This is a genomic window from Sulfidibacter corallicola (assembly GCF_017498545.1).
GTDB lineage: Bacteria > Acidobacteriota > Holophagae > Acanthopleuribacterales > Acanthopleuribacteraceae > Sulfidibacter > Sulfidibacter corallicola.
In genome coordinates, this window is record NZ_CP071793.1 from 173,014 (window position 1) to 634,386 (window position 461,373).

The window sequence follows — 461,373 nt, forward strand, 5'->3', positions numbered from 1 at the left end:
CCCGGTAGGTTGAAGCTCCCAGCGTTGTCAGTCACTTGTTAACAAGCGACTGACAACGCTTCAGCTTTACAACATCATAAAACAGAGCGAGATGAAGAAGAACCAAACAATTTATTTGATTTCTTTGAGACAGCGCAAGGACAAAGATTTGTCATTCTCGCTCGATTCCGGGAAAAGGGCAACCCGCTTTGCGAAGCCAAAGCTTGAACTATTTACAAATGGTCCGCTTAGGTGCCTGAATCGGGTCACCGTATTGTCAAAAGCAAAATGACACATGACAAAATTGGGAACAGACGGTGAAAGTGCTGGCGGGATCACACAACGTCCAAAAATCAAAGGTCAAGAACCGAGCTCGGGCGGCAACCACAACACACACCGGAAGCCGATGACGTTGCCGCGGCGGGCCGCACGGTTCCTGAAGCGGTAGGACGACCGCAGCCTGGTCGCGCCGCCGCGCCAAGCGCCGCCGCGTAGCACGCGCACGGTGCTATCTTCAATAATAACAGGCGTTTCCGCTTTTGACACGTTGCGTTTATTGTAAATGTCGCTGACAAAATTGTCGACACACCATTCCCAAACGTTGCCCGCCATGTCAAACAGCTTTGTCGGTGTGGCGCCCCTGGGATAGATCCCCACTGGCGTGGGTCCACTCTGAGAACCGTCAAAGTTGGCCATTTCTTCGGTCGGAGGGTCGTCACCCCAAGGATAGGGACGCCCCTCTTTGCCCTTTGCGGCGTACTCCCACTGGGCTTCGCTGGGAAGCCCCACCGCCATACTCGACGGCCACCATAAAGGTCGGTTGTTTTTGAAATGGGCTTCCAGCCAACGACAATAGGCGCAGGCCTCGTACCAGTTCACACCCACCACCGGCAGATTGTGGTCCTTTTTCTCCGGGCGGTTTCCGGCTCCCCAAAACCGAGGTGCCTTACTGGGTCGAAACCAATCTTCTGCCCAAAAGTCGTATTCGGGGTTCTGCTGCTTCTGCTTCTCGAGCCATGCCTCAAACCGCCCTTCCTTCTCCGATTGAAGCCAATCCCACCCCGCATCGCCCCACCAGCGACTGTCTTCGTACCCGCCCTTTCTGACGAACGCCAGGTATTCTATCTCCGTGACCGGATATTTGCCCATCCAGAAGGGTTGTGTCACGCGCACGGTTTGGGATTCTTGCTCCCCTCCCATCAGGAACTGACCCGGTTCGATTTCGACCCACCGGTCGCGCTTGTGCATCCCCAAACGAGGATCACCGACAACCCCCAACGCCGCCACCGCCTCGATCCGATCCTGAACGCACATTTCTTCGGGGTTCTCGGTAACGGCTGATACCTCGCGGCGCACGCGCGTGGCCAATTCGGCATCCACCGGTTTCCCCGCGGCCTCCAAATCGGCCACGGCATTCATGGCCAGCGCAACGCCTCGGCCATGTCTCGACCAATCGATGGGTTCCTTGTCCCCGCCGGCCAACAGCACCTTGACCACATTAGAAAACAAAGGATATTGGCTTCGCCCCAGATCCGAAAGTGCCAGCATGATGGGCTCATGCCACCAGTCCTTCAAAATGTTTTTCTCGAAAAATGCGGCAATCTCACCTCTCTCAAACTTTTCCACCAGGCACAATGCGGCCAGGTACTCGCGGTACCCATGATGGCTAAACCGCAATTGGGTTTGATGGCCCTCGGCGCCATCTCGCCGGTACAAGAGACCGCTGCGGACCTCCAACCATTGGAGCAATTTGCGCTTTTTCTGGTCTCTGGCGCCGCGGGACAAGTTCTTGCTCTCCTCATCCGCTTCGATCCGCTCCTCCAAACGATCCAAGACCGACTGTTCGCCGAAGATCACCACCTCTTTCTCGTGATGTTCCGAATCCTGCTTGTCTAGGTGGAGACCCCAAGCCAAAACCTTCAACGTTTCCATCACAACCCTTTGTTCCCAATCCTCTAGATTCCGCGTCACCCTTCGATCTCGGTCTTTTTTGGAAAGGAACAATTCCAAGGCTTGCTGATACAATTCCACCCGCATTTCCGGCATTTTTCCGGAGGAAAGGCGGATGATTGCCAGCAAGGTCAGCACATTGGGGTTGCTTGCCATGTCCTGAATGTGGTCGTGCGCTTCGATCTCCGACGCAACTTTAGCCGAAATTCCCACTTCCAGAGGGCTTCCCATCGCTTGGTAAATGGGTTCTACCGCGGCAAACCACTTGTTCAAAAAGGCCCGACACTGGGTCACATCCATTTCTTTGACCCTGAATGCAGTGAAACGGGCCCGTTCCTTGTGTAGGAAGCGACGCTGAAATGCTCGGGTGCGGCACGTCAACATCACCAGACAATCACGGTGGCAGCATTTGGCAAGAAAGGCTTCAACGGCCCAACAGACCCTTTGGCGTGCTTCCTTGGTGGACACTTCGTCCAGGCCATCCACAAAAAGAGCCGCTTGGTTTTCCTTGAAGAACGTTTCGATGCCGTGAGGGATGCGGGCCTCTTCTTCCAGCAGCCGCAACACTTCGCTTCCTCTGGGTGTCTTGTCGGATTCCAGGTGTTCAAGTACCTGGCTGCACGTAAGGAAAAACGGAATGGGCAGCTCGCCGTTGTAGGTCGGAACCTTCGCCCAGAGTTGGTGAGCCTTTTCTTGATCCTGACCGTTAAGATGGCCGGCTGCGGTCCGTGCCGCCAAATAGCGCAGCAACGTGGTCTTGCCTGAGCCGGGGTCGCCGATCACCACCAGCCTGGGGCCATGTTCCAGCAAAGAGAGTACATCGGCGGTGTTCGGTTCGTGGGCCATGGTCTCTTCACGCCCGGCCCAACCTTGCTGCTCCCGATTGATTTCGCGGTGCTGGGCCTCCAGCCGAACAAAAATCTCACGCAATTCAATGGTCTCCACCCGAGCACCGTCACCAATTCCGGGAAGGCGAATGCACGAGGTATCCGCATAGAGTCGGGTCAGGTAATCGCGCAACCCCGGGTCGAGCGGATCGGTGACAAAAGCGGCTGCCAGCGCATCGAGGTGGTCCAAGAAGGATGGCACTCGATGGCCTCGAAGCCGCGTCACACAGCCTGGTTGCCGGGATTCAAGCTCGCCCAGCAGACGCAAGAGTTCGCTGCAACGGATGTGGAACTGAGCCATCTCGGCCAGACTCACAGGCTCCGGGGGTACTGCTTCCGCTTGAAGAAAAATGTGCAACCGGGGAAGGCGATTCTGTTGAGATAAAGCTAACGTGGCAGACATTTTGAAAAGTTGGGTGAGATGGATCAGCGGTTGGGTGGGGCCGTCGTTCACATCGCAAAAAATAAAAATACCGACCAGGTCTTCCATACCAGTGGATGGAACTGGCACCAGGTTGAAGGATGGGTTCTCTTGAGAGCCCTTCACATCATGAAAATCCTTCATGTCCTTGCGCAATTGCAATTCGGGGAGTGCTTCAAACGCGGGGGACGTCAAAAGGGAGATCTGTAGTTCGGTCGTCACCGTCCCCTCCGTATATTGACTGTACAGTTATGATTTTGCGGTAATTATAGACTTTTTGAAAAAGGTCAAGAACCCTTTATTTGAAGAACATGACGGGGGATGGTGTTTTGACGCCATTGGGCATATGTCGTCTGGAAAACACGTCCTTCGAACTGGGTAGGGAACACATCCTTGAATACGTTCCCATTCTTCCTCTCGCCGCAGGCTTCCCGATGGGGCGCCAAGATCAGTGCCGAACCCGACACGGGCCAGCCACGCTTCGCTGTTCCGGCTTGCCCGATTCGGAACCCGCACCGGGATGCCGCCCAAATCAGGAAGCCGCGTGCTTCCCTTGGGAGGAAGATGATGTTCCACACGGTTCGCATTCACCATCAGATCTACACGACCTGTCGCTATCTCTGCCACGGCGATTCCACTGGAAGCAGCATCGAAGCCGCCAACATCCGCTACTTAGAAGAACTCAGGTTTCTCAATCCGTTTCCCAAAAACCCTTCGGATCCGCGATTTGAGACATACTGGCACCAACCCGACATTTCGGAACAACGGTTGATCCGGTTCAAAAATGGGAGCGTGGCCGTTCCCGAAATCGAAGCCATTCGCAAGCCGCTGTTCAAAACCTACTTGGATCCCTGTACCTACCAGGTTTGGATGGCCGAGGGTCTGGCCGCCAAGTATGCGTTGCCATCCCGCCTCGAACAGTACCCCATCCTATGTGAGGATTTGGTGACAGAAGTCGAAATGGCCTGGGAAGCTGAAGATTTTTCCCTGTGGATCGATGGCGATATTGGTCGTCTTCTGGAGGACGGCGTGGCAGGCGTGAACCCAGCGCTCGCCAAGGTGTGGGCCAACTTGCCCGAAAATGCCCGGTTCGCGTTGTATCACACCGCGAAAGAGGCGATGGGTATCGATTACCTCGCAGGACCAGGTGGGGAACGCGGTCTTTCAACCGGGTTAGGTTGCCTGATTCCCGGTATCGCCGCGCCTCTGAGCCAACACGCCCTAAGAACCTTGAAGACCACAAGCAAAACGTGATCTGCGCCCATGATGCCTTAAACAGTCAGCTCTCTCAGAATCAGCGTTCGAGTCGTTCAGGCGACCTGAACGCTTTTTTTATGGAGCATGGGCAACTTTTGCGAACCCTGACCGCTGCCAACAAGTGACGCCCAAGTTTCCCTTTTATTCCTCTCTGTTACCGCCCATTTCCTTAAAATCGTTTAATTTCAACAAGTTAAACAATATCTCTGCACTTTCGTCTACATTGGTGTTGCGCGCCACATACCACACCAGCGAGGTGCCCCATGGATCTTCCCTACACCGATAACGACCTGCTCTCCTTTCAACCGCTCACCCCCGAACAAATCGCCCTCCACGATGCGGATCGTATCCAAACGCTTTTTGATCCCTTGCTCGATCCGGCCACCTGGTCGGTGATTCCCCGCTCCACCCGTCTTCTGTTGGAACACCCCGGCACCCACATGATCGTGGCTTGAACGGGAGACGGACGATGCTGTCGCGTTATGCCCTGATCGGCAAACAACTCACGATGATCAAAGGCAAAGTGACCGTCTTGGGCGGCCTGCTCTACGTGTTTACTTTTTTCGGGTGGTCGGCGTTGCTGCTCACGTTCGCCAGTGAGTTCCACCTTCTCGCCGACTGGGCGCTTTGGCAAATCGGGCTCATGATTTTGGCTGCCACCTGGATCACCACGCGCTTGATCGCACGCGTCCTGTTCCACCCGATGCCGCCCGCACCCACGCCCCGCAGCACGCCGAACACGGTCGAGCCCGGCATCCTACTCCGTATGCTGGCGTCACGACGCTACCAAACCTTGGGCCGCCTGACACCGGGTCAGCCCTTGGCACCCGTCATCTTCGAGGGAGTTCACCATGAATTCGATTAAGGAATATGGTCGGTTTTGCCTGCTCTTTGGTGCTGCGACCATCGGTGGCGGCATGATCATGGGCGAGCTGTTCTTGCTCATGCGGATCCACTTCAACCCGATTCCGATTCTCATCGCATGTGCGCTGATCGGCCTGGCCGCTGGCTACCTGGTCCTGTTCCAACACTACGGACCCTTTGTGGCCACCTGGCTGGCCCAGGTCTCCGAAACATCGCTGTCCCGATTCACGGCGGACTTCCAGGAACAGCGATCCCCCAAAGGCGCGCCCTACCTTGTCACGCCGTCGGGACCGCGTTTCTTTTTCCGTTTGGTCCTCGATCCGGTCGAGTTCGACAAAACTCGAGAGACCCCGCCCCGCCTGGCGACCCTTCTCGAGACACTGAACCATTTCGAGTCGGTCAGCCTGCTCACCAAAAAGGTCGCCATCCGCCACACAGGCTATGCCTGTCATCAGACCGGGTTCCTGAGTGCGTTGATGCAGCGAGTGAACGAGACGTTGCCAACCCCACGCGAAGCGCTGGTGATCGATGTTGCCGTCTCCGCCGAGCCGGACCAAATCGACAACGTGAACTTGTTCGGGCTGGCCCTGAAACCTTCCAAACCTGCGACGATGTACCACACCGCCACCCCCTTGCCCATGCAGGACTACCTGGGCGGGTTGGGAATGACTCACGGCGTGCGTCTTGTGACGAAGCCGGATACGGTGCCCTTTGTGCGGTGCATGGACGGCCGCCTTTGGACGGTGCTCGAATGTTCCGGGTTCCACGCAGCCGATCACGGCGACACGGGCTCGTTTGATCGACTGCAAAAGGCCTTGGATGCAGAGCTGGTGCTCTTCACCCACTATGCAATACCGTCCCCTGAAGAAGTACGCCGTGCTTCCGCCGTGAGTAGCCTGACCCAAATCGCGGCAGGTTGGTTCTTCCGTCACACTGCAAAGGATTTCGACCCTGCCACCTTGGAACACGCCTTGAGTGACTACCGCGATCGAGTCCAAAGCGCACCAACTCATTGCCCCCGCCAATTACGTGGTTTGGTCCTCATTGGGCGCGAAATCCCATGGCAGAGCTTGGAAGGGATCCGCTATCAGTGCCGCGATAAGGTAGGCCTGGACGTGACGCCACTACCCGAAGGCGAGACCACCCGGGCGCTCTTGTCCCTGATTCCCGGTTGGGAAGGCGCCGCAGCGGGCCTCGGCCATCACAGCCTCGGTTTCAACGCCTGCCCTTCGGAGATCGTCACGTGGCTGAGCCAGGTGACCGGTTCGTGGGTCGGTGACCTCGGCCAACGCGCCTACCTGGTCATCGAAACACCCGATGGTAATTCGTTTTCCTGGAGCCCATGGCAGGACACGGCCTACAACTCGGTCGTGGTGGGCGAGACGGGTTCGGGCAAGAGCTTTCTTTTGAACATGAAGGTATTGGCCCACGTGGCGTCGTCCCCAATGGCGCGCACGCTGTTGCTGGACTACGGCGAATCCTTTCTGAATCTGACCCGCCTGTGCGGTGGCCGGGTGATCGACAAACACCAACGCGACCCTGTGACCGGAGAGGCTTACCGGTTTGCGCCGTTGGCCTGCCTCGGCGAGGATGCGGCCGACCTGCCTGCCGCGTCGCTGGACAGCCTTCTGGAGGACGCGGCCATTCTGACCATGGATTTGTGGCTGTACAAGGTGAATCTGGCCAACTTCGCCCCGCCGACCGACGAAGGGGGATTGCGCAACCTGTTTGACGGCCATTTCAAAGAGATGATTAAAGTTGCGGTACGCGCGTTCTCGTTCGATGGCGAGACTTTCGGACGCTGTCTCAACCACTGTGCGGCTTACCTCGACGCCCAAGACACACGGCTGCGTCACGAGACCACGCCTGACGCCGCCAACGAACGCGAAGCTGTGGCTCACCTGCGCCGAACCCTGAACGCTGTCCGCGCCTTGCGTCGTACCTATCTGGCCGAGTCGGCGACGGCCTTGCGGTTCGCGGACCCCGGGTCTTTCACCTATATCAACCTCGACGGATACCCGGACGCCGAAATTGCGGAACTGCTCCCAATTATGTTGATCAATGCGGCCCAACTCACCACGCGCACCGTGGGTGTGCCAACCCTGTTCCTCATCGACGAGTACAAGAAACTGTGCGGATTCCAGGGTGGGGATTTGGTAGGGGACTTCGTGGAAGCCTATTTGAACATCGTCCGTAAGTACCACGTCGCCATGACGTTATCGTCCCAGCGAGTGGCGCACTTCTCGCCTGGTATTCTGGAGGCGACCCAAACCCACCTGGCACTGATTCAGGACATGACGGCCGCGCCGAGTGCGTGGCGGATCAAGGACCCGACCCTGGTCCACCTGGCACGCGACGCTAGTCCGGCGGCGGATGTGGGGTACTCCACGGTGACGTTGGCCAAAAAGACCGGCAGTGGGTCACCGGTTCAGATCGGCGGTCGTCTTCGCGTGCCGCCCATCCTGGTGGAGCTGTTCGAATCCAACAAAAATCTGAAACGCCTGGCTGGCATCGTTGGTGACCGTTTGGGCGTGGCGACCCACCAGCTCGCACTCGCAGCCCAAAAAGGCGATGCCTATCGACCCATTGCTTCACCGGGTTGGTACAGAGCGTTGGCTGAAGCGTTCCCCGAGCAGGGCACCTGGTTACAGGAAGCCGCGCAGGTTCTTACCCCCGAAGGCATGCAGACGGGCAAAGCCCAGGGCTTTTTGGCGCGTACCCCTAGCTGATCCTCCGATCCCCGAACCCATACCTCTGAATAGAATAGGAGCCCTCTCATGAAATTGACGGTTGCAGCGGGATTCGTGTGCCTGCTTTCCACCCTCCACTTGGCCCTGACGCTTTTCGCGCTCGCGCAGCATGTCCCCCAAACCGAATCGATGAGTGTGCTGGACCCGGCCCGCCATGTCGCCAACCAGGCTGCGCACCTACCCGACGCGCCGCAGGCCCGCGATTTGGGGTTGAAAGAAGCACTCCGCCTCCATTTCCGCTGGGGTCGGTATCGATCCCAACCACCTGAATTCGTGAATGCCCGAGCATCGGCCTACTGGATTCAGGCGGTCATGGACGAGGCCTGCAAGCCGCTGGTCGGCAGTCAGGTGACCGTGACCCGCGTCGTATGGGGCGCCAATTATGCCAAGGTTGCCTTCCGCGATCACCCGCAATGGCTGCAACTCAACTTTTGGGCGATCGAGCAAGGTCCTCAGTCTTCAGAGAACCCGACCGGTTGGCGGTTCAGCGCTCGGATCAGTCTGATCGACGCGCGCGGGGTGACCCTATGAGTTCTCTGCGCCATGAGCGCTTCCAACTGGGTCTCATGGGCTTCGCGGCAGCGGTGATCCTGGGCGCGGCGCTGGTCCAAGTTCAGGCGATCCGCAATTTGCCGGTGCTTCTTCTCGACGAGGCCCGCGACCTGCCGATCTTGGCCGAGGCCGAGACCGGCATCGATGCCCAGTACACCCGCTGCAAAGCGGTCCTCCTGGCCTTGGGTGGTGTGCTCGCCGCGGTCCCACCTTACGAGGACCCCACCCGGGCGGAAGCCGCCCTATCCGCCTGGACCCACAACGAGACGTTGATGCGTCGGCTCCAAAGCTACCGCCACAAGCTTTCGGCCGCGCTCCCCGACGAACCGCGCCGGGTGCTGATGCGCACCGACCCCAAGCAACACATCCAAATCTTCCGCACGCACGAGAGTGGGTTCACCGCCAACGTGACCTTCACCGTCGTGCGCGAATCCGATCACCGCGAGTGGTTCACCTGCCACTTTGAAGTCCGCCTGGACCGCGCCGACGTGACCCTCGCCAACCCGATGGGCTTTGCCCTCACCTACGTGAAACCGCTCGATCATGTCAACTTTTGGGAGGAAACCCCATGACCCCGACTTTGCTTTGCCTGCTGACTCTGGCTTTCAGCCCCAACGTCACCGTCACCGACTCGGCCCACACGGTCGAAGTCAACCCCGTGCAACAACGCGCGGCGGTTCATTTCAAAGTCCACCCGGATCGACCCACCCTTGTGACGTTCAGCCGTCTGCCCGATCCACGGCTCATCGCCGGGAACGAGAGCCACTGGTACGTCACGACCCCGGCCCAGGGCTTGCCGAAGAACATGGTCCACCTCAAGCCGAAACTGCGAGAGGGCGGCCTGCTCAACAACATCCACGTGATGTTCAAGGGCTACCCGGTTGAACTAGTCTTCGAATCCACACTCGATCCCAAGCAGGCATCCAGCCAGGTCCAGGTGGTGATCGTGGGCGTCGAGGCCCGCGAGGAGGTGGCCTTCGAGGAGCACCAACCGGAAATCGTCTCATTGCAGGAACCCGAGGAGGTGCCCGAGATGGGATCAACCACACCGGCCCTGACCGATCTTTTTCCAGCACTCGGCCTCGAAAAGAAATCGTCGACGGCTCCGACCGAGAACGCTCCGACCCAACCCGCTGGACCTCAGCCGACCCCTCACACGGTGGAGGACGACGAAACCAAGGATGCCGAGCAGGGTGACCCGCAAGCCAAGCCCATCAAGTGGCGTCAAAAAGAGACCCGCTACGGCACAGTTCGCTGGACGGTCAAGGGGACCACGCCCGCAGTCACGTTCCAAGCGCGACCGGACATGGCCGAGCTGTACAGCCTGGAAGTGGTCCGTGGCAAGAAAACGTTTCTGACCCGGCACATGCGTTATGCCGAACCGCTGGCGGTCCACCCCGAGCCCTACGTCGGCCAAAACCACGTCCTGACCTTCAAACGTGTCCATCTCGCGCCGCGAGAGGGCTACTATCTGCGGCTATTTTTCGCCGGGTCCCGCGATCCCGTGTACATCAAGCTGCATGGGGTCAGGGGGTAAGGATTGAACACCATCAAGAAATGGATGCAGACCTTTCAGACCAAATCATGGGACCGGCGGCTCATCGCGCTGGTGGCGATCGTGCTGTTGCTGGTGGCGGCCTTGTACGCCGCGTTCAAGCCACCCCACCGGTTGCCCATCCAGGAACCCGCCGTCAGCACGGTGGGCGAACCCGAAACGGTCTTGCCCGTGCGACCCGGATTGCCGACTTCACCGGTTCGGCCTGCACAACCTGTCGATTTGATCCCGCCGAATCTCATCGCTGCCGACCGGCCGGTTCAGGTCGAAGACGCCTCTGACCCCGGTCCGCATCGTGAACAGCCAGGGGCGACCCAACTCCCCAAGGAGAAAGACTTGAAGCAACAAGCTTTGGCAACGCTGGCTGCACGCGAAGAAGCGCCGGCCGTCTTGACCCCTTCCGAATTGAACGAGGCCATCGCCGAGCTTGCCCGTCGCAACGGTGCCGAGCCCAACGAGGTCGAGGTAGATATCGAAGGCTATGAAGCGTCGACCCCCGACCTCTTTTCCTTGGCAGAGGGAACCGATCCCGTCGCGGAACCTGCCAGACGCGTGGCACCCAAAATGACCAAAGCGCCGGTGTTCGGCTGGGTCGCGCCAAAAGAGGCGAGTCGCTTTCATTTTGGCCAAAGTCTACCGGCGCGTCTGCTCTCGGATGTGGTGGCGACGGAGGGCGTCACCCATGCCATCGCGCAGGTGTTCGACCCGTTGACCAACCGGTCGTTGGGGTTGACGCTCCTACGCGTGACCAAGGCAACCGACGCGGCCCGCATCGGATTGGAGGGCACCCGCATCGTCGACCCCGATGGGCACGAGATCTATGGTCGGTTCGCCGCCTTCCGTGAGGACGGCGCCGAAGGCCTCATTGGCCGCACCAAAATTCATGTGGCGCGTCACCTCGGCTTGCGCCTCTACCGAACCGCGCTTGGGGTGCTTCCCCTGCATGCGGCATCCGATGACAGCTTGGCCTCAGTCATCGCAACGGAATCAGGGACCTCCATTCTCGACGACCTGGCCGGTGAGATCGGCGATGAGGGCCTGCCACGCACCGTCTTCCTGCCACGTGGCACCCGCTTCCGCTTGGTGTTCCTCGGTGCAGCCTCGGTGGACGAAGCCCTGACCGGTACAGCCGAAACGGCCTTGTCGTTTCCGGGTTCGGGCAGCATGCCTGAACCCGAAGCGCGAGAAAAAGCGCTCGGTGCCTATATGCGTCGATTGGCGACTTCGGCCAAGGGCAAGGCCCCTTCGTTGGAGGCATTCTTGTCGGACCCCGGGTATCTCCAGGAGCTGAACTGATGGGACTATTTCTGCTTTTCTGGTGGCTTCAAGTCAAGTCGCCGGCCCCCTGGGATGACGCGCACGTGCTTCAGGTGCTCTGGCAACAGAAGGGCGCTGAGGCCGAATGGATGCGAGCCTATCTCACGGGACAATGGTCGCTCCACGATCTGCGTGCTGCTGCGGTTCGTCGCTCAGTCCCAGAGCGGAGTCTTCCCAAACGCGGCGACGGCGGCCTTCCCGATGTGGCCATTCCCGAAGGGAGTGCGATGGGGTTCTATGGCGGCGACGCCCTGTGCGACGGACCCGGCGTTCCCATGGCTCACCCGTTTCTCATTCCGAGCTACATCACCATCCTCTACCAGCGTCTGGTCTACGACCCTGGTGTGGCGGCTTGGACCGATGAGCGACACGGTGTCGACGGGGATGTAGGTGTGGTGTATCGGGGTTTCGTCCAGCGCATTTGGGGGCATGGGTTTTTCATCGAGATGGAGACCGACCCGTTGGGTGGTGTCCACCAACGGGTCGATCTGATCCATTTCCGTGAGGAGGATTGCCACCCCGATCCACTGATCGAAATCCCCTGCATTCGTGACAAATCCTTGTATACCTTTACGTGGGCGGTGCGCGACGGCACCTACCAAATCCGTCGGGCCAAACCAGGTTGGCGCGACGTGCCCCAGTTGACCGATTTCTACGTACCCGCACAGCACGTCCAGGTGGCGGGCACCCCGTGCATCGAGATGCGGGCACTTCAGGGCATCGATGCAGGCTATTACGAGGGGTCAAACTCGATCTGGACCACCGCACCGGATTTCCCCTTCACCCCCTGCGGCGACTTTCCATTCGACCTGTTCCACCTGATCACCCAGCGACGGTGGAACCCCTGGCCCGGTTCGGGCATGCCGCTGCTTTCCTTCACGGCAGCCAACCCAACCGATAAGCAGCGAGACCGCACGATGGCCGACTTCGAGGTAGCTCGGGCTCCGACCGCCTTGGACGAGGAAGCCGGGTTCGATCCCGAACTGCTCGGTGCTGACCGACACACTCAGCTCTTAGATACGGACGATTATGCGCAACGGGCCACCCGAGAGGCACGGGCACGGCTGGCCCAACTGGAGGCAGAGCTCATGCAACTCGGTGAGTCGTTCCCGGACTCCCCACTGGCCGGATTCGCCAGGTTTGCAAGCCGGAACGTGGATCCTGACCATGTGCTGTACCTCTACGATCTGGCCGACGCCGATCAGCTCACGACGTTGCGCGAGATGTTCCCCGCCTGGGTCGGGGAAACCATCCTGGGCAAACCCGATCGGGGGTTCACCCACGAAGTTGCGGTTTGGTTCGACGTCGACTGGCGCCCACCCTGGGAGTCGGAACAGTACGAGGTCGCGTTCAACCATCCCAACGAGATCATTCCGTATCTGGACAACCTCGATGCGGAGCTGGTCGCGCAAGGGGAGCAGACCAAAGCGATCGTGACCACAACGGATCTGGTCGATCGCTACGACGATACCCAACGTGCCTCGGGTTGGCCTCAATGGGGCTGGCCCGACATCGAGAACCCAGACACCTACTGGACCATCTACCTCACCTGGCGGTAGCAACACTGCTGCCGTCTCCCATCCCGCAAACCGTCCATCCGCCTGACGACCGAATCACCTGGTCGCACTGGGACCGGTGCGCTCTGTACTCGGCCCCATCCATTGCTCACAACGCAAGCAAAAGGAGGACTCTATTCCAAACGTGATTGAACACCTGTTTCAACCTGCCGGATCCCTGTTGCTACTCACCACCGTGGCTACGGGATTCGCCTGGTATCGCAATGCCCTGGACATGCGCAGGGCGTGGCTCTGGACGATGTTTTTGAGCCTGTTTGCATTCAACTGGCATGTCTGGTTGGTTTTCTTGGAACCCCCAACCGTGCTCGACAACCCCTTCCAGTTCATTCAAGGCGCGCAACCCAACCCAATCGCCCGCTACCTCTGGCTGTGGATCAAATACATCTGCTACACCCTGGGCGGTGCCGCCGGCTCGACCGGGGCCATTTTCGGCATTGGCGGGTTCTGGATCGGGCGGCAGGACCTGATGAAGCAAGGCGTGATCTCGGCGATTGCGGGCTTTGCGTTCATTCTCGTCATCCCCTTCGTGCGCATGGTATTCGGCTCGTGGATAACGTTTGCGGAGCAGCAACCCTACTTGCCGGAGGTGCAAGCACGCATGCCGGTGGTCGCAGAGCCGGTTTCGGAAGCGTGGGTGTCGGATCTCGAATGGTTGGTCGCAAAACGACGCGACGCCGGGAACCATAAGGACCCGCGTAAGCCCGGTGGACCTCGCCTTGCCATGGGCCGCAACAGCGGGAACCACAAGGACCCCCGCAAACCCGGTGGACCTCGCCTCGCCATGGGCCGCAACAGCGGGAACCACAAGGACCCCCGCAAACCCGGTGGACCTCGCCTCGCCATGGGCCGCAACAGCGGGAACCACAAAGATCCCCGCAAACCCGGTGGACCTCGCCTCGCCATGGGCCGCAACAGCGGGAACCACAAGGACCCTCGCAAGCCCGGTGGACCTCGCCTCACCATGGGCCGCAACAGCGGAGACCACAAAGATCCACGAAAACCCAGTGACTATCCCGCCACTGCATGCCGTAAGCACGGTGGCTGCATCATAAATCCCTTTGACCGAGCAGGTAGGCCCCATGCCTTCGGTGTCTGACCGGCCACGATCCCCTTCGCGTGACCGCGGCCCGCGAGCGATCGATCGCTGGAAGCCGCAACACCAAGAATCGGGGAAGGAAGGTGATACCAAGCCAAAGCCACCCGCTGGGCTTGCCCACTTCGAGTTCCTTTTGGAACAGGGCCGATTGCCACCCTATCTCCAGCTCATCGAAGACCTTCCCCAAGTCTGCGATGCCCCTCCAACCCCCTGGGCGGTACAGGCCCGCCGTGAATGGCCCAAAGTCGCCAAACGGCTCTCACTCCCGGTCGGCAAGCACGCAGCCAACACCGAACAGGGCATCATCATCCGCATCCAACACCACCTGATCGCCTTTGACCTCGATGCCCTTTGGCGTCACCTCAACCTCTTTTATTAGGAGTCCCCATGTTCCAAGCCATTCGTGACTGGATCGAGCGCGAACCCACTCTCGCACAGCGGGAAATGCTTGCCCGTGATCTCCAAAACCCCTGGTTCCGCGCGGCCTGGACGATCGTCGACCTACCGCGTCGATACTTCATGCCCATCCTGTACACCTGCTTCGGCTTGTTCGTGTTCCTCGCCTTCCTGGGAACCGGCGTCCTTGATCCACTGCTTGATCTCATCTACTACCGCTAAAGCTTGAACCGGGCGCGGGTTCCCATTCCGGGGCCCCGCCCCTTTTTCTCCCGTCCCTTCCCAATAGGGCGGGCCAAGGAGGCTATGTGCCACAAACTCTTTACATTCAACGCGTCATCATCGGTGTTTTGGCCGTGACCAGTTTGGTCGGGATCGTTTTCTCCATTCAGGCGGGTCGCGACCTCGACGCTTACTGGTGGCAACTCCATTGGACCCAGCGTGTCATGGCCCAAGCCGATCAGGAACGCCAAATCCAGAGTCAGGTCAATGCCAAGATCCGGGAACTCTTTCAGGGCCTGGAACACTGCAAATGCAGCGGTGATCCCGTGGACCGCAACCGCCTCTGGCGCGAGTTCCTGGAACTGTTGGCCATGGAGCAGGAGATCCGTTCCGGAGGGGATCGCCTGTTCCAAGAGTGGGAGAACCGGCTGGAGTCTATTCGTGAATGACTACAGCGTCTTCAACTCCGCCGAATCCATCCTCGACGTCAACGCGACTCTTATTCAGTGGCTCGGCGTGGGCTACTGGCTCAGTCTCTTCGCGGTCGGTGTGGCCATTTGGTGCATTCGCTTTCTCAAAACCCACCTATTCGCGCCGCTTGAATCCAAACCCGCTCTGAAAAACCGGGCCCTACTCAACGTCATTATGGGTGGGGTCATGTGCGCCATGGTCGTAGTGCCGGTTGGTCAGGTGCCGTATCTCAACCAAATGATCGATGTGGAAGATGGACAGCTTGTCACCCCGGCGGCCGCGTTCACCAAAGTGGTGTTGGCCGACGGTTCCGACTACCTCACCCTCGTGATCCTCATCAGCGCACTGGGCCTACCTCACGATTTGGCCCACAACAGCGAGTACCACGAGGTCACCGCCAACGAGCACGCCGAAAGCTGGTTCGGTGCGCGCACGGACTGGCTCCAAACCCTGATCACCTATGAAGTCACTGGCTACGAGGACGCTGAAGCCCTGGCATTTCGCGCCGGACAAACCATTGAGGAAACCGAAGACGATGAAGGCGGTATTGTCCGTGGCGTTAAAAATGCCGTCGGTGCCGCAAAGGTCGCCTACGATGCCGCTCAATCGGCGTTCACGATCTTTCTGGCGATGTTGGCCTCACCCTACACCGCCATCACCTACATCGTGGGTCTTTTCATCCTGGCGGTCGTAGCGTTGTGGATCAACCTTATCGCCTACGCGTTCCCCCTGTTGTTCGCGGCGGTGCTGTTCCTGCTCCCCATTGCCTACCTGTTTGATGGGTACGGTCGGTTGATGCCATTGATTAAGTTCTTGGTGGCGTTTGCCTTGGCCAAACCCTTGGCGATGCTGTTCGTGGCGTTGCCCTTCTCCATCATTGATGGCTATTTGCTCAACCTCTATCACACCTCCGGCATCGCGGGACCGCCACTCGATTCGGTGTTTACTGCTAGCTATTGGGAGGTTGTCACCACCACCCACGCCAACATGGACTATTCTTTGCCGCTGATTCTGGGCTTGGGCTCGGCCGGTGCTTTGATGGCCCTGATCGCACCGATGGTGGCCTTCCTGGTCCTTGGCGCCGAGGGCGGCACCCTCGCCGGCTTCGTCTCCAGCATGTACCTGACCGCTGCCAACGCTGCCGCCAAAGTGGCGGGTCGCGCCGCACCGCTTGCGATGGGTGGCCCCATGTCTGCGGCCACGACCGCGACTCAGGCCGCCGGTGCTGCCGCGACCACCATGCCCCTCAAAAGCCCCGGATCCCTCACCCCGGCCACACAACCAACCTCGTCCAAACCGACCTGACGAAGGAGGCAACATGACCCACCCGTCACCACCAACCCCCCATGTGGCCGGGCTGCTCGGCCCATTCGCGTTGCTGGGCATGGCCATCGAGAAACCCGTTGCATGGGTGCACACCCGTGTGGCCTCACGCGGTACCCGGACCTTGGTGGTTTGGTACCTCGTACTGGCATGGTTCGTCGCCATGCCGTTGAGGGCCGATTTCCTGGGATTCGACTTGATTCCCCTTGCAGGCATGCTCCTCGCCAATATTCGCGAGTTCTACATGGAGTACCAGAAACAAATCATTCTGCTCAAGAAAACGGCTCAGGCCTACTACTATGCCCGCGCCATCGACGTCGACCAACTCAAGCGAGACGTCGGCGAACTCGTCGCCCTCGAAACCGTCGATGGGTTCCGCGTGCTGCTCAACCGTACGGCGAGCGACTACGCCGAAGCCATGATCTACGACGGCCAGCAGCGCGGGGAGGGGCCGGCTCAATCTGCCAGCCATGATGGCCAGGCCCAAGTCGGGCTGCGCTTTCGAGTGACCTCTTCCGACGGCGAGGCCACCTACAAAACGAACTCCGAAATCTGGAACGCGCTGTTCAATCCCTACGATCCCGAGTGGGATCCAGCCATGACCCACGAGACCTTCCTCGTCTTGAAAATGCGGTATCGCTGGCTCAGTCGCGAGCTGGGCAAGTACCGCAGAGCCGTTCGGACCTACAAACAGTTGGCTGCACACTGGAAGAACCTGTTCCTTCAAGACATCGAGCAGGCCAGTATCCAGAGTGCCATTCGGTACGCCGTATCGTCTTCCCTGGAAATGGACAGCCTGGCGGCCAAACTCAAATCCATCCGCGAAGGGCCCATTCAGGAATTTTTCGAAAGCCGCATCGAGTATTGGACCACTCGCTACAACGACGTCCATCAGGAGCTCATCCGCATCGACTGGGCCATTGGCCAGATGCAGGAGGACATGACCTGGATGGAACGACGCGCCCTGAACCAGGTTGCAGCCCGAATTCGGCTCAAGAGCCTGAAGCGATGGAACTACCTGTTGCCACCCGTGGGCAAGCGCAAAGCACCCGCGTCCCGCCTCAAACCCGTCCCGCACCTGCATTGGAGCGCGTTTCCCAAGGGATGGGCTGCATGAGTGAGGTGAAAAACACACCAAGGAGGTTGTGTGATTAAAACGGTGAAAGGATGGCACATCCGCCTACTGCGTGAACAAGGTGTGGTGGCCTCCGCGCTGTACCAATGCTTGACCCGAAACGCGTTCCCTTCCCATCGGTTTCCAGTGGATCGTCGGTTTCTCTATGGGGTTTCGCCCACCCGGCCGTACACGTTTTGGACGGCGACTGACCATCCCCGGTCCGTGATTGCCCGCGAAGCCATTGCCTGGTGTCAAATCGGCATGGCCATCAGCCTGACCTGTTTAAAAGGGACGCACGCGGCGACCTTGGCGGAAGCTGAAGCACGTTGGCTGCGCATGCCCTTTCCCAATAGCGCGATTCAGATGGGAAACCTGTTCATTGCCTGGACCTATCGATACGCCAACCAAACCTGGGCCCAACTTCAGCGCCAAATCCTCCAGCAACGGGAGGCGATGGCCAAAGAGGGGATCACGTCTCGGTGGATTCTACCCGCGACCCAAATGGAACCCTTACCTCCAGACCTCGGTTTCAAAATGGCCGACCACACAACACTCTCCTATGTGCTCGATCCCCGCGTCCGCGATCCCATCATCGGGCTCGATATCGATGACATCACCCTCCAAAACCGCAAGGCTCGCGCATGATCCGCCTTGCATGTTGGATGATCGTCTGGGTCGCGGGGGCATGGCTCTATCATCGGTATCTTTGGCCGTGCTTCTGGGTGCCACCCAATCTGGGAGGTCCGCGCTTGGCCTTCGATGTCGCCCTTTGTGGGCTCGTCACGTTACAAGCCGAATCCGTGTGGCAAAAACGGCGATTGCGTCGAAATCCACGTGCCCAGTGGGGGAACGTATTCCGGGAGGAAGAGTTCCGGCGATGCGAAAAAAACGTAAAGGCGTTTCTGGCGCAGGAGGCACGGGCCAACTGCACGGCGTGCGGAGGAACCGGAAAGGTTGCCTCTCCAGAAACAGAGAGCCAAACCATGTGTCCACCATGCCAGGGAACCGGTTTTCCCAACGGGCGGGTGCGACCTCCATTCCGCGTGCGTTACCGAGATCGTAATAGCATTTGCATTGCATTTGACGCCCTCACCAAAGAACCCGTGTTCCTCGAAAACGAGGCCACCTATCGTGCAACCCATGTCTACGGTATTCAAGGAACCGGCAAGACCAAACGCATCGGCCGCCTCGTCTTGAATCAACTGTTTGCCGATTCATTGAGTAGCATCCTCTATTTCTCGCTAAAAACCGAAGATGCACGCGAGATGGCCAGGCTGGCCCGCGCTTCGGGTTGGCGCGTTCACGTCATGAAGGGCGTGTGCTTGCTGAACACCTTCAGCCATTGGGGCCAATTCGAAGCGGGTATTCGAAAAGGCATGACGGCCGCAGGCTATCAGGCACGGGAATCGTTTTGGTTTGACCGGACGATGCAGCTTCTCGGCGAGGCCTACCGCCACAGTCTCGCAACCCAAAAGGTCGCTCGGCTGGGCCCCACCATTCAGAAGGTGCTAACGACCCTGCGGGCAGAGGCGGCGGCGGGCAGCAACGTCAAGGCCGATCAGATTGCTGTGTCGGACGTCGCCAGCTACCTCCTCGAATTCGACGATCCACTGTCCCCGGTGCGTTGGGTCTACGATGCCCAGCTCGACGACTTCGTGCCCGGCTGTGCGCCAGGCGAGGTACAGGCGTCGCAATTCGCAGATTGGTCGCTCATGGCCCAGCCGCGAACGATGGTCATCGTCCCGCCGACGGGGACCAGTCGAGCCGGGCTGGTCGCGGCTACCGCCCTGAAATACGCCTATCTCCTTTGGTTCGAGGACAACAAAGACACCTGGCAGGTATCCAATCCCGATACTCGGCACCGCAAGGTCGTGTTCCAAGACGAAGGCGACAATTTTTTGATCATTTCTCCACGCAAAGACTTCGACGACATTTACGCCACCAAGACCTGGCGTGAGTTTGGCCATTCTAGTTGGGTGTTCACCCAATCCAAAGAGGCCGTTCGCTCTGCGGCGGGCAATGACCGCGCTCAAACCTATCTCAGCGTGGTGGGCAGCCAAATCACATTCGCGATCCCAGACGAGGAGGTCGCTAAATGGATCAAGGAACTCCCAGAGTACGAATACCAGACCCGAACCGTCAATCTCAACCGATCTGCGGAAGGCTATGAGGACGGCGCCGACATGCTGCGCGGCAACCTCCAGGTTTCCCGCGGTGAATCGCTGCAAACAGCACGCGGGCCTTGGATCACGGGCGAGTGGTTCCAACGCCTGCCCAAGGGATGTGCGGTCTTTCAACAAGCTGGCCAAACACCGCGGGTCCTTTGGATTCCGTTTCATGGCCATGTTGCCATCGAGGGGGCACCCGAGAACGAGGAGGAAGTATGAGTTCTATTCGAGTTGAAACCAAACGTGGCGCGACCGTCGTCTCCGTGGTCGGGTCTCTGGATCCGGGAAGCCAACCCCAACTGGATCGCGTATTCCGCCACCTATCCCGCGTGCGCCAATGCAACATCCTCCTCCATGCGAAGGAGCTCGATCGGGTCTGTGGTACCGCCATCACCAAATTACAGGCATGGTCGCAAACGCTAAACGACCGAGGCGGCTTCCTGTGGGTCGTGGAGCCCTCGCCAAGCGCACGCCGCGACTTGGCGCTGCATGTGCGAGGCTCCATGGCCACCTTTCCTTCCGAACGTATGGCCTGGCAACTGGTGACGCACATCCTGAATGCCAAGCTGGTGCGCGAAATGTGTCGGGAAACCCATACCGATTCAATCACGGGTTTACTGAACCAGACATACATTCACACATGTTGGGCGCCGATCCATCCCCGACTCGGCGAGGATGATCAAGGGCCCTTGGTCTTCTGTCTCGCGGAAGCACATGGGCTCGATACCCGGAATGACCAAGACGGGGATCAGATCATGGGCGCGGCAGCGAAACGCCTGTCCCTCCTGTGCGGGCGCTACGACCTCTTGATTCGCTGGGGATGTCATGCGTTCCTGATCATCGCGCGATGGCCACAAACCTCAAATGGGATCCCCTTTGCCGGAAGGGCCATGTCCGCCTTGCGGCACCCATTCCGAACGGCACTGGGGGCCACAAAAACCGTTTCGTGGTCCCTGGGTTTCCTCCAATGCCCACTGTTGTTCGATCGGTCGTTGACGTGTTCGGAAGGGCTCCGTTTGGTTGTGGAAGCGATGGAGCGAGCCAAAACGGAAGGAGGAGATCGCTGGATTGCGGCGACGGGTACCAAGCGACCCTACCCCTTTCTGAGCGACCAGCTTCCCGACCTCTCCGTATTGGCTACCGCCGGATTGATCGAGATCCATCGAGAGGTGCCCCTCGAGGAACCAGAAACCCTCCCCGCCGTGTCAAAACCCAAGACCTGGGTAAAGACCGGCAATTCCCAGCGCATCCGTACACGAAAGACGCGTCTGAAACACCTTCGCCGTCTGTGAGCGAAGCCACCCATCATCACGATCGCGTCGCTTGGGGCGCCAACCTATCGCGGCTGCGAGTCCGGTCAAGCCTGGCGGCTTGACAGGGCCCCGCGAGCCGCGAGGGTTCCGCCCGTGAGCGACGCCATCTCCATGATGAAGCAAGGAGGGTTCATGCGATTTGGACAGCACTGGTACCGACATAAGGATGAGTGGCGACCTGGCCCCTGGTTACCCTTCCCGAATCTGGACCAAGCCTCGGACGCCGAATGTGATTTTGTCAGCGTTCTGGAACTCTGCACCACGGTCGACGCATACCGCACTTGGCAGCAACACCATCGCGATCACGGCCGCAAGCCTAGCGAGCAGTCCCTATCCGTCCCGTTCAGAGGCCCGTTTTACGCCGATTTCGATAGTGAGGACCAGCCCGAGATCTTGAGAATGGCGTTACACCGTGCCCTTGATCGATTGCGCCAAAGATCCGGGATCGATCCGCGCGCGTTTCGGTTGTGGTTCAGTGGCGGCAAGGGCTTTCACCTCATCATCCCCGCGAACTGGTTTGGTCTCGAAGGGTTCCAGCATCGGAAATTGCCCACCCTGTATCGGTATCTCACCAAAGAGTTGGGCTTGGGAGAGATCTGCGATCCGGCCGTGTACAGTGAAGGGCGAGGACGGTTGTGGCGCGTCTCGTGGAAACGGCGCCCGAACGGCATGCGCAAGATCCCCATCACCTGGCAGGACCTCGCCCAAAGCACCGTCACCGATATGTGCCAATGGTCCGCAGGCAACGTCACATGGGTTCCAAAGCACATCCACGCCAACGAACCCAATCCCTACTTGTGCCATGCGGTCAAACGGGCATGGGATCAATGGCGTCAAGATCGAAACAAGAACCTGCGGCCCCATTTCAATCGTAACCCCAAGCCGTTGGGATGGACGACCGAGCGCCGCCAACATCAAGATCGTCTCATTTCCGAGGCTCTACAAAGCCTGCCAAGCACCTACGCGGACGACTACCAAACCTGGTTGACCGTCGGCATGGCCCTGCATCAAGCCTATCGTGGTTCCGACGAAGGGCTGAAGTTGTGGCGTGAATGGTCAGTACAGTCTCCCAAATTCGACGCTCGCGCGCTCGCAAGAAAATGGCGCTCGTTCAACTCGAATGGCCGAGACCGAGTGACACTTGGCACTCTGTTCTACCTGGCCAGAAAAGCCGGCTGATCCAAATGGCTCCTCGTGGGGCTCGCAGGGCGCAATGTGGCACACGAACCCCGGACCGGCAAGCTGCTCCTCCGTCGCTGGGCACTTGCCCGCCCGGGGTTCGTGCGCCTCCGCGCACCCATCGAACCACCACCGAGGAGGCCTTCATGGATCCACTCTTTGTTCATTCGGATGTTCCAAGTTCTCAAAGTGACAGCCACATCCAAAGACCCCAAGGGGTGCTCATCGGAGGTTTCGAGATGACGGTTCAAAAACCCAGCGAGTTGATTTTTCAGGAGTTGTCCAGCTTTGCCAAAAAACACAACCTCAATCTCTCCGTGAAGGAACTCAGCACTTGGGCGGAGCGGATGTTCACGCGGCTCAACGGTCAACTCGTCACCCACAAGGAGGCCGCGGCCATGTTGGGGGTCAGCCCCGAGATGATGCACCACTACCGCAAGGACGCGTTGATCGAAGGCATCCCCAAGAACCCACACGCTGCCAGACCCCACTGGTTATACCAACTGTGCGACGTCCTTCAGCTCAAGAGCTACCGTGCCAGTCTCAGAGCCAAACGGCAGACATCGGGCCAGGCCTGAGAGCGGTTTCTGACTTGAGAACTCGAATCGATGTGAATGAAAGGAGCTAGATACATGGCAAAAAAAGGAAAACGATACATCGACCATTACTTAATGAAGGAGCGGGCCAAAGGACGACGATTTTCCCAAGAACAGGAGAAACAGCTCGAGCGCCAATTCGAAGGTGTCTACCTGCACTCCGATGGGAGGCGTTTCATCGCGGTGGCCAACGTGCCCTACATCGACGCCAAAGGCCGGAAGCGCTACAAGCGTCCGGAAAAGACTTTCAAGACCGTGACGGATGCACGCAATTGGCTGGAAGAGAAGCGGGTCGAATCGCGCAAGGGAGTCGAGGCCGCCGAGACAGCCGACCCCACCTTGGCGCAGATCATGGAGATCGCCCAACCCAAAAAGGAAATCCTCCCCACGTGGAACCGAGTTCAGCGGTGGTGGCGAACTATCCATGAATATTTTGGGTCAACACGAAAGGTCCGCACCATCAAGGATCGCGACATCATCGCCTACCAGGCATGGTTACTGACAAGACCCAACGGCAAGCTCTGTCGGAGCGATGACGGGGACGCGACCTGTCCAACCATCCAACCCATCACGGTGAATGCCTATTGCGGAGAGTTGTTATGGCTCATCCGAGAGGCCCATCGTCTCGGGTTGATCAAGGTCATGCCCCAGTACACACCCATCGCGACATTCAGTCATCGTCCTTTGAATATCACGCTCCAAGATTTTCTAAAGGTAGTGGATGCCCTGCCACAACATCGTGCGCTTTTGCTGCTTGCTCTCAACACTGGCGCACGAAAGGGCGATATCTTTCGGCTCACCCTGGATCGAATTGCCAAGCGCGAAGTCTTGCAGGACGGAAAACGGGTAATGAAGACGGTGATCACGGTACGCTCGACCAAGACCAACAAAGAGAACATCCAGGTCCCGATGCTCCGCAAAGTCGAAGCGGCATTCGAGGCTCACATCAAGCAGCAGAACGCCTGGTTGCAAAGATTCTACAACGACATTGCCGATCCGAAGGCCCCCAACCACAAAAGGAGGGTCGCATGGTACCAGCGGTGCAGGGCCGCCTTGCATCACAAGGTGCAGAAACAAAACCAGAGCAAGTGCCCCATCAAGGAAACACTACCTGATCTCAAACCATTGGCAGAGTTACGAGGGCCCGGGGACTTGAATCCCATGGGTCTGGTATTTGTCAGCAAGCAATCGCTTCGGCCGTACAAATCCATTGGGTGGGCTCTGGATAGCGCCATCAAAAGAGCGGGTGTGGCCGAGTTCTCCATGCACTCGGTTCGCCATTTGGCAACGACGGTTCTGCTCGATATCACCGGCGGAGACGTAGATCAGGTCCAACGCATCATCGGTTGGTCGAGTACGGCCATGTTGCAAATCTACGGGCACATTGCGCACCGACATCTCAAAACCTTCGAGAAGTTCGATGAGTTGTTGGGCGATGCCGAAGAATGGGCCCAGGAAGATCAGACCCAATCCTCCCGTCTCAAAGCCAAAAAGTGGAAGTGGAAAAAGAAAGCTTCAGCAAGGAGAATGAACCGCGCTGAGTAGTCGGAAAAAGGCTCCAGAATTGGACTCCAACCCTTGGACCCGATTGAATCAAATTCTTGATACTCGGTTTTTAGTAGGAAAAAAGTTGAAAGCATGTCACGAGACCAAGGTAAGACCTCAAATAAATGCCATATCGTCACCCATCATAACCTATATAAATCAAGCTATTTGAAGCGCCTTGAGAAATTGATATTTCTCCTTGGATCGCTTCGAAGTGTCGGCCCAGCGGGCATAGCCAGTTCGATTTCGAGAAAGAAACAAACCACCTGGTTTCTGGCGAAGGGCCATGGCTCGTTCATCCGAAAAATTAGCAGGTTCCCGACAACATCGGAAGCCAGGAAAGGATCGGCATTTGGTGTCACATCATGGTCCTGGCTTTCCTGGTTTCCATCATTTCTGCCTTCCTGATCAAGATTTGACGACGGCAAGACCCAGCTCAGGTTGAACACACCACTTTGGTTCAAGAGAGTCACCGCTGGTCGGGATGGAACACGGCCCCTGTGGCGCACCTCGGGCATGATTCGATTGTGAGAATTTCGTTTCCCAAATTCGCAAAACGCAAGTATCGCCCAAAACACAAATAGATATTTATCAACAACTTATGCCATGGCATCACACTTGTACTCCCGAGTCATGAACGCGATTCACCATCGCCGTAACTCAGGCAAGAGGTATTATTTGATGCGTACGTTCGTCCTTTTTCTGCTCTCGTTGACGATCCAACTCCACGGTCAAGATCACCCGCAAACGGCACGACCTCACGAGCACTGGAACCTTCGCGAACTTTTTCGCGATGCGGCCCATTGGGAAGCGCAAGCCAAGCACCTCACGAAATCGATCGAGGATCTAGGTAAATACAAGAACACGATCACGTCCGACAATACATCACTCAAAAAAACACTTGATCGGATTGCGGCGATACAAAAGGAAACGAATCGCCTTCAAACCTATGCCTATTTGCAGCAAAGCGTTCATTTAAACGACCGCGCAGCGCAAGACCGCCTGCATCGTGCAGACAAACTGGTCACGACGTTCCAGAACACGACCGCGTTCCTGAAGCCGGAACTGGCCGCGTTGGGCGCCGATCACCTCCGCAGGCTGGTGCAGGATCCCCTCCTGAAGGATCACCAAAAAACCTTGCGGGACATTCTGGACTACATGGACCACACCCTCGATGCCGACGCCGAGGCCGTGCTTTCGGCGGCACACGAAACCCTATGGGGTACTTTTCTGAACTACGATCGCCTGGTTTCTTCCGGGATGCTGTGGAAGGAAGTCACGCTCTCCTCCGGTGAGGTCCTGTTGGCCGACAAAGGGGCCCGGTCGAAGCGCATCGACAACGCGGAAGATCGTAAGCTACTGTCAGAAGCCTATTTAACCGCCTGGCACCAAATGGGGAACGCAATCGGGGAAATCTACAACACCCGGCTCAAGGGCCATGTCTTTTTGAGTCGTTCTCGGCGGTACCCGGGCGTCCTGGAACACGTCAACGCTTCGGCGCAAATCCCGAATGAGGTTACCGACACTCTGGTTCAGGTAGCCAGGGAGAACTTGGATCTCCTCCATCGCTATCTGTCGGTGCGCGGTCGGATCATGGGCCGTCGAGATCCGAGCTATGGCGATTTGCGACTTCCGTCCATCACTTCTCAAAAGCGATTCACCATCGAGGATGCCAAGCGGATTACCTCCTCGGCGCTGGCACCGTTCGGGAAGGAATACATCGACATACTGGAGCACGGGTTCCAAAACGACTGGATGCATGCCTATCCTGCGGAACACAAGGATCGTGGTGCTTTTGTCGTGCCCGTTTATGACGTTCACCCCTACGTCATGTTAAATTTCGATCACACCTTCGCCGGCGTTGGGGAGTTCGCCCATGAATGGGGACACGCCGTTCATTTCGAACTCGCGAAAGCGAACAATGGTTATGATAGTTTCGAAGCGACGACCTATGTTGCCGAGCTCGCTTCGACCACCAACGAAATCATGGTCGAAAACTACATGCTGGCAACCGACGATGATCCCCAAAATCAGCTCTACTATCTTATGAAGGCGCTCGGCACGATTCACGGATCTTTTTTCCGTACCGTCATGACCACCGAATTCGAAAAAAAGGCGATCGACGCAGTCTCGTCAAATACGCCCTTGACGGGAGACGAGATGAATGAAGTCTACCTAAATCTTCTCAGGGATTACTATGGACACCACGTCGATGTCATGCAGGTCGACCCAAAGTATGCGATAGAGTGGGCCATGCGCATTCAAATCATGTACAAGAGCTATTATATCTACAAGTATGCGACGAGCATCGCGGGAGCGACCGCTTTTGCCGAGCGGATGCACCACGGTGAAACGAATGCGGCCGAAAGCTATATCCACCTGCTGAAAGCGGGGCAATCCGATTATGGATACCCCCTTCTGAAGAAAAATGGCGTCGATTTAGCGAACAAATCGACCTACGACCCACTTTTTAAACGCATGGCCCGTTTACTGGAAAAAGCCGAAGACCTACTATCCAAAACTTCCGAGGCCGAACACCCATGACCTCGATCCTCTTCCCTGCGGTCGAAACGGGTTTTCAAAATTGAAGAACGCGACCCGGATGGGCCGCACACAACTCGCGATCGTGGGTGATCAACAGTACCGCGGCCTGGAAAGCCTGCTGGTACTCGGTCAACAGGGCCAACAGCTCGAACCGGGCCTCGATGTCCAGCGCCGCCAGCAGCTCGTCCCCGATCAGCAGGCGCGGACGCATGGCGAACGCCCGGCAGAGCTGCAACCGCTGGCGTTCCCCCATGGAGAACGCCGACGGCGGTTGGGCCAGATCCAAATCGGCCAGGCCCAATCGCGCCAGCAAGGCCGTGCAGGTCCACTCGGGAACGGCGGGCTTCGTTTGGGAATCGAACGCCCAAGCCAGTTGCTGGGCGACCGGTACGGCCGGATTGAAGGCGGCATCGCCGTGTTGGACGAGCAACTGGACGGCGCGCAATTGGGCCTCCGCACGACGTCGCCAATCGAAGGAGATCGCTTGGTGGGACAACGATAAGGTCCCGTGACAGGTGCCGCGTACGGGCAAGCCGGCCAACATGCGGGCCAGCGAGGTCTTGCCGCAACCGGAAGGGCCCATCAGCCAAGTCCACTGGCCAGGATGGAAGTCCAGATCCAAGTCGCGGAACAACCATCGCGATCCATAGGCCAGACCAAGGCCGCGACCGCGCAGCACCAGGTCGTCCACCTCGCCGCCTGATTCGGACCCAGCGTCGGACGCCACTTCGGCCGTGCCGGCATCATCGGAGGCGAGCGGTACCGCGGGGTCGCGTTCCGGCGTTTCGGCGGCTTCCATCCGAGGGGCGGCGTCCCGCGCGATCATGGCGCGATCTTCCCAGTTGGGAACCGGCACCATGCCGCCCAACCGGTTCGCGGCCGCCAGCAAGGCACGGTGGTAAGGGTGCCGCGCCGATTCGAAGAAATCGACCGAGGCGCCCTCGAACAGGTGCCTGCCGCGGTGGAAGACCAGAACCCGATCGGCGTAGGCGCGAATCAGATCCAATTGATGGGTGACGAACACCAGCGTGCAGCCCTTGGAGAGAAGGCGCGAGCGCAGCAGGGCGAACAGCCGTCGCTCGGATTCGGCATCCAGCGAGGCCGCGGGTTCGTCACAGAACAGCCACCGTGGCTGGCGCGCCAACACCAGGGCCAGCATGATGCGTTGGCGCTCGCCGCCGGAAAAGGAGGCGGGGAAGCGCTGCAGGAGATCTTCGCCGGTGAGGCCCAGTTCGCCGAGCAGCTCCAGCGCGCGGGCGGCAGTGCCGCGTCCGGGCATGACCTCGCGGAAGTGGGCGCCGATGGTGAGCGCCGGGGTCAGGCCGCCGGCGGGATCCTGGATCAGGAGGCAGGCGCCGCTGGACGGCGCGAAGGCGGCCTCGGGCTCGGTACCACCGGCCCAACCGAAGAGACACTTCAGGAACAGGGACTTTCCGGATCCCGATGGGCCGGTGATCGCTACGGTTTCGCCGGCCCGAAAAACGAAGGGCTCGGTATCCAGCACCTTGCGCCCGCTGCCGCTGTGGCGCCGAAAGGCAGGCACGGCAACGGTTTCGGCGTCCGGAGGAAGTTGGTCACGCTCCACATCGACCATCAGATAGGCACTCCCCGAATATGGAGGTCATCCTAACATGGGGGGTGGGTCGCGGTTCCCGGAAACCGAGAGATTCGTCGTGCGGGGTGGTGCGGTCGGGTGGGTGCATCGGGGGCGGTATGCCCGCTAACGGTCAGTTCCAGAGAGATCCGGGCTTCGCGGGTGGCTTCGATTGGGTTTTGGCTGGTGCCGTGCTCGGGAAGGTGGGATTCTCGGGATGGCCTGCGCGGGTGGTTTGGTAGCTTCGCCCTTGGGCCCGGAGATCAGCCGATTCAGCCGTCGCTTCGATTGGTTCACCAAGCTGGTGAACCTACAGGCCTGGCACCCTTCTCGCGATGCGGGGACTTTGGGCTTTGCGGCCTTGTTGGTGTTCGATATGGGAGCAAAACAGCTTCGCTCTTTGGTGTAACTCACTGTAGTTGCTTGGGTCGCTTCGAAGTGTCGGCCCAGCGGGCCAACCTACAGGCCAGGCACCCCTCTCGCGATGCGGGGACTTTGGGCTTGGCGGCTTCGGGTTGGGTTCGCCAGGGGGATTTCGGGCTTCGCTCTTTGGCTCAATTGATTGCTGTTGCTTGGGTCGCTTCGATTGGTTCACCAGGCTGGTGAACCTACAGGCTTTACGTTGCTTGCGTGCATGCGGGCTCTCCGAAGCGGCTCGCTTCGTGTCGTTTCTTTCCCGAAATCGAGCGGGTATGCCCGCTGGTTCGCGGCTCTTATGTAACAAACTTGCTTGGAGTGCCCGAAAGCCGAGAGATTCGTCGTGCCAGTAGGTTGGGCCGCTGGCCCGACACATCGAAGCGATCCGCGCTTCGAAAGATCGAGTCGTAGAAGAGCGAAGCAGATAAGTCGGGCCACCGATCTCTCGATGGCGCAAAATATCTCTACCAAGTCGCTTCGATAGGTTGAGCAAGCTGCCATACCGGCCGTGCTCAACCTACAGGCTTTACACCTCTATTGCACGTGCGGGCTCTCCGAATCGGCTCGCTTCGTGTCGTTTCTTTCCCGAAATCGAGCGGGTATGCCCGCTGGTTCGCGGTTCTTATGTAACAAACTTGCTTGGAGTGCCCGAAAGCCGAGAGATTCGTCGTGCCCGGTAGGGGCATCAGGGGCGGGAAGCCCGCCGGATGAACTGGTCGAAGTAATCCATGCGAGGAGTTCCCGCATGCTGCGAGGGTCGGCGCGGCAGTAAGTTGGTCAGGGGCGGTAAGCTGGCCCCCGGCCGACACCCCGAAGTGACCAGGGCTGCGCAAATTCAGAACGCCAAAGAGCGAAGCTCCAATAAAAACAGGAGTTTCGGAATGTGCGACCAGCGGTCGCACCTACCGTGCCATACCGGCCGTGCCATACCGGCCCTGCACGACGCCCCTCTCACAAATGCGGGAACTCCCAAGCGATTCGCTTCGATAAGTTATCCACCTGAAACCCGGCTCCCGGCCTGGGTGGCGACTTCGTGGTAAAAACAAAAACCGCAGTCACGCTTGAACGGATTGGAAAACCACCTTCATGCCATGGATTTCCCTGGTGGCTGGGGCAACATGATCGTGGCTTTGGCGCCGCGGCGATCGTCCCTGTTCGTAAGATGCAGGGTGCCCTGATGCTGTTCGACGATGTTTTGGCACAAGCAGAGGCCGATGCCTTTGCCATCGCGTTTCGTGGTGTAAAAAGGAATGAACAAGTTGTCCGGTGACGTGATTCCCGTCCCATTGTCCAGTATGTCAATCATGATATTCGAAGACATTCGCTTTAAAGAAATAGTAACCTCCGGATCCTCACTCTGGGCCTCCCACCCGTTTTTGACGAGGTTCAGCATGACTTGCTCGATCAGGACGGGGTCCGCCCAGATCTCCTTGACGCCCGGGGCGACCTGCCAGGTGATGCCGGGAAACATTGCCTCGATCGCCGCGAACATTCTGGACGGTTCGAACCAGGCGAGTTGGAGTTGCTTTTGTTCGTTCAGGGACCCATACCGTCCCACGAACTCTTGCAACGAGACACTGCGATCGATGATGACGCCCAGCGCTTTGTGCATGCGTTCATCCCCTTGCACCTTGCCCTGCATGGACTGAGCGAGGGACTTGATGGGGGTGAGCGAGTTTCGTATTTCGTGGCTCAACACCCGCATGATCTGACGCCACGCCTCGAGTTGTTTGGTTCGGAGTTCCTTTTCGATATTGATCAGGACGACCAGATGATGGGTTTGCCCGTCTTTCACGAAAAGGCTGGAACGCGTTTGCCATCCCTGCGGGTGGGGATGTGGATCGAGGGTCCAGCCCGCCTTTTCCGAGGGACCCAATCCAAAATGCTGGCAGTGCATTCGGCGTTGGCTTTCCCACGGCTGCCTGATGAATTGGGAAAAAGCGGCATTCGCGTGGATGAGCTTGAGGTTCTGATCGAAAACGGCGATCGGGGAATCGAGCTGTTCGATGAGGCGAAACACCAGAAACGAACTTTGGTCGTACAAGTGTTTCCGCGTTTGAAGCGCTTCGGCCAATTGCGAGAGTTCGCCCTGGATATCACGGGCAATGCCGCTGTCGAACGAGTGGTGCAGGCGGAGGCTGTAATCTTCGGCTCTCAGGGTCTCGATCGCCGTACTCACTTGGTTGAGCAACCCGAACAAGCGGCGATAAACGTGATCGAACGAGAGGATGACCGGAAGGAACACGATGACGACGACGGTCGTCGTCATGAGCGTGGATGCCTCGAGAAGCACCATCACCCACACCAGGAGCCCCAGCACAAGGCCGCACACCAAGGCGAATAGCCAGCGAATCCGAGCTTCCAGGGAGTGACGCATCTCAGGCCTTGATGCCGAATTTTTCCATGCGACGGTACATCGCACTCTTGCTGATACCCAGGATTTGGGCCGCTTCGGCCACCACGCCACCCGTTTCGTCCAGTGCTTTGGTAATCAGCACATGTTCGGCTTCATCCAAGGTCATCAAGGGGAGTTGGTGGGTTTGAGATTTCGGGAAACGCAAATGCAGGTCGTGGCTTTCGACGACAGCGTTGTGGGTGAGCAGGATGGCGCGCTCGACGGTGTGACTGAGTTCTCGAATGTTTCCTGGCCATTCGTATTCCAGCAGGGTCTTTTCCGCTTCGGGCGAAAAGGTGACTTTCGGTCGCTGATAGCGCGTCGCGTGTGTTTCGGCGAAGTGATAGGCGAGCGGCATGATGTCGTCTCGACGTTCGCGTAGCGGTGGAATGCGCAATTCGATGGTGTTCAGCCGGTAATACAAATCGGTTCGAAAGGTGCCCTGTGACAGGAGCTCTTCGAAGTTGGCGTTGGTGGCGCAAACGATTCTGGCATTCGCCTTCTGGGTTCTGCTCGAGCCGACGGGTTCGTATTCCCGGGACTCCAGGACCCGCAGGAGTTTGGCCTGTTGCGCCAAGGGGATGTTCGCGATCTCGTCGAGAAAGAGGGTTCCACCCGTTGCCATTTCAAATCGACCGATTCGGTTTTCCCGCGCGTCGGTGAAGGCGCCTCTCCGATGACCGAACATTTCGCTCTCGAAAAGAGATTCCGGTATCGCGCCCATGTTGACGGTCACGAAGCTGGCGTCCCTTCGACCGGAAAGCTGGTGGATCACCTTCGCAATGCTCGATTTCCCACAGCCGTTCTCGCCCGTCAGCAAAATGGTCGCGTCGGTGGTGGCCAAACGCTCGAGGTGCGCCTTCAGCTTGAGCATGGGTCGAGATCGCCAAAGCAGGTTATGCGCTTCGAACGCATTGCATTGTTGGCGCAGGGCCCGGTTCTGGCGTCTCAGTTGGATGAGCTGCGTTTGCTGGGTGACGATTTGCAACAATCGTTGGTTGTCCCAAGGTTTTTCGATGAAATCGCTCGCGCCCTTCTTGATGGCCTGAATCGCCAGGTCCACACTGGACCAGGCAGTCATGGCGACACAGGCAAAGGTGTCGTTCATGGATTGCATTTTTTCGAGAAAAGCGAGCCCTTCCTCGCCGGAAGTGGTGTCACGGGTGTAGTTCATGTCGAACAAAACCACGTCGATCTCGTGTTCCGTCAACAACGCGAGCGCCTGCTGCGGGGATTCGGCTTCCAGTATGGCGAATCCCTGGTCGCTCAAGGCGTAGTCGGCGCTCATGCGCACATCGGGCATGTCGTCGACGATGAGGACCGTTGATGTCATGCGCGACCTCCGTCAAGGGTTGGCGGCGATGGGGAGCGATGGTCCCAGCCTAGCTCGTCGCGAACCAAAAAGGTAGTTTTCCGGCACGATCATTCGTTTCTCAATGCCTGGACCGGGTTGCTCTTGAAGAGTTTTCGCAGCGGGAAGTAGTTTGCGAAAAATGCGGTGATCAGTAAAGCGGGGACGGTCATGAACAAGGAGGATGCCGTTTGGTGGAACCACGCGTCCGCGGCTTGGTCGAACCACGATCGCAAGAACAACACCGCCGTGACACTGATGGCGAGACCCAGCAACACGGGTTGAAAGTGACTGCGAGCCACGAGTTTCGCGATCTGGTGGGTCTGGGCGCCGAGACACATGTGGACCCCGAACTCGAAGCGCCGCATGAGGTTTCCGTAATGGAACACGCCAAACATGCCGGCACCGGCGAGGAGCAACGCGAGCAGGGTCAACCCGCTGGCAACGCCGGCATTCACCTGGTCGCGGGCGATGATGCGCCGATGTTGCTCGTCGACATGGACGATCTCCGCGACGCGACGGGAAGGATCGACGTCGGCCAGGGTCTGGCGTATCAGGTGGTTCGTGTTTCCGCCTTGCTTCAATCGGATGAGAAGGTGCATGTTCCAAGGCACATAGGTCAAGTAGGCATCGCGCGATCGAATCTCCTCGGCGCGACCCGGAACCGCGATGTCCTTCACGATGCCAATGACTTTCTTGGGTACCCCGCTCCCGTCGTAGATCAACGTGCCCAGGACGCGACCTTCGGGCTCGATGTGCTTGGCGGCGCTTTCGCTCAGCACGACGACCGGGTCGTCGTTTCGGATGTGATCGGACGTAAACCACTGGCCTCTCAATAATTCGATACCCACGACTTCGTGATATCGCTGGTCGACGAAGTTGATGGGGAAGTCACCATATTCGCGATTGTCGACGTCGCTGTAGCGCGTGGACATTCCCGTGCGAATGGGAGAGGTAAAAGAAAAACTGCATTGCGCGACTTGGGGCATCGCTCTGAGGGCCTGGGCATAATCAGCCATGATCCGTCGTCGATGGTCGATTTCGTCGCTGCCGATCATGCCTTCTTTCGCGTCGAGCCGCACACTCACCAGGTTGTGGCTTTCGAAACCCAGTGGTTGGGAAATGACGGACAAAGATTGTTGCAGCAATGCGAAGGCGCCGGAAAGGAGAACACCGGTGACCGCGACCTGGCACGTCACCAACGCATTGCGGGTGAACTTGGATATTTGCATACCCGAACCCTTCCCACTCGCCTGGAGCTGGATTCGAAGGTCCTCGTAACGAATCAGTTTCACCGCGAAGAGCGAGAAAACGGCCGCAAGGGTCACGCATAGGGCCATCGAAAAGCAAAGGGTGGGGATGTCCAGGGACAGTTCGTCCAGCCTGGCGAAGTGGGCGGACGCGAGCATGCGGATGAGCTCGAAACACCAGGCGGCCACGAGGAGCCCCAGCAAGCTGGAGGCGATGCACAAAATGAGGCTTTCGGCGAAAAGTGCGCGAAACAGATCGACCGGTTTCGCTCCGAGCGCGGCCTGAATCGCCAGCGTGCGCTGTTTTTCCGCCGCTCGGGAACAGAACAGATTCACCACATTGCTGCTGGCGATCAGGAGCAGCATGAACACGGCCCCGAACAGAAGAAGGGCTCGTTGCTTGCTGTCTCCCAACATCCGCGTTTCCAGGGGCACGAGATTCACTTTGAATTGGCGATCGAGGCGGCGAAGTTCGGGACTCAACTTTGATTGGTAGGTGCGGTCGAGCAGGTGCGAGAGGCGATCGGAAGCCTCGCGTTCGGAAACCGCGGGAGAAAGGCGGCCCAGGCCCATAATGGTGCGTTTGGTGTTCCCCCAATTCTCCAACTGCATGGCATTGAACCCGTGAAAATCCCAAGGGAGCCACACGTCGATCTCGCCTGGCTCGTCCGGAGCACGAAAATCTTTGGAAGTGACGCCGATGACGCGGTAGTGAACGTCGCCGAGTTGAATGGACCGGTTCAACACGTCTCGGGCCCCCTCGAGGCGGGTCTTCCAGAACGAATGGCTCAAAATCACCACGGGGTGGTGGGTGTCCAGGCGTTCCGATGCTTCGAACGGTCGACCGAGCGTCATGGAGGTACCCAGGATCTCGAAATATTCGGGCGTCGTGAACAGTGCGGAAATCTTTGGCTCGGTTTTTTGATCCAGAAACCGCACGGCGTCCAGGCTCATAATGCTATAACTTTGAAAAACCTGTTGTGTTCTATAGGATTCCAAAAGTCCTGGCAGGGTACTAAACCCGGAATCGGTTCTCCCCTGTGGACTTTGATAGTAATGATCCGTGATGAAAATCCGATCCGGAGCCGGGTAGGGTAGCGGCTTCATCATGAGTACCACATTCAAGTTGAAAACGCTGATGACGGCACCCAACGTCAAACCCAATGTCAGCATCACGGTCATGACGAAGCCTGGCCGCCGCCTGAGGCTCTGGATGGCGATTTGGAGGTCGTGATGCTTCATACGGCACCTGCGAATGCCACGGCTTCCAGCATTTGACCGTCGAGAAGGTGCAACTGGCGTCCGGCCATGTCTCCGTATCTTGGATCGTGGGTCACCATACAAATCGTGGTTCCCTGCGCATTGAGCTGCGCGAGCAGGTCCATCACCATGTCCCCGTTTTTGGAGTCCAGGTTCCCGGTCGGCTCGTCCACGAGGAGAATGCTCGGGTTTCCGACGAGGCCACGGGCGATGGCGATGCGTTGCTGCTGGCCTCCAGATAACTGGTTCGGTTTGTGTTTGTGGCGATGGGCCATGTCGACGTCGGTCAACACCGACATCACTTTTCGCTCGATGTCCTTGGCTGACGGGGTGGGCGTCCGGTAGCGCAACGGCAGGGCGACGTTGTCGAAGACATTGAGCTCGTCGATGAGGTTGAATGCCTGGAAGACGAACCCGATTTTTTCGTTTCTCAAGACCGCACGGGCATTGACGCCGAGATTGCTCGCATCCCGACCGTCGATGACATAGGAACCTTCGGTCGGACTGTCGAGCAGTCCCAGAATGGCCAAGAGGCTCGACTTCCCACAACCGGACGGTCCCGAAATGGAGACGTACTCACCGGCTTCGATCTCCAGGTCGATACCCCGCAAAGCGTGAGTCTCCAATTCTTCCGTTCTGAAGATTTTAGTAATGTTTCTCATCTCGATCATCGTTGTGGTTTGCATGCTTTTTTCCTTTGATGCTTTGGTCAGAACGGTCGTGTTTCAGTTGTCGAAATGGAGCTGTTTTTTTCCGTTGAGTGACGATAAATCCGAAAGGACGAGCGTATCACCGGGATGGGCGCCCGCGATGACTTCCATATATTCCCGAGTTTCCCGACCCAGTGTCACTCGGACCAGTTCGGCGTAGCTTTCATCTGGAGATAAACGGTACAAAAGCATATCAGAGCCAGGAGAGGCATTCGCCGGTTTTTGGACGTAGATCGTGTTCTCCGCGTGGCCTGTTTGGATGGAACCTTCAATGGGCGTTTCCGGTCGCAGTGTTTCGGGCGCGGTGCCGTCCAGGGCGATTTCGACGGTCAGGGAGCCGCGCTCGACGACCGGACTGATTCTGGAAACGCGACCCGCCAATTCGCCGGCGCGTGTCTTGATTCTTGCCGGTTGATCGATGTGTAGGGCATCCGTCTGGGCTTGGGATACATTGAGGGTCGCGTAGAGTTCCGCCACGCTGGAGACGACGATCATCGTTTGCCCTTCCTTGACGCTTTGGCCCGGCTCCAACGCCAATTTTTGCACGACACCGTCGATGCCGGCCCTGACCTGGAGCCTCTCCAAACGTTGGTTCAGGGAGTGGAGGTATTCCGTTTGTTGCTGGATGATGTTCCGTTGGATGAGCAGGGTTTCACGGTGGACGTTGGCGAGTTCGCGCAATCGGGTGGACTCCAGGTCGCGACGCTTCGACAACTGTCGTGCAAGCAGTTTTGCTTGCTCGAACTCCAGGGTGGAGATCAATCCCCTTTTGAAGAGCCGTTCCCGGGCTTTGACGTTCAGTTCGGCCGATTCCCATTCGGCGGCGAGTTTTTCGTATTCGGCACGATGCGCCAACATTTCGCGCTTCTGCTGGGCCTCGAGTAGCTGATACCGATTTTGAAGCGTGTCGCATTCGCGTTGTACCTGGCGAACCTTTTGTGCGAACTCGGGGTTGCCGAGCTGCATGATCATACTCTCGGCGTTCACCTGATCGCCGGGTTTCAAGAAGATCTCGTGAACGGTGGCATCGGTCGGTGCCGTGATCATGCGTTGCTTTTTCGACTTCAGGTAACCGTATCCCGTGACTTCGAAATGCAGTTCGCCTCGATGGACGGGTGCGGTCCAAATGCTGGTTCGCGAAATGCCCGAACGATTCTGGGGCCACGACATCCGTGCGAAACACATGACCGTCAGCAAAACGAGTCCTGCGACGAGGAGCCGCTTTCTTCTCGAATCCGTTTTCTTTGCAGTGATGGCAATATCCATGTTCCACCTCTCTAGACGTTTGCAGGGGCAAGCGCGGTGCCATGATGCAACGTATTGATTAAAAAGGAGATGGTGTGTCTGGGTATCCTGCGCTTCGCGAAAACGGAAAATGAATTTTGTGAAATCGGGAAATCACCGGTTCGGATCTAGCCCGGCCGGCGAAGGGGTGTGCCAAGGGTGGATGCCCGGCTCGACTTCCGAGAAAGAAACACCATGCCGGATTTCTGGCGAACGGTCATGGGTCATATTTCTTAAAATGAACCCAGAAACCAGGAACTCCGAAAGCCAGGAACCGATGGGCATTTGGTGGCCCTTGCTTTTCCTGGTTTCGATTGTTCCGGGTTTCCTGATATGGATGCGACGACGGCAAGACCCATCTCAGGTTGAATGCATCAATCCGTTTCTAGGGGGACTACAGGTTCCCCATTTCGCGCATCAGGCCTTCGGCCATGGTCTTGATCTTGGGGAAAAGGGTCCCATCGCGGAACACGAAATACTCCAAGATGCGATCGATTTCATCGCGCGGCCGGCTGACCGTTTGAATGATGCGCAGCAGTTGCCGCTGGGTTTCCTGGCCGCGGTGGCCGGCCCAAACCAGGAACACGTGGTCCTTGGTTTGCGAGGCCACCTCGCCGAAGGCCCGCAACAGCACGGCCGCATCGCGATCCGCCAGCTCCAGCCCGAACACGGCCAGCGGCTCCAGATCGCGGCCCGCGCTGACCACCGCCAGTTCCGCGAGAATCGATCGCTTCCAGGTCTCCCGCTCCTTTTTGAACATATTCAGGATTTCGATCACCGCGCGCGAGGATTGCAGTTCGATGAAGTACTCGTACAGCATCTGCTGGTTCTGGTTGGTCAGGTTGCGCTGGATCAGGACCTGCAGCAGGGACGGCTCCGACAGCTTCCGTTTGACCTCCTGGATCGAGTCCACATCTTCTTTCGTCTTATGGGCGCTGAGGAAGGCCACCAGGCGGGCCAGCATGATGCCGGCCGCTTTTTCGTCGTCGACCATGATCGTCTGATCGATCAGTTCCGTCAGTGAATGCTCCAGCGAGTGGGAGCCCGTGGTGTGCTGGCCCTTCAGCTCCTGGAGATCGTCCAGCAGCTCGTCGGCCGAACGGTAGCGGTCGTTGACTTCGAAGGCCAGGCACTTGTCGACGATGCGACACAGTTCCCCGCTGACGTCTTCGCGTTCCTTGTCCAGCGGATCGTAAACCCGGCGGTATTTGGCGGCGATCACTTCCTCGATCGAACGGCCGGGGAACGGTGTCTTGCCGGTCAGCATCTCGTAGGCCACGGTGCCGTAGCTGTAGATGTCCGAGCGGCCATCCATGTCTTCGCCGAACAGTTGCTCGGGCGAGGCGTAGCGGGGCGTACAGGTGATCACGTTCTTCCCGCCGGTGTCCTTGGGATTCTCGATGCGGTTGGCGATCCCGAAATCGGTCACGATCACGTGGTTGGCCGGGGTGATCATGATGTTGTCGGGCTTGATGTCGCGATGGATCACGCCTTTCTCGTGGGCGAAGGTCATGGCCTTCGCGATTTCCATCAATACGTCGATGCAGCGGTCTTCCGAGCGGTTTTCCATGTTTTGGATCCACTGGGTCAGGGTCTCGCCCTCGATGTACTGCATTGTCAGGTAGATGATCCGTTCGGGGTGTTTCTCGTAGACTTCGATCGGAAAATCCAGGTGCTTGTGGAACTGTTCCTCGCGGATCTCGCCGACCTCGTAGACGAAGGCGATGTTCGGGTGGTGGAACTGGGCCGCCGTCTGGGCCTCGTACAAAAAGTTCCCGCGGGCCTCTTTCGAGCGCGACATCCTGCGGTTGAGCACCTTCATCGCCACCGAACGCTTGAGGGCCCGGTCGTGGACCAGGTAGACCGAAGCGAAGGCGCCCTCGCCGATGTGTTTCTCGTACTTGTAGCGGGTGCCTTCGATGATGTTGAAGGTCATGGTGGTCGAGCCGAAGTGAAGCGTCATGCCCGCTTCGTCGCGGGTCTCGCCCGGTTCCGGTTCGGGCGGCTGCAGCAGGGCCTTGTTGACCGCATCGTGCCCCTGCTCGTGCAGCAGGTTGCGGAGCTGGTTCACCAGTTGGTCGTAGGAGGTGGGGGCGTTGAGCACCCGGAAATTGATCTTGAACATGCCGCCGTCGGGTTCTTCCACGTCCTCGCGATGGGATTCGCGGACCTCCAGCTCCATCGATTGCCCTTCCATTTCGATGCGCAGGCGCGACAGGCTCACGCTGGGCACGTTCTCGAAGGCGAGCAGCAGCACCTGGCCGCCGGCGATCCACTTGGTCTTGGTGTAATAGGTGGTTGGCCCGATCATCAGGTGGGCCGGCAGTTCGCAGGGCACGGGGCTGTCGGTGGTGGCGCCGGCGGGGTGGACCGGACTTCGGCCGAAGACGGCCTGATCGGTGTTCGCGTCCGGTTCGGTCAGGTCGAACGAGTCGTCCACTTCCGGAATTTGGTTGGAGCCTTCCTGCCAGCCCGCGACGATGCGGTATTCCTGCTTGAGTTTGGCCAAGTTGGCGATGCGCGCCAGGGCCATTTCCTCGTCGAAGGGAAGGAAGAGACAATCACTGGTGCCCGAGTGCAGCGCGTTCAGGACTTCGTCGCGGTGACGGATTTCGGCGCTGGTGCGGATGATGGACACGATGGGCAGTTGCAGAAAGCTGTAGCGTTCGCGAATCTTCTTCACCAGATTGGTGCCTCGGTAGTCCGGCAAATTCGCGTCGAGCAGGAGCAGGTCGAAATCGTACTTGCGCAGTTGATCGATCAGGTCGCGGGCCGACATGACCGCGCGTGCCTCGAGCTGGAGGCCGTTTTGGACCAGGTCGATCAGTTGTCGCTTGAATTCTTCTTCGTATTCGGCAATGAGAATCATGGAAATCCGCTTCCGCTGTTGGGTGATGGTGAAACACTCGGGCGGTGCCGCTGAGGGGGTCGGCGCGACCGATGCGGGGTGGAAGCACGTTGCATCGATGAAAGGGAACCGAACCTTCATGATGAACGCCGGTGTGGAACGGGTTCTCAGAGGACGGATGTACCTATTCTAGCTTGAATTGGCGTGGACGTTCACCGTTGTCCATGCCGAAAACATCGATTGTAGGGCATTCTTTACCATAAACATGCGTCCAGGGGCGGAATGGCGGTTCCACGGGGCGCAGATCCGGTGGTGAACGCCTGGGATTGGGCGTGACGGGTTGGCAAAAGAGGGTGGTGGTTGGTTTGGTTTTATCTGGTGGTTGGGGAAGAGGTGTTCAAGGCTCGAAATCATTCTCCGGTTTCGCGAGGCGGTTGTAAAGAACCGTGCGAACGTTTTTGCGATGGATGATGAACTCGAGACGGCCCCACGAATTACATCTTGCATTGAAATTCTCTAAGAATAAAAGACTTGGGGAGGTCGAAGTCATTCTAGCCGGAGGTGCATTCCGCGAACAACGAAAGAGTCCCATTTTGTGCCGTGGAGCATATCCCGTGGGGGGGAGGGGTGTGCACGGTCCGGCATGGCGGTAGTGCGAAGTAAAAATTTCACCACGGAGGTCGCGGAGGCCACTGAGAGGGAAAGCGAATTCTCCGGTGCCAGTTCCCATTGGCCGAACGGATAATGAGTCATAGATAATAAACAAAAGGAAATGATATTAACAAATTGAGAGAAATTTTATTCAGATATTACAATATCTATTAAATAGACTATGGTCCAATGATTAGATTTGCATTTGATATGAAAACATGAAATTAAGCTAAGGTGAAAAAATGTTTTAATGAAATCAAAGAATTACAAAAAAACCTTATTAAAGCTCGATTAATGAAAGTTGAGTTTTAAGGTGCGGATCAAATCGAAACAAAAGGAACCTGGACGAAATAAAAATTAAAATACATGATTAGCTAAGTTGTTTGTTTTTATATATTTATATGCTAAATGCTGTGTGTTGTTCGATTGAGCTGACCTGGCCTTGGGTAATTAATTCAAATCAAATAAGCAAGACGCAGAAAAAAACAAAAAATGCTGAGCTTCAACAAAAACAGACCCAGTGGTTGTGGAAAGCGGTTCGAAGGATCATCTCCTAAACCTTCATGACCCCGCGCTCTTGGTGATGAAAAAAAGCCAAACTCAGCGTATCAAAAAAACTCCGTGAACTCCGCGTACTCTGTGGTAAACAAAATCCCACAAACCCACGCGAATAAACCTAAAAAAACCTACTCCGAAAAATACTCGAAACGACAAGCGACCTTCTCCTTGTCGCAAACCTCCGCGATCTCCAAGCCCGTCAATTCCCCCAACAGGACCGCGGCCAACCGGCAGACCTCCGGATTGCAATCCGCCGCTTCGGCCAGGGGGCAACTGTAGCCTTGAATCGCGAAGCCGCGCTCCGTTTCCTCCAATTCGGCCAGTCCGCCGAGGTGGATCACCGCCTCCACCGCGTAGTTCATGCGCTCGCGGATCGAGCCGCGGGCGGGCGGGAACAGGCGCGCCAGGCGGCAGGCCGTATCCGCCACGATCTGCTCCAGGTCGTCCGGTTCCAGTTGATCGCGCATGCTGGCGACCAGATGCTTCAAAATCAGACCGAAGGCCTTGGGGAACAACTGCTCGGCGATCTCCGTGATTTCGTAGACGAGCGCCGGTTTGCCGCCGGACTGAACCCGGCCCGAAACCCGCACCAGCCGGTCCCGTTCCAGCGACACCAAATGGGGCCGGATCGCGTTGGAGGTGACGCCGAGCAGCTCGGCGAGCTCCTTGACGTGGCGAGGTTTGCGCCGCAGGTGGCAGACGAGCTGCCAGCGGGTGGGACCCAGCAAGCTCTGATTCCAATGTGCGTGCGTCACGGAACATCTCCCGGTAACCGGCAGGTAATGCGGGGTATAAGCGCGTAACAACCATCCCACGGGGGACCTGATTTGACAAGCGAAAAGCCTGTGGCGCTTGCGCTTAAGCTACTTAATCAAGAATATTGTTGACTAAGTGTTGTTTGAAATATAGGTTGGTTTTTAGATTTCGTCATCTATCTCGTGTCCGCACCGATCGCGCCACGCCCTCGCGGGTGGCGTCGCGGCCCTTTCGGACGAGGCCTCGCCCTGCGCGGCCCCGTGTGGCGGAGCCCTGTCGATCCGTGCGCTTGGAGGAGCTATGAGCACGCGTTTTCTCTTGTCCTGTCTTCTGTTTCTCGGATCGTTCGCGGTGGCCCAAACGCGCATGGTGCCCCACCTCACCCGGACCGACGGGGGCTTCGACACCCAGGTCTTCTTCACCAACGGAACCGATCGCGAGGCCTACGTCCTGCTCGAGGCCTATACCGAAGCCGGTGAGTCCCTGGCCACGGTTCGCCAGACCGTGCCGGCCAAGACCACCGTTTCCCAGGAGGCCCAGGCCCTGTTCGGCGGCGAACGGGCCGTCTCCCATTTCTTCATCCAGGGTGATCCGGGCATCGAGGTCCGGGTCTCCTACAACACCCAGACCGGCACCACGTCGCCGGTGCACGTCAACGAGTCCCGGGAGATGGGGCGTTCGTGGCGGTTGATGCACGGCACCGACTGGACCACGATCTTCGACGGCTTCGCCGCGGTCAATGCCGGCAGCAGCAGTGCCGACATCACGATCCGCCACCTGAGTCGTTCGGGCGAGGAACTGGAAGACGCGGTCACGATCGCGGCCGTGCCCGCCAAGGGCAAGATCCGCGTGGTGCTGGCCGATCATTTCACCGAGATCGACGGCTCGCTGTTCGAAGTGTCCTCGAAGAACCGGCTGGGCTTGTTGGTGTTGCGTGGGACGCTGGGTCAGGACGCCTTCTTGGCCGGGGGCGCGGGCACGGTGGCGGAAGAGGGGTTCGACCGCGAGATCGTGCGCAACGTGGCCCGCATGATGCGGGAGGGCCGCGAGATTTTCCGCTACGACACGTTCGGCGACGAGGCGTTTTGGGGGGACACGATTCGCCTGCACGAGGGTGTGGCGGCGGTGAGTCCGGCGACCGCATTGGCGGTGGGGCTGAAGGTCGATCTGGCGGCCTTGCCCCAAGAGGTGGTCGCGGCCCTGGCCGCGGGCCAGGTGGACCTGGACGATCCGGCGGTGACGGCGGTGTTGCTGCAACTGAACGCGGTCGTGGGGGTCAAGGGGTTCTTCACCGACGGGGAGGACCCGAATAGGTTGACCTCGATCGGCATCACCTGCGCCTTGTGCCATTCGACGGTGGACGACGCCTTCGCGCCCGGGATCGGTTACCGCCGCGACGGCTGGCCCAACCGCGACCTGCAAGTGGGCACCATCGCGGCCCTGGCCACCGACCTGAGTTCGGTGACGCGCTCACTGGGGTTGGGCGAGGACCAGGCGGCGCAGGACGCCCTGCGCGAAGTGATTCGCGCCTGGGGTCCGGGCAAGTTCGACGCCCACGTCTTCCTCGATCGGGTCTTCACGGGCGGGCCCCAGAGTTCGACGGCGGTGTTGATCCCGGCGGCGTTCGGCATGTCGGGCACCAACATGGCGACCTACAACGGATGGGGTTCGCTGACCTATTGGAACGCGTTCGTGGCCAACCTGGAGATGCACGGCCAGGGGACCTTCATCGACCCGCGCTTGAACGACGAGGCGCAGTACCCCGCGGCGGCGGCCGACGGCTTGGCCGAGGTGCGCGCCAAGCAGGACCTGATCACGGGCAAGCTGGGCGCCCTGAACTTCTACCAGATGGCGATCCCGGCGCCCAAACCGCCGGCGGGCAGTTTCGACGCTGCGGCGGCGACACGGGGCGAGGCCCTGTTCGGCGGCAAGGCCAACTGTGCGAGTTGCCATGTGCCGCCGCTGTACACCGAGCCGGGCTACAACCTGCACACGCCGCAGGAGATCGGCATCGACGGCTTCCAGGCCGACCGCGGCCCGACCAAGAAGTACCGCACCACGCCGCTGCCTGGCCTGTGGGCGCGGGCCAAGGGCGGCTACTACCACGACGGGCGTTTCGCCGACCTCGCGCAAGTGGTGGGTCACTACAACGAACATTTCTCCCTGAGCCTGACGGCTGCGGAGATCGACGATTTGGTGGCATTTCTCAAATCCCTTTAGGTAGGGAGACGCGTGGAGATGTGACCTAGGGTCGGGGAGTCCGGGACATGGACGGGCTCCCCCTTTTTCGGAGGGGTGGAGGGGAGAATTTTTACCACAGAGTCGCCGCCCAGGCCGGGGGCCGGATTGCCGGACCACCGGGTTTCAGGTGGGTAACTAATCGAAGCGAATTGTTTGGGAGTTCCCGCATTTGTGAGAGGGGCGTCGTTGCAGTAAGTGCCGGGCCCACCCAGGGCGCCGGGCCGACATTTTTCGACGAACTCCCTGCACATCCGCCTTTTTAGGTTTTTATCTTTATCTTCGAGCTTTACAGAGTTTGTTACATAAGAGCCCCGGACCAGCGGGCAAACCCGCTCGATTTCGAGAAAGAAACAGCACACCTGGTTTCTGGCGAAGGGCCATGGGTCGTTCATCCGAAAAATTTAGCAGGAACGCATGAACATCGGAAACCAGGAAAGGATCGGCATTTGGTGTCACATCATGGTCCTGCTTTTCCTGATTTCGATCATTCCTGCCTTCCTGATCAAGATTTGACGACGGCAAGACGCAGCTCAGGTTGAATACACCACTTTGTTTCAAGAGAGTACGCGGAGTTCACGGAGTCCGGAAATATAGTGTCGGTTTTGAAAAAGTCGTGAACCTGCCTCGATCGACGGTATTCTATAATAGAGGTCTGCGAGAATAAGAGAGCTCGATCGTCGGGAGTCTGCGGTTGGATGGCTGGAGAAATCAGAGAAATTTTCCGGGGCTGGCCGTTGGTGGAAGAGATAAGTTGCATAGGGAGAGTGGGTTGGCGAGAAAAAAAGTTACGGAAAGTAGCCGGAATCAGGCGATTTCTCCCTGCTTTTGACCCCAAAATGGAGAGAAAATGCGCGGAGTGAAATTTGATAACATGTTTGATTGCAGTGCGGTAGATTGAATCGGCTGTCGAACCCAAACATCCACTAAAACAAGGATTGAAACAATATCACTTCGTGATTAAAAGCGTCTCCATACGCTTGTCGAACCCAAACATCCACTAAAACAAGGATTGAAACTCGACCCCTGCAATAATTCGCCAACCAGCTACATGAGTCGAACCCAAACATCCACTAAAACAAGGATTGAAACCGGTAATCTTCGAATGAGCGCTTCATGGGAACTCCGTGTCGAACCCAAACATCCACTAAAACAAGGATTGAAACGCCAGCACTGCACCCGCAATGCACACATGGCACTCTGTCGAACCCAAACATCCACTAAAACAAGGATTGAAACGCGTATGGCATCACTCGTCACCGCCTTCTTCGTCGTGTCGAACTCAAACATCCACTAAAACAAGGATTGAAACATGCCATGCTTCTTTTCTAAGCTTAAGGCGATAGCTTGTCGAACCCAAACATCCACTAAAACAAGGATTGAAACATCATCAAATCTATCATTAAATTGCTCAACTACAATGTCGAGCCCAAACATCCACTAAAACAAGGATTGAAACAGTTCATATTCTTTATGACACTCTTCAGCTATTGCTGTCGAACCCAAACATCCACTAAAACAAGGATTGAAACAATCTTTCGGGCCGGTATCGTACCCGATCACGCGCGTCGAACAATAACATCCACTAAAACAAGGATTGAAACTATTCCACCACCTCCTGTTCCAATGGAACATAATGAGTCGAACCCAAACATCCACTAAAACAAGGATTGAAACTGTAGAGCCACCCGAAGGACTTCGTCTTGATATCCAGTCGAACCCAAACATCCACTAAAACAAGGATTGAAACTTTCTTCAAGCCCGTTCGCTGGCGACGAGCTTCGTGTCGAACCCAAACATCCACTAAAACAAGGATTGAAACCCAGACAATTGAAGCGCGATTTGGTGCGCCTCGTTTTGTCGAACCCAAACATCCACTAAAACAAGGATTGAAACGTAGTCACGGAAATAGTACGTCCGTCCGTCGAACGGTCGAACCCAAACATCCACTAAAACAAGGATTGAAACCGGAACTCTTCCAGGGCCTTACCGTCGTATGAAGGGTCGAACCCAAACATCCACTAAAAAAAGGATTGAAACTCGGCAATATTGAACGAAGCGACATTGTTTACCATGTCGAACCCAAACATCCACTAAAACAAGGATTGAAACTATCGAGGGTTTGCCGCGAGGTGTGCCGCAATCATCTTCAAAGCCCAAAATCTACCAAAACAAGGATTGAAACCCTCCGATCCACTTGTAGCGGTTGCCAGGCATGACACGAAGGCCAACCTCCACCGAGCCAAGGCCAATAGCACCACCATGCTTGGGTGTGTCGGCCAGTTCCCGTGAGCCAATCTCGACCACCTCCAAGAAACTCCAAGCTCGCCTTCGAAGCACCACTCCGCCTCCAGAACCCTTTCTCCGCGACCCAGGATGCTGCGTCGACAACCCTTCCCCAATCCCCGTCCTTCCAATCTCCGTGAACTCCGCGAACTCTGTGGTAAAAAACAACTTACCCCTTCAAATCCCCACCCCGAAACAGACCCCTCTCAACTTTTCTCCCAATTCCCGAGTCACACCCAGCCTCCATTACGCAACCTTCGATGAGGACCTCCTCCAATCTCGAATCGAAGGCTGCCATGCTGGAAGAACTTTATTACCTGGGCACTCTCGCCGGCTCCGAAGCCCGCGACGTGGAAACGCCCAATCCCCTCAACATCCACCGAGGCTACACCGGAACCCACCTCCGCCTGCTGCACTTCGACCAGGACCCCCACACCGGGACCTGGCGGTTCGTGCGGGTCAGCGCGGCCGAAATCGACCCCGACACCACCTTGGACCGCGTGCTCTTCAGGCCGCCGAAGGCCAACGCGACCGCCGACTTTCCCGCCATCGACGTCTACAAGAAGGACTTGTGGGTCGAGGGCGCCGTCAACTTCGCGAAGAGCAAGGTCGGCGGCAAATTCCACCGCGTGCTCGCGAAATTCCCGGCCTTGGCGGGCATCGCCGAGCTCTTGAACCACGACCCCGACCTCCACGACCAATTGGCCGAGGCGTGCCGCGACCTGGATCGCTTTCTCCTCGCGTTCCACCTCAATGGCCAAGACCTGGCCCGGTCCGAATTCATGCAGGAGGCGATCGCCCGGCTACGCGCCGACCCCTTCGCCGAATACCACAGCCACAAGGGTAAGCGCCACGTGGGTCGCGACCAGGTGTGCGCGCTCCGGGGCGCGCGGGCGGCCGAAGTCTGGGGCTACGCCTCCGTGTTCAACTGCTACAGCGCCAAGACCGAGTTCGGTTCGATCAGCGGCGGGTTCGACCTTTCCCAGGCCTGGAAGAACTTCCCCGTCTCCAAAGCCGCCCTGGAAACCATGCTCGCCGGCAAGAGCCTGCTCCGGAAGCATTTCCACTTTCGGATGTGCGGCTACGACTATTTCCTGCTGCCTCGGTTCCTGGGCCTCCGCGAACGGGAAACCGCCGAGGAAATGGTCGCCCTGCTCCAGGACTTCGGCCGCCGCTCGGTCGGTGCCGTGGGCCGCGCCAACGGGGACCTGGCAACGGATCTTCTGGCGCTCTTGGCCGAAGAGCGGGCGGGGGCGTGCTACACCCTCGTCTTTTTTCGCGAGGACAAGGCCAAGTTCGAGATCATGGCGTCCGTCGACGATATCTTCCCCCACTACAACCGCCGCCTCCTGGAAGCCATCGACCGCGTCGCGCGGCGCCCGAGCTACCGCGACCTGCCAGGAAAGGACAAGACCCTTCAGGACTTGCGCTTCTCCTTTCGCATCGTCAAGGACATCTTCCCCGAAAACAAGCGGGAAGGGAAACACCGGAGCGGGTTCCTGAACACCGTGCGGGCGCTTCTCATGGAGGAACCGCTCGACGAGCGGTTTCTGCTCACCTACATCGTCGCCTTGTTGCGGCGCCGACACTTCGCGAACCAGGGCCTGCTGTGGCCCGCCACCCGATGCCTGGCATTGCTCGAGCTGTCGCTCGAACTGGGCCTGCTCGCCAACCGGCAAACCTACCACCGAAAGGACGTGACCATGGACTCCCGTTACCAAGCCTTCTTCGACACCCATGGTTCCTTTTTCGACGGATCGGCCGCCCGCAAGGCGGTCTTCCTTCAAGGAACCTACTGCCAGAAATTGTTGGACATCCAAAACTGGCGCCTCAAGAACCGTCCCTTTTTCACCCGCCTCAACGGCCTCAAACTGGATCCGCGCCGACTGCGGATGCTGTGGCCCGAAATGAAGGCCAAACTGACCTTTTACGGCTACGACCGCGCCTATCAGCCGCTGGAACACGCGGTTGCGGAAATGGTGCTCGCGGCGGGCGACGAGCTGAATCGCATGAAACCCGAAGAGTGTGCCTACCTGTTCACCCTGGGCATGGCGCTCCACCTGCGCGTCCATCCCAAACCCGAAAAGGCCGACGACACCGAAACATCCACCGAAAACGCCAACGAGCCGCAAGGAGCCAAAGCATGACACCCATCAGCCACCGCGAAGAATTCCTGTTCCTCTACGACGTGACCATGGCCAATCCCAACGGCGATCCCCTGGAGGAGAACAAGCCCCGCATCGACGAGGCGAGCGGCCTCAATCTGGTCACCGACGTGCGCCTGAAACGCACCATCCGCGATCACTTCCACGACGCGATGGGTCACGACGGCCGGGGAGGGCGCGACATTTTCGTGCGCCAAACCGCAAGCGACAAGGGGACCGGTATCAAGGACGGCAAGGCGCGCGTCAAGGATTTCGGCGATGACAGTGAGGCCATCCTCGCCCGGTGCATCGACATCCGCCTGTTCGGCGGTGTGTTGCCCCTCAACAAGCGCAGCTTCACCTTCACGGGGCCCGCCCAGTTGAAAATGGGTCGCTCCCTGCATCGAGTACACCTCATGCACCTGCGCGGTACCGGTGCGTTCGCCTCTTCCGACGGCAATCAACAGAACACCTTCCGCGACGAATACATCCTGCCCTACTCGCTGATCTGCTTCTACGGCGTGATCAACGAACACGCCGCCAAACACACCGGCCTCGGCCGCGACGACGTGGACCTTTTCTACGAGGCGATGTGGGAGGGCACGCGCAACCTGCTGTCTCGAAGCAAGATGGGGCACATGCCGCGCTTCCTGCTGCGTCTCCGCCATGGGGACCCGAACTTTTTCATCGGCGATTTGGACCATCTCGTGCGGTTCCGTTCCGAGCTGGACGACGAGGCGATTCGCAAACACGAGGACGGCCTTCTCGATTTGAGCGCGTTGGCCGAGGAGCTGGCCAAACACGAAGACCGGATCGAGACGATCGAAATCCGTCAGGACGAACGGCTGAAGGTGGTGGGATGGAACCGCTGAAACCGGGCTGCCGGGTCCTGATCGCCGATTTCCGTGCGGACTTCGGGTTCTTCCGGAAGCCCTACACCAACATGTCCCCGAGGACTTTCCCGATCCCGCCTGGCACCACCATGCGGGGCATGTTGGCCGCCATTCGCGGCGTCGACCGTGAACGCGCACCCGAGTTCTACGCCGATGCCCGCTTGGCCCTTCGCCTGCGCCATCCCGTGCGGCGCCGCAATTTGGGCATCAACTACTTGAAGACCACCAGCACCAGCCACTTCGCGCGGTTCAAGGAACACAAACCCACGAACCAGGAGTTGCTGGTGGAACCCCATTTCCGCTTCTTCGTACATCTGCCCGATCCGGACGAGCACAAGGCGCTGCGGGACCTGTTGGTGCACCATCGCAGCGTGTACACCCTGAGCTTCGGGAACGCCGAATCGTTGGCCAACTACCGCTGGATCGGCGACGCCGAAGTCGTGGAATCCGGCAGCGGGCCCGCGGAGCTGGCGAGCATCGCCCCCACCGAAACGGTGTCGGACATGGACTACCGCCACCGCGAACTGTTCACCACCACCCTGCCCGACGTGATGAACAACCAGCGCGTGGTGCAGCGATTCACCGAATTCATCTTCGATCGCAACGGTCGCACGCTCCGAGGCCGTTTCTCGCAGTTCAACCGTCTGTCCACGGGGGAATCGCTTGTCTTCTTCTGAACGCGGTTTCCGGCTGCTCTCCCACCCGGGCAAACTGCTCGTCGACCACCTGACCATGGTCTTGGTCAACGGCCGGGAAGTGGCCAAGCCGCTCAACCTGCGTGAGGCCTTGTTCCGGGCCTTGACCCTGGCCCTGATCCTCCACGACCTCGGCAAGGCGACCACCTTTTTTCAGGAATATATCCGAGCCGTGGCCGCCCATCGGGAAGGAGAGATCGAGTCGGGTGCATTGCGCCGGCTCGAACGTCGGTTGGGGTACCTCAAGAACCACGCGCGGCTTTCCGCGATCTGGGCCTGGACGATCGCTCGCGACTGGTTCGGCGAGGCGGCCTGGGAACCGTTTTACGTGTACCTGGCCGTCCTCAAGCACCACGGGCACCTGGGCAATTTTTCCGAAATGATGGTCGCGCCCAATCACGTCGAGCGCGTCCACCAACAGGGCGGCGATATCGTGACCCTGGAACGGGCCTTGATCACCATGAGCGCCCACCTGGACTATGCCGAATTCGATCGGATCCTGCGCGCCAACGGCATCGAAGTCGGTGCCTTCACCCACGATCGGTTCCGTGAATCCGTCGCGGCGATGCGCGGTGCCAGATGGCGGCTGGCGGTCAAACGCCGGGTGCGCCAATTGGCCGATCGACGGGAGGCGCCGCTGGCCGCCTTTTTCGACCAAAGCCTGCTCTACAGCGTGCTGCTCAGTTGCGACAAGGGCGAATGTATCTTCGACGGCCGGATCTATCGCCGCCAGGAACCGCCGTTGCCGGCCGATCTGGTCACGCGCTTCAAAGAGGCGGCGTTGCAGGCACGGGACACGCCGATCAACCGCCTGCGCGAACGCGTCTACCGCCAAGTGGAGGACGCGCTGACCCAGGTGGACCCGGAGCGGCAACGGTTCTATTCGATCAATGTGCCCACCGGCATCGGCAAGACCTTCACCGTGCTCAACGCCGCATTGCGCCTGGTGGCCCGCGAGCCGCGTCTGAACAAGATCGTGTACTGTCTGCCGTTTACGTCCGTGATCGATCAGGTGGGTCGCATCGTGGCCGACATGATCGAGGCCGGCGGGCGTCAGCCCCATTCGGAAAACCTGCTCCTCTTCCACCACCTGGCCGAACTTCGCTACCGCGCGCGGGACGACCGCGGCGAAATCGACGATTACCGCGGTGAATACCTGATCTCCCAATTCGAGGCCCACCTCAGCGTCACCACCTTCTATCAGCTCCTGCACGGTGTGTTGACCCATCGGAACCGCGAGGTGCGCAAGCTGCACAGCCTCGCCGGCAGTGTCGTGATCCTCGACGAAGTGCAGAGCATTCCCGCCAAGTACTGGACCTTGGTTCGCTACGTGCTCCGCGAGATGGCCGCACGCCTGGAAATGGTTTTTATTCTCGTGACCGCCACCATGCCGCTCATTTTCTCCGAAAGTGAGGGCGAAATCCGCGAGTTGGTCCCCGACAAGGCCGAAATCTTTGCGGCCCTGGACCGCATCCGCCTCGATTCGTCACTTCTGCGACAGCCGATGGAACCTTCGGAATTGGTGGCGCACTTGTCGCGCGACTTCGAGAACCACCCCGATCAGAGCGCCCTGGTCATCGTGAACACGCGCGCGGCCGCCGCGGACCTCTTTGGAGATCTGGTCGAACGGCACCCCGATCGACCGATGGTGTTCCTTTCGGGGGATGTCGCGCCCTGCGATCGCATGTGCGCCATCGAAACCATCAAAGCCTCGAAGGGGCGTGGCATGATCGTGGTGTCGACCCAGTTGGTCGAGGCCGGTGTCGACATCGACCTGGACCGCGTCTACCGCCAATTGGCGCCGCTCGATGCGGTGTTCCAGTCGGCGGGGCGCTGCAATCGGAACAACCACACGATGGGCACCGTGTTCCTGTTCGACCTGGTCGAGAACGGGAGGTCGGTGGGGTGTCGCGTCTACGGCAGTCACTTGGTGCACAAGACGCGGGTGCTCCTCACCGAAGATGGTCGCCACGAGTTCCGCGAGAGCGCGTTTCTGGATCTGGCCCAGCGTTACTACGAACTGGTTCGCGAAGACACCAGTGACAAGGACTCGCGTGATGTACTTCGCGCCATGCAGACGCTCCACTACCGACAGGCCTTCGTCGACGGTCGGATCGGCGCCGAGGGAAAGGCCGGACCGGCGATCGAACCGTTCCGACTGATCGACGAACAGGACACGACCAGCGTCTTCGTGCTACGGGATGCCCGGGCCAAGCGGCTTTTGCGGGCCTATCACGAGGCGCGAGACGCCGAACCCGATCCCGCCGATCCCTTTGCCAAGAGGCTGGCGATCAAGGCCTTGGTGCGGGACATGGCAGACTACCGCGTTTCGGTCCGCGGCAAGCGCCGTTCGGACGAAGATGCCAAAGACGCGAACTTTTTCGAGCTGGCGGTGTTATCCGAAGACAATGACACCTACCCGGAGGCGTGCTTCCACTACGATCCGGTTCTCGGCGTGCGGGAGCGGGCCGATGCGTTCCTTTGAGCGTTCTCCATGCGTCGCCAGCTCGAGTCCAACCTTCCACGAAAACAAGGATGTGCCCATGAACGAAATCGATGTCGCCCGAATTGAATTCCAGCTTCCCGGCCTGCAACCCCGAGATGCGGAGCGGATCCGCGGGGACCTGGGCAACCGGTTCCGGGACCAAGCGCTGCTGCACAATCACCAACCCGACGGCGGCCTGCGCTATGGCTATCCGTTGGTCCAGTACCGGGTCGACGGCGACCGCGTCCAAGTGCTGGGCATCGGCGAGGGCGGCGACACCCTGTGTGGCCTGTTTCTGAACCTGCGGGAACTGGTGCTGAAGGGCGAGGTGATTCCGCTCCGGGAAAAACGCATCACCCAGTGCACGGAACGGTTCGGATGGTCTTCGGACCCGATCCGCTACCGGTTCACCAGCCCCTGGCTGGCGCTCAACCAGCGGAACCACCGGTTGTGGCGCGACGCCGACGCCGCCGGGCGGCAGGAGTTGCTGGGCCGGACGCTCGTCGGCAACCTGATCAGCATGAGCAAGGGCCTGGACTACCTGCTCACGCTCGAGCAACGGCTGACGGCACGCCTTCGGGTCACGCCCAAAAGCGTTGGGTTCAAAAACCAGTCGATGACCGGTTTTGTGGGGACCTTCTGGATCAACTACCGAATCCCCACCGGTTTCGGTCTGGGGAAGAGTTGTTCCCGAGGGTTTGGCGCCGTGCGGGCGGCGCCCGAGGGTGACCGGGAACGGGAGGAGGTACCGTGAACCTGAACCTGATCGGCGACGGCGGCTTCCTGCACGTCAAGGACGGCATGTTCGAAGTCCAGGTCGAAGGCAAGAAACACAAATTCAGCCCGAGCAAGGTCGAACGGATCTTGATCGGCACCCGCTTCCGGCTGACCTCGGACGTGGTGGTCCTGGCCCTGAAGCACAAAATCGACGTGTTGTTCCTGGATCATTTCGGCGACCCGACCGGGCGGATCTGGCAACCGGCGCTGGGCTCGACGGCCCGGATCCGAAAACGCCAACTGGCGGCGGCCCACGACGGCAGCGGCCTGGGCTTCGCGCGGGGTTGGATCGATGCGAAACTGGCGGCGCGCCTCGCGTTCTTGGCGGACCTCGCCACCCGTCGCAAGACCAAGGCGGCGGCGATTCGGGAGGCGATGGGGCGGATCGACGGCCAGCGCACCCGCTTGACCGCGCTCGAGGGGCATGGCGCCGACCTGGCCGGGAAGATGCGCGGCCACGAGGGCAGCGCGGGCCGCGTGTATTTCGAGGCGTTGGCGTGGGTCATGCCGCCCGCCTTCCCCTTTCAGGGGCGTTCGTTCCGGCCCGCCCGCGACCCGTTCAACTGCATGCTGAACTACGGCTACGGTGTCCTGTACGGGCACGTGGAGAAGGCCTGCCATGTGGCCGGGCTGGACCCGCACGTGGGGTTCCTCCACCGCGACGGGTACAACCAAACGTCGTTCGTGTTCGACTTCATCGAGCCGTTCCGGGTGCCGATCGAGCGCTCCGTGTTCGGGCTGTTCAGCGGGAAAAAGGTGAACCGGTCGATGTTCGACGACCTGGAAAACGGGGTGATCCTCAACAAGGAGGGCAAGGCGCTGGTGATTTCGGCATTGGGCCAGACCTTCGACGAGAAGGTCCGCCAAGGCGCGCGCCGGGTCGCGTGGCGGCACCAGATCCAGTTGGCGGCCTTCGGCTTTGCCCAGCGCCTGCTGCAGGGGGCCGAAGCGGTTCCGGAGGACGTGGAGGTGGTGCTTTGTTAGTGTGGGTCATGTACGACATCTGCGAACCCAAGCGCTTGAGCCGGATGGCGAAGATCTGCCTGAGGGCGGGGGTCTACCGCATCCAGAAATCGGTGTACGTGGGCGAGCTGAACCGCAACCAGTTGGATCAATTGCGGCTGGAGTTGGAGGCGACCATGGACCGAAGCTGTGACTCGGTGTTCCTGTTCCCCATGGAGCGGCTCTCCTTCGACAAGGGGAACGTGCTCGGCGTGGCGTTCGACAAGGCGATGGTCTCCGACCGCGTGCGGGAGCTGATCCTGTGATCTCCTTCACGGCCTCGCAGGTGCTGGCGTACCGCTTCTGCCCCAGGTTTCTGTGGTTCGGCGAAGTGCTGCAAATCCCCGAGAGCCAGGAACTCCGGTTCAAGGTTCGGCAGGGGCGGACGGTGCACGCGGCCAAGGAGCGCCAGGATCGGGGCCACCTGCGCAAGCGGCTGGGCGTGGTAGGGAAGCGGCTGAACGTCTACCTCGGCAGGCCGGACCTGCCGTTTCGCGGCGTGGTGGACGAAGTGCTGCACTTCCCGGATGGCCGGATGGCGCCGCTCGATTGGAAATTCGCCGAGTACCGGGAGCGGGTCTACGCCACGTATCGGACGCAGGCGGCCATCTACGGGATGCTGATTCACGCGATCTACGGGGCCGAGGTCGATCGGGCCTTCCTGGTGTTCACGCGGAGCGCCAACAAGTTGGTGGAGATCCCGCTGACGGCCCGCGACTTCGAGGGCCTGTGGCGCCTGCACGCCGAGATGGTGGCCGTGATGGGTGGCCGCTTCCCGAAGGCGACCTCCTCGAAGAGACGATGCCTCGATTGCTGCTATCGGAACCTGTGTCCGGGATGAGCGGGCGGGGCCGAGATGGCGAGGCATGTTGGTGGAATGCCAGGGTTCGTCGGAAGGCGGCGCAACGGGTGATTTTGAAGCGATAGTGCAAGAAATCAGACAAACGTTACGGAACTCGATCGGTGGGGACGGTGAAAGATGAATGGTTGCAATGGCTTAGCGAAAGAAAAAGTTACGGAAAGTGGCCGAAAACGGGCCGTTTTCACCGAACTTCAGCCCCGAAATCGGTGGAAAACGCAAGGAGTGAAATTTGATAACATGTTTAAAATAAGCGAGGTGGGATGAATCGGCGTCGAACCCCAACATCCACTAAAACAAGGATTGAAACTATCGTGATATCGACCAAGAATCACCGGGAATCCCGTCGAACCCCAACATCCACTAAAACAAGGATTGAAACAATGCTAGAATAAGTTAATTCTTGAAGATCTAATTGTCGAACCCCAACATCCACTAAAACAAGGATTGAAACATGGCGAGCGAGAAGCTTTCCAGGTAAGTATTGGCTGTCGAACCCCAACATCCACTAAAACAAGGATTGAAACGTTGATGATATAATGGCATTGATATTTTCATTATATACCGTCGAACCCCAACATCCACTAAAACAAGGATTGAAACTGATGTTTCCATTGAGCGCCTCGTCTTTCCCAGTCACGTCGAACCCCAACATCCACTAAAACAAGGATTGAAACAACTTATTGATGCAATTTATTAAATCTTTTTCGATAGTCGAACCCCAACATCCACTAAAACAAGGATTGAAACAAAGTTCGTAATACCACGGACTTAAAAAAATCGATGTCGAACCCCAACATCCACTAAAACAAGGATTGAAACCTGCCTATCCGCACACCCTTACGCTGTGCTTAGCGGTCGAACCCAAACATCCACTAAAACAAGGATTGAAACGACAAAGGAATTACTCAGCTTACTTTCTTGCTGATAGGTCGAACCCAAACATCCACTAAAACAAGGATTGAAACCCGGTTGGATGGATGAATATTACCGACCGGATACGTGTCGAACCCAAACATCCACTAAAACAAGGATTGAAACACGACGTACTCCTCAAACTCGGGATTGCCGAGCTTGTCGAACCCAAACATCCACTAAAACAAGGATTGAAACCGTCCCCCGCACCGAAAACAGATGCCGTGATACCAGGTCGAACCCAAACATCCACTAAAACAAGGATTGAAACTCCTCACCCTATCAGGGATGGTCCCATGGGCGTCTGTCGAACCCAAACATCCACTAAAACAAGGATTGAAACCCTGGTTTTGGGATCAAAAGGGCACGTTTGGGGAACGTCGAACCCAAACATCCACTAAAACAAGGATTGAAACCTTGACGGCCTTGATCTCATTGCGAAGGTCGCAATGTCGAACCCAAACATCCACTAAAACAAGGATTGAAACATAATAAAAGGGTTAGGCTAAAATACCTCAGAAAGTCGAACCCAAACATCCACTAAAACAAGGATTGAAACCGGAGCAGCCACAGAAGAATCACGGTCGAATGTGCGAGTCGAACCCAAACATCCACTAAAACAAGGATTGAAACAAATTTCCAGGAGCTTTCGCCCCTGGGGATCGACAGTCGAACCCAAACATCCACTAAAACAAGGATTGAAACATCAGAACTGCACGGTGGACAAACGTGATGTTCAATGGTCGAACCCAAACATCCACTAAAACAAGGATTGAAACTTAACTTCAAAGAAGCAATTGCATCCACACTAGCCGTGTCGAACCCCAACATCCACTAAAACAAGGATTGAAACGCCATTTTTTTGATTCCAGGTATATATAAATGGTATGTCGAACCCCAACATCCACTAAAACAAGGATTGAAACCTCGAGGACCGCGTGGCCGTCCATCAGGCGCTGGATGTCGAACCCCAACATCTACTAAAACAAGGATTGAAACCAAAAATCCCGAAACCGGCAAGCCGGTTCTCGACGAGTCGAACCCCAACATCCACTAAAACAAGGATTGAAACCCCATAACAAATGTTCAGTCTCGATACCTTCTAAATGTCGAACCCCAACATCCACTAAAACAAGGATTGAAACCTTGATTCTATCACCATAGTTATCTTCTGCCTCAAATTGTCGAACCCCAACATCCACTAAAACAAGGATTGAAACTGATGTAGCTCCCAAGATACATTAGTGCTTGAGGCTGTCGAACCCCAACATCCACTAAAACAAGGATTGAAACTTCCCGCGCTGCTTCGCGAGATAGACCACAGACATATGTCGAACCCCAACATCCACTAAAACAAGGATTGAAACACGATATGATTGGCAAAGGGTTGATGATGCGGGTGAATTGTCGAACCCCAACATCCACTAAAACAAGGATTGAAACGCGATGGCTTCCGAAAGGGTGGGGGCGAACACATTGGTCGAACCCCAACATCCACTAAAACAAGGATTGAAACCTCGTCCGTTCGCTCAAGGGAGCCTTGGATCCTCTTGTCGAACCCAAACATCCACTAAAACAAGGATTGAAACATACCACAGCGACGGAGACCCTCTTTCCAAACCTGTCGAACCCAAACATCCACTAAAACAAGGATTGAAACCGGTAGTTTTTCGCCCATCTCTGGGCGGCTTCGTCGTCGAACCCAAACATCCACTAAAACAAGGATTGAAACGTATTGAGTTCGAAAAATACTAACTCGAAAACCATGTCGAACCCAAACATCCACTAAAACAAGGATTGAAACCGAATCTGGTCTTCGAAGCGGCGCTGAAACTTGCCGCGTCGAACCCAAACATCCACTAAAACAAGGATTGAAACCCGATTACGGTTCCGAGACTGTGCCAAGCTGTCTGTGAATCGAAGCGCAAGATCAATTTAATCAAGAATGTAGATGTATTAATGCAATAAACGATGTTGGTAATAAGGTTATGGAAGGTCAAAGCAAAGAATGCAAAACACTGTAGGAAGATCACGCCATTTTTTTCGCATTTGAAATAAGTCGCTTCGCTATTTTGTCTGATTTTTTATACAGGGTCAGAAGCTTCGATTGGTTGAGCAAGCTGCTCAACCTACAGGCTTGATATCACTTTTGCACTTTCGGAAATTCTTGGGTATGCGGTACTGGCATAGTATTGTTGGGCGTGGTTTTTTATCTTCGCTCTTGGATGGACGCCTATTTGGGGACTCGTCGCTTCGAAGCAACGAACCGGTGTCCTTGGAGGGCCCGGTACTTACTCCGACGACACTTCTCCCGTGCAGGCGGGCACTGCGGTGAAGCGTCTTCTGTTCTCCCTCCTCTCCGTGAACTCCGCGTCCTTTGTGGTAAAAAACCTCGCCCCCTCCACCTCACACGGCCGCGCCCACTTCAGCACCACCCTCCACTCACGATACAGCCAAGTGCGGCACCGTCCGCCGCTGCAATGACCGAATTGCCAACCGCAACCCGCCGACGTAGGCCGTCAACAGTCCGAACACCGCCGCCAGCGGCGCCATCCGGTGCTCGAACAGGCCCGCGCACTCGTGCAGCAAGGCGCCCAGGCTCGGCGTCCCCAGCGGTAGACCCAGGCCCAGGTAACTCAGGATCGACTCCAGCAGGATCGCGCTAATGAAGTTCAACAGCAGGTAGGTCGCCACCAGGCCCGTCAGGTTCGGCAGCAGCTCGCGCCGGAAGACCTGCACCGCCCCGTCGCCGCGCGCGTGGGCCGCCACCACGAACGGCGCCTGGCGCAAGCTCTCCAGCCGCTCCTGAACCAGGCGCGCCAGCTCCGGCCACAACGTGAACCCCATCAGCAGAATCAGCGTGTTGGGGCCCGCCGGGAACAGGGCCAGGCCGATCAGGTAGAACAGGAGCACCGGCAGCGACAGGAACACCTGCAGCGGTACGTCGCCGGCGAACCGGAACCGCGGCGGCAGCAGGCTCAGCAAGGCACCGAAGGCCACGCCCAGCACGCTCGAAAGGCCCGCCGCGGCCGCCGCGATCAGCACCGAGGTCCGGTTCCCCAACATCAACCGCGCCAGGATGTCCCGGCCCAGGTGGTCCGTGCCCAGGGGGTGCACCCCGCCTGGCGCTGCCGCCGCCATCGGCCCGTGCGGCGACAACCAAGCGGCGAACACCGTCAGGCCCACCAGGAAGCCGACCGTCAGCGGCGTCCAGGTCGGGCGTCCGCGGCGGCCCGCCACGACGAACAGCGCGATCGTGAGTGCCGCGATCGAGAGGGCCGCCCACCACCAGCCGCGCGTCGCCGCCGCCAGCGTCGCCGGCCCCAGCACCGCCGCCGCGGCCGTCAAGCCGATCGCCGCCTTCATGCCGCACCCGCCTGGGCCAGGTGGCGGGCGCGCTGGTAGTCCGCCAACTGGTAGCCGGCCACCGTCACGCAGGTCATCCACAGGCAGCCGCCCAGCAGCAGCGGGTAATCGCGGCCCGTCAGGGCGTCCAACAGCAGCAGGCCCATGCCCGACCAGCCGAAGATGCTCTCCACGATGATCATCCCGCTGATCAGCACCGGCAGGTAGAGGCCCGTCAACTGCAGGATCAGGGGCCGCACCACCCGCAGCTTGTGGTTGAAGAAGACCCGCGTCGGCGACACGCCCCGGCCCAGTGCCGAGAGCACGAAGGGTGCGTCGGCCAGCGGCTCCAGGCGGGCGCGCAGGTAGGCCGTCAGGTAGGCCGCCAACGGCATCGCGATGCTGAGCGCGGGCAGCACGCTGTGGTGGAGCAGGTCCCAGAACGAAGGGTCCGCACCCGGGCGATGGCTCCCGTAGACGGGGAACAGGTGCCAGCGAATCGCCGCCACGTGGAGCAGCATGATCGCGAACAGGAACGACGGCATCACCAGCCAGAACCGGAACACCGGTTCGGCCAGGCGGCGAAGCCAGCGCGGCGCCCCGCCCTGGGGGTCGAAACACCACAGCAGGGCCAGCGTGAAGGCCAGGGCCGTGAGGTAGGCCAGCGTGCCCAGCCACAGCGTGCGCGGGATGCGTTCGGCCAAGACCCGCGTCACCGGTTTCTTGTGAATGAACGAGACGCCCAGCTCGCCGCGGCAGGCGTTACCCAGGTAGCGGGCGTATTGCGCGGCCAGGCCGGTGTCGTACCCGAACCGCTGCTTGATCCGGGACTTGGTTTCCGCCGAAATGCGCGGGTCCAGGTACAGGTCGATCGGGTTGCCGCGCAGCAGGGCCAGGCCCGCGAACAGCGCGGTGACCACCAGCCAGATCAGCAACAGCATCTGACCCAGCCGTGCCAACCACCGCACCAGCATCCCCGGACGCCGCATGCCGGGCACCTCTCAGGGGGAACCGCCGGCTCGGGGGCGCCACTGATCGACCTCGAACAACGGACTCAAGTAACAACTGCGCGGAACCACGTCGCTGTCCGGCGTCATCGCCGCGACACCGCGACCGGCGAACAGCAGGCTCACCGGCTGGTCCTCGATGAAGGCCGCCTCCAAGGCGGCCATGGCGTTCGTCAGCGTGGTCGCATCGGCCGCCTTCGCCGCCGCCTGCAGGTGATCGTCGACCGCCGTCCAACTGGACCAGTTGCCCGCGCCGCCCAGGGCCGCCTCGCTGTTGAAGAAGCCGTCCACGTCGGGTCGACTGCCCGTGGCGAGCATGGCGAAGGCCGCGTCGAAGCGACGTTCGGCGCCCATCTGCAGGTAGCGGCTGGGCTCGGTCAAATCGATCTGCATGTCGATGCCTTCCTTGGCCAGGTCCTGTTGTACCGCCAGCAACACGTTCTCCCGAATCGGGCTGCCCGCGTTGCAGACGACCGTGAAGCGAACCGGCTCGCCGTCGAGGGTCCAGACGCCGTCGCGCTTCGCCCAGCCGGCGGCCGTCAACAGCTCGGTCGCCTTCTTCGGGTCGTGGGGCTCCGGCTCACCCTTGGTGGCCAGGTAGGGCAGGCCCGCCCGCCACGGACTCAGCGGGACGCCGGCCTGACCGGCCCACAGCCGCTGGTTGTAGCCGTTGCGGTCCATCAGCAGCGTCATCGCGCGGCGCACGCGGGCGTCGCCGAACAGGCGGTGGGGCCGCTCGGCCTTGAGCGTGTCCAGGGCGGCCTTCTCCTTCGGGTTCGCCGCAGCGTAGGCTTCGGGGTCCAGTGGGTTCCAGGCCAGGTAGGCCATGCTGAAATCGTTGTAGAAATACGAATGCAGTTTGGCGTGGACGTCCGCGATGCGCGGCGTGGGCAGGGACCACGAGTAGTCCAGTTCACCGGCCAACAACAATTGGTACAGCGCTTCCTTGTCGCGAATGAAGGCGAAATCCAGGCGGTCGATCCGGGCCGCCTCGGGATCGCGGGCCACCAGGCGCATGCCCTCGTCGTTGGGGGCGCCGTCGAACAGGTAGGGCCCGTACACCACCGGGTTCTGGGTCCAGTCGTGCTCCAGCCAGGTTTCCCAGGGCACCGTTTCGAACCGGTGCTTGGGCACGATGAAGCCCTCGTTGAGCGAGAGCATGTTGAACAGCGAGCGCTCCTTGAACGTGACCTGCAACGCCTGCGGCGAGGTCACCTTCCAATCCGCCACGCGGCGTGTCTCGTCGAAGCCCATCCAGGCGACCGCCTCGTTGCGCTGGGCCTCGAAGCTGTAGGCCACGTCGGCCGTGGTGATCGGCGTGCCGTCCGACCAGGTCAGGTCGTCGCGCAACAGCAACGTCACCGTCGTGCCCGCCTCGTCCCAGGTCGCCTGCTTCACCAGGAACGGCTGCAGGTCCGGGACACCGTCGACCAGGTTCGGCAACTCCTTGAACAGCTTGGGATACAGCAGGTAGACGATCGTCATGCCCGAACGGCGCATGGTGAGGTAGGGATTGGTGCTGTCGGGTCGAACCAGCATGCCGATGCGCAGGTGGTCGGGCGTTTCGACCTTCGCGTCCGGTGCGGTGGAGGCCTCGGTGGGCGCGGGTTCCCGACCGCAGTGGCATAGTATCAATAATCCGAATAAAACCAGAGGCATCAAGAAACGGTGCATGGTGGATCCTTTCTGTGTGGCGTGAACATGGGTCATCGCGACGCGCGCCCGATGCGGGGCGGGCGCGCGGCGTTCGTTCGATTCGGGCCGAACGGGCGGCCCGCCGGTCGATCAGGCGCGGGTGATGACGATCGGCTGCCGTTTGGTGATGACGATCGTGTGCTCGTACTGCGCCGCGAAACAGCCTTCTTGCGTGCGCAGGGTCCAGCCGTCGCGGTCCTGGAAGGCCATCGGCGGGCCGTTGGTGAGAAACGGCTCGATCGTGATCACCTGGCCCTCGTGCAGGGTGCGTTTGTCCCGCGAATCGTAATAGCTCGGAATGTACTCCGGCTCTTCGTGCAGGGCGCGACCCACCCCGTGGCTGCACAGGTTGTGGATGACGCCGAAGCCGGCGCGGTAGGCTTCCTTGGAAATCGCCTTGCCGATGCGGTTCAGCGGCTGGCCGGCGCGGGCCGCCTTCATGCCGGCCTTGAGGGCCGAGCGCGTGCTGCGGCACAGCTTGGTGAAGAGCTGGGGCGTGGGCGGCACCGGAATCGAGGCGCCGGAATCGGCGAAGTAGCCGTTCAGCTCGGCCGAGACGTCGATGTTGACCAGGTCGCCGGCGCGAATCACGCGGTCGGCCTTGGGGATGCCATGGGCCACTTCGTCGTTGATGCTGATGCAGGTGTGGCCGGGGAAGTCGTAGGTGATTTTGGGGGCCGAGCGGGCGCCGTGTTTCGCCAGCATCTTGCCGCCGATGTGGTCCAGTTCGGCGGTCGTGATGCCGGGTTTCACTTGGTCGAGCATCGTTTGCAGGGTCAGGGCGACGATGCGGCCGATGCGCTTGAGTTGTTCCAGGTCTTTATCGGTATCGATAGACAAAGGGGCCTCCGAGGGTACCGAGATCCCGCGCAACCGAAGATGGGTATCCCCGGAAGGAACTGGCTGGGGCTGGGTTCGGTCGAATTTGCGCTATTCTCCCACGCTTGCGCGCGAAGGGGAAGCCCGCGCCTCGGGTTTGCGGCGCCGCACGTGCCGTGCGATCGATCACGACGCCCCGTTCGGGTAGTGCAGATAGAGCAAGCCCTTGAAGTGGTCGCGTTCCTGGTCCGAAGGCACGGTTTCCTCCAGCAGTTCGAACAGCGATTTGGAACCCCAGCCGGCGATGCGGCGCAGCAAGTAGGGCGTGGGGCTGTGGGGTTCGACCTCCATCAGGTAATCGGCGATGCGGCCGATCTGGCGATAGGCCTGATCGCGGTCGACGATGCGGCCGGCCTCGACGCCGGAAGCGGCGGCCCCTTCCGCCTGGGAGTCGGCCTCGTCGGGCGACGCCGTGCCGGTTTCGCCTTCGGAGGGCTCGGTCGTGGACCAGGGTTCCAGGTGGCGCAGTGCGAAGTCCAACGGCTTGTAGAGCGCGTGAAAGCCCGGCGCTTCCGTGCCCAGTAGCGATTCCAGGGTGCGGTCCAGGGTCTCGGCCGCCGCGCGGGCCGTGGCCAGATCACGGTGGAGGCGGTCGAGGTAGGTGGCGTCGGTGGCGTGCAGCGCTTTTTCGATGCGCTCGGCACTGGGCCCCTCGTTCGGGTCCGACGAGAGGCGCTGGTTTCCGGCGAGCGCGTTCTGCCATTGGTGCAGGCTGAAGGTGCGGTCGTCGGCTTGGGTCGATTGGGTCACGGGGACGCGGTGGAGAAGGCGGCCGAAACTGGTGATCATCCATTCGAACAGGTGGGCCCGCGCTTCCTGGTCGTCGTCGCCGGCGCCCGGATAGAGGCCGTCCCAGAAGGTCTCGGCGAGCTGTTGCAGGAACGCGAAGCCCGGTCCGGCTTCGGCCCAGCCCTCGGACCGCACTCGTGCTTCTACCAGCCAGATGGCCAGGCGCAGGTCCTTGGTTCGCGTCCGCAGGGCCTCTTCGCAGAGCTCGGCGACCAGGGACCAGTCGGCTTGCTTGAGTTCGCGCTCCCAGTCGCCGCGGGGTAGGGATTCGTCTTCCTCTCGGCGCGCTTCTTCGATGCGATCGTGGATGGGCTCGTAGCGCAGGTCTTGGCCGCAGGGGGCTTCGGGGGCGATGGGTTCGAGCAGGGCGGTGTAGGCGGTGGCGGCGGTCATTTGGGGCTCCTTGGGCGGGGGTTTCGGTTTTTGGATTGAGGGTTTTGGTTGGGTGGGGGTGGCTGCTGGGTTGGGTTGCTTTGGTTTGTCGGCCGGGCCGGCTTACCGCTCCTGACCAACTTACTGGGACGAGGGCTCTTTTGGGATGCGGTGACTGCTTGGTTGGGTTGCTACGGTGGTGGGTGATTGGGGCGGGTGGGGGCTTCGCTTTTATGGTGTTGGTTGTGTTGGGGTTTGGTTGCTTCGATTGGTTCACCAGGCTGGTGAACCTACCTGGCACGACGACTCTTTTTGGATGCGGGAACTGCTGGGTTGGGTTGCTTTGGTGGTGGGTGATTGGGGGGAGTTGGGGCTTCGCTCTTGTGGTGTTTGTTTTGTTGGAGTTGGGTAGCTTCGGTTTGTCGGCCGGGCCGGCCAACCTACTGCGACGACGTCTCTTTTTTGATGCGGGAACTGCTGGGTTGGGTAGCTTCGGTTTGTCGGGCTTGCCCGCTCCTTCGCTTCGGTGGTTCTCTTGGTTATGCGGGGATTTTTGGGTTAGATGTCGATGGGGTCCGTTCGGGCGGCGTTGGTTGGCGGCCACCGGTTGGATCGGTCCGGTCGGCGCGACTCGCGCTCCTCGCAATGAGCCCGAATTCGCAGCTTCCACTGGTTGATCTTGTCGAGGAAGTAGTTGCTGGACGGCCGCACGTCGCCCACCCATTCGCGGTAGTTGTGCTGACGAATCCGGTTGATGTCGCGGGTCAGGAAGACCTCCAGCCTGCGAATGCTGGGGTAGGGCCGGCGCTGCTCGTAGGCCTTGATCTCGCGCAGCATGTCGCGCCACCGCACCACCAACGGCAGGGTCACCACCTCGGGATCGGCGCTGGCCCCGTCCAAGATCGCCAGCAGCGGTGCCGCACAATTCACTCCCAAATGCCACAGCCGGTGGCGCGTCTGCTCGAGGTAGCGCGCCAGCGCGGCGCGGTCCTCCAAGCCGAACCCCTTCGGCGAAATCGGCCCCTGCCCGTCCCAGGTGGCGAGGTCCAGGTCCAGGTAGAGGTCGCGCGGCAGGAAGGCGTCGGTTCGAAAGAGCAGGTCGAGCGCGGTTTGCGACATGTACTGGTCGAGCCGGTTCTCGGATTGGGCCAGGCCCAATTCGGCGAAACTGGCGCGAATGTCCGCCAAGGCCCGGTGCGCCCGGGCGAAGCCGTGAATCTGGATGGCCAACTCTTTTTCGGAGAAGGCCTGATCCACGCCCATGGCCAGTGGCGGCGCCTGGGCCAGCAGGCGGTTGACGGCATCTTCGTAGGTGTCCAGGGCCAACTGGGCCAGGACGGCCGACCAATTGCCATCCGACGCCCCGGCGATCGACTGGGCACGAAACCGGTCGAGATGCTGGCGGTAGCGCCGGGCGTGGTCGAGATCGGTCTTGCGCCAGACCTCGAACTGCTTGCGGCGGTTCACCGGTTCGTCCAGCGCGGTGGCGGCCTGGACGAACGGCAGGTTGAAAAAGGCACCCATGGTGCCGCGTGCCTCGATCGCCTCCGCCAACAAAAACGGCTCCAGTTGATCCCGATAGGCATAGAAACGGCCGTGGTAGCGCGACGCGAGCTGCCGCCCGGTTCCTGGCTCCAAAAAACCGCGGGCCGCCACCTCGGCGAGCCATTCGTGGAAGGGGGGCGCGCCCGAACCGCGGCTCGGCGTGAACAGGCCCAACGGCTCGTCGCGGTAGCAGCGCTCCGTGTTTCGAAGGCGGTAGGAAAGGTCGCGCAACAGGGCGAGGCCGGCCTGGCGATCCTCCAGGATGGAATTGCGGTCCTCCAGGAAGCGGCGCAGGTCTGCCTGGTCGCGCTGGAGCATGGCGGCCGGGTGGAACAGATCGTCGAGGAACCGGTCGTAGAGGGCGCCCAGCTTGTCGGTGGCCGCGGCGTGCCGTTCGAACCGAATCGCCTCGAAGCGCTTGGTGTCGATGTTCATGGCGGCCAAGTGGTGCAGGGTGGCGTCCGACATGTCGAAATCGAAACAGTAGCGGACGAGCTGGCGGAGCGCCTCCAGGTCCGCCGTCCCGCGGAAGCGGTTGTAGGCCCGGATATGGAACTCGAGTCGGCCGAGCCGGTGCACGTAACGGTCGAGCGCCTGGTAGGTCGCCAACTCCTCGAAGGGCGTCACCGAGCGTCGAGGGGATTCTTCCTTGCGGGTGGTTGGTCGGGACGATTCGAGGAGAAGGTCGGCGCGGTGGATGAGCCGGTCGGCCAGGCCGTCGACCAGCAGGTCCTCGCAGGCCAAGGTGGTGGCGCGGTCGATGTCGGCATCGAGCGTGGAAAACCAGGAGGCGGGCAGGAACAGGGAACGGAAATGGTGGCCGTCGATGCGCTGCATGGCGAAGAAAAGCGGGTTCTGGTTCTGGGCCAGCCAGCTCGCATCGAAATGACCGCGGTGCCGCTCCGCCAAGACGGCGCGAATCTGGGTCAAGGCGAAACGCCATTGCCCGCGAGCCGCGTGGAGGCGGCTGGCCGCGATCGCGGTTCCCACCAAGAGGACGACCGTCGACACCGCCAGCCCCAAGCGGCAGGTCAGGGCCCAACGATCCAGCGTCTTGAGTTTGTGGCGCGAGGGCGCGGCCAGATGGCGTTCGGGGAAGATCTTGTCGGTCAGCAAGTCGCGCGTGAAACAGGGGCGCACCGTGCCGTCGAGGCTCGCCGTCGGCTTTGTTCCGCCGGGGGTTTCGCTCCGTGGCGCCACGGCCTGGGAACGGGACTCCGGGTTTGGGTTGGGATCGGGCGCGCCGGTGAAATAGATGCCGCGCGGCAGGATGGGGTCGTGGTAGGCGGTGGACACGAAGATGCCGTCCAGCAGGAGGCGCATCGGTTCGCGAAGGGCCTCCAGGGCGGCGGGCAGGAGGAAGAAGGCGTCGTCGAAGGTGTCGCCGAATCCGCGGAACCCCATGTCCAACTGGAGCCTCGCCATGCGTTCCGCCAGGTGGTCGAACGCCTGATCGGGCCAGGACGCGGCGTAGGGGACCGTGGTGTCGTGGTGCACCGACCAGCCGAACAGGTCGCGTCGCTCCCGTTCGGTGCATTGCGCGATGAAGGCCGAGAAGCCCGGAATCGCATCGCAACCGGTCAGGATCACGTAGACGGGGAACACCATGCCGGTCTCTTTCTGGAGCCGGCGGAGCTGGCCGTAGATGGTTTCGGCCCGTTGCGCCAACGCCTCGTGGTCCGAGCCTGCGGCGCCCATCAGGTCCTTGACCGAAATCGTCAGCAGGACGCCGTCCAGCGCGCGCTCGGCACGGGTGCGGTACAAGGCGCGGCAGAAACTCTTCCAACCCCGGCCCGGCGTCTGGCAGGTGGGATCCTCGCAGAACAGGGAACCGTCGGGCTCGAGGACCACGCCACGATCGAAGTACCACCAGGTGAGAGGGCCCGCCGTTTCCGCGGCGTCCGGCGCGCCGAGCGGGAGATTCAGGCCGGTCTGTCCCAGCAGCGTGCTTCTCCCCGAACCCGAGGCGCCCAGGCACAGGTACCACGGCAGGCGGTAGCGGTAGCGGCGCCCGGGGAAATGGGCCCTGAGGCGCCGCGTTCCGGATTTGAAGGACACACCCAGCCTGGCCCGCATCAGCCAACCCCCGCGGCGCCCGGATCGCTTGTGTGGTTTGCGCTTGCCGGGGTCTCGATCGCCGGCTTTCGGGCCGCCTTCGGCGGGGCCCTGCTCGTCCTCGTCTTCCATCGAGAGCCGACCGCCTCCTGGCAGGAACACCGACGGGATGAAGAAGCGCGCCGCGTGGAAGCGGATCTTGGGCTTTTTGCCGTTGCGCCGGCGGCGCCACGCCCACAGGAGGAGGAAGCACAGCAGCAACACGGCGATGGCGATCCAGAACCTCGGGTGGGTGAACGTGTGGAAATCAAACATCATGAGGGACCTGCCTCGTGGGGGGGTGGGTGGGGAATCTTTACCTGAAATTTATCGAAGTGCGGCTGCTTGGAGTACCAGGCTGTTTTGAGGGGCGGCGCTGCAGTAGGTTGGCCGGCTCGGCCGACATGTCGGAGCAACCCACCCTTCGCAGGTTTAGAACCATAAAAGAGCGAAGCGCGGCAGCACCTGTCTGGCACCGCGCCTGGAATAGGCCAGGGAACCATTTCGATTTGGCGCTTAATGCGTAAAGTTTGAATCTTGTTGAAAACTGGGTTTGCCTGGTGTTTGGGAGTTCGGTTCCAGTTGCTTAGCCGGTGAGATAAGAGGTACTCAGCCAACCTTGATGATGGGTCCATTGGTTGGGTAGCTTGGGGAGTATTCTTTATAGGGATGGTGGTTTCGTTTTTAAGGTGTTGATTGTTATGGGGTTTGATGGGATTTGGGGCTGTTGCATGGGGATGAGGGCTTCGCTCTAGAGAGGTTTGTTAATGTGGGGCTGGGTGGCTTCGTTTTGTCGGCCCAGCGGGCCAACCTACAGCGACGACGGCGCTTTTTGGATGCGGGGACTTTGTGGTTGGGTGACTTTGGGGCTGCTTTTTGGGGCGGGGGCTTCGGAGGCGTTGGCGGGTCAGGGGAGGTCGAGGATGGCTCGGGCGGCTTCGGCTACCGGCCGGGTCAACCAACGCCAGAGGCCGAAACCCAGCAGTAGCCAGGCGGCCAGGATCGCCGCGGCCAGGCGGTGCAGCGCCCGTTGCCGCGGCAGCGGTTGGGCGTCCGATTGGGCCGCCACCGTCTCGCGGTTTTGCGGGAACAACGACAGCGCGGCCTGGGTCGCGGGCGGCTCGGCCCCGAAGATGAAGCCGTAGAGCCGCCGCTGGTAGAGGGCCAGGTCGCCGTTGGGGTCGCCGAGCCGGTAACGTCCCTTGAAACCCAAGGCCAGGGCCATCAGGTAGACCTTGGCCAGCTCGCGGCTGCCGGCGCCCGGGTCCAGCAGCAGGTCGTCGACCCGCTGGAAGAACCACTCGCCGGCCGACTGCGAGTGGAACACCTGCTCTTCGAGAAGGTAGTGGTTCCACTCGGTGCGGCCGGCCCACGCGAAGTGGAGGAAGACCTCGTCGGCCAGGGCGACCATGACGTAGCGGGCCTCGCGACTCTGGCGGCCAAGGGCGGAGTCCGGGTGTCCGGCGCTTCGGGAAGCCTGGCGATCCAGCATCAGCAGCAGGCGATCGCAGACCTCCTTGCGCGACGGCGGTGCGGCCATGCTCGGCGTCGGCGTGCCGTCGCGCGCCTCGGCGTCACACCGCAGGATTTGCCCCTTCAACGTGGCGATCAGTTGATAGAAGGCGACCAGGTTCTGCAGCAACAGACTGGGGTTTTCGGCGTGCATCCGTGTCCTCCGCTTCAGGAATGGGCCGGCGCGTCGTTGCGCACGTAGAGGCTCAGGCTCGTGGGACTGAAGCTCGTGTCCGAGCCGGCACTGGGCGAAATGATCAGGCGATCGCCGGCATGCAGTCGCTCGCTGCCGGAACCCATGCGGTAGAGCAGCATGTCCTGACCGGTAACCAGGCCCGTGACCTGATCGATCGACTCGCGCTGGATGCCCAGAATGCGGTTGCTGCGGAGCGTCGGGATCTCCTCGGCCTTGCCGATCAGCGCGCCGGCGATCCAGTTGGCGGCCTCGCGCTCGCGGCTGCCCGGCTCGCGGGCGAACCCGACGATCAATTCCTTGCCGCGCCACTCCGGCAGGAACTCGAGGGTGTAGGTCTCGCCGTCCTTGCGGAAGGCGGCCTCGCTGAAGGTTTCCTGGATGCGCGCTTCCAGGATCGACACGATGGTTTGGTAGACCTGACCGAAGGTGGTGCGCAAATCGTCGTGATCGTAGGGCTCCAGCAACGGCGGCACCTTGCTGCGGCTGAGGGGCACCAGGTGGCTCATCAGTTGAACCAGCGCCTGGTAGAGCTGGAAGGGGTGCGGGCGGTGTGACCGCAACACGGTTTCGAAGAGCGGCAAGCCGCCCACCAGGTGCACGAGGTTGCGTTCGACCTCGGCGCGGGAGCCATCCTCGCCCTGGCCGGTCGACAACAGGCCCGACAGGTGGTTGGCCTTGCGCCGCAGCAGCGCGGTCACCCGATGGCACATGGCGGCAATCTCGAGGTCGTCCGTCACGGCCGGAACGGGAGGGTGGAACTCGGTCAACTGGAGCACGTTGCCGTTGTAGGCCAGTTCGGCCAAGGGAAAGGCGCTGTACAGACCTGGCGGACGGTCCAGGAACAGGCGCGGTCGCGGGCTCAGACGCGGGATGTGGACCCGCGAGCCGGAACGGCGATCCACCACCGCGGCGCCCTCGACCTCGCGGAAGCGGCGAGGCGCATCCGCCTCGGCATGCCGCACCTCCTCGGCGCGAACCACGCCGAGGTAGATCTTTCGCGGCCTGGTCCGCAACAGCTCCAGGCGATCGGACAGGTCCAGCTCCAGGTGGTGTGCCTCCGTTTCGCGGAAACATAGCGCCAGTCCGTCCGGCATCACCGCTTCCAATCGATGCAGCCGAAAGCGGCCGTGGGCCAGCAGGGTTTCGTCCAGGTCCCAGTGGCGCACGCCCCAGGAGTACGGTTGCCATTGGGCGCCGTAGAACTGGAACAACCGCTCCAGTCGGCGGTCGGCCTCCTGAAAGTGCTGAGGTGAGAGCAACATGCCCTCGTGCCAATCGATGGGGTCGGGGACCCGGGGGGATTCGGACATTTTCGTGACTCCTCGTGAATTCAAATGTGGCTCGGTCGGGACGACACGGCGGTGGCACCGGCCGTCGTCGGCGTGCGGGCCGACTCAGGACTCCGGCGCTTCGATCTTGCGGCCCAGCTCGTAAACCGTGCGGTTGGTGGGGTTACCGTGTTCGTCGAACTCCTCCACCGCGCCGTCCAACTGGTCTTCGCGGTAGTGGCTGCGCGCCCGTAGGTTGCCGTTGAGGTGGTACTCCAACGTCTCGCCCTCGAGCATGCCGCTCACGTAGATGCTCGAGCGCAGCAGACGACCTTCGACGTCGAACCAGGACGAGAGGCCTTCCTGCCTGCCCCCGGAGAACCGCAGGCGGGCGCGAACCCGCCCGACGGGGTCGTATTCCGTCACCAGGCCGTGCAATTCGCCATCGCGATAGTCCATCGAGAATTGTTTCTTGCCCTTCTGGTACATCACCGCCTCGCCGTGGGCCACACCGCCGCGGTAGGGCATCACCTGCTGCAGCCGCCCCTCCTCGTCGAAGAGGCGGACCGGCCCGTGCAGGACGCCGTCCTCGTAGGTGCAATCCTGAACCACCTGGCCACGAGGCCCGAAGTTGAGCGTCAGACCGTGAAGGCGACCATCCTTGAAATGGCTGGTCATCACCGGATTGCCTTGCTCGTCGAACTGTTTCAGCGGCCCGTGGGGCACCTCGTCTCTCATCGTTTTCCGTAACGCCAGTTGGCCGTTGGGATGGTACTCCTCTAGGGTTACCGTGTCTTCCATCGCTGCACTTCCATCATTCAATTAAAGAGGGGAAAATCCGTGGATCGGCATCGGGTCGGGACCATGCACCGGCCCCGTTCCGGTGCCGTCGTGCTCCCGCGTTCCGAGTCTCGCGCCGAAGCGTCTCGGCGGGTGAGGCGCGGACATCAATTGATCTTCACCAGCCCGCCCTTGAGCGTCAGCATGCCGCCCGCCTCCACGGACGTCATGGCCGAGGCCTTGGCTTTCAGCATGGCACCGGCCTTGAGCTCCATGGTGGTGCCCGCCTGGCTCGTGAGGCCGACACCCGCCTTCTGGCTCAATTTGGTTCCGGCCTGCTGCTTCAGGTCGGCGGCGGCCTCGATCGAGGTCGAGCGCCCGCTCGTCGTTTTCAGGTTTCCGGCGGCCTTCAGGGTGATCGATCCGGAGGCCTCGATCGACAGGTTGCCGTCGATCTTCAAGGTGTAGGAGCCACCCACCCGGTGTTGGAAATCGCCTTTGGTCTGGTGGTTCTCGCGCGTCTCGACCACGATGTCGCGTTGTTTGACGCGTTCCGTTTGAAGGCCTTTCGGCACCGCCAGCGTGTGGTTGCCCTTGGCCACCTCGAAGCGTTGGTCGCCCTTCTCGACCAGCACCTCGTGGTGGTTCTGGATGGTTTCGGTTTGGTTGTTGCGCACGTGGCTGTTGAGGTCTTTTTGGGCATGGAAGTAGAGCTCCTCGTCGCCCTTCTTGTCTTCCACGCGGATTTCGTTGAAGCCCTTGCCCTTGACCGTACTGGAGCGGGTCGTGCTGCGGGTTCGCTCGGACGGCAGGTTCAGGGGAACGGTTTGGCTGGCGTTGTGGACGGCGCCCGTGACCAAGGGGCGATCGGGATCGCCGTCGAGGAAACAGACCACCACTTCCTGGCCGATGCGCGGCAGGAAGAAACTGCCGTACTGCTTGCCGGCCCAGCCCTGGGCGACGCGCACCCAGCAGGAGCTGTTCTCGTCGCGCTTGCCGCGTCGGTCCCAGTGGAACTGGACCTTGACGCGACCGTGGCGGTCGGTCCAGATCTCCTCGCCCGATTTGCCCACGACCACCGCCGTCTGGGCACCGTGGATTCTGGGTTTCGGCGTTCGCGGCGGAGCCCGAAACGGCAGTGATTGGGGGAAGGCGGTGAAGGCGTTGGTGTATTCCTTCTTGCCGCCCGTGTGGGTGACCGAGCGGATCACGTAGCGCCGGTTGAGTGCCTTGCGCGGGTGATTTTCCAAGGTCAGGCAGTGGCCCGCCTGGATGCCGGCGGACACGGCCGATGCCTGGAGCATCTCGGCCGACTGCAAGTTCACTTGATGGGCTCGCTTGGCGAGGTCGCGGCCTTCGTTTTTGGTGGCGAACCCGCCCGGGTAGCGAAAATGGGAGAGCCCGTTGCGGGCGCCCTCGCTGACGACCAGGGCGTCGTCCGGCGACTCGAAGTTGAAGTCGCCCAGGCCGAGTCCGTCGCTCGTCATGCGGCCCACGAGGGTGCAGTCCTGCAGGCTGTCCGCGCGGGTCGAACGGTGACCGGCCGGACGGTACTTTAGCAGGTCGATGCCGGTGCAGGGCGCGAAGACGGTCGGATCGTCCGAGATGACCAGGGTGTGTTTGCCGCGCTCGAATCGAAAGAAGTAGAAGAGCCCGGCGTCCTCGATCAGCCGCGAAACGAAGTGGAAGGCGGTTTCCATGTACTGCACGCAGTACTCGCGGGGCGGCGGTTGGGACTTCAGGCGCAGCTCGAAGTCGGCGAAGCCGTGTTGGCGGAAGATGGCGCTGCAGATCTCTGCCGGGTTCTGGTTCTGGAAGATGCGGCAATCGGAGGTGAGCGTCAGCCGCCACAGCCAGGGGCGTAGCGTGGCGCGGTACATGGCACCGCCGGGGCCGACCCCCGCGTACGTGAAATCCGTGATCAGGCCGTCGATGAAGCGTTCCTTGCCGTCGTTCAGGTCGACCGCCACCGAGACGTGCTCGCCCACCACCTTGTCGAAGGTCAGGTTGTGATCTTCGGCGACCAGCGACAGGTTGAAGGTGAACAGGTCACAGAGCGATTCGGTGCCCTCGAAGGAGACCAGGCGCAGTGTCGCGCCGAACGGCGAATGCAGTGTGTAGGCGGGATTGATTTCTTCGAACGACATGGAGCCTCCTCACGGATGGTTGGGGGGGTGATTTAGGCCGTGACCACGGCGGTTTCGGCGAAGTGGGGCACCACGCGGTCTTCCTCGACGGCCAATTGGACTCCTGAGATCGAGGCATCCGCCGCCATTTGGGAGAGGATCGCCACCGAAAGTTCCGGCAGGACCGACTCGTGGATCAGGCGGTCGATGTCGCGGGCCCCGCTCTCGGACCGGTCGCAGCGGGCCATCAGGAAGGGCACCAGGGCGGGGGCGTAGTCCAGCGGGGCACGATGGGTGGCCTGGAACCGGGCTGCGAGGCGATCCAGCTTTTGAATCACGATGCGCCGCAGCAGCGTGTCGTTCAGCGGGTAGTAGGGAATGGTTTGGAGGCGGCCCAGAAACGCCGCCGGAAACCGTTGGGTGAGTTCGTCCCGGAGGGCTTCCATCAGCACCTCGGGATCGGGATGCTCGGCGTCGCAGAGCCGCCCGATGGTGCCGCTGCCCACGTTGGCCGTCAACAGGATGATGCAATTGCGGAAATCGATGCGAACGCCTTCGCCGTCCTCCATGAAACCCTTGTCGAAGACCTGGAAGAACAGCTCCCACACGTCGGGGTGGGCCTTCTCGATTTCGTCCAGCAGGACCACGCTGTGGGGCGCGCGTCGAACCGCCTCGGTCAGCACGCCGCCCCTGCCGTAGCCCACGTAGCCCGGGGGCGCGCCTTTGAGGCCGGCCACGGTATGGGCTTCCTGGAACTCGGACATGTTGACGGTGATCAACGAGTGCTCGCCGCCGAACATCGCTTCGGCCAGGGCCAGGGCCGTCTCCGTCTTGCCCACGCCGCTGGGGCCCAGCAGCAGGAAGACCCCGGTGGGTTTGCCCGGATCGGTCAAGCCAGCCTTGGCCGCGATCAGGCGTCGCGCCACCTGACGCAGCGCGTGATCCTGGCCCAGGACCCGCCGCGCGAGGGTCTGTTCCAGCTCCAGGAGCCTGTCCACCTCGTCCACGCGCATGTTGCCCAGCGGGATCTTGGTCCAGCTCGAGATCACCCGGGCCACCACTTCGCCGTCCACATCGATCGACATCATCGGGTGATCGCCCTGAATTCCGGCCAATTCCACGGTGACGCGGCGTCCCTCGTCCGCTTCCACCTCGCCGTTCCGTTCGCGGCGCCACGCCAGCATCCGATCGACCTGGCGCTTCTCCTCCTGCCAGCGCGCTTGCCCGGTGCGCTCCTGTGCTTCGAGTGCGTCGCGTTCGGATCGGAGGGTTTCGATGCGGGATTCGTGATCGCGGCCCAGCCGGGTCTCCGCTTCGAGCCGCGCCAACGCGTGGTCCAGCCGCGTCAGGGCCGCACGGGTCTCCTCCAGGCTGGCCGGAATCGCGTGCTGGCTCAACGCCACCCGCGCACAGGCGGTGTCCAGCACGCTCACCGCTTTGTCGGGCAGGCGGCGACCGGCGATGTAGCGATGGGAGAGACGAACCGCCTGCTCGATCGCCTCGTCGCGGATGTGCACGCCGTGGTGGCGTTCGAAATGGGGTGCCGCGGCGCGCAGCATGGCGATCGCCGTCGCTTCGTCCGGTTCGTCGATGGCGATCGGCTGGAATCGGCGGGTGAGGGCGGCGTCCTTTTCGAAATACTGCTTGTATTCGGACCAGGTGGTGGCGGCGATGGTACGCAGCTCGCCGCGCGCCAGGGCTGGTTTGATCAAGTTGGCGGCGTCGCCCTGACCCTCGCGGCCACCGGCCCCGATGAGGCCGTGGGCCTCGTCGACGAACAGCACGATCGGCGTCGTGCTGGCCTTGATCTCCGCGATCAATTTTTTGATGCGATTCTCGAACTCGCCGCGCACGCCCGCTCCGGCCTGCAACAGGCCCAAATCCAACATCATGAGGCGGACGCCGCGCAGGGGCGGCGGCACGTCACCGGCTGCGATGCGACGGGCCAGTCCTTCCACGACCGCCGTCTTGCCCACGCCCGCTTCGCCCACCAGGATCGGGTTGTTCTGGCGACGGCGCATCAGGACGTCCGTCAGGGCGCGAATCTCGCGGTCGCGGCCGACCACTTCGTCGATCTCGCCCCTGCGCGCCCGCTCCGTGAGGTCGAGGGTGTAGCGCGCCAGGAGCGGCGTGTCGCCGGTGTCTTGGGTCGCGACCGTGCCGTCGCTTGTTTCGGTAGCGTCGGGTTGCTCGGCCGAGTTCGCGACCAGGGTGGGCATCGCTTCGCGCAAGCGCTCGGGCGAGAGCCGCAAAAGTGGCGATCCGCTCAATTGGCCGCGCAGCGAGGGCTTTTCCACCAGGGCCAACAGCAGGGTCGCCGAGCGCAGGCGCGACGCGCCCAGCCAGATCGAGCTCAGGACCCAGGCTTCGCGCAGGAGTTTGATCAGGTGCGGACTGAAGGCCGGCGTACGGGTGTTGCCGCGGGTCAGGCGGTCGAGAGTGGATTTGGCGTGGTGGCGGGCCTCGCCGGGGTCCACGTCGAAGTGCCTCGCGATCAGGACCAGGTCGGATTCGGGCCGGTCCAGCAGTTGTAGCAGCAGGTGTTCGACCTCGATGTCGTAATGGGTTTCGCGATGGCAGCTTTCCGCGGCTTCCGTCAGTGCGGCGCGGCACAGGCCGTTGGTCTTTTGGATCAGGGATTGAAGCGAATCGTTCATGGCAAAACTCCTTTGGCTTCGCGCCGCTGCCGCGCGTGGCGGCGGGCGGGCTCGGTGTCAGGCGGTGGGGCGTAGGGTGAAACGGGTCGGTTGGGCGCGGTCGGCACGCAGGCGTGCGTTCCAGCCGAGCCGGGCGCGATCCGAGCCCAGTGGGGCGCCTTTCGTGGGTTCGGCGGCGACGTGCACCACGATCTGGAAGTCCAGGCTGGGGCCGGTGAAGCGCCGCACCAGATCGCACAAATCGTCGAAGGCCGAACCGTCCGGAAGGAAATCGCCGGCCCGTGCGGGGGTGAGTGGGCCGAGGACCAGGTCGAAGGCGCCGTCGGCGATCCAAGCACGTCCGCCGAGTGCGGTGGTCCCGTCGAGTGTGGCACCCTCCCCGATCCCGCTGAGGCGCGCCGTGGTACCGGATTCCAGCGATTCCCAACGGCCGCGAAAGGGGACCACCCGGGCGGAGATCCCGAAAAAGGCGGCGACCAGAGCGCGCAGGTTGACGGGATTGGGATTGCGGTCGAGCAACAAACCGGCCAGGGCTAGGTAGGCGCGATCGCCCGGACCTCGCCGTGCGTCGTCCGTTCCGACCACCAGGCCCAACAGCGAGGCCAGATGGCCCGAGAGCCGCGCTTCGCCGGAATCGACGGTCGAGAGCGCCGGCATGAAGGCCTTGTGGATGCGCACGTAGAGCGCGATCAAACGGTGGTGAAAGATATCGAGAAAGTCCGAGGCGGCGCGGTCACCGTTGGCTTCCTGCTCCATGATCCACTCGGTGAACATCTGGGGCAGCGGACCGAACTGACCCGTGAGGACGGGATGGCGGCACCACAGTGTCGGCGGCTCCTCGGGCGTATCCCCGAAGGTCAGCCGGTCGATCTCGCGACCGGGAAAGGCGAGTCCCGTGGCGGCCTTGAACCGGACGGCTTCGCGTTCGGGCTCCACGCCTTCGGCCAGCGGACGGCAGTGGGGACGGGCGCGTTCCAGCAGGCGGACGAGCTGTAGGAACTCACAGTGTTCGGCGGCTTCGGCCAGGCTTTTTGGGGGGGACATGGATTCCTCCGGGTTCGGTGGGGTGGGTCGCGAGCGGTCTCACGCCAGCGCCAGGTCGCCGCAGCGGGGCGGCCAATGCCACCAGACGCCTTGGCGCCCTTCGCGCTGGATGATCAGGCGCGTGAAGGAGTTGATCGTGGTTTGGGTCGCGAAGAAGCGGTCCAGCACCGCACCGAGGCGGTAGAACCCCGATCCGCTGAAGCTGGAATCGTCGACCGTCAGGGTGATTTCGAGGCCGCGGCAGAACCCCCGTCGATCCTGGCTGTTCAGGTGGTGGAACTGTGGACGGCACTTCAGGCCGCGCAGGCCGCGAATCTGGCGGGCCGCGTCGGCGTTGTCGCGCGGGGCGAACAGGAACAGCGTCTCTTGGAGTGCCGCCAGGCCGGCGGGGCCGTCCAGGGCCAGGTGATCGAGCGACAGGTTGGCGACGAGCTGCCAGAGGGCGGCCTGGTGGCGGACGGGATCCACCGGCAGGGTCGGCTTGACCAGCAGGTGGGCCTGGGCCAGCGGCGAGGCGCACTCGAGCTGGAGCATGGCGCCGCTGGGGAGTTCCGCAGCCAGGCCGCGATTGGTGCACAGCATGTGGGCGAAGATCAGGCGCGTGTTCGGCCGCGTGGTGCCGCCGTGGGCGTCCACCAGGCTCAGCATCATGTCCGTCCCCGGGATGTCGTCCTGAAAACTCGTGCGACGTCGGGCCTTCCAGAAACAGGGGTGATCATCGTCGGCGCTGAAGTGGCGGTAGCCGTAGTAGGGCGGAATCGTGCCGCTGGTGGGATCGGCGGGCGCATCGGAGACGTGTTGGATGCGGTAGATTTCGGTCGTTCGGCGGGCGCAGGCATCGGGCAGCAGCGGGTATTCCAGTTGGGTGTCGTCGATGCGGATCGGGTCGCTGGCCATGGGAAAGAGGTTGATGATGGGCACCGCACCCAGACGGAATGTGTGGCGGTCGATGGTCAACTCGTTGGGGTGTTCGGTGAGCAGGATCGCCAGGTCGAGCCGGCCCACCGCGCCGTGGCCGGACAGGCCGTCGATCTCGAAGAAACGGAACTTCTGGGGGAAGTGAAAGTACTCCTGGAGCAGGCGGAACCCGGGCCGCGCGGTTTCGGGGTAGGGCAGCAGGGCGTGGGCGTCGTCCAGGCCCCAGGGTTTCAGGTGGGCCGGGCCCAACATGCGCGCCCGGGCGGGATCGCCGTCGGGAATCAGCGCCAGCCCGCGAACCCCGCCAAACAGCGCATCGAGCAGGGCCGGCACCGTGGCCCGATCGCCGTCCACGTAAAAACGCAGGTTCGCCACATCCATCTCGTCCAGGGTACTGGCCGTCGCTTCCAGGGTCAGTTTCAGCACCGTGGCCACCCCGCTCGGGACCCTCGGCAGGTCCAGGTGATCGGGGGCGACGAAGGTGGCCGAGACCACGTCGATCGGCCACAGGTCCAGATCGGCGGCGGTGCGGAAGCGACAGCGCAGCCCGCGGCTGGACTCGGCCGCCAGCGGCGTGTGGCGCGGCAGGTGGTAGGCCGAGGTGAGGACCAGGTCGGGATCGAGGAAGTCGAACTTGGCGACCGACATCGCCGGCACCGGGACCACCCACTGGGGATAGAGCACTTCCAGGAAGGATTCGGCGATGTGGGTGTAGCCCGAGTCGATGCGGTCCTGGAGCCGGGAGCTGAGCAGGGCGAAACCTTCCAGCAGCCGTTCCACGTGGGGATCGGCGCAGTCGTTGGGGGCCAGTTGGAGGCGCGCGGCCACCTTGGGGTGGCGCTTGGCGAAGTGTTGGCCCATGCGGCGCAGGTAGGTGAGTTCGGACAGGTATCGGGAAAACGTCTCCGAGTGGTTCACGGGTATCTCCAGGGGGAAAACGCGAGCGAGGTGGTGGTTCAGGGTTCCATGGTGCGGAAGGCACCGGGCAGGCCGATCGAAATGATGCCGCCCCACATGCACATGCACTTGGAGCAGTTGTTGAGGGACGGCATGTTGCCCACCAGCACCGTCGGCGAGCCGGGCAGCCAGGGGGCGATCGTCATGGGGATGCAGGGCATCGGGGTCAGGACCCCCAGGGCGGCCGCGGTGGCCGCCGCGACGGTGGGATTGGCGAGCGAGGAGCAGAGTCCGTGGGGCATGATGTTCAGCAACGGTTTGTGGTCCATGATGTTGGCGGCGGGTTTCCCCTCCGCCAGCGTGCGGGCGATGGGCAGCACGTTGAGCTGGCCCGGGGCGAGGCCGAAGGTGCAGGCGGTCATGGCCGTGGCAGTCACTTGGAGGGACATGGGGTCTTCCTTTCGTCGACGACGCGTGCCTCTTGCGGAAGAGGTCCGGCCCGGGTTCGCGGACACCGCGGATGTGCCGGTGTCGCGGGTCAGAGTTGCAGGTAGAGCGGGAACGAGACCGGTTCCACCACCGTGCCCATGGGCATCAGGGCGCGCAGTTCGAAGTGGAAACGGCCGGTGCGGAACTCGCGGCTTCGGGGAAGGACCCGCGGTTCCCGGAGACGGGGCTCGAAAGCCAGGATCGCCTCGTGCACGATGTGGGCGACCAGTTCGCGATCGGCCTTGGAGGTGGTGCATAGGTGGAGCATGTCGGGCAGGCCAAAATGCAACACGGTCTTTTCCAGGGACAGCCATTGCTCGATGGGGAGCCCGACGCGGGTTTGCAGCAGCGCCATCAGTTCCGCGCGGATCGAGTCCAGCAGGCCGGCGCGGTCCAGGGTCCGCAGCGGGATCGGTTCGTCGCGGCGCTCCGGTTCGTGATCGAAGAGTCGGGTGAACAGCGGTGCGGGCACCCCCGATTGCGGTTTCAGCGAATCCATGACGTGTTCCTTTCTCGAGGTGATCGCATCCGCAAGAAAACGGCGACCGGGGTCCGCCGGCCGCCGCGCGTGACCTTAGGCCGCGGACTTGTTCTCGCGGATATCCCAACCTGCAGCCATCTGTCCTTGGGGCAGACCGGTTTCGCGCTGGTCCTTGTACTCCCATTTGATGGTGCTGTAGTTCAGGGTCAGGTTCTCCATCGGATTGCCGCCGGCGCCGGCCGACACGCTGTAGGAACTGATGAGCACGTCGTGCAGCGTGTAGGTGATGATCGGGATCAGGTTGGAGCCTTTCTCGCGGCAGATCTTGATGGTCACTTCCGGGATCGGATCGGCCTGGCAGCACTTCTCTTGGATCTTGACGGAGGTGTTGTCCATCACCTTGGAAATGCTGACGTCGTTGTGGTGCACGTAGCCCTGGGTACGGCCTTCCTTACCAGGGATACAGAATGCATTCATGCTGAGGCCGTGGCTGAACGAGCTCACACCCACGTGTTTTTCGTAGCCCTTGGTGAGCGTGTCGCCTTCGATGCCTTGCAACGTCATGAAAATATTGAACATGATTTACTCCTCGATTGATGGGGATCGGTTGTGGGGGGCCGCCGTGGGTGGCGGACCGGCCCCGGTTTCGGGTTGATGCGAACAGGGATTGCTCTTGGCATTTCGATGATCACGAGAGAGGAACGCGATGGGCGGCTTCGCTGGGGAAGGTCCGTTGCCGTGGGCGATCAGGCGCTGGCGGGCGGCGGCAGTTCGGCCACCAGCCGCAGCGACATGCTCAGCTCGTCCAACTGGAAGTGGGGCCGCAGGAAGACCACGGCGCGGTAGCTGCCGGGGCGGTTGGGGTTCTCCAGCACGTCCACGCGTGCCTCGCGCAAGGGGTAGCGGGCCTTGGTTTCGTACTGCGCGTTGTCGTCCAGCAGCACGTACTGGCTGATCCAGGTGTTGAGGAACTTGCTGATCTGATCGCGGGTCGCGAAGCTGCCGATCTTGTCGCGCATCATGGCCTTCAGGTAGTGGGCGAAGCGGCTGCTGGCCATGATGTAGGGCAGCATCGACGAGATCCGCGCGTTGGCCGAGGCCTTGTCGTTGCTGTATTCCTTGGGTTTGTTGACCGATTGCGCACCGAAGAAGGTGGCGTAGTCGGTGCCCTTGCAGTGGACCAACGGAATGAAGCCCAACTCGGTCAGTTCCTTCTCGCGGCGATCGGTGATCGGCACTTCGGTCGGGCATTTGAGCATCTGGTCGCCGGCGTCGGTGGCGAAGGTGTGGGTGGGCAGGTCGCTGACGACGCCGCCGCCTTCCACGCCGCGAATCGCGGCACACCACTTGTACTTGGCGAACGAGTCGGTCATGCGTTGCAGAAAGGCCCAGGAAGCGTTGCCCCACAGGTATTTGTCGTGGTCGCGGCCGGTGACGTCCTCTTGGAAGCCGAACTCTTCCACCGGATTGGTCTCCGGTCCGTAGGGGCCGCGCAACAGGATGTGCGGCAGGGTCAGCGCGAAGTAGCGGGCGTCTTCGGTTTCGCGGAAGCCGCGCCACTTGGCCAGCTCGGTGCTCTCCATCAGTTTGCTCAGGTCGCGCGGGTTGGCCAGTTCGGTGAAGCTGTCCATGTCGAACAGGTTGGCCGAGGCGGCGGCCACGAAGGGCGCGTGGGCCGCGGCGGCCACTTCGCTGATCATGCGCATCAGGGCCACGTCCTTGGCGCCGCGACCGAACTCGTAGTCGCCCATCAGCACCGAGTAGGGTGCGCCGCCGAAGGTGCCGAACTCCTCGCTGTAGATCTTCTTGAACAGGGCGCTCTGGTCGAATTCGACGGCCTTCTCGAGATCGCTTTGGAGCTCGTCCTTGCGCACGTTGAGCACGCGCAGTTTCAGGCTGGACCCGGTTTCGCTGTTCTTGACCAGGTAGCTCAGGCCGCGCCAGGTGGATTCCAGCTTCTTGAAGGGTTCGGCGTGCATGATCGCGTTGAGTTGGGCGCTGATCGCCTCATCCAGTTGGGCGATGCGCTCGTTGATCATGGCGATCGTATCGTGGTGGACCGCGACGGTCTCACGCTCCATGACCTGTGCCACGAAGCTGTCGATCAACTCCACGGCCCGATCGCGCTGGGACTGGTTGCGGGCCATGCGGCCTTCCTGAATGATGCGGTCCAGGAGCGGCTGCTCCTCGGTGGCCGTGGCGGTCGCGGTCTGTTCCATGGCTGCTTCAGTCATCGCTGCCTCCCAACTGCTGTTTCAGGGCTTCGCGCTCCTCCGAATTGTTGAGAACCTCTTGGAGCAGGCCGTCCAGGTCTTCGTTGCCGTCGAGTTTGGAAATCAGGTCCTTGAGGCGGATGCGGGCCTCCAGCAGCTTGGCCAGGGCCGGAACCTGGCTGACCACGCGGGTCGGACTGAAATCCTCCAGCTCGGCGAAGTCCAGTTCCACGTCGAGCTTGCCGTTGCCGGTCAGCACGTCGTCCACGCGAAAACTGAGATGGGGATCGCTGGCGGCCAGGACCTTGTCGAAGTTCTCGCCGTCGATTTCCACGAACTTGCGCTTCTTCAGCGGTGGCAGGGGTTCTTTGGGCTCGCCCGACAGGTCGGCCATGATGCCGGCGACGAAGGGCAGCTCCTTGACTTCGGTGTTCTCGCCTACTTCGACGTCGTAGGTGATTTGCACGCGGGGCGGTCGCACGCGACCGATTTTGTGCTGGGTACTTTGGGACATGGCGTTCTCCTTGGTTGGGTTTCGATGGAATGGTTCGGAAGGGTCGAGGGGTGGCGCGCGGGCGGAGGCTGGTCCGCCCGCGCGATCTGGCGGTGGTCGGTGCGGGGCATCGCGGTCGTCGCTTCGGGGTTTGCCGCGCGGCGATTTCGAGCTGTTCCGGTGGTCGAGCCGACGCTCCGGGTCCTTGCTATATCTTTTCTGGCCAGGGGTTTATGGGGCGGACACTGATGGCGATCAACTCCTTTTCGCCGACGTGGTGGCGGACGCTGCGCAGGACCCGGTAGTGCGACGGCGCCAGAATGACGTCGGCCGTTCGGGGATCGTGGCCGGAACGTGGCGCGCCCAGGAACGGCGGTGGTGCCCGAAAGAGCATGGGGTATTCGATGCCGGTGTGGATGTGCAGGAAGATCTCGGTGGCTGACTCGCCGTCGCCGCCGGGTGCCAGGTTCCAAAAGGCGGGGGTCGGGACGGGCAAGGTCAGCCAGTCGCCGCGCATCAACAGCCGGTTGAACGGTCGCAGGAGCAGGGTTTCGGGAGCAGTGCCGCGATAGCCGATCGAGTCGGCGGTGCGGGCGTACAGCGGGGCCAGGTACTGGTGCCAAAAGCCGCGGAAGAAATCGAGGCAGGATTCGCTTTGGCATTGTTCGGCGGTGGTAAGGTCGCCCCGCAACCGTCCCTGTTCGTCGAGCCACCGGGTGTGATCCGTTTCCAGGAGTTCCGTCATGACCTGGCGGTAGTAGGGACTGAGCATGCGTTGCCGGTGTACGCGAACGAGTAGGTCCAGGTGCTGCTGGATCACGGTTTGGATCATGGTGTGCGGGGTGGCGGGCACCGCGGGATGTTGGGCGGTCGCGAGTGACATGAGGTACCTCCTTTCTCCTCGGACGACGTGAAGTGGCGTGGATGGGATGGGTTGCCGGGGTTCAGGGTGGGGGCAGGACTTCGACGCGCACGAGCGTTTTGTCGCTGGCCTGGCTGCTGTCGACCACCATCAGCGAGACCGGGTAGATGCCGGGTTGGTGGAAGACGTGGTAGATCTCGGGGCCGTTGCCGGCGCCACCGTCGCCGAAGCTCCAGTGGAAGTGGGTCAGGGCGCCGTTGTCGCTGCTGGAGCCACGCCCGCTGAAGATGACCGGTTGACCGGCGATCGCGCCGCTGGCGGGATCCATCTCGATCAGGGCGGTGGGCGGCTCGATTTCGGCCACCGTCACCTCGGCGGTGGCCAGGCTGGCCGCGCCCTGGTCGTCGATCACGGTCAGCAGGATCGGGTAGTGGCCCGGTTCTTCGTAGCGGTGACGCCAGGTCGACTGACCGCCGGTACGACGGGTGCCGTCGCCCATGTCGAAGCGATAGTTCACCAGGTGGCCGTCGGCGTCGTGGGAGGCCGAGCCGTCGATGACGACTTCCGCGCCGGGCTTGACCGTGGCCGGTGCGGCCGTCAGCACGGCGGTCGGGCGCTGGTTGCCGGCCACTTCCAGGTTCAGCGGTTCGGCCGCGGTACGGGCGCCTTGGTCGTCGGTCACGGCCAGGTTGACGACGTAGGTCGCGGCATCCGTGAAGACGTGGCTGATTCGAGGATCCTCGGTCGTGACGGCCTGGCCGTCGCCGAAATCCCAGTGATAGGACGCGACGGTGCCGTCCTCGTCCGCACTGGCGGATGCGTTGAAGTGAACCGCTTCGCCCGATCGGGGGGCGCCGGGCGAAAAGCTGAACTGCGCGGTGGGTGGCGTATTGGGCGTTTCGGCCTCGACCACGACCGTGGCCGTCGCCGAGTCCTCGGCATCCAGTTCGTCGGCCACCTTCAGCAGGATCGGGTAACTGCCGGGTTGGCTGTAGGTGTGGCGGGCGGTGACCCCTCGGGCCTCGGTGCCGTCGCCGAAGTGCCAGCGGAAATCACCGGGTGCAAGTGTCCCGTCCGGATCGTGCGAAGCGCTGCCGTCTACGAAAATGGGCTGGCCCACCACGACCTTCTCGGCCGAAACCGACATCATCGCTTCCGGGCTCCGGTTCCCGCTGATGGCGATCTCGGTGGTGTTCGTCTGGTCGCGAACCTGGACCGTCAAGGTCGCTTTCTCGATGTCTTCGGCGTAGGGACCGGTGAGGTGCAGGGTGTCCGATATCTCGCCGGCGGCGTTGGTCTTCTGCGAGAAATTGCCGCTCGTCAGCCAGCCGCGATCGCACGAGATCCAGACTTCCTCGCCGGGCAGGGCCTGACCCGATGCGCCGCGGACCTGGATGCGCAGCGAGACGATGCCCCCGGTCGCCGGGATCTGGGAGGGACCCGCCGAGATGCGTACCTCGCCGAGTGGCGCCCGGTGGTCGACGATTTCGATTTCGGCCTGAACGCTCTGGTCCAGTCCGGCCGCACCGGAGATCGCCGTGACCGTGACCGTGCCGATGGCGGCGTCGCTGTAGAACGTCGCCGTGGCCGAGCCGTTCTGGAGGACCACCTGCTCGGTCAGGGTGCCACCGGTGGCGACCAGGGTCACCGCGGTGCCGTCGAAGGCCGGCCGACCTCCGGCATTGGTGGCGAATACCGTGACTTGGGCGGCCTCGCCCATGTTGCCGATCTTGGCGGGCGCGACGCTCAATCTCAAGGTGCTGTTCTCGTCCAGTTCCGGCGTGCCCGACGCGCAACCGAGCAGCATCAGCGCGATCAGCAGGGTCGGCGTGTGGCGCAGGCGGGCGCGATACCCGTGCGGGAGTGGGTTCATGGCGTACATCTCCTGAAAGACGGTGGGTTTCGGTCAGGTACCCGAGGAAGATTCGGGGTTGGGGGTAGGTCGGGGATGGGGCTGCGGCAACGGTGTGGTCCTGGTGGCTTCCTCTCGCTGGGCCTTGCGCTTTCGGCGCTTTTTGCGGCGCAGTTTGCGCTTGTGCTTTTTGGGTTCGAAATCCCGCTCCAGCTTTTCGGGGTGTTGGAGGAACTCGGGCGAGCCGGGGCGGCCGTCGTAGATGTGCGGCGTGATGTAGATGACCATCTGGCTCTGCGACGTGGCGAGTTCGCGGTTGCGGAACAGCGCACCCAGCACGGGGACCCGACTGATGCCTGGCAGGCCCTTGCGGTCGGTTTCCTTTCGATCGAGGGACAGCCCGCCCAGGATGACCGTTTCGCCGTTGCGCAGGCGGACGGTGGAGTTCACCGAACTCACCGCCAACTGTGGTGGCACATTGTCCTCGACCGCGCCCTCGAAGGTGTTGAATTCGGTATGGATGTCGACCGTGATCAGGTCGTCGTCGATGACCCAGGGCGTGATCTGCAGTTGCGTGTTGGCCTCGACCGATTCCACCTTTTGGGTGGTGCGCACGCGAGGGTTCTCCTGGCCCACCAGTTCTTCGGTTTCGATGCGGTAGAAGAGGGTGCTGCCCACCACCAGATTGGCCGGTTTCCCGCTCAGCGAGGCGATGCGCGGCTTGGTCAGGACCCGCAGGTGGTTCTTGTGGTCCAGGGCTTCCAGTTGAAGCGTGAAATTCGAGGGCAACCGGGCGATGGTGAAGTTGTTGCCCTCGCGGCGGTACCCGTCGAGCGTGAAGTTCGGGGTGGGGAAGAGCTGTTGGCCATTGCCGCTGGTGATCTTCATGCCCAGGTTGAATTCGTCGAGCGTGTCGTACTTGACCACCACCACTTCCAGCAGCACCTGGGGCACCGTGCGGTCCAGGCTTCGCGCCACCTGCTCCAGCGCGCGCACCTTGGTGGGGTTGCCGGTGATCAGCAGGGCGTTGTGCTCCTTGATCTCCATCACCGTCACGCCTTCCAGCATCGGCTCCGGCAGCATGGGCGGGATCATGTTCACGTGGACCCGCTCGAAGGGAACCAGCAGGGTTTCGTTGAGGTAACTGGAGTTGCCCTTGCCAATGACGTGCACGCCGTCGCGGTTGTGGTAGTTGAAGGGCGTATCCGCCAGCAGCAGGGCCAGCAGGGCCTCGATGCTCATCTGGCGCAAGTCGACGCTGACCGTTCCCTCGACGCCGTCGCTGATCATCATCGGGTAGAGGCCTTCGTCGGCGATGGCGTGGAGGATGGTGGATAGCGGGGTGTTTTCGAACCAGATGTCGATCAGGCCGTTGCGGATGTGGACGCCTGGCACTCGGCCGAGGATGTGGATGTCGCGCTCGTGTTTGACGCCGAGTCCGTTGGCGCGAGCCAGGAAGGCGAGTGCTTCGGTGAAGGGCAGCCTGGATTGGAAGCTGGTGACGTTCTGGTCGGGATCGACCGAGTCGTCGAGGAACACGTTCTTGCCGGTGATCTGGGTCAGTTCTTCGGCCAGGTCGGCGAGGGGCAGACCGTCGAGGTCCAGGCCGAGCCACTGATCGATCGGATCGTAAAGGATGTCGTTGCGCACGTCCGGTTTTGGCAGTGGGCGCACATACACGAAATCGCCGAGGCGTTCACAGGAAATGGGGAAGAGGTGGGCGAGTTCGTTGAGCAGTTCGTTGATGCCGGTTCGCGATTCCGTGAGCTTCAGGGTGAATTGGAAGTCCAGGGCGCGGTCGACGACCAGCTTGATGCGGTGCTCACGGGCCAGCGTGCGCAGGAAGGGCGCCAGATCCAGGTCTTCGGCGATGACGCTGCCGAGCCGGACGTCCGGTTCGAAAAAGGCCGTGAAGCCTGGACTGAGCAGGGTTTCTTCGTGGACGGGCTTGGCTTGGGATTCCGCTGGAGCGGGCCCATCGGAAGCCGCGGCCGTCGTCGGCGCTGCCACACCCGCTTTTGGTTCCTGCGCAGTTGCGGCGGCATCGGGTCGAGGTTTTTCCGTGGGTTGGGACACGGGCGATTCGGGTTTGGAGGCGGGCAGTCGTTTACCCGCTTCGGCTTGGGCCTTGCCGGCGGCCTTCCGGCCTTTGGTCCGGGCCGAGTCGATCAGGTCACTTGCGGATGCCGGTGCTGACTTTGGGTTGGGTGAGACCTGTTCCGTCGGGGCGGAGGATTGGGGCGCTACCGGCGCGGGATTGGCCTGGCTATGGAGATCGACGTGACTTTGGGCGAACAGCATCATCAGGGCCGAGCCAAGCGAGAAGTAGCCGAAACATAGTATGGGTAACGTCATCGTCGTTCGCCTTTGGGTTATGGGTAGGTATTGGGATTGGGGACTTGTGATACTGGGATTGGTTAGGGTGATCGAACCCTGCTGAATTTAGGCTGGAGGGGCCGTGCCCATCCCGATCGACAGTGACTGCGGGTTTTCACCACCGAGTTCACGGAGGAAACGGGGGAGCGTTTGTTTGGTATAAATTGTTTTGTTTTAGGTGTTTGCATCTTCTTCTTCACGGTTTCTCCCCGAGTGGTCGAGAAAAGATCGCGGCTTGTCTCGAGGGGTAGGAGTACCAGGCCGTTTCGTGAGGTGAATTCGGCATGTGTCCGGTCGGGAAAAATCCCGAGGGGGCGTCCCGTCGAAACGACTGGGCGTCAGGCGGGAATCGTGGCGGTTTCCCCTCAACCGGCCCATCACCCAACGAGTGAAAGCGCCATGATTTACAAACCGCCGTGATTCCGTTGCCGACACCAGGGGCCTGACGACCGATCGCTCGATCGATGTGGGACCCCCCCTCGGGCAGGTTGCCGGGAAGAACGCGAGCAGGGTGTTCGCGCTCCGTACTCCGTATCTGCGTCGGTAAAGGGCAAGGCCGGTGCCAACCAGGGAATACTCTTGGAATGTGTTGAATAAAGCATATGAAGTGAGTGACTTAAGGGCGTTTTTGGGCATGGCGGAACGGTGCGCGATGGCGAAAAAGCGCCCCTGGCCGGAGCGAAGGTGAAACCGACCGAGTTGCACATGTTCACTCCCCCGGATACAGGTTCACGAGGGGACGGTTCACCGCCCCTCGTGAACCCCCGAAGCAGTCCCCCCCTTCCGCAGCGTGTTGCCATGGCCGTAGGTGGAGCAGGGCCGCGAAGGCAGCTTGCCTTACCGGCCCTGCTCCACCAATCGAAGTAACCAAGATCGGGAGTTCTCCCCAACTTGCGAGGGGGCGCAATGCCAGGTAGGTGCGACCGCTGGTCGCACATTCCGAAGCAATCAGGCCAGAAGTCCCCGCATCTTGAGAGGGCCGATAAGGCCTGTAGGTGGAGCAGCCTGCTCCACCAATCGAAGCAACTCAAGCAACGACAATCCATTGCGCCAAAGAGCAAAGCCGATCATTTCCCTTTCCACCCCAATCGAAAGCCGTGAAGTCCAAAGTCCCCGCATCTTGAGAGGGCCGATAAGACTTGTAGGTTGGCCCGCCGGGCCGACACGTCGAAGCCGAACCCGCGGGAGTTCCTGAATTCCGATGAGTGGCGCAAGGCCTGTAGGTGGAGCAGCTTGCTCCACCAATCGAAGTCGATCGGCGTCGAAGAAGACAAGCGCCAAAGAGCGGAGCCCATGTGACGCTGGACGGCCCAAAATCGAAGTGATCAAATCCGGAAGCCCCCCTAAGGTTGCCATAGGCGCGGGGCTTTTGAGTTGCCAGCCCCAGAAGTGGAAGCGATTCGTCCCACGACGGGAAATGAGGAAATGAGCGGCTTCAACTCGTGGTCATCATCGAGGAAAAGCTCCATTTTTGATGTAACACATTTTGTTTAAATAAATTGCTTCGATTGGCAGAGGTGGCGACCTGCGTAGCCCGGCTCACCTACAAGTCTTGCCGATCCTGCCGGACGGCTCTCTTTTGAGGTGGATATTGCATGGTTGGACCGCTTCGGGGATGTGTTTAGGGTGTGGTTTCGGGCTCCGCTCTTGGAGGCGACGATTCGCGGAGGAAGCCGTCGCTTCGATTGGTGGAGCAAGCTGCTCCACCTACAGGCCTAAGGCCCCTCTCGCAATGGGGGTACTTTGGACTTTGCGGCTTTGATTGGGGTCGTGAGGGAAATGATCGGCTTCGCTCTTTGGTGCAATTGATTGTCGTTGCTTGGGTTGCTTCGACGTGTCGGCCCGGCGGGCCAACCTACAGGCCTAACGCCGCTCACAGAGAACTCGGGCTCTGCGGTCGTATTACCGATTGGCGATCTGGCGTGTCCGCATCGCGGGAGAGGCGTCGTGCTCGCCGTGCCGCAGGCGCCTACCCCGTCCGGAAATCGTGCTTGCTCAGCAGGCGGTGGAGATAGGATCGCTGCATGTCGGCTTCTCGCGCCGCCGCGGACACGTTGTTGCCGTTTTCCGCCATGAGATGGGTCAGGAACTGCTTCTCCACCTCGTCGGCCGCCTGCTGCTTGGCCTCTTCCCGCACCCGTTTCAAGACCTCGTTGTTGAGCGTTTCGAATCGGAACGCCGGTTTTTCGGCCGGCGCCTCTTTCCGATTCAACTGGGCTCCATAGGCCATCAACACCGCCGGCGGCAGGCGGTTCGGCCCGATCAGGTCCGATTCGGCCAACAGGCAGCAGCGCTCGATGATGTGCGACAGCTCGCGTACATTGCCGGGGAAATCGTAGTGCTCCAGAATCTTCAGGGTGTCGCCGGCCAGCCGCCCTTCGCCCCCGCGTTTCCAGTGTTTTTTCAGGAAATAGTCGACCAGGAGCGGAATGTCGCTCTTGCGCTCGCGCAGGGCCGGCAAGGTCACCTCCACCACGTTCAAGCGGTAGTACAGATCTCGGCGGAAGGTGCCCTTCTCGATCATGGCCGGGATATCCTGGTGGGTCGCCGAGATCACCCGCACGTCCACCTTCTCGACGCGATCGGAGCCAACCCGCTGGAATTCGCCGAATTGCAGGAATCGCAGAAGCTTGGCCTGCACGACCAACGGAATCTCGGCGACTTCGTCGATGAACAGCGTGCCGCCGTCGGCTTGGGCGATACGGCCCAGCCGATCGCTGTGGGCGCCGGTGAAGGCGCCGCGCTTGTGGCCGAACAATTCGGCCTCGAACAGGCTTTCGGGCAGGGCGCTGCAGTGAATGACCACGTAGGGTTTTTGGGCGCGCGAGCCGTGATCGTACAGGGCCCGGCCGATCAGCTCCTTGCCGGTGCCCGTCTCGCCGCGCACCAGCACCGGTGCATCGGATTCGGCCACCTTGGCGACCAGATCGAGCGTATGCACCAACTTGGGATGGCGGCCGACGATGTGGGGAAATCGGACGGTCGGTGTCGCGGCACGATCGTAGGCTCGCAGCGCGGCCTCGACCGCCGCACGCATCTCCTGGCGGTCGAAGGGCTTCATCATGAAACGGAAGACCTGGACCTCGTTGATCGCTTTGACGACGACCTCGAAATCGGTGTACCCGGTGAGGATCATGCGCTTGGCCCTGGGTACCAGGGTCTGGGCCTCCTTGAGCAGTTCGAGCCCGCTGAGACGCGGCATGCGTTGATCGGAAATGATGAGCTGGAGACGCTCCGGGTCGTCGAGCCGCTGAATCAGCTCGAGCGCGTCCTGGCCGTCCACGGCCGTCAGGACCTCGTAGTCTTTCTCGAGCAGCCGCTGCAGGACCAGCAGGTTGGAGGGCTCGTCGTCGACGACCAGAATGGTGCGTCGTTTCTGTGGCGAAGGCGCCTCTCGGAGGGCTTTCAATGCTTTCTTGTTGAACACCGTCATCGACCCGAACCCGTTTTCTATATAATCATGTTTTGAATCGCGCCAGGGAAACTTGCCCCGGTTCGTAACACCGTCGAACAAGGTATTTTAGCCTATACGAACGAGCACGGCCAGATCACCTACCGCCGAACCGACCGGCCTCGGCGTTCCCGTGGATTTTGGCGTCGGCTTCACCGGAATCGATCGGCGCAAGCAGGTGGGTCTGTCGAAAGGGCGACGTTCGGGGTATGCGCGCACAGCCAAGCGGCTCGGGCGGGTCGGGTACCGACGGCCAGGGGTCGTCTCCCTATGTCGGGGACCCGCGGCAACGCGCTGGTCATGCGGGCACTCCTGGATTGGATCACTTCGAAGGGTTCATTCGGCGGGCTTTCCGCCCCTGGCCCATCTGCAGGCCCGACGTCCCTCCTGGAACAGCGAGGAACGCCGAGCGGTTGCGCTAGGCCAGGCTCGGTTCCGGTGCCAGGGCGCCGGTTTCGCCGGCGGGCTCCTGGGCCTGCGGCAACCACACGGTGAACGTGGTGCCGCGCCCTGCGGTCGAGTCGACCTCGATGCGGCCGCCACAATCGTGCACGATCTGGTGACTGGTGAACAGGCCGAGGCCGGTACCCGAACCCACTTCTCGGGTGGTGTAGAAGGCATCGAACAAGCGGCCCATTCGCTCGGGCGCAATGCCGCAGCCGTTGTCGCGAATGTGCACCGCGACCTCTCCGCTCGTCCGATCGGCCGTGATCGTCACCCGGCCGGTCTCGCGTTCGGCCGTTTGAATCGCTTCGCAGGCATTGGCGAGCAGGTTCGTGAAGACGTGTTCCATGGCCTCCGATCGGCTGGCCACCCGAATCGTCTCGTCGATTTCGACCTGCAGTTGGATCGAGGGGTGGATCGCCGAAAGCATGTCGATGGCTCCGGCAAGACTGTCGACCAGGCGCGCCTCGGCGTGACCGACCCGATCGAGGGACGTCAGCCGCATGAGGTTCGCCACGATTTTGGTGATCCGCTTCGAGCCCATGCGAATCAGTTCGATGTGTTCGTCCATGCCGCCGAGTCGCTCGTCGAAGGCCTCGACCAGTTCGGTGTCCGGCTCGTCCCCCAGTAGTGCCAGCAGGAAGTCCCGGAAACGGGTCAGGTCCACGGCCAGGCTGTCGGCGCCGCCCGCGATGAAATTGTTGGGATTGTTGATCTCGTGGGCGATGCCCGCGGTCATGGTGCCCAACGAGGCCAGCTTCTCCTGGCGCAGGATGATCTCCTGGTTGTGGACGATCTCTTCCTTTTGGCGCTCGATCGCCCGCAACAGGCGCGCGCGGGATACCGCAGCGGTCGCGTGCTCGCGGAAACGGTCCAACCGGCGGGCTTCGATATCGCTGAAGGCGAAGGTCTCGCGTGTGTTGGAGAAGACCAGGAAGCCCTCGACGCGGGCCTCGATGGTGATGGCCAACGCCACCAGCGAGAGGGACGGCTCCAGGGTGGCCAGGGCCGCGATCGGGGCCAGCGCGCCCGCGTTGTCGATGCGGAAGATGTTGGCCCCGATGCGCTCGCTCTGGTGCATGTAGCGATCGATCAGCGCCTTCCATTCGATGCGGACTTCGCTCAGCATGGCCACCTCCTGGCGACTGTGACCGACCATCGCCGTGAATCGGAAGCGGTCCTCCTCGCGCACCAGCAGGGCGGCGCGGTCGGCGGAGTCGAACAGTTTCAGACCCTGGTGCAACAGCACTTCGAAGATTTCCTCGAGGTGGGCCAGCCGGTTCAGGGCCCGCACGATGCCATACAGGTTCTGCAACTCCGCGTGCTGGGTTTCCACCTCGGCCGTGCGCTCGGCGAGCTGTTGCGTGCGCGTCCGGACCTTGTCTTCGAGGTTGCGGTGCAGGTCCAGCAAGTCGCGCTGGGTGCGGATGCGGGCCAGCAGTTCTTCCTTGGATACCGGCTTGGCGAGGAAGTCGTTGGCGCCCAACCGGAACGCGGCCACCAGATCGGTCAGGCCGGTCTTGGCCGTGAGGAAGATGACGGGCATCTCCTGGAGGCGATGGCTTTCACGGATGGTGCGGCACACCTCGTAGCCGGTCACGCCCGGCATCATGACGTCGAGCAAAATCAGGTCGATGTCGGGATCCGGGGACTGCAGGGTCTCCAGTGCCTGATGGCCGTCGCCCACCGTCGTGACGCGATATCCATGGGTCAGCAGGTGATTTTGCAGGACGCGCCGGTTGACCGGTTCGTCGTCCACAACCAGGACGTGCAGGCCCACCGGCTCGGCGACCGGCTGCACCGTGCCGTCCTCCTGACCGTCGGCCGTGATCACGACGGGAAGTTGGGGCGCTACCACAGATCGACCGGTCTGGATGTCGGTTGCCAAGGGCAGCGTGAACGTGAAGGTCGAGCCTTGGTTCGGCACCGAGTGCACGCCGATGTGGCCACCCTGTTGCTCGATGAGCGCGCGCGAGATACTGAGACCGAGGCCCGTGCCGCCACGTGCCCGGGTGGCCGAGCCGTCGAGCTGCTCGAAGCTGTTGAAGATCGTCTCCCACTTGTCGTGCGGGATGCCGATGCCGGTGTCCTGTACCGAGATATGGGCCGAGCCGTCGCATTGCTCGGCACGGATCGAGACCTTGCCCGTGTCGGTGAACTTGACCGCGTTGCCCACCAGGTTGTGGACGATTTGCTGGAGGCGGTTCTCGTCGGCGGCGACCATGGGGAAATCGGCGGGCACCTCGTTGACCAGCATGAGTGGCCGGTCGCGAATGCGCGGTCGGGTGAGGGTCAGGACCAGATCGACGGCGGCGCGCAGGTCGACCGGCTCGATGCGCAGGTCGAGGACGCGGTGACGCAGTTGGGAGAAGTCGAGCAGGTCGTCGACGAGATGGGCCAGGCGATGGCCCTCGGCCACGACCAACTGGAGGTTGTCGGCGATGCCGCGGGCCAGCTTGCCGGCAGCGCCGTCGATCAGCGATTCGGTGAGGCCGATGATGCCCTGGAGCGGGGTGCGCAGCTCGTGGGAGGTATTGGCCAGGAATTCGTCCTTCAGCTTGTTCAATTGACCCAGCCGCGCGGCCACCTTTTGCGCTTCGCTCGCAAGCATGCGGTCCTTTTCCGCACTCTCGCGCGCATGGCGTGCAATCTCCTTCTCCTGGTTGGCGATGTGCCGCTGGCCCTCCAGTTTGGCTCGTTGTTGGAACAGGTAGATCGCGACCAGGGTCGCCACCGTGAGGGCATACAACAGCTTGGCCCACCAGGTCAGCCAGATCGGAGGGAGCACCGAAAGCCGCATTTGGGCGGATCGTTCGCTCCAGACCCCGTCCTCGTTGGTCGCCTGGACCCGGAACCGATAGTCGCCGGCGTCGAGATTGGTGTAGGTGGCGTTGCGTTGGGTGGCGTCGGTCTCGATCCACTGCTTGTCGAAACCGTCCATGCGGTAGCGGTAGCGAAGGTGTTCCGGTTGGGTGAAGTGGAGCGCGGTGAAGTCGAATCGCACCATGCGTTGTTCGTGGGACAGGGTCAGGGCTTCCGTCGCCGATGGCAGGGTTTCCAACGGGGCCTGCAACGCGATGGCATGCGGCATGTTCGGTGCGCGGGTGATGGATTTCCCCGCCAAGGAGATGTCGGTGAAGGTGACCGGCGGTTGGTAGTCGGAAAGGCCGATGCGGTCGGGTCGGAAACGACAGAAGGTGTTGCCGCCGCCGAAGTACAGCCGACCCGCGGCATCGGTGATCGACACGTTTTGGGAGAAGGCGACGGGCAGGATGCCGTCGCTCTTATCGTATGTCTCGATGGCTTCGGTGACCGGATCGAACTTGACCAGATAGCCGACACTCCCGAACCAGAGGTTGCCGGCCGGGTCCTCCAGCATGTCGAAGACCATGTCACTCGGTAGGCCATTGCGACTTGTCCACTGTCGGAATCGACCGTCGTCGGGGTCTCTTCGGTTCAAACCGCCGCCATAGGTCCCGATCCAGAGCGCGCCGTCGGCGGTCTCGTGAAGCGCGAGAATGTCGTTGTTCGAGATGGTGCCTGGGGTTCCGGGGTTTTTGGTGAACCGTTCGAATGCCGTTCGTTCCGGCAGGAAACGGATCAGTCCCTTGCCGAGGGTTCCGATCCAGAGATGTCCCGACCGATCCCGATACAAGGTCATGACCACCCCGCCGGGAAAGGCGGTCGGGTCGTTTTTGTCGCTTCTGAATCGGGTGAAGCTGCCCGTTTCGGTGTCCATGTGGTTGAGTCCGCCGCCATAGGTTCCGACCCACATCGCGCCCGGTTCATCGGGGAGGAGCGCCGTGACGCGGTCGTAGCTCAAGGAATCGGCGACCTTGGGGTCGTGGGTGTAGCGATTCCTGGCGCCGTTCTCGGGATTCAGGCGTTCGATCCCGTGATTCTCGTAGCCGATGTAAACGAGGCCCTTGGCATCGATGGCCAGGGCCCTGACGTCGTTGTGGGCAAGTGCGAGCGGACCTTTCGATTCGGTCGACAGGTGCTCGAAACGCGTTCGTTCGGGGTCGAAAATGCCGATGCCGTTTTTCCGGTATCCGAACCAGATCCGGTTGTCTCGATCGCGAATCACGTCGGTAATCGTGAGTTCATCGAGTTTGGGACTGGCCTCGAGATGGATGTAGTTTTCGAAAGGTTTCTGGTTCAGATCCACACGGCTCGCCCCGTAACCCTCGGTCCCGACCCAGACCGCGCCCGAATGATCCAGGCCTATCGCCATCAGCTCATTGGCGATGATGGAGGTGGGGTTCCCGGGTTCGTACGAAAAGGAACGGATGGCACCCGTTTTCGGATCCAGGCGGACCAGCCCGGCTTTGTACGTGGCGATCCACAGGCATCCTTTGGGTCCGTCGACCATGCCGGTGATCATGCCGAACGCCGGCTTCACGGCTTCAAAGCGAGTGACCTGCAGGGAGTCGGGGTCGATTCGGTGAAGTCCCGCTTTGTAGGTACCCACCCAGATTGAACCGGAACGGTCTTCGTGGAGGCTCACGATGTCGCGATCACCGATGCTGCCCACTTCCCCGGGATCGGTCGGAAACACATGGAGTTCGTCGGTTTCGGGGTGCCACCGCCACAAACCGTCGTTTTGGGTACCGATCCAAAGGATGCCCGCGCGGTCCTCGTGCACGGACAGAACGCTCACGGGATCCGATCGGTCTCCGCGGAGCCCCGCTAGATCGATGTGCTCGAAGGTTTCCGTGTGCGGGTCGAATCGGTCCAGGCCGCCGTTCACCGAACCTACCCATACCGACCCGGAAGGACTGACGTGCAGGTCGTACAAGTCGTCGTGGCTGATGCTGTTCGCCAGGTCGGGATCGTGGCGGTAGGTGCGACATTTGCCCGTGCGGTGGTCCATGCGGTTCAATCCGGCACCCCGGGTGGCGATCCAGAGATCCCCCGATGGTTCCTCTCCCAGCTTTCGGACGTGGCTGGCGCCGATTGCGTCGGGATCGCCGACGGCGGCACGAAAGACGATGAATTCTTGGCCGTCGAAGCGGTGCAGCCCGTCGTCCGTGGCGATCCACACGAAACCGCGTCGGTCACAAAAGATGTCGAACACCCTCGATCCGCCGAGGCCGTCGTCGAGGGTGTAGTGGGAAAAGCGGAGCTGGGTGGCGTCCTCTGCCCAAACGCCGATCACGAGACCGAGCCAGATCATGGAAGCGACAGCGAAACCGAACCGATTCAGTGCGTACACGGGCCCTCCTTCGAGCTCATGGACGACTCACCCCGATCCGGAGCGAGGGCCGCGATCCAATCCTGGCAATGCCTTGGGAACCAATGTGATCCAAGGTGCGGAAAGATCGGGCCTCGTGGGGAGGATGCCCATGCGAAGGGGCGCTGTCGTTCAATCATGAACCAGGGGTGCCGAAGCGGAATCGGGAAGTGGCCCGATCCTCGGGGTACCGATCCGAAGCCGGGTGTGAATTCGGAAAGGGAAGAGGCGGCGCAGTTCGAACGGGCCGGAATCAAAGGAGCCGGATCACGATCGCGACGATGGCATGGGAAGAGCGGAAGGTGAGTCGAAAAGACAGGTATGAAAAAATTGAATAAGAGACATTTTTATCGATGGTTTGAAGATATATCACGGCGAATCCCAAGCGCGAGGGCTGGATGTCCTGAATGTGACAAAAAGCAAAAGGTACGGGAAACTTCTGGGAAATTGTTCGAAAGTGGTATTTGGCGAAACTTCGCACCTCGCCGCCCGGTGGAAACGAGCCAAAAGCATATGCGATGCCGTTTTTGGTCGCCACTGCCGATCGGAGGGTAAGTGGTTTCAAGTGAGGGGGTTAGATGGCCCTGGAGGATCCCGGTTGCGCTGGAGAGAGCAGAAACATCCGTGGAAACTGTGCCCGGTGCGAGCGCACCTGTAACTGGCGAAGATACAGGTGTGCCGGTCCTTCCTCCCGAATTGGGAACCAAGTTCTTTCTGAACCGCTGAGGCCGTAGGGAACGCGGAGAGATGCGAACGCATAACTTATTTGATTGTTTGTGTTTACTGTAAGCTGATTGATTTCGGTGGATACTGTTTGATTGTGATTGTGATTTTGATGAGGGATTGAAAACAGGATGTCTATCCATGGGGTGGTTCTCCGTGCTCTCTGTGACCTTTGTGGTAAAAATCCGAAGTCACACTGATCGGGATGGAACATCTGGCGCCAAAAATCCCCTCCGCCGTCGCGCATTTCGACCTGCCCTCCGCGGCCTCGCTCGGTGACACGGCGCTCGCAATCTTCTCAAGGTCTTTTCACAGTTTTCTGATGGGTCGCGTGGTTTACTACGACCATTATGAGAAAGCTCGGCGACTGGACTAGCAAAAAGATTTTCAACTTCGTCCACCAGAACAATCTGGTCTACAACACATGCTGGGAAGACCCTAGGCTCGATCGGACCGCCCTCTCACTTGGCGCCGATGACAATATTCTGATGATCACCTCTGCCGGCTGTAACGCGCTGGACTACGCCTTGGATCAACCCAACCACATCTACGCGGTCGACATGAACCCCCGCCAGAACGCACTGCTCGAACTGAAAATGGCCGGGATCCGTTCCCTGGATTTCGAAACCTTCTTCGAGCTGTTCGGCAAGGGTCGGCACGACGAGGTGGGCCACATCTACCGCGATGCGCTGCGACCCCACCTGTCGCACGAGGCACGCGCCTACTGGGATAAGAAATATCCCTACTTCGAAGGCGGCAAGCTGCGCCCGAGCTTCTATTTTCGGGGCTCCTCGGGGGCGTTCGCGCGGCTGCTCTACTACTACATCAATCAGCGCAAACTGCGCGAAACCTTGGTGGCCCTGTTCGACGCCGGCTCGCTGGAAGAACAGGAAAACATCTATCACAACACCATCAAGGACGCGTTTTGGACGGCGCCGCTACGTCGCATGATTCGGACCGACAGCGCGCTCTCCCTGCTGGGCATTCCCCGCCCGCAGCGCGAGCAGATCGAACGCACCTACGTGGGCGGCATCGCCAAATTTATCGAGGACTGCGTGGAGACGGTCTTCACGCTGATTCCCACCCGCGACAACTACTTCTGGTGGCTGTACGTGACCGGTGAATACCACCCGCAACGCTGCCCCGAGTACCTGCGCGAAGAGAACTTCCAGCGTCTGAAAGACGGCCTGGTCGATCGAATCTCCACCCACACCTGCACCATCCACGAGTTTTTGGAGGGCTTCGAGGGCGAGATCTCGCGCTACGTGCTGCTCGACCACATGGACTGGCTGAGTTCCGCGGCCCGCCACGTCCTGGCCCGCGAGTGGCAGGCGATCGTCGACCGCTCGGCCCGCAATGGCCGGGTTCTGTGGCGGAGCGGCGGGCTGATGGTGGATTTCGTCGATCCGATCAAGGTCCGCATCCGCGACAAGGACGTGCGGGTGGGCGATCTGCTCACTTATGATCACGACCTGGCCGCGCAGCTTCACCGCCGCGATCGCGTGGGCACCTACGGCAGCTTCTACATCGCGGATCTGGCAACCGTCTGAGATCTGCCGCCCGAGGGCTGGCGAGGGCCGGCCCCAAGCCTTCGTGACCCACCCGCACGACCCATGATTGCCAAAAGGAAGGCCTTATGTCACTTGTCAGCGATTTGAAGGTTTTGTACTCGCTCACCCTGGCGCCCGTGAAGGGCAAGGACCACGCCGAGCGCATGGAGGGCTTCTATTCGCGTCAGGCCGATGATTACGACAGTTTCCGCGATCGGTTGCTCAAAGGTCGCCGCGACATCTTTCACGCAATAAAAATTCCCAAGGACGGCGTCTGGATCGATTTCGGCGGCGGCACCGGCTCCAACATGGAATACCTGGGATCGGGCATCGATCTTCTAAAAAAGTTCTACGTGGTGGATCTGTCGCCCTCGCTGCTGAACGTGGCGCGGCAGCGGACCGAGGAACACGGTTGGACCAACGTGGAAGCGGTCCTGGGCGATGCGACCCGGTTCGTGCCGGCCGAGGAGCAGGTCGACGTCATCACCTTCTCCTATTCCCTGACGATGATTCCCAATTGGTTCGCCGCCCTGGATCACGCGCTGCGGCTGTTGAAGCCCGGTGGCACCATCGCGGTGGTCGACTTCTACGTCTCGCGCAAGTCGCCCGACGAAGGCATGGTGTTTCATCCGTGGTGGTCCCGCGCGTTCTGGCGGACCTGGTTCGATTTCGATCACGTGTTCCCCAGTCCCGACCACGTGCCGTACCTGCAACACCGCTTCGAGCCGTTGATGTTCCGCGAGTACCGGGCCAAGGTACCCTATCTGCCGTTTGCGCGAGTGCCCTACTACGTGTTCATGGGCAGGATGCCGGGGTAGGTGCGGGGTGAGGGGCGCGAGCCCCGCGAATCGAAGCCTGTCGATGCGACGTGCCCGTTCTTGGAGAGAGGCTTGTGCTTGATGGCCGGGCCGAGCAGGCAGCTTGCCATACCGGCCGTGCTCCACCAACCGAAGCAATCCAACCCTGCAGTTCCCGCATCCAAAGTAAGTCGTCGCGTTTGTAGGTGGAGCAGCTTGCTCCACCAATCGAAGCGACGTCCGCTTCGGTCAGGTATTGAGCCAAAGAGCGGAGCGATCCGTTCTCCCGAGCAGGTCAAAGCCGAGATAGAGATCCTCTCGATCGGTTCGGTACCTCGCGTCGGCGGGGTTTCGGTCAGGTATTGAGCGAAAGAGCGGAGCGATCCGTTCTCCCGAGCAGGCCAAAGCCGAGAGAGAAGCCCTCTCGATCGGTTCGGTACATCGCGTCGAAGGAGCTTCGGTAGGTTGAGCAAGCTGCTCAACCTACAGGCTTTACGAAGCTTGTGGGCTTGCGGGAACCTCGTGCCCGATGACTCCGACGAGCAGCCGATCTTAGGGAAACGAATCGCCGACCCGAATCGGGTCGACCCATCGTAGAGCGTGATCCGGGAGTTCCCGTCTTTCGAGAGGGTGGCAAGGCCTGTAGGTGGAGCAGCTTGCTCCACCAATCGAAGGCGATCGGCGTCGAAGAAGACAGGCGCCAAAGAGCGGAGCTCATGGCCATGCTGAAGGCGCCCAAATCGAAGTGATCAAGGCTGGCAGTTCCTGCATGGTTGTCATAGGCGTCGGGCACTTAAAAGTGCTGGCTCCGCGACGGGAAATGACGAAACGGGCGATAACTCAGAGAGGTCGCCATCGAAAAAGAAGCTCCGCTCTTGATGTAAAGTGTTTTGTTTAAATAGATTACTCCAATAGCATGAGCAAGCTGCCATACCGGCCGTGCTCTACCTACAGGCCTGACCGGCCCTCTCGCGATGCGGGGGCTTTGACTTTACGGCTTCGGATTGGGGTCGCGAAGGAGATTCTGTGCTTCGCTCTTTGGCGTAACCGATTTCCGTTGGTTACGTCGCTTCGTTTTGTCGGCCCGGCGGGCCAACCTACAGGTCTTACGCCCCTCTCGTGGTGCGGGGACTTTGGACTGGGGGACTTCGTAGGCGCGCCGCCAGGGTAATACTCGGCTTCGCTCTTTAACGTAACCCACTTTCGTTTCCTGGGTCGCTTCGTTTTGTCGGCCCGGCGGGCCAACCTACAGGCCTGGCGCCCCTCTCGTGGTGCGGGGACTTTGGACTGGGCGACTTCCAATCGGGGCTCGAGGGAGATTTCGGGCTTCGCTCTTTGGTGTAATTAATTGCTGTTGCTTGGGTTGCTGCGACACGTCGGCCCAGCGGGCCAACCTACAGGCCGTGCGCCCCTCTCACGATGCGGGGACTGCGGGCTTTGCGGCTTCGTTGGCGTGGCATTGCGCCTCTCGCCAGGTGGGGTGAACGCTCGATCTTGATCGGCTTCGATTGGTGGAGCCAGCGCGGCCCGGTCCGGCTTCGGAGCGCGGCCTAGGAGACGTCGATTTCGGGGGCGTCGCCCCAGTTCTCGCGGTTCTCGAGGAACGAGGCGACCTCGGGAATTACCGATTCCACCCGCAGGAACCCGTCTTTCTGCGATTCGGCCATGTGGATCGCGTTGGGGTGGGTGTCCGTGACGATCACGCGGTCGAACAGCCCGCTGTCACGCACCCGCGCCAAGCCCTCACCCGCGAACAGGCCGTGGGTCGAAATCGCCGTGATCCGCACCGCACCGCCGTCCCGGTAGGCCTGGCCCGCCTTGACCAGCGAACCGCCCGTGCGGATCATGTCGTCGTAGATGACCACGTGCTTGCCGGCCACGTCGGCGTTGATGCCGCGAATCTCGGTTTCGGTACCGCTGATGCGACGCTTGTAGACGAATGCCGCCGGCAGACCCAACTGGTTGGCGAGGAACGCCACCCATTTGGCGCGGCCCGCGTCGGTACTGGCGAGAATCAGGTCGGAGGATTTGTCCAAGCCGTTGACGATTTTCGCGATCAACTTGTAGGAAATCAGGTGATAGGGCCGCAGGTGGTTCTCGAAATAGTGGGGAATGCCGCCCGTGTGCAGGTCGATCATGACGATTTCGTTGCAGATCCGCGCGCGTGGAATCGAGGACAGCAGTACGGCGCGGTTCTTGGCCGTGACGATTTCGCCCGAACGCGATTTGCGCTCCATGGTCGCGTAGCCGAAATAGGGAACCACCAAGGTCAGGTGATCGACGCCGTGGTTGGCCAGGCCCGAGGCCAGGTCGTAGAGTTCCATGGTCTCTTCGCTGCTGACCGTGCCGCCGACCACGACCGCGTCGCGATCGCGCACCGGATGGGTCAAGCGTTGGTAGATCTCGCCGTCGGGGAACCGGACCCGTTCCAGGCCACCCAACGCGAAATTCGGTCGCTGGGCCAATTTTTCGGAAAAATAGCGGTACTGCGGGGTGCTGTACACCAGAGCGGGTGTCGCGGATCGTGCCATGGGTCCTCCTGATTCGATGCTTGATTTTAAGGGACATGGCCGGAAAAGTCACAGGTGAGCTCGCCAGAAGTCGCGATCGAAAACCCGGTCATGGCCAACCCGTGGTTGGGCTCGGCGGTGGGCCCAACCACGGGTCGAGGGCATCGTCCGGAAAATGGCCGCGTCCTTGGCGACACGCCAACGGCATGCACCCGAGGCCCTGGTTTTTTGTTATGTTAGGTGCAGATTCCCGCTTTTCGATTCCACGACGTCGCGCTTCAGGAAGGTTCGACCCTCGAAGATGGAATCGATGCGGCGCCCGTCGGGCGGTATCGAAGCCGTTCCCCCGCGCCAAGTCGAAACGCGGTGGGTTCTACCAGGATGGTGATCGTGCGTGCAGGTTTGTTCACGCTTTCGAGGTTTCGGATCCGAGTGTCGTGTCTCATATGGTTTTGGATTTCGGTTCCCGGGGCTTCCGTCTCCCTCGCCAACGAGCTGGGCAACGATTGGCCCGCGGCCCGTGGACCGCGCGGGGATGGCTCCTCCCTGACCAGCTCCTTGTCGTCCCTGCGAACGGTGGAACCGGGAACCGCATTGTGGCGGCGGCCCTTCAGCGGTCGATCCACTCCGGCCGTGTTCGCCGGACGGGTGTTCGTCATGGGTCGCGAGGGCAGTGCCGAAGATCCTTTCGAAGTGGCGGCCGCGTTCGATGCGGCCACCGGTGAACAGGTGTGGCGCCATCGGTACCCGCTCACCCACAGCGGCGTTCCCTTTCTTCGCGCGGCCAACGCCTCCCCGGCGGTCGATCCGGAGACGGGGAACATCTACACCCTGGGTAGCGGTTACCTGCTCCATTGTTTCGACCCCGCCGGTGAAGTGCTTTGGCGTTTGGATTTGAGCGAGCGATTGGGCGCGCGTGCCGGCTACTCCGGGCGGTTGGTCGCGCCGCTGGTCGACGAGGACCTGTTGGTGGTGACGTATCGGACGCCGGGGAACGAGCCGGGCTCCAGCCGCATCTGTTACCTGGCCCTGGAAAAGACGACCGGTGACCCCAGGTGGATCGCGCGGCCGGGCCAAGCCGTCGAGGAGCCTTCCTGGATCGGATCGCCGGTGGTTTGCGAGGTGGAGGGCCGGCGCCTGTTGGTCACCGCCGAAGCCGACGGCTATGTGTACGCGATGTTTTTGCGAACCGGGGTCACCGCCTGGCGCTTTCGTTTCGCGGCGCGCGGCGTGCAACCCCTGCTGGTCGCCGCAGACCGAACCATTTACCTCACCCACGCCTCTCGCGAAGCCGGTTCGAACCGTCGCGGGGGCGTGTTGGCGATCGACGCCGGCGGCAGTGGCGATGTCAGCCGGTCCCATTTGCGCTGGCGGCTGAATCTGGCGGGGAGCACCCATGCTCCGACACTGCACGACGAACGGCTCCTTGTCGTCGACTCCCAGGGAGGTCTCCATGCCGTGACCGTCGATACCGGAACCCGGCTGTGGCAGCTCCGCCTGGCGCGGCCCATCGCGGCCCCGGCGGTTGCGGTCGGCGACGATCTGTGTGTGGTGACCGACGACGGCGCCCTGTATTTGCTGGATGGGAGCGGCCAGGCGCCGATCGCCGAAGCGGCTTTGCGGCTGTACGAGGGTGAATCGCGTCCCGTACCTCGGGTTCCGGCGCCGGCTCCGGCCTATGGTCACCTGTTTCTGGTCACGGCCACCACGCTCCAGGCGCTCGGGGACGAGGGGTCCTTGGAACCGCGTCGAGATACGCGCTATCGGCCGTCGGCCTCGGGGCAGACCTCGCCGGACAGCCGCCCGGCCCAAATCCAGGTGTTGCCACCCTATGCGCGATTGAAACCCGGCCAGGCGTTGAAGTTGCGCGCCAGGGCCTACGATGCCGATGGCCGCTTCATACGAGAAATCCAATCGCGCTGGCAGTGGTCGGGCATGGCGGGCAAGATCACCCACGTGGGCGAGCTTCGGTTGGGGAACCAAAACGGCGTGGGCGATGTGGTCGCGCTGTACGAGGGCCTGAAAGGGCACGCACGCGTGTGGGCCGATCCCGCCGTGCCGCTGTTGCAGGATTTCGAGCAGGACGACCTCAACCAGGCGCCGGTGGGTTGGGTCGGCGCGGAATGGCTACAGATCAAACAGACCGGCGCCAATCGGGTGCTCACCGCCGGCGCGACCGAGGCACGAGCTCGCCACCGGATGGCCTATCTGGGCGGTGACGAGCAGACCTACCAGTCGATCCAGGCGCAGGTACGGGGCCTGCCGCGCCACCAGATCCTGCCCGACATCGGTGTGTCGCTGCGCGGGTACGTGTTCAGCTTGATGGGGCAACACGGCCGAGTGCGGCTTTCACGGGGCTTCGGTCACGAGCGGATCGGTCACCTGAAGGCCTTTCCGTGGCAGCCCAACATTTGGTATACCCTCAAGCTGGAGGTGCAGCAAGGCGAGCACGGTCTCGTCGTGCGCGGCAAGGTATGGCCGGCGGACGCGCGCGAGCCGGCGGAGTGGACCATCGAACGGCTCGAAAAGCAGCCGGGCGAGCATCACGGCGTGCCGGGTTTATATCACTACTCGGCGGCCGAGGCCCAATTCGACCTGGTTCGGGTTCGGTGAACCAGGCGGCCGCCACGGGGTGGTGACCGCCCGAGTCGGGTTACATGGGGTGGTAGGGAACCGCGCTGATCTTGCTGAGCTTCTCCCAACGGTGGTGGGAGTCGACCCGGCGCCAGGTGCCCGAATGGGAGCGAATGACCAGGGAGGTGGTCGTGGCGCCGGTGCGGGTGTAGCGCACGCCGCCCAGGAAGGAGCCCTGGGTGATGCCCGTGGCCGCGAAGAAGGTGTCTTCGCCCGAAACCAGCTCGGAATGCGTCAGTTTTCGGTCCAAATCGTAGCCGGCCTCGAGTACGCGTTTGCGCTCCATGTCGCTCTGCGGTGCCAGTCGGCCCTGCATCTCGCCGCCGAGGCCCAGTACCGCACAGGCGGTGATGACGCCCTCGGGCGTGCCGCCGATACCCATGACCGCGTCGATGCCCGTGTCGGGAAGTGCCGACATCAGGGCCGGGGCCACGTCGCCGTCACTGATCAGGCGAATGCGGGCGCCCACGTCGCGAATGGCGCGAATCTTTTCGAGGTTGCGCTCGCGTTCCAGCAACACGACCGTGACCTCCGTGACGCGAATGCCCTTGGCATCCGCGATCGCTTTCAGGTTCTCCTCGACGGAGGCATCCAGGTCGACCTTGCCCGCCGCTTCGGGGCCCACGACCAGCTTGTCCATGTAGAACGCCGGGCCGGGATCCCACATGGCGCCTCGCGGTGCGACCGCGATGACGGCGATACTGTTCGGCAAACCCTTGGCCAGCAGGTTGGTACCTTCGACGGGATCCACCGCCACGTCGCAGGCGTGGCCTTTGCCGTTGCCCACCGACTCGCCGTTGTAGAGCATCGGCGCTTCGTCCTTTTCACCTTCTCCGATCACGATCGTTCCGTTCATCTCCACGGAACTCAACAACAATCGCATCGCGTCGACCGCGGCGCCGTCACCGGCCTCTTTCTGGCCGCGACCCACCCAGCGAGAGGCCGCCAATGCGGCCGCTTCGGTCACACGGAGTAGTTCCAATCCTAAATTTCGATCCGGTATTTCGGCCATAACATTACCTTCCTTTAAGCATACCCGTGGTTCGAATTCCGAATCATCGGTGCCCGGACGAACCCACACTATTCGGGCTCGCCACCTCTTTTTCGGTCTCGAAAAATCGGCTTGAGTATAGCGCAGAAACGATAGCGGGTCACGGGGCCACGGGCCGATTGCGGGAAAGGGTTGCACTTTGTTTCGGGTCCACCTGATAATGATCGTTGGAAACGTTCTGTTTTTCTCGAATGCTCTCGGTTCGACCGCGGTCTTTTTCTCCCTGCGTATGCTGGAATCCCTGTTTCGATACATTTTCGGTCGCGGTTCCTGGCCTGTTTCGGTTCCCCGGCGAAGGGAACGAGCCCCTCGGGAATCTCGCTTGAGGTTCACCGATCCATCCCAATCGTGGAGCAGCGATCATGAATGGTCCCAACCCATCCGACCGAAACGATCTCGGGCGTGTCGCGCGGCGTCTCGACCAACTCAACCGTGCCTGGGTGGAAGGCAGACCCGATGAGATGAAGCCCATCCTGCACGAGCAGATGGTCGTCACCGGTCCTCAATTCCAGGTGTTGGCCCAGGGACGTGAACATTGCCTGCAGGGGTACCGCGACTTCTGCAACTCGGCTCGGGTCCTCGACTTCGAAGTGTTCGACCGCGACGTTCGCGCGTTTGGCGAGGCGGTGATGGTGACCTACCGTTTTGTGGTCACCTGGTCGCGGGAAGACGTGCGCCACGTGGATCGCGGCCACGAGGCCTTCCTGTTCGTGCATCGCGACGACGAGTGGTTCGCCGCCTGGCGCAACGTGCAGTTCCTGGCCGCCGATCCCGAGTAGTTCCCCGGGACAAAAAAAAGGCGCCCGAAGGCGCCGAAACCAAGGAGGAGAAACATCCGCGTCCTTGGGACGCGTAGACCCGACCGAGTCGATACAGTTGGCGGAGACGTCCCTGATCTGGCACCGGGTTCATGTCCGTTGCCGAATCGACTCATCGGGTATGGGACCTGGTGGTATCGCTGGCTGGTTGAAACCACCACTTGCTTTGAGATCCAACATGGCTACGCTTGCGCTCGATCGAGGCCAGACCCCGAAGGTGTCATCCGGGGGGCCGGACTGCACCTGGCTGGTATGGCTCCGGCGGACCCGAACCGGTCTGGTCCGCCATCCGGCGCAATCCCTTGAACACGGGCGCCGCTCTTCCTTCACTGAATCTCGAAAACAATCGTGACCGACGCCCTGACGGTGGCGGAACCTTCCGCGATGGGCGTGGAACTGTCGAACGAGGCCGAATCCTCGTAACGGTAGGAACCGCTGTTGCTGTTACTGTTGGGGAAGATGCCGAGCACCGAGCCGACAGTGACACCCGCTTCGGCCGCGAGCAGTTCGGCCGTGCGACGGGCATCCTGAACCGCGGCGCGCATCGCCTGGTCGTGCAGCTCACCGGCGTTGGAGACGAGGAACTGAATGCCGTTGAGGCGATTGGCACCGGCTCCGATCAGTTGGTCGAGCAACGCGCCCAGGCCGTCGATATTGCGAACGCGGACCGAGACGGTGTTGGTCACCTGGTAGTGACGTAAGGTCTGGCCGCCGTTGTCGAAGACCGGATAAATATTGAAGTAGCTGGTTTGCATGTCTTCATCGGCGATGCCGTTGTTGGCCAGGATCTGGAACAACTGGTTGGCCCGGGCCGCGTTCTCGGCCACGGCAACCGAGGCGCTGGGGTTGGTGGTGACGACACCGACACTGAAGCTCGCATTGTCGGGAACCGTCGTCACCGAGCCGATGCCGGTCACGGTAAGCGAGCGGGAATCGTTGCCGGCCGCGAACTGGCTTTGGCCGGTTTCGCGTACCTGGGCGAAACCAAGGCTGGATACGAGGAACAGAGCTACGGAAACGAGAGCCCTCGTCAGCAGTCGAGAGGTCGATGCGTGAGCGGTCATGGGATGCCTCCTGAAAAGCGAGAAAAGATATGGGCGGGGATAGGAGAGGTGTAACGCAAGTCATGAAAGGAAAGGGGGACCCTGATCAGATCCCGAACGAGCGATCGGCGGTGACGCGACGCGTCTGACCAAGGGGGTGCACATGCCCGCCATCGCGCCCCATCGAAACACCTGCACGGGATCGGTGGGTCGGTCGACGATGTTGTTTGGGCGATCAGGGTCCACACCAAACTGAAAGAATCTTGGGGGGGAGACCGCGGTGCGGGAGCCTTCGGCGGCCGGATGGCCGGAAGGTCTTCCGACCCGGGAGATAAAAAAGGGCGGGGACGATGTATCCCCGCAAAATCGGTCAGAAAGAGTCATGTAGGTTGGGCCTTCTGGGGAAGGCACGGTTTTGCGGACGGATTCAGGTGCGTGGACACACGGGGTGAACAGGTCAGGCCGACAGTGGGGACGGGAGTGGGACCCACCCTGCGGCGGTGATGAGAGCGAACGGAGAGACGTAATCGATTGCCGGAATGGCGCGGTGCGCGTGCTTTTCGCGCGTTTCGGTCGATCGGCGCATGTCGTGGCCGGGGTGCGCTTCGATTGCGGGGACCGTGGATGGGAGGTGCCAGAGTTCATATAGCCATTCCGTGGAAAAACGCAGACCGAAGAGGTCTCTTGGCGAGATCGAAGCTCTTCGGTGCTGCAAGGAAAAAATCATGTCGAAACTTCAAGGAACGGTCGCTATATAGGCAATCGCTGGGCCAATTTTGGGTCACGGTGATATTTCGTCTTTATCACCGTGTTTTGTGGATGGCGTTTTACAGTTCGGGGGCGTTTGGATTTTTCCGACGCCTTCAGTTGGTTAGCAATTCTCATTTATCCCGAGAGGGGGGTTAGTTTTTCCTAACAAATGCTCGTCCCAAATCGGAGCATTCTTTGTTTCCCGCGCGGTTTCCGGGGTGGGGCCTTGAAGATGGGGGTCGGGTAATGCCTTTGTTCGAAGATGTTTGGGTAGCCAAATCGGCGGTCGGGGGCGACCCTCGACCTGGGGTGGTGACCTGAGACGGGGGAGCGTGCTTTCCGGAGCCGCCGGTCCCGAGCGAGTGGAGGCAGGGCTTTCGATCGCCTTCGTTCGGACCGACCTCACCCCGGTTCGAGGCCGGGCATGGCATCGGCCGAGACGGCGAGGATCCCATCCACGATCCGAATGAGGGCGCCAAAGCCCTGTTGGAACGGGTGACCAAATTCACAAAGTTGCACTTTTCGGCATTTGGATTCTCACGGCAATTTCATCTGTTATCGGAGGATGAAATCCTTTGAAAACAGACGTTGTCAGGGAAAAGATGACGAAGGCAAGGGTTCGGAGGGCCGAGGTAAGTGGCTAGAAGTTGTTCGCTTTTTGCTTTCTTTCATCCTTTCTGAGTGCCACAATCCTCTCACTTGGAAAGAAGCGTTTTCTCGCATAATCCTCTTTTCTGGTAATAAATTACGCAACATTGCCGGTTTAAAGTACGCCCTTGTCCCGTCGGCCGGCGGAAGTTCCCCGGATGCTTCGGCGCCAGGCCGCATGAGGCCCCCTTCATTTCGGGTTCCATTCTGGGTTGATTTCAGTAGAATGGTTTTACCTTATCCAGCGTCTTTTTCATCGTTTCATGCTCTCAGCTTCTCGACAGCAGGTTCTCAATTTATGAGTATCGTGACCCACGTCCTGTATTCCAGCGATCGCCTGGGGCGCCACTACGACTTTTGGCGCCAGCGGTTGGCGAGGGTGGAAGAACCGTTTCAATTTCAATGCGTTCGTCAACAACCGGCCGATCCGGCAGTCCCCCGCATTCGGTTCCGATTCTCCCTGCGCCCCGATCTCTCCAACCAAATTTCCGAGCGGTTCGGCAACGATCCCCTGGCCCAGTTCCAGGTTCAATTGGCCGCCCTGAATCAGGTGTTGAGCATCTATGCCCGTCAAACCTGCGTCATCGTCGATACGCCCGGCTTTCGTCACGGGCCGGCCGGCGGGCACGTCAGCCTGATCGAGCAGATCGATCCGGATCAGCGGCTCGAGGCCTTTCTGGCCCAAGTGCGGCGCACGGTCGCCGACAGTTATCGGTTCCAGGATGTGCGCCTGCAGGATGTCGCCAAGGAGCAAAACCACACTTTCGCCTGTCACTCGCCGATCCTGTTTACCTATCCCGCGATTCACCACTCTCCCAAAACGCGGGACTACCCGCTGCTCATTTTTCTAGATCACGAGGAGGATCGGTTCTGTTGGAACCTGGACGCCGATGCCGGTCAATTCGACGCCATGTTCCTCGAAAGCTTCAGTCGTCACTGGCAGCAGGTGCTCCGTCAATTCAGCGAGCCGCGCAAGCGCTGCAGCGAGCTGAGCCTCTTGGGAGACAACGAGCAGCGCCGCCTGCTCCATTTCTACGGGCCGATTTCGCAGATCCCGTCTCACGCCAGTCTGCCCGCCCTGTTCGAGCGCATCGCGGCACAGCGACCGGATCATCCGGCGTTGGTGAGTCGGGACGAGATCCACAGCTTTGGGCGGTTGAACGCCCGAGCCAACTTCATCGGCAATGTCATTCGAGAAAAATACGGCGTCATTCGGGGTGATCGCGTCGCGGTCCTGGCCGACCGCGGCCTGCTTTCCGTGGCGGCCATGCTCGGCGTCCTGAAAACCGGCGCCTCCTATACCCCGATCGCCGCCCAGCAGGAGGGACCGGCCACCGAAAGGCTCCTCGGCCACTTGAAACCCAAGCTGCTGATGGTGACCGACCGGGATGCGGCCGAGCCGTTCGCAAATCTGGATATCCCCGTTCTGGTATTGGACACCATGGCCTGGCGCGACGATACGCCCGGCATGATTCATCACGGATCGCCCACCGATACGGCCTTCGTGCTGTACCGGGAATACGATGACGGCAACCAGCGCGGGGTGGTGCTCGACCACGCCCAGTTCGCCCGCACGCTCGCGGTCCAGGCCGCCGGTTTCGGGTTGAGCGGGGAGGACCGCGTATTGCAGATGACGCCGCCCCATTTGGATTTCGCCGTCATCGAAACCATGATCACCCTGCTGAGCGGGGCGACCTTGGTGCTTTTCGAATCGGGCATCCTTCCCAGCGAACAGCGTTTCAAGAGTTTCCTGAAAGCGACCGGCGTGACCCTGGCGGCCTTCAAGCCGTCCACCCTCAAATTGCTGCATGCCGAAACCCTGTCCGATTTGAGGGCCGTGGTGGCCACCGGCGAACCCGACATTCCAGAGGTGACGGCTCGGTTCGCCGGCGACCAGCGTTTCTACAACGCCTACGGGTATACCGAAACCGGCGGGTGCGTGTGCTTCTACCACGCCGAAGGCGACGACGTGGATCGCGATCATTTGCCCGTCGGCAAGCCGCTGGGCGACTTCACGGTCTACGTGCTGAGCCAGAACCTACAGCTCTTGCCGCCCGGCCTCATCGGCGAAATTTTTATCGGTGGCCCGGCCATTGCGCAGGGTTATTTCGAAAACGAAGAAGCCACGGCCGAGGCATTTCCCCAGGATCCCTTCCACACGGGCAGGCGCATGTACCGAACGGGTGACCTCGGCTACCGTCAGGAAGATGGGAATCTGGTATATTTGGGACCGGCAGATGCACAAGTGCGCGTGCAAGGCTACCGGTTGAGTGCCGACGGCACCGCCGTCGACGCAGATCCTTCGACCACCACGTCCTGAATATTTCCGGGTGGGCGACGACGGCGCGGGACGGATGCGGATTCCCGTCGCGATCGAGCGTCTTCTGAACGAGTTCCCATGCCAAAGCCTAAGAAACGGAAGGAATCCAACGTGTCACAATCCTCGATTACCGCCGTCGTGCTGGTAAAGAGCCCGGGTACCGCCATGTGGGAAGGTGTCGGAACCCGAAAATTCGCCACCCTACCCCGCATCAACGAATTCATCGAACTCGAGATCGCCGAGCGAATCTTCCTCTATCGGGTCGTGGCCGTGGTGCACCCCGGCAATGTCACCCACAATGCCGGGCACATTTTCGCGGTTCAGCTCGGCAAGAAGAGCGCGGTTCTGGAAGCGCTCTTCCACAAGGTTTGAGACGGCCGGCCCATGTCGCCAACCCCGCCCGTCACGAGCGGGGTTGGGCTCCTGGGTTCAGGCTCGCTTGTAGGGCTTCAGTTTTTCCCGAAGCTCCGAAACCGTTTGCGAGATGATGTCCATCAGGCCCTGGGTACCCGCATCGCCTTTCAGCACGTAGTTGTCGATCTCGATGATCTTGGTGACCGAAGCGAAGACGCTGTTCATTTCGTGATTCAGCTTGATACCGCCGATCACCGGCACCTTGAACATGTTGGCCAAGTCGGTCTTGAACATGTTGACCAGGTCGTCCGGGTCGGTCAGCAAGTTCTTGATCTCGGCGCTGATTTGGAGCGTGGCCTTGGACCCTATCAGTGCGGCACTGATCATGCCCGAACCGGTCTTGCGGTCGAGGGTGATGTAGATGCTGTGCAGCAGGGGATCCTTGTGGGCGTAGAAACGGACCCGTTGGCGGTCGTCGTGGGCCTGGTAGGCGATGGAGGGATAGCCCTGGCGACCCATGGCTCGGACGATTTCGCCAATCAGGATTTCGTCCTTGGACTCGCGAATCTCGGACTTGTGGGCGAATTTGGTAATGAAGTTGAACATCTGCCGTCCTCCCGCTTACATGAATCGACCGCGCAAGTATTTGCGCAGCGCGTGGTTCGAGGCACGAATCCAATCGGCCAATTTGCTGTAGTCGATGCTGTAGTCGCGGCTGATGATGTCGTCCAACGACCAGAACATATCCACCTGGCAGTAGACGTAGCCCGAGGTCAGGTCGCCGTCCACCACGATGGAGCCCGGCTCGGGATTGAGGATGAAGCTGCTTTTCAGCTCGGCTTTCAGGGCCGAGAGGACCTTGGAGATGTTGCCGACCTTTTCGCCATAGCCCAGGACCACGTTGGCCTTCTGGCCCAATACCTTGGCGTAGACTTGATCGCCGGTGAGGTGGTTGAGGCGGAAGATGGTGCGTGAACCGTCTTCGAAGTTTTCGAAGCGCAGGTAGTGATGGGTTCCGTCTGAGGTGAGGTCGATCAGGTTGTAACCGGCGTCGAGGGTCGAGGTGATCACGGCACCGAGAAAGATTTCGTCGATTTGGGTCGCGAAATTCTGCTCGTCGAGATAGTTCCAACTCTTTTTGATCAGGGTGCCGAACAGCGCATCCAGGCGGTCGTCTTCGTTTTGGGGGACGCCGGCGGACGCGGCGGGCGCCGCCTGGGGTACCGGAGGAGGCGGTGATCCCGCGGCGGGCGCGCCGCCGCCGTAATGCTTCGTGACCTCGGGATGTTGAGCCAATGGGACCCAGTTCTGCATTCCCGGGAACCAGAAGGGATCGTTGCTGTCCAGCTCGCCGGAGTTCAATTTGGCAACAATTTCGGGACCGGTGAAGGGTCCCGTGTTTTGACCCTGGTGATGCACGTGGATCACGCTTTGGTCGGAAGCCGGTAATTCGGGCAAAGACATGAAAGCCTCCAAGGCGTTTGATTCGCTATGCGTGTGCCGGTCGGCGAGAGCCGTCTCGCAGCCGGCGGGCGGGGTGGGCGAGGAATGCCAAGCCGTGGTTCATGGTAGGCGCGCACGGGAAGCCTGGGCGTGCCGAACGAAAACGGTTGGTTTGGCAGTTGGGAAATTCTTATTGGCATCGAGTTTACCAGGACTGGCGTTCCAGGTCATGGGGATCGGGCGATTCTTTTGCGACTTGGCCGGGACGGTCCTGATGAGAAGGTGATGATCGCCGTAGCGCTGCGGCCCCGGTACCCGTCCGGAGTCACCGCAATCCCATCACATGTGGATGTAAGTGGTTTATTTAGAGCGGAGGTTTTGATCATCACGATTTGATGGGAAAACCATCACGATGCCGCCCGCCGGGCTTGCGTTAACCTGGGTGTGTCGAAACCAACCACCTATCGGAGACGCGACGCGTCCCGAAACCACGTTCAGGAGGATCACTCATGCTTCAGCCCCGCATCGCGCTCATCAGTTGTCTGCTCTTGTTGTTTTCCGGATTTGCCGCGGCCGGTGAAGACGCCGCCAAAACCAAACCGCCCCGGCCCTGCGATCTACCCGAGGGCGCCCAGTTCGATTTTTGGGTGGGCGAATGGGATGTGACCTGGACCGACGCCAAGGGACAAACCCAAAAGGGCAGCAACCGAATTCACAAGATTTTGGGCAGTTGCATCGTGGAAGAGAATTTCAGCGGCGGTGGGTTCGAAGGCCGCAGTTGGTCGGTCTACAATCCCCAGACCAAAAAATGGCAGCAAACCTGGGTCGACAGCACCGGTGGCTACATGGTGTTCACGGGTACTTTCGCCGACGGCAAGATGGAATTGCGCATGGCGCCGGTGAAGACCAAAGACGGCAAGAACCTGGTTCGGCGCATGGTGTTTCGGAACATCGACAAGAACGGATTTACCTGGGACTGGCAGTCGTCGGTGGATGACGGCAAGACCTGGAAAGACCTGTGGGTCCTGACCTACAGCCGCAAGACGGCGAGCTGATCACACGATTCAAGGCAGCGCACCTGAGCCGCGAACCGAAGTTCCGCCACGTGATTTGGGCGAGCCAAGCGGCCCGCGCCCAGGGTCGCGTCATTCAGGGCAATGGGATGCACCCGACGCGATCCTCGGCCAGACGGGCCCTCGCCCCACCCACACATCGTCGAAACTACGGCACGCAGTGTTAGGCGCATTTGCGTGTCCGTCACCCGCACTCGGGGCGGTTGGCGGGCACGCTTTTTTTGAATGCTATCGGTAGGCAGACGAACGCCGGCTGCATTTGTGGAAGTGATCCATGACCAGAGTTCCCGCATGCTTTGAGGGCCGGCGGGGTGGTAGGTTGGCCGGCCCGGCCGACACTTCGAAGCGATCGAGCCTGCGTGAATACGAAACGTCAAAGAGCGAAGCATCAATAGAAGCGGAAGCTTTGGAATGTGCGACCAGCGGTCGCACCTACCTGGCCTTGGCGGCCCTGCCCGAGGATTCACTCAGGCAGCCGGGCCACCATGCCTGCTAGCTTCGCGTGGTTTTAATCTCGAAATCGAGCCGGGCGCCCGCGCGGTTTGTTCGTGGCTCTCTTGAAACCAAGTAGCTCGGAGTCCCCGGATTCTGAGAGATTCGTCGTGCCAGGTAGGTTCATCCGCCGGATGAACTTGCCGAAGTGATCCATGACCAGAGTTCCCGCATGCTTTGAGGGTCGGCGGGGTGGTAGATTGGCCGGCTCGGCCGACACATCGAAGCGATCGAGCCTGCGTGAATACGAAACGTCAAAGAGCGAAGCATCAATAGAAGCGGAAGCTTTGGAATGTGCGACCAGCGGTCGCACCTACCTGGCCTTGGCGGCCCTGCCCGAGGATTCACTCAGGCAGCCGGGACCACCATGCCTGCTAGCTTCGCGTGGTTTTAATCTCGAAATCAAGCCGGGCGCCCGCGCGGTTTGTTCGTGGCTCTCTTGAAACCAAGTAGCTCGGAGCCCCCGGATTCTGAGAGATTCGTCGTGCCAGGTAGGTTCATCCGCCGGATGAACTTGTCGAAGTGATCCTTGATCAGAGTTCCCGCATGCTTTGAGGGTCGGCGGGGTGGTAGGTTGGCCGGCTCGGCCGACACTTCGAAGCGGGCCATGCTTCGCAAGGTCGAGCGGATAATGAGCGAAGCAGATAAGCCGGGTCTCTGGATCTCTCGATGATCGATATCGACCTGTGCTAGGTCGCCTCGATTGGTTGAGCACAGCCGGTATGGCAGGGCCGGTAAGACAGGGGCGGTAAGGCAAGCTGGCTTACCGCCCCTGCCAAGCCTACGGCACGGTGCCTCTTTCGAGATTCGGGAACTTCAGCCCCAGGTACTTCGGTCGAGACGAACCATCGCGAGTGGGAGCTTCGCTCTTGGGAATTGCGTGGGCTCGTGGGTTGAGCGACTTCGAAAAGTCGGCCCGGCGGGCCAACCTACAGGCCTGGCTCTCCCCTCACGATGGGGGAACCTTGGACCTTACGGCTTTCGATGGGGGTGGTGAGGGAAAGAATCGGCTTTGCTCTTTGGCGCAATGGGTTGTCGTTGCTTGAGTTGCTTCGATTGGTGGAGCAAGCTGCTCCACCTACAGGCCTGGCTCTCCTCTCACGATGGGGGAACCTTGGACCTTACGGCTTTCGATGGGGGTGGTGAGGGAAAGAATCGGCTTTGCTCTTTGGCGCAATTGATTGCTGTTGCTTGGGTTACTTCGACGTGTCGGCCCGGCGGGCCAACCTACAGGCTTTACGTCTCTTGTGCGCATGTGGGCTTTCCGAATCGGCTCTCCTCGCGTGTTTCTTTCTCGAAATCGAGCTGGGCGCCCGCTGGTTCGTGGCCCCTGGAAACCAAGAGGTGTCACATCCAAAAATGGAGATTGAAACCCCGCCGAGACCTACGGCCACCGCCCCATTTCACGTAGATTTGAGGAAGATTATTTTTTTGTAACGGTTCATTCAAACCACGTCGAGCTAGGCTTTTTTTCGAGCCGGAACGCCTGCGGCACCAAGCCGCCGGGCGCCGCTCGCAATGCCGCCGAAAGGGAGATGAATCGTGAGTATCAGTGTTGTCGCGCCTGTTTTCAACGAATTGGAAAACCTGGAACCGCTGGTTCACCGCGTGTGTCGCGCCATGGAGGAGAACCACATCACCCAGTGGGAACTGATCCTGGTCGATGACGGCTCCCGCGATGGATCGACCGAACGCATCAACGACATCGCGACGCGCCAACGTCGGGTCCGACCCCTTCATTTCGATCGCAACTACGGGCAAACCGCGGCCATGGACGCGGGCATGCGCCACGCCAGGTTTCCGCTGGTCCTGACCATGGACGCCGATCTCCAGAATGACCCCGCCGACCTGCCGCGCCTGCTCGAAAGCATGGCGCCCGGTGTGGGCTGCGTGTGCGGCGTGCGCCTCAACCGCAACGACAGCGCGGTGCGCAGGCTCTCCTCCAGGATCGCCAATTGGGTGCGCAACCGCCTCTCCGACGAAAACATCACCGACACCGGCTGCAGCCTGAAGCTGTTTCGCAAGGAGTGCATCGACCGGCTCAAGCTCTACGAGGGCATGCACCGGTTCCTGCCGATCTTGGTGAAGATGGAGGGATACGAGGTCGTGGAAGTGCCCGTGAACCATCTGCCGCGGCTGAAGGGCGTTTCCAAGTACGGGATTCGCAACCGGTTGCTGCGCTCCTTCCTGGATTTGCTGGCCGTGCGCTGGATGAAAAAGCGGCGCCTGAACTACCGGGTCGCCCGGAACGGAGCGGCGAAAGTGCATTCGGCCGAGGCATTTCGTGCGGAGGCGTCCCAGGCGGCCGAGTCACCCAACCGGCTGGTGGCCAACCATGCCTCCTGATTCGGTGCTAGAATTTTTGAGCAGTCCCCTGGCCGTCCTGGGTTTCCTCGGTCAGGCGCTCTTCTTCGGTCGGTGGATCATCCAGTGGCTGGTTTCGGAGCGCCGCAAGGCATCGTACGTGCCCGTCGCCTTTTGGTGGCTCAGCTTGGCTGGCGGTCTGTTGTTGCTGACCTACGCGGCGCTTCGTCGTGACCCGGTCTTCGTGCTGGGTCAGATCGTGGGTGTCCTCAATTACCTGCGCAACATCGTGCTCATTCATCAACGACCTGCCGTCGAACAGGTGGCCACTTGACCGACCGCCCCGCCGCAACGCATGGAAACGAAACTCCGCCGGATGCCCGATCGTGGGTGCTGGGATCGCTCGTGCTGCTGGTCCTGTGTTTCCTGGTGGGGTTGGGCAGCTTCGATCTGTCGGCCCCGGACGAGCCGAGGTATGCGTTGGTCGCGCGCGAGATGATCGACGAGGGGCACTGGCTGTTCCTGCACCGCAACGACCAGCCCTATGCGCACAAACCGCCGCTGTTTTTCTGGAGCATCGCGATCCTTTCGCTGCTGAACGGCGGTGAGGTGAACGCTTGGACGGCCCGCCTGCCTTCGGCGCTTTCGGCCATTGCGCTTCTGGTCCTGGTGGCCTTGTGGGCCGGTGACGGCAGGAAGGAACGGCCGCTGGGCCTGGTGACGGCGATGGTGCTGGGCACCGGCTTCACGTTCATGCTGCAGGCGCATCGGGCCCAGATCGACCTGCTGCTGTGCCTGTTGACGACCGCCTCCTTGTGTCACGCCTATCGAGACATTCGCTGCCGCGATGCGCAACGGCCGTGGGTGACCGGGCTGCTGTGGGGCTTGGCGGTATTGGCCAAGGGACCGGTGGGATACCTGGTACCGGCGGGGGCGCTGGCGCTGTATCTCCTGGTGTCCGAGGATCGAAAACTGCGCGATTTTCCCGTGAGGGCATTACTGTGGGGCCTGCTGCCGCCGGCGCTTTGGCTGGCGGGCCTGTTGGTGGAGAGCGCGCTGACCCAGCAATGGTCCTACGTGCAGAGCCTGGTGTTCAAACAGACGGTCGTGCGCTACTTCCATGCCTGGCACCATCACCAACCCTTCTATTATTTCTTGCGGGTCTTGCTGACGGACTTTTTCCCATGGAGCCCCCTACTCCTGTTGTCCCTGCCCTACGGCAAGCGGGCCTGGCGGCATTTGGACGAAAAGCAGCGGTTCTCGCTTGCCATGATCCTGTTCACGCTGGTGTTTTTCAGTGTGTCCAAGGGCAAGCGCAACATCTATATCCTTCCGCTCTATCCCTTTGCCGCATATCTGGTTGCGCGTTTCATCCATCCTTGGCGCCTCAATCCGCACGTTCGCATGGGCATGGCTTGGGCCGCGTTGCCGCTGGCCCTGTTGGGGCTGGGCCTGTTCGGCGCCGCCATGGGTTGGTTCGCGATACCCGCGCTCGAGGATACCGGGCTGGTCATCCCCGCGATGGGGCTGGGTTTGTTCGCCTTGCCGATGGGGTGTTGCGGCCTGGCGGCGCTCATGTGCATCCGGTTGCGGCGAACCAAGCCAGCCTTCGGGCTGATTTTCGCCTCGGTGGTCCTGTTGAACCTGATGGTCTGGCAGGTCCTGCTGCCGTGGATCGCACCCGTGCGCAGTGCGCGCCTGTTCATGGAGGACGTGAATCGCATCGTGACCCCCGCCGATCCGGAACGACCGGTGGGCATGGTCCAGTTTCGCGCCGCCTATCGGTTCTATGGCCAGCGACCCCTGGTCGAACTCAAAACGCCCGATCCCGAGTTTCCCCACCTACCGAGCCTCGAGGACTTTCTGAACGACCATCCTCGCGGTTGGGTGATCGTTCGCGAAGAGCATTTCGAGCAATATCCCGAGGACCTACGCGCGCGGCTGCATCCCTACGTGGAACGGCGGGTGAGCAACAAGCGCATGCTGTTGCTCGGGACCGTCGCACCGAAGTAGGATGGCGCCGCTCATGGAGACTTGGGGGCCGTGTGGGACGGCACTTCGACGGTAAACCGGGTGCCGCCTTCCGGCTGTGGCTCGCAACGAATTTGGCCGCCCATGGCCTGTAACACCGCCTTGCAGTAGCTGAGGCCGAGACCATGGCCGCCACCGCTGCGACTCTGATCCACACGGAAAAAGGGTTCGAACACCCGGTCCACGTCCGTTTCCGCGATACCGATGCCGCTGTCGGTGACCTGCAGTCGGGCTCCCTCGGCGGTGGCGGTCAGCGTAACCTCGATCCAGCCTCGTTCGGTGTACTTGATGGCATTTTCGATCAGGTTGGCCACGATGCGTTGCAGCGCACGTGCATCACCCTGGATGTGCTGGGTTTCTGGGAGATTCAGGCGTAAGTCCAGGCCTTTCCCCTCGATCGCGGGGCGAAAGAGCTCGCAACCCTCGGCTACCTCCGCGGCCCAGTCGAAGCGTTCGTGCCGCCAGGGGTGCAGGCCCGAATCGGCCGAGGTGATTTCCAGCAGCGATTCCAACAGAACCATGATGCGGTCGCATTCGCCCACGACCGCCGCCCCGAACTCCAGATCTCCGGAGCCCCGCCGTACCCGCTCCTCGCCGAGCCCGCGCAGCCGGGTGATCGGCGTCTTGAGGTCGTGGGCGAAGTGATCCATCACCATTTTCAGGTTTTGCACGAGGCGGCGGATGCGCCCCTGCATCTCGTTGAAGGTCCCGGCCAATTCGTCGGTCTCGCGGAATCCGGTGGGCAGCTCGACCTGCTCGCCGAGCTGGTTTCGTCCGCGAATGGATTGGGCCTTGCGGGTCACCGCCCGCACCCCCTGAATGGCCTTGCGGGTGTTCAGGAAGCTGAAGCCGACCGTGAGGATCATGGTCGTAAGGGCGCCGACCACGAAGATGAGCCGGGATTGGTGGATTTGGCGGCGGAGCTCGACCGTATCGAGGCCGACACGCAGGATGTGGTCTTCCGAAAGTCGGTAGTAGAGCAACCGGACGATCCGGCCCTCGAGGTCCTGGGTCTCCCAGCGAAAGGCATACAGCTCCAGCCCCGCCAAGCCGGTTACCGATGAGGTCAAGTCCTGCCAGTGAAGTGGTTCCGATCCGGCCAGAAGGTGGCCCTCGCCGTCCAGCAGTTGGAAGATCGAGTGGGCGATGCCGTGGGCCAAGCCGAACTGTTCCAAGAGCCGGGCCCAATCCCGCCGGGTCGGGGTGGGACTGATGCGATCGATCTCGGTGGTCAGGACCATGACGTGGGTCTGCAGTTCGCTGTCCAGGTCCTCCCACAGTTTTCCGCGCAAGTAGCCGTCCAAGAGGCCGAAGGTGATCAGGAACGCGATGCCCAGCACCGCGAGGTTCACCAGAACCAGGTGGGAAAGCAGCGAAGGCGATCGTTTCGTCGCCGGATCCGGTAGAGTGGCCGGGGGGAAACTCATTCGCTTTTCAGCAGGTAGCCCACGCCGCGAATGGTGTGGATCAAGGCCTTGTCGAAGGGGCGATCGACTTTGTCTCGAAGCGCGGACATGCGGACTTGCACGATGTTGGTGCCGGGATCGAAGTTGTAGTTCCAGACATTGCGAATGATCATGCTCTTGGAAACGATCTCGCCGGCGTGTTCCATCAGGTAGGCCAGCAGCTCGAACTCCTTGTTCTGTAGGGGGATGGCCGTCTCGTTGCGCCAAGCGACACGCTCGTGCAGGTCCAGCACCAGGTCGCCCGCGACCAGGCGGTCCCTTTCCTTGTTCACGCGACGCAACAGGGCGCGTACCCGTGCCAGGAGTTCGGTGAACGCGAAGGGTTTGGTCAGGTAGTCGTCGCCGCCCGTTTCGAGACCGCGGACTCGGTCCTCCACGTCCTGGCGGGCGCTGAGGAACAGGATGGGCATGTCGCGATGGGCCGCGCGGAGCTGGCGAACCAGCGAGAATCCGTCGAGGCCCGGCAGCATGATGTCCACGATCAGCAAATCGAAGCGTTCCTGTTCCGCGAGGCGTTTTCCGCTCAGTCCGTCCGGCGCCAGGTCGACCCGATAACCCTCTTCTTCGAGGCCACGTCGCACGAAATCGGAGACGCCCGGATTGTCTTCCACCAATAAGATTCTCATGTCTGTATCCTACTGGAAAAATGATATGATCGGCATCATTTTCGGTTCCCCTCGCTCGCGGCGCAACGTCGGCGGGAACCGCGTGCGGCGGGAGGTCCCCGCAGTCGGCCTCGTGAACGAACTCGGGACCGGTCGGCCTGTGGAACAGGAGCCCGACAAGGGTCGGCGCGCATTGGTCAGGAATATCATGACAGGATCCTCGCCCTTGAAACAAGTCCTCTGGTGCCTCGCGACCCTGTGGTTGTGGACGCCCTGCCTGGGCGAGGAGCCCACCGAACCGGCCGAGACCCCATACCGCTTCGAGGATCACTTTACCTTCGGTGCTTGGGCCGACATGCTCTACATGGACAGCGATGCCGACGACGAGCAGGAGTTCTTCGACGTCGCGCACCTCTATGTGTTCGGCAAATACACCTTCGGCAAGCGTTGGAGCAGCTTCGCGGAGGTCGCCTTCGAGCAGGAACCCAACCTGCAGGGCGAGGCGGACGACGAGCTGAGTTTGGAGCGCCTCTACCTGCAGTACGATTGGCGCGAGTGGGTCAATTTGCGGTTGGGGAAGTTCGACACCCGCGCGGGCATCATCAAGCCGATTCACTGGGCGATCACGCTCGATTCGATTCGTCGGCCGATCATGGAGGACAACAGCTACGTGCCCGCCAAGTCGGTGGGCCTGGAAGTGTTCGGCAAACGCTATTTCGGCGAGCGCGAGTTCAACTACAGCTTCGCCCTGTCCCACAGTGAAAACGAAGTCACCGACGATCATCCGATCGACCGCGCCAAGAGTGTGGGTCTCGACCTACAGTGGCAGCGATTCGACAGGTATCGCTACGGCTTTTCCTACATCCTGTACCGCGATCCCAAGGACAAGGACCGCTCCGTGGAGGCGTGGCTTCCCTACGCCGAGGTCTGGTTCTGGGATCGGGCGCTGCTGTTCCGGGTGGAGGTGCTGAACCTGACCCGCAACAAGGCTCCCGACCTGCTGGCCTGGTACGCCAAGGCCAAATGGCAGATCTCGCGAGAGTGGACGCTCAACTTTCGGCACGATCAGGGTGAGGACGAGCTTTCGGCCCAGGGCCGCGAGCGGCACTCGCAAAGCTTGACCCTGGCCTTTTTCCCCAGCCGCCAGTGGCGTTTCCGGGTGGAGCTGTCGCAAAACCACATCGAGAGCGATCCCCGCCAGAACTTCACCCAATGGTTGGGTTGGGCGGGATGGATTTTCTGATGATCTGGCGATGCCTGGTATTGGGGTGCCTGTTGCAGGCGAGTGCGTGGGGCCAGGACTTCCTGATCGTCACCTCGACCGATACCCGCATCGAGAGCTTGAGCCGCTTCCAATTGCGGGAAATCTACCTGGGGAAGTTGAAATCGGTGGAGGGCGTGGTGCTGCGGCCGGTTCAGGTGAAGCGCAAGGATCATCTGCGCAAGTCGTTCGAGCGATTCGTGTTTTCCGATCGCTTCGACGTGAACGAGTACTGGCTGATCACCAAGCTGCAGGGGGGACCCGATCCGCCGCTGACGGTCAACGGCTGGGGTCTTGTGTTGGCCTATACCAGCCGCAACCCTGGCTTCGTGGGCTACATTCCCGCGGACAAGGAGAGCGAACTGGGCAAATACGGCTTGAAGGTGATCGCGCTGCGCTGAGCGGAGTGCCCGCCGAACCGGAGGAACCGCCAAGGCCTGCCCAACGCCTCGCTCTCGATGCGGGAACGCTCCATTTGCCTAGTTCGAAGGGGATCGGTGTCTCTTTCGGGTTGCGGGGGCTCCCGGCTCGTGTGGTTTCGATGTATCGCTCGACGTCTCGCTTCGCACGTGGGAGCTTCCGGCAGGAAAAAGGGAGGGGCGGCGCCCCTCCCTTTCGACATCATTCGCAGATGTTGTTCAAGCGGTCCACGTAGTTCAGGACCGTTTGCTGTGAAGGCCATTCGCCGGAACCCGCCGAGGTGCGGATGTCCGCCAGCGCCTCTTCGATGGTGTCGAAGCAACTGACGCAAACCGTTGCATTGCAGGCGATGTCCGTCACCCAACTGACGTTGGTGATGGCGATGTCGTCCACCCAGAATCCCTGCTCGTTCGAGTTGGAATCGCTGACGAAGCGGAACCGGATCTGGAACCGCTGGCCGTTGTAGGTTTGACCCAGGTCGACCGTGGCGCTGCGCCAGGTGCGCTGATCACCGGACCAGACCATGCGGAAGGGGGCCGTGTTGTTGTCCAGCAAGGGCCCATCGTAGGGCACGGTGCTGAGGTTGCCGATATCGAACCAGTCCTGATCTTCGGTCCGCATTTCCATCATCGCGCCGTCCCAGAGCTGGGTCGCGTCGCCTTCGGTGTGGTAGTACAGATCGAAGGTGATCGTCTGGCCGCCGGCATCCGCGGTCATCCACGGTGAGGCCAGGGACTTGTCGGACAACGCACCGGGGTTGGAGGTGAACCAGACATTGTTGCCGCCGTCAGTGGGATCGGCGACCGTCGCCCAATCGTCCGTGTCGAAGAGGGCGCTGTGGGTGTACAGGGTGTTGCCCTCGGCGTCCTCGGTGAGCGAACCGGACTGAACGGTTTCGTTGGCGGCGGTCGTGATGCTGAAGTTGGCGCTGGTGGGTTCGGCACCGCCCAAGTTCAGGGTCAGGTTGATGTTGCCCGTGCAGGTCGCATCGTCTGCCAGCTTGGTGGTGAAGGTGGCGGTGGTCGAAGCGCCGGCCGCCAGCGTGCCCAGATTCAGGGTTGCGGTCTGGATCTCCAGGTCGGTGGAATCGGAGACCAGTGTGGCCGTGACGTCGGCAACGGGTTGGCCGCCGGTATTGGTGACCTGGAAGCTGACCAATCCGGTTTCACCGCGATCGATGATGCCGTCCAGGTTGCCGCCTTCACTGCAGTTGCTCTGGCTGTCGTCCACGCCGGTGAGGGTCGCTTCCAACGGCTCGCGGGTGATGCGGATGATGCCGCGGCCGTGGGTCGCCGCCCACAGCACGTCGTCGTTGGCCCAACGGAGCTGGATCACACGGGTCCAGGCCACGCCGTAGTCGTAGTGTTCCCACGTGAAGGCGCCGCCCTCGTTGGCGTTGTCGTTCGTGGTCCACAGACCCAGGTCCGAGCCCAGGAACAGGCGCGAGCCGTCGGTCGGGTCGACGGTGATCGAGTTCATCGGAATCTCGGGCAGGTTGCCGTGAATCGAGGTCCAGTTCTGGCCGCCGTCGGTGGTTTTCCACACTTTGTCGGGGCCGAAGTCGGCGATGGCCACATAGACCGTGTTGCTGGTGGTGTCGAACGGGTCGAATTCGATCCAGAGGACGTCGCCGTTCCAGGGACCGTTGACACTGGTCCAGTTGTTGCCGGTTCCCAAATCGGTGGTGCGCGACAGGTTGCCGCTGATGCTGCCGACCATGGCGATGGACCCGTCGTGAGGACTGAAGCGGGTGGCGCTGATGCTGCCGCCGATCGCGCCGGTGTTGGTCCAGTTGGCACCGGTCAACTGACGCAGGTTCTCGGTGTACCAGATGCTGCCACTCCCGACCAGCATGCGGTTGCCGTCGTTGGGATCGATTTCGAACGGCTGGATGAAGAGCGCGCCCGCGCCGCCCGGGAAGTTGAGGCTGGCCGCGTCGGCGGGCTCGTTGGAGGTACCGAACATGCCGCCACCGGGCGTGGAACCGTAGATGTAGTTGGTGTCCTGTTGGTCCCAAGCGCAGAAACCGCCGTCACCGCCGAACCATTCGTACCAGATGGCGCGGTTCCCGAAGAAGTAGTGGGAACCGTTGTCCTGGGTACCGCCGATGACGCCCTCTCCGTCGGGATGGGTCGCGATACCGTAGTACTGGGCGATGCGCAGGTCGTTGTTGAGCGAGGTCCAGGTGTCGCCGCTGTCGGTACTTTTGAAGAGGCCGCCGTCGCAGACGATGAACACCGTGTTGCTGTCCTGGGGGTGGAAGGCGATGCCGTGAATGTCGGCGTGCACGTAGGTTTGCGTGTTGCCGAACGGCGGCTGGAAGGTCCAGCGCGTGATCATGCCGATGTTCGTACCGGCGTCTTCGGTGCGGAAGACGTCGACGGCACCCAGGAACACCCGATCGGAATCGCTGGGATCGACACCGACCATCATGTCATACCACCCCTGGCGCTCGATGTAGGGCGTCGTGGAAGCGGTCTTCTGGAAGGTGAGCCCGCCGTCGTTGGAGCGGTACAGGCCATTGGTCTGGTCGCTGCTGCTGGCCATCGAGACGTACACCACGCCGTCGGAGCCGATGCCGATCTCGCCGCGACCGATGTTGGTGGTCGGCATGCCCTCGGCCGCGCCGAGACGGGTCCAATTGGCGCCGGCGTCGGTGGAGCGCATCAAGAAGCGGGTCGTGGTGCCGCTGCCGTAGTGGTAGGCGAACAGCCGGTCCGTGTTGGAAGGATCGACCCTGACGTCCACGAAGCCGCGGCTGGAAATGGCTTGGCCGCTGACCTCGGTCCAATTGGCGCCCAGATCGGTGGAACGGAACAATCCGGCGCGGGTCGCGGCGATGATGATGTCGGTGTTCGGGATCATCGCGATGCGGTTCACCCAATCGAAATTCGAGTTGTCGGTCGAAGGAAGCTGGGTCCAGGTCAGGCCGAAATCGTCCGATTGAAAGATCCCGAGGCCCTGCATCATGCCCACGCCGAAAAAGCCTTCACCCGTGCCGGCGAAGATCCGATCGCTGTTGTCGGGGTCCATGAACAGGCAGGAGATCACCAGGTTGGGCAGGAAGTCGTCGGAGTTTGCCCACGATTGACCGCCGTCGAAGGTACGCCAGATCCCGCCGGTGACACCGCCGACGATGATGTTGTCGCCGTCGGCTGGGTCGATGACGATGCCGCGAATACGACCGCCGAAGTTGCCCGGTCCGTAGTCTTCGAATCGCAAGTTCGGCGCGCTGACCAGCCCGCCCCGTGCCAATTGACTTGCTTGGATTTCGTCTTTGTAGCGATAGTTGAGCCGTTCCGGGTTCTCGTTGTTGGGTGTTTCGCGCCGGGATTGAAGGTATTGCGCATATTCACCGGGGAACTCCGGTTTGGGCCCTTTCGGATCGCCCTTCATGCGGGCCATTTTCTCCAATGAGTGATTGGTGTGGTCTGGTTGCCACATCACGAATCCGGCGACCGCCACCACGGCCATGGCGGCGCCGATGATCAACTTCTTCAAAATTACCTCCTTGGTATTTGGAAACAGACGAGGTCGGCACAAGGAAAAATCCGACGACGATTCGGTCGCGTTCTCGATCAAATGATTGCTGGTGAAATATTGAGAGAGTCTTCAGCCTGTCGAGAACGCACGAAACATCGGGGGCCGAATAAATGAATAGCCCTAACCTTAATGAGTGATATATCGATCCTACGACACACCTCTCGTGAAAACAATAAGAAGGGATGTCGACCCGTAAATAGAGTGAAAACGACGAGGGGAACGCGAAAAAATCGGTACTCTCGGGAGATCGAGAAAGAGTTATCAAGTTGTTTATCATCAATGATTTCAAAGATATGGAGACGAAAATCGAGTCAATTTCCGCAGCCTGTCTTGGACAGATAAATTTGCTTGGGGTCGTGGTTGGCGCGTTCTTCCGTGTTTGCGGGTGATGGATTCCCGCTGGTTTTTTATGAAAACGGATCGAGTTTCAACAGCGCGGCTGTTTCAAACACCGAGGCGTTGTGCTTTTTGCGTGAGGATTTTCCTTGGGCTCCACGATCTGTCCACGAAAGACACGAAAAGCCACGAAAAACCTCAAGCTACCTCGGAAGGGATCGGTTCCTCCCCGCGGTGGATCGCGATCGACATTCTTTTTGTCCACGAATCACACCGATTGACACGAATAGACCGGACTCATGGGTGGCACACGACCGGGGCTCTGAGAAGAGCTTGAGCTTAACATTAAAAATATCAATAGTTTATGCTGGGTTGTCTGTTGTTTTTTTTATCATCTGGGCTTTTGTTCCGGTCCGTGGAAAGCAAGGCAACAGGCGTCGAACGGAATGGCGGAGTTCGTATTCGTGTGGATCTGTGTGATCCGTGGACAAGTCCTCAAATGTCGCGCGTGACACGGCGCCACACTGGGCAGGCCATGCTGGCAGTATCCCTTTCGTGTTTTTTCGTGTATTTAGTGGACAGGCTTATCGCCGAAGCACGCTTCCCAGGTTCGTGATCAGAATCTTGAGGTCGTCGTCCTTCCAGCGGATACCGCCGCCCACGAACGCCGAATCCAGGCTTTCCTCCAGGAAATCGTCCCAGCCGGCCGTCAGGTGCAGCCCGTGTTTCAGCTTGAAACTCAACCCGGCTTTGGCATGGGTGCCCAGGTCGTTCTCGCGGTTGAAATCGAAGCCCTCCAGCGAGAGCTGCAGTTGGTCGCCCATGGCGAAGTAATCGAGCCCGGCGCCGCCCTCGCCCTCGATCAGACCGCCGCGTACAAAGAGTCCGCCGCGCACACGATAGGCCAATTGCCCGGTGAATTCCAGGTCGTCGGCCTCCTCGAGGGAGGAAATCACCGTGCGCGAGACCAGGTTGCCGTCGGGATCGAACGTTTCGGAGGTGGTTTGCGTCAATTCACCCGGAAGGTGGTCGGCATCGCGGGAAACCCCTTCCAACAGGTAGAACTTGTCGTCGCTGGGCTTGATGCGCAGGCCGAAATAGGTTTTGGCCGTGCTGTGCTCCGAAAGGTATTCGCTGCGCACGTGCAGGTCGAACTTCAAGGCGTCGGCGCTGCCCAGGAACTGATCGATCTTGCCCAGGGAATCGTTGGCGGTTTCGAGAACCTGGTTGAGATTGTCCACCGTGGTGGGATCGTTGAAGAGCTTGCCGATGGAACCCTCGCCGCGCTCCACCTTGGCAGTCAACTCGGCCAGCGAGGCACTGGCGCGATTGAACTTTTCGCTCATCGCCGCCACGTTCTGCATGGTCTGATCGATGTTGGGTCGATTGGCCTGGCTGGTTTCGCGGAGGGACTGGGCCAGGGCGCGTAACTCCGCCACCATCGCCGGCAGGTCGCGATTCAGGTTTTGGGTCATGGAGGCGAACTCGCCGGTGGTGGTCTTGATGTTGGTGCGGTTCTCCTCCATCATCGCCACCAAAAGTGCCGACATCTTTTCCAGGTTGGCGGCGATGGCCTCGATGCGGTTGCCGCCGTCGGCCGCGACGGTGCTGGCCTTGAGGCTTTCGGTGATGCCCTGGAAATTCTGGCCGATGGCGTTGAAGGTCGCGGTCAGGTCCTCGAGGGAGGGCGGCACCACGGTCCGCAACGACTGATCGGCACCGAGCCGGCCTTCGCTGCCCGGAAAGAGCGCAATGAACTTTTCACCCAAGACGCCTTGGCTGCGCAGCTCGGTGTAGGCATCGGTGCCGAGCTCCAGGTCTGCCGGCAGGCCGAGGGTGGCCACCGCCTCGCTGCCCATCAGCTCGATGCGGAGTACCCGGCCCACCTTGACGCCGGCGACGCGGACGGCCGTATCCTCGCGAATCCCGGAGGCGTCGCTGAGTATCACGCGCTGCTCGCGCAAGGGTGCCTCGCGCTTGAGGGCGGCGGCCAGGTCGCTGGTCTTGAATACAAAAAAGATCATCACGCCCACGGCGATCAAGACGAACAATCCAACTTTTGCTTCGCGATTCATGGGAGCCTCACTTCGTCTGCGGTAGGGGGTGGGTGGCGGGGCGGTTCGCCGGGTGGCGGAGGCCGGGTCGCCGGTCAGCGCTTGATGAGCGCCGCCGTGGCCGGGCCCTTCGCATTCCCGTCGAGGAATTGGCGGACGATCGGGTCCTGGGTGGCGAAAAAGGTGTCCCTTGGCGCCTCGTGGACCAATCGACCCTGAAACATCATGACCACCCGGTTGGCGATCATTTCGGCCGAACGAATGTCGTGGGTGATGGTGATGGTGGTCGCTTTGAGCTTTTCGCGCATGTCCACGATGACTTCGCTCAGGACCGAGGTCATGATCGGATCGAGGCCCGTGGTCGGTTCGTCGAACAGCAGGATCTCCGGTTCGAGGGCGATGGCGCGGGCGAAACCGACGCGGCGACGCATGCCGCCGGAGAGCTCGCTGGGCGTCAGGTTCGCGATGCCCGGCATGCCGACGATCTCCAGGCACTCTTCGACGCGGTCCTTGATTTCGCCACGTTTCAAGGTGCGATGGGCGCGACGCAGCGGGAAGGCGATGTTGTCGAAGACGTTCAGCGAATCGAAGAGCGCACCCTCCTGGAACGACATACCGAAGCGGCGGCGCAGGTGGTAGGTCTGTTTGCGGTCCATTTGTTTCCAGTCGCAGCCGTCGATCAGGACCTGGCCCTCGTCCGCCAGCATCAGGCCGACCAGGTGGCTGAGGAAGACGCTCTTACCGGCACCGGACCCACCCAGGATCACCACCGATTCGGCCTTGCCGATTTCGATGTTCACACCCTGCAACACGTGGTTGGCGCCGAAGCGCTTGTGCAGATCGGCGACCTTGATGAAGGGCTGGTCGGATGCGGTGGTGTCGGCGGGGGTTTGGGACATCAGGTCAACACCTTGGTGAGGAAGAAATCGGTGACGAGGATGCCGAGGCTGGCGTTGACCACGGCCGCGGTGGTGTTTTTGCCCACACCTTCGGCGCCGCCCTGCGTGTTGAGGCCGGTGTAGCAGCCCACGCTGGCGATGATGGCGCCGAACACCGTCGATTTGACGATGCCCGACCAATAGTCGAATGGCTCCAGGAATTCGAAGACGCGGTCGAAGAACCCCGGCATGGGCGCGTTGAGGATGTGATTGATCAGGTACCAGCCGCCGCCGAGCCCGATCAGGTCACCGAGCGTGATCAACAGCGGCAGCATCAGGGTGGTCGCCAACAGGCGCGGCACGACCAGGAACTGGATCGGGTCGGTGGCCATGACCTCCATCGCGTCGATCTGGCGGGTGACGCGCATGGTGCCCAATTCGGCGGCCATCGCCGAGCCCACCCGGCCGGCCATCATCATGCCGCCCAGGACCGGCGCCAGCTCCCGCAGCAAGGCCACGCCGAGAATGCCGGGCACGTAACTCTCCGCTTGAAAGCGGGCGAAGCCGTCGTAGGTCTGTAGGGTGAACACCATGCCGGTGAAAATGCAGGTGACCGCCACGACCGGGAAACTGGCGACCCCCACCGATTCCAATTGTTTGAACAACTCGCGCCATTCGAAGGGGCGACGAAAAATGGCGGCGAAGGCCCGCAGGACCAGCGTGCTGTAGCGGCCGGTGCCTTCCATGACGGCGAGTGTCCGGCGACCTAGGTTCTCGAGCAATGGTGCCTCCGTGACGAACGATCCTGACACGAGGTGAGCGCGGCCGGGACCGAACATCGGTCCTCGGAGCCAAGTCTAACGCTTTTCGGTGGGTGGAACCCATTCATTTTCACTCATTTTGCCGGTTCGTCGCAATGCCTCAACCGTGGCGGCGCTCGAAATCGGCCATGACTTCCACCAGTTTTTCGACACCGGCCATCGGCATCGCGTTGTAGAGGCTGGCGCGCATGCCGCCCACGGACCGATGTCCCTTGAGGTTCACCAGGCCCTGGGATTCGGCTTCCGCCAGAAAGGCCTGGTCGAGGTCGTCGCCGGGCAGCAGGAAGGGGATGTTCATCAGCGAGCGGGCCGGCGGCGCGACGGTTGCGCGGAACAGGTCGCTGCCGTCCAGGAAATCGTAGAGCAGCGCGGCCTTGTGGCGGTTGCGTGCTTCCATGGCCTCGATCCCACCCTGGCGGAGGACCCAGTCGAAGACGAGGCCGGCGATGTAGATCGCGTAGCAGGGCGGGGTGTTGTGGCACGAGTTGGCCTTGGCGTGGGTTTGGTAATCGAGCATGGCCGGGACTTTGGGGCCGGCGTGCCCGATCAGGTCTTCGCGAATGATCACGATCGTCATGCCCGCCATGCCGGCGTTCTTCTGGGCACCGGCATAGATGAGCCCGAAATCCTCCACGCGATAGCGCTGGGCCAGGATGTTGGACGACATGTCGGCGACCAGCGGGATCGCCTCGAACCGGGGCGGTGGCGCCAGTTTCGGGTCGTAACAGGTACCGAAAATGGTGTTGTTGGTCGTGATGTGGACGTAATCGAGGTCCGGATCGACCCGGCTCGGTTCGCACGGGGGCAGGGTCGTGAATCCCGTGTCCTCCGAACTGGCCAGAATCTGCGTTTCGCCGTACTTGCGTGCTTCGGCGATGGCTTTCTTGGACCAGGAGCCCGTGTGAAGAAAACCCGCGCGATGCGACTTGCGGAACAGGTTCAGCGGCACCATGGCGAATTGGGTGAAGGCGCCGCCCTGGAGGAACAGGACGCGGTAGTGGGACGGAATCGACATCAGGTCGCGCAGGCGTCGTTCGGTGGCTTCCAGGATGTCGGTGAACATCTTGGAACGGTGGCTCATTTCCATGACCGACATGCCCGAGCCCCGGTGATCCATCATTTCTTCGGCTGCCAGGTGCAACACTTCTTCGGGCAGGGTGGAAGGACCGGCGGAGAAATTGAAAACTCTGGTCACGGCAGACCTCCTCGATGTCGAAACCCACGATCGCCGCACGCGGTGGCCGAAGCGCTCGTGTGAACGTCCGGAGCCCGCTGAAACGACGGCGAGCTCGGAATGGGCACATTCTAGCGGGAGCGCATCGGAAAGGGTATCCGAAATCGAGGCTGCGGTCGGCGCGCCGGAGCGCCGGTTCGGCGCGGGGATCGGTCGAGATCGATGCGATCCGAGGATGTGTGCGAACGCACCGTTGTGGTAAAGGTCCCAAATCTAGGCGGGATCGGGTTATGATAAATGCACATCAGCCGATGCCAGTCAGAAGGCTTCTCCTTTTCTACGACCGGTTTGCGACTTTCGCGAAGAACCGGATCGCAGATCGGGAAGGGCTTTTTCCATTCCGCTTCAGGATATTCGGACATTCGCGCATACGGAGTATTTGGTGATTAAAGTTCCCTCCATCACCTTCGGCGACATCGAAATCGATGATCACAAGGTCTATCAATTCGACAAGGGGATCCCCGGACTCAGGGGCATCCACAAGTACGCGATTGTCGAGGCCGAAGATACCGAGCCCGTCAAATGGCTCCAGGCCCTCGAGCCGCCCTATATCACGCTGATGATGCTCGATCCCGCCATCGTCGACAGCGATTATTCGGTCAACCTCACGGACGAACATCTCAAGATCCTGGGAAATCCAACGATGCAGGAGGTTTTCCTGATGGTTTTGATCGTGGTCCCCGAGGATGCCCATAACATGACCGCAAACCTGCTGGCGCCACTCGTTTTCAATCTCGCCGCCCGCAAGGCGCTCCAGGTTGTGGTCGAAGGCTCGCCGGAGATGCTCCGAGTCAAGGTAATCAAGGATTGAGGCATTCATGTTAGTCTTTTCGCGCAAAAAAGATGATGCAATCGTCATCGGATCCGACATCGAGATCAAGATCATTTCCATCGGGCGGGATACGGTCAAGATCGGCATCAATGCACCGCGCCACGTCACGATTCACCGCAAAGAGATCTACCTGGCGATCGAAGAGGAAAACCGGAAGGCCGCGGCCAAGTCCATCAACGCTTCGCAACTGGATCTCATCAAGAGCCTGGTCAAGAAAAAGAAATAGCGGGCGGGGCTACAACAATCCGCTGCCCTTCACTTCCAGGTAACTGTTGATCATCGAAACCGGCAACATTTCGGGCGTGACGTCGAGGCTGAGCACGTTTTTCTGTTTGAGTTGTTGGTAGATCTGTTCCCGATCGGCCATGTAGAGATGGGTGGCCGCCAGCCGCAGGCCGCTTTCCAAATCCGTGACACTGCCCTCGACGACCTCGTCCAACACCTGCTCGCGCATGCTGGCCACGAGTACCAGGTGCTTGCGTCGCAGCAGTTGGAGTGCGGGCAGCAGTTCGCCGTCGTCCTCGTCGCGAAGGTTGGTGATGAGCACGATCAGGCTGCGTTTGCGCACGTGTCGCAGCACCTGTTGGGCGACGCCGAGGAAATCGGAGGTCTCGTGGCCCGGTTGGATGTCGTAGATGCGGTCGAGGATCAGGTTGAGTTGGGGTGCGCCCTTGCGCGGGGCCAGCCAGCGGCGCCCCCCGCTGAAGGTCATCAGGCCCACCGCATCGCCGTGGCGCAGGGCCACGTGGGTCATCAGCAGGACCGCGTTGAGCGCGTGATCGAAGTGGCTGAGCTGTCCGTCCTGGGTGCGCATCGTCTGGCCGCAGTCCATGAGGAACACCACCTGTTGGTTGCGTTCGTCCTGGTGTTCGCGGGAAATCAGTTTGCGCATGCGCGACGAGGCCTTCCAATCGATCTGGCGCATCGAATCGCCCTGCACGAACTCGCGCAATTGGTGGAACTCGCGCCCTTCGCCGCGGCGCTGGCGGCGGTGGATGCCGAGTTGGCTCAGGCGCTGGTGGGTGGCCAGCAGGGTGTACTTGGCCACCGCCTGGAAATTGGGGTAGACCCGGACTTCGGAAGGCTCGCCCACCATGGCCGAGCGGTGCCAGAACCCGAAGGGAGAGCCCAGCAGCACCTGGGTCTTGCCGAACGTCAGATCGCCGCGCGTGACCGGCTTGAGCCGATAGGCCATTTCGCGCCACTGGCCGGGAACCAATGCGACCTGAAGCGGCAGGTCGCGGGTCTGGCACTGCGGTGGGTGGAAGTCGTGGACATCCACCGTCAGGGCGTGCGAGCCGGGACCCTCCACCCGCAGGTGAACCTCCGTCCAGGCGCCCAGCGCGAGGGCGTGGGGAACCTTGCGGACGACCTTCGGCAGGGGCAGGGCGCGAGCGCGCAAGGCGTCGATCGCGAGGATCGTGCCCGCCACGAGGACCACCACCAGCCAGGGCTGGCGAAGGGCCGGGAAGAATCCCACCAGCACCGCCAGGCCCAGCACGGCGCCCCAAAGGCGAAGCGTGCGACGGGTCGGTCTCATAAACGGGGTGCCTCTACGTGGGAGAGAATCTCGCGCAGCACGTGCTCGGTGGTGCGCCCCTCGATTTCCATGTCCGGGGTCAGCACCATGCGGTGGCGCAACGCGGGCAGCGCCACGTCCTTGATGTCGTCGGGTGTCACGAAATCGCGATGTTGGAGGAGGGCATAGGCCCGGGCGGCACGCAGCAGCCCGATGGAGCCGCGCGGCCCCGCCCCGATCGAGACGCCCGACCAGTCCCGTGTGGCGCGCACCAGGCGAACCGCGTACTCCACCACCTTGCGGTCCAGTTCCAGGCGAGCGACCGCCTGTTGGGTGGCGAGCAGTCCGGCCTGATCGGTCACGGTCTCCACCTGGCTCAGGTCGAAGCTGTCGCCGACCTTGCCGCCGACGACCTGCTCCACCAATTGGAACTCCTCCGTTTCCTGCGGATAGTCGATGTGGATCTTCAGGAGGAACCGGTCCAGTTGGGCATCGGGCAGGGGATAGGTGCCCTCCTGCTCGATCGGGTTCTGGGTGGCGAGGGTCATGAACGGGCGCGGCAGGTTCATGGTGCGCCCTTCCAGGGTCACCTGCTGTTCCTGCATCGCCTCCAGCAGGGACGACTGGGTCTTGGCGGGGGCGCGATTGATTTCGTCGGCCAGCAGGATTTGGGTGAAGATCGGTCCGCGGCGGATTTTGAATTGGCCCTGCTGCATGTCGTACATGACGTGCCCCATGACGTCGCTGGGCATCAGATCGGGGGTGAACTGGATGCGGGCGTGACCACCGCCGAACGTCTTGGCCAGGGCGCGAACCAACAAGGTCTTGCCCAGTCCGGGGACGCCTTCGATCAGCACGTGCCCGCTGGCCAGCAAGCCCACCAGAACCTGGTCGATCACCTCGTGTTGGCCGACGATGACCTTGGCGATCTGGTCGCGCATGCGCACCACCCGTTCCGCCGCCGCGGCAAGCTCCTCCTTGGCGGGGGGCGGCGTCTCCACGGGCGGCGGGGCCGTCTGTGGGCCGCCGAAGGCGGGATTCTGCGGCAGTTGCTGCTCGTTCATAAGGCTCTCCTAATCGTTTCGATGTCGATGACGGTTTGCAGGAACACGTCCTCTTTTTCCAGGTCCTCGCGTTTCACGGCCTGTTGAATGCGCAGGCCGGTGAGTCCACTGATCTCGGCGATCCGTTCGTGGACCTCGCGATCCTCCAGTTTTTGCCAGCCCGGGTGTCGGTGACGCAGGCGCGACCACATGATGCCGCGCAACACCTCGACCATGTGGAGGCCGAACCCGCGCCGCCAGAGAAAGGCGCCCGAGGCTTCGATGTGTTCCAGGAGGCGGCGGCGGTCGAGCGGCGGATCGGGTTCGATCGGTCCTTGGCGGCTGCCCATCCGCCACAGCGTGAAGCCCGTCAGCAGGGCCAGCGCCAGAAGGGCCGGCCAGCCCTTGTTGAAAAACAGGGTCCAGAACGATTCGTACTCCTCGCCATAGACCAGCCAGACCGAGCCGGGCGCCTCACCGGTTTGGGTGATGATCTCCCAGAAGACGAAGGCGTTGTCGTGGCGACCGATGTGATCGTTGTCGAAGAGGTCGCTCTCCGACAGCACGCCCACCGTGCCCTGGTCGAACGCGGTCGAAACGTACCAGAACCCGAAATCGTCCTTGAGGTACATGATCGTCTCTTCGGAAGGGAAGAGGACGCGGCGCGCGCTGCGGAAGGTCGTCTTGATCGTGACACTTTCGTTCCAGGTGAGTTCGTGGGGCTCGTCGAGGTATTCGGTACCGTCGAAATTCACGCCGAACCCGAAATCGGTCAGCAGCGAATCCTGGCGTTCGTCGTCGTCTCGGTCCTGGGCGACGATGATCAGTTGGCCGCCGCGGGACACCCAGTCCTTCAGTTCCTCGTTGCGTTCGCGGCTGAAGGCATGGCGCGTGGCGGCCAGGAACAGGAACTCGTCGGTGTCGGGCAGGGATTGTCCGTTGCCGAGCCGGCGCAGGCTCTTGGTCCGAACCCCGCGGGTCTCCAGGAAGCGGACCGCGGCGTGGAACGGGTTGGTGCGCGCTTCCCCCTGGCGGCCGGTGTTGACGGTGATTTCCTTTTTTTCGAACAGGGCCAGGAAGAGCAGGACGACCAGGGCCAGCAACGAGAAAAACAGGAAAGGCGTCAACCAGGGTGATTTTTCCTTCACGTCACCACCCCCAGATGTTTCATCCAGCTTTGGCACAGGGATTCGAACCGTTCGCCTTCCGGCATGCGGTGGGCATAGGCCGCGGCCTGCCAGGCCAGGGTGAGATCGGCAAAAAACTGGGCCGGCTCACCTTCGATCTGGCGCCGCACCAGGCGCAGGCATTCGCCCTCGGTGGCGAAGTCGGCGATCTCGATGCGTCCCGATTCGACCAGGCGGTGGATGGCTCCCCGGAACAGGAGGCTCAGGGCCTCGCGCCCGTTGCCGCTCTGCCACCGCTGGCGGGCGGCCTGGACGATGTCGGTCGGAAGGGTCGTCGGATCGATGGCGAACCCCTCTCCCTTCTGGAGATCGGGCACCACTTCCGCCGGTTTTTCGGCGGACAGGGCTTCCAGGCCGCGTGGTTTGCGGCGGTTGATCAAGTAGATGACGAAGGCGACCAACAGAATGATCGCGATGGCCAAAAGGCCGTAGAACAGGAATTTGCCGAACACACCGAGCATGCCCAACGCACTCAGGTCCAGGTCCTCGGATTCGGAAGCCTCGGGTGTTTCCTCGGGATCGAGGCGCAACCGCCAGCGCGTCACCGTCTTTTCTTCGCCGAACTCGGGCGCGGTCATGACCGTGCGAATGTCTTCCTTGGCCGAACTGACCGCTTCTTCCTGGGCGATGGCGGGTGGCGCCGCGAACCAGGCGGCCAACGCGCAGCAGAGCAGCATGGAGATCTTGGTTCCCTCCTGCAACCGAACCGCGATGCGCTTGAACGCCAACTCCAGATCCCAACCCTCCAGCAGGGTGCGCCTGTTGATGTAGAGCGAGAAACAGGTGGCCGCGTAGAAGGGTTCCAGGATCAACGAAGCCAGGATGTAGAAATTGACCATGACGAGGGGCAGCCCTTCTTCACCGGCGCCCCAACCCAGGGTGCCGGCATAGGCTTCCGGGACGAGCAGCATCACCAACTGGTAGAAGCCGTAGGCCAGGATCCATTCGAAGACGAAGTAGGCCATGGTGACGAGCATGGTGTATTCGACGAGGGTGCGGGTCAGCAGGGAAACGCGGGACTGGCGCTTCTTGCCGCGCATGTTCTCCAACATGTACACGGGCATGTCGATCAGGCGGTTGGGGCTGAGGCGAAACCAGAACAGGGGACCGAGCCAGGGCAGGCGGATCTGGCCCGGCAGGGCCTTGAGCGTCTCGGTGGTGGTGGGAGGGTCGCCGAACATGGCGCGGCTGAGGACGAAAATCGGGATGCGATCCCAAATCGGTTTGAGCCACCAGAACAGGAACAGCAACAGCCAGGGGAGCTGATGGGAACACAGGTTTAGGAAGGCCCAGAACGGCAGCAGGATTACCAGCCAAGGCCCGTAGATCGCGCCGAACCAGCGTTGGGTCATGCGAATGCCGAGGTCCATGGCCTCGTGCGGGCGGCGTGGCCGGACCTCGACGGTCAAATCTTCAATGTTCATGAGACCGTCCTGCCAGGCCCAGGTAGGCGAAGACGCCGGTCCACAAGAGGGCCGCGACTCCGTATTTGATCGGGGCCGGAAAGATGCGTGGTGACCAGAAGGCTTCGATGCCCGCAGCGATGAACAGCATGCCCGCCATGCCGTAGACGATCGGCAGCGCGTTGCGGCCCGCGACTTTCAGGGCCTGGGCCCGCGACAGCCGACCCGGGGCCATCAGGGCCAGGCCGAGCCGGAACCCCGCCACGCCGGAAAGCACGATGGCCGTCAGTTCGAAGGAGCCGTGGCCACAGACGAAGAGCGTGAAGTTTTGCGCATATTCCATGTTGAGCATGTGGCCGGAGACCGCGCCCAGGAAGAAACCGTTGAACAGCAGCGTGAACAGGCTGCCGATGCCGGCCAGCAGACCGCCGGCGAAGGTGCTCAGGCCGATGCCCGTGTTGTGGCGGATGTAATGGCCGAACATGAGAATGTCGGAGCCGATCGTGCGTTCGTTCTCGTGGGCCTTTTCGTACATGGCCTCCATGTAGGCCACGTATTCGGGGGGCAGGATCGTGTAGATCAATTCGGGATCCACGTGAATGGCGGCGATCATCCCGATGAAGGGCCCGTAGAACAGGAAGGTGCAGAGCCAGAAGAGGCGGGCCTCGCGTCGCACCGCACGCGGAAAATCGCGGGCGATGAAGCGCCAGATCTCGCCGAGCGTGTTGCCGCGGGGCTGGTAGAACACCTGGTGGGCCTTGAGCACCATCAGGTTGAGCCGGTCCACCAGGCGCGCGCTGTAGCGACGGTCGCGCGCCAGCGAGAGGTGTTTGCAGACCCGGCGGTAATTCTTGGGGAAGTCGGCCAGCTCCGCTTGGGATGCCTTGCGGGCCTTGATGCGGTCCAACACGCCGTCGAATTCGAGCCAATGGTTGTCGTGGCGTTTCTCGAACGCTTCCTGTTTCATCGGCGCGTCCCCACCAACCAATTCGCGAAGCCGTACAGGGCCTCCACCGCTTTCAAACCCTGCTTGTGGGTCAGCGGTTCCAAATGACTGGCCAATTCCTCGGCGCGGTTGCCGGGCAGGGTCTGGGCCCGTTCGCCGAAGGAGATCACCGCCCGTTGTTCGGTGAGTGAAAGTGCCGCGGGCGGTGGCAAGGGCGGCTGTTGCGGGATGCTCTCGGGGCTTGGCGACGCCAACATACGGTAGATGACCAGGGTGCCGGCGACGCGATCGCCCAGCCGCTGGAACCGCGCGCTGGCGAGACAGGAGCCCAAACCGAACGCGAAACCGAAGGGCAGGAAATCTACCGCCCGAAGCAGGTTCCGCAGCATGGCGCCGCGCATGCCGATGGGAGTGCCGTCCTCGTGGATGACCTCCAATCCCATGATGCGCTTGCCGGGGGTCTGGCCCTTGTTGTAGACCTCGAACAGCACGAAGTAGAACCACTCCATGAAGAACGCGAAAATCGAGAAAATACCCCAACCGGCCTCCCCCATGAAGAGGAGCGCGCTGCCGAAGGCGATGTAGGCCATACTGCGGATCAGGGAATCGATGATCAGCGCGAGGGCACGTGACACGGGTCCTGCGACTTTCAAATTGATTTGGACGCCTTCCGGCGTTTCGATGGCATGGAGGGTATCCAGCATTCAGGGACCTTCTGGTATAGGAACTTGGAGCCCAAGTACCGACTTCCCTATCAAAGGCGGCAACGATGCGCAAATAGTACCAGAAAATGCCGGATCGACGGATCGGGGCGTGCGCGTGCTGGATCGGGTGGTCGATGGAGGCCGGTCGAGACCGCGTGGTACGGGTCGACCGGCATGGGTCACGCTCGGTTTCGGCATGGATTGCCGCGATGTCGCGCTCCGTGCGTTTCGTCCCGAATGGTACCCGTGCGGCCAGGCCATTCGGGGACGCGCCTCAATCCAGCGTCTTGGGAGCCCGTTTGATATCGCGAAACATGCGCATCTCCTTGCGGATCTCCTCCACGGGACGGCCCTGTTCGCGGCTCATTTCGGCCAGTGTCTTTTCGTCCGGTTCCAGTGGGAGGTATCCGTCCGCCCGTTCCCGGATCGCGGCATCGCGTTGTTTCGCGGCGCGGGATTCCCGCAGCATGGTTTCCACTCCGGAGGGCATGGCGCTGATGCCCAATTTCTTGAGGAACTCCTGGTCCTCCAGCGTGAATCTCCCCTCGAAACTCTGAGTGTCTCGTCCTTTCTTCTTGCTCATGATGCCTCCCAAAAATCCCATATGGTCGGTGTCGAGACCGATCCGAGTAGCCCTTTCCCGGGTTACCGATCCGCTTGACCGATCAGTTTGTGCAGCGTCTCCTGGAGAAGCTGCTTATTGAAGGGTTTGAACACGATTTCATTGATACCGGCCTCGAGAATTTCCTCGTCTTTGGGTTGATCCACGGGGGTGGTGATCATGACCACCGGCAGTTCGTCCACCGCGAATTGGGCTCTCACCTGACGAGCCAGATCCAGGCCGGAACATTCGGGCATGTTGAGATCGGTGAAAATCAGGGCGGGTTGCTCTTCACCCAGGTTGGCAAGGGCCTCGGAGGGCGAAGGGAATCCACGGCAGCGATAGCCGAGATTTTTGACGAGACGGGCCAGCATCATCAGGACCGTCCGTGAATCGTCGATGGCAAATACGAGCTGGGGTTCACAGGGCTCCGCGGGTTGGGCACGAGTGGGTTCGGCGGCCTCCTCGGGCTCGGTGTCCGGTTGAGAAGGAGCGGGTTCGGTGGCTTCGAACGATTCTGCGCCGTTCAGGAGATTCAAGAACTTGTGGGCGGCCCGAGCCAACTGGGCATCGTCGCTTTGACTCATGAGCCGCACGCTGTCTTGGGCGGTGGCGTTGTCCGAGCCGATCAGGGCGTCCAGCCAGCGTCGGGTCCAATTCGGTCGATTCTGGTGCAGCACCGTGCGGGTCCAGGTCTCCAGCAGAGCGGCACGGGGAAGGGTGGCCATGATTTCGAAGAGAATTTCGGCCTGTTCGTCGGAGAGGGTGGGCAGCAGCAGGGCCACCAGTTCCTGGCGGCGGTACAGCATCGAGGATACGACCTTGAACAGATTGGGACATTCGCGCAGGGTACTCGGTCGGATACCGACGAGAAGGAGCAGCAGGGGAATGGCCGTTTCGGGCGCGTGATTGCTCAATTCGAAAATGATCCGTCGCCGGAGTGTTTTCGAACCTTCCGCACAGCGAACGAGAATGATTTTGGTGCGCGCAAAATCATTGCTGTCCAGGCGGTTGCGGAATAGATGGAAGAATTTCTTTTCCTCTTCGTTCATGGGGTGGCTCGTTCGAAGAATTTGGCTCCTTGGATGACGGCGCGGGGGCGGGTAGGGTCGGCGACAGGTGGAGCCGACCGAAGCGCGGATTCGGGCTCCCCAAGTCGCGAACGATGGTGAGGCGTTTGTCCCTGGAAATGCGTGGATCGGTGGCGATTCCAAGTGCCGACACATACCTGCCCACCTGCGCTCGAGACCTTCCGAGTTCGGCGGAAGTGCGGGGAAGGCTTCAATGGCGAGGCCAGGTCCGAATCGATGAGTGACAGGAAATCGCGGAATTGGGTTTTTGGGAAGATGAAAAGGATTTGGAAACCATCATAAACCGTGATTGTACGAATTTGCCATCAAAACAATAGAAAAGGGCCGGGTTATTTGGAACCGATCGCGTAGAGTGCCTTGTGGGTTCGGAGGAACAAGGTCCCTTTCGCGATCGCCGGCGAAGCGGCCATCGGTTCCTGCATGTCGTTGCGTGCCAATACCTTGAACTCACGACCCGTCTGAATGACCGAAATCGTTCCATCCATGGCCGTCAGCAGGATTTTGTTGCCGGCGACCACGGGAGAGCCGCGGTGCCGTTGGTCATGGGTGCGCTTGCGGTAGATTTCCTTGCCGCTGGCGGCATCCATGCAGATCAGAACGCCGTTTTCCCGGCAGAGGTAGACCAGGCCGTCGTGAATCAGCGGCGAGGGGACGTCGGGTGTCTGATCCGACCGTTTCCAGGCGAAGAACTGATTTTTGTCGGTGATGTCGCCCTTGGCGCCCGAGGGTTTCAGGCCCAGGACCGGACCGCCCTTGGCCGAGGGCACCACGATCAGGTCGTCGTGGACCGCCGGGGTGGCGACAAATCGGTAGAAGGGGTTGTAATCGGGTTTTTGCAGGCCGCCGCAGCGCCAGATCTCGGCCCCGTCGGCCAGGTTGTGGGCGGTGATGTAGTCCGAACCGTGCGACAGCAACCATTCGTTGCCCTGAGCGCGGTACATGACCGGCGAGGCATAGGTGTGCCGGCTCTCCTGGCGGGCGTTGGATCGGCGTTCGTGGCGCCAGATCTCTTTGCCGGAACGCTTGTCGAGTGCCAGCACCAGTTGGGCGCCGTCGTGCATGAGTTGCAGGTACAGCCGGTCGCCGACGACCAGGGGACTGACGGCCATGCCCCAGTAGATACCGAAGGTTCCGTAGTCTTTCTGCATGTTGCGGCGCCACAGCTCCACGCCTTCGAAATCGTGAGCCGTGAGGGTGCCGGTCCCGAAAAAGGACCACACGTGGGTGCCGTCGGTGGTCGGCGAGGGTGCCGCTTCGTTGCTCTCACCTTGACGAATGTCGCGGTTGCCGTTGTCGATTTTGCGCTTCCACAGGGTTTTGCCGCGGGTATCCAGACACATCAGCACCAGGTCGTCGCCGTCGGCGCTGGTCAGGAAGATGCGGTCGCCCCAAATCACGGGTGTGGAGGGCGCGGGTCCCGGTAGGGGCGTGCGCCACAGCACGCTTTCGGTCTGGCTCCAGGTGGTGGGGATGGAGACGGCGGAACTGGTGCCGTTGTGGTTGGGGCCGCGCCAGTGGGGCCAGTGTTCACCGGAAAGTAGGGGAGAGGTCAAGGTTCCTGCGATCACGAGCAGGGAGAACCATCGAAACATGCGAGCTCCTTTTCGATCGCTTCGAACGTTTCATCAGTAGCCAGGACCTGGGTAGAACATCGGTCCCAGGGCCCCGAGAACATGAGTATTGAAGCAAACTACTGAAATGGAAGTCGATTATACCGTGAAGCGATTCATGGAGGGGAACAGCGCGGCCGGGGTCGGCATTCCAGGGGTCGGGGCTCGTGCGGCGTGCATGGCGCAGGGACCGACAGCCGACGGCGGCGCACGGCGTGGCGGCGCCATAAAACGAAAAAGGGGAGGGGCCTCGCGGCGCCCTCCCCCGTTTAGCTATCGGGTTTGTCGATCAGCGATTAGAAACGCAGTTGCGCGCTGAAGCGAACGGTGCGCGGGGTCTGGTAGAAGCGCGGGGTCAGGTAGGCGGGATCGGGAGATCCGTTGTCCTGCTCGGCAGTTTCTACGACCTGCGTGACTTCGTCGAAGTCGAACACGTTGAAGATGTCCATGCGCAGGTTGATCTGGCCGTTGCCGACCGTGAAGGGATACTGGGCGCTGAGGTCCACTTTGGACACGGTCGGGGTGGTACCCTGGGAACCGCGCGGAACCAGTTGGCCGCCCACGTAGAAGGATTCTTGGCCGTAAGCGGCCGCGAATTCGTCGGTGGGGTGAACGCCGAACGCGTTCTGGGGACGACCGGAGCGAACGCTCAGGTTGGCACCGAAGGAGAGCCCGCTGTCCAGTGCGTAGGCACCGAACACTTTCAGGTTGTGACGACGATCGTTGGGCAGGTTGCCGTAGCCGCCGTCCAACAGGCCGGGCTGGTCGAAGTTGGTGGTGATACCGGCGTCGTCCTGACCGTTGTCGGAACGTACCCAACCTTCGTAGTTACCGTAGGAGTGAGCCCAGGTGTAGGAACCCTGGATCATCCAGTTGTTTTCCCAGGCGCGCTGGAAGGTGAATTCAGCCGCGTAGTACTCGCGTTCCGCTTTGGGATAGCCCAATGCTTCGGCGGTCAAGGTGACCGAATCCAGGTCGCCGTCACCGTCGGTGTCGACGGAGAAGGTGAGGTCGGTACCGGGGTTGGTCAAGACGTAGAAGTCGAAACCGTGAGCGAAGTCGGGATCGCCGACGAACTCGTTGAGCGCCGCGTCGACCGCGATATCTTCGATGGCTTCACCCAGCGTACGGTGGACACCGCGAACGCCGACAGACCAGTTCTCGCTGATCTTGGTTTCGTAACCGATCACGAACTCGTCCTGGTACATGGGCTCGATGGAGGTGTCCAGGATTTCGCTGGTGTCGGGAACGGTGCCGTCGCCGAAGATGCTGATGTCGCCGCCCAAGGGGCTGTTGTGATCGGCGAAGATCGGAGAGTCGTCGCCGTTGCGGCCGGTCACTTCATAGTAACCTTCGGTGAAGAACTCGGCACCGGACATCCGGATGTTGGTGTTGGAAGCGATCGGCAGGTAGTAACGGCCGAAGTTCGCGTAGATCTTGGAGCTGCTGTCGCCCTTGGGATCGTAGATGAAACCGATACGGGGGGCGATCTGGTTGTCGACCTTGATGAAGGTGTTGCCTTCGGCGTTGCGGTTGTCGAAGGTCTCGTTGCGGAGACCGACGTTCAAGGTCAGCTTTTCGTTGATGGCCCAGCTATCCTGGATGTAGATCGCGGTGGTTTTCACTTCGAACTCACCGCCGCCGCGGAAGACGCGCTCGCGAACGATCGGGGTGCCCTCGGCGATGCCCCAGATGTTGCCGGCACCGGCCGACTCGTAGCGCCACCAGATGTCGCCGGAGTAGTTGGTTTTATCGAAAGAGGTGTTGGTTTCGAAGTCGAAACCGGCGCGGATGCTGTGGTTCTGGACGTACCAGTCCAGGTCCAGGCGCATGGCTTCGCGCTCGTCTTCGGCTTCGGACACGCTGCGGTTGACCCAGCTACCCAGGTTCAGGTTGGAGCCGTCTGCAGCGATTTCGGTGATACGGGGGTTGACGTCCAGCGGAGATTCACTGGTGCGGTTGAACTTGTTCTTACCGAACTGGGCGGAAACGAACAAGGTCGGGGTGATGGTACCGGTGTACTTGGCGATCAGGTTGTCACCACCGCGCTGGTGGGTGGCGGTACCCGACAAGTCGCCACGGCCGGAGCCGCGCACGAAGTCGTAGTTGGTCTGGTCGCGGTCGGTCTCGTCGGAGAATGCGGTCAATTCGAGGGTGTGGTTGGGGGTGATGTGCCAATCGAACTTGGCACCCCAGAAGGCATCGTCGGACTCGTAGACGCGGTCCTGGTCGACGCGGGCATCTTGAGTTTGCGAATCGCGGGGGTTGTACAGGGCGTAGAAGAAGGCGCGGTCTTTGACGATCGGGCCGCTCACGTAAATGTTCGCGTCCATGACGTCGCGCTCTTCGACGCTGTTGGTGCGGTCGATGGTGTCCGGGCTTTCGCTCGCCAGGGAATCGGGCTCCCAGTACAGGGTGACGCCGTAGTGGAATTCGTTGGTGCCGCTCTTGGTTACGGTGTTGATGACACCGCCGGTGGAGCGACCGAACTCGGCCTGGTAACCACCGGTCTTGACCTGCAGTTCTTCCAGGAATTCGAAGGGAACGGTGCTGCTGCCCAGACCGTTGCGGAAGTTGGTGGTGTTGAGGCCGTTGACCAGGTATGCGTTTTCCGCAACCGAAGCGCCGCCCAAGGAGGCCAGTTTCTGGCCGCCGTGCACGTCTTCCGTTTCGAACGCCTGGTCACCTTCGGTGGAACCGGGGGCCAACAGGGCGACGGCGGTTTGGTCGCGAACGACCGGTACACGCTCGGTGAGTTCTTCGGTACGTACGTTGAGGCCGAAGGTGGTCGAGGTGGTATCGACCAAAGACTCGGCCGCGGTTACGGTGATGACTTCGGAAACGTCACCGGGTGCGAGGGTCAGGTTCAAGGTGGTTTTGGCGCCCAAGCCGACGTGAACGTTGGCTTTCTTGGCGGTTTGGAATCCAGTCATGGTTGCCGTCACGGTGTATTTGCCGAGCGGGAGTGCCGGGAAACGGTAGGTTCCATTGTCACTCGTGACCATGTCTCTCTTTAGGCCTGTGTCCTGGTTTTCAATCACAACGACCACGCCGGGAACGGTTTCGCCTCCGGAGGTCGCTACGGTTCCCATCAGGAACCCATGGGTGTCGTCGCCGGCAAAGGTGTTCACACAGAACAATGCTGCGCACAGCACGACCCACCCTCTCCAAGGGATGGATTTAGACAGACTCATGGAAAAGTCCTCCTCTGTTGATTTTCCAAGGCTTATTGCATGAGCAAAAATGGTATGAACCATGTCCGCATATATTCGATTGAGCAGGGGAACCAGGTAACCACCGAGTCGGTCATCGCAATGTAGAGGCAAGCAACTAAGAACGTATCTCTATGGGAAAACGTGCCCTTTCGTTCATGTATGTCGTGCTTCGCCTCGAGAAAAAGCCAGTCTGAATGAAGCGTTTTTTCGCGCCGATGGGGTTCGCGACTCACGGAGCACCCATCTCCGTTCACCCTTGTCGCGGGGTCCGACTATCGGCTACCGCTCGGTTTTCATCTACCTATTCCCCACCTCCTTGGGTAACCATGCACGTTTCGTCAACGGGCATGGGCCTTATTGGAGATTCGTCTCAATGTTGATTCGAATGCTAAGCGTCGCTACAGCCTAACTCAAATTCGCCGGTAACTTCAACAGCGTTATTGTCATCACAGAATTCTTCGCCGAAGTATATGCCTCGTTTGAATTGCAGAAGGGGGGCTTCTTTTTGTGTGATGCGGAAAATCCCTGGCCGTTCGCGTTTGCCCACCCGTTCGGGAATTTGTCTCGGAAACCCTGTGATGCGACACTTTTAACAAAACACTCACAAAGGCGTGGGGCCTTGCCGATCGCGGGAACGGCCGCGCCACATGCGCTCGGCGGTTCCTTGATTCGCCCTGGGATTTTTTTTGAGCCGAAGATTGGGTTTTCTGTTATCCTCTTGGCGAGATTCTTTCCACTTCCATTTTTTTTCTTTTTCGATGACCTGTTGGACACATGACTATCCAATCTTCTTCCCAAACAGATCTCTTGATGGAACTACAGTCATTGCGTGAAGAGAACCGGCGACTCAAACAGGAGTTGCAGGCCACACGCCATCGGGTCGTCGACGCTCCATTTCTCCAGACGATGATCGACGCGATTCCCACGCCGGTCTTCTATAAGGACATCGAAGGGCGGTACCTGGGCTGCAATCAGGCGTTCGAGGTCTTTTCCGGATTGTCGCGCGAGCGAATCGTCGGCCAAACCGTATTGGACCTGCTGCCGCGCGACATGGCCCTGCCGCACGTGCACATCGATGCCGAGCTGCTGGCCGCCGGCGGGATGCGGGTCATGGAAGCCAAGGTCCGGTTTCCCAACGGCAGCACCCACGACATGCTGGTTCACCAGGCCCTGTTCACCAACGCGTCCGGCGAGGTGGCGGGCATCATCGGCGTGATGGTGGATATCACCGATCGCAAATGCGCCGAGGAGCAGATTCGCTACATCGCTTCCCATGACGCGTTGACGGGACTGCCCAATCGCTCGCTGTTCATGGATCATTTCTCCAAGGCCCTGGCTCGCGGGCGACGCGATCAGACCCTGGTGCTGCTGCTTTTCGTCGACCTGGACGGATTCAAGCTGGTCAACGATCGCTACGGCCACGGCGCCGGCGACAGCCTGCTGCGCGAGGTGGGCGTGCGCCTCTCCGATTCTGTGCGCGAAACCGATACGGTCGCCCGCCTGGGCGGCGACGAGTTCACGGTTCTGCTGACGGGGGTGACCGAGGTCGCCGCGGGGGCGCGGGTCGCCGAAGCGATTCTCTCGCGGCTGAACGAACCGTTCCGCGTGGAGGGTGGCCAGGCCTATATCGGATGTAGCATCGGTATCGCGGTCTACGGCCGCGACGGCACCACCGCCGACGATCTGATTCGCAGTGCCGATGCAGCCATGTACGCCGTGAAACGCATGGGCAAGGATGCCTACCGATTCGCTTCGCAGAAGGGTCAACTGGTCAGTGTCAATTTTTGATGCGAACGGCGTTCTAAAGCCGAACGGTTCGGTCGTCGGCCCTGCAAGGTCCGCGAAGCCCCCGTCACTCACCCGAGCGTCACATTTCCCGTCAACCACGTCTTGACTTTTGTCCGACCTCTATTAAGATAGGGCTGTTCCAATGCGCATCGGGCGATTAACTCAGCGGTAGAGTGCTACCTTCACACGGTAGAAGTCACTGGTTCGAACCCAGTATCGCCCACTCTCATACTTATATAAAGTAGCCGTCCTCGCAGCGCGTTTCCTCGGCAGCGATACATGGGGTTCCGATCCGAGCATGGGTCGATGGGGCTCGGTCCCGTTCGGAGCCTGGCTTGCGCCCACTTTTTTCGCCGAGATCGCGGAGGACACCGCGTCGTGTCACCCCCTTCGAGTGTGAATCGGGCTCCCGTTCCGGATGGTGGTGTTCGGCTCCGGTTATCATCGAGCCCTCGGTCCTCTTAGCGCGGATCGCCGTTTTTCGATCCTTGGCCGACGGCCTCGAATTTGGTGTTCGTGCCGATTTCCAGGCAATTAGGACTGTTTGTGGAGGGCTTCGTTTTTAGATGTCCTAGTTGCTTTCTGGTGTGTAATTTGATATTGTGCAACTATTCATTAAATGACAAATAGCTGTTTTCTTGAATTCTAATGGCGCGGTCCGTGAACCGTGACTTGGTGGTTTTCAATTATTTCTGTGTTTTTTGGCGCACACTTCGAATTCTCGGCAGTTTACTAAAGCAATCCGCACAATTCTTCACTCCTTTTCGCTGAACGAAATCGGTTCACTCGTGGTCGGGACGGCATTGCCGGCTTCCGTTCGTTTCGAACAAATCCGTGTGGTCATTCACATTCGCCAATCACGATTCGCCCGAGGGAGAAGGGGCAATCGGCAACACATCTGGCGGAACGGGTTCCTTCCTGCCGGTGCGGCGGCTTCGCGTCCAACCATTTCGAGCGAAGCGGCTCGTCCCGTCTGTTTGGCCATGTCGATGCGACGTTTTGTGTGAGCGTCGTTCGGTGCATTGCGAACCTCCTTTCGATGGCGGTTCGGGTGGACGAATCGAGTTGTCTGGGAGCGACTCGTCTCGTCGAGAAGGAGCTTGAGCATGATCGTGAAAACTGTGCGTGGCAATCTGTTCCGAAGTGCGGTTCTCTGGATGGCCCTCCTTGTGGGCTTCGGCATTCATGGCGAGGATTCGCTCTTGGATCAGGACTTTTCCAGTCTGTCCCTCGAGGAGCTGCTCCAAATCAAGGTTTCGTCGGCTTCCGGCATCGAAGAGACCCTGCGGGATGCGCCCGCGGTCATGGTCGTCATCACCCAGAACGACATACAACGCAGAGGGTACACGGACCTCGTGGAAGTCATCGGCGACCTGCCGGGCTTCGACGTCTCGATCAGTCAGGGCACGGCCTTCGCCACGGCCTACCAGCGCGGTTATCGCACGCCGTTCACCCAACGGGTGCTTTTCCTGATCAACGGCGTGGTGACCAACATGCTGTGGTCCCACAATTTCGTCATCAGCCGCCAATATCCGCTGAGCAACGTGGATCGGATCGAGGTACTGTACGGGCCTGCCGGCGCCGTGTACGGGCCCAACGCCTTTTCGGGGGTCGTCAACCTGATCACCAAGAACCCCAGTGAGTTCGGTTCCGAATCCCATTTTGCGGCATCGCTGCAAGTCGGGTCTTTCGAAAGTGCCGGCGTCGATCTGACGGCCGGTGGCAGCATCGGCGATTTGCGGTACGCCATCAGCGGGCGGATCTTCGCAAGCGACGAGGCCGATCTGGACGACATGCCCGGGACGACCTTCATCCGTCCCGAACTCTTGAGTGATCGCGACCTCTGGGGCCCCGTGTTGGCCCAGAACTTCCGCGATGTGAGCTATGGCGAGTACGCCAATCGCTCCGATAATTGGGGGATCGTGGCCGAGTTCGTCTACAAGAATTTGACGGCCGGGATCACCAGTTGGGAAACCGACGAGGGCTACGGCGTGTACTACGCGTTCGACCGGACCCAGCCGAACCAGGGCTGGATCAACGGCGGCACCCAACTCTACTTCAAGCACGAGGGACTGTTGGCCGGAAAGGTGAAAGTGAAGAACGAGGTCACCCTGCGTGAGGACGGCATCTCCGGCGGTTGGGTCGAGGCCACGCCGGATTGGCGCGCGGGTGCGGAGCAGTACAGTTTCGTGTCGATTTCCGATTGGAATTCGGAAAACAGCGCCTGGAAACTACGCCAGGATTACGATTGGCAGGTGAATCCGAAGCTGCGCCTGACCGGTGGCATCAAATACGAGCGGAAAGAGCTGACCAAAGCCTACGACATCTGTCAATACTGGGCCGGCTCGCTGTGTACCTCGGCCTCCAACGATTTGGATCCGGCTGCGCTGGACGCCCATCTGGGGTCACTGGGTAATTTCGACGGGTCCCTGACGGCGTCCTCCCTGGGTGCCGGCATTTATCACACGACGGTCGCCGACGGCGATTTTCCACCCTTGACCCTGACCTCCGGCACCGTTCCCACCGACAACCTGGCCGAGACCACCGACAAGGGGGTCTACCTCCAGGCGATCGGCCAAGTGCAGCAGTGGCATGTGCAGGCGGCCCTGCGATGGGATGAAAACAGTTTGTACGGCAGTTTCGTCAAACCTCGGGTTTCGGTGGTGCGCCCGATCGGCAAGAACTACACCGTCAAATTCCTCTACGGCGAGGCGTTTCAGGAACCGCCGCCCATCCAATTGTGGGGTGGCTGGACCGGTCGCGCCGCCAACCCCAACCTGCAGCCCGAAGAAATCCGCAACCTGGAATTCGTGTTCTTGGCCCAGACGCGTCGCATGCTGCACGAATGTTCGCTGTATCAGGCCGAATACACGGACGTGATCAAGGAAGAAGCGGAAAACGCCGGCGATCGCACGATCCTGGGTCTCGAGTATCGCGGGCGCTTCAAGTTCGATCACTTCCGGGTCGGGCTGGACAGCATCAGCGGGTACGTGTATTACAGCTACACCGATGCCGAGAGCAGCATTCATTACGATCACGACCAGGGGCTCTGGCTGGAGGGCGATACGGATTTGGGCGATATCGCGCCGCACAAGATCAACTTGGGTTTGGACGTGCCTTTGGGTGAACGTCTACACGCCTTCCTGCGCACCAATTGGGTGTCCGATCGGAAGCTGTATTCGCGCAATCCCCTTCGGGCCCAAGACGAGGACCTGGATGGCTACACGAGGGTGGACGCTTTTGTCAGTTACCGCTGGCACCAGGTGTCGCTCGGCCTGAAGGCCAACAACCTGTTCGACGAAACGCATTTTCATCCGGGCACCGAATCGGCCGCCGCGGGTGACGACGGCAGTCAGCGCAGCCTCGCCTTTCACAGCTCGGTGCTGCCCCAGGTCGGGCGAAACTGGCAGCTTCAACTCAATTTCAACTGGTGATCCTTCAGCCTGCATCCTCGTGCACGATATCGCTCAAGACATCGCGTACCATCGCGTCATGCTCGTCTTCCAGGGCGTCGGACGCAATGGATCGCACGAACAAGGGGCCCACCGCCTCCAGCGCGGTGGCCGCCACCAGGCGCATCTGGGATCCCTCCTCTTTCAGCAGGGGCCTCAAAAAGGGAATCAATCGCGGATGGGGGATCAGACGGGCCGTATCCGCGGCCCAAAGTCGCACGGCGGGATGTTCACTGCACAGTGCCGCTTCCAGGTGGGGCCAAACCGTTTCGGCCGGGAACCGGCGAATGACGGCCTGCACGCTTTCGTATACGGTCAGATCTTCCCAGTCTCCAAAGGAGTTGAGATAGAGCGGGATGCAGGCTTCATCGGGGTGATCGTAGAAATGGTCGGTGGTGGCCCGGTATAGGTGCCAATCGGCTTCGCTGGGTCGATCGGGCATGGGCTGCCGGGTTCGCAGAAAGGCCAATGCCTCGTGTGCTTGCATGTGGACCTCGGTGAGTTGTATTCGAACCGGATGACTCCTGTTATACAACTTCTAGACAACCCGTTCAATGGAAATGTACCGCGGTGAATCGGTCTCCTCGTGTTCCCTTCGGCCGTCCGCCCTTCGATCGCCATCGACCTTTGTCCTGCATGGTCGCGGATCCGCGGTGTTTCCCGGGATCCCCCACGGATCGCTCAAATGACTTCCAACACGGCGCGCGGCACCCAGCCGTTGTACCCGTTGGCCAGACGAATGCGGAACCAGCCCGGCGATTCGTCGAGGATTTGGCAGCGGATGCCCTCGTGAATGGTGAAGTTCACCGTCTCGCGGGTGGAGGGGCCGGCGAGGACCTCTACCTGTGCTGCCAAGATGACCGCGAAGTCGTTGCGTGACAATTGGCGGTACTGAAGGAATGCGGTGCCCATCAGCAACAGGCCCAGGGTGGCACCGATGACCATGACGTATCCCAGCCACTTGCCCGATTTGGGGCGAATCACGATCACCAGCGAAGCCAGGCCGCCGACGACGAGAAAAAGCAGGCTCAAATAGAACACCGTGCTGTAGTTCATGCGGTTCCAGAGGAGATCGACGCTGCGCAGGAAGGCTTCGTCCTCGTTTTCGATGATGGGATCCACGCGCGATTCGTTGGCCAATGTCAGGTTGTTATGGATGTCGTCATCGCCTGGCAGGAACTTTTCGGCCCGGTAGTAGTGCAGGATCGCCTTGCCCAGTTTTTGGGATTTGAAATAGGCGTTGCCCAGGTTGTAGTGGATTTTGCCGTTTTCCGCGCCTTCCGCCAGCAAGGACTCGTATTTCTCCGCCGCGATGTCGAAACGCTCTTCCTGGTAGGCCTGGTTGGCTTCCTGCCAAAGGCCGTCCGTCGAGGCTGAATACAACAGGCAAAGTGCTAAGGACATGATCACGACAAAACCCCCTCTAGCGATTTGACGGTGGCCACCGTTTTGTTCAACAACTGTTCGCGTGCACCCGCGCTTCCCGGTGTGAAACGGGCCAATTCGATGGATTCCATGCAGGCGTTGACATCGTCGAAATGGGTCGGTTCGATGCCGTCCTTCTCGAGCCGGTTGCGAATCATCTCCAGCGAAATGCCCTGGGCCGGCCGGTCCCATTTGTCGCCGAAGTAGCCCAGCAGGGCATCGGCCAAACCGGCGTAAAAGGGCTCGCCCTCCTTGGACTTGAGCGGGCCGACGGCTTTCTGGAAGTTTTTCCAGGCGTATTTGGAACGGAAGCGGTTTTTGTGGTCCTGGCCACGCGAGCGCATCAGCAGACCCACGAAGACGAGGAGGTCGAGCACGAGGAATCCGGCGGCGGTCTGGACCAGCAGCATCGGGCGCTGCAGCTTGGGCTTGCCGGAGATGTCTCCCAGGTCACCCAGCTTGATGTAGTTGAGGTTCTGCTCCGCCAGGATGGTCCCGGATTCGCGCCCCACGGAAACCTGGCCGCCCGCGAGTCGCTCGCCTGGCGTGACTTCGAGGTTGAGGATCTTTTCCGCGCTGGTGTGGTATCGGCCTTCCTCGGTGTTGAAGAACCCCACCCGGGGTAGGGGAATCTGGTAATCGCCTTCGCGCTTGGGTACCAGGGCGAAAACCCAGGTTTTCGAAATGACGCGACCGCCCCTGGTTTCCGAGGTGGGCGTGCCGCCCTCGTAGACCTCGAAGTCCCGTTTGAGGTTGTCGAGCGTGATGTCACTGACGGCGGCGAAGTTGCCGTCACCGGCGATCTCCACCTTGAGCGAAACCGAATCGCCGAGGCTGATCGAGGATTTGTCCAGTTCACCCTTGACGCTGAAGGAACCGACCAAACCGGTGAAGTTGGCCGGTTTGCCTTCCGCGGGCAGGGGCTTGATGGTCAACTCGAGGGCGTTGGTGGAGCGCCGCACTCGTTGCCAGTCCGCGAAAAAGGAGCGGCCCACGCTGACCGCCAGTTCGAATTCGGTGGGATCGACCGTCAGTTTGCCGGTCTTGTTGGCGTAGAGCAGGCGCTCGGCGAGGATGTCCACCTCGTAGCGTTTCGAATCGCGGATGACCGTGTCCTGCCAGGTTTCGCGATCGACCTCTTCCACCCAAAAGTCCCGAAAGTCGGGAAGGCTCATGGAGGAGCCGTTGCTGGAGATGTTGACGCCCGGTGTCCGGAAAATTTTCACCTGGAAGGCGATCGGTTCTCCGATGAAGTACTCGCTCTTGGAAGTGCTCATCTCGGCGAAGATTTCGGCCTGTTGCTGGCGCTGGTTTCGGCGGTCGTTCTGGAAGGAGTCGATGGGGGAGCGCGAACGGGTCGAACGCAGATTGCGGACCTCGTCCTTGACCGATATTTGGGTTTTGGGACTCTGGAACGTTTTTCCGGCGACCTGCACCGCTTGGGACGGTAACTCGAAGGTGCCCTTTTTGGTGGGCCGCAAAAGATAGGTGTAGCTGTTGGTGCTGGTGACCTTTCCGTTGACGATGGTGGTCTGCATGGAAGTGGAGGGTCGGCGCTGGGCCAGCTCGAAATCGCCGAGTTCGAACCCGTTGGGGAAGTTCGGGGCCCTGCCTCTGGGGCCGCCTTCCACTTGAATGGTGAATTGCACCAGCTCGTTCAGGCCGACTTCCCGCGGCGCGATGGAGAAGGTCACGTTGGGGTCTTGGGCGAATGCGGCACTCCCTGGAAGGAGGAGCACCAGCGCCAAGAAACCGATCCGTCTCATGGTTACCAGTCCTTTGCTTTCGTGGGCGATTTGCCCATCTTGCGCTTTTGATATTCCTTCTGTTGTTCCTGTTCCTGGTCGGCGAGGGTTTCGAAAATCTGTTCCTTGCGCCGTTCTTCCTCTTTTTTGTCCTTTTCGGGCTTGCGTTCCTTGGCGTCTTCCTGCTCCGCGTCCTTCAGTTCCTTGGACTCCTTGGGCAGCTTGTCCTCTTCGTCGCCCTGTTCCTTGCCCTGCTTGGCGTCGCTGTCCATTTCCTGCTGCTGTTGTTGTTCCTTCTGCTTCTGTTCCTGCTCCTGGTCCTGCTCGTTCTGCTCCATGTTGGGCATGTTCTGGGGCTGCTGGTTCTCCTGCTTGTTCTCTTTGTCTTCGTTCTTCTGTTTCTGCGGCTGCTTCTGCTGCTGTTGCTGCATGCGCTGAAGACGGCGAAGCGCGATTTCCAGGTTCCGTTTGGCGTCGATGTCTTCGGGGTTGGCGCGCAGGTAATCGGCGTAGTTGCGAATGGCTTCTTCGAGTTTACCCGACTCCAATTGCAGGTTCCCCATGTTGAATTCGGACCGGGACTTGGCCTCGACGTGCTCGCCCTCGATGGCCTTCTGGTAGAATTCGCCGGCCTTTTCGGTATCGCCCATGGCGGCGTAGGTGTTGGCGATGTTGTAGGCCAACGCCGAATTTTCCGGTTCTTTTTCGTAGAGCTCCAGGTACTTGTCCAGCGCCTGTTGATACTGTTGGTCCTGGTAGAGTAGGTTCGCCTCGTTGTTGCCCGTCGGGATCTGGGTGTCGAGCAGGCCGGGTGCGTCGTTCGCGGCGAATGTGACCTGCAGGCCCAGGAAGGCGAAACCGGCCAGGCAAAGCCACGACCGCGGTTGTCTTTTACGCGTGGAGATCATGAGCGCACCCCCTGAGTTCGGCGCAGTTTCCTGAACGAACGATGGCCCAGGCTGTAGGCGGTGGCCAGGAAGGCCAGTGACACGAGTAGCGGATATTGAAACCGGTCTTCCATCTGCTGATGGCGGCGGGAAGAGAACTCGGCCTCCTCCGACTCGGCCAGCGATTTGTAGATTTGGCTGAGCTCGATGCCGGCATCGGAAACGCGGTAATAAGCCCCGCTTCCGTTGAGGGCGATGCGTTCGAGCGTCGCTTCGTCCAATTGGGAAAACACGATGTGGCCCTGTTTGTCGCGCTTGTAGGTCACTTCGCCGTTTTCCTCGCCTTCGGGGATGCGCGCCCCCGATTTCGAGGGGTTGCCGATGCCGACCGTGAAGATGCGAATGTCTTCCTTGACCGCCTCGGCCACGGCGGCGTCGATATCGCCCTCGTGGCTCTCGCCGTCGGTGAACAGGACCAGCACCTTTTCGGCGGTGGAATTACTGCGTCCGAACACCTCGATCGCTTCGCGAATGGCGGAAGGTACGTCGGTGCCGGGATCGGTGATGGTTCCCGGCTCCAGACCGCTGAGAAACAGGCGGATGGCGCCGTAGTCCACCGTCAGCGGACAGTAGGAGAAGGCACTGCCGGCGAAGGCGATCAGGCCCACGCGGTCGCCCTCCAGGAGGTTGAGGAAGTTGTCCACCTGTTGACGGGCCTTGGAGATGCGGTCGGGCGACACGTCCGTGGCGGCCATGCTGCGCGATACGTCGACCGCCACGATGATGTCGATTCCGCGCGAGGTGACCGTCTCCAATTTGGTGCCCCATTGGGGGCGCGCCGCCGCCAGCACCAGGAACAGGGTCCCGAGGCAGAGAAAAACCAGGTACAGCAGTCGTCGTTCGAAGCCCGCGCCCATGACGAGCTCGGGTTTGTGGCCCGAGACCATGGCGGCGATCTGGGCGGAACGATGCCGTTCGGCGAAGATGAAAATCACGACCAGCAGCGGGATCATGATCAGGAAGTAGAGAAAATTGGGTTCGGCGAATCTCATGCTAGCTCACCTTTTTCACGCAAGGGTTGCGTCGGGTCCGTGAATCGCGGCCTGCGGGACGGGAACGGTGTGCCCCATCAGGCCGGTACCTTGCGGCAGACGATCTGGTTCATCATGACTTCCAACATCAGCAGGAGACAGCCGGACCACAGAAACCATTGGAACCACTCGTCCCAGAGTTGGTAGTTCTTGACCGTGACCTCGCTTTTCTCGAGTTCGTCGATTTCGGCGTAGACCCGTTCCAGGTCGGCCAACGACTCGGAGCGGAAGAAACGTCCGCCCGTCTTGGTCGCGATCTGGTGGAGCACCTGCTCGTTGACGTCGGTACGGCCGGGGCTGCCGAAGCCGATGGTGTAGACCTTGACGTTCTCGGATTCGGCGATTTCCGCGGCGCTGATCGGCGCGATGTTGCCGGCCGTGTTGTCGCCGTCGGTAAGCAGGATGACGACCTTGGACTTGGCGTCCGACTTGTGGAGCCTGCCGACCGCGGTGGCCAGGGCGTTGCCGATGGCAGTTCGGCGCAAGTCCTTGGGGAATAGGTTGATGTCGATTTCGCGCAAGGCGCTCATGACCATCGTGTAGTCGACGGTCAGCGGGCAGCGCGTCAAACTGTAGGTGCCGAAGGCGATGAGGCCGAGGCGGTCGCTCTGGCGCTTTTCGATGAAGCCGGCCATGACCGTTTTGGCCGCCTCGATGCGCGATACCTGGCGGCCGCCGGCCACCATGTCCTCGGTCTTCATGGTGCCGGAAACGTCCATCACCAACATGATGTCGACGGCGAAGGTTTGGATTTCCTGCACGTCCTGTCCCGACTGGGGGCGGGTGAGTGCGAAAATCAGCAGAACCAGGCCGGGATAGCGAAGCCAGTGCAGATGGGGAGACACGGCTGCGCGCCAACTTCGCGGCAGCCCGTGCAGGTAGCTACCGCCGCTGAACAGCACCGAGGCGCGACCGCGGCGGTTACTCCACAGGCGCAGCGCCAGCAGGGCTGCGGGCAGGACGAGCAGTATCAGATACCAGGGATCAGCCAGCCGCCACAACGTCGTCCTCCTTTTGTGCCGAAGCGTCGTCGCCGGCCGGTGTATCGGGTGAAACCGGTTGGGGTTTCAGCTTTTCGACGATTTGATAGGCCCGGTTGACGTTCTCCTGGTTTTCGGCCTCGACCGGATCGTACTTGGCGAATTTGACGCGGTCGCAAAGCTCCTGGAACACGGTATTCCACTGCGCGACCTCCTCCGAAACCAAGTGGGGATGATCGGCGAACCAGGTCTCCATTTCGTAACTGGTCATCTCTTCGGCGTGGATGTCGAAGAGGCGCGAGTAATAGTGGCGCACGATGTGGTTGATGGCCACGTAGAATTCCTTGACCCGGCCTTCTTTCAAGAGCGTGCCCGAGGTCAGTTCCTCCAGGGCGCGCAAGGCTTCTTCATAGGGCGGAAGCGCCGGTTTGGGCGGGATCACCACTTCTTTCCGGGGGCGGCGCGACAGCCAAACCAGGAATACGGCCAACGCGGCCAGCAGCAGGATCGCCACGGCGGTGAGGATCAGCCAGATCGGCGGGATCTCCATGTCCAATTGGCCCTTGGCGGGGGCCACTTCCTCGTCGCCTTCCTCCAGGAGCGCCACGATGTCGACCTTGAGTTCGGGCGTGAGGAAGGTGCGCGGAAGGGCTTGGCCGGCTTCCTGGGCGACCAGTTCGATTTCCGGCAGGACCTTTTCGCCCAATTCGTACCAGGCGACTTCTGCGTGAATTTCCAGGTAGCGTTCGGCATCGCCCTCGTTTTCCGGGACTTCGGGAACCACCCATTCGGATTTCAGGACCCGTGCTTCGTCCAGCTCTTCCTTCAGGGCATTTTTGGGAAAAGTCCAACTGCCGTCGTGGCGAATCTGGATCGTCAGCTTGATCGGATCACCCACGTGGGCCTTCTCGGGCTCCAACACGGCCGAAATGTCGGGATCGGTCGCCCATGAGGGCAGCCCCAGCAGAAGCAGCCACAGAGGGCAGGACAAGAGCTTGTTCACCGGCGCATCTCCCTCATTCTGAAAAAGTTCATCAGGGCCTTGTCGTAGGCCTCCCCGCAGGCGATGGGAATGGCGTCCACCCGCGAACGTTTCAGCGTGTCCAGCGTTTGGCGACGGGTGGACTCGGCTCGTTCGATGTAGGCGCGCCGCACCTTGCGGCTGCCGAAGTCCACGTACATCTCCTGGCCGGTTTCCCCGTCCTCCAGCACGTAGAGGCCGGATTGGGGCGGGTCCAGTTCGCGCGGATCGAACACCGGGATCGCGATCAGGTCGTGGCGGCTGCGAACGAAGCGCAGGGGTTTGTCGAAGGCCTGATCCAAAAAGTCGCTGATCAGAAAGACGACCGCCTTGCGTTTGACGACCTGGGAAAAGTAGCGCAGGGCGCCGGCGATGTCCGTCTTCAGGCCGTGGGGTTCGAAGGCCAGGATTTCGCGAACCAGGCGCAACACGTGCTTTTTGCCCTTTTTCGGCGGCACGAAGAGTTCCACCTGATCGGTGAAGATCAGGCAGCCGACCTTGTCCTGGTTGCGAATGGCCGAGAAGGCGAACAGCGCGGTCAACTCCGCCGCCAGGTCGCGTTTCGACTTGTCGCCCGAGCCGAATTCCTGCGATCCCGACATGTCCACCAGGATCATGACGGTCAGTTCCCGTTCCTCGGAGAACTTTTTGATGTAGGGTTCGCCGGAGCGGGCGGTCACGTTCCAGTCGATCGAGCGGATGTCGTCGCCGGCCTGATAGGCGCGCACCTCGGCGAACTCCATGCCCTGGCCCTTGAAGGCCGAGTGGTACTGGCCGGCCAGGGTTTCGTCCACCAGCTTGCGCGTCTTGATTTCGATTCGCCGGACCTGGCGAATGATCTCCTTGGCTTCCATGGCCTAGGGCACCTCGATCTGATCGAACAGGGTTTGGATGATTTCCTCGGAAGTGACGTTCTCGGCTTCGGCCTCGAAGGTCAGGCTGATGCGGTGGCGCAGCACATCGAAACCGATGGCCTTGATGTCCTCGGGGATGACGTAGCCCCGGCCGCGGATGAAGGCGTGGGCGCGGGCGGCCGTCAGCAGGGCGATGCTGGCGCGGGGCGAGGCGCCGAAGTCGATCAGCTCGGTCAATTTGGGAACCCCGTGTTCGGCGGGTTCGCGCGTGGCGAAGATCAGGTTGATGACGTAGTCGCGGATGCGGTCGTCCACGTAGATCTCGCCGGCGACCTCGCGCGCGTTGAAAATGTCTTCGGGCGAGGCCATGGTCCGGGCACTGGGCTTCTCGCCCGACGTGTAGCGGTCCATGATGTTGCGCTCTTCGGCCTTGGTGGGGTAGCCCACGTTCAGCTTCAGCATGAAGCGGTCGACCTGGGCCTCGGGCAACCGATAGGTCCCTTCCTGCTCGATGGGGTTCTGGGTGGCGAGCACGAGGAATGGTTTGGGAAGGGGGTAGGTGGTGTCGCCGATGGTGACCTGTTTTTCCTGCATCGATTCGAGCAGGGCCGACTGGACCTTGGCGGGCGCGCGGTTGATTTCGTCGGCGAGGACCAGGTTGGCGAAGACGGGGCCCTGTTTGGGCTCGAAGGTGCCGTCCTTCTGGTTGTAGATCATGGTGCCCAGGATGTCGGCGGGCAAAAGGTCGGGCGTGAACTGGATGCGCTTGAACGACATGTCCATGGTGTTGGCCAGGGTGTTGACTGAAAGGGTTTTCGCCAGACCGGGCACGCCTTCCATCAGGACGTGGCCGCCCGTGATCAAACCGATCATCAGGCGATCCAGCATGTAGCGCTGGCCGACGATCACCTTGCGGATCTCCATCATGACGCCGTCGATGAACTGGTTGTGCTGTTTGACCTTCTCAGTGACAATTCGGATGGTTTCTTCACTCATGGTTACCTCTTGTATGTGCCTTTCGAAGCGCCGAGTTCGCGATGGTCGCGAGGAACTCGCGATGCGTTCGCCTTGGGTCGGGTACCGATGCGTCGACTGGACCCGGCCCGCGCGACCCCTCGTGCCTTGGCCGCGTGGCGCCGCAAAGAGGAGCGGTCGCGAGCCGCGGCGCGAAGGTCGACTCGAAAGTATCTTTCGCGATGGGAAGTCGCTTTGGAACCGGTTGCGAACGTGAACATGAAACGAATTCAAGTGGCTGAAATTACGAAATGTTGCAGATCTTGCGGGCGGAACGGAACCAAAGGTGCGGGGGCACCTAGCAGGCGTTCCAACTGGCCGGGACGGCAAAATCAATGCCACCGGCGGTCGTTCCTCTGAAAGGCGGGCGAGACCCGGCCGGTGCTCACGGCGCACGAACAAAACTCGGGTAGGTTCGAGTTCGTTCCCCTTGAAACGCGCCGGTTCGCTCGTCTTTGGCCAAAACCCGACAATTGTAACACTTTTCCGGGCGGGCAGCGGGGTTCCGATTCGGCGGTTCCCCAGGGGCGCGATCCGAAGCCCACCCCGCGCCATTTTGTCGTAGCGGGAACTCCAAAGTGGTTGAATCCGGTTCGGGCTCTTTCGCGGATCGGTTCGATGGATCGAACGCAAATGGGTCAGTTCCTGTTAAAATTCGGAACGATCGTCATATCGATAAACCACGTGAATGGCCGCATCCAAGCCAGCCATATCATAAAGTGACACGGAGGCTATATCCTTGAGCGAAGAAACACAGAACGAAAAAAACGAAGCGTCCGAGCAGGCGCCACCTCCTCCTCCCAGTGACAAGAAACAGGTAGAAATCAGTTTGATCAACCCGATGGTGGCGCTTTCGCCGGAAATCATGCAACCCGTGGCGATGGCATTGAAGACGTTGGTCGAATACCAGCAGAAGACCGGGGCGAAAGGCCTGAACGCCAGAGGCTGGGGTTATACCTTCACCATACGTCCGGAGAAATGATTCCCAAAACAAAGACGGCGCGTCCTGTTGACGCGCCGTCGTTTCGTTTTTCATAAGGTCGTGGTCGGTCCGCGATCATCCGCGACGTCCCGCGAGAAAGTGTCTTATTTTGCGGGGACGAGTTTCACGTCGTAGCGGACCATTTCGTTTTCGTCATCCACGTTCTCGACCGTGTAGGCCTTGCCGTTGCGGAACACCATACGGGTCAGGCCCTGGCTGGAGTGTTTGTAGGAGCCCAGGTAGGCACCGGCCTTGTCGAAGATGTCGAACGTTTCGTGATTGTCGAGTACGTTGATGTCGTGGATGACCAACAAAGTGCCGTCCTCCAAAGCCTTCATCCCGAAAATCGGCATCTTGAATTTGGGGTATTCGGCTTTGACCAAGGCCCGGCGAACCATGTCCTGGTTGATCAATTGCTCGCCGCCGGCGGGTAACTGCGCCAGGATGGTTTCGTAGATGGGCGTGGTCAGCGCCTTGACTTCCGCTTCCGAAATGGCGATGGGGTCGTATTTGCGCTCGATGGTGAGCACGTGGTTCAAGTTCTTGTCGTACTTCTCGATGCGGTAGTGCTTCAGTCGCGGCGCCACGTAGAGATTGCCGTCGTCGTCGAAGGCCATGATGCCGGTTTCCCCGTTGGCGCCCAACTTGAACTGGGCGGCCAGGAAATCGACCCAAAATTCCTTGTCGTTGACGCGGGCCGGGTTGAATGCCGGCGAATCCACATGGCCAATCTCTTTCAAGGTTTTTTTCTCGGCGTCCATCAACGCGGTGGAAATACCCATGATCATGGTTTCCGCGTTGTAGTTCACGATCTGGCTGATCCGCCGCGTTCCGTCCGGGCTGAAGAGTGCGGCCGTTTCGATGTGGGTGAAGCTTTGGTTCGTGTCGCGGGTGACGAAGGCCATGTCCTTGTCGAACCAGGAGACATGGCTGACCGGGCCGAGTGCCTCGAACGCCACTGCCCGATCGTCCTTCAGGATTTGGAAACTGGTCATATTCTGGAATTCGCCGGGCCCGGCGCCGCGACTGCCGTAGGTTTTGACGTATTCTCCCTGCGGGTCGAATTCCACGATGCGCGCACTCTTGGGGTCACCCACCAACATGTGACCCTTGGAATTGGCGGCGACCGTCACGGTAGGCCCGACCCAGAGGTAGTGATCCTCCTCGCCTGTTTCTGCGGTGATCCTCACTTCTTCCTTGAGTTCGAGCGTTTTGGCGATGCCCTTGGGTTTGATGCCGTTTTTGATGACGGGAGCCGGCTCCGCGGCATAAGTAATTGCTGTGAAAAGGAATATGGTCAGATAGGTAACAAATTTGTTCACGAATTCCCCCGGTAATTTTTTTGAACAGAGTCCGGGCCGCGCCACAGATGGCGGCCGATGAAATGCCTGGACGTCGCGTCGAAGGAGGGACGCGACGATCTGAATGGAGCTTGGAAACGGGATAAATGTGGTTCCCTAGAGAAGGGCGCTGGGCCCGCACATTAAGGGCCTATCTCGGGAGCACATTCGGCATCGAAACACCCGTTTCCTTTTGCTCCCCCAGTCTGGAAGGGGGAGGAGATGCTTACACCTCGAACGAAAAAAATCGCATTTTTTTTGGAATCGGTCACAATGAGGATCAGCCAGGTGTCCCTACTTCATGAAGCGAAAACCCTTGCATGTCTCCCGCTCGCCCTCTCGACCTTGTGGGGATGACACGAATACCGATGTATGTCGCTTCGTTTCAGGAGGAACCATTGAGTGAGATCGAATTCTATCAGTTTCCCGGCGGCTACGGACTCGGGAGTTTCAGTCCGTTCTGCCTCAAATTACAAGCCTACCTGCGCTTCATGGAGATTCCCTATCGCTTGATCAACTCGCGCGATACTTCGAAAGCGCCCACCAAGAAAATGCCCTACATCGTCGATAACGGCCAGGCCATCGGCGATTCGGGGATGATCATCGACCACCTGAAAACCCGCACCCAACGCGACCCGGATACCTGGCTGTCGGCCGAGCAGCGGGCGGTCAGTACCGCATTGATTCACATGCTCGAAGATCATTTCGCCTGGACCATGGTGTACTCGCGCTGGCTGGACCCCGCCAACGACGAGACGCTGAGGCGCGTTTTCTTCGGGAGATTGGCCGCACCCTTGAAATGGTTGGTGGTGCCCATGCTGAAGAAAAGGGCGGGAAAATCCTTGTGGGCCCAAGGGCTCGGGCGTCACCCCCGAGACGAGATCTACCGCCAGGGCATCGAAGATCTGGAAGCCTTTGCGACCTGCCTCGGCGACAAGCCCTTTCTGATGGGTGATCGGCCGGCGACGGTCGACACCGTGGCCTATGGATTTCTCGCCAACTTGCTGAGAGCCCCGTTTGCCTCGCCGCTCTTCGATGCCGCCAGATCGCACGCCAACATCACGGATTACGTCGATCGTTTGGAAAAGAAGTGGTTTCCCGAGGTGGAAGAACGCGCCAATCGGAAAGCCTGACCCTCGCGCCCGGCCCACCGGCGGGGTGCGGTGTTCGGCGTTCGAAAACCGGGTCCGTCGTGGGTCGTGGGTCGTGGGTCGTGGTCAGGATAGGTGGCTCGATGATGAAAGAGGGTACGTGAGATGAGCGGAAACGAAGCTGAATCGAAAGGTGAACTCGAGCGATTGTGCGAACGCGCGCTCGAGGGCGACCTGGAGGCCTTGGAAACCCTGATGGATCGCCTGCGGGATCCCGTCTACGGTTTGTCCCTGCGCATGTTGTTCCATCCTCAGGATGCCGAGGACGCCGCTCAGGAAATCGCCATTCGCATCTTGACTCATTTGAGCGAGTTTCGCGGCGAGGGCCGTTTTTTGAACTGGGCGATGCGCATTGCCGCCAATTATTTGATCAACGTCTGTCGGCGTCGGCGTTTGGAACGCTTGACGTTCAAGGATGTCGGCGAGGATTTGGATTCCGGATGGGACCAGGCCCGGCCGCTGCGGACCACCAGAGCCGAAACGCGGTTGCTGGTCGAGGAAGTGAAAATCGGGTGCAGCATGGCGATCCTGATGTGCCTCGATCGAGGCAAACGCATGGCCTACATCCTCGGCGAAGTGCTGGAGGTGAGCAGCGAGGAGGGCGCCTACATCCTCGATATCAGCCCGGCCGCGTTTCGCAAACGGCTGTCGCGGGCGCGGGAGGCGCTGACGGACTTCATGTCGACCAAATGTGGCTTGGTGGATGCCGGCAATCGGTGTTCCTGTCCTGCCCGATTGCCGGTGGCCGTGGCCAAGCGACGGCTGGATCCCGAGCGGCTGCTGTTTGCGACGCACCCGCGTATCGCGTCGGATTCGACCGCCCGGGGAAGCGCCGATGCGCCCGAGGTCGATATGGCGGCCGTACACCGGACCATTCGCGAGGTGACCACGCTGGAAAAAGTGGCCGCGGTGTATCGATCCCATCCCCACTATCGCGGGCCGGACAGTTTTTCCAAAGCGGTGCGTGCCCTGGTCAAATCCGGGCGGTTTCGCAGCCTGACCTAGGGACGGAAAGCCCGCCGGCTGAACTTGTCGAAGCGATCCATGCTCAGAGTTCCCGCATGCTTTGAGGGTCGGCACGGCAGTAGGTTGGCCGGCCCGGCCGACAAAACGAAGCGACGCATGTAACGGAAATCGGTTACGCCAAAGAGCGAAGCACAGCGTCTCCCTCGCGGCCCCAATCCGAAGCCGGAAAGCCAAAGTCCCCGCATCGTGAGGGGGTCGTAAGGCCTGTAGATTGGGCCGCTGGCCCGACACTTTTTGACGAACTCCCCGAACATCCGTGTGTTCTGGTTTCTAGTTTTATCTCCGGATTTTACAGAGTTTGTCTCATCAAGAGCCGCGAACAAGCGGGGCGGGCTGCCAGCTTGATTTCGGGAAAGAAACAACGCGGAGCGAGCCAAGATGGTGTTCCCGGCTTTCGAAAAGGGCCGTCGGGCAGGGCCGCGGCATACCGGCCCCGCTCGCAACATATACCGAAGCTCCTGCTTCTATTGGTGCTTCGCTCTTTGGCGTTTCGTATCTGCGCAGCCTTGATCGCTTCGAAGCGTCGGCCCGGCGGGCCAACCTACTGCGACGACGCCCCTCTCGCAAATGCGGGAACTCCCTAGCGATTCGCTTCGATTGGTAACCCAGGCTCTCGGCGTCGACTCAGAAGGTGGCGCGGTCGCGGAAGATCTTCGCCAGCTTGGTGCCGTTCGTGCGAATGTCGAACTCTTCCTTGATGAACGCACGGGCCGCCTTGCCGATCCGGGCCAACTCTTCCGGACGATCCATGGCCTGGCGCAGGATATCGGCGAGCCCGTCCGGATCGCCGGAATGAATCAAATAGCTGTTTTGCCCGCTGTCGATCAGCTCGGCGATACCGCCAACCCGGGTGGACACACTGGGAATCTCCATCGACATGGCTTCCATCAACACGACGGGTACGCCCTCGGCGAACGAGGGCAATACGAACAAATGGGCCCTTTTCAGGGCGTCGAGCACGCCGTCCTGGGGAAGGGGACCCGTGAGGATGACCCGGTCGCCCAAGTCCAGCTCGTTGACCATGCGCTGCAGATCGGCCGCTTCGTCGCCGCCGCCGATGAGCTTGCACTGAAACTGGCGACCCTCGTCCTTGAGCTGTTTACAGGCCATCACCAGCAGCGCCTGGCCTTTGGTCGGCGTCAGGCGGCCGGTACATACGATCTGGAACACGTCTTTGTCCGGTTCCTTGCCCTCCGGCGTGTAGCGATCGGGGTCGACCCCGCAATGCACGATGGGGAACTTGTCGAGATCGCGGACACCCACCAGACGAATCGCCTGGCCGCGCGCGAAATTGCTGATGCACACCACGAATTTGGCGTTCCGAATCTTTTCCGGCAGATTGATGGCCGCGATGCGATAGAACACGTCCGGCCCGTGGAGGGTGAAGCTGTAGGTGGTGCCGAAGGCCCGGCAGGCGTACAGGGCGATCGAAGCCTCGCTGCCGCCGAAGTGAACGTGGACGTGTTTCAAGCCCCGCTTGCGCATTTGCCGAGCCAGCATGGCGGCCTCGATGAAATGAAAGATGGCCCAGAGCGTGTCGCGGGGGCGTCCCTGCTGCAGCTTGATCGCGTAGAAAAGCCCGCCCAAATAACCGATCGGGGCGCGCAGGAATTGGGAAACCTGGGCCTGTAGAACGGAGAAGATGTTCTGTTTCTTGAGGCAATAGGTGATTTCGAGTTGGGCCTTCTCGAATTCGGTGCCGCCGGCCAGCACCTGACCGGGATTCATGGTGAATGGATGTACTTTGATTCCCTGAGCCTCGATCTGTTCGATTTCGCGGTTGATGAAGGTGTGCGAGATCGCCGGATACTGGCTGCACAAATACGCCATTTGGTCCTGGGCCATTTAGCTCGTCCTCCCCTGCGCATCATACGGCGGGACGGGCTCCATTGCGTGCGGATGGTCGCCGCCGGGAGCTCGTGGTGCCGTGCACCGGTCATTGTTATTCATAAACACTCATGTCTGGAATCCAAGGATGCGGAGGCATGTGCGATCCGTATCGCGTCACCTTCAGCGCGAGTTTGAGTTGGCGAAGGTGTAGTTTCATCGCCTGAGACTTGCGCTGACCCTCCGGAGATTGGTCGCCGCGGTTTTTGACATACCGCAGCGAAAACCAAAGGCGCTCGATCCCCAACATCACCCAGGGTCCCAATCTGCCCCAATACTTATAGTAGTAGAGGCATTCGGCAAACAGGCGCAACAGGGTCAATTGTTTGCCGACCCGTTCGCCTTCGTCCGCGTTGGCACTACTGCCGCCCGCGGTGTGCTGCACGATGACGTGCGGCAGGATGTGTACCTCCCTGCCGGCCTTGGCGACGCGGCGGCACAGATCCCATTCTTCGAAATAAAGGAAAAAGCGATCGTCGAAGCCCCCCAGCCGCTTGTTCAGGTCGGCGGGAATCAGGAGAAAGGCGCCCACACACCAATCGACGCGTTTGGGGTGCGAGTGGTCCCACCAAGTGTTGTCCATGCGGCCGAAGATTCGGCTGTTCCGGTACTTGTACTGCAGGCCGGTCAGCATGAAAATCTTGTCGAACACCGTCGGGAACATGCGTGCGGACGGTTGCAGTTCCCGGTGGTCGTTGATGAACCGCGGACCGACCATGCCGACCTTGGGATGGGCGTCCAAATAGGCGACGCACTGGGAAATGGCGTCGGGAGGCGGATAGGCATCCGGGTTGAGGATCAGGTGGTAATCGCCGGTGGCCTTGTCGAAACCCACGTTGTTGGCGGGCCCGAAGCCGAGGTTGGTGCCGGGCGTGACCAGAATGACCGACGGATGTTTCTCCTGAATCAGTTCCTCGGTGCCGTCGCCGGGGCTGTTGTTGACGACGATGATCTCGATACCGCCCTCGTGTTCGGTTTTAGCGAGGGTTTCCAGGCACTTATCTAAAAACTTCGAACTCTTGTAGTTGACGATGATGACCGAAACCTTGCCGGGCATTGCGATCCTCTCCGTTGCATTCGCTGATCGATTCGCGGGGCCGAACGATCAAGGGGCGGGTTTGTTCTTATGGCGTTTGGTGCGGACCCATCCGAGCGAGCGTTGCTTGATGAGCGAGGCAACCACGATATAGGTTTTCCAGACGATATACCAGGGCAAATAGAACCCGATGCGAATCAGGCCGGAGACGCTGCCGTATTTGAGGCTGGCCACGCCGTAGTGAAACACCAGCATGGCGAAGGCGGCCAGGGCACCGATGCGCACGAGGTTGGGGCCCAACGCGAGGGCCAGGATGATGGTCACCGCGATCGCGCTGACCGGGGGCATGACCACGTCGATAAAGGCTTCGAAGGCGGTCAGGCTGCCCGTCAGCGCCTTGCGGAGCTGGGGCCAGGCGTGCTGGCGGATCATCTGCATGCGTCCGCGCTCCCAGCGAACGCGCTGTGACTGAGCCTGCTGCGAGGTGATCGGCATTTGGGCCTTGACCCAGGCGAGATCCAGAAAACGGACCTTGTAACCGGCTTCCAGCAGGCGAAGGTGGTATTCGAGATCTTCCACGATCGAATGGGCCAGGTAGGGAACCTTGGAGAGCACCTCGCGGGAAAGACAGAAACCGTTGCCGAAAATACCCGACGAAGCTTTGAACGGCGCCTTGCCGCGCGGTCGCAGGCCGTTGAAGGAGGCGAGGGCGAACTCCATCGCGACCGTACGCATCGAATCCTTGGGATTCAACACGCCATAGAAGAGCTGGGTGGCCTTGGCGCCGTCGGCCAGGGCTTCGCTGATCGTCTGCAGCGCACGCGGGTGCATTTGTGTGTCGGCGTCGATGACCAGGAACGCGTCCCAGTCCTCTTCCAGCAGTTGGGTGAAGGCCTGGTGCAAACCCTGGCCCTTGCCCGGATTTTCATGGCGTTCCAAGACCCGGGCACCGGCCTTGGCGGCCTTTTCGGCGGTGTCGTCACTGCAATTGTCGGCGATGACGAACACGCAGTAGTGTTCCGCGGGGTATTCCTGTTGGGTCAACGCCTTGGTGACCGTTTCCGAAATCAGTAGGGTTTCATTGTGGGCCGGGATCACCACCGCGATGCGGCGCGGTCGGTCGTCCTTTTTCCCCTGGCGATAGGGAATCAAGGCTCCCACGGCCAAAAAACCCAGGTAGATCGAAGGTAAAAGGGCCAACACAAGGAAAAACCAGCCTGCGATATCTTTGGCCAGGATTAAATATTCCATCATGGTGGGACAATCCTCGAAGTGCGGCCATCGGAAACGGCGAAAATATCCGTTCGAATCAGGGCCTGGATGAGTGTTGGAAAGTCATCCGGTGAGAAAAATTCTCCTAGGGTGGGATGATCACGGCAAAAGTAACACGTAAGCGATGCCCGAGCAACCAAAGAGGTCGCGCCGTCCGGTGAAAGCAGGGCGGTCGCGCGAAGGCCGATGGGCAGCCCCGAGATGGGCCCGATGGGCGGTGTTTCGAGCGGCCCGTCCCGAGCCCTTTCTGGATTCCTGCCGTCGATGCGGTAAGATTTGGGCGCGAGCTTGAAAAGGGGAGTCATTCTTGAGCGCCGACCCAGCAGAAGATCCACGTTTCGCCGAGCTGAAAGCCCTCCAGTCGGCACGACTGTGGGATACCTACCGCGACTTCGCCGAAAAGCCCGGGTACCGCGCCACCTGCGATTTCTTCTTCGGAGAGGTGTACCACACCGAGGATACCCGTCGGCGCGACCGGGCGTTCGAATCCTTCTACGCCAACATCAGCCGGGTATTGGGTGGCGACATCGTGCGCTGTATGCGGCAAGTGATCGATTTGCAGAAGCTTACGGTGGAGCTGGATCTCTTGTGTGTTCGCGCCCTGATCGATTTGGACATTGCGCCCGGATTCGACATGCAGGCCTACGAACGGGCCTACCGCCACATGGGAGAACGGGATCGGCGGGAACGCCAGATTCGAATGTTGGTGGAGAATCTGTTCCTGACCCACAAAATCTTTCGGCGTTTCGGGATCGGCGTCGGCCTTCACGCACTTCACAAGTTCCATCGGCTTCGCGGCGACGATCAGGTGACCGGGTTTCTGTGGCGGGGTTACCAGGCCCTGCATCGGCTCTCGAGCGTGCGGCCCCTGGCGGAGGCCGTCGAACGGCGTGAAATGGAGCGGCTGCAGCGGATTTTCGAAAAGGGTGCGAACCGTTCCTGATCCGGCCGGAATGTGTCGTCGGCGACTATGATTTTGTCAGCGGTTCGCTCGAGGCGTCCAGCGTGACTTCCAGGGGCAGGTTCAACTCTCGTGCGACCACGTCGACCATCGCGGTGTTGACCTCCAGGTCGCAGAAAAGCATCAAGGTGCGCGGTGGATTGCGGCGCACCAGGACGCGACCGCGGTCGAAGGCCAGATTGGCGGTTTCCATGTGGACCGGCGTGCCGGCCAGGACCTTGCCGATCAAGGAAACCTTCTTGGCGGCTTCGGGCGGTGCGTGCTCGCTGAACTGAACTTGACCGGCGTCCGACGTCAGGGCGGCCCAGCGACAACCCTCGATGCCTTCGAAATCTTCCAGATTCATCACGGCCGAGTCTCCTCTCCTTCGAAACACTCGGCAAGGGCCTCACATTCGAGGGTTTCCAATTCTTTCAGTTCATCCGTGTCGTCGCCGGCAAGAGCCGCCAGGCCGCTACCGTGAGGGAACACCAACAGGCGTTCGGTCCGGGATCCGATGGTCCCGCGATTGAATTCGCCCAAGTTTTCCAAGGCCTTCAATTCCGGAATGATGCTGTTGAGCAAATGCAGGGAGCGCGGCACCCTGGTGCCGATGGCACCCAGTTGCGCCACCACTCTTCCCTTGTGATTGATGGCCACGCCCAGATGCGGCTTGGGGCGACACAGATGTTGTGGGCAGGGGGCCCCTTTGGCCAGCCGGTTCAGGTAATCGTCGATGTCGATGATGGCCTCGCGCGCCGAGGAGTAGCGGTCCTCGGGGTTCTTGGCGGTCATGCGGTCGAGCAGGTGCATCAGGCAGGGGTCGATGTGAACGTCGAACTTGGTGGGATCCGGCAGTGGCTCTTCGACGTGTTTGCGCAGGACCGAGATGTAGTCGCGACCATCGAAAGGAGGGGAGCCGGTCAGTAATTCGTAGAGGATGATGCCGACCGCATAGATATCCGTGCGGCAATCGATGAGTTCGCCTTCGATTTGTTCCGGGGAGACATAGAGGGGTGTTCCGAGAATTTCGTCCTCGAGGGTGACGCGGCTGCCGGCGGAATCTCGAACCAGTCCGAAATCCAGGACGACCACGGTGCCCGAATTGGAAACCATGATGTTGGCCGGTTTGATGTCGCGATGGAGCTTGCCGCGTTCGTGGGCCTGCGCCAGTCCCTTGAGCACCTGGCGCACGATGTTCAGGGCGTCGCCCGGCTCCAGGCGCTCGCGGTAGTGGAGGAACTGTTCCAGGTTGACGCCGTCGATGTACTCCATCACGAGATACGGCAGGTCGTCGTAGTGACCCACGTAGTGGACCTGGACGATGTGGGGGCTGCGCAACTGGGCGACCGCACGCGCTTCGTTGTAGAAGCGTTTGGAGGAATCGGGATCGTCGCTCTTGTAGGCGCGAGCCAGGAACTTGACGGCGACGGGGCGTTGCAGCGAACCCTGACAGGCCTTGTAGACCCGACCCATGGTGCCGGTGCCGAGTTGCTCCACGATTTTCACTTCCTGGCCCGGAGGACCCAGGACCAGGCCGATCAGCGGATCTTTTCCGCCGGACGCGAGGTCTTGAAATTTACGCACCAGGTTGGAAACGCGAAGGGAAAACGCCATGATCGCAACTCCCTGCGAGGTGATCGGTTGGTTCGTGGCTGGGATCGACCTCTTCTCACTGTTGGGCGCGAGAAGCATCGCGAATGGGCCAGGTGATCTCGAGCAACGGTTCGAGATGATGGAGACCTGTCGAACCCGGTTTCTTACCGATTCGAGGTGTCGCCGAACCGCTCTTTCGATCGGCCCGTTGATTAAAGCATGACTCAAAAAACGGACTGAAGCAACCCTATAGAACTTGCCGGTCGATGGATTCCAAGCCCTTTTTGAATCAAGGCTTGCCGGGAGTCAGGATGGAATCGACGGCGGGGTGCCGGCGGCCCGCCCACCCCGTGCCTGGTGATTCGGTCCACGCCAGTGGGCGGCGATCGTCGCCTGGATTTGATCCTGTTTGAACGGTTTCGAAAGATAGCCGTCCATGCCCGCCTCCAGGCATCGTTCACTGTCGCCCTGCATGGCGTTCGCCGTAACCGCGATGATGGGGACCGGTTCCGCGGTTTCGTCCTCCATGGAGCGAATGGCCGCCGTGGCCTGGTAGCCGTCGAGCACCGGCATTTGGATGTCCATGAAGATCATGTGAAAGGGCTTTTCGAGAAACAGGGCCAACGCCTTTTTTCCGTTCTCGGCGATGATGACCCGGTGACCCAGCTTGGTGAGAATGCGCCGAATCAGGGCTTGATTGACCTTGTTGTCTTCGGCGACCAGGATGTCCAGGGCCGGAACCCGTCGGGTTTTGCGACCGACCGAATCGCTCGCCGGAGGCAGAGTCCGATCGCGCTCCGGGAGTGATTCCGTTCGCTCGCAAGTGATGGTGAACCGAAATTGGCTGCCGCGGCCGGGCTCGCTTTCCAAGTGGATGGCGCCGCCCATCATGTGGACCAGATTGGTGGAAATGGTGAGTCCCAGCCCGGTGCCGCCGTAAAGCCGCGTGGTGCTGCCGTCCGCCTGGGAGAAGGCTTCGAAAATGCGTTCCTGTTTCTCGGCAGGAATGCCGATGCCGCTGTCGATCACGCTCAGGGACAGGACCACCTGCTTCTCCGCTTCCTTCAGGAGCCGGGCCGTGACCCGGATCCCGCCCACCTGGGTGAACTTGATGGCGTTGCCGATCAGGTTCACCATTACCTGGCGGAAACGATTGGGATCGCCCACCAGGAATCGAGGAACCGCGGCGTCGATCTCCAAATCCAGGTTGAGGTTCTTCTGGCGAGTGCGTTGCTCGTGCATCTTCACGACACTTTGCAATCGCTCGTGAAAATCGAAGGGCACCCGGTCGAGATCCAGCTTGCCCGCTTCGATTTTGGCGTAATCCAGAATGTCGTTGAGCAGATGGAGCAGGGAATCCGCACTTTCGGCCACGATTTCCAATTGGCCTCGCTGTTCTTCCTCCAGGTGCGTGTCCAACACCAGCTCGGTCATGCCGATGATGGCGTTGATCGGCGTGCGGATTTCGTGACTCATGTTCGCCACGAATTCGCTCTTGGCGCGGTTGGCCGCCTCCGCCTTTTTGAGGGCTTCCTCCAAATCGAGTTGGATGGTCTTGGTTTCGGTGATGTTGCGGACGATGATCAAGATCCGCTCGTCCGAAATGGGGAAAATGCGAGCCTCGAAATAGCGATGGGCCGCATCGGTTTCCGGCCATTCGAATTCGATCTTCTTCGGGCTGTTGTCCGAGGCGATCTGGGCGATCGCCTCCTGCAATCGGACGCCGGTTTCCTTTGGGAAGATCTCGCGAATCGGTCGACCCTCGAGATCGGCCTTTTCGTGTCGGAACATGTATCGTTCCACGCTGTGGCTACCCAAAATCCTGCCGTGGTGGTCGATCCAGAAATACAGATCGGGAAAGGCCCGGAAGATGGTGTTCAGATCCTCGCGAGCGGCTTCCTGGGCGGTGATGTCCTGGCCCACGGTCAGGATGTAGCGGGGGTCGCCTTGCTTGTCACGGACCGCCACCTTGATGGTGCGCAGCCAGGTGAGTCCGGATGATCCGGGAATCGCGACCTTTGGCAGCAGCAACTGCCCCGGTTTCCGCATCGCTTCTTCATCGCTCCGCCGGGAGATTTCCGCGAGGGTGGGATTCAGCAGATCGTGGGCGGTCTTGCCGAGAATGTGTCCCCGGCTCCAACCCAGGGTCTCCTCGGCGGCGCGGTTGATGCGCACGAAGCGCAGGTCTCGTGCGTCCTTGACCACCAGGGTTACGGGCAGCGTTTCCACCAGCAGGTTCAGGAAGTTCTCGCTGTCGCGGAGGCGTTCGTAGGCCTCGGTCAGGTCGACCGTCTTCTCCTCCACCGTGCGTTTGATCAAATGGTTCTGCCCGGTGATCATCAGCACGAACAGCGAAAACAGGCTCGAGAACAGGAAACCACCCGTGAGAATGACCCAACTGTCCGCCCGGGTTCGCGCCTGAATGAAACTCTTCGGGAATCCCGATCGCAGCACCCAGGTCTGTCCGCCCAGCCGAAAATCACTTTCCCGGGACAGCCCCCAAGGAAACGGGCCGAATTCGGGTGTGATGCCCTCGGTGCCGCGCGACATGAAGAAAGGGTTTTCGGAGAATTTTTCGGAAATCGAGAAGAGGAAGGCATCGCGGTCCAGATAGCGATCGCCCGCACCGAGAAATTCCTCGGCCGTGGATACGGCGATGAGAAAACCGCGAATCCCGCCCGACTCGCGAGAGACCGGCCGCACGAGGGGAAAGGTGGGTGCTTGATCGTGCAATCGCGGCACGGCCTGAATGTGGTCGAGTCCCGTGTCGCGGCGGCTGGCGGCGTAGGCCAGGGCGTCCCGCCATTGGGGAATGTCGGCTACGTCGATCCCGATCGTCGCTTCGAGATCCACGTTCGGGACGAGGTAGGTGATCGGGAGAAAGCTCCCGTGGGTCCCGGTCTGCGCCGCTCCCGTGCGTTCGATCGAAGATTCCGGGTATCCGGTCTGCCGCATCTGTTCGAGGAATTCCGGTATTTGGGCCCGAGCGATCCGCGGGGCCCAGATCAATCGAGTGATGTTGGGGAACTCGCGAATCAGGGCCGTGCCGAAGCGCTCGAATGTCGGTCGACTCACTTGATCCGAATCCAGAAAGAGCTGTTCCAGAATCGAAAGTGCTTTCTCGCTCTCGCGAATTTTGGAGGACACGCCCTGAACCGCCAGTTCGTGGTCGTGATCCAGCGCGAACCGGAGGTTCTTGTGGTTCCAGCGTTCGACCAACTGGACCGTGGCGAATACGGCCAGGGTAATGGCCAACAGGGGCAGACCCACCTGAATGGTGCGGTGCCTGGCCCTGGCGCTCTTTTCACCTGCGAAAATCAACAACAGTGGGGTCAGGGTGAGCACGCCGATCGAGTCGCCGATCCACCAGGTGAACATACTGTAGGGAAGCCCCTCGGGGGCGATGCGACCGAAGAACAGAAACACCAAATTGCTGGACAGGGATGCGGTGAGACAGGCGATCGGTCCGCCGAGCAGGGAGACCGCAAAAATTTGATCCAGGGTGTCGAGCGTCCAGGGAGCACGCGTGACTCGGTGGATCAGCCAATGCCCCAGCCAGGCTTGGGCCGTCACGCCGACCGCGATGCCGGCGGGAACCAGCCAATGGGAAAGACCGAGCAGCAGGTTGGCGGGATCGACGCTCAACAGGCTGTTGGCCGCCATGGAGCCGATGAGTAGACCGGGGACGATTCTCGGGCCCCAGAGGAGGATCAGGGCGAGGGCGACACCGGCGGGCGGCCAGATGGCGCAGGCGTACCCCGGAGGGACGACCGTTTGCAGACCGAACCAGGCGGCCACCACGTAGCTCGACGCCGTGATCGCATTCTTCCTGAAAAGGGAATCGCCGGAGTTGGGGGCTGCTGGCTGGGTCATGCACGCTCTCGATCGATGCGGAACCGCGAAGGGATGCCGGGACCGCGAGAGTTCGCGGGTCGTCGGTCATCGTGTCGGTGATTGCCGTCGGCTGGTCCGCCACGTCGAAAAGGACCACCGTTGTCGCGAGGAAGAAGCCGCATATCTTAGTGCGTCATCGACAAAATTGTCCGAGAGCTGAATTTCGGGTTCCCGAGATTCGTGGCGTCGCGTGCCGGCGGGACCTCGAGTGGGAACCGCGGCCTGGCGACACGAAAAAAGCCGGCGAAACGGGCACGTCACGAAACCGTTTCGCCGGCTGGGAGAAAAACCACCTTCCTCTGCCGGGAGGTTTAGATGGCGAACGAAAGAAGAACCGTCGTGTCCCTTCAGGACTGGTGTGGTGGTAGAAGGTGTGGTGAGCGATAGAAGAAACACGACGGTAATCGAGGTACCCTACGCTGAACGTTTATCGAGGTTTAGTGGCGGAATCGCGGGTGTCGCACCGCTGGGTTCCGCCACCGGATCGGGAGATTGCGATCACTCGAAGGTATAGGGTCGGCTGCGCTTCAGGAGCTCTTCCGCATTGAAGTTCCCGTTGCGGCACGCCTGCAGGTCGGCCTTTTTGAAGACGTAGATTCGATCGTGACCGGCCGCGGTAGGACCGCCGCCGCGAAGCAGAATGATCGTCAGGTGTTCTCCTTCGGGAAGCCTCACGGAGGCACCGTACTCGCAGATGGCCTCGACCAGCGATTTTTCGAACTTGCCGAACTCCTGGTCCCATTCCTTGGTCTGTGCGGATCGAATCGCTTCGGCCTTCTCGTAGTAGGCTTTGGTGCTCGCTTCGATCTTGGTCTTGTATTCTTCCAATTCGGCGGTCAATTTGGCTTGTTCCTCAGGCGTGAATTCCTTTTTCTTCAAAAGCTGGCGCCTGGTTTCCAGGGATTTGCGGCGAATCTCATGAACCGCGCGACGTTGTTCTTCGCGCATCCGTCTCATCTCTTTCGCGATTTCCCGCGAGGCGGAGAAACTCTCGACCTCCATCAGGGCGTCCGTGGCCTCTTCGATCGCATCGGCCGCGTTTTCGGCCATTTCTTCGATCATTTCCTGATAGCTCTCGACCACTTCCTCGTACTGCTCGCGCGCCTCTTCGTCATCGGCGAGCGACGGGTCGATCACGATCGGGGGGATCGGCGGGACATGGAGGTCGAAGTTGTACTGGCCCACATGAGAAAGGTGCGAGAATTCGTGGCCGAATCCCATTTCGAAAAGCAGAACCACGCCCTGGCCGCGCAGATAGGAGGTGCCGATGTCGTGCGGTCTGATGTTGTGGCGCCCGTGCCGGCGGTGATCGTCGTTATCGTCGCCCAGCGACGCTTTCAAAATGCGCTCCAGGATGCGAATGTCTTTCGCCAATTTGTTCATGTCTTGGGCTTGGACCTGGTGCCACAGGCCCAAATGAAGCAACAGAACGCTCATATAGCAGATTGCTTTTCTCATGGGATCTCCTTGGGTACTGAATCTCGATGTCGACGGGCTCGCTTTCGGCAGCGATGATTGGGGGTCCGTGCTCGCGGTCGTTGGGTTGATCGGGGCGACCGGAGTCGACGGGGTGGCCGAAGCTTATCAATCGGAAGGACGTTTGCGCTTTACCGCCGTGGCCAGGCTGTAGAGGGTCGAGGTATTCGCCGACTGCTGGTCCAACAGGTAGCGGATGCGATCCTCGATGATATCCAAATCGCGGAGCCTCTGGGTCTGCCATTTGGTATCCAGCAGATCCAGATCGCGTTTGCGATCCGAAGTGTGCCGAAGGTTCTGGCTCATGGTCAGATTGCTCAAATACAATTCCTGGTCCGTTTGGAACTGCGTCAAGGTTTCCTGAAAATCTCGGCGCGTGTCGTGACGTAGCTCGTCGACCTTTTGATCGACATACGCGACGAACTCTTGACGCAAATGCGTTTCCATATCCGCCAGCGCTTCTTTGTGCGCATCCGCGGTGACGTAGGTCGGTGCTTCGCCGGTGCCGGGCGATTGCGGACCCTCCTGGCTCGACGGCGTGCCGAACCGGATGGTCCATCCATCGGGGCCGCTGCTGATTTCCGTGCGCAGGGTGAGCAGTGCCAGCATGACGAGGCAGGCCGCACTGGGAATCCACATGGCTGCCCACCGGAAACGGCCGGGCTGGGCGACCGGGGTGGCCAGGGGGACGCGATCCCAGTCGGGAACCGGCTCGTCGCGCCACCTGGCCGCGGCCGCCTCCAGAGTGTCCACGACGTGTTCCAGGTCGACTTGATCGGCATTGCCGGCGGCGTTCTTCTTGGCTTCGATCAGGTCTTTGATTTCCTTGTCACGCACGACACACCTCCGGAAGAGACTTTAACTTGCGCAGAGCTCCGTAGAACCGCGACTTCAAGGTGTTGATCGGTATATCCACACTGTTGGCCATTTCTTCGAATGTCATCTCTTGGAAAATTTTCAGTTCCACCACCATCCGCTGATCCGGCGAGAGCTGGCGCAGCAGGTGTTGGATTTCGCGATTGCTTTCGTATCGCAGCAGATCGTCGTGGGGGTCGAAACGATCGTCCTTCAGGTCGGCGTCGCCTTCGCCCATGGGGTCCACCGGTTTGCGGCGGCGGTAGAAGTCGGTGGCGCGCCGGGAGGCGATGGTGAAGATCCATGACGAGAATGCCGCTTTCTGACCGTAACTCTCCAGGTTCCGATAGACGGCGATGAAGACTTCCTGCATCAAATCCCGCGCATCTTCGTGGTTCCCGGTCATGCGCAAGGCGAAGTTGAATATTTTGGGTTCGTAGCGTCGAATCAGCTTGTCCCAGGCATCGGCCTTTCCCTTGAGGGCGCGCTTGACCAGGGTCAAATCGGAAGATGGTTTGCCGAACATCAGTGCTCCCGCCGTCTTGTCACCTGTTGAGTCGAAGCGATACGAGAAATAGTTTGCCACAATCCAAAAAAAGTGGAAAAAGAAGGGCCGAGCGGGTCCTGGGGAGGAGGCACGAGGAAAGATTGAAATAAATAAACAAAAAACTTTACAAATTGGATTTCGGTTTCTAATATGCAAAGTGAAAACTTTGTATATGGAGGGTGCCATGACTTCTCGTCGTGCCTGGTTCGTGTTGTTTGCCGTCATGTTGATCTCCTTTTTGGGAACGGCCGGCATCGCCTTGCCCTATCCCGTGCTCGCTCCCTACTTCCTGGAGGGCGAACCCAATGCCCTCACCAGCTTTTTCAACCTTCCCCCCAAGCTCCTTCTGGGTATCGCGCTCGGCATCTACCCGCTCGGCATCCTCCTGGGTAGCAGCTTCGTGGGCGCCCTTTCCGATCGTTATGGCCGCCGCCGTATTTTGTTGATCACCCTGGGCGGCAGCGCGCTGGGTTATGCCTTGACCGTGGTCGCGGTCGTCATCGAGTCCTATCCCTTGTTCCTGTTGGCCCGCTGGGCGACCGGCGTCTGCGAGGGGAACATCTCCATCGCCAGGGCGCTCGCCGCCGAACTGCATCCCCACATCGATCGCACCAAGGCGATTTCGATGGTGTTCGCCACCATTTACGCCGGTTGGCTGGTCGGACCGCTCACCGGTGGCTACCTGATGGTCTACGGGGCCGAAGCACCCTTCCTGGCCGGCGCCGTGGCGGTGATCTTGGGCGGGGTCGTGGTGGCCTTTGCGATCGAGGGCAACGACCGCGAAGCCCAGGTGGACGACCAGCCCGGACTCTGGCAATCCATGGTCCGGGATAATTCGGTGGGACTGCTGGCGCACAAGGAAATTCGACCCATTTTCCGCTATTACTTTGCCTATACGGTGGGCATGAACATGTTCTATGAGTTCTACCCGGTTTGGTTCGTGGAAAAATTGGGGGCGGACAGTCGGGTCATCGCCTGGGGCACCGTGTCCCTTACCGCGGCGATGATCGTGACCAGTGTGGTCGCCGCATCCAGGGTGGCCAATCGCCTGGGTCAACGGCGCACCCTGGTGGTCACCAGTCTGGCCTTGGGCATGCTGTTCTTCATTCAACCCCTGTCAAACGCCTTCTGGATCTATCCGATCTTCATGTTGATCGGGGCGGGCAACGCCCTCGGCAACGGGGTGGTCCCCGCGCACCTCAGCGAGAACTACGGACATTTGGGCGAAGGTCGGGTCATGGGTTTACAGACCACGATCTTCTGTTTCACGAACGTCATCGTTTCCATACTTGGAAGTGCCGTGGCCCTGCTCAGCACCAACCTGGCCCTGTGGTTGGGGGCGATCGCCATGTCCTCCGCGTTCCTGTGCCTCGATCGCTTCGGAGCGACCGCTTCGGAGCCGATGACCGCTGACGGAGTTCAGCCATGAAAAAGCAACAGAGTGCCGACCGCATCCTTTATTTATTGAAGACACGGGGACCGCAGACGGTGCTCGCGCTCGCCGAGGATCTGGACATGACCCCGATGGGCGCGCGCCAGCATGTGAAACGGATGGAGGGCGAAGGGCTCGTGGAGAGTTACGAGCGCGCCGAATCCGTCGGTCGCCCGCGACAGTACTGGGCCTTGACCGATCGCGGCAACGCCCGTTTCCCGGACCGCCACGCCGATCTGACCCTGTCCCTGCTCCAGCAGGTGAAGACTTTGTTCGGCGACGAGGGCCTGGAGCGTCTCATCGCCATGCGCGAAATCGAAACGGAGCAGCTATACCGGGATGCGCTCTCGGCGGTGTCCGACTTGGGCGATCGAGTCCGCCGGCTGGCCGAGCTTCGATCGGCCGAAGGCTACATGGCCGAGGCCCTCACCGAAGCGGACGGCTCCTGGCTGTTGGTCGAGAATCACTGTCCCATCTGCGCCGCGGCGGCCTTTTGCCAGGGGTTCTGCCGTTCCGAGCTGGCGATTTTTCAGAGGGTGTTGGACGCCGAGGTTCAACGTGTGTCCTTCATCCAAGAGGGAGATCGCCGCTGTGCCTACCGCATTTTGGCGCGACCTCCCGTGGTCGAGCCGATGGTGGTTTGATCCCCGATTCCGCTTGCGAGGCATTGCCGAAGCCATTCCCAAGCCATTCGACCCAAGAAAACCGCAATTCCCAGGTGAGGAATCACCGGGCCTGTGTCGCCCACGGCCACGATACCCGGCCGTGGGCTTTTTTTGTTCAGCGAGCCACGCGACGGCGCAGGTGGAGGCCGAAACCCATCAGGCCCATGACCAACAGAATCAAGCCCCAGGCCGAAAGGGTCGGAACCGGGATGATGACGTTGATGGGGGTGGGGTCCTGGCTGCCGGCCACGCCGGGATTGTCGGTCAGGATCTCCGTGTCGTTGACGCCATCGCCGTCGGAATCGTAGCGAATGGTGCCCTGCACCTCGATATCCCTGCCGACGACCGCGCCGTTCACTTCGGTGGTGATTTCCAAGTCCACGTGAGCCGCCATATCGATGCGACCGTTCCAGGTGACCAGGTCGGTATCCCGATCGACCACGATATCGCCGTCTCCGGAGGTAATGCTCGCATTCAGAAGGTCCAAGCCTTCGGGGATCAGCAAGGTGAATTCGTCCGAATTCGGATCGTCGAATTGGGGGAACGAGCCGAAATTGTTGATCACGGCCCGGAAGGAAACCGCGTCACCGACTTGGACGGCCGGTCCCTGGCGTTTCACCCGCGTGCCGATTCCCGCAAATTCCAGGGTGCCGCTCACTTCCGACGGCGAGGTGATCAGAGTGGTCAGATCGTCGCTGTTGTTGGCCTGGTCGCCGTCGACCACGTTGGGTCCGGTGGCGATGGTCGCGTCGCTGACCAGGTCGCCGACGAAATCCACGGGCACGGTGGCGGTGACCGTATAGGTTGCGGTGGCGTCGGCGTCGATGGCGATGGTGTCGTCGATGTCGCCGCTGCCCGAAGCGGAGCAGGTGGTTCCGCCGCCGGGAGTACTGGTGCAGGTCCAGGTCACATCGGTCAACTCGGAGGCGAAGGTGACCTGAATGCGACTGTCGGGCGCATTGCTGGGTCCGAGATTCCGTGCGGTCACGGTGAAGTCGATGGTCTCACCGGGACCGGCCTCGGTGTCGCCGGCAAGCGTGATCGCCAGATCGGCTTCCCGACCGACCTGGGTCGTTTCGCTGGCGTTCTCGTCGCCCGGATTGATTTCGGGCGTGGTGGACGTGACGGCGAATTGCGTGGTGAGGTCGCCCTTGAAGTCGACGTCGACATCGGTGACCAGGGTGACCTCGACACTGGAAGAAGCGGGGATGTCGGCGATGGAACAGGTGGGTACGCCATTGGGATCTTCGCCACAGCCGGTGCTGCTGGCCAGGGTGAGTGCGGCCGGCAGGGTGGTGGCCAGACTGACCCCCTGGGCGGTGGAGGGCCCGTTGTTGGTGATCGTGACCGTGAAGGTCAATTGATCGTTGGAGGGGACCGGATCGGGTGCGTCGACTACGGCGATCGAGAGATCGACACCGTCGTTGACCGTCAGTTGGTCGGTCGCCTGCCCGCTGTTGCCGACCGTAGAGGTGAGGTCGCCGCTGGTGCTGGTGTAGGTCCCGGGTGTGCCACTGGTGATGTCGACCGCAATGGTACAGGTGGAACCCGGTCCGACCGATCCGCCGGCGAGGGTGATGGTACTGCCGCCCGCCGCGGCCGTGACCGTGCCGCCGCAACTACTGGTGACGTTCGGCGTGCCCGCGATCACCACATTGGCCGGCAGGTTGTCCGTGAAGGCCAGATTGTCCACGGACTTGGTGCTGGCGCTGTTGTCGATGGTGTAGGTCAAGGTGGTGACTTCGTTAGGCAGGATGGCGTCTGGTGAGAACACCTTGGTGAAGACCGGTGCGGCGTTGACCCGCAGGGTGGCGGTCGCCGTACCGCTGTCGCCCAGCGATGACGTCAGGTTCCCTGTCAGGTTGACGTAATCGCCCTCGGTGTCGCTGGTGACATCGACGCTGATGGTGCAGCTCGAGGCCGCACCCACGGTGCCGCCCGTGTAGCTGATGCTGCCGGAACCGGCCACGGCCGTCAGGATCCCGCCGCTGCAGCCGGAGACCACATTGGCCGGCGACGCCACGACCAGGCCCACCGGAAGATTGTCGATGAAATCCAGCGCGGTCGCATCGGCCGTGCTGGCACTGTTGTCGATGGTGAAGGTCAGCGTGGCCGTGCCGGTGACGGGAATGCTCGCCGAGGAAAACGCCTTGTTGAACACGGGTGCCGGGTTGACGCGCAGGACATCCGAGGCGGTACCGCTGTCGCCGAGCGAAGACGTGAGGTTGCCCGAGGTGCTGCCGTAGTCGCCGGGAGCCGACGGGGTGACGTCGACCGTGATGGTACAGGTGGCGCCCGCGGCCACGGTGCCGCCGTCATAGCTGATGGAGCTGGAGCCGCTCACGGCGGTCAGGGTCCCACCGGTGCAGGTCAGGCCGGCGTTGCTGGGCGTCGCCACGGTGAGTCCCAGCGGAAGGGCGTCGGTGAAGCTCAGGGCGGTTGCGGCGGCTGTGCTGGCCGTATTGTCGATGGTGTAGGTCAGGGTGACGATGCCGTCGACGATGGCCGGGTTGGGGGCGAAACTCTTGCTGAATCCGGGCGCCGGGTTGACCTGGAGGGTGTCCGATGCGGTGCCGCTGTTGCCGAGATTCGAGGTGAGGTCGCCGCTGGTGTTCGCGAAGGATCCGGAACTGGCCGCCGTAACGTCGACGCTGATGGTACAGGTGCTTCCAGCACTGGCGGTCCCGCCCGAGTAGGCGATGGTACCGGTTCCCGAGACCGCGGTGAGGGTTCCGCCGGAACAGGTGACGATGGGGTTGGCCGGCGAGGCGACGGTCAACCCGGCGGGCAGGTTGTCGGTGAAATCGAGACCGGTCGCATCCAACGTGCTGCCGGTGTTGTCGATGGTGAAGGTCAGGGTCGTCGTCCCGCCGACGCTGATCGGGTTGGGCGCGAATGTCTTGCCGAACAGGGGCTGGGGATTGGCCCGCAGGGTGTCGGAAGCGGGTCCGCTGTTGCCGAGCGAAGAGGCCAGGTCCCCGGAAGTGTTGCTTAAATCTCCCGCGGCGGTGGCGACCACGTCGACCGTGATGTTGCACAGGGACCCGGCTGCCGCGGTGCCGCCACTATAGCTGATGACACCGCTTCCGGCGACGGCCGTGAGCGTCCCTCCGGTGCAGGTCGTGTTGGCGTTGGACGGCGTGGCGACCACCATGCCCGCGGGCAGGTTGTCGGTGAAATCGAGCCCTGTCGCGGCGGAGGTGCTGCCGCTGTTGTTGATGGCGAAGGTCAAGGTGGTCGTCTCTCCGACGGCCACGGAATCGGGCGAGAAGCTTTTGGCGAAGACCGGCACGGGTTCGACGCGGAGTGTGTCGGAAGCGGTGCCGCTGTCACCGAGCGAAGAGGTCAGGTTCCCCGAGGTATTGGCGAAATCCCCGGAACTGGAAGTGACCACGTCCACCGTGATCGTGCAGCTCGAGCTGGCCAGGATGGAGCCGCCGGAATAGCTGACGCTATTGGTTCCGGAGACGGCGGTGAGCGTCCCCCCGGTACAGGTGAGACCGGCGTTGGACGGAGAGGCGATCACCATGCCGACAGGCAGGTTGTCGAGGAAATCCAGGGCGGTGGCGTCGACGCTACTGCCGGTATTGTCGATGGTGAAGGTCAGCGTGCTCGGCACCCCCAGAGCGGACGGGTTGGGAGCGAACGATTTGGAGAATCCCGGCGTTGGGTTGACGACGATCGTGTCGGTGGCCGTGCCGCTGTCGCCCAGCGAAGAGGTGAGGTTTCCGGTGGTGTTCGTCAAGCTGCCGGCGGCGGTGGCGACCACGTCGACCGTGATGGTGCAGGTACTGCCTGCCGTCACGGATCCGTTGGCATAGGAAATCGATCCGGAGCCGGCCGTCGCGGTGAGGGTGCCGCCGGTGCAGGTGGTGCTGGCGTTGGCGGGGGAGGCGACCTCGAGGCCCGCCGGAAGGTTGTCGGTGAAGTTCAGGACCGTGGCGTCGACCGTGCTGTTGGTGTTGTCGATGGTGAAGGTCAGCGTGCTGGTGCCGCCGATGATGATCGGGTCGGTCCCGAAGCTCTTGGTGAACGCGGGTGGCGGATTGACGCGAAGGGTGTCCGAGGCGGTGCCGCTGGTGCCCGAGGAGGAGGTCAAGGACCCACTGGTATTGAGGTAATCGCCGAAGTTGTTCGCCGTGACATCGACCGTGATCGTGCAGGTGGCTCCGGCACCGACGGATCCGCCACTGTAACTGATGGTGCCGCTACCGGCGACCGCGGTGAGCGTGCCGCCGGTGCAGGTGAGGCCCGGATTGGCGGGCGAAGCGATCACGACCCCGGCGGGTAGGTTGTCGGTGAAGTCCAGGCTCGAGGCGGCGATGCTGCTGGCCGTGTTGTCGATGGTGAACGTCAGGGTACTGGTGCCCCCCTCGACGATCGGGTTGGGCGAAAACGATTTGGCGAAGGTGGGCGGCGGGTTGATCCCCAGATTGTCGGTGGCCGGGCTGCTGCTGCCGTTCAATCCGCCCAGGATCGCTTGTATGTCGCTGGTGGTGCTGGGGTAGGTGCCCGCGATGGCGCTCGCCGGGACTTCGACCGTAATGTTGAAGTCGCACGATTCGGTGGGGCCCAGGATGCCGCCGGAGAGCGAGACGAGGGAGGTCCCGGTCAGGCTCGAACCCGTGCCGCACACATCGGTGAGCGGCAGGTTGGTGGCGACCAGGCCCGAAAGGGCGGCGTCCAGATCGTCGATGAACTGGATGCTCGTGGCGGACGTGGTGGTGCTGGGATTGGTGATCGAGTACGAGAGGGTCACCGTGCCGGTCGGTGCGCTCTCCGCGCTGAAGGCTTTGGTGAAATTGAGAACCCCGACGATCAGGGTGTCGCTGGCGGGTTGGCCCGAGGCCGAGTTGCCGTTGATCACGCCGGTGACATCGCTGGTCGTGCTGACGATCGCACTGGCGTCGGGCACGCCGCCCGGCACCTGCAGCGTGATGCTGAAGGTACAACTGTCGTTGGCGGCCAGGGTGCCGCCGGTGAAGCTGACCAAATCCGTACCCGTGATCGATGAACCCGCGCCGCAGATGTTGCTGGCCGGCAGTCCCGTGGCCACCAAACCCGGCAACGCCGCATTGAGATCGTCGGTGAAGGCGATGTTGGTCGCCGGAAAATCGGGATTGTCGTTGGTGATCGTGTACTCGAGCGTCACGGTATCGCCGGCGAGGACGGGGTCGTCGGTGAACGACTTGGTGATGGAAAGTGGTTCGAATACCTCCAGAAAATCGATGACGGCTGGGAGCGAGACGGATGTCCCTCCGATATTGGCCGAAATGGCCGAGGAGGTGGATTCGAATTGGCCCGGTGTGGCATCGCCGGGAACCAGGACGGTCAGGTCGAAATTGCAACTGGCGCCCGGCGCCAAGGAGCCATTGACGAACGCGATGAAACTGTCGCCCCCGATGCCGACGAAGGATGAGCCGGCGCCGCACGGATCGGTGAGCGGCAAATTGGTGACGGTCAAACCGGGGATCACCGTGTTCAAGTTTTCAGTAAAGGAGATGGCGGAGGCCGTGGCCACCGGGCTGTTGTTGGTCAACTGGTAGTTCAAGGTGACGGTGCCACCCGGAACCACCGGATCGTCGGTAAAGGACTTGACCACGGTCAGGCCGATGATTTCCAGCGAGTCCGCCGCGGGATTGCCGGTCACCGCGACGCCGGCCACGTTGGCGGTGACGTTGCTGCTCGTGCTGGTCCGAAATCCCGGCAACGCGTCGTTCGGGACTTGGACCTGCACGCTGAAGGAACAACTGTCTCCCGGTGCCAGGGTCCCGCCACTGAATGAAATGGTGGAGGTGCCTGTCAAGGAGGAGCCCGCCCCACAGATATCGGTCTGGGGCAGCCCGGTGGCGGTCATGCCGGAGATGAAGCTGTCCAAATCGTCGGTGAAGCTGATGTTGGTGGCGCTGGCCGGGGCATCCGCATCCAGCGAAATGGTGTACTCCAGGGTCACGGTACCCCCTGGCAGGACGGGATCGTCCGTGAACGACTTGCTGATGACGGGGGCACCGACCACGTCGATCTGAACGCTGGCATTCGGGCCGGCGAACGGGACGCCACCCAGGGTGCCCCCGTAGCCGTTGATATCCAGCGTGTAGGTGCCGCCGTTGATGTCGGCCGGGAGCGGTAGGTCGGTGGTGAAGGTACAGTTGGCGCCGGCAGCGAGAGAGCCGCCCGTAATCAGGAGGACGCCGGCGTCACCGGTTCCGTTTTGGACGGACATGGAGCCGCCACCACAAAAACCGTTGGCCGCAGAGTTGGTGAAGACGGCTTCCCCGATTTCCGAACGGGGATCGATGAGGTAGGTGAGATCCGCCGCCGCCTGGCCGCTGATGCTGTTGTCCAGCACCACCTGAACGGTCACTTCCTGACCGGGGGCGAACGGCGGCGTGTCCAGCAGGCTGACCTGCATGGTGGGAATGCCGGTGACGATCAGGTCATCCGTGGCGGCGGGCAGGTTGAACCCCGAATCGCCGGTCAGGGCACTGGTCGTGTTCGGGTAGGTTCCCGGTGTGGCCGCCCCCGGTACCTGGAGCGTGACCGTGAAGGTGCAGCTCTCCGTGGGGCCGAGAATCCCGTCGCTGAGCGTCAGGGTCGAGGTACCGCTCAGCGTGGAGCCCGTGCCGCACACGTCGGTCAGCGGCAGGCCGGTCGCGACCAGACCCGACAGGGTGGCATCCAGGTTGTCCGTGAAGGTCAGGCCGGTGGCGCTGTTGTTCCGATCCCGATTGTCGATCGTGAATTCGAGGTCGATGGTGTCGCCGGGAAACACCTGGTCGCCGAGAAACCGTTTGGAGAAGGCCGGTGGTGGCTCAACCACCAGTTGCGCCACGGCCGGGCCGCTGTTCCCCAAGTCGGTGACCAGTGAGAGTGTTTCGAAATCGTAGGTGCCGACGGTGTCGGCGGTGATATCGAAGGACAACGAGCACGTTTCGGTGGCGTTCAGGCGACTGCCGAAGGAGACAAAAAAGTTGGTGGAGCCCGCAGTAACATTATTGGGGATGACAAGGGTGCAGTCGTTGGTGAGATTGGTGGGGTTGTCGATCACGACATTGTCGGGAAAGTTGATGGAGAAGCTGGTGATGTTGGCGTTCGCCTCGGGGAAGGAGTTGTCGAAGTTGAACGTCACGGTGGCCGAATCGCCCGGAAGGATGGTCGTGGGCGAGATGCTCATGGACACTCGGGGAATGTCGGCGTCGACAGTCAGGGTGTCCGTCGCGTTGCCGTGATTGCCGGCATCGGAGGTGAAGTCGCCGGTGATCGCCGCCGCGGGTCCGGGCGTGGTAGAGGTGACATAAAGCGAGAACGAACAATTTTCGAACGCGCCGAGTCGGCCCTCGGAAAAGGTGATGGCATTGCCACCTTCCGTGGCGGAAATCACGCCGTTGCAAAGGTTTTCGAGAATAGCCGGAGAGGACACCGTGACCCCGGCAGGTAGGGTGAGGGTAAAGGCGCCATTGTCCAGCGAACTGGCCGTGGGGTTGTCCAGGGTAAACGTGAGCTGACTGTTCGCGCCGACCGCGATGGTATCCGGGCTGAAGGACATGGAAAGGGATTGGGCCCAAAGGGCATTGCCGCCACCGAGTGTCAGCAAGATTCCCATCAACCACATCACGGAACATTTTGCCATCATAGCTTTCATTTTCAGTACCTCTCCACGAGCGCCGACCCAGGGAAACCCCGTTGTTCCGCACCCTTCGATCGATTGCGGATGTTTACCGCAAAGATTTGAAATCAAAAATCTTGTAATTCTTACAACTATATGGACCGGCAATCTTCAACTTCCCTTTTCGGAACTCGCGCTCCGTGAAAAAGGAATTTTTGCCTTATAACGAAAAGATTTTTCTACCGACTTTTTCGAAAGCGGACCGATCTGGAAGCGTTGGCTCGACGATCCGTTGGGGGCATGGTCTGGAGACAAACCGCTGCGGCGCTGCGTGGCATTCGGCCCTTTTGCATACCGACAGGCGGAGTGGGAAATCGACGGTCGCCAGACTTGAAGCCGACTAGATGGAATGGATGAACTTGCTTGATGTCGGAGGAATGGTTTCGTACAAGGAAGGCAACTGAGGGGCCATTTTACAAGTTGGTGAGGGGTTGGTCGAATGCTTTCTTAAATTCGTGACGATCTTTTTTGGTGTGATGAGGGTCACGAATCCCGCCTTTGATTGTCTTTTCACCCTGTCCGGAAATCGACGGACAGGTCGAACACGGGGCTCAACGCGAGGCTGAGAACGAAAACACGCGGTAGAGGTAGAAAAAGCTGGGCAGCAAGAGGGGCATGCCGCCGGCGAGGATCCAAAAGGTCATCGCCAGGATCTTTTCCGATGCGGCGGCATCGGCGATGGAGACGCCCGGCACGATCAGGTATGGGAATTGGGCGAGGGCCCAGCCGCTGAGCATGACGACCGCCTGGGCACCGACCGCGAATTTCGCCGCGGCATAGCGGCGAAGCCACAGGCAGGCAAATACGGAAAGCGCGGTCGCTCCGGCGAGGAGTTGAAAGGGGATGGCCCAAGCGCTGCCGCTGAGTCGCCAGCCGAAGTGGGGCGCGTTGGAAAGCGCGACGCCCAGGGTTGCGAAGGCGAGGATCCCGACTGCGACCGCGGCGGTCAGGGCTCGGCGCCGGAAGTCTTCGCGAAGGTCCGCGTCATCGGTTTCGCCCAGCAAATAGACCGCGGCCAACAGCGCACAGAGCGCGACGGCGAGGAGTCCGGCCATGAAGGGAAAGGGTTGCAGCCAAGTGGCCAGGTAGCCATCCTGGTGCATCCAACGACCCTGTTGGTCGATGCGGATGTACCCGCCGCTGGTCGCGGCCAAGGTCATGCCCAGCATCATCGGCGTCACCAGGCTGGCGATGGCGAACACCCGTCGCCATGCTTCGCGATTGTCCGGGTCGTACTTGCGGAACACGAACGCCGAGCCGCGCAGCACGATGCCGAACAGGCACAGGGTGAGTGGCAGGTGCAGCGCGGTGCTCAGGATGGCGAAGGCTTTCGGGAAGCATACGAACAACAAGACGATCAGGATGATCAGCCAGACGTGATTGGCCTCCCAAATGGGACCGATCGCCTTGCCGATCGTGGTTCGCTGGCGGTCGGCGCGCGGCCCCGAGGCGAACAGGTCCCAGACGCCACCGCCGAAATCGGCACCGCCGGTGAGGGTGTAGATCATGAGCACGACGACGAGAACGCCGCCCAAAATGACTTCCCACATCAGTCGACCTCCGGGTCGGTGTTCGGCCCATCGCCGGGAAGGCTCGCGAACACCTGGCGTTTCAGCAGGATGGTCACGATGATGCCCAGGAACAGGTAGAGCAGTGTGAAGCTCACCAGGCTCATCCAGATGTTGGGCACCTGGGTGACCGCGTCCTTGGTGCGCATCACGCCCTGGATGACCCACGGCTGGCGGCCTACCTCGGTGGCGATCCAGCCGGCCTCCACCGCGATCAGACCCAGCGGGCCGTTGGCGATCAGCAGTTTGAGGAACCAGGGATGCCGCGTCATCCATTCCTGGGGCGGGCCTTTGGCGCCGCGCCACCAGAGAAACAGGGTGATCAGCGCGGTGAGCATCATGACCATGCCGCATCCCACCATGATTTGGAAGGAGAAGTGGGTGATGGCCACCGGAGGCCGGTCTTCGGGCGGCACGGTCTTGAGGCCCGCGACCTCGGCCTGGGGATCGTTGAAGGCCAGGATGCTCAGAAGGTAGGGGATTTCGATGGCGTAGCGCGTTTCCTCGGCCTCTTCGTCGGGCCAGCCACCGATACGCAGCGGCGCACCGCGCTCCGTTTCCCATTGGCCCTCGAGGGCGGCCAGTTTGATCGGTTGCGACTCAGCCACGACTTTGGCGCTGAAATCACCGCTCAAGGGTTGAATCAAGGCCGTCACCACCGCCACGGGAAGTGCGATGGCCAGCGCTTTGCGGTGCGCGGTCGCGCCCGGATTGCGCAGCAGGACGGCGGCGTGGATCGCGGCCACCGCAAAAGCGACGGACTGGAAGGCCGCGATGGTCATGTGCGACGTTTGGGCCAGTGAGGCCGGATTCCACATCGCCGCCCACGGGTCGATGTTGACCGCCATGCCTTGTTCTATGTCGAATCCCGCGGGGGTGTTCATCCAGGCATTGGCGGTCACGACAAAGATCCCCGAAAGGGTGCCGCAGATACAGACCAGGATTCCGGCGACGAAGTGAACACGCTCGGGCACCTTGCCGTCCCAACCGTAGAGATAGATCCCCAGGAAGATGGCCTCCAGGAAAAAGGCGAATCCTTCCATGGCGAACGGCAGGCCGATAACCGGGCCTGCGAATTCCATGAACCCGGGCCAAAGCAGGCCCAGCTCGAAGGAGAGCACGGTGCCGGTCACTGCGCCGACCGCAAACAAAATGGCCGTGCCGCGGCACCAGCGTTTGGCCAGGGTGCGGTAAATCTCGTCGCGGGTCTTCAACCAGCGGGCTTCCGCCAGGACCATCAACAGGGGCATGGCGATGCCCGCCACCGCAAATAAAATGTGAAACATCAGGGACATGGCCATTTGTAGGCGCGCAGCGAGCAAATCGGTCATATGAACCTCACGGGTTCGCGACATGGACGGAGGGTGGGTGCCATGTCGCGGTTGCGAGCGACTCCAGTTTCGGAATGCGGGATCTCCGACCCAGGGGCACGGCCGCGGGGGGCTGGGTGCGTCGGCCGATCGGAAGGACCGCCCTTTGGATCATCATGGGGTTGTGGACTTTTTTGGAACCATAGCCGAATTCAGGCGATGCCGCAGGTTATTTTTTGGAATTCAAATCAGGGGACGTCATGGGGCGGGTCACGGGACGTCCGATTCCGTATAGAACACAATAAATCGAGCTTCTGATCGATATGTTCCGGTTATATGACCATCAGGTTACGCCAGACCGGCCGTTTTGCGGTTTTTTTGATTGCTTTTTGAGGCAAAATCGTGGCGAATCATGCGATATTTAGGAATCGAAATCGTGAATCGACAGGTCCGTCGACATTTGAGACAAACCGAGGTACCTGCTTTCCAAGGGGTGAACCGCAATGCGCAAACAGCTAGGCCATTACGAAATCATCGGTGAATTGGGGCGTGGCGGCATGGGTGTCGTCTACCGGGCCCATGAGGTCTCGCTGAACCGATCCGTGGCAATCAAGGTACTTGCCGAAAAGGTGGCCGGCGACGAAGAGCTGGTGGCTCGCTTTCTCAGGGAGGCGCGCAGCGCGGCGGCCTTGAATCACCCCAACGTCATCCAGATCTATTTCATCGGAGAGGAAGAAGGCCAGCACTTTTTTGTCATGGAGTTCGTGGAGGGCGATTCCCTGGCCCAGATCATTCGGCGTCAGGGACGGTTGGATCCAGAATACGCGGCCGACATTCTCGGCCAGGCCGCCGCTGGATTGGCCGCGGCTCACGAGAAGGGCATCGTCCACCGCGATATCAAACCCGGCAACATCATGGTCGATCGCAATGGCGTGGTGAAACTGGCCGATTTCGGGATCGCCTTCATGCCGGATTTCGGCAAGAAACTCACCTCCACGGGCCAGTTCCTGGGTACACCCGGTTACCTATCGCCTGAAATTTGTACCGGTAGCCCGCTCGACCATCGGGCCGATATCTTCTCTCTGGGCGTCGTCTTTTTCGAAATGTTGACCGGAACGACGCCCTTCAATGCCGACAGTCCCTTCGCCATGATTCACAACGTGGTCAAGGCGCCGATTCCCGACGTCCGGGCACTCAACCCGTTGGTGGATGAAGAGACGATTTCCATCCTTGGGAGAATGGTCGAAAAAGATCCCGAGGACCGGTACCAGGGATGTGGGGAGCTCATCGACGAGTTGGCTCGCGTGTTCGGGACCACCGGTCGCCATACCCTGCCGCTGTCCAAACCACTCGCGACCACTGCCGCTTCCGGAAATACCGACAACATTCCCACCCTGCTGGTCGATTCCTCCTCGCCCGATGCCGAAACCACCGACATGGTGCCGGAATCCGAGCCGTCCGCCGAGACGCCCGCGACGGGCGCCGACGTCGCCCAACCACCGCCCGTTCCGGTCGAGGGTACGGTGGCCGCGGCCCCTGAGTCGAAGCGGCGGTTTTCACCATTGATTTGGGCGACGGCCGCCGTCCTGGTGTTTTTGCTGGTGATCGCGGGCCTCGCTACGCGGCAATCGGAACCTGCCGAGCGAGATGGATCGGGTAGCGAACCCACGAGCGCGTCTATCGAACACGAGACCGAGCCGTCTAGGGGAGAACCCTCGAACCAGGGCGAGGCGCCGGTCGAGACCCATGCCGATGGCGATGGAACGGTTCCTCCCGATTCGGCCGACTCGGCGCAGGCGAATACCGAAACCCCGAGCGCGGGAAGCGATTCGAAACAGGCCAGCCCGGCTCAGGCCGACGGAACGCCCGCCCAAGGGGGCGATGTCGAGACCGCCCAAAAGTCAGCGGTCGATGCCGCACCCCAAGTGGCCTCGGCCCAAGGCGATTCAAGGGATGATTCGCCCTCGACGGGGAAGGCGGGTCAAGCCAACGCGGCTCCAGCCAACGAGGGGGGCGAACCGAGCCCAGGCGTGACGGGCGATGCCGACGTCGACGTGGCTTCCAGCGATCTCATCGAGGAGTCGCCGGAGTTGGTGGATGCGCCGACGCGGGTCCACGAATCGAGAGCGCCGTTGCCCAGAAAACGCAGATCGGGCAACGGTGCCAATAGAGCTGAAGGCGATGGACCCAAACTCGCGGTGATGGTATCCGGCGATGCGGTGTACGCCGAACCGCTGGAATCGGCCATGGAACTCCATTTGGCGCAGGACGAGATCGCGCTTCTCGATGAAAAGGAAATCCACGATCCGCAAATGTGGCTGGAACGCAAGCCGCTGTCGGTCAGTCGTGTCCGCAAGATGCTGTACGAAGAGGGCGCCAATGTGCTGGTCCTGGTGCAGATGAAGCACCAGGGAGAGCGAGAGTTGGAGTTCATGGGAAGAACCGAAACGGCGTATCGCGCGCGGGTTTCCCTACGGGTCTATGCGCTGCCCAGGGGCAAGCAGCTTTCGAAACCCAAGAGCCAGGTGATCGAATACACCCTGACCAATGCGGCCAAGAAAGCCGGGAACGACAGCCTGGTGCTCTACGAGTCGGTCGTCAAGGCGCTGGAATCGCTCTGAGCTTCGCGCCCGTTCCCAGCGAACCGCAAACACGAAGTGTGTTGCGGTTCCGGTCCGGTCCGAGTGGGGTACTCGAGTTCGCGTGGGATGGATGTCGCGTCGATGGCCTGCGATGACGGATTGGTTCGAGCCGTATGGACGAACCGTCTCGAACGAGCCGTTCCCCACCGGGTATCGGAGGAATAAAAAAGGCCCCCTCGGCAGAGGGAGCCTCTTTGTTCCCGTCAGGCGGGAGCTTGTTCGATATCGGATGATCAGTCGAACACTTTATCGATGGGGATGATCGTCACGTCGTCCGCCTTCAGTTTCAGCGGATACTTTTCGATGACCTTGTCTTCCTTCAACAGGTCCGCGGGTTTCTCCGCGTTGTAGGTCATCGGCGACGGCGCGTCCGCGATCAGTTGATCGCGCAGGCCCGCCGCGTCCTTGGTGACGAACACGAACTTGACGTCCTTGCTCTGCAAGTGCTTCTTGATCGCCTTGTTCACCTGTTTGCGGGTGAGCTTCTTCAGGTTGTCGACGATGTATTCGTTGAATCCGGGGATGTCGTAGTACTCGCTGTCCAACTGGTAGCCGAGACGGCGGCTGTCCGAATTGGTGAGCACGTTGACGTACTTCAACAGATAGTTGCGGGTGGCTTCGAAGTCTTCCTTGCTGATGCCTTCCTTCACGAACTTGTCCAGTTCGTACTTGGCCACGCGCAGCGCGAAATGGGCTTGCTGCGGCGGGACCGGGCGAATCCAGACCTGGAAGATCTGTTGTTGGCGGGCCAAGTTCGGATCCGGCTGGAACTGGAACATGCCTCTCGGGAAGTATTCGATGTAGGCGTAATCGCCGTAGTTCATGCCGCGGATCTCGCGAATGCGCTGGTACAGGTAGCTATTGGAGGAGCGATGCTCGCCGAAGTAGCTGCGGGCCAGCCACAGTGCGGCGAAATCGGGATGGGCGCGGTTGACCTCGATCGGGAAACCGAAGGAAATCGCGGTGGCGCGGGTTTCCTTTTCGAGGATGCGAACCTTCAAGCCGTCGATGTCGGCCGGTTTGGGCAGTTCGGCGCGTTTCTCGACGCTTCCGGCCGGCAGGGTGGCGAAATCGCGCTTGACGTCGTCGATGAATTCCGGAGCGAAATTGCCGGAGAAGCCCAACACCAGGTTGGCGCGGGTGTAGTGCTCGGCGTAGAAGGCCTTGATGTCCTCGAGCGTGATCTTCTCGATGGCGCCGATGTGGCCGGCGGTCAGGGTTCCGTAGGGGTGGCCTTCGTAGATGAACTCGTACAGCGCTTCCTTGCCCAATTCTTCATCGTTGTTTCCGCGCAAATTCACTTTGATGGAGTTGATGATCTGGGTTTTCACGCGCTCGAAATCCTTTTCGGACCAGGCGGGATCCAGCAATTGGGTTGAAACGATGTCGTAGTAGGCCTCCAGGTTGTCGGCATGGGTGGCGCCGATGAATACGGTCATTTCCTTGTCGACCTGGGCTCCGAAGGAGGCCGCCATGGGGTACAGGGCCTTTTGGATTTCGCTGAAGCTCATCTGGTTGCTGCCGCCCTGGGTGATCATGGCGGAGGTCAGCGTGGCCAATCCCGGTTTGCCGCTCGGATCGGAAACCGAACCGGTGTTGAAGAGAATTCGGAAATTGAGGATGGGCGAAGGCGATTGAACGAAGGTGCTCGCGATCTCGGGAACGGGCGCCTTTTCACGAGTGGCCCAACGATCCACGGAGCCCGCACCCGTCTCGCCCTCTGGCAAGTCGCCGTGGGACAGGTTGACCACGACCATGCGCTGGTCCACAAAATACTTGTTGGCCATTTTCTGGAGGAGCTGCGGGGTGACTTGGTCGTACAGGCGGTACATGCGGTTCAGGGTTTCGGGATCGCGGTTGAAGGCGAGGTAGCCGACCATGGCCGCCGCAATGCGTTCGCTGCTCGTCAGGCCCATGACGAAATCGTATTTCAGGTTGGATTTGATTTCTTCCAGCCGTTTTTCGTCGACCAGCTCGGTGCGCATCCGCGCGAACGTTTTCTGGATCTCGTCGCGAACGTACCAGGCATCTTTGGGGTTCTTCAGTTGTGCCGCCGTGGTCAACAGATAGGGATCGATGCGGTTGGGGAAAAAGCCCATGACCCGGGTGACCTTTTGTTCTTGAATGACCAGCTTTTGGTAGATATCCGAGCTGGAGGAAAAGGCGATGGCGCTGACGATGTCCATGGCGGCCATGTCCAGTTCCGTCTCGGAAACGGCCGGACCGTGAAAGGCGACCGTCACCCAAGGCAGGGTGGGGGAGTCCCAATCGACTTTTTCGTAGAGCGGCCCGCGAGGTTCCGGCTCTTTGGGGATGTCGGAGGTGTAGCTGCCCCGCTCCCAGTCGCCCCAGTACTTTTCGACCAGGGCGAAGGCTTGCTTGGGTTCCACGTCGCCGGTCAACATGACCACGGTCTTTTCGGGACGGTAGAAGCGCTTGAAGAATTCCAACGAGTAATCGTACTGGTTGGGCATGTCCTCGATGTCCTGGATGAAGCCCATGGTCGTGTGCTTGTAGGTGTGTTTCTGAAACGCCAGGTTACGCTGGCTCTCGATCAGTTTGAGGATCGGGTTTGCGTAGTTTTTATTGTATTCGCCAAGCACCGCTCGGGCCTCGGTCTGAAAATCGGCGAGCGAGTATTTGAGGTTTTGGAACCGGTCGGCTTCGAGCTCCAGCACGATTTCCAAATCTTCCTTGGAGAAGGTGAGGTGGTAGTTGGTGTAGTCGTCGGTCGTGTAGGCGTTCTGGTCCGCGCCGATGTTCTTCAGGATGGCCGAGTACTCTTCGTTGGGGTATTTCTCGGTGCCGCGGAACATCATGTGTTCGAAAAAGTGAGCGAATCCCGACTTTCCTGGCTCCACTTCGTTGCGGGAACCGGTTTGCACCGGGATTTGAAGGGAAACCAGGTTGGGGATTCCCGTAGGGACGACCACGATTCTCAGACCGTTTTCGAGGTCCTTGACGTGGTAGTTGTATGGGAAGACGCGGTTGGCGTTTTTGTCGCCTTGCTTGCCTTTGCTGGCGGCCATCAGGTTCCCTCCCGAAACCAGGACCAGTAGCAGTCCCACTAAGATCGTTCTGATCTTGAAAGCATTCATGTAAACCTCTGAGAAAATCAAATTCGCCGCGGCACCTCAACAGTCGCGCTCTGTCCGGTCGGCGCTGAATCGGGCACGGAAATCCTTCGTGCCGCCAGGGGCCATGTGCGGGGCCGATCACCGTTGCTTCTGCGCTACGGCAGGAACCAATACTTTGTTCCTCTTTTCGAAATAGCCATTCTAGCCGAGAAAGCCGGAATGCCAAAAATCAACGCGTAATTTGCGGTGATTTTGGTTCGTCAGCACCGAAAAAAGATCGATCGCGGTGCTCAAAGCAGGATTCGGTCGAGGTTTTCGGTGTGGGTGTTGGTGATCGGGAGATCGGACCGGACGCGCTGGAACCGCTGCGCGATGTCCTCGATTCGATAGTCGCGAACGGTGAAGTCCAGGCGGAAGTTGCGCACGCCACGGGCGCGGAACCAGGCGAGATCGCCGCTCCAACTCAGCGCGCGATCACCGACGACGGTACTGCGACATCGGTCGTGACGGACCTCGAAGTGGTCGCCGTGCTCGTTTTCGATGAACAGTGTTTCGTGACCGCAGGCCTTGGCGCCGGGGCAACCGCCGTAGAGGGCGGCCAGACTGCAGGCTTCGGCGACGAAGAGCGGTGTGTCGGTGTAGGCGATCGCTTCGAAGCGGGTCGGGTCACAGGCCGCGAGCAGGGCCTCCATGTTGGGACGGTCGTCCTCGAGCGAGAGGGTGAAGCGGCCGTCGACGCCCATGTCCTGCAGCGCTTCGACGGACCAGGTGTTGAGGTGGTAGACGGAGAAGTCGGCGTGCAACCGTCGTCCCTCGCGGCAGGGCTCGATGAGGTCGAAATGACCCGGATTGGCGAGGACCCAGTCGAAGGGTACCTCGTCCAGATCTTTCATTCGATGGCGGATAACGCGTAAGTCCCATTTTCGCAGAACCATGGGCAACGATAGGCGCAACGGGCCGGCGAAGGTTCGCAACGTGGCGAGGGCTTCTTTCCATTGCGGCGTGGACAGGGTGGGACGCAGGACGAAATCGAGGCCCGCCTCGTGTTGGTTGGCCAGTTCGATGACGGGCGCCAGTTGCTCGGGGTTGTCCACCCGCAGGATGAACTCCGGTTCGGCCTGGGCACGCGGAACCGCTTTCACCGGTCGATTCGCTTGGTCGACCAGCTCTTCGATCCATCGCGCTCGCGCCGAATCGGTCTGTTCCGACAATTCCGCCAGCATGGCGCGACGGCCTTTCTTGAGGAGCGAAAGCGGCATGAAGTCATCGATGGCGACCGGACCGTGGTAGCTGCCCGGGCGGAAGGGGCTGTCGCCGAATCGGAACATCAGCTCCTTGATCGGCGTGCCTTTTCCGGTTTTGGACGGGGATGTCTCGAATTGACGCGTTACCTGGGCATAGGGATGGGCGGCCCGAATCGTCAGGGTCCCTTGGGCAGGTCCCTCTCCGACTTCGACGAAGAGGTCCACGGGTAGCGGCAAACCCGACTCCTGCTGGTCGAGCAGGGATTTTTGGGGCCGGTAACGTTGCTCCACTTCCTGCGAGCGGACCCACCAAACGGAAGTGCCCTTTGGGAACGATTGGGAGAGACGCACGATGGTGTTGCGCGCCGGTCGCATTCGGTCGCCGCCGGAGACGTCGTATTTATTGAAGGACATGAGGGTTTCTTCGCGATTGGGGGCCACCAACCGCAGGCCGTCGTAGCGCTGAATCCCGGTTTGGAGCAGGCGGAAGGCATTGCCGCTTCCGTCGATCGTGCCGATGTGAATTCCGCGGGAGCCGGTAGCGGTGAGATCCACCGGGTGATCTCCGAACTGGCCGCGCTGGTAGAAGGCGGCGGTGTAATCGCGTCCGAAGGAAAGCTTCAAATCGCTTTCTTGGCGTTCGGTGTCTCCATCTTGGAGGCGTCCTCGGTAGGCCTCGACCGCCGCGTGTACGTAGGCCGGCCCCTTGCGGCGGCCTTCGATCTTCAGGCTGTCGACACCGGTTTCGAGGAGCTGCGGCAAGATCTCCAGGGTGTTCATGTCCTTCATGCTGAACAGGTAATTGCGGAAGCTCCCTTTCTCCGCGGCCATGGGAAAGGTGGTGTCGTTGTGGATCTTGTAGCCCTTCCGGCAGGTGTAGGCGCACTCGCCGCGGTTGCCCGATCGGCCGCCCACGGATCCACTGAAAAAGCACATGCCGCTGTAGGTGTAGCACATGGCGCCGTGGCAAAAGACCTCGAGCTCGATCACGTCCGGGGGATAGGCGGCGCGGATCTCTTCGATTTCGGCGAACGTCAGTTCGCGCGCCAGGACCACGCGTTGAAAGCCTTCCGCGACGCAGAACGCGACGCCTTCGAGATTGTGGACCGCTAGCTGGGTGGATGCGTGGCGGCGCAGATGGGGAAAATGACGGGCGATGGTGCGCCCGAGGCCGATATCCTGGAGAATGACCCCGTCGATGCCGCAATCGCTCGCGCCGGCGAGTGCGCGCAGAAGCGGTGCTCGCTCCTCCATTTTGACCAGGGTGTTGAGGGTCAGGTAGACCTTGGTTCCCTTCTCATGGGCCAACGGTACGTAATAGGCCAACTCGTCGAGGGAAAAGTTGATGGCATTGCCGCGCGCGTTGAATTCTTTCAGGCCCAGGTAGACCGCGTTTGCACCGCTTTCCAATGCGGCCACCAGCGATTCCGGTGAGCCGGCCGGCGCCAGCAGTTCCACCGGCGGTGGGTTCACGTACTTCTCCTCTTGCCGTCGATCTCGGACCGACGCGCGCTCCCGCTTCTGCACCTGTGCTCTCCCTTACCCCAATGAAACCTGGAATCCCGTCGAAAATCGCGCCGCCCTTCGAGTGTTTCGGCTGCGCGTGCCTCCCCATCATAAGCCGTTTATGCGACCCGTGGAAGCGTGCAACGCGCGCCGTTGGTAGCGGCATCTCATCCAAAACTAGCAAGTTCAAAGGGCAGAATGACTTGCCGGTTGTTGCCCGAAGTGGCGATACGCTATAGTTATAGGCTGTATTTTTCATCAAAAACTCAAATTCGTTTCCCGAACTCGTGCTCTACTCCGGGAAATCTCGTTTTTACTTTTACGGTTCGGTGTAACTTTGTGGAGGCATTTATGTTCTTTCGTTCCGCCCGATTTCCATCGGCGGCAATCCTGATTTTGGTGGCCATCACGATGTGGACCTGCTCCGATGACGATGAGGGGCCCAGCGATCCGCTTCCTTCCTTTACCTTTGTCAAGTTCGATGTCACGACCGGGAATCCGGCCGATATTGCGCTTCCCAACGATATTTTGCGCGATCCCGCAACCGGGTTGGTCAACCTGCCGCTGGAGGGGGAGCCCTTCGAATCGGCCAACACGCTGCAGGGTTTTTCGACGCTTGCGAACATCATCTTGCCTTTCGAAGGGGCGGTGGATCCCAGTACGGTATCCGCCGAAACGCTGCCCATCTTCAATACGGCCGCCTTTCCCCCCACACCGGCCAACGTGGCCTATCAAACCGTGACCGATCCCGCGACGGGCGCGAGCACCGTCGTCGCGGTGCCGTTGACGCCGTTGGCGCCCGGAACGACCTATATCGGCGTGGTGACCCGCGGGGTTCTCGACCCAACCGGGCAACCGGTCGAGTCGCAGTTGAACACGATGGTCATCAAGGGTTCCGATCCCATCGATCCCAATGCCTCCACCGCACCGTTGGAGTCGCTGCGGCAGCTCTACCAGCCTATCTGGGAGTTTGCGGAAGGGGTGATGGGTACGAACCGCGTGAACATCCCCTTCGCCTGGGCCTTCACGACCCAGCCCTTGTTCGATACGCAGCGCGTATTGCGCCGCCGGGCCGCGAACGCCGCGCCCACGCCCACGGTGGACGTGCCGCTCCCCAGCGGCGAGGCCGTCGATCAGTTTTTCCAAAGCATGGGATTGGGCGCGGTACCGCACGAGGCCATCGGCTCCATGTACAAGGGGACCTTCAGTTCCACCAACTACATCGCCCATCCGCTGGCCGGTCCCTTCGTGGCGGCTTCGGCGGAACAGGCCGCTCAGTTGCCTGACGTGAACGAAGGCGAGCCACTGCCCATCAGCGCCAATGCGGTTTCGTTCTGGGCCGCCTTGCCCGCCGGGGCCCAGGGTCCCGTGCCCACGGTGATCTTCCAGCACGGCCTCGGCCGCTCGAAGGAAGACATGTTCGCCATCGCCAACAGTCTCTGCGGCTCCGGGTTTGGAGTGATCGGGATCGACATGGTGCTCCACGGCGAGCGGACTATGGATTTTCTCGACAACGAAACCGGTGCCATCCTCCCCGAGGGTGACGGCATTCCCGACCCCTCCGGCAGCAACTTCATCAACCTGGGCAATCCCCGCATGACCCGCGACAACGCCAAGCAGGGGTTGTCGGACCAATTGAACCTCGCCCAGATGGTCAAGACCGGCCAAACGGATTTCAACGGCGACGGCACGGCGGACCTGTCCACCTCCTTCGTGTATCTCGGTCAATCGCTCGGTGCACTGTTCGGTTCGGTGTTCAGCACGCTGGAAGAGGATCTGAGCGTGGCGGTGCTCAACGTGCCAGGTGCGCGTTTGGGCTCGCTGTTGCCCAATTCGCCAATTCTCAGCCCGAGCATCAATGCCGGTCTGGCCGCCAACGGCATCCAAACGGGCTCGGCCGAGTACAACCTGTTCTGGCTGATCTTCCAAACGGTCCTGGACGATGCCGATCCCATGAACTACGCGCCCCATTTGTTGAACGGAGGCCTGAAGGAATCCGGCACGGCGACGCAGGTTCTGCTACAAGAAGCCTTCGAGGACCAGGTCATTCCGAATTCCGCAACCCAGGATCTGACCCGGGCGATGGGCATCCCCCAGGTCAACGCGTCATGGGTCTATCCGGGTCATCCGCAAGTCGAGGCGCCTCGGGTGGGATCCGGCCACTTCCAGTTCCAGGATGCGGAGCACGGCTTCCTGCTGTCGCCGACCGATCCCTCCGTCGTGCCTGGCCAGCTTCAGGCGATCACCTACTTGGCCACGGCGCTTCAGGGCCAACCGACCATCATCGATCCGTTCCAGGCCGGCAAGCGCCTGCTCGATCGAGCCGTACCCTTCGAGCGAACGCCGACCGACCTGCGTTTCGTCGTGGTGTATCACGAACAGGGGGCATTGGACGCGTTGATACGCTAAAACCCCACTATCAAACCCACTTAAATGTATCTATGAAAAGCCAGGGTCCTCATCCTGGCTTTTTTGTTTTCTGGATTCTCCTGGCGTTGAAAGCCGATGATCGCGATATTGATCGTAGGAGTCTCGTGCGGCACATTTTCGAGCACCTGGCCCGGCATCTCCAAGAGATGAGCGACGATGCGGTTCACCTGGCCCATCACTTCATTTACCGATACGGCAAATTGACGGAAGCGGAAATCAAGGCGGTGCAGGAGGAGGTCCCCATGAACAAAAACTACGACACGGTCATGGACTACTACCGCGACCTCTATGTAGAGGAAGGTATGGAGAAAGGCCTGGAGGGAGGCTGGTTGGAGGCGGTGGAAGCTCTTCGGAAAATGTGTGACGGTATGGCTTCGGAAGGGATATCCCTCCCGGAGGATTTGGCCGAAAAGCTCCTGGCTCAAAAGCCGGACCATCGAGATCAAGCCTCCTCCCGACCTCGCTGGAAGGAATGATCTTGTCCACCCGTGATTCGTGGGACAAGCCCCGAACCAACCAAATGATGAACCTCCCATGAAAAAGTGATCTCCCCCGCTTCGCCATCACCGGTGTCGCGACGCGACCGAGCTTCCGCTCTCCGAATTGCCTTTTGAAAAGATTCGTGGTTTCATATGGGGCGCTTTTGGAACGTCTCCCTTTCGTCCCCGCGACCTCCACGACACCCCTCCGGCCCAACGGTCCCGGCCAAAACTCGCATCCCTCGAGCCCTACAAGGATTGCACTTGCAGACTTTTTGGCGTTTCTCACGAAGATACGTGGTTCCTTATCTTTGGTGGTACTTGGCCGGGTTCGCGTTCATCGTCTTTACCCAATTGCTGGCGGTCGGCATCATCAACGAAACCAAGAACGCCATCGATGCCGCCGGCGCTGCCGATGCCACCGCGCGAACCGTGGTGCCCTACGTCGTGCGCATCGCCTTGTTCGCCGTCTGTTTGATCCTCGTCCGGACGGGCTCGCGCCTGTTGATTTTCACGCCCGGCCGGTTGATTGAATACCGAGTACGCAACGACTTTTATTCCAACCTCTTACTGCTACAACGGGACTTTTACGAAAAGCACGAATCCGGTGACCTGGTGAGCCGCTGCTCCAATGACATCGGTTTCGTGCGGGCTGCCTACGGTTTCGGGTTCCTCCAGATCGCCAACGTCTCCGTCACCCTTTCGCTCGGCTTGACCGCGATGCTGATGATGGATCTCCAGACCACGATCTTCGTGGCGATTCCGATGATCCTCTCGTTCGCGTTCATTCAGATCAGCATCCGCTACGTGTTCACCTACTGGCGGCGCGCCAACGAGCAGTTGGGCTCGCTTTCCTCTCTCTGTCTGGCTTCCTACAAGGGGATTTCCGCGATTCAGAATTACCACGCGGAGCCGGCGGTGACCGAGCGCTTCAGCGAAAGCAACGAGAACTATCTCGAGACCATGTCGATCGTGACCAAGGTACGCTCGTTCATGATGCCGATGGTTCAGGCCGTGGGCAACCTGAGCATCTTTCTGGTGTTGTGGTTCGTGGGCCCCAAAATCGTGCAGGGCGACCTGACCATGGGCCAGATCACCGCGTTTCTCGGTTACATCGGCCTGGTCATGCCGCCGCTGCTGTCGCTCGGGTGGATGTTGAACGTATTCAATCGAGCCATTCCGGCGATGGAACGACTCCAGGAGATCATTACCGCCAAGCCCACGCTTTTGCCGGCCGAATCCCGGTATGAAAAGGACCCGTCAGGCGCCGGTCCCACCATGGTGCTCGAGAACCTGCACTTTACCTTCACCAGCGACGAAAAGAATCCCAATCCCTTCGGTTTGAAAGATGTCGACCTCACCGTACCGCCAGGAAAGGTGATCGGCATCGCGGGACCACTGGGGTCCGGCAAGTCGGTATTGTTGGAGACGATCCTGCGCCTCAACGATTTACCGGCGGATTGCCTCTACCTCAACGGCGCCGACTGCGCCCGTATGGACCTGGTCGAGTTCCGCGACCATTTCAGTTTCGCGCCGCAAAAGGCATGGCTGTTCTCGACGACCCTTCGCCGTAACCTGTTGATGGCCCTGGACTACCGCGAATGGGAGCGGCCCGGGACCGAAGCCAGATTGTTGGCCGCCATCGAGGCCGCCAGCTTCGACCTGGATCCCAAAGTGTTCCCCCTGGGATTGGAAACCGAGGTCGGCACCAAAGGGGTCATGCTTTCCGGCGGCCAGCGCCAACGCATCGCCCTCGCGCGCGCCCTTCTGAAACCCGCCGATGTCTATATCCTGGACGACGTGCTCTCGGCGGTCGATCACGAGACCGAAAAAAGAATCATTCGCAACCTCAAGACATTCGCCGCCGGCAAATCCTTCCTGATCGCGTCGCACCGCATTTCTGCGATTCAATGGGCCGATGAAATCCTGGTTCTGGGCCAGGGTGGCGTGGCTCAGCGAGGGACGCACGAGACCTTGATCCAAGAGCCCGGGTTCTATCGGGATATCTACCAGTACCAAGCGGAGCATCCCGACGAATGAGCGCAACCCAGCTTTCCAACCGAGAGATCGTGACCCGCTTTTGGGAATTGGCGCGCCCCGAGCGCAAGGGCTACTACTATTCGTTCGTGCTCATGTTCTTCACCTTGGGCGCGGAATTGGCGCGTCCCTTCGTGTTGAAGTGGGGGTTGGACTTCATCGCCGCGGGCGACACGCCGGGCCTCAAGATGGCGGCCCTCGTGTTTCTGGGAATCCTGGTCGGAGAGTACCTGTCCCGAAGCGGTTTCAGTTACCTCATCGCGATTTCCTTCCTGTCCACCGTCAACCGCCTGCGCCTGATCGTCTTTCGCCACGTGCTCCACATGAAAATGGCCTTCTTCGACAAAAAGCCGGTGGGCACCTTGATGACCCGCACCATCAACGATTGCGAATCTCTGGTGGAAACCCTGCGGGCCGGTGTCGGCACGATCCTGGTGGATATGTTCTCCATCGTGATCATCTTTTTTGTCATGCTGAGCCTGGACTGGGGTTTGAGCCTGACCGTGCTGCTGGCCGCACCGCTGGTGCTCTGGGTGGTTCGCTGGTGCGGCGCCATGCTGCGGGAAAAGTACCTGGAGGTACGCAAGGCCTTGGCCGAGGCCAACGGTTTCATGGCTGAGGGCATCAACGGCGTGGAGATCGTCCAGTTGTTCCAGCAGGAGCACGACTCCGCCGACGAATTTGGGCGCATCAACAAGAAGTACCGCAACGCGACCGTGCAGAGCAATGTCTACGACGCCTTGCTGTATTCCTTCATCGATGGCATCGCCGCGTTGGTCACCGCCGCGGTACTCATGGTCGGCTTCAACCTGCGTTTCGGCTTGCTGGAAATCAGCACCCTGATCGTGTTCGTGGACCTGGTGAACAAAATCTTCACGCCCATTCGGGAACTCAGCAACAAATACGCGACGGTGCAACAGGCGCTGGCCGCGTTGCAACGCATTTTCGAACTGGTGCAAACCACCGAACAAATCGAACAGGGCGACCAGGACAATCGTGCGGAAACGCTCGCGATCTCCTTCAAGGACGTGTCCTTCCGATATCTCGAGAATACACCCAACGTCTTGGAAGAAATCAACTTTTCTCTTGAGCCTGGCCAAGTGGTGGCGCTCGTGGGCCAAACCGGTAGCGGCAAGTCCACCATCGGGAAACTGCTCACCCGTGCCTACGACGGTTACGAGGGAGAGATCTGCGTGGGTGGGATCGAGCTGAAGAAATGGAACTACCACGCCTTGCGGGCCAACGTGGGCGTGGTGCACCAGGATGTCGAGTTGTTTCCGGCCACCCTGCGCGAGAACATCAGCATGTTCGATTCGACCATCGACGAAGAGAAAATCCGTTGGGCGATCCACTTGGTCAAGGCCGACCACATGATCGCCGATCTGCCGGGCGGTTTGGATTACGTGGTGCGCGAGGACGGAGACAATCTCTCCGCGGGTCAAATGCAGTTGATCGTCTTCGCGCGCGCTTTGGCGCACGATGCGCCGATCGTCCTGATGGATGAGGCGACCTCCAGTGTGGATTCGGTCACGGAGGCCTGGATTCAAGAGGCGATCGGTCAGATCTTGAAACACAAGACCGTGCTGATCGTGGCCCACCGGCTCTCGACCATCGCGGCTGCCGACCAGATCCTCGTTTTGAAGAGTGGTCGCATTATCGAGCAGGGCAATCATCACGAGTTGCTGGCCATGGAAGACGGTTATTACGCCGGGTTGGTCAATGCGTCCAAACTCCAGGCAGGCGATGAGCCCGTATTGGTGTAAAACGCCGCTCTCGCGGAACGCGCAGCACCGTTCGGCTGCGTGGGGAAAAAGGAGATATCGATGACAGCGAGCCACCGTGGTTCGGACGTTGGGTCCGACCAAGAACGCCTTATGGATCAGCCCTGGTTTCGCCTGCCGGAAGCACCGCCGAGCGATCGGCGGGAAGCGGTCGTGGTGGGGGCCGGGATGGCCGGTGCGGCGGTCGCCTATTCGCTCAGCAAACGCGGATTTCAGGTGAGGCTCCTGGAGCGATCCGACCGGCCGGCCGGCGAAACCTCCAACCACCCTTCGGCGGTGGTGCTGCCCATCATCGCCTTGGAGGCGGCGCCCGTTAGCCAGTATCACGTGGCGGCCTACCGTATGGCTCTGGCGCGCATCGAAACGCTCAACCGATCGGGGGACCTGCCCAGTTGGCGGCCGCGCGGAGTGGTTCACCTTCTGCGGCGGGAGCGATTGGCCAAAATATACGAACAGATCGAGCGCACCCGGCTGCCCGAAGACGTGTTGTCCCGGCTGACCGCGGACGAAGCCGATCGGGTAACCGGCCTGGACCTTCACAAACCGGCTTTGTTCTATCCTTTGGGTGGCGACCTGAATCCTCCGGAAATGGTTCGTGCCCAAATCGATCGCCCCGGCATCGATTTCCAGCCGGAAGCGGGAGTCGCCCGCATTCACCGCGAAGGCGATCAATGGCATCTATGGGACTCCGACGATCGCCTTTTGGCCAAGACCTCGTTGCTCGTGCTCGCCAGTGCCTACGACGTGACCCGCCTTCCCCAGACCGATTGGTTTCCCCTGATCCGGATCCGAGGCCAATTGGCCTACCTGCCCGTCTCCGCCTTTCGGGAACGACCCAAGGTGGTGATCTGCCACGACGGATACATGATTCCCGACGTGGCGGGCCGGCACATCGTCGGCGCCACCTTCGATTACAACGACGACAACGCCGACCTGTCCGAGGTGAGTCACCGCGCCCTGTTGGCCAAATTGGACGACCTGCTCACGCCCGTCGAACCCTTGGACACCTTGCCGATGCAGGGTCGGGTCGCCTTCCGTGCCAAGTGCCGCGACCACCTGCCGATGTTGGGTCCCGTTCCCGATTACGACGCCTACATGCGCGATTACCACGACATCACCAAAGGTCGGCAATACAAGCAGTATCCGCCGGCCCGCTACCTGCCCGGGCTCTACGTCTCGGTCGGTCACGGATCGCGCGGCACCATTTCGAGTATCCTGGCGGGCGAATGGTTGGCCGCCCATCTCTGTGGCGAGTCACTGCCCCTGACGCCCGAAGTGAATCAGGCCGTGCATCCCGCGAGATTCATCGTGCGCCGCCTTCTGCGCCGGAAACCACCGTTGCGTCCCGTGCGCGATTGAGTGTTCGCGAGCCAGGTGCGGGTGGGTGGTTCAGTGGATCTCGCTCATCGACAATTCCTGCAGGCGGAATTGAATCGGTTCCGAATCGCTCTTGCCGAAAACTTCCACGAGCTTCAGCGTTTTGGGTGGCTGGGGTATCGAGTCGAAGTGCAGCACGATTTGCAGGGGAATGTCGGCGGCCAGGAGATTGGAAGCCTCTTTCGCACTTTCCTTCTTGCCCACTTGTACCGTCGAGGCCAGGTATTCCATGCCCTGGTCGTCGATCACCCGCGTTTGCCGAGCTGGATCCGTACCCGAACGACTCGATAGCGTGAGTGTCCGGTCCTGGCCTTTGCTCGTGGCCAGCATGTGCACCGAGAGACGCGAGGTTTCGTGAACCAACTTCTGCATATCGAACTGAATGCCGGCCTGTTCCACCGAGGACACCGACGTCGACTTCGGATCATCCGATTCGCGTTCGAAGAGCGTCACCCGCTTTTCGGCGAGCAGTTCGTGGATGCCCATGGTGTTGGATAGGTAGCCCCGCGTCACACCTACGACCACACCCGTCTGAATGTCCGTCACCTTCATAAAAATGCGGATGTTGTCTCCGAATACCACGTAGGAGCCGACGATGAGGTAATCCACGTCGACGATTTCGCGAATCTTGTCCAACTGAGTCAGGATGTCCAGTTCGCTCGTACCGATCCCGGCCTTGTCGAACTGGAACTGCACGAAATCGTGATCGAGAATGGTGACCGTGGAGACTTCCTTCAGGACCATGGAGAGATCTTCGGCCAGGAATTGGCCCAACTTGGTCCTGCGGCGTTCGTCGTCCGTGAAGGTGAGCACCCCGAAACGATTTTTCTGAGTCGCACTCAAAAGCGGGGCATTGACCACGACGTCTTCCAGATAGCCCGCGATACGGCCGAACTCCACATCGTAGGTATTGCCGCTCCAACCGAGCACGAGCGTGGGGGTTCCCCATATGATCAGACACAGGCCGAGAATTTTCCGGTACCGGGTATTCAACATCGATATGCTCCGACCAAACATCGAATCGTCGCGGTCGCGTCGACATTCGTCATGGTGTGAATTGAGAGAATCACCCGAATTCTAACCGACTTATTCCAGGTTGACGAACCGATATAACGAGAAAAAACCAAATAGCAGGACGATGGCCCAACCGGCTACGATCGGGTGGATCAGGCCGGATGCGCCCATCTGGCGCAATGCCTCGAACAGGCCGAGGAACAGCAGGCCGGCCACGAGGCCCATGCCCACGCCGAAAAAGGTGCCCCGTCGCCCGAATTGGAAACCCAGCGGCAATGCCAGCAGGATCATGATGATGGGCATGAACGGCTGCGCGTATTTGACGTACAACTCGGTCGCGTAGCTGGGTTCGATGTAACCCAACCCCCGGATGTACCCGATGTAACCCCTCAGCTCCTTGATGCTGAACTCCCTGGGTTTGCGTCGCTTCTGAAGCAGGTCGTCGTGCTTCAGGCCCAATGCCAGTGACTCGCCGGCTTCGATCACCGTCAGTCTCGGCACCACTTCGCCCTTGTGGTTCGGGTCTCGAAGGAAAGTCCAGCTCCGTCCGGGAACCTCCGCCTTCCAGCCGTTGTCGAACACCACGCGCGGCAGATCGGTGCGTTGAATCAGGGTCCCGTCGGGCCCTTCCAGCGAATAGCGGCGTAAGCCGATGAGGCGTTTGCCGCGATGGTCGTACACCTGAAAGTTGAGCAACTCACCTGGCGCCGTTTTCAACCAAACGTCCTGGGAAAACGTGGCTTCCGTTTTATTACGAATTTCGTTGCGCAGGGTAGCCGCCCGGCGATTGGAAAAGGGCAGAAAGGTGTTGCCCATGTAGAAGCTGGCCACCGAGGCACCCAGCCCACAGATGATCAGCGGCAGGCAGAGCCGTTGCAGGCTGCCCCCCGCGGCCCTGACGGCGGTGACTTCCTGGTGTTTGGACATGACGGCCAGGAGGATCAGGGTCGAAATCAGCAGGCAGACGAAAAAGGTGAGATCCAGCATCTCGGGGATCTTGTAACCCATGTACCGCAACACCACTTCCAGGGCTACGTCGTTGCGCTGGATGTGCTTGCCGATCTGGGTGTATTCCACGATCAGGGCCAACACCAGGAGGGAGCTCTGCACCAAGAGGAAGATACCCAGAAACGATTTGGTGATGTACATGTCGAGGCGGCTGGGAAAAATGAAGGTCTGCGCCGGGCTTCCGTCGGCTTCGCGCAGCTCGGGATCGGATTTCCGTTTCTTCAGGAAATCGAAAAGCTTCTGGACGGGAAAGGTCAGCCAATGGCCGACACGGTCCTGGGCGCGTCGAAGCGGCTGGCTCCACCACAGATTCTTGCCCACTTGGAGCACGATCCCGATGGCGAGGAACATGATGGCCGGGCCGATCATGCCGATCAGGATCGGAATCTTTTCTTGCGAGGCGGCATCCCGGGCGATCTTGGAGGCCATGAAGAAAATGCCGATCAGGAACAGGCTGGTCCCGAATCCCGAACCACGCCGAACCCGTGCGTGTTTGGCCGCCAGCGGGACGGCGAACAGGCTGAAGATGAGGCATACGAAGGGATTGATGAGTCGCTGGAAGATTTCGATTTCCAGGTCCTGCGTGTTGGGTGCCTGTCCCGATTGCCACCAGCGAACCAGAGTGGGCGTGTCGAACAGATCGCGTGGGGCGCCCTTGAGACCCAGCGCGTCCAGGTCGCCCGGGATCGGCAGGCCCAGCGTCATTTCGCTGGTTTCATAGACCTCGATCGATTGATCCGCCTTGAGGTCCACCCGCACGGCCTGGTAGAGATCCAAATCGCGGGTTTCGTAGATGGTGGCGTGCTCGGCGAGCAGAATCTCTTCCTGCTCCTCGTTGGTGTTGACGAACACCAGCTCCGCCAGTCGATCGCCTTCCAGCCGATCCACGTAGAGCATGCTCTTGCCCAGGGGATTGATGACACCGGGCTGAATGTTGGGCATGGCGATTTCGCGGTAGTTCTTGCTCTGCTCCAGCCAGGCGCGATTCAGCATCGGCCCGATCCAGTTCGACACCAGAAAGAGGAACAGCGTCAACAATCCGCCGTAAACCATGACCGGTCGCGAGAGTCGCCAGAAATTGAGGCCGACGACCTGGGGTGCGATGATCTCCGAATCGGTACTCATGCGCCCGATACCGGCCAGCCCGGCGAACAGGAACGACATGGTGACGGTGATGAACAAAAACCCGGGGATTTCGCTGATGAAGAACAGCGAAAGCAAACCCAGGGGCACTTCGAACTTTCCGCCGCTCAGCTCCGCCACCGCGGCCAGGGTCTTGATGAAAAAGATCCCGTTGTACACCAGCATCGCCATGATGAACGGCCGGTGAATTTCTCCGAAGATGTAGGAGTCCAGGCGGGTCCAAAAAGGCCAAAGTCCCCAGCGACGCAGCGGCGTGGGACCATCGGGGCGGGACTGCTTTTGGGAATTCGCGTTGCTCATTGAACGGCCAAAACAAACGAAATGTGGAAGGACTCGCAACGGGCGAGCCGCGCGTGACAGCGCGTCCGATCGGGGGTGGGCGCGGGTGGCGTCTCTTGGGACGCGAACTCGGAAGTTTAGCACATCCAGGCCGCTCGGGGGCCCGTTCCGGGAGCCGAACCGCCAATTGCGGCGAGGGGCCGGCTGGTGCCCATTGTGTGATCGGCGATCCATAGGGCCTCGAGTGTGACATGTGCGCGGTGCCGGGCGCGATGAACTCGGGTATACTTTGGGGAAAAAGGTCTCGAATACGCCGCTGGGAGGTCTCAAACATGAATCGGAACCATGGTGCGAATGCGTCTTGTATAAGTCTCAAAGCCTTGTTTTTATTGAGTGTGTTGACGTGTGGCGGCTTTGCGCTCGCCGAACCTCCCAACGCCAAAATTCTTTTCCCGCCCTACGATTTCGTATATGCCGCCGGGGTTACGGTGCAAATGGGCACCTTGGGCGACCAGGACGACCTCACCTACGTTTGGACCCTCAGCGACGGCACCACCCTCAATGGTGCCAACGTGGAATTCACCGTTTCCCAACCCGGACCGGTCACGGTCACCATGGTGGCTACCAACACCGCGGGCGAGAGCAGCGTTCCGGACGATCGCATCATCTACTTCTATGATATCGGGACTTTTCAAAACGCGCCGGTCATCACCTCGCTCACCGCTTCGAGTAGTTCCGTCACCTCCGGCAGTCCCGTGACCTTCGACGTCGCCTATGAGGACCCCGATTCCGAGGAACCCTTCAGCGTCCAATGGTTCTGGCTGGAAAACGACCGCCCCAAACGCTTCGAGGGGCCATCCCTGACGCTGCGTCCTACCTTGACCGGCGATTTCCAATCGACCTTGACCATTTCCGTCATCGTCGTCGACCAGGAAGGAAACCCCTCGCTGACGCCCGGGTTCACGACGGTTCAAGTGGTTCCGGGTGGACAGAACCTGCCGCCGAATGGGCGAATCGTCGAACCGGCCGACGATCAGATCAAGGTGGCCACCGGTTCCACCGTCACCTTCCGCGCCGAGGGCGATGATCCCGAAGGCGATCTTCCACTGACCTTCGAATGGACGTTTCCCGACGAGTCGAGCACTACCGAGAACCCCGCTACTTTCACCTTCACCGAACTGGGTTTGAACTTCGTCACCCTGAGCGTCACCGACAGCAAAGGCAATCGCGACCCCGCTTCTCACGTCGTCATCGTCGAGGTTGCCGAGCCGAGCTCCGAAAACGTGACCGTCGGCGTCGTCGTCAACCCCTTGTTCAGCACCCGGATCTTCGCCGACGAGAGCTTGATTCTCAGCGGCTTCCCCGCAGGCGTCGACCGCAACCGGCCCGGATCCTGGACCGCGACAAACCTGATCACCGGCGAGGTGGCGGCGCGTTTGGAAGGCAACAATCCCGGCCGCCTGAAGCTGACGGATCAAGGCCTCTACGAGATCTTTTATTTCTTCGAGGAATTCGGGGCGGTGAGCGAGCGCTCCACCGCGAATGTGCGTTGGGTCTCCGTGCAGGCTCGCGATACCAACCAACCGCCGACCCTGGACTACGACGGGCCCTACGAACTGGTGGCCCGCAACGGGACCGAAGTCTCCATGAACGTGATCCCCAACGACCCGGAGGGAACCGACCTGCGCTACGTTTGGGCGGTGGAGGGCGTCGTTCAGCCGCAGGCCACCGGGACCAGTTTTTCCTTTACGCCCCAACTGGAGTCGGAGGACTTCTTCAAAGGCGTACAGGTGCTCAGCGTGGTGGCCATGGCGGTGGATGGTGAAGGAAAACCGACCACTTTGCCGTTGGCCTACGCGGTCTACGTCTACGAAGATCGGGTGCCGCCCAGAGTGACCATCAACGATCTTCCGGCGGGTCACACCGAATTCGTCCCCATCGGGTCGCGCTACGATTTCAAGGGGATCGTCAGCGGGGGAGAGGGTCTCGACCTGATCTACGATTGGCGTGTCAACTACCTGGATCGCTTGACCCAGCCCACCTTGGTCTCCACCGATTTGGATCCCGAGGATCCCGTATTGGATCGGGTGGGTGTCCTGACCGCCACGTTCAACGCCGAAACGCGCGACCAGACCCTGCGCGCGCTCTACGGTGCCACCGTTTGGATCAGTGTCTACGATCCGGCACAGAAGCCCGAAACCTTCATTACCAAACCGTCGGTCGAGAAACTGACGCTCGAGACCAACCAATCCCTGGTATTCGAAGGCTTCGTCACCGATCCCAACTTCTACAAAGGCCCCGAAAGTTACTTCTACGAACGCATCAGCAACCAAATGATCTGGCGCGTGCTGCGCAACGGCGAGGATTACGGGACCTACAGCCAAAACGAGCCGCTGTCGCTCACCTTTCAAGAGACAGGAACCTACACCATCATTCTCGATTCCCGCAACAACGTCGACTTGAGCCCGGCCCAACCGGATCAGCTCGTCGTGGAGGTCGTGGAGCCCCGTCCCGACGCCAATTTCGAACCGAACAACGCCCAGGCCGAGGCCGCCAATTTGGAACTCGGCAGTTACAGCACCTTCTCCGTGGGTCCCGACGACACCGGTGACTGGTACGCGTTTCAGATCGACCGCGCCGGTGCCGCCATCGAATTGGACCTCGATTTGCGCGAGGTGGACGGTTCCCTGATCGTGGAAGTCTTTCGCGGCGAGGATCGCGTCTATCGCGACGAGTTGACCGGCGGTCGCAAGCATCCCTTCACCTTCGCCGGCGGCGACGCGGGCACCTATTTCCTGCACATCTCCTTGTCCGAGAGCGCCAAACACGCCAAGCGCATGCTTTCGTTCGGGTTCACGGTCACGGTCAGCAATCCGCGCCTGACCTTCGCCTACCCCAAAACCGACGAGGTGGACCTCACCAGCCTGGCGTTGATCAACCCCACCGGCCAATCGGCGACGGCAACCTTGATCGCGCGCGACAGCGAAGGCAACAAGTTGGCGGAGCAGACCGTCGACCTGGCGCCGCGCGGCCACGCCGAACGAACCGTCGAGGGCTATTTCCCCGGCACCAAGACGCTCGAAATCTCCTGGGTCCAGGTTCTCTCCGACCAAAATGTACTGGGGTTGGCCACCACCATGGCGCGCGATGAACTGACCGCCATCGCCGAGCCGGCGATCATCGGCAGCCTGGATGAATTGGTCTTGCCCCACATCGCCCAGGACACCGGGCAGTGGTTCACACGCGCGGCCATCGTCAACACCGCCGGCGAGAACGTGACCGCCGAGTTCCAGGCCGCGGCCGGCAACTACGAGGTCGAAGCCTTTTCCGACGTTCACCAAAGCACGGTCCTCGATTTCGAATCCTTTTTTGGCGGATCGCTTCCAGCCCAAGGCGGCGAGTGGGGCAGTTTCGTGGAAGTCAACGCCAGCCCGGGTTTGAGCGGCTTGGAGATGTTCGGCACCAAAGTGGGCAGCCCGCGCCTGTGTGGGCTCAACCTCAGCAGCGACAAGCAGAAAAATCCCAACTTCGTGTTCCAGGGTCGCGATATCTACTTCCCCCACGTGGCGGCCGATACCAACACCTTCTGGACCGGGATCGCCTTCGTCAACGGTGGGCACCTGTCCACGGGCGTGCGCCTGATCGCCTACAACAGCGCCGGTCAGGAGGTGGCCAGCCGCGACATGGTGCTGGGTCCCTTCGAGAAACAGGTGGGATTGGCGCAAACCTTTTTCCCCGACCTGGCGGCGGACGCGGGCGTGAGCTGGATTCGCCTGCAGACCGACGGCCAGGTTCACGGTTACGAACTTTTCGGTGACAACGACGGCGACAACACCCAATTGGCCGGGTTCCCGGCAGTGACCGGTGGCAGTCGCGAATTGGTGTTCTGCAAGATCCTGTTCGAGCCCGGCAAGTACTACACCGGCCTGGCCGTCGTGAACCTGTCCTCCACCAGCACCGCGCAACTGACTTACGAGGTCTACGACGCGGCCGGCAGCGTTCTTGCCACCGCCAATCGTTCGGTCGGTGCCTTCCAAAAGGACGTGGCCCTGGTGGAAACCATTTTTGGCGGGGTGTTGCCGGAAGGCGCGGTTTGGGTTCGCTTGACTTCGGACCAGCCGTTGGCCGGATTCCAACTGATGGGCGACCTGGAAGGCAAGTTCATGGCCGCCAGTCAGGCCCAGTAGGCCGGCTTCCGATCGGCCTCCGGAGCGGCCGTCCCGGTCGCTCCTTTTTGGCTCTTCTCTCGTTGTGGTCGCTTCGTTTAGAATGGAGCAGCGCGAGCGATTTTTAGGTTATAGGTCCTTTTGCCATACGGTCGCCGAATGACTATAAATATGAGGGATTCACATGTCCTTGGATTTACGCAAACTCAATATTGAATATGACCACACGTTCCCCAGCAACCTCGATTGGTCGCCCGACGGTGCCGCGATTGCCGTCGGCTTCGAAAACGGAGTGCTTCAACTGCTGTCTCCCGAGGGCCAATCGATTTGGCGCAAGCCCGAAGCCCATGACAACATGGTGCGAAGGGTTCGTTTTTCACCCGACGGGTCCCGGCTCGCCACCGCTTCGGTGGACAAGCACGTCCGCATCTGGTCGGTCGAAGACGGCGAGATGCTCGCGGATTTCGAGGGCGCCGACCCCATCATCAGCGTGGCCTGGTCCAACGACGGCACCAAATTGCTTTGGGACGGCCCCGAATGTTGCGCCCTGGTCAAGGACTGCGAGAGCGGCGAGACTCTTTGGGAGACCACCAAACACTACGAGCACGCCACCGTCAACGCCTGGGGACCCAACGACATTCTGGCGACGGGTTCGTTCGACACCTTCATCCACTTGATGGATTATGGCAAAAAGGAATATCTCTATTCGCTGTCCTCCTACAGCAAGGAGATCACGGCGCTGTGTCCCCTGAAACGCGACACCTTCTTTTTGGCGTCCGGTGACATCACCGGCCGGGTCATGCTGCACGATATCGAATCGGGCATGGAGATCATGGACAATCAGAGCCACAAGGATCGCATCAACGATATCGATTCCAGCCACGACGGACGGGCCATCGCCACCGCGTCGACCGACACCACCGTACGGCTCTATTCCACCGAAATGGCCCAGGAGATCCTGTCGTTGCCGTACTTCCAGAAAGAAGTGTGTTCCGTGGCTTTTAGTCCCGACGGAAATTTGCTGGCGGTGGCTTCCGTGTACAACGGAATCAATACCTGGGAAGTGGGTCCCTGGATCCCCGAACCGATCGGGTTTTGAGCTTCGCTCCTCCAGCCTCGCCCTCTTTTTTCGATTCAGATCGAAGGGGGCGATGTCAAGCTCGTTTTGCTTGGGTGGGCCTTGAAATTCGGCATTACATGATTTAGGACACCGATGCCCTGCGTTGACTTTGGCTGGCACCGGAATGCGCCGAAGAAAACTTTACGACATGGAAATTTTTCCCAATCGGTCTTGGGGGTTTCCGCGTTCGAGCCGAACTTTGTCCGGTTCGACATCGCCTGGAGCGTTCACACATCAAGCCCTCGACAGAAATAAACATCTGTTGCGTTTGAGATTCCCAGCCAATTCGCCGATTAAGAGAAAAGAGTTTCTTTAGGAGAATAAATAGAGAATATCCTCTCCTTTCTCGAGCTAGGTATGGATGGCTCGCCGCCCGCTCATCGACGTCCGGAAAGAGATAGAGTCCAGCCCATCGATCTGAATTCGGATCGGGAGTTCAATCAACGCAGCAAAGCAGAGACGGTGCCCAGTCCTATGTCCTACGATGCACAGCTTCGCCGCCGCATAGAAGAACTCATTCGAGAACGCGACGCCTATGCGGAAGCGCTGATGACTTCCAACAGCGCCTTCATGGAGAAGGTGAAGGAATTTTCCATCATCAAACGGATGGGCGAGTCCATGCGTTGGAACTTGGATCAACAAAAGCTGGTGACCGAGTTCGTGGGCATCGTGATCGACGAGACGCTCGCGGAGAACTGCTCGTTGTGGCTGGTGGATCGCGTGGAACAGCGGTTGGTGCTGGCCGCGGCCCAGGGGCAGGACGATCCCCAACCGGTTTTTCTGGCCAATCGCGGCATGGACGGAACCTATCTGCGCCTGGGCCAGGGCGCCGCGGGCTGGGTGGCCAAGCACGGGCAGAGCCTGCTCATCGAGGACGTGTCCACCGATCGGCGGTTCATTCAGCTCGAAAGCGAGATCTCCAATCAGATCAAATCGCTACTCTGCCTGCCGATTTTCGGCGAGAAACACGTGATCGGCGTGTTCAACATGTCCCATCCCAATATCGGCGCCTTTTCCCAAGAGAACGCGCGAGTGCTGCAACTGATCACCGATCAGGCCGGCTTGGCGCTGACCAACTACTTTCTCGTGGAAACCATCCGCGATTTCAACAAAAAGCTGGAGCACACCGTTCTGGAGCGAACCCGGACGTTGCGCCAAAGCGAGGAGCGCTACACCCTGGCCGCGGAAGCCGGCAGGGTCGGTGTCTGGGATTGGAACCTGGAATCCGACGAGTTGTACATCGCGCCCAACCTCAAGGCCATTTTGGGCTACGGCGAGGATGAAATCGAGAACCACATGGCCGCCTGGACCAACATGATCCATCCTGACGACCGCCCTCGCTTTCGCTACGAGTTACAACGGCACCTGGATGGGGTGACCCACCGGCTCGAATGCGAATACCGCATGGTCCATCGAGACGGAACCACCATCTGGTTTTCGGTTCGCGGGCGTGTCAATCGCGACAGTTGCGGCAAACCGGTGCGGGTCGTCGGTTCCAACACCGACACCACCAAGCGCAAACGCATGGAGGAGCGCCTCACCTACTCCGCCTACCACGACGAGTTGACGGGGTTGCCCAACCGGGCCCTGTTCATCGACCGCCTGAAGCACTCCCTCGGCTGCGCCAGCCGCCGCAAGGATTATCGATTCGCCATCCTGTTCCTCGATTTGGATCATTTCAAGATCATCAACGATTCGTTGGGACACCACTTCGGCGATCTTCTGTTGCGGCAGGTGACCCGCCGATTGGAGGCCTGCGTTCGTCCCGGCGACACGGTGGCCCGGTTCGGGGGCGACGAGTTCGCGATCCTCCTGGATCAGATCGCCAACCTGGCCGTGGCGGAGGAAATGGCCAGCGTCATTCTCGAACGGCTCCAGCAGGTGTTCGAATTGGAAGGGCACGAAGTCTTCACCTGCAGCAGCATCGGCATCGCCTTTCCGGCTTCCGGTAAGGAGACCCCCGAAGAACTGTTGCGCGATGCCGACATCGCACTTTATCGCGCCAAGAAGATGGGGCGCGCCCGCTTCGAGGTGTTCGACAAGAGCCTTCACCTGGAAGTTTTGTCCCGGCTCGAACTGGAGCACGATCTGCGTCTCGCGCTCAAGCAGGACGAAATCGACGTCCACTATCAACCCATCGTCGATCTCCGCTCCGGGAAGTTGTCGGGCTTCGAGGCATTGGCGCGTTGGCACCATCCACTGCGTGGCCTGGTGCCGCCCGACGAGTTCATTCCCATCGCCGAGGAAACCGGGCTCATCACCCCGATCAGCAAGTTCATCCTGGCGCGGGCGTGCGACGACATCGTGAAATGGCAAAAGGATTTTCCCGAGATCGGTCCCCTGACCATCAGTGTCAACCTGTCCACCAAGCAGTTCTTGGAGGGAAACCTGATCGAACAGGTTCGCCACGTACTGGGTGAAAGCGGATTGCCGGCCGAGCGCCTCAAGCTGGAAATCACCGAAAGCCTGTTGATGGAAGAGCTGGACATGGTCAAGCTGGTCCTGGGTCAGTTGCGTTCCATGAACGTCAAGTTGATGCTGGACGATTTCGGTACCGGATACAGCTCGCTCAGCTATTTGCACCGCTTCCCCCTGAACACGGTCAAGATCGACGCGTCCTTCGTGCGCAACATGCACCTAGCGGAAGAGAATCTGGCCATCGTGCGGGCGATCAAGATGCTGGCCATCGCGCTCAACATGGAGGTCGTGGCGGAGGGCATCGAGACGCTGGAGCAGGTGCGTCAATTGCGCGCACTCAAATGCGAGTACGGCCAGGGGTATTACTTTTCCAAACCCAAGAGCGGCAGGGAGATCGAAGTGCTGTTGAACCAGTCGCCCGGCTGGAATTCCACCTTCGAACGCAACTGAAGCCGGGGCCCGTCAGCGATCCTTTTGAATGACCAGCCGGGTATGGCTCTCGTCCTTGACCAGGGACCAGGAGAAATCGTTCATGATGGCGAGACAGTCGAGGACCTCGTTCCAGGGTTGTTCCTCGTTGTGGATGTCGACCTCCACATCGGCCAGGCCGTCGTCCAAGACCAGTTCCATGTCGAACGATTCCGCCAGGTTCTGGAACAGGGCGCCGAGGTTTTGGTTCTTTCCGAAAATGCCCTTGATCTTGGGGGTCTTGGTTTGGGTGCCCTGAACGGCACTTTGGAAGACCAGGTTGTCCAGGTGACGCGTCCACTGTAGGCCGACTTCGCTGCTGACGCGATCCATCAGGGACCACCAATCGGCAATGACGAAAACGCCGCTGATGGGATTGACCTCGGAAGGGATGTAGGAATTCATGCGTTCGCGGCCGCTGATGAACGCCAGCACGTCGCGCGCGTCGGCGGCGAAAAAACGACAGGCGTCGGCGTCGACGAGATCTTCGGCGGAAATCCCGTTTTCCAGGCTGGGCAGGAACAATTCCCGTTGGTAGCCGGATTGGTGTTCGACCACCAATTGCTCCATGCGAACCTCCATGAGGAAAAACGGGCCGACCCAATCTCCCGGAGACAACCACTGGCCGCGGATCAGTGCGAATTGTTCGCCTTGAAATCGAACCACACCCGCGGGGTTTCGAAGTGCCTTTTCGGCTTCGAATCGGTCTTGGATCTTCAATTTGGGTTGCAGACCGCGATTGACGATGCCGATGGCGCGAATCAACCGGGCCTTTTGGGTGGGTGAGACGGTGCGTTTGAGCAAATCGCGCAGGGCGGTCAAGCTGGCCTGCTTCTGGTTGTGGACTTCGGCACGGTAGATCCACTGGTCGATCGAAAAATCGTGGCCGCGATGACCGGTACGGGGCTCCACGAACCCGACGCAGGGTAACCAGAAAAGCAGAAGCCCCAGCGTCAGCCCAATGCGGCGGGGCGCCAGGGGCCGACTACGCGATCCAGATGCGTCGATCGTCAATTCGAGCCTCCACCACCGAGCACCAACTTATAACCGATGCCCCGTTGACTGATAATGTAGGTCGGGCGATCGGGGTTGGGCTCGATTTTTTTGCGGAGCAGGGCGATGTGGGTGTCCACGGTGCGCGGGCCCGCTTCCGAATCCATGCCCCAGACCTCGTCGAGAATATCGTTGCGGTGGACCGGCTTTCCGCCGTGGCTGAAGAGAATCCGCAAAAGCTCGATCTCGCGGGTGGTCAGGTGCAGCAAGGCGTCGCCGCGAAAGGCCTCGTAGCGATCGAAGTCCACCACGAGGTCGCCGAGAACCGCCTTGTTTCCGGTAATCGTGGTCGGTGGTTCCGAACCGGTTCGTTGCAGCAGAGCTTCCGTTCGAGCCAGCAACACCCTCGGCGAAAAAGGCTTGGTTACGTAATCGAAGGCACCCATCTTGAACCCGAGCACGATGTCGGAATCGTTGGCACGTGCCGTCAAGACCATGACGGGAAGGCGTGGGTGATTCTGGTGGGCGAATTCCAGGACCCGGGTGCCGTCGATATCCGGCAGGCCGAGGTCGAGAATCACCAGGTTGGGGGTTTGATCGCGCAGGTACTGGATGGCGCCTTTACCGGTGTCGCGGACCTCCGTCGTGTGACCGGCCTCTTCGAACAAATCGGTGAGACCTAATTGCAAACCCGGCTCGTCCTCTACGATCAATATGTTCACCCGATGCCTCCGTTTGTGCCGCCCGTGAACGTCGGGGTCCCGGCGGTCCGTGATGCGTGTCGTCGGCCCCATTTTACCCGAAAAACAGCCGGGCGCCCGGTGCGGTGATTCGCGCGAAATACATGGTTCATGTGGCCTCGGAGATCTCCCGAGGCAGGTCCAGCCTGACCCGCAAGCCCGGTTCGGCGAGGTGAAAGGACATCTTGCCGTGGTGGGCCTTCACGATTTTGTGGCAAAGGTAGAGGCCCAAGCCCAAACCCGTTTCCGGGTGATCGCTGCGTTTGAAGGCCTGGATGCGAGAGAACAGCCGCAGGTCGGGGTTTTCGCCGAAGTCCCGCACCTCGATCACCACCCGGTCACCGCGTTCCTGGGCCGTGACCTCCACGTTCGTGCCCGCGTGCAATCGCCCGTTTTCCAACAGGTTCACCAGGACCTGCTGCATCAGGCCGGCATCCCAGCGGACGCCGATCGATGCCGATGCCAGGTCGATGGACCAGTCGTCACTGAGGTGTTGTGCGTTGGTGCAGGTCTCTTCGAACCAGGGTTTCAAATCGAAGCTGGTCGGTTTGGGTCGCAAGCTCAAGTGCTCGAACTTGGCCGTACTGAGCAGGTTCTCCACCAGGAATTGCATTTTCAGGCATTCGCGCAGGATGTACTGGTGATAGGTTTGGATGCGCGAAGGGAACTGATCGCGTTTGGTTTGCAGCATTTCCGCGAATTGGCGCATGACCGCCAGCGGCGTGCGCAGCTCGTGGGACGTCGCCGCCAACAGTTGCTTTTGGAACTGGTTGACTTTGTGGTACTTGTTGAGTACCGCGAAAATCAGTAACAGCATCAGCTCGATGGCGAGACCGATACCGATATGGATCCACTCGCTACGCCGCAGGCGAGTGTCGCTGGGCAATGGCTGTGGCGCCAGGGTGAGGTTGAGTTGTGCGTAATGCTGCCAGGTCTGTCGGACTTCCATGCGCAGTCCGATGTTGAGCGCTTCCAGGGAGGTGTTCAAGGCGGTCAAGTCGTCGATGGCGTGGCGGGTGAGCACTTCTCTATCGCCCTCGGTCAGTCGAACGAGAAAGGTGTTCGGGTCGTGGTTGATCGTGCCGCCCACGAATTGGCGCTGTAGCCGGAACCGATGTTGCCAGACCGGCGGGAGCTGCTCCAGCAGAAAGGCGTATTGATGCGAGTGAATGCCTTTTGCCACCCAAAACTCCGAACCTACCCGATACATTCGGTCCAGGTCCTGCTCGCTCAGCGGCAGCGGGGCCTGGCGAACCAGCTCCACCCAACCTGCGAACCGTCGCGGCATGCCGGAATAGAAGCGATCCTCGCTGCGCAGGTGACGCAACATGAGTTCGTCCACGGCACTGCGCGGCGAGGCCCGGTATGCGATATAGCGCGCGAAGGTCTCGCGATCGAAAAAGGGTTCCAGCCCCTCGATGGGCTGGTCCTTGTGGTCGCGTCGAAGGGTTTGGATGGCGGTGGAGTTGTTGTCGCGGAAGTGGTGCGACAGGATGCCCGAAAGAAGGTTTTCCCGCTCTTGCCTGAAGGTCGCTCGCAGCCGCGCATCGATTTTCAGGCGTTCTTTCTGGTTGTTCAGACTCTGGATGAGAATGAAGGGACATCCCGCCATCAGCAGTATGATGAGCGCTTTGCCGAGGTTGAGATAGGTCTGGGCCATGTATGTGTGCCGATCCCGGGAATGCCGTTCGCATCATGACTTGGCGCGCCTGTCGGGATCTCCGACGCCGTGGCCCTTCCATGCGGCCGAAGAACACGCCTTCGTGGGCGCTTTGACTGGGAAAGAGTCGCGTGTCGTCGATCCGTGTGACGGCTCGTCATGGATGCGGCCGGACCCCGGATCGGATGCCGACCGCATTCCCGCAGTGAAGTGATTGCCGAAAGGCGGAGAATTATTCTTCGGACTTCTCTTCTTGTTGTTCCTCGGCCTTTTCTTCGGCGAGTTTCTTCCGCAGTTTTTCGATGGCTTCCTTGTCCTTGCGGTGAAAATGTTCGTTTTCCTTGTCGTAACCCTGTTGTTTCAAATCTTCACTAACCATCGACGCCTCCATGTGTAGGTAGAAGTGTGCAACGTGTGCTCTCGATTTTTTCGAGTTTCGATTGATTGTTGACAGCATGAGATCCTATGGCGCCATTCTACCCGAACCTGGGAAATTGTTGGGATCCCGTTTTGGTTTGGGCGACCTAACCCCATATTTTTCTGGTTTTTAGTCGAGTTTGGGCGTTTTATACCCGCTGCCGCCCGTCCTGGGAGGTGCGACTTTGGTGATGTCTAGAGGGTCGATACGGGACGAGTGGTCGCCTTTCGAGCTCGCTTGTGGTTGGTGCCCATCCCGAAACGGCGGTTTTTTTGAAATGGTTCCTCGGAACCGGTAGGTCCTTAATGTAAACTGGTGTCGGCAGTCAAGGATCAAGAGCCAGCTAATTGCCTGTGAGCAGGTGTTTTGTTGAGACCTGACGTCTAAGATCCGATGCCGTGCCCAACCAGCCAAACCAATTTGGAAAGTGCAATCATTCCGTTTCTAGACGGGCACTGGCTATAATTCGCCTTGAACCATCGACTTCATGGAGGACCCTCAATGTTCAAGAACAAGGTGCGCGTTGTGTCGCTTTGTCTGCTCGTGGCCGCGCTGACGGTTTGTACCGAATCTCAAACCGAATCCCAGACCAAGTCCCAGATCAACCTGGCCGTGGATGTCGCGACTTTCGATCAGGCGATCAAAAAGGAAATGGCCGTGGAAGGTCAGGCGGTGCTGTTGGACGTGCGGACACCCGAGGAATTCAAGCAGGGCCACATCGCGGGGGCCGAGTTGATGAATTTCCACGATCCGAAGTTCCAGGCACGCCTGGGCAAATTAGCCAAGGACAAGACCTACCTGGTGTACTGCCGGTCCGGCGGGCGCAGCGGCAAGACGGCCAAGATGATGAAGGAGCTGGGCTTCGTGCGGGTCTACGACCTGGCCGGCGGGATGATCGACTGGAACAAGAAAAGCATGCCGGTGAAAAAAAACCAGGAGTGAATCGGGCCGTTCGATCACGGCCCTGATCGAAGTGGAAACGATCGCCACGAGGCCTCGAGCGCCATGCGAAGGCAACCGTTTCACCTTCACCGGGGTTTTCGCTATTTGGATCCTTTTTTCTTTTTGTAGGGTTTGTTGTTGCGTTCCAGAATCTTCCCACCCAGCGCTTCCAACCAGTCGATATAGGCCGATGCGGAGGCCGAATCGGTGGTCAGGAGCACCTCTTCCGACGGATCGTCCGGCTCGTAGTATTCGCGGGTCATCCAGCCGTTGAGCCCCTCGTTTTGGTGGACCAGCACCTTCACCTCGCCATCCTCGGCGGACAGGGTGGCGATGGGGTCCAACGTCTCGTCGCTGAGACCCTCGAAGCGGATCGTGCTCAGCTTCTTGGTGCCTTGGCCGGGGTCCAGGTAGCCGCAGAGCCAGGTGAGTTCCAGTTCGTCCCATTCACAGAAATCGACGAGGTCGGCCATCGTCGTGAAGTGCAGGATCACGCGATGATCGACGACCTGTTTGCTGTCGTCGAACGGCACGATGACGACGTGGTTGTGCTCGATCAACTTGGAGTTCAGTCCCTCGAACAGGATTTCGCCCTTGAACGCGTGAACCGGTTCGAGTTCCAACCTCGGCAGGTTTTCGAGCGCGATCGTGGCCAGTTGCTGGGTGGCGAAGGCCGCGAACGAGGGACTGATGATTTCGGGCTTTTCCATGTCGCTGTTGAATCCCCAGACGCTCGGGTCGTCCTCGCTGTCGTCCATGTCGAGGTACCAGGCCGAAAAGGTGTCGTGGGCGAGCACGAGCGGTCTTTCCGGCAGCATGGCTTCGTTCAGGCCCATTTTGGCCATGGCGGTTCGTTGCTTGGGAACCTTCCGGTGGTCGGGGGGTGGCAGTGGTGCCAGGACCGGCTTGAAGGCGCTGTGATATCCGATGCACTTCCAGAATTCGCGGACGGATTCCGGCAGGTCGTCCACGGCCTCCACCTTTTCCCGGTTGAGGGGGTAGCCACGGATGTGTTCGGATAGGAACAGGTACAAGGAATTGAAGTTGGTCACGATAATGCTCCTTGTCAGGGACAGCTCGTGTGGATGTTTCGGGGAATGACGCGCAGTCTGATGCCGCGTCGTCTGAGTTCCTGGCGCAGATGGCGCAGTGAGTGGCGGCAACCCGTGCCGCCTTGCGTACAGGGCGGAAAGCGAATTTGAAGGGTGACGGTCGTCCCCCTGAATTGTCGCGAGTTACTCAGGACATGGGAAAGCGCATGCATTTCGGCGTGGCACCAATTACCCATCGGCCCACTGCGCGTGTGTTGGCGAATCGAACGGTGAGACTGAGCGTGTCCTGCTCGCCAGGTGGCGTTGCCCTCGCCCCAGCCACTGACGAAGGCCATGCGCTGACCTTGCGGCGTCGTGACGATGGCCGAACACTTGTTGCTGGGCAAGTTCACCACCGAGCCGTTCGAACGCGTCATGGTTCCGTTTTGGTCGATGTTGAACGGCCCGCCACCGGAGCCGGCCAAACCATAGGGATCGATCCAAGTGTACGGGTTGTGGGCATATTGATAAAGGTGATTGTTGCCGTTCAGGCCAAGCGGATCTTCGCTGATGTAAAGTCCTTGATCTGGCATGTAATAGCGAAACCAGTTGTAGGCGAAGCCGGTCTCGTCGTCGAACCATTGTCCTTGATATCGGTGAGGTTGATCGCTGGATTCGGGGCTGCCGTCGACGGCTTTGAGCGCACCCCAGGTGTCGAACAGGCCGGCCCAATGGAGGTTGCCGCTGCCGTCCACCAGTTCGCGGGTCAACCCGATGGGTTCGTTGACGGCGAACAGGGTTTGGTCTTCGCGGGTGACCGCCAGCGGGCTGAAGGTGTGTTCTTCGCGCAGCCAGGTGGAAACTCGATCCGTGTCGTTGCGCCGTTCGATCACGTGGGCCACGGTCAGCGAATCCCAAACGTAGCGGCACTGAACGTCCGGCCCGGTGCGCACCGTGCGACGTCCCAGGGGGTCGTAGCTGTATTCCCAGACCTGGCCCTCGGGCGTTTCCACCTTGCGCAGCCGCTCCTCGGCGTCCCACTGGAAGGACCAGCACTTGCGGCTCCCGTCAGCGGCCACTTCCTCGCGTGCGACCATGCGTCCCGCGCGGTCGTAGCGGTAGCGGGTGCGGCCCGATTGTACGAGGGCGCCGCCGGGGCCGTAGGCACGCGGCTCACCGCTGTCGACCCATTGTTTGTTGTCGGCGTTGTCGTAGGCGAAGCGCTCTCGCGGCCGTCCGTTGCGATCCGATGCGATCGGCTGGTTGGTTTCGTCGAAACGATGGGCGAAGTCGCCCCAGCGTGCGTCCTCGACCCGAATCGGATTGCCGTTGGGATCGTAGGTGAAGCGCCGTTCGACCGTGGCGGCAGCGGCCGGATCGCGGGTGGCCAGGCGCTGTTCGGACAACAGGCCGCCGTCGTCGTAGCGGGTACTGAGAACGGCGCCGCCCGGCAGGAATCGCTCGATTTCGCGGCCCAACGGATCGCGGCGAAGGTTCACCGCGCCCTGGGGCATGCCGATCGACGTGATCTGGGAGTTGAGATCGTAACCGAACTGTACCAGGTCGCCCAGCGAGGTCCGCCGGGTCAGGCGGTCCGAAAGGCGGTTGTAGGTATTCTCGACATGGTGGTCGCCTTGAATCTCGCGAATCACCTGGCCGTAGCAATCGCGCTCCAGGTGAAGGCTGGCCTGGCTGTTTTCGGCCTTGATCAGATGGTGGCTGGGCGACCATTCGAAGGTTACCTGCTCTCCGTTCGGCAATTCCTTGCGGATCAGGCGGCCGCCGGCGTCGCGCTTCATCTCGATGCGCTCGCCCTCACCGTTGATGACCGCGCTGCAGAGACCGGCCTTGTCGCGTTCCATCGTCAGGACGGATCCGTTGAAGCGGGTCTCTTTGATTTTCCAGCCGTCCTCGTCGTACGTGTAGCTCATCCGCTCGCCGTTCTCGTTGATGACGGCGAGCAGCCGGCCCGGTTCCGTATCCCATTCGAAGCGGCGCTCCAGACCGCGGGCGTTGACGATGCCGGTCAGGTGGCCGTTGGGACCGTAATTGAAGCGAAGCTCGTGGTTGCGACCGTTGACGACCGAGGCGAGTCGTCCGGCGTGATCCCAAGTGAACCGGTTGGTCATGCCGTCGGGATAGGTGGTTTGGGTCAGGTGACCTTCGAAATCGTAGCTGTGGAGGGTCACTTTGCCGGTGGGATCGGTGAACGTGGTCATGTGCCCGCGGTCGTCGTATTCGAACTGACCCCAATTCCCGGCCCAATCACTGTGGGAGATGTTGTTGCCGCGCGCGTCGTAGCGGAATTTTTGGACCGCCCCTTCGGCATTTTCCACCCGCACCATGTCGCCGTTCGGATCCCATTCGTAGGTCCAACGCCCGCCTTTCGGATCGGTGGTGGCGACCAGGTATCCGCGTGCATCGTATTCGCGGGTCCATTTTTGGCCGTGGGCGTCGATCATGCGGGTGGGCAGGTGCAGTTCGTTGTACTGCAGGCGGTACCCATGCCCCAGGGGATCGGTGATCGCGACGGTGTGCCCCTCGCCGTCGTATTCGAAGGCCAGCACGCCGCCCTCGGGGTCGACTTCGCGAACCAGGCGCCCGGCGGAATCGAACTGCCAGGTGCTTTGTGCACCGGACGGTGAAATTTGCGCCTCGACCTGGCCACGCTCGTTCCATTGGTAGGTGGTGCGGTGCCCGTGTGAGTTCGTGACCACCGTGGTGCGGCTCATCTCGTCGTAACTCAGCTCGGTTTTCTGGTAATCGTCGATCCCACAGGAAGCGATGCAGCGATCCCGTTCATCGTAGGTGAACGAAAACGATCCCATGCCGCGCGGTGCATCATGCACCATTCGGTGTTTCTCGTCGTAGCCGTAGGTGTCCGGGCTGTTTCCGATATCGTAGGCTTCGGTCATGCGGCCCGTCGCGTCGTAGCTGTAACGGACCAGGGCGATGTCGCGGCCTTCGGCGTAGGTGGTGATTTCGGTCAGGCGTCGCGCTTCGCCGAATTGGCCGTAGTGGAACTGAAAGGTGCGCTTTTCCCGTGCCTGAACGACCGTCGTGGGGAAGCCGGCCCCGTCGTATTGGAACTCCAGGCGCCAGCCGGCGGGGTTCTCGATACGGGCCAGCGGCATGGGTTCCTCGTCGCCGGCATCACGGGCCGCGAAGAGGTAGATCTGGCTGGGATCGTCGTCCTGTCCGTATGCCAACACGCGATAGTGATCCTGAATCCGGCGCAGTTCCAGTCGGGACTCCGGTTGGATCAGGCGAAACGCCGCACGATCGTCGAAGGTATCGTCGTCCACATCGAAATAGTGGGTGATGCCGTTGCGGTCCCGAAAGGCGAAGCCGTCGAGATCGCGTGTCAGGGTGATGTCGTAGGAGGAAGACCAGCCGTGACCTAGAAAGGAAGGGGCTTCCTCCAGTTGGTCGGTGCCATAGCGGCGTTCCCAGACGAAAGGAACCGCACCGTGGAACAGGATGTCGGTTCGGGTGGTGAAAACGACACCGCTGGCGACGTCGATCGGATGGCCGACTGCTTTGCGGCCCGTAGATTTCAAAGACATGCGATGCTCTCTCTATATAAATAGTGTTCCGGTTTGAAGCTCGAGATATGGTAGGTGAACGCGGGGACTCATCGGCCGCCGGGGCACCGGGCGCATCGGGACCTGCCATTGCGGCCCTGACGACGGGCACGCAGGCCCTTGACCAGTTTCAGCAAGCCTTTGGCGATATCCATCCAGGAGGGCATGGGAAAGCCGCCGATCATCACGTTGGGCGAACCCATCGTGATCATGCCGGGCGTGCCGGGCGGGACGCAGATGTCCTTGCCCATGGCCGCGGTGGCCGCCATGGCCGCCACATCGGCCGCCAACTGTGCGGCCATCATGCTGGCGTTGAGCGCCAGGGCGCCGGCCATGTGGGAGTTGTCCGCTTCGACGGCTTCGATGGCGTCACCCGCGATACCCAACCCGGTGGCCACCATGCCGCCGATCATCGCGGCCTTCATCGCCTTTTGCATGGCGGCCGCGGCACCGCGAGCGGCCGCGGCGGGAGAGGGGACCGGTTTGCAGTGAAAGGTGACGTCGGTGACGCGGGCGGCGCGGGCGCCGGCGATGAACACGTTCGACGAGCCGGTGAAAATTTCGTAGAAGGGCGGCAGGCCGCAGCAGGTGGGTGCCAGGCCGATGTCGCCGGCGCGGGCGGCCGGCTTGCTGTTGACCAGCACTTGGACCGAGGTACCCAGCAGCACGTTGCCGATCGACGGCAGGGGCGTGGGGGGAATCGGCGGTGGTCCGCTGGGTGGGTGCAGCACGTGGGCGTGGGGTGCACCGATGGCCAGGGAGCCGAGGGTGGCGGCGGGAAAGCTCGGCAAGGCGTTGGCGATGAAGTTGGTGGCTTTGGCGAACCCTTCGTTGACCAACATCACCGCTTGGGCCGGTGCGGTCACGACCTTGTTGATGCCGTTGGCGATGTCGTGCAGCACGTTGGTGGGTCGGGCGGAAGGTTCGGGGCGTGGTGCGGCGGGTAGATTGGCCATGTTTATCCCTCCTCTGCCGGACGTTGCTTGAGCTGCTTCAACTCGTCGCCGATCGCGGCGGCTTTGTCTTTCTGTCGCGCCTGTTTGTAGCCGCGCTCCAGGTGCTTGAGGTTGACTTTCAGCAGTCCGTCCATCTCGCAGCCGCGACACAGAGTGACCGCGTTCTCCCAGCTTTGTACGGCCGCCTCGTGTTTCTTTTGTTTCTCTTGGGCCAGTCCCTTCTTTTCCAACATCTGGGCCTTGCCCTCGGCGTCGAGCAGGTGGGTGGCGAGTGTCTCCGCGTGGCCGTAACATTCCTCGGCCATGGGGTAGTTCTTGCGCTTGTAGGTCACGTCGCCGAGATTCTTGACGATCGTGTAGAACACCACGTGTTCGGAGCTTTGGGTGACTTCGGGCACCGCGCATTCATAATAGTGTTGGGCGCGGGCCAGGTCGTTGATGCGGTGGTGGACATCGCCCATGCCGTTGAGAACCAGGGCCTGCATGCCGTGGTTCTCGGTGCTCTGGTAATGGCCGAGCAGCGTGTTGTACTTGTGGAGTGCGGCTTTGCTGCGGTTGTAGGCGTAGTCCCGTTGGGCCAGCAGCAGCAGGGCTTCCATGCGCTTTTCGATGGGCTGGTTCTCGTCTTCCATCTGTTCCTGGCTGGCTTGGTCCAGGGCTTCCGCGCTGAAGTCCACCGGATGGAGGACGACGCGCGGTGCCTCGACCAATCCGTTGCGGTGGCGTTTGGCCTTGGGGTGGTCGCGGAAGATCAGGCGCAAGTGCCGCATCCAGGGTTTGACGCCTTCTCGCGGAGAGAATGCCTGGATCAGTTGGTACCAGCCGCGCATGTCGACGATCTGGGTGGGGAACAGCACCCAAACCAGGCGATGCCCGCCACAGCAGGGCATGAGCGAGCGGCTGTACTCGATGCCTTCGAGGAGCCGCTCGGCCGGGTCGCGGCCGCTGTCGAACACCGACTCGGGTGGTCCCGGGATGGGGTCTTTTTCCTGTTCCTTCAACCAATCGGCGGCGAGCGCGTGCTCCTCGCGCAGCCGTTCCATGACCACGTCCACGAAGGCGCCGGGGTGATGGAAGGCATCGGCGAACATCAGGAACACGTCGCTGGGGGAGGCTTGTTCCACGTCGCGGATGAGCTTCAACACCACCGGAACGTCGTTGTCGCTGCAGTTCACCAGTTGGATCAGGTCACGTCGTTGCTCCACGAAGCAGGTGAAATTCTGCCTGGCCTCGGCAAAGAGTTGTTCCATGGCAATGACCTCGGCCTATCGACGGCGCGCGGCTGCATGCCGCGCGGGTCGCGTCTGTCCGTCACATGACTCGAACGGGTGGACGGCTTCGTGCGCCGTCCCACGTCGAGCGCTGGAAGTCCATATCATAAGTGCTCCTGAAACAGGTGGTTGCGGCGACCCGACTCGGCCCTTTATGGACAGAATCGCGTCGAATCCCGCGTCCGATACACGGTCAGCGCAGCGAGACCTCCATGTTGGGAAACCTCGCTTCGCGATGCGCGCATCACCGCCAGCCACCAGAGATAAAATAGGTTTCGTGTCCATCCAGAAGGGCCTCGCCTCCAACTCCACGGAAGGTCGCGCTGGACGGCCACGAGATAAGGCTTCGGCATTCAGGCCGTGGGGAAACAGTGATTCTCATCGCTATTCCCACACCTGGTATGTGACGCCTGAAACCGATCGGTTTCGAGCCGCTTCCCGAATCGTGCAAACCGCTCGAAAACTCATCGCTACTGGATTGAGACTATTAGGTTTTAGCACTCTTTTTGGGGAAATTCAACGCGGCCCTGAATTTGTGTTTCGGCGGGCTGTCAGAGCGACTGTTTTTTGAAGGGGTTGACGAAAGTTGAGGGTGGGGAGAATGCGAGATTGCGCGCGAGGAGTCGGTGTTCCCAAGGTCGTGCCCATCTGGAAACGGAATTTGGAGCTATCGAAGCGGCCTGACTGGATGGATGCAGAGAACGCTATGGCCAGAAGCTTTAAATGCGCCCACCTTCCCGCTTCAATGGCCGTCCCTGTTCGTCGAAGCAGGAAGATGCCGTTCCCGCAAAGCCCTCGATCAATGCCTTCAGCACTTCGGGATGGTCCTGAAAAACCACCATCCATACCGTCCAAAACCCGCGATGTTTTGCGATGTCCAATAAATCTGTGAGAATGTCGTCCCAGTTTGCGCCATTTTGGCGTGCTTTCTCGACGTTGTTCAAATGCCTCTTGGCCGTGTGCCAAATGGCGCGTCGCAGCGCTTTTCTCGTATCCGACTTGGAATCTTCCTGATTGAATCGGAACATCCCGATCGTGTTCTGCGCCTTTGCGAGGACATTCGCCGGATGACTTGTATCCGCATCGATGTCACCATTCTCTCGGTATTCAAATGCGAGCATGGTGTTGTCGCGATCTGGCCAGAGGAATGCGTCGAGGTCGAAATCTCGACCGGGTTTGGCGTTTGATGGGGGTTTGCCATCGAATTGGGTTTTATGGGAATTGCACATGGTGCATGAAATCAAGAGATTGGTCCAAGTATTTCTTAAGCTCGGTCGATATGCCTTTGCGATTTTGTGCTCGATTGCCCGATTGGCTCCCAAGCCGATAAACAATTCGCAATAGGAGCAATAGGGCCCAATTCGCTCGACCAGGTATACTTTCGCATCTCCATAATCTTTGGAAAGATCGCTTTCGCCGGCCCTCCATTGCGAGGGACAGAGACCTTTCTCCACGGGTCTCAATTCGAATCCCCAAGCCCTTGGGCACGGCGCTCCAAACGCAGCGCCGCTTGGAAGGCGGGATCGTGCCCGAAGAGTTCCATCTCCTTCATGAGCTGATTCAATTCGGCAATACGTTCTTGTCGTTCGGCTCCCCGTGCATTCTTGGCGCGATCCATCGCCTCGAAGTATCGCTCCGCCGCGTCGATTTTCTCGAAATACCGCCTGCTGCGTTGAGGGTTTTCGACCCCTTGGTAAATTTCCGCGATGTCTTCGATTCCCAGGGTGTCGGTGCTCCCGGGGAGTGCGCCATCCTCTTCGGTGAGACGGATGGTGTAATCCTCCGTTGGGTTGAGTGCCTGAATGATAAAGGGGGAGTGGGTCGTTGCGATGAACTGGACCTTGGGGAAGCATCTTTTCAAATCTCCGACCACTCGGCGCTGCCAGTTTGGATGAAGATGGAGGTCGATTTCGTCGATGAGGACGATTCCTTCGGTGCGCTGCAGAGCCTCGCCGCCATAGAAGGGATTCAACTTACAGCAACGGGAGCCGAGATCGGCAATCATGCCCATCATGTTGCGTTCACCATCGCTGAACTTTTCGATGGGTAGGTTTCGACCATCGGAAAATTGGGCGCAGATGGCTTTTTCTTTTCCGTCGTAAAAAAAGGATTCGCATCCTGGCAAACACTTCTGAATGGCCCGCTTGATGGCACCCAGGACTTCGTCGGGCTTGTCGCCGCGACTGGTGTTTTGAAAATTGGCGAATTCCTGGTCGATGAACCACCGAATGAATTGCTTTTCGTTGGAAGCCGGATCGAGACTGTCCGAATATGCCGCCAGTCGGGACTCGGCCTTACCCAAGCTCGTGGTACGGTCTTGCTTCTGAAGCCACAAGCGACCGGTTCCGTAGTAGGCGATCACTGGCAGGGGCGTAGGTTTGCCCTCCATGACGTTTTTCTGCAAAGAGCTCGAAACATTTAGTATAGGTCTGGCCTTGATGCGATCCGTTCGCGACGATCCGGTCTTTAGACGACGCTCCCATTCGAGAGGCTTTCCCGAAACGTGCCCGTGGGCGCCGATCACCACGGGGTATTGAGGTTCGCGGTTGACGCCTTGGCCGTTGTCCCACCTGACGGTCTTCAGGCGAACCTCGTCCTGACGAATGTGGCGGCTGGGTGCATCGGCGAATTTGAGAAAAAGAGAGCCGATCGCGATCGTCAATGCGTCCAGAATTGCCGTCTTTCCACTGCCGTTATCGCCAATCAGCAGATTGAAAGTCGGGCCAAACGAGAACGATTGGTCGTCGAACCCTTTGAAATTCTGCAGTCGCAGAGAATCGATTCGCAAAGAGTACCCCCAAGGCATTCTTCCGGGATCAAAGGATCCTGATTATCGCTTGGTATCGAGAAAACGACGTGTTGGGTGTCCTTTTATCGATGGAAATTTCCACCGAAAGGCTTCGGGATCATTCTAGGACACTTGGGATTGGCGCCCCAACGAAAAAAGCCGGACCGCGGCGGGGGACCGCGATCCGGCTCGAGGCTCCGGATAGGACCACGGGAGGGTCCGGGGGTACAGGAAATGTGAGGGCGACGCCCGGCGTCGCCCCGAATCGTTCGGATTAAAGCGGGTAACCGCCCTTGTTGATCACGGCCGCGGCCACATCGCGGCGAATGGCCACGGTGTTCACCGGCTGGTGCTTCAGCAGGCGGCGCAGTGCGGCGTTCATGGTCATCAGGGCGTCGCCCTCTTCGATGGCGGCCAGGGCCGTCTTGGCGATGGGACCGATGCGCTCGATCGAGTCGTGGATGAAGGCCTTGGTCATCTTGATCATCAGCTCGGCGGCTTCTTCCCCGTCCTTCTCGGCCTTTTTCAGCGTGCGCTGCAGTGCCGATTCCATCACGTAGGTCTCGGTGAAGATGTCGGCCGCCATGGCCAGCAGTTCCTGCTCGTGCTCGATCTTTTCCATGAACTTCTGGAAGCCGGCGCCAGCGATGAACATGCCGATCTTCTTGGCGTTCTCCACCACTTTCTTCTCGTCCGCCAACAGGCTCATGTCCTGGTCGAAGTCGAAGGAAGGCATGCCCATCAGTTCGCCCATCAGCGCCTGAACCTTCTCCATCAAGGGCAGTTCGCCCTTCATGGCCTTTTTGATCAGCATGTCGACGGTCAACAGGCGGTTGATTTCGTTGGTGCCTTCGAAGATCCGGTTGATGCGGCTGTCGCGGTAGATGCGCTCTACCTCGTACTCCGCACTGTAGCCGTAGCCGCCGTGAATCTGAACGGCTTCGTCGGCCACGTAGTCCAGGGCCTCGGAGCCGGCCACTTTGGCCATGGCGCATTCGATCGCGTATTCGCGAATGCTCTTCAGGATGCGCTCCGCCGCGCCTTGCTCGTTGAAGTCGATGTCTTCCAGAGCCGCGCTGATGTAGCCGGCCGAACGGTAGACCATCGATTCGGTGGCGAAGGTGCGGATCGCCATTTCACCCAGCTTGTGTTTGATGACGCCGAACTCGGTGATCGATTTTTCGAAGGCCTTGCGGTCGATCGCGTATTTGGTGGAGCACTCCAGGGCCTGCTTGCAGCCGCCCACGGCCGCGCCACCCAGCTTGAAGCGACCGATGTTGAGGATGTTGAAGGCGATCTTGGCACCGTCGCCCGGCTGCCCCAGCAGGTTGCCGACGGGAACCTTCACGTCGTCCAGGTTGAGCATGCGGGTGGAAGAGGCCTTGATGCCCATTTTCTTCTCTTCCGCGGCCACGCTGACGCCTTCCCAGGCGCTTTCGACGATGAAGGCCGAGAACTGCTCGCCGTTGATCTTGGCGAACACGATGAAGAGGTCGGCGAAGCCGGCGTTGGTGATCCACATCTTGTTGCCGTTGAGCACGTAGTGCTGGCCGTCTTCGCTCAGGACCGCCTTGGTGCGGGCGTTCATGGCGTCGGAACCGGAACTGGTTTCGGTGAGGGCGTAGGCCGCCAGGATCTCGCCGCTGGCCAGGCGCGGCAGGTACTTGGTGCGCTGTTCCTCGTTGCCGAAATAGGTGATCGGCATGGTGCCGATGCCCGTGTGGGCACCCAGGCTGACCATGAAGCCGGCGTGCTTGATCAGCTTTTCACCGACGAAGGTGGCGGTCGTTTTCTTCAGATCCATGCCGCCGTAGGCTTCGGGGACCTCGGCCGCCAGGAAACCCAATTCACCGGCTTTCTTGAGCATGGCGACCATGTCTTCGTTACGGCCTTCTTCCAACTTCTTGATGTTGGGCACCACTTCGCCTTCCACGAAGTCGGCGACGGTATCCGCGAGATCGTGATCGTCCTCGGTCAGATCTTCCGGAGTGAAGATCTCGGCCAGCGGGTGCGCTTCCGTCAGGAAGCTACCGCCCACAATCAAACTTTTTTTCTTTTCCTTTTCAGCTACTGTCATGTTCAGAGTCCTCCCCTTAAGAAACCAGTTCGAATAGACCGGCGGCGCCCATGCCGCCCCCCACGCACATCGTCACAATGCCGTACTTCACGTCGCGACGGCGCATCTCGTGAACGAGCGTGGCCGTCAGCTTGGCGCCCGTGCAGCCCAGCGGGTGGCCGAGCGCGATCGCGCCGCCGTTGACGTTGACGATTTCCTCGTTGAGGCCCAGGTCGCGAATCACCATCAGCGATTGCGCCGCAAAGGCCTCGTTCAATTCAAAAAGGCCGATGTCTTCGAGCTTGAGACCGACCTTGTCGAGCAGTTTGGGGACAGCCAGTGCCGGTCCGATCCCCATGATTTCCGGACGGCAGCCGGTGGTGGCGTAGTCCACGAAGCGAGCCATCGGCTTGAGGCCGAGCTCTTCGACCTTGCGCTCGCTCATCAGGACGGCCGCCGCGGCGCCGTCGGACATTTGCGAGCTGTTTCCGGCCGTAACCGAACCGGTCATCTTGAAGGCCGGTTTCAGCTTGGCCAGGCCGGCCATGTCGGATGCGCGCGGTCCCTCGTCCTGCTTGACGGTGAGGGTGCGCGTGTCGACCTTGCGGCCGTTTTTGGTGTTGATCGTCACCGGAACGGGCACGATCTCTTCTTCGAAGCGTCCTTCGGCAATCGCCTTGAGCGCCTTGTTGTGGCTTTCCAGCGCGAATCCATCCTGGTCTTCCCGCGAGACGTCGTACTTTTCGGCCACTTTCTCGGCCGTCAGGCCCATGTTGATGTAGACCTCGGGTGCGTTTTCCACCAGGTAGGGATTCGGGGCGATCTTGTTGCCGCCCATGGGAATCATGCTCATGGTTTCGGTGCCGCCGGCCAGGATCGCGTCGGCGTCGCCGTTTTTGATGCGGTCGGCACCGAAGGCGATGGCCTGCAACCCGGAGGCGCAGAACCGGTTGATGGTCAGGGCCGGAACCGTGTCCGGCAGGCCGGCGCGCATTTGCGCGATCCGCGCCACGTTCATGCCCTGCTCGGCTTCGGGCATCGCGCAGCCCAAGATGATGTCTTCGATGTCGGCGGGATTCAGGCCTTTGGCCCGATCGACCGCCTCTTTCATGGCTACCGCCGCCAAGTCGTCGGGGCGGGTGTGGACGAAGCTGCCCTTGTTGGCTTTTCCAACCGGCGTTCTCACCGTCGATACGACATATACATTGCCCATGTGTTCCTCCCCTTAGTTCCGCAACGGTTTGTTGGTGGTCAGCATGTGGTGGATGCGTTCCAGTGTCTTGCGCTCACCGGTCAGGCGCAGGAAGGCTTCGCGCTCCAGGTCCAACATGTCTTGTTCGGTCATGGTCTGGCCGGGCGTCAGGTTGCCGCCGGTCAGGATACGGCCCAGGTGGGTGGCGATGGTTTTGTCGTGGGGCGTGATGTAGCCGCCTTCTTCCATCATGTACAGGGCCATTTTCAGTGCCGCGAACCCGGGCTCGCCCAGGATCGGGATGTCGTTGGGAACGGGGGGCGGTGTGTAACCGGCCGCGGCCAGGCCCAGCACCTGTTTCTTGGCTGCCGTGACCAGTGCATCGCCGTTGAGGGTGATGCCGTCGGTATCTTTCAGGAAGCCCAGATCGCGAGCTTCTTCGCCGGAAGTCGAGACCTTGGCCATGCCGATGGCCTCGAACACTTTCTGCAGGGCGGGCAACAGGTTCTTTTCGCCGCGTTTGTGTGCCTGGTAGACGTGGCGCAGGAACATTTCCTTGGTGCCGCCGCCGGCGGGAATCAAACCGACACCCACTTCGACCAGACCCATGTAGGTTTCGGCCGAGGCCTGGATCGCGTCGCCGTGCAGACTGAACTCGCAGCCGCCGCCCAGGGTCAGGCCGTAGGGCGCGACCACGACGGGGCGCTTGCAGTAGCGCAGGCTGGTGGTTGCGCGCTGGAAGCCGCGGACCATCAGGTCGATGTCTTCGAAGTTCCCTTCCTGGGCCTCCATCAGCAGCAGCATCAGGTTGGCGCCGGCCGAGAAGTTACCACCCTGGTTGGCGACCACCAGGCCTTCCCAACCCTGCTCCTCGGCGATCTTCACCGCCTGGGCGGTCATGCCGATCGTGTCGCCGCCGATGGCGTTCATTTTCGAGTGGAATTCGAGGCACAGGACTCCGTCGCCCAGATCCACCAGGCTCGCGCCGGCGGACGTTTTGACGATCTTGGTCTTGTCTTTTTTGTGGTCGGCCAGGATCAGGACGTTGGGACGTTCGGGAACCGCGGCCATTTCCTTGCCGTCGAAGTACTTGGCTTGGGGTGTGGCGAGGTCGTAGAAGGAGGTCACGCCCTGGTCGAGCATGTCGCGCACCAGCTTGGGAACCTCGCGGCCTTCCGCTTCCAGTTTCTCGGCTACCTTGGCGACGCCCAGGGCGTCCCAGGTCTCGAAGGGACCCAACTCCCAGTTGAAGCCCCAGCGCATGGCGCGGTCGACGTTGACGATGTCGTCGGCCACTTCTCCCAGGCGATTGACCGAGTAGACCAACACTTCGGAAAGCGTTTTCCAGACGAATTTGCCGACGCGGTCCTCGCTGAAGCTCACTTTCGCGATGCGTTCGACGACGTCCTCGATGTTTTTGAACATCTCGATGCTGGGCAGCTTGACTTTGGCTTTGGGGCGGTATTCCAGCGTTTCCAGATCCAGCGTCTGAATTTCCCGCTTACCGCCGGGGCCCTTGCTCTTCTTGTAGAAACCGCTGCCGGACTTGTTGCCGAGCAGGCCTTTTTCCACCATTTGCTTGACGAAGGGCGGGATCTTGAAGAGGTCGCGTTTTTCGTCTTCGGGGGCCGCTTCGTAGAGGTTCTCGGAAACGTGGACGAAGGTGTCCAGGCCCACCAGGTCGGCGGTGCGGAACACGGCCGATTTGGGGCGGCCGGTCAGGGGACCCATGATCTTGTCCACTTCTTCGATGCCGTACTCGTCTTCGATCATGGTGTGGATCACGGCCATCATGGCCATGACGCCGATGCGGTTGGCGATGAAGTTGGGGCAGTCCTTGGCGAAGACGACGCCTTTGCCGAGGGTGGTCTCGCCGAACTCGTGGAAGGATTTCAGCAGTTCCGGATCGGTTTTGGGTCCGGGAATCACTTCCAGCAATTTCATGTAGCGCGGGGGGTTGAAGAAGTGGGTGCCGAAGAAACGGGGCTGGATGTCTTCGGGGAGGACCTCGGAAAGTTCGTTGATGGGGATGCCCGAGGTATTGGAGGTGAGGAGGGCGCTCTTGTCGAGGTGGGGGAGAATGCTTTCGAAAAGCTTGTGCTTGATCTTGATGTCTTCCTTGACGACTTCGATGACCCAATCGGCGTCGCTGAGGAGTGCGAGATCATTTTGAAAATTCCCGGTTTGAATGCGGGAGAGCCAAGGTCTGAAGAAGATGGGAGAGGGCTTGGCTTTTTTCATGGTGTTGACGGCCAAATCGGCCAGGTTCACCTGTTTGCCGTCTTTGTCGATCTGGAGATCGAGCAGGACGACATCGCAGCCGGCGTTGACGAGGTGCGCGGCGATGGTGGCGCCCATCACGCCGGCACCGAGAACGGCGACCTTCTGAATTTCCTTCACGAGATACCTCCGTAGATGAATGCTCATTCATTTTAGCTTCAATATGCCGATCTTTCCGCATCTTGTCAAGAAAACAAATGAACACCAGTTCAGTCGAAATGTGTGAGCTGGGTTGCCACGTGTCGAGCGGGGGTTTACAGCTTGCGTCAGGATCAACCCATTCGGGACAAGGCGTTTAAGTGCTTTCGGTGCTGGGGTTTCGAGACTCGGGGCCGGCGCTTGACGCGGGATTGTAAAGCCTGTGTAGCCTTGGCGCTTGTTTCGCGTTGGTTTTTATTTTAACAAACCGAAGTGGCCCGCAACAAGAACTGAACCGCAATTCACTGCCGCGATGCGTCAGATTTTTCTCGGCGCACCGCCCGCTTCTCGCGTCGGACAACTTTCTCGGTGGCGCGCTTCCCTTCCGCGACCGACCCAATTTGGGTATTCCCAAGCGGGCCGACTTCGGGTGAAAATAGACGGATTCGCCTTTTGCCTTCGTTGTGGACGGTTGGCTCGAACGCTCCGAATGGGTTCGGCTGCCGCGCGGCAGGGGCAGGTGGGTTTCCGGGCCAGGTCACCCGGGGCATCGATGCGAGTTCAATGGTACCGCTGGCGGTGCCCAAGAAAGGAACCAGGTGAAGATGGCGTCCAAAAACGGTTCGATCCGCGAGATCAAAAAGCTCGAGAAAAAGCAGCGCATTCACGAGGCGGCCATTCGTGTCATGGCGCGCAACGGGTATCACGGTACGACCGTGTCCCAGATCGCCAAGGCCGCACGGGTGGCCGACGGCACCCTTTACCTTTATTTCGAGAACAAAGACGATTTGCTGGTGGGTATCTTCGACGAGATCATGGATCGCTTCATCAGCGAGGGGTTGTCGGTCATCGACGAGATGGCGGACCCGATCGAGAAGCTCAAGCGAATCGTGGAGTTGCACCTGAAGGCACTGGGATCGGACGAAGACCTTGCCTGCATCTTCCAAATCGAATTGCGTCACAACATTCACCACATGAAGCGCTTTTCCCAGAGCAAGTTACGGCAATACTTCAACATCGTGGAACGGGTGATTCGCGACGCCCAGGAGCAGGGCCACATCCGGTCCGAGGTCAATCCTTGGATTACGGCCAAGCTGTTGTTCGGCGCGGTTGACGAAATGGCCACCAATTGGGTGCTGCGAACCCGCGATTACAATCTGATCGACATGGCCAAACCGACCTTGGACATTTTCCTCAACGGTCTCTGCACCAATCACGAGGAACCGCAGTCCGAGGCTTCGATCGAGGAAGGGCGCCAGACGTTGCCCTGAGGCGTCTCGCCTTTCAACCCTGGACCCGCTCGCGCGGTTTTGGATCGACATGGCTTCCGTGAAGGACGGGTGGGGATCTCGGCATCGCTCTCGAAAGAGAAAGCCCGAGCCGGAGTGAACATGCCGGCTCCTCGCGGATCCCGAGGACAGGAATCCATGTCTCGGTCCTGCGCTCGCAGGACCCCTGTAGGCCTGAATGGAACGTGGAGAACGCGGTGATGGGGCTTTTCTCATCGGGGTCACTTCCCGTCGATCCGCGGTTGGCCAACGTCCTGGATCCGCGGTAAGCTTGACGCGTTATCCGCCACCCGGTTCGAATCTCCAACAGGAACGAAGCGCCCATGGACAAGCTGGCCCTCCTTCCCATGTTCATCTCCGCCGCTCTGATCCTGTCGCGCGGCTATCACTGGGCGTTTCTATACTTCTATATACCGCTGATGGTGTTCGTCCCGACCTACCTTCACTGGGACGGGCCCGGCGTGCCACCGATCACCTTCTACCTGGCCGCGTTCATTCCCTTCTTGTTTCAGCGGGAGACCCTTCGTTCGGTCCTCGAGGATTTCCATTGGTTGGACATCTTCGTCTACATGTGGACCTTCTTCGTCGCGCTGAGCGAGTTGGTCAACGAGTCTCTGGCCTCGGCCCGCCAAATGGTGTTTTTGGATCTCTTTTACCAGATCGGTCCCTACCTGGCCGCCAAGCACCTGGCCCTGCGCAACAAGGAGAGCGCCGGCCTGGCCCAGCGCTACGTGGGCGTGATGGTGCTGGTGGCGATCCTCAGCCTGTACGAGTTTCGCATGGGCCAGAACTTCTTCATGAGGGTGCGCGACTTCTGGCCGGTTTACGATACCGGCATGGGCGGTGTCTTCGTCTACCCGCGTTGGGGGTTCTTCCGAATTCAGGGTCCCTTCGTGCACTCGATCATTTGCGCCCTGGCCTATACGCTCGTGTGGCCGCTCTCGCTGTGGCTCGCCCAGACCAAGCAGGGCGGCAGCACCGCCAAAGCCTGGTTCTACGCCTTCTGGTGCTGGTGGGGCTTGATGATGACGATGAGCCGCGGACCCATGATCGGTGGTTATCTGGCCGCAGGCCTGTACGCGATGGGTCAGTCGAAGTTCCGCCTCCAGCTCTTTATCACCGCGGTCTTTTTCGCGGCGCTGTTGTCGATCCCGATCAGTTTCAAGGTCGCCGAATACATGAGCCTGACGCGTGAGACGGCCACCTCCGAATCCCAAGAAACGGTCATCTACCGCAAAGACCTCATTTTCAATTACATAGGCTACATTCAGGAAAGGCCCTACCTGGGTTACGGTTTTCTGAATCTGCCTCAGGTGGGCGATCAGAAGTCGATCGACAACGCCTACATCCTGTGGGGCTTGAGCTGGGGCGTCTTTCCCGTGATCGCGATTTTGTTCTTGGGAGGTGGCGCCATCATCTCGTTGGCCAAGCTGGGCTTCAACAGTCGCATCGACGAGAAGCCGCGCAAGCTCGCCTGGGCCATCGCGGGCGGCATGGCGGGTTCCATGTTCACCATCGCCACCGTTTATTTCGCCTACCCCACGAATACCATGTTCTACATTTGGGCCGGTTGGGGTGCGGGCCTGTTGATCGCCAACAAGCGCAAACAGCTCCTTCCCGAGGAAGAAGATGAATCAAGGGAAGCGGGAGGTGGCGAAAAGGGCCAGGCGACCGATGCCCAAACGGAGCGCGAACCGGAAATGGTGATTCTGTGATCACCCGAGCACCCGTCCTTTTTTTAGGATTCCGCGCTTTACAGGTGTTTGTGTTCGCGTGAGAATCGTTTTAATTTCACTTCGCCGAGATCACCGGAGCCGTAGCTCTTTTCATGTGCTCTGTCTTTACGTAATTCGTTCGATTGTCAGGCAGGTATTCGGCGTTTCATTTCATTTCCCGAACCCCAGGAGGATCCATGTCCGTGCTGAAAAACAACCAGTGGCTACTCAAAAAACGTCCTGAAGGCGACATCAAGGCCGACGATTTCGAATATGTCCAAAGCGAGGTCCCGGATCTCGGCGAAGGCGAAGCCCGGGTGCGAACCCTGTACCTCTCGGTCGATCCCACCAACCGGATTTGGATGACCGACATGCCCCAATACATGGAACCGGTGCAGATCGGTGCCGTGATGCGCGGGGTGGTCATCGGTGTCGTCGAGGAGAGCAAGTCGCCGCAACTCGAGGTGGGAGACCTGATTCACGGCCTTTGGGGTTGGCAGGAGTACGCGGTGGTCACGCCGGACCAGGTGGGGAAGGTCCCAAAGGGCGTGCCCGTACCCTTGGATGCCTGGATGAGTGTGCTCGGTGCCACCGGTATGACCGCCTATTTCGGTCTACGGGATATCGGCAAGCCCAAAGCCGGCGAAACGATCGTCATTTCCGCCGCGGCCGGAGCCGTGGGTTCGATTGCCGGTCAGATCGCCAAAATTCACGGCTGTCGCACGGTCGGGATCGCCGGAACCGACGAAAAATGCGCCTGGCTGACGGATGAATTGGGCTTCGACGCGGCCATCAACTACAAGACCCAGGATGTGGATTCCGCGCTCCGCGAGGCCTGTCCAAACGGCATCGACATCGATTTCGAAAACGTCGGTGGGGCCATCTTCGACTCGGTTCTGTCGCAAATCAACCTGCATGCCCGAATCATCCTGTGTGGTCTGATTTCGTCCTACAACGCGACCAAACCGGTGCCCGGCCCCTACCATTTCGCGCAAATCCTCATGCAGCGAGCGAAAGTGGAGGGCTTCATCATCACCGACTACATGTCCAGGTTCCCCGAAGGCATCGCCGAAGTGGGGCCGTGGCTTGCCTCCGGAAAGATCAAATATCGCGTCGACGTGGTGGAAGGCCTGGAGCACACCCCCGAGGCACTGAATCGTCTGTTCACCGGGGCCAATATCGGCAAACAGTTGGTGATGGTGTCGGAACCACCGCGTTCCTGATATGTAACGTGTTTGCTTTGAGTAGTTTGACAAAACCTAAACAAAAGTCCGACATGATCCCTACGCGTTTTCGAAGGTGAATTGCTACCTTGTGAACACTCGAACAGTTTCGGGCGTCGCGTCCGAACCTGGAGCTTCGATCTCCAGGAAAAAACAATGAAACAGAGGCCACCATGTTGAAGAAATGTCTTGTCCTTTTCCTGTGCACCCTGCCCCTGGTTGCGGGTCCCAAGCTGGTTTTTGAAAAAACCGATCACGATTTCGGCGACATCGACAAAGGCGATAAGGTCGAAACCGAGTTCAAGTTCACCAACACAGGTGACGAGGTTCTCCAGATCCAAGATGTCAAACCATCTTGCGGCTGTACTTCCGCGAAGCCCGAAAAGGCGAGCTACGAGCCCGGCGAGTCCGGTGTGATTCCCGTTTCCTTCAACTCCTCCCGTTTCAACGGCAACATCACCAAGACCATCACGGTGACCTCCAACGATGCTGAAAATCCCAAGACCGTGCTGCACATCAAAGGCGTCATCAGCAGCGACGTGAACGTCACCCCGACCTTCCTCAACATGGTCAACGTGCCGCGCAACAACGATGTGGTCAAAAAAGAGATTCACGTGGAAACCACCAAGATGGACAAGCTGGAAATCTCCGAAGTGACTTCCAACCAGGATTTCGTCAAGGCCGAGCCGATCAAGGTGAGCGACAAGAAATGGGTGATCAACGTCTCGACGGTCGGCAAGCAGATTCCCACCGGCCGCAACGCCACTCAAGCTCAGATCACGTTCAAGACCAACAGCCCCAAGCAGCCCGAAATCAAGGCACGTGTCCAAATCCGCGTGGCTCAGCCGATTCAGGTCACCCCTCGTTCGGTGTACTTCTTCTCCAGCAAGAAGGGCGAAGCTCGTGAAACCACCGTCAACCTGCGCCCCAACCTGGTGAAAGATTTCAAGGTTTTGGAAATGAAATCCGACCTGGCCTTCATTCAAGCCGAAGTCGAGGACGCGGGCGGTAACAAGCGCCTGAAAGTCAAGCTGACCGACGCAGCCAAAGAAGGCAAGTTCAACGGCGTGATCACCCTGAAAACCGATCTGGAAGATCAACCGCAGATCCACATCCCGGTTCGCGGCAGCGTCATCTAAAAGCACGGGGGGCCACGGCCGTTCGTCACGACACCCAGCCCTCATCTCGAAAATCCCGAATTGGGTCGATTCAGGCCCGATTCGGGATTTTTTCTTTTATGGGGCCCCGGACCGGGTATACCTGGTCGAAGGAACGCGTCACATTCAGGTGGCGAGTCGCGCCGATGGATGGATCGCCAACCGGATGAGGCCTGCGCGGAGGTTGCGACGGATCGTTTCGGATGAGCGTTCCGAGCGATCTCCGGCGCTCAGTCCTCGTCGCCCGGTTCTTCCTCCACTTCCTGGGGCAGGCGCGGGATCGCGAAAGGCTCGTCTTCCCCAAAGGCCAATGGAATCTCGAATTGCGTCAACGGCGCGATGTGCCCGCTACTCGAATACCACCAGAGCTCCTGGCGAATCCAGCGCAGGTCCGGATCCTCGGGCCAGAGAAACTGAAGCAGGCCGAAATTGTTGACGCCCACGATGTCCCGTCCCTGGGTTCCGATGAATTCGGGATAGGGTTCCGGTAGGCGTTCCGGCGCGGGACGGTGCCCGCCGAGAAAATCGATTCGATAACGCCAGTCGGGCAGCGGCTCCACGTGAACTTCGCGCGGCATGTTGCCCATGTTGAGCAGTGGCGGCTCGTGCACCGGACTGCGCGTACGCCACATTTGGAAAAAGGCCTTGATGCGACCCCGCCAGGAACGCGTGTGAATCTTGGGTCGTTCGTGCCAACCCGCCCAGGCGTAATTCCAAGGGAGTGGCGGCCAGTAGCCGCGGCGGTGAAAGATCCGGGTCAGGTGGTTCTGGTTGTGGAACGAGCTGCTGGTGAGGTGGGCCATGACCACCTCCAACTCCTTGTTCCCACTGGGAGCTTGATAGGGTCGCGGCCCCAAATAGTGGATGCGGGCGGCGAAACCGTAGTGGACGTCGCCACTCAAGATCGTGAGGGCGTGTTTGTGCCCTTCGGGATAGGTGTTGGACGCCAGATAACCCAGCAGGCGCTCGAACGCTTCGGTCTGCGATTCCCACGAATCGCCGTAGTCGGCATGATAAACGGACCTGAAGAAGGCCATCAGCTTCGAGGCCCATGCGGTCGGCGGTAAATCGATCACATTGGTGGGCGCCACCACCAGCACCATTTCGGTTTGCGGGCGCGCGGGCTCCCTGAGCTGGTTCCAGCCCGCGCCGCTGAGCAGATCGGGAATGTCGGTCGCCTTCTTGCCGGGGAAGCCGCGCCAGGTGCGTGTATCGAGCACCCATACCTCGTGGCGAGGTCCACACACCCGAAAGTGCCAGGTGCAGGTTTTCTCCGGATCGCGTGCGAGTTTGGTAATTTTGGTCTTGGGCTCCGGGAGGCCCAACAGTGCGTCCATGTTCCCGGCCCGTTCCGCTGGGAACCCCGTCGTGCACCAGGTGGACAGGTTCGAGAGCAGCCGCGATTCGGGTCCGGTCTCGAAGTTTTGCGGCGCGTTACCCCATCCTTGGCACACGGCGTAGCCGAGCATGCCGTTGGCGATCATGCGTCGCGAGAGTGGATGGGTCGCGGTGCGCTCGGTCCACTCGCGATTGAGATACCAATCGTCGGTGATCTCGTGATCGTCGAAGATCATGTAGGTCGCGATGTTGGCGAGCGCGCGCCGCACTCCGCCCAGGGTCTTGCGAAATCGGTTCACCGCCTTGCGTTCCTGGTTGAAGAGAATCCGGCGCTTGGAGGCTCCGAACGCCCGCTTGGGATGATGCGGGTGAACCTTGGCGAAATTCGGTAGTTCTCGAGGCCATAGCGTGTCGCTCCAAACCATCATGTACATGACCAGGAATTCGCTGAACCGCAGCAGGTGGCTTTTCGAGAAGAGGGACGTCAAATGACAGGCGTGGGCCAGGCGTTTGCGGCGTCCTGGCCCGAGCTGGTCCGGTTTGATCCGTCCCGGCAGGGGTTCGTCGTATCCGAACAGGTGTTGCACCGCGTCCATGATGAGGTACAGCAGGCAATCGGCGACGTCGTCGGCATAGATTTGATCGCCCAGCAGGAATAGCTGTTGAGGCCGGTCGAGACAGTTCCCGGCGGTACGTGCCAGCAGCCGATCGAGCCCGGCCAACGCGTCCTGCCCCGAACCATGGGGTTTGCGGCAGGATCCGTAGACCAAGCCCAGATGGTTCAGATCGGCGGGAGGTAGCACGAACGTGGGTCCGCTGAACGGCGGGTAGCGGATCGCGTCCGGATCTCCGACCGCTTCTTCCAAGGATTGGGACGGGCTGCCGTCTTCGGGAGTGAATGTCAAATCGTAACCGTAGACGATCCCGGGTTGGAGGATCGGGTTGGGTGCGGCCGCCCGCACCAGGCAGGGGAATAGGTGTTTGCCGATAGCGAGCGTCCTGGCCTCGCCCTCCAGCACCGTCGCGCCGTCGCCATCGACAACCCGCAGCAGGACACGACAGGGCGCCTTCGACACCAACCAGACCGCGACCGATTCCGGCGATGTCTGGCGGAGAATGGGGCCGGCCAGCACGAGTGGCAGGGTGGTGAGGTTTGCGGCAGGCGACACACTCATGGAATCGATCTCCTTGGGAGGGAAGGTTCGTTCATGGATGGGTTCCCGCGCGGTTCAGTTCTTCTTCGAACGAGGCCAGCATGCTGTCCAAATCGGGGAAGAGCGGCAGATCGAAATGGCGGCAAACGACCGCCACGTTGCCGCTGCGCCAGAAAGCTTTGGGACAGGCGACGCGAACTTTGCCGCTCGCCGCGGTGAGGCCCAACTCAAGCAGGGTAATCGGTGCCTGGGTGTCAGGCGCAAAATACATCAGAACCCAATCGGCGCGACACAACCCGTTCAATTCCCATTCGACCTGAGCTCGAAAGACGGGATCCGCATCGGATGTGCCCCATTCCGACTTCCACGTATCGCGCCGTGGATTGAGCACGTGCAGATCGTGCACGGCGAGTCGGTCCCAGGCCTGTTCCTGCCAGGGTTCGGCGCGGCCCATGGCGATCGATCCGGCCAAAAAGACGGCCGGTTTGTGAAAGGTGGGGGGAAGTGGATCTGGCGGTTTGTGGAGCTGTGCCCGAAGGTCCATGGCGATCATCTCTCTGCGGAAGGATCAAGATGGGACAGATCTTTATGAAACCAAGAGATTTGAATGAAGCTGGCTCATTATACCGGAGGGCTGTCGTCGATGCGAGGCGAGGAAGTGGAGAACGCACCGAGGTCTCCTGAAATGACAGGCCGGAAACGAGGTGTGTTTCTGTGTGGGGGTCTAAACGGGGTCGGTTAGTTTGTGTTTTAGAGTCAAATAGTCAAAAAAATGAAATAAAAGTATTGCTTTTGTGATTCGGGCGACGTAATATTCCGGTGTGTTCGATGGCGAGACGTCAATTAGACTTTGTTTTAAAGTCTTTAAGGCGTCTGTTGGTTTTGCGTGTCGTCCCCGTTTGCTGTGTTCAAGAGTAGGATCTCGCATTTATTTTTTGATCGGCGCACTGCACACCTCTCGAAATAGGTTCCGACTTTCCGAGTTCGACGGGTGCTTTTAGGTGACACAACGGCAGAATGCTGAGCCTGAGGGAAACTTGATTAAGAAAAAGGATTTGTGAGATGACTAAAAAAGGATTCAGTTTAGTAGAGTTGATGGTCGTGGTGGCCATCATTGCCATTTTGGCCGCGATCGCGCTGCCCATGTTCTCCATCTATCGCCAAAAGTCCACCGTAATGAAGCAGATCGGTGCCTGTAACAACTTGAAGGAACCCATGATGGCCTGGTTGGACGAGTGCGGCATGGACACGCCGCTCACCTTGGACGGCGCCACCGGCCGGCTTCACGGAACCCATTGTGAAGCGGGTATCGACGTCACCATCGGTTCCGGTCTGCCGGTTGTCCGTAACTCGACCTACACGCTCACCAAGTCACAGCCCGATACCAAACTCGCTCGCGTCGTGATCGGCTGGGCATGGACCGACGGGTGTAACCTCTGTGACGGACGTTGGTGCATGCTCTGTAACGAGGGCACCGGTGCTTGCAATGTGGAAGTCGAGATCACCGATCCCGACGGTACCGAGTTGACCAGCTTGAACAAGCACCCGGATACCGCTTGTCCCTAATGGTTGATGGAACCTGCGAATTCTTTGAAAAGCCCCCTCGGTGTAGGGGGCTTTTCCTTTTTGCGAAGTGAATTTTTGGGCTTTCGGTTCGGGCCTGGGCTCGGGTGTTCGGCCGCTCCGGCGCTCGTTTCGAGGGCCGAGCCGGCGGAATTCGCACTGCGAACGATGGTCGAGGTTCTGCCGGGATCCTTCCATTGTCGCTCCCGGCATCCGGCTCGTCTCAAGGCTTCTTGCCGGTGGCGTCCTGTTTGGGCGGGGATGGGGGACGTTTGGGAGGATCGGGTAGTTCCGGCACCCGAGGGCGTGGTTTGGTCTTGACCGGACCTTCACCGGTTCGCGCCGAAGGCTCGGCACGGGGTTTTGGCCGCGGGGTCGGTTGAACGCTGGCGGTGGGCGCAGGTGTCGGCGCACTCGCTTCACCGATGAGGCGCTTGAGGTAATCGATGATCTGTCCGTGCGTGCCCAGGCTGGCCTTGACCGCCGCCTGCAAGGCGTCCAACTCCTGATCCTGCTCGCGGACCGCCTCATAGGTGGGCTTGATCCAGTGGTGCATCAGGTTGAACTGGTGGCGCAACACCTTGAGCAGGAAGCGCCCTTCCTTGGCCGTCGTCTCGTTTTGTTTTTGATGATGGCCCATCAAGGTGGTCGCATGTCGCCGTCCGCTCTCGGCGACGGTTTCCAGCACCGGGGCGAAGACGGAGCGAAGCTGGGCGATCGTTTCCGGCGACAGGCGCGTTTCGTTCAGACTGACATCGGGCTCTTCGTCCGCGGCACCGCGTTCGGCGAGACCGGCCAGACCCGAGCCCAGAATGTCGCGGATGCCGCCCAACCCCTCGTTGAAGTTCATGAGTTGCAGGACCACCTGGCCGAACTGATCCTCGCCGTCGACACCCAGCATCGCCTGCTTCTTGCGATAGGTTTCCTGAATGTCGTGCCAACGACCCAATTCCCCTTCGTTTGACGTGCCCTGTATGGTCTTGAATTTCAACAGGTTCGCCTCGGCGCCGGTGGTCAATGTCTGCGCTTCGTTTTCGTAGTGGGTGGTGATCAGGTTCTCCAGCTCCTCGTCGTTCATGATGGGCAGGATCTTTTCGGCGATCTTGTTCATGTTGCGGTAGGAGCCCTGCAGTTTGAAAGGCGGTTCCGTGCGATAGGCGTCTTCCTGTGCCGCCGAGCGAATGTACTCCAGATTGACCTGGAGGATGATGTCGCGCACCCGCATGATTTTCTTGAGCACGTTGACGATTTCGTTGACCTCTTCACCGGTGTAGGAACCCTCCAGTTCGGTGCCTTCGCGCGAGTCGGTTTCGGCGATCTGGATCATGGTGTAGACATCTTTCTGGGAGCGGGTGGCCAGTTTGTTGAGCACGGGGTTGGAGGTCAGGCAGTTCTCGATGTAGCTCAGTTCGAACACGCGCTGGGTTTCGCCGATGATGTCGCCGAGGTTGTAGGTGTCGGCGCGGTTGGCGAGCATGTCCGGGATCTGGAATTTATCCCCGCTTTCGGTGTAGGGGTTGCCGGCCATGCAGACGCAAACTTTTTTGCCGCGCAGGTCATAGGTGCGGGTGCGGCCCTTGTAGACGCCCTCGATGCGGCGTGAGCCGTCGCAGAGCGAGATGAACTTTTGCAGGAATTCCGGATTGCAGTGTTGGATGTCGTCCAGGTAGATCATGATGTTGTCGCCCATTTCCAAAGCCAGGTTCAGCTTTTTCAGTTCTTCGCGGGCACTGGCGTTTTGGGCGCTGGCGGGGTCGAGTGCGGTGACGTCGTGGCCGATGGCCGGCCCGTTGATCTTCATGAAGATCAGGCCCAAGCGGTTGGAAATGTACTCCATCAGGGTGGTTTTACCGTAACCGGGAGGCGATACCAGCAACAGCAGGCCCATGCGGTCGGTCCGTTTCTGTTCGCCGGCACTGCCCATCTGTTTGGCCAAGTTGTCGCCGATCAATTGCAGGTAGACCTCGTCGATCAACTTGTTGCGCACGAAGCTGGAGAGCACCCGCGGTTGGAATTCGTCCAGGCGGAGTTCGACGCGGAACTTGTCCACCAACTCCTTCTTCAGGTGCTGGTAGGCGCGGAAACGCGGCACGGTCTCGCGTTCGAAGCGGGTCAGCTTGGCGATGAAATCGTTGTAGTTGAGATGATAACCGCCCTTCTGAATGAGCGAGTGGTCGCCGCGAAGGCCCTGGATGTCGCGGGACACGCCCGATTCGGCGATATCGCCGCGGTCGTGGGTCTCGCAGAAGAGGATCGCGGCCACCTCGTCGGCGAATTCCGGATCCAGATCCAGGTGATCGGCTTCCTGGTCCAGGTAGGCCGTGACCCAGTCGCGCACCAGGTTGAAGGCCTTGGCCGGGTCCTTTTCGAGGTCGCGCACGCTTTGTTGGTAGGGCAGCCAGAAGTTCTTGGTGCGCAGGTGGCCCGTGAATTTTTTATAGATCTCATGGGCTTCGCGGCTGATCTTGAAGTGCTCGCCCATGAGCAGTTGGCGAAACAGGTATTGAGCGGCTTCTTCGGACCATTCCGCTTCGAACAGGCCCGAGGTTTCCAGGAATCGGTCGATCAAGCTGCGCAGCTCGGCCACGTAGTTTTTGGTGCGGCTGTGCTCGGGGAACAGGCTCAGGAGCTTGGCCAAGCCGCCGACGGTTTGGGTCAGGGCGGCCTTTGGCCCGCTCGGGCAGAAGTGGTACCAGAAAATGGTGGCGCAGGCCCGTGCCCGCGGATCGTAGGAGAGCAGGCCCAGGCTTTGGCGTAATTCCATCAGCGCACCCAACAGCAGCGATGCGTCGTGATCGTGAACGCCCTTGGCGTAGCCCTCGTCGTAGCGGGGGCCCATGAATTTGCGTACCAGTTCCAGGCGGTCTTCCTCGTTGAGCATCGAGGCCTTTTCCAGGTCGAGTTCGGCGCCGCTCTCGATGTGGCGAAGCAGAAGAAAGGCGAGAAACTCGGCGCGATAGACCTCGCGCGTCTCCGAAACGGTTTCCTGGTTCCAGACTTCGCGGGTGGCCAGAAAGTCGGGATCGGTAATCTTTTCGAAGAAGTCCGTGCCGGTCAAATGGAAATACTGGTCGTCCTCGCGCTGCACCACCGTCAGGGCCAGGTTCTGCTGGTTCACCGAGAACTTGTGGCGACCCAGTTGAATGACGTTGCCGCCTTCGCTGAACAGGTCCTGGCGATCCTTCAATTGGCGAACCGCGTCTTCCTTGATCGTTTTCATGCGGCTTTGGATGTCGTCGGCCTTGACCGTGTCGTCCAGCTCCATCAACTGGCCGACGATCGATCGCACTTTCTCGATCATCATGTCGCCGGCGAAGTAACCGTTGATTTCGTTGACGTTCTCGAATCCGGCAACCCGATTCTGAATGCCCTTGAGGATGCGTTCGGCCGCCGAGGACAGCGAGGCGGCCCTTTTGTTGCGGCTTTCCACGAGCTGCAGGCGCTTGGATTCGAAGGCGTTGTAGGCTTCCTCGCGCTTCTCGGCCAGCATCTCGATGAAATCGTCGAACTCGGAGAATCGGCTTTCCAATTCTTCCAATTGGACCATGATCTTGGTGAGGTAGGTCTCGCATTTGTCGGGAGAGTCGCAGACGTCCAGGTAGTTGATGATGCTCTGGCCCAGCAGCTTCATCTGGGCGTTGAACTCGGCGACGCCCTCGGCCTGAGCCAGGTCCTTGCGCCTCGTCTTGAGTGCGGCCTTGACCTGGTTCAGCTCGCCGTAGATGGCCGAGACATTGTCGATGATTCGCGTGGTCTGGGTCGCGTCCTCGATTTTGAGGTTGCTGACGATGTCGATCAACATTTCCAAATCGCGGGAGGTCTGGTCGATCTGCTCTTCGATTTCGTTGGCCTCGGTCACCTTGACCAATTCATCGATGGCCGACTTTTGTGTTTGGACACGGCCTTGATAGGGACTCAGCGCTTCGGGATCGAGCAGGAACTCGACACATTTGGCCGACAGGTTCTCCACCTGTTCGCCGACCTTTTGCTCGAGAGCCTCGACCGCGGCCTCGTCCACGTAACGTCGTTCCTTGGTGGAAATGATTTCGCCGCGAAGAATGCGACTTTCGGCAAGCAACGAGACGAACTCGCCGATTTCCTCCAAATGGGCATGACGCACCTGTTTCAGCAGGGCCTCGGTTTTGTCACCGACCCGCTGTACCTCTTCACGGGTCGCCTTCTTGATGCGAACGACCTTCTCGAATTCGTCGATAGCCGACTTGGCGCTTTCGCGAATCCCGCCCAGCACGTCGTGGAGTTTGAAGGCCTCTTCCTGCGCCAACCAGAAATAGCTGTCCATCACGTCGGTCGCTTTCTTGACCATGTCGAGGTACAGCGTTTCGTAGGTCTCTTCCTTGTGAATCAGGGTCAGGAGTTCGCCGCACTCGGCCATGCACCGCACGATGTCCTTGTTCCCGATCTTGAACAGCGGGTCGTCGCTGGCCGCTTCCATCTTGAAGTTCGGGCCCAGGAAGGAGGTCTGCCAGATCTGGATGGCGTGGTGCTTTTGCGGCTCCTCTTCGGTGCGGGTGTAGACCAGGGTGCCGTCTTCGAAGATCGAGAAGCCGTGGCACAGGATCGGTGTGGCCACCGATTGCTGGATCAGGTTGTAACTGAGCAGGATGTAGAGGCCCGAAATGCGGTTGTAGAACACGTAGAGGAAATCTTCGCCGTTGGGAGAGGCGACGCGGCGTTCGAAGGCCATGTCCTCGAGGTCGGTATCGAAGGTCTTGAACTCGCCGTTGAGCAGGTAATAGCCGCGCGGAAAAATAAGCCCGTGGTCGTCGGGCAGCAGCACGCAGGTGTCCTTGATGGCATCGATGCGGTGGACTTCGGCCAATTTCTCGTTGAAGACCAGGTAGCGACTCTCCTTTTCCTGGTAGGGCCGGATCTTGAGCAGGATGACGTGACCGACCGAAGCGTAGTAGATTTCGGCGTCGTCGAGGGTTTGGTCTTTGTTTTCGACCGGTTCGGCGTAGATGCCGGATCCGTCGGCGGTGTTGTCCTCGACTTTGATGGTCAGGTCGCCGCCCACCGTTTCCACGAACACGCGATCATCGATCGAGATGTGGGGGTGGCGGCCTTCGCGGTGCATGTCGCGGGAGGTGCGGGTCCACTCGAATTCGAGCTGTGATGGGTACTTGAACTCGTGGTCGCTGCGGTTGTCCACGTAGGTGAGGGTTCCGTCGTCACCGATCAACCATTTGAAGGTCTTGAAATCTTTGGGGTTCTTGCCCACGCGGAACTTCATGAACAGGTGGGGACCGATGGTCATGAACTTGGCGAAGTAGGTCTTTTTGTAATACTTGTAGAGATTCTGGAAATCCGCGACGAATTGCGCGTCTTCGATCAGACTCAACGACTGTTTGTGAAAAGCGCCCTCGGAAAAGGTGTAGTCGGCGAACACATCGGCCAAAGTGGTTTCGGAACGCAGACCGAGCTGGACGTTGTAACCGAACAGCATGTTGGCACCAATGGGTACCATATCCCGTGGCGTACAGTTGTTGTCGGTGGAAATGCGCTCGTTGCCGATCAATCGGGTTTCGATGGACCCGAAGGTTTCCTTGCGTGCATGGTTCAATTTGTCCAAGCGGGAGCGCAGCTCGGAGGCGTGTTGTTCCAGGCGGTTGCGAATGATTTCATAGGTGCCGCCTTCCAATTGCACCTGTGATTGCGCTTGGCTTTCCTGGTTTTCTGCCATGATCGGACCATCCTTCCGTAGAACGTTCGTCACGCGGCCGGCACCCGAGCGTTCGGGTGCGACGCGACGCATGAATGGATGCAAAGGCGCCGGCCCGAGGCGGGCCCGTCGCGGGGCACGGGATCGTTTCGTGCCGGGATCGCGGTCCATCCGGTGGCAGGGGCTCGTGCGTACCCGTGCCGCCTACCCCCGGATGGGCGCCAATCAGCTTTTGGCTTGGGTTTCGATGATGGTAGCCGGCTTGTCGGCAAGGCCCAGTTTCTCGGCGAGGCCGAGCACCTGTCCCAAGACACCCTTGGTGGCGTTGTCGTCGGTCTTGTTCATCATCTGGTACAGAAGGGCGGAGATGGTGAGGTTCTTGAGGTCCTCGCTGGAGATCCCGAATTGGTTCACGAACTTGCGCAGGTTGGACGCGAAGTGTTCGGGGTCGCCGTTGAAGAAAGTGTTCTTCACGTCGGTCAGCACCGAGCTGGAACCGACCAGGCGGTCGATACCCTTGCCCTGGGCGACCGAGTTCATGATGCGGTCGAAGAACATCGACTCGCCGCCGACGATTTCGATCTTGGCGGCCTTGAGGCCCTCGCGCACCACCGCGGCCTGCTCGGCGGCGATCTGCTTGCGCGCTTCGATATCGGCCAGCTCGATCTGTTTGTCCTTTTCGAGGCGCAGTTTGAACTCTTCGTGATCGCGGCCCGGACCGTCGAATTGCTTCATGGCCTCGGCCTTCTTCTGGATCCCGATCGCCTCGGCCAGGTAGCGGCGCTGCAGCACGGAGGCTTCGGCCTCGCCCTCTTTGTGGCGCGCGGCGGCCTTGGCTTCCATGCCCTGGGCTTCGGCATTGGCGGTCTTGGCCAAAATGCTGGCTTCGGCGCTGCCCTGCATTTCGGTGCCCTCGGCCTCGGCCGCGTACTTTCGTTGCAGCACGGAGGCTTCGGCCTCACCCATCTTGGCCTTGGCATCGGCCTGAGCCTCGACACCCTTGGCTTCGGCGACCGCCTTTTCGCGAATGATCTGCGCTTCGGCTTCACCCTGCTTGGCGTAGGCGCCGGCCTTGGCTTCGCCTTCCTTCAGCAGCGCCGTGGCCTTGACTTCGGTACCTTGGGCCTCGGCTTGGGCGCGTTTCAGGTGGACGTTGGCTTCCACTTCGCCTTCCATCTGGGCGGCTTGGGCCTTGGCTTCCAGGACCTGGGCTTCGGCCAGGCCGATGGTGGCCTCTTCCTTGGCCTTGGCTTCCGCCAACACCTTGCGGGCTTCCGCATTCTTGTCGGCGGTCTTCAGGGCCGCGTCGGCCTCGATCACCTTCTGCTCCGCCTGGTAGGCCGCCGATTCCTTGGAGGCCTGGGCCGCCACGACCGAGCGCACGCGCTCCTCTTCGGCATCTTTTTCGGCCTGGGTCACCGCGACCTTCTTGGTCCGGTCCGCCTCGGCGAAGGCCTTGGTGTCCTTGATGCGTTCCTCTTCCGCGACCACCGCCTTCTGAACCATGACGCGCTCGCGGATGACGTCTTGAATGTTCTTCTTCTCTTCCTCGACCGACTTCTCTTTCTCGATGTTGGTCAGGGTGACGATGCGTTCCCGTTCGATGACTTCGAGCTGGCGGTCCTTCTCGACCCGTTCGCTTTCCACCACGTCGGTGCGCTGTTTGTTCTTTTGGGCCACGATCACCTGGCGCAGCTTGTTCTCTTCGGCGACCATGATCTCTTCTTCCGTGGTGATACGTGCCGTTTCGGCCTTGCGCCGTTCTTCCTGTTGGACCCGCATCGTTTCCGCGGCCTCACGCGCCCTGATCTCGGCGATCTCGCGCTTCTGGCGTTCCTGGCTCTCCGTCAACTGGCGATCCAACTCCAGTACCGCCTCTTCCGCTTCCACGTTCTGGCGCTTGAGCGTCTTCTCGCGCTCGCGATCGATCTGGTTCGAGAGGACCGACTGTTTGGCCGTCAGTTCGGTGATCTTCTTGATGCCCTCCGCGTCCAGAATGTTCTGGGCGTTGAGCGTGTTGACATCGGTCTGTTCCAGGTAGTCGATGGCCACGTCTTGGAGATGGTAGCCGTTCAGGTTTTCGCCGATCGTCTGGATGATGGCTTCCTTGAATTCCTTCCGGGCATTGTACAGATCCACGAAATCGAACTTTTTACCGACTGTCTTGAGCGCCTCCGAGAAGAGGGCGTCGAACAGCTCGTAAAGCGTGTCGCGGTGGGAGGCCCGGTCGGTACCGATGCTCTTGGCGACGTTGAGCACGTCCTCCACCGTCTGGTTGACGCCCACGAAGAAGGCGACCTTGATATCGGCGCGAATGTTGTCTTTACATATCAACCCGTTCTGGCTGATGCGCTCGATTTCCATGCGCTTGACCGAAATGTCCATGATCTCCAGGCGGTGCAGCACCGGAATGACGATCTGCCCGCCGAACGAAACGCGAGGGCCGCCTTGGCCCGTGCGAATCAGGGCGCGGCCTTGGGGTACCTTGCGATAGAACTTGATCATCATGATCAAGACACCGACGACGATGAGAATCGCGACGATCCCACCGACTCCAAGAATTTCAACCATAGTATTACTCCGTCTTTGATTCCGTATGACTCGTGTCGCTTCGACCACCCGGGTTTGGCGTCGGGAACGCGATGGCGGGTGCGGGGAAGGCGAGTCTCACCGAGGGTCAGTCGTTGAGGCGTTCGATGTAATAAAAATTACCGGTTTCGGCTTTTTCCAGAATGATGGCCTTACTTCCTTCGCTCACCTTGCCTTCGCGCGTCCGCACGCTCACCAGCATCGGGGCGCCCTGGGTTTGGACGCGTCCTTGGCCGAGCAGGTCCGGACCCGCGGAGGAGATCAGCAGGCATTCGTGACCGACGACGGTGTCGATGGCGTCGTGACTGTCGTGCAACGCCTTGAACATCTTCGCGATCGGTGTCGTCACGATTTTGGTGACGATCAGGCTTGCCAGGAAGTTAGGGATGTACAGTGCGAATCCCAACAGTTGGCTGTTCCAGCCGAGGATCTTGTTGGCGCTCATCTGTACGACCCACATGACCAGGATCTGCACTGAAAGAACCACCATCAAAGGGACATGTGCCAGATTCATGAAGGCCAGGAACCCGTTGAGTGCGCCCGCGTGGCCGTGGGCATGGGCGTCGGCGTCCGCACCGGCGTCCATATCGGCGTCGGCGTCGATTCCGGCGTCGAAATCCGCGTCCACACCGGCATCGATACCCGCGTCCATACCGGCGTCGATACCCGCGTCCATACCGGCGTCCACATCCACCTGCACATCGGCACCTGCATCCAGGTCGGCGTCGAACCCGACGTCGGTTTCCACGTCCACGTCCAGCGAATCCATGCCGACAAAGCCCAGAATGACGAAAAGCCAGTACACCAGAATCAGGCCGAGCAAAACCGTGATCGGCAGGTTTGCCCAAGCCAGGGAGGCCTGAAAGAGCTCAAGCATGATGGACTCCGTCTTTTCCGAGTGGGATCACTCGCATTTTAACTCAAGCCGAACGATTCGGGTGGAAGCAAATCTGTCGAGATCGCGCGGTGCCGCAGCGGGAAACGCTGCAGGGGTACCGAATCGACCGACGCCGCTTCGGTTCACGCGGGTGCTCCGGATTTCCGATCGCCAGCCGAATTGGGCGGGCGAACCACCAAATCGCATGAATTGAATGTTGATAATTTGGGGGAATGATTCTGTTTCGAGGTCGCCGGTCGAAAATCCCGCGGTGGGGATCGACTCAGCACCAAGCCAGCGAAACCGATGCTTCGATCGATGATGGTTCTCACTGAATAGGCGCGATCCGGGCGAACGACGCCCTCTCTCCACTTTTTCAGGCGTAAAGTGCAGCACCGAAAGGGCCACGCGTTTCTACCCCAGGGGGTTCAACCGGGGAGCGCCGGGCACCGACTTCAGGTTCGATTCATCTCGTCGGGCAGGTCGGTCGGGATGACGTACATTTCCGCGGCCTGAACCTGGATCAGCCGCCGCTCCGGCAGCAACAGGCCTGAGAGCTGGTTTCCGTAGACGCACCTGCTGTCGAGGCCGATGGTGTGTTCCCGCAACGTAAGGCCGCGCCGCGCCCAGTGCCCGTACACCACCAGCTTGGTTCTGCGGTAGAGTTCGAACCAGGGAGGCTGGCTTTCGTCGTCCAGATTTCGGCCTTCGCCGTCCCAGGTGCGGATGCGCGTCAGGATCTTGCCCGGGGTCTTCGAGAGCGGCAAGGTCGGATGGAGGCCGGCGTGTACCACGATCAGGTCTTCCTCTTCGTGGTACAGGGGAAAACTTTGAATATGGGAGATCCAGTCGATCAGATCGGATCCCATTCGCTCCCGGAGTTCGTCGAAATGGGCGTGGCCGAAGCGCCCCTGACGCACGTAGCGCAGGAACGCCGCCTCGTGATTGCCCAAGATCGTCAGGCCTCCGTATTCGCGTGCCCGCTCCAGGACGCCGAACGAGTCGGGGCCCTTGTTGATGAGGTCGCCCACAAATATCAGGCGACGTTCGCCTCGGCGCCACTCGGCGACTTCCAGAAGCCGGTCGAGTTCGTCGCTGCATCCGTGGACGTCTCCGACGATCAGTGTTTTCTCCAAGCGAATTTCTCCTGACTGAGGCGGGGCTCGAGTCTCGTTGGTAGCTCGATGTGAGCCCGTAAGGTAGTCTTCCATCCGAATCAACGGTGACCACGGATTTTTACCACAGGGGTCACAGAGGAAACGGAGTATAACGGCAATTTTTGTAAGCTTGTTGATTTAATACGGTTTCGAAAGATTTTTTTTCACTCGGCCCGAAGAGGGGGCACCTTTCGGACGGGCGTCTTGCCGGAGGGCAAGCATTTATCCCGTAATGGGAAACGAGGATATTTCAAATCACCGAGGGCTGGCTGTTCGCAGGGGGTATAACCATCTTTGATTGTATATGCTTACTGCGATTGCTCAACTTCTGGCCCGGTTTTGATTGACGGCGATCTGGTTCGGGGATCTCTTCACCTCGAAATGAGGAAATCCTTTTCGGGTTTAGTGTCCATCTTAATAACCGAAAACATTTATTTGCATCATCACTGGAAGATTCTCTGTCCACTTCGTGCGGGCCATGAAACCCTTCGAGTGTATCTTTCCTGCCTGTCTCGGTGATCTTCGTGAACTCTGTGGTTTAAAAAGACTTATGTATTTAAACCCCTGCTGCTGTGGAAAATGCCTCCGCCCCTCAAAAAACCAGGAAGTCCGGGCTCTTCAAGGACGTGATCAAATCCAGGCAACCGCTTTCGCTGAGTTGCTCCAATCTCAGCGGCAGGTTCGGATCGCAATTGGCGTAGGCTCCTGTGGGTAGTGCGCCGACCCACGCGTTGCGACCCGATTTTTTTGCCGCATACAGCGATTGATCGGCGAGGTCCACGATCTCCTCCCAACCGATTTGACGGGGCGTGGGCACCGCGAACGGAAAGTAGGAGAACCCGATGGAGCAGGTGCAGCGAATATCGGTACCGGAGGGCAGGTGGAACTCCTGGTCCTCCACCCGCTGGCGCAGTCGCTCCGCCATCTTGCGGCCCAGGCCTCGCTGACTGTCGCGGCAGACCAACAGGAATTCTTCACCACCCCAGCGAACCGCGAAATCGGAAGCGCGACAGCACGAGGACAGGATCTCCGCGAACTGGCGCAGGACCTCGTCGCCGGCCGGGTGTCCGAAGCGGTCGTTGATCGACTTGAAGTGGTCGATGTCCACTACCATGAACAACAGCGAGGCGTCTTCTTTCAGGCTCCGCGACGGGTTGGCGAAAATTCGGTTGAGCCGTTCCACCTCGCCGGTCAGGAAACTGCTCAGGTAGCGCCGGTTCTTCAGGCCCGTGAGCGAATCCGTGATGCTGGCTTCCATCAACTGCTTGTTCAGTTCGAGCAGTTTCTGCTCCTTGGCCTGGATGATGTCGTACTGGGCCTTCAACTCCTCTTGGAGCTTGATGAGCTTGTGTTGTACCCGATCGTTCAGGCGGGTCATTTTCATCGTCTCGCGGAGCAGTTTCGAGTAGGACCTGCTCAAGGATGAATAGGCTTCTCTGAGATCGACTTCGGATGCATGGGGGCTGCTCGCCAATTCGGCGGCTTCCTGTTCGATGCTCAGTTCCGCCCGGAAAACCTGATTCAAATTCTCAGTGACCGTGTTCTTCATGGAAAAAATCTCGGTGTTCACAAATTACCGACTAAAAAGGCTGTTGTGAGGCCCGAACAACCTTGGATGTATGCGGGTACAATCATTTTGAATTGTAGCAACAAAAGGGCTCGGGGTTCACCAAAAGTGGATGAGGTGGCTCACGAGGTGTCCGGAATTTTGAGATTCACGCAGCAAGGGACGATTTTCCGTCCCCCATCCAGAAACGGAAAGATCGGAACTGCCGGTTGGGTTCGCTTGGATGGGCTCGGTATCCGGTCCCTGATTTCTGACTTCGGGTTCGGCAAGGCTTTTATCATAAGATGATTAGCTGACTCCTGATCCCTGAATGGCCAAATCGGTTTGTCCTCGGGGCCCTGCCGATTCGGAGGCGCCCTTTCACAATACCGCCGTTTCTGGATGAGCACTTTCCAGGATGCGACACCATGCTTTTGGTATCTGGACCTTTTGCCGCATTGCGGTAAGATAGGCGTGACGCAATGCCTGACGGCGTGCGGATTTCGCTCTTTTTCGGGGAATGTCGAGACGCGTCTCGAGAGTCGGGCTCGTCTCCGCGTGGCCTCCCCGTAAAATGGTTCCGAGGTGCTTCTGAAAATGAGTGTTCCAACCACCCGGAGAGAGGCCGGACGAGAGGTTGAAGATCCTCGTTATCGTTATCTCAAAGGGTTTCAATCCAAGCGTTTGCGAGACACGTACGACGACTTTGCGAGTCGTCCCAAATACGCGTCGGCCTGCTACTTCTTTTTCGAGGAGATTTACAGCACCGAGGACACCACCGATCGCGACGAATCTTTTCGCAAGATCTACGGCACCGTTCAACGATTCCTCGGCGGCGAAGTCGTCGAAAGCATGACGCGCCTGATCGAATTGCAGGAATTGACCATCAAGTTGGATATGCGCATCCTGGATGTGCTGTTGGAACGCGAGGCCCCCGTAGAATTCGGTATGGAGACCTACGAAAGTGCCTACAAACTCAGCGAGAACTATCAAGAGCGAGTGCGCCAGATCGAGCTTCTGGAATTCACCCTTCGCCTGATTCACAAAATCTCGCATCGATTTGGCATTGGGATGGTTTTAAAAGGCTTGCGAAGTGCATGTGTGCTTTTGGGGCACACGCGAATGGTCGATTTCCTGATGAGCGGATACAAGGCTTTCGCCGATCTGAAGAGCATCGAGCCCCTGGTTTCGGCCATGAGCCAGCGGGAAAGGGAACGGCTGGACCGCATTTGGGCGCTGGAGATACCCTGACCTTCATTCCGCTTCGGGAAATCTGGCCGGCAGAGAGCGGGAGTGATCCGCCGGGGCAACCCTTGTTTATTTGTGGCGGGGCCACCGGTTGTCCGCCCTTCCGTGTCTTGGATTTTCCGGGCGATACGCTTTCGGTTGCCGTTATCCATGTTTTACGTAATCGTGATGGGTTGTCATGTTTGGATGAGCTTGCTTTTTCGTGATTTCCGTCGAAACGGCGCTGGAGACTTTGTGGAAGTGTCACTTTTTTCGGTTGGAAACGCTTGGGTGGTTTTTACAAAATCTTTGTAATTTGGGGTTCTCATTCTGAATATCTTTTCATAAACTTGGCGGTAGCTAAGGCTCTTTTAAAAGACTTGATTCGGTCCGGCTTTATTTTCGATAGCTGTATGGGTTCATGATGGCTTGATTTCAAGATGAGCGAATCTTGATTTGGACAGCCGTTTGGCGTCCTCTACGGTACGGTCCTCCCGGCCGTCGAATCGATCGCAACGACACTCCGGGGCTCCCGACCGCCATGTGGTGACACGTGTGGCCGGCACCGGCCGAGTTCCGTCTCGTGGCCCGGCCGCGCGGGTCCATGGCCGTGGTGTGTCCCGATTGGAGTGGAAGAGCCACGATGCCCTTCGACATATCGATTATCTCTTCACGTATTCAAGGAGAAAAAAATGCTTCGCCGTTATCTGCACAAGGGGCGCTTGGTCGCCCGGTTCTCGTGCGCCTTATTGATGATTTCGGCCATGTCAACCGCGCTGGCAGGCGAAATCGAGGATTTTCAAAACCACTGGATCTACAGGGCGTTGATGCTCCAGGGCAAGTTGGACCTTCAGGCACCCCTGGCCGACGCCACCTTTGTGACCACCCACAATTCCTACAATGCCGCCCAATATTCGAATGCCGGTTCCTATTGGGATCCCAACCAGGAGTACAGCATCACCAACCAGTTGCGCATGGGCGTTCGCTGCATGGAGTTCGACGTTCACGAATATTTCAGCACCGACGGCTGGCCCTGGGAATGGTCGACCGAGTTGCTGTTGTGCCACGGCACCAGCGACCACGTCGGGTGCTCCACCTTCGACCGCCATTTCAGCGAAGGCCTGGCTGAATTGCGCGATTTCCTGAATCGATCCGAAAACGCCAACGAGGTCGTCATCCTCTACATCGAAGAGCACATCGACGACGAATTCGGCGAGGCGGTCGACCTGTTGCGCGCCTACCTGGGCAACAAGATCTTTCGCCCGGTCAACGGCTGCGAGGGCATCCCGATGGATATTTCGAAGGCCGATGTCCTGGCCGCCGGCAAACAGGTGTTGCTGATGACGGATGGCTGCCGGAACGGGACCCTCAATCAGTGGGTCTTTGGCGGCGTGGGCCATCACGTCAGCGGGTTCCCCTCCGGAAACCCCAAGGATTTCCGACCCTATCCCGATTGCGGCAAGTTCGGACGCGGTGATTACGAGTCCCTGCTGGTTCGGTTTTTTGAAGATCGCACGCGCCTCACCGATGTCTTCGGAGATCCCGGCGAACCGCTCAAGTCCTCAAAGATGCGCGAGATGATGCGTTGCGGTGTCAACCTCGCCGGAATGGACAAGCTGACGCCGTTCGACGGCCGGCTGGAGAACCAGGTCTGGAGCTGGAACGTCAACGAACCCAATGATTACGGTTCCGGCGAAGATTGCGCCGAACACCTCTCCAACGGGCGCATGAACGACGTGGACTGCGGCCGCACCTACCGTTTCGCCTGTAAAGATCCGGACACGGGCGAGTGGTACGTCACCAGTGGATCCGGGGTTTGGAGTCAAGGCGAGGACATGTGTAGCGCCGAGACGGGCGGTTACTACGTGTTCGCCGTGCCCATCAGCGGGTATGAGAACGAGTTGCTGAAAGAAGCCAAGATCGATGAAGGCGTGAACAACGTCTGGCTGAATTACAGCGACGGTGCCGTCGAAGGCGAGTGGTTGCCCTATTCGCTTGGAAACCGCGAGTACCGCGGTCTCTGGCATGGCTCTGCCGGTCGCAACATGACTTCGGCGGCCAATCCCCGGGTGCAGTTCACCGTGACCGGCACGACCGAGGTTCAGTTCGATCTGACCTCGCCCGTCGACACCTATCTCTATCTCCTCGACGGTGACGGCAACCTGATCACGCAGGACGACGACGGCGGCAGCGGTTACAATTCGCGGCTTCGCCTGTCGCTGCAGGCCGGGCGCTACCAACTCGTCGCGGCAACTTACTCGGGCAGCCAGGTGGGTTCGTTCCTGTTGACGGCCAACGCGGGGACCTTCGGAACCTTACCCTGACCATTTGTCGATTCCTCGGAGCTGAAAGGCGGGAAGACGCACTGCGTCTCCCGCCTCTTTTTGTCGGATCGGCTAGATCCGGATCACAAATCCAAAGTGACGGTGTAGATCGCCTCGGTTTCCTTGCCGCCCTCATCCACCGCGGTCACCTGGAACCGGTAACTGCCGGCTGGATAGTCGCGGAGTTCGAAGCGGAAGGTGTCGGCGGACAACGTCGCCAGCAGTTGGGGCGCTTCGTTCACCAGGTACACACGGAAATTTTGAACCCGGTCGCGATGGCGGGCGGGACCCGGATCCCAAAGCAGGGTCATGACGCCGTTTTCCACATGACCGGAGACGGGCATGGGAGGTGCCAGATCACCCATGTATTCCCAAATGTAGTGGGTCAGGTCGGTGTCCTCCGCACAATAGCCCCGCGAGCCCGAAAGCGTTTGGATACCCTGGGTTCGCGTGGGCCCGGTATAGGAATAGGCGCCCATGTAATTGCTGAACAGTTCCTGGGCGGGAACCGGCCAGGCGGGCCGATGGGTTTCCTCCTGCGAGGAGGGATCGGTGTAGAGAGATCCGCTTTTTCCCAGAAAGGTCTCGATGGCGGCACCTACGCGCGATCCGGAGTTGCCCGCCTGATCCAGGGTGCTGCCGGATTCGATGCGCGGCAGGTAACGCCAGCCGTTCTGGGTCGGGTCCATGTCGTGGATGGTGCCCACCTGCTCGTTTCCGCCGCCATTGCCCTCGATGCTGCCGTGTGCGTAGTCGAACACGGCGCTGTCGTCGATGGCGTTGGAGTCTCCGGGTCCGGCCCAGATCAGGGGTCCCTGGTCGTTCAGTTGCGTGCCGTCCCAACCCATGCGATAGAAAATCGAGCGATCGACCTCAACCTCGTCACGGGTGTAGACGAAGGCACGCGCCAGCGGGAGATTGTCCTCGGTGCGAATGTGGCCGAAGGAGGCGTTGCGCACGTGGGTTCTGCCGACCGAATGGATCAAGGGGGTGAGGCGACCCGTTTCGGGGGAGGTGTTCAGGGTCAGGTCGTAACCCACCACGTCTTCCACGGTCAAGATACCGTCGCTCTGCGCGTCTTGGGAGGAGAAGCCGGTTTCACTGTTGACCGCGAGGCAGCGCTGAAGGGTCAGGTCCTCGGGGTAGCGTTGATCGTCGGTGGCCGGAAAGCCGTAGAGGTTGGCGTGGTTTTCGTAGAAGGTCCAGAATTCGGAGGAGTCGCCGTCCACGATGATGTTGTTCTGAAAGGATACCCTGCGACAGGAGTAACCGATGATGCCGCCTCGGGGTTGGTGCCCGCGATACTCGTCCAAGCGAACCACCGTGCGGCGAATGATGGAATCCGAACAATTGCGCAACTGGAAGTAGTAGCGTCCGTGACCCCATGCGAAACAGCTTTCCACCAGCAGGTTCTGGGAGCGAAGGAAATAGGCGGTGGCGCCGTTGCATCTGCCCCAGTTGGTGTTGTCGGTGCAGGTATTGGTCGCGGCGGCGTCATAGGCCCCACACAGCTCGAACTTGAGGTGTTGTCCGTACCAGACGGTGATCGGCGCATATCCGTCCTGACCGGTATTTCCCGCCACCAGGCCCTTGATCGCCATGTAGTCGATGGATCTCACGCCGCTGGGATTGGTATTGGGGAAGTCGGGATGCCGGAAGGTACCCACCAGGTGGATCGTCTTTTCCTGTACCCCGAAACCGTAGTCCGAGGCGTCGAGGTGGACTCCGGTGGGGTTTTCGGCGATCACGGTGGTCCAGGCGTCAGCCGATCCCGGCGGAGGCTGGCTGCCTCGCACGATGGCGTTTTCGTAGCTCTTGTGGGCGGTCAACGAGACCGGGTAGACGCCATCTCGGATGACGAGGGTGTCGCCGCTCTCCATGTGATTGAAAGCTTCCGCGAGCGTTTGGTGGGTCTCGTCGGGGCCGACCCAGAGCAGGTTGCCGCCGCCGACCTTGACGATCCAGTATTCGATCGCGGAACCGAGGCCGTTGGTGGCCCGAACGCCGACGTAGTAGCTCTCCGAGGGTAGGTCGACAGGAATTTGCCAGGTGACCTGACCCGTCAATGGGTTGATTTGCAGGTCGTCGGGGCCATAGGCGATGGTCCAATGGACATCGCCGCCGCGTTCCAAGACGGGCGTCGCCGAGTAGGTTTCGCCCGGGTTCGTGGTGTGGAGGTCGATTTCTCGAATCGCCGGAGCGACTTCTTCCGTCGTTGCGACGCAGGCGACCATCTGGAGGATGGTCGTACTCAGCGGCCAGTCTATATTCGCGACGGGACAGGCGCCTTTGCCACTGATCCCAAAGAACATCGCGATCATCCAAATATACATAAGATCTCTTCTCCTGTTCATACACGGCATGGATACCCGTGCCGATGGTTTGTCTAGGTACTTGCCAAACGGGGTTTCAGGAAGAACCGTGCTTCGAAATGGATGGTCCCGTGGGTCGTGGACACAGTTGGGAAAGAGGGGACACCCATCGATGCTTATGGGGTCAAGCCCGAAAAAGGCTGGCCGGGGCGCAGGGAAAACGGCCAGATACATGGATAATCCCTGAAATTCCTAGAGATATGACGGGCGTCACACAATGGCGAGCAGCCCGGGTGGGGGACGCCAGGCCCCTTCGCGAGAAACCGAGTCAACGCCGGATGGGCGCTAGTTCAAATGAAGATGCTTGCGGCGGGGAGACAGGATCAGGGCCGCCGTGGCGAGAAACACCGCCATCAAGACGATGGCCCAGGCCGAAAGCGTGGGCACGGCCATGCCGTCGACGGTCAGCCCGATGGCGCGAGGCATGTCCTCGTGGCCGTGGCGAAAGCGGATGGTGACATCCGCATTGTGGGACCGCACCAAATGGAGTTGGCTGGCGATGGCGTGATCGGCCGAAAAGGCCAACTCGTTCATCAGGTGGAACTTCCTGATGCCGCTCGGCCGCAGAATCGAAGTCAGGGGCCGATCCAGCTTGGCCCAGCTCTTGAGCTCGAACGTGGTTTCCGGGGCGACGCGCTCCTTCGACAAGACCTCTACCAGGGTCCATGTCGGTTTTGCGGATTCGTCGGCCGGCTCGCTGTGGGTGAGGGCCACCACAATCTTATATTCAAAACCCCATTGATAGTCGAAACCGATGATCGGTTCATCCAAATCACGCCATCGATCCAATGGACTTTCTCGAACCTGAAGACAAAAACTTTGGTCGAGATTTCCTGAATACCTTTTGTAATGATCCACAAAAAATTCTTTGACGAGTGGTGTCGCATCCGTCGCGGTGTTGGCCGGCGCGAATTGCACGGCATTGCTCATTGCAGGGGGATGCGTCGCCAGGGCCCACACCATGGAAAAGAGCAAAAAAGCTCCCATGGCAAAAAATGCGTGCAATCGTCGCCGATGATTCCTCATGAAAGTCCCCCGTTGGAATCAATGGCTTGCGCTGTGCCAAGGGTATGTTCCCAAGCATCGCTTGGCCTGGGGTTCGGTAGGTTCTTGAACGTTCGATTGTGTTAGTTTGGTTCGTTGACAAAGGCTCCATTACTTTTATACTCGGGATCGTACAAAATTACATAATGAAAAATGTGCATAAAGTGATCATGGTTACCTGCGAAAGGTGGTCGCAGGCATCCATCATTGCCTGGCTCCTCTTTTGAAAATAATTAAAACCGATCGGGCAATGACACTATCAAAGGTAATTCGAGCCGGACTGGGCTGGCGTTGCGATCCGTCGAATATGCTGTATGTGTATTGTAAGATGTTGCAAATAAAATATTTAAGTGGTTTGTAAAACTCGACACGAGGCAGGCGGTTTTTCGGGGAAGGTTTCGGTACGGGAGGCGTCAACCCGTTTCCGCGGTGGCACTTGGGTTCTGAAAACGGGGAAAGGGGCACATGCACGACGTCGGGGGGGGAGAGCCGTGCATATGCCCCTTTTTACGGAAGGAACCGCGATGACGGGCGGTGGGAGGCCGAAGCCGGGGGAGCCCCGGCCACCCTACCGAGGAGGTACGAACAAAGAAACGGTGGTCGGAAGTGGGGCCGGACCTCCGGTTGGTGCCGCCGACCCGAGATCAAGTTCACACCGCTCGCGGGTCACTCGATGAGGGCCTGCCCCGTTTTCCGATGGACGTGGTGGTCAGACTGCGGCCGGTTGGCCTTCGAACTGAGCGGCCTCGGTGCTGCCGGCCAGTGCCGTGGTGGAGGCTTGGCCGCCGGTGATGGTCTTGGCGACCGAGTCGAAGTATCCGGTCCCCACTTCGCGTTGGTGTTTGGTCGCCGTGTAGCCGTGGATTTCGCTGGCGAATTCGGCCTGCTGCAGTTCGGAGTAGGCCGACATGCCACGGTCCTTGTACTGGCGGGCCAGTTCGAACATGCCGTGGTTGAGTGCGTGGAAACCGGCCAGGGTGACGAACTGGAACTTGTAGCCCATGGCACCCAGTTCCCGCTGGAATTTGGCGATCGTGCTCTTGTCCAGGTTGGCTTCCCAGTTGAACGAGGGCGAGCAGTTGTAGGCCAGCATCTTCTCGGGGTACTTGGCCTTGATGGCCTCGGCGAACTTGCGCGCATGCTCCAGGTTCGGCGTAGAGGTCTCGCACCAGATCAGGTCGGCGTAGGGCGCGTAGGAGAGGCCGCGTGCGATGGCCTGCTCGAAGCCGCCCTGAATGCGGTAGAACCCTTCGACGGTGCGCTCGCCGGTCATGAACTCGTGGTCGGCGGGATCGATGTCGCTGGTCATCAGGCGCGCACTCTCGGCGTCGGTCCGGGCCACCAGGATGGTCGGCACGCCCATGACGTCGGCGGCCAGGCGCGCGGAAATCAGGGTGCGGACGAAGTGCGAGGTGGGAATCAGTACTTTGCCGCCCAGGTGGCCGCATTTTTTCTCGGAGGAGAGCTGGTCCTCGAAATGGACACCCGCCGCACCGGCTTCGATCATGCCCTTCATCAACTCGAAGGCGTTCAAGTTGCCGCCGAATCCGGCTTCGGCATCGGCCATGATCGGTGCGAACCAGTCGATTTCGTGCTTGCCTTCGGACCAGGTGACCTGGTCGGCGCGCTGAAGCGCCTGGTTGATGCGTTTGACCACGTGGGGCACGCTGTTGGCGGGGTAGAGGCTCTGGTCGGGATACATCTGGCCGGAGAGGTTGGCGTCGGCCGCAACCTGCCATCCGCTGAGGTAGATCGCCTTGAGACCGGCCTTGACTTGCTGCATCGCCTGGTTCCCGGTCAGGGCGCCCAGTGCGTTGACGTAGTCTTCTTCTTTCATCAGGCGCCACAGCTTTTCGGCACCACGCTTGGCCAAGGTGTGCTCGATGCGAATCGAGCCGCGCAGTTTGAGGACGTCCTCCACGCTGTAGGGTCGCGTGACCCCGTGCCAACGGGACTCGTCTGCCCAATCTTTCTTCATCTCTTCAGCTTGATCCTTAAAAGACTTCATATCCAATCTCCCATCAGCAAATGGCTGTGATTTATCAGGTTGTCATGATTTGAGTGGTTTTGGCGCCGCCGGGGAAAGCGGGGCCCCGACGCCGATTCAGGATGGAGGGAGCGGCCCGATCAGGTGACCGGATCGCTGGCCAGACTCAAAAATTCTTGAAAATCCTCTTGGAGGAACAGGTCGCGTGCGGCTTCCATGGCTTGGGTCCAGGCGGCACGATCGACGTCCGGTCCCAATTCTTCGAAGATCCGTCTCAACTCTTCCTCGAAGACCGAACCGACGAACTCGGGCGTGACCGCGTTGCCGTCGTCGAGGGTGACCTCGTGGTGCAGCCACTGCCAGGTTTGGGCCCGCGAGATTTCCAGGGTCGCGAGGTCCTCCATGAGGTTGTCCCAGGCGATACAGCCGATGTCGTTCTTCCACCCTTCGAGATAGGCGATGCCCACCCGTACGTTGGTGCGCAGCCCGATCAGGGTCTTGGGGCCGCTGCCCTGGGGGAGCAGATCCGGGTATTTGTCGTCCAGGGCGGACATGACATCGAGCTGGTTGTCGCGGGGGAAGGCCTTCATGGCGGTGCCGATGAAATAGGGGTGGGAAACCCAGCAGCCGTCATGGCCCATGGCGTATTCCCAGCGTTTGTCGGCTTCGACCTTGTCCGTCTGGGCCTGGCGCGTTTCGGGATCGCGGCCCGGGGTGAAGGCCGCCATGCCGCCCAGAGCCGAGGCGCCGCGGTTGTGGCAGATCGCGATCAAGCGCATGGCGTAATGCTTCATCCAGGGGCGGTTCATTCCGATGGAAGCCCGATCGGCCATGACGCGATCCTTGTGGAACCGCAACGTCTTGATATCGGAAAAGATCTTGTCCCAGCGGCCCACGTTCAGACCGGCCGCGTGCTCGCGCAATTCGTAGAGGATTTCCTCGATTTGGAAGGCGGCCGGCAGCGTCTCGATCAGGAAGGTGGCCCGCAAGGTGCCGACGGGCACCTTCAGCTTGGCTTCGAGCAGGTTGAAGGCCTTGTTCCACCAGCGCGCTTCGAGATAGTGCTCGACCTTCGGAATGTAGTATTTCGGGGTCTTGTTGCGTTCGATCAGCTCCGGCGCGGCGTGGAGCCAGGTCAGCGCCAGGTCCAGGAGTCCGCCGGAGACCGGGGTGCCGTCCACGAGGATGTTGCTCTCGTCGAGGTGAAGGCCTCGTGCGCGCACCATGATGAGGGCCATGTCGTTCGGATCCAGTTGATACGCCTTTTCGGGGCGGCCCGGACGAGCCTGTTCGACGTGGCGAAGGGTGCCCTCGGCGGCGCCGACGACGTTGTGAACCCCGTCCACGACGTTGGTCCAACTGGGTTTCATGCTGTCTTCGAAATCCAGCATGGCGCAATCGGCGCGATTCCCGTCGGCGGTGCGCGACAGCATGTTGATCACCATTTTGGTGGAGTTGACCGGACCGGTGATTTCCACCCGGCGCCGCAGCAGGTCTTGGGGCAGGGGCGCGACTTTCCAATCGCCTTGAACCGCCTCGGATTGGCGATCCAGGTACTTGGGGACTTCGCCGGCGTCAAATGCAGCCTGGCGAGTCTTGCGCGCTTCGAGGAGTTGGCGGCGTTCGGGTTCGAGTTCGCGACTCAGTTCGGCAAGCAGGGAAACGGCCTCGGGGGTCAGCAACTCGGCGGCGCGAGCTGTGTGGGCCGCCTCGAGGATGTGAACTCCCTCGGCAAGTTGAATGGTGGGACGGGCGGTGGCAGCGTGGCCTTCGACGACTTGAGTGGACAAGATCGCGCCTCCTTGAAGATGGGTCCTTGCCGCGGTGTGGCGACTTATTTGTGCCTAATCCTAGTTTTGCGAAATGCATATGTCAAGCGAATATTCGCTAAAAGTTGAAACTCGCTGATCGGCTGCTTTTCGGTTTTTGGGAGTTAGCTATAAATAGCTTATTTTAATATAGTTATGTGATTTGTTCTTTGAGGGTTCATATAGGAAACGAAATAGAATTACTTGCAAACTCTTTCGGAAAAAAGAGAACGATGCTTTAAAAAACACTCTTTTCCCATGGCTGGGGCGTTCGGTTTTGGCGGTGTCGATTCTCTCGATATTTTCGGCTAATTGTTGATAAATATAATAAAACATTATGTTTACATTGATTTCAAGTAAATGACGCAAGGCGTCGGGAGCGAACCCGATCTCTTTTTTCGCCTCTTCCGTACTGGTGAACTCGGGTTCAATAATGTAGTTTGGATTAGCGAATATTCGTTTTTAGGGTGTCTTCGCTGAAAGCTACAATTCTCCTCTCGCGAATGCCCACTGTCCAGCCACCCCTCCTGCGTGTACAATGTGAACCTGGGGGAGTTCCGTCGCGCGATCGCGTCGGACGGACAATTCTTTTGGGGGATGTTTCCATTGGACAACGACTTGATTCGCATGATTCTGGGGATGAAGGTTCGCCAGCTCCGTCAACAACGGCACCTCTCCCTTCAGGACCTTTCCAAGAAAACCGGCATGTCGGCTTCGTACCTGAATGAAATCGAAAAGGGAAAGAAATATCCCAAAGTCGAAAAGATCATGGCGCTTGCCGAATCGCTCGGCGAGCAGTACGACGATCTGATCTCGTTGCGCCTCGAGGAAGACCTGGGCAACCTGACACCCGTGCTGAATTCACCGCTCATTCAAAAATTTCCATTCAAGTTATTCGGCATTTCCGCACAGGATCTGATTCAATTGATGGCACGGGTGCCCCGTGAGATGGGGATTCTGGCCCGCATGCTCGAGGATATGGGCCACAACTACGACATGCGGGTGGAGCACTTTTTTCACACCGCACTGCGTTCCTATCAGATCATTCACCAGAACTTTTTTGCGGATATCGAAAAAAAGGCGGACCTGTTTCGCAAACAGCAAGGTTGGGAACGCGACCGCATTCTGACCTACGACGATTTGGTGCCCGTGCTCGAGGAATCGTTCGGTGTGTCCTTGGACGATTCCGTGCTCGCCGATCATCCGGTACTCAATCACATGCGCTCGGTCCTGACCGCCGATGGTCGCCTGTTGCTTCATTCCTCTCTCTCCAAACCGCGGCGAGCCTTTGCGGCCGGCCGGGAACTCGGCTACCACGTCCTGGCCGCCGAGGAGCGGGCGTTCAGCTCGCCGGCCTTGGAGGTGGGCACCTTCGACGAGGTACTCAACAATTTCCGCGCGTCTTATTTCGCCAGCGCGCTGTTGCTGCCGCGGGATCGCGTGCATCGGGACTTGAAAACGTTTTTCAAGCTCTCGCATTGGGATCCCGAGGCCTTCGTGACCATGATGGAATCCTACAAGGTGACGCCCGAGACCTTCTTCTATCGCCTGAGCGAGTTGGTGCCGCATTACTTCAAGACCCAGCGGGTCCACTTTCTCAAGTTCGCGCGGCGGCGCGGCGAGCGCCGGGTTCAATTGGCCAAACAACTCAATATGTCGAACGTGCACATTCCCCACGGCATCGGCTTGAAAGAACACTTCTGTCGGCGGTGGCTTTCGCTGTACGTCATCGACGAGTTGGAGATGCACCCCGAAAAAGGCATGGTGGTCGGCGTGCAGCGGTCCCAATTCATCGGCTACAACAGCGAGTTCTTCTGCATCTCGATCGCCTATCCCGGCATGCTGGACAAGGACGACCTCTACAGCGTCACGCTCGGTTTCCAGGTGGATGCCAGCTTGCGCAAAACCGTGAAGTTCCTGGGAGATCCACGCATTCAGGCCAGAGAACTGGGGCAGACTTGCGAACGGTGCCCCCTGTCCTACGATCGCTGTGAGGAGCGCACGACCGAGCCCGTCATCCATCAGCGGTTGCAGGAGGAAAAGGAACAGCTCCAGGCGCTGACCGACCTGCGAGAGCAAACCATGGTCGAAGCGTAGGTGTGCCCTTTCTTAATGGAACGATCCCCTTCGTTTCGCGCATTCAGTAGGATGGGCATGCTTTCAGGTATCAGGTATCAGGTATCAGGTATCAAGGGGCACCTTGTGTGGCAATCAAGCTGAAACCTGATACCTGACCGCTGATTACGTACTCATCCTGCGCCGTGATTCGGATACGGCCATCGACTCAGGATGAGCACTACCGGGTGCTGGTCAGGAGCGGCTCGATTTCTTCCAGGATCGTCTTGGGTTTTGGTCGGACCCGGTAGTTTTCGGCCACGTTGGACCACAGGATGCGGCCTTCTCGATCGACCAGCAAGCGCGCCGGCCGGGCGATATCGCCTCCGGTGAACGGATCGCCGCCCTTGTGGCGCAGACCGAGCGGGCTGATCAATGACAGATCTCCGTCAGAATAGTGTGCCATCGTCCACCTCATTCGCTTCGAGGTGCGCGCGATGATCTCCGGCGGATCGACCGAGATGGCGATGACCTGGACGCCCTTTGCCGCGAACTGATCTCTATATTCGTGAAGCTGACCCAGCTCCTGCAGGCAGTATCCTCACCAATGGCCTCGATAGAAGACCAGGAGACTGTAGGGGGCGTGGTGGAACAGGCTCCCCAATGCGGTCGCCTGCCCCTCGGTGCTCTTGAGCGAGGGTTGCGCGATGGCCGCTGGCGGCAGCGCATTTTCCTTTTGGACCGCTTGAGGCGCGGGTGTCCGATAGGTCGAGTAGATCTGCGTCCACCAGCCGAACAGGAGAAACAGCATCCAGCTCAGCACGTTGAGCGCGAGACGCGGCCAGGTGAATCGCGTGCGGATTTCCTTGAAGAGCAGGAACAGCCCGCCGGCCCCGATCAAATAGTGAACGATCGGGTAGCGCTGGTGAATCCCTAGCTGGAGGGCCAGGATCACGTAGGCAATGAACGACACGAATACGAGCAGGAATCCGATAAAACTCTTCATGACACGTCCTGCGGGGCGCAAACTCGATCCATCGGGAGCGAAAGATGTGAGGAAGGGAACTCGTTGGAACCTGAGATGTGCGATTCGGGTGGACCGAGACTCTCAATTAACCACGGCTTCGGGTGCCCTGTAAAGACAGATTTCCGGAGCGGCTCGCGACGCTTCCGATTCGCATCACACGCTTTGGGTTGACCGCCGAAGCCTGATACCATTCCGGGATAGGACGGTGTGTCGATGTCGGCCCATCGTTCGACCATCCGTCGTGTTGGATGAATCCCGTCAGGTCGCGTGCGAGCGATACCCGGCTGTCGCGTGCTCGATACGGGATGCGTTCACACCATCGCTCGGGTTTCGATGGACTCGATAAGAGGAGCTTTTGTAGTGAATGCCATGGTAGATCCCTTCGTCGCGGTGTCCCGTCGTTCTTTGCGCGGCATCCGCTTTTGTGTTGTCTCCACTCTTTTTCTCTCACTTTTCGCAATGACTTCCAACGTGCGTGCCGCCGATGCGTCCGAACTCGACGGTACCGCAGACCTGGTATTGCGCAATGGTCGCATCTACACGGTCGACAAATCGCAGCCGTGGGTCGAGGCCCTGGCCGTCAAGGACGGCATCATCGTGGCGCGTGGCAGCGAAGCCGATCTGAAAAAATGGATCGGCGATGGTACGCGGACACTCGATCTGGAGGGCGGCTTCGCGATGCCGGGCTTCATCGAGGGCCATGCACACCTCCTGGGCATGGGTGAAGCACGCCTGAATCTCTGGCTGGCGGATACCCGGAGCTGGGACGAGATCGTCGCGCGGGTCAAGGATGCCGCGGCCAAGGCCGCACCGGGTGACTGGATCACCGGGCGCGGATGGCACCAGGAAAAATGGGATGCCCAGCCCGCCAAAATCGTGAAGGGTTTTCCCACCCACGAGGCCCTCAGCAAGGTTGCTCCCAACAACCCGGTGGTGCTCGAACACGCCAGCGGTCACGCCTTGATCGCCAATGCCAAAGCCATGGAAGTGGCGAACATCGGAAGCGACGTGAAGGATCCGCAGGGTGGGGAAGTGTTTCGCGACGCAAAAGGCAACCTCACCGGAATCTTCAACGAAGCTGCCGAATCGCTGATCTATCGCGCACTCGAACGACACCGCAGCACGCTTTCGGAGGGCGCACGCAACTCACGCACCCGCAAGGCGTTGCGCCTGGCCATGCAGGAGTGCCTGGCCAAGGGCGTCACCTCGTTCCAGGATGCCGGCTCCTCTTTCGAGATGATCGAGGCCTACAAGGCACTTGCCGGGGAGCAGAAGCTTGGGATTCGCCTGTGGGTCATGGTCAACGCCGGCATCGACGATCTGCGCGAGAACCTGCACCGGTACCGGAAACTGAAACGCTACGGCAACGGGTATTTGACCCTGGGCGGGATCAAGGCCTATGCGGACGGGGCCCTGGGCTCGCGTGGCGCATGGCTCTTGAAGCCCTATGCGGACATGCCCGGGCAATTGGGACAGAATGTCACCACCGTGGCCGAACTCGAACAACTGGCTGAAATCGCCCTGGCCCACGAACTCCAATTGTGCGTTCACGCCATCGGTGACCGCGCCAACCGCGAGGTGCTCGACGTCTACAAACGCGCACTCGAGGGCCGAGACAAACGCTGGCGCATCGAACACGCCCAACACCTCCACCCCGACGACATCCCGCGGTTTGCCGAGCTGAAGATCATCGCCAGTATGCAGGGCGTGCACTGTACCTCCGACGCGCCCTTCGTGGAAAAACGTCTCGGGCACGATCGCGCCAGCCAGGGCGCCTATGCGTGGCAGGCATTGTGGCGGGCCGGTGTCGTCGTGAGCAATGGCACCGATGCGCCCGTGGAGGACGTATCTCCCCTGGCCAGCCTGTTCAGCACCGTGACCCGACAACTGGCGGACGGCAGTGTCTTTTTCCCCAAACACAAGTTGGATATGGACCAGGCGATTCGCTCGTACACCATCAATCCGGCCTACGCCGCTTTCGAAGAGGACATCAAGGGCAGCCTCGAAGTGGGGAAACTTGCCGATATCGTCGTGCTCTCGAAAAATCTGATGGACGTCGATCCGGTGCGGATTCGCGACGCGGAGGTGGTGTACACCATCGTGAATGGAGATATCCGCTACCGCAAGCCTTAACGCTTCGCCGATACCCCTCTTCACTTGGACGCCCTCCGGGTGGGGTAGGGGTTTCGGGCGGTAAAGGCTCCTGGGGTTCGGGATTTTCCCGGTGTCGCTGAATCGGGTTCGAGGTAAATTCACCAGGCTTTTGAAGCCATTGAAATGTGCGAAATCGGTCGAATTTTCGAAAACCGTTTTCTGTTCTCGGGGCGGTTTCCTAACCTCGTGAAAAGGGGTTGCTTAATCCTCTAAACACGATAAGATTCAAGCGGACTCCCGTGTCGCGAGGCGCGCTCGTTTCGGGCGTGTGCTCCAGGTCCTCCGAGACGCATTCGGACCTGAATCATCAAAGGCGTGAGCGGTTGGGGGCGTGGACGAGCCATGTCCAATGGGGATCCCGTGAGGTGGGATCCCGGTGGTCGGCTCCGTTCGAAGTTCCGCCGGCCCTTTCGGCGAAGTGTCGGTATGGGGGTCGTATAAGGTTGGCCTTGGTCCCGCGCCTGGAGGCAGCCCTGTTTAAAAAAATCTGGACTCAAACCGATCGCGAACTCATCCAGCGATGCCTCGAAGGCGATCAGCCCGCCTGGAACGCCTTGGTCAATCGCTACAAGCGTTTGGTGTACCACTTTCCCAGCGATGCTCGGCTGCGTGCCGAAGATTGCGACGAAGTCTTTCAGGAAACCTTCATGGCGATCTACAAGCAGTTGGACAAACTGCTCGAGGTGGATGAACTCTCTCGGTGGATCGCGACGGTGGCACAGCGCATCACGTGGAAGACCGCCAACAGGCGCCGTGGTCAGATGGATTACGAGGTTCCCCAGGAATACGACGTCATCGATCCCGACGATATCGCGCCGCGCCAGATGGAGTTGAAGGTCCAGCAGGCGATGGTGCGCCAATCCTTGGCCATGTTGAATACCAAATGCCGAAAACTTTTGTATCTGCTTTTTTACGAGCACGACAGCAGCGATTACCAGGCGATTTCCAAACAGGCGGGTATTCCGCACGGCTCGATCGGACCGACCCGTAAACGCTGCCTCGTGAAGTTTAAGGATCTTTTGAAAAAACGCGGTATCAATGAGAAAAATGTATCTGATTGGCTCTGAGCCGCACTTTAGAGAGTAATTCGGTATGGTTTTGTAGGAGGCATATTCTATGGCCGCTGAAACATTTTGGGACTTATTGGCCGGCATTGCGGCAAAAGACAGCAGCATTGCGGTGCCCGAGCAAACGGTACATGCGGCATATGATATTTTTCAGCCCCGTGCGCAGAAGTCCGCTACCAATATTTTTCAACTCAAACCTCTGGCAGATGCGCTGGTTCGCGATGCGGGTCCCAGCCGTAAGTTATTCTATGAACTTCACAACGGTTGTTTTCTGAATCTGGAACAAACCTGGGAAGCCGATGGAATTCATATCCACGGATTCATCAATGGGATTGATGAATCGGAAGTGTTTTTGTATGGTACAGAGAGTGTCTTCCGTGCACCCGTGATTTCCGGCGAATTCGAGTTCTCAGCCCTGGAGCCGGGTGAATATTCCCTGTCGTTCTGGCATGAAGAGGATCGTTATTGGGTGAGCGTGGTGTATCTGAAGGAGCAAGGCGACGTCTAGATGCGTCTTCCTACGCACGCCGATTCTTGATCGGCGAATGCTCCTTTGTCGAAATCGAGCGCGTATTCCTCGACCTACTCAGCCAAGACATCGAAGCAGCCGGTCTGCTCATTCCCGCCCTCAAGAAGCGCGGCTCCGTTCTCGATCCGCAGCAGCGCGCCACCCGTGATTGGCTCATCGGCCGTTATTTCGAAGCCAAGAGCGATCACCGCAACGCCATTTCCTGGACGCTCAAGGCGCTAAAGACCTTCCGCGCCTCGGGTGTTCGGGAAAAAGTGCACCTGTGTCTGCGCCTGTTGGCCTCGGCCTATCACTACCTGGGCCGACACCAAAAGGCCAAGGAAGTCAGCGACGCGATCCTCAGTGACCCGCTGTTGCCCAATCTCGAAAAGCTCAAGGTGATCGCCAACATGGGCGCGCTGGAGTACCGGGTCCACAACTACGGCCCGGCGCTGGATCACTTCCAAACGGCGCTCCGCCTGCTCGAAGAAGAGCCCCACCCCAAGTTCGAAGCGATCATCCGCCATAATTTGGCCAACCTGTTGGTCTGCCTCAACGAGTTCGGTGAAGCTGAAAGCAATTTCGAGCGCGCCTTGACGCTGTTTCACAGCCTCGGCATCAAGCTCTACGAAGCAACGGTGCTCCAGTCGTACGGCAACCTCTACAGCATTCTGGGACAATATTATTATGCCGAGAGCCGCCTGAAACAGGCGCGCACCCTGTACCTCGAAGGGGGCGATCAATTCGGCGCGGCCCTGTGCGACCTCGACTTCTACCACATGGAAATCCTGCTCAATCGCTACGAAGAGGTGTTGGACCTGGTGGATTCCCTGGTCGAGATGTTCGGCGATCTGGGTCGGCTCTTCGAAAAGGGTTTGGTCTATTACGAAGGCATCGAGGCGGCCCTGGCCGTGGGCGAGGAGGCCCTGGCCAGGGAGTATTTGGATCGCGCCGCACGACTCTTCAAACGCGAAAACAACCGCCATTACCTGGCTCTGTGCGATTTGGCTCGGGCGCGGATGGTCGCTCAGGGGGGCCGTGCCCGGCGCGGATTGACCTATCTCACGCGCGCCGAGGCCGTGTTCGTCGAGGAGGGTCACAAGGAGCTCGAGCTGCAGTGCATCCTCGATCGGTTGCGCTATTGCGGGACCATGCCCGACGAGGAAACCGTGGCGCGGGTCAAGGTGCTGTTGAAGGCGCCGCTGGGGCCCCGTGTGCGTACGGATGGCCTAATCCTGATGAGTTCCTATTGGTATGAAAAGGGCCAGTACCGGCGTTCCTGTCGGGCCCTGTTCGAAGCGATTTCCACCATCGAGGAAACGCGTGCCTCGATTTCCTCCACGCATTGGCGCGAAAGCTTTTTCGAGGACAAGGCACGGGTGTACGAACTGCTCATCGAGCGCCTCTTCCAGTGGCGTCATCGCGACGGGCGGAAGCTGGTGTTCAAGGTGATCGAACTGAGCCGTGGCCGCCAGATGACGGAACTGCTCTCCCGGCGCGAGGCCCTGCCGCCGGTCCTGAATCGAAACGAACCGCTCCTACTCGAATTGGACCGCCTCAACACCCGTCTGAACCAGTTGAACCGCAAGCTGGAGAGTATGGCCGCCCAGACCAGCACCTCCGATGCGGAAAAAACGGCACTGCTGCATTCCGTCAAGGAAACGCGCGGAGAGATCGACGAGTTGCACGGCCGCATGCGCGGTCAGAACCGCCTGGGCCTCTATTTTCCGATCGATCTGGAGGTCGAGGAACTCCAAAACCTGTTGCCGGACGGGACGCTGCTCGTCTGCTACTTCGTGGGCGGCAACGTCATCTACCGGCTGGAATTGGACGCCCAGGGTTTGCGAACCTACAGCAACCCGATCTACGCCGGTTTCGAGCGCGACTTCAATCAGTTGATGACCATGTTGTCGATGCCGGCCACCGGCCCCGAGCGTTTGGCCGTGATCACCGATCTGGCCGACCGGTTGAGCGCCGTCCTGGTGCCGAGCAGGGTCAAAAACGTCCGCCACATCACCTTTGTACTACATAAAAATCTTCAAAAATTTCCACTATCCCTGTTGCGGCATCGCGGGCGCTTTTTGGTCGAATCGGTGACCATGAGTCAATGCCCCAATTTATCGACGTTGTATTTTGCCCTGAAACGCGCCGCGAGCCGGTTTCACCGTCCCGTCTTCTTCTTTTCGAATCAGGCCGAGGACCCTTCGGCCCCGGAACGGGAGACCTTGTGCCGTCTGTTCCCGAACGCCACCGTTCATGCGCGACTGCCGGAAAAACCCGTGGGCGAAGTGGTGGGCGACAGCGACTTCATTCATTTCGCCGGTCACTGCTATTTCAATCGCCGCAATCCCACCGATTCCTTTCTGGAGCTGGCGGGCAAGCGCATCTACCTGGGACAATTCGCCGAAATGCGCTTGGACTGCCCCTTCATCAACCTGGCGTCCTGTCGCAGTGGTTCCGTGGTCCTCGCAGCGGGCAACGAGCCCTACGGGTTCGTCATTACCCTGTTTGCCGCGGGGGCGGCCCAAATCCTGGCCTCGTTGTGGGATATCGACGATCGCGTGACGGGTGCCTGGATGAACTGCTTCTACGACAATCTCCATTTGGGATTGGCCGAGTCCTATCGCAAGGCCTGCCTGACCGTCATGGCATCGTTTCCCGATCCCCACCTGTGGGCCGGTTTCTGTCTCTTGGGCAGACCCTGACCGCCGACCCGCTTCGAGAGGCCGGTGCTCTCGATGGGTCGAGAACTGCGTAGGTTTTCACCTAAAGTGTGCGATAACGCCGCCAAGAATCGCTCAATTTAGGTTTCAGGACTTTGGGTGTGGACCGGCCCGTCTCACCCCGAAACGGGCCGAATCCGATGTCACTTCTTCACGTTGTTGACGGTGATCGAGTTCCAGATGTCCATGTACCCGTAGCCCAACAAACCCCAGTAGTAGCTCGAGTTGTAATAGGTGACGTCCTTCGCGGTCGAGACGATACGCGACCGTACGTAGTGGCGACTGGCACCGGGCACGAGCTGGAGAATGATGGCGGCCTGCGCGGAAACCATCGGCGCCGCCATGGAGGTTCCCGAACGGTGCACGTAGCGGTTGTTGGGTGCGCAGCTCAGTACCTCCTCGCCGTAGGCGACCACGTCGATGTACGGCGAAAAGTTGGAGAAATCGGATTTGCGGTAGTCGCGATCCACCGAGGCGACCGTGATGACGCCCGGCACGTTGGCGGGGAACATCAGCGAATCGCTGTTTTCGTTTCCGGCGGATGTCACGATGGTGATGCCGAGGTCCTTGGCGAAATCGAGCCAGTCCTCCAGGGCCGGTGATGGGTCGTCCACGCTCAGGCTGAGGTTGATGATATCGGCACCGAACCAGATCGCGTGGGCGATGCCCTGGACGATGTCGAAGAGTTCCGCATGGCCGTCGCTGTCGGCGATTCGAACCGGCATGATGGTGACGCCCGGCGCCACGGTCTTGATGATTCCCGCGATGTGGGTTCCGTGACCCCAGCCTTCGTCGTAGATGCCGTTCTGGTTGGTGTCCAGGTTGTCGCGCTCTTCCGAGGGATCCCAGTCGCCGTCGACGAAATCATAGCCCCAGGACGAGAGGTTGGCGTAGAGAAACTGATGGTTCATGTCGACACCGGTGTCGAGCACGGCGACGGTCACGCCGTGGCCGGTGGAGTGCGGCCAAGCGCTGCCCACGCGAATTTGCTCGAGCCAATGTTGGCCGTAGATCGTGGGCTCGGGATCGGTGTCGTTGTTCAGATCGTTGAGTGATGCCTCGTTGGGCTCGCCTTCAAGAATAAAAATTGCGCGTGCATCGATGTGACCTGCGGAAATCAGCTCGCGAACCTGCGTCTTTTGATTGTATTCCGCGGTGTAGGTGATGGTCTGGAGTTGATCGACCAACGTCTGCCTGTCCAAATTGGATTCGATGGTGACGCGATAGGTGGCTTCGCCGTCGTGTTGGGCGTAACACACCACGTTGTAGCCGGCGAGAACGGTCGGAATATCTACCTGATAATTGAAGCGTAAAATAAATTCGTGGCGGGCACCGAACGCCATCGTACACGTGAAAAAAATAAGCACATAACGCAAAAGTGACATATTTGCTCCTCGAAGCGGGTGGGGGTGAGGTCTGCCGGGGGATGAGAGCAGCGCATCGTCGTGAAAAGGGACTGAAGCATGAAGGCGATTCGAAAGGTCGGCCATTGCTATCTGCCTGAAAGGAGAAGAGAATCAGGCGGCCGAGAGATGTGCTTCATTCGGGGCGCTTGCCGGATCCTTGGGAAGACCCAAGAAGAGCGGATCTTGGTGACTTGGGACATCCGGCTCGAAGGTTGACCGTAACGGTGGTGCATTGGGAATCGGAGTTTACGAAATTCGGGATTGTGCGTTGTGCTGGGGTGTCGGGTGGGGCCGGTTGGAACGGATGCCGTCAGTCGAAAAGACAGACGGGGTGTCGATGAACGGTGTTGCGTGGGGATAGATGTGTTTGGGTAGTGGGTTTCTTGGTTTTCGTTGCTCTGTTTCATACTGTGATGGGTAGTCGGTGTCACAGTATGTGATGCTCGGTGTGTAGGGTGGTTCGACAAGTGCGAATCAACGGTTCGGAACAGGGCGGTTCCCTTTTCGAGGGGGACCCCACGGCGGTCACTCTCGGTCTGCGCCGGGGGGAATGCCACAAAAATTCGATCGATGTTTTCGGTGTACGAATGCAGTGTGTTCTGAAAAAGCGCACGATGGCCGGCGGTGAATGGCTGTTCTCCCGTGGTGTCGCGATGGGCCCGGTATGTTGAACGACAGGGCTTTCCCGACCCCCGTCGCCCGGTGGTCGGACCTCCGGCGAGTGCCGGATGGAAAGATATCGATAGCCGTGCACAATTCAATGGCATGGGTTCCTCGAGCGTTTGGGAAGCCCGAAAGTGGGCCTCGTTTTGGTGGGAGAGAATGTTCCGGAAAGTGGAAAAAACCAAGCGAGTCGATCAGAAGTAACTGCGAATACACCGACACCTACAACGAAAATAACGGAATCAATTCATTTGTCAATAGGTTTTTTTTGGGCTCCTGTGAGCCGAAACACGATTGACTCCCATGCAGAAAAAAAGATAAAGCGTTCGGTGTTTGTATTCAAACTGCTTGAAATGTAAGTCTTGCGAAGCCGGATCAGAACTTTAACGAAAATTCCTTAAAAAAACGTATCTGGTCCATGGGGTCCCGGTACTTTGGAGGGTAGGCTGAGGTGGAAACCCTTTCTTGGTCGAAGGTTTTCATCTCGGTTGATATGGATTCGTCTTGATCTTGGCTCAGTTGGGATTTCGAACAGCCGGCACCAACCAACCCCCGAAATCCTTCCGATGTGCCAAGGTCACCGACGGTCTGTCATGTAGTTCGCACCAAAAGCCACTGCTCATCACTATTGGTGACTCCATCACCACGCCGGAGTCATTCAAATCAATGGAAAATGTGCTTTGTTGTTTTTGCTTCGCGGCTCGCGCGGGGCAAGTTTCCGTTGGAGAATTTCTGGATTTCATTCTCTGACTCGTTTGTGGTGAATTCGCCACTTTGTTTCGTGCTTTCTATCGTGTTCTCGTTCAGGTAACGGAAAAAGCCCCGAGTTTCGGCTCGGGGCTTTTTTCGTGTCCGCCTGGAGGGGGATGGGGGTCCGCTTGAATGGGGGTCAGCGCTTGAGGTTGATGATCTCCTGGAGTACCTGGTCGGCGGTGGTCACCGACTTGGAATTGGATTGGTATCCGCGTTGATGGATGATGAGATTGGTGAATTCGTCGGCGATGTCGACGTTGCTCGATTCCAGCGCCCCGCCGAAAACCACCGTACCGCCGTTGCCTTCGAGCAGCAGGGGTTCGCCCGATGCGCCGGTCTCCTGGAAGAAGTTGGCGTCGATTTGCTTCAAGCCCGCCAGGTTGTTGAAGTTGACCACGGCGACCGCACCCAGGGGATGGGTTTCGCCGTTCGTGAAGAAGCCCAGCATGGTTCCGTCCCGGGTGAATTCGATGCGGTTCAGGTCGCCGGAGCCGAATCCGTCCTGGAAGAAGGTTCCGTTGGCCGAGGTGCTCGAGAAGTTGGTCAGATGGCTGTCGTTGGTACCGTCGTCGGCGCCGCCGAATTCGATCAGGTCCCATGTGATTTGCTGGTCTTCGGGAACCAGGCCGTCGGCGTTCGCCGGCAGATTGCCCAGCCGAATGATCGGATTGGCCGCCGCCGGATCGTCGACGCTCAAACCGTTGATGGTGCTGAGCCGACCCTGGGCATCGAAGGTGACGGTCCCGGTGGCGCCCTCGATGACATCGCCCTCGTCGAGGCTGAATTGATAGGTCCACTGGTTTTCGGTCTCGGATTTGACGAATTCCAGGTCCAGCCGATGCGACTGGCCGGCACTGTCCCAGATGTCGATCGTGGTATTGAAAGTCTCGCCCGCGCCTGCCTGGGCGCTGAGGTTCGTGATGTAGCGAACCAGGCTGGTCGCACTGGGTGGCGAGGGCTGTTCGAAGTCGATTTGGAGATTGGCGGGTGTGCCCGTGCGGACCACGTTGCCGTCGGCGTCCACCTCGGTAAAGCCCTGAACGTTCCATCCGTTGGGTGCCACCAGGTTGCCGTTCAAATCGAAGGAAAAGTTACCGGCGCGGGTGTAGGCCGTCCGGGTGCCGTCGCTGACCTGGAAAAAGCCTTCACCTTGAAGGGCCAGGTTGCTGTTGATGCCGTTGGCCCGAACGGCGCCTTGGAGGTGGGTGGGGCCGATGCGGGTCGTGCGCGCGCCGAGGCCGAATTGAACGGGGTTGGCGGCGCCGAAGAAGCCCTGGATCTCGCCGGCCATGATTTGAGCGAAGTTGATGTCGCTGCGCTTGTAGCCGGTCGTGTTGATGTTGGCCAGGTTGTTTCCCACGACATTGATCGCGGTGGCGTGGGATCTGAGTCCGGTAAGTGCGCTGTAAAAAGTGGGAAGCATTTGCCTGCCTCGGGTTTTTTTCGAACAAGAGGGGCAAATAACGAGCCAAGGAGGTGGTGTCTGGGAAGAGATGTTCTCCGCAGGGGCATGGGTGTGCAGGTGTAAGTCTTTTTTTACCACAGAGTTCACAGAGATCACCGAGGTAGATGCTCGCCCAGGTGGACATGGTATCGGTTGTCAGGCGTTAGGCTTAATCTAATTAGCTGGTGATAAATATCTTGTAGAGGCCTGGTAGCTGACTGTCGATACTGGTTTGCATCGGGAACCCGCCGGACTCCATGAAACGATTTCAAAAACCCTTTTCGCTGGTTGGACGCTGGTTGGAATACCGATCCCTTGACGGTTTCGGTCCAAACGAACGTTCCCCCAATCACGGATCAAGTAGCGCTTCAGAAAGCGAGTGAGACCGTTAAACGGCATGATTTAAGTTGCTTATGGGGCGTGGTTTCCCTTCTCCGTTTTCTCTGTGTACTCAGTGGTAAAAAAACGAAGTCACCGCCAGTCGGGATGAAAACCCCGCTCCGACCTGCTCCCAACTCCGCCCAAACCCGGAAAAATGTGCCGGGTCGATCATGGCCGTAGGTTCACTGTGCCTGGATGTTCCTCGACCCTCCAGCGATCACGATTTCTTTTTTTGGGGTGTCCGCCCGCTGGGCTTCTTCTTTTTGGGGGGGCGTCGCGAACCGTCGTCTTGGAAGATGGCGAAGGGGTGATCGGGGGCCATGCGCTTCTGTTTCGCTTTGGGCTTGGCGGCTTTGGTCTTTTTCGGTTTACGGCTTTCAGCGCCCTTCTTTTTCTCTTCGGCACGACTCTTCAGGGATGCCTTGTCGCTTTCTTTCCGCGCGGATAGCGGCTTCGCCCGTTCTCCCGAGCGTGACGCGGCGGGGTCCCGATCCGTACGTTTGGATGGCGGTTTCGCCCGTTCTCCCGAGCGTGACGCGGGAGCATCCCTGTCCGTGCGTTTGGATGCCGGCTTCGTCCGACTTCCGGAGCCCGACGGGGAACCGGGTTTGGCCGTGCGTCTCTCGTCCGCGGAGCCGGCCACGGCCGATCTCTTGGGGGCCCCGGCTTTGGATTTTCGTTCGGCGGAGTCGCGTCGGTGGGGTTTTCTGGGCAGGGGTTTTTCACCCTGCTTTCCCCTGGGTGTCAGGTGCACGCCTTGATCGTCGAGGCGAATGAAACCGTCCTTGTTGAGCATGCCGACGGCGCGTTTGTAGGCCTTTTTGCTGAGTCCGAGTTGGGCTTTGATTTCCTCGGGATCGCTGTGATCGCCGAGCGCGAGAAAGCCATTGCCTTCGCGCAGCGCCGTGAGGACGACCTTTTTGGCTTCCAGCAAGGCCGGCAGCCCCATCGGCGTCAGGCTGATATCCACTTTACCGTCGTCGCGAACCTTGGCGACGTAACCCTTGCGGCGATCTCCGATGCGCATGGTTTCGCCTTCGTCCAAAGCCGCGGCGTAGATGAAGCCCGCATAGCGGCCGTCCACGATGGCCTGGTAGCCCAGTTCGTTGCGGCGCACGATCAGCAGGTCCACGATTTGGCGTGGCGCCAAGTCGACCTGCTCGCGTTCCAGAAAGGGGGCCAGCTTGCTGGTGGCGTACAACCGGTCGCGCGCTTCTTCGAGGCAAATGCGAACCACGTAGGCCTGGCCTCGCTCCATGGGTCGGGACTGTTGGGTGAGCGGAACGAGAAGGTCCTTTTCCAGTCCCCAGTCGAGAAAGGCCCCGATTTCGTTGGTGGCCACCACCGTCAAGGCCGCGAATTCGTCGACCTGAGCCTTGGGTTTGCGGGTGGTGGCGACCGGGCGGTCCTGTGAGTCGGAATAGACGAATACGTCGAGCCATTCGCCGACTTGGGCGTGACGCGGCACGTACTTTTTGGGCAGCAGCAGGTCGGCGCCTTCCACCCCCAGATAGGCACCCTGCGGGGCCCATCGAACGATCTGTAATTTGTTGAACTTTCCGAGCTGCACCATAACACCCTCTCAAAATCGTGGCAGATCAGCCTATCACAGTTTCTCGGCATGGAATTCAAAGCCCTGTAAAAGCTGGGACATTTTGGAGGGGCTGCGGAAACGATCGAGGGATCTCGGCAAGGTCGATCTCGAGTGAAGCGACTATCGAAGTTTGCCGGTTCGGAGTGGCCGTGTTCTAAAGAGGCCGCGGCCCGACGACTTTCCGCCTCGCGGAAATCGCCGAACCGCATCCTCACGCTTCAACTCCTGTCGCTTTGCGGATCAGCCGGCGAAATGGGCCTCCAACTGATCGGCGGATCCGATCAGCTTGCCGCCGATGAACACCTGCGGCGTGGTGGAGGCACCGGCTACGGCACGCAGGGTCTTGGTGGTGACGTCGTTGCTCAACTCGATTTCCTCGTAGGTCAGGCCCTGTTCGGTCAAGACCTTCTTGGCGCGCGTGCAATGAGGGCAACCCGCCTTGGTGAAAATCGTGACGAAATCGGGCTTCGCGGCACTCGGGTTGATGTGGGCCAGCATCGTGTCCGCATCGGACACCTCGAACGGGTCGCCGGGCTTTTCGGGCTCGATGAACATCTTTTCGATGACGCCGTCCTTGACGAGCATGGAATAGCGCCAAGAGCGCTTGCCGAAGCCCAGGTTGGCCTTGTCCACCAACAGGCCCATCTTGTCCGTGAATTCACCGTTTCCGTCGGGGATGAAGGTGATGTTTTCGGCGTTTTGGGCTTTGGCCCAGGCATTCATGACGAAGGTGTCGTTCACCGACATGCAGATGATGTCGTCCACACCGTTGGCTTTGAGGGTTGCGGCCAGCTCGTTGAAACGGGGCACGTGCGAGCTGGAGCAGGTCGGGGTAAAGGCGCCCGGCAGGGAGAACACCGCCACGGTTTTTCCCGCGAACAGGTCTTGGGTCGTCACATTGCGCCATTCGTCGTTGGCGCGAACTTGAAAGGTCACTTCGGGGACGCGTTGTCCTTCACGGTTTTGCAGCATGAAAGGGGCTCCTGATACTCGATGTTTCAGAAACCGGCAGGGCCCGCTCGAGTCGTGCCGCGAATCATGGCAAGGGCGCTCGAGGGCCGACCGGTGTTCCTGTGGTTGTCTGGTTGAGAAGGGTGGCTGTGGCCGGTAATCGTGGATCGCGAGAGTGAGGAAAGAAAAAGTCCCTGTTGCGGAGGTCGATCCGGGTGGCGGGCCGGGGAGGCCGACCGCGCTTGCTTCGAGATGCATTATTGCCCTTTGCGATTGATAAGTCTAATCGTTTGTTTCGAATGATATGATAGGTATAGCCTATTGAATGCGGCCATCGAATCGATTGTGCCAAAGGGCTGAGAAAATGTGCACTCACCGGGAGGCATCGCTTGAATCTACGTGACTTGGAGTATCTGGTGGCCCTGGCCGATCTGCGCCACTTTCGCAAGGCCGCCGAACGTTGTTTCGTCAGTCAGCCAACCCTGAGTGGGCAAATCAAGAAACTGGAGCAGGAGCTGGGTGTGCAATTGGTCGAGCGGCACGGCCGCACGGTCCTGCTGACCGAGATCGGTGAGGCCGTCACCCAGCGGGCCAAGTCCATCATGAAAGAGGTGCGCGCCATCGAGGAGCTGGCCCAGTGGTACGGCAATCCCCTGCAGGGCAACTTGCGGATGGGCCTGATCCCCACCGTGGCACCCTACCTGTTGCCAATCGTCATGGGGCCGATCGGGGCGTCCCTGCCCGGTTTGACGCTGGTGCTGCGGGAAGCGCAAACCGAAGTGCTGCTGAACCTCTTGGATGTGGGCGAATTGGATCTCATCGTGCTGGCCTTCCCCATCGAATACGACGAACGCGGCCTTTCCCTGGAGCTTCTGTACCGCGAATCGTTCCAACTGGCGGTTTCCGCCGATCATCCGCTGGCCGCTCGGGACCACATCCAGCCGCGCGATTTGAAGCGGCTGGAGGTGTTGTTGTTGGAGGAAGGACATTGTCTCCGCGATCAGGCCTGGGAGGTGTGTGCCGCCAACGGAGCCAGGGAAACCGATCGCTTCAAGGCCACCAGCCTGGAGACCCTGCGCCACATGGTCGGGTCCGGTTACGGCGTCACCCTGGTTCCCGAGCTGGCCGTCATCCAGCAAGGCGCGGGCAGCGACATCCGCTATTTGCCGTTCGGGGAGCCCCCACCGGCGCGGGACATCGGCTTGCTGTTTCGAAGCAACAGCAGCCGTCGGGCCTGCTATGAAAAATTGGGGCTGACGATTCAAACGGCCGTTAAGGATTTTAGGGAACACCGCCGCAATCCACCCCATTCGCAGGCAGTACAAGGCCTGCGCAAATCCTGATCCGGATGTATCCAGGACGCGGGAAAAGAGGTTGTATCGATATCGTGCGGGGGCTGGTGGCGTTCGACCGCGATTTTCGTCGTACACCGGATCATGGATCGGACAGGCAAATCCATTCTCGCTTCGGCGAGGCGCTTCAGGTTAGAGTTATTGCTTTTGATTCGGTGACGACCTGGTCTTCGGGATTCGGTGCGGGACCCTGTGTGATGCTTTAATGCGGTCGGTTCGCGTTTTGACGAACCACCTTCGGAGGTCGCGGTTTGAATATCGGTACGGAGGCTCTTTTGAACAAAAGCACCAATCAGGAAGGGATTCCGCCCGAGTTGGCGGACCGGCTCTGCATCATGGACAACGCGGTTCCCGTGGAGTTCGTGCGTAGCGAGGGACTGGAAACGCCGATCGGCAAGCGACCGGGCCCGTTTTACGACGACACGGTCATGATCCATACCATCCACGGTGGCGATGTCATCCATCCCAGTTACTACCAGGACTTGACACGTATTTTTCCGCGTTCCCAAATCGAGAAGAAAACCACCGAATACTATGCCGTGGAAAAGGACTGGGGTGCCAATCAGGTCGCCTGGAAACTGGTCGAGTATCTGGGCATGGCCGGTTACTGGCGCGTCAACACCGCACGGGCGGTGATGGACTTCGGACGCTTCCCCGGCATCACGCCACCGGGGGCCAGCTACCAAAACCGATTCGCGATCAGTTACCCCTTCTCCTACGCGCTGGACTTCATGCAGAAACGCCGTCTGCTGGAATTGGAATACGATGCGATTTCGCGGACCTACGAGCGCGTGACGCCGTCGAAGGTGGTGAAAATCGCCATTCACACCTACGATCCGTTCAACCCCGGCGAGGAAGGGCATTTGACCGGGACGCTTCGACCCGAGATCAGCATTCTCAGCCGTTCGGCCTCGTTCCAGGAGCAGAAGCGAATGCCGATCGGACTGTTCGATCGCCTCTATCCCGACGATCTCGGTGACTACACCGCGGACCGCAAGCTGACCAACCGTCTGGCTTTGACGCTTCAGAAAGGGGCTCTCGGCGTTTCGATCAACTTTCCATACCTGATGCCGGACGGCTGCGTGGAGATTCGCTCACAGGTCTGGTATTTCTTCAATTACCTGAAAAAAGTGTTCGGCGAACGCCATCCGGACACGCAGGAGAAACGCGCCTACAAAATGGTTTGGGACCTGCTGCTGGACACCAATCTGCGTTCTTCATCCAGCGAGAGCCTGCGCAGTTTCATTCATATGTACCGGACGGCGCCTCGGGGTTACGAGGAGATCTTCCATCAGGCTCGGTTGGCCTATGAGCACATCTCCAATGAGTTTCACGAGCACCGCCAGGCGTTGATCAACAGCTTCATCAACTCCAAGCACCGCCTGAGTACCTTGGGGATCGAGGTTCGCAAGGACCTGGTGTGGCGCTTCAAGGACAAGCATGCCCGCCAGCCGGTATTCGGGCCCGAGGGCGTGCGTTGGGAAAACATCAAACACATCGCGAAGCTCCTGGCGGAGGGCATCGTGGAGTATTTCGAAACCGATCAGACCGCGACCCGTTACGAGGTGTCCTGGCTGAATCGGGCCCTCAATCAGGACCGCACCCTCTGAGGATCGCCGTTTTCTCCGGCCTGGACGACCGAGCGGCACGGGCCTTCCGAAGATTCGGGCTCTCCTCGTTTTCTCGCGCCCACGAGCATTCGTGATGAAACGCGGGCTCGCTCGGTAAGACCTCGAATACCCGCAGGGAGTAACAACCCGCACTTGGGGATCCGTTCACCCGGGGGTAAAATAGAACTGCCTTCGAAATGAAGTGATGTGGCACCCTGCGCCACCTTCTCCGAATCGCTCTTCCACACTCTCCCATCGCAAAGGACACCGAATGACCGCACATCCAGGCGCCGCCAGCCGCCACGGATGGACCGAACTCCGCATTCGCGTCTTGTTGATCGACGACCAATTGATGGTCGGCGAAGCGGTTCGCCGCATGCTCGCCACATGTCCGGACATCGACTTCCACTTTTTGCGCGATCCCACCAAGGCCATCGAGGTCGCGACCGAGATCCAACCCACGGTGATTCTTCAGGACCTGGTCATGCCCGATATCGACGGCCTGACCCTGGTCAAGTACATGCGCGCCCATCCCAAATTGCGCACCGTGCCGTTGATCGTACTCTCCACCCGCGAAGATCCCCAAACCAAGGCCGAGGCCTTTCAACTGGGTGCCAACGACTATCTGGTCAAATTGCCGGACAGGGTGGAGCTGGAAGCCCGCATCCGGCATCACTCCAAGGGCTACATCAACATGCTCCAGCGCGACCAGGCATACCGGGCCCTCAAGAAGAGCCAGGAAGCGCTGGCCAATGAGTTGGCCCACGCGGCGGACTACATCCGCTCCCTGTTGCCGCAGCCCATGCAGGGCGAGATCACCAGCGACTGGCGTTTCGTGCCCTCCACTTCGCTGGGCGGCGACTCGTTCGGTCACCATTGGGTCGACGAAGATCACCTGGCCATGTACCTGCTGGACGTGTGCGGTCACGGGATCGGTCCCGCGCTGTTGTCGATTTCGGCGATCAACGTGCTGCGGTCGCATACCCTGCCCAACGTGGATTTTCGCCGGCCGGACGAAGTGCTGGCCGGGTTGAACCAGAGTTTCCCCATGGAACAGCACAACGGTCTGTTTTTCACGGCCTGGTACGGCGTGTTCCGCAAGAGCACGCGCGAGTTGGTCTACGCCAGCGGCGGCCACCCGCCCGCCATCCTGTGCACGGGCCCGGATCGCAATCGGACTCGGGTTCTACCGCTTCGGACGCCGTCTCCGGTCATCGGTGGATTCGCGGAGTCGACCTTTCACGCCGAACAGTGCCAGGTGGAGCCGTTCGGGGTCTTGTACCTGTTCAGCGATGGCGTCTACGAAGTGTTCGACCGCGATGGCGAACGGCTTCCCTTCGAAACCTTCGCCGAGGAATTGACGCGCGGCTGCCAGGTGTCGGGCGAGTCGTCCCATTTGGACCACATGCTCGATTTCGTGCGACGCTTTCAGGATTCAAAACCGCTGGAAGACGACTTTTCCCTGCTGGAACTGCGTTTCTGAAACAACGATCCGCGTCGCGAAGGGTCGCAAGAAAAGGGGCTGCCGAACCCAGCCCCGTGATCGCGGTTATTTGGTGTCCATCCAGAAACAGGTTTTTTTGAAAACGCACCTCTGAATCGGCAGGATTGCCAACACCGACTGGTATCAGCAGTCAGGTATCAGGTGTCAGCTAATGACCTATGAACACGTATTTTACTGAAACCTGACGCCTGATACCTGATAGCGTGCCCATCCAGCCGGGGCGCTTGGGTTTTAGAAATGATTTCGTTTCTGGATGGGCACTATCTAGAGAATCAGCGTGCCCGAGCGCGCAGCAACACGTCGACGCGACGGTTCAACGCCCGCCCGTGTTGGGTGGTGTTGTCGGCGATCGGCATCGTCTCGCCGTAGCCCATGGCGACCAGGCGCGTGGGAGCGATCCCTTGGTTCACGAAGAAGTTGCGAACCGAGCCGGCGCGTCTCTCGGAAAGTGCCTGATTGTGTGCTTCGCCGCCGCTTGAGTCGGTGTGGCCTTGGACGACGACGGCGGTTTTGGGGAAGTCGGTCAATACGGTGGTCATTTTGTCGAGGGTTCCGCGGGAGCGGCTGTTCAAGGCCGAAGAGTTGACTTCGAAAAGCACGTCGGAATCGAACTTGACCAGCAAGGTATTGCGGTCGATGCGCTCGACCCGGGTTCCGGGAATGCGGGCGATCTTCTCTTCCTGGGCATCCATGTAGGCGCCGATCGAGCCACCGACGACGGCACCGATCGCGGCCCTGGCCAGGATTTCGTCAGCCTCCTTCTTGCCGTCGAGAATCGAGGCGAGCGCCCCGACCGCGGCACCGATGCCGGCACCCTTGGCGGTTTTGTCGCGGCTGGTGGTGTAGGGCCCGCGCATGGCACAGCCGGCCATCAGCAGGCAGAGACAGATGCCGATCGTCACACGGTAAAGGGTTCGATTCGAAGAAAAGTGATTCATGATCCCTCCGGATATGGTTTCTGAATGGTGAAATGGGAAATCCAAGTACTTAGAAACGAAGCACGCGCGCCTTCTGACAAAAAAGTGAAGGCCTTCGAGCGGAGCTGGAGTCGGGAACGGTTGGATTACGCCAAAGCCGTCCAAATACTTCCACTCGAGCGTCTCAACTGAACATAATACAGGTCACAAGACAAGCCAAATTTCGATCGATAGACGCGAAGTGACGCAGGTCGAACCGCCCGCCACGACCCGAAAACCGCGAAAAAGAAGCGCGCGAACGAATCCATGACCAACACCACGGGAAATTTCCTTTTCCATCCGAGGCCAGGTCTATTTATAATACAGACGTTATTTCCTATCACTATCAACCCTTCACCGAGCCTTTAATTTTCTCCAAACAGCGATAAAACCACATCGGAACGCCATATCGAGCGTAGCGATCACCGCCGATCCAAGTCCTTTTGGTCTACCGAGGCTCCGTGAGTTGTGAACCGGGACCGGCGTCCCACAACAAAATAAGGGAGAACAGCATGGCATCGTTAGAATATAAGATCAAATCCGGAACGCTCACCGTCCGAGAGGACAACGGCAACAGTTTCACCATCCAGGCCAGTTCGGGCAAGGGCACCTGTCTCAACCAGCCCAGTTGCGCGGATCGCTCCTGGGAGGGCCCCATTCCCCCGGGCGACTATGTCGTGGGCAAGCCGGACGATCCCGGCATGGCCTGGGACGTCTTGCGCAGCACGACCGGCGATTGGGGCGATTGGCGAGCCCCCTTGGTGCCGCGCGCCAACACCCAGACTTTCGGTCGCAGCAACTTTTTCATTCACGGCGGCTCGATCGTGGGCTCGGCCGGCTGCATCGACGTCGGTGGCGGCCTGTCCGGCAACGAGCAAACCGATCGACTGAAGACGGCCCTGGAAAAAGGCAACGCCGCGCTGCGCGTCGACGAGTGACACCCGTTCCGCTCGCGGCACGGTATTCCACACCCCAAATGCAAAAAGCCACCGATGGTCGGTGGCTTTTCTTGTGATGGGGGGTCCCGAGAGAGTTTTCAGAACTGAGAGAACTGCGGTGAATCCAGGACCGCCGCATAACGGAACAAACCCAAGCCCACACGCAGCCCCGATTTTTCCAATTGGCTGATATGGGTGACCAGACTGGCGCGGTCCCCGTTCATGACGATGCCGATGGCGGCCAAACCCCGAGTCACCAATGCCTGATTTCCGGTCAGCAGGAAGGCTCCGGAATCGGCGAGCTTTCGCAGGGTTTCTTCGGAGACATCCGGATGCACGTAAACGACGGGAGCATCTTTCTGCAAAATTTGAGATTCGGGGACGATGTCCACTTCGAATTGGGCGCGCTGGAATTCGGTGGCCAGCGCTCGAGCTTCGGGGCTTTCCACGATGGTGATCTTGGACGCCACCAACTGCGGTAGAAACTCGCGACAGACTTCCTTGAAAATGGCAGCCTGGAAGGGGGCAGGTACCAAAAACCCTTCAGAGGCAAAAATTTGCGGCGCTCCACAGAAGGCCATCATCGCGCAAAGCGATGAAAAAATCACTCGACGGCTCATTATAGATCTCCTGAGAATTTAATGTCATGTGTGTCATTAGACGAATCAGTCTTGAGAACAAATATGACATTTTCTGATAGAAAATCAAGAGATCGCGAAAAAACTCTTGAACGCCATTATTCATGCTCATCATTTCCAGACGGATAGAATAAGCCACGAAAAAACCTCGCGTATCCGGTGGTGATTTCGTGAGAGAACACGCTCGTCGAGATCGGCGTAGTCGGGTACTGCGGGTGTTTTCAGTCGCGACCGAGCAGGGATGCGACCTGTTCCAGGAAGGCGGGCTCGTAGAGGTCGCTCTTGGTGAGATAGACGTCGGCTCCGGCGGCGAGGCCGCGGTCGCGGTCGCGCTCGCTTTCGCGATAGGACAGCATCAATACCGGAATGCCGGCGAGCTTGGGATCGGCCTTGATGCGTTGGGTCAGCTCCAACCCATCCATGCGCGGCATGTCCACATCGGAGATGACCAAATCGAAGCGCTCCCGTTTCAACGTGCGCAAGCCACGCACGCCGTTACCTGCCCAATCCACCTGATATCCCTGCTCTTCGAGGATTTTGCGCTCGACCTCGCGAACCGTGGCCGAGTCGTCCACGATCAGGATGCGCTTGCTTTCCGGTCGGCTGCGGGCACGGGACAGGGCGGCGGCATTCGGCGACTTTCCGGCCAGGATGCGTTCGGCCGAGTGCAGCAACTCGTCCATGTCGAAGATCAGGACCACCGATCCGTCTTCCATGATCGAGGCCGCGGTAATGTCGTGCACGTTGCCCAGGCGATCGTCGAGCGGTCGAACCACCAGATGGCGATGCCCGATCAGGCGGTCCACCTCGAGCCCGAAAAAGCGATCGTTCTGCTGCAACACCAGCAAATTCACCTGATCGGACGGCTCGGTTTCCTTCGGGTAACCCAGCAGCTTGCGCACCGATACGACGCCCAACCGGTGATCTTCCCAATCCAGGTGCGGGTAGCCGTCGACCTCGATCAATCGGTCGTGATCCACCGTGATGCACTTGTGGACCTTGGAAAGGGGGGCCGCGTAGGGCTCGCCGTCCACTTCCACCAGAACCGTCCGCACGACCGAAAGCGTGACGGGCACCTGAAGCTGGATGCGCATGAATTGGCCGGTCCGGGAATCGATCCACAGGGAGCCGCCGATTTCCTTGACGAGGTTGTACACCACGTCCAGGCCCACCCCGCGACCGGAAAGGCTGCTGACCTTTTTGGCGGTGGAGAAGCCGGGTAGGAACAGGAATTCCAGCAGTTCCTTGCGCGACAGGTTCTCGATCAGGCTGGGTTCGGCCATGCCGCGTTCGACGATTTGGGCGGTCAGGCGGTCGAAGTCGACCCCGCGGCCATCGTCCTCGACGGTGATCGAAAGCATGCCCGCATGGTGTACCGCGGTCAGAACCAGCCTGGCTTCTTCCGATTTGCTCGCCGCGCGGCGTTCCTCCGGGGTCTCGAGCCCGTGGTCCAACGCATTGCGAATCAAGTGCTTGAGTGGAGATTGCAACTTGTCCAGGATGTCGCGATCCGCTTCGGTTTCGGCGCCGTGGATCTCGAACAGGACCTTTTTGCCGATTTGACGGGCCAGGTCGCGGACCATGCGCGGCAACGCCTGGACGCCTTCTCCGAACGGCATCATGCGGCTGGAGATCACGGTGCGGTGAAGCCGATTGGAGAGTTGGACCAGATCGGAACCACTCTGCTCGTATCGCAGTAGGCGATCGTTGAAAAAACGTTGGACCGACGCGTTGAAGCGACAGAGTTCGTCGAGGTGGTACTCGGCCTTGGGGCCGATATCGCGGGCGCTCAGCGCTTGGGTGAGGTGGGACAGGGTCTCCGCTTGAAGATCCTGCTCCTTCTTGAGTTGCGCCAGTTGCAGCAGCATGCGGTCCAGGGCGCGCGTCGCGACAAAGAACTCGCTGGACACCGCCATCAATTGATCCAACTTGTTCGAGGAAATGCGCACCGCCCGCTTGGTTTCGTGCGACATGCCCGAGGAGCCGCTGCCCGAGCCGGCGAAGGGATCGCCCGCGGGCTCCTCCAAAAGTGTCGCTTCACCCTCCGAATCCTCGGTTTGCGTCGTCGGGGAGGCTTCCGATGCGCCGTCGTTTGCGCTGCGTGGCGCAGCCAGGGTGTCGCCCTGGATGTGGCGGGCGATGGCGGAGATGTGTTCCCGATCCCGGGAAAGCCCCTTCACCAGCGATGCGTCGTCTTTCTTGATAATGCCGGTGAAGACGTCGACCCCTGCCAACAGGGCGTCGACGTGATCGGGCTTCAACACCAGCTTGCCTTTTTGCGCGGCGACCAATTGATCTTCCATGCTGTGGGCCAGTTCGACGAGGATGGGCAGGTTGACGATACTCGCGGCGACCTTCAGCGAGTGGGCGGCACGCATCAGACCGTTCAAGCCCTCCACCGCTCGGGGATTCCGCTCCAGGGCCAGGAGCCCGTCACTCAGCGTGCCCGTGTAGGTTTCCACTTCCGCACGAAAGAGGTCCAACATCGAGGTGTTGGCCAACGAGGTCAGGTACTGGTTGGCGTCGCCGGACGATTCGGGCTCTTCCGGTTCGTCCCAATGGTCATCGAGTGGGGCGGTCGGACCCACATCGGGTGATGTCGTTTCGACGGATTCTTCGGGGGAGAGATCGGCGCTCGATATCTCCGCAGCCGGCGACGCGGACGGTTCGGCGACGGCTTGTCCCATTTCCCCCGGAATCTTGGAGACCTCGCCGGTCAGGTAGTCGATGATCGAGGATTGAGCTTCGATTTCTCCCGGCAGCCTGGCCTCTTCTTGCTTCGACAGGTCCAACAGGGTCTCGACGATGCCCTCCAGCAAGCTCAAATCGGCGTCCGAATACGGCGTGTTTCGCTCCAAGTCGCGTTCGAACACCTGCTCCATGGCGTGGCCGAGGGTGGCGAGCGGGTCCAATCCCGCGATGCGGGCGGCGCCCTTGATCGAGTGGGCTGCGGTCCTCAGGATCTGCATGCAGTTCGGGGTGGGAGGATTGAGGCGCAGGGTCATGAGGCCCACGTTGAGGAGTTCGGACTGGGTAAACAGCTCGCCTTTGAACAGCCCGATCAACGAGAATTCGCTCCAGCGCTCCTTCGTCATGACAGCAACCTCTTCTCGATCCCGTCGAACAGGGTCGGGGCGTTCAAAAAGCCGACCGGCGAGGCATCGAGCTCGTAGACGTCGCTCAAATAGGGGGTCACGATCTCGGAAAACCCGGACTCGACCCTCGGTCGGGTGCGGGCGGCGTCGGTCGTCTCCGGTGCGGTTTTCTCGAAGGCCTGGATACCGAGAACTTCGTCGACGGGAAAGACCCACTTTCGGCCCTGCCACCGCGTCACCATCAAGCGCGGGTACACTTTGCGACGGCGGGGCTCGGGGGTGGTCGCCGTCGGATCGATCTGGAACAGGTCTGCCAGCGAGATGGCCACCTCGATTTGACCGTGAATGTTGACCAGGCCCTTCAATGCGCTGTCGGGACGTCGTGGGATGCGGCGAATCGATGCGGGCCGGGTCACCTCGAGCAGGGCCGAGGTTTCCATCGCGAAAAGCGCGTTCCCGACGCGAAATACGACACCCGATTCGGTTTCAGGGGCCGGGGCCGTTTCCAATGGGCTCGGCGCCTCGGCGCGCTGTTGCGGCGGTTGGTCAGCCAGGGGACGCTCGAAAAAAGCGCGGGCCGCGCGGGCGAAGACGGCGCAATTGCGGCAGTGGATCACCTCCGCGAGAAGGGGGCAGGAACTGTCGCCGGAACTGCCGATACGCGACCAGCAGTCGTCGACGACGGTCGTTTCGGGAAGTTCGGGATTGGAAATGAAACGGGACATGGGCTGGAGCCTCCGGCTCGATTGCGCGAACGAGGATTCGGGTGGGGAATAGGGCTTTGAGCCTGGTCGGGCGCACTAGCCCGATTCGATCCGGGGATGCGAGGTCGATGTGTCCGGCGTGCCGTCCGCTTGCAGCGCAACCTCTTCGATCAACTGCCACAGTCGTCGCGGCTCGATCATCTGAAGCGGTTGGCCGCGAAACTCGCGAAGGGGGCCCAGCCGCGCGAGCGGGTCGTCCTGGGTGGTCGTCACCGGGTCCCATTCGTCGGCGATATGGCAGGAAATGGTCATGCCTTCCGCCACCAAGGCCAGCGTCCCGGCCGTTTCTTCACGACCGCGTACCAGGGCGATTCGGGTTCCCAGCAGGCGCGCGCTCGGTTGGCCGAACAGCAATTGCCGCAGATCGATCAGCGGTATCACTTCCGCGCCGTAGGCTATCGTGCCCAGTTGGTGGCTGGGCGCGCCCACGATCGCGACCGGTTCCCGATACGGCAGCACCACGTCCACATCGCGACCATCGACGGCGCAAAGGAAGTGATTCACGCGAAACGGCAGGATCAACATGGCACGACCTCAGTGGAAGCGCACGGTTTTGGCGAAGAATTTGCCACTCGCGGTCTGGCTCTTGACCTTGAACCGGCTGACTTCGTCCTGAAGGTTCTGGGCCGCTTCGTCCAGCTCTTCCGCGACCGTTTTGAAATCGTGGATCGAATCGCTGGTCTGCTTGGTGGCTTCGTTGAGCTGGATCATCATCTCGTTGATTTGGGCGGCTCGCTTGGATTGCGATTCCACCCCGTGGTTGACTTCCTGGAAACGCGGTCCCAGGGCACGCACGCTTTCGATGATCTGCTCCAGGTCGCCGCCGATGCGGCTGGTATTCTCGACCCCCTTGCGGACCTCGGCCGTGAAGTTGGTCATCTCCTGGACACCGATCGTGACCGAGGTCGACATGTCCTTGGCCATTTTCTCGATGTCCAGCGAGGCGACCGCGGTTTGGTCGGCGAGTCGCCGGATCTCGCGGGCGACCACCGAGAACCCGAGCCCGTACTCGCCGGCCTTTTCGGCTTCGATGGCGGCGTTCAGCGAGAGCAGGTTGGTTTGATCGGCGATCTTGTTGATGGTCGAGGTCACCAAGTGGATGTTGTCCGTTTTCTCGCGAATGATGAAGAGCTTGGCGGAAATCGCGTCGGTGGCCTCCATCAACTTGTGAATCGAGCGCTCCATCTGGCCGAGGTTGCGCAAACCGTGGTCCACGGTCTGGGTCGAATCGTTGACGACCACGGCGACGTCGTTCATGGTCTCTTCGAGCGAACGCGCGGTGGTGGAAATCTCGTGGGAGATCTTGACGACCTCGTGGGTGGAGGAGAGCTGTTGGTGGGCGGTCGACTCCATCTGCATGGCGGACGTGGCGATCTGGGCCGTGGAGAGCGAGACCTTGCCGCCGGAGCGCTGGACCTCGGTGGCGAGGGCGTGGAGCGAATCGGTCATCTTCTTGACGGCGTAGACCAACTGCCCGGTCTCGCCGCGTTCGGCGATGCTGCGGGGATGGCTGTGGCCCTTGAGTTTGGAGAAAAGGCGTTGGGTCATGTCGTCCAGTTCGCGCTTGGCGTTGAAGAGATCGCCATGAGTTATGGTTTTCGTAACTTTAACCACTTCCGAAATCGGCCGCGCGATCTGGCCCGAAAGCAGGTACAGCAGCAATACCGCCACCATCGTCAGGCTGAATCCGATCGCCACCAGCCGGTACATCGTCTGCGTCGCTTCCGCCGTCACCACCGTGGCCGGCACGCTCACGTGCAGCGACCAGGGCGTGTTGGTTTTGCCCAAGAATATCGGGATCTGCAGGTGCAGGGCTTCCTCGTCCAGCGCCATGCGCGTGCCGTCGTCGCCGGCCTGACCCGCATTGGCGAGGGTGAAGGTCTCCACCTCGTGAATCTTCCTGCCGGCCAGCTCCGGTCGATCGGTGGCCGCCGCGATGGTCCCGTTGTTACTGACCAGGATCAACTTGCTCGAGGGGTGGAACCGCACGATCTCGTTGGCGATGCGCTGCAGGAAATCCAGCGAAAAATCCACCCCGGTGATGCCCACGAATCGTTTCTCGACCCGTTGATCGACCTGTTTTTTGATGACGATCGGCACCACCAGCGACGTGATCAGCAATTTCTTTTCCCGGTTGGCGTCGACGCTGGTTTCCTGGGGGCCGATAATCGTTTCGTAGGGGTCGATGATCGCTTCCTTGTGGGTTTTCTTGGGGATTTGGTAGTAGTTGCCCTCACCCTCCACGTCGTAGTAGTAGAGCGGCCCCACCGTCAACTCGCCGTTCATCTCGCGGTTCCAATAGGGCACGAAGCGGCCCGTGATGTCGTGACCGATGGTGTCCACGTAATCGTCGTCGCGCGAGTCGAAGGCGAAAGGTTCCCAGCCCGTGTAGACGCCGATGAACTGTGGGTTCTCCCGCAGGACCGTGCGCAGGATGGCGTTGGCTTCCTCGCGCGTCAGGCTGAAGCCGTTGTCTTCCTTGTGCGCGATCAGCGTGTGCGACAGGGTGCGCGCCGTGTCCATCGCCAGCTCGATCTCGTTCTTGACGCGGGCCGCGTTTTGCTGGGCGAAGGCGAGGGCCCTGGATTTCATTTCCTCGATCGCGCGGTTCCGAACCGAGATCGCCGAATAACTGATGATCATCCCGGCGGTGAGGACGAGACAGCAGCCGGACCAGAAAGTGATTTTGGCTTGAATGGAGCGAATCGACATGGGTCATCCTGAAAGAAGTGAATTGCTTGACGTTGCCGTGAAAGATCCCGAGCCACCAATGCAAAAAACCCGAACGCCGGATCGCTGGGAAACGGGTTCGGGTTTCGGGTGTGGCGACGGGTTCGCCGTTACATGTTGACCCGACCCAGCGGTTGAATGGTGATCTCCGGTGTGAGTTCCTGGTAGGAAAGCACGGGGAGCTCGGAAACTTCCATTTCGATCAACTTCTTTACGTAACGGCGAATGTCCATGGAAATTAACAGGACGGGTTTCTGCGGATTCTGGGTAAAGTCGCCGACCTCTCGCTGGACGGCCTGCACGATGCGCCGCGAGGTGTCCGGATCCAGGGCGAGATAGCTGCCGCCCGAGGTCTGGCGAATGGCCTTGCGGACCACTTCCTCGAGGCCCGGATCGAACATGTAGGAAGCGAGGATGTTCTGGCCGCCGCTGTATTTGTAGCTGATGAAGCGGCGCAGACCCATGCGTACGTATTCGGTCAGCAGGACCACGTCCTTCTCTTTCTGGCCCCACTCGATCAGGGTCTGCAGGATGGTGCGCAGGTCGCGAATGGAAACCTCTTCCTGCACCAGGCGCTGGAAGACCTCGGTGATCTTGGCCACCGGCAGGATGCGCTGGACTTCCTTGACCAGCACGCCGAAGCGCTCTTCCATGTGGTCCAGCAGGTATTTGGTTTCCTGCAGGCCGATGAAGTCGTCGGCGTGTTTCTTCAGGATGAAGGAGAGGTGGTAGGTGAGCACCTGGGGCACGTCCATGAAGGGAATGCCTGCACTCTGGAGCAGGGAGCGCTTGCTGCCGTCGACCCACAGGGTCGGCAGGTCCGGCAGGAAATCCGCGCCTTTCTCGTATTCGATGCCCATGATGCGCAGGTTGTCCTCGGCTTCGCGCACGAACAGTTTGCCCGGGATCACCTGGCCCTCGGACATCGGGATCTCCTGGACCATGATGGTGTAGCGGTTGGGCTCCATATCCTCGGCGAAGCGCAGGTGGATACCCGGGAACGGCACGCCGAGATCGTAGTAGAGCGCCTTGCGCACCCGCACCAGTTCGTTGTTGAGCACTTCCGGCTGGATGTAGTCGCGGATGTTGGCGGACACGTCGATCAGCAGCGGAATCGTCAGCGAGAAATCCTCGCCCTCGGTTTCCTGGCGTGGTGGACGTTTATCGCCGGCCGCGGCCATGGCGGGCATGCCGCCACCGGCGGTTTCCAGGGCCTCGCCGCTTTGCGAGCGCTTGTACAGGGTGTAGCCGATGCCGCCGATGACCAGGCCCAAACCGATGAACTGGATCTTCGGGAAACCGGGAATCAACGCGAACGACAGCAGGATGGCGCCGCCGATGGCGAGCGCTTTCGGCTGGGCCAGCACCTGGGTGCCGATGTCGCCGCCCAAGTGGGGCGAGTCCTCGTTGGAGACGCGGGTGACGATGATCCCGGCCGTAATCGAGATGAACAGTGCCGGAATCTGCGAGATCAAACCGTCGCCGATGGTCAGGATGGCGTATTTCTGGAGCGCCTCGCCGACGGGCATGCCTTTCTGCATGCTGCCGATGGCGATCCCGCCGAGAATGTTGATGCCGGTGACGATCAGGCCCGCGATGGCGTCGCCCTTGACGAACTTCATGGCACCGTCCATGGCGCCGTAGAGCTGGCTCTCTTTTTCGACGTTGTTGCGGCGACGGCGCGCTTCGTCGATGTCGATGGCGCCGGCGCGCAGGTCGGCGTCGATACTCATCTGCTTACCGGGCATGGCGTCCAGGGTGAAGCGGGCACCGACCTCCGCGACGCGTTCCGAACCCTTGGCGATGACCATGAACTGGACGATCGTGATGATCAGGAAGATGACGCCACCCACGACGAAGTTACCGGCGACGACCAGGTTCCCGAAGGTGTTGATGATCTCGCCGGCGTAGGCGTAGAGCAGGATCTGGCGGGTGGTGGTGATGTTCAGTGCCAAACGGAACAGGGTGGTGAACAGCAACAGGGTGGGGAAGGAGGAAAGCGAAAGCGCCGAGGGAATATAGAGCGACAGCATCAACAGCGTCACCGCGATCGACAGGTTGGCCGCGATCAGGGCGTCGACCAGGAACGGCGGCAGCGGCAGGATCATCAGTGCGATGATGCAGATGATCAGGACCGCCAGGATGATGTCGGTATATTTGGTAGATTGTAGGAGTAGGTTCTGGATTTTATTCATAGCTGACTTCTTCCGCTTGGGTATTCGGTTCGGGTTCGACCCCGTCCGTGATTTGGCGCTCCTCGATGTAGCGGTTCAACATGGCGCGCGCCGAATCCTCCCGGCCCAATCCCCACAGAGCCTTGCTCTTGATGAAGAAAGCCTCGGTCTTGCCCGATCCGGAACCGGGGTTGTCCAGGAACCGGTCGGCCATCAGCAGGCACTGTTCGAACTTGCCCTGTTGCAGATAGGTATAGGCGAGGGCTCGTTGCAGGTAGGCATCGTTGGGATAGAGCTCCAACAAGGCGCGAAAGAGGATGCCGGCCTTGTCGATCTTGTGGTTGCGGAGATAGAAATATCCCAGCAGCGAGAGGAATTCTTTTTCTTGTTCGTCCATGGTGTTCGGTTCCGTTTTGTGTGTGGTGGGCCGAGGGCACGGTGATCGCCGGGTTCGAGGTTCGGCGACGCGGGTGGGCGGCCGGTTGGGTCAGGCCTTGTGCAGCGTGTTCTGGTAGGTGATCAGCAGATCCATCAGGTCCTCTTCGGCTTCCAACAGTTCGGCCGCTTCCTGCAGCGCCTTCTTGTTGGTCCAGGGACCGGCTTTCTTGATGGCCTCGCGCAGCGACTTCTGCGAGCGACCGATCAGGGAGCGGTAGACGGCGGGGATCAGGATGCTCTTGTCCTGGAGCTTGGTCTGCAGCGACTCCAGCAGGTTGAGTTCCAGGTTGGGCGTGCGGATGACCTTGTCCAGGTGCTGGTTGACGCGCGATTCGCTCGGCAGCAGCGGGCGCTGTCGGTCGGGCAGGCGGACGTCTTCCTTGAGGTCGCCCTGGAAGATCTGCTCGATGCCGCGATCGAACGAGAGAATTTTCAAGGGGTCGGCCATGCTAGGTACTCCTGGTGGGATGGAATGGGATGCCGGCGTCAACCGGACTGGACTTCGAAGGTCCAGACATTGCGGCCGGATTCGCGTCGGTACTGGAAGCGATCCACGAGTTTGCGCATGAAGTAGAGGCCGAGGCCGCCCACTTCGCGGTCGAGGATGGGGGCTTCCAGGTCGGGTTCACAGATGAGGTCGGAATCGAAAGGGGCGCCGCCGTCGCGAAACACCAGGACGATGGTGCCGCCGAGGCGCTGGATGGTGATTTCGATGGCACCGGCCGGCTTGTCGCGATAGGCGTGAATGATGATGTTCGTCGCGATTTCTTCAGCCACCAGTCCCATGTGCAGCACGCGTTTCTCGTCGAGGCCGAGGCCGCGCATCTGCACTTCCACGATTTCCATGATTTCGCGAACCGAATCCAGCTCGGCCGGACATTCATGCTTGTACATGGTGAGCCTTTAGGATGAATTCTCGCGGACGACTCGAAGAACCGGTCGGAAGAGGGGGGAGGCCTCAACCGAATACCGCTTTGGCGCCTTCCAAGTCGTCGTAGACTTTGATGATGTTGTGGAACCCGGCCATTTCGATGATTTCGCGAACCTGGGCCTTCAGCCCGCAGAGGACCAATTTGCCTTGGCCATGGACCTTTTTGGTGGCGATGAGAATAACCCTCAAGCCGGCGCTGCTGATGAACGGGACCTCGCTGAGATCGAGGATCAGGTTGTGTTGACCGGCACCGATGGTGCGCAGGGTCTTGTCCTCCAGCTCGGAGCAGGTCACGGAATCCAGGCGTCCGGCGACGCGGATCACGGTCAGATTATCCAAAGTATCGCATTTTACGGTCATGTAACATTCCTGTGGCAATTGCGCGATGTGGGATGGTTCGAACGGTCGCGAGGAGCGCTGCCGAGCGGATCGACGGAGGTCCGGAACGCGCCTTCGAACGGGTTTGATACGGGGTTTCGAGGCAAACCCAACCTATCATAGGACGAGGACGGTCGAGCGGAAAGGACACTGCCTCACCGCCATGGGAATCAGGCTGCCTTGTCGTGCAATTGAGCGAGGATTTCCAAGGTTCGGTCCAAGGTTGGCGGAGAGAACTCCACCTCGGGGATCTGGGCCACGAATACCAGGTGATTGTCACCGCGCATGGCGGCGGTCACCGCAATCGGTAGCGCTTCGCGGAAATGGCAGGCGGCCAGTGCTTTGGCCGGGTAACCGGATTCGTAGGGCGGCATCTCGCGGCTCAGGTAGACCAGAACCGTTCCCGGTGCCTGCTCCAGGTAGAGCGTGCCCATTTTTTCGATTTCGAGGCAGACGACCCCCTGGTCATTGAAGGTCAGTTCGCCCAATTGGATGCTTTCGCCAAAGGTTCTCAAGGTGTCTTCGACCCATGTCATCGAGTTGGCTCCTTTTGGTTGGGAATCGCACTTGGCGGGGTTGAGGGGTTGAGAGAGGGTTCGCGGATCGGTCGATGCCGCGGAAGTCGTGGCCGGGGCCTACTCTTCCGCTTCCAGCATCTCCTCTTCCTTGTCGATCGCTTCGTCCAACGCTTCCTGGGTCGCGTCGATCAACTTTTCGCGGCTTTCCAGGTCGTCGTCGAACACTTTGAGGGGCAATTCCTTGATCATGCCGCCCAACTCGCGCAAAAAGTAGATTTGGGCTTCGATCACGGTGATCCCGACCGCCTGGGCGAACTTGGCCACGTGGTCGCTGCGCAACCACTTCTCGGCCTTGAGGCCCATCAGGCGGGTCATGAATTCCTTGGTTTTGGTTTTGGGGGTCAAGCGGTAGGCGCGGCGAATCTTTTCCAGGAGTTCGGCACAGTTGCGGTGGATGTTGCCGAGCATTTCCAGCGAATAGAGATCGTCGATGACGCGCTTCAATTCCACGTGCGAAATCGAGGGACCCTTGCTCTGCAGATCGCTGCCCACGGCGCGTATCAGGAACTCGATCGCCTTCTGGAAATCTTCGTCGCCGTGGTTTTCCAAAATTTCGTTGTAGGTTTCGTGGAAGCCCTCGTACTTGAGCACCGTGTCGCGGTAGAAATCGCGCAGTTGCTGGGTGTCGCGCAGACCTTGCGAGGAGAATTCGGCGGCGTCTTCGCTCACGTTGAAGCCGGCGCGGATGGCCGGGCCGTCTTCCTCCATGGCCTGTTCCATGGCTTCCTGCAGGCTGGCGACCAGTTCCTCGTGGCCACCCTCGGCCGACAGCATTTCCTTGGCGTACTGCATCGCCCCGTATTGCTGCGACACGTCCTTGAAGAACTTGCCCACTTCCTGGCGGAGCTGCTCCGGGTTCATGTCGCCCATCTTCTTCAGGTGCGACATGAACTTGTCGAGCTGTTCCGGCTTGTCCATCTGCTTGAGCTGCTTCAGGTAGAACTCGGCCTTTTCCAGTGCGTTGGCCCGAACGCCGCGGACCGTGACCTTGCGGCTCTTTAACTTCTTTTCCACCTTTTCACTGGCGCTGAAGGTCATCTCTTCGGCCGCGTCGGCGACCATCGAGGCCGCATCTTTGACCTGGGCCACCCGCTGGCCGCGCATTTGACCCATGGCCTGCCCTTGCTGGGCGATGACGTCGTGGTGGGCCAGGTTGTGCATCTGTTGGTGAAAATCAAGGCGTTCGACCATGGGTTACCTCAAATGTGGTGGGGTTGGGGCGCGTCGTGCGGGTCGATGGCGGCGAAGGGAATCGGGTTGCGTGGGTTGCCAGTTTTCGATGGCGCGCGGCGAATCGACACCCTGAGGGAAATCCTAACGAGCGAATTTGGAGGAATTGTGGAGTGGGTTGGAAAAAGCAAAGATTACCTCCAGGTATTTAACTCCGCCCGGTTTTCCGCGGGGGCGAAGGAAAATTGACAATCGGGAGAAGTGACGAGCCTCATCACCAGGCCTTCGGATTCGAGCGACAGCTCGAAGTTCAGGGACAGGATCAGGCGGCTGACGCGCGGATCCACCTCGCAGACCTGGGATTCGGTCGGATCGGTCAAGATCCCGCAGCGGCGGCTGAAAGTCATGGCGACGGCGACGCCGGTCTCGCGGCAGCGCAGGCGAAAGCCCAGCCGATCGGTTTGGGGGTCGGCGCTTTCGGTCACCACCGTGCTGCCGTCCGGCCAGGCCAGCGGTGAGGCGCCGCTTGCGAAGCTGCGCTGCACGGCGGTGAGCGGGGCGGAACCGAGAAGGCGGGAGAGGGCGTTCAACCAGGCCGAAGGCGCGACGCCCTGTGGTGCCAGCGCCGAAAGGGCCTTGCGAACGGCCGCGAGCCGTCGATCGTCCAGCTCGTCCTCGGATGCGACGGTCTCGTCCTCGAACAGCGCCGGGTCCAGCAGGCCTTTGGGAAAGCGAATCGGGTAGAGGCCGAGATCTTCGAGGAAAAAGGGACAGAGCGGTTCCTCGGCGTCGTTCGGGCGAGCGAGCCATTCCTGCATCAGGTCTTCGAAGATACCGCGGAACGAAATGGGCAGGGGGCCGCAATAGGGCGCGGGCAGGGCGGCCAGTTCCTGGGCTCTTTGGGCCGCCAGGGCCGCCAGCGGCTCGGTCAGCCGTTCCGTGACGAAGCGGGGCCAGGCGCCCGACGCCGTATCGGGCAACGGGGCGCGTTCGGCCGCGGCGTCGCGCTCGCGGAACCACAATTGGCGCAGCGGTTCGCCGGTCAGGCGCAGAAACTCCCAGATGCTCAGGCCCTGCGCGCGACAGGCCTCGAACAGGGCCGTCCGCAGTTCCATCTCGGCGACACAGCGTTGATCCAGGGAGTCGCCCAGCCATTGCCGGCAGATCTCGCGGGCCGCGCCGAACGGGATGCGGTCGATCAATGACTCGGCTTCGGAGGCGGTGGGCAGGGCCATGATGGACCACAGCTCGTGGCGTATCTCGCGGTTGGGCATCAGGCCGAAAAAGAAATAGGCTTCGCCGAACGTCAGCATGAGGTCGGTCAGCGTCTTGTTGTGGTCGAGCACCACCCAACGGCGGCCGCCATCCTCGTCCAAGACCAGGAAAAACTCGCTGGCGTCTTCCTGGCCGATGCAACCGTAGAAGGCGAAGGTTGCCTGGATCCAGGGAATCAAGGAAGCCCTCGAGGAAAAATCGCGCAGCACTTCCGGGTGATCGACCAGGGCGTGGAGGCCGGGCACGTAGCGTTGGAAACTACCCTGCACCCCGTCCAGTTTGACCCAGGCCGTCTGCGGGACGCCCAGCGCCTTGCCCAGTTCGGCGGCCAGGACTTCCTTGGCCGGGCCTTCGCCCATACGGGTTCCCAGATAGGAATAGCGACCCTCGGCGGCAGCGCGCTCGAGATGGCGTGCCGTATCGCCCTCCATTTGCCGGATTCGATCCACCTGGGGATGGTTGGTGGCCGGATCCTCGTGGATGCGCTTGCGCGACGCCGCGTCGGGCACGTAATCCTGGTCGCAGGGCTTGAAGACCCCGATGCGATGGGACGCGTCGCCACCGGTACCCCGTCGATCGAAGCAATACCAGGTGCCGCTGGCACCTTCCGGCTCCTGCTCCATCGCGATGCCGCGGGCCAGCGCGATGCGGGCCTCGGCCAATTCGGGGAAGGTGGCCACCTCCAGCAGGGTGGTCGGCAGGGATGGGTCGCTGTCGGCCACGGCCCGGGAAAGGGTGGCCAGCCGCTGGCCGTATTCGGCCTGGACGGCAGCCGCGTCTTCACCGCTCAGCGGCGTGTCGCGGGCAACGAATTTGTGAAGGAGGTCGCGTGCTTGATGCATGGTCGGATGTCCTCGATGCGGGTCGGTTGAGGGGGGAGACCGGTGTGGTGGGGTTTGTCGAACTGGGTTGTTCCAGCGTGCGGTGCCGGGTTGGGTCGTCGGGGAATCGCCTTGACGGCGGAACCCGCCGGGTCAGTATTGGGGATTGTTTTCGGCTTCGAGCTGCTGGACCCAGCGCAACACTTCGGCGACCGGTTCCAGCAGGTCCTTGGGAATGTAGTGGTCCTCGGGAGTCTGGTCCCACAGCGACCGCGCCAACGGCACGTTGCGCATGACGGGTATGCCTTCTTCCTTGGCCACTTCGATCATTTTCTTGGCGACGTGGTCCTGGCCCTTGGCCAGCACCATCGGTAGTTTGGTTTCTTCCTTGTCGTAGAAGAGCGCGATGGCGATATGGGTCGGGTTGGTCACGAGCACACTCGCTTTTTTGGTCTTCTGGACCGTTTCGCTGTTGATGAGTTCCTGGTGGAGCTGCTTGCGCTTGCCCTTGATGTGGGGGTCGCCCTCCATCTCCTTGTACTCGCGCTTGACCTCGTCCTTGGTCATCTTCAGCTTTTTGATGTGTTGGTAGTTCTGGAGGAAGTAGTCGACGACGGCCACCAGCAGGAAGGCGACCGCGGTGTAGATCGCCACCTGTTTGAGCATCGCGCCGAGCATGAAGTTGACGCCGGGCAGGCCCAGGTAGGGCAGCTTGACCAAGGGATCGATGCTGTCGCGAATGATGATGGTCAGCAGGGCGCCGAGAAAGGCGATCTTCAGGATCGACTTGATCAGCTCGATGAGGTTGTTCATCGAGAAAATCTTCTTCAAGCCCTCGACCGGGTTCAGTTTCTTGAGGTCCGGTTTCACCGATTCGAAGGCCAGCAGGGCGCCGACCTGGAAGAAGTTGCCCAAGACGCCCACGAAGGCGGCCACCAACACGAACGGCATCGAGACTTCCAACATGGTTCGGCCCACCCCGGTCACGACCGCCTTCAGGCCCTCGCGAAAAGGCTTTTCGTAGTATTGGGTGGGTAGCAGGATCATTTCCTGGAGGCGATCGACGACCCAACCCCAGAGGCCCGCGATCATGATGAACAGGGTGATGATGACCACAGCCGAGGGAACTTCCTTACTCTTGGCGACCTGACCCTTCTTTCGGGCGTCCCTCAGCTTTTTAGGGGTTGGTTGTTCTGTTTTTTCACTCATGGAGCACGTTCTTGATGAATTGGATGATGTCGCCGAGCACCAGGTCGGAGCCCATGAGCAGGTAGAAGACGTAGTAGGTATATATAATGAGGATGAAACTGCCCACGGCACTCTTGATCGGCATCGACAGGAAGAACACGTTCAACTGGGGCGCGAAGCGGTTGATCAGGCCCAGGCCGTATTCGGCGACGAACACGGCGATGATGATCGGCGCGGCGAACAGGACCGTGTACTCCATCAGGAGGTCGACCAGGTCGAGGAAGAAGATGGCGAACTCGGGACCGATGTTGGGAAAAAAGGAAAAGACGGGCCAGAGCTTGTAGGTCTCGAACAGGCCGCCGAGCACCAGCAGGAACCCGCCGCTGGAAAGGAACAGGGTCGCCAACAACTGCAGGAACATGCTGCCCAGCGGTGAGGTCTGATGGCCGGAAAGCGGGTCGACCACCTGGGCCATGGTGGTGCCGCGCTGGTTGTCGATGAAGAAACCGACACTCTCGCCGATCCAGAACACCACGCTCACCACGAAGCCGATGATCACCCCGATCAGGACTTCCTTGGCGAGCACGGCCACGATGGTGATCATGTCCAGTTGTTCCGGCATGGTCGGCGAAACCATGGGATAGACCATCAGGGTGAAACTGACCACGATGCTGTTGCGCACCATGCCCTGCAGGATCGATTGACCCAGAAAGGGGATGACCGAAAACATCGCCAACATGCGCGGCGCGCACATGGCGATGGTCAGTACCACCTGTTTGACCTGATCCATATATTCCATGATCGGTAACTTCTCCGAACCTATTTGACCGCGTAGGGGAACATTTCGAACATCTTGGTGCCGAACAGCAACAGCTCGGCACCCAGCCAGCGGGCCGTGAGAATCAAGGTGATCGTCACCGCCACCAGCTTGATGGCGAACGACAGGGTTTGTTCCTGAACCTGGGTCAGGGCCTGAATCAAACTGACCAGGATCCCGGTGCCCGCCGCCATGATGATGGGCGGCATCGACAGAATCAGGACCAGGGTCATGGACTGGATGGTCAGGTCGATAATGGTTGCTTCATCCATGAGGGACCTCCTGGGGGCACTCAGCTATAGGTCAGGACCAGTCCGTGGATCAGGCGGGCCCAGCCGTCCAAAAGCACGAACAGCAAGAGTTTGAAGGGGAGCGAGATGGTCATGGGCGAGACCATCATCATGCCCATCGCCAATAGGATGTTCGAGACCACGAGGTCGATGGCGATGAAGGGTAGGTAGAGCATGAATCCGATTTGGAAGGCGGCCGTCAATTCGCTGACCGTGAAGGCCGGGACCAGCACCATCAAGTCGTCTTCCTTCAGGTTCGCGGCGCTTTCTTCCGGCCACAGGGCCTTGGCCGAACGCATGAAGAAGGCGCGCTCGCGGGCGTGGGAGTGTTTGTAGAGGAAGGCGCGAATGGGTTCCTTGGCCTCGCCGGCCGCGGCCACCAGGCTCTGGAGATCGCGTTCCTTGATTTCGGCCTGACGGAAGGCCTCGTAGGCCTGCTGGCCGACGGGTGCCATCACGTAGACGGTCAGGATGATGGCCAGTCCGTTGATGACCATGTTGGGAGGAATGTTCTGGATCCCCAGTGCGTTGCGAACCAGCGACAACACGACCACCAGCTTGATGAACGAGGTCACCATGATGGCCACGAAGGGGGCCAGCGACAAGGTCACCAAGACCAACACGATGTAGAGGGGATCGGGCATGGTAAATTGTTCCATGGTTGAGAGACTCCGTTATTTCAAGCTCTTGGCTGATTTGGGATGGTGGCGGGCTCCTGGCGAGGGCCCGCCCGTGATCAGTCCTGACCGTCGAACAGTTCCAGGAAGCGAACGCCCAGGTTGTCTTCCACCTGAACCAGCTCGCCGCTGCCGATGACCTTGCCGTTGGCGCGAATGGTGATCGGTTTGTCCAGGTTGTGCTCCAGGTCGATCACGAAACCGGCCTGAATGGCGCGCAGATCGCCCAGTGTCAGGCTCTTGCGACCCACCTCGAAGACCAGGTCCACTTCCAATTCGTCCAGGCCACCGGCCTGGGAAGCGTCGGTGTGTTCATGTTGATTCATGTGCATGCTCTCCACGATAAGTTGTTGATTTTGCTGGTGTTCTTGAGTTTGAAGCGGGCCGCCGAGAACCAAGCCGCCCGGAAAACTCAGGCTCGCTTTTCCTTCGCGGGCGAAGGCGTGGTTGTCCATCAGCACGATGTCGTGCCGGTCCAGGCCACTCAGGTCCTCGAAGCGCAGGCGGGTTCGGCCGATCTCCAGCGAGGCGGGGAAGGGCAGGGACGACCAATTGCCCAGAGCCACCTGCTGTACCTTTTCCAGGAGGTCGGCGAACAGGGCCATCGCATTGCCGCGGAACGAGATATGGCCGCGGATGGGCTGGCCGTCGCTCGTCCGGATCAGGCGGAAGTGGAGGGTGCGGCCGTAGCCTTCCATGAAGCGATCGAAGGTATCGCGTTCCTGGATGGGGTACAGCAACTGTCGAATGCGGCTGTGCAGGCCCGACCAGGCTTCGAAGCGCCGCATGACGTCTTCCTGAATCAACTCGAACACCGCGGCGCGCAGCTCGTCCGGCAGATCCTCGATCGACTGGCCCAGCAACATCTGGTGCTGGTCGTTCATGAACCCCATGTGCTCCAGCCCGATGCGTACCTGACTCTCGCCGGCGCCGATTTCGAAGGCGATGATCGGCTCGTAGTGGATGGGTGTCGGCGAGAAGATCAGCGTGTACGCCACGTCGCCCAGGGTAAGCGTCATACACCCGTTCTTGCGGAAGATACGGTTGTAGAGGTAGGCTTCGTGGCTGGGAATCTTGCGGGGGCGGAAGGCCCGAGGTCTGATTTTTGATTTGGTCGTCAACGGCATAAGTCGTCCTGTGCTTCGGAGTGGTTGGCGGTGCGGCGCGGGTCAGGACCCGGGGACCGCACCTGCGGAGGATTATTCTTCTTCCATCTCTTCGATCAGGTCACGTCGATGGCGCGAGCGGCCGTCGGAGTGCTGATCGCCTTGGCGATTGGCGCCGCTGTCGGCACCTTGATCCTTGAAGTTCAGCTCGACGCGAACCTCGCGGTCGTTCAGGCGCTCGGTGAGGAAGGCCTGGAGGTTGTCCTGCTTCTCGGCCAACAGGCGATAGGCGTCGGTGGATTGCGTCACCATCTGGATCTGCAGGGCGCCGGCGTGGCGCAATATGCGTACCTCGGTACCCGGCAGTACCGAATCCTTGAGCATCAGGCGCACTTCGCCGTCGCCGCTCAGCGATTTGTCGGAGACCAGAATGCGGTCGACGATCTTGTCGGCCACTTCGGCGATGGTGCGCATGGCCGGCGGCAGGGGACCCTGCGCTCCCGCGGCGCCCGAAACCGGGCGGTTCGCCTGCAACAGGTTTAAAATTGCATCGCCCGCGCTTTGGGGCTGGCTCTGGGAGCCGCCGCCATCGCCATCGCCACCCGCTTCGCCGTCGCCCGCTTCGCCGAGCCGTCCGAGGCCGGGGGCTTCGCCTTCGGCACGGGCGTCGAGGTCGGTGGTTTCCGGACCCGCTGCCGCGCCCGTATCGAGACCTTTGCCGGTACCCGTGGCACCCGCGCTGCCCAACCCCGCCAGGACCGCGTCGCCGGCGGAGGACTGGGTCGTGGCGTCGGCGGTGTTCGCCGTCTCGACACCGGGGCCCGTCGTGGGCAGGGTTCCGGTTCCGGTGGTCGGTTGGCCGCCCTCGGTGCCGAGCGATTGCGGCGCGACCGGTGCACCGTCGGCAGGTGTGGGACGCTGCTGCAACCCGCTCAACAGGGCCTGACCCTGGGACGGGTCGCTGCCGGTCGGGTTCGCGGAAGTCGAGGCCGGACCGGTATCGGTGACCGTGGGCCCTTCGGACGGCGCGATGGCGGGACCGCGGAACAGGTTGACCAGCGTGGGACCTTTCACCGGCTCGTTGGGCGCCTGCCGCCGATCCGTCTTGATCTGCTCGAGGCGGCGTTCCTCTTGGCGGCGCTTGTGTTTCTGGAAGGCCGCGAGCTGCTCGTCGGTGAGGCTGTCCAGCGGGAAATCGGGATCGAACTCGTCGCCATCCATCGGTTCGTCCTGGCCCTGACCGTCCTGGTCGCGGCCCGATTGGCCGTCGTCCTTCACCTTCTGGACCTTTTGCTGGGATTTTTTGTCGAAAAGCGAGAGAGGGGATGGTTGATCGTCACCGGTTTCGCGTTCATCGCGCTGTTCGCGTCGCATCATGTCTTCGAACGCGGATTGTTCGCCGTGGACATCGCGGGGCTCGTTGACGGCCGGCGCACCCGAGCCAGATGCCTGGCCCGCGCCGGGTGATTTTGGGACGTTTGAAAAATGTATCATCGGGTGCCTCTCGTGAACGCTTGATATAGGGAATACTTCAATTCTGCGTGGATGCCGGAGTGGGGATCACTCCTCTCGATCGTCGGAGTTCCGCGGCCTGTCGTCGTCTTCGTCTTCATCCTCGAAGCCCTTTTTCTTGACCTGGAAATCCTCCATTTCCTTCTCTTCCTTTTCCGCCTCTTCCAGTTGCGCTTCTTCCATCCAGATCTTCTTGTGTTCCTCGATCTTCTGGCGATCCTTGGCCGCGGCCTTGTGGGCCTCGCGCGCCTCTTCGAGCTTGGTCTCGGCCTCCTGCTTGGCGCGTTTGGCGTCCTCGATCGCCTTCTCGAAGGCCAGGTCGCGTTGGCGCAACATGTAGATGCGCGCCTTCAGATCGTCCAGGTCGCGGAGACTGACGTTCTTGCCCTTGATGTCGGCGTAGAGCTGGTCTTCCCGTTGCTTGCGCCAGGTCAGGTATTCGTCCTTCTCCTTGATCTTCTGGTGGATGAGCTTCTCGGCCTCCTCGAGTTTGTATTGGGCCACCGTGACTTCCTTGGCCGCGGCATCCTGGCGGAATTCGCGAACTTTGAGCAGGTCTTGCAATACGTATTTGATGTTGGACATGGGTGTTTTCGGTGTTTCCCGCAGTCAGGTGGGTTGGCCCGGTCAGCCGACCAGGCGCATCAGTTGTTTGAGGGTTTCTTCGTAGGGTTGTTTCTCGTCCGTGCGCTGGCGCAGGAACTGGTTGATCTGGTCGATTTTGGCGAGGGCCAGGTCGGCTTCTCGATCCGCGCCCTTCTTGTACTCGCCGATCTGAACCAGCAATTCGATTTCGCGGTACTTGGCGAGCAGGGCGCGCAGTCGTTCGGCGGCGGCGCGGTGATCGGGGCTGACCACCGCGTTCATGACGCGGCTGGCGCTGGCCAGGACGTCGATGGCCGGGTAGTGGCCGCCGGCGGCCAGCTTGCGCGAGAGGATGATGTGGCCGTCGAGGATCGAGCGGGTTTCGTCGGCGACCGGTTCGGTCATGTCGTCACCTTCGACGAGGACGGTGTAGAGAGCGGTGATCGAGCCTTTGTCGGAGCGACCGGCGCGCTCCATCAACAAGGGCAGGGTGGTGAACACGGAGGGCGGGAAACCGCGACGGGTGGGCGGTTCGCCCGCGGCCAGGCCGATTTCGCGCTGGGCCCGCGCGAATCGCGTGACCGAATCCATCATCAGCAGGACCCGTTTGCCCTGGTCGCGGTAGTACTCGGCGACCGCCGTGGCCACGTAGGCGGCCTTCAGGCGTTCCATCGAGGATTTGTCCGAGGTGGCACACACGATGACCGATTTCTTGAGACCTTCCGGACCCAGGTCGTGCTCGATGAATTCGCGGACTTCTCGGCCGCGTTCCCCGATCAGCGCCAGAACCGTGACGTCGACGTCGGCGCCCTTGACCAGCATGGACAGCAGGGTGGACTTACCACCGCCGGCGGCCGCGAAGATCCCCATGCGCTGGCCTTCGCCGCAGGTGAGCACGCCGTCCAGGCAACGCAGGCCCAGGGGCTGCGGGCGGTCGATGATCATGCGCTTCAGCGGATCGGGGGGCTCGGCGTATACGGGATAATAATCGGAGACGTGCAGCGGCCCCATCGTGTCGATGTCCAGCGGGTTGCCCAGGCCGTCCAACACGCGGCCCATCAATTCGGGGCCGACGGGCACCATGTGCGATTTCCCGGTCGGGATGACCTCGGCGGCCGACGAGATGCCCACCATGTTGCTGAGCGGGGTCAACAGGGCGCAGCCCTTGGCGAAGCCCACCACCTCGGCATGCACTTCCATCTCTTCCCAGGGGTTCTTCAAGATGCAGATCTCGCCGATCTTCACCGCCGGGACCACCGCCTTGATGATGGTCCCGACGACCTGAACCACGCGGCCCTTGACCTCGAGCGGGATGGTCTCCTCGATGGCGTTGTTGAGAACCTCGGTGATGTAGTTCAAGCTGCTGCCGTGCATGGGTTCGTGCTCCTCGTACGCGGATTCGGGGGGCGTCTAGCGCCGGCTTTGGAACGCCTTCTGAAGGGCGTTGTGAATGGCCTTGAGCTGAACGTCCAGGCTGGCGTCGACGACGCCGATCTCGCTCTCCAGCAGGCAACCGCCTTCGCCGAGGCGACCGTCGGCGACCACGTCGATGAAGTTGATCGAGGGGAAATCGGCCATGATCTTGGTGAGGTTCGTCTTGACGGTCTCCACCTGCTGGGGCGAAACCCGCAGGGTGACCTGCTTCTGGTTGCGGGCCACGGCCAGGACACTGCGCACGATGCGCAGGATCAGTTCCTGGTCGTCGATCTCACCCAGGATTTTCTTGACCGCCAGGATCACCGTGTTGGTGATCTCCTCTTCGATCTTGGCGAAGTAATTGACGGTTTGGGTGATGGTGTCCATCATCTGGAGGGACAGGTTCATCTTGCCCTCTTCCAGGCCGTCCTCGTAGCCGCGCTTCTTTTCCTGTTCGTAGACCACGCGCGCTTCGCCGACGATGCGATCGGCTTCGTGGCGGGCCGCTTCGATGAGTGCATGAGCCTCGGTAAACGCCTGATACTCGGCGGCTTTGATGATCTTTTTGCCGGGCGTGAACTGGAACCCGTCCTTTTTCAGTTGAACAAAGCTGCCCATTGGGGTGCCACCTCATGGATCAGGATTTTGTGGAACATGCGCCGGGCGCGGTCTTTTTCTTTCGCCCAAGGATTCTTGTAGAGCTTGAGACCTTTGCCTTTGGGGAATTTGAGCTGCAGTCGCTGAATCAGTGCCGGCGGCTCGTCGGCGAAACAGGCTGCAAGGGCCAGCATGCCGCAGTTCCGCACGTGGGCGTCGAAATCGAAGCCCACCTGGTCGGGCAGTCTCAGTGGCCAGCGGCCCACCAGGAAGGGCGCCTTCTTGATGGCGAACTGGTAGCTTTCCTCGCCGATGCTCTCGCGCACGAACAGCACGTCCTGGCGCGAGATGGCGGCCGCGATGCTGGGGCCGTTGAGGGCGATGCCCGCGTAGTAGGCCGCGTTGATCAGGTCGTCGGCATCGATCAGGGCCAGGCGGCGGTGCGGTTGCTCGAAGTCGAACCAGAACTGGTCTTTCAGGTCCAGGCGGTTCAGGATCGTGTCGGCCAGTCTCTGTTCCGTTCGCGGATTGTCGCGCAACATGCCGTAGAGGTTCGAAGGCAGCAGCTCTTCGACCCACGATGCGTGGATGTAGCGCGTCGGCAGCATGTTGAAGGCATACACCAACGGCATCAGCGTGTCGTCGCGCTTCTGCAGCAGGTAGCCGAGGTACGACTTACGCATTCGCGCCGGCCTCCGTCAGTTCGGGTGCGGTCTCGCCCTTCTTCTGGCGATGAAACAGGTAGCCGGCGGCGCCCGCGGCCGCGAGGAACAGTACGATCAGCACACCCAACACCGTCCACAGCGTGGTGACGGCATCGGCGGCGACCGGAATGCCCAGAACCTGTTTCATGGCGGGGCCCTCTTCGGCGATCACGACTTGCGCCGGAAACAGCGCCACCGTCACCTTGTCGTAGGTCAGGCCCTCGATGCTGTTGACCACCAGCTTCTTGATCTGCGGCACGCTGGCGGTCACGTTCGAATCCTCGCGGTACTTGATGAAGACCGAGGCCGAAGAAGGGGTCAGGTTGTCGCTCAGCGGATTGTTCTCGGGCAGAACGATGTGGACCCGTGAGGAGAGCACGCCGTCGATTTCGGCGATGGTGCCCGAGAGTTCCTGGGACAGGGCGTAGATGAAGCGAATCCGTTCCTCCAACGGCGAGGAGATCAGGCCTTCCTTCTTGAAGACTTTGCCCATGGTGGCGAATTCGGCTTTGGGATATCCGAGACTCTTGAGGAGATCGACCGATTCGGCGATCTTTTTCTCGTCGACATGAAGGACGTAGGTCTCCTCCGAACCCGGCACTTTTTGGCAACTGATGCCGTTGCGCAGCAGGATGGCCAGCATTTCGTTGGCTTCCTGTTCGCCCAGGTTCGAGTAGAGTTCGACTTTACACGCCGTACACAGCAGAAGCACGAGAACGGCGGTCAGCCAAGGGCGGAGTCTCCGGAAAAAAGTCGATGAACGGTGGTGGTGTGGTTCTTGGTGTTTCATGGTGTGGTCGCTTTCCCCAATCACTCAGGCTGCGGTTTTGGTGTGGATCGCTCGAGCGCCCGCCCCCGCTCGCCGTGAGCGCGGGATGGGCCGGCGGTTCGACGGACGGTCGAAAACCGCCCGTTACTGGTTGCGGAACAGGGTTTGGATGCCCTGGCTGGTCTTGTCGGCGACCTTGGTGGTCACGTCCTGTTGCAGGTTCATCTGCATCAACTCGACCTGCAGGCGAACGCCGTCCTGGAAGCTCAGGGGATTGATCGAGGTGTCGTCCAGCAGCTTGGTGACGTTGTTGATGTGACCCTCGTGGGTGGTACTGATCTTCTCCATGCCCTGGAGAATGATGTCACCCAGGTTCTCGGTGATCGGTTTGGCTTCGATGTCGGTCGGCGCGACCTCCGCCACCGGTTCGGTCATCGAGACCGCGTTCAGCTCGGGGGGATTCACGGAGTCGATGGGCCCGTTGGGACCGGCCGCCAGCAATTCCTCGAAGCGCGTCACGTCGGTGGGATCGGGTTCCAGGCTGCCGGGGCCGGTCTTGGCGGCATCGCCGACGGCTTGGGTGCCTTGCTCGAGTGTCTGCTGCAGGCCTTGCTGTAAACTTTGTTGTGCGGATGCTTCCAACATGGGACCTCCTTTGCGATATGGGGCGGGCGGCGGGACGATCGGGAGATCGGCCGCCGGTGAAGGGTCGGGGATCAGTCGTCGGCCAGCAGGCTCTTGGCCAGGGCCACCGCCGTCTCGTTGTCGTTGCGTTCGATCACGTCGTTCAGGACGTTCTCGCATTCGTGGGCGTGGCCGGCCTGGCGCAGGGCGAGACCCAGGAAGCTCTTGGTCAGGCTGTTCCCGGGGTTCTTGGCCAGGGCCTGGTCGCGCAGGATCGCGACCGCCTCTTCCGGTTGTTTCATGTTCAGTTTGGTCATGGCGAACCCGATGTGCGGGAACTCGCTGTCGGGACGAATGGCCGAGAGGCCTTCGAAAATGGTGATGGATTCCTTGAAAAAGCCGTAGCCACCCGCCAGATATCCGATTTCCATCAGCGTCTGAACGGTTTCGGTACTCACTTCCATGGTGTAGGCTCCTGCGATTGGGATGTGGGCGTGGGTTTGCGCTTCAGGTTCGGGCCGCTCGGTCCGCCCCGGATCGTTCGATCCGGAGCGATGCGCAAGCGACAATCAATCATTAGCGGACGTTGGATACGGTGTTCTTGAGACCGTCGCCCAGGGTCTTGAGCGCGTTGGTCTGCAGGTTGGTGGCGAGCGTCCACTTCTGCAGGCCGACCTGCATGCTGATCAGGTCCGCGGAGCTGGCGGTTTGGGGATCGAAGTTGTTGAGGTCGGCCAACATGGCGTCTTCTACGGTGTTGACGACGGAGGTCAGGTTGTCGTTGACGTTGGTGAAATTCAATGGCATGGTGGGTCTCCTTTTTGGTGTTGTCGGTCAAGTCAATTCGTGGGTTTGGGTGGAGGACGTCGACGGGATCGCCGCCGTTCGGCCTCGTGTGGTGCTCGGCAGGAAGCTAGCTGGCCGATTTCTGCTGGAGGCGGCGCCAAACGTGTTCGACGACCGTCTGTGCCGTTTCCAGGGACTCTTTCAGTTTGCCGGCCGCGGCGAAATCGTCGGGCGCGAGGCCCGCATCCATGGCGCGTTTGGTGGCGTGCGCCTGTTCTTCGAGGCGTTCCTGGATCGATTTGACGAAACTGCCGTCGCGGTCCTCGGACAGTTTGGTCTCCAGGTCCAGAAAGGTCGTGTTTTCCACGGTCATGGTCAGCTACCTCCGATTCGGTATTCGAATTCTTCACCGTTGTGGTCGAGGACCAGCTTGTTGCCGGTGATGGTCTTGATCGTTTGCCCTCCGGGCAGTTTGGAACCCTCGAACAGTTTGTCGCCCGAGGCGGTGGTCACGTAGCGCAGCTTGCCCACGTTGACTCCGGTAATTTCGACGTTCAGGTCGCGGTTGGCCGAGCGGCGCTTGCGGGCGACCGGTTCGATGCGGTTGAACTGTTCGGAGACCTCGAGGACCTCGCCGAACTTGGCGCGGTAGGCGGCCAGGACGGCGTTCCAGCGTTGGCGCTGGGCGTCGGAGAGAAAGCCTTTGACGACCAGCCGTTTTTCGGAATGGAGTTCCAACTTGACCAGGTCGATCAGGTTGGTCTCGCGCAGTTCGCGGGCAAAGAAGTTGAGCATGTCCGGCCAGGTGACCACTTCGTTGGTGATCGCCTCCACGCCGGGGATGTCGGCCAAAATGGTGCGCACGGCGTTGAGTACGGGCTCGGCCTTTTCGCTGAACCCGCGGATCACGATGTCGCCCTGGCCCAGTGAGGCCACTTCCAGGTCGAGTTGGTAGATCACCAGCACTTCGCGAACCGAATCGAGCAGGACGTCGATGGCCCAGATGTCGATCGCCATGGACGGGCTGATTTTCTTCAATTCACGGGTCAGCTCGGTTTTGATCTGGTTCGCGACGACGTAGCCGGAAATCGCCAGTTGGCGGTTTTCCTTTTGGTAGAAGTTCAGGTTGGCGAGCTCCAACCGCGCCAACACCTCGTGGATGCGCTCGGTGGGGCTCAGTTCCTGGGCTTGTTCGCCGGCGTGGGCCTGGTCCCCTTGATCGTTGGTCAGGAAGAAGAAGGCGACGAGCGCCACCAAGACGGCCACCGCCGCGAATCTGACGCGACCTCTCTTCTTGGGCGCGGCTTCCTGGTCCTGATCTTCGTCTTCCTGCTCTTCATCGGAGTCCACGTCCTCGTCCGCATCTTCGGTCTGCTGGGCCTCGGCCTGATTCTGGTCTTCGACCGGTTCTTCGCCGGGATTGGGGTTCATCAGATCGGGAAGGAAGAACATCGGCCATTTCTCGTCCTCGGGGCCCACGCTGAAATGAGTGGTTCCCACCGTGACGATGGCGAAGGGTTCCATTTCGAACTGCTGGCCCTCGGGGATGCGGTCACCGTTGACGCGGACCACTTCCTTGCCGAACGGCGCCACGGCCAGTTGGCCGGAGTTGATCGTGAGCGTCAGGTGCTTGTCGGCCAGGTTCTGGTCGTGGAAGATCAGATCGCAATCGTCGTCCAGGCCAATGACGTACAGGCCGTCCTTGAGCACGATTTCGGCGCCGACGTGGGGGCCCGAAAAGATTTTGAGCAGGAATTGCTGGTTCATGGTGCCTCGAGATGGTGGTGGGTCAGGCGAAGGAGTGAGTCGGTGAAGGGCGTGGGGCGCGTCTGGCGATCAGCGCGAGCCCGTATCCTCGGTTTCCAGCTCGAACCGGTTGGGGTCGAGGGGCAAGGGTTGCGTGTCGTAGAAGTTCGATCGACGCGGCGTGATCTGGTTGTGCAGCGAAATGCGATCGAGGTTCACGATGCGCGGGGTGATCAGGATCAGCCGCTCGACGGTCTCGTTGCGGCGTTCCTTGTGGCGGAACAGGTGCCGGAAGAGCGGGATGTTGCCGAGCAAGGGCACTTTTTTCAAGGTGTTGGTGCGTTTCTCCATGACGTAGCCGCCCACCAGCAGACTCTGGTTGTCGCGAATCATGGCTTGGGTGTTGATGGTGGTCTTTTGCACGACCGGAATGTTGTCGACGCGGCCGTCGGTCACGTTGCCGTCTTCCAGGCTCACGCTCATGCGGATCTTGGCGCCCTGTTCGTCGTTGATGATGTGGGGCATGACGCGCAGGGTGACGCCGGCCGAGACGTTGAACAGGTCGACCTCGCGATCGCCCTCCAGCCGGACGTAGAAGGTTTGGTTGGTTTCCAGTTGGGCTTCGACGTTGTCCAGGGTGAGGACCGAGGGGCGCGAGATGATGTCGGCCTTGCCGTCGGCCTCGAGGGCGCGGATACGGGCCAGGAAGTTCTTGCCGGCATCGCCGAGGATGGTGGTGAAGCTCAGGCCTTCACCCAGGGTCAGGCCCGAGTTGCCGAAGGCGAAGGTATCGTCCTCTTCTCGTTCGGTGGTGGCGAAAAAGCCACCGCTGGCCTGGCCTTCGTCCTCGTAGCGCCAGTCGACGCCCAGTTCGTGGGAGAAATCGGTGTTGACCTCGATGATGCTGGCGTGGATCTCGATCAGGCCGGCCGGCACGTCCAGGGTTTCGATGATTTCGCGGTAGAAATGAATGTTCTCCTGCTTGTCGCGGATCACGACCGCGTTGTTGCGCACGTCGGCCATGACCATCGGAAACGGCTGGGGCGGTCCGGGCTCGTCGCCCTGTTGCTCGGCGGGGGCCGGCTGCGGATCGATCTCGTCGTCCTCGGCGGCACCCAGGGAGCGCATGCCCGTGCCCTTGAGTTTGCCCACGCTGGCGGAACGGCGTCTATCGCGGTTCTCGATGGATTCCAGGCCGGTGTTGCCGGTCAGGATGCTGCGCAGGACCGTCACGACACCGGGAACCACGATGTCGCGGTCGTTGAAGGTCAGGGTCAAATCGTCGGCCCAGGCGTACTGCAGCGGAATCACCTCGACCACGTCGCGGGAGGACTGCATGGCCGCGTAGCGCTGGGCGTTGGCTTCCAGGCCGCCCGCGGTCTGGGTCACCAGCTCCACGTAGCGCGGCGGGCCGCTGACGTAGACCATGCCTTCCTCTTCGAGGGTCTTCAGGGGAAAGCGTTCGTCGTACAGTTCCACCAGTTTCAGGGCCGTGACCAAACGGCCGACCTTGGCGAAGCTCATGGTGATCAAGGTCGTCTGGATCTCCGAAGCGGGGTGCAGGTAGAGCACCGCACCGTCGAAGTACCAGATCAGGCCGTAGGCCGAGGTCATTTGATCCAAGAAGTCCGAGGGTGCCAGTTTGGTGAATTTGCCGCTGACCTTACCAACGACGTTCTCGCTGATGACGGCGACGATCCCTTGGTCGGCACAGAAGTTCTGCATCACCATCGTCAGGGATTCCTCGCGAACCTGCACCGTGTAGGAGGTGCTCTTCCAGGGAATCTCGGCCGCGAAGCCGGAGGTGGCGATGGCAGCGAACAGGATACCGAAAAGGGTGAATCTGAAGGCTTGGCTGTGGAGGTTGGCGGCTTTCACGTCGATGTCCATTCCTGATCAAGTGATTTGAGCGAGCGGGTTATTCAGGGCGTTTTGGGCGGAAAATTAGCGGAGCCGGGAGATCGGCCCTTCTTTTCGGGATGCTGAAAAAAGCATCAAAAGGCTTAATTATCGATTTCGGGAATCTGGTTGTCTATAAGGATTTTTGGAAGCTGCCGGATTCGCCGGTAGTGGCGACGGTTTTGGTTGCCGGGTTGCCGGTTGTCGGCTGCCTTGAACCGCGGTGCGTACCCTCGCGGTGCAGGCGCAGGCGAAAGCCGGCAGGATCACGGCGGCACCCGCTTACGGAAAGAGCATCATGGCCGGTGGACGGTGATCGTTTTGGGCGGGAGTGGCGATCCAGGCCTCGAGGCGATTGAGGTAGGCTTCGAGGGCTTCGGAGAAGGTGTCGGGGTTCAGGTTGCTGACGTCCAGGCAGCGGTACATGGTGATCTCGCGACTCTGTTCGTCGTAGGTCATCAATTCGCGCTGCTGGCCCATCTTGGCCAGGTTCAGCTTCATCAGGTGCTTGATGCGCTGCTCCGCGGCGTGGGCGTCGTCGTTGGGAATCTTGCAGACGGGGCTGTGGATCAGCACCGTGTAGCGACCCTCGGGGAAGATGTGGAGTACCAGGTTGCCGTCGAAGCAGAACTCGTAGGTGCCGTCGGCTTCGGGCTCGATGTCGCCGAGGCCCAGGCTGTGGGAAAAGTGTCGAATCAGCGTTTTGGCGTCCATGTGAAAACCTCGAGGAAAAAGTGGGGTGGAGAGAGCGGGCGGCTCGCTGGGAGCGCGTCGCCCGCTCGGCGTATGGCCCGAGTTAGGCCATGATTTTCTTGTTGGTGTCGGTACGCGAGGTGAGAATCGCGCTCAGCTTTTCGCGGATCTCGCGCTCCAGGTCCTTCATGGTCTGCATGAAGTCGTTTTCTTCCTGGGCCAGGGTCTCGGCCTTGGTCGCGGCGGTTTCGTCCTCTTTCTGGAGGGCTTCCTGCTCGCCCTTGGCGTACTCGGCACCGGCGGCACCGGCCTGGCCCATGCCCGTGGCCATCTGGGTTCCGCCCTGGGCGTAGTTGGAGTACATCTGCGATTTCTGGATGTCGGCGTCGACCGTGGTGTTGTTGTTGCGGAATTCCGCGTTGATCTCTTCCTTGGTCTGGGTGCGGGCCTTCATGATCTCGTCTTGGGAAAGACCGGAGTTCCGCTCCACCTTGGCCCGATTGGAGACGGCCTTGTCCAGTTCGAGCTTGGAGGCTTTGACCTCGGCTTCGGCAGCCTTGACCCGCGAGGGGTTGGGCGGCTGGGCGGCATTGGCTCTTTCCAGTTTGGCCTGGCTGGCTTTGAAGCCGGCGGCTGCGTCGTCGACCTGCGTCTGGGCGGCGCGAACGTCGTGCTTGGCCTGCAGGGTCTTGGTGCCCTTGAAGGAGCCCTGCATGGCTTTGCCGCTCTTGAAGGCGCCGACGCCACCGGCGATACCGCCGGCGATGGAGAGGCTGCCGGAAACGATGCCGGAAATCAGGGCCATCTTGGCCGCTTCGCGAATCTTGTTGGCCGCATCGCCAAGCGCCGTGACCTGCTGATCGCGAGCCGCGAAACGCGCTTCACGAGCGGCACGACGGTTTTGAACGGTCATCTCGTGGAACAGCATCATCAGTTCCTGGATGTTCATTTCACCGGCGTTTTCCAACTTGTCCAGCGTGCTTTGCATTTCATCGTTGCTGGGGTTTTGGTTGCCGGGGGCTTCGAGCGTCAGTTTGTCCCAGGCCTTGTTGAACGCCATGTCGAACTTTTCCGAGATGGTCAGGGTGGCGTTTTCGGGGTTGTTGTTGATTTGTTGTAACTGGGCGTCAATTTCGGTTTGAAAGGCGGTCGGGTCGAAACCGGTAACACCAATGCTGTCGATCGTCATGATTATCCTCCAGAGTGTATGTGTCTTACTTCAAAGAGCCGAGGGCGGAGCGACGTGGTGGTGGAAGCCCGGGATCGGGCCTCCACACCGGTTCGTTTAGACCATGTTGCGCGTGGTCTGAGAGATCGACTGCGAACTGGAACCCATGATCTGCATGATCACGGACACGTTGTTCTGCATGTTTTCGATCAGTTCTCTCAGGCGCTCCATTTCTTCTTCCATCATGGCTTGAAGCTTGGCCATCAACTTCTGGAAGTCCTTGGCATCGCCTTGGGCCTGCATCGCGTCGTTGGTTTGCACCGACGATGCGATTTGGGCGCTACCCTGGGCGACCATGCTGGCCGCGGAGGCGACTTCGGCACCGATCTGGACGATGGTGGCGATCTGTTTCGTCATCATCGAGATGGTTGTCGAGGCTGTAGCGCCGCCCGACATGACCATCGCGGCGATGTTGGCTGCCAGTACCGCGGCCATGACGATGATCTGAGCCGCCATCTTGGCGTCCTCTTCCGAGATGTCCAATCCGACGAGGCCACCCAGTTCCTGGATACCCTTGGCCATGAATTCGACGATTTTGTCCATGGCGCCGGTTTCCTGCAGGATCATGACCGTCATGTTCAAGGCTGCAGCCGCAAGGAGTGGGGCCGCCGCACCACCGGTCAGAATCGTGGCCGCCACTGCCGCAACCAGCGTCGCCGCTGCCGCGATCCAGCCGAAGATCTTGCCGATCTTGCTGCTCTTCTGGGCTTCCTTCATCTTGTCGATGGCTTCCTGGAGTTTGCCGAGCCGCTCTTTGTGAGCCGACTTGTTCTTCACCATGTTGTTTTTGATGTCTTCCTTGCTGAAGGCCTGCATCGCTTCGTTGATCGCCGATTTCAGTTCCAGCAGGGCCAGCGCCATTTCGTCCGCACTTTTCAGGTCGGTGTTGGGCACTTCCAGTACCGGGCGGTCACCTTTGGGGGGCGCGCCGTCCAGCGTCAGTTCCTTCTCCGAAAGCACGGTCAGGACGTTGTCCAGTACTTTCTGGAGGTTTTGGAGATCTTGGGCATTTTCAATTTCGGCACCGTACGCGTTGGGAATGGTGCTGAATTCACTGCCACCTACCGTTGTCATGATTGAGCTCCTTCGGTTTTGTCTTTTTCTTTGATGAGTTGCAGAAGTCCTTGAGCCCGGCCTTTCGTCTTCGCGTGTTCCGGCTTGTCACCGGCCCAGTGGACCGTGGCTTCCAGGGCGCTTTCGGCTTCGCCGAGACGTTCGAGTGCCAGAAGGCAGTCGGCCGCGTGAAGGTGGGCGGAGGGGTCTTCTACGTCGAGCATCGCCGCATAGCCATAGGCCTGCACTGCGCCTTCGTAGTTCTTGAGCATCTGCCGGCATGCACCCAAACCCATCAAATATTTCCGTTCCAAATGGTTGTAGAAGCTGAGGAATTTGAAGACGTCCTCGGCATCCTTGTATTTGCCGTGGTTGTACAACTGGTATCCCATGCTGTAGATGACTTCCAGGTCTTTCGTTTCGAATCCCCGGATGTCGGCGAGGGTACCGCCCTCGGAAAGAAAGGTCTGGACAATGTCCTGCAGGTCGTCCTTTTCGATGATCTTGGGCTCTGTTGCCATTTGAAATCTCCTTGATTCTTCTTGAAGAATGATTTGGCGAGAACCAAAGCACGACCTCTGTCCTTCCGGGACAATCGTACGGCGGCTTCGGATCGGAACCTACCCGAATTGATTCGGGCTTGTTTGAAGGGTGTTGCGGTGAGACGCGTTCGGCGTGAATCGGATCCAGCGCCAAAAGTGTCGGTGAAATTCGGCGATCCTCGCAACTAGGTGAAGGATCAGTAGTTGCGGATGATGTTGTCCTTGGAGCCAGAGAACTTCTTGATGAAGTTGGTCATCATGTCGAAGGATTGCGTGTACTTGTTGTTGAGGTTCTGAAGGCGGATCATGTCCATCTGGGAAGCGCTGTTCTGGGAGTCGATGAAGCCCTTCAGGTTCTCGATGTTCTGGTCGAACTCGGTCTGGTTCTTGTTACCGGTGTTGAAGTCGATGCCGTATTTCGAAGCGAAGGCGGCGGCGTCTGCGGGAACGTCGGCCTTGCCGCTGCCTTTGGCGGGACGGGCGGCGCGCAGGGAAGCCAGGGCGGATTGCGCTTCCTTCAGGATGGCGTTCTTCTTTTTCATTTCGTTGGCTTGGTCCATCAACTGGCTGTTGATGTTGTTGGCGCGCTCCATCTGGAGGGTCACCAACAGGGTTTCGATGTCGAACGACTGGCCATCCATGATGAACATGTCGCCGGACTTAACGATGTTGTTTACACCCATATCAGTCATGTCTTTGCTCCTAATTCTTTGTGCTTTATGGCTTGAGGATTCTGGGTTTAGGCGCCGTTTGCGGCTTCTTCGCCATGACTCGAGACTTCCGATCGAGCTTCAGTTGGGGCGATACCGGAACGCGTTCTAGATGCGCATCCGCGGAATGCGGGCCTTGCTGCGACGGGGCGTGGTCTCGTTTTTGAAGCGGTCCTGCGCTTCCTTGATCTCACGCGCCACTTCTTCTTCCCACTCGGCGAGTTCGGCCAAAATGCGCTCGCGCTCGGCCTGCGGGACTTTGTCGCTTTCCAGATAGCGCTTGGCGGCATCGCGCTCGATGCCCAATTCCTGATAGAACTCGTCGGTCTGACGGACCAAGGCTTCGGCCTCTTTGATCATGGTGTCCATCTTTCCGATGAGTTCTCCAGCCTTGACTTCGGGGTCTACTTTGGTGCTCATGGCGAATTTTCCTCCTCGTTCCAGGAACCCTCACGGGCCCCTCATCCCATATTCCGATGATTAGTAGTTGCGGATGATGCTGTCTTTGGAGCCGGCGAACTTCTTGACGAAGTTGGTGGCTTCATCGTAGGCCTGGACGTACTTGTTGTTGAGGCTCTGGAGGCGGATCATGTTCATCTGAGAAGTGGCGTTCACGGAGTCCATGAAACCCTTGACGTTCTCGATGGTGGCTTTGATGTCGGCCTCGGTCAGGTTGCCGTCGCCGTCTTCGTCGACGATCGTGACGTTGTTGGCCTTCAGGAAGTCGAGCGTCTTCTGGTCCAGTTCGACTTGCTTGTGCTGGTAGGTTTCGGCGGTGGCGACGGCTTCGGTTTCGAAGTGCATCTGTCGGTCGTTGTTCCCCAGATCGGTGCCGTTTGCGGTGACCCACTGATTCACACCGGAACCTTCGTAAACCACGTGGCCGTCGGTGGTGTCGGCGTCCAGTTGGCGGCCGTCGAGGGTGACGTCGCTGATGTTCAGCGGGGTGGAGTCGTTTTGGGTCAAGCCGGTGACCACGACCGCTTGGTCGCCCTTGGTGATGGTCAGGGTGTCGGAAGTGGTGTAATCACTGTTGCCCCACTGTTTGGTGCCGACGCTGATCTTGGTGCCGTCGTCCAATACGAAGGTCGTGTCTTTTTTGAAGTCCCAGTCGATCTTGCGATCGCCGTCTTCGTCCACGTGCGGGTCGCCCCAGATGCGGGTCTTTTCGCCGGTGGGCTGACCGTTGTCGTCCAGCTTCTCGATGGTCCAGGCACTGCTGCTTTCGTCGAGGCTGATCTTGTAGCCGTCGAGCGTGATTTCGTTGTTGGATTTATCGACGGTCCAGGTGGCTTCGTCGGGCGTGGCGGCTTTGGATTCGGCCACACGCAGCGCGGCGAGGGCCTCGTTGGCGCCCTTCAGTTTGTTGTTGATGGTTTTCATTTCGCGAGCCTGGTCCAAAACCCCTTCGTTAATGAGGTTGGCGCGCTCCAGTCTCAAGGTCATCAACAAAGTTTCGAGATCGACTTCTCCGCCCTCGATCAAGCCGAGTTCGGTCATTCCTGCGTTGTTTACACCATCAATCATGTCAATGGTCCTCCTGTGGTGGTATTTGGCCGGAATCCGGCCGTAAGCTCACTTGCGGGATCCGTCGGACCGCCGCCTTGTTCGGTAGTGCGCCCTGTGGCGCGTTTTCTATAAGAGGTAGGAACTTGTCGAATCGGTAACCCGGAGTCGACGCTTTATCGGGGTGGGCGCTTTTTCTCGATATGGAGAAAAAGGTCGAATGCCCGGGCTTCGATCTTCGCGACCTCCCGGTTTTTTCGGTAAAGACGGTCGCTATACAAGGACGAGATCGAAAGCGGAAGTGGGGATCAGGGAGCCGTTTTGCGTGGCCGTTCAGTGCCCTGCCTCCTTGATGATGAAGTCTAAAAACCAAATGTGGAGCAAATATGTAGGGTGTTCTTTTTTGTGGAAAAAATATCTGGAGGACGTTAGTTGACGTGAGTACGTAAACGCTCTCGTAGTTATATTGATTTGAAAACCGCCATGATAAGTAAAGGCCTGCTAATTTGGTGTATCGGGTAAAGTTGGCGATCGACTCGACCCCAGGCGCTCGGATCGTCCTTCGCGAAGCCGAGCCTCTTGGTAGGAATGGACTCGGATTCGGGGTGACGTTCCCGTTGAAGCTGCCGTACATCCGTGCCGGAAACCGCGTTCATCGAAGCGGATTCGTTGTCGGTGATGGGAAGCTTCATTGCTTGATTTAAATAGGTTGTGTGGATAGAGATGTTGCTGTTCACGATCGTGGTTCGATCGAGTGGATGGATTTGCTCCAGGTCTTTTGATGAGATTCGTGTTCTGTCTTGCATGGGTGTTTTTGCTTTATCGTTTAATTTTTCGACTGGCGCCCGCGAAGACGGTGTTCCGGTCGGTTCAGGTCCGGATTCGCTGGCCGGATCTTCCGAGGTGTGTGGGAAACGGAGGAAAATTCGTGGAAGTGGCCAGCATTTAATAGCACGCCGAGGATTCGCCGTTCGCAGGAAAAGATGTTTCGGTGTGAGCCCGGTCACACTCTCGGGGCGGCCGCGATTCCGGGCCTGCACAATTGGGGAGGAAATGTGCACGGTGGAGGGGGGGGGGGCTCCCGAATGGGCTTGGTTTTGTCGCCTGGGTTTTCCTTTTTACCACGGAGGTCGCGGAGTTCGTGGAGGTGGAGGGCCACGCCTCGAGGGAAAACCCGATCGAAGCGGAGGTCTCCGGAGTTACCGCATGCGCGCAAGAGGCGTCGCCGCAGTAGGTTGGCCCGCTGGGCCGACACTTCGAAGCAACATGATCAACGGTGCCAGGTTACTCCAAAGAGCGAAGCGCGCTCTTTCCCCGAGTGCCAAAGCGGAGTGATCTGCTAGCGGAGTCCCCGCATGCAGACAGAGGCGTCGTGCCTGTAGGTGGAGCAGCCTGCTCCACCAATCGAAGCGACCTGACACAGATCGAAATCGATCATCGAGAGATCTAAAGGCCCGACTTATCTGCTTCGCTGTTTTATCACTTGATCTTGCGAAGCGTGGATCGCTTCGAAGTGTCGGGCCAGCGGCCTTACTGCCCTGCCCAACCTACTGCAATGGGAACCTCAAAGCATGCGGGAACTCCTCGTCTGGATCGCTTCGAAATGTCGGGCTGGCAGCCCAACCTACTGCCGCGCCGACCCTCGAAGCATGCGGGAACTCCTCGTCTGGATCGCTTCGAAGTGTCGGGCTGGCAGCCCAACCTACTGCCGCGCCGACCCTCGAAGCATGCGGGAACTCCTCGTCTGGATCGCTTCGAAATGTTCATCCAGCGGGCTTACCGCTCCTGATGAACCGATCCCGTGGGACACGTAAACCCATCGGCACCTATTAATAATGTAGGGAAGCGGCGACTCAGGCGTTGAAATGCTGGCGACTCTCGTCCAGACAGGTGTAGAAGGAACGGGCCAGTTGGCTGATCTCGGGATGGTTCAATTTGTCGATGCGCGAAAGTACGGCCTCGCGATTGCGATCTTTCGCCAAGATGTGGAAGCGGCGCTCCTCGACGTATCGCTGGATTTGACCGACGAACTTGGGATAGTTCTTCTCCGGGAAGAAGGCGCGGATCTGATCCAGGATCTCGGTGAGTTGAAGGGTCAGGGCGGTGAGGCCCATATCCTCGTCCATGGCCGGCAGCTCGTCGGTATTCAGGTGGTGATTGCCGCTGTCGTCGAACGAATCCGAGTCGCTGTTCCCCAAACCGGTGCTCTCCAGGGACGCGCTGGTCGTGGCTTCGTCCAGATCTCGGGTGTTGCCGAACTCGGGCACGCTCTGGAAATCTTCCGGATCGCCAGGACTGTCGATGTCGCCGAATTCGGGGGCACCGTTTTTGGCGGACATCTCGAGATCGTCCAGGTCGTCGCCGTCGATCGTGGCGTAGTCTTGCAGTTCGGACATGGACTCCGCATCGATTTCCGATATGTGGTCGAAGCTCTCTTCCGCGCTGGGTGTCGCCTCCAGCTCGCTGTTCTCTTCTTCCTCCCGAAGCTCCTCGTTCAGCTCTTCGTTGAGGGATTCGGTGAGGTCTTCGGTCGGGCCGTCGTCGAAATCGTCGGCGTGGATGTCCGAGCTCAACGCCACACCGAAACCGTGGTCTTCGGAGATGTCGGCACCGTCGGGCGCTTCGTCGTCGGGCTCGATTTCACGGTTGATGATGGCCCATGGGTCCTGGTCCCCATCGACATCCCCGGCGTCCTCGGCGGGCGTGTCGAAGGCCTCCGGCTCGTCGTCCGAAATGGCCATGGCCTCGAACTCATCGGTATGCACTTCCTCCACGTCGTCCTGAGTGTCCAGGGTCGAATCCAAGGTGAGCGCGGCACTTTCGTCCAGATCCTCGGCCGCCTCCGCCGAAATCGAATCGATGGCGATCGATTCCACGGGGTCGACATCTCGTTCGACGGCGGACGAACCCGTCGTCATCATTTCGCCGAGATGATCGACCTGAAAGGCCCCCGCGTTGGATGGGGCTTCCGTCGGCTCCGGCGGTGCCGTGCGGAACTCGGGTTCCTCGACGGCGCTGGCCGATACGTCGTCCACATCGTCGGGCAGGGTCGCATAGGCCGCCTCGATCTCGGCCTCACTGTCGTTCTCCACGTCGGGCAGGGCCTCTTCCTCGAATTCGGGGGTGATGGACGGAGAAGGTTCCGCTTCTTCCGAAACCCACTCACCGGGCGTTATCCCGGGCTCCTCCTCGGCATCGGCCGTATCGGCCTTGGCGGCAGGTGCGTCGGCCGATTCCCGCGGCGTGGCCTGTACAGATTGGGACAGGTTGAGCGAACCCGCCGCGCCCGAGAGAAAGTCGAATTCGGCGGGGCGCAGGAAGCCGCGCACACCGGCGGCTCGAACCTTTTCGGCGGTGGAGATCGCGACCATGCCGGTCACCTCGTCCGCGGCTTCGAAGTTCGAAGTGTCCAAATAACGGATGGTGACGGAACCTTCGGTCACGTAGACGCCGTCCACGGCCACCATGCGCTCGCATTCCAGGTTTCCGCTGATTCGGGCTTTTCCGGCGCGAATGTGACCGATGCGAATTTGTTCGGCCTTGAGTACCAGTTCGCCTTCGATATCCAATTCCTCGATATCGATCACCTGGCCGGTCAGTTCGGCCTGGTTGACCTTCAGGCGGGCGACCTTGAGGTTATCGGCGGTCGCGGTGAGCTGTCCTTCGAGCTGAACATCCTGCAGATTCAGGACCTGGCCGCGCAAGTCACCATCGTCACCGCTGATCTTCGCGACGGTGAGGTTGGCCACTTCTACAATCACGTCCCCGGCCGCGGAGATTTCCGAACATTCCACCGAATCGCAACTGGGTTTATAGGAAATGCCGCCTTGTGTCGTCATCATGGCTTCAGGCTTAAGGTCATTTTCGATGACAATGTCGCCTTCGGTGGAAATTCGCGTTAGGGTTCCTTCAAAGACGCAGTCTTTGGGGATGTAGAGTTTATCCATGGATCTCACCCGCGTAGGTTTTCAACCCGTATGTGCGATTCGGATCTAGGTGACGCATGGGGCTCCCAGTCAAGACGTGGTTGCGAATCAGGGCCGATTAAGCGAAAACGGTTCGAAAAGACGGGGATACCTCGCCTCGAGCACGCTTGGGACCTGCTGCAGGCCAACAGAAAATGTCAGGGCGCCGCCGTGAATCGCTCCACAAGGGTTCAAAGAGCTTATTTCAAGACGTTGCCCGATCTTAACCTAAAGCGGAAGCACGGGTAAAGGGAGCTTTCGCCTTTCCGTAATCAGGTCCACGTTCGGGTGGGGACGAGGGGCGAAAGAAGCGCGGGACTGCAAAAAACCGAACCGGATTTCAGGTATCGGGTATCGGCGTGTTGCGTGGAAACGCAGGTAGAGCCGAGACTTGACACCTGAAACCCGGGAGCATGCCCATCCGGCAGGCCGGATGGGCACCCGTCAGATGTGGATGGGGCGATTGTCGACGGCCAGGGCGGCCTCTTTCACGGTTTCGCTCAGGGTCGGGTGCCCGTGGACCGTGCGCGCCATGTCTTCGGCGCTGCCCATGAACTCCATGATGGCGACCGCTTCCTGAATCAGTTCGGAAACGGTGGGGCCGACCATGTGCACGCCCAGCATGCGGTCGGTCTCCTTGCAGGCCAGGACCTTGACGAAGCCTTCGGACTCGTCCATGCAACGGGCCCGCGAGGAAGCCTTGAACGAGAACTTGCCCACGTTGTAGGCGATGCCGGCTTCCACGAGCTCTTCCTCGGTCTTGCCGATGGCGGCCACTTCCGGCCAGGTGTAGACGACGTTGGGTACGACTTCGTAATTCACGTGTCCGGCCTTGCCGGCCAGGGTCTCGGCCAAGGCCACGCCTTCCTCTTCGGCCTTGTGGGCCAGCATCAGGCCGCCCACCACGTCACCGATGGCGTAGATCCCTTCCACGTTGGTGCGGTAGTGATCGTCCACCTCGATGAAGCCGCGATCGCCGACCTTCACGCCTGCGGTTTCCAGGCCCAGCCCTTCGGTGTAGGGACGGCGTCCCACCGAGACCAGGACCTTGTCGGCCTCGAAGGTCAACTCCTTGTCCTTCTTGTCCTTGCCCTTGATCAGCCACTTGCCGTCGGCCTGCTTTTCGGCGCCCGTGACGCCGGTGCTGAGGTGGAACTTCATGCCCTGGCGGCTCAACACCTTCTTCATTTCCTTGCTGACGTCCTTGTCCATCGGCGGCAGGATGCGGTCCATGAATTCGACGACCGTCACCGCGGCGCCGAGCCGTTTCCAGACCGAACCCAGCTCCAGGCCGATGACGCCGCCACCGACCACGACCAGGTGCTCGGGCACCTTGTCGAAGGCCAAGGCGCCCGTGGAACTCACGATGTCCTGCTTGTCGTATTTCAGGAAGGGCAGTTCCACCGGTTTACTGCCGGTGGCGATGATGATGTGCTTGCCGGCGATGACTTGCGTTTCGCTGCCGGCGATTTCCACCTGGCCGTCGCCCAACAGCTTGCCGTGACCAATGAAGCGCGTGATCTTGTTTTTCTTGAAAAGCCCGGCGATGCCGGTCGTCAAGGTCGAGACGACCTTGTCCTTGCGCTCCAGCATCTTGTCCAGGTTCAGCTTGAGATCGCCGAACTCGATGCCGTGGTTGGCGAACTTGTGGGCCGCCTGGTGATAGTGTTCGGAAGATTGGAGGAGTGCCTTGGAGGGAATGCAGCCCACGTTCAGGCAGGTCCCGCCCAAGGTGTCGTATTTTTCAATGCAGGCGGTTTTGAAACCCAATTGGGCGGCGCGAATGGCGCACACGTATCCGCCGGGTCCTGAGCCGATGATGATGACATCGAATTGTTCTTGCGACATGTTGCTACTCCGCTCGATCGACGCCTGTCCGGGTCCCGCCGGTGGGGACCGCCGCATGCGGGCCGCCGGGTGTGCGCGATCCTGATTTGAATGGCTATTGGCTGGGGTCGGGCCGTCGGCCCGAAGAATCCTCTGCGGTGCCCGGGTGGGGCGGGTAAAAGGAAGGCCCGCTGGGCGCGGGCCTGGGAACGATGGTTCTCAAACTTCCAACATGATTCTGGCCGGGTCTTCGATGCACTCCTTGACCTTGACGAGGAAGGTGACCGCACCTTTGCCGTCGACGATACGGTGATCGTAACTGAGGGCCAGGTACATCATGGGGCGCACGACCACCTGATCGTCGACCACGACCGGGCGCTTCTCGATCTTGTGCATGCCGAGAATCCCGCTCTGTGGCGGATTGAGGATCGGCGTCGACAGCAGCGAACCGTACACGCCGCCGTTGGAGATGGTGAAGGTGCCGCCGGTCAGATCGTCCAGCGAGATTTTTCCGTCCCGGGCCTTTTTGGCGTAGGCGTTGATGGTGGACTCGACCCCGGCGAAGCTCAGGTCACCCGCGTTGCGGATAATCGGCACGACCAGGCCCTTCTCGGTGCCGACCGCTACGCCGATGTCCTGGTAGTCGCGGTAGACGATGTTGTTGCCGTCGATGGCCGCGTTGATTTCCGGAACGAACTTGAGCGCTTCCACGCAGGCTTTGACGAAAAAGCTCATGAAGCCGAGACGTACGCCGTGCTTCTTCTCGAAGGCTTCCTTATAGCGCGCCCGCAGCGCCATCATGGCGCTCATGTCCACTTCGTTGAAGGTGGTCAGGATCGCCGACTCGTGTTGGGCCTGAACCAGGCGTTGGGCGATGCGGCGACGCATCATGGACATCGGGACCGAGCGCTCGACGCGGGAGCCGGCGGCTGAAACGGCCGGCTGGGGTGTCGCCGGTCGAGGTGCGGCTGCTTTGGGTGCGGCCGGCTGAGGTGTGGCCGGCTGAGGTGTGGCCGGCTGAGCCGCGGGAGCCGTTTGGGTCTTTGCCGCGGCCAGGGCGTCGCCCTTCAGAATCCGTCCACCGGGCCCGCTGCCCTCGATACTGGCCGGATCCAGGTTTTCTTCGGCCACGACGCGGCGTACCGCGGGCGACAGGGGCTTTTCGTCCTGATTGCCGGACTCCGGCGCGGTGCCGGCGGCTTCGCTGGCCGGTGCCTGGGGCGCCGCCGCGACGGAACCCGCGGCCGCCGTGTCGATGTAGCCGATGATCTGGCCGACGGTCACGACTTCGCCGGCTTCGACCGAGATTTCCAGGCGGCCGCCCTGATCGGCGTTCAGTTCCATATTGGCCTTGTCTGTTTCCAATTCGAGGATGGCTTCGTCTTTTTCCACCTGCTCGCCGTTGTCCTTGAACCACTCGCTGATCATGGCTTCGGTAACGGACTCACCTGCTTGCGGTACTTTGATTTCGATTTTCATCCCAACCGTACTCCCGTTGTTCTTGCTGTTGATTTGCCATTGGTAATGGGTAACTGTTGACCACCTCGAGGGCGGGTTCCTGGGCGCGATGTGACCGCGCACCAGCGGCGACCGCACGCGGTCGAGGTCAGGCTCCGAACGGTTCGAAGGCGGCCTTGACGAGGGCGTCCTGTTGTTGGCGGTGCAGGTACAGCGAGCCGACGGCCGGACTGGCCGCGGGTTGGCGTCCCACATAACGCACCTTCAGTTTGGGGAATCGCGCACGCAGACGTGGTTCCATGAACGACCACGCCCCCATGTTGCGGGGTTCTTCCTGCGCCCAAACCACTTCCTCCAACTTGGGATAAGCCGCGACGATTCCGTCAAGGCGAGCCTCGGCCAAGGGGTACAACTGCTCGACGCGCGCCAACGCTACCGATTCGGCGTTTTCACGTCGTTCACGTTCTTCGTGGAGATCATAGTAGATCTTACCACTACAGAGAACCAATCGCCGCGCGTCGGGGCAATTTTTGGTGTCCCCGATGATTTCGCGAAAGCCGCCCTCGCTGAAGTCATGCAGATCCGACACGCACGACTTGTGGCGCAGCAGGCTTTTCGGCGTCATCAGGACCAGCGGCTTCTGGAAGTCGCGCAGGGCCTGGCGGCGCAGAATGTGGAAGAGCTGAGCCGGTTCGGTGAGGTTGGCCACTTGGATGTTGTTTTGGGCGCACATCTGGAGAAAACGCTCCAGGCGGGCGCTGGAGTGTTCCGGACCCTGGCCTTCGTAGCCGTGGGGCAGGAACATGACCAGATCGCAGACCCGGTTCCACTTGACTTCCGAACTCACGATGAACTGGTCGATGATGATCTGGGCCCCGTTGGAGAAATCGCCGAATTGGGCTTCCCAGATCACCAGCGATTTGGGGCGGGCGAGCGCGTAACCGAACTCGAAACCCAACACCGCCAGCTCGCTCAGGTGGCTGTTGAAGATGCTGAGACGGGTGCCCTCGGCGGCGGCGCGCTGCACGGGCGCGTGCTCGCGGCCGTTCTCCGTGTCGAAGACGACGGCGTGGCGGTGCGAGAAGGTGCCGCGTTTGACGTCCTGGCCGCTCAGCCGGCAGGGAATGCCCTGGGCCAGCAAAGAGGCGTAGGCCAGGGTCTCGGCGTTGCCCCAGTCGATACCCTTGCCGGCCTCGACCTGGGTCAGTCGCTCGTCCAGCAGCCGCTTCACCTTGCGATTGACGTGAAAGCCTTCGGGGATGACGGCCATGTCGCGGGCGATGCCGCGTAGCCACTCGGCGTCGACCGCCGTGGCCACCGGCGCGAACATGTCGATGCTGGTGGTGGGCTTGCGATCGTGGTAGTGGTCGCCCACCGGCGGCGAACTGTCGCTGACCTTGCCCGAGCGCGCCTGTTCCAGGGCCTCCTGGAGGTGCTGGTTGAAGTCCTGCTCCAGTTCGCGGGCCACGCGTGCTTCCACGTCGCCGCGATCGATCAGCGTCTTGGTGTAGATGCCGCGCGTGGACGGCATCTTCTTGATGGAGCGGTACATCACCGGCTGGGTGAAGGAGGGCTCGTCGCCCTCGTTGTGGCCGTGGCGGCGGTAACAGACCAGATCGATGACCACGTCGTGGTGGTAGGTCTGGCGAAACTCGGCCGCGATGCGCACCGCGTGGATCAGGGCTTCCGGATCGTCGCCGTTGACGTGGAATACCGGCGCCAGGATTTGGCGCGCCACATCGGAACAGTAGCGGGTGGAACGCGCGTCGCGGGGCTCGGTGGTGAAGCCGATCTGGTTGTTGACGATGATGTGCACGGTGCCGCCGGTGCTGTAGCCCTCCAGCTTGAACATGTTCAGGGTCTCGGAAACGATGCCCTGACCGGCGAAGGAGGCGTCACCGTGGATCAACACCGGCACCACCTTGCCGCGGTTCTCGTCGTTGCGCAGGCTCTGGTGGGCCCGAACCAATCCCTCGACCACCGGGCACACCGCTTCCAGGTGGCTGGGGTTGTCGGCCAGGTTGATGTGGACCTTTTCGTCGCTGCGCGTCTGGTAATCGCTCACGAACCCCTTGTGGTACTTGACGTCGCCACCGCCCTGCACGCCGTCGGGCAGGAAATTGGGTTCGAATTCGTTGAAGATCTCTTCGTGGGTCTTGCCCATGATGTTGGTCAGCACGTTGAGCCGGCCGCGATGCGGCATGCCGATCACGACTTCGTCCGCGCCGAACTCGTTCAGGGATTCGATCAACTCGGCCAGACACGGAATCAGGGCCTCGGCGCCTTCCAGCGAGAAGCGTTTCTGCCCCACGTACTTGGTGTGCAGGAACTTTTCGAACAGCTCGGCCGCGTTCAGCCGGCGCAGGATGTCGCGCTTGACCTCGAGGCCGAGATCCGGCTGGTTGAAATTGTGCTCCAGGCGGGCCTGGAACCAGCTTTCCCGTTCGAAGTTCGAGGCATGGGTGTATTCCACGCCGATGTGGCCGCAATAGGTGCGTTCCAGCGCGTCGATCAACTCGCCCAGTTTGGCGTGTGGTGCCTTCAGGAAGCCGAGCGTGGGCACCTGTATGTCGCGGTCATCCTGGGTGAAGCCGAAATTTTCGAGGGCCAGGTCGCTGCGGTCGACCGGGCTCAGTTCGAGCGGGTCGATCTTGGCGTAGAGATAGCCCCATTTGCGATATGCCCGCAGCAGGCGTTGCACCTTGTGGGCCGTGGTCGATTGGGTGCTTTCGGCGGGCACCGCCTGATGGCCGTTGAGGCCGCCGTTGAAGGCGACGCCATCGAAAAAGAAGCGCCAACTGGCTTCCAGACGCTCCGGGTTTTCCAGATAGATTTGGTACATGGACTCCATGTACGCGAGATTTGAGTGGTTCGCGTAAGTCGTTCCCATCCCCTGCCTTTCAGATCCATTCGAGTTGGCGCAACAGCTTGGTTCCAATGTCGCGCCAGGACATCCCCCCACGGGATTGAGGCCCTATTCTAGCGAAGGACCGTGGCAATACGAAGCGATTATTTATGCGGTGACAAGGGTCACCGCGGCGGTGCACGGCGGCCTGCCGCGCAAGCCGCGAAAGGGGGTGGAACGGAAGCTCGATTCGGGGATTTCGGGCGGGCGTCGCGAGGCGGAATTCAGGGGTCTTGGGCGTCCGTTTTCAAGGCCGATTCCCCCGCACGAGCGGGGACCAGAATGACGGGGACGTTCGTGGCGCGAATGACGCCCTCGCAGACGCTGCCCATCAACAGTTTGTAGAGGCGCCCGTGGCCGTGCGATCCCAGCACGATGGCGTCCACGGCCAGGCGTTTGGCTTCCTCGAGCAGGGTCAGGACCGTGGGGCCCTGAATCAGCAGGGCCGTGACCTCGACGCCGCGGGTGCGCAGGGATTTGGACCACTCCTGCAGTTGGCGGTGTTCCTCGCGCAGGACGTGGGCGCGATTGTCGCGCACGTGTTGGGGACCCGGCTCGTAGCCGACGAAGTCGGGATCCGGCGCGGCGACGTGGAGCAGCCAGAGCTTGGCACCGAAGGCACGCGCCAGCTCGGTTGCGTGATCCAGGACGAGTAGGCTGACATCGGAAAAGTCCAGGGCGACGAGGATCTGTTTCATCGGACTCTCCTTTTCGACGGATCGAACGATGGAGGGAGAACAGGTTGGGGAGGATGTGCCCAAGTGTACCATTCACACGGGAGAAAAACAAAACGCGACGGTTTTACCGCGCCCGTCCGGAGCCCGTCATCGATGAGGAACAGGCGCCGGACCACCGGCCGCGCCCGCCTGGAGGCGGTGGTGCTCTCGACCCCGGATCCCTGAATCGAGCCGCCGCCAGATGTTCGACGGCTTTGGGGACCTGTTCGGGTGGTCCTGTCAAAGTGTTGATGAAAAAAGGCTTGTTGCGGCGTGCGTGGCGAAGGCCGAGCGTTCGGCCGTTCATCGCCCCTCGCCGGAATGGACAGGATCGGTGCGGGACCGCGTCGTGACACGCTAAAGCCACAGCAAAACCTACCGATAATTCTCTTGATAAGGGAGCACTATTTATCCTTGGCCAATTAACTCATTCGTTCGATTTCCTGATCCGTGCACATTTGTTGGGTTTTCGGCTCGGCATTCTTCCGCGTTTCCAGTTCAGCCGTCCTTTCCGACTTCCTTCCAGGAAAGACCCCGCATGACCACCACTGTCCCGCTTCGCGATACCTTTTCGCGGGTTCGCTACCAAAAAATTCCCAGGCATTTCACCCTGGCGATCGTCGTTGTCAGCTTACTTCCCTTTGTGCTCCACCTTTTCGGTGTCCGTTTCGGCACGGTGGACTACCCCACCGATTGGGCTTCGGTCTATGGCAGTCAGGGAGAGTTTGCCGAGGTGCGGTACCGCCACAGCGTCATCAGGCATACACTGGTTGAATGGAGCGCCTTTTGGGTGGCGCTGTTCACGGTGGTCTTCTCCGCCATCCACTATGCGCTGAAACGCGATGTCACCGTGTTGATCATTGGGCTGGCCCTGTTCTGCGCCGGGTGCCTCGATGCGGTGCACACCCTGGCCGCAAACCGCCTGATCGGAGGGTTGGCCGATCCCGACATCCTGATTTCCTTTTCGTGGGCCCTGGGTCGCCTGTTCAACGCCCTGGTCCTGTTGGCGGGAACCACCTACCTCATCCTGGCGCCGCCGCGCAGCATTCGCCTCAAGCGCAAAATCGCGATCCTGTTCATGATCGGGTTCGGGCTGGTGACCCTCGGCTCCTTGGTCCTGTTGAACAAGAGTTTCTTCCTGCCGATCCAGACGGGCATCTTCAACGTGGTGCCGCGCCCCTGGGATCTGGTGCCGCTGGTCTTTTTCTTCGTTGCGGGGATTTGGGCCTTTCCCAGCTTTTACCGTCGTTTTCCCAATTTGTTTTCGTATTCGCTGCAGGTCAGTGTGGTGCCCGCGATCGCCGTGCAGTTGCACATGGCCCTGGGTTCGCGTCACCCCTTCGACGATCATTTCGTCATCGCCCACCTGCTCAAGGTCGTGACCTACCTGGTGCCCTTTTTGGGATTGTGCCTGGACTACGTCAACACCTATCGCAATCTCAAGTACGAGGTACGTCAGCGCGGTGCCAAGGCCCGGCTGCTCCAGGACATCCAGCGCCGGGAAGAGGCCGAGCGCCAGATCTACGCGGAAAAGGAGCGCTTGCGGATCACCCTGGCCAGTATCGGCGACGGCGTGATCGCCACCGATACCGAGGGCGACGTGCAGCTTATCAACGAGGTCGGCGCCCGCCTGACCGGCTGGTCGATCGAAGAGGCGACCGGTATGCCGTTGGAGGACGTCCTGACCCTGCTGGACGCCAAGACCCACCAGGCCCACACCCTGAATTTCGAGGACTCCGGGTCCGAGCGCGTCTTGCCGGTGGTTCTGGTGAGCCGCGACGGCACCGAGCGCATGGTGGCCGAACGAACCACCCCGATCCTGGGCGCGACCGGTGACATCCTGGGTTTCGTGCTGGTCATCCGCGATATCACCACTCAGGAGCGGCTGCGGACCCAAATCGTTCATTCCCAGAAAATGGAGTCGATCGGGCAATTGGCGGCCGGGGTGGCCCACGAGATCAACAGCCCGATGCAGTTCATCGGCGACAACAACGACTTCCTCTTCGATGCCTTCAACGATTACCGCAGCCTGACCTCGGCCCAGCGGGACATCCTGGCCCGATTGAGTGCCGAGAGCAAGCTGCCCCAGGAGGATCGTCGCAGTTTGGACGATTTGGAGGATCGGCTCGACATTACCTATCTCGAAAGCGAGATTCCCCGCGCCATTTCCCAGTCGCGCGAGGGCATCGGCCGCGTCACGCAACTGATTCGGGCCATGAAAGAATTTTCTCATCCCGATCGCGCCCAAAAGGTGCAGTCGGACCTGAACCAGGCCATTCGCAGCACCATCACGATCTCGCGCAACGAGTGGAAGTACGTGGCCCGCGTCGAGGAGCGACTCGACGAGGAAATCGGCCTGGTCCCGTGCCACATTTCCCAGGTCAACCAGGCGGTGCTCAACCTGATCGTGAATGCCGCACAGGCGATCGCCGAGCGCGTCAAGCGCGGCGAATTCGCAAATGGCGTCATTCGCATCGCCACGAGTCGCAAAAAGAACGGCATTTTGATTCAGGTCAGCGATAATGGAGGTGGCATTCCGCAAGACATCCGCCACCGAATCTTCGATCCCTTTTTCACCACCAAGGAAATCGGCGCGGGGACCGGCCAGGGCCTTGCCATCACGCACGATATCATCGTCAACAAACACCAGGGCCGAATCGACGTGAGTACACGTCTCGATGAGGGCACTACCTTCACTCTGTTCCTCCCGGCTCCTTTACCCGATGTCAAGGTGGCAAAATGATCCTCAATGTTCTGTTCGTGGACGACGAAACCCGCATCCTGGATGCTTTTCGGCGCCAGTTGCGACCCATGCGAAAAGAGTGGAAGGTGTGGTGTGCGGACAGCGGCGACAAGGCGCTGTCCCTGCTGCGGGAAAACCCGATCGACGTGGTGATTTCCGACATGCGCATGCCCGGGATGGACGGGGCGACCCTGCTGGAATACGTGGCCGCCAAGTACCCCCGCACGGTGCGCATCGTGCTCTCGGGTCACAGCGACGGCCAGATGGCCTCGCGCGCGGTGCGGTCGGCCCACCAGTTCCTGTCCAAGCCCTGCAGTTTCGATCACCTCAAATCCACGATCAATCAAGCCATCGTGCTGCGCGATCTGCTCAAAAACGAGCGGCTTCAGGAACTGGTCAGCGGCACCTCGCTGCTGCCCAGCCTGCCCGACCTGTACAACCAACTGGTGGCCGAACTGCGCACCGAGGCACCTTCCCTGGATCGGGTGGGCAAGATCGTCGAGCGCGACGTGTCGATGGCCGCGCGAATCCTGCAACTCGTGAACTCGCCCTATTTCGGTCTGCGTTTCGAGATCCGCAACATTCAACATGCGGTCAACTATCTGGGTGTCAATACCTTGAAGAACATGGTGCTCCTGATCCACGTGTTCTCTTCCTGCAGCGGCGATGCCGGCCTGCTGCGCGATTTCTGCGATCACAGCATGCTGGTGGCGACCCTGGCCCGGCAAATCACCCTGATTTCCGGTGCGGAATTCGAAGAAGCCGAACAGGCCTTCACGGCCGGCCTGTTGCACGATGTGGGCTGGCTGGTCCTGTTCAATTCCGGGCGGCTCCAGCATTCCGGCAAACACAACGAACAAAGCTTGCTCCAGGCCGAGCAGAACCTGTGGGAGAGCTGTCACGCCGAGATCGGCGCCTATCTTTTGGGAATTTGGGGGATTCCCTCCGAGATCGTGCGCATCGTCGCCTACCATCACCGTCCCTCGGCCGCACCGTACCAATCGCTCAGCCTGGCGGCCGTTCACGTGGCCGAGGTTTTCGAAATGAAGGATGACAGTCTGTTGGATCGGGCCATGCTGAAAAATTTGGATCTGGAAGATCGCATCGAAGATTGGCATCATCTCTACCTGGCCACCACGAAAGGAGTGTGACGGTGAACCGAAAGGTACTGATTGTCGACGACGACCCCCACCTTCTGGAGGGCTGCCAGCGGCAGTTGCGCAAGCATTGCGACGTGTTTACGGCCGAGGGCGGCCTGGCAGGATTGCGCGCCATCCAGGACCAGGGTCCTTTCGAAGTCATCGTTTCCGATTTCCGCATGCCGGGTATGGACGGCATCACCTTCCTGGAGAAGGCATCCGAGGTCGATCAGGGCGCCATCCACATGATGCTCAGCGGTCAGGCCGACATGGAGGCCATGATCGACGTGGTCAACGCCGGCCACATCTTTCGCTTTCTCACCAAGCCCTGCAAGGCCGGCCACCTGGCCGAAGCCATCAACGCCGGTTTTCAGCAGCACCGCCTGATCAAGGCCGAAAAGGAACTGCTGGAGATGACCCTCAACGGCAGCATTCAAATGCTGGTCGAGGTGTTGTCGATTACCAATCCGATCGCCTTCAATCGTGCCCTGCGTATCAAGAAAACGGTGCTCTCGTTGGGCAAGCGGCTTGGGTTGAACAACTTGTGGAAGCTGGAAATCGCCGCGATGCTCTCCCAGACCGGTTTCGTCTCGGTACCCAACGAGGTCGTGCAGATGGGCCTGAAAGGCGGCAAGCTCCTGACCCGCGAGGAACAGATGTTCTGGGACTACCCCAAACAGGGCAGTCACCTGGTCGCCAACATCCCGCGCCTGGAGGAGGTGGCCCAGGCCATCGCCTACCAGGAGAAGCAGTTCGACGGCGGCGGCTACCCCGAGGATCGCGTCAAGGGCGAAGAGATTCCCATGCTCTCGCGCGTGCTCAAAATCGTGTTGGATTTCGACCTGATGAAGCTGCAGGGCAAGTCCAAGAACCAGATTCCCCAACTGTTGCAGGCCTGGAAGAGCCGATACGATCCGCGCGTGTTCAAGGCCATGATGGACGAGCTGGGCTTCACGCCCAAGCAGAAGATGGTCGCGGTGGAAGTGACGGTGGAGGAGCTGAAAAAGGGCATGGTCATCCGCCAGAACCTGAAGACCAATCGCGGCGTGTTGCTGGTGCCGGCGGGCGTGGAACTCAACGGGCTGATGATCATGCGCCTGCGCAACTTCGCGGCGAACGGCGCCCTCGACGACAAGATCAATGTTCTCAAACCCCTGGAAGAAGAGACCTGATCGAGCCATGCCGTCCTAGGGTCTCCGTCTAGGGATGGGCGATGATCATCACCGTGGGCACGCGGCGCGCCACGCAGGCCAGCGCCGTTTGCAGGCTCTCGGGGTCCAGGGATGCGAAACTCTCGTCCAGAATCAGCAGGTCCGGTTCCTGGAGCAGGGCGCGAGCGATGTATACCCGGGCGCGCTCGCCGTGGGACAGTTGCCAACCCGTGTCGCCGACCATCTGCTTCAGGCCGGCCGGCATGCTCGCCAGGAGCGGACCCAGGCCGAGCTCCTGACAGACCTGCCAGGCTTCGTGTTCGTCTTCCTGGTTTGCTGGCCAGTTGCGTCCCATCAATAGGTTGAAGGCCAGCGTGCCCGTGAACACGTGGTTTTCGTGAAACTGGCTGACCATCGCCACCCGACGGCGCCAGGCCGGGCCGCCCCAACTGGCCGGATCCAACCCGTGCAACATCATCAGGCCTGACTCGGGTTTGCGCAGGCCGGTCAACAGAGCGGCCAGGGTCGATTTGCCGCTGCCGCTGCGGCCTTCCAAGACGATGCGGTCGCGATATCGCACGCGGATGTCCACGCCGCGGATCACGTCCGATCCCTGGCGGTCGTGACGAAACCGCAGATTGGAACCCTGCAGGACGACCTGGCGTTTCTCCTCGTTCGTGGGGCTCACGCCGAACTGGTTTTGCTGTTGTAGCGCGCGTGGATCGGGAACCGCGCTCCCTGAATTCGGGTGGGGATCCTGTAACAGCGGTCGTACCTCCTGCCACGAGATCCAGGCCAGGACCAGGCTCGAAAAGCCGCTGTGCAGATTCGCGAAGGCGCGGCCCCCGAGCAGGATGCCGCCCAGCGCGATCGCCGTGGCCGTCGCCGCCGAGGGACCGGCCGCCATGCCGGGAATCAAGGCTGCGAAACCGATCACCAACCAACCGCGCGTGAGGATCACCCGCATCAGGACCGACACCCGATCCATGGCCTGCGCTTTCCGGAACCCGTCCGCCAGTCCGGCATCTTCGCCGTCGTGGTAGTGATCGGGATCTTCCTGTGCCAGCCGGGTTCGGTGCCCGAGCATGCGTTCGGTGAGCGCGTGGGATTGGGCCAGCCGGCTGCGGGTCCAGTCGCGGCACCGCCGATAGTAACGGGCCACCAGAATCAGGGCCGCGACCAGCCAGATCAGGGCCGCGCCGAGCGTGTAGGGTGCGGCCAGCCCCTTGGAGAGGACCCAGAAGGTGATCGCAAAATCGGCGATGGCCATGAGCGACGTCAGGCCGCCGTTCAGGACCAGGGATTCCAAGGCGTCGGATTCGAGCACCCGGGCCAGGATGTGACCAGGGCCCTGCCGTTTGACCCTGTCCAGATCCAGGTTGAGCGAACCCTGGAGCAGGTACTGTTTGAGCAGTTGGGCCGCCCCGATGTTGAAGTGTCCCTGAAACCAGAAGGTCGCCATGCCCAGAGGGACCTGGCTGAACAGGAGCAGGCCCCAGGGCACCAGGCCTTGGGGGGTCAGGTCACCGCCCAGCGAGGATGCACCGATCATTTTCCAGGCCTGGATGATGATCAGGTACTGAAGCAGGTGGCACCCCAAAAAGGCGAACAATCGTCGGGTCAAGCCCGCATCTCGGATTCGCCGGGGCAGCGGCGCGCGGGTCGGCAAACGGAGCAGCCAGCACAGGTTCACCCCGAAGCCACTCAGGTTTTGCTCCATCAGCGAGATTCGCGTCTTGGCGCGGACCCGGCCCGAGAGACCCGCGCGGTCCAGGAGCCGGTCCGTTTCGGCGGCGATCGGGGCCTCCAGTTTTTCCGCGAAAAGCGCGACCACGTCGCGGTAGGCGACCTTGACGACCTGCCCCTCGGGCGACAGCAGGCGTGCCTTTCGCCGGCCGCCCTCGAGCAGGGCGAGGAAGCGGGGTCGACCGTCGCGGTTGAAGGCCAGCAGGGAAGGGCCCGAGGCCGCCATCATGTTTCGAACCTGGCCGTAGGTGGTGTTGATGCGTTCGGCTTCCAGGCCCAGGGCGGCGGCCTGGCGTTGCAGATGCAGGTCGAGCCGGCGATCGGTCAGGTCGTGCGGTGCCGGGGGGGGCGAGCTCTTGGGGGTTTCGATGCGCCAGCCAGTGGTGGCGGCCAGGGCGGTCATGGCTTCGTCGAGGCGATGAACCGGCCAGACGTGTTGGTCCAAGGGGGTCGCATTCATGATGGCCGCTCCCGCAACCGGCCGTCGGCTATTTCGAGATGGCGCCATTCCGGGTTTCGCCAAAGTCGTTCGCGCAACAGCCGTTCGGCCTGTAGAAGGTCGCCGAAGGTTCCCGGGCGATCGGCGAGATCGTTGGGGTCGCCGTCCTGGACCACCGTACCGCCTTCGACCACCAGGACCCGGTCGAAATCGAGCGTGCTCTCCAGGTCGTGGGTGACGTAGATCAGGGTCGCACCCGACCAATGCTGCCGTGCGCGCCGCAGCAGCTCCAGGCGTTTGCCGTGATCCAAGCCGCGGAAGGCTTCGTCCAGCAGCACGAGCCGGACGTCGGGGCGAAGCAGCGCGCGGGCGAACCGCAGCCGTTGCCCTTCGCCGCCGGAAAGACGGCTGCCGCTGTCGCCCAGCTCGGTCTGGAACCCGTCCGGGCACTTTTCCAACAATTCGAGCAAATCGGATTGAGCGACGGCCTGATCCAGCGACAGGCCCGTCCGCCCGTGAATGCCGTAGTACGCGTTGTCCAACAGGCTTCGGTTCCAGATGGCGACCGATGGATCGACCCAGGCCGAGGCCCGGCGGAGGCGGGCCAGTCCCGCATCGTCCAAGCGGTTCCCATCGATGCGGATCTCACCCGTTTCCGGGCGGTGCCAGCCCAACAGCAGGCCGAGGAGGGAAGACTTGCCCGCGCCCGATCGACCCACGATTGCCACGTGCGTGCCCGCCGCGATGTCCAGATCGAGATGGTGCAGGATCTGATGGCCCCCGCTCTTGACGCCGACGTCCCGGCATTGGATGGCGACCCCGCTCGGTTCGGGTGGCGGCGCATCGTCGGGAACCTCGACGGCCGGGCTCTCTTCCGGTGCCGTGAGCGGTTCCAACAGGCGGAGCGTCAGGTTGCGGTGGGCGGGATACTGTTGCACGAAGTTCGCCAGTTGTTCGCCCAGATGTGGCAGTTGCATGAGCCAGTAGACCAGCAACAAGAGCGCGCCGCCGTTGGGTTTGGCCTCGAGATATGACCAGACGATCCAAAAGGTGAGGGCGATGTTGGGCAGCGCCTGGAAACGCGCCAGTAACGAGGCGTCCAGCAGCCCGTAGGAAGCGCGGGTCCAGTCGACCAACAGGCTCTCGTGTTCGCGGCTGATGGCGGTCCTCGCGCCGTGGGCGCGGATCGGCACGGCTCCCTTGAGTGCGTCCAGGTAGATCCGGCTCAACGCGCCTTCGTGGGCCCGGACCTTCATGTCGCGTTCCGCCAAGAATGGGAATACGAGCAGCGGCAGGCCCACCGCGCAGGTGGTTGCCGCGAGGGTCCACGGGGCTAGATCGGGCGCGATCCAGATGATGGCCGCGGTGGTCAGGATCAAGTGAAACAGGGTGGCGACGAAGCGTTCCGTGAGCTGGGGGAGCTGGCGGATGTGGTGGATGACGTGGTTGCGTTCGGCCATGTCGCCCGTGAGACGCCCGCGAAAATAGCGATCGCCCAAGCGCGGAATCTTGCGCAGGAAGGCCGAACGCAGGCGTGTCTCCAGATGGCGGCCCAGGCGCAGCACGCCGCCGGCCAGCGGGAGCTGCAGGGACAGGAGTGCCGCGGCGAACACCAGCAGGGTCAAACCGGCACCGACTCTCGCCTCGGGCAGTCCCAAGGTCTGGCCGATCTCCATGAAGCCGCGCAGAAGTATCGCCTCGGTGATCAAACCCAATGATTGGACGGCGAGGATCAGCAGCATGACGAGCAGGATTCCCATCCCGTCCTGGCGAACCAGGGAGAACAGGGCCGCCCCGACACGGGGTGACGGTTCCTCGATGGCGCAGCGCAATTCGGGTGAAAGCGTTGGGGCGATTTCCGTTTCGTCCGGTTGGCGTCGCCCGCCGACGTGAAGGAACACGGCTCCTCGCATCGACACCTGGTCACCTTCGCCTTCGATTTCGGAAACCCGCCAATAGGTAGACGGAATCAAGCTGGGACCCTGGCCTCGCCCGTTCTCGGCCTCCAGCAGCTCGTGGACCATGGCCAACCGATCTTTCTTGCGGCGCAGCGCGTTCGAGGCGTGCAGGGCCGACACGGTGCGCACCGCGGCGTCCAGGGTGGCGAGCGGTTTCCAATGACTCTCCTGGATGCAGCGAACGGTGAGCATTTGGGCCTCGTCCTCCGAGAAACCCAACGATTCCAGTCTGGCGATCAGGGGATAGATGAAGGCTTTCGAAGCGCTTGCCCAGGCGTGCCAGTCCGTGCCGCTCATGCGATGCTCGTGAATGTAGAGCTGGGGGAGAAAGGTGCGGGTGTGGACCCAACGGCGTCCTGTCGCCGGATCCATGATCTGGAGCCAGGGACCGTGGCGTCGCCAGATGAGGGTGAAATGGGTGGCGCCGCCGGGTTTGTAGACGACGGCGAGGGCCGGCAGCAAATCCGCTTCCGGAAGCAGCAGGTGATCTTCGGGCAGCATCATCTGCTCGGCCTCGAGGCCCAACTGAATGGCCACCTCTTCCAGGGTGTCGATGCTGGTTCCGTCGAGCCCCGTTTGACATGCTTCGCGCAGGCGACCGTACCCGGCCGCAATGCCGTAGCCCTCCAGCAACGATTTCAGTGCCGCCGGTCCGCAATCCATTTGGGAAGACTGGACCACCTCGTGGACCAGGAAACGGCGGGTCACGGTGTGGCCTCGGTTGGCGCTGAAAGATTTGCGCGGGCCGAACCGGGGCCGACACCGCCGATGGTGCGCAGCAGCAACGTGAACGGGCTGACCTGTTCGGTCGTCACGATGACCTGGCCCGGCATGCCGTGCTGCAGGTGAATGGCCGCAGGGGCGTCATCCACGCGGAAGTCGACGCGAATCAAGCCGTTGCGTCGTTCACCGGCTACGTTTGTGACGCTCAGGGTGAGTTGCCCGTATTGGACCCACGGAAATCCTTGCAAGCGCATCGTGGCTGGATCGCCGGGATGGAGTTTGCCCAGGGACGACGCCGGGTCGAACCAGGCCCGCACCGTCAGCTTCTCCTCGACCAGCAGAGAGCCCAGCACCTGGCCGCTTTCCACGAAGGCGCCTTCGCTCAGGTTGCTGACCTCGACCAGGATGCCACTCGCCGGCGCGCGGACGACGAATTGGTCCTGTTCGTGTTCCAGTCGACCGAGATTGGCCTTGGATGCCTGCAATTCGCTGGCGATGCTGTCGCGTTCGCCCTCCAGTTTGATGCGCTCGCGGGCCTGTTCCCGTTGGGTTTCCCGGTGTTCGGCGAGATGGCGCTGAACCTTGACTTCCAGGAGTTGGAGCTTTTGACCGGCTTCTTCGAGTTCGGATTCTTCACGCAGGTAGGCGAGTTCCGCCAGCTCGCCCCGCTCGTACAACGTTTTCGACCGCGCCAGGCTGTCTTCCAGCAGCGCGACCTGTGTTTCCTGCCGGCGAGCCTCGATGCGGGCTTCCTCGAGCTGAAGCGATGCCGTTTTTTCTCGTTGCGCGACCAGTTCCGCCAGAGCCTCGAGCTCGATGCGCACCTGATCGTCGCGGCGTGCCAGTTGACGCATACGCGCTTCCTCGGCGGCCCGATTCATCGAGGCCTGGGTGTCGTCCAACTCGACGAGCGGGTCACCCTTCGCGACCTCCCGGTTCAACCCGAGCTGGTGGCGGCGCACCCGGCCGTCGCGCACGGGACTGACGGGGTAGGGATCGTTGCGGATGACGACGCGCGCGGATGCCGTTTCGTGGACTGGGACGCTTCCGCCCAAAAACCACGAGAACCACAGCGCGGCTGCGAGCAAGCCCAAAAAGGCCAAGACTTTGGTGAGCTTGTGGGTGTCGCCGGCAAGCGCGCGGGTCGTCTGTGAGAAGGGGCTGGACATGCTTTTTCCAAAGGGAAGGAGCGTTCCCTTCGGGCCTGTGTTCGCCGCTACCGGTTCGCTCGTTCCTGGGTTTTTGTCGTGTCGCTCGGCATCGACCTCACCGCGATGCTGCCGGCCGAACTCGGAATCGCGATCGCGGCGATACCGGGTTCGACCTGGGGTGTCGCCCGATCAGGCGGGTTGGGATTGGCCGAAACGACTCTCGGAATAATACTTGATGTAGCGGTCGCGGTGGGCCCTCAGATCGGCCACGAGGTTGGGAATGCGCTTTTTCCATTCCTCCGGGAACTGAACATTGTCGAGATCGAAGGCCAGCGGAGAGGAATAGGGCGCGTCCAGCGGCTCGTCGACCATGTCGAAGATGCCGTGATCGAAGGGCAGGCCACTGGCTGCCTCGGTCAGGAAAAACCGCTCGCGTTGGCCGTTCGCGGCTCGCTTCAATGCGCGGTGGTGGCAGTAGGGATTGTTGCCGCGTTTGCCGAAGAACACGTGGGCCGTCCAGTTGCACCCGCCGCGGCACAGGGAGGCGAACTCGCAGGATTTGCAATGGCCCCACAGGTGGTCGGTCCCCGCCTCGGTACCGGCCGCCTCGTTGATAGTGAGCTCTTCGGCCTTGAAGAAGATGTCGTGCAACGAGGTCTTGCGAATGTTGCCGCCGGTGTAGGCCTTGGTGGGCAGGGAAGGACAACCCTTGATGCTGCCGTCGGCTTCGATGCCGATGACGTCGATGCCGGCATTGCAGCCCGTGTAGAACATGTTCTCGCGGTCCTTGAATTTGACACCCCGCATGGCTCGCTCGTAGGGGCCGTAGTAGCCGATGTTGTTGCCTGGCTGAACCACCATGCCATCGTTGACACCCACCTTGGAAAGGAAGGCCAGTAGCGGGTACAGGTCCAGCAACTCGAAGGGTTGCATCAGGAGTTCCGCTTCCTCCACCGCGTTGCCCATCGGGACCGTGAGCTGGATCTGCCACATCTTCACGCCGGCATCGACCAGCTTCTGGTAGAGCATGGGCAGGATGGGGGCGCTGCGGCGGTTGATCTGGGTGTTGGTCCCGATCGGAATTCCGGCTTTGCGCATGTTTTCGATCGTTTGGAAGCACTGGCGCCAGGAACCCTTGCGACCGCGCAGCTTGTCGTGCACGTCCTCCAGACCGTCGATGGATACCGAGACGGTGCGGATGCCCGCTTCCTTCATGCGTTCGGCGGTGCGTTCCGAGATGCCGAAGCCGCCAGTGGTCATGGTGGCCCGCATGCCGACCCGCGTGATCTCGCGGGCGAGGTCCAGCCAGTCTTTGCGGAGAAACGCTTCGCCACCGATGAGGCTGACCTCCTTGATGCCCAATTCGGCCATCTGGTGAATGAGGTCGAAGGCTTCCTCGGTGGAAAGCTCGTCGACTCGGCTGTCTCCGGCGCGTGAACCGCAGTGGGCGCAGGCCAGGTTGCACTTGAGCGTGATTTCCCAGACGGCGTAGGTGGTGCGGACATAGCTGTCCGCCTGGCCGGATTCGGCGGCATGTAGGTCTTGGGCGACGGGATCGGTAAAGCTCATGGTGGCTCCTTCTCAATGCTGGAAAGGGTGGGGGAAGCGGGTGCTGAAAAGCGGCGCGGGTTTGGGAAAAATGCGAGTGTGGAAATTTCCATAGATGATATATGAGTCGAAATGATGTGAATGGTCAAATTAACCCGCGCCAAAACATGTTCCAAGAATACTCGGCGAAAGTCAAGGTGTCGACTTGGAACTGAATTCATGAATGTAATTGCGGGCATATTTTCAATATTTAGAGCTTAGTAGAAGCACATTTCGAGCCTTTGGCGTTGACGAAAAGCTGAAAGTCTCCCTAAGATGGATGTGTATTTTCGTGAAAAAGCGTTGAATCGGAGACTCTTCAACGAAAAGAAGCGAAATGCGAATATTGTTTTGGAGGTTAAAATGAAAAAGTACGCCGTTGTCAAAGAAATGATTAAAGCTAAAGAGCTGCTGGCAGAGATCGAAGGGACCGGTAAAAAGGTCAAAACGGGTGTCAAAGCCGGTGTTGGCTGCGATCCCTTGAAATGTGCTCAGCCGCTCTACGGCGTCCCCACTTCCGACATCTAATCGCTCCGGGGTCTGGCCCCGAGCGGAAAGGGCGACCTTTTTGGTCGCCCTTTTTTGTTATTCCGGTCATGGCCGCAAGACTGATGAATGGGTGGCTGCTGGGGCAGGAGTTCGTATCGAGGCGGGAATGCCGGCCGAACGAATGATCAACCGTACGAAGACCAAAAGTGAGCCCCGTCGGCCATTTCATCTGATCCTGAATGATGGGTGCCGGCCTGCGAAACGGACCGGGTGTTACCGGGATCGGTGGGGCTCTCGGCCGGTCCTGTGGGTGCCTCTCTCCGGTCGATTCATCGGTAAGTTAGGTAGGACCGAGTCCTGGAAATCGGCCGCGACGACCGTCCAAAGGGCACGGTGCCGCCTAGGCGCCATCTCCATGGCCCGCTTCATGGATTCTCGGGTGTTTTAGGGTCGTTTCGGATGATCCGCGTCGTATGGGTTGCCCGGCATGACATTCGACGGTCGGGCCGTCGGCCCGATCCGTCGGGTGGAACTCAGCGCTTGAAGATCGGGTGACGCTGCTCCATCAGGGCGGTCAGGCCCTCGCCCAGAAAATCCGGGCCCGTGAAGTTGGCGAACTCGCCCAGGTCGTCGGCGAATTGGGCGGTCAGTTCGCGCAGGTGACTGCGCATGCCCGCCTTGGTCGAGCGAAGCACCGCCGGGCTGAGACGCGCCAGCCGCGCCACCTGGTTTTTGACCAGCTCCTCCAGGGCTTCGGTGCCCTCGGCGGTGGCGTCCACCAGACCCGTTTCTCGGGCGGTATGGGCGTCCATGTTCTTGCCCAAAAGCACCACTTCCCGCAGCATGGCCGGTAGGCAGAAGTGGGCGATGATGCGCGCCACCGGCTGCGGAATCGGCAGGCCTACCTTGGGCTCGGAGAAACAGAGGCGGCCGTGTTCGGCTTCCATCAGCCGGAAATCGGCGGTAAGGGCCAGGATGGCACCACCCGCCATGGCGGGTCCGTTCACCACGGCGATGTGGGGTTTGCCGAGCGAAAACAGGCCGTGCAGCATGCGACCCACCGCGCGAAAGATGTCGACGCGGGCCTCGGGGCTCATGGCGAGGACGTACTGCGGGTTGAGGCCGTTGGAAAACATGTTGGGCACCGCGGATCGCGTGACGATCACCCGGGATTCGGGATGTGCGTCCGCCTCGCGGTGGAGATCGACCAACAGGTCCATGGTCTCGATTTCCAGCAGGTTCATGGGGGGCGTGTTGAGGGTGACGATCGAGACGGGACCCTCGTGAATCAATTCGATGGACATGGTTCACTCCTCGAGTGGTGGCCGGTGCCGACGGAAGGTCCCTGTCCGGCCCGGCTCGGGATAGAATCTATGAAAGCGGAAATCGGCCGGGGCCTCAGCGGAGGGCGCTCGGCCGGAACACCATCAGGCCCGTCTGGGTTTTGTGCTTGGCCAGGTAGTCGTGCAGCGGCTGCTCGGTGATCTCGACCTTTTGGTTGCGGGAACTGGCGTGCAGCATGTGGATGCGGCCCTGCCGACGCACCGCGAGGCCGACGTGGACCACGTCGAGACCCTTGATGGAGGTTGTGATCGCCACGATATCGCCGTCCTGGATCAGGTTCTCCTTGTCGCGCACCTTGGCCTTGGGGATGTAGAAGCGCTTGCGTTGGTTGATGGCGCGCTCCACTTCCTGCATCGTCTTCCAGTCCGCCTCGCTTTTGGCCAAGGCGGGGTAACTGGGGCGGTGTTTGGTCATGAAATCGATGGTTTTGGGGTAGGGTTCGCCGCCGATTTGACGGGTGATGTCCACCACGACGCCTTTCTGGTGGTTGTCGTGGGCCCAATCGCTGGTGTAGTGCAGGCGCGAGGGGTAACCATCGATGGTGCCGTCGCGATAGCGGATCGTGCGCAATTCGCCGCGGTACCGTTCGAAATCGGCTCTGGGGATTTTCAGGGTCCTGGCCAGGGCCAACACGCTCTCGGCGAAGGTGAAGCAGTCGTAGCGATCGAAGCGGACCACCAGATCTTCCCCGGTTTCGCTTTCCAGAGTATAGCCTTCGTAGGGGATGCCCAGAAAGGTTTCCCCGATCACCACCATCAACTCGCCGATCGGTTCCTCGGCTTTGGGGACGATCTGGCGCTGAGCATCTTCGAAAAGCTCCTTCTGGGCCGATTGTGTCCAAGCCGGAAGGATGGCGAAGATCGCGACGACGAGCCAGCGGATGGTTCGCGGAGTGGCGCTTGGTTTCATCATGGAACCTCTTGCGAAACAGGATGTTGAGATCCGGGGTCGGGTGGCGGTAAAAGAGTGGCGAATCCATCATAACAACAGATCGGCGACCGCGCCAGCCCGCGGCATTGCGGGAGGCCCGGGTCACCCGCAACCTTGCCCCGGATCGTCAACTTTTTGTCAAGATCTTTGAGGTGATTTCCGATAGTCACGGTAAAGCGTGTGACCCACAACACGGAATTCCTGCTCGAACCAGTCGCCGCAATTACGAGGTCCAGCGATGGAAATGAATGTCACTCGGTCGAATCCCGTGGCGCTCGGGGGGAACCCGCCCGATTCGATGATCGTCCAGCCCGACGAAGAACGTTCCCGAGGCGAGCCGCGTGATACTGGGGACCAGTCAAATCCGGGTGTGAATGGATCCAGCTCCGATGAAGAGGATCTGGCGGGGAAAAAGGATGACGATGTGGCGGCCGACTTGGTGAAAATCGGTGAAAAGGGCTTCAACAATCGCATATTGATCTGCGATGACAACCGCGACATTCATGCCGACTTCCTCAAGATCCTGAACAGCGGTGCCAAGTCCAGCGCGGATCTGGTATTGGAGGATTTCGAGGAAGCGTTGTTCGATGGCGACCCGGAATTCAGTTCCAGCAAGAAAATACCCGCAATCGAGTACCAGGTCGATTCCGCGTACCAGGGCAAGCAGGCGCTGCAAATGGTGGATCAGGCCGACAGCGATGGCAACCCCTACGCGGTCGTGTTCATGGATGTGCGCATGCCCCCGGGTTGGGACGGCATCCGTACGGTCGATCAAATCTGGCGCAAGCATCCCTTTACCGAGGTGGTCATCGTCACCGCCTATTCGGACTACACCTGGGACGAAATGGTCGAAGCCCTGGGTGTCAACGATAAGTTACTGTTCATCAAAAAACCCTTTGACTCGGTCGGAGTCAAGCAACTGGCACTGAATCTGACGACCAAATGGAATTTGGCACATCGAGCCCGACAACACGTCGTCAGGTTGGAAAAGGAAGTACGTCGCAGAGTTGAGGCGATTGGGAAAACTTTGCGTGGGATGTAAGTGTGTCGGGGTTCGAAAGTAGATGCGACCCGGCTCAAGTTCCCGGTAAAAAGTATGTATCTCAATTGATTCACGAGTTGCGATTCTGTTAAAAATAACTATGTCCCGCTTTTACGATGTCGTCGTCCGGGCGGGGTCAGGGGAGACCGGGTGGTCTCGGCAGTGGAGCGCGGGCTCCATTCATTTTCACGGGGGATGAATCGACATGGTATCCGATGACAGGGAACCCATCCCTTCCGATCATGACCAGACTTTGAGTCCGAAGGCGGGGAAGGAGCTTCTTTCTCACGGAAAGAAGCGGACAGTCGATGAGTCTGAGCGTCTCTATCAGTTGTCTTTGACACCTATCAACGTGCTCGAACGGATTCAAAATGACATCATTGTGCTGCTGGGGATACATAAAGGGATTAACGGTGATTTTACCGATCTCGAAAAAAAGGTGATCTCCAGCATTGAAAAAGTCGTCCGAAAGGGTGAATGCCCTTCGCTTCTCGTTGAAGATCGCGCCATCTTTCGCGTCTTGTTGTGCCTCCAAACTTATTTTGAAGAAGAAAAAGTGACCATCATGCTCGAGGAGCAGGGTGGTGGCTACAAAAACGTCACCTACGCGGTGTTTCCCACGCTCTACAAGCTGGCGACCGAGGCCAAGAAGGCCAGCGAGAACATCAAGGAAGTGCGCGGCAAGCTCAGCGGCACCGTCGATTCCAGCAAGCGCGACGCCCTTCGCAAGAAATTGGATCGCAAACGCGAGCATAAAGAGCACTGCGGCCTGCTCTACCAGAAAATCGTGTTCACCCACGCTTCCAACTTGAAGCGAATCAAGAATCCGCGCACCATCACGCTCCATGGCCAACACGTCAGCCTCAACGAGCTTCTCGAATTCTTCCAAAACGGTGGACCGGCCATGCTCCGCAAGGTCAAGGAAGCGCTGAAACAGAGTTGATGGCTCGCCAGCCAGGAGAGCCGTCGTGACCCGTCGGCAAGGAAGGTCCGGCGAGCCCGTAGGATGAACCGTTCGAAGCGATCCGTGCGCTCGAATCCGCGAGGTCGAGCAGCGAACCGCATTTGGCATGGATTCGATCATCCGCGGTCCGGAATCCGTTCAGGTCCGGCACTTCGGCATGACCGACGGGCGGGACCGGCGGACGATTGGTTCGAAGCGATCCGGACGTGGCGGCCCCCGCCCCCGTCCAGGACCGGGGACTCTCCGCGACCGGGCCAAGGATTCGATGCTTCAGGGTTCTTCGGCGGGTGGGACGTGCAGCTCGTGTCGTTCCTCTTTTTCGCGAAAGACCCCGAAACAACTCGTGTAGCCGTGAATGTAGGTCCTACCCTGAACCGGCCCGATTTCTCCATTGCAGAAGAATCCGCCCAGCGGCACTTCGCCGAGCTCCTCGTGAAACAGGTTGCTGTCGTGATCGGGTACCCCGAAAAAGGCTTGGCCTCGGCCCAGGCAACTGAACAGCAGCGCGCCGCGTGGTGGAAACCTGGCGGCCACTTCGCGGTAACGCGTCAGTTGGCTCGTCAAATCCTGGATGGATGCGTTCCGGTCGCGCAGGTGGAACTGAATCACGCGCGTTTTCGATACATCGGCACCGACCTGGAGATAGCCGTTGGTCAAGTCCATGCCCAGCAAGTTGCGAATCAGGTAATCGCCGCGGTTGTAGACGCGTTCTTCGGGCTGCATTTCGATACCCAGGAACAGGGAGTGACGAAAGATCTCCCGTTCTTCGCTGTTCAGCGATCGATAGAGTTCCTCGAGAACCAATTTCGGCGAGTGGCCGTTGATCTCCACGATGATGTTGCCGTGGCTCGAGGTCAGGTATTGCGGTAAGCCGATGGGGCGGCAGCCTTGGGCCACGATGGTGTCCATCGCGATGGGGCCCTCCAGCGCGGCGCCTACCATACCGCCGTGGTACATGTGCCCTCCGGCGTAGAGCACGTGGTCGCCCGGGCTTTCGCCGCCGCTCACCAGGCCGCCGATCTTCTGGCTGAAGGGATAGGCCTGATCGAACAGGGCCAGGGACGATTCGGTGGGGAAGGTGAAGGGGTCGGAAAGGAGAATGAAGGCCGGGCCGTCTTCCGGTGCCATGCCCACCGCTTCGGTCAATCCGTTGAGCGTCAGGGGCTTTTTGATCGAGGCATCCAAGTGGAAGGTGTTGACGCGCGTGTGGGGGAGCAGGGCCGCCGTCAGCGAGAAGGCGACCTGGTGTTCCCGTTCGCGTCCGCCGCCGATCAGGCCACTGCCGCAGCAGCCCAGGATTTGGGCGGGTTGGAGTTCCTGAACCAGCAGTCGGGGAACGCAATCGAACAATGCGCTGTGGTGCGGCGACACGAAGACCAACAGCAGGTCGGGTGCCTGGCCCTCCAAATCGGCCCGGATTTTTTGGATGCATTGCTGCAGAGCCTCTTCCAAATCATCTTCGACCGCCAGCGCGGAACTCCATTTCATAGACGCCTCTAAAAAGTGTGGAGATGTGTTCTTCCTCTAGCGATCAAACCACAATGGCTTCCTCTTTTCCAGGGGGCGCGAGTTATTCTCTGGTGTTGGCAAGGGTTCGCGAGTATTTCGAATCGTGCCGGGTACACCGGGTTCGGTGTGTTCGAGGTTAATCCTTTTCCCGTTCGTGACGATGGTTGCCTGGAAGGAGTGTCCTGATGAAAACTGACGGGTTTGCGGACTTGGAACCGCCCATTTCGCCTTTTCGCGACAAGGTCGCCCTGGTGACCGGTGCCGCATCGGGCATCGGTGCCGCCACCGCGCGTGCTTTCGCTGCGCGCGGGGCCGCCGTTGCGCTGTGTGACCTGGATTGCAGCGGTGGTTCGGAAATGGCGCGTTCCATCGAGGAGGCTGGCGGCACGGCCGAATTCATCGAAATGGATGTGGCGAACGAGGCGTCCGTGGCCCGGGCGTTCGGGATCCTGACCGACCGGTTCGGCGGTCTGGATTACGCATTCAACAATGCCGGAATCTGTGGCTCGCCGACGCTTTTTCTGGAAACCGAGGCCGCACTTTTCCAGCGCATCTTCGAGATCAACGTGGGCGGTGTCTGGCGATGTATGAAGCACGAAGCGGTCCTGATGGAAACGGGCGGTGGCGCCATCGTCAATGCCGCATCGGTCAGCGGGTTGAAGGGATTCGACCGCTTCTCCTCCTACAGTGCCAGCAAACACGCCGTCGTCGGTTTGACCCGCAGTGTCGCCATCGAACTGGCGGGTAGGGGCATACGTGTCAATGCGGTGTGTCCCGGCGTGATCGATACGCCGATGGTTGCCGGAGCCGGTGACGAGGTGCTTCAGCGGGCCCTGGCGAAGGTTCCCATGAGGCGGATGGGCACGCCTCGGGAAGTCGCCGCGGCAGTCTTGCACCTATGCCATCCCGACTCGGGGTTTACGACCGGCCAGGTCCTGGTGATGGACGGTGGCGGCATGGCGTAGTGCCCATTCGGAGAATGCGCACGGAACCGGTGATCCGCGTGACAACCCTGAATCGCTTCCAGACGAGATCCCGGCTGTCGGCCTTCAATTGGCGGCCGGATCGGCCTTCCCTACCAATCTCGACTCCATGCACACCCGGTTGCGCCCTTCCGCCTTGGCTTGGTACAGCGCCTTGTCGGCCCGTTCGAGGGTGTCCTCCATATCCTCGCCGGGCAGGTAGGTGGCGATGCCCACGGAGAAGGTCGCCTTGAGGACGCCTCGTCCGCCGCCTTCGAAGTGAATTTTCGAAAATGCGCGTTGTAACCGTTCCAAGCTGGCCTTGCTGGCCTTGAGTTCGGTATCGGATTGAATCACGACGAACTCCTCGCCGCCATAACGCGCGATGAGATCGTAGCCGCGTAACTCCGACAGGGCCAGGCTGCCGAATGTCTGCAGCACGCGATCGCCCATGGCGTGGCCGTACTGGTCGTTCACGCGTTTGAAATGATCGAGATCGATCATGGCCAGGCACAGGGTTTTTCCTTTGCGGTCGGCCCATTGGCGGAGTTCGGTCACGCGCTCCATGAACTTGCGCCGGTTGACCAGTCCGGTCAATTCGTCTCTTTCGGCCATTTCCTCGAGCCTGGCAAGAAGCTGCCGGTTCTCCAAGTTCTTGCGGCGAAGGTGTTTGCGAATGGTGCTGACGTGACCTGCAAAAAAAGCCAGCCACATCAGGCTGACGCCGAACACCGTCAGGTTGAGCATCTCCAGGCGAATGTCCAGTTGTTCCGGATTTCGGCGGTGGATCAGGAAGAGGAGCCCGAGGTAGCTGATGATGCCGAAGGTGGCGATGAGGTAGCACTGGCGATAAGTCAATCGCAGGAGTGTGAAAAAGAACGGGAACAGGAAGAGGAACAACATAATCGCCCGGCTCTCGCGGGTCATGTACATCAGCACGGGGCCATTGATGACCAACGCTGTCACGATGACGGGAATGGTGAGGCTCGGTTCCTTGAACTTCAGGTTCCAATTGGCGAGGATCAAAGAAACGAAGAGGCCTTGGGCCGCGCAATGGAGAATGACCATGGCCAACGCGACGCGCACCGGCAGGTAAAGAAATCCCATCTGGTAGGCCAGAAACCAGATGAAAAGCGCCACCAAATAGGCGTAGAAGCCATAGCGCATGTTGGTCAAACGGGTGCGCTGTTTGGCCTGGGTAATTGCCCACTCCGCGGTGGTCTGGTTCTGGTCGAAAGGATCCATGACGCTGCCTCGCGCAGGAGAAATGCGACCGGTGGAACCGGTGGCGAAGGCGATGCGATAAGCTCGAACGTTCTGTGAAAAATATTACGAGTGTTATTTTTGATTTTATCAGAAAAGTTAGAGTGGATGCTAGATCGGGTCCGTCCAGAAACGGAATCATTGCAACTTCCCGAGCGGCTCTGCTGGTCGGGCACTGCATCGGGTCCCGAGTGTGAGGTCCCGGCAACGTTCTCGAGTTACAGGTGATGGGCCGAAGCTCGATTCCTGACGGCCGAGGCCGCGTTGCCAGGGATCACGGGGCCGGTTCGGAACACATCTCTCCAAAAAGCCCTGTTTCTGAATGAATCCTAGAGCGAGGCGGGAGGCGTGGCCGTGATGGCCGCCTCCTCGGACGGTTCCGCCGCCCGCTCCGGTCCCAGCGGTTGCAGGAGCAGCAGCAGTTTGGGCAGGAGGGTCATCGAGGCGAGTAGCGCGACCAGCATGGCGAAGCTGGTGAACAGCCCGAAGTAGATGGTGGGAATGAATTGGGACAGGCACAGAATGGAGAAACCGGCGATGATGGTCAGCGAGGTGAAATACATGGCGCGGCCCACCCCGGCGTGACACGTTCGCATGGTCGCGATGTAATTGCGGTTTTTCTCGAACTCTCTTTTGAAGCGATGAATGTAGTGAATCGTGTGGTCGACCGCGATCCCGATCGTGATGGCGGCGATAGTGATGGTCATCAAATCGAGGGGAATGTCCAGCCATCCCATGGTGCCCAGGACCAGCAGAACGGGAAAGAGGTTGGGAACGATCCCGATCAGCGCCAGCTTCAGCGAGCGGAACAATATCGTGAACATGATCAGGATCGCGAAGAACACCGACCCGATCGTGGTGATTTGCGAGCGGAACAAGCTCTGCAGCATGTTGTTGTAGAGGACGTACATGCCGGTCAGTCGATACTGGTCGGGGCCCAGCCCCGCCTCTTCACGCATGAAGTGATGGATCTTGTCCACGAGCGCTTGGCGCTCGAGATTGGGATCGCTTTCCACGATGCGGGCGACGAGGCGCAAGCGGGAAAAATCGTCGCTGACGAAAGGATCCATGACCGCCGCCTTGAAGCGCTCGGGTAGGAGCCGGCGCACCATGGCGAAAATGATTCGATTCATGGGGGCGCCGTGGACCTCTTCGGCGACGCGGATGGCGGAATCGAGCGACAGCACCTTGCCCGTTTCGGGCAGGTCGTCCAGGAACTGGTGGATGCGGCGCAACTTGGCGAGGTTCTGGGGGCTGGCCCAGTAATTGGCGCCCTCGCCCTCGACGATGATCTCGAGCGGCACCGTGCCTCCGAGCTGCTGGTCGATGATGCGCATGCCGCGATGAATCTCGGTGGATTCCTTGAAATAATCGATGAACCGGTTGTCGACGCTCAGCCGGTTGAGGCCCAGAACGGAGACCACGAGCAGGACCGCGGCGACGATCAGCAGGGCATTGCCGCGGCGCTCCGTCACATCGGCCAGGAATCCGGTCAGAGAGCCGCGTTCGGCGCCGAAAGGCCGAATCGTGCCGCGCGACAGGAGTTTCAGGATCGGCGGGAATACCGCGAAAACCATCAGGTAGGCGACCATGATGCCGACGGCCATCATCAATCCGAAATCGATGACTGGTTTGATGCCGCTCACCACCAACGACCCGAAGCCGACCATCGTCGTCAGGGCGCAGTAGAAGCACGGCAGGCCCACACCGGCTGCGGTTCGGGCCACCAACTGGCTCTGATCCAAATCGGGCTCGGCCTCGCGCAATTCGTGGTAGCGAACCGCCACGTGGATCGCCATCGACATGGTGATGATCAGCAGGAGCGAGGTGAAATTCGACGAAATGACGGTCGCCCGCCAGTCGACGAAGCCCAGGAACCCGATCATGATCAAAACCGTGCCGGCGCAGGCGATCAGCGGCACCACCACGAAGCGGGGGCGGCGAAAGATGACGCTCAGGCTCAATACGAGGAACAAAAAGACCCCGATGCCGAAGACCGCGATGTCGCGTCGCACGAAATCGATCATGTCGGCCACGATCATCGGAACGCCGCCGAGGTGGATTTCGGCGTCGCCGCGGTAGCGATCCAGAATGCCGCGAACTTGATCCACGGTCGCCTCTTGCCGCTCGGTTTGCCGGATGGAGGCCTTGCGATAGGAATGATCCACCTGGGCCAATTCGCGCCGTTCGGTTTCGGAAAGGGTGCCTTCGAACTTTCTCGCGCGAAGATCGTTGCGGCGCAGATTCAGTGTCTCGAAATGGGCATCGGGTTTCAGGGTGACCTGAAGGGCGGTGGTGGTGCCGTCGGTACTGATTAGCTGTTTCTCGTAAAAGGGGCTCTCGGTCAGTTCGATTTTGGCCAGGTCGCGATCCACACGGGCGTCTTCCAAAACGGGCAGGCCTTGGATCAGCGCGGCAATGGACAGCTTGGGGCTCAGCAGCAGGGGGACGTCCAGGATGGATTGGACTTCGTCGACGGGCTCCAGTCCCTTCAGGTCGGTCACCATGGCGCGCAGCCGACCCAATACTTCGTCGGAGAACAGGTCGCCTTCGGGTTTGTAGGTGATGATCAAAAAGCTGTCTTCACCGAATTGCTTGCGAATCGTCTGGTAGTAGCGGAGGTCGGCATCGTCGTCGAGAATCAGCGAATCGCTGGACGCCTCCAGTTGGAACCGGGGCGTGAAGAGCCCGAAAAACAAGGCGACGAGAACCACGGTCGCCAAGACGGTATAGGGACGGGCCAGGATCGAAGCATCGTACATTCGCGACTTGGATGTCGTCATACACACCTACTCATCGAATTTTGGAGCCGGAAAGGCCAAGAGCCCGTCGTGCCGAGGGATGGCCCTATTAAATCAGGTTCGGCGAGGATGCGAAAATCCCAAATCGCCTCGGGCCATCTGGCTGAAACGGGAGTGGTTCCCCCTTGCGACTTGCCCTGCTAACGGGACGACCCGCGATCCGGTTTAACCGCCGCTCCTGCGGAAACGGGCCTTTTTCGAAAACGAAACGCGATGGACGCGCGGCGGCTCTTACCCCGAAAACCTCGGCCTTTGTCTGTCGAAGAGCGGTCAACCGGCTGGAAACACCGCGATTCGGGAGAGGCGGCGGTAAGGGAAGATAGTCCGCCGCCTGCGCCATCCCGAAACCAAAAAAACCGGGGCCGGCGAAGTGCCGGCCCCGGTCCTGTGTTCCGATGATCCGGGAAGGAGGCTCAGGGGCAGTTCCCTTCCTCGGTGGTATTGATGTAAAAGAAGTCCAAGACGTTGAGGGCGTTGTCGCCGTTGGCGTCGTAGTCATCCGAGGGCAGGCCGTCGCCCCAGAGGCTGGCGTAGGTATAAATGTCGCCCATGTCGTTGCAGCCGTTGCCGTTGAGGTCCTCGACCACGGTGCTTTGCGGCACCAGCACGGTGACTTCGGTGAAGTACCAGGTATCCGCCGCACCGCTGTAGACGTTGAGGCGAATCCGGCTGGTGCCGTCCAGTTTGGGATCGAGCTCGAGGTCCTTCTGGTCGACGGCCAGCAACTGGTCGGTGGTCATGTTGCGCCAGGCGATGCGGTGGCCCGCGTCGAGACAGGCGACCCCGCGCAGGAGCAGGGGACGAAGCCCTTGAATCAGGTCTTGGTTGAGAATGGCCGGTTGGCTGCAGGCGGCTACGTACACGGTGCATACCGCCGGGGTTTGGTCGGCGAGGCCGCGGCTGTCGGTAACGGTGAACCTGACCTGGAATTCACCGGGCTGGTCGAACTGAACCCAGCCCGGATTCTGCTGGCTGCTGGCCGGTGCGCCACCGTCGAAGTTCCAGGCATAGGTGAGGGGCGTGTGGTTGTCGAAATCGACGCCGCTGCCCTCGAAATACACGCTGTCGCCGGCCGCGATGGTGACGTAATCCGTGGGCGTCTCGATCGTGCCGACGGGCTCGCTGTTTTCCTCGCCTGGCAGGACCCGCACGTTGACGGTGGCCGGGGTGGGATCGGCCAGCCCCTCGTCGTCGGTGACCGTGAAGGTCACGTCGTAATCGCCGGGGGTATCGAAGACCACATTGCCCGGCTCGCGAACCGTGCGGTTGGTGGCGCCACCGTCGAAGTTCCAGAGATAGGTGAAGTTTTGCGGCCCGTCGGGGTCGCTGGCCGAACCGTTGAAATAGACCGACTGTCCCGCTTCGATGATCGCACCGCTGGATGGCGAGACAATGGTGCCGTTGGGCGCCTGATTGGGAGATCGAACCGTGACGATCACGCTATCCGGCGAGGGGTCGGCGAGGCCGAGGCTGTCGGTGACGGTGAAGGTCACGGTGTATACGCCGGGGTTGTCGAAGAAGACCTGACCGGGATCTTCGACCGTGCTGTTGGTGGCGCCGCCGTCGAAGTTCCAGAGGTAGGTGAGCGGTGTGTGCCCGTCGGGGTCGCTGGCCGAGCCGGTGAAGGTCAGCGATTGACCGGGGTCGATCGTCCAGTTCTGGTTCGGCGTCACGATGGTGCCGTTGGGGGCCTGGTTGGCCGCGGCTTGCACCGTGATGGTGACGGAATCCGGGGTGGGATCGGCGAGGCCGAGACTGTCGGTGACGGTGAAGGAAACGGTGAAGGTGCCCGGGGAATCGAACGTGACGCTGCCGGGATCTTCCACGGTGCGATTGGATGCGCCGCCGTCGAAGTTCCAGAGGTAGGTGAGCGGGGTGTTGCCGTCGGGATCGCTGGCGGAGGCGGAAAAGGAAACGGACTGGCCGGCGGTGATGGTGCGGTTGCCGCTGGGTGCGTCGATGGTGCCGTTGGGTGCCTGGTTGGCGGGCGCCTGAACGGTGATGGTGACGGTGTCCGGGGTGGGATCGGCGAGGCCGAGGCTGTCGGTGACGGTAAAGGAAACCGTGAAGGTACCCGGGGAATCGAACGTGACGCTGCCGGGATCCTCCACGGTGCGATTGGATGCACCGCCGTCGAAGTTCCAGAGATAGGTGAGCGGGGTGTTGCCGTCGGGATCGCTGGCGGAGGCGGAAAAGGAAACGGACTGGCCGGCGGTGATGGTGCGGTTGCCGCTGGGTGCGTCGATGGTGCCGTTGGGTGCCTGGTTGGCGGGTGCCTGAACGGTGATGGTGACGGTGTCCGGTGAAGGATCGGCGAGGCCGAGGCTGTCGGTGACGGTAAAGGAAACGGTGAAGGTGCCCGGGGTGTTGAAGGTGACACTGCCGGGATCCTCGACCGTGCTGTTGGTGGCGCCGCCGTCGAAGTTCCAGAGGAAGGTGAGTGGGGTGTTGCCGTCGGGATCGCTGGCGGAGCCGGAAAAGGAAACGGACTGGCCGGCGGTGATGGTGCGATTGCCGCTGGGCGCGGCGATGGTGCCGTTGGGCGCTTGGTTACCGCCGCCGTCGCACAGAAATCCGGAGCGCGGGTAATTGCGAACCACGTCCCAGGCGATTTCCTGCATGATGGCCGCCTGAGCCGCCGTGGGTGCGTCGTAGCTGCCGCCCCACTGGTTGGTGGTCTGGTAGCGTAAGCCCTGCGGCGATTGGCGATAGATGGTGGCGAACATGACGCAGGCCACGAAGTAATTGCCCATATCGTTGAGATGGATGTCGTCCACGAACAATTGGGCCCGGTTGTTCAGCCCGGGAACCTGACCGGACTCGACGCGCAGCACCAATTGGCGCAGAGCTTGACCGGCAGGAATCAGGAACATGGCGTGTTCGCCGCGGGTGGCGTTGACGTCGTCGATGATGCCTTCCCAAAGGGCCAGGTCGGTGGTGATGCGATCCAACCAGTTGGCTTCGTCGCGGCTGTGCCAGGTCTCGTAAATGTAGGATCGGGTGCCGGCGTTGTATTGCCGCGCCAGGTCGGTGAACAGGCCCGCGTACACCGGAGTCTCGTTCCACGTGATGTTGGTTTCCAGCGGAATGCCTTCCGTCATGACCAACACGTCCCATTCACCGGAAGGCAGAATGTCGCCCGCGAAATGGACCGGCGGATACGGAAAGGTCCAATCCGCTTCGTGGCGGTAGGTCCAGTTGTATTTCAGGGGGGCGCCGTTGTTCACCTGGGTGGCGTGCTTTTCCGCGACGCCGGCATCGGCCGCGATCTGGCCGAACATCTGCGGCATGTCGTGGTTGATCAGGCTGTGCCCGATGAACAGGGGGGACGCATCGTTGATCGGGGTCGGGTTGTTGCAGTGGCTCTGGGCCGCGAGGCGGGGAGCCCCCAAAAAAACGAGCGAAAGGACCAGAAACGAATGGAAACCTGAGCGAAGGGAACCGAGAGTGAACCGAGAACTTTGAAGACCCATGCTTGCAGAATAGAATGCCCGCTGAGTAGGACCTGTCATTGAGCAGCCTCCGTTGGCCAACGAAAAGAACGTGTATGGACTTGAGAGTGTACTCGGATAGCTTGTGTTGGATTGAAAATCGCGGATCATGCCGCATCCGAGCCACAATATAGAAACAAAAGGGGAGCGAGGGAGAAACAATGCTCCTTATGTGACAAATGCCAAGTTCCAAAGATATGGGGCCTGCCAGGAACGGGTTTTGGCAAATCGGGCATCGGGTAGGGATCATGGCAACCAGCCCCGATAGATGAGAAAACGGGTGGCCTCATCGTGCGGCGAGGCACACCGACCCCTCGGCGCGGACCGTTTTATAGCCTGGCCGTTCCGCCGGCACAAGTCGGGTGAGTCATATCGATGGTTTTTTTGCGGACTTTTGCCTTTGCTTTACGAAAACCCACCGGAGATTCGGTGATTTCGGGTTTCAGTTGATTTCTCGGTAGGCCACAGAAGCAACGGGGTTGAAGAGTGCTATCCATTAGATCGTTTGGCTATTTTGGGCCTGTGAATGGCCGTGCCGGGTTTGGGCATCGGCAACCAGCAATCCGACTCTCGGCCGAGCGGCGACCTTGCGTTTTTTTCTCTCCGAAACGGCCAAGCGATTCTACTCAGGCGAGCGGGTAGCCGGGACCTGCAGATCTGCCGTACCCCGGTGGTCTCGGTGAACTCTCTTGAAACAAAGTGGTGTTTTCTACCTGAGCTGGGTCTTGCCGTCGTCAAATCTTGATCAGGAAGCCAGGAATGAACGAAAACAGGAAAAACAGGACCATGATGTGTACCAATTCCGGTCCTTTCCTGCTTTCCGATGTTCATGGGTTCCTGCTTCATTTTTCGGATGAATGACCCATGGCCCTTCGCCAGAAACCAGATATAGTGTTTCTTTCTCGAAATCGAGCTGGGTATGCCCGCTGGTTCGCGGCTCTTGTGGAATAAACCATGTAAAGCTCGAAGGTAAAGATAAAAATACCCGGTGGAACAAGCTGCGTTTAGAGCGCCCGAATGCCGAGAGATTCGTCGTGCCAGGTAGGGGCATCAGGGGCGGTAAGCCCGCCGGATGAACTAGTCGAAGTAATCCAGGCGGGGAGTTCCAACATATTTTCGAGGGTCGGCGCGATTAAAACAGTCGGCTTCAAAATGTGCGGCGGGCACGGCCGGTATGGCACGGCCGGTATGGCACGGCCGGTATGGCACGGCCGTTAAGGCCGGCGCACCTACCGGGCCTTACCGGCCCTGCACCACGCCCCTCTCACAAATGCGGGAACTCCCAAGCGATTCGCTACGATTAGTTTCTGACCTGAAACCCAGTGGTCCGGCAATCCGGCCACCGGCCTGGGCGGCGACTCTGCGGTGAAAAAAAATGTTCGGAGCTTGAACCGAACCCAGAACTCCATCCCCCGGGTCAATCCGGATTGGGGAGCAGCGCCGCGCATTTCTTGCCGAAACTGGCCATCAGCACCAAATCGGCGGTTTGGGTGTCCTTGCTGCTGAACACCAACCGCTTGCCGTCGGCCGTGATCGTGACGCAGTGCAGATCTTCTTGCGATCGCTCCAGCGTCTTCATCGTGTTCGTTTCGAAATCATAATATCGAATGGTGTCCTCACCGGGTCGGTGATCCACGAAGTAGACGCCTCGCTCGGTGAAGTGCCAATCCTCGTTGGTGATGGGGTGCACCTCTTCCTGGTTTTCCGACATGGGCGGGTGGTCGAAGTCGTAGGCCATTTCCGGTTGGCCGCCGATCAGCGGGACGCGCCACACTCCGTTGCGATCCTGGCGAAGGAAAAACACGTGGACCCGGTCGCAGCCCAGCAACATGGTGTTGACCCCCAGATTGGTGATTGCCGCGGTCTCGCTGCCGTCGGCCCGCATGCGCCAGATCTCGAGGAACCCGTCGCGATTGGAGTTGAAGACGATGTGCTGGCCGTCCTTCGTCCAACGCGGATTGACCTCGATCCAATCGCCGCCGGTCAGCAGTCTCGGCGTGCCACCACGCGCCGGAACGCGGAACAGGCGCGTGTAGTCCGCGAAGACGAGGGTGGTACCGTCCGGTGACCAGTGGGCGACGCCGCTGGCCATCGACTGGAGCTCCGTCAACATGCGCAGGTGCGTGCCGTTGGTACCGATGACCCATAATCCCGGTTTCCCGGTGCGGTCGGAAAGAAACGTCATGGCCTTGCCGTTCGGTGAGAAACTGGCGTTGTAGTCGGTTCGCGTCGAGGCCACCAAACGGTTCTTGGACATGGAGCCGTCTTTGCTCAGGTCGCGCATCCACAGATTGTAATCTTCCTGGATTTCGGCGAGTGCCATGGATTTGCCACCGGGGCGAATCGCAATCTTGAGCAGGCCGGTTTCGGTGGATTCCACACCCAGCCACTGGGGCTCTCCGCCATCGGGATTGACGACCCACAACCCCCGGCGAGAATCCCGATCCGAAGAAAACACGAGACCGGCTTGATCGGGGGTCCAATCCACGTCGAACACCATGTGGCCGTCGAAGGTGAGCTGGCGGGGTTGACCTTCGGGAAAACGCGATACGAAAATATCGTTCCCACGCGCCATGGAGCGTACGAAGGCGACCCATTCACCATCCGGCGAAATCGCCGGCAAATAGTCGCCGAAAAACTGGGGCTCGGGGTCCGTGATCCGGCGTCGGTCGTTGGTCGCCAAGTCCAATAGAAACAAGCGAAACGGGTTGCCTGGGCCTTCCTGGTGGGCCATGATCAGGTGGCTGCCGTCGGGCGTGATGGCCAGGCCGCCCAACTGGCCCTCGATGGTCGTGATCTCGCTTTCGGGGCCGCCGAGTGCGGGCACCCGATATATTGCGGGGGTCTTGTATCCCTGGCGGAAAAAATAGAGGTAGTTGCCGTCGGGCGACCAGACCGGGAAATGTTCGTTGCCCGGTTTGTGGGTGAGTCGCAGCAGGTGTTCTTCACCCAATTGTTTGACGTACAAATCCCAATTCGTTTTGGTTCCGCGGTCCCAGGCGAAGGCGAGGCGTCCGCCATCCGGGGAAAAGCGAGGCATCGATTCCGTGCCGATCAGGGTCGTCAAGGGTTGGAAAATCGGGCCCTTGTTGGTCCCTTTCTTCGTCCCGAAACCCTGTGCCGTCGTATGCTTTTCGCGCAGGAGCATCGCCAGGCTGAGCACCGCGGTGAGTGTCGTGAACACGACGGTCGTGACCAGGATCTTGATCAGCCGGGTTCCCCCGATGTGGCGGATGCCGCCGCGTGTGCCGTCCGTTGGCCCGACCGGAACCGGTGGCCCTGAAGGGCCTCTGGCGCCGTGGTGCCGCTCTCGTTCACCCCCCGGGACCGCCATCGGACCCGAACCCAGGTGCAACGAGTGGCTCGCCGTGTCTGACGAATCGCAGGCCGGCTCGCCCAACGGCTGGACTTCGGCAATCAGGCGATATCCGCTTTTGGCGATGGTTTCGATGATTTGCGGGTTGCGGCTGCGGTCCTCCAAAAGCTGGCGTAGCTGAGATATGGTCCGCGACAACGCGCTGTCGGACACCGCCACATCCTTCCACACGCCGTCCATGAGCTCCGAACGCGACACCATTTGGCCCTGGCGCTCGGCGAGGTACAGCAATACGTCCATCTGCTTGGGCTGAACACGTTTTTCAATCGGTCTCTCTGAATCGGCCGACCGGATTCGGTTGAGGCTTGGCTCCACCTGCCAAGTGCCGATTCGAAATGCTCCAGTGCCGAACGGTCTCGGCGTTTTCCTGGATTCCGCTGCTGTTCCGTTCATAGATCCTCGTCAAAAAATGGGAAGCCTATCTTATTTATCAAGGGTTGGGAACCATGGAGTGGTGGGTGCCGGCTCGATAACGCGCCACCTGGATCGGAAATGTCGAGATGAACTCCTATTTCAAGGCAGATGGAGTTGACCGGATCGGTTGGTCACTTGGATGCACTTGCTACTCGCTCAGCAACTTGGAACTCTGCATGGTTAACGGATTCCACGGAACCGGGGTTTTGTTGGATCCGCATCGAGCGGGTCTCTATCGAAGTCAATCGGATGTCCGCCTCTTCCCAATAAACTTTGGCAACCCCGATCTGTCGTTACGGGCCATCGAACAGGGCCTGGCTCGGGCATGGGCCTGCCGACTCGCTCCTTCATCTTATTTGGTTTTGCACCCGTAAGCACACTTCGTTTCTTGCTCTCAAAGGGTACGAAGACTTTGCGAAGAAGAGATGTAAGTATCTTGATGGAAAAGTGTTGATTGCCCTGATCAGCCTTGTGACCGGGGGCGATGAATATCGGAAGAAAAAGCTTAGAATCCTGCCCGAAAATGCTGCGTAATCTCCCGGCAAAGGCTTGGGTCGGGGTGTTTTTGCACTCGGGCTTCGAGTCGGGCGCAGTTGGTCGCCTGATTGGGCATGCCGCGGAATGTCCATCGCCTGGACGATGTCTCTTATGACAACCGCCCTGGCGAGTGCAGGAGAGCCCGATGAGTGTCGCCCCCGATCACCACAATAAGAGGTTGCCCACCAAAAGATTGACGTTCCGAAGTTCCCGGTCCAAGTGGGAGGCCGGGTGGTCGAGCATAGCCAGACTCGAACATCCGGTATTTTGTCGCGGAACTTACCTCCTCTGAGTCGCGACAAGGTAACCACCCCTTCCAGGCGGACCGATTTTCCAAGGCGTTCATGGAATGCTGCAGACTATTCCAGCGCCTTTCATACAAGAGGGAGGCGGCACACCCACCGCCTCCCTATTTTTTTACGGTGACTCGGCGCCGGCCTTTTTGCGGAGGCGGGCCGCCTCGTCCTTGATGCCCACGATATCGAGTACCTCGGCGGCCTTTTGAAAGTTGGCGGGTTCGGGGTAGGTCTTCAGCCAGGAGTCGAGTCCTCTCAAAGCCTCCCTGGGTTTGCGCAGGCTGAACAACAGCAAGGCCTGGCTGGCATTGGCACCGCGGTGATTGGGGTACTCGCGAAGGGCACTTTCGAACAGCGACAGGGCGCGTTGCGGTTCGCTCTGGCGCGCGAGACTGTCGCCGAGAAAGAAGGCGAGATCGGCGGAAAGCTTGGGGGTGACGCCATCCTTCAGCAGTTCCCGCGCTTTTTCCAGGTGGGTGGTGGCCGGAGCGAGTTCGTTGCGGTCCAAATGGGCACGACCCACGGCGTAATGGCCCATGCCGAATGCCGAATCGCGGGCCAACTGCGCCTTGGCGATTCCCTCCGCGGCCTCGAACGCACGGTGTTTCAGTAAGACGGGCAGCAGGGTCTGCGCACCCATGCGCGGTTCCTGGTTCATGATCTTGTCGACCAGACCTTGAGTTTCCTGGACTTTGCCCAAGCCCAGCGAGGCATCGACCAGGCCCGTCATGGCCGACAGGTTACGCGGCGACATCGCCAGGGTTTCGGCGTACAGGTACTCGGCCTTGTCGTACTTTTCCAGCCCCGTCAGCGCGCTGCCCAGGAGCAGCCGGGCGTCGACCATTTCCGGATATTGTTGCACTACCGCGCCGAGGAGCTGCTCCGCCTGTTCGAATTGGCCGTTGTTCAGCAGGCCGCCGCTGCGGGAGATGTTGTCGTAGAGCTCGAGAAACTGCTTTTCCGACAGTTGCTTGATGGTTTCACCTACTTGAAAACCCCCGCTGTATCCCAAAGACTCCAGCAGCGCGATATCCTCCTCGGAGATCTGGGTTTGTTCCTGGTTACCGGTGCCCAAGCGCTCGATCAGCGCCAGCGCGGTAGGTGGGATCGCGGCTTGGCCGAACCGATTCGCCTTCTCTGCGGGATCCTCGAACAGGTGGAACAATTGTTCGTCCGCTCCGCGAATGTAGTGGTTTTCGCGCTGAATGACGGATTGGAGGCGATGCCAGCCGTAATGTAGTTCGGCGTTGAGCGATTCGCTGTAGATGTCGCGTTTGGCATCGCGGCCTTCGCTGGAGAACAGGGAGACGCCGTCACAGTCGATGGAAAACCCGAGCAAATCGGCGATGGTGGGCGCCAGATCGAACAGGCCCGTGGCTTCTTCACGGACGGTACCGCCGTCTTCGCTGTTGGGAAGTTTGACGAGCAGCGGCACCTGAAGCGCTTCGCGATAGACCAGCAGGCCGTGTTCGGCCTCCCCGTGGTCGCCCAGACCCTCGCCGTGGTCGCTGGTCACGATGATCACCGATTTGTCGTAGAGATCGCGTTTCTTCAACTCCTCGATGAAACGGCCTATCAGGTGGTCGGCAAAGGCGATTTCACCGTCGTAGGCGTCCTTGCCCATGGAGGAAAAGGGTTCCGGTGCGTCGTAGGGCGAGTGGGGATCGTAGAGATGCAGGAAGTAGAACAGGGGAGCGGAGGCTTCGGGCGAGTGTTGGGCATCCAGCCACGCGATGGCGAGGTTCAGGGTTTGGTCGCCGCGGCGTTGCGCGTAGGTGCGGGCCGTGTCGCGGCTGGTCACTTCCATGTCGTCGTCGTAGGTGTCGAACCCTTGATGAATCCCGGTTCCACGCCGCAGGACCATCGTCGAAACCGCCGCGCCGGTGCGGTACCCGCGCTCCTTGAGCCGTTCCGCCAAAGTCACCTGTTCGTCGTTGAGGTAGAAGCCGATGTTGTCCCGGACGCCGGTCGTGGAAGGCAGGTTCCCCGTCATGATCGAAGCGTGGGAAGGCAGTGTTTGCGGCGTGTGGGCGTAGCTGTATTTGAAAAGGACGCTGTCGGTGGCCAGGGCGTCGATCGCCGGGGTTTTTCCATCGGCATACCCGTAGATGGGCAGCCGATCCGAGCGGAGCGTGTCGACGACGATCAAAAACACGGGTGCGTCCTTGTGTTCCGTCTTGGGGCTGCCACAGGAGATGGAGAGGATCAGGATCGCCGCGACCGTGATTCCCGGTGGAACGCGGTTGCCGCTTCGCCAGGCTCGGCGAGCCAGTGCCCGACAAATAGTAATGAAGGTGACGAAGGGGGATCGAGAGGGGGGCGGGTGAGCGTGAAGTCGGGTCATGGGCGTCCTTCCTGGTGAAGATCTCGGTGAGCCCGGCCATTGTAGCGCAGGTGCCCTGTCGGTGGGAGAAGGGAAGCGGCGCCGGGAGGCGGAGGACGGTCAACCCGGCCGGGAGGCCGGGTGATTCCTTTACCCTGAATATGATTACCTCCACGATCCCCAGCATCGGGTTCAGGGATTTGAATTCGGGATATTGAATACCGGTCCAATTTTAGTGATTCAATATTTTGTACTTTTCTTCAAGTGTTTGATTTTAATGGCGATGATTGCGATCGGTTTGTTTGGTGAAAAGTTGGCCCAAAAGATGCTTTTCTGCTTTACCAATCAGGATTTCGTTCGCATCCGCGTTCGGGCATGTGAGAGATGTACCGAAACGGATGGAATGTTGCATTCGTGGATTATTTTTCCACGCTCGCTTCAAGATGAACCTGGGTCGAAAAAACTTGTGAATAGTCGTGCTTTTGTCGGGTGAAAGACTACTTACACTGGTAATGGACACCCGCTCTTTGATATTGGAGGAAAAGCACGATGAAGAGCTTCTTCAAGATAGGGCTCGCTTTGCTCGTTGCCGCCCTGCTCACCTTTCCCGTCATGGCACAACAGACCGCCGACATCATCGGCAAGGTAGAGCTGGACAATGGCGACCCGTTACCCGGTGTCGTCATTACCGCCGAGTCAAACAAACTCCAGGGCTCCCGCACCGCCGTATCCAACGAAAACGGCGCATTTGTCTTACGTTTTCTTCCCCCGGGCCAATATACTGTTACGGCCACCATGCCCGGTATGCAAACTCAGAAACAGATACTTGCATTGAACGTCGGTGGTGTGGCGCGCCCCACTATCGTCATGAAGGTCGAAGGTACTCAAGAAGTATTGGTCGTTACCGCCGAAGCCAACTCGGTTTTGGATACTACCCAAGTTACCTCCAACCTTAAGGAAGAACTGTTCAACAACCTGCCGATTCGGAAAACGCTGGAGAACGCCACCGCACTGCAACCGGGTGTGACCACGACCGGTCCCCGCGGCGTTCCGGTCATTTCCGGTGCCATGTCTTTCGAAAACAACTACCTGGTGAACGGCGGCGCGATCAACGGTGACAACCTGCGCGGTCGTCCCGCATCGGTCGTGATCGAGGACTCCATCGAAGAGACGACGGTGATCTCGGGCGCGGTTTCCGCCGAGTACGGACAGTTCGTCGGTGGTGTGATCAACACGATCACCAAACAGGGTGGTAACGAGTTCACCGGTTCTCTGCGCGTTTCTCTCGAGAACGAGGACTGGGAAGCTCGTACGCCGGTGGAATTGGAAAGCGGTCAGCCTCACGAGGACGACATCTCCGATTTCGAAACCATCACATTGGGCGGTCCGATCATCAAAGATCGTCTGTGGTTCTTCTTCGCCGGCCGTCGCGAGCGTGAAGAAGGTACGGCGGACGTCAATGCCGGTTCCGAGTTGAATCCCGCAATCCTGACGGAATTGGGCCTGGCCGACAGCGGCAACGTGCCCGGTCAGCGTCAGATCGGTAACGAGCGTCCCGAAGATCGCTTCGAATTCAAATTGACCGCCACGGTCGCCGAAAACCACACCTTCGTGGCCAGCTACCTGGAAACCGATTTCGAAGAAACCAACGATACCCAGTTCGGCGTCATCAGCCCGGATTCGGTGGTGTCCTCGCGCGCCATTCCCGAATCGTTGCTGACGTTCAACTATCGCGGCATCATCACCCCCGAGCTGTCGGTTGAACTTCGTTACTCCGAGCGCGAATTGACCTTCGAACGCAACAGTGCCAATGCCGGCACCGATCGCGTCACCGGATCGACTCTCGAAGATTTCAACACCCAAAACGGCGACAACTACGGCGCTCACTTCTTCGGGGCCAATCCCGAAGACCGCAACAGCGAGAGCTGGGGAATCAAGGCTTCCTACTTCCTGAACACCGCCAGCTTCGGCACGCACGATGTGGTCGTGGGGATTTCCGATTACATGGATACCCGTAAGGCCGACAACGAACAGTCGCCTTCCGGCTACCGGGTCTTCCCGTCCGCCACCCGTTTCGACGCCAACGGCAACCCGGTTCCCATCTTTGTGAACGGTTTCGAATCCGCCAACAGCTTGTTCGCCGGGATCGCGTTCTATCCGATCCTGATTCCTTCGGGCGGTTCGGATTTCACCACCCAATCCCTCTACCTCAACGATTCCTGGACGCTGAACGATCACTGGCGCTTCAACGTCGGCTTCCGTTACGACAAGAACGACGCCTTCGCTCAAGACGGTGCCGTGGTATCCGACGACGACGGCATCAGCCCGCGCCTGGCTGCGAACTACGACCTCTACGGCGATGGCACCCACGTGTTCAACGCCAGCTACGGTCAATACGTCGCGCGTCTCTCCGACGCCGCCGACGGTGCTTCCTCCGCTGGTTCTCCGGCGATCCTGTACTACTACTACCTGGGTCCCCAAACCGAGTCCGTTGAAGAAGTCTTCCAGTACATGGAAAACACCATCGGTCCCAACCTGTGGGATGTCGACTTTGCCCGCACGAATGCCGACTTCGTCAGCATTCCCGGTCAGACGACCGTGCTTCAGGAATCCCTGAGCGCTCCTTTCGCCGAAGAGATCCAAATCGGCTACAGCACTCGCTTCAGCTCCAAGGGCTACTTCAAAGTCAACTACATCAACCGCGACTACGACGACTTTTACACCGGCCTGACCAACCTGGACGTCAACGCCCAGTTCAACAACGGTGTGGACATTCAGCTCATGGTCAACGATCCCGGCTTCTATTCCCGCGAATACCACGGGATCCAGTTACAGGGCGAGTACAAGGTTTCCGACAACCTGGTGGTGGCCGGTAACTACACTTGGTCGCAAACCTACGGCAACATCAACGGTGAAACCCGCGGTGCGGGTTCCGTCCTGACCACGTCCGTCAGTCAGTATCCCGAGATCAACGGCTTCGAAGCCCGTGCACCTCACGGTCCGCTGAACACCGACGTGCGCCACATCAGCCGCGTTTGGGCGACCTACAACATCCCTCTGTCATTCGGCAACCTGAACTTGACCGCGCTTCAACGCTACCGCTCCGGTCAGCACTACGAAGCCACAGGTATCGTGCCGACCTCCGCCGCGTACGGATTCCCCAGCGGTAGTGACCTGGGCTACAACACGCCGCCCAGCACCACCACCTATTTCTTCTCCGATCGCGGTGCGTTCACGACCGACGACATCTACTCCACCAACCTGGGTGTCAACTTCAATGTCGACTTCCGTCGTCTGACCTTCTTCCTCGAAGCAGAAATCCTCAATGTCTTCAACGGTGACGGCATCGCCGACATCGGCGAGATCGACACCACGGTGATCGTGAACCGCGACAACCCGTTCAACGTGTTCAACGAGGCGCCGGTCGAAGGAACCCACTACACGCTCGGTCCCAACTTCGGTGAGGGCACCAACCGACTCGCATTCCAGACCCCGCGGACCTTCCGGTTCGACGTCGGCGTGCGTTTCTAAGCTAAAGACCAAACTATCGAGGGCGGCCAGTGGCCGCCCTTTTTCGGGTTCCGCCCGGCACGGCCCGATGAGGCGCGAACAAGCGGGGACGGAACCTTTCCATAAGAAGTAATGAAGTGAATTTCCAAGGGTCATGCAGGAGGCCCTGGCCAGGTTCGGTCGATGGGCTGCGTTGGAATACGACGCCACGCCCCACGCCCGACCCAACCCGTGGAGCCGGATGACGGCCCGCATCGCGGGTATATCGACGGGTTTTGAGAGACCCCAGCCGTCCCCAAGCAAGACATGTGGATCCAGGAGGAAAACTGGATAAACCGAGTCGGCTCGAGCGTCGCTGCGACCTAGCGCCGAAGCCGTGGATCGGTACCCGATTGAAGCAGACCTCGCGCAATGCGCGGATCACGACGGTTTGAATATCGCTGGAAATCAAGGGCATCGCCGGAATTCAAAAAACTGAATCGAGGTGATTGAATTCACCTTTTTGAATCCGGGATTTTGGATAGCGACCATTCCAGAATCGAATGGCAGCGCTGTGTCTTCGTTTAAAGCCCTCGTATTGTTATGGATAAAAAGTTTCGTGAAGTTTGTGTAAAAAATGGCACGAACTTCGCCTAAAAGTCCGCCCAGTCAGGAAATGTATCGCACCCGGGTTCATGAGTTGAGAGGGACTCACGAGCCTCATCATTATCGAATGGTGCACATGATGCGGTTTTTTAATCGCTATCGCTTCAAGGATGACTTGGGTTGAAAAGACTTGAGAGAGGTCTTGCTTTTCGTCGGGTGAAAGGCTGCTTCGTCAGGAATTGGAGACCCGCTCTAAGTTTTAGGAGGAAAACCACGATGAAGAGCTTCTTCAAAATTGGGCTCACGTTGGTCGCTTCCATGCTGCTCACCATCCCAGTTTTGGCGCAACAGACCGCCGACGTTATCGGGAAAGTGGAGCTGGACAATGGCGATCCGTTACCCGGCGCCGTTATTACCGCTGAGTCGGACAAACTGCAGGGCTCCCGGACCGCCGTATCCAATGAGAACGGCGGTTTTGTATTGCGCTTCCTGCCCCCGGGCACCTATGTATTGACTGCCACCATGCCCGGCATGCAAACCCAGAAGCAGACGCTCACCCTGAACGTTGGTGGCGTCGCACGCCCCACGTTCATCATGAAGGTCGAAGGCACTCAGGAAGTGTTGGTCGTTACCGCCGAGGCCAACTCGGTTCTGGATACCACCCAGGTCACTTCCAACCTCAAAGAAGAGTTGTTCAATAACCTTCCCGTCCGGAAGACGTTGGAAAACGCGACCGCGCTGCAGCCCGGCGTCACCACGACCGGCCCCCGCGGCGTGCCCGTCATTTCCGGCGCCATGTCTTTCGAAAACAGCTACTTGGTCAACGGCGGTAGCATCAACGCGGACAACATCCGCGGCCGTCCCGCTACCGTTGTGATCGAAGACGCGATCGAAGAAACCACCGTTATCACCGGTTCGGTATCCGCCGAATACGGTCAGTTCATCGGTGGTGTCGTCAACACCATCACCAAGCAGGGTGGTAACGAGTTCACCGGTTCGCTGCGTGTCTCTCTCGAGAACGAGGACTGGGAAGCCCGTACGCCGGTCGAATTGGAATCCGGCCAGCCTCACGAAGACGACATCTCCGACTTCGAAACCCTGACCCTGGGTGGTCCGATCATCAAGGATCGCTTGTGGTTCTTCTTCGCAGGTCGTCGCGAGCGTGAAGAAGGTACCGCCGACATCGACGCCGGTGCCGCTCTGTCTCCCGAAATCCTGCAAGAACTCGGTTTGGCCGACAGTGGTAACGTACCCGGTCAGCGTCAAATCGGTAACGAGCGTCCCGAAGACCGCTTCGAATTCAAATTGACCGCCACGGTCGCCGAAAACCACACCTTCGTTGCCAGCTACCTGGAAAACGACTTCGAAGAAACCAACGACACCCAGTTCGGCGTCATCAGCGCCGGCGCCGTCGTTGAGTCCCGCGCCATTCCCGAGTCTCTGTTGACCTTCAACTATCGCGGCATCATCACGCCCGAACTGTCCGTTGAAGTTCGCTACTCCGAGCGCGAATTGACCTTCGAGCGCCAGAGCTCCGGTGCCGGTACCGATCCCGTGACCGGTTCCACCATCGAAGATTTCAACACCCAGAGCGGTAACAACTACGGTGCGCACTTCTTCGGCGCCAAGCCCGAGGAACGCAACAGTGAGTCTTGGGGTATCAAGGCTTCCTACTTCCTGAATACCGCCAGCGCCGGTACGCACGACATCGTCGTGGGTATCTCCGACTACCAAGACTCCCGTAAGGCCGACAACGAACAGTCGCCTTCCGGTTACCGTACCTTCCCGTCCGCCACGCGTTTCGATGCGAACGGCGAACCCGTACCCATCTTCGTCAACGGTTTCGAATCTCCCAACAGTCTGTTCTCCGGTATTGCGTTCTACCCGATCCTGGTTCCCTCCAGCGGTTCGGACTTCACCACGCAGTCCGCGTACATCAACGACTCTTGGACCTTGAACGACCACTGGCGCTTCAACATCGGCTTCCGCTACGACAAAAACGACGCCTTCGCTCAAGACGGCGCCACCGTTTCCGACGACGACGGCATCAGCCCTCGTCTGGCCGTGAACTACGACCTGTACGGCGACGGCACCCACGTCTTCAACGCGAGCTACGGCGAATACGTGGCGCGTCTGTCCGATGCTGCCGACGGTGCTTCCACCGCCGGTTCTCCCGCCATCATCTACTACTACTACCAAGGTGAACAGACCGAGTCCCTGGCCGACGTCTTCGCCTGGATGTCCAACAACATCAGTCCCAACCTCTGGGATGTCGACTTTGCCCGCACGAACGCCGACTTCATCCGGATCCCCGGTCAGACCACCATTCTGCAGGATTCCCTGTCGTCACCGTTCGCCGAGGAAATCCAACTCGGGTACAGCACCCGCTTCGGTTCCAAAGGCTACTTCAAAGTCAACTATATCCGTCGCGAATACGACGACTTCTACACCGGTTTGACCAACCTGGACATCAACGCCCAGCTCGACAACGGTGTAGACACCCAGTTGATCGTCAACGACCCCGGCTTCTTCGAGCGTGAGTACCACGGTGTGCAGTTGCAGGGTGAGTGGAAGGTTTCCGACAACCTCGCCATTGCCGGTAACTACACCTGGTCGCAAACCAACGGTAACCTCAACGGTGAAACCCGCGGTTCCGGCTCGATCCTGGGTACCTCCGTCAGCCAGTATCCCGAAATCAACGGCTTCGATCGTCGCGCTCCCGTCGGTCCCCTGAACACCGACGTGCGCCACATCAGCCGTGTTTGGGCAACCTACGACATTCCCTTGTCCTTCGGTCGCCTGAACCTCTCCGCACTGCAGCGCTACCGCTCCGGTCAGCACTACGAAGCCACCGCTACCAACGTTCCGACGTCTGCGGCCTATGGCTTCCCCAGTGGCGCGGAATTGGGCTACAACTCTCCGCCGCGTACCACCACCGTGTTCTTGTCTGATCGCGGTGCGTTCACCACCGATGATATCTGGTCCACCGACTTGGGCGTCAACTTCAACATTGACATTCGTCGTTTGACCTTCTTCGTCGAAGCCGAAATCTTGAACATCTTCAACGGTGACGGTACCGCCGACATCGGCAACATCGATACCACCGTGAACCTGCTCGAGCCGTTCAATGTGTTCACCGAAGAACCTGTCGAAGGTGTGCACTACTCCTTGGGCGACAACTTCGGCAATGGCTTGAACCGCCTCGCGTACCAGACGCCGCGTACCTTCCGCGTCGACCTCGGTGTGCGTTTCTAATCGGTTTCTTTTCCTGAAAAGGATTGGAGGGCGGCCCTTGGGCCGCCCTTTTTCGTTTGGATAGCCGGGCCAAGGACTTCGGATGTCTCTTTTGCGTTTTTTTGGTGATTTTTTCGAGAGGGTGTGGACCAAAAGTGACGAGGCGTTTTCCGGAAAGACGGGTTTTATTTCTTCGAGCCTTATTAGCGTAGTTTTTGATTTCTCCTAGCCCTTTTAGTGGATAAGTCCCGGTTCGAAAGAAAGTCTTGAACTTCGATTGGGGTACGGCTATTCTCGATTTGAAGTATTTTTCATGGCAAACGATTTGAACGATGTAGCGCATCTCTCCAGGTGATTTTCGGAGAGGCCTTGTGTCCTTGCGGGTGAAGCATGTGGAAACCGATCCGGTTTGACGATCAGACCGAAGTTCAGTATCTCCAAAGGCGACGGCGCCTGATGTTTCCCCTGATTCGAACGGGTCTCTATTGTGGTGCGGCCCTGTTCATGGCCATGGTGGCCATCGACGCCTATTTTCTGGGTGAGTCCTGGCGGATCACCCTGCCCATGCGCTCTTTTGTCGCCCTGATCCTGGTGACCACGGCCTTTTTGAGCGCCAGGTTCGAACGGTTGTTGAACGTCGATCTGGTGTTTTTAGGGGCCGCCAGTCTCGCTTCGCTGGCCAACGTCTACATTTTCACCTTTTACCCGTCGCAGCTTTCCTTGATCCTGATTGCGGTTCAACTGGTGCTCGGGATTTTCGTGGCCGCTTTGGCGCCAACCCTTCGCATTTTGGTGCTCGGCCAGGTGTTGGTGTTCAGCATCCCCTCGGCCTTCATGTTCCTGGTCGGTCAGGACGGTGTGGTCCAACTTCAGGCCGATATTTCCTTGGGTTTGGGTTGTGTGGCCTTGACCTCGCTGGGCATGCTCCTGGATCAGAGTTTCCGCTACAGTTTTCGCATGGAACGCGAGGTCGAGCTGGTCACCCAGGTGGACCGATTGACGGGCGTCAAAAATTTCCGCCATTTCATGCAACTCGCCTGGACCGAACAGGCGCGGACCCGCCGATTCGAGCGGCCCTTGTCGGCCTTTCTGATCAGCATCGACGACCTTTCGGATATCAATGCCAATTACGGCATTCACACGGGTGACGAGGTGCTCCGCAGCGTCGCGTCGGCTTGCGTGAGTTCGATGCGCGAGGTGGATGTCTTCGCTCGTACCGGAGGCGACACATTTGGCGCCCTTTTGCCCGAAACGGATATCGAATCCGCGCTGATCCTCGCCAACCGGTTGCGGCGCATGCTCGACGAGTTGGAGGTCAATTCGGATCCGGAGCGGTTGAACCTTTCGTTTTCCTTGGGCGTGGCCACCATGGAGAGCCCGTCGGAATCGGTGGAAGTCCTGTTGGAACGGGCTGAACGGGCGCTGGCCCGCTCGCGGGAGTTGGGCCACGGCGAGGTGGTGAGCCTGCAGCAGCGCTCCTTCGCGGCTGTCTGAAGCGGGGCCAGGGTACCGCGGCTCATCGGACATGGCGGGACGGAAACCGGGACTGTGTTCAACACCCTTGCAGGCCATGCCGTGGAAGTAATCTGCCGGCGCGACGCGTCCCTGTTCCCTGGATGGCGTGGCGAGTAGGTGCGGGTGCACCTGGGATCGGTATTTCGAGCGGGCCCTTCGTTGGAAAGGTCGTAAAGTTACAAAACATGATTGATTGTCACGTATAGATTGTGCAGAATGTAAACAAATCGTAAATGAAGAGCTGGGCTTGGGTGCTGGTCCCGATTGATGTCGGTCTGCCCTTTGGTGGATTGGCGGGTATCGTCCAAGCTCCGGCGGCACAGCGTCGAGCGCGGTGCTTGGCATTTGGACGCTTGTCGTTGCCGCCGAACGGGTTGCCCGTACCGGGTGAACTCCGGCGGCGCTGTGTGTCTTTTTGAAATGTAAACATTCTGTGATTGGGTTTGGAGAGAGCCCAAAGGAGCGAATCGTGATGAGACGAATCCATCGGTTGTTTTCGCATCTTGGTTTTCCAGGGGTGGCCACGGTCCCTGGGATTTCGACCCTCCTCCTTGTTCTCGGCCTGAGTTGGGTTCCCGCTCGCGGGGAGTCCTACGTCTACATTCAAAACGATTCACCGCAAACGGTGACGCTCGAAATATCGGTCCGGGGCGGATTGACCCAAGGAAAGCATTGGGATCGAATGTGTTCCGAGCTCGAACCCTGGCAGAAGGCCACGCCGGTGCTCTGGTTCAACCGCGACGAGGGCATCAAGTGGGGCCGAGATTTCTACTTTGAAACCAAGGTCGTTTGCGATGGCCGCGTTTTGGCCACGCTTCGACAAAAACTACACGGCAATTGGATTGGATCCAGCCTCTATCACTCCGCGGACGACCTGGATTGGTTCTCGGATCGCGACGTACACCTGTCCGACTCCAGTGCCGGTGTGCAAACCCTGTTCAAGTCGGCCTACACCGGTTGGTATGACGACTTGGTGTATGTCGTTCATGCCGAAGAGGTTTACGATCATCTGCGGCATCTGGCCACCGATGTACCCGATCAATTGACCCTTTTGGCCTACAACCTTCAGTTGTTGCCCACCAGCATTCAGTGGATCGATCAGGGCCTGCGTGCCCGCTACATGGGCGAAGCCCTGGACGGGTTCGACGCCATCGTTTTTTCCGAGGCCTTCGACGACGATGTGCGCGGCTTCGACGAAGCCGGTAACACCGGTGATCCCGATTCTTTGTGGGAACACATTCGCCACATGTATCCATACCGCACCGATATCGTGGGTAAGGACGAAGGGCTGGAGCAGGATGGTGGGGTCTTTATCGCCAGCAGGTGGCCGATTTTGCACCAGGAAGATCTCGTGTACGACGAGTCCGTTTGCGAGGCCAGCGATTGCCTCTCAGAAAAGGGGGTGATGTATGCTCGAATCGAGAAGTCGCTGGACGGCATGTCGCGCACCTACCATCTCTTCGGGAGCCACCTGCAGGCGGACTATCCCGGCGACGACAACAGTCATGTGCGTGCTTCCCAATTGAACGAACTGCGGCGATTCGTCGACGCCCTGGGCATTCCCGCCGACGAGCCGGTCATCATGGCCGGCGACTTCAACGTCGATCTTGACTCGGGCGAGTACCCGCAGATGTTGGATCGCTTGAACGCCGCCGATCCCGAGCGTGCCGAATACGGATTTCCCTATTCGCTCGACGGGTTCACCAATGCCATGGCGGATCCCGACAGTGAATGGATGCTCGATTACGTTCTGGTGGATCGAAGCCACCGCATGCCGCGCTTCGGTGAAACCGCGGTCCTGGTTCTGCGCTCGCCCGCGCCTGAAATGATGGCCAAATCCGCCGGGCAACGACGCCAGGATATGCATGTGCTGGGCAATTACTCGGACCACTATCCGGTGTTCGCCTATTTCGACTTCAGTGATTAGTGCTTCGCGACCCGTGAAAGGGACGGGCATCGTGGTGCCCGTCCCTTATTCTCCGCTTCAGTCTTCGGTGGTGCGCAGCGCTCTAAATTCCGAGACGCCGTAGTACTTAGCGTCATCCACCCCGCAAATAAGGGGGTCGATGGTGATGCCGGTAGGAAAGCCACTGGTTTGGTCGTATTCGAATCGATAATCGTCCGGTGCTTCGGCCAGCGTTTTTTCCACCAGATCGAAAAGTTGATCGATGGTGAACAGCTCGTGAAGCCGCTCATCCGGGAAGGGATCTTCGTCGAGCCGGTTGGTGACGGTGGCGATGCGCCCATTTCGTACCGCGATTTCCACATCGAAGATGGCGCAAAAACAGGATTTCTCCAGTCTGAAACTGTAGTCCAGGTTCGTTCCCGTGCCATTCCACCTTATCCGCGCCTGGGATAATTGTTGTCGGGCGGCCAGATCGTCGGAAACCGCGATGGCTTGGTTGGCGGCGATAAGCGAGAGGTTGTCTCGCGATGCGCGCAAACCCATCGCGTAGACCGATTGGTTGGCAGCGAACTCGATGAAACCGCCGGGAATGTTCTCGAAATCGTTGCCCATGACGTAGGTAAATTTGTTGCCGGGTTCGACGGAGAAGGTGAGGGGGTCGTCCCCGATCGGGCTTCCTTCTGCATCGAATTGGCGCGCCCGGATTTCCAGGGTGTTACAGAGGTTGCCGACGATGACCATGGCGTCGACGACCCGGGACCAATCGCCGGTGTAGAAGCGCCACACGCGGGCCGGCTCCGTGATCGCCGGTTGGAAGGCGACCCGTTCCTGTTCGGGTCCGTGGAGGTAGGCGAGACCGGCGGTGATCTGGTGCGATTGTTCCATGGTCAGGTAGCCCGCTTCACCCGTTTCGTTCCAGGTCTCCGCCTTGACGACCCGAATTTCCTGGGGGTCGAGGTCGGCATGGAACTCGGAGAGAAGCGTGCCCTTGGCGGTCCATACCCGCAACCAGGCGGTTTGCTCGTTGGTGGTTTGGTTCTCGAGGATCAGTTCCGCGCCGAAACCCCCGCCAGGAGCGGGAACGTGCGGAATGTAGATCTGGCTGGCGGACCAGGCCGGAATCGAGGCCATCAGTCCGGCCAATAGTAAAAAACGACGAAACGGTGTTGTATTCACGCGGGCCTCCAAACATGCCGAGGGGGGTGAGCCCGTTCAGCGCGATGTATCGTGGCATTTCGATAAAGGGAGCCGTCGAAAAAAAGAGTGACGGCATCGATATTTCTTGTGGGGATCGGAAGCGAAACAAAAAATCCGGTTAAGTGCGGATGAGATCAGCCCCTAGCTTACCATGAAAAAAAAGAGCCGCCCAAATGGCAGAGGGCTTTTAAAGTCCTTAAAACCAGAGCAGTAAAGCGCCAGTCATCGATCTTACCGATTGTTCGAGAACATGTGATGGCACTCACGTCAAGTGGTCTGTTTGTAAAAAACCGGTAAATCGGCGCGAAAATTTGGACCATCTCTCGTCGCAGATCGTTATTAGGGGTACAAATCGAGCCCAAAGGCATGTCGGTGACGCTAGATTGTTGAACGTATGACCCCTTACATACCCTTTCTTGATTCTTTGGAGGCAGCTATGATGGATTCTGATAAGCTCACCAAAAAATTTAAGACCTTCATGTTGGCGCGAAAATCGTACCTCCCCAAATTTGAATCGCCTCTGGCCGTCTACGAATGGTTTTTGTCCGCCTGGGGTAAGCCGCTGCGAGAGAGAGAGTTACACGCAGCCTATTTGGCCGCTTGGGAATTCTCGTTTGCAACCGGAGTCGTCAAGCTATGATCCCCACCCTCATGGCGTTAGTTTGAATTTGCGATCTTCTTCGAGTTAAACACGGCGCGCTTGTTTCCTAAGCTTCTCTTGTTTTCTCAAGAGTGTCCACCGACCCGCCAAAGAGACACTCTTCTCTACCGATTCTCATCCGCGAGCCTCTCTCCAAGCTCCGGGCGCCCGATCCTTCGGGGTCGGGCGCCTCTCCTTTTTCCGAAATTCGGGCGCACTCGATGGTTTTCTTCGTTCACGACGAAGACCCTGTGCTCGGAGTGTCGTGCCGATTTGCTCGAGACAGGCTCCCTCTCCATTTACGACTGTTCTGTTCCCACCACCCTCCCACGGCAACATTCGACCCATGTTCTCGGCGTTCGCGCCTGGGGCATGGGTCTTTTTTTTAGCCCGATCCTGGCGATTCGCCTTCGCGCGTTTGATTTGTCCGAGGCCTCGTGGCATGATCGCCGCTGGGCATGGCGCGCGACGCCGTGTGATGAAACCCGCCCTTGCCGTCGTTTCACAGGTGTCGATCCCGGTAGCCCGTGGGCGGCTTTTGGAGAACTACATGTCGCTGATTTTGAGTTGCCGTGATTTGGCCAAGGCCCATGGCACCGAGAATCTGTTCGAGAACCTGTCGCTGAGTATTTTCGCTGGGGACCATCTGGGCTTGATCGGGCCGAACGGGGTTGGCAAGAGCACCTTGCTTCGCATACTGGCGAACCAGGATACGCCAGATGCGGGAGAGGTCGTCGTCAAGCGCCATACCCGGCTGGTTTACGTGCCCCAGGTCTCCAGCTTCGAGCCGGGACACACGGTGTACGAGATCGCCGTTGCGGCCGGTCGGTCGTTGGGCCTCCCGGAAGAGGAAGCGATCGTGGCGGCCCAGATTCAGCTAAGCCGCGCCGAGTTCGAGCATTTCGAAGCGCTGACGGAAACCCTCTCGGGTGGTTGGAAGAAACGGCTGGCGATTGCCTGTGCCCTTGTGGGCGAGCCCGAATGCCTGCTCTTGGACGAACCCACCAACCATCTCGACGTCGCCGGCGTGCTCTGGCTGGAAAGCCTGCTTTCCGCCGCCGACTTCACCTGGATCACGGTCAGTCACGATCGTTATTTTCTGGAAAACACGGTCAACAAGATCGCCGAGCTGAATCCGGTCTTTCCCGAGGGGATTCTTTTTTGCGAGGGGGGATACGACACCTTTTTGAGTCGCAAGGCCGATCTACTGGAAGCCCAGGCGAAATTCGAGCAGGCGCTGGTCAACAAGCTGCGGCGCGAGACCGAGTGGCTGCGGCGCCAACCGAAGGCGCGAACCACCAAGGCCAAATACAGGGTGGATCAGGCGGCTCGGCTCATGGAGACCTACGACGAGGTGCGTACCCGGCGTCAGATTTCCGACCGCGTCGATATGAGTTTTTCGTCTTCGGATCGCAAAACCAAGAAACTGATCGAACTCAAGGGCGTGGGCAAGAGCCTGGGCGACAAGCGTATCGTCGAAGGTTTGGAATTCCTGCTTTCACCTGGCCGACGCATCGGCTTGCTGGGCACCAACGGCACCGGCAAGACCACCATACTCAAATTGATCCTGGGCGAATTGGCGCCCGACCAGGGAAGGGTGCGCCACGCGGAACAACTGCAGGCCGTGTATTTCGACCAGAACCGCCAGGGACTCGATGCCGCCGAGTCCCTCAAACGATCGCTTTCTCCGGCGGGAGATTCGGTGATCTACAAGGGGCGCTCGCTGCACGTCATCTCTTGGGCCAAGCGGTTTCGGTTCGCCCCGGAGCAGTTGGAAACGCCAGTGGGCTCCCTGTCCGGAGGGGAACAGGCACGGTTGTTGTTGGCGCGCCTGATGTTGGTTCAGGCGGATGTGCTGCTTCTCGACGAGCCGACCAACGATTTGGACATCCCCTCGCTGGAAGAGCTGGAAGAAGCGTTGGAAGCGTTTCCCGGCGCGGTCGTGCTGGTTTCGCACGATCGCTATCTGCTGCGGCGCGTGTGTAACGGATTCATCGGGCTGGACGGCAAGGGCGGCTGGGCCGCTTATGGCAGCTACGAGCAGTGGGAACGCGAGCTTCAAGTGGAGGAGGAACCGAAGGCCAAGAAGGAGAAACCGGTCTCCTCATCACGGGAGGCGGCCGCCAAACCGGCCAGCCGCAAAAAGCTGTCCTACAACGAACAACGCGAGTTCGACGGCATGGAAGAGACCATCCTGAACGAAGAGGAACGCATCGAGAGTTTGAAGGCCGAGATGGCGTTACCGGAGACGGCCACCAATGCCGGCCGTCTCCAGGAACTGTTTTGTGAACTGAATGATTGCCAGAAAAAGGTAGAGGCTCTCTACGCCCGTTGGGCCGAGCTGGAAGCCAAGATCACCTGACCGCGAGCGCGATGCCAGGGGCGGAGCGCTCGCGCTTCGGGTCAGGTACCGCTCAATCGTTCGTCCAGCGGGGTGTTCATTTTCCAAAGAAGGTGGCTGATATAGGGACGCCGTTCCTCTCCCGTCGTGATCATCAGCAGTTTGGTGATCTTGAGGCCGAAGGGGTCGGTGAATAAAAGGATCAGCATTTCCTGAAGGAAGTCGGTGTTCAGGGTGATGTAGTTGTCGGTACCGACACCCAGTTTCACACCCTTCTTCTCCCACCACGAAAAGGGGTGATCCTTGTAGTCGTCGATGGCCGCCGTGAGTTTGTAATTGGAGCTCGGCAGCGACATCAGCGACACTTTTTTGTGGATCATTCGGTTCAGTACGTCGTGCTGGTAGTGCTCGATTTCGCGGGCGGTGTGAAACTTCACCTTGGTGAACAGCCGAATGTCCTCGGGGCTCAACCGCTCGCCACGCAGCAACATGTCGCGCACGTGCTCGCGGTCGTTCCAGGGCATGTCCTTGATTTCGTTGTACTCGATGGTGTTGGGACGGATCGCTTCACCCTTGGCGTTCCACTTCAGGACCCGTTGATACATGCTGTGGAAGTAGAAGTTGGGGTTGATTCCCAAGCTTAGGCCGTGCTCCAGGCAGTTGATGTGCCAGATGTTCATGGCGTTGTCGACGGCTTGAATCCCACAGCGCAGGTTCTTCCACGTTTCGCCGTGGTGGCTGCGCACCTGGAAGCCGTAGTACTGGAGTTTGCGAAAGCCCTGGTGCATGTCCTTGAAGTGGGCTTTCCGGTAGAAGTTGCGCTCGTTGCCGACCGTGTCCACCTCGCGCAGGTGATCGCGCAGGAAGGGGTACTTTTCCAAAAGGTCGAGAATGGTGTTGATCTGATCCAACACCGCTTCGTGTTTGGAGTCGAAGCGCGTGTGGTCGAAGAACTCGGGTTCCTTGCGGAAGCAAGGTGAAAGGATGAATTCGAACACCGGTTGCTCGCGCTTGAAATCGGCGAAGCCCTCGTAGAGACCGAGCGCCACGTCCTCGGAGGTGAGCGTTTCCAAGCCCGGGATGGTTTCGGACTCGTTGGCGGTGGCGCGGGAGAGCGTGAACTTGAGGCGAATGTTGCCCACGTTGTATTTGTGAAAAAGGGTGGAGGCCATGTGGTAGGCCGCTTCGCGATGGGCTTCGCGGGAGGTCAGGATCAACTTGGGCAGCATCAGGATCTGGAGGTAGCGGTCGAAACGCTCGTCATCCTTGAGCACCACCAGATTGGCGACATCTTCGGGTGATTCGATTCGGGCGCTACCCGGGCCGTAGACCGATTCGATCTTTTGCGCGACCGCCGCGCCGTTGGGCCCGTCGAGCAAGGCGCGAATCCTGGGGTAAATGAAATCCGGGGCGAGGCTGCCGGTCAAATGAATGTGTTCTTCGCGATAGGGAAGGGGAAAGGCGCGGAAAAAGTGGTAGAGGCCTGCCGCGAACGGATGCTCCAACAGGGCGTTCAAATCGACTCTGGCCGTCAGAAACCGTTCCAACAGTTCCTTGAATTCACCGACGCACGCATGGATTTCCGGAGCGGTGTCGCGCAAATCGCTACTGAGCATGAGGTCGAGGGTGTCGTCGAGGGTGATGCCGTTCGTCTGGCTGATGATTTCCGCGATGTGCCGCGTGAGTTTTGGATTGAAGCGATTTGAAAAATTCATTCAGGTACCTTCCACTTTATATTGAGGCATCGTCTCGACGGGACTGCTGGGTTGAGTTTCACCGGGCGGGATCCGTCGAGTGGGATCGCTGCCGGTTGTGGGTTCGGCAATTTTTCGGATTCTGACCATCTGCCGTGAGGTTTTCGTGATGACCCGGTGAGTTTTGATCAGGAGAGCCACCTGCGGAGCGAGGGGGGCGTCAATCCTTTTCACGGCGACGGGGGCAGCGGACGCAGGCCGTGCTCTCGGGAACCAGCATCAATCGCTTGATGGGAATCGGGTTGTCGCAGCGGACGCAAATGCCGAACGAGGGCTCGTCGATGCGGTTCAGGGCTTTGTCCAGTTGGTTCAGGCGGGTCCGCGCCTTGCGCAAATTGGCCTCGGAAATACTTTTGCTCTGAATGGCCTCCATCCGGGTCAGGCGCCCGATTGAACGGTCCGGCGCGATCGGTTGGGTCTGCTCCTCCAGGCCTTCGATGTCGTGGCGAAGGGTGGCCATTTCCGTTTGGATCAGGCTTCGAAGTTCGTCTTTGTCTTCTTGCTTCATGGGTCTCCTTTGGGGTCGTGGAACCGAGCCGGCCCTACCGATGCGGCAGTGGCGGGATTTCGATTCGCGGGGAAGGCCGAGTCCTGAAATCGGCTTGTGGGTAAACGGAATCCAGGGAGTGAACCTACTCCTGGTGGCGAACGACTCCTCCACCGGTTCCGTCGCGGCTCGAGCCATCGGGGCCCGAACATTTCGGCGGGACGGATACAAACGGGGAAAAAAGATGACCAGGCGGAAGCCATGGCGGGGAAAGGAAAAGACCCTGTACCTCGATCGTCGAGCTGATGGATCGGGCTCATTCGAGGCGTGAGGATAAACAAACACCTTAACGAACCAGACCCGCGAAAGGCAAGGGGAAAGTGCTCGATGCGGGTTGGAAGGGGGTGATAATGAAATTTTATGTATCTGAATTGGAATTCATGTAAACGTTTTGAAAACTAAGTTTTGTGGATGTGGATTAACCGCCGTTCACCCCTTCAAATGCTATAAATAGGCGCATTTTTTTAATTTTTTTATTACATTCGAGTACTTACCCTAATCTGTTCCTCATCGCTAAGTATCTATATTCGTGAGAGCTACACGATTGGTGATCTTTTGAAAAAAAATGCATTTAACATTTACAAATCCTTTGCGTTTTGTCGTGTGCGTGATAACATCGCAACTGTCCCACCCCTTCTACGGTGGTGAAACTTAATTAGGCAGGTTGCGATTTGGCGATATTTCCTTCCAGAAAACATCCAACTCTTCCTCGATTTCATGGGGTTTATTCTGGGATCTTTCGCTGACATGACTTCCTGACCATCATTGACTCGGCTTGTGTCCCGCGGGGGCCGCTCAATCCTCGCGTGACTTCGATGTCGCTCCATCCGCTTTCCTTCCTGGCTTTGCTGCCGTACCGCGACGGATGGTTTGGCGACTTGGTTCTCCTATGAGAACTCGATTCATGTTCATCGTTCGTTCAGGCTCGGTTGCCTGGCATTTACAGATAAAAGCATTTGTGTCTTGCGTTCTGCCGACACGACAGAGGAGTTTGACTTACATGAAGCGCATTCTTACGCCCATGGTCTATCTATGGTTCGCCGCATTGTTTCTCCTGACCGGACCCGCTCTGGCAGGTATCGCCAACCCCAACATTACCGTGCATTTAGGTGACGAAGGCAATCGCTTCGAAGCACGCATCGTCGGTGACGAATGGGCCAACTATTACGAAAAAGACGGTTACACCCTGATCCAAAACCCCTATATGGATGGTCGTTGGGAGTACGCCACCCTGGGCAAACGCGGTAACCTGGTACCCTCCGGGTATCCCGTCGTCGATGGTGCCGCCGTACCCGAAGGCTTCACCAAACACCTTCGCCCCGCACGCGATTACCGCGACATTCGCGAAGATTACTTCCCGACCGCCTACGCCAAATCGTGGGATCACGGCTACGGTTCCGAAGCCATGGCGAAAGTCCAGCGCAAGTACGAGCCGGAGTTGGTTTCCGGACCCCGCAATCTCCTGTTCATTCGCGTGTCTTTCAACGACCGCGATTTCAGCACCACCGCGGCCGACTGGGATCAAATGATCTTCGACGATACGGCCAATGCCAAGACGGTGACCAATTTTTACGACGACAACTCCTTCGGGCAGTTGGAAGTGCGCGGTGTCAACCACACCCAGGCCGCTCACAACGCGGGAATCATCAGCGTCAGCATCAACAAGAACCACCCCAACACGGGTCGCGCCGGCCTGTCTTCGTCCCAGAAGTACACGATCGAAACCGAATGGATCAACGCCGCGCTGGCCGAGGCCGCCAACCACGTCAACTTCTCCGGTTTGGACACCAATCGCGACGGCCGCTTGACTTTGGATGAAGCGGTCATCTATTTCATCGTGGCCGGCTACGACGCCGCCTCCAGTGCCAAGGAACCCAACGTCTGGGGCCACAAGTGGAGCGCGTGGCGCGCCGGCGACGTCATGGCCGGTTCCGTCGAACTGCCCAGTTGGGCGCTGAACGGCGAACTCACCGACGACGACGGCCAGCACACCATGGGTGTCATCACCCACGAGCTGGGTCACTTGATGTGCGGTCTGCCCGACCTCTACGACATCAACGATCAGAACGCCGGCATGGGCATTTTCTCGCTGATGGCCGCCGGTTCCTGGGGCTCCGAGCCAGGCGAGCGCGGTGGCGCGACGCCGGTCAGCATGGACGCCTGGTGCCGCCACATTCTGGGATGGACCCAAGTGCGTACGCCCGGATCCAACGTCGACTTCCCCGCCGGCCTCACCGCCATCGATACACCCGTGATCTTCCAAGGCTCCCGTTCTCACGAATATTTCCTCGCGGAAAACCGCACGCCCACCGGTTGGGACCGCGGTATGATTCCCAGTCTTTCCGCAGCCCTGAGTACCGTGACCCGTGGTTCCTCGACCATCGAATCCCGCGCCATGACCTACACCGAAACCGGCGACATCACCGCCACGGCCGTATCCTGCAGCCTGGGTCGCAGCGGCGACTTCCCCGCCAGCGTCAGCGGCAAGATCGCCCTGATCGAGCGCGGTGAGATCTCGTTCGTAGACAAGGTGAACAACGCCAAGGCCGCCGGCGCCACCGCCGTCATCGTCTTCCAGAAGGCCGGTGAAGACGGTGTGGTTCAGGGAACCTTGGGTTCCGAAGGCGATTTCCTGCCCGCGGTCGGCGTCGGCCGTACCGACGGTCAGAACATGGCCGGACAGACGGTTCGCGTTTTGGTGCAGGGCGGTGCCTGGAACGGCGGTGTCCTGATTCAGCACGTGGACACGACCGTGGGTAGCGAGAACTCCAACGACATCAACAGCTCGGTCCACTCCCACCAGGGTGTGACGGTCGTCGAAGCGACCTCGATCGCGGGCTCCCTGGTGGCCGCCAACGGTTCCGGCGGTCACGGATCCCACCTGTTCTCGGCCGAGACCAACGCTTCCTGGAGCGCCTCCACCAACCCCGACAGCCGCTATTGGGACGGCTCCGATTCCGGTTTCGCCCTGTACGATTTCTCGGCTGCCGGTCAGAACATGACCGCGTCCACCTCCCCGAGCAACGTGGCACCCAACGCATCCTTCACCCATTCGGCTTCCGGCCTCGCCGTTTCCTTCAGCGACACCAGTTCCGACAGTGACGGCTCCATCGCCTCGCGTTCCTGGAACTTCGGGGACAACGGAACCAGCAACAGCGCCAACCCGAGCCACACCTACGCGGAGGCCGGTACCTACACCGTGACCCTTACGGTGACCGACAACGACGGCGCCAGCGACAGCACCTCGGTCAACGTCACCGTCGCCGACAGCAGCAGTGGCACCGACGCCCTGGAGAACGGCGTGGCCAAAACCGGGCTCGGTGCATCGAGGAGCGACACCCTTTCGTTCTACATCGACGTACCTGCCGGTGCGACCAACTTGAGCTTCAATACTTCCGGCGGTTCGGGCGACGGCGATCTGTACGTCAAGTTCGGCAGCGAGCCGACCACCGGTTCCTACGATCACCGATCCTGGAACTCCGGCAACACCGAATCCGTGTCCATCAGTTCTCCGCAGGCTGGACGCTACCACGTTCTGCTCCACGCCTACAGCACCTTCTCAGGCATGAGCCTGACCGCTTCCTACCAGGAAAACAACGGCGGCGGCAGCGGCGGCGGTCCTCAAACGGAGACCGTGACCGGCACGCTGGCCGGGCGTGCTTCCAAGAACTACACGCTGACGGTAACCGGCGGGACCATCGAACTCAGTGCCTCCTGGAGCGGTTCGGGCGACATCGACCTGTACCTGTACAATCCCTCCGGTACGCTGGTCAAGTCTGCCGAGAGCACGTCGAACCCCGAAGTGCTCGAGTACGACACCAACGGCGCCGCCGGTGAATATCGCATCGAGGTCTACAACTACAAGCGCACCTCGAAGAGCTATTCGCTGACCGTGACCTACGAATAAATCGCGCGCGGCGGGCCCTGCGGGGTTCGTCGCGGGTCACTTTTGCCTCAACCGAGCCGGGATGTCTCTCGAGACCCCCGGCTTTTTTGCGTTCGGACGATTCATGGGAACGTGCTTTTGAGGTAAAATTGAGTTAGATTGCATTGCCAACCAGTTGAAACTCAATGAGATTGCCTCCTTCTTTCGGGCCGGGTCGGCTGTGGATCGATACACCATGCCGAGTGGAGAACCATGTCCAAGTCCAAACCCAAGCCGCTGACCGGTCTCGCCTACATGAACCGGTTCCGCTGTATCGGCCCCGATTGTGAAGAAACCTGTTGCTACGGCTGGCGCATCAACCTGCCGCGTGCCGAATACGAAGACCTCACGGGCATCTACGGCTCGCAACGCGATGGTTTCGCCTGCTTTGAACTCAATAGCCTGCCGGAGGGGGTACCCGAGCGCCTGGCCAACGAAAGCTTTGCCTTCCTCAAAATGAAGGAAGACCTCTTTTGCCCTTTCCTGGACAAGGGTCTTTGCGTCATTCATCGCGATCACGGTGAATCGCATCTGCCGACGGTCTGCGCCACCTATCCCCGTCGCATCTTGGAATTGCCTCGGGAGGATGTGTTGACCGGCTCGCTTTCCTGTCCGGAAATGGCGCGCGTATGCCTGCTGGACGATGACGCGATGCAACCGGTGATCTTGGATCGCGATCAACTGCCCCAAAAAATCGAAGCCGCCACCACCGAACCGGAGCCGACACATTACTATGCGCGGTACTACGGCGCCATCAACGCCTATATCAAATGGGTCCTGGCCCAGAAAGAGCTGAAAGTGCGCGATTCCGCCTTCTTGTTCCTGACGTTGGCGGTGGAGATTCAACCCTTTTTCTATCGCGGCGTCAATGAAAACCCCGCATCCAAATTGGATGAGGTCCTGGGTCGCTTCGCCGATCCCCACTTCATCGTCGAACGGGTCAAGGCCTTTCGCGGGCTGCCCGAACTACAAAACGATCACGTGATCGAACTGGTGCTCGGAGCGATCGTCGCAGGCATCAAGCAACGGCGAAGTCCGATCTTCGCAGCCTTGGCCGTGCGCGTGTTGCAGGGGCTTCCCGAGGTGGTGGCCGCCTCCGGGAAGGGAGAAATCTCGCTCGAACTGCCTGTCGGTGACATCCGCAGGCGCGCCCTGGACCGAGGCGCTCGCCTCGATGCGGTATTCGGCCCGCGGCTCGAGGCGATCCTGCGCAGGTTCACGGTCAACTTCTGGGTACAGAACCTGTTCGTGGACGAACCGGACTTGCTGTTTCAGGTGCGCAAATACCTGTTCTATTTGGGATCGATCCGGTTTCTGCTGGTGAACCATCCCGCCTTGTTGGATTCACTATCCTCCACCGAAGCGGAGGCGACGCCTGTCTTCGAGAAGGCGGTCGTGGAAGTCGTGCAGTCTTTTCTGAGGGCGTACGACCACGATGGACGCATTTTGCGTGGCGTCTTGGACGGTATGCAGCCACTCGGTTTGGATCGGTTGGAAACGCTTCGAGATCTCTTGTTGGTCTGAGCGGGCGCCCATGACCGAAGACAAGCGTAAGTGGGTATTGGCGCGGGTGCCGCTGCACGGCAAACGCGGCATCCTGGTCGAGCGGACTGCCTACGAACGTGTGTCGCGCGTCATCCTGGCCGAACTGGCGCGTGAGGAACCCCAGGCCCAGAAGGTCCTCGCGGCGCGGGTCCGCGACCGGTTGGACCGCGACGAAACGCCGCGGTTTCGCAACTTCACCTGGCTGTTTCAAACGGTCGCCCGCGACTTGATCGCCCGCGGCCTGCTGGCCACCGACGCGCATCGTGAGAGCCTCTGGCGCGTGATCCCCGAGGTGCCAACGGAGATCACCTGAACGGTTCGATCAACCCTGGCCGAAGGTGGCACCACCCCCGGCGAGGTAGGCCAGCTCGGCTTCGGTGGATTCTCGGTCCAAGGCGCGATTGCGGTGCGGGTAGCGACCGAAACGGCGGATGATGTCGCGGTGACGTTCGGCGTAATCGCAGTAGCCTTTCAGCAGTTTGGCGCCCGGTATGTCGGCGAATTCGCGGTGCAACGCTTCGAATTGGGCCACGCTGAGATCCTGGTCTTCCAAGGACTCGCTGTGTTCCAACGGCATGTAGAAGAAGGCTCGCTGGGCTGGGGACAACCGCTTGTCCTCGCCGCGATCCAGGCCCTGTTTGCTGAGCTTCAGCGCGATGGGATCGCCGGCGAAGGCTCGTGCGGAGCCGCGGAAGATGTTGCGGGTAAACTGGTCCAGCAGGATGATCTTGGCCAGGCGGAATTTCGGCTCGTCGGGCCAATCTTCCAGATCTTCGGCCAGTGCCCGGGTCACCAGGGCGCCGAACCGTCGCTCGATCTCGCGGTCCAGGTCGGGACCCGATGACCACCAAAGCTTTTCGCGGTCTTTCCCCGACATTCCGGTCTCGTCCAATTCACCGAACCAGAAATCCAATACCTCTTCAGCGCCCGTCATGGCGTCCTCCCTTTTCAAAGTGTTCGTTTCTCTCTGGACCAGCCGCTCGAAAACGAGAACGGAGTGCGAGCCCGTTCTCGATTTCGGTGGGTGATGGGATTCGGGTATGTGATCAGTCGAGGGTGATTTCGTCGAAATCCGGTACCGATCGGTGGAACGGATGAGCTTCCTGGGCACCATCGCGGATCAGCCAACGCGTTTGCATACCCGCCGCGGTCGCGGCGTCCAGTTCTTCCACGATGTCGGAGAGGAACAGGATCCGTTCGGGCGCCAGCCCGATGGATTTGGCGATGGCGCGGTAGGAGGAGGCTTCCTTTTTGGGTCCCGTGGTGGTGTCGAAATAGCCTTTGAACCAGGGGCGGAGATCGCCGTAGGTCGTGTGTTCGAACATCAGCTTCTGGGCCTTGATCGAACCGGAAGAGAAAATGTAGAGATCCAGGCCGGATTTCGACCATCGCTCCAGGTGGCGGTGCGCATCCTCGTACAGATGAGCCTGGTAATCGCCGTCGCGATAGCCTTTTTCCCAAATGAGTCCCTGCAGCGCCTTCAGCGGCGTGACCTTGCGGTCCTCGTCGATCCATCGGATCATGGTCGCCGCGATGGCCGCACCGTCGGCGTCGGGCGTCCCCGCTTCACGGCGGGCATCGTCGAGGATGGCCTTTACCTCGGGTTCGTTACCGCGCTCTGTCACGAACCCTTCGAGATGTTTGCGGGCGTAGGGAAACAGAATGTCCTTCACGAAACTGATCGAGCTGGTCGTGCCCTCGATGTCCGTCACCACGGCCTGTACCGGCTCGTCGGCCACGAAACGCGGAAAATGCGAGGCGATGGGATCCTTGGTCCAGTTGGCGACCCATCCTTCGGGATTGGTGAAAAATCGTATCGCGGTGAATTCGGGTTGGTTGCCCATGTCGAACCAGTGGCGTGTGCCGTCGGGCACACCGATGAAGTCACCCTTGGTGCAGTGCACCACGTGGACCTTACCTTCCAAATGAAGGTAGAACAATCCCGAGCCTTCCACGAAGAACCGGACTTCGTCCTCGCTGTGGGTGTGCTCGTCCAGAAACTTGGCGCGGAATTCGGCTTTCTGGGGATGGTCCGGTTTCATGCGCACCACGTCGACGCTCTTGAACCCGTTTTCTTCCATGATGCGGTCCACGTCCGCGCGGTAGGCTGCCAGGATGTCCTCCTGGTCGGCCGCCTCGGCCAGGGGGGCGCCGGCGTGCCAGCGCTCGAAGCGAATCCCTCGCTGTCCGAGCAAATCGGCGATTCGGTCGGCATCGGTGGTGTGCTCGAGAATCTGGTGGGGGTTGTCTTCCGCAAAAATCGTCAAACTCGTCGTGTGCCGTTCCGTCGGCGAATTCATGGCGATAGCCTCCTCATTTCCAATTCGCAGGCAAACAAAAATTCAAATGCCTCGATGTGGCGTCGCGTTTCTTCCATGGTGCGACCCCAGGTGTACAGGCCGTGACCCTGGATCAGGAATCCGTGCATGTCGGGTTGCCGTTCCAGCCGGTCGGCCAGGTCCCGAGCCAGGGCGTTCATGTCTTGGGTGTTGGGAAAGAGGGGAATGACCTCGCGTGTCGCGTGGGTAGACACCCCTTGAAGCGCTTTGAGAACTTCGTAATCTTCCAGGACGACGGCCTCGGCGTTTCCCGCGATTTTCGAAAGCACGGTCGCATTGATCGAATGAGTGTGGAGCACGGCCGCCGTGTCGGGAAAAAAGCGGTAGAGCGTCGTGTGCAGCAGCGTTTCCGCCGAAGGCCTCTTGCCGGGGTCCAGGGATTTACCGTTCATGTCCACCACCAGGATGTCGTCCCGGGTCAGGCGGCCCTTGTGTTTGCCCGATGCGGTCAGGGCCGCGTGATCGCGGTCCAGGCGTGCCGAAAAGTTGCCGCTCGTAGCCGGCACCCAGCCGCGATCGTACAGGAAACGACCCGCCTCGATCACTTCTACGGCCTTCGTTTCCACCAATTTGGGATCCATCTCATGTATCTCCCTGTCAGGGTTTCAAAAGCGTTGCTTTGGGAACGGAACCAGCGGGCATCGCGAGGTCGCATTGGCTACCCCGAAGCGATCGGTCGTGCTGGCGTCATCCTGGAAGCGCCATCATACTAGCACGACTCCCGTCGTTCGTCGCCGACCTCGAAGCGACTCCTCGTTTCGAGGCCTGTTACGCCCGCCTGGTCTCGTTCGCGGTGGTCGATGCGGTATGCCATCGGGGCGGGTTTGCGGCCACGGATTCAGGCGGCTTCGGGGCCACGCTCCTGTGGCAATCCCGGCAGTTCACAGGCCACGATCAAGCCGCCGCCTTCTCGAGTCTGGAGGCGAAGGCTGCCACCGTGGAGTTCCAGGATCTCGCGGCAAAGCGTCAAGCCCAGACCGGTACCACTGGGTTTGGTGCTGAAGAAGGGGAGCAGCGCGCGGTTCATCGTCTCCGGACTCATACCGCGTCCACGATCCATCACTTGAAAATGAACCGCTCCCGGGATTTGTCCGGGAGCCAGTTTCAGGACCACCGATTCCTTGTCGGTGCCGGTCGCTTCGTGGGCATTCTTGAGGAGGTTGATCAGCACCATCTGAATTTGGGCCGGATCGAACCAGCCGCGTTGGGACGGGTCGTCCATGTCGAGCCGAAATCCGTAGAGCGGCTCGACCTTGGCGAGGAAATCGCGCCACGAGACCCATTCCTTGCGCGGATTCGGCAGCCGGGCGAAGTTGGCGTAGTCTTCCAGAAAACGGACCAGATGGTCGATGCTGGTGGACATGGTATCGAAGACCGAAGCCAGTTTCACCTCGTTGGGCGCCTCGCGGGCCAGCAGTCGCGCGCTGTGCAAGAGCGAGCTGAGCGGCGCCAGCGAGTTGTTCAACTCGTGGTTGATCAGGCGGATCATTTTCTTCCAGGTTTGCACTTCCTTGCGGCGCATTTCGCGGGTGAGATGTTTGATCATGACCAGTCGATGGCGAATACCGTTCAAATGAAACGGGATCGAGCTGATGTGGTAGGTCTCCGCTTCCTCTTCCCGCTGGAGGTTGAGCAATCCGGTTTCCTCGCGTTCCAGAAACCGGCCCAGGGCCTCGGATGCCGCGGCCGTCAGCTCGTAGAAGTGGAGCCCGATCAGGGATTTGCCGAGAGGAAATCGTTGCTGGGCGGCGCGATTGGCCAACAGAATTCGGTCGTGCGGACCGACGAGGAGAATCGCCATGGGCGTGTGTTGAATGACGGTGTCCAGCAGCAGCTCTTTCTGGAACAGGGTATTGCGCTCTTTTTGAAACGCGTCGGCGAGTTGGTTGTAGAGGTCGATCATTGCCGCCAGTTCCGGTTGACGGGGACGTCGCAACCGGAAGCTGAAGTCGCCGTCCTCGAGGGTGCGAATGCCAGCATCGAGAATCCCCAGCGCCCTGCGAAAGGGCTCCAGGACCCAGTAGGCGGTCAGCGCCGCGGCGGGAAGGCCGATGATCAGCAGCAGGCTGGCGGTCTCGGTGCCGGAAAGGCGATGGGCCACGGCCGACCAGGCGAGAAAGATCATCAAGCCCAGGAACAGGAGAAGCGCGATCACCAGGCGGATTTGCAGGTTCAGGTTGCGGTCGAGTGGCCGCTTACTTGGGCCTTCGTTCCCAGACAATGCCAAACTTCTCCATTTTGCGGTATAGCGCCTGACGGCTGAGGCCCAGTGCGGCCGCCGCCTTCGAGACGTTGCCCCGACTGTCGAACAGGGCTTTTTCGATGCCGGCCTTTTCGGCCCGTGAAGAGGGATCTTCGACCGGTTGGAGGACAGGTGCCGGTTTGAGGTCCAAATCGGCGGGCGTCAACTGCGAGGATCGACAGACCAGGGCGCCGCGAACCAACCGGTTACGCAACTCGCGAACGTTCCCTGGCCAGGGGTGGCGTACCAGGGCCTGCTCCGATTCCGGCGCGAGCGACTTTCCCCGGGTCTCGGCGAGGGTGTTCAGGAAGTGACGCGCCAGCGGAAGAATGTCGGCCGACCGTTCCGCCAACGAGGGCAGGCGCAACTCCACCACGTTCAGCCGGAAGAACAGATCTTCGCGAAAGGAGCCTTCGGTGATCGCGGTCGGCAGGTCCTTGTTGGTGGCGCTGATGACGCGGACATCCGTCCGGATCGTCTTGTTGGAACCCAGGCGCGAGAACTCACCGGTCTGGAGCACGCGCAGCAGCTTCATCTGTCCGGCGAGGGACAGGTTGCCGATTTCGTCCAGGAAGAGGGTGCCGCGATTGGCTTCCTCGAATCGGCCGATGCGATGGCGTGCGCCCGTGAAGGCGCCGGGCTCCGAGCCGAACAGCTCGGCTTCCATCAATTCGTTGGGCAGGGCTCCGGCGTTCACCTTGACGAATGGTGCGCGCGCCCGGTTGGAATGGGCTTGAATCAATTCCGCCAGCTTTTCTTTGCCGACCCCGTTGGGACCCGTGATCAGGACCGGCACGTCGGCATCGGCCACCTGAAGCGCCGTCTCCACCAGGCGGTCCATCTTCGCGTCGGCGTAGATCAGATCCCCGATCGACTTGGCGGCTCTCGAATCGGCCGGAGTGGCGCGCGCCCTGCGTTCGTCGAGCGCCTTTTTGAGAGAGTGAATCAGCTTTTCGTCGTCCCAGGGCTTGCGCAGGTAGTCGTACGCGCCTTCCTTGACCAATTTCACCGCGGTTTCCAGAGAGGACCAGGCGGTAATCAGGAAGATCGGTAGTTGCGAATCCAGCTCGCGCAGGTCGCGAAACAGGCGTTCGCCTTCTTCACCGGAGGTATTGTCCTCGGTGAAGTTCATGTCTTGAATCACGGCACCGGGGAGCCGTTCGCGCGCGAGGGCGAGCCCCTGAAGCGGGCTGTTCGCCTGGCGCGAGGGAATCTGGTGGAGATCCAGCAGCACCTGAAGCGCGGTGCAAATCGTTTGATTGTCATCGATGATCAGTACGTCCTGCATGGGCAGTATCTTACTAGCGCCTACCCGGAAACGGAATCAATACGGCAAACGAAGCGGCCTGGCTGAATGGGCACGGCATCGGCCTTTGGGCTTTGGACCTCAACAAAGCTCTTGTTTTCAGTTGACTGGCCGAGATGTGAAGCCCGCCGATCGAAAATGGTCAGTATGGAGGATTCGGCCGATCCGGTCAGTTCCGGTTCAAGGGAAGGCTGACCACGAATTCCGCGCCGTGATCGAGGCCTTCGCTGAAGGCCTTGATCGAACCGCCCATTTCGGTCATGGCGTTGGCGGCCACGTGCAGGCCGATCCCGTTGCCTCCGGGCTTGGTGGTAAAGCCGTAGTTGAAAATCTTGCCCAAATCCGCGGCTTCGATGCCGCGACCGTTGTCGCTGATGCGGATGTTCAGCTCTTTGCCGTCCAGTTCGCGCACTTCGATCCGGATTTCTTTCTCGTCCTCGGGGAAACTCATCTGTTGCAGGCTTTCGCGACTGTTCTTCACCAGGTTCGTGATGACGTGCATCAGCTTGATTTTGACCGCCGCGAAGGGGGCCACTTCCTCGAAATCCTTCACGATGCGGATTTGGGGCGCGTCGAGCGACGACTGCTTGAGCTTGATCGAGTGTTCGATGAGCTCGTGAATGTCCACGTCTTCCACCAGGAATTCGGAAGTGGCGTATCCGCGCTGGGCCGAGATGTCGTCGGTGATCATCTGGATCTTTTCCATCAGCGTCTTCAATTCCGCTTCGAGCTTATGGGCATCTTCTTCTCGAATGGTTTCCAAGCGCTCGTAATAGGCGATCAGTTGCTTGCCTTTGGGGTGCGTTCCGATCGGTTCCTGAACGGTTTTGAGCATTTCGTTGGCACGCTTGAGGCCCTTGAGTTTGGTTTCGGTCACCGTTTCGTGAATGACGCCCACCGAAATGGTGATGCTGTTGAGAATGTTGCCAATATTGTGCAGCACGCCCGTGGCGATTTCGGCCATACCGGCTTTGTGGGCGGCGTCGATGAGCTGTCGTTGGGTCTCCCGGAGCCGAACGTTGGTGGAGCGCAATTCCAGGTTGGTGCGTTCCAGGTCGATGCGCTTCTCTTCCAGCTCGCGGAGCAGCTCGACCTTTTCCATGGCGTTGGTGATGGCTTGGGCCAACAGCTTCTGAGAAAAAGTACCCTTGACCAGATAGTCCTGGGCCCCCGATTTCATGGCCTCCACCGCGGTCATCTCGTCGCCCTGACCGGTGAGGATCACCACCGGGATGAATCCCAACTGCATTTTGTTCTTCAGTTCGTCGAGGAACTTCAGCCCCTTGATGTCCGGTAGGTGGTAATCGATCAACACGCAATCGATGGGCTCGGTACGGCAAAGGTCGAGCGCCTTGGCGCCGGTATCCGCCTCGCGAATGACGCAGGTGGAAAACTGCTTCATCAGCAGTTTGCTATAGACCTTCCGGCTGACCCGATTGCCGTCGACGACCAGCAGCCTGAGCGTACCTTGTTCCTCACCCTGATCCGGTTCGCTGATCGGGGCCGGATCGGGAATGGGCATGGCTTTGCTCGTTTGAGGCTGGTGGCCCGCATTCAAGGCGAGCGACCGCCGGTCCAAGAGGGTCATGGGTGAGGGGAATCCTTGGTCGAGGGGCTAGGGTTTGCGAAATTTTTATGCACTTTTTCCATATGTATCGGAAAAAAAGAATACATGCTGCATTTTAGCGTGGAACGCTTCCCATGACACAAAAAATCCTGGAGAGCGTTGGAAGCGGAGATGTACGGCCCCCAAGGCGCCCGCCGCTGGGCTCGGCATCGATTCGGTCGTCGCGGCAATCCTTGCGAAATGCACAAAAAAAATGGCTGGGTAGGTTACCCAGCCAAAGAAATGAGGAGAAAATATGCTTCTGAGACCGTTGGTGTCTCGTTTTCGTTCACACCCTATTACGTTTTGTGACTCTGATCAGTTTGAAAAATGTGTACAAAATACCAAAAAAAATGCGCGTCAACAGGGTCAGGTCGAAAACGCCTGATCGGCAAACAGGAGTCGAATGATATCAACCGAATCTCAACGAGTTGATTTTTTAGACTTTCGATTCATGAGTTTGCCCATATCCGAGGTGAGCGCCAAGACCGATGAACGATCGCGATCCGTCCTCCAAGATGCGGGTGAGTGACCCGAGTTGGGTGCTTGGAGACAAGCAAATGATGGCCTCGAGTACTTCCCACCGGGCGCCCGAGGCAAAAGAGCCTTTCCAATGACGCGATACTCGTGGCGGTTGCGGCAGCGTGGGGCATGCCTGCCCAACCAACGGGCAAATGCTCGAGTGGCTTGGCGCGCAATCACTTGCGCGCCGGCTGGCACTCCGGTCGATGTTCTCGGCTTCGGCCTCGCGACCGAAGGATGGGGTCTTTGCGCCCGACACCATGTTGGACGGCGTGCGCTACTCCGATATCACTGGAACCGCGATTGGTGAAATTCGCGCATCTCGTCGAGAACGGCCAGATAACTCTTGTAGCGGTGCTCCGTGACGATGCCCTGGCTCACACCCTCGCGAATGGCGCATTCGGGTTCGCTGTCGTGCAGGCAGGTGGAGAAGCGACAGTGACCCTGTGCTTCGGTGATCTCGCGGTAACCGAAACGCACTTGATCGGGTTCCACCGGTGGCGGGGCAAAATCGCGCAGGCCGGGACTGTCCGCCAGCCAGGCGTCGTCGCCCAAGGGGACCAGGGCCGAATAGGTGGTGGTGTGTTTGCCCGTGCCGCGTTTCTGGTCCACTTCTCCGGTGGCCAGGTTGGCTTCGGGCACCAATTGATTGATCAAGGAGGACTTGCCCACACCCGAAGCGCCGCTGAGCAGGCTGATACCGTGGGCGGTCATGTCGCGCAGGCGGTCGATGCCCAGGTTCTTCTTGACCGAGGTCTCGATGACCGGGTAGCCCAGGTCGCGGTAGATCGAGGGCAACGCGTCCACGCGATCGCCTTCCAGCAGATCGATTTTGTTCAAGACGATGGCGCACGGAATACCGGCCAGCTCGCAGGTGAGCAAATAACGGTCGATGAAACCCCAGTCCAGGCCGGGCTTGACGACGGCGCTGACGATGAACAATTGGGCCAGGTTGGCGGCCATCACCCGTTGGCGGCGCTTGTCGGTCAAGGCCCGGGTGAGGCTGTTGCGGCGCGGGGTGATATCGACGATGTAGCCGTCGACACCTCGCTGCTTGCGCTTCAGGAGTTCGATCGTGACTTCGTCGCCCACGACCGGAAGCCGGTATTCGGGATCCTCCTTGCGCTTGAAGATGCCCTTGGGACTGCACAGGTAGGTCTGACCGCGGTCGACGATGGTGATTTCATAAAAGCGATTGTGGGTTTTGGTAACCAAACCTTTCATGAAATCGTCCGGTTCATTTTGAATGACATGCTTTGACTCGACATTGAAGAAAGTGGGGGAGGCGGTCACAGGTGTGAAACTGAAAGGGGGGAACTCGACGCTCGGGGCTTCGATGCTCGGCCCCGCGTCTCGATCGCGACCGCTGGCCGCGCGAAAATGCACGGCATAAGCGCTTTCATTCTAACTCAATTGCCCCGAAAACCCGAGCGACCCAGTGGCCTCGGATGCAGATTTCTCGCGGGAGACCTCCCCGTATACGGTCCCTAGGCGCGAAAGATGAAGGTTCGCGCAATGGGTCGCGAATAAGCGTGGGGCCCGCGCACCAAATTGTCGTCCAGCGCAACAAAAAGCTGGAAACCATTGGAACAAATCTAGATTCAGTGCAAAATGGATGGCACCCAGAACGGCTCGGTGCTAGAATGGCCAAAGTTTAATGTTGGGTTTCCCTAAAACTTCGGTTCAGATCGCACGCACCGAACGATTTCGCCTTCATAAGGACTCGTCGGCCAGATGACGTTTTGTTTTGATGACAAGTTGTTCCAGCGAGGCCAAACCTGGCGGGAATGCGTGATGGCCTGGCAAACGCACCGCGAGACCTTTCTCGACCAACTGCAACAAACCACGAGATTGCCCAAGACCAGCCGCAAGTTGACCGGCTTTTCGCCCGGTACGCGCATGGTCGTGTACTACAGTATCTACAAGCTCGACAGTTGGATGAGTTTGCCCATCCTCGGTCCGGTGTTCGGGGCCCAGGAACATTTGGAAGTGCGATTCCACTGCGCCGAGCACTTTTTCCCGGTACTGGGTGAGCCGCTCGGTCGCTGCTCCCCCTTGGTCCTTCTCCTGGATGGGGAAGGGTCCGTCGTGGCGAGATGGGGGCCGCGCCCCGCTTCGGTGACCAAAGCCTTGGAGCAGATGTCCAACCGTGCCGCCTCCGATCGCGATCGCTGGCTGGCCCGCCTCGATTCGGTCCGGTTCGCGGGCTTGCTCGACGAAGAACTGGCCTTCTTTTTTACACGGGCCGCCTCCGAATCCGCCTGATCCCGCTTGCCCCTCCCGCAAATCCGCCGCGCCGGGTTATGATGAAGCGAAACGCATGGTGTGATCGCGAATCGGTGTGCCTTCGAGGCGAACATCGTTTCTGGAGGAGGGCGTCTTGAAGAAGTGGCTGTTGTTGTTCGGGTTGATCTCCGGATTCGGTGTGGGCGTTTTCGGGTACGAAGATTCCCTGATTCTCAAGGGCGGCGAAAAGGTGAAGGTGACCGGCTCCGTGGGGCTCGATCGCAACATGCTCGTGTTTCGCACCGAGGCCGGCGTCAACATGATGTTGAGCAAGGCGTTGGTCAACTGGCCGGCGACCGCCAAGGTCGCGCCCCACGTCTTCAAGGCGGTGTTCCCGGGGCAGCCGTTGCCGAAACCGCCACGGGTGGTCAAGCAGGCCCAGCCCAAGCGCAAGATCGTGATCGACAAGGATGCGCTCAGCAAACTCAAGCCCGGTCAGGGGCTTACCAACAAATGGGATGGCGATATTCCCAAATTGCCCCCGAAGACGAGCCAACCCAAAACGGCCGCGGCACCCAGTACGGCCGGGGATGCGCCGCGCATTCCGGTGATCCAGACCATTTCGCGTTCCAATCGGGTCGACCTGAATTCCCACATGGACAGGCAGCGCTACGTGATGTTCGATTTCTACGCCGATTGGTGCGGACCCTGTCGGAAGATCACGCCGAAGCTGGAAGCCTTGGTGCGTAAGTATCCCCACAAAGTAGCGCTCAAAAAGATTGACATCAAGACTTGGGGCAGCCCCGTCGCCGAACAGTACCGCATCAATTCGATCCCGCACGTCAAGCTCTACGATCCCAGTGGCAAACAAATGGTGAACGGCAGCGCGCAGGGGGCGATACGCAAGATCGAGTCGCTGGCCTCGCGAGAGGGATGGTAAATCCGGGTTCGCTTTCTTCCGTGAGTTGGAAAAACGAGTGTCGTTGGGCGTCGAGGCTGGGACCCGAACGGGAACCAATGTGCCGTGAATCGCGGGGGCTCGGGTATAATGGTGGAAACTCATCCATCATGATCGTCACGCGCACGCATTGGGAGGACCCGCCATGCCCGCCTCTGCCCAGCCCAATCTGCAGTCCCAGCTCGCCTTTCAGACCGAGCTGAACCGGATCAACCACCAAATTCATGGTGCGGGAGACATTTCCAAGATCCTGTCCACCATGTCGGAGCCGATCGGCAAGTTGCTGGGGGCGGAGCGCATCACCATCTACGCCGTGGACACCAAGAACAACCGTTTGTTTTCCATCAAGTTCGGCACCCAACCGCCGCAAATCATTCGGGTCAATCGCGACGAGAACAGCCTTGCCGGGTTCTGTGCGTTGAGCAAACGGACCCTCAACATTCGCGACGTCTACGACGAAGCCGAGCTCCGGCAAATCCATGCCAAGCTGCGGTTCGATCGCCGTTGGGACAAGGCCATGGGCTTTCGCACGCGTCAAGTCCTGGCCATCCCGCTGGTGTTCGAAAAGTACCTGCTGGGCGTGCTCCAGCTCATCAATCGCAAGGATGGCAAGCCGTTTTCGGATGGCGATACCAAGGCCGCCGAGGAGATCGGACGCACCCTGGCCATCGCTTTCTACAACCAGAACCGCTGCCAGCGGGCCGGTACCGGCAAACGCCGGTTGTACGGCGACCTCGTCGACCGCGGCCTGCTCAGCGAGAAGGAGTTGGAGGAAGACGTCACCCATGCGCGCGTCAATTGTCTCTGCCTGGGATCCTACCTGATGACCAAACACCAGGTTCCCAAGGCCGAGATCGGCAAGGCCCTGGCCGATTTCTACAGTTGTGATTTCTTCTTTTTCGACGGCAGCCAGACCATTCCCGAGGATCTCAAGACCCGGGTTCGTTACGACTTCTGGAAGAAGAACAAGTGTGCGCCGGTCAAGCGGGAAGGCGTGGCGGTCAAGGTCGCGGTCGTCGATCCCTTCGATCTCAACCGGATCGATTTGATCAAATCCGTCGGTTTGGCGCCGCGCATCGAGGCGGTGGCGGGGTTGGAGCCCGATATTCTGGCCTACCTCAACCATTCCTTCGGCGTGGCGGAGGAAGAGGCCGAAGTCGTCGAGCCTCCGCAGGAAGGTGATTTCGCCGAGATCCTGACCGAACTCGAGGCCGGTGAAGTGGGCGAGGTGATCGATCAGGGCGACGAGGACGACGAAAGCGAGGAAGTGCAAGGCGTGGTCGTCCGCCTGGCCAACAAGATCATTTCCGATGCCTTTCGCGACGGGGTCTCCGACATCCACATCGAGCCATGCGGCAAGACCGACCCCTGCGTCATTCGGTTCCGGCGAGACGGTCGCTGCTACAAGTACCAGGAGATTCCGGCGAGTCACCGGTCGGCGCTGGCCTCGCGTCTCAAGATCATGTCGCAATTGGACATTTCCGAACGCCGCAAACCGCAGGACGGAAAAATCCGGTTCCGAATGAGCGATGGCCAGGTCATCGAGTTGCGGGTGGCCTGCATCCCCACCTCCGGGGTCGGTAACGAAGACATCGTCATGCGCATCCTGGCCGCCAGCAAGCCGATCCCCTTGGACAAGCTTGGCATGCACCCCGAGTACTACGACAAGTTCCAACAGGTGGTGCGCGAGCCCTACGGGTTGGTTCTCGTGGTCGGGCCCACCGGTTCGGGCAAGACCACCACGCTGCACTCCGCGCTGGGCTTCATCAACCGCGAAGACATCAAGATCTGGACGGCCGAGGACCCGGTGGAAATCACCCAGAAGGGGTTGCGTCAGGTGCAGGTCAAGCCCAAGATCGGGTTCGATTTCGCGGCCGCGATGCGCGCTTTCCTGCGGGCCGATCCCGACGTGATCATGATCGGTGAGATGCGGGACCAGGAAACCGCGGCGACCGGCATCGAAGCGTCGCTGACGGGCCACCTGGTGTTCAGCACGCTGCACACGAACAGTGCCCCGGAAACCGTGACCCGTCTGTTGGACATGGGCCTGGATCCCTTCAACTTCGCCGACGCCTTGTTGGCCGTGTTGGCCCAGCGTCTGGTGCGCACCCTGTGCAAGAAGTGCAAGGAACCCTACGCGGCCAGCCAAGAGGAATTCGACGAGCTGCGCAAGAACTACGGGCCCGCCGAGTTTGACCGACGCATCGGTATCAAATACGGCCCGGACTTTCAGCTCTACCGGGGACCGGGCTGCCCGGCCTGTGCCGACTCGGGCTATCGCGGCCGGATGGGGATCCACGAGTTGCTGATGGGATCGGACGGATTGAAGCGCATCATCCTCGCCAACAAGACGGTCGACGACATTCGCAAGGTGGCGATCGAGGAAGGCATGATGACGCTGCTCCAAGACGGCATCTGGAAGGTCACGGACGGCCACACGGATCTCAGCCAGGTTCGCGCGGTGTGCATGAAGTGATGCGGCGGCCATCACGGCTCCAGGCGAAACACATCGAAGGACGACAGCCCGAGATACCCATGCGTCGGGTGAGATACCGTGTCTGGTGGGTTCGACCGGTTAAATCGGTGCGACCACTTTGATGGTGAATCACAGATGTACATATTCGGTATGGCATGCCGGACGTTCTGGGACGAGAACGGGAGCCTCTCGCCACGGTTTTGGTCGTCACCGTGATACCTCTGAACATGTCGTTGCCGAAACCGGATCGATCGCAGCCCATTCTCGAGAGGGGCGTCGTGCCGACATTCATTGACGAACTCCCCGAACCTCTAGCCGATTAGGTTTTTAGCTTTATCTTCAAGTCTTACAGAATTTGTTACATAAGAGCCCCGGACCAGCGGGCAAACCCGCTCGATTTCGAGAAAGAAACACCCTACCTGGTTTCTGGCGAAGGGACATGGCTCATTTACCCAAAAAATTAAGCAGGAATTCAAGAAGATTGGAAACCAGGAAAGGATCGGCATTGGTGACATATTATGGTTCTACTTTTCCTGGATTCGATCATTCCTGCCTTCCTGATCAAGATTTGACGACGGCAAGACCCAGCTCAGGTTGAAGGCACCATTTTGTTTCAAGAGAGCAGGGCCCAAACCTGAGGACCTGCTGACCCGAGACAACCGTTCGGGACCACAAAGTCGCCGCCCAGGCCGGGGGCCGGAATATCTTGGTGATCGCTGGCCGCGAGGGTTATATAGGGCAAGAGGAGTTCGTTGTGGAGTGGTGTGGGTGAACGAAACCACCCTTGCAAGGGGAGTTCAAGGAAAGGGTCATTCCGACCGACCAGATCAACCTGAATCGCGCCCTGAGGTTGTCTGGCCTCCGACGTTCTAATTCGCCCACCACATCTGGTCATGAGAAACAAAGAGACCCGGGGCTAAACACTGATGCAATGACCTGGCTGGTCGTGGTTTTGAAAAGTGAGATAGCCCCTCTAAATGTTGTTCGCAGTGTGGGCAACATGTTGGAAACGTGTTGCCCACACGTTCGTACGCGTGATAGTGCCAATAACAATCGGGTTGATGATTTTGTAAGTTGTTTTTTAATAGCATGTTGGCTGTTGTGCTCCAGTTGCCATTTTATCCGGTGTGATTGGTTTGTAGCTTGCTGAATGAGGCATGTCTCGATCTTTCAGAGAGAAAGTAAATTCAAAGGAGAACATAATGGGACAGGTGAATCTGACTAATATTACGGGTGGAGCGATCTCGGTTAACCAATTTGAAGTAAACGGTACTTCTGTTGGGACTGGCAGTGTTGGCGAAGGTTTTACTTTGTTTAAGAATTATGATGATGTGAATTGGGATGACTTCGAGAATTTTCAATTGTCGATTAACGTTTCTACGGGATCGACTTATCGAGTCAACTTGAGCCGAAACCACTTTTTCGGTGGCGGAGATTTCCACTATCCGGGCGAGGGTTCCGATGTGAATTTCATACTCACCGGCAAGAACGGTAGCGGTGATTTAACGTTGAAGCTTGCCTATCGGCAGGCTGGTGCGACTTTCTTCACGAATGACAACGATGCGAAAGGAATGAATAAAGAAAACTAGGAGTATCAAGGCTGCCAAAGCTTTTGCTCCTCGCAGTAAATGAAATGGTTGTCACTTTTCTTGGGTGACAGCCATTTCGACTCTGGGACCGTCGAGCAGTTGGTCAGAGAAGGGAGTGCTTGGCAGTGAGCCAGGCTCGACACGTCGAAATCACGGGGAAAATGAAAACTTCGATTGACGGTCGGAGTTTTGCGGTGGTATACCTAAAAGCGTCGTCGAAGACCCCTTTTTTCGAGGTGATTCCCCGTGCCCAACATGCTTCGTCTTCCCCATCTCGCCCTGGGCGAGCTGGAACGCCTGGTGCTCGATCTTCTCTGGTCCGAGGGACCCCTGAACCCGGTGTCCGTTCACCAACGCATCGGCGCCGCACGCGGGATTTCACCCAACACGGTGTCTTCCGCCCTCAAACGGCTCTATGAAAAGGGCCTGCTGAAACGCGAAAAGGTCAGCCACGCCTTCGTCTATCGGGCCGCGATGACGCGCGCCGAATTCCAGCGCGACATGATCGGCTCCGTCGCCAGCCAGTTCGGCGACCTGGGCGGTTCGGGTGTCTTGGCCGCCTTTGTCGACCTGGCCGAATCCCGCGGCGAAGATACCCTTCGCCGGCTCGAGCAAATGATCGCCGAGCGTTTGGCGGGAGCGGACGAATGACCGGATTTGTCGAAGTCGCCGTCCTCGCGAGTACGATTCTGTTCGTATTGACTTGGACCTTCGTGGTTCTCGTGGCGCCCCATCTCCGGTGGCGCGCCACCATCAGTCCCATGCGGCGGATTTCGATCGCAAGAGCCTGGCTTTATGCACCTTTTTGGGTGCCGCTGGCCTTGCTTGCCGGCAGCCTGTCACTGGGGCTGGTGGCCGATCCCTTGGGTGACCACTGCCTGAAACACGCCCATTGGCACCACCTGTGTTGGGTTCATCCGCCCCAGCCTACCAACCACGCCATCGTTTGGCTGCTTCCCACGGCGATCTTGATCCCCGCCCTGGGCTCCTTGGCTCGGGTTCTCCGCGACGTCTCGCGGGAAGGTCGCCTGGCCAAAGATCTCGTCTGGGTCAGCAGTCCCTGTGGGTTGGGACCCGACATTCGCCTGATCGACCAGGAAAAACCAATCGCGCTCACCATTGGTTGGCGAACGCCCCATATTCTCCTGAGTTCCGGGCTCGTTCAGCATATTTCTTCCCATGCGTTTCAAACCGTGCTGGCTCACGAACGGGCCCACATCTCCCGGGGCGATATTCCTCTCGCCTTGATCGACCGATTTACCGCCTCGCTTCTGCCGCGAAGCGTGGCGAACCCCTTGCTGGAACACATATCGCTCGGGCGCGAAATGGCCTGCGATGTGGCAGCCGCCAACAAAGTGGGCGGCCCCATCGTGGTGGCCCGCGCCTTGACCGAGGTCGCGGCGCTGGGTATGAAGCCTGTCGCAACCGGGCTCTCCCTCGTCGGCAGCACGCTCGAACTGCGCGTTACCTATCTGCTGCAACCCGCGACCAAAGAATGGGGTTGGTGCGTGCCCGCGACGATTCTTGCCGCCGTCGTCGCGGCGGGTGCTGGCCCTGTCCATACCGTAGTGGAAACCCTGATCACGTTTCTGCTGCAATCGTAACCCCGTGCCGAGCCGCGTCGCTCGGCGTTCTTTGGCCCAAAAAACCGATGGTTGATCGGTTTTTTGGGCTCCCCTTTCCAACCATCCTGCACCGATACCATGGAGCGACCTGATGAGACGTATTTTCTTCACTTTCCTGCCGATCGCGATCCTGTTCGCCCTCGCATCCTGCCACGGTCACGAGCATCCGGACGATCACGGCGCCAGCCACGACGCAGGTGACGAGCACGCCCACGGCGAGGAGGGCCACGGCCCCCACGATGCCTCGGAGTCGGTCACCCGCTGGGGGCAAAAGACGCAGCTTTTCGTCGAGTTCCCGGCGTTGGTGACGGGTGAGGACAGCTTATTCGCCGCGCACTTCACCCGTTTGCGCGATCACGCTCCGATCACCCAAGGCATGGTGGTGGTGGAGCTCTCGGGTGGGGGAAAGCCCGACGAGCAGTTCACGGCCATTCAGCCGGCGTCTCCCGGCATTTTCCGGCCCCTGGTTCGCCCGGTCCATTTGGGAGAGCGCCAGGTTACGATCCGCTTGATGGCGCCGCCTACGGTGGAAGCGCTCGACCTCGGTACTTTCGTCGTCCACGCCACGCGAGACGAGGCCAATGCCGCCGCGGCCGCGGATGAAGCGCCCGCCGACGCCGTGTCCTTCCTTCTCGAACAGCAGTGGCGCATACCCTTCGCCGTGCAACCGGCGGAATCTCGCCCGCTACGCCCCAACATCCCAGCATTCGGGGAACTCTCGCTGCCGCATGAACACGAGGTCCTGATCATCGCGCCACGCGACGGACGCCTGATCGCTTCGGGCTCGCGTTTCCCGCGAATTGGGGAATCGGTTTCCGCCGGCTCCGCACCCTTTGCCTTGAGCCTGATGCCCCAGGACGACATCGATCCGGCCAACCTGGATACGGCCGTGGAGCAGGCCGCCATTGGCGTGGAGGAAGCGAAACGCGAATTGACGCGTCGAACCAACCTGGCCGAGCGCGGCATGATCGAGGCCCAGCTCCTCGAAGAGGCCCGTTTCGAACTCAGGGAGGCGGAAGCCGAATGGCGCGGCGCGAAACGGCTTCGCGAGAGTCACGGCCAAGGCCAGCGCATCGCCGACGGTGGGGAACGCTTCGAGGTGCCCATTCCCGTGTCGGGAACGCTTGCGGAAATCTATGTGGCTCCCGGAACCTGGGTTGCCGAAGAACAACCCATCGCCCGCATCATCGATCGCGGCAGCCTCCATCTCGAGATCGGGGTGCCCGAGGCCTATGTGGGCCGTTTGAAGGAGGTGACCGGGGCCTGGTTCCACCTGGACGGCCACGAGACTCCTTTTGAGCTGGGCGGCTCGGATCTGGTGGCCGTCGGTTCCGAGTTGGATCACGAAACGCGAGTCCTGCCCGTGCGGTTCCGCATCGACAACGCGGCCGGCGAACTCTACCCAGGCATGACGACCACCGCCCATCTGGTAGTGGCCTCGCCGATTCAAAGTGTGGCGATACCGTTCGACGCCGTGGTCCACGATGCCGGCACCGAAGTGGTCTACGTCCAGTCCGGCGGGGAAACGTTCGAGCGACGTCCCGTTCGCCTCGGCGTGCGCGACGGCGACTGGGTCGCCGTGCTCGACGGTGTCTCGCCCGGCGAATGGGTCGTTGCCCGAGGCGCCTATTCCATCAAACTGGCGGCCACGTCCACGAGTTCCATCGGCCACGGCCACGCGCACTGAGGAGAGCATCTTGATCGACGCCATCATTCAATGGTCCCTGAAAAATCGACTTTTCGTGATTGTCGCGGCCGCCGTGCTCATCGGTTGGGGTGCCCAGCGCGCCAGCCAGATGCCCGTCGACGTGTTCCCGGATCTGACCGCACCGACCGTGACGGTCATCGCCGAAGCACACGGCATGGCTCCGGAAGAAGTGGAGCGGTTGGTGACCTTCCCCGTGGAATCCGCGTTGAACGGCGCCACCGGGGTGCGGCGGGTTCGTTCGGCCACCTCCGTCGGCGTATGTGTCATCTGGGTGGAATTCCAGTGGGGCACCAACATCTATACCGCGCGCCAAATCGTCGCCGAGAAACTGCAATTGGTGCAGTCGTCACTGCCACCGGAAATCGAGCCGCCCATTTTGGCCCCGATCTCCTCGATCATGGGCGAGATCCTCTTTTGCGGACTCTACTCCGAAACGGTTTCACCGCGCGATCTGCGCACCATCGCCGATTGGGACCTGCGTCGTCGGTTGTTGGCCGTACCTGGCGTGTCTCAGGTGGTGCCGATCGGTGGCGGCGTGCAGCAGTTCCAGGTGCAGGTGCGTCCGCCCGACTTGGTCAAGCACGGCGTAACCCTCGACGAAGTGGTGGCGGCCGCGAGCGCCACCAACCAAAACGCGTCAGCCGGCTTCTACGAGCAGGGCGGCCAAGAATACCTGATCTACGGATTGGGCCGCGTCGGTGGGGTGGAGGACATCGCCCGTGCCGTGGTTCGCCCGCGTGACGGTCATCCCGTTCGCATCATGGATGTTGCGGACGTCGTCGTCGGCGACGCCATCAAACGCGGCGACGCGGCGATCAGCGGCAACCCCGGCGTGGTGCTCGGCATTCAAAAGCAGCCGGGGGTCAACACTCTTGCGTTGACCCAACGTCTGGACGAGGTCCTCGACGACATCGAGGCCAGCTTGCCCGAGGGCGTGGTGCTCCAGCGCGAGCTGCTGCGCCAGGCGGATTTCATCGAAACCGGCGTCAACAACGTGAAACTGGCCTTGCGGGACGGCTCGCTGCTGGTCATTTTGATCGTGGGCCTGTTTCTGTTCAGCGGCCGCGCCACCATGATCACGGCACTGGCGATCCCGTTGTCCCTGGTTTCCGCCGCGCTGGTGCTGGACATGCTGGGCGCGAGCCTCAATACGATGACGCTGGGGGGCATGGCCATCGCCGTGGGAGCCCTGGTCGACGATGCCATCATCGATGTGGAGAACGTCGTGCGACGCCTACGCGAAGGCGGCCGGGGCGACGCACTGAGCGTGGTCTTCTTCGCCAGCAAGGAGATTCGCGGTTCGATCGTGTTCGCCACCATGATCATCATCCTGGTCTTCCTGCCACTCTTCTTCCTTCACGGGGTGGAAGGTCGTCTGCTCCAACCGCTGGGGATCGCCTACGTGATATCGCTGGCAGCCTCGCTGGTCGTGGCACTCACCGTGACGCCGGTACTCTGCTCTTTGTTACTGCCAGGCAGCCGTGCCGTGCGCAAGGGTCTCGAACCCGCACCCTCGCGATGGCTGCGCCGTCGTTTCGACGGGCTGCTCGCCGTCGCGCTCAAACAGGGGCCACTGCTTTTCGTCCTTTCCTTCGCCGCGGTGGTCGTGGCCGGTGTATTCCTGATGCGCGGCGGTCGCGCGTTCCTTCCCGAATTCAACGAGGGCGCCCTGACGGTTTCGGTCGTAACCTTTCCGGGAACCTCCCTGGAAGAATCCAACCAAATCGGCCACCTCGTGGAAACACTGCTGATGGAGCATCCCGAGGTCGAGGCCACCTCGCGGCGCACGGGCCGGGCCGAGCTGGACGAGCACGCCCAGGGCATTCACGCCTCCGAAATCGATGTGCGTCTCGACATGAAAGAGCGCGACGAAGCCCAGATGTTGGCGGCGATGCGGGCCGATTTGACATCGGTGTCGGGTGCCAACATCGTCATCGGCCAGCCCATTTCCCACCGCATCGACCACATGATTTCGGGGACCCGGGCCAACATCGCCGTCAAGATCTTCGGCGCCGATCTGCCGACCCTGCGACGCCTGGCCGAGGAGATGCGCAACGCGATGGAGGGTATCCCGGGCGTGGTCGACCTGGCCGTGGAAGATCAGGCCAACCTGCCGTTCGCCACGATTCGCTTCGATCGCGACGCCCTGGCCCGTCACGAACTGAATATCGAGGACGTGTCCGAAACCCTGGAAACCGCGTTCTACGGCAAGCCCGTCTCGCGCATCATTTCAGGCCCCTACGCTTTCGATTTGGTGGTGCGCTACCCCGATTCGGCCCGGGACGATTTGAATGCCGTTCGCCAGACCATGGTTCCAACGCCCGGCGGAGCCTGGGTGCCGCTGGAAGCCCTGGCCGACATTCGTCGCGACCGCGGGCCCAACCAAATCGGTCGCGAAAACGGTCAACGCAAGATCGTGGTGATGTGCAATGTCGGCGAGGGTCGTTCGCTCGGCGAGGTCGTGACGGAAATCCAAGAGAAGGCGGGGGCGGCCGTGACCATGCCGGCCGGCTACTACGTCGAGTACGGCGGCCAGTTCGAGGCGGCCGAAAAGGCCTCGCGCACCCTCCTGGTGCTCGGCATCCTGGTCGTCGTCGGGATTTTCATGCTGCTGTACGTGGCGTTGTCATCCATCCGCCACGCGCTGCTGGTGATGCTGAACCTGCCGTTGGCGCTCATCGGCGGCGTGGTCGGCGTCTTCGTGTCGGGCGGGATCGTGTCCATCGCCTCGATCATCGGGTTCATCACCCTGTTCGGTATCGCCACCCGGAACGGCATCATGATGGTGACCCATATCCGCCATCTCATGGATGTCGAAGGTGTGACCGATCCGGAAGCGGCCGTGAAACAGGGGGCTTCCGAGCGCTTGATCCCGATCCTGATGACGGCGATGGCATCCGGCTTGGGTCTGCTGCCGCTTGCCTTGGCGGGCGGGGAGCCCGGCAGTGAGATTCAGGCACCGATGGCGATGGTCATCCTGTTCGGTCTGGTCTCGTCTACGGTGCTCAATATGTTCGTGGTGCCCGCGGCGATGCTTCGTTTCGGCAATCTCGCCGCGATCCTGATGCCCAACCGCGAGGGCACGGCGCTGGATCGAGAGGGGCTGCAGGTGTAATTCTGGGGAGAAAGGGCGGCGGAAGCGAGAATGCGACCGTTCAGCCCTTTTCCTTCACGAGAAAGATATCGCCGTCGAAGCCCTGCTGGCGGCAGATATCGCTCATGGCACTCACGGTTTCATCATCATTCCACTGGCGACAGCGCATCAAGGGAAAGGCGATGGAGCGGTAGCCCTTGCCGCGCGCCAGGTTGAGTGCATCCACCAGGCAACTGCGAATCGAATGCTCGCTGGCACGTTTGAGCGGGCCGTCACCGGCGCAGTGGATGATGGCGCGGTGCGGGAGGTGACCAGCGCGGGTCATGACGGCGCCACCGGGTTTGATTTTGTGGTGGCGGGAAAGCTCTTGAAAGGGTTCCTGGCCAGCCCATTTCTTGATGGAGTCGGAAACGCGGCTCGAGGAAAAAGAGGTGCCGGGAATCCAATGTCGTTGCCAGGGGTGGACGATCACATCGACCTTCTGATCCAAAATGTCTCCAGAGATGACGTGCAGTGTGGAGGGGGAAACGCTCATGCTCACATCCTTATCTGCATTGAGTTGAAGGGGCCGTTCCCCGCGGTTCCGGGAAAAGGAAAGATCCGGCCGCATCAAAAAAGAGGGGATCGGTTGTCATGGCTTTGACGGTCGCCGATCGGAATCCGTCGAAAAAAAGTTGGTCGATTCACGGCCACATCGAAAAAAAGCGCAAAGCTCACAAAAACGATTCGAAGCCCGATTTTGCACGACGCGGCGGGGGAACCTCTCGTCCTTTTGGCTTCCTAGGTGTAACACCCTGGTAAATAAAAAGATGTAAACTCAACTATCAACGGAAGAGACAGTGGGGACAATCACGCATAAGCGCTTGAAATTTTTGACAATTCTACCCACTATCATCGCCGTGGAAGCCTGTCGTCCGACATGCTCGGGTGGGTGGATATCCGTGTCAATCCGTGTGGTTCGTGGACAGTGATTTCCCGATTTCCGAGAAACGCCTCTGATGATCTGGAGATCGAGGCCGGGCGTATCCATTTCGTGTCCTTTCGTGATTTTCGTGGACCTTTCGGTCGGTACCGCGGCGATTTATCTGAACCCTGGGACTCTTATTCGAGAGCTCGGCCGTTCTTCATGTTTTTTCTCGGAGGCGGTAAAAGCGTTGTTTTCAACGAGTTCATCCGCGGGGCAGTTCTTTCATGTAAAAAAACCTCGAATCCCCCATGCCGGACTTGGCTTTTGCCCGAGCGCAGGTGTATGATCCCGGCAACCTTTCTCGGGTTTACCATCCTGAATCGGCACCCATCGCTTCCAGCGTCGCGCCATTCACATGCTCTCCTCATCTCTCCATTCGTGGAACAACCGTGGCGAGGGGGAACGCTTCGGGATCGGAAAGGTCATTTTTCTCGGTTGAATCGATTTTGCCTCTCGTATTCGGTTGATTTTTGGATCGTCGATCGCCATGGTCGACCCACCGAATCGCGTGTTCATCACGCACCACCGCGTCATTCACTCGTGACGGCATCTCATTTTTTCAAGCACAAGTAGTCGTTCGCCCTTCCCTCGGGAAGGCGGCTGGAAAAATAACGGCAATGCGGGTTCCGGCACTTTTTTACATTGTGCCGCTTCATTCCGGCGTTACAATGAAATTCACTAAAAACGACTACTAGACATTTCGTCGCGTATTGGTTTCGGCCAAAAAAGGCGGATTTCGGGTCCGGCTCTGACCATCTAGGTGTGCCTGATGGAACAGTTTGCCGTACGAGTCTCCATGTCCGCTCGTGGTCGAGCCCTTGGATTCATAGTTTTCGGATGCGTGGTGTATTTCCCATCGCCTTGAAGCACGCTTCAATTCTTCTCCTCAGCCAGGACCCTCACGTCGACAGCCCGAATTTATGGTTCCACCTCGGTTCGTTGGTGGAGAGATGGGGATACGATGGGCCTTGTATTGAATCGAGTGTGGCGTAGCCGTGACCTTTGGGTCCTTGCAGCCGCCTTCATGGTTTCCGCGTTGCCGATCCAGGCCGCGACCTACTTGAGCGATCAGGACAAACATCCGAGTGTGCAGTTGTCTCAGGATCGCCTGTCGGTGCTATTCCGCGAAACCCAGGTGCGTGCGGTGCGCTCCGATGTCGCCGTTTCGCCGGGCGATGGGGTTTTCTACTTCGAATACACTCAATTCGCGCGGGAAGGCGAGCGGGGATTCGGTGTCGCCACCGACCGCGCGCGACTCGATCGCGGTGGCGGCCTGGATGCGGTGAGTTTCGCGGTGCGCTCGGACGGAACCGTGTGGTACCGAGGCGATGCGATCGGCGAATTCAAGTTGGCGGGCGACACCTTGGGGTTGGCGCTGGACTATCGCGGTGCGGTTCCGACGGTGCACATTCTTGCCGGATCGGCACGTGACTTGGAGATCCGAACCTTCGCGCTTCACGGCCTTTCCCAGCCCCTGTACATCCTCGTGTTCGGCAATGAGGGTGGGCTGGGTGTCAGTCAAAGCGCAGGGTGGCACCAACGCATCAATCCCGGCAATGCCGAGGATCCGCCCTTCGCCATCGATGCCTCCTCCGAACTGCGACGGGTGGGGTTGCTCGACGTCAAGACCGCGGCGCTCCCGTGGGCCGACGCGGCGCTTGGCGACGACGGGTCCGACGGCTCAGATGCCGGTGACGGATCGGATGGGGGAGACGGGGGCGATGCCGGAACCGCGCCTCGTCTGGAAATGGTGGATCCCCCCGCGGCTGGACGCAGTGGTGAGGCCGTGACCTTTTACGGATCGGCCGAGGATGCCGAAGACGGGGACCTCAGTCACCGGATCCAATGGTCGGCCGGTCCCGGTCACGCGAGCCGCGTCGGCTCGCAGTACCGGTTCGTACCAGCCGCCGAAGGGGTCTATCCCATCACCGCCCGCGTGACCGACAACGACGGCAACGAGAGTTCGGTCCAGCACCGGTTCGTGGTCAGCGACGGTGATCGCGAACCCACGATTCGGTTCGTCGATCCGCCGCTTCAAGTCATCCTGGGTGAACCGTTGCGTTTGGAAGCACGCGCCGAAGATGCCGAAGACGGCGATTTGAGCCACTTGATCCAGTGGCACTCGGATGCGGGAAGCGGTACCGGGGCCGTGTTCGAGGTGGTGCCGGTGAAGGCGGGATCCTTTTCGGTGGTCGCCGGTGTGCGTGATCGTTCCGGGAACACGGCCACGGCCCGTTTGACCCTGAACATCGTGGTCGAGAACAGTCCTCCCGAACTCGAATGGGTTCAAACCCCCGAATCGGTGGCGTCCGGTGAGACGGCCGTGTTTCTCGCCCGTGCCGAAGACGCCGAAGACGGCGATCTGAGCGGTCACATCTCCTGGCGAGTGGGGAATCAACGAGGGGTGGGGCCCCGGTTCGATTTCCTCGGTCGCGTGCCGGGACGCTATGCGATCGTGGCGACCGTCGCCGATGAAGATGGCGCCGAAGTGGAATCCCGCGTCGAGATCGAAGTCGTTCTGGGGAATCAGGCGCCCCGAGTCTCGCTGATCGAGGCGCCGGATCAGGTATTCGTGGGCGCGCTGCTGCGTCTTGCCGCCCAGGCAGAGGACGCCGAGGACGGCAATCTCGACGACGAGATCCGCTGGTATGACGCCAACGATGACCTGGCGGCCGAGGGCTCGGTGCTCGAAACCCGAATCGCGGAACAGGGACGGGCGCGGTTTACTGCCCGCATCGCCGACAGCGATGGAGCCGCGAACGAAGTCACGCACGAGGTGACGGTCGTTCTGCCGGAAAGCAAGCCCACCGTGGAGATTCTCTCCGTCTCCTCATCCATCGAGTTGGGCCAGCAGGTGGTGGCCGTGGCCCGAGCGACCGCCGGCGACGGCAGTGACATCTCCGAACGGATCCGCTGGAGCACCAATGCGAGCGACGAAATCGGCGAGGGTCCCGAATTCCGGTTCTTTCCTTTGGAAGAGGGCGATTTTGAACTGGTCGCCGCGGTTCAGGGCACCAATCGCGAAGAGATTACCGACCGGGCGAGTTTCCACGTGCGTGGCGAGCCGGTGGATACCGATGAAGACGGGTTGACCGACGACGAAGAAGAGGTGCTGGGCACCGATCCCAACGATCCGGACAGCGACGACGACGATCTGTTGGACGGCGTGGAAGTGAACGAGACCCTCACCGACCCCCTGGATCCGGACAGCGACGACGACGGGATGCCGGACGGTTGGGAAGTGATTCACGCATTGAATCCCAACGTCGACGATGCCGCCGGCGATCCCGACTTGGATGGCTTCTCCAACCTGGAGGAGTTCACGGCCGACACCGATCCACGCGACGGCCTGGACTATCCCGGTGCGCCGCCGATCACCCGTTTGTCGCTCACCGACCGGCACGAGACCGTGGAACTCAGTGAGGACCGCCTCGGCGTGCGCTTCACCGGCGCCGATCACAAAGGGGTGCGCAGTGACCGCGCCGTCGCTCCTGGCTCCGGGTTTTTCTATTACGAAGGTCATCGCGAAGTACCGGTGGGCAACTACGGGTTCGGGGTGGCGACCGCGGCCGCGCCGCTGGACACCTTCGGCGGTGCCGCCAATCTCAGTCTGGGCGTGAACACCATGGGCGGGGTGGCCTATGACGGCAGCTTCGTTTCCTTTTTCCAGGGCGGCCAGGAGTACTACGGCCTGGCGGTCGATTATCGTGGGGCCAATCCCGTGGTCCACATCATCGTCAGCGAAACGCTGGAAGGTCCGGGTCAACTGGTCTTCAGCCAGACGATGGAGGCCGTCACCGAACCGCTCTACATCCTGGTCTACGGCAACCCGGTCAGCAGCGACTTCCAGCAAACTATCAACCCCGGCAACGATGTGGCGACCGCCCCGTTTCAATACGACCCGGTCGCGATTCTGACCGCGGCCGCCGTCGACGGCGCCGATCAACTGAACCTGGGCTGGAACCCGCCCGATCCCAACGCCAACCAACGGCCGGTCCTGAACGTGGATCAGGAAGATGGCGCGGTGGTCGAATTGGGCAATGCCGTCTCGTTCACCGCCACGGCGACGGATGCCGAGGACGGCGATGTGAGCGCGGACATCCAGTGGTCCGTCGCTCCCGGCACCGCGACGGGGAACGGGTCTTCCTTCAACTTCACGCCGATCGAGGTCGGTGACTACCTGGTGACCGCCACCGTCTCCGACAGCGAGGGCGCCTCGGCAACGGACACCGTATCTTTTTCGGTGACCGACCCCGGCGACGTCGATACCGACGAGGACGGACTCACCGACAACCAGGAAGGACAACTGGGTACCGATCCCAACGATCCGGACAGCGACGACGACGGCCTGAGCGACGGTGACGAAGTCAACCACTACGGCACCGATCCGTTGTCGGTGGACAGCGACCAAGACACCATGCCCGACGGCTACGAGGTCACCCACGGATTGAACCCCACCATGGACGACGGCGGGGGCGATCTGGACGGCGACACCTTCACCAACCTGCAGGAATTCAACGCCGGAACCAACCCCAACAATCCCAACTCGTTTCCGGGCGCGTCCTACACCACCCTGCTCAGCGATACCGACAAGGACCCCAGCATAACCCTTACCGAGGACCGTCTGGGCGCCATATTCTCCGGTTCGGGTCACCGCGGCGTCCGCTCCGATACGGGCCTGCAGCCCGGCTCCGGTTTCTACTATTTCGAAGGTCGCCGCGAGGTCGACATCGGCAACTTCGGTTTCGGTGTCGCTTCGACCTCGGCGCCGCTCGACAACTACGGCGGTGCCACCGATCAGGCCCTGGGCGTCAACCTGCTGGGCGGCGTGGCCTACAATGGCGAATTCGTCCACTTTTTCAGCACCAATGCGGTCTATTACGGCATCGCGGTCGATTACCGCGGCGCCTCCCCGGTGGTGTACATCATCTTCGCACCCGACGAGAACGCCTCGCCCGAGCTCGTCACCCAAGTGGCACTTCCCGAAATCGGAACGCCACTCCATATCCTGGTCTACGGCGAGGCCACCACCAGCGGCGTCCAGCAGACGATCAATCCCGGCAACAACCTGAACGCCCAACCGTTCCACTACGATCCCATCAGCGTCCTGACCCAGGCGGGCGTCGCCGGGGCCGAGTCGTTGATCCTGGGTTGGAACGAGCCCGATCCCGACGCGGATCAACGGCCGATCCTGGAGATCGATCCCGCGCCCGCCAACCTGTTGGTGGGGACGCCCTTGACCCTGACGGCCACCGCCACCGACCTTGAGGACGGCGATCTGACCGCGGTGATCCAGTGGAGCGACAGTTTCGGCGAGGCCGACGGCACCGGTGGCACCTTCACCTTCACGCCGACCATCGCGGGCGCGCACACGATCAGTGCGACCGTGGTCGACAGCGTGGGCCTGAGCGCCGGCGCCGCGGTCACGGTCAACGTCGTCGACAACGACGCGACCGACAGCGACGGCGACGGCCTGAGCGATGCTCGCGAATTGGCCAACGGCACGGATCTGCTGGATCCCGACAGCGATGACGATTCGCTGCTGGACGGGGCCGAGGTCGACACCCATCTCACCAATCCGCTCAACGAAGATACCGATTTCGACCTGATTCCCGATGGCTTCGAGGTCAACAACGGCCTGGATCCGCTGCGCGACGACGCGGACGAGGACTTGGACGACGACGGCTTCAGCAACCTGGAAGAGTACGAAGCGGGCACCGATCCGCGTTCGGCCAACAGTTACCCGGGTGCACCCGACGTCACGTTGCTCAGTGACAGCGACCGCGATCCCACCGTGACGCTCACACCCGACCGCCTGGGTGTGATCTTCACCGGCAGCGGCCACCGCGGCGTGCGCTCGGACACCGCCATTCAACCGGGTTCGGGTTTCTACTACTACGAAGGCCGGCGGCTCGTCGAGGCGGGCAACTTCGGATTCGGGGTGGCCACGGCCGACGCCCCACTGGACAATTTCGGCGGGGCCACCGACCAGAGCGTCGGCATCAACACCCTCGGCGGGCTGGCCTATGACGGCGCCTTCCTGCGGTTCTTTTCCGCACAGCCCGAATACTACGGCCTGGCGGTCGACTATCGCGGCCTGAATCCGGTCGTGCACGTCGTTTTGAGCGAAACACCCGGCGAACCCGGCTTCGTGCTCGAGTCCCTCACGATGACCCAGGTCACGTCCCCACTCTACATCCTGGTCTATGGCAACGCCCTGACCGAGGGCACCACCCAACAGACGATCAATCCCGGTAACGACGTAGGCGTCATGCCGTTCCACTACAACATCGACCAGATCCTGCACGACGCCGAGGTTCCCGGTGCGGACGACCTGATTCTGGGCTGGAACGCACCCGATCCCAACGCCAACCGCAGGCCGTCGATCGTGTTCAGCCGCACGCCGGCGTTGGTGATCGCCGGGCAGACGATCGAAGCCGAAGCGAGTGCCACCGATTCGGAAGACGGCGATCTGACCGCCACGATCCAGTGGCGTACGGACGGCGCCGCGGACACCGGGACCGGCGCCGTGTTCAGCTACACGGCCACCGCGGTCGGCGTCCACACGATCACGGCACGCGTGGTCGACAGCGAGGGCCTGGCCGCGGCGGCGACCTTCGGCGTCACGGTCGTGGATGGTGCGGGTGACGGCGACAACGACGGTCTCACCGATGGCGAAGAGGCGTTGGCGGGCACCGATCCCGACGATCCCGACAGCGACGACGACGGCCTCACCGATGGCGAGGAAGTGCTGGTTCACGGCACCAACCCGCTTTCGGCGGACACCGACGGCGACACCATGCCCGACGCCTACGAAGTGGCCCACGGACTCGACCCGCTCGTGGACGACGCCGATGGTGACCTCGACGGCGACAACTTCACCAACCTGAGCGAATTCCTGGCGGGCACCGATCCGCGTTCGGCCAACAGCTTCCCCGGAGCTTCCGGGATCACGCTGCTCAGCGAGGTCGACAAGCATCCTTCCGTCGTGCTCAGCGAAGATCGTTTGGGCGTGCGTTACACGGCTCCGTTCCACAACGGGGTCCGCTCCGATACGGCGATTCAGCCGGGTTCCGGGTTCTACTACTTCGAGGGTCACCGGGAAATCGACGCCGGCAATTACGGATTCGGCGTGGCGACCGCGGCGGCACCGCTCGACAACTGGGGCGGCTTCTCCGATCAGAGCGTGGGCGTCAACGCCATGGGTGGCGTGGCCTACGACGGTGGTTTCGTCAGTTTCTTCGGCGGCGATCAGGCGTACTATGGGTTTGCGGTCGACTACCGCGGTGCCTTCCCCGTGGTTCACGTCATTCTGGGCAACACCCTCGATGGGCCGGGAGAGCTGATTCACAGCGTGGCCATGACCCAGGTGAGCGAACCGCTGTTCATTCACGTCTACGGCGAACCGATCAGCGACGGGATTCAGCAAACCGTCAATCCGGGCAACGACACCCAGGTGACCCCCTTCCACTACGATCCCGTTCAGGTGCTGACCGCCGCGGGGGTCGAAGGCGCCGAAACCTTGACCTTGGGTTGGAACCTGCCCCAGGACGAGGGGGCCGGCTTCGAGACCTTCCTCAACGAGGACGACAAGGATCCCACCATCGTGCTGACCGAAGACCTGTTGGGTGCGACCTTCACGGGCGCCGGTCACCGCGGTGTGCGTTCGGACAGGGCGGTGGAGCCGGGCGCCGGGTTCTTCTACTACGAGGGCCGTCGCGAGGTGGACTTCGGCAACTACGGATTCGGTGTGGCCACCCTGGATGCGCCGCTGGACAACTACGGTGGCGCCACCGACCAGAGCCTCGGCGCCAACCTGCTGGGCGGCATCGCCTACGAGGGTGAATTCAAGTCGTTTTTCTCCGCCGGTTCAGAGACCTTCGGCTTTGCGGTCGACTATCGCGGCGTGAATCCCGTGGTTCACATCATCGGGGCCGATTTCGAGGGCGAGCCGGGTTATCTCATCGATTCGCTGACCTTGACCGGCATCGATCAGGCGCTGTACATCCTGGTCTACGGCAACCCCGTCGCGGAAGGCATTCAGCAAACCATCAATCCCGGCAACGATCCCGACGAGCAGCCGTTCGTCTACGACCCGATCGCCATTCTGAGCGCCGCGGCCGTGCCGGGAGCCGAGGAACTGGTGGTCGGTTGGCAGTATCCCGATCCCAACGCCAATCGCCGGCCGCGCATCCAGTTGCTCAGCTCCGACGCCACGGTGATCGCCGGTACCGCGATCGATCTGCAGGCCACCGCGGACGACCGCGAGGATGGCGACCTGACCGCTTCGCTGGTGTGGCACGACGACCTCGACGACGTGGGAGCCCAGGGAGGAACCTTCGGTTATTCACCCGTGGCCGTCGGCCAGCACACCGTGACGGTGTCGGTGACCGACAGCGGAGGGGAAGCGGCGAGCGCGTCCCTGACGCTGAATGTGGTCTCCAACAACACGCCGCCGACGCTCGACATCGATCAGGCCGATCTCTCCGTGGTGCAGGGCACCAGCGTGACCCTGACCGCCAGCGCCCAGGATGCCGAGGACGGTGACCTGGGTTCGGCGATCCAATGGTCGGACGCCAACGGTCCGGACACGGCGGTCGGGGCATCGTTCACGTTCGTGCCGCAAGCGATCGGGGCGCATACGATCACGGCCGAGGTCACGGACGGCAACGGCGACAACGCCGCCGATCAGGTGGTGGTGACCGTCATCGACCCGGCCACCGTCGACAGCGACGACGACGGTCTGAACGATGCGGCCGAGGCCCAGAACGGCACCGATCCCAACGATCCCGACAGCGACGACGACGGCTTGAGCGACGGCGACGAGGTACTGACGCACGGTACCGATCCGTTGTCCGACGACAGCGACAACGACGGCATGCCGGACGGCTGGGAGCTCACCCACAACCTGAACCCGAACGTCGACGACAGCCTGCTGGATCCCGACAACGACACTTTCACCAACCTCGAGGAATACGAGGCCGGCACCGATCCCAACAGCGACAACAGCTTCCCGGGTGCGCCGACCCTGACCTATCTCAGCGAAACGGATCGCCACGAATCGGTGATCCTGAGCGACGACCTGCTCGGCGCCCGGTTCACCGATGGCGATCATCGCGGCGTTCGCTCCAACGTGGGCGTCTTCCCGCGGGCCGGTATCTATTATTATGAAGGGCGCCGCCTGATCGACGAAGGCGATTTCGGTTTCGGGGTGGCCACCGCCGCCGCGCCGCTGGATGCCTTCGGCGGCGCGAGCAACCAGAGTGTCGGCGTGCACGCGTTGGGCGGCGTGGCCTACGAGGGCGGCTTCGTCTCGTTCTTCTCGGGTGAGCAGGAATACTACGGTCTGGCGGTCGACTATCGCGGCGTCAATCCCATCGTCCACGTCATCGCCAGCGAGACGCTCGACGGGCCAGGCACGGTGGTGAGTAGCCTGACGATGGAGGCCGTCTCCGGTCCGGTGTTCATCCTCGTGTACGGCCGGCCGATGATCGAGGACATTCAGCAGACCATCAATCCCGGTAACGACACCGTGGGCCGTCCCTTCCGTTACGACCCGGTGGCGGTCCTGACGGCCGCGGGCGTCGAGGGTGCGGCCGACATGGTGCTCGGTTGGCAGGACCCCGATCCCAACGCCAATCGACCGCCCGTCGTCGTGATCGACACCGAGGGCGGCAATGTCGACATCGGGGATCGGATCGAAGCCACCGCCTCGGCCATCGATTTCGAGGACGGTGACATGACGGCCGCCATCCAGTGGAGCGACAGCGCGTCGGCCACCACGGCGGTTGGCGGCATCATCAGTTTCGAGCCCCAGACCTTGGGAGATCACGTCCTGACCGCGCGGGTCGTCGATAGCGAAGGCGCCGCAGGCGAGGCTCAGGTCACCTTCACCGTGGTCGACCCGTCCCTGATCGACACCGACAACGACGGCCTCTCCGATGGCGAGGAGGCCACGCACGGCACCGATCCCAACGATCCCGACAGCGACGACGACGGCTTGACCGACGGCGCCGAGGTCAACACCCACGGCACCGATCCGCTCAGCGCCGACAGCGACGGTGATCAGATGCCGGACAACTACGAGCTGACCTACGGGCTCGACCCGACCGTCGACGACGGGGCCGGGGATCTGGACAACGACACCTTCTCCAACTTCACCGAATACCAGGCGGGCACCCTTCCCAACGATCCCACCTCGTTCCCGGGTGCCGTGACGGTCACCCGTCTCAATCCCGACGATGCGGCGCCGGGCGTGCAGCTCACCGTCGACCGGCTCGGCGTGACCTTCACCCAGGGCAACGTCAGCGCGGTGCGCTCCGACGTGGCGGTCGAGCCCGGTTCCGGGGTGTTCTACTACGAGGGCCATACCGATTTGGGACGCGCCAACCTGGGCTTCGGCGTCGCCACCGCACAGGCTTCGTTGACGTCCAACGGCGGGGCCGACGACCAGTCGATCGGCGTATTGGCGATCGGCGGTATCACCTACGCCGGGGAGTTCATCGAATTCTTCTCGGGAGAGCACACCACCTACGGTCTGGCGGTCGACTATCGCGGTGTCCATCCCATCGTGCACGTCATCCTGGCCGATGGGATCGGGCAGCCCGGCGAGCATTTCACCCGAATCGAAATGGAAAACGTCACCGATTCGCTCTACATCTTCGTCTACGGCCAGCCCCTGACGAGCGGGGTACAGCAGACCATCAATCCCGGCAACGACCTGGACGCCCATCCCTTCGAATTCGACATCGCCCGGATCCTGACCGACGTCTGGATCGGCGGCAACGTCATCGACGATCCCGACGAGATGGTGTTGGGCTGGAACCGGCCGAACCCGAGACCGACCCTGGCGATCCAGGGCGGCAACCAATCGGTGATCGAAGGGGCCACCGTGACTTTGCACGGCACCGCTTCCGATTTCGAGGGCACCGATATCAGCGACGATATCGAGTGGGACGAATCCGGTGGCAATGCCGGTCTGGGGGCGATGTTCCAGTTCCTCCCGGTGGGGCCCGGCACCCATGAGGTCGTGGCGGAAGTGGTCGATCGCTTCGGCGGCACGGCCAACGCGATGGTCGATGTGGTGGTGGTCGATGCGGGCGATTCGCGCGATTCCGATGACGACGGTCTCACCGATGTGGCCGAACTGCAGACGCACGGTACTGATCCGCATCGCGCCGACAGCGACGGTGACGGCCTTTCCGACGGCGACGAGGTGGTGATCCATCTGACCGCCCCGCTTTTGGCGGATACCGACAGCGACGGCATGGACGACGCCTATGAAGTGCGTCACGGCCTGAATCCGCTGGCCAACGATGCCGGTTTGGACCCCGACAACGACGGCTACACCAACCTGGCCGAGGCTCAGGCCGACACCGATCCCAACGACGCCCAGTCCTATCCCGGCAAGGGCACCGTGCTGCTCAGCACCAGTGACAAACATCCCTCCGTGACCCTCGGTGCCGACCGGCTGCGGGTTCGTTTCGGCGATGCGTCGCCACGTGCCGTACGTTCCGAGATCGCCGTGTCGCCGGGTTCCGGTTGGTCCTACTTCGAGGGGCGGCGACTGGCCGGGCTGGGCAACTACGGTTTCGCCGTGGCCACCCGCCAGGCCCCGCTCGATGCCGAGGGCGGTAGCGACGATCAGAGTGTCGCCTGGGTGACCACCGGCAGTTTCCGCTACGACGGCGGCGAAGTGGGTCATTTCCGCGATTCCACCATCGTGACGCCGGCCCAGAACCAGGTCTACAGCCTGGCGGTGGACTACACCGGGCTCAATCCGGTGGTCTACGGTTTCGTGGGCAACGAAAACCTCGAATGGGAGATCATGCCCGCGGTGACCATGAGTTCGGTTACGGGCCCGGTCTACATCATGGTGTGGGGCGCGTCGGTGACTTCGGGCGACCAGGCGGCCATCAACGGCGGCGATACCCAACTGGGTTACCGGAACTTCCACCATCCGGGTCACTACGTCCTGTTCACCGAGGCCTTCCAGGCCGGCGCCGAGTTCATGGGCACCGGCTGGGGGAGCGAGCACGCCTACGCGGGTCGCGAGCGGCCCCTGTCGTTCGAGCGCGTGTTCATGCAGCAGGATCACACGACGGGCGCCGGCATCTTCGTGTCGCCCGGCGGCCTGACGATCAGCTACAGCGTCGACCACAAGGAGGCCATTCGCACCAATCAGGGCATGATCGGCGAGTTCCGCTACTGGGAAGCGCACCGCGAGACCGAGATCCCGGGCAACCTGGGGCAGGGTTTCGTTTCGGAGTACGGCAAGATCAACGATTATTGCTGTGTTTCGGACAGCTATACCGATACGCCGCCCAGCATGTCGATCAACTCGGCGGCGGGGGTTTGGCGCAACCTGGTGGCGCAGCAGATCTACGACACCAACAATACCGTGTACGGATTCGCCTGTGATTACCGCGGTTCGCGTCCGATCATCTACTCCATCGTGGGCGGCGAGTTGATCAACGTCATGGTGCTGGACGACATGTTCACGCCGATCCACCCGATGCTCTACGGCAATCCGCAAGGTGCGATCCCGGCCAACTCCGCCAACTTCGGCACCGCGCCGTTCGTGTTCGATGCCCATACCATTCTCGAGAACGCGGGCGTGGACGTCGGTGACCTGGTGTTGGGCTGGGGGCCGCATCGCATCGAGCGGGCGGACCCGAAGCGCGAAGCGAATCGCTAGATGCCCGATTCGGGAAGCCCGGGAGGAGGCCTCGATTTCCGGAAATCAATTCCGCGAAGCGCTCCTCTCGCGGTTCCCGGATCCTCGTTTTGGGGGCGTCGCGGTAGGTGGCGGGTCCGCCCAGGGCACTGGGCCGACACCTCGAAGCGCGCAAGCTGGCAGTTCCCGCATCCCGAAGAGTGGCGCCGTGCCGGGTAAGTGCCGGGCCCACCGAGGGCGCTGGACCGACACTCCGAAGCGCGCAAGCTGGCAGTTCCCGCATCCCGAAGAGTGGCGCAAGGCCTGTAGGTGGAGCAGCTTGCTCCACCAATCGAAGCTCGTCATCAAGGAGTTCCCGGCTGTATGAGAGAGCCATCGTGGCTGTAGCCACCGGGCCTGCCGAGGGCACTGGGCCGACACTCCGAAGCCCTCTCCCTGCGAAATAAAAGTAAGCTCGAGAGGAGAGCCTGTGCGAATGACTGGGTGCAATCCGGCTTCGTGGGCGGGGCCATCCCCGGCTATAATGGTTGCCACCCGTAGGCCGCGCTCGATTTCCGCACCAAGGTAGGTCGCCCATGTCCTCGCAACCAGAAGCACTGATCGAAAGGCTCGCCCCCAGGTGGGCCGATCTGTGGCAGAGCCTGACCCATGATCCCGGTCGGGACCTGTTCGAGGCCCTGGTCAAGGCTTATACCGAACCCCACCGCGCCTACCACGACCTGAGCCATGTTTCGGCCTGCCTGACCGCCCTTGACGAAGCCCGAGATCTCGCCCAAGACCCAAAGCAGGTGGAGATCGCCATTTGGTTCCACGATGCGATCTATCGCACCACGGGCTCGGACAACGAGCTGAAGAGCGCGCGCTGGGCCGCCTCCGAGTTGATCCGCTCCGGCGTCGCTCGGGGATTTGCCGAGCGCGTCTCCGAGTTGATTCAGGCCACCGTCCATCGGGCCCAAGTCGAGGATGACGACGCGCGGCTGTTGGTCGACATCGATCTCGGCATTTTGGGTCAGCCTCCCGAGATCTACGATCGCTACGAACGCGACATTCGCCAGGAGTACCGTCTCGTTCCCGGCTTTCTGTTCCGTTGCAAGCGCGCCGAAATCTTGGAGGGTTTTCTTGCCCGACCCCGAATCTACAACACCGATTTTTTCTTCCAGCGCTGGGAGAAACCGGCTCGCGACAATTTGACTCGCGCCATTGCAGCCCTGCGGGGCCGTGCCCCCGAATCCCCTCGAACCGGAGCCGACCGATCGTGAACCAAAGTGAAGGGCTGCCAAAGACGCCCCAGCCTCCACAAGGCTTCGATCACTCCACGCGTTGGTCGGCCTGTCTGGAGGCCGCCCGTCCCGAATCGAACGAGCCACCCGCCTGGGCGAGGAGCGGCCACGCCCAAACCCTGTTCGGTCATTTCCTGCCCGGACCCAAATTGGTCGTGGCGCCGCAAAGAATCGAAATCCCCGTATCGGGCCAGGATCGCCTGGTCGCCCGCCACTACGAGGGCACCAAGAACCTGGCGTTGCTGCTGTTTCACGGGCTCGGCGGCAGTGCCGATTCGGATTACATGACCCGAACCGCGCGTTTCGGTTTGGACCGCGGCTACCACGTCTTCTGTGTCAACCATCGTGGTTGTGGCGAAGGCAATGGGCTGGCCTTGGAGCCCTACCACTCCGGCCGCGGCGAAGATCTGGGCACGGCGCTGGCCTTCGTACGCCAGCGGCTGCCCGGTGTGCACCTGGTAGCGGTGGGCTTTTCATTGAGTGGCAACGCCCTGCTCACGCTGCTCACCGGTCTGCGGGGCGACACCCTGCCGGACATCGGTGTGGCCGTCAACGCACCCATTTCGTTGGAGCGTGCCGCGCTGGCCATGAAACGCGGCTGGAACCGACTCTACGACGCCCGTTTCGTCATGCGTTTGCGGCGGGAAGTACGCAACCGCCGCCGTTCCGGCCTGCTCAAGCGCGAATACCGCATCCCGATATGGACCACGCTTCACGATTTCGACGACATCTACACGGCGCCCGAAGGGGGATTCCGCAATCGCGAAGATTACTACCACTCCTGCTCCACCAAGGATCTGCTGCACCGCATCGAAACACCGACGCTGCTCCTCACTTCGCGCGACGACCCCATGATCCGCTGCGACGACTACCTGGAGGCCTCGCTTTCGCGTTGGACCTACCTGCACCTGGAACGAACCGGTGGCCACATGGGCTATCTCGCCCGCCGGCCCACCCCACTCGGCAGCCGCTTCTGGTTGGATTACGCTTTGGACAGCTATCTGAGGGCGATCGAAACTTACCTTCGCATTACCTGATTCGAAGGATCACTCCGCGGGCGGTGTCTCACCCGCATGGTCCAGGGCGTTGAGGATCATTTCGACCACGTGCCGGTCGGCGAGGCTGTAGATGATGTGTTTGCCGTTGCGCTTGCGACGAACGATGTCCTCACTGTGGAGGACGCGCAGGCGTTGGGACACGGTGGACAACTGGTCTTTGGTGGCCAATTCGGAAACACAGGCCTCGCCCTGGCTGAGCACGGTCAGAATCCGCAACCGCGCGGGATCGCCCAGGGCTCGGAAAATACGGGCGGCCTTTTCCAGGGTGGCGTCGCTCACGCCTTCAATGGTGCGAATGTTGCCGCCGTGGGCGTGGATGTCCTGACACTCGGGGGACTCATTGGTCATACTGAGATCTCCATATCTTTTTAAACTCCAAGGATAGCATGGTCTTCCCACTTTTTCCGTTTCGGAACCCCGTCTCGGCTCGATCCGGTGATCACGGCGACCCATCTTTACGGCGTCCGCCTTCGTGAGATGGTTGGCGAGCGTTCCGTTTCGCCGCGGGGCTCCAAACTTTAGCTTCGCGGGCTGGTTTCGATAAAAAAGAACAGAGAGACCCCAATAATGTCGTAGTCGACTTCCGAATCCTTGGGAACAGGGGTCGGAGGTCGGCGGAGTTGAACGGTGGAACGACCTTTCCAAATGATCGCCATCGGTGTTTCGGCGGGGGGCATGCGCGCGTTGAGCCACATCCTGCCCGCGTTTCCCGAGGGGTTCCCCATGGCGATCGTGATCGTCCAGCACGTGCGCTGCGATGCCGGTGATCTGATGGCTTCGGTCCTCGAGGTGCACACGGTCCTACCCATCAAAGAGGCGGACGAGAAAGAACCGATCCACGCCGGGCACATGTACATCGCCCCGGCGGGATACCACCTGTTGGTCGAGCCCGATCGAACCTTCAGCCTTTCGGTGGATGCCAAGGTGAATTACGCGCGTCCCTCCATCGATGTCCTGTTCGAGTCGGCCGCCGACGTGTACGGCGAACAGTTGGTCGGGGTGATTTTGACGGGTGCCAACACCGATGGCAGCAAGGGGTTGCGACGCGTGGCCGAGTACGGCGGACTCACCGTGGTACAGGACCCCGAGTCGGCGGAAGTGGATCAAATGCCGCGAGCGGCCTTGGCCACGGCGCCGGTCGATCACGTGGTGTCCCTGAAGGAGATCGGTTCCTTCTTGGTGAAATTGGGTGGCCGCGACCCTCGGTGATGGGTGTACCGAAACCGTCCCATTCGAAGCCACCACGACCGGAGTACCTTGATCGTGATGCAATGGTGGCGAAGTCGATCCAAAAAGGCATCCACCAGGGGCTTGCGATTGAATAACTGATACCACTTCTCGTAATCGAGGTTGGTGGTGATGATCGTGGCCTTGTTGCCGTAGCGCATCTCGGTCAACTTGAAGAAGGCCTTGACCTGTTCGGGCTTGAGCGAGAGATAACCCAACTCGTCGATCACCAACAGGTCGTAGGAAGCCATCGACTTCAAAACCCGCGAGGTACTTCGGTCCGCCAGGGAAGCGAACAAACCGTCGAGGTTGTCCTGGGCGTTGTAAAAACGGACCCGATAACCGTCGAGCAACGCTTTGCGCGCCAACCCAATCGCCAGACCGGTCTTGCCCGTTCCCGACGTGCCGTCCTGTACCGAGCAATACCCGGGTTCGTTTAGGAAGGCGTCAACAGGTATGTCCACAAATGAATGGAAGCGCCCACGCATGTCCACCGACATTCGCCAAAAGAAGGAGGTGGCCCGATAATGGGGCGCCCAATGCTACTAAGTTAAACTGGCGAACAGGCCCGACCACCACCCTGTTTGGGGTACGGTCGAAGGGACGACATGAGAAGGTGAATGGCGCCGCCACGCTTGAGGGCGGGACGGCTTTTGGGTTGGGGTTTACCCCATGGCGAGCAAGGATTTGGTGCGCTGGGTCAGAAGTTCCGCCGTTTGGTTCATCAAGTGGTCGGCCAAATGGTCGACGTGACGATGGCGCCAGTCTGCCAACGGGGTACCCTTCACGAACTGGTTGAACGAGCCCATCGCCGGACCGCAATGGATTTGGTAGTTAACCTTGTCGTTCGTTCCCTTCATGGCACATCGCGTCGAATAGATGAAATACCACTTGAAAATCAACACCATTTTGTGGCGTGGATGACGTTCCGCCTTCTCCAGATCCTGAGGTCGATGACGGCTGTAGTAGGCGCGCGTCTCCTCCCAGACTTCCTCGAAACTGCGGCGAAAATACTTCTCCTGCATCGTGCGTTGGGTGTTGGCGTCGATCTCGGCCAGTCCTCCGTGGCGACGGTAGAGTTCGTACAATTTCTGAGCCCGTGCAGGGAAGAAAATGCCGCGTTTCAAAACCTGGACCTTGGCCCCGAATTCGAACATGTCGCCGGCCGGTGCGTAATCGGTATCCTGCACCTCGGCTTGCTGCAACAGGTCCTTGACCCGCTCGCTGGTGCCCGCTTCGGGAGTGCACTGATTAATGCTGCCGGTGAGCACAAAATCGGCGCCCAACACCAGCGCGGCCGCCGCCGCTTCCGGGGTGCCGATACCGCCCGCCGCGCCGACACGTATCTTGTGCTTGTAACCATGGGCAGCCATGGCCTCGTCGCGCAAACGCAGCATGGTCGGAATTAAAGCTGCCGCTACCCCCATGTCCGTGTGACCCCCGCTGTCGGCCTCAACACACACGTCTTGGCAGACCGGCAACGATCGCGCCGCTTCGGCCTCAGCTTGACTCAATGACCCGGCTGCGACCAACTCGGCCAATAATTTCTGGGGCGGTGGGGCCAAGAATTGGCGGGCCACTTCCGGGCGCGAAACCTTGGCGATGACGCGGTTGACCGCCACCGCCTGCCCGGTTCGGTCGCGATAGGCACCATGGAAGCGATAGCGGACCAGGGGTGCCGACAATCCCATGAAGGCCGATGCTTCCACATTGCGAACCTCGTGCTCGAGAAATAGGTCGACGAGTTCCGCTTCGCGTTGCGGTTGATCAAGGTTGTTCAGCAGGTTCATGCCAAAGGTTCGGCTGGGATCCAAATGTTGTTTTATGTACAGCAAATCCTGCGCGACCCGTTGTGGACTCAATCCACCCGTGCCCATAAAGCCCAATAATCCAGCGCGTCCCATGCGCACGACCATTTCCTTCGAGGCAATGCCTTTGTACATACTGCCACTGACATAAGCCAGACGTACACCATAATCGCGGCGGAACTCGGCACAACCCAAACGTTCCGGCCGAATACCCATCGAGGAGACGCCGCCCGGTGCCGCTTTCGGTGTTACCGGCGGCGGCGCCAAGGTGTCGCCGGGCCCGTTGACCGCGTTGTGACGGATGAAGGATTGGCCTTGGTCGGCTAACCCTTGCGAGGCGCCGTCCAGTGGCGGCACGAACGTGGGTTGGCTGAGAATCGAATGGGTTGCGCCCTGGCCGGACATCCTTTCCTGCTCGCCGGCGGTGCCGAGGTGATCGATCCGGTTCGATGTGTCGAGTGGGTTGCTTCGGGCATGCAGTGACCAGGTTTCCCGACGCTCGGGTTCGTTCGCATCAAAATCACGGTACCGTCGGCTCGGCGGATCCGATACCGGCGGTGGGGATGCGGCGATCCCATGGCGGCCGACGGTCGACGTCGTCGCCCGATTGACAGGGGGTGCCGCTGCCTGAGCCGTCATGGGCGGCGCAAGGGAAACTGCCGTCCGGGCGGCCGCCGGCGTCGCGGCAGGTGCTGTCGCGCCGACGGTCGCGTTGGTTTCCAAGCGCTGCAATTCGTGGGCGGTTAGGGGTTTGGCGTCGAGGTTGACGGCACGCCACAGGCCTTGCAAAACACGGCCCGGCCCCATTTCCTGCACTTCCTCCACGCCTTTCGCCATTAAATAGCGCATGCTGTCGCGCCAGCGCACCGAATCACGGATCTGATGGGCAAGGTTTGCCGCGATTTCGTCAGTGCGATACGGTCGGCCGTGAACATTTGCGATAACCGGGATTTTGGGTGCCGCAAAGGTGAACCCCTGCAGGAAGGCGGCAAAGGTTTCCGCCGCCTCGGCCATGTAGCGCGAATGGAACGCGGCGGTAACCCGTAACGGAACGTAGCGGGGCACGCCACCCGCTTCGAAGGGCTCGCGTAAGCGGTTGATCAGGTCGGCCGGCCCGGAAATCACCGTTTGCTTGGGTGCATTGTCATTGGCGATGTCGATTCGTCCCTCGCCGTGTTCCTCAACCAAGGCCGTCACCTGCTCGCGGCTCGAGCCGATGACCGCAGCCATGCCGCCGCCGTCGGCCTGAGCCATCAAACGACCGCGCTCGGAAACCAGCCGCAAACCGGTCTCGAAATCAAACACCTCGGCGGCCAACAATGCGTTGTATTCGCCGAGGGAATGACCGGCGACAAAGTCCGGTTTGGGGTCGTGACGAATTTTGGAAAAGTAGGTCAAGGCGTTGACCACGTAGAGGGCGGGTTGTGTGTAATCGGTACGGTTGAGCTGCTTGTGGGGGTCGTGGCAGCACAGTTCCTCGATCGAATAGCCGAGGATGCGGTCGGCCTGCGCCACGATTTGCGGGAAGGAAGCAAACAACGCGGCACCCATGCCCCGTGTTTGCGAGCCCTGGCCCGGAAATAGATAGGCAATCATAAAATTCCTCCTCGTTCGCGCGGGCCGGCGTCGCCAGCCCGCACGCGCATCTTTAGGCTAAGGTGCCGTCGATTTCTTTGAGAATCAGATCGAGCAACGCGTCTTGGCTTTCCTCGGCGTGCAGGAACAGGTGCGATCCCGGCAGGACACGGAATTGGAACCGACCCGTTGTCAGTTCGCGCCAGGCACGCATCTCAATTTCCGAAACGACGCGGTCGCCACGGCCGTGAATGGCGGTCAGGGGTACGTCGAAAACGGGTTCTCGCTCATCGGGTTGGTAGGATTCGAGAATGCTCCATTCCTCGACCGTGGCCGGTTCGACGGCCCGTTTGGCTTCATCGGGCATGGTCACCATGTCGAACAACTCGCCGTAGTAATTCCATATTTCTTGCCGCTGTTCCTCACTCAGTTGGGCCAGCTCCTGCGGCGTCGGCATGCGCGACAAACCACTGGCGCGAAACGCCGCTTTCGTGAAAATGGTGACGGGATTGGGCCAGATGGTTGGGGCGGTGAATCCGCCGATGAACAGATGCTTCAGTGACCCGATACCGCGTTGCCACAAGCGGTGAACCAATCGCCAAGCGAAGAAACCTCCGCCGCTATGGCCATAGAAGGCAAAGGGTTTGTCGAACATCGGCATCAGCGCTTCTTCCATGCCGTCGACTAAATCGACGATGTGACCGTAAGGCCTCTCGCGGATTCGCGTTTCCTTGCCCGGGAACTGGATGGGGCAGACCTCGATGTAATCGGGAAGCTTGGCCTGCCATTCGCGATAAAGCGAGGCGCCGCGCACCCCGTAGGGAATACAAAATAAGCGGAACGGCGCATCACGCGGAGCTTTGTGATAGGCGATCCAGGAATCGGGATCGAGTTTGGGCGGTTGACTGTACCATTCGACCGTTTCACCGGTGGGTTTGTCCGGCAACAGCTTGACCAGGGTATCGGCGAATTGCGCCAAGGTGGGACTTTCGTAAATGAAGCTGAGTGGCAGGTCCATCGATAACTCGCGATCAATATGGGCTTTCAACTCCACGCCGATCAGTGAATCAATACCCAGTTCCATCAATTGAACGTCGGCGTCAATCTCTTCACGAGGAACGCGTGAAATCTGTTCAATCGCTTCTACCAGGAATTCGGTCATCAGCCGTCGCTGTTCGTCGGCAAACGAGGTGTGCAACAATGCCAGCAAAATCGCCGAAGCGCCTTCCGCCGCCGTTGCATCGCCCGCATCGCGTTCGGGATCGTCGCCGCCAAATGCACGTGCCATGTCTTCACGACGCTGGGCGTCAATGACGGCCAGCCGCAAGCCTTCGGCCTGCAACAGGACCTGACCTTGTTCATCGAAAATTTGGACGTTGCCGACCATGCGGTCGGCGCTGTCGCGTTCCGGTTCCACCACCAGGTGCAGCGAACAGGCACCCATCGGACCGTTGTGGTAAATGGTCAGGGCATCGATGGCGACGACCATGAACAAATCGTCGTCGCTCAGGTGTTTGCGACCGGCAAAATAAAATAACTGGGCGACGGTGTCGACGATGCCCGGGTGTAGACCCAAGCCCTCGAGGTGAACCTCATGCTCGTCGGCGTCGGGTTCGCGCAATTCGGCCAACAGCTCGCCACGGCCGCGATGCAATTCAGCGACCCATTTGACGGAGCGACCGAGGGGACCGAAGCCTTGATCCTCAATCATGCGATGGGTTTCTTCGCCACTGAGCCTTTGGTGGCAGCGCTGGGTGAGCTGCCGTCGGTCCTCGGCGCTAAAGTGCGGTGCTTGGGCTTGCTGGAGCACGTCGACACAACCATCGGCGTGCAGTGACCAACTGCCCTTCTCGGGTGCTTGACTGAACAGGCGGAAGCGGCGGCCGCCGTCGGCACCGGGCGCGTCTTGATCCCGTGGCGCTTGGTCAACCAACAATTGAACGTCGCGGGTGCGCTCATCGCCGAAGTACATCACGAGCTTGAACGCCATGTCCCGCACAACGGTCGCCATCGGCACGCCGTCACGACGGTTGACCGCCCGTGCCAGCAGTTCCAAGTAATAACCAACGTGTAAGACGTTGCGGTTGTGCGCCAGTTGCGGCAAGCGTTTTGGGCCGATGCGGAACCGGAACAGGGATTCGTCGATCGGTGCGTCGATGGGTTCCGGCTCGAGTGCGTCGGGCGGTTCGGCGATCAGTTGCGATTCCTCGTCCTGTGACGATAAGTCCTGTAAATGGAGAGGGGCGGTTTCAGCGAGCGGGTCATCACTTTGACCCAAGTAGGGATCCAGCCAGAAACGGCGGCCTTGAAAGGGATAGGTCGGCAAGTCCAATTTATAGCGAACGCGACCTTGATCGAAACCGGACCAATCAATGGGGAACCCGGCACAGAAGAAAGTGGCAAGATGACGACATAAATCGGCATAGGGTGTGTGCTCACCGGCGCATTCGGCTTGATAGCAGTCCTCACTCGAAGGTCTTCCCGGTGGTAAACCGATGTTCAGGAAAAAGCGAAAGCCCTGGCGCTGCAAGTTTTCGACCGCTCGCGTGCTATCACCGGCGCTATTTGGGTGTGACCAATAGGCGGCGGTGCGAAAGTCGTCTTGACCGTTCGTTCGCAGTGAGACAAATCGCAATGCGGGATCGCTCGGCAAGGGAGGCCGCCAAGACGGCTCCTGTTTGAGGCCGGCCCACATCACGGCGATGGCGGCGGCGTCCTCCAAGCGGAACAAGCCGGTGGCATAAGCGGCCAGGCATTCGCCCAAGCCATAGCCGATGACGGCAGCAGGCGCAACCCCCCAACGAGACCAGATCTGGATTAAGGTTGCCTGGTAACAAAACAGCAGCAACGACTGATCGCGTGGCGGTAGTTGTTGCCACCGTTCGAGCGCTTCATAAAGGGGTGTATCGGTGGCGTCTCTGAAGCGTTCCGTGTGATGTTCGAGGGTTTCAGCGAATCGAGGGATGCTGTCGCCCAGGGCTTTGGCCGCGGCCAAGGCCCTGGGGTCGTCGCCCAAAATCAACGCCAACTTGCCGCGTTTGCTTCCGATTTGGCCTTCGGCGATCGGTGTCGCCTGCAGCGCCGCCAGCATGTCGCCGCGGTCGGACGCGGCGAAGACCGCACGGTGTTCGTAATGGCGGCGGCAGGCATTGGCGCTGTGGCAAAAATCGCCGAGCTCGTGATCTTGGCGATGGGTCAAATCGAGGTGGAACCGTGCCACAGCCGCTTCGAGTGCTTTGCTGTCGCGTGCCGAGATGGCGAGCAACTGTTGCGGCGGTTCCGAGCCTTGGATGGGGCTGGACGTGGCGGCGTTGGGGTCGTCGGCCGCTGACGGTGGGCAGCCAACGATGACGTGGGCGTTGGTGCCGCTGAAACCGAAGGAACTGACACCGGCGAAACGGCGCGAGCCGGCGACCGGCCAAGGCGTAACCTCTGTCGCGACTTTGGCGGGAATGCGCGCCAAATCCATGCGCGGGTTCTGTTTTTTGAAGTGTTGGTTGGGCGGAATGCGGCCCGACTCGACAGCCAGAATGGCTTTGATCAAACCGGCAATGCCCGCGGCTGCTTCCAAATGGCCGATACTCGACTTGACACCGCCCAGCACCAAGGGTTCGCCGCGCCGGCGGCTACCGCGAAAAACATCGGACAATGCTTTGACTTCGACGGGATCGCCCAGGGGCGTGCCGGTCCCGTGGGCCTCGACATAGCCGATCTGTTCGGGACCGATGCGGGCATTGTTCAAGGCTTGGTGAATCACTTTTTGTTGGGCCAGGCCGTTGGGAACGGTCAAGCCGCTGGTGATGCCGTCGTGGTTCACGGCCGAGCCTTCGATAACCGCGTAAATGTAATCGCGATCGGCAATCGCACGCGTGAGGCGTTTGAGCACGATCATGCCGCAACCTTCCGCGCGTACGTAACCGTTGGCATCGGCGTCGAAGGTTTTACAGCGGCCATCCTTGGAAAGCGCTTTCATGCGACATAACAGGACAAAGGTTTTCGGTGAAAGCATCGCGTTGACACCGCCCGCAAGCGCGGTATCGCATTCACCGCGGCGCAGGCTTTCGCAGGCCAGGTGAACCGCCACCAGTGATGAGGAACACGCGGTGTCGACCGACAGTGCCGGTCCCGTTAAACCCAAGGTGTGGGCGATGCGACCTGAGGCAATGTTGGGTGATGAACCAGTAATCGTATAGGGATCGATATGTGCCGGATCGCGCGGGATGACGGCGTACTCAGTGGAAATCAGACCGACGAACACGCCGGTGCGGCTGCCGCGCAGCGTGTCCTTGGCGGTCATGCCGGCCCGCTCGAAGGCTTCCCAACCCACTTCCAGCAGCAGGCGGTGTTGCGGGTCCATTTCAATCGCCTCACGTGGCGAGATCCCGAAGAAACGGGCGTCGAAATGGTCGATCCCGCCTTGAAGGAAGCCGCCGCGGCGGGTATACATTTTGCCGACACGGCCGATCTCTTCATCGTAATAGGCATCGACATCGAAACGATCGGCGGGAATATCACAAATGCCGTCACCACCGTTTTCGAGAAAATGGAGGTAGGCTCGCGGCGAGTGGCAACCGCCTGGAAAACGGCAACCGATACCGATTACGGCAACGGCGTCGTTGGCCATTGTCGCATGATGGTCGGGCTGCTCTGGCTGCGCCACGGTGTGGGGTCGAGATGAGAATGGGGGGTGATCGGTCACGGAGAATCCTCCTTGAGATACACGACGGATGCCGTCGAAGTCGTTGGTTTCATAGGGTCACCGGGTCTTAGACACGCAGCGCGGCGGTTAGGATGCCGGACTCGGTTGGTTCGTCGATCACGCGGGGCGGCGCAATCGGCAGGTATTGAAGGCATTTGTGGCGGTCGGCAAGGATCATGGCCAATTGAGGATGGTCGGCGGCTAGCCCTTTTTCGAAAACCTGCCAACCGAGCGCGGTCTGCAACGGTGCCAGGCCGATACGCTGAATCATCAGGTCCAGTAAGTTGTCGTCAATGCACATGCCGCCGTCCTGCCACAGCGGCCAATTGAGCGCAAGGCTGCGGCCGTTGCGGCGGCCCAGCGCGCGCTCTTGTTCGCGGGCGACCAGGTAATGATCCATAAAGGCGTTGGCCGCGGCGTAGTCGCATTGACCGGCATTGCCGAACAGAGCGACGGTTGAGGAAAAGGCGACGAAGTAGCGCAACGGATCTTCTCGTGTGAGTTCGTCTAAATGGCAGAGTCCTTTGATTTTGGGTTCGAGCACCGCTTGAAAATCGGCCGTGCTTTTCTGGGTTAGGTAGCTATCGCGCAATTGACCGGCCGCGTGGATGATTCCCTCGATGGCGCCAAAACGGCGGCGCGCCTGGCTGAGTGCGCCCGCCAACGCTGCACGATCGCTAACATCGGCGCAGAGGTATGCGACCGTTGCACCAAGCGATTGAAGTTCATCGAGCGCGGCTTGTTTGGGTTCGTCGAGCGTTGAACGGCCCAGCAGAACCAGGTTCGTCTTGCCCGCCGTTTGGATTAATTGACGTGCGAACAAGAGACCCAGGCCGCCGGCGCCGCCGGTGATCAGAATCGTTTGCTCTGCCGGCCGTGAGGTCGCGGTAACTTCGTTGTCGAGCTGTACCTCGCGGTTGATTTCAACTTGGCGTTCTCCACCGCGGTAACGCACCGACGCCGCCGCGCTCCTGTCCTGCAACTCGGCGAACAGGAAGTCTATGGTGCGCGGATCGTTGGGTTCGAGCGCCAGATGGCGCAACCCCAAACGCGGGTTCTCCTGTGCCAAGGACTTGGCAAAGCCGCTAACCGCAGCATTGGCCGGTTGATAACCTTCGTGGGTTTCTTGTGACAAAACTAACATCATCAGTGGCTTAGAGGGTTTGAGACGGCTTAGGGTTTGGGTGAGGTGGAAGATGCTGTACAAGCCGGATTCCAGCAGATGCTCTTGCCGTTCAAGCCGGTCGACGCCTTGCCGCGTCCAGGCGTGAATGACGCCGTCCGGTAGGCGTCCGTAACGCTGGTTCAATTGTTCGACAAGCTTGCGCCAATCTTCGCCGTCGGTCGGATCGACGCCGAACACATCGTCGGCTGCGAGCGGTTCGGCGAAACGGCTCTGGATCAGGACCAAGCGTGCGGCATTTTCGTGATCTTCCAGCCATGCCGCCAATTCCAGGTAGAGGCTTCCGTCGTTGTCGAGCAGCCATATGAGGCGTGTTTCTTCGCAATCATCGCTTTGCAGGAGTTGCGTTTCCCAATCGCGTGTGAAGTAAATCGGCGCGAAGGCTGCCGGGTCGAACTTTTTCTCGGGTGCGGCGGTCGTGCCGCTCGCTTTGGTACTTAGGTTGCGCCAGTCGATTTCGGCGACGAGGTATTCGGCCAAGGCCGAGACATTGGGATAATCGAACGTGGCCGTGGCGTAAAGCGCGATGCTCAGTGTTTGCTCAATTTCGTTGTAGAGCCGCGTCGCCAGAACCGAGTCCATCCCCATCTCGAAGAAACCGCGTTCCCAATCGGGCGGCGCGTCCATCGGCAATTCGAGCAACGCGACCACCTTTTGGCTAAGAAATTCCTGCATCAATTCGATGCGCTCAGCGCTGGGGGCTGCAGCCATGTCGCGCAAAACACGGCTGCCAGGGTCGGCGTTTTGCGAGCCGTCGTCCGCGCTGTCGGGATCGGTGCTCGCGGTGACCTCGGCCTTTGCCTCCAGGTCCAGCGTCGGCATGTCCATGTCGTTGCGGTCGATCAGCCAATAGCGATCGCGGCGGAACGGGTAATTGGGAAGCGCGATGCGGTTGGCCGCAGGGCCGTGCCAAAGCGCGCGCCAATCGATGTGAGTACCTTGCACCCAAGCACGGGCGGTCTGAGCGGTTGATGCGGCGTTTGGCACGGTTGTGTCGTGCTGTGCATCGGAAAACCAGGGGCCGTCTTCGTGGTTTGCATTGCCAGCGATGAAGCGATCGAGGGCAGTTAGCGCTTGCGCGCAGGTGGCGGCGGTCCAAGCGAGTCGATGGTTCATGGCCTCACGACTGGTTTGCAGCGTCCAAGCGACATGTTGCAGCCAGTGCTCGGCTTGGGGTTGGGCTGCTCGGGCGGTGATCACCGCGCGCAGATCTCGAGCCTGCCGCCGAAGGGCTTGTGGTTCTTTGGCGGACAGGCAAAAGACGCGTTCCACGCCGCTTTGGGGCGGTGCTTCGATGGGTGCTTGCGGCGCTTCTTCAACGATCATATGGACGTTGACGCCGCCGACGCCAAACGAGCTGATGCCGGCGCGACGCGGCAGCGTCCGGCCGTTTTTCCGGCGGGTCGGCCAGGCTTGGGATGAGAGCGCCACGTCAAACGGTGTTTGGGTAAAGTCGATGTTGGGGTTAAGTGCTCTGCCAAATAGCGGCGAGGGCACCAACGTGGTGTGTTTAAGTTGCAGCAGGACTTTGGTTAGCTGGGAAATGCCGGCTGCGGCCTCGGCATGGCCGATATTGGCTTTGACCGAACCGATGGTGCAGCGTTCGCCGGAACCCCCCACCGGTGCGATCGCTTCGGTCAAACCCTGAACCTCGATGGGGTCGCCGAGTTTTGTGCCGGTCCCGTGGGCTTCGACATAACCGATGGTGTCGGCTGCAACGCCGGCCCGCTGTAACGCCTGTTTGACTAAATCGGCTTGGGCGTTGGGGTTGGGGACGGTGTAGCCGTGGGTGCGGCCGTCGTGGTTAACGGCGCTGCCGAGAATACAACCATAAATGCGGTCGCGGGCGGCGAGTGCGTCCGAGAGCGGTCGCAACAGGACCGAACCAACGGCTTCGGCGGGCACATAGCCGTCGCCGCCCTCACCGAAGGCGTGGCAATGCCCGCTGCTGGATCCTGCCTGCGCCGCACCCAAGGTAAAATACTTGCTGGGGTGAATCGAGAGATTGACCCCGCCGGCCAAGGCCCAGCGACATTCGCCATTGCGAATGCTTTCGCAAGCGAGATGAAGCGCATACAGGGACGATGAACACGCGGTATCGACGGCCAGACTGGGCCCACTCAGGTTGAGGCTGTAGGAAACCCGGTTGGCAACGGAAAACAATTGCGAATTGACCGGACAGGCTTCTCCCTTAGCCAGTTCCACGGCCGAGAAGAGCTGATAATTGTTGAAGGTGACACCGACGAAGACGCCGACTGGTGCGCGTCGGTCTGCATCGCTGGGATCGGCAAGTGTGCTGGGCGCATAACCGGCATCTTCGAAACAGTGCCAGGCTGTTTGCAGGAACAATCGCTCCTGCGGGTCCATGTAGCGCGCTTCCAACGGCGAAATTTTGAAAAATTGCGGATCGAAACAGTCGACATCCTCGAGAAAACCGCCCCAGCGGCATGATGTAGCGACTTCGTCGTAGGCGTACTTGCGCCAGTCCCATCGTTCGCGCGGTATTTCGGTTACGCAGTCTCGACCGCTGCGCAAATTTTCCCAGAAGGTATCCAGGTCGGGTGCCATCGGGTAACGGCCGCTGAGGCCGACGATTGCCATGGATTCCGTGATCCGCGCCTGCGCGGCGGGATCGACGGCCGCCAGGTGGATCGCTGCCAATTGATCCTTCCGCTCAACGGCGGAAACCGGGCGCTGGTTCGGCAGCCATGTGACGCCAGACGTTTTCGTTAAATGATCGGCAAGGGCACGCAGTGTTTTGTGAGAAAAGAACAAGGTACTGGGCAACTTAGGCAGGTGCTTTTTGAGCGCGCCATTAAGGCGTTCGATCAACATCGAATCCATGCCCAACTCATCGTAACCGGCATCGACATCGAGCTTTTGCCGGGGCCACTTGAGCATGTCACTGACAAACGTTTTCAGGTAATCCAACACGGCTTCGGCGTCTTCGGTTTTCGCGGCCGGCTTCGTCGCCCGAACGCTGTTTGCCTCGGCGGCGGCGCTTTTCTGGTTAGCCGTGCCGACCGCCGTTTCGGGTTTTGTCGGAGACCCAGGTGCCTCGCACGTTGCCTCGGTGATCGCGGGTAACCAGTAGTGTTCTTTGGCGAAGGAGTAGGCGGGCAAGGGGACACGGCGACGGGAACGATTCATCGCTAGACCCGACCAGTCAATCGGAGTGCCGCTAACCCATGTTCGGGCAAGTGCACGAGGCGAATCATCATGGTGTTGTCGCCCCGGCGGTTCGCTGTCGCGTGCGACAAGGGCCTGGAAACAATCGTTCGACGGTTTGTCGGCGAGGAACGCTTCGATTTCGGCGATGCATTGGTCGCGATGGGTTGCGGTAAAGGCCATGCGGGCCCGCATCGGTTCGCGACCCACCTGCAGGGTGTAGGCGATGTCGGCCAAATAATCTTCGTCGCCTGTCGTCTTGAAGTAGTCGCGCATTGCTGTTGCAACCCGCCTAAGGCTTGCTTCATCGCGGGCGGAAAGCGGGAAGATCAGTGGTTGATCGGGCGTTTCGTGCGCCGAGGTTTGTGGGGGGGCCTCTTCGACGATGACGTGGGCATTGGTGCCGCCAATACCGAAGCTGCTAATGCCGGCGCGGCGCAAGGAGGCACGACCCGCTCGATCGCGGCCTGGCGGCCACTGTACAGGGTCGCGATGCATGAAAAAGGGCGAATCGCTCAAGTCAACATAGGGATTGAGATTCTCCAGATGAATATTGCCTGGTAGGGTTTTGTGCCGCAAGGCCAGCAAGATCCGCAAGAGACCGGCGATCCCGGCGGCCGGTTCCAAATGGCCGACACTCGATTTAATCGTGCCCAAGGCGATACGGGCGGCCGGTGTCCCGGGAAAGTCGCGGCTGAGGTTGACAAAAGCTCGTTTGAGCCCGTTGATTTCGAGGGGATCGCCGAGTTTGGTACCGGTCCCGTGGACTTCGATGGCGCCGATGGTGGCCGGATCGATGTGGTTGCGACGATACGCTTCTTCGATTAACGCCGCCTGTGCGGTGGGATTGGGGACCGTTGGCGAACTGGCGCGGCCACCGTGGTTGACGGCCGAGGCGAGGAGGGTTGCGCGGATGCAATCGCCGTCTTCCATGGCTTGGGACAGGGGTTTCAGTAACAGAGCCGCAACGCCTTCACCGCGCACGTACCCGTCGGCTTTCGCGTCGAAACTTTTGCAGCGGTGGCTGGGGGAAAGTGCACCACTGTTGGCGACCGCCTGGTGAACGTGCGGGTCGAGGATTAAACTGACGCCGCCCACCAAGGCCGTGTCGCACTCGCCGCGTTGCAGGGCGGTCAGCGCGCGATGAACCGCGACAAGCGAACTGGAACATGCGGTATCGATGGATTCGCTCGGTCCCTTGAAGTTGAGGAAAAACGACACGCGGTTGGCGAGCATGAAGGAGAATTGCAGCGGGTTGGCACCGGCACGGTCACAAAGGCGCACATAATCGCCGTTGGTTGCGCCGACAAAGACGCCCGTTCGACCCTCGGCCAGGCGGCTGGGTCGGTAACCGGCGGCTTCGATAGCGTGCCACGCGGTTTGCAGGAACAGGCGCAGTTGGGGATCCATTTGCTCGGCTTCGAGAGGTGAGATATTGAAGAAAGCGGGATCGAAACAGGCGACCTCGTCGAGCAGGCCGGCCCAGCCGTACGCGCGACCGTCCTCGGCGGGGTAGTCGGCGCTGGACCAGCGCGACCGGGGGATGGCGCCGATCAGGTCACGGCCAGAAATCAGGTTGTCCCACAGACTGTCGAGATCGGGCGAGCCGGGCAGCACAGCGGCCATGCCGACGACGGCAACGGCTTGCGAGCTGGCAGGGGCTGGGGTAGCCGCGGCGACGCTCGGTTGGGGGACGTTGACAGCCCGAGCGGGTGGGACGGTCCTTGTGCCGGCGGATGCTGTGGCGCCCGCCGGGTCGCGTGCCGGGAATGCCGGCAGCCTTTCAGGAACCGTCGTTGCCGGAGAAGGGGTGGTTTTCCCAGTTGGTGTTGGCGTGGTGAAATGCGGCTGCAATAACACCGCGTGTTTTTGCCACAACGCTTCAGCCATGGCCGCCAAGGTATCGTGATCGAAGAATAAATCGGGGGTCAAGTCCAAATGGTAGCGTTGGTTGAGGCGGTGCGCCAGTTCGGTGAAACTCATGGAATCGAAACCGTATTCGGTAATGTGGCGGGTTGGGTTGACCCGGTCGGGATCGATCTGGAGCAGGTCGACGACCAACCGACGCAACTGACGGGCAAAATCCGCAAACCCCGAGCCTGATTCCTGGTTGTGGCGGTATGGGGACGACGCGGTGTTGCCCGGAGGCTGACTTGAAAAGTAAGTATTTGATTCGTTATGGCTTGACGCGTTACAGCCTGCGGAGTCGTGGGCCTGGTGATCGGGATTGGGCGGGTTGGTGGTCGTTTGCTTTGAGTGGCGGGCGCCCAGCGCGTCGGCGATTCTTGCGCGTTCGCCGTACAAGACCATGCAGGCCGTCGCTTCGATGTTCTCGATCGCGGTGAGCAAGGCCAGGCCGAGGTCCCCGGGCAGTGGGTGGATACCGACCTCGTCAGCCAATTGTCGGCGTGCTACGGCGGGCAACTGCATGCCTCCGTCCTGCCACAGCGGCCAGCCGATGCAACGACAAAAGCCCCGGCGAAGGCCCATTTCCCGTTGTTGCTCGCGCCAATTGGCAAAGTGGTTGAGGAAATCGTTGGCGTAACCGTAATCGGCCTGGCCGGCAAAACCCAACCAAGCCGTTGTTGAACCGTAAAGCAGGAAAAAGTCGAGGGGTTGGTCCCGCGTGGCTTGATCGAGGAGCACGGTGCCGGCGAGCTTGGGGGCCAGAACCGCTTGGACCACCGGCGCCGAATCATTGCCGAGTCGCCGTTCCCCGGCATTGCCGGCACAGTGAAACACACCGTGGAGCGGGCCGTAATAGGCCTGAATCTCTTGGATTAAGCGCTCGCTCGCCTCGGCTTCGGCCAAATCGGCTTGAACGTAAACCGCACGGCCACCCAAATCCTCCAATTCCGCAATCGTGGCGTGGACGGCGCTGGTATGCGGGCGGCGACCGCACAGGACCAAATTCGGGCGGTATTTTCCGGCGAGGTATCGCGCAAGAACCAGCCCCAGGCCACCGAGCCCGCCGCTGATCAGGTAGGTTCGTTCCGGCTGCAGCCAATCCCCGCGATCGAGCGCCGGTTGCGGTACTGCCGTCAACCGCGCGACACGGCGTCGGCCGGTAAAGTCGACCACCGGCTCGAAATCGCACGAGGCTTCCTTTTCCAGCGTTTCGATTAAGGCGGTGTCGGCGGTACGCAACGGTTTGGGGCTGAGTAGCAGGCGCAGGCGGATTCTTGAGCTTTCGGCCGCGAGGCCGCGGGCCAACCCGATCAACGCACCAAGGCAAGGATCGTCGGCCGCTTGTGCGCTCGGCCAAATCACCAGAATCAGGCAGTTGGCGGTTTCAATTTTCAGCAGGGCTCGCAACAGGGCGCTGATGCGTCGATGAACCTGATAGAGATCAGCACACGCCACGTCGTCGCACCACCCATTGGCAGGCTGCAACAAGGCGGCATCAAGCAGCACGACCCGGTGGTTTGCGAGTTGGGCGACGAGCTCGGCGTAGGGCGAGCGGTCGCTTTTGGCCACGCGGTGGTTGGGATTCCCGTCGCTCGCGTCGGATGGGTTGCCGGCGGGTTCCTCGAGTGTGTCGGGCTCGATCGCCAGCCAAGTGCGACCGCTCGAATCCTGCTCGCGGCATGCTTGACCTTCTGCCGCGGCCACCACGGCTGCGACCTGGTAGCCGGCCGGCGTCGTCTGCGTCGCCGTGGCGATTTGATCGGTCCATGATGATTGATAGAGACACAATTCGCGATCTGTTTCGGTTTTCTCGGACGACCGGTACGTATTGGGTGGGTCGTTGCCCAAAAGCGCAGGATTGAGCGGACGCAAGACAAAGTCATGCATGGCGAACAGCGGTTGGCCCTGTTCGTCCAACAACCAGGCTGAAAACTTACGACGTTGCTCGCCGGATTTGGCGGCGTTTTCGCCAGGGGTGATGTAAACGAAATGCGGTGTGCCGCGCTGGTCGAACACGTCGAAACTTGCAAGGCTGTAGGGGAGGTAGACGGCACGGCTGTCAAACCCGGTCGCGAAGCCGAGTGCGGCCATCGCCTGGAACGCGCCGTCGAACAGGGTCGGGTGATAACCGAAGTGGTCCTGGGTATGGCGTAGGTCCGCCAACAGGCTTACGTGTGCCAAGGCTTCGGTACCGTCGCTGTAAAAAGCATCCATGCCTTTGAAGCGGGAACCCAGCCGGCCGCCGTTTGCGATGACCCGCGCGTAATAGCTTTCGGCGCGTTGGCGACCGCCTTCCATGCGGCCGTTGATTTCGCACAAGTCGAATTGCGGCAATTGTTTGGCTTCCTCGCTGTCGCGCAGCAGGACCTGGCCGCGGGCGTGTACCTGCTCGTCGCCGTTGCCGTGTGAAATCAGGGCGAACGCCGGGTTCCACACGCCGTGACTGGAGGGTTCCAGTCGTATGCCGACATCGGTGTGGTCGCCGATCAGCAAGGGCGTGGCCCAAGACAGGGCCTTGAAGCAGGCGATTTCTCGGTGGGGTGCCACTGCCGCCACGGCTCGACGCACCAATTCGAACGTCATCACACCGGGCAACATTCCGCCGTGGTCTTGGATGTAAAAGGTCTCGCCGCTCAAGCGCTGCCAATGGACGTGACCGGCCGAGTGGGCCGCCGTTTGGCCTGGGGCGGTTGTCGGCTGTTCGAGCGCGATCGACGGCGGGTCCAGCCAATATCTGCGGCGTTGGAATGGGTACGTCGGTAGGTCCAGTGTGCGGTAGGGGCCCGCGTTAAACAGTGCTGCGAAATCAATTGGGCGACCCGCGTTATAGCGCGCCGCCCAAGCGGCCGGTTCAGATCCGCCGAGTGTGCCACTGGGTTCGATTTCGGCTGCGATGCCGGTTTGGTCGCTATCGGCGGTTGGTTCGTTTGGAAACGGGTTGTCCTGCCGGACTTCGTTTTCGTCGACCCAACGTGCAAGCTGGCGACTTAGCTGCGATGCCGCGTCGGCTAAGAAGCAGATTCGCGCTTCCTCAAAGTGCGGGCGCCGGCAAGCCCGGGTGAAGGCGATGTCGGCGATCGTTGCTTCCTCGGTCTGGACGTGATGTTGCAGCCAATCGCACATCTCGGTGACTTGAGCCCGCAAGGCGGCCTCGCTGCGGGCCGAAAACGGCACCAAATAGGGGCCATCGGTTTGGCGCTCCGGGGCCTTGAACCTGGGCGGTTCCTCAAAAATGAGGTGGGCGTTGGTACCGCTGAATCCGAAGGAACTGACTGCCGCGCGCAGCTTTTGACCCGCGACCCTGGGCCAGGGACGCGTCTCGCGACAAACCTCAAAAGGCGATGTGTCGAAGTCGATATGCGGGTTGGGCTGGTTAAAACCGAGTGACGGGACCAGCGTGCGGTGCTTCAGGCACAACATTAATTTGAAAACACCGGCCATGCCCGCGGCCGTGGCCGTATGGCCGATATTGGTTTTAACCGAGCCGATAGCTGCCGTTTTCGCGCCTGTATCGTCCGTGCCGAAAACCTGGCTCAAGGCATCGACTTCGATGGGATCGCCCAGCTTGGTGGCGGTCCCATGCGCTTCGACATAGCCCACTTGTCTTGGCTCGAGTCCGGCATCGGCATAGGCGTCGCGCAGCACCGCGATTTGTGCGCGACTGCTGGGCGCGGTGATGCCGTTGGTGCGGCCGTCTTGATTGACGGCGCTGCCGCGCAGCACCGCGAGAATCGGGTCGCCGTCGGCCTGGGCCGCCGCCAATCGTTTCAGCAGGACCACGCCCACGCCTTCCCCGGGAACAAACCCATTGGCGTCGGCATCGAAAGTACGGCAACGACCGTCAATCGAAAGCATGTTGGCATTGCTGGCCATAATGTGGAAGTACGGTGTGGTGTAGAGAAACACGCCGCCGGCCAAAGCCATACGGCAGTCACCGCCGAGAATCGCGCGTTTGGCCTGGTGAATGGCCACCAGGGACGAAGAGCAGGCGGTGTCAATCGCTATGGCCGGACCCTTCAAGTCGAGAAAATAGGCGATGCGGGCCGGTGCAATCGACGTCGTGTTTCCGGTCCACGAGTAAGCATGGAGTTTGGTGCCTTCGGGTTGTAACTCGGTGTAGTCGCCCTTGGCGATGCCCGCAAAAACGCCGCAGTCCAGGCCGGCGGCTCGGCCCGCGTAACCGCCGCGTTCCAGTGCCTGCCAACAACTTTCCAGCAGGAGCCGATGTTGCGGATCGGCGAATTGCGCTTCGCGACCCGACATATCGAAAAATTCGGCGTCGAAACCCGCGATGTCTTTAAGGAAACCGCCGTATTTGCAATAGCTGGTGTTGGGTGTGGCGCGTTGTGGGTCGTAACAGTGCTCGTGCGGCCAGCGCGTGATTTCACTGATCGCGTGGCGACCCTCGCGCAACAATTGCCAAAATGAATCATCGCTTTCACCACCGGGAAAGCGACCGGCCATCGCGATCACCGCCACCGCATCGTCGGGCTCGGGTTGCGGTTCGCGATCGATCACAGCCGTTTTGGGTGTGGCTGCTTGGGCCGTCGGCGCTGCTGTTTGGACGACGACTTTGCCGATATTGGCGCGTTGGGCCAGGGCGCGGTAGGCCTCTTCGAGTTGTTCGAAGGGGAAGGTCTGGAAAATCGTCGGTTGGATGTCGCCGTTGCTGAGGGTTTCCATCATGCAATCGAGGTAACGACGCAGGCGTGCCGGTTTTTGACGGGCCAAGAGACCCAAGTCGACCGAGAAAAAGGCCTGGTTGGCGGTCCAGTGCGAGAGCGCGACGGGGGACGTGGTGCGCAAACCGGTCATGGCTATTTCAAACCATCGTCCACCCGGCGCCAACAGGTTGGCGGCTTGTTGGAGTGTTTCACCGGCCAAGGTATCCAGCACGACGTCGACCCCGCGACCTTGGGTCAAGCGCGCCACTTCTGCGACCAGGTCCTGTTCGCAGTAGTTGATGCCGTGGTCGACACCGATTGATGCCAAATACGCCAATTTTTGCGGTGAGCCGGCGGTGGCGATAATCTTGGCGCCGACACGACGGGCCATTTGTACCGCGATGAGACCGACACCGCCCGCCGCGGTTTGGATCAAAATGGTTTCGTCGGCCTCCAAGCGCGCCAGTTCAAAGACATGATACGCGGTCAGGAACACCATTGGAAAGGCACAAGCGGCTTCGAAAGACACCGCATCGGGGAGATTGACCACTTGGCTTCGGTCGAGACAAACCCATTCGGCGTGGCCGCCCATTTGCGGGCCCATCAAGCCGAGTACGCGGTCGCCGCGTTTGAAGTCGTCCACCTCGGCTCCGACTTCAACGACTTCGCCGGCGATCTCCAAGCCGGGCGTGAAGGGGTAATCGGGCATGTTGGGATAAAGGCCCTGGACGCACAATAAGTCGGCGAAATTAAGCGAAAAGGCGCGAACCGAAATACCAACTTGGCGGCCGGCCGGAGCGGTGACCTGAATGGGTTGCAGGTTGAGGCCGTCCAACTCCTGTGGGCCGTTCAAAAGCAGGGCGCGGGGCCCTTCGACACCCGTCGACCCCGGCGGCGGGTCGTCGGCGGCCAAGCGGCGTGCGGCCTCGGCCGGGCTCAACGTTCCACGTTGCACCATTTCGAATATTTTGCGGCGATCGTCATGTCTCATGGTACGTCCTTTTAGCGGGAGTGGGATGCCGATGTGCGCTTGACGGCGGTTTGGCGGGCGCGCGCCTCGAGCTTCATGGCTTGGTCGAGATCGAGTTCACCTCGGGCCAGGCGTTGCAGTGTCTTGAGCGCCTCGTCGGCCTCCGCGCCGGGTTTGTCGGTTGCCGCCGATTCGGCGCAAATCAAAGCGGTCAGAGCGGCAAGGTGACTGTGGTCAAAAAGAACCGTCGTTTTCAGGCGCAGCCCCATTTGCTCATTGAGGCGACGAACGAGGCGAACCCCCAAAATGGAACCGAGCCCGTAGGCCGAAAACGCCTGGTTCGGCCGAATTTCGTCGGGCGCTATTTCGAGTAACTCGGCGACCAAATTGCGAATCTCCTGTTCAACCTGTGCCCATTTGGTTTCGTGCGGGTCTTCCGATTGGCAATGGGTGTTGCCGGCGGGGGACGGGGGCTTTGCGGCAGCAAAGGCGACGGCGGCCGTGGCTGCCGGTTCCGTTGATAATGCGGTCGCGTCGGTCGGCGCAAAGGGTTGGGTCGCCGGGGGCTTTCCGAGGTTGGGCGAGGCGCCGTCCGTGGGTGCGGTCACGATGGGCGCGTTCGAGATCGGGCCGAGTGTTGCCAAGGCGCGCGGCTCGGCCTTGATGGCAATCGCTTGGTGCACGCCGTCGGCCAGCAAATTTTCGAACAGGGTCAAACCTTCCGAGTCCTCGATTGAACCGACGCCCCATTCGGCAAAGCGACGGCGGTGGTCTTCCGTTGCGACCGAGCCGGTGTTGCCCCAGTAGCCCCAGTTGAGCGTCAGGGTGTGCCGTCCCAAATGACGGTGCAGGTAATGGGCAAAAGCGTCTTTAAAGGTGCAGCCGGCGGCGTAATTCCCCTGACCGAGGTTGCCGCTGAACCCATTTGCCGACGAGAAAAAGGCCAGGAAATCGAGCGGCATGTCGCTCAAAGCCTGTGTGAGGTTCAGGGTTGCGCGTGCCTTGACATCGAGGACCCGACCCAACTGCGCCGCGTCCAAACCCGCGACGATGCCGTCGTCAAGAACCAGCGCCGAATGGATGACGCCGTGAATCGTGCCGAACGCTCGGCAGGCCCTGGTGACCGCCGTGTGCATTTGTTCGGCGCTACAGGCGTCGGCTTGGAGGTAAATTGCGCGTCCGCCCAGCCGTTCCAACTCGCGACAGATTTCGTCTCGGTCGGGTTCGCGGGCAGAGCGACCCAACAACACCAAATGCGCTCGGTAGCGTTCGGCCAAACGCCGCGCCAGTGCGAGACCCAAACCGCCGGCGCCGCCCAAGATCAGATAGACACCGCCCTCGCGAAAAGGATTGGCAGCGGCGTTCGTTGGCGAGATGGGGTGCAGTGATTGGCGATAACTTCGTCCCCGGCGCAGGGCCCACTGCTCGTTGTTGGCGATGCCGGGCGCTTCGATCAGGGCTTTGGCGGCTTCCTCGGGGTGTTCTTGAAGCGCGGATGCTTCCAAGTCGAGACAGGCAACCTGCCAACTGTCTTGTTCCTTGGCCACACTTTTAAGCAGACCGGGCAGGGCCCCGGCTTTAGGATCGACCGGATCCTCCTGCGTGATTGCGTAGAGGTTGGCCGTCGCCGCCGCCAGGCGCAGTGACCGGCAGTCGTGACCCTGTTCCACCAAGGCTTTGACCAAAGCCTGCAGGGCATAAACGCCATTGCGTTCGGCTGCTTCGAGGTCGGCCGTTTGACAACCGACGCGACCGGCTTCGCTCAGGCCGCCGAGAAAGTAGACCGCATCGAGGGATGAATTGAGGATGGATTGGTCGGCAAAATTCGGCCGGCTGGTTGGCCGCGCCAGTGGGCCCGCCGCCTGAAGCTCGATGGTCACCGTGTCCGGTCCGAGACGGTTGGCCAGAGCCGCGGCCAACCGTTGAGCGCGCGCTGGGTAAATGATTAACGTCTGTCCTCGAGAATGGGGTTGCGGCGGGAACGGTCGAGGTTCCCAACGCGGTTCGAGGATGACCAGCGGTGGCTCCGTGGCGGCGGTTTCCCGTATGCCGGAACCCGCGGTGTCGTCTCTGTTTGGTTCTAGCCGGCTCGACCCATTGCCTGGCGCGGTTTTGGCCGCGAATTGCCTTGCATCCATGGCCGTTGAGGGTTGCGGCTGTGCTTCGATCGCTCGATGCGTTTTGCCGGAACTTTGTGGTTCCGTCGTCGCGGTTCTAGTCGGCTGGTGCGGTGGCAGGGAATTCAGGGCACTTGTGGTCCAATGATGGTCCAACCAGCAGCGGTGTTTGCGGAAAACCAATCCGGGGAGTGAGCATGGCTGTGCCGGCTGTGACCAGCGAGCCGCCCAATCGACCGCATGGCCAGACAACCAAAAACGGCGCAAGGTTTCGAGATCGGCGTCGTTTGGCGGCGGGTCTTCGATTCGGGGCGCTGGTTCGACCGATTCCGGTTCGCACAAGTGATAACCAATCGGGTTGTGCGCGCGATGGGATCCGACTTCGGGACCCTGTTCGGCAAAGAGGGACAGCCACACGGCGGCCTGGTCCAATGCGTCGCACAGGAAGGCGATGCGCGCCGCAAACGGCTCGCGCCCGTTTTGAAGTGTCCAGGTCACCCGCTCGATCGGCGGTTGATCGCGGGTTAAGGTGGTGGCGAGGGTGGCCGCGGTTTGCTGCAAATTGGCGAGGTTCGGTGCCGACAGCACCCACAATTGCCATGGGCCGCGCGGTGCCTTTTCCGGGATGGTTGGCGCTTCTTCGACGACCAGGTGGGCGTTCATACCGCCCGCCCCAAAGGCGCTTATGCCGGCGCGCCGTGGTTGCGGCCGGCCGTCGCGCTGCTGGGCCGGCCAAGGCGCAGTCGTCAACTGTGGGCGAAAAGGCGTTGTCTTGAAATCGACTTCTTCGGACGGTTGGGAGGCGTGCAGCGTCGGCACGTAGGTGCGTTGTTCCATCATCAGGACGACCTTGCTAAGGGCGGCCAGACCCGAGGCCGATTCCAAATGACCGATGTTCGATTTGACCGAACCAATGGGAATCTCGTTCCGGGGTTGCGCGCCGTGGCGCCGGTAGGCGCGGGTCAAACCGGCCAATTCGACGGCGTCGCCAAGCGGCGCCCCGGTCGCTTGGGCCTCGATATAAGAAATGTCGGAGGGTTCGATGCCAGCTTGATCCAAGGCACGGCTGACGAGGTCAGCTTGGGCAGCGGCGTCGGGGGTCATGTAATGGCCGGGCTTGCAGCCTGTTGCAACCGCCGAAGCGCGAATCACGGCGCGAATTCGGTCGCCGTCGGCAAGTGCGCGGTCGCTTGGCTTGAGCAGCACGGCGCCAATCCCTTCACCCAACACGAAACCGTCGGCGTGGCGGCCAAACGCGCGCGAATGACCGTCGACGGAAAGCGAGCCAGCTTCGCCGAGCAGGCCGAAATGACTGGGATGCAGAATCAGGTTGACGCCGCCGGCAACGGCGAGATCGCAGTCGCCGGAGCGCAGGCTTTGGCAGGCCAGGTGAAGCGCCGTCAGTGCCGCCGAACAGGCAGTATCGACCGCCAGCGAAGGTCCGTTGAACCGGAAAAAGTGGGAGACGCGGTTGGCAATCGAGGAGTGAATCGAAATGGCCGAAGGTGTGGCACCCTGGCTCAAATCCTGGGCACCGAGCCATTCGTAATCGCGGTTCATGACACCGACGAACACACCCACCCGTTGACCACGGTCCGTCAATTGGTCGCGGGTCACACCGGCATCTTCCAGGGCGTGCCATACCTCTTGCATGAACAGGCGCTCCTGGGGATCGAGGGCGCGCGCTTCGACCCGCGAAAGGTTGAAAAACAGGGGATCGAACTCGGCGACCCCTTCGATAAAGCAGCCTTGCCGCGCAAATGGGGCTGTTTCGCTGTTGTGGTATTGACGACTGTCCCAGCGGTCGGCGGGAATGTCCGTCACGGCCTCGTAACCTCCTTGCAACTGCTTCCAAAACTGCACCAGATTCTCGGCTTGGGGATATCGACCGGCCATGCCGATGACGGCGATCGGTTCATGTGGCGCTTTGGCCGTCGCTGGTTGG

At 60.3% G+C, this 461,373-nt stretch carries 291 protein-coding genes, 1 tRNA gene and 2 CRISPR repeat arrays (1 of these 294 only partly in view); of the genes, 108 read left to right on the forward strand and 184 right to left on the reverse strand.

Annotated features, from left to right (window positions below; all coding sequences use genetic code 11):
* Positions 1-339 precede the first annotated feature (339 nt).
* On the reverse strand, positions 340-3,459 hold the full coding sequence (locus J3U87_RS00460; RefSeq protein WP_237381054.1) for an SUMF1/EgtB/PvdO family nonheme iron enzyme: 3,120 nt from the start codon (positions 3,457-3,459) through the stop codon (positions 340-342).
* A 342-nt stretch (positions 3,460-3,801) separates the two neighbouring features.
* Between J3U87_RS00460 and J3U87_RS00465 the strand changes: the two genes are divergently transcribed.
* From J3U87_RS00465 to J3U87_RS00565, 21 genes are all read left to right on the forward strand, one after another.
* Positions 3,802-4,491 (forward strand): hypothetical protein, encoded by a 690-nt coding sequence (locus J3U87_RS00465; RefSeq protein ID WP_237381055.1) that lies wholly within the window; start codon positions 3,802-3,804, stop codon positions 4,489-4,491.
* 266 nt (positions 4,492-4,757) lie between these two features.
* Positions 4,758-4,949, forward strand: coding sequence for a hypothetical protein (locus J3U87_RS00470; RefSeq protein ID WP_237381056.1), 192 nt, complete (start codon positions 4,758-4,760; stop codon positions 4,947-4,949).
* A gap of 14 nt (positions 4,950-4,963) precedes the next feature.
* Entirely contained in the window at positions 4,964-5,359 is a 396-nt protein-coding gene (locus J3U87_RS00475; RefSeq protein WP_237381057.1) for a hypothetical protein, read from the forward strand.
* Complete coding sequence (locus tag J3U87_RS00480) at positions 5,346-8,087, forward strand: hypothetical protein (RefSeq protein WP_237381058.1); 2,742 nt, start codon at positions 5,346-5,348, stop codon at positions 8,085-8,087. Before J3U87_RS00475 ends, J3U87_RS00480 begins: the two co-directional genes overlap by 14 nt.
* Before the next feature lie 48 nt (positions 8,088-8,135).
* Entirely contained in the window at positions 8,136-8,639 is a 504-nt protein-coding gene (locus J3U87_RS00485) for a hypothetical protein (protein WP_237381059.1), read from the forward strand.
* On the forward strand, positions 8,636-9,232 hold the full coding sequence (locus J3U87_RS00490; RefSeq protein WP_237381060.1) for a hypothetical protein: 597 nt from the start codon (positions 8,636-8,638) through the stop codon (positions 9,230-9,232). Before J3U87_RS00485 ends, J3U87_RS00490 begins: the two co-directional genes overlap by 4 nt.
* Positions 9,229-10,197 carry a hypothetical protein gene (locus J3U87_RS00495; protein WP_237381061.1) on the forward strand — a complete coding sequence of 323 codons (969 nt, stop codon included), beginning with the start codon at positions 9,229-9,231 and terminating at the stop codon, positions 10,195-10,197. Before J3U87_RS00490 ends, J3U87_RS00495 begins: the two co-directional genes overlap by 4 nt.
* A gap of 3 nt (positions 10,198-10,200) precedes the next feature.
* Complete coding sequence (locus J3U87_RS00500; protein WP_237381062.1) at positions 10,201-11,511, forward strand: hypothetical protein; 1,311 nt, start codon at positions 10,201-10,203, stop codon at positions 11,509-11,511.
* Positions 11,511-13,091, forward strand: a complete 1,581-nt coding sequence (locus J3U87_RS00505; RefSeq protein ID WP_237381063.1) for a hypothetical protein — start codon at positions 11,511-11,513, stop codon at positions 13,089-13,091. The genes J3U87_RS00500 and J3U87_RS00505 overlap by 1 nt, the downstream gene beginning before the upstream one ends.
* Before the next feature lie 142 nt (positions 13,092-13,233).
* Positions 13,234-14,205, forward strand: coding sequence for a proline-rich domain-containing protein (locus tag J3U87_RS00510; protein ID WP_237381064.1), 972 nt, complete (start codon positions 13,234-13,236; stop codon positions 14,203-14,205).
* Between the two features lie 148 nt (positions 14,206-14,353).
* A complete protein-coding gene (locus J3U87_RS00515; RefSeq protein ID WP_237381065.1) occupies positions 14,354-14,584 on the forward strand; it encodes a hypothetical protein in 231 nt (76 codons plus the stop codon).
* A gap of 8 nt (positions 14,585-14,592) precedes the next feature.
* Positions 14,593-14,823, forward strand: coding sequence for a hypothetical protein (locus J3U87_RS00520; protein WP_237378285.1), 231 nt, complete (start codon positions 14,593-14,595; stop codon positions 14,821-14,823).
* Positions 14,824-14,909: 86 nt separating this feature from the next.
* A complete protein-coding gene (locus J3U87_RS00525) occupies positions 14,910-15,272 on the forward strand; it encodes a hypothetical protein (protein WP_237381066.1) in 363 nt (120 codons plus the stop codon).
* Complete coding sequence (locus J3U87_RS00530; protein ID WP_237381067.1) at positions 15,265-16,599, forward strand: hypothetical protein; 1,335 nt, start codon at positions 15,265-15,267, stop codon at positions 16,597-16,599. Before J3U87_RS00525 ends, J3U87_RS00530 begins: the two co-directional genes overlap by 8 nt.
* A gap of 13 nt (positions 16,600-16,612) precedes the next feature.
* Positions 16,613-17,734 carry a hypothetical protein gene (locus J3U87_RS00535; RefSeq protein ID WP_237381068.1) on the forward strand — a complete coding sequence of 374 codons (1,122 nt, stop codon included), beginning with the start codon at positions 16,613-16,615 and terminating at the stop codon, positions 17,732-17,734.
* 30 nt (positions 17,735-17,764) lie between these two features.
* Entirely contained in the window at positions 17,765-18,379 is a 615-nt protein-coding gene (locus J3U87_RS00540; protein WP_237381069.1) for a hypothetical protein, read from the forward strand.
* 458 nt (positions 18,380-18,837) lie between these two features.
* Positions 18,838-20,121: a type IV secretory system conjugative DNA transfer family protein gene (locus J3U87_RS00545; protein WP_237381070.1), complete on the forward strand. Its 1,284-nt coding sequence runs from the start codon at positions 18,838-18,840 to the stop codon at positions 20,119-20,121.
* On the forward strand, positions 20,118-21,194 hold the full coding sequence (locus J3U87_RS00550) for a GGDEF domain-containing protein (protein WP_237381071.1): 1,077 nt from the start codon (positions 20,118-20,120) through the stop codon (positions 21,192-21,194). The genes J3U87_RS00545 and J3U87_RS00550 overlap by 4 nt, the downstream gene beginning before the upstream one ends.
* Before the next feature lie 153 nt (positions 21,195-21,347).
* Positions 21,348-22,394, forward strand: a complete 1,047-nt coding sequence (locus J3U87_RS00555; RefSeq protein ID WP_237381072.1) for a PriCT-2 domain-containing protein — start codon at positions 21,348-21,350, stop codon at positions 22,392-22,394.
* Between the two features lie 239 nt (positions 22,395-22,633).
* A complete protein-coding gene (locus tag J3U87_RS00560) occupies positions 22,634-22,972 on the forward strand; it encodes a hypothetical protein (protein ID WP_237381073.1) in 339 nt (112 codons plus the stop codon).
* A 54-nt stretch (positions 22,973-23,026) separates the two neighbouring features.
* Complete coding sequence (locus tag J3U87_RS00565; RefSeq protein ID WP_237381074.1) at positions 23,027-24,535, forward strand: tyrosine-type recombinase/integrase; 1,509 nt, start codon at positions 23,027-23,029, stop codon at positions 24,533-24,535.
* 164 nt (positions 24,536-24,699) lie between these two features.
* On the opposite strand, the gene J3U87_RS00570 is transcribed toward J3U87_RS00565, so the two are convergent.
* Complete coding sequence (locus J3U87_RS00570) at positions 24,700-24,999, reverse strand: hypothetical protein (RefSeq protein ID WP_237381075.1); 300 nt, start codon at positions 24,997-24,999, stop codon at positions 24,700-24,702.
* Positions 25,000-25,168: 169 nt separating this feature from the next.
* Here J3U87_RS00570 and J3U87_RS00575 point away from each other — a divergent pair, with 169 nt between their 5' ends.
* Positions 25,169-27,079: a M3 family oligoendopeptidase gene (locus tag J3U87_RS00575; protein ID WP_237381076.1), complete on the forward strand. Its 1,911-nt coding sequence runs from the start codon at positions 25,169-25,171 to the stop codon at positions 27,077-27,079.
* Between the two features lie 34 nt (positions 27,080-27,113).
* Here J3U87_RS00575 and J3U87_RS00580 read toward each other — a convergent pair whose 3' ends face one another.
* The 8 genes from J3U87_RS00580 to J3U87_RS00615 all read right to left on the reverse strand — a co-directional run bounded on the left by J3U87_RS00580 (position 27,114) and on the right by J3U87_RS00615 (position 42,152).
* The gene (locus J3U87_RS00580; RefSeq protein ID WP_237381077.1) at positions 27,114-28,673 is read right to left on the reverse strand and encodes an ATP-binding cassette domain-containing protein; all 1,560 of its coding nucleotides are present in this window, start codon (positions 28,671-28,673) and stop codon (positions 27,114-27,116) included.
* Between the two features lie 1,501 nt (positions 28,674-30,174).
* Positions 30,175-31,467 (reverse strand): sensor histidine kinase, encoded by a 1,293-nt coding sequence (locus tag J3U87_RS00585; protein WP_237381078.1) that lies wholly within the window; start codon positions 31,465-31,467, stop codon positions 30,175-30,177.
* A 1-nt stretch (position 31,468) separates the two neighbouring features.
* Positions 31,469-32,818 (reverse strand): sigma-54-dependent transcriptional regulator, encoded by a 1,350-nt coding sequence (locus tag J3U87_RS00590; RefSeq protein ID WP_237381079.1) that lies wholly within the window; start codon positions 32,816-32,818, stop codon positions 31,469-31,471.
* An 89-nt stretch (positions 32,819-32,907) separates the two neighbouring features.
* Entirely contained in the window at positions 32,908-35,328 is a 2,421-nt protein-coding gene (locus J3U87_RS00595) for an ABC transporter permease (protein ID WP_237381080.1), read from the reverse strand.
* The gene (locus J3U87_RS00600) at positions 35,325-36,032 is read right to left on the reverse strand and encodes an ABC transporter ATP-binding protein (RefSeq protein ID WP_237381081.1); all 708 of its coding nucleotides are present in this window, start codon (positions 36,030-36,032) and stop codon (positions 35,325-35,327) included. Before J3U87_RS00600 ends, J3U87_RS00595 begins: the two co-directional genes overlap by 4 nt.
* 39 nt (positions 36,033-36,071) lie before the next feature.
* Positions 36,072-37,322 (reverse strand): HlyD family secretion protein, encoded by a 1,251-nt coding sequence (locus J3U87_RS00605; protein WP_237381082.1) that lies wholly within the window; start codon positions 37,320-37,322, stop codon positions 36,072-36,074.
* 412 nt (positions 37,323-37,734) lie between these two features.
* Complete coding sequence (locus J3U87_RS00610; protein ID WP_237381083.1) at positions 37,735-40,209, reverse strand: protein kinase domain-containing protein; 2,475 nt, start codon at positions 40,207-40,209, stop codon at positions 37,735-37,737.
* A 1,316-nt stretch (positions 40,210-41,525) separates the two neighbouring features.
* On the reverse strand, positions 41,526-42,152 hold the full coding sequence (locus tag J3U87_RS00615) for a helix-turn-helix transcriptional regulator (protein ID WP_237381084.1): 627 nt from the start codon (positions 42,150-42,152) through the stop codon (positions 41,526-41,528).
* Positions 42,153-42,453: 301 nt separating this feature from the next.
* Between J3U87_RS00615 and J3U87_RS00620 the strand changes: the two genes are divergently transcribed.
* The 9 genes from J3U87_RS00620 (at position 42,454) to cas4 (ending at position 55,514) form a co-directional block, all read left to right on the forward strand.
* Positions 42,454-44,373, forward strand: coding sequence for a hypothetical protein (locus tag J3U87_RS00620; protein ID WP_237381085.1), 1,920 nt, complete (start codon positions 42,454-42,456; stop codon positions 44,371-44,373).
* A 926-nt stretch (positions 44,374-45,299) separates the two neighbouring features.
* Positions 45,300-46,576: direct repeats of the CRISPR family, unit length 37 nt; unit sequence GTCGAACCCAAACATCCACTAAAACAAGGATTGAAAC.
* A 397-nt stretch (positions 46,577-46,973) separates the two neighbouring features.
* Positions 46,974-48,824 (forward strand): TM1802 family CRISPR-associated protein, encoded by a 1,851-nt coding sequence (locus J3U87_RS00625; protein WP_237381086.1) that lies wholly within the window; start codon positions 46,974-46,976, stop codon positions 48,822-48,824.
* Positions 48,821-49,693, forward strand: a complete 873-nt coding sequence (gene cas7b / locus J3U87_RS00630; RefSeq protein WP_237381087.1) for a type I-B CRISPR-associated protein Cas7/Csh2 — start codon at positions 48,821-48,823, stop codon at positions 49,691-49,693. The genes J3U87_RS00625 and cas7b overlap by 4 nt, the downstream gene beginning before the upstream one ends.
* Positions 49,681-50,391, forward strand: coding sequence for a type I-B CRISPR-associated protein Cas5b (cas5b, locus tag J3U87_RS00635; RefSeq protein WP_237381088.1), 711 nt, complete (start codon positions 49,681-49,683; stop codon positions 50,389-50,391). Before cas7b ends, cas5b begins: the two co-directional genes overlap by 13 nt.
* Complete coding sequence (cas3, locus tag J3U87_RS00640; RefSeq protein ID WP_237381089.1) at positions 50,378-52,894, forward strand: CRISPR-associated helicase Cas3'; 2,517 nt, start codon at positions 50,378-50,380, stop codon at positions 52,892-52,894. Before cas5b ends, cas3 begins: the two co-directional genes overlap by 14 nt.
* A 58-nt stretch (positions 52,895-52,952) precedes the next feature.
* Positions 52,953-53,648 (forward strand): CRISPR-associated endonuclease Cas6, encoded by a 696-nt coding sequence (locus J3U87_RS00645; protein WP_237381090.1) that lies wholly within the window; start codon positions 52,953-52,955, stop codon positions 53,646-53,648.
* Positions 53,645-54,655 carry a CRISPR-associated endonuclease Cas1 gene (gene cas1 / locus J3U87_RS00650; RefSeq protein WP_237381091.1) on the forward strand — a complete coding sequence of 337 codons (1,011 nt, stop codon included), beginning with the start codon at positions 53,645-53,647 and terminating at the stop codon, positions 54,653-54,655. The genes J3U87_RS00645 and cas1 overlap by 4 nt, the downstream gene beginning before the upstream one ends.
* A complete protein-coding gene (cas2, locus tag J3U87_RS00655; protein WP_237384465.1) occupies positions 54,655-54,939 on the forward strand; it encodes a CRISPR-associated endonuclease Cas2 in 285 nt (94 codons plus the stop codon). Before cas1 ends, cas2 begins: the two co-directional genes overlap by 1 nt.
* A complete protein-coding gene (gene cas4, locus J3U87_RS00660) occupies positions 54,936-55,514 on the forward strand; it encodes a CRISPR-associated protein Cas4 (RefSeq protein WP_237381092.1) in 579 nt (192 codons plus the stop codon). The genes cas2 and cas4 overlap by 4 nt, the downstream gene beginning before the upstream one ends.
* A 291-nt stretch (positions 55,515-55,805) precedes the next feature.
* Positions 55,806-58,325: a CRISPR direct-repeat array (repeat unit 37 nt; unit sequence GTCGAACCCAAACATCCACTAAAACAAGGATTGAAAC).
* 564 nt (positions 58,326-58,889) lie between these two features.
* Here cas4 and J3U87_RS00665 read toward each other — a convergent pair.
* From J3U87_RS00665 to J3U87_RS00775, 23 genes are all read right to left on the reverse strand, one after another.
* Positions 58,890-59,813, reverse strand: coding sequence for an ABC transporter permease (locus J3U87_RS00665; RefSeq protein ID WP_237381093.1), 924 nt, complete (start codon positions 59,811-59,813; stop codon positions 58,890-58,892).
* A complete protein-coding gene (locus J3U87_RS00670) occupies positions 59,810-60,781 on the reverse strand; it encodes an ABC transporter permease (protein WP_237381094.1) in 972 nt (323 codons plus the stop codon). The genes J3U87_RS00665 and J3U87_RS00670 overlap by 4 nt, the downstream gene beginning before the upstream one ends.
* A 12-nt stretch (positions 60,782-60,793) precedes the next feature.
* Entirely contained in the window at positions 60,794-62,473 is a 1,680-nt protein-coding gene (locus tag J3U87_RS00675) for an ABC transporter substrate-binding protein (RefSeq protein WP_237381095.1), read from the reverse strand.
* Positions 62,474-62,584: 111 nt separating this feature from the next.
* The gene (gene map, locus J3U87_RS00680; protein WP_237381096.1) at positions 62,585-63,334 is read right to left on the reverse strand and encodes a type I methionyl aminopeptidase; all 750 of its coding nucleotides are present in this window, start codon (positions 63,332-63,334) and stop codon (positions 62,585-62,587) included.
* A gap of 165 nt (positions 63,335-63,499) precedes the next feature.
* The gene (tssA, locus tag J3U87_RS00685; RefSeq protein ID WP_237381097.1) at positions 63,500-64,555 is read right to left on the reverse strand and encodes a type VI secretion system protein TssA; all 1,056 of its coding nucleotides are present in this window, start codon (positions 64,553-64,555) and stop codon (positions 63,500-63,502) included.
* A gap of 537 nt (positions 64,556-65,092) precedes the next feature.
* Positions 65,093-68,452: a type VI secretion system protein gene (locus J3U87_RS00690; protein ID WP_237381098.1), complete on the reverse strand. Its 3,360-nt coding sequence runs from the start codon at positions 68,450-68,452 to the stop codon at positions 65,093-65,095.
* Between the two features lie 628 nt (positions 68,453-69,080).
* Positions 69,081-69,839, reverse strand: coding sequence for a DotU family type IV/VI secretion system protein (locus tag J3U87_RS00695; RefSeq protein ID WP_237381099.1), 759 nt, complete (start codon positions 69,837-69,839; stop codon positions 69,081-69,083).
* Between the two features lie 14 nt (positions 69,840-69,853).
* Positions 69,854-71,191, reverse strand: coding sequence for a type VI secretion system baseplate subunit TssK (tssK, locus tag J3U87_RS00700; RefSeq protein WP_237381100.1), 1,338 nt, complete (start codon positions 71,189-71,191; stop codon positions 69,854-69,856).
* An 84-nt stretch (positions 71,192-71,275) separates the two neighbouring features.
* Complete coding sequence (locus J3U87_RS00705; RefSeq protein WP_237381101.1) at positions 71,276-71,950, reverse strand: toxin-antitoxin system YwqK family antitoxin; 675 nt, start codon at positions 71,948-71,950, stop codon at positions 71,276-71,278.
* 146 nt (positions 71,951-72,096) lie between these two features.
* Positions 72,097-74,076 (reverse strand): type VI secretion system Vgr family protein, encoded by a 1,980-nt coding sequence (locus J3U87_RS00710; protein ID WP_237381102.1) that lies wholly within the window; start codon positions 74,074-74,076, stop codon positions 72,097-72,099.
* A gap of 32 nt (positions 74,077-74,108) precedes the next feature.
* Positions 74,109-76,712, reverse strand: a complete 2,604-nt coding sequence (gene tssH, locus J3U87_RS00715; protein ID WP_237381103.1) for a type VI secretion system ATPase TssH — start codon at positions 76,710-76,712, stop codon at positions 74,109-74,111.
* Between the two features lie 57 nt (positions 76,713-76,769).
* Positions 76,770-77,756 carry a type VI secretion system baseplate subunit TssG gene (tssG, locus tag J3U87_RS00720; RefSeq protein WP_237381104.1) on the reverse strand — a complete coding sequence of 329 codons (987 nt, stop codon included), beginning with the start codon at positions 77,754-77,756 and terminating at the stop codon, positions 76,770-76,772.
* A 39-nt stretch (positions 77,757-77,795) separates the two neighbouring features.
* Positions 77,796-79,592 carry a type VI secretion system baseplate subunit TssF gene (gene tssF / locus J3U87_RS00725; protein WP_237381105.1) on the reverse strand — a complete coding sequence of 599 codons (1,797 nt, stop codon included), beginning with the start codon at positions 79,590-79,592 and terminating at the stop codon, positions 77,796-77,798.
* A 38-nt stretch (positions 79,593-79,630) separates the two neighbouring features.
* Entirely contained in the window at positions 79,631-80,020 is a 390-nt protein-coding gene (locus tag J3U87_RS00730; protein ID WP_237381106.1) for a DUF4280 domain-containing protein, read from the reverse strand.
* An 89-nt stretch (positions 80,021-80,109) separates the two neighbouring features.
* Entirely contained in the window at positions 80,110-80,559 is a 450-nt protein-coding gene (gene tssE, locus J3U87_RS00735; protein ID WP_237381107.1) for a type VI secretion system baseplate subunit TssE, read from the reverse strand.
* A 75-nt stretch (positions 80,560-80,634) separates the two neighbouring features.
* Entirely contained in the window at positions 80,635-81,120 is a 486-nt protein-coding gene (locus J3U87_RS00740; RefSeq protein ID WP_237381108.1) for an Hcp family type VI secretion system effector, read from the reverse strand.
* Between the two features lie 167 nt (positions 81,121-81,287).
* Positions 81,288-82,775: a type VI secretion system contractile sheath large subunit gene (gene tssC, locus J3U87_RS00745; RefSeq protein WP_237381109.1), complete on the reverse strand. Its 1,488-nt coding sequence runs from the start codon at positions 82,773-82,775 to the stop codon at positions 81,288-81,290.
* The gene (gene tssB, locus J3U87_RS00750) at positions 82,768-83,268 is read right to left on the reverse strand and encodes a type VI secretion system contractile sheath small subunit (protein WP_237381110.1); all 501 of its coding nucleotides are present in this window, start codon (positions 83,266-83,268) and stop codon (positions 82,768-82,770) included. Before tssB ends, tssC begins: the two co-directional genes overlap by 8 nt.
* A gap of 187 nt (positions 83,269-83,455) precedes the next feature.
* Positions 83,456-84,130: a hypothetical protein gene (locus J3U87_RS00755; RefSeq protein ID WP_237381111.1), complete on the reverse strand. Its 675-nt coding sequence runs from the start codon at positions 84,128-84,130 to the stop codon at positions 83,456-83,458.
* 61 nt (positions 84,131-84,191) lie between these two features.
* On the reverse strand, positions 84,192-85,982 hold the full coding sequence (locus J3U87_RS00760; RefSeq protein WP_237381112.1) for an Ig-like domain-containing protein: 1,791 nt from the start codon (positions 85,980-85,982) through the stop codon (positions 84,192-84,194).
* Between the two features lie 33 nt (positions 85,983-86,015).
* The gene (locus tag J3U87_RS00765; RefSeq protein WP_237381113.1) at positions 86,016-88,316 is read right to left on the reverse strand and encodes a type II secretion system protein GspD; all 2,301 of its coding nucleotides are present in this window, start codon (positions 88,314-88,316) and stop codon (positions 86,016-86,018) included.
* 1,990 nt (positions 88,317-90,306) lie between these two features.
* Positions 90,307-91,770: a sigma-54-dependent transcriptional regulator gene (locus tag J3U87_RS00770; RefSeq protein WP_237381114.1), complete on the reverse strand. Its 1,464-nt coding sequence runs from the start codon at positions 91,768-91,770 to the stop codon at positions 90,307-90,309.
* Between the two features lie 436 nt (positions 91,771-92,206).
* Positions 92,207-97,447, reverse strand: coding sequence for an ATP-binding protein (locus J3U87_RS00775; protein ID WP_237381115.1), 5,241 nt, complete (start codon positions 97,445-97,447; stop codon positions 92,207-92,209).
* Between the two features lie 1,091 nt (positions 97,448-98,538).
* Between J3U87_RS00775 and J3U87_RS00780 the strand changes: the two genes are divergently transcribed.
* Both J3U87_RS00780 and J3U87_RS00785 read left to right on the forward strand, forming a co-directional pair.
* Entirely contained in the window at positions 98,539-99,738 is a 1,200-nt protein-coding gene (locus tag J3U87_RS00780) for a BtaA family protein (protein ID WP_237381116.1), read from the forward strand.
* An 86-nt stretch (positions 99,739-99,824) separates the two neighbouring features.
* Positions 99,825-100,556: a class I SAM-dependent methyltransferase gene (locus J3U87_RS00785; protein ID WP_237381117.1), complete on the forward strand. Its 732-nt coding sequence runs from the start codon at positions 99,825-99,827 to the stop codon at positions 100,554-100,556.
* A 1,529-nt stretch (positions 100,557-102,085) separates the two neighbouring features.
* On the opposite strand, the gene J3U87_RS00790 is transcribed toward J3U87_RS00785, so the two are convergent.
* A complete protein-coding gene (locus J3U87_RS00790) occupies positions 102,086-103,066 on the reverse strand; it encodes a ribose-phosphate diphosphokinase (RefSeq protein ID WP_237381118.1) in 981 nt (326 codons plus the stop codon).
* Between the two features lie 411 nt (positions 103,067-103,477).
* Here J3U87_RS00790 and J3U87_RS00795 point away from each other — a divergent pair, with 411 nt between their 5' ends.
* Entirely contained in the window at positions 103,478-105,658 is a 2,181-nt protein-coding gene (locus J3U87_RS00795; RefSeq protein WP_237381119.1) for a PQQ-binding-like beta-propeller repeat protein, read from the forward strand.
* Positions 105,659-105,698: 40 nt separating this feature from the next.
* Here the strand turns inward: J3U87_RS00795 and glpX are convergent, their stop codons facing one another.
* Positions 105,699-106,691 carry a class II fructose-bisphosphatase gene (gene glpX / locus J3U87_RS00800; RefSeq protein ID WP_237381120.1) on the reverse strand — a complete coding sequence of 331 codons (993 nt, stop codon included), beginning with the start codon at positions 106,689-106,691 and terminating at the stop codon, positions 105,699-105,701.
* Positions 106,692-107,092: 401 nt separating this feature from the next.
* On the opposite strand from glpX, the gene J3U87_RS00805 reads away from it, so the two are divergent.
* Positions 107,093-107,509, forward strand: a complete 417-nt coding sequence (locus tag J3U87_RS00805) for a nuclear transport factor 2 family protein (protein WP_237381121.1) — start codon at positions 107,093-107,095, stop codon at positions 107,507-107,509.
* Between the two features lie 365 nt (positions 107,510-107,874).
* Here J3U87_RS00805 and J3U87_RS00810 read toward each other — a convergent pair whose 3' ends face one another.
* Complete coding sequence (locus J3U87_RS00810) at positions 107,875-108,612, reverse strand: SIMPL domain-containing protein (protein ID WP_237381122.1); 738 nt, start codon at positions 108,610-108,612, stop codon at positions 107,875-107,877.
* 1,675 nt (positions 108,613-110,287) lie between these two features.
* On the opposite strand from J3U87_RS00810, the gene J3U87_RS00815 reads away from it, so the two are divergent.
* Together J3U87_RS00815 and J3U87_RS00820 are read left to right on the forward strand one after the other, a co-directional pair.
* Entirely contained in the window at positions 110,288-112,309 is a 2,022-nt protein-coding gene (locus J3U87_RS00815) for an AMP-binding protein (RefSeq protein WP_237381123.1), read from the forward strand.
* 111 nt (positions 112,310-112,420) lie between these two features.
* On the forward strand, positions 112,421-112,681 hold the full coding sequence (locus tag J3U87_RS00820; RefSeq protein WP_237381124.1) for a hypothetical protein: 261 nt from the start codon (positions 112,421-112,423) through the stop codon (positions 112,679-112,681).
* Between the two features lie 57 nt (positions 112,682-112,738).
* Here J3U87_RS00820 and J3U87_RS00825 read toward each other — a convergent pair whose 3' ends face one another.
* Positions 112,739-113,269 (reverse strand): hypothetical protein, encoded by a 531-nt coding sequence (locus tag J3U87_RS00825; protein WP_237381125.1) that lies wholly within the window; start codon positions 113,267-113,269, stop codon positions 112,739-112,741.
* 15 nt (positions 113,270-113,284) lie between these two features.
* Positions 113,285-114,127, reverse strand: coding sequence for a DUF4339 domain-containing protein (locus J3U87_RS00830; protein ID WP_237381126.1), 843 nt, complete (start codon positions 114,125-114,127; stop codon positions 113,285-113,287).
* 488 nt (positions 114,128-114,615) lie between these two features.
* Here J3U87_RS00830 and J3U87_RS00835 point away from each other — a divergent pair, with 488 nt between their 5' ends.
* The 4 genes from J3U87_RS00835 (at position 114,616) to J3U87_RS00850 (ending at position 119,988) form a co-directional block, all read left to right on the forward strand.
* Positions 114,616-115,161 carry a DUF1579 family protein gene (locus J3U87_RS00835; RefSeq protein ID WP_237381127.1) on the forward strand — a complete coding sequence of 182 codons (546 nt, stop codon included), beginning with the start codon at positions 114,616-114,618 and terminating at the stop codon, positions 115,159-115,161.
* A gap of 2,052 nt (positions 115,162-117,213) precedes the next feature.
* Complete coding sequence (locus J3U87_RS00840; protein WP_237381128.1) at positions 117,214-118,017, forward strand: glycosyltransferase family 2 protein; 804 nt, start codon at positions 117,214-117,216, stop codon at positions 118,015-118,017.
* Complete coding sequence (locus J3U87_RS00845; protein WP_237381129.1) at positions 118,007-118,309, forward strand: lipid-A-disaccharide synthase N-terminal domain-containing protein; 303 nt, start codon at positions 118,007-118,009, stop codon at positions 118,307-118,309. Before J3U87_RS00840 ends, J3U87_RS00845 begins: the two co-directional genes overlap by 11 nt.
* Entirely contained in the window at positions 118,306-119,988 is a 1,683-nt protein-coding gene (locus J3U87_RS00850; protein WP_237381130.1) for an ArnT family glycosyltransferase, read from the forward strand. Before J3U87_RS00845 ends, J3U87_RS00850 begins: the two co-directional genes overlap by 4 nt.
* Before the next feature lie 11 nt (positions 119,989-119,999).
* Here J3U87_RS00850 and J3U87_RS00855 read toward each other — a convergent pair whose 3' ends face one another.
* Complete coding sequence (locus tag J3U87_RS00855; protein ID WP_237381131.1) at positions 120,000-121,433, reverse strand: sensor histidine kinase; 1,434 nt, start codon at positions 121,431-121,433, stop codon at positions 120,000-120,002.
* Positions 121,430-122,098 (reverse strand): response regulator, encoded by a 669-nt coding sequence (locus J3U87_RS00860; protein WP_237381132.1) that lies wholly within the window; start codon positions 122,096-122,098, stop codon positions 121,430-121,432. The genes J3U87_RS00855 and J3U87_RS00860 overlap by 4 nt, the downstream gene beginning before the upstream one ends.
* A gap of 205 nt (positions 122,099-122,303) precedes the next feature.
* Here J3U87_RS00860 and J3U87_RS00865 point away from each other — a divergent pair, with 205 nt between their 5' ends.
* Positions 122,304-123,320, forward strand: coding sequence for a hypothetical protein (locus tag J3U87_RS00865; protein ID WP_237381133.1), 1,017 nt, complete (start codon positions 122,304-122,306; stop codon positions 123,318-123,320).
* Entirely contained in the window at positions 123,320-123,739 is a 420-nt protein-coding gene (locus tag J3U87_RS00870; protein WP_237381134.1) for a hypothetical protein, read from the forward strand. Before J3U87_RS00865 ends, J3U87_RS00870 begins: the two co-directional genes overlap by 1 nt.
* Positions 123,740-123,959: 220 nt before the next feature.
* Here J3U87_RS00870 and J3U87_RS00875 read toward each other — a convergent pair whose 3' ends face one another.
* The 5 genes from J3U87_RS00875 to serC form a co-directional block, all read right to left on the reverse strand.
* Complete coding sequence (locus tag J3U87_RS00875; RefSeq protein WP_237381135.1) at positions 123,960-127,259, reverse strand: hypothetical protein; 3,300 nt, start codon at positions 127,257-127,259, stop codon at positions 123,960-123,962.
* A 962-nt stretch (positions 127,260-128,221) separates the two neighbouring features.
* Complete coding sequence (locus tag J3U87_RS00880; RefSeq protein WP_237381136.1) at positions 128,222-129,712, reverse strand: MlaD family protein; 1,491 nt, start codon at positions 129,710-129,712, stop codon at positions 128,222-128,224.
* Between the two features lie 74 nt (positions 129,713-129,786).
* Entirely contained in the window at positions 129,787-130,590 is an 804-nt protein-coding gene (locus J3U87_RS00885) for an ABC transporter ATP-binding protein (RefSeq protein WP_237381137.1), read from the reverse strand.
* Positions 130,590-131,351 carry an MlaE family ABC transporter permease gene (locus J3U87_RS00890; RefSeq protein ID WP_237381138.1) on the reverse strand — a complete coding sequence of 254 codons (762 nt, stop codon included), beginning with the start codon at positions 131,349-131,351 and terminating at the stop codon, positions 130,590-130,592. The genes J3U87_RS00885 and J3U87_RS00890 overlap by 1 nt, the downstream gene beginning before the upstream one ends.
* Positions 131,352-131,490: 139 nt before the next feature.
* Positions 131,491-132,585: a 3-phosphoserine/phosphohydroxythreonine transaminase gene (gene serC, locus J3U87_RS00895; protein ID WP_237381139.1), complete on the reverse strand. Its 1,095-nt coding sequence runs from the start codon at positions 132,583-132,585 to the stop codon at positions 131,491-131,493.
* 421 nt (positions 132,586-133,006) lie between these two features.
* On the opposite strand from serC, the gene fliW reads away from it, so the two are divergent.
* Positions 133,007-133,435: a flagellar assembly protein FliW gene (gene fliW, locus J3U87_RS00900; RefSeq protein ID WP_237381140.1), complete on the forward strand. Its 429-nt coding sequence runs from the start codon at positions 133,007-133,009 to the stop codon at positions 133,433-133,435.
* A 7-nt stretch (positions 133,436-133,442) separates the two neighbouring features.
* Positions 133,443-133,682 carry a carbon storage regulator CsrA gene (gene csrA / locus J3U87_RS00905; RefSeq protein ID WP_237381141.1) on the forward strand — a complete coding sequence of 80 codons (240 nt, stop codon included), beginning with the start codon at positions 133,443-133,445 and terminating at the stop codon, positions 133,680-133,682.
* 9 nt (positions 133,683-133,691) lie between these two features.
* Here the strand turns inward: csrA and J3U87_RS00910 are convergent, their stop codons facing one another.
* From J3U87_RS00910 to J3U87_RS00955, 10 genes are all read right to left on the reverse strand, one after another.
* Positions 133,692-134,996 (reverse strand): DUF58 domain-containing protein, encoded by a 1,305-nt coding sequence (locus J3U87_RS00910; RefSeq protein ID WP_237381142.1) that lies wholly within the window; start codon positions 134,994-134,996, stop codon positions 133,692-133,694.
* Complete coding sequence (locus J3U87_RS00915; protein ID WP_237381143.1) at positions 134,993-136,039, reverse strand: AAA family ATPase; 1,047 nt, start codon at positions 136,037-136,039, stop codon at positions 134,993-134,995. Before J3U87_RS00915 ends, J3U87_RS00910 begins: the two co-directional genes overlap by 4 nt.
* Positions 136,036-137,166 (reverse strand): DUF4350 domain-containing protein, encoded by a 1,131-nt coding sequence (locus tag J3U87_RS00920; protein WP_237381144.1) that lies wholly within the window; start codon positions 137,164-137,166, stop codon positions 136,036-136,038. The genes J3U87_RS00915 and J3U87_RS00920 overlap by 4 nt, the downstream gene beginning before the upstream one ends.
* Positions 137,163-138,629 (reverse strand): DUF4129 domain-containing protein, encoded by a 1,467-nt coding sequence (locus J3U87_RS00925; RefSeq protein WP_237381145.1) that lies wholly within the window; start codon positions 138,627-138,629, stop codon positions 137,163-137,165. Before J3U87_RS00925 ends, J3U87_RS00920 begins: the two co-directional genes overlap by 4 nt.
* A complete protein-coding gene (locus J3U87_RS00930; protein WP_237381146.1) occupies positions 138,619-139,575 on the reverse strand; it encodes a stage II sporulation protein M in 957 nt (318 codons plus the stop codon). The genes J3U87_RS00925 and J3U87_RS00930 overlap by 11 nt, the downstream gene beginning before the upstream one ends.
* Positions 139,572-140,258, reverse strand: coding sequence for an RDD family protein (locus J3U87_RS00935; RefSeq protein ID WP_237381147.1), 687 nt, complete (start codon positions 140,256-140,258; stop codon positions 139,572-139,574). The genes J3U87_RS00930 and J3U87_RS00935 overlap by 4 nt, the downstream gene beginning before the upstream one ends.
* A gap of 274 nt (positions 140,259-140,532) precedes the next feature.
* Positions 140,533-140,841, reverse strand: a complete 309-nt coding sequence (locus tag J3U87_RS00940) for a hypothetical protein (protein WP_237381148.1) — start codon at positions 140,839-140,841, stop codon at positions 140,533-140,535.
* 62 nt (positions 140,842-140,903) lie between these two features.
* A complete protein-coding gene (locus tag J3U87_RS00945; protein WP_237381149.1) occupies positions 140,904-141,911 on the reverse strand; it encodes a response regulator in 1,008 nt (335 codons plus the stop codon).
* Positions 141,912-142,279: 368 nt separating this feature from the next.
* Positions 142,280-143,542: an outer membrane protein assembly factor BamB family protein gene (locus tag J3U87_RS00950; RefSeq protein ID WP_237381150.1), complete on the reverse strand. Its 1,263-nt coding sequence runs from the start codon at positions 143,540-143,542 to the stop codon at positions 142,280-142,282.
* Between the two features lie 314 nt (positions 143,543-143,856).
* On the reverse strand, positions 143,857-146,754 hold the full coding sequence (locus J3U87_RS00955) for a TonB-dependent receptor (RefSeq protein ID WP_237381151.1): 2,898 nt from the start codon (positions 146,752-146,754) through the stop codon (positions 143,857-143,859).
* 831 nt (positions 146,755-147,585) lie between these two features.
* Here J3U87_RS00955 and J3U87_RS00960 point away from each other — a divergent pair.
* The 3 genes from J3U87_RS00960 to J3U87_RS00970 all read left to right on the forward strand — a co-directional run bounded on the left by J3U87_RS00960 (position 147,586) and on the right by J3U87_RS00970 (position 151,997).
* Positions 147,586-148,563 carry a GGDEF domain-containing protein gene (locus tag J3U87_RS00960; protein WP_237381152.1) on the forward strand — a complete coding sequence of 326 codons (978 nt, stop codon included), beginning with the start codon at positions 147,586-147,588 and terminating at the stop codon, positions 148,561-148,563.
* A gap of 151 nt (positions 148,564-148,714) precedes the next feature.
* Positions 148,715-148,786, forward strand: a tRNA-Val gene (locus J3U87_RS00965).
* Positions 148,787-149,669: 883 nt separating this feature from the next.
* Positions 149,670-151,997, forward strand: a complete 2,328-nt coding sequence (locus J3U87_RS00970; RefSeq protein WP_237381153.1) for a TonB-dependent receptor plug domain-containing protein — start codon at positions 149,670-149,672, stop codon at positions 151,995-151,997.
* 4 nt (positions 151,998-152,001) lie between these two features.
* On the opposite strand, the gene J3U87_RS00975 is transcribed toward J3U87_RS00970, so the two are convergent.
* The 9 genes from J3U87_RS00975 to J3U87_RS01015 all read right to left on the reverse strand — a co-directional run bounded on the left by J3U87_RS00975 (position 152,002) and on the right by J3U87_RS01015 (position 161,014).
* Complete coding sequence (locus tag J3U87_RS00975; RefSeq protein WP_237381154.1) at positions 152,002-152,502, reverse strand: HEAT repeat domain-containing protein; 501 nt, start codon at positions 152,500-152,502, stop codon at positions 152,002-152,004.
* 194 nt (positions 152,503-152,696) lie between these two features.
* Positions 152,697-153,419, reverse strand: a complete 723-nt coding sequence (locus J3U87_RS00980; RefSeq protein WP_237384466.1) for a tetratricopeptide repeat protein — start codon at positions 153,417-153,419, stop codon at positions 152,697-152,699.
* Between the two features lie 2 nt (positions 153,420-153,421).
* Complete coding sequence (locus J3U87_RS00985) at positions 153,422-155,206, reverse strand: BatD family protein (protein ID WP_237381155.1); 1,785 nt, start codon at positions 155,204-155,206, stop codon at positions 153,422-153,424.
* A 2-nt stretch (positions 155,207-155,208) separates the two neighbouring features.
* Positions 155,209-156,093 (reverse strand): tetratricopeptide repeat protein, encoded by an 885-nt coding sequence (locus J3U87_RS00990; RefSeq protein ID WP_237381156.1) that lies wholly within the window; start codon positions 156,091-156,093, stop codon positions 155,209-155,211.
* The gene (locus J3U87_RS00995) at positions 156,090-157,124 is read right to left on the reverse strand and encodes a vWA domain-containing protein (RefSeq protein ID WP_237381157.1); all 1,035 of its coding nucleotides are present in this window, start codon (positions 157,122-157,124) and stop codon (positions 156,090-156,092) included. The genes J3U87_RS00990 and J3U87_RS00995 overlap by 4 nt, the downstream gene beginning before the upstream one ends.
* Before the next feature lie 77 nt (positions 157,125-157,201).
* Positions 157,202-158,164: a VWA domain-containing protein gene (locus J3U87_RS01000; protein WP_237381158.1), complete on the reverse strand. Its 963-nt coding sequence runs from the start codon at positions 158,162-158,164 to the stop codon at positions 157,202-157,204.
* Positions 158,148-159,146: a hypothetical protein gene (locus J3U87_RS01005; RefSeq protein WP_237381159.1), complete on the reverse strand. Its 999-nt coding sequence runs from the start codon at positions 159,144-159,146 to the stop codon at positions 158,148-158,150. Before J3U87_RS01005 ends, J3U87_RS01000 begins: the two co-directional genes overlap by 17 nt.
* Positions 159,143-160,018, reverse strand: a complete 876-nt coding sequence (locus tag J3U87_RS01010; RefSeq protein ID WP_237381160.1) for a DUF58 domain-containing protein — start codon at positions 160,016-160,018, stop codon at positions 159,143-159,145. The genes J3U87_RS01005 and J3U87_RS01010 overlap by 4 nt, the downstream gene beginning before the upstream one ends.
* Positions 160,019-160,021: 3 nt before the next feature.
* Complete coding sequence (locus J3U87_RS01015) at positions 160,022-161,014, reverse strand: AAA family ATPase (RefSeq protein ID WP_237381161.1); 993 nt, start codon at positions 161,012-161,014, stop codon at positions 160,022-160,024.
* A gap of 757 nt (positions 161,015-161,771) precedes the next feature.
* On the opposite strand from J3U87_RS01015, the gene J3U87_RS01020 reads away from it, so the two are divergent.
* Positions 161,772-162,014, forward strand: coding sequence for a hypothetical protein (locus tag J3U87_RS01020; RefSeq protein ID WP_237381162.1), 243 nt, complete (start codon positions 161,772-161,774; stop codon positions 162,012-162,014).
* A 104-nt stretch (positions 162,015-162,118) separates the two neighbouring features.
* Here J3U87_RS01020 and J3U87_RS01025 read toward each other — a convergent pair whose 3' ends face one another.
* A complete protein-coding gene (locus tag J3U87_RS01025; RefSeq protein ID WP_237381163.1) occupies positions 162,119-163,336 on the reverse strand; it encodes a 6-bladed beta-propeller in 1,218 nt (405 codons plus the stop codon).
* A gap of 416 nt (positions 163,337-163,752) precedes the next feature.
* On the opposite strand from J3U87_RS01025, the gene J3U87_RS01030 reads away from it, so the two are divergent.
* Together J3U87_RS01030 and J3U87_RS01035 are read left to right on the forward strand one after the other, a co-directional pair.
* Positions 163,753-164,487, forward strand: a complete 735-nt coding sequence (locus J3U87_RS01030) for a glutathione S-transferase family protein (protein ID WP_237381164.1) — start codon at positions 163,753-163,755, stop codon at positions 164,485-164,487.
* A gap of 123 nt (positions 164,488-164,610) precedes the next feature.
* The gene (locus tag J3U87_RS01035) at positions 164,611-165,510 is read left to right on the forward strand and encodes an RNA polymerase sigma factor (RefSeq protein ID WP_237381165.1); all 900 of its coding nucleotides are present in this window, start codon (positions 164,611-164,613) and stop codon (positions 165,508-165,510) included.
* A gap of 645 nt (positions 165,511-166,155) precedes the next feature.
* Here the strand turns inward: J3U87_RS01035 and J3U87_RS01040 are convergent.
* The 3 genes from J3U87_RS01040 to J3U87_RS01050 all read right to left on the reverse strand — a co-directional run bounded on the left by J3U87_RS01040 (position 166,156) and on the right by J3U87_RS01050 (position 169,708).
* The gene (locus tag J3U87_RS01040) at positions 166,156-167,376 is read right to left on the reverse strand and encodes a glycosyltransferase family 4 protein (RefSeq protein ID WP_237381166.1); all 1,221 of its coding nucleotides are present in this window, start codon (positions 167,374-167,376) and stop codon (positions 166,156-166,158) included.
* A gap of 97 nt (positions 167,377-167,473) precedes the next feature.
* A complete protein-coding gene (locus tag J3U87_RS01045; RefSeq protein WP_237381167.1) occupies positions 167,474-168,475 on the reverse strand; it encodes a glycosyltransferase family 2 protein in 1,002 nt (333 codons plus the stop codon).
* A 48-nt stretch (positions 168,476-168,523) separates the two neighbouring features.
* Entirely contained in the window at positions 168,524-169,708 is a 1,185-nt protein-coding gene (locus J3U87_RS01050) for a glycosyltransferase family 2 protein (RefSeq protein ID WP_237381168.1), read from the reverse strand.
* Between the two features lie 325 nt (positions 169,709-170,033).
* Here J3U87_RS01050 and J3U87_RS01055 point away from each other — a divergent pair, with 325 nt between their 5' ends.
* Entirely contained in the window at positions 170,034-170,669 is a 636-nt protein-coding gene (locus J3U87_RS01055) for an FFLEELY motif protein (protein ID WP_237381169.1), read from the forward strand.
* A 25-nt stretch (positions 170,670-170,694) separates the two neighbouring features.
* Here J3U87_RS01055 and J3U87_RS01060 read toward each other — a convergent pair whose 3' ends face one another.
* From J3U87_RS01060 to J3U87_RS01085, 6 genes are all read right to left on the reverse strand, one after another.
* Positions 170,695-171,036, reverse strand: coding sequence for a hypothetical protein (locus J3U87_RS01060; RefSeq protein WP_237381170.1), 342 nt, complete (start codon positions 171,034-171,036; stop codon positions 170,695-170,697).
* On the reverse strand, positions 171,033-172,283 hold the full coding sequence (locus J3U87_RS01065) for a serine/threonine-protein kinase (protein WP_237381171.1): 1,251 nt from the start codon (positions 172,281-172,283) through the stop codon (positions 171,033-171,035). Before J3U87_RS01065 ends, J3U87_RS01060 begins: the two co-directional genes overlap by 4 nt.
* A 285-nt stretch (positions 172,284-172,568) precedes the next feature.
* Entirely contained in the window at positions 172,569-176,135 is a 3,567-nt protein-coding gene (locus tag J3U87_RS01070; protein ID WP_237381172.1) for an ATP-binding protein, read from the reverse strand.
* Between the two features lie 519 nt (positions 176,136-176,654).
* The gene (locus J3U87_RS01075) at positions 176,655-177,614 is read right to left on the reverse strand and encodes a hypothetical protein (protein WP_237381173.1); all 960 of its coding nucleotides are present in this window, start codon (positions 177,612-177,614) and stop codon (positions 176,655-176,657) included.
* A 126-nt stretch (positions 177,615-177,740) separates the two neighbouring features.
* Entirely contained in the window at positions 177,741-178,469 is a 729-nt protein-coding gene (locus J3U87_RS01080) for a hypothetical protein (RefSeq protein WP_237381174.1), read from the reverse strand.
* A complete protein-coding gene (locus tag J3U87_RS01085) occupies positions 178,462-179,013 on the reverse strand; it encodes an RNA polymerase sigma factor (protein ID WP_237381175.1) in 552 nt (183 codons plus the stop codon). Before J3U87_RS01085 ends, J3U87_RS01080 begins: the two co-directional genes overlap by 8 nt.
* Positions 179,014-179,218: 205 nt before the next feature.
* Here J3U87_RS01085 and J3U87_RS01090 point away from each other — a divergent pair, with 205 nt between their 5' ends.
* The gene (locus J3U87_RS01090; protein ID WP_237381176.1) at positions 179,219-180,463 is read left to right on the forward strand and encodes an MFS transporter; all 1,245 of its coding nucleotides are present in this window, start codon (positions 179,219-179,221) and stop codon (positions 180,461-180,463) included.
* Positions 180,460-181,110 (forward strand): helix-turn-helix transcriptional regulator, encoded by a 651-nt coding sequence (locus J3U87_RS01095; protein WP_237381177.1) that lies wholly within the window; start codon positions 180,460-180,462, stop codon positions 181,108-181,110. Before J3U87_RS01090 ends, J3U87_RS01095 begins: the two co-directional genes overlap by 4 nt.
* 136 nt (positions 181,111-181,246) lie before the next feature.
* Here the strand turns inward: J3U87_RS01095 and J3U87_RS01100 are convergent, their stop codons facing one another.
* From J3U87_RS01100 to J3U87_RS01110, 3 genes are all read right to left on the reverse strand, one after another.
* Positions 181,247-188,773 carry an IPTL-CTERM sorting domain-containing protein gene (locus J3U87_RS01100; RefSeq protein WP_237381178.1) on the reverse strand — a complete coding sequence of 2,509 codons (7,527 nt, stop codon included), beginning with the start codon at positions 188,771-188,773 and terminating at the stop codon, positions 181,247-181,249.
* 575 nt (positions 188,774-189,348) lie between these two features.
* Positions 189,349-190,347 (reverse strand): cytochrome d ubiquinol oxidase subunit II, encoded by a 999-nt coding sequence (locus tag J3U87_RS01105; RefSeq protein WP_237381179.1) that lies wholly within the window; start codon positions 190,345-190,347, stop codon positions 189,349-189,351.
* Positions 190,347-191,696 carry a cytochrome ubiquinol oxidase subunit I gene (locus J3U87_RS01110; RefSeq protein WP_237381180.1) on the reverse strand — a complete coding sequence of 450 codons (1,350 nt, stop codon included), beginning with the start codon at positions 191,694-191,696 and terminating at the stop codon, positions 190,347-190,349. The genes J3U87_RS01105 and J3U87_RS01110 overlap by 1 nt, the downstream gene beginning before the upstream one ends.
* A 482-nt stretch (positions 191,697-192,178) precedes the next feature.
* On the opposite strand from J3U87_RS01110, the gene J3U87_RS01115 reads away from it, so the two are divergent.
* A complete protein-coding gene (locus J3U87_RS01115; RefSeq protein ID WP_237381181.1) occupies positions 192,179-194,296 on the forward strand; it encodes a serine/threonine-protein kinase in 2,118 nt (705 codons plus the stop codon).
* A 254-nt stretch (positions 194,297-194,550) separates the two neighbouring features.
* Here the strand turns inward: J3U87_RS01115 and J3U87_RS01120 are convergent, their stop codons facing one another.
* Together J3U87_RS01120 and J3U87_RS01125 are read right to left on the reverse strand one after the other, a co-directional pair.
* Positions 194,551-197,346 carry a M16 family metallopeptidase gene (locus J3U87_RS01120; RefSeq protein ID WP_237381182.1) on the reverse strand — a complete coding sequence of 932 codons (2,796 nt, stop codon included), beginning with the start codon at positions 197,344-197,346 and terminating at the stop codon, positions 194,551-194,553.
* 338 nt (positions 197,347-197,684) lie between these two features.
* On the reverse strand, positions 197,685-200,111 hold the full coding sequence (locus J3U87_RS01125; RefSeq protein WP_237381183.1) for a U32 family peptidase: 2,427 nt from the start codon (positions 200,109-200,111) through the stop codon (positions 197,685-197,687).
* 384 nt (positions 200,112-200,495) lie between these two features.
* On the opposite strand from J3U87_RS01125, the gene J3U87_RS01130 reads away from it, so the two are divergent.
* From J3U87_RS01130 to mnmC1, 5 genes are all read left to right on the forward strand, one after another.
* Entirely contained in the window at positions 200,496-202,553 is a 2,058-nt protein-coding gene (locus tag J3U87_RS01130) for an Ig-like domain-containing protein (protein WP_237381184.1), read from the forward strand.
* 125 nt (positions 202,554-202,678) lie between these two features.
* Complete coding sequence (locus tag J3U87_RS01135; protein WP_237381185.1) at positions 202,679-203,050, forward strand: hypothetical protein; 372 nt, start codon at positions 202,679-202,681, stop codon at positions 203,048-203,050.
* A 300-nt stretch (positions 203,051-203,350) separates the two neighbouring features.
* Complete coding sequence (locus J3U87_RS01140) at positions 203,351-205,093, forward strand: ABC transporter ATP-binding protein (protein WP_237381186.1); 1,743 nt, start codon at positions 203,351-203,353, stop codon at positions 205,091-205,093.
* The gene (locus tag J3U87_RS01145; protein WP_237381187.1) at positions 205,090-206,853 is read left to right on the forward strand and encodes an ABC transporter ATP-binding protein; all 1,764 of its coding nucleotides are present in this window, start codon (positions 205,090-205,092) and stop codon (positions 206,851-206,853) included. The genes J3U87_RS01140 and J3U87_RS01145 overlap by 4 nt, the downstream gene beginning before the upstream one ends.
* Positions 206,854-206,964: 111 nt before the next feature.
* The gene (gene mnmC1 / locus J3U87_RS01150) at positions 206,965-208,230 is read left to right on the forward strand and encodes an FAD-dependent 5-carboxymethylaminomethyl-2-thiouridine(34) oxidoreductase MnmC1 (protein WP_237381188.1); all 1,266 of its coding nucleotides are present in this window, start codon (positions 206,965-206,967) and stop codon (positions 208,228-208,230) included.
* Between the two features lie 30 nt (positions 208,231-208,260).
* Here the strand turns inward: mnmC1 and J3U87_RS01155 are convergent, their stop codons facing one another.
* Positions 208,261-209,244 (reverse strand): hypothetical protein, encoded by a 984-nt coding sequence (locus J3U87_RS01155; protein ID WP_237381189.1) that lies wholly within the window; start codon positions 209,242-209,244, stop codon positions 208,261-208,263.
* 90 nt (positions 209,245-209,334) lie between these two features.
* Positions 209,335-211,713 carry an LptF/LptG family permease gene (locus J3U87_RS01160; protein ID WP_237381190.1) on the reverse strand — a complete coding sequence of 793 codons (2,379 nt, stop codon included), beginning with the start codon at positions 211,711-211,713 and terminating at the stop codon, positions 209,335-209,337.
* A 311-nt stretch (positions 211,714-212,024) separates the two neighbouring features.
* On the opposite strand from J3U87_RS01160, the gene J3U87_RS01165 reads away from it, so the two are divergent.
* From J3U87_RS01165 to J3U87_RS01175, 3 genes are all read left to right on the forward strand, one after another.
* Complete coding sequence (locus J3U87_RS01165; protein ID WP_237381191.1) at positions 212,025-215,879, forward strand: PKD domain-containing protein; 3,855 nt, start codon at positions 212,025-212,027, stop codon at positions 215,877-215,879.
* A 163-nt stretch (positions 215,880-216,042) separates the two neighbouring features.
* The gene (locus J3U87_RS01170; RefSeq protein ID WP_237381192.1) at positions 216,043-216,957 is read left to right on the forward strand and encodes a WD40 repeat domain-containing protein; all 915 of its coding nucleotides are present in this window, start codon (positions 216,043-216,045) and stop codon (positions 216,955-216,957) included.
* A 495-nt stretch (positions 216,958-217,452) separates the two neighbouring features.
* On the forward strand, positions 217,453-219,846 hold the full coding sequence (locus tag J3U87_RS01175) for an EAL domain-containing protein (RefSeq protein WP_237381193.1): 2,394 nt from the start codon (positions 217,453-217,455) through the stop codon (positions 219,844-219,846).
* Positions 219,847-219,858: 12 nt separating this feature from the next.
* On the opposite strand, the gene J3U87_RS01180 is transcribed toward J3U87_RS01175, so the two are convergent.
* From J3U87_RS01180 to J3U87_RS01195, 4 genes are all read right to left on the reverse strand, one after another.
* Positions 219,859-220,878, reverse strand: a complete 1,020-nt coding sequence (locus tag J3U87_RS01180; RefSeq protein ID WP_237381194.1) for a hypothetical protein — start codon at positions 220,876-220,878, stop codon at positions 219,859-219,861.
* Positions 220,875-221,579, reverse strand: coding sequence for a response regulator transcription factor (locus J3U87_RS01185; protein ID WP_237381195.1), 705 nt, complete (start codon positions 221,577-221,579; stop codon positions 220,875-220,877). The genes J3U87_RS01180 and J3U87_RS01185 overlap by 4 nt, the downstream gene beginning before the upstream one ends.
* 127 nt (positions 221,580-221,706) lie before the next feature.
* Positions 221,707-223,257: a sensor histidine kinase gene (locus J3U87_RS01190; protein ID WP_237381196.1), complete on the reverse strand. Its 1,551-nt coding sequence runs from the start codon at positions 223,255-223,257 to the stop codon at positions 221,707-221,709.
* 232 nt (positions 223,258-223,489) lie between these two features.
* Positions 223,490-223,636 carry a hypothetical protein gene (locus tag J3U87_RS01195; RefSeq protein WP_237381197.1) on the reverse strand — a complete coding sequence of 49 codons (147 nt, stop codon included), beginning with the start codon at positions 223,634-223,636 and terminating at the stop codon, positions 223,490-223,492.
* Between the two features lie 540 nt (positions 223,637-224,176).
* Between J3U87_RS01195 and J3U87_RS01200 the strand changes: the two genes are divergently transcribed.
* Entirely contained in the window at positions 224,177-224,617 is a 441-nt protein-coding gene (locus tag J3U87_RS01200; protein ID WP_237381198.1) for a rhodanese-like domain-containing protein, read from the forward strand.
* A 101-nt stretch (positions 224,618-224,718) separates the two neighbouring features.
* Here J3U87_RS01200 and J3U87_RS01205 read toward each other — a convergent pair whose 3' ends face one another.
* The 9 genes from J3U87_RS01205 to J3U87_RS01245 form a co-directional block, all read right to left on the reverse strand.
* Positions 224,719-225,669, reverse strand: coding sequence for an SMI1/KNR4 family protein (locus tag J3U87_RS01205; RefSeq protein ID WP_237381199.1), 951 nt, complete (start codon positions 225,667-225,669; stop codon positions 224,719-224,721).
* A gap of 14 nt (positions 225,670-225,683) precedes the next feature.
* Positions 225,684-229,214: an RHS repeat-associated core domain-containing protein gene (locus J3U87_RS01210; protein ID WP_237381200.1), complete on the reverse strand. Its 3,531-nt coding sequence runs from the start codon at positions 229,212-229,214 to the stop codon at positions 225,684-225,686.
* A gap of 68 nt (positions 229,215-229,282) precedes the next feature.
* The gene (locus J3U87_RS01215) at positions 229,283-230,188 is read right to left on the reverse strand and encodes a PAAR domain-containing protein (RefSeq protein WP_237381201.1); all 906 of its coding nucleotides are present in this window, start codon (positions 230,186-230,188) and stop codon (positions 229,283-229,285) included.
* A gap of 2 nt (positions 230,189-230,190) precedes the next feature.
* Positions 230,191-231,438: a hypothetical protein gene (locus J3U87_RS01220; protein WP_237381202.1), complete on the reverse strand. Its 1,248-nt coding sequence runs from the start codon at positions 231,436-231,438 to the stop codon at positions 230,191-230,193.
* A gap of 740 nt (positions 231,439-232,178) precedes the next feature.
* Complete coding sequence (locus J3U87_RS01225) at positions 232,179-232,913, reverse strand: HNH endonuclease (protein ID WP_237381203.1); 735 nt, start codon at positions 232,911-232,913, stop codon at positions 232,179-232,181.
* Between the two features lie 5 nt (positions 232,914-232,918).
* Positions 232,919-234,247: an AAA family ATPase gene (locus tag J3U87_RS01230; RefSeq protein ID WP_237381204.1), complete on the reverse strand. Its 1,329-nt coding sequence runs from the start codon at positions 234,245-234,247 to the stop codon at positions 232,919-232,921.
* 274 nt (positions 234,248-234,521) lie between these two features.
* Positions 234,522-236,324 carry an acyl-CoA dehydrogenase family protein gene (locus tag J3U87_RS01235; RefSeq protein WP_237381205.1) on the reverse strand — a complete coding sequence of 601 codons (1,803 nt, stop codon included), beginning with the start codon at positions 236,322-236,324 and terminating at the stop codon, positions 234,522-234,524.
* A 16-nt stretch (positions 236,325-236,340) separates the two neighbouring features.
* Entirely contained in the window at positions 236,341-237,516 is a 1,176-nt protein-coding gene (locus tag J3U87_RS01240; protein ID WP_237381206.1) for an acetyl-CoA C-acyltransferase, read from the reverse strand.
* A 12-nt stretch (positions 237,517-237,528) separates the two neighbouring features.
* On the reverse strand, positions 237,529-239,895 hold the full coding sequence (locus tag J3U87_RS01245) for a 3-hydroxyacyl-CoA dehydrogenase/enoyl-CoA hydratase family protein (protein ID WP_237381207.1): 2,367 nt from the start codon (positions 239,893-239,895) through the stop codon (positions 237,529-237,531).
* Positions 239,896-240,518: 623 nt separating this feature from the next.
* Here J3U87_RS01245 and J3U87_RS01250 point away from each other — a divergent pair.
* From J3U87_RS01250 to J3U87_RS01265, 4 genes are all read left to right on the forward strand, one after another.
* Positions 240,519-241,184, forward strand: coding sequence for a TetR/AcrR family transcriptional regulator (locus tag J3U87_RS01250; protein ID WP_237381208.1), 666 nt, complete (start codon positions 240,519-240,521; stop codon positions 241,182-241,184).
* A 341-nt stretch (positions 241,185-241,525) separates the two neighbouring features.
* Positions 241,526-242,917, forward strand: coding sequence for an O-antigen ligase family protein (locus tag J3U87_RS01255; RefSeq protein WP_237381209.1), 1,392 nt, complete (start codon positions 241,526-241,528; stop codon positions 242,915-242,917).
* A gap of 197 nt (positions 242,918-243,114) precedes the next feature.
* Entirely contained in the window at positions 243,115-244,140 is a 1,026-nt protein-coding gene (locus J3U87_RS01260) for an NADP-dependent oxidoreductase (protein ID WP_237381210.1), read from the forward strand.
* A gap of 173 nt (positions 244,141-244,313) precedes the next feature.
* A complete protein-coding gene (locus J3U87_RS01265; RefSeq protein ID WP_237381211.1) occupies positions 244,314-245,279 on the forward strand; it encodes a DUF1573 domain-containing protein in 966 nt (321 codons plus the stop codon).
* 248 nt (positions 245,280-245,527) lie between these two features.
* On the opposite strand, the gene J3U87_RS01270 is transcribed toward J3U87_RS01265, so the two are convergent.
* Both J3U87_RS01270 and J3U87_RS01275 read right to left on the reverse strand, forming a co-directional pair.
* Complete coding sequence (locus J3U87_RS01270) at positions 245,528-247,810, reverse strand: metallophosphoesterase family protein (protein WP_237381212.1); 2,283 nt, start codon at positions 247,808-247,810, stop codon at positions 245,528-245,530.
* Positions 247,811-247,841: 31 nt separating this feature from the next.
* Positions 247,842-248,333, reverse strand: a complete 492-nt coding sequence (locus tag J3U87_RS01275) for a nucleoside 2-deoxyribosyltransferase domain-containing protein (protein ID WP_237381213.1) — start codon at positions 248,331-248,333, stop codon at positions 247,842-247,844.
* A 518-nt stretch (positions 248,334-248,851) separates the two neighbouring features.
* Here J3U87_RS01275 and J3U87_RS34940 point away from each other — a divergent pair.
* Positions 248,852-249,355 carry a prepilin-type N-terminal cleavage/methylation domain-containing protein gene (locus tag J3U87_RS34940; protein ID WP_272932447.1) on the forward strand — a complete coding sequence of 168 codons (504 nt, stop codon included), beginning with the start codon at positions 248,852-248,854 and terminating at the stop codon, positions 249,353-249,355.
* Positions 249,356-249,575: 220 nt separating this feature from the next.
* Here J3U87_RS34940 and J3U87_RS01285 read toward each other — a convergent pair whose 3' ends face one another.
* The 5 genes from J3U87_RS01285 to J3U87_RS01305 form a co-directional block, all read right to left on the reverse strand.
* The gene (locus tag J3U87_RS01285) at positions 249,576-255,053 is read right to left on the reverse strand and encodes a DNA repair ATPase (protein ID WP_237381214.1); all 5,478 of its coding nucleotides are present in this window, start codon (positions 255,051-255,053) and stop codon (positions 249,576-249,578) included.
* A 204-nt stretch (positions 255,054-255,257) separates the two neighbouring features.
* On the reverse strand, positions 255,258-257,603 hold the full coding sequence (locus J3U87_RS01290) for a flotillin family protein (RefSeq protein ID WP_237381215.1): 2,346 nt from the start codon (positions 257,601-257,603) through the stop codon (positions 255,258-255,260).
* Positions 257,604-257,709: 106 nt separating this feature from the next.
* Positions 257,710-258,498, reverse strand: a complete 789-nt coding sequence (locus J3U87_RS01295) for an OB-fold-containig protein (protein ID WP_237381216.1) — start codon at positions 258,496-258,498, stop codon at positions 257,710-257,712.
* A 455-nt stretch (positions 258,499-258,953) separates the two neighbouring features.
* Positions 258,954-259,634 carry a metallophosphoesterase gene (locus J3U87_RS01300; RefSeq protein WP_237381217.1) on the reverse strand — a complete coding sequence of 227 codons (681 nt, stop codon included), beginning with the start codon at positions 259,632-259,634 and terminating at the stop codon, positions 258,954-258,956.
* A gap of 613 nt (positions 259,635-260,247) precedes the next feature.
* Positions 260,248-261,204, reverse strand: a complete 957-nt coding sequence (locus tag J3U87_RS01305; RefSeq protein WP_237381218.1) for a GGDEF domain-containing protein — start codon at positions 261,202-261,204, stop codon at positions 260,248-260,250.
* 594 nt (positions 261,205-261,798) lie between these two features.
* Here J3U87_RS01305 and J3U87_RS01310 point away from each other — a divergent pair.
* Entirely contained in the window at positions 261,799-262,452 is a 654-nt protein-coding gene (locus tag J3U87_RS01310) for an FFLEELY motif protein (RefSeq protein WP_237381219.1), read from the forward strand.
* Between the two features lie 668 nt (positions 262,453-263,120).
* Entirely contained in the window at positions 263,121-264,752 is a 1,632-nt protein-coding gene (locus J3U87_RS01315; RefSeq protein WP_237381220.1) for a phosphatidylinositol-specific phospholipase C domain-containing protein, read from the forward strand.
* An 83-nt stretch (positions 264,753-264,835) separates the two neighbouring features.
* On the opposite strand, the gene J3U87_RS01320 is transcribed toward J3U87_RS01315, so the two are convergent.
* From J3U87_RS01320 to J3U87_RS01335, 4 genes are all read right to left on the reverse strand, one after another.
* A complete protein-coding gene (locus J3U87_RS01320) occupies positions 264,836-267,085 on the reverse strand; it encodes a right-handed parallel beta-helix repeat-containing protein (RefSeq protein WP_237381221.1) in 2,250 nt (749 codons plus the stop codon).
* 324 nt (positions 267,086-267,409) lie between these two features.
* Positions 267,410-268,150, reverse strand: a complete 741-nt coding sequence (locus tag J3U87_RS01325; RefSeq protein ID WP_337249550.1) for a DUF4377 domain-containing protein — start codon at positions 268,148-268,150, stop codon at positions 267,410-267,412.
* Positions 268,151-268,877: 727 nt separating this feature from the next.
* Positions 268,878-270,176, reverse strand: coding sequence for an isocitrate lyase (gene aceA, locus J3U87_RS01330; protein WP_237381223.1), 1,299 nt, complete (start codon positions 270,174-270,176; stop codon positions 268,878-268,880).
* 119 nt (positions 270,177-270,295) lie between these two features.
* Positions 270,296-271,945 carry a malate synthase gene (locus J3U87_RS01335; RefSeq protein WP_237381224.1) on the reverse strand — a complete coding sequence of 550 codons (1,650 nt, stop codon included), beginning with the start codon at positions 271,943-271,945 and terminating at the stop codon, positions 270,296-270,298.
* 624 nt (positions 271,946-272,569) lie between these two features.
* Between J3U87_RS01335 and J3U87_RS01340 the strand changes: the two genes are divergently transcribed.
* Positions 272,570-274,060 carry an XRE family transcriptional regulator gene (locus tag J3U87_RS01340; protein ID WP_237381225.1) on the forward strand — a complete coding sequence of 497 codons (1,491 nt, stop codon included), beginning with the start codon at positions 272,570-272,572 and terminating at the stop codon, positions 274,058-274,060.
* Positions 274,061-274,259: 199 nt separating this feature from the next.
* On the opposite strand, the gene J3U87_RS01345 is transcribed toward J3U87_RS01340, so the two are convergent.
* Positions 274,260-274,610: a peroxiredoxin family protein gene (locus tag J3U87_RS01345; RefSeq protein WP_272932503.1), complete on the reverse strand. Its 351-nt coding sequence runs from the start codon at positions 274,608-274,610 to the stop codon at positions 274,260-274,262.
* 9 nt (positions 274,611-274,619) lie between these two features.
* Positions 274,620-275,024 carry a hypothetical protein gene (locus J3U87_RS01350; RefSeq protein ID WP_237381226.1) on the reverse strand — a complete coding sequence of 135 codons (405 nt, stop codon included), beginning with the start codon at positions 275,022-275,024 and terminating at the stop codon, positions 274,620-274,622.
* Between the two features lie 390 nt (positions 275,025-275,414).
* Between J3U87_RS01350 and J3U87_RS01355 the strand changes: the two genes are divergently transcribed.
* The 4 genes from J3U87_RS01355 (at position 275,415) to J3U87_RS01370 (ending at position 281,479) form a co-directional block, all read left to right on the forward strand.
* A complete protein-coding gene (locus J3U87_RS01355; RefSeq protein ID WP_237384468.1) occupies positions 275,415-277,178 on the forward strand; it encodes an amidohydrolase in 1,764 nt (587 codons plus the stop codon).
* 386 nt (positions 277,179-277,564) lie between these two features.
* On the forward strand, positions 277,565-278,266 hold the full coding sequence (locus J3U87_RS01360; RefSeq protein ID WP_272932448.1) for an RNA polymerase sigma factor: 702 nt from the start codon (positions 277,565-277,567) through the stop codon (positions 278,264-278,266).
* 49 nt (positions 278,267-278,315) lie between these two features.
* Positions 278,316-278,774 (forward strand): hypothetical protein, encoded by a 459-nt coding sequence (locus J3U87_RS01365; RefSeq protein WP_237381227.1) that lies wholly within the window; start codon positions 278,316-278,318, stop codon positions 278,772-278,774.
* Between the two features lie 26 nt (positions 278,775-278,800).
* A complete protein-coding gene (locus tag J3U87_RS01370) occupies positions 278,801-281,479 on the forward strand; it encodes a CHAT domain-containing protein (RefSeq protein ID WP_237381228.1) in 2,679 nt (892 codons plus the stop codon).
* A 161-nt stretch (positions 281,480-281,640) separates the two neighbouring features.
* On the opposite strand, the gene J3U87_RS01375 is transcribed toward J3U87_RS01370, so the two are convergent.
* From J3U87_RS01375 to J3U87_RS01390, 4 genes are all read right to left on the reverse strand, one after another.
* Positions 281,641-282,882: a S8 family peptidase gene (locus J3U87_RS01375; protein ID WP_237381229.1), complete on the reverse strand. Its 1,242-nt coding sequence runs from the start codon at positions 282,880-282,882 to the stop codon at positions 281,641-281,643.
* 1,573 nt (positions 282,883-284,455) lie between these two features.
* Entirely contained in the window at positions 284,456-285,742 is a 1,287-nt protein-coding gene (locus tag J3U87_RS01380; protein WP_237381230.1) for a flagellar hook protein FlgE, read from the reverse strand.
* A gap of 619 nt (positions 285,743-286,361) precedes the next feature.
* Entirely contained in the window at positions 286,362-287,717 is a 1,356-nt protein-coding gene (locus J3U87_RS01385; RefSeq protein ID WP_237381231.1) for a CvfB family protein, read from the reverse strand.
* A gap of 261 nt (positions 287,718-287,978) precedes the next feature.
* On the reverse strand, positions 287,979-288,710 hold the full coding sequence (locus tag J3U87_RS01390) for a glutathione peroxidase (protein ID WP_237381232.1): 732 nt from the start codon (positions 288,708-288,710) through the stop codon (positions 287,979-287,981).
* 368 nt (positions 288,711-289,078) lie between these two features.
* Here J3U87_RS01390 and oxyR point away from each other — a divergent pair, with 368 nt between their 5' ends.
* The 3 genes from oxyR to J3U87_RS34945 all read left to right on the forward strand — a co-directional run bounded on the left by oxyR (position 289,079) and on the right by J3U87_RS34945 (position 293,134).
* Complete coding sequence (gene oxyR, locus J3U87_RS01395; RefSeq protein WP_237381233.1) at positions 289,079-290,032, forward strand: DNA-binding transcriptional regulator OxyR; 954 nt, start codon at positions 289,079-289,081, stop codon at positions 290,030-290,032.
* 284 nt (positions 290,033-290,316) lie between these two features.
* Positions 290,317-291,651 (forward strand): hypothetical protein, encoded by a 1,335-nt coding sequence (locus J3U87_RS01400; RefSeq protein ID WP_237381234.1) that lies wholly within the window; start codon positions 290,317-290,319, stop codon positions 291,649-291,651.
* Positions 291,652-291,922: 271 nt separating this feature from the next.
* Positions 291,923-293,134 carry a fused response regulator/phosphatase gene (locus tag J3U87_RS34945; protein ID WP_272932449.1) on the forward strand — a complete coding sequence of 404 codons (1,212 nt, stop codon included), beginning with the start codon at positions 291,923-291,925 and terminating at the stop codon, positions 293,132-293,134.
* A gap of 293 nt (positions 293,135-293,427) precedes the next feature.
* On the opposite strand, the gene J3U87_RS01415 is transcribed toward J3U87_RS34945, so the two are convergent.
* Positions 293,428-294,093, reverse strand: coding sequence for a YiaD family glycine zipper/OmpA-like lipoprotein (locus J3U87_RS01415; RefSeq protein WP_237381235.1), 666 nt, complete (start codon positions 294,091-294,093; stop codon positions 293,428-293,430).
* A gap of 530 nt (positions 294,094-294,623) precedes the next feature.
* Here J3U87_RS01415 and J3U87_RS01420 point away from each other — a divergent pair.
* Entirely contained in the window at positions 294,624-295,049 is a 426-nt protein-coding gene (locus J3U87_RS01420; RefSeq protein WP_237381236.1) for a tlde1 domain-containing protein, read from the forward strand.
* A 98-nt stretch (positions 295,050-295,147) separates the two neighbouring features.
* Here J3U87_RS01420 and J3U87_RS01425 read toward each other — a convergent pair whose 3' ends face one another.
* From J3U87_RS01425 to J3U87_RS01635, 43 genes are all read right to left on the reverse strand, one after another.
* Positions 295,148-295,585 carry a hypothetical protein gene (locus tag J3U87_RS01425; RefSeq protein ID WP_237381237.1) on the reverse strand — a complete coding sequence of 146 codons (438 nt, stop codon included), beginning with the start codon at positions 295,583-295,585 and terminating at the stop codon, positions 295,148-295,150.
* Between the two features lie 7 nt (positions 295,586-295,592).
* Positions 295,593-295,826, reverse strand: a complete 234-nt coding sequence (locus J3U87_RS01430) for a hypothetical protein (protein WP_237381238.1) — start codon at positions 295,824-295,826, stop codon at positions 295,593-295,595.
* An 82-nt stretch (positions 295,827-295,908) separates the two neighbouring features.
* Positions 295,909-298,782 carry a hybrid sensor histidine kinase/response regulator gene (locus tag J3U87_RS01435; RefSeq protein ID WP_237381239.1) on the reverse strand — a complete coding sequence of 958 codons (2,874 nt, stop codon included), beginning with the start codon at positions 298,780-298,782 and terminating at the stop codon, positions 295,909-295,911.
* Positions 298,779-299,507, reverse strand: a complete 729-nt coding sequence (locus J3U87_RS01440) for a chemotaxis protein CheW (protein ID WP_237381240.1) — start codon at positions 299,505-299,507, stop codon at positions 298,779-298,781. Before J3U87_RS01440 ends, J3U87_RS01435 begins: the two co-directional genes overlap by 4 nt.
* A gap of 75 nt (positions 299,508-299,582) precedes the next feature.
* Positions 299,583-300,071, reverse strand: coding sequence for a chemotaxis protein CheW (locus J3U87_RS01445; RefSeq protein ID WP_237381241.1), 489 nt, complete (start codon positions 300,069-300,071; stop codon positions 299,583-299,585).
* Between the two features lie 9 nt (positions 300,072-300,080).
* Positions 300,081-302,258, reverse strand: a complete 2,178-nt coding sequence (locus J3U87_RS01450) for a methyl-accepting chemotaxis protein (RefSeq protein ID WP_237381242.1) — start codon at positions 302,256-302,258, stop codon at positions 300,081-300,083.
* Between the two features lie 128 nt (positions 302,259-302,386).
* Positions 302,387-304,471, reverse strand: a complete 2,085-nt coding sequence (gene sctV, locus J3U87_RS01455) for a type III secretion system export apparatus subunit SctV (protein WP_237381243.1) — start codon at positions 304,469-304,471, stop codon at positions 302,387-302,389.
* Complete coding sequence (gene sctY / locus J3U87_RS01460; protein ID WP_237381244.1) at positions 304,464-304,847, reverse strand: type III secretion apparatus assembly chaperone SctY; 384 nt, start codon at positions 304,845-304,847, stop codon at positions 304,464-304,466. Before sctY ends, sctV begins: the two co-directional genes overlap by 8 nt.
* 90 nt (positions 304,848-304,937) lie before the next feature.
* The gene (gene sctX / locus J3U87_RS01465; RefSeq protein WP_237381245.1) at positions 304,938-305,336 is read right to left on the reverse strand and encodes a type III secretion apparatus assembly protein SctX; all 399 of its coding nucleotides are present in this window, start codon (positions 305,334-305,336) and stop codon (positions 304,938-304,940) included.
* 38 nt (positions 305,337-305,374) lie between these two features.
* A complete protein-coding gene (locus J3U87_RS01470; RefSeq protein ID WP_237381246.1) occupies positions 305,375-305,782 on the reverse strand; it encodes an ATP-binding protein in 408 nt (135 codons plus the stop codon).
* Between the two features lie 64 nt (positions 305,783-305,846).
* A complete protein-coding gene (locus J3U87_RS01475; protein ID WP_237381247.1) occupies positions 305,847-306,179 on the reverse strand; it encodes an STAS domain-containing protein in 333 nt (110 codons plus the stop codon).
* A gap of 188 nt (positions 306,180-306,367) precedes the next feature.
* Positions 306,368-306,733 (reverse strand): CesT family type III secretion system chaperone, encoded by a 366-nt coding sequence (locus J3U87_RS01480; protein WP_237381248.1) that lies wholly within the window; start codon positions 306,731-306,733, stop codon positions 306,368-306,370.
* Between the two features lie 99 nt (positions 306,734-306,832).
* Positions 306,833-307,966: a type III secretion system gatekeeper subunit SctW gene (gene sctW / locus J3U87_RS01485; RefSeq protein WP_237381249.1), complete on the reverse strand. Its 1,134-nt coding sequence runs from the start codon at positions 307,964-307,966 to the stop codon at positions 306,833-306,835.
* Positions 307,967-308,139: 173 nt separating this feature from the next.
* On the reverse strand, positions 308,140-310,062 hold the full coding sequence (locus J3U87_RS01490; protein ID WP_237381250.1) for a hypothetical protein: 1,923 nt from the start codon (positions 310,060-310,062) through the stop codon (positions 308,140-308,142).
* Positions 310,063-310,194: 132 nt separating this feature from the next.
* A complete protein-coding gene (gene sctU / locus J3U87_RS01495; RefSeq protein ID WP_237381251.1) occupies positions 310,195-311,250 on the reverse strand; it encodes a type III secretion system export apparatus subunit SctU in 1,056 nt (351 codons plus the stop codon).
* Entirely contained in the window at positions 311,243-312,028 is a 786-nt protein-coding gene (gene sctT, locus J3U87_RS01500) for a type III secretion system export apparatus subunit SctT (RefSeq protein ID WP_237381252.1), read from the reverse strand. Before sctT ends, sctU begins: the two co-directional genes overlap by 8 nt.
* Positions 312,029-312,048: 20 nt before the next feature.
* Positions 312,049-312,318 (reverse strand): type III secretion system export apparatus subunit SctS, encoded by a 270-nt coding sequence (gene sctS, locus J3U87_RS01505; protein ID WP_237381253.1) that lies wholly within the window; start codon positions 312,316-312,318, stop codon positions 312,049-312,051.
* A gap of 20 nt (positions 312,319-312,338) precedes the next feature.
* On the reverse strand, positions 312,339-312,995 hold the full coding sequence (sctR, locus tag J3U87_RS01510; RefSeq protein WP_237381254.1) for a type III secretion system export apparatus subunit SctR: 657 nt from the start codon (positions 312,993-312,995) through the stop codon (positions 312,339-312,341).
* Positions 312,996-313,072: 77 nt separating this feature from the next.
* Positions 313,073-314,140: a type III secretion system cytoplasmic ring protein SctQ gene (gene sctQ, locus J3U87_RS01515; RefSeq protein ID WP_237381255.1), complete on the reverse strand. Its 1,068-nt coding sequence runs from the start codon at positions 314,138-314,140 to the stop codon at positions 313,073-313,075.
* A 72-nt stretch (positions 314,141-314,212) separates the two neighbouring features.
* Complete coding sequence (locus J3U87_RS01520; protein ID WP_237381256.1) at positions 314,213-315,613, reverse strand: type III secretion HpaP family protein; 1,401 nt, start codon at positions 315,611-315,613, stop codon at positions 314,213-314,215.
* A 66-nt stretch (positions 315,614-315,679) separates the two neighbouring features.
* Positions 315,680-316,216 carry a type III secretion system stalk subunit SctO gene (gene sctO / locus J3U87_RS01525; protein ID WP_237381257.1) on the reverse strand — a complete coding sequence of 179 codons (537 nt, stop codon included), beginning with the start codon at positions 316,214-316,216 and terminating at the stop codon, positions 315,680-315,682.
* Between the two features lie 42 nt (positions 316,217-316,258).
* Positions 316,259-317,590 carry a type III secretion system ATPase SctN gene (gene sctN / locus J3U87_RS01530; RefSeq protein ID WP_237381258.1) on the reverse strand — a complete coding sequence of 444 codons (1,332 nt, stop codon included), beginning with the start codon at positions 317,588-317,590 and terminating at the stop codon, positions 316,259-316,261.
* 36 nt (positions 317,591-317,626) lie between these two features.
* Complete coding sequence (locus J3U87_RS01535; protein WP_237381259.1) at positions 317,627-318,250, reverse strand: HrpE/YscL family type III secretion apparatus protein; 624 nt, start codon at positions 318,248-318,250, stop codon at positions 317,627-317,629.
* Positions 318,229-318,912 (reverse strand): SctK family type III secretion system sorting platform protein, encoded by a 684-nt coding sequence (locus tag J3U87_RS01540; protein WP_237381260.1) that lies wholly within the window; start codon positions 318,910-318,912, stop codon positions 318,229-318,231. Before J3U87_RS01540 ends, J3U87_RS01535 begins: the two co-directional genes overlap by 22 nt.
* Complete coding sequence (gene sctJ / locus J3U87_RS01545; protein ID WP_237381261.1) at positions 318,905-319,723, reverse strand: type III secretion system inner membrane ring lipoprotein SctJ; 819 nt, start codon at positions 319,721-319,723, stop codon at positions 318,905-318,907. Before sctJ ends, J3U87_RS01540 begins: the two co-directional genes overlap by 8 nt.
* Positions 319,724-319,846: 123 nt before the next feature.
* Positions 319,847-320,347, reverse strand: coding sequence for a type III secretion system inner rod subunit SctI (gene sctI / locus J3U87_RS01550; protein ID WP_237381262.1), 501 nt, complete (start codon positions 320,345-320,347; stop codon positions 319,847-319,849).
* Between the two features lie 71 nt (positions 320,348-320,418).
* The gene (locus J3U87_RS01555; RefSeq protein WP_237381263.1) at positions 320,419-320,790 is read right to left on the reverse strand and encodes a tetratricopeptide repeat protein; all 372 of its coding nucleotides are present in this window, start codon (positions 320,788-320,790) and stop codon (positions 320,419-320,421) included.
* A gap of 112 nt (positions 320,791-320,902) precedes the next feature.
* Positions 320,903-321,133, reverse strand: coding sequence for an EscF/YscF/HrpA family type III secretion system needle major subunit (locus J3U87_RS01560; protein WP_237381264.1), 231 nt, complete (start codon positions 321,131-321,133; stop codon positions 320,903-320,905).
* A 106-nt stretch (positions 321,134-321,239) separates the two neighbouring features.
* Entirely contained in the window at positions 321,240-321,485 is a 246-nt protein-coding gene (locus J3U87_RS01565) for an EscE/YscE/SsaE family type III secretion system needle protein co-chaperone (RefSeq protein ID WP_237381265.1), read from the reverse strand.
* A gap of 2 nt (positions 321,486-321,487) precedes the next feature.
* Positions 321,488-322,879, reverse strand: coding sequence for a type III secretion system inner membrane ring subunit SctD (gene sctD, locus J3U87_RS01570; protein ID WP_237381266.1), 1,392 nt, complete (start codon positions 322,877-322,879; stop codon positions 321,488-321,490).
* Between the two features lie 69 nt (positions 322,880-322,948).
* Positions 322,949-324,736 carry a type III secretion system outer membrane ring subunit SctC gene (gene sctC, locus J3U87_RS01575; protein WP_237381267.1) on the reverse strand — a complete coding sequence of 596 codons (1,788 nt, stop codon included), beginning with the start codon at positions 324,734-324,736 and terminating at the stop codon, positions 322,949-322,951.
* A 303-nt stretch (positions 324,737-325,039) separates the two neighbouring features.
* Positions 325,040-325,471 carry a CesT family type III secretion system chaperone gene (locus J3U87_RS01580; protein WP_237381268.1) on the reverse strand — a complete coding sequence of 144 codons (432 nt, stop codon included), beginning with the start codon at positions 325,469-325,471 and terminating at the stop codon, positions 325,040-325,042.
* An 82-nt stretch (positions 325,472-325,553) separates the two neighbouring features.
* A complete protein-coding gene (gene sctB / locus J3U87_RS01585; protein ID WP_237381269.1) occupies positions 325,554-326,639 on the reverse strand; it encodes a type III secretion system translocon subunit SctB in 1,086 nt (361 codons plus the stop codon).
* A 96-nt stretch (positions 326,640-326,735) separates the two neighbouring features.
* Positions 326,736-327,752 carry a type III secretion system translocon subunit SseC family protein gene (sctE, locus tag J3U87_RS01590; RefSeq protein WP_237381270.1) on the reverse strand — a complete coding sequence of 339 codons (1,017 nt, stop codon included), beginning with the start codon at positions 327,750-327,752 and terminating at the stop codon, positions 326,736-326,738.
* Entirely contained in the window at positions 327,749-328,252 is a 504-nt protein-coding gene (locus J3U87_RS01595) for a SycD/LcrH family type III secretion system chaperone (protein ID WP_237381271.1), read from the reverse strand. Before J3U87_RS01595 ends, sctE begins: the two co-directional genes overlap by 4 nt.
* A gap of 218 nt (positions 328,253-328,470) precedes the next feature.
* Positions 328,471-328,965, reverse strand: a complete 495-nt coding sequence (locus J3U87_RS01600) for a hypothetical protein (protein ID WP_237381272.1) — start codon at positions 328,963-328,965, stop codon at positions 328,471-328,473.
* A 126-nt stretch (positions 328,966-329,091) separates the two neighbouring features.
* On the reverse strand, positions 329,092-329,403 hold the full coding sequence (locus tag J3U87_RS01605) for a hypothetical protein (RefSeq protein ID WP_237381273.1): 312 nt from the start codon (positions 329,401-329,403) through the stop codon (positions 329,092-329,094).
* 60 nt (positions 329,404-329,463) lie between these two features.
* Positions 329,464-330,510 carry a DUF1521 domain-containing protein gene (locus J3U87_RS01610; protein WP_237381274.1) on the reverse strand — a complete coding sequence of 349 codons (1,047 nt, stop codon included), beginning with the start codon at positions 330,508-330,510 and terminating at the stop codon, positions 329,464-329,466.
* Between the two features lie 1,832 nt (positions 330,511-332,342).
* Positions 332,343-334,331 (reverse strand): hypothetical protein, encoded by a 1,989-nt coding sequence (locus J3U87_RS01615; protein ID WP_237381275.1) that lies wholly within the window; start codon positions 334,329-334,331, stop codon positions 332,343-332,345.
* 567 nt (positions 334,332-334,898) lie between these two features.
* Positions 334,899-336,302: a dihydrolipoyl dehydrogenase gene (lpdA, locus tag J3U87_RS01620; RefSeq protein WP_237381276.1), complete on the reverse strand. Its 1,404-nt coding sequence runs from the start codon at positions 336,300-336,302 to the stop codon at positions 334,899-334,901.
* Positions 336,303-336,500: 198 nt separating this feature from the next.
* A complete protein-coding gene (gene odhB, locus J3U87_RS01625) occupies positions 336,501-337,760 on the reverse strand; it encodes a 2-oxoglutarate dehydrogenase complex dihydrolipoyllysine-residue succinyltransferase (protein ID WP_237381277.1) in 1,260 nt (419 codons plus the stop codon).
* A gap of 127 nt (positions 337,761-337,887) precedes the next feature.
* Positions 337,888-340,629: a 2-oxoglutarate dehydrogenase E1 component gene (locus tag J3U87_RS01630; protein ID WP_272932450.1), complete on the reverse strand. Its 2,742-nt coding sequence runs from the start codon at positions 340,627-340,629 to the stop codon at positions 337,888-337,890.
* A 239-nt stretch (positions 340,630-340,868) separates the two neighbouring features.
* Entirely contained in the window at positions 340,869-341,342 is a 474-nt protein-coding gene (locus tag J3U87_RS01635) for a universal stress protein (RefSeq protein ID WP_237381279.1), read from the reverse strand.
* A gap of 556 nt (positions 341,343-341,898) precedes the next feature.
* Here J3U87_RS01635 and J3U87_RS01640 point away from each other — a divergent pair.
* The 3 genes from J3U87_RS01640 to J3U87_RS01650 are packed head-to-tail and all read left to right on the forward strand — an operon-like array spanning position 341,899 to position 346,414.
* Positions 341,899-344,103 carry an ATP-binding protein gene (locus tag J3U87_RS01640; RefSeq protein ID WP_237381280.1) on the forward strand — a complete coding sequence of 735 codons (2,205 nt, stop codon included), beginning with the start codon at positions 341,899-341,901 and terminating at the stop codon, positions 344,101-344,103.
* Entirely contained in the window at positions 344,100-345,254 is a 1,155-nt protein-coding gene (locus tag J3U87_RS01645) for a response regulator (protein ID WP_237381281.1), read from the forward strand. Before J3U87_RS01640 ends, J3U87_RS01645 begins: the two co-directional genes overlap by 4 nt.
* A 2-nt stretch (positions 345,255-345,256) precedes the next feature.
* Positions 345,257-346,414 (forward strand): HD domain-containing phosphohydrolase, encoded by a 1,158-nt coding sequence (locus J3U87_RS01650; protein WP_237381282.1) that lies wholly within the window; start codon positions 345,257-345,259, stop codon positions 346,412-346,414.
* A 28-nt stretch (positions 346,415-346,442) separates the two neighbouring features.
* On the opposite strand, the gene J3U87_RS01655 is transcribed toward J3U87_RS01650, so the two are convergent.
* The 4 genes from J3U87_RS01655 to J3U87_RS01670 form a co-directional block, all read right to left on the reverse strand.
* Positions 346,443-348,599, reverse strand: a complete 2,157-nt coding sequence (locus J3U87_RS01655) for an ATP-binding cassette domain-containing protein (RefSeq protein WP_237381283.1) — start codon at positions 348,597-348,599, stop codon at positions 346,443-346,445.
* Positions 348,596-351,244: an ATP-binding cassette domain-containing protein gene (locus J3U87_RS01660; RefSeq protein WP_237381284.1), complete on the reverse strand. Its 2,649-nt coding sequence runs from the start codon at positions 351,242-351,244 to the stop codon at positions 348,596-348,598. Before J3U87_RS01660 ends, J3U87_RS01655 begins: the two co-directional genes overlap by 4 nt.
* Positions 351,241-352,428, reverse strand: coding sequence for an HlyD family secretion protein (locus tag J3U87_RS01665; RefSeq protein WP_237381285.1), 1,188 nt, complete (start codon positions 352,426-352,428; stop codon positions 351,241-351,243). Before J3U87_RS01665 ends, J3U87_RS01660 begins: the two co-directional genes overlap by 4 nt.
* Before the next feature lie 171 nt (positions 352,429-352,599).
* Positions 352,600-353,979: a radical SAM/SPASM domain-containing protein gene (locus tag J3U87_RS01670; RefSeq protein ID WP_237381286.1), complete on the reverse strand. Its 1,380-nt coding sequence runs from the start codon at positions 353,977-353,979 to the stop codon at positions 352,600-352,602.
* Between the two features lie 381 nt (positions 353,980-354,360).
* Between J3U87_RS01670 and J3U87_RS01675 the strand changes: the two genes are divergently transcribed.
* Positions 354,361-354,525, forward strand: coding sequence for a hypothetical protein (locus J3U87_RS01675; protein ID WP_237381287.1), 165 nt, complete (start codon positions 354,361-354,363; stop codon positions 354,523-354,525).
* A gap of 494 nt (positions 354,526-355,019) precedes the next feature.
* On the opposite strand, the gene J3U87_RS01680 is transcribed toward J3U87_RS01675, so the two are convergent.
* Positions 355,020-355,790, reverse strand: a complete 771-nt coding sequence (locus tag J3U87_RS01680; RefSeq protein WP_237381288.1) for an enoyl-CoA hydratase/isomerase family protein — start codon at positions 355,788-355,790, stop codon at positions 355,020-355,022.
* Between the two features lie 94 nt (positions 355,791-355,884).
* Positions 355,885-356,742, reverse strand: coding sequence for an N-acetylmuramoyl-L-alanine amidase-like domain-containing protein (locus J3U87_RS01685; RefSeq protein WP_237381289.1), 858 nt, complete (start codon positions 356,740-356,742; stop codon positions 355,885-355,887).
* 388 nt (positions 356,743-357,130) lie between these two features.
* On the opposite strand from J3U87_RS01685, the gene J3U87_RS01690 reads away from it, so the two are divergent.
* Together J3U87_RS01690 and J3U87_RS01695 are read left to right on the forward strand one after the other, a co-directional pair.
* Positions 357,131-357,802 (forward strand): response regulator, encoded by a 672-nt coding sequence (locus J3U87_RS01690; RefSeq protein ID WP_237381290.1) that lies wholly within the window; start codon positions 357,131-357,133, stop codon positions 357,800-357,802.
* Positions 357,803-358,007: 205 nt separating this feature from the next.
* Positions 358,008-358,745 carry a hypothetical protein gene (locus tag J3U87_RS01695; protein WP_237381291.1) on the forward strand — a complete coding sequence of 246 codons (738 nt, stop codon included), beginning with the start codon at positions 358,008-358,010 and terminating at the stop codon, positions 358,743-358,745.
* A 291-nt stretch (positions 358,746-359,036) separates the two neighbouring features.
* Here J3U87_RS01695 and J3U87_RS01700 read toward each other — a convergent pair whose 3' ends face one another.
* The gene (locus tag J3U87_RS01700) at positions 359,037-360,254 is read right to left on the reverse strand and encodes an FIST signal transduction protein (RefSeq protein ID WP_237381292.1); all 1,218 of its coding nucleotides are present in this window, start codon (positions 360,252-360,254) and stop codon (positions 359,037-359,039) included.
* 206 nt (positions 360,255-360,460) lie between these two features.
* On the opposite strand from J3U87_RS01700, the gene J3U87_RS01705 reads away from it, so the two are divergent.
* Positions 360,461-361,240, forward strand: coding sequence for an SDR family oxidoreductase (locus J3U87_RS01705; RefSeq protein WP_237381293.1), 780 nt, complete (start codon positions 360,461-360,463; stop codon positions 361,238-361,240).
* An 84-nt stretch (positions 361,241-361,324) separates the two neighbouring features.
* Here the strand turns inward: J3U87_RS01705 and J3U87_RS01710 are convergent, their stop codons facing one another.
* The 5 genes from J3U87_RS01710 to J3U87_RS01730 all read right to left on the reverse strand — a co-directional run bounded on the left by J3U87_RS01710 (position 361,325) and on the right by J3U87_RS01730 (position 375,759).
* Entirely contained in the window at positions 361,325-362,482 is a 1,158-nt protein-coding gene (locus tag J3U87_RS01710; protein ID WP_237381294.1) for a GGDEF domain-containing protein, read from the reverse strand.
* A gap of 347 nt (positions 362,483-362,829) precedes the next feature.
* Positions 362,830-365,283, reverse strand: a complete 2,454-nt coding sequence (locus J3U87_RS01715; protein WP_237381295.1) for an efflux RND transporter permease subunit — start codon at positions 365,281-365,283, stop codon at positions 362,830-362,832.
* 431 nt (positions 365,284-365,714) lie between these two features.
* Complete coding sequence (locus tag J3U87_RS01720) at positions 365,715-368,693, reverse strand: PKD domain-containing protein (RefSeq protein ID WP_237381296.1); 2,979 nt, start codon at positions 368,691-368,693, stop codon at positions 365,715-365,717.
* Between the two features lie 1,516 nt (positions 368,694-370,209).
* Positions 370,210-372,561: a winged helix-turn-helix domain-containing protein gene (locus J3U87_RS01725; protein ID WP_272932451.1), complete on the reverse strand. Its 2,352-nt coding sequence runs from the start codon at positions 372,559-372,561 to the stop codon at positions 370,210-370,212.
* 975 nt (positions 372,562-373,536) lie between these two features.
* On the reverse strand, positions 373,537-375,759 hold the full coding sequence (locus tag J3U87_RS01730) for a sulfatase (protein WP_237381298.1): 2,223 nt from the start codon (positions 375,757-375,759) through the stop codon (positions 373,537-373,539).
* 528 nt (positions 375,760-376,287) lie between these two features.
* On the opposite strand from J3U87_RS01730, the gene J3U87_RS01735 reads away from it, so the two are divergent.
* The 4 genes from J3U87_RS01735 to J3U87_RS01750 all read left to right on the forward strand — a co-directional run bounded on the left by J3U87_RS01735 (position 376,288) and on the right by J3U87_RS01750 (position 386,509).
* A complete protein-coding gene (locus tag J3U87_RS01735; RefSeq protein WP_237381299.1) occupies positions 376,288-379,269 on the forward strand; it encodes a TonB-dependent receptor in 2,982 nt (993 codons plus the stop codon).
* Between the two features lie 840 nt (positions 379,270-380,109).
* Positions 380,110-383,088 (forward strand): TonB-dependent receptor, encoded by a 2,979-nt coding sequence (locus tag J3U87_RS01740; RefSeq protein ID WP_237381300.1) that lies wholly within the window; start codon positions 380,110-380,112, stop codon positions 383,086-383,088.
* Positions 383,089-383,457: 369 nt separating this feature from the next.
* Positions 383,458-384,561 (forward strand): GGDEF domain-containing protein, encoded by a 1,104-nt coding sequence (locus tag J3U87_RS01745; protein ID WP_237381301.1) that lies wholly within the window; start codon positions 383,458-383,460, stop codon positions 384,559-384,561.
* 703 nt (positions 384,562-385,264) lie between these two features.
* Positions 385,265-386,509 carry a sphingomyelin phosphodiesterase gene (locus J3U87_RS01750; protein ID WP_237381302.1) on the forward strand — a complete coding sequence of 415 codons (1,245 nt, stop codon included), beginning with the start codon at positions 385,265-385,267 and terminating at the stop codon, positions 386,507-386,509.
* Between the two features lie 57 nt (positions 386,510-386,566).
* On the opposite strand, the gene J3U87_RS01755 is transcribed toward J3U87_RS01750, so the two are convergent.
* A complete protein-coding gene (locus J3U87_RS01755) occupies positions 386,567-387,664 on the reverse strand; it encodes a DUF6174 domain-containing protein (RefSeq protein ID WP_237381303.1) in 1,098 nt (365 codons plus the stop codon).
* 457 nt (positions 387,665-388,121) lie between these two features.
* Here J3U87_RS01755 and J3U87_RS01760 point away from each other — a divergent pair, with 457 nt between their 5' ends.
* A complete protein-coding gene (locus tag J3U87_RS01760) occupies positions 388,122-388,325 on the forward strand; it encodes a hypothetical protein (protein ID WP_237381304.1) in 204 nt (67 codons plus the stop codon).
* A 550-nt stretch (positions 388,326-388,875) separates the two neighbouring features.
* On the forward strand, positions 388,876-390,687 hold the full coding sequence (locus J3U87_RS01765; protein WP_237381305.1) for an ABC-F family ATP-binding cassette domain-containing protein: 1,812 nt from the start codon (positions 388,876-388,878) through the stop codon (positions 390,685-390,687).
* 41 nt (positions 390,688-390,728) lie between these two features.
* Here J3U87_RS01765 and J3U87_RS01770 read toward each other — a convergent pair whose 3' ends face one another.
* Together J3U87_RS01770 and J3U87_RS01775 are read right to left on the reverse strand one after the other, a co-directional pair.
* The gene (locus J3U87_RS01770; RefSeq protein WP_237381306.1) at positions 390,729-392,381 is read right to left on the reverse strand and encodes an amidohydrolase family protein; all 1,653 of its coding nucleotides are present in this window, start codon (positions 392,379-392,381) and stop codon (positions 390,729-390,731) included.
* A 199-nt stretch (positions 392,382-392,580) separates the two neighbouring features.
* Entirely contained in the window at positions 392,581-392,928 is a 348-nt protein-coding gene (locus J3U87_RS01775; RefSeq protein ID WP_237381307.1) for a TraR/DksA family transcriptional regulator, read from the reverse strand.
* Positions 392,929-393,967: 1,039 nt separating this feature from the next.
* Between J3U87_RS01775 and J3U87_RS01780 the strand changes: the two genes are divergently transcribed.
* The 3 genes from J3U87_RS01780 (at position 393,968) to J3U87_RS01790 (ending at position 398,750) form a co-directional block, all read left to right on the forward strand.
* Positions 393,968-396,874, forward strand: coding sequence for a M6 family metalloprotease domain-containing protein (locus tag J3U87_RS01780; protein WP_272932452.1), 2,907 nt, complete (start codon positions 393,968-393,970; stop codon positions 396,872-396,874).
* Between the two features lie 231 nt (positions 396,875-397,105).
* On the forward strand, positions 397,106-398,416 hold the full coding sequence (fliB, locus tag J3U87_RS01785; RefSeq protein ID WP_237381308.1) for a flagellin lysine-N-methylase: 1,311 nt from the start codon (positions 397,106-397,108) through the stop codon (positions 398,414-398,416).
* Between the two features lie 10 nt (positions 398,417-398,426).
* The gene (locus J3U87_RS01790; RefSeq protein WP_237381309.1) at positions 398,427-398,750 is read left to right on the forward strand and encodes a DUF6958 family protein; all 324 of its coding nucleotides are present in this window, start codon (positions 398,427-398,429) and stop codon (positions 398,748-398,750) included.
* 9 nt (positions 398,751-398,759) lie between these two features.
* Here J3U87_RS01790 and J3U87_RS01795 read toward each other — a convergent pair whose 3' ends face one another.
* The 7 genes from J3U87_RS01795 to rsgA all read right to left on the reverse strand — a co-directional run bounded on the left by J3U87_RS01795 (position 398,760) and on the right by rsgA (position 407,676).
* Positions 398,760-399,371, reverse strand: a complete 612-nt coding sequence (locus tag J3U87_RS01795) for a DUF924 family protein (RefSeq protein WP_237381310.1) — start codon at positions 399,369-399,371, stop codon at positions 398,760-398,762.
* A 112-nt stretch (positions 399,372-399,483) separates the two neighbouring features.
* A complete protein-coding gene (mtnC, locus tag J3U87_RS01800) occupies positions 399,484-400,737 on the reverse strand; it encodes an acireductone synthase (protein WP_237381311.1) in 1,254 nt (417 codons plus the stop codon).
* Positions 400,734-401,357, reverse strand: coding sequence for a methylthioribulose 1-phosphate dehydratase (locus J3U87_RS01805; RefSeq protein WP_237381312.1), 624 nt, complete (start codon positions 401,355-401,357; stop codon positions 400,734-400,736). Before J3U87_RS01805 ends, mtnC begins: the two co-directional genes overlap by 4 nt.
* Positions 401,358-401,614: 257 nt before the next feature.
* Positions 401,615-402,997, reverse strand: a complete 1,383-nt coding sequence (locus J3U87_RS01810) for a sensor histidine kinase (protein ID WP_237381313.1) — start codon at positions 402,995-402,997, stop codon at positions 401,615-401,617.
* Positions 402,972-404,306 (reverse strand): sigma-54-dependent transcriptional regulator, encoded by a 1,335-nt coding sequence (locus tag J3U87_RS01815; RefSeq protein WP_237381314.1) that lies wholly within the window; start codon positions 404,304-404,306, stop codon positions 402,972-402,974. Before J3U87_RS01815 ends, J3U87_RS01810 begins: the two co-directional genes overlap by 26 nt.
* 187 nt (positions 404,307-404,493) lie before the next feature.
* Entirely contained in the window at positions 404,494-405,912 is a 1,419-nt protein-coding gene (locus J3U87_RS01820) for a hybrid sensor histidine kinase/response regulator (protein ID WP_237381315.1), read from the reverse strand.
* A gap of 828 nt (positions 405,913-406,740) precedes the next feature.
* On the reverse strand, positions 406,741-407,676 hold the full coding sequence (gene rsgA / locus J3U87_RS01825; RefSeq protein ID WP_237381316.1) for a ribosome small subunit-dependent GTPase A: 936 nt from the start codon (positions 407,674-407,676) through the stop codon (positions 406,741-406,743).
* Between the two features lie 510 nt (positions 407,677-408,186).
* On the opposite strand from rsgA, the gene J3U87_RS01830 reads away from it, so the two are divergent.
* The 8 genes from J3U87_RS01830 (at position 408,187) to J3U87_RS01865 (ending at position 420,149) form a co-directional block, all read left to right on the forward strand.
* Positions 408,187-408,717, forward strand: coding sequence for a thioredoxin family protein (locus J3U87_RS01830; protein WP_237381317.1), 531 nt, complete (start codon positions 408,187-408,189; stop codon positions 408,715-408,717).
* A 115-nt stretch (positions 408,718-408,832) separates the two neighbouring features.
* Positions 408,833-409,618 (forward strand): thioredoxin family protein, encoded by a 786-nt coding sequence (locus J3U87_RS01835; RefSeq protein WP_237381318.1) that lies wholly within the window; start codon positions 408,833-408,835, stop codon positions 409,616-409,618.
* A gap of 163 nt (positions 409,619-409,781) precedes the next feature.
* On the forward strand, positions 409,782-412,112 hold the full coding sequence (locus J3U87_RS01840; protein WP_237381319.1) for a GspE/PulE family protein: 2,331 nt from the start codon (positions 409,782-409,784) through the stop codon (positions 412,110-412,112).
* Positions 412,113-413,314: 1,202 nt separating this feature from the next.
* Complete coding sequence (locus J3U87_RS01845) at positions 413,315-413,701, forward strand: hypothetical protein (protein WP_237381320.1); 387 nt, start codon at positions 413,315-413,317, stop codon at positions 413,699-413,701.
* A gap of 255 nt (positions 413,702-413,956) precedes the next feature.
* Positions 413,957-414,352 carry a BlaI/MecI/CopY family transcriptional regulator gene (locus J3U87_RS01850; RefSeq protein WP_237384472.1) on the forward strand — a complete coding sequence of 132 codons (396 nt, stop codon included), beginning with the start codon at positions 413,957-413,959 and terminating at the stop codon, positions 414,350-414,352.
* Positions 414,349-415,305, forward strand: a complete 957-nt coding sequence (locus tag J3U87_RS01855; protein ID WP_237381321.1) for a M56 family metallopeptidase — start codon at positions 414,349-414,351, stop codon at positions 415,303-415,305. Before J3U87_RS01850 ends, J3U87_RS01855 begins: the two co-directional genes overlap by 4 nt.
* Before the next feature lie 112 nt (positions 415,306-415,417).
* Positions 415,418-417,013, forward strand: coding sequence for an efflux RND transporter periplasmic adaptor subunit (locus tag J3U87_RS01860; protein ID WP_237381322.1), 1,596 nt, complete (start codon positions 415,418-415,420; stop codon positions 417,011-417,013).
* A 10-nt stretch (positions 417,014-417,023) separates the two neighbouring features.
* Positions 417,024-420,149, forward strand: a complete 3,126-nt coding sequence (locus tag J3U87_RS01865; protein ID WP_237381323.1) for an efflux RND transporter permease subunit — start codon at positions 417,024-417,026, stop codon at positions 420,147-420,149.
* Between the two features lie 40 nt (positions 420,150-420,189).
* Here J3U87_RS01865 and J3U87_RS01870 read toward each other — a convergent pair whose 3' ends face one another.
* Entirely contained in the window at positions 420,190-420,663 is a 474-nt protein-coding gene (locus J3U87_RS01870; RefSeq protein ID WP_237381324.1) for a macro domain-containing protein, read from the reverse strand.
* A gap of 1,456 nt (positions 420,664-422,119) precedes the next feature.
* Between J3U87_RS01870 and J3U87_RS01875 the strand changes: the two genes are divergently transcribed.
* The 3 genes from J3U87_RS01875 to J3U87_RS01885 all read left to right on the forward strand — a co-directional run bounded on the left by J3U87_RS01875 (position 422,120) and on the right by J3U87_RS01885 (position 436,088).
* Complete coding sequence (locus J3U87_RS01875; RefSeq protein WP_237381325.1) at positions 422,120-433,792, forward strand: PKD domain-containing protein; 11,673 nt, start codon at positions 422,120-422,122, stop codon at positions 433,790-433,792.
* A 554-nt stretch (positions 433,793-434,346) separates the two neighbouring features.
* Entirely contained in the window at positions 434,347-435,030 is a 684-nt protein-coding gene (locus J3U87_RS01880) for an HD domain-containing protein (protein WP_237381326.1), read from the forward strand.
* Complete coding sequence (locus J3U87_RS01885) at positions 435,027-436,088, forward strand: YheT family hydrolase (protein ID WP_237381327.1); 1,062 nt, start codon at positions 435,027-435,029, stop codon at positions 436,086-436,088. The genes J3U87_RS01880 and J3U87_RS01885 overlap by 4 nt, the downstream gene beginning before the upstream one ends.
* A 9-nt stretch (positions 436,089-436,097) precedes the next feature.
* Here J3U87_RS01885 and J3U87_RS01890 read toward each other — a convergent pair whose 3' ends face one another.
* Positions 436,098-436,457 carry an ArsR/SmtB family transcription factor gene (locus J3U87_RS01890; RefSeq protein WP_237381328.1) on the reverse strand — a complete coding sequence of 120 codons (360 nt, stop codon included), beginning with the start codon at positions 436,455-436,457 and terminating at the stop codon, positions 436,098-436,100.
* A gap of 297 nt (positions 436,458-436,754) precedes the next feature.
* On the opposite strand from J3U87_RS01890, the gene J3U87_RS01895 reads away from it, so the two are divergent.
* Positions 436,755-437,318 (forward strand): chemotaxis protein CheB, encoded by a 564-nt coding sequence (locus J3U87_RS01895; RefSeq protein WP_420038273.1) that lies wholly within the window; start codon positions 436,755-436,757, stop codon positions 437,316-437,318.
* Here the strand turns inward: J3U87_RS01895 and J3U87_RS01900 are convergent.
* From J3U87_RS01900 to J3U87_RS01920, 5 genes are all read right to left on the reverse strand, one after another.
* Positions 437,252-437,800 (reverse strand): ATP-binding protein, encoded by a 549-nt coding sequence (locus tag J3U87_RS01900; protein WP_237381330.1) that lies wholly within the window; start codon positions 437,798-437,800, stop codon positions 437,252-437,254. The two genes, J3U87_RS01895 and J3U87_RS01900, sit on opposite strands and share 67 nt — an antisense overlap.
* 201 nt (positions 437,801-438,001) lie before the next feature.
* Positions 438,002-440,740 (reverse strand): ACP S-malonyltransferase, encoded by a 2,739-nt coding sequence (fabD, locus tag J3U87_RS01905; protein ID WP_237381331.1) that lies wholly within the window; start codon positions 440,738-440,740, stop codon positions 438,002-438,004.
* A 52-nt stretch (positions 440,741-440,792) separates the two neighbouring features.
* Positions 440,793-445,343, reverse strand: coding sequence for a polyketide synthase (locus J3U87_RS01910; protein ID WP_237384473.1), 4,551 nt, complete (start codon positions 445,341-445,343; stop codon positions 440,793-440,795).
* Between the two features lie 142 nt (positions 445,344-445,485).
* Positions 445,486-457,332 (reverse strand): SDR family NAD(P)-dependent oxidoreductase, encoded by an 11,847-nt coding sequence (locus tag J3U87_RS01915; protein WP_237381332.1) that lies wholly within the window; start codon positions 457,330-457,332, stop codon positions 445,486-445,488.
* Positions 457,333-457,343: 11 nt separating this feature from the next.
* Positions 457,344-461,373: the end of an SDR family NAD(P)-dependent oxidoreductase gene (locus J3U87_RS01920; RefSeq protein WP_237381333.1), read on the reverse strand. Its footprint extends 31,337 nt past the window's final position; 4,030 of the gene's 35,367 nt are visible here — the last part of the coding sequence; its start codon lies off the right edge, out of view; its stop codon occupies positions 457,344-457,346.

What these genes read in the sequence shown, in the direction of transcription:
- J3U87_RS00465 (WP_237381055.1), top strand. Translation starts at nt 3,802, where the DNA reads ATGATGTTCCACACGGTTCGCATTCACCATCAGATCTACACGACCTGT.
- J3U87_RS00470 (WP_237381056.1), top strand. Translation starts at nt 4,758, where the DNA reads ATGGATCTTCCCTACACCGATAACGACCTGCTCTCCTTTCAACCGCTC.
- J3U87_RS00475 (WP_237381057.1), top strand. Translation starts at nt 4,964, where the DNA reads ATGCTGTCGCGTTATGCCCTGATCGGCAAACAACTCACGATGATCAAA.
- J3U87_RS00480 (WP_237381058.1), top strand. Translation starts at nt 5,346, where the DNA reads ATGAATTCGATTAAGGAATATGGTCGGTTTTGCCTGCTCTTTGGTGCT.
- J3U87_RS00485 (WP_237381059.1), top strand. Translation starts at nt 8,136, where the DNA reads ATGAAATTGACGGTTGCAGCGGGATTCGTGTGCCTGCTTTCCACCCTC.
- J3U87_RS00490 (WP_237381060.1), top strand. Translation starts at nt 8,636, where the DNA reads ATGAGTTCTCTGCGCCATGAGCGCTTCCAACTGGGTCTCATGGGCTTC.
- J3U87_RS00495 (WP_237381061.1), top strand. Translation starts at nt 9,229, where the DNA reads ATGACCCCGACTTTGCTTTGCCTGCTGACTCTGGCTTTCAGCCCCAAC.
- J3U87_RS00505 (WP_237381063.1), top strand. Translation starts at nt 11,511, where the DNA reads ATGGGACTATTTCTGCTTTTCTGGTGGCTTCAAGTCAAGTCGCCGGCC.
- J3U87_RS00520 (WP_237378285.1), top strand. Translation starts at nt 14,593, where the DNA reads ATGTTCCAAGCCATTCGTGACTGGATCGAGCGCGAACCCACTCTCGCA.
- J3U87_RS00535 (WP_237381068.1), top strand. Translation starts at nt 16,613, where the DNA reads ATGACCCACCCGTCACCACCAACCCCCCATGTGGCCGGGCTGCTCGGC.
- J3U87_RS00550 (WP_237381071.1), top strand. Translation starts at nt 20,118, where the DNA reads ATGAGTTCTATTCGAGTTGAAACCAAACGTGGCGCGACCGTCGTCTCC.
- J3U87_RS00555 (WP_237381072.1), top strand. Translation starts at nt 21,348, where the DNA reads ATGCGATTTGGACAGCACTGGTACCGACATAAGGATGAGTGGCGACCT.
- J3U87_RS00560 (WP_237381073.1), top strand. Translation starts at nt 22,634, where the DNA reads ATGACGGTTCAAAAACCCAGCGAGTTGATTTTTCAGGAGTTGTCCAGC.
- J3U87_RS00565 (WP_237381074.1), top strand. Translation starts at nt 23,027, where the DNA reads ATGGCAAAAAAAGGAAAACGATACATCGACCATTACTTAATGAAGGAG.
- J3U87_RS00575 (WP_237381076.1), top strand. Translation starts at nt 25,169, where the DNA reads ATGAACGCGATTCACCATCGCCGTAACTCAGGCAAGAGGTATTATTTG.
- J3U87_RS00580 (WP_237381077.1), bottom strand. Translation starts at nt 28,673, where the DNA reads ATGGTCGATGTGGAGCGTGACCAACTTCCTCCGGACGCCGAAACCGTT.
- J3U87_RS00585 (WP_237381078.1), bottom strand. Translation starts at nt 31,467, where the DNA reads ATGCGTCACTCCCTGGAAGCTCGGATTCGCTGGCTATTCGCCTTGGTG.
- J3U87_RS00590 (WP_237381079.1), bottom strand. Translation starts at nt 32,818, where the DNA reads ATGACATCAACGGTCCTCATCGTCGACGACATGCCCGATGTGCGCATG.
- J3U87_RS00595 (WP_237381080.1), bottom strand. Translation starts at nt 35,328, where the DNA reads ATGAAGCATCACGACCTCCAAATCGCCATCCAGAGCCTCAGGCGGCGG.
- J3U87_RS00600 (WP_237381081.1), bottom strand. Translation starts at nt 36,032, where the DNA reads ATGCAAACCACAACGATGATCGAGATGAGAAACATTACTAAAATCTTC.
- J3U87_RS00605 (WP_237381082.1), bottom strand. Translation starts at nt 37,322, where the DNA reads ATGGATATTGCCATCACTGCAAAGAAAACGGATTCGAGAAGAAAGCGG.
- J3U87_RS00610 (WP_237381083.1), bottom strand. Translation starts at nt 40,209, where the DNA reads ATGATTCTCATTGCCGAATACGAAGAAGAATTCAAGCGACAACTGATC.
- J3U87_RS00620 (WP_237381085.1), top strand. Translation starts at nt 42,454, where the DNA reads ATGAGCACGCGTTTTCTCTTGTCCTGTCTTCTGTTTCTCGGATCGTTC.
- J3U87_RS00625 (WP_237381086.1), top strand. Translation starts at nt 46,974, where the DNA reads ATGCTGGAAGAACTTTATTACCTGGGCACTCTCGCCGGCTCCGAAGCC.
- cas7b (WP_237381087.1), top strand. Translation starts at nt 48,821, where the DNA reads ATGACACCCATCAGCCACCGCGAAGAATTCCTGTTCCTCTACGACGTG.
- cas5b (WP_237381088.1), top strand. Translation starts at nt 49,681, where the DNA reads ATGGAACCGCTGAAACCGGGCTGCCGGGTCCTGATCGCCGATTTCCGT.
- J3U87_RS00645 (WP_237381090.1), top strand. Translation starts at nt 52,953, where the DNA reads ATGAACGAAATCGATGTCGCCCGAATTGAATTCCAGCTTCCCGGCCTG.
- J3U87_RS00665 (WP_237381093.1), bottom strand. Translation starts at nt 59,813, where the DNA reads ATGAAGGCGGCGATCGGCTTGACGGCCGCGGCGGCGGTGCTGGGGCCG.
- J3U87_RS00670 (WP_237381094.1), bottom strand. Translation starts at nt 60,781, where the DNA reads ATGCGGCGTCCGGGGATGCTGGTGCGGTGGTTGGCACGGCTGGGTCAG.
- J3U87_RS00675 (WP_237381095.1), bottom strand. Translation starts at nt 62,473, where the DNA reads ATGCACCGTTTCTTGATGCCTCTGGTTTTATTCGGATTATTGATACTA.
- tssA (WP_237381097.1), bottom strand. Translation starts at nt 64,555, where the DNA reads ATGACCGCCGCCACCGCCTACACCGCCCTGCTCGAACCCATCGCCCCC.
- J3U87_RS00690 (WP_237381098.1), bottom strand. Translation starts at nt 68,452, where the DNA reads ATGATGTTTGATTTCCACACGTTCACCCACCCGAGGTTCTGGATCGCC.
- J3U87_RS00695 (WP_237381099.1), bottom strand. Translation starts at nt 69,839, where the DNA reads ATGCACGCCGAAAACCCCAGTCTGTTGCTGCAGAACCTGGTCGCCTTC.
- tssK (WP_237381100.1), bottom strand. Translation starts at nt 71,191, where the DNA reads ATGTCCGAATCCCCCCGGGTCCCCGACCCCATCGATTGGCACGAGGGC.
- J3U87_RS00705 (WP_237381101.1), bottom strand. Translation starts at nt 71,950, where the DNA reads ATGGAAGACACGGTAACCCTAGAGGAGTACCATCCCAACGGCCAACTG.
- J3U87_RS00710 (WP_237381102.1), bottom strand. Translation starts at nt 74,076, where the DNA reads ATGTCGTTCGAAGAAATCAATCCCGCCTACACACTGCATTCGCCGTTC.
- tssH (WP_237381103.1), bottom strand. Translation starts at nt 76,712, where the DNA reads ATGAACGATTCGCTTCAATCCCTGATCCAAAAGACCAACGGCCTGTGC.
- tssG (WP_237381104.1), bottom strand. Translation starts at nt 77,756, where the DNA reads ATGTCCCCCCCAAAAAGCCTGGCCGAAGCCGCCGAACACTGTGAGTTC.
- J3U87_RS00730 (WP_237381106.1), bottom strand. Translation starts at nt 80,020, where the DNA reads ATGTCCCTCCAAGTGACTGCCACGGCCATGACCGCCTGCACCTTCGGC.
- tssE (WP_237381107.1), bottom strand. Translation starts at nt 80,559, where the DNA reads ATGGATTCGCTGAAACCGCAATCGGGGGTGCCCGCACCGCTGTTCACC.
- J3U87_RS00740 (WP_237381108.1), bottom strand. Translation starts at nt 81,120, where the DNA reads ATGTTCAATATTTTCATGACGTTGCAAGGCATCGAAGGCGACACGCTC.
- tssC (WP_237381109.1), bottom strand. Translation starts at nt 82,775, where the DNA reads ATGACTGAAGCAGCCATGGAACAGACCGCGACCGCCACGGCCACCGAG.
- tssB (WP_237381110.1), bottom strand. Translation starts at nt 83,268, where the DNA reads ATGTCCCAAAGTACCCAGCACAAAATCGGTCGCGTGCGACCGCCCCGC.
- J3U87_RS00755 (WP_237381111.1), bottom strand. Translation starts at nt 84,130, where the DNA reads ATGTCACTCGCGACCGCCCAACATCCCGCGGTGCCCGCCACCCCGCAC.
- J3U87_RS00760 (WP_237381112.1), bottom strand. Translation starts at nt 85,982, where the DNA reads ATGAACCCACTCCCGCACGGGTATCGCGCCCGCCTGCGCCACACGCCG.
- J3U87_RS00765 (WP_237381113.1), bottom strand. Translation starts at nt 88,316, where the DNA reads ATGACGTTACCCATACTATGTTTCGGCTACTTCTCGCTTGGCTCGGCC.
- J3U87_RS00770 (WP_237381114.1), bottom strand. Translation starts at nt 91,770, where the DNA reads ATGACGGTGTTCAACAAGAAAGCATTGAAAGCCCTCCGAGAGGCGCCT.
- J3U87_RS00780 (WP_237381116.1), top strand. Translation starts at nt 98,539, where the DNA reads ATGAGAAAGCTCGGCGACTGGACTAGCAAAAAGATTTTCAACTTCGTC.
- J3U87_RS00785 (WP_237381117.1), top strand. Translation starts at nt 99,825, where the DNA reads ATGTCACTTGTCAGCGATTTGAAGGTTTTGTACTCGCTCACCCTGGCG.
- J3U87_RS00790 (WP_237381118.1), bottom strand. Translation starts at nt 103,066, where the DNA reads ATGGCACGATCCGCGACACCCGCTCTGGTGTACAGCACCCCGCAGTAC.
- glpX (WP_237381120.1), bottom strand. Translation starts at nt 106,691, where the DNA reads ATGGCCGAAATACCGGATCGAAATTTAGGATTGGAACTACTCCGTGTG.
- J3U87_RS00805 (WP_237381121.1), top strand. Translation starts at nt 107,093, where the DNA reads ATGAATGGTCCCAACCCATCCGACCGAAACGATCTCGGGCGTGTCGCG.
- J3U87_RS00810 (WP_237381122.1), bottom strand. Translation starts at nt 108,612, where the DNA reads ATGACCGCTCACGCATCGACCTCTCGACTGCTGACGAGGGCTCTCGTT.
- J3U87_RS00815 (WP_237381123.1), top strand. Translation starts at nt 110,288, where the DNA reads ATGAGTATCGTGACCCACGTCCTGTATTCCAGCGATCGCCTGGGGCGC.
- J3U87_RS00825 (WP_237381125.1), bottom strand. Translation starts at nt 113,269, where the DNA reads ATGTTCAACTTCATTACCAAATTCGCCCACAAGTCCGAGATTCGCGAG.
- J3U87_RS00830 (WP_237381126.1), bottom strand. Translation starts at nt 114,127, where the DNA reads ATGTCTTTGCCCGAATTACCGGCTTCCGACCAAAGCGTGATCCACGTG.
- J3U87_RS00835 (WP_237381127.1), top strand. Translation starts at nt 114,616, where the DNA reads ATGCTTCAGCCCCGCATCGCGCTCATCAGTTGTCTGCTCTTGTTGTTT.
- J3U87_RS00845 (WP_237381129.1), top strand. Translation starts at nt 118,007, where the DNA reads ATGCCTCCTGATTCGGTGCTAGAATTTTTGAGCAGTCCCCTGGCCGTC.
- J3U87_RS00855 (WP_237381131.1), bottom strand. Translation starts at nt 121,433, where the DNA reads ATGAGTTTCCCCCCGGCCACTCTACCGGATCCGGCGACGAAACGATCG.
- J3U87_RS00860 (WP_237381132.1), bottom strand. Translation starts at nt 122,098, where the DNA reads ATGAGAATCTTATTGGTGGAAGACAATCCGGGCGTCTCCGATTTCGTG.
- J3U87_RS00870 (WP_237381134.1), top strand. Translation starts at nt 123,320, where the DNA reads ATGATCTGGCGATGCCTGGTATTGGGGTGCCTGTTGCAGGCGAGTGCG.
- J3U87_RS00880 (WP_237381136.1), bottom strand. Translation starts at nt 129,712, where the DNA reads ATGAATCGCGAAGCAAAAGTTGGATTGTTCGTCTTGATCGCCGTGGGC.
- J3U87_RS00885 (WP_237381137.1), bottom strand. Translation starts at nt 130,590, where the DNA reads ATGTCCCAAACCCCCGCCGACACCACCGCATCCGACCAGCCCTTCATC.
- csrA (WP_237381141.1), top strand. Translation starts at nt 133,443, where the DNA reads ATGTTAGTCTTTTCGCGCAAAAAAGATGATGCAATCGTCATCGGATCC.
- J3U87_RS00910 (WP_237381142.1), bottom strand. Translation starts at nt 134,996, where the DNA reads ATGAGACCGACCCGTCGCACGCTTCGCCTTTGGGGCGCCGTGCTGGGC.
- J3U87_RS00915 (WP_237381143.1), bottom strand. Translation starts at nt 136,039, where the DNA reads ATGAACGAGCAGCAACTGCCGCAGAATCCCGCCTTCGGCGGCCCACAG.
- J3U87_RS00925 (WP_237381145.1), bottom strand. Translation starts at nt 138,629, where the DNA reads ATGAACATTGAAGATTTGACCGTCGAGGTCCGGCCACGCCGCCCGCAC.
- J3U87_RS00930 (WP_237381146.1), bottom strand. Translation starts at nt 139,575, where the DNA reads ATGAAACAGGAAGCGTTCGAGAAACGCCACGACAACCATTGGCTCGAA.
- J3U87_RS00935 (WP_237381147.1), bottom strand. Translation starts at nt 140,258, where the DNA reads ATGCTGGATACCCTCCATGCCATCGAAACGCCGGAAGGCGTCCAAATC.
- J3U87_RS00940 (WP_237381148.1), bottom strand. Translation starts at nt 140,841, where the DNA reads ATGAGCAAGAAGAAAGGACGAGACACTCAGAGTTTCGAGGGGAGATTC.
- J3U87_RS00945 (WP_237381149.1), bottom strand. Translation starts at nt 141,911, where the DNA reads ATGAACGAAGAGGAAAAGAAATTCTTCCATCTATTCCGCAACCGCCTG.
- J3U87_RS00950 (WP_237381150.1), bottom strand. Translation starts at nt 143,542, where the DNA reads ATGTTTCGATGGTTCTCCCTGCTCGTGATCGCAGGAACCTTGACCTCT.
- J3U87_RS00955 (WP_237381151.1), bottom strand. Translation starts at nt 146,754, where the DNA reads ATGAGTCTGTCTAAATCCATCCCTTGGAGAGGGTGGGTCGTGCTGTGC.
- J3U87_RS00960 (WP_237381152.1), top strand. Translation starts at nt 147,586, where the DNA reads ATGGAACTACAGTCATTGCGTGAAGAGAACCGGCGACTCAAACAGGAG.
- J3U87_RS00970 (WP_237381153.1), top strand. Translation starts at nt 149,670, where the DNA reads ATGATCGTGAAAACTGTGCGTGGCAATCTGTTCCGAAGTGCGGTTCTC.
- J3U87_RS00975 (WP_237381154.1), bottom strand. Translation starts at nt 152,502, where the DNA reads ATGCAAGCACACGAGGCATTGGCCTTTCTGCGAACCCGGCAGCCCATG.
- J3U87_RS00980 (WP_237384466.1), bottom strand. Translation starts at nt 153,419, where the DNA reads ATGTCCTTAGCACTTTGCCTGTTGTATTCAGCCTCGACGGACGGCCTT.
- J3U87_RS00985 (WP_237381155.1), bottom strand. Translation starts at nt 155,206, where the DNA reads ATGAGACGGATCGGTTTCTTGGCGCTGGTGCTCCTCCTTCCAGGGAGT.
- J3U87_RS00990 (WP_237381156.1), bottom strand. Translation starts at nt 156,093, where the DNA reads ATGATCTCCACGCGTAAAAGACAACCGCGGTCGTGGCTTTGCCTGGCC.
- J3U87_RS00995 (WP_237381157.1), bottom strand. Translation starts at nt 157,124, where the DNA reads ATGAGATTCGCCGAACCCAATTTTCTCTACTTCCTGATCATGATCCCG.
- J3U87_RS01010 (WP_237381160.1), bottom strand. Translation starts at nt 160,018, where the DNA reads ATGGAAGCCAAGGAGATCATTCGCCAGGTCCGGCGAATCGAAATCAAG.
- J3U87_RS01015 (WP_237381161.1), bottom strand. Translation starts at nt 161,014, where the DNA reads ATGAGTGAAGAAACCATCCGAATTGTCACTGAGAAGGTCAAACAGCAC.
- J3U87_RS01035 (WP_237381165.1), top strand. Translation starts at nt 164,611, where the DNA reads ATGAGCGGAAACGAAGCTGAATCGAAAGGTGAACTCGAGCGATTGTGC.
- J3U87_RS01040 (WP_237381166.1), bottom strand. Translation starts at nt 167,376, where the DNA reads ATGGCCCAGGACCAAATGGCGTATTTGTGCAGCCAGTATCCGGCGATC.
- J3U87_RS01045 (WP_237381167.1), bottom strand. Translation starts at nt 168,475, where the DNA reads ATGCCCGGCAAGGTTTCGGTCATCATCGTCAACTACAAGAGTTCGAAG.
- J3U87_RS01050 (WP_237381168.1), bottom strand. Translation starts at nt 169,708, where the DNA reads ATGATGGAATATTTAATCCTGGCCAAAGATATCGCAGGCTGGTTTTTC.
- J3U87_RS01065 (WP_237381171.1), bottom strand. Translation starts at nt 172,283, where the DNA reads ATGGCGTTTTCCCTTCGCGTTTCCAACCTGGTGCGTAAATTTCAAGAC.
- J3U87_RS01070 (WP_237381172.1), bottom strand. Translation starts at nt 176,135, where the DNA reads ATGACCCAGCCAGCAGCCCCCAACTCCGGCGATTCCCTTTTCAGGAAG.
- J3U87_RS01075 (WP_237381173.1), bottom strand. Translation starts at nt 177,614, where the DNA reads ATGAGAAAAGCAATCTGCTATATGAGCGTTCTGTTGCTTCATTTGGGC.
- J3U87_RS01085 (WP_237381175.1), bottom strand. Translation starts at nt 179,013, where the DNA reads ATGTTCGGCAAACCATCTTCCGATTTGACCCTGGTCAAGCGCGCCCTC.
- J3U87_RS01090 (WP_237381176.1), top strand. Translation starts at nt 179,219, where the DNA reads ATGACTTCTCGTCGTGCCTGGTTCGTGTTGTTTGCCGTCATGTTGATC.
- J3U87_RS01095 (WP_237381177.1), top strand. Translation starts at nt 180,460, where the DNA reads ATGAAAAAGCAACAGAGTGCCGACCGCATCCTTTATTTATTGAAGACA.
- J3U87_RS01100 (WP_237381178.1), bottom strand. Translation starts at nt 188,773, where the DNA reads ATGAAAGCTATGATGGCAAAATGTTCCGTGATGTGGTTGATGGGAATC.
- J3U87_RS01105 (WP_237381179.1), bottom strand. Translation starts at nt 190,347, where the DNA reads ATGTGGGAAGTCATTTTGGGCGGCGTTCTCGTCGTCGTGCTCATGATC.
- J3U87_RS01110 (WP_237381180.1), bottom strand. Translation starts at nt 191,696, where the DNA reads ATGACCGATTTGCTCGCTGCGCGCCTACAAATGGCCATGTCCCTGATG.
- J3U87_RS01115 (WP_237381181.1), top strand. Translation starts at nt 192,179, where the DNA reads ATGCGCAAACAGCTAGGCCATTACGAAATCATCGGTGAATTGGGGCGT.
- J3U87_RS01120 (WP_237381182.1), bottom strand. Translation starts at nt 197,346, where the DNA reads ATGGCCGCCAGCAAAGGCAAGCAAGGCGACAAAAACGCCAACCGCGTC.
- J3U87_RS01130 (WP_237381184.1), top strand. Translation starts at nt 200,496, where the DNA reads ATGTTCTTTCGTTCCGCCCGATTTCCATCGGCGGCAATCCTGATTTTG.
- J3U87_RS01145 (WP_237381187.1), top strand. Translation starts at nt 205,090, where the DNA reads ATGAGCGCAACCCAGCTTTCCAACCGAGAGATCGTGACCCGCTTTTGG.
- mnmC1 (WP_237381188.1), top strand. Translation starts at nt 206,965, where the DNA reads ATGGATCAGCCCTGGTTTCGCCTGCCGGAAGCACCGCCGAGCGATCGG.
- J3U87_RS01155 (WP_237381189.1), bottom strand. Translation starts at nt 209,244, where the DNA reads ATGTTGAATACCCGGTACCGGAAAATTCTCGGCCTGTGTCTGATCATA.
- J3U87_RS01160 (WP_237381190.1), bottom strand. Translation starts at nt 211,713, where the DNA reads ATGAGCAACGCGAATTCCCAAAAGCAGTCCCGCCCCGATGGTCCCACG.
- J3U87_RS01165 (WP_237381191.1), top strand. Translation starts at nt 212,025, where the DNA reads ATGAATCGGAACCATGGTGCGAATGCGTCTTGTATAAGTCTCAAAGCC.
- J3U87_RS01170 (WP_237381192.1), top strand. Translation starts at nt 216,043, where the DNA reads ATGTCCTTGGATTTACGCAAACTCAATATTGAATATGACCACACGTTC.
- J3U87_RS01175 (WP_237381193.1), top strand. Translation starts at nt 217,453, where the DNA reads ATGTCCTACGATGCACAGCTTCGCCGCCGCATAGAAGAACTCATTCGA.
- J3U87_RS01190 (WP_237381196.1), bottom strand. Translation starts at nt 223,257, where the DNA reads ATGGCCCAGACCTATCTCAACCTCGGCAAAGCGCTCATCATACTGCTG.
- J3U87_RS01195 (WP_237381197.1), bottom strand. Translation starts at nt 223,636, where the DNA reads ATGGTTAGTGAAGATTTGAAACAACAGGGTTACGACAAGGAAAACGAA.
- J3U87_RS01200 (WP_237381198.1), top strand. Translation starts at nt 224,177, where the DNA reads ATGTTCAAGAACAAGGTGCGCGTTGTGTCGCTTTGTCTGCTCGTGGCC.
- J3U87_RS01210 (WP_237381200.1), bottom strand. Translation starts at nt 229,214, where the DNA reads ATGTCTTTGAAATCTACGGGCCGCAAAGCAGTCGGCCATCCGATCGAC.
- J3U87_RS01215 (WP_237381201.1), bottom strand. Translation starts at nt 230,188, where the DNA reads ATGGCCAATCTACCCGCCGCACCACGCCCCGAACCTTCCGCCCGACCC.
- J3U87_RS01220 (WP_237381202.1), bottom strand. Translation starts at nt 231,438, where the DNA reads ATGGAACAACTCTTTGCCGAGGCCAGGCAGAATTTCACCTGCTTCGTG.
- J3U87_RS01235 (WP_237381205.1), bottom strand. Translation starts at nt 236,324, where the DNA reads ATGACAGTAGCTGAAAAGGAAAAGAAAAAAAGTTTGATTGTGGGCGGT.
- J3U87_RS01240 (WP_237381206.1), bottom strand. Translation starts at nt 237,516, where the DNA reads ATGGGCAATGTATATGTCGTATCGACGGTGAGAACGCCGGTTGGAAAA.
- J3U87_RS01250 (WP_237381208.1), top strand. Translation starts at nt 240,519, where the DNA reads ATGGCGTCCAAAAACGGTTCGATCCGCGAGATCAAAAAGCTCGAGAAA.
- J3U87_RS01255 (WP_237381209.1), top strand. Translation starts at nt 241,526, where the DNA reads ATGGACAAGCTGGCCCTCCTTCCCATGTTCATCTCCGCCGCTCTGATC.
- J3U87_RS01260 (WP_237381210.1), top strand. Translation starts at nt 243,115, where the DNA reads ATGTCCGTGCTGAAAAACAACCAGTGGCTACTCAAAAAACGTCCTGAA.
- J3U87_RS01265 (WP_237381211.1), top strand. Translation starts at nt 244,314, where the DNA reads ATGTTGAAGAAATGTCTTGTCCTTTTCCTGTGCACCCTGCCCCTGGTT.
- J3U87_RS01270 (WP_237381212.1), bottom strand. Translation starts at nt 247,810, where the DNA reads ATGAGTGTGTCGCCTGCCGCAAACCTCACCACCCTGCCACTCGTGCTG.
- J3U87_RS01275 (WP_237381213.1), bottom strand. Translation starts at nt 248,333, where the DNA reads ATGGACCTTCGGGCACAGCTCCACAAACCGCCAGATCCACTTCCCCCC.
- J3U87_RS34940 (WP_272932447.1), top strand. Translation starts at nt 248,852, where the DNA reads ATGACTAAAAAAGGATTCAGTTTAGTAGAGTTGATGGTCGTGGTGGCC.
- J3U87_RS01285 (WP_237381214.1), bottom strand. Translation starts at nt 255,053, where the DNA reads ATGGCAGAAAACCAGGAAAGCCAAGCGCAATCACAGGTGCAATTGGAA.
- J3U87_RS01290 (WP_237381215.1), bottom strand. Translation starts at nt 257,603, where the DNA reads ATGGTTGAAATTCTTGGAGTCGGTGGGATCGTCGCGATTCTCATCGTC.
- J3U87_RS01295 (WP_237381216.1), bottom strand. Translation starts at nt 258,498, where the DNA reads ATGCTTGAGCTCTTTCAGGCCTCCCTGGCTTGGGCAAACCTGCCGATC.
- J3U87_RS01305 (WP_237381218.1), bottom strand. Translation starts at nt 261,204, where the DNA reads ATGAAGAACACGGTCACTGAGAATTTGAATCAGGTTTTCCGGGCGGAA.
- J3U87_RS01310 (WP_237381219.1), top strand. Translation starts at nt 261,799, where the DNA reads ATGAGTGTTCCAACCACCCGGAGAGAGGCCGGACGAGAGGTTGAAGAT.
- J3U87_RS01315 (WP_237381220.1), top strand. Translation starts at nt 263,121, where the DNA reads ATGCTTCGCCGTTATCTGCACAAGGGGCGCTTGGTCGCCCGGTTCTCG.
- J3U87_RS01320 (WP_237381221.1), bottom strand. Translation starts at nt 267,085, where the DNA reads ATGTATATTTGGATGATCGCGATGTTCTTTGGGATCAGTGGCAAAGGC.
- J3U87_RS01325 (WP_337249550.1), bottom strand. Translation starts at nt 268,150, where the DNA reads ATGAGGAATCATCGGCGACGATTGCACGCATTTTTTGCCATGGGAGCT.
- aceA (WP_237381223.1), bottom strand. Translation starts at nt 270,176, where the DNA reads ATGAAGTCTTTTAAGGATCAAGCTGAAGAGATGAAGAAAGATTGGGCA.
- J3U87_RS01350 (WP_237381226.1), bottom strand. Translation starts at nt 275,024, where the DNA reads ATGAAGAGTTTTATCGGATTCCTGCTCGTATTCGTGTCGTTCATTGCC.
- J3U87_RS01355 (WP_237384468.1), top strand. Translation starts at nt 275,415, where the DNA reads ATGGTAGATCCCTTCGTCGCGGTGTCCCGTCGTTCTTTGCGCGGCATC.
- J3U87_RS01365 (WP_237381227.1), top strand. Translation starts at nt 278,316, where the DNA reads ATGGCCGCTGAAACATTTTGGGACTTATTGGCCGGCATTGCGGCAAAA.
- J3U87_RS01375 (WP_237381229.1), bottom strand. Translation starts at nt 282,882, where the DNA reads ATGTCACTTTTGCGTTATGTGCTTATTTTTTTCACGTGTACGATGGCG.
- J3U87_RS01380 (WP_237381230.1), bottom strand. Translation starts at nt 285,742, where the DNA reads ATGCTTCCCACTTTTTACAGCGCACTTACCGGACTCAGATCCCACGCC.
- J3U87_RS01385 (WP_237381231.1), bottom strand. Translation starts at nt 287,717, where the DNA reads ATGGTGCAGCTCGGAAAGTTCAACAAATTACAGATCGTTCGATGGGCC.
- J3U87_RS01390 (WP_237381232.1), bottom strand. Translation starts at nt 288,710, where the DNA reads ATGCTGCAAAACCGTGAAGGACAACGCGTCCCCGAAGTGACCTTTCAA.
- J3U87_RS34945 (WP_272932449.1), top strand. Translation starts at nt 291,923, where the DNA reads ATGACCGCACATCCAGGCGCCGCCAGCCGCCACGGATGGACCGAACTC.
- J3U87_RS01415 (WP_237381235.1), bottom strand. Translation starts at nt 294,093, where the DNA reads ATGAATCACTTTTCTTCGAATCGAACCCTTTACCGTGTGACGATCGGC.
- J3U87_RS01420 (WP_237381236.1), top strand. Translation starts at nt 294,624, where the DNA reads ATGGCATCGTTAGAATATAAGATCAAATCCGGAACGCTCACCGTCCGA.
- J3U87_RS01435 (WP_237381239.1), bottom strand. Translation starts at nt 298,782, where the DNA reads ATGACGAAGGAGCGCTGGAGCGAATTCTCGTTGATCGGGCTGTTCAAA.
- J3U87_RS01440 (WP_237381240.1), bottom strand. Translation starts at nt 299,507, where the DNA reads ATGTCCCGTTTCATTTCCAATCCCGAACTTCCCGAAACGACCGTCGTC.
- J3U87_RS01445 (WP_237381241.1), bottom strand. Translation starts at nt 300,071, where the DNA reads ATGTTGATCCTGCCGTTTCGCGTGAATCACTTCCTTTGCGCCGTCGAT.
- J3U87_RS01450 (WP_237381242.1), bottom strand. Translation starts at nt 302,258, where the DNA reads ATGTCGATTCGCTCCATTCAAGCCAAAATCACTTTCTGGTCCGGCTGC.
- sctV (WP_237381243.1), bottom strand. Translation starts at nt 304,471, where the DNA reads ATGAATAAAATCCAGAACCTACTCCTACAATCTACCAAATATACCGAC.
- sctY (WP_237381244.1), bottom strand. Translation starts at nt 304,847, where the DNA reads ATGGACGAACAAGAAAAAGAATTCCTCTCGCTGCTGGGATATTTCTAT.
- sctX (WP_237381245.1), bottom strand. Translation starts at nt 305,336, where the DNA reads ATGGCCGACCCCTTGAAAATTCTCTCGTTCGATCGCGGCATCGAGCAG.
- J3U87_RS01470 (WP_237381246.1), bottom strand. Translation starts at nt 305,782, where the DNA reads ATGTACAAGCATGAATGTCCGGCCGAGCTGGATTCGGTTCGCGAAATC.
- J3U87_RS01475 (WP_237381247.1), bottom strand. Translation starts at nt 306,179, where the DNA reads ATGACCGTAAAATGCGATACTTTGGATAATCTGACCGTGATCCGCGTC.
- J3U87_RS01480 (WP_237381248.1), bottom strand. Translation starts at nt 306,733, where the DNA reads ATGACATGGGTCGAAGACACCTTGAGAACCTTTGGCGAAAGCATCCAA.
- sctW (WP_237381249.1), bottom strand. Translation starts at nt 307,966, where the DNA reads ATGGTCGAACGCCTTGATTTTCACCAACAGATGCACAACCTGGCCCAC.
- J3U87_RS01490 (WP_237381250.1), bottom strand. Translation starts at nt 310,062, where the DNA reads ATGCATCAAGCACGCGACCTCCTTCACAAATTCGTTGCCCGCGACACG.
- sctU (WP_237381251.1), bottom strand. Translation starts at nt 311,250, where the DNA reads ATGAGTGAAAAAACAGAACAACCAACCCCTAAAAAGCTGAGGGACGCC.
- sctT (WP_237381252.1), bottom strand. Translation starts at nt 312,028, where the DNA reads ATGGAATATATGGATCAGGTCAAACAGGTGGTACTGACCATCGCCATG.
- sctS (WP_237381253.1), bottom strand. Translation starts at nt 312,318, where the DNA reads ATGGATGAAGCAACCATTATCGACCTGACCATCCAGTCCATGACCCTG.
- sctR (WP_237381254.1), bottom strand. Translation starts at nt 312,995, where the DNA reads ATGGAACAATTTACCATGCCCGATCCCCTCTACATCGTGTTGGTCTTG.
- sctQ (WP_237381255.1), bottom strand. Translation starts at nt 314,140, where the DNA reads ATGCCGTTGACGACCAAATCAAAAATCAGACCTCGGGCCTTCCGCCCC.
- J3U87_RS01520 (WP_237381256.1), bottom strand. Translation starts at nt 315,613, where the DNA reads ATGATACATTTTTCAAACGTCCCAAAATCACCCGGCGCGGGCCAGGCA.
- sctO (WP_237381257.1), bottom strand. Translation starts at nt 316,216, where the DNA reads ATGTCCAACATCAAATACGTATTGCAAGACCTGCTCAAAGTTCGCGAA.
- sctN (WP_237381258.1), bottom strand. Translation starts at nt 317,590, where the DNA reads ATGCACGGCAGCAGCTTGAACTACATCACCGAGGTTCTCAACAACGCC.
- J3U87_RS01535 (WP_237381259.1), bottom strand. Translation starts at nt 318,250, where the DNA reads ATGGGCAGCTTTGTTCAACTGAAAAAGGACGGGTTCCAGTTCACGCCC.
- J3U87_RS01540 (WP_237381260.1), bottom strand. Translation starts at nt 318,912, where the DNA reads ATGCGTAAGTCGTACCTCGGCTACCTGCTGCAGAAGCGCGACGACACG.
- sctJ (WP_237381261.1), bottom strand. Translation starts at nt 319,723, where the DNA reads ATGAAACACCAAGAACCACACCACCACCGTTCATCGACTTTTTTCCGG.
- sctI (WP_237381262.1), bottom strand. Translation starts at nt 320,347, where the DNA reads ATGTTGGAAGCATCCGCACAACAAAGTTTACAGCAAGGCCTGCAGCAG.
- J3U87_RS01555 (WP_237381263.1), bottom strand. Translation starts at nt 320,790, where the DNA reads ATGGAAGTGAGTACCGAAACCGTTCAGACGCTGATGGAAATCGGATAT.
- J3U87_RS01560 (WP_237381264.1), bottom strand. Translation starts at nt 321,133, where the DNA reads ATGCCATTGAATTTCACCAACGTCAACGACAACCTGACCTCCGTCGTC.
- J3U87_RS01565 (WP_237381265.1), bottom strand. Translation starts at nt 321,485, where the DNA reads ATGACCGTGGAAAACACGACCTTTCTGGACCTGGAGACCAAACTGTCC.
- sctD (WP_237381266.1), bottom strand. Translation starts at nt 322,879, where the DNA reads ATGAACCAGCAATTCCTGCTCAAAATCTTTTCGGGCCCCCACGTCGGC.
- J3U87_RS01580 (WP_237381268.1), bottom strand. Translation starts at nt 325,471, where the DNA reads ATGGACGCCAAAACGCTGATTCGACACTTTTCCCACAGCCTGGGCCTC.
- sctB (WP_237381269.1), bottom strand. Translation starts at nt 326,639, where the DNA reads ATGACGATCGACAGCATTGGTGTTACCGGTTTCGACCCGACCGCCTTT.
- sctE (WP_237381270.1), bottom strand. Translation starts at nt 327,752, where the DNA reads ATGACAACGGTAGGTGGCAGTGAATTCAGCACCATTCCCAACGCGTAC.
- J3U87_RS01595 (WP_237381271.1), bottom strand. Translation starts at nt 328,252, where the DNA reads ATGGCAACAGAGCCCAAGATCATCGAAAAGGACGACCTGCAGGACATT.
- J3U87_RS01600 (WP_237381272.1), bottom strand. Translation starts at nt 328,965, where the DNA reads ATGACTGATATGGGTGTAAACAACATCGTTAAGTCCGGCGACATGTTC.
- J3U87_RS01605 (WP_237381273.1), bottom strand. Translation starts at nt 329,403, where the DNA reads ATGAGCACCAAAGTAGACCCCGAAGTCAAGGCTGGAGAACTCATCGGA.
- J3U87_RS01610 (WP_237381274.1), bottom strand. Translation starts at nt 330,510, where the DNA reads ATGATTGATGGTGTAAACAACGCAGGAATGACCGAACTCGGCTTGATC.
- J3U87_RS01615 (WP_237381275.1), bottom strand. Translation starts at nt 334,331, where the DNA reads ATGATGACGACACAAGGCGGCATTTCCTATAAACCCAGTTGCGATTCG.
- lpdA (WP_237381276.1), bottom strand. Translation starts at nt 336,302, where the DNA reads ATGTCGCAAGAACAATTCGATGTCATCATCATCGGCTCAGGACCCGGC.
- odhB (WP_237381277.1), bottom strand. Translation starts at nt 337,760, where the DNA reads ATGAAAATCGAAATCAAAGTACCGCAAGCAGGTGAGTCCGTTACCGAA.
- J3U87_RS01630 (WP_272932450.1), bottom strand. Translation starts at nt 340,629, where the DNA reads ATGGGAACGACTTACGCGAACCACTCAAATCTCGCGTACATGGAGTCC.
- J3U87_RS01635 (WP_237381279.1), bottom strand. Translation starts at nt 341,342, where the DNA reads ATGAAACAGATCCTCGTCGCCCTGGACTTTTCCGATGTCAGCCTACTC.
- J3U87_RS01640 (WP_237381280.1), top strand. Translation starts at nt 341,899, where the DNA reads ATGACCACCACTGTCCCGCTTCGCGATACCTTTTCGCGGGTTCGCTAC.
- J3U87_RS01645 (WP_237381281.1), top strand. Translation starts at nt 344,100, where the DNA reads ATGATCCTCAATGTTCTGTTCGTGGACGACGAAACCCGCATCCTGGAT.
- J3U87_RS01655 (WP_237381283.1), bottom strand. Translation starts at nt 348,599, where the DNA reads ATGAATGCGACCCCCTTGGACCAACACGTCTGGCCGGTTCATCGCCTC.
- J3U87_RS01665 (WP_237381285.1), bottom strand. Translation starts at nt 352,428, where the DNA reads ATGTCCAGCCCCTTCTCACAGACGACCCGCGCGCTTGCCGGCGACACC.
- J3U87_RS01670 (WP_237381286.1), bottom strand. Translation starts at nt 353,979, where the DNA reads ATGAGCTTTACCGATCCCGTCGCCCAAGACCTACATGCCGCCGAATCC.
- J3U87_RS01675 (WP_237381287.1), top strand. Translation starts at nt 354,361, where the DNA reads ATGAAAAAGTACGCCGTTGTCAAAGAAATGATTAAAGCTAAAGAGCTG.
- J3U87_RS01680 (WP_237381288.1), bottom strand. Translation starts at nt 355,790, where the DNA reads ATGTCCATCGAATTGATTCACGAGGGTCCCGTCTCGATCGTCACCCTC.
- J3U87_RS01685 (WP_237381289.1), bottom strand. Translation starts at nt 356,742, where the DNA reads ATGATGAAACCAAGCGCCACTCCGCGAACCATCCGCTGGCTCGTCGTC.
- J3U87_RS01695 (WP_237381291.1), top strand. Translation starts at nt 358,008, where the DNA reads ATGGTATCCGATGACAGGGAACCCATCCCTTCCGATCATGACCAGACT.
- J3U87_RS01700 (WP_237381292.1), bottom strand. Translation starts at nt 360,254, where the DNA reads ATGAAATGGAGTTCCGCGCTGGCGGTCGAAGATGATTTGGAAGAGGCT.
- J3U87_RS01705 (WP_237381293.1), top strand. Translation starts at nt 360,461, where the DNA reads ATGAAAACTGACGGGTTTGCGGACTTGGAACCGCCCATTTCGCCTTTT.
- J3U87_RS01710 (WP_237381294.1), bottom strand. Translation starts at nt 362,482, where the DNA reads ATGGATCCTTTCGACCAGAACCAGACCACCGCGGAGTGGGCAATTACC.
- J3U87_RS01715 (WP_237381295.1), bottom strand. Translation starts at nt 365,283, where the DNA reads ATGACGACATCCAAGTCGCGAATGTACGATGCTTCGATCCTGGCCCGT.
- J3U87_RS01725 (WP_272932451.1), bottom strand. Translation starts at nt 372,561, where the DNA reads ATGAACGGAACAGCAGCGGAATCCAGGAAAACGCCGAGACCGTTCGGC.
- J3U87_RS01730 (WP_237381298.1), bottom strand. Translation starts at nt 375,759, where the DNA reads ATGACCCGACTTCACGCTCACCCGCCCCCCTCTCGATCCCCCTTCGTC.
- J3U87_RS01735 (WP_237381299.1), top strand. Translation starts at nt 376,288, where the DNA reads ATGAAGAGCTTCTTCAAGATAGGGCTCGCTTTGCTCGTTGCCGCCCTG.
- J3U87_RS01740 (WP_237381300.1), top strand. Translation starts at nt 380,110, where the DNA reads ATGAAGAGCTTCTTCAAAATTGGGCTCACGTTGGTCGCTTCCATGCTG.
- J3U87_RS01745 (WP_237381301.1), top strand. Translation starts at nt 383,458, where the DNA reads ATGTGGAAACCGATCCGGTTTGACGATCAGACCGAAGTTCAGTATCTC.
- J3U87_RS01750 (WP_237381302.1), top strand. Translation starts at nt 385,265, where the DNA reads ATGTGTTCCGAGCTCGAACCCTGGCAGAAGGCCACGCCGGTGCTCTGG.
- J3U87_RS01760 (WP_237381304.1), top strand. Translation starts at nt 388,122, where the DNA reads ATGATGGATTCTGATAAGCTCACCAAAAAATTTAAGACCTTCATGTTG.
- J3U87_RS01765 (WP_237381305.1), top strand. Translation starts at nt 388,876, where the DNA reads ATGTCGCTGATTTTGAGTTGCCGTGATTTGGCCAAGGCCCATGGCACC.
- J3U87_RS01770 (WP_237381306.1), bottom strand. Translation starts at nt 392,381, where the DNA reads ATGAATTTTTCAAATCGCTTCAATCCAAAACTCACGCGGCACATCGCG.
- J3U87_RS01775 (WP_237381307.1), bottom strand. Translation starts at nt 392,928, where the DNA reads ATGAAGCAAGAAGACAAAGACGAACTTCGAAGCCTGATCCAAACGGAA.
- J3U87_RS01780 (WP_272932452.1), top strand. Translation starts at nt 393,968, where the DNA reads ATGAAGCGCATTCTTACGCCCATGGTCTATCTATGGTTCGCCGCATTG.
- fliB (WP_237381308.1), top strand. Translation starts at nt 397,106, where the DNA reads ATGTCCAAGTCCAAACCCAAGCCGCTGACCGGTCTCGCCTACATGAAC.
- J3U87_RS01790 (WP_237381309.1), top strand. Translation starts at nt 398,427, where the DNA reads ATGACCGAAGACAAGCGTAAGTGGGTATTGGCGCGGGTGCCGCTGCAC.
- J3U87_RS01795 (WP_237381310.1), bottom strand. Translation starts at nt 399,371, where the DNA reads ATGACGGGCGCTGAAGAGGTATTGGATTTCTGGTTCGGTGAATTGGAC.
- mtnC (WP_237381311.1), bottom strand. Translation starts at nt 400,737, where the DNA reads ATGAATTCGCCGACGGAACGGCACACGACGAGTTTGACGATTTTTGCG.
- J3U87_RS01805 (WP_237381312.1), bottom strand. Translation starts at nt 401,357, where the DNA reads ATGGATCCCAAATTGGTGGAAACGAAGGCCGTAGAAGTGATCGAGGCG.
- J3U87_RS01815 (WP_237381314.1), bottom strand. Translation starts at nt 404,306, where the DNA reads ATGCAGGACGTACTGATCATCGATGACAATCAAACGATTTGCACCGCG.
- J3U87_RS01820 (WP_237381315.1), bottom strand. Translation starts at nt 405,912, where the DNA reads ATGACCCTCTTGGACCGGCGGTCGCTCGCCTTGAATGCGGGCCACCAG.
- rsgA (WP_237381316.1), bottom strand. Translation starts at nt 407,676, where the DNA reads ATGAAAGGTTTGGTTACCAAAACCCACAATCGCTTTTATGAAATCACC.
- J3U87_RS01830 (WP_237381317.1), top strand. Translation starts at nt 408,187, where the DNA reads ATGACGTTTTGTTTTGATGACAAGTTGTTCCAGCGAGGCCAAACCTGG.
- J3U87_RS01840 (WP_237381319.1), top strand. Translation starts at nt 409,782, where the DNA reads ATGCCCGCCTCTGCCCAGCCCAATCTGCAGTCCCAGCTCGCCTTTCAG.
- J3U87_RS01845 (WP_237381320.1), top strand. Translation starts at nt 413,315, where the DNA reads ATGGGACAGGTGAATCTGACTAATATTACGGGTGGAGCGATCTCGGTT.
- J3U87_RS01850 (WP_237384472.1), top strand. Translation starts at nt 413,957, where the DNA reads ATGCTTCGTCTTCCCCATCTCGCCCTGGGCGAGCTGGAACGCCTGGTG.
- J3U87_RS01855 (WP_237381321.1), top strand. Translation starts at nt 414,349, where the DNA reads ATGACCGGATTTGTCGAAGTCGCCGTCCTCGCGAGTACGATTCTGTTC.
- J3U87_RS01860 (WP_237381322.1), top strand. Translation starts at nt 415,418, where the DNA reads ATGAGACGTATTTTCTTCACTTTCCTGCCGATCGCGATCCTGTTCGCC.
- J3U87_RS01870 (WP_237381324.1), bottom strand. Translation starts at nt 420,663, where the DNA reads ATGAGCGTTTCCCCCTCCACACTGCACGTCATCTCTGGAGACATTTTG.
- J3U87_RS01875 (WP_237381325.1), top strand. Translation starts at nt 422,120, where the DNA reads ATGGTTTCCGCGTTGCCGATCCAGGCCGCGACCTACTTGAGCGATCAG.
- J3U87_RS01880 (WP_237381326.1), top strand. Translation starts at nt 434,347, where the DNA reads ATGTCCTCGCAACCAGAAGCACTGATCGAAAGGCTCGCCCCCAGGTGG.
- J3U87_RS01890 (WP_237381328.1), bottom strand. Translation starts at nt 436,457, where the DNA reads ATGACCAATGAGTCCCCCGAGTGTCAGGACATCCACGCCCACGGCGGC.
- J3U87_RS01895 (WP_420038273.1), top strand. Translation starts at nt 436,755, where the DNA reads ATGATCGCCATCGGTGTTTCGGCGGGGGGCATGCGCGCGTTGAGCCAC.
- fabD (WP_237381331.1), bottom strand. Translation starts at nt 440,740, where the DNA reads ATGATTGCCTATCTATTTCCGGGCCAGGGCTCGCAAACACGGGGCATG.
- J3U87_RS01910 (WP_237384473.1), bottom strand. Translation starts at nt 445,343, where the DNA reads ATGGCCAACGACGCCGTTGCCGTAATCGGTATCGGTTGCCGTTTTCCA.
- J3U87_RS01915 (WP_237381332.1), bottom strand. Translation starts at nt 457,332, where the DNA reads ATGAGACATGACGATCGCCGCAAAATATTCGAAATGGTGCAACGTGGA.